The sequence below is a fragment of the Halomonas sp. Bachu 37 genome (genome assembly GCF_039691755.1).
GTDB lineage: Bacteria > Pseudomonadota > Gammaproteobacteria > Pseudomonadales > Halomonadaceae > Vreelandella > Vreelandella kashgarensis.
Genome location: NZ_CP137552.1, coordinates 1,720,731 through 2,180,576, shown reverse-complemented (window position 1 = coordinate 2,180,576; position 459,846 = coordinate 1,720,731). Strand labels below are relative to the sequence as shown.

The following is a 459,846-nucleotide window of genomic DNA, read 5'->3' as shown; positions in this document are numbered from 1 at the left end:
GTTCTCCAGCGACGAGTATTCCCGTTCCGCCCTGTCGGGTGATATCGAACGGCTGCGCTCCTATTATCTCGACCGTGGTTATGTGAACTTCGAGGTCACCTCCACCCAGGTCTCGATCAGTCCCGACAAGTCGGAAATCTTCGTCACCATCAATGTCGACGAAGGCGCTCAGTACCGTGTCGGTAATATCCGCTTCGCCGGCGACCTGCAGATCGGCGAGAACGAAGCGCGCCAGCTGCTGGAAGTGCAAAGCGGCGAGATATTCTCGCGCCAGGATGTCAATGCCTCGGCCGAGGCTCTGCGTTCGCGCCTGGGTGCCGAAGGCTTCGCCTTCGCCGAAGTGGAAGGTGTCCCCGAGCAGTCCACGGACGGCAAGACGGTCGACCTGGTGGTGGCGGTGGATGCGGGGCGCCGGGCGTATGTGCGCCGTATCCAGTTTGTCGGCAATACCACTACCCAGGACGAAGTGCTGCGGCGCGAGATGATCCAGATGGAAGGTGCGCCGGCTTCCACCGAATCGATCACCCAGTCGCGTCAGCGTCTGGAACGCCTGGGCTTTTTCAGCCAGGTGGAAGTGGATACCCAGCCGGTGGCCGGCGAGCCGGACAAGCTCGACGTGACCTACAACGTGGAAGAGCAGCCTTCGGGCTCGGTATCGGCGAGTGTCGGCTTTTCCCAGAGTGCCGGGGTGATCTACGGTGCCGCCTTGGCCCAGAACAATTTCCTGGGTACCGGCAACCGGGTCAATATCGGCGCCCAGCGTAGTGATACGTTCACCAGTGTCAATTTCGGCTTTACCGATCCCTACTGGACCCTCGACGGTATCTCACGAGGCTATAACGTCTTCTACCGCGAAACCGATTACGCCGACTCCGATATCTCCACCTACTCCACCGATGCCTACGGTGCCGGAATCAACTTCGGCTACCCGGTCAGCGAGTTGTCACGCTTGAATTTCGGCGCCAGCCTCGAGGATATCTCGGTGAAGACCTACTTCGATACCGCGTCGGAAATCCGCCGCTACGTCGAGGATCAGGGCGATGACGCGCAAAGCCTCAAACTGACCGCCAGCTGGACGCGTAACAACCTGAATCGAGGCATCATGCCCACCGATGGGAGTTATCAGCGGGTCTCGCTGGAGACCGGTGTGCCCGGAAGCGATGCCGAATACTACAAGCTGCGCATGCGCGCTCAGCAGCTCTATCCGCTGGGCGAGGATTGGTCGCTGAAGTTCAGCGGCAACCTCGGTTATGCCGATACCCTGGGGACCAACGAGCCCTTCCCATTCTACGAGAACTTCTACTCCGGCGGTCTGGGTTCGGTACGCGGTTTCACCTCCAATACCCTGGGTCAGCGCACCACTCCCGCACGTGAAGGCGGGCGGGATCGCACCATGGGGGGGAACGTTCTGGTCGAAGGCAGTGCCGAAGTACTGTTCCCCATGCCGTTCATCGAGGATCGCCGCTCGTTCCAGACCTCGCTGTTTCTCGATGCGGGCAACACGTTCCTGACCGACTGCTACGATGTGCTGGATGAGGACGCCGGACGCCAGGAGTGCAGCTCAGGCGTCGATCTGGGCGACCTGCGTTACAGTGTCGGGGTGGGCCTCTCCTGGCTGACCCCGGTCGGACCGTTGACCTTCAGCGTGGCGGAGCCGCTCAACGATGAAAGTGGCGACGATACCCAGTTCTTCCAGTTCTCGTTGGGCCAGACATTCTGAAATACCTGCGATGCAAGGAGTGAGCACGATGCGTAAATTGACCGGAATTGCATGCCTGTTAGGCGTATTGGCATTGCCGGCCCAGGCGGCGGAAGTGGCGGTGCTTGACTGGCGTGCAGCGTTGATGAATACCCAATCCGCGCAAGAGTCTCTGGGGCAGTTGGAAAGCGAGATAGGCACCCAGCAGCAACAAGCGCAAACCCTGGGCACCGAGCTTCAGGGAATCCAGCAGCAATTGCAGCAGGGTGGTGACGTCATGCCGCAAGCTGAGCGCGAGGCGCTGATCGCCGAGCTGCAGGAGAAGGGGCGCCGCTTCGAGAGCCTGCGTCAACAGATAATGCAAGCACAACAACGTTCCGAACAGCAGTTCCTGGAAGGGGCGGAGGCAAAGTTGGAACAGGCGGTAGACCAGGTGATTACCCGGCATGGCATCGATGTGCTGGTGGAGCCGCAGGGCGTACTGCACTCCGCAACCGATCTGCCGAACCTGACCAACGAAGTCACCCAGATCTTCGATTCGCTGAACTGATTCTGTTCAACCGTATGGGGCGGTGCCTGCACCGCGCCTTTTGCTTCTCGGGCCCCCATGACGCACGTTCACAAACAACTTACGCTGGCCGATATCGCCCGGCAACTCGATGCCACCCTGGTGGGGAGCGGTGAGCTGCCCATTCGCGGGCTGGCCACGCTCAAGGATGCCGGGCCGGACCAGGTAGCCTTCCTGGCCAATCGGGCCTACTTCAAGGACCTGGCCACCACCCGGGCGGGGGCGGTTCTGCTGCATCCCGAGCACGGCAAGACGTGCCCCGTTCCCCGTCTGGAACTGGACAATCCCTATCTCGGCTATGCCCGGCTGTCGCAGCTGTTCGATCCAGTGCCGGCGCGCGACCGGACCGGTATCCATCCCAGCGCCGTAGTGGCGGAGAGCGTTCAACTGGGGGCCGGCGTCTGTATCGGCGCCCAGGCCGTGGTGGAAGATGGCGTGATGCTGGGCGATAACGTGGTAGTAGGCGCGGGAAGTGTCGTCGGCGCCGATTCCATGATAGGCGAGGGTACCCGGTTGCATGCCAATGTTACCGTTTGCCACGGGGTTGCGATCGGCAAGCGCGCTATCCTGCACAGTGGTTGTGTCATCGGCGGCGATGGGTTCGGTTTTGCCCATGACGGTGTGGCCTGGCACAAGATCGCCCAGCTGGGTGGCGTGGTGCTGGGTGACGATGTCGAGGTCGGCAGCTGCTCGAGTATCGATCGAGGGGCCCTTGGCGATACCGTGATCGGTAACGACGTCAAGATCGATAGCCAGGTACAGATCGCCCACAATGTCTGTATCGGCGATCATACCGCCCTGGCCGGGTGCGTCGGCATCGCCGGCTCCACCAAGGTGGGCAAGCACTGCATGCTTGGCGGTGGGGTAGGGCTTTCCGGCCACTTGACCATCTGCGACGGCGTTCAGGTCACCGGCATGAGCCTGGTCACCAACTCGATTCATGCGCCGGGCGTCTACTCCTCGGGAACCGGGGCGATGCCGAACCAGCAGTGGCGCAAGAATGCAGTTCGTTTCAAGCAACTCGATGATATCGCCAAGCGCTTGTCTCGCCTGGAAAAGAGTCAACGCCGCGACTGACGATCCCGTTCAGGCGGGATTGCGAGTTGAGGCGGCAAGGATGCGCGTTATAATTCACCGCCCGTTTTTCCGGCAAGGCTGCCGGAGCGTGCTTGGCCTTGTGCCGAGCATTTTGCCATTTCAGAGGTTGCTACGATGGTCATGGACATCAACGAGATTCGCGAATACTTGCCTCACCGCTACCCTTTTTTGCTGGTGGATCGAGTCACGCAGCTTACCGAAGGCGAAACCATCGTCGCTTACAAGAATGTCAGCATTAATGAGCCGTTTTTCAACGGCCATTTCCCTCATCATCCGATCATGCCGGGGGTGCTGGTGCTCGAGGCGCTGGCTCAGGTCTGTGGCATTCTGGGATTCAAGACCGTCAACAAGCTGCCTGCCGATGGTTATGTCTATTACCTGGTAGGCAGCGATAACGTGCGTTTCAAGCGTCCCGTGATGCCGGGCGACCAGCTGACACTGGAAGCCAACGTCATCCGTGGCAAGCGGGGCATCTGGAAGTTCGCCTGCCGCGCCAGTATCGACGGCGAGTTGGCCTGCGAAGCGGAAATCATCTGTGCCGAGAGGAAGGTGGCTTGATTCATCCTACTGCCTTGGTCGATCCCGCCGCCCGCTTGGCCGACGATGTCGAAGTGGGTCCGTTCACCGTGATCGGTGCCGATGTCACTATCGGCGCAGGCTCGCGTATTGGCCCCCATGTAGTAATCAACGGCCCGACCGTGCTGGGTGAGCGTACCCGGATCTTTCAGTTCGCTTCCGTGGGGGAGGAGTGTCAGGACAAGAAGTACGCCGGCGAACCCACCCGTCTGGTGATGGGCGACGACAATATCGTGCGCGAAGGTGCCACCCTGCACCGCGGCACCGTACAGGATCGCGGCGAGACCACCATCGGCTCGCGCAACCTGTTCATGGCGTATGTCCATGTTGGTCACGACTGTGTCATCGGTAGCGACTGCATCCTGGCCAATCAGGTCACCCTGGCGGGACACGTCAAGGTAGACGACTTCGCCATCCTGGGTGGGTTGTCCGCCGTGCATCAGTTCTGTCACTTCGGCACCCATGCCATGGCTGGCGGCGGCTCGATCATTACCAAGGACACCCCGGCCTACGTGATGATCAACGGCAATCCCGCCCAGGCCCACGGACTGAATCTGGTCGGGCTGAAGCGTCGCGGCTTCTCGCGCGAGGCGATCAAGGCCCTCGTCGAATCCTACAAGTTGGTGTATCGCCAGGGCCTGACCGTGGAGCAGGCGGTCAACCAGATACAGGCCGATTTCGACCTGCCCGAAACCGACACTTTCGTCCGCTCGATCATGGTATCGAGCCGCGGCATCGTGAGGTGACAATGCTCCGGCGCGTTTACCTGGTGGCCGGTGAGCTTTCCGGCGACATCCTGGGCGCCGGTCTGATGCGCGAGCTGAAATCGCGCCATCCTGATATCGAGTTTCGCGGAATCGGCGGCCCACGTATGCTGGCGCAAGGGATCGATAGCCGCTTTCCCCTGGAAACCCTGTCAGTCATGGGCCTGGTCGAAGTGCTCAAGCACCTGCCCGGCCTGCTGCGGGTGCGCCGCGAGCTGCAACGCGATGCCTTCGCTTGGCAGCCGGACATCATGATCGGCATCGATGCGCCAGACTTCAACCTGGGGCTCGAGCGCAAGCTTCGCGAGCGTGGTATTCCCACCGCCCACTATGTCAGCCCCTCGGTGTGGGCGTGGCGCCAGGGGCGGGTCAAGGGTATCGCCCGCAGTGTCGACGCCATGTTGACCCTGTTGCCGTTCGAGGCCGAGTTCTATCGCGAGCATCGGGTGCCGGTGGCCTTCGTCGGCCATCCCCTGGCAGATGAAATGCCGCTGGAAACGGACCGCGACCAGGCGCGGCAAGCGCTCGGCCTGGGGCTGGATGACCCCGTCGTGGCGGTTCTGCCCGGCTCGCGTTCCAATGAAATCCGCTTTCTGGGCGAGACTTTCCTGCAGGCCGCCGAACAGTTGTGCAATGCGCGACCCGGCCTGCAGATCGTCATTCCCGCAGCCACTGATCTGCGTCGTCGGGAGATCGAGCGGTTGTTGCAAGACAAGCCGGCGCTCAACGATGCGGTAGCGCTGCTCGACGGCCACTCCCGCGAGGCGATGGTGGCAAGCGACGTGGTGCTGCTGGCCTCGGGAACCGCAGCGCTGGAGGCGATGCTGTGCCACCGCCCCATGGTGGTGGCCTACAAGCTGGCGGCGGCGACTCACTGGCTGGCCCAGCGCCTGGTCAAAAGCCAGTGGATTTCGCTGCCCAACCTGATCGCCCGCGAGACGCTGGTCCCGGAATTGATCCAGCAGGCGGCGGAGCCAACCGCCATCGCTGACCGCTTGGGAGCTATGCTGGATGATAGCGACGCACGCCAGGCGCTAGAAGCACGCTTTGCCGACCTGCATGAGTTGCTGCAGCGGGGTGCCAGCGCCCGGGCCGCCGATGCCATCGAAGCGCTGGCCGCCGGAGAACCCTTGCCGGGGACGAGCCATGAGCGATGAACTGACCACTGCTTGGCCTCCCCTGGTGATCGAGTACCCCGGTCGCTGGCTGGCGGGCGTGGACGAGGTCGGCCGTGGTCCGCTGGTGGGGACCGTGGTCGCGGCGGCGGTGATCCTCAACCCCGACGACCCCATCGAGGGCTTGACCGACTCCAAGAAGCTGTCGGCGAAGCGCCGCGAACAGCTGGATCATGAGATCCGCACCCGCGCCTTGGCCTTCGCCATTGCCGAGGCGTCGGCCGAGGAGGTGGATACCTTGAACATCTATCATGCGACTCACCTAGCCATGCGTCGTGCCATAGACGCCCTGTGCCCGGCCGCCGAATATCTGCTGGTCGACGGCAACCGGCTGCCCGGTCATGCGCTGCCGGGTCAGGCCGTGGTCAAGGGCGATGCCCGGCATGCGGCCATCGCCGCGGCGTCGATACTGGCGAAGGTCGCGCGGGATGCCCAGATGGCGGTGCTCGAAGTGCGCTATCCCGGCTACGGTTTCGCCCGGCACAAGGGCTATCCCACCCGCGAGCACCTGGCTGCCCTGGAGCGGCTGGGGCCGATACCCGAGCATCGGCGTAGCTTCGCCCCGGTACAGTGTCAGTTGGAGCTGATCGCGCCGTCGTGAATCCGCAGGGTGGGAATTTGCCACCCGGGCCCCAGCCATTTCATTTTGCTATTTACCGAGTTGCCCCATGACGGTTCCCTTTGTTCATCTGCGTTTGCATACCGAGTACTCCCTGGTCGATGGCTTGCTCAGGCTGAAACCCCTGCTCAATACGACCGCCGAGCAGAACATGCCGGCCGTGGCGGTTACGGACGAAACCAATCTCTTCGCCCTGGTGAAGTTCTACAAGGGCGCCCAGGGAGCCGGACTCAAACCGATCATCGGCTCGGACGTGTGGCTGCACAATCCGCATGACGAAACTCACCCGTACCGCCTGACCCTGCTGGCGATGAACGACACTGGCTATCGCAACCTGACCGAGCTGATCTCGCGCGGCTGGATGCAAGGGCAGAGCCAGGGGCGGGCGATACTCGACCGTCAGTGGGTGCTGGATCAGAGCGAGGGTCTGATCGCCCTTTCCGGTGGCCGCGACGGCGACATCGGCCGGCACCTGCTGTCCGAGCACTACCGCGAAGCCCAGGCGCTGCTGGACGAGTGGCAGGCCGCATTCCCCGATCGCTATTACCTGGAGCTGACGCGTACCGGTCGCCCGCTTGAGGAAGCCTGTGTGCACGAGAGCGTCAAGCTGGCCCTGGCGACAGGCGTACCGGTGGTGGCGACCAACGACGTGCGCTTTCTCGAGCGCGAGGACTTCTGGGCCCACGAGACCCGGGTGGCGATCGGCGAAGGCCGGGCGCTGGATGACCCGCGCCGCGAGCGTCGCTACACCGAGGAGCAGTACCTCAAGAGTCCGGCGGAGATGGCGGAGCTGTTCGCCGACATCCCCGAGGCGCTGGAAAACAGCGTGATGATCGCCGAGCGCTGCAACGTCGACGTGCGCCTGGGCGAGATATTCCTGCCGGAATTCGAGATTCCCGAGGGCATGACCCAGGACGAGTTCTTTCGCAAGGTGTCCCATGATGGCCTGACCGAGCGCCTGGATTTTCTCTATCCCGCCGACCGCTATCCCCGCGATGGTAGCGAGTACGCCGAGATCGACGTGCGCTATCGCCAGCGGCTGGACTTCGAGCTCGATATCATCCTGCAGATGGGCTTCCCCGGCTACTTCCTGATCGTCATGGACTTCATCCAGTGGGCCAAGGACAACGATGTGCCGGTGGGGCCGGGGCGCGGTTCCGGTGCCGGCTCGCTGGTGGCCTACGCGCAGAAGATCACCGATCTCGACCCGCTGGAATACGACCTGCTGTTCGAGCGCTTCCTCAACCCCGAGCGGGTATCGATGCCCGACTTCGACGTCGACTTCTGCATGGAGAAGCGCGACAAGGTGATCGAGTACGTGGCCGACCGCTACGGACGCGATGCCGTCTCGCAGATCGTCACCTTCGGCACCATGGCGGCCAAGGCGGTGGTGCGCGACGTGGCCCGCGCCCAGGGCAAGCCCTATTCGCTGGGCGACAAGCTTTCCAAGCTGATTCCGTTCGAAGTGGGTATGACCCTGGCCAAGGCCATCGAGGCGGAGCCGGCGCTAAAGGAGTATCTCGAGGCCGACGAAGAGGCCGCCGAAATATGGGAAATGGCGCTCAAGCTGGAAGGCGTTACCCGCGGCACCGGCAAGCACGCTGGCGGGGTGGTGATCGCGCCGACCAAGCTTACCGACTTCTCGCCCCTGCTGTGCGATGACGAGGGCAACGGCCTGGTAGTGCAGTTCGACAAGAACGATATCGAGGAAGCGGGGCTGGTGAAGTTCGACTTTCTCGGCCTGCGGACCCTGACCATCATCGACTGGGCTCTGGAGATGGTCGACAAGGTACGCGAAGTCAACGGTCAGGGGCCGCTGAATATCGATACCATCCCGCTGGACGACGCGCCCACCTTCGACATGCTCAAGCGGGCCGAGACCACGGCGGTATTCCAGCTCGAATCCCGCGGCATGAAGGAGTTGATCAAGCGCCTGCTGCCCGACTCGCTGGAGGACATGATCGCTCTGGTGGCGTTGTTCCGCCCCGGGCCGCTGCAGTCGGGCATGGTCGACGACTTCATCAACCGCAAGCACGGCCGTGCCGAAATTTCTTATCCACACCCCGATTATCAGCATGAGCTGTTGAAACCCGTGCTGGAGCCGACCTACGGCATCATCCTGTATCAGGAACAGGTCATGCAGATTGCCCAGGTGCTGGCGGGCTACAGCCTGGGCCAGGCCGACATGCTGCGCCGGGCGATGGGCAAGAAGAAGCCCGAGGAGATGGCCAAGCAGCGCGATGGTTTCATGGAAGGTTGTGCGGCCAATGGGATCGACAAGGATCTTGCCGGCAACATCTTCGATCTGGTAGAGAAATTTGCCGGCTACGGCTTCAACAAGTCGCACTCGGCGGCCTACGGCCTGGTCTCGTACCAGACCGCCTGGCTCAAGGCGCACTATCCGGGCCCGTTCATGGCGGCGGTGATCTCCACCGAGATGGACAACCTCGACAAGGTGGTTCCGCTGATCGAGGAGTGTCGTCACCTCAAGCTCACCGTGACGCCGCCGGATGTCAATGTCGGCGGCTACAAGTTCACCGTCGATGACGAGGGGCGGGTGGTCTACGGCCTGGGTGCCATTCGCGGCGTCGGCGAGGGGCCTATCGGCGCCATCGTCGACGCCCGCGAAAAGGACGGCCCGTTTGTCGATATTTTCGATTTCTGCCGCCGGGTCGATCCCAAGCGCATGAACAAGCGCACCCTGGAAGCGCTGATTCGTGCCGGCGCCCTGGATACCCTCGGGCCGAACCGGGCGGTACTCTGCGCGGCGCTGGAGGACGCGCTGAAGGCCGCGGCCCAGAACCAGGCCAACCAGAACCTCGGCATGCTCGACATGTTCGGCGAGGCCTTCGTCGATGAAAGCCAGGCCGATGGCTATGCCGATTATCGGCACACCCGGGAGTGGACGGATCGCGAGCGCTTAGCCGGCGAGAAAGTCACTCTCGGCCTTTATCTGACCGGCCACCCCATCGACGAGTACGAGAACGAGCTCAAGCGCTTTGTCTCCACCCGCATCAGTGACCTGAGGCCCACTCGCGAGTCGCAGCGGATAGCCGGGCTGGTGGTTGGAGTACGGACGATGAAGTCCAAGCGCGGCGACACCATGGCGTTTCTGACCCTGGATGACCGTACCGGGCGTATCGAGGTGTCGCTGTTCGGCGAACTGTTCGAACAGCTGCGCAGTCAGATCGATGCCGACCAGGTGCTGATCGTCGAGGGGGAGGTTTCCAGCGATGACTACTCCGGCGGTCTGCGTATGCGCAGCAAGGATGTCACGCCAATGCTGGAAGCGCGTCGGCGTTATGCCCAGGCGGTGGAGCTGGCCCTCGATGGCGCTCGGGTCAATGGGCGACTGGTGGAAAGCCTGCGCGATAGCCTGACGCCCTATCGCGATGAACAGGGGCTCCCCGTTCGCCTGCAGTACCGCAACGCCGAGGCCTGCGGCTGGCTCGAGCTGGCCGCCGAATGGAAGGTGGCGCCCAGCGATGACCTGCTTCTGGCGTTGCAGGATGTCCAGGGTCAGGCCGGTGTACAGTTGCGCTACCGTTGAACCAGACGAACCCCCGCCTTGCGTGGCAGGGCCAGGGTGCGATAATGCCGATATTGATTGTTCGTTCCGACAAGGCTTAGCCGATGAACCCCAACTATCTCGATTTTGAACAGCCCATTGCCGAGTTGCAGGCGAAGATTGAAGAGCTGCGCCTGGTAAGCTCCGACAGCCAGGTCAACTTGAGCGATGAAGTGGCACGTCTGGAAGAGAAGAGTCGCAAGCTGACCGAGTCGATCTTCAAGGATCTCAGCGCTTGGCAGGTCTCGCAGCTGTCGCGTCACCCCCAGCGGCCCTACACGCTCGATTACCTCGAGCATGTCTTCACCGATTTCGACGAGCTTCACGGCGACCGTCATTTCGCCGACGATGCCGCCATCGTCGGCGGTGTGGCCCGACTCGACGATCGCCCGGTCATGGTAATCGGGCACCAGAAGGGGCGCGACGTCAAGGAGAAGGTGCGGCGCAACTTCGGCATGCCACGGCCCGAGGGGTACCGCAAGGCGTGTCGCCTGATGGAAATGGCCGAGCGTTTCGACATGCCGGTGCTGACCTTCATCGATACCCCAGGGGCCTATCCGGGCATCGATGCCGAGGAGCGCGGCCAGTCGGAAGCCATCGCCTACAACCTGGCGGTGATGTCCCGCCTGAAGACACCGATCGTTTCCACGGTAGTGGGCGAGGGCGGCTCAGGCGGCGCCCTGGCGATCGGCGTCTGTGACGAGCTGCACATGCTGCAGTATTCGACCTATTCGGTCATCTCGCCCGAGGGCTGCGCATCGATCCTGTGGAAGAGCGCCGACAAGGCGCCGGAAGCCGCCCAGGCGATGGGCATTACCGCCGAACGCCTCAAGGAACTCGGCTTCGTCGACAGCCTGATCAAGGAGCCGCTGGGTGGTGCGCACCAGCACCCGCTGAGCACCGCCGATCGGGTCAAGGAGGCGCTATTGAGCAGTCTCGAGCGTCTGCAGGGCATGGATACCGACACCTTGCTGGAACGGCGTTACCAGCGTTTGATGAGCTATGGCGCGCCAGCCGCCTGATACGCTTTACGCCCTCGTCGATAACGCCCTGGCCGATACTTCGCCGGGGCGTGTTGTTTGGGTGGCGCTCTCCGGCGGGCTGGACTCGTCGCTGCTGCTGAATGTGGCGGCCGAGGTGTGCCGAGCCAGGTCACTGGTCTTGCACGCGCTGCATATCGATCATGGCCTGCAAGCGGCGGCGGCGGATTTCGTCGCGCACTGTCAGCGGCTATGCGCTGAGCTGGACGTCCCGCTGCATGTCGAACGGGTTCAGGTGGACTTGGATGGCCAGGGGCTGGAAGGGGCCGCCCGTCAGGCGCGCTATGCGGCTTTTTCACGTCTCGTGAATACTGGCGATACGTTGATGCTGGCCCAGCACTGCACCGATCAGGCGGAAACCTTCATGCTGGCGGCGCTGCGGGGCAGCGGTATACGCGGTCTGGCAGGCATGCCCGAGCGGCGACGGTGGAAGGGTATCGATATAGTACGACCTTGGCTTGCGATGTCACGCGGCGAGCTGGAGGTGCAGGCCAAGAGGCGGGGTCTTGCCTGGGTGGAAGACCCCAGCAATGAGGATACTGGCCCGGCCCGGAATTTCCTGCGTCGACGCGTCATGCCGCTGCTGGCCGAACGCTGGCCGCACGCGGCGCAGTCGCTGGCCCAGGCGGCGCGTCAGGCGGGTGAGGCCGATGCCCTGCTGCAGGAGCTCTCGGAAGAGGACCTGGCCGCGGCGGGCAATGATCCGGGGCGCCTGGACGTGGCCGCGCTCAAGGTCTTGTCTCCGGGGCGCCAGCGGCTGTTGCTGCGTCATGCTTGCCGTATTCTCCTGCTGCCCACACCGCCACGCGAGCGCCTTGAAACCCTGTTGGAACAGCTCGATGCCGGGGATGATACTCAGGTTCGCGTGGCATGGCCCGGAACGGAGGCGCGGCGTTGGCGCGGCGGGCTCTATCTGATGGTGCCACAGTCTCCCTTGAGCCCCGCAGAGTCCCGCTGGCAAGCCCGCTGGAACGGGCGAGATGCGCTGGAAACTCCGCTGGGGTGGTTGCGTCTAGGGGTGTCGTCAACGGCTGACTTGACCGTCACGTGGCGCAAGGGAGGGGAAATATTGACGCTGGCGGAGCGGGGCCGGCGCGATCTAAAGCGCTTGCTGCAGGAGTCCGGGCTGCCCCCGTGGGAGCGGAAGCGGGTTTTGGTGGTATCGGCAAGCGGTGATTGCGTGGCGGCGCTACGTCCGCCGGATGAAGTACTGTTTCAGGCCAAGGGCTGGGATTTCAAGCCGTATTGCTTCTAGACACTTTGATGCTCAGGGTGAAACCGACGGCTTCGAGATAAGCTTGCTCCTGCTCCAGGTCGGTCAGCAGCAGGGTGGGCTCATCCGAGGCGGGCAGGGTGAGCTGCATGGCGTCGCCTTCCAGGGCAACGGCAGGCAGCGCAGGCGGCTGCTCCGGGCGCGAGTGGTTGAGAATCACCGCCAGGCGCAGCAGACGAGCCAGGCGGGCGTAGGCGCACTGCAACGGCTTGGGTAGCGACTGCAATTCCTTGAGCGGGAACTTGCGTCGATGGGCACGTACCAGAAACGCCAGCAGCTGCTGTTCGGGCCGGGAAAAACCGCCCAGATCCGAGTGTTCCAGCAGATAGGCGCCATGGCGATGGAACTGGCTATGGGAGATGGCCAGCCCGATCTCGTGCAACTGGCACGCCCACGTCAGGTAGTGCCCTTGAGTCTCGCTCAGTTGCCATGCTTGCTGAACTAGCTCGAACAGCGCCTGCCCGGTGGCAACGACGTTATCCGCCTGACGCGCATCGATGTCGTAACAGCGCTTGAGATTCTCCAGGCTCTTCAGGCGCGAATCCTCGGCACTGTTGCGTCCGGCCATGTCGTACAGCACACCTTCGCGCAGGGCACCGTCGGCAAAGCGCATCTGCTTCAGCTCGAACGCTTCGAAGATGGCGGTGAGGATGGCGACGCCAGCGGGAAAGACCTTGGCCCGGTCGGGTTTCAGACCATCCAGCGCTACCTTGTCCAGTTGCTTGAACTTGAGCAGGCGCTCGCGCAGCTTGCGCAGCCCGTCGCGGGTGATCGTGCCCTCCTGATGGGTATCGCCGTAGGCGGCTAGTACGCTGGCAACCGCCTTGATGGTGCCGCTGGAACCCACCGGGTCATCCCAGCCCAGCCGCTGGTAGGGACGCTGGATGTTGGCCAGTTCCGACAGGGCGGCCAGTTCGGCGCGACGCATGCGCTTCTCGGACAACTCCCCCCCGGCGAAGAAGCGACTGCTGTAGGTCACGCAGCCCATGCGCAAGCTCTCCAGCGCCTTGGGCTCGAACGCTTCGCCGATGATGAACTCGGTGGAGCCGCCACCGATATCCACGATCAGGCGGCGGCCATTCTCGGCCAGGGCATGCGCCGCGCCCAGATAGATCAGCCGCGCCTCTTCGCGTCCAGCGATGATCTCGATGGAATGGCCGAGCTGCGCTTCGGCCCGCTCGATGAAGGCCTGGCTGTTTTCGGCATCGCGCAGGGCGTTGGTGCCCACGATCCGCAAATATTGCGGCTCGATATCCTGCAGAAAGGGGGCAAAGCGACCCAGGCAATCCAGGGCCCGCTGGATCGCCTCCTCGCCGAGGATGCCGTGTTCGTCCAGGCCAGCGGCAAGCTGTACCTTCTCCCCCAGCCGGGCGACTACTTGCAGGCGCTCGTCTCGATAGTTGGCCACCAGCAGGTGGAAGCTATTGGAGCCCAGGTCTATTGCCGCCAGTCGGCGGGGCGATGATTGGGCGGGATCGGATTCCAGAGGAGGGAAGGCGGGGGGCGAGGTGTCCGTGGGCATGAGCTATCCTTCGTATTGGCTTAGCCAAGGTTGGGGGCGGGCCCCGCTATTGTCAATTCCCCGTGATGGGGTATGCTTGCGTTTAGCCCGGCCCTTGACTACCATCGTGCCACTGGCCTGATCCGCAGCATTCGATCAACCATGGCGCCCGAACAATAAGCCCTTGTTCCTGGTATGCTCTGGTTACGGTTTTGTTCTCGATGCGTCCCGAATTCGCGGCTCAACCCGCATCATGATTGACTCGCGCTAATCGTGGATTCATCAGGCGGTTCTCGGAGCCGGCCTTGATAACATCTGGCTTGTTAGTTTAAGAACCTCTAGTCGCAGTTGGCGGCGTTACATTCAAGTCGTCAGATAGCCTTCTGATCCAGTCACATCGTTCCCGGACGGGTCAGACAACACGTGTCAGCATCCTCGAGCTGAGCTGGATCATCCGCTTCAGCCGACGTCCCTTTATACTAGCGCGTGCCCTTACGGCTTCTGAACGCATCACACGGCGGTTTTCCTCGCCTCCTGTCTATTTCGGCGCCTGGCGCCAGCTTCCATGAGCAATGTTCTAACACACCGATGAATCTCACCGAACTCAAGCAAAAATCCGTTCCCGAGCTGCTGGAAATCGCCCGCGAGATGGGCATCGATAACCTGGCTCGTTCGCGCAAGCAGGACATCATCTTCGCTATCCTCAAGAAACACGCCAAGAGCGGTGAGGATATCTATGGCGATGGTGTGCTGGAAATTCTCCAGGATGGCTTCGGCTTCCTGCGCAGCGCAGACAGCTCGTATCTCGCCGGGCCCGACGACATCTACGTCTCGCCATCCCAGATCCGTCGCTTCAACCTGCGCAAGGGCGACTCCATTGCCGGCAAGATTCGGCCGCCCAAGGAGGGCGAGCGCTATTTTGCCCTGCTCAAGGTCAGCCAGATCAACTTCGACCGGCCGGAAAACGCCAAGCACAAGATTCTCTTCGAGAACCTGACGCCGCTGTTTCCGGATGATCGGTTGCGCATGGAGATCGGCAACGGTTCCACCGAGGATCTGACCGCGCGCATCATCGACCTTACCGCCCCGATCGGCAAGGGCCAGCGCGGGCTGCTGGTCTCGCCGCCCAAGGCGGGCAAGACGTTGATGCTGCAGAACATCGCCACCTCGATCACGCGTAATAATCCCGAATGCCATCTGATCGTGCTGCTGATCGACGAGCGTCCGGAAGAAGTCACCGAGATGTCGCGCACCGTGCGCGGCGAAGTGGTGGCCTCGACCTTCGACGAGCCGCCGGCACGACACGTTCAGGTCGCGGAAATGGTGATCGAAAAGGCCAAGCGCCTGGTCGAGCACAAGAAGGACGTGGTGATCCTGCTCGATTCCATCACCCGCCTGGCGCGCGCCTACAACACCGTGGTGCCCAGCTCCGGCAAGGTGCTGACCGGTGGTGTCGACGCCCACGCTCTCGAGAAGCCCAAGCGCTTCTTCGGCGCGGCGCGCAACATCGAAGAAGGCGGCAGCCTGACCATCATCGCCACCGCGCTGGTGGATACCGGCTCGAAGATGGACGAAGTCATCTTCGAGGAGTTCAAGGGCACCGGTAACATGGAAGCGCATCTCGACCGCAAGCTGGCGGAGCGGCGCGTGTTCCCGGCGATCAATATCCGCCGCAGCGGCACCCGGCGTGAAGACCTGCTGGCGTCCGAGGACGAGATGCAGCGCATGTGGATTTTGCGCAAGCTCTTGAATCCGATGGAAGACACGGCGGCAACCGAGTTTCTGATCGACCGCCTCAAGGATACCAAGACCAACCTGGAATTCTTCGAAGCCATGAAGCGCCGTTGATGACGCTGATGACGGCGTTGGCGACAGGACGTTGTGGATAGTAAGTGGAGCTTTGCCGTGAAGTACAAGGATCTGCGCGATTTCATTGCCGCACTGGAGGCGGCGGGCGAGCTCAAGCGAGTCACCGCTGAAGTCGACCCCTATCTGGAAATCACCGAGATCTGCGACCGCACGTTGCGCGCTCAGGGGCCGGCGTTGCTGTTCGAGAACGTCAAGGGGCACGATATGCCCTTGCTGGGCAACCTGTTCGGCACGCCCAGGCGAGTCGCTCTGGGGATGGGGCAGGACTCGGTAGAGGCGCTGCGCGAAGTCGGCAAGCTGCTGGCGTTTCTCAAGGAGCCCGACCCCCCCAAGGGATTGAAGGACGCCTGGGACAAGCTGCCCATCTTCAAGCAGGTGATGAGCATGGGGCCGAAGACGGTACGCAGCGCCCCCGTTCAGGAGATGGTGTACGAAGGGGATGCGGTCGACCTGGACCGCCTGCCGATCCAGCACTGCTGGCCGGGCGACGCCGCACCGCTGGTGACCTGGCCACTGGTGATCACCCGGGGGCCGCACAAGAAACGCCAGAACCTGGGTATCTATCGTCAGCAGAAGCTCGGCAAGAACCGCCTGATCATGCGCTGGCTTTCCCATCGTGGCGGGGCGCTGGATTTTCAGGAATTTCAGAAGGCCCACCCCGGCGAACCCTTTCCGGTCGCGGTGGCGCTGGGCGCCGACCCGGCGACGATTCTGGGCGCGGTGACTCCGGTACCCGATACGCTGTCGGAATACGCCTTCGCCGGCCTGTTGCGAGGATCGCGCACCGAGCTGGTCAAGTGCGGCCACGCCGACCTCGAGGTGCCGGCATCGAGCGAGATCATTCTCGAAGGGTTTATCTACCCCGATGACATGGCAGCGGAAGGTCCCTTCGGCGATCACACCGGTTATTACAACGAAGTCGACCGTTTTCCGGTGTTTACCGTCACCCGCATGACGCAGCGGCGCGACGCCATCTATCACTCCACCTATACCGGGCGTCCGCCCGACGAGCCGGCGATTCTGGGGGTGGCGCTCAATGAAGTCTTCGTGCCCATCCTGAACAAGCAGTTTCCCGAGATCGTCGATTTTTACCTGCCACCCGAGGGCTGCTCCTACCGCATGGCGGTAGTGACCATGAAAAAGCAGTATCCGGGCCACGCCAAGCGCGTGATGATGGGCGTATGGAGTTTTCTGCGCCAGTTCATGTATACCAAGTTCGTCATCGTGCTTGATGACGACGTCGACGCACGCAATTGGGAAGACGTGGTCTGGGCGATTACCACGCGCATGGACCCGGCCCGCGATACCGTGATGGTGGAAAATACTCCCATCGACTATCTCGATTTCGCCTCGCCGGTATCCGGCCTGGGCTCGAAAATGGGACTCGATGCCACCAACAAATGGCCCGGCGAGACCGACCGAGAGTGGGGTACCCCCATCGTCATGGATGACGCGGTCAAGACGCGAGTGAACGAACGTTGGGCGGAGCTGGGTATCGACATTCCCCTGCCGGCGGAGCGCCATGGCGGTTGAGTTCCGCCCAGGGCGGCACCAGTGATATCGCTTCATGTGCTCTGGCTGAAACAGCTGGCACCCGACACCATAATGCACCCCGACAAGAGGCTTTCATGAGCGCAAGGATTCTGACTTGCCAAGTCATCGCCGTTGAAGATCTCAACCCCGACGTCTACGGCGTGACGCTGCAAGGGCGTGACGAAGCCATGCGGCACGCCCCAGGCCAGTACCTGGAGCTGAAGCTGGACGACGACCTTTGGGTGCCGTTTTCCATCGCCGATGCCTATCGCGGTGACGGCAAGCTGGAGTTGCATATCCAGCACTGGCCGGAGCGGGAGAACTCCGCGCGGCTGCGTGAGATGCTCAAGGTGGCCAATCAGCTGATCGTGCGCCTGCCCGGTGGCGAATGCGTGCTGGATGTGACCAGCCGACGCCCCTTGCTGTTGATCGCGGCGGGTACCGGTTTCGCCCAGATGAAGGCCATCCTTGAGGCCGCCCTGGCAGCGGACCCGCAACGTGAGGTGTCGCTCTGGTGGGCTGCACGGGAGCGGCGCGACTTCTATCACGAGGCGCTGGCCTATGAGTGGACCCGAAAATGGCCGCGCGTCCACTTTCATGCCGTCACCGAGATGGCCCCGGAAGAGGCGCTACCCGACTCGGAGCGGGTCGAGCACTCCCTGGGGCGCATCGATACGGTGCTCGACAGGGAGCTCGATGACGTCAGCGGACACGACGTCTACCTTTCCGGCTCCCCGGGCATGGTCTATGCCTGCATCGACGTCCTGGCGAACAAGGGCGTGAAGGAGGAGCAGGTATTTTCCGATGTATTCTCCTATGCCCCCCGCGAGCCCTTGTTGGTGAAAACCAGATAATACGTGAAGGCCAAGCAAGGCAGCGTCAGCGAATCGGGAGTGATTGCAGATCGTTTGTTGGGTAACATGGAACTCCCCTGAGCAGGTCACCTTGAAGTGACCGCCACGACAAAAGGAGGCTTTTATGGCCCAACATGGCGAAGTTTACAAAGACGAATCGGGTTTTCTCTCCGTTTTCATGGGAGTTGTCGTTCTGGTCAGCATGAGTGCTCTACCTGCCACCATCGGCTGGATACAGGTATTCACCGGCTAAAGGGCTTGCCATCGCCCGAAGAAGTCGGCAGGATAAATCCATTCATCGGCATCCACGCTAAGCTTACTGGACACCCTTATGTCAGCCATCTTCACGTCTTCTCCCGCATCTTGTGTCTCGGCTAACGGCCGCGGCGTGAGTGTGGAAGACATGAAAGGCCTGACGGTAGGCGGTTATTGGTATTGGTTTAGCTGCGGTGTGCCCGTGGCCGACGACTAGCGTCGCGCCCACCAGGCACACCTCACGGGTTGCCTGCCGCTTGCTTCATAACGCCTCGGTCGGTAACCCGCCCGGGGCGTTCGCGTATGCGGCCATCGGTTTGCATCGACGACCTCGAAGATGTCCGGTATCAAGCAGCCCATTCATTCGGGCACGTTCAACAAGGCTGTAGTTCAACAAGACTGTAGTTCAACAAGACTGTAGTTCAACAAGACTGTAGTTCAACAAGGAGTGACACCATGACCGTATCTCGCGCTTTCGCTGACGTGGCTTATCGTGACTATGACGATTATCGCCATGGCTGGCGATTTAGCCAGGCGCGGCCGGCTCTGGGTGCCACCTCCGACCGTCGGGACCGTGGTGGCGCAGCCCTTACACGATGTTGTTCGATAACGGAGAGTTGAGCGTGAACGTATCAGTCAAGCATACCCTGGCCGCCGAGGCCTGTTCCCCCCGTCCCGTCCTGGCCCATAGCGCCGTTATGGCCCACAGTACCGTCATGGCTCATAGCATCCCTTTGCCCACACCCGCCGAGCTACGCCAGGAAATCCCCTTGTCGGCGGGGCTGAAAGAGCGTATCGGCCTTCAACGCCGCGCCGTCAACAATATCCTCGCTGGTCGTGACGAGCGTCTGCTGGTCGTGGTGGGGCCGTGTTCCATTCATGATTCGAAAGCCGCACTCGACTATGCGGATCGCCTGGCAAGGCTCAGCGAGAGAGTATCCGAACAGCTCCTGCCGGTGATGCGAGTCTACGTGGAAAAGCCGCGTACCACCGTGGGCTGGAAGGGGCTGGCCTACGATCCGGATCTGGACGAAAGCGGTGATATGGCCAATGGGCTGCTGCGCTCCCGCGAGTTGATGCACGCCGTGGCCGAGCGCGGCCTGCCGGTAGCCACGGAAATCCTCCAGCCCATGCTGGCGCCCTATCTCGAGGACCTGCTGAGCTGGGTGGCAATCGGCGCGCGCACCACCGAATCCCAGTTGCATCGCGAGCTGGCCAGCGACCTGCAGGCGGCGGTGGGGTTCAAGAATGCCACCAGCGGTGACATCCAGGTGGCCTTGGATGCCATGGCCGCCGCCGCCCATTCCCACCAGCGCTTTGCCATGGATGCCTCGGGCCGGCCAGTGGTGCAGCAAACCCCGGGCAATCCCCACACCCATCTGGTGTTGCGGGGAGGCCACGGTGAGCCTAATTATAGTAAAGAGCATGTGCGCTCCGCCTGCGCCCAGTTGCGCAAGGCGGGCTTGAATACTCGCTTGATGGTGGATTGCAGCCACGCCAATGCGCGCAAGGATCACCGTCGCCAGAGTGAGGTCATGCTGGATGTGCTGGCGCAGCGTCAGGCGGGCGAGCGCAACCTGGCGGGGCTGATGCTGGAGAGCCACCTGTTCGAGGGCAAGCAGCCGTTGAACCCCGGGGCGCTGCGCTACGGGGTTTCGGTGACCGATGCCTGCCTGGGCTGGGACGCTACCGAGCATCTGTTGCTGACCGCCGCCGAGCGCTTGGAAAAGTCGCCGGGACAATAAACGCTGAGCGGATAAAGAGCTGATCCCGGTGCTTTTTTTGCGCCGCTGCGGGCCGTATCATGGCAACCCCTAGGTGTGGCCACAAGAGAGCGACAATGATTTTTTACCTGGAGCAGCACGACCCGGAAACCTACCGTCGCAAGGCTCGCTTGATAAGCGTGGCAATGGCGGCCCAGCTGATCGTATTCGGTATGCTGTTCGCCCAGCTCCTGACAGCCTCCTTCGGCAGTAGCCTGTGGCTCAATGGCCTGGGGGTTTTCCTGGGACTGTTGTTCACCAGCCTGACGTTCGCCGTGTTGCGTGAGCGCCCGTGGATGAAAGAGCTGCGCTATGTATCGGGGCTCAAGCAGCACCTTGCCCGCATCAGCAGTTATCTGCCGGTGTTGCGCCGGGCCGTGGCCGAGGATAACGTCAACGCACTGAACATCCTGTCTTTCTATCATCAGGGTATGGCTCAGTTGGCGGAACTTAACGGCCGCACCACCGACGATGATGCCGAGCGCCTGGCGGAGAAGATGGAAGTACGCCTCAAGCGGGAAGAGAAACAGCTGCCGGAGAAGGTGGAGGGCTTCGATCCCCACGACCTGCAGGCGTTCAAGCGCAGCTGAAAACGCAATAATCTTCATTCTCTTGAAGGCGCTTCCCATAACGACGACTCGCAGGGAATCCAGCATGTCTTATCCTTCGTATTCATCGGCTTCGTTCGCCGTGGCAACCTTCCTGATGCTTGCGGGCTGTGCCGCGCCGATGACGAACACCTCTTCTACACCGGCCACGCCAGCCACGAACTCCGCCCCATTGCTGCCTTCGGCGCTGTTCACCGGCGGGGCGGAACGCTTCACCGGCTGGTACTGCCAACCGGCCGAGCAGCACTTGGTCAGTGCGGTGGCCGATAACGAGGAGCTGCGGTTATGGTCGCTGCATGGCGCCTGGCATCTACCGCCGGCGGTCGTCGCCAGCGGAGCACGTTACCAGCAAGGCGAGATCAGTTTCTGGAACCGGGGCGAGCAAGCCCAGGTGGAGACGCCGCGCGGTCAATTGCAGTGCCAGCAGACCCAGACACGCTCGGCCCTGACGCGCAACGATTACCCCGGCGTGATGTTCCATGGCCAGGGAAACGAGCCGGGCTGGACCGTAGACCTGGCCCATGACCGCCCCGAGCTTAGCGTCAGCCTGGACTATGGCGAACGCGAGTTCACCCGTGATTACCGTATCGTGGCGCTGGATAACGACAGTGGCCGAGTGGTGCTGGAGAGTACGCGCCCCGATCAGTCGTTCACCCTGCGGCTGGAAGCGGGCGCCTGTTTCGATGGCATGAGTGGCAAGCCGTATCCGGCCCGGGTGACGCTGACGGTTGACGGTACCCAGTACAGCGGCTGCGGCCAGGGCATCGCGCCCGGCGCGTGACCGTTATCCGCATGGAGTATCCGATGGCGTTTGAACTACCTGCTCTACCTTACGAGAAGAACGCGCTGGAGCCGCACCTTTCGTCCGAGACCCTGGGGTATCACTACGGCAAGCGGCATCAGGCCAATATCAACCGGCTCAATGCCCTGGTGCAGGGCACGGACAGTGCCGGCCAATCCTTGGAAAACCTGATCCACTCCTGTTCGGGAGAGGTTTTCGAACAGGCCGCCCAGGCGTGGAACCACACCTTTCACTGGCACTGCCTCACGCCGTTCGGCGGGGGAGAGCCTCAGGGGGCGCTGGCCCGGGCCATCGATGCCGAGTTCGGCTCCTTTGACCGCTTTCGCCAAGCCTTCATCGCCAAGGCGACGGAACATTTCGAGGCGGGATGGGCCTGGCTGATCAAGACGGCGGAAGGCGGCGTGGCGATCATCACAACCCGCGATGGCGACACGTTGCTGGCTCATGGACAGTCTCCCTTGCTGACCATCGGCCTCTGGGAAAACGGCGAGGATGACGATTATCGTCACTGCCGTGCGAAATACCTGGAGAACCTGTGGCCACTGGTGAACTGGGAGTTCATCGAGCAGAATTTCGCTTGATCGTTGGCTAGCGCGCCGCCCGTATTCCAGAATGTGTGCCAGGCAAAGCCCAAGTGAGGCTTTGCTTCCATGTCTACTCAAGGAGTCAGCCCATGCAGTACCTGCATACCATGGTGCGTGTCAGCGATCTCGACGCTTCGCTGCATTTCTACTGCGACCTGCTGGGTCTCAAGGAAGTCCGCCGCAAGGAAAACGACAAGGGTCGTTTCACGCTCGTGTTTCTGGCCGCGCCCGAGGATGAGTCACGCTCGCAGCGCTTGACCGCTCCCGAGCTTGAACTGACCTACAACTGGGACCCTGAGGAGTACAGCGGTGGGCGTAATTTCGGCCACCTGGCCTATCGAGTGGACGATATTTACGCGCTTTGCCAGCACCTGCAGGATAACGGCGTCACTATCAACCGGCCGCCTCGAGACGGTCACATGGCGTTTGTGAAATCCCCCGACGGCATTTCGGTCGAGTTGCTGCAAAAAGGCGATGCCTTGGCGCCGCAGGAGCCCTGGGCGTCCATGGAAAACAGCGGTAGCTGGTAATAGTGAAAGGGAACGCACCATGAACATGAAAGGTCGGCATTTACTGCCATGGCTTGCCTCAGTCGCCTTGTTAAGCGCGTGCAGCAGCGCACCTGGGCCCAGCTCGGCACCCCAGGACGGGGTGAGTGGCGCTGGGCTCTCGGGCCCGGTCGTGGAGCAGCGCTGGAATCTGCTGTTGATGGGTACCGATGAGCGCCTATCGATGCCGGAGACACCGTTTTTCCAGATTTCCCGCGATGGCAGCGTCAGCGGTCACGACGGCTGCAACCGCTTTACCGGGCACGTCAATCTGGGCGACAACCAGCGCATCGAGTTCAGCGAGTTGGCTACCACGCGCATGGCATGCCCGAACATGGAGGACGCCCAGCGAGTCACTGCAATGCTGGAGACCGCCTACCGTTATTTGATCGACCATGACCGGCTGGTCTTCTTCGGCCCGGATAGCCGGGTTCTCGGCGGCTGGCGCGAGTCAAACTAGCCCATCAAACTAGCCCAAGGAGTCAGTTCGAGAAGGGCGGATTGAAGCGGGTGATAAAGCGCGCATCAATCCGCCTTTTCCACTCCCATACCCACTTTCCCGATAAGCCGAAGGCGCCACGGCTGGCAATCGCGTGGCCATCGCCAGTGCCGATCAAGGCCAGTACGCGCTTGGGTGGCTGCCAGGATTGCAGTGGCTCGCCGTGACAGGCGCGGCGCAGGTTGTCAGCCAAGTGCGGCCCCATGCGTACCGCATAAACGCCCGCATTGGGCAACGGCGGGTTGAAGGCGGCGCAGTCGCCTGCGGCAAAAACATGCGGCTGACCGATGACCTCCAATGTACTCTCCACCCGAATGAACCCCTTGGCGTCCAATGGCAGCCGGGTATCCGAGAGCCAGCCATGGCCAACGGCTCCCGTCGCCCACAGCACGATATCCGCCTCGATGAACCTGTCATCATGGGTCGATACACCTCCCGCAGCCAGTGCTTCTCCGCGTACTGGCGAGTGAACGCGGATGTCCGCCCGGGCCAGCGCGCGCCGCGTCAACCAGCGGGGCAATCGCCCGGCATCGGGCAGCGGGTCTCGAGTGGCACTGAGAAGATGTCCGCGCCAATCGATATCCGGGCGCTGGTGGCGCAGCTGCGCCAACACGCTCATCAGCGTCTCACAGCCCGCCGCACCACCGCCGACGCTTACTACCTGCTGGCAACCCCCCGAGGGCAGCTGTGCCACGCTGTCTCGTAGTGCCTGCCAGCGTTCATGAAGTGAGCCGAGTGGCCGCATGGCGAGACAGTAGGGTAGCGGACCGTCATGCTGAACCGGCAACGCCAGGGTAGAGCCAATGTTCAGCGAAGCAACATCGAACGGGATGACATCGCCATTCGCTAACGTGACCTGGCGCGTGGCCGTATCAAGTGCCACGGCGGGTGAAGGGATCAAGTGAGCGCCCGCCCGGTGACATAGCGCAGCCACGTCGACTTGCGTCTCCCGTAGGGTGCACTCGCCCGCCAGCCACGCCGGCACGCTACCGGAATACGCGGCCAAGCGACTCTCACTGACGACAGTGACCGAGATGTCCGAGTCGGGCCGCCGAGCAAAGGCTTCCAATACGAAAGCGTGGGCATGGCCCGCGCCGATGAGTAGCAATCGTGTCATTTTTCCTTACCGCGCCGCCAGGTGAAGTAGCGCTTCAATAACTTGAGTACCCGCTCCGGCTTGTGGGCGTTTTTCCAGACTCCCGCGGTGGCCTTGGCTGCTTCGCCGAGCGTGGGGTAGGGGTGAATGGTGCCCAGTAACTTGTTCAGCCCCAGACCGTGCTTCATGGCGATGGTGAATTCACCCAGCCACTCGCCGGCGTTTTCCGCCACGATGGTTGCACCGAGAATCCTGTCCTTGCCGGGCACGGTAAGCACTTTGATGAAGCCCTGGGTGGCGCCTTCGGCGATGGCACGGTCGCTTTCACTCATGGCATAGCGGGTCACCTCGAATGCGATGCCTTTCTCCCTGGCTTGTTTTTCGTTCAGCCCGACGCGAGCGACTTCCGGCTGCACGTAGGTGACCGCCGGCATGATGCGGTAATCCACGGCAAAGCGCTTCAGCTCGCCAAACAGGGCGTTGACCGCCACGTGCCACGCCTGATGGGCCGCGGCGTGAGTCAGCTGGTACGGCCCGGCCAGATCTCCACAGGCCCAGATATTGGGCAGGCGGGTTTGCAGGCGCTCGTTAAGCTCCAGAGTTCCGGCCTGTGTCGTGGTGATGCCCAGGGCTTCCAGCCCCAAGCCTTCCACGTTGGCCTGGCGGCCCGCGCTGACGAGCAGGTAGTCAAACGCAAGTGCCTGCCGCTCGCCGTGATGGTTCACCACCAGCTGGTAGCCTGTCGCGTCGTTGGTGATCTCCCTCGCCCTGGCGTCGGTCATCACCGTGACCCCTTCATTGCTCAGGGCATGTTCGACCAGCTCACCCACTTCCCGATCCTCTCGGCCCAGCAGTTGGGGTGTTCCTTCGACCAGCGTGACCCGGCTGCCCAGGCGGGCAAAGCTCTGGCTCAGCTCGCAGCCAATGGCACCGCCGCCCAGTACCACCAGGCGCCTTGGCAATTTCGTCAGTGACCACAGAGTTTCAGAGGTCAGCAGCGGAGCGTCCTCGATTCCCGGCAGTGGCGGCACTCGTGGCCTGGCTCCGGTGGCAAGCACGATATGCCGTGCGTTGAGCGTCCTATCGCCGACCTGAACCTCCCACGGTGACGTGAGCCTTGCATGGTCTCGATAAACGTCGATGCCCAAGCCGCGATAGCGCTCCACGCTGTCGTGGGGTTCGATATCGCCAATCGCCTGGCGAACGTGGTCCATTACCTTGGCAAAGTCGATTTGCGGTTCGCCGGCGCTCACACCGAAGCGTGACGCGGTGCGAACCTCGTGGGCGGCACGGGCGGCGCGAATCAGCGCCTTGGAGGGTACGCAGCCGGTGTTCAGGCAGTCGCCGCCCATCTTGTGTTCTTCCACCAACGCAACCTTGGCGTTGACGGCATTGGCGATATAGCTGGTGACCAGCCCCGCCGAGCCGCCGCCGATGACCAGGATGTCGTAATCGAAGCGTGACGGGCGGCTAAATCCTCGGTAGACCTTGCGCCGCTGTACCAGCAGAACGATACGCCGGGCAAGCCAGGGAAAGATGGCCAGCAGCAGGAACGAGGCGATCAGCGGTGGTGAAATGATTCCGCCAAGGCTTTCCAGATCGCCCAGTTGGCCCCCTGCGTTCACGTAAACCGCCGTGCCGGGAAGCATGGCCACCTGGCTCACCCAGTAGAACGTGACGGTCCTGATCCGCGTCAGTCCCATGACCAGGTTGATCATGAAGAACGGAAACACCGGCACCAGGCGCAAGGTGAAAAGATAAAGGGCCCCGTCGCGCTCCACGCCGCGATTCACTGCCTCGAGCTGGCGCGGAAAACGCGTTTCGACAGGCTGACGAAAGAGAAACCGCGACAGCATAAACGCCAGGGTCGCGCCCAGGGTGCTGGCGAACGAGATGATCAACAGCCCCCAACCCAACCCGAAAAGCGCCCCGCCCAGCAGCGTCAGCAGTGTGGCACCCGGTAACGACAGGGCCGTGATGGCGACATACAGCGCAAGGAAGATGCCCGCGACCCGCCAGGGCGATTGGTCGAATGCCGCTTGGAAGTCGCTTTGGTAGGCCTTGAGTGTCTCAAGCGTGAACCATTGATGAGCCCCACTGAGAAAAAAGATGCCAATGGCAGCCAGCAGTAATGCCGCGATCAGTAAGCGTTGTCGGGTCACGGCTACCTCCAGTGCCAATGGGTGAGAACTGATTGTTATAGGAAAACCCTTACCGTGACGTGGGAAGTGCTTTCCAGCGTTGCCAGTCTTCGGGGCGGTCCATATCCCAGATCGTCGCCGGATAGGCGGCGTTCAGCCCGGCTGCCTCGATCCGGTACCGGGTCGTCGCCAGTACGCGATGAGTTCCCCAGGGGATGGCCTCGAACAGGGCAGGGTAGTCGTGTCGCATGCCAATCAGACCGTAACCGCCGTCTTCGGCGGGCAAGATGACCACGTCATGAGTGGCAAGTTGCTTTATGCAGCTGGAAATCAATTCACAGGTGATGCCGGGACAGTCGCTGCCCATCACCATGGCGGGGCCGGGCGTACTGATCAGGGCGTGGCGAATGCGGGCTCCCAGGTCGCCGTCTGGCTGGGCCTGCAACGTCAAGCCAACGCGATCGCGAAGCTCGATGAACAGCGGGTGGTCATGGTCAAGCGCAGTCCATAGGGTGACCTGAGCCGGGGGTAGCGCCCCGCAGGCATTCGCCACGCAGTGGTGCACCAGTTCCGCATGCGCCTTGGCGGCGCCTTCGGCTCCCAGCAGGGGAATCAGGCGCGTCTTGGCCTGCCCCGCCAGCGGTGCCTTGGCCAGCAGGTGGAGGTGGGGCGGCGACTCACGGTCAGCGCGCATGACGATACTCCTTGGCCAGTTGGGTGGCGCTGACACCGCGCCAGTAGCGATAGCGCAGCCGCCACATCAGGCGGATCGTTTTCCAGGCACCCTGTCGATCCCAGCGCCTTCCCGAGCTTACCACTTGCGCCTTCAAGCAGGCGGGCCGTAAGGTCCGTCTGAGCCGTTTCGTGAGTTCGATGTCCTCCATCAACGGCTGTTGGGGAAAGCCGCCGACTGCCTGGAAGGTGTCGGCGCGCACGAAGAGTCCTTGGTCACCGGTGGCGATGCCGGTGAGCCGCGAACGCCGATTCATCATCCAGCTCACCACGGGGAGCCAGCGGCTGTGTCCGGCAAGCCGAATATCAAAGCGTCCCCAGGTGTGGGTATCTAGCGCGTGAAGTATCCGTTCCATGGCGTCCGGGGGTAGGTGGGTGTCGGCGTGCAGGAACAGCAGCGCCGACGCACGGGCCTGCCGCGCGCCCAGATTCATCTGCCGCGCCCGGCCCGGTTCACCGGTCATCGCAACGTCCGCCAGTGGGGTGGCCAGGGCCACGCTCTGGTCAGCGCTGCCGCCGTCCACCACGATCACCTCGGCCCCTTGGGCGCGCAGCGGCTGCAGCGCGGTCAGTGTCGCCTCGATCGCGGCGGCTTCGTCAAGCATCGGCATCACGATGCTGAGTCGAGGAGATGATTCAACCGAGCTCAATGACAGGCCCTCCCGCGGCGTCGGCATCCGCGTGGTCGTGAGTGACCAGTAACGCAGGCAGGCCGGCCTCGCGCAGCCGGCCGAACACCAGCGACCGCATCTCCTGGCGCAGCACGGTATCCAGCTTTGAAAACGGCTCATCCAGCAGCACCGCCCGGGGGCCGGAAAGCAACAGGCGCATCAACGCCACGCGAGCTTGCTGGCCGCCGGAGAGCGTAGCCGGGTCACGCTCCGCGAAGCCCGCCAGCCCGACCTGTCCAAGGGCTTGGGTAACCTGCTGGCGTTTATCCTTCACCCGGCGAGGCAGTCCGAAGCGCAAGTTACCGCCCACACTCAGGTGGGGAAACAGCAGCGGGTCCTGGAACAGCAACCCGATGCCGCGCTGCTCGGCGGGACGGTCCAGCAGGTTGCATCCCCCCAGCCACACGTCGCCGCTGGCGCTAAATTCACTATCCAGAAACCCGGCAACATACGCCAGCAACGAGGATTTTCCCGATCCGGAAGGACCCATCACCGTCAGCACCTCGCCGGGGGCGATGGTCGCGTTCACCCGCAGTAGTTCGCGGCCGGCCAAATGAATGCTGACTTGTGACAGCGTTAGTGTCTCACCGTTCGACCCGTTCACATACACCCCTTCAGGTTGAAAGCTTGCGACGTGGCGACCCTAGCCAGCGAGGCAACGCCAGGGCAAGCATGAAGCCGATCAACGGCAGGCCCGCTTGTACCAATGCCCACACGCCGATCAAGCGGCGATTGCTGCCCGCCGCGAGAGCCACCGCCTCGGTGGTCACGGTCGTCACGCGGCCGGCACCCAGTAACTGGGTGGGCAGGTACAGGCCGATACTCACCGCCAGGCCGACGGCGAACGCCGTCAACAGCGGGGCGACTATCAGCGGCAGGCGAACCCGCCAGAAAGCGGTGCCGGGCGACACACCCAGCGAGTGCGCTACCTGCAGCCAGCGTGGGTCAAGGCGGCGATACGCTTCCGCCAGCGAGAGATAGACATAGGGCAGTACAAACAGCAAGTGACCGGCAATGACCAAGCCTAGCCGAGGGCGAATACCCAGGCTTTCCGCCGCTACGGTCAAGCCGAACAGAAAGGCGATCTGTGGCACCAGCAAGGGTAGATAGAGTAGCCAAAGCGCGCGCTTGGGCTGGATGTGCTGACGGTACTCGTTTTCCAGTACCGCGAGTACCAGCGCCGTGGCCAGCGTGGTGGCAACAAGACCGATCAGTGCAGTATTGAATAGCGGCATGGCCATCATGGGAGCGCTGCGTTGCCAGTGATCCAGTGTCAGCAGTTGCGGGAGCAGATCGGGAAATCGCCAGAAACCGGCCAGCGAGAACAGCCCCAGGCCCACCAGGGACGCCAGTGCCGTCATGCTTGACAAGAGCAGCGCCGAGCGGCCAACCATCCGCAGCGTGATTTCCCCTCGGTTACGGCTACCATTGGTCAGCCAGCGTCGCGTCAGCCTGTAGGAAAGTCGTTCCAGCAGCCACCAGCAGAGCAGTGCCGCCAGGGTGACGCCAAGCTGCAGCACTGCCGCTGCCGAGGCCATGAAACGGTGGTTGATATCGGGGTCGTTGAACCAGCCAAGAATCGACACACTGAGCGTAGGGGGCAACTTCGGGCCCAGAATCAGCGCCATGTCCACCACCGAGGTGGCGTAGGCGAGAACCGCATAAACCGGCAGTCGGATCAGCGGATAGAGCGTGGGCAATACGGTCTTCAACCAGGCAACCGTAGGTGAATAGCCCAGCGAACGCCCCAGCATCAAACGCTTCTCAGGCGCCAGTTGCGGCAGTGCCGCCAGGCACATCAACAGCAGAAACGGCACCTCCTTCAGCACCAGCCCCGCCATCAGGGAGAGCCCCCAGGGGTCGTTGACGATCAGTGCATCCGGCGGACGCTCCCACCCCGTCAGTGCTGGCGATACCAGCCGTACCAACAGGCCCGAGGGGGCGATCAGAAAGGCAAATCCGAACGCGACAGCAGCATGGGGGATGGCGAGCAGCGGTGACACCAGCCGTCGAACACCGCGGTCCAGCCAGCTGCCACGGCTGGCGGCCAGAAACAGCACCACGATGACCAGCGCAATGGCGGTACTCACCAGCCCGCTGACAAAGCTGATCACCACCGAGCGGGCAAGCCCCGGCTGGGCGAGCAGCATTTGCCAGGGAGCTGAGCTGACCCCGTGGCCGCCAAGGACGGGAAGATAGCCGAGCGCCGGCAGCACCACCATCAGCAGGCCCGCCCCCACCGGCAGTACGAGCAGTGCAATGACCAGCGCGGGGGCCAGCCGCAGCATGTCAGTAGACGCCGTAACGCTCGAGCCACGCCTCCTGCAGGGCGGTCATCCAGCTGGGGTGTGGCTCGGGCAGGGTGTTTGATAGTGCATCGGCAGGCAGCTCCGCCGGGTGGCGCTCTCCCGACTCGAACAGTGCCTGGGCAGCGGCGTCCAGTCGTTCGATATCCAGTACGCTGCGGTCGCCCCACATCGCAAGCGACTGTTTCTGCGCCTGCGCTTCCGGCGAGAGCAGAAAATTGGCGAGGACCATGGCGCCGGCCTTATGCGGCGAGTTGTAGGGAATCGCCACAAAATGGACGTTACCCAGCGTGCCACCCTCCAGCACATAGCTGCGTACGCTATCGGGAAGCTCATACTCCTTTACCGCCACGGCCGCCTCGCTGGGGTAGAAGGAAAACGCCAGGCTCAGCTCGCCATCGCTCATCAGCGTGCGCAGATGGGGACCTGAATCGGGAAAGCTACGTCCGCTGCGCCACAGGTGCGGGTGCAACTCGTCCAGGTAGGCCCATAACAGTGCCGTGACGGCGGCAAAATCGCTCTTCGCCACCGGCTGATAAAGCGCTTCGTCCTGCTCGGTCAGTTCGATCAGCGCTTGCTTCAAGAAGGTGCTGCCGGTGAAGTCCGGGATACGCGGGTAGCTGAACCGGCCGGGGTTGGCTTCGGCCCAGGCGAGCAGCGCCTGCATGTCCTGCGGTGGCGACTCGGTCTGGGCGCTGTCGTAATAGAAGGTGATCTGCGCCTTGCCCCATGGCGACTCGTAGCCTTCGGTCGGGAGGGTGAAGTCGGTGACGACCTCGGGGTTTTGCGTGGCGTTGGTGAGGGCAAAATTGGGCAATGCCTCGGCGAAGGGGCCGAATAGCAGGTCGCTTTCACGCATCGCGGCGAAATTTTCACCGTTGATCCAGATCAGGTCGATGCTGCCTTCGCCGTCGTTACCCGCCTGCTTTTCCGCCAGCACCCTCGCCACTGCACTGCCGGTGTCGTCCAGCTTGACGTGCTCTACATCGACGCCGTACTGCGCCTGCACTTGTTGCGCGACCCAGTCGATATAGCGGTTGGTACGCGTATCGCCGCCCCAGGCATTCCAGTAAACGGTCTGGCCTTCCGCGTCTGCCACGATGCCCTGCCAGTCGCTGGGATCGGGGGCGGCCATGGCGGGTAGCGCCAGTGCCAGCAAGGGCACCACCAACGTTAAATGGCGGGAATGGTATTTATTCGACATCGCACACCTCTTGTCAGGAGCCGCCCGGCCTTTGGCAAAAGTCGGGCATTAGAGTGAAGCACCCAGATGCTGCAGTTCGTCTTGCACACGATCGATGATAGGCAGGGAGACATAATGCTCGACTCGGTCGCGCACATGTTCAATCACCGCCGGGTCGGTGAGTTCCGCCGACCAATCCTCGCCACGCTGATACATGTCCTTGGCCTGCAAATGCTGGGCACGCCACTTGGCGCACCAGGTCAGCGACCAAAGCCAGGTCGCGCGGCGGCAGGCCACCAGCGTTTCGGTGCTGGGCGATTCGCCCATCGACGCCTGCCAGCGGCGATAAAACGCGACCACTTCATCGAGTGACAGTACCGCCTGGCTGTTGAGATCCCAGGTGGTCGAGGTGTAGAGCGAGGTATAGGCCAGGTCGATGCCCGGCAGGCCGTAGCGGCACTTTTCCAGGTCCACCAGCACCGCGCGCCCCCGCGCATCGATCAGAAAATTGCCGGGGTGGGTATCGAAGCTGATCAAGCAGCGCATGGTATCGGGGAGTTCCACCGGCAACGCGGTCAGCTCATCGCGGATGCGTGAAGTCGCCTCGCAGCTCAAGTCCGCTCGTTCGAGCCACTGCGCCTGACGCTCGACCTCCTCGCACATTGCCCGCCAAGGGTCCGCCGGGGCCAGCAGTGGAGCGGGGTCATCCGGCAGCGGCAGCCGGTGCAGGCTGGCGAGCGTCTCGGCAATTCGCGGCAGGTCTTGCGGAAGGCTGGCCAGCCGGCCATCGACGGCATCCACCAGCAAGCCGCCACGGGGCAGGACGTCACTTGTATTCAACACGTCGTGCAGGCGCGGAACGTGCCCGCCCTGGCTGGCACGTTCGTAGCATGCGGCTTCGTAGGCCAGGTTATCCGCAGGCGCCAGGTTCATCTGGCTCTGCTTGGGCAGTCGTGCTACCCAATCGCCATTGCCGCGATGAATCCATACATGATCGTGGGCCAGCCCGGTATCCGCCATCGGCGAAAGCTCCCGGAACACAATTCCGGCCCGCTCGAGCTCGTTCGCCAGCGCCTCCAATCGTTCCTCGCCAAGTGTCGGCATAGCATCATCCATGTTGATACAACAGCGTTAACCTTACAGGGTTCACAATGGAAAGTGGTCAAGCATGGGCGGAAAGATGCGGCAGGTTCCGCCCGGTTCCTGGCCAGCCGTGGGTATCGAAGCTGCACAACCGGATACCAAAACGGCACCCTGAGGTGCCGTTTTGACTTTACTGTTCGCTGAAATCTACAACGCTCCGATCTTCGCCCGCTGCTCTTCCAGCAGCTTTTTCGCGGCCTGGAACTCGGCCAGTTTGCCGCGTTCCTTTTCGACCACGGCTTCCGGCGCCTTGGCGATGAAGCCCTCGTTGCCGAGCTTCTTCTCGATGCCGCTGATGAGTTTGTCCTGCTTGTCGATCTCCTTGGCCAGGCGCTTGAGTTCGGCATCCTTGTCGATCAGGTCGGCCATCGGCACCAGCACTTCCATGTCACCGACCAGCTGTGTGGCCGAGAGCGGGGCGTCATCCGGATTGGCGAGCCATGTCACGCTTTCCAGTTTGGCGAGCTTGGCCAGGAAGTGGCGGTTGCTCTCCAGGCGCTCGGCATCCTCGGGCTTGCCTTTGGTCAGCAGTACGTCCAACGGCTTGCCGGGGGCGATGTTCATCTCGGCGCGAATGTTGCGCACGGCGATGATCACGCCTTTGAGCCACTCGATATCGCGGGTTGCCTGCTCGTCGATTTTGCTTTCGTCCGCCTGGGGCCACGGCTGCGCCATGATTGAATCGTCGTCGCCCGAGTGGGTGCCCGCCAGCGGTGCGATGCGTTGCCAGATCTCCTCGGAAATGAACGGCATCATCGGGTGGGCCAGGCGCAGAATCGCTTCGAGTACGCGCACCAGCGTGCGGCGAGTGCCACGTTTGCGATTTTCTAGCGCCGCTGCTCCCGACGTCCTGTCTCCCGCAGCATTAGTACTTCCCTGTACGTCATCCCACAGCACCGGCTTGGAAAGCTCCAGGTACCAGTCGCAGTACTCGTTCCAGACGAACTCGTAAAGCGCCTGGGAGGCATGGTCGAAGCGGTATTCGTCCATCGCCTTGGTTACCTGGGCCTCGGTTTTCTGCAGCTGGGAGATGATCCAGCGGTCGGCAAGCGACAGCTCCACTTCACCGCCCTGTCCTTGAGAAGAGATGCCGCAGTCTTCGCCTTCGGCATTCATCAGCACGTAGCGCGAGGCGTTCCACAGCTTGTTGCAGAAGTTGCGGTAACCGTCCAGGCGGTTCATGTCGAACTTGATATCGCGCCCGGTGGTGGCCTGGGAAAGGAACGTGAAGCGCAGTGCGTCGGTGCCGTGGGGCTCAATGCCGTCCTTGAATTCGTCGCGAGTCGCCTTGGCGATCACCTTGGCTTTCTGCGGTTGCATCATGTTGCCGGTACGTTTTTCGACAAGGGTGTCGAGCTCGATGCCGTCGATCAGGTCGATGGGGTCGAGCACGTTGCCCTTGGACTTGGACATCTTGTTGCCATCCCGGTCGCGCACCAGGCCGTGGACGTAGACGGTCTTGAACGGCACCTCGCCGGTGAATTTCAGCGTCATCATGATCATCCGGGCGACCCAGAAGAAGATGATGTCAAAGCCCGTGACCAGCACGCTGGTGGGGTGGAAGGTTTCGAGCTCCGGGGTCTTTTCCGGCCAGCCCAGGGTGCCGAAGGTCCACAGGCCCGAACTGAACCAGGTATCCAGCACGTCCTCATCCTGCGTCAGTACCAGCTCGGGGTCGAGTGCGTGTTTCTCGCGAGCTTCGGCTTCGCTGCGGGCGACGTAGACGTTGCCTTCGGGGTCGTACCAGGCGGGAATGCGGTGGCCCCACCACAACTGGCGGGAGATACACCAGTCCTGCAGGTCGCGCATCCAGGCGAAGTACATGTTCTCGTAGTTCTTGGGCACGAACTGGATGTCGCCGTTTTCCACCGCCTCGATGGCGGGCTTGGCAAGCGACTCCACCGCCACGAACCACTGGTCGGTGAGTAGCGGCTCGATGACGTCGCCCGAGCGGTCGCCATAGGGCAGGGTGTTGTTGACCGCTTCCACCTGCTCCAGCAGGCCGAGGGCCTCCATGTCGGCGACGATCTGTTTGCGCGCCTCGAAACGATCCAGACCCGCGTACTTGGCGGGTAGGCTTGCGTCTTCGTCGGGCTGGGGCTGGCCCTTGAGATCGAAGATTTCGGCGCGCTCGAGAATGGCCGCGTCCTTGGAGAAGACGTTGATCAGCAGATGGTCCTGACGTTTGCCGACTTCGTAGTCGTTGAAGTCGTGGGCCGGGGTGATCTTGACGCAACCGGAGCCTTTTTCCATGTCGGCGTGCTCGTCGGCGACGACCGGAATACGCCGGCCCACCAGCGGCAGCTCGATGAACTTGCCGACCAGGGAGGCATAGCGCTCGTCTTCTGGATTGACCGCCACGCCGGTATCGCCCAGCAGGGTTTCCGGGCGGGTGGTGGCGACGACCAGGTGATCCTTGCCATCGTCGGTCTTCACGCCGTCGGCCAGCGGATAGCGGAAGTGCCAGAAGCTGCCCTGCTGATCGCGGTTTTCCACTTCCAGGTCGGAAATGGCGGTGTGCAGGGTGGGGTCCCAGTTGACCAGGCGTTTGCCGCGATATATCAGGTTTTCCTCGTGCAGGCGCACGAACACTTTCTGCACGGCCTTGTAGAAGCCGTCATCCATGGTGAAGCGCTCACGGCTCCAGTCCACGCTGGCGCCCATGCGGCGCAGCTGGCGGGTAATATGGCCGCCGGACTCTTCCTTCCACTCCCAGACCTTGTCGATGAACGCATCGCGCCCCAGATCGTGGCGAGTCTTGCCTTCCTCGGCGGCAACCTTGCGTTCGACCAGCATCTGGGTGGCGATGCCGGCGTGGTCGGTGCCTACCTGCCACAGGGTGTTGTTGCCCTGCATCCGCTTCCAGCGCGTCAGGGTATCCATGATGGTGTCCTGGAAAGCGTGGCCCATGTGCAGGCTGCCGGTCACGTTGGGCGGCGGAATCATGATCGAAAAGGGTTTGCCGTGGCCAGAAGGGGCAAAACGGTTGGCGGCTTCCCAGCGCTCGTACCAGCGGGTTTCGATCTGTTCGGGTTGGTAGGTCTTTTCCATGGGGGAGTCGGCTCATCGCTTGCAAAAAAATGGCGACAAGTATAGCGCGCCAGGCTGGCAGGCGTCAGGTGGGAAAGTCGTGGGCGGGCATGGCGAGCATAAAATCGGTGAAGCCTCAGGGAAGACTCAAGTCGGTCTGGGTGCGGGCATGGTCGAGTTCCTGTTCGGTGGCATGGATCAGGCGGTACTCGTAGCCCAGCAGCTTGGCGTGCCCCTCGATCCAGCCGTTGGTGTAGCGAAACCCCGGAATGCCTTTCAGTGTCTGGTGGCGTTTGCCCTGCTCGCCATCCAGAAAACCTTGAATCCACGCATTGCGATAGGTGCGGCAGTACATGTGAACTCCTCAACCTGACGCGGCGGGTAAGCCCAAAGGGTTAAGGGTCTAGTATATTAAGCTTTCACTTTTTTTGCAGTGCAGTATGCGATTTTTCCCAGAAGAAGCGCATGGCGACCAGGCCCAGTACCGGGCCGGGCAGCAACCACCACAGTACGGCGAGCTGCTGGGACGACCAGAGTGAGGTGACGAGTGCGATCGACGGGATGGTCAGGCCGAAGCCGATGGCATTCATCATCGCCAAGGCCGCGCCGAGCCGTTCCTGCGGGGCGGTGGCCGAGGCCAGCGCGGAAAACTGGGCGGAATCGGCGATGACGCTAATGCCCCACAGAGCCAGCAGGCCAAGCAACAGCCAGGGAGAAACACTGCCCAGCAAGGGGTAAACCAGGCACAGCGCACCGGATACCGCCAGGGCGGTACATGCCACGTGGGCGCTACCGGCCCGGCGACTCCAGCGCCCGGCCAGCACGCAACCGGGAAGCCCCAAGGCGATAATGGCAAAGCTTAGCCACGCCTGGCCGCCGGCCGAAGCGTTCAGACGTTCCAGCTCGCGGCTGACCAGATAAGGCACCAAAGCCCAGAACGCGTACAGCTCCCAGCAGTGGCCGAAGTAGCCCAGCGCGGCGGCGCGAAAATCCCGCTTGCGAAAGGCGGCCAGGCCGGCCCAAGGGCGGCCGCTACGGGCCGGGCCGGGTAGGTGGGAGCCGTCTCCCAGGCGATAAATCAGGACGGCGGCGACAAGCGCCAAAAGCGAGGCCAGCACCAGCGGCCACTGCCACGGCAGGTGCAGGGTCAACCCGCGCAGCAAGTGTGGCGAGGCGATGCCCAGCGTCAGCATGCCCACTAGCCAGCCAAGCGCCGCACCGGCGTGACTGGGCGTCCAGCTCACCACCAGTTTCATGCCCAAGGGATAGATGCCCGCCAGGCATAAGCCGGTGAGAAAGCGTGCCCACAGTGCCCAGGTGAGCGAGTCGGCGACACCGATGAAAGCGGCATTGATCAAGGCACCCATCACGGCGGAAGCGGCGAACAGCCGGCTGGCCCGAATACGGTCGGCAAGCCCGGTAGTGGCGATCAGCAGTGTGCCGCTGATGAAACCGGCCTGAACCGCGATGGTCAGCAGGCCCAGGTCGCTTTCACTGAGGCCGACGGCGTCCTGTAGCGCCAAGCCCACGCCATTGACGCTGAACCATAGCGAAGTGCCGAACAGTTGGGCGATGACGATGACGGCCAGCGGGTGGCGTGTGAGCAGCGAGGTAGGCATACGAGTCCCTATGATAAGTTCTTGTTATTCGATTTTAAGGTCTGGCGCTCTGTCACTGAGCCGCCTAGCCCAGCTTGTGCGGCACGACCTCGTGGCCCATCTCTTTATAGCGTTGCCAGCAGGCGCGTTTGGCGACCAGTACTTGCTGATGCTGGTTGATGATCTCGGCGATGCGGACGTAGCGCTCGACGCCTTCCGGGATTTCCGGGTGCAGATTGAGCAGCGCGGTCTCTTCGGTGGGCACCGGCAACGTCTGCCAGCCGAGTGTGATCGGCACGCTGGCAGCCATCTCGCTATCTTCTAGCGCATGGGGCAGGTAGGCGTCGGGGCGAAAATTCCACAGGGCGTCGTCGGCCTGTTCGGCGAATGCCTTGTCCTCGCAGTGCAGGTGCAGCCGGTAGCCCTTGCGGTGGATAGTTTCGGCGAGCTTGCAGGCGAACTGCAAACGCGCCTCCAGGGTGGTATCCGGCAGGATGTAGAAATCGATGCGCGCCATGGCGGTTCCAGACGGCTCCGCCGCTGCCGAGGTTAAGAAAAAAGCAAAGGTAGCGGCGGATAGGGGTTAGACCAGCTGGGTCAGCCAGCCGTACTTGTCTTCGCTGCGGCCGTACTGCAGGTCGAGTAGCTTGCTGCGGATACGCTTGCCCATGGCGTTGTCGCTACCGGCGGCCAGGCGGATACGGTCGTTCTCGGTGACCAACTCGCCGACCGGGGTGATGACCGCCGCAGTGCCGCAGGCAAATATTTCGGTGATCTCGCCGGATGCCGCACCTTCGCGCCATTCGTCGATGCTGATGTGGCGCTCTTCCGGGGTCAGGCCTTCGTCCTTGGCCAGGGTCAGCACGGAATCGCGGGTCACCCCTTCCAGGATGGTGCCGGTCAGCTTGGGCGTGACGATGCGGCCATCCTTGAAGACGAAGAACAGGTTCATGCCGCCGAGCTCTTCCACCCACTTGTTCTCCGTGGCATCGAGGAAGGCGACCTGGCCGCAGCCGTGGGCTTCGGCTTCCTTCTGCGCAGCGAGCGAGGCGGCGTAGTTGCCGCCGCACTTGGCGAAGCCGGTGCCACCGGGCGCGGCGCGGTTGTAGTTCGAGGACAACCAGATGGAGACCGGTTCGACTCCGCCCTTGAAGTAGGCGGCGGCCGGCGAGGCGATGACGTAATAGTCCACTTCCTGTGACGGCCGCACGCCGAGAAACGTCTCGCTGGCGATCATGAACGGGCGCAGGTAGAGGCTGCATTCGTCGGCTTCGCTGGCGGGGGTGGGTACCCATTCGTGATCCTGGACCAGCAGCGCTTTCAGCGAGCCGATGAAGTCGTCATCGGAAAGCTCGGGCAGGGCCAGGCGGCGCGCGGAGCGACGGAAACGTTCGGCATTCTTTTCCGGGCGGAAGGTCCAGACAGAGCCATCGGCATGGCGGTAGGCCTTGATTCCCTCGAAGATTTCCTGGCCATAGTGCAGTACGGCGGCGGCGGGATCGAGAGTCAACGGGCCGTAGGGGCGCACTTGATGGCCATGCCAGCCGGCATCTACGGTCCAGCGTATATGGACCATATGGTCGCTGAAGTAACGACCGAAACCAGGGTTGTCGAGAATATCGCCACGAATGGCAGCCGCCGTGGGATTGGCCGACGGCAGTAGGTCAAAACTTGTGGGCACGGGTGTTGGTCTCCGCTATAACCAGGCGCTCGCATGGCGCTTCAGGTGCGATACAGGAACACCGAGCCTGACGGCCCGGTGCATTGCTCGAAACGATTGCTATGTGTCAGATTTAAAGGTTGTGATGAAGAAAGGCAACCTTGGCCTGCCTCAGGTGTCGCCATTTTCCACTTGAACGTCGGATTCGCGGTCCAGCAGGTATTGGGTCAGAAGGCCCACAGGTCGACCGGTGGCGCCCTTCTGCTTGCCTGAGTGCCACGCGGTTCCGGCAATATCCAGGTGCGCCCAGGGAAAGTTCTCGGCAAAGCGCGACAGGAAACAGGCCGCGGTGATGGTGCCCGCCGGACGCCCGCCGATGTTGGCCAGGTCGGCGAAATTGGATTCCAGCTGCTGCTGATATTCATCCCACAGCGGCAGGTGCCAGGCGCGGTCCCAGGCGGTATCGCCGGCATCGAGCAGATCGAGTGCCAGGTCGTCGTCGTTGGAGAGCAGGCCGGTGGCGTGATGGCCGAGCGCGATGATGGCGGCACCCGTCAGCGTGGCGATATCGACCACGCTTGCCGGGGTGAAACGCTCGGCGTAGGTCAGCGCATCGCACAGCACCAGACGGCCTTCGGCGTCGGTATTGAGGACTTCCACCGTCAGTCCCTTGAGGGTCTCGATGATATCGCCGGGCTTGGTGGCGGCACCGTCGGGCATGTTCTCGGCGGCGGCGACGATGAACACCAGGTTGAGCTTGGGCTTGATGTCGATAATGGCCTTTACCGTGCCGAATACGCTGGCCGCGCCGCACATGTCGAATTTCATCTCGTCCATGCCTTCGCCGGGCTTGAGCGAGACGCCGCCGGTGTCGAAGGTGATACCCTTGCCGACCAGTACGTGTGGCGCTTCCTCGCGGTCTTCAGCGCCCTGGTATTTCATCACGATCAGGCGAGTTGGCTCGGCACTGCCGCGACCGACGCTGAGCAGCGAATTCGCCCCCAGTGCTTCGAGCGCTTCTTCGTCGAGGATCTCGACATCCAGAGCGCCGTTGGAAGACTTGCCCAGTTGTTCGGCCTGTTCGGCCAGATAGCTCGGGGTGCAGATATTGCCCGGCAGGTTGCCCAGGGTACGGGTCAGGCTGATACCCTCGCCAATGGCGCGGCCGATGGCGGCGCCGGCTCGGGCGCCTGGGGCGTCATCGCTCTCGCTTACCACCAGGGTAATTCGCCGCAAGGCGGGAGCGGGGGCCGGCTCGGACTTGAATCGATCGAAGCGGTAAGTGGCACGCTGGGCGGCCTCCAGCACCATACGGGCTTTCCAGGCAGCATCCCGATCTTCCAGCGGGACATCGGTGAAAGCGACGGCGACGTCATCCACCGGCAGCTTGGTCAGGGAATCGAACGCCGCGTCCAGGGACTTGATGAAGGCGGCTTCCCGGCATTTCTCGCGCTTGCCCAGGCCCACCAGCAACAGCCGTTCGGCACCGAGCCCGGGAGCGAAGGGAATCAGCTGGACGTTGCCCAGCTCGGCAGCGAAATCGCCACGCTCGATCAACTGGGCGATCAGGCGCTCGCTGGCATCGTCGAGCTTGGCGGCTGCGGGTAACAGCGCAGCGTCCTTGTATACCGGTACCACGAGACAAGCGGTTTCGGCCTTGGCCGGATTGGCTGTCTGAACGGAAAATTCCATGACGTCTCCAACAAGACAAGCATCGAGGGATTCGGGATAATGACGGCACGGCTTATGCCTTGGCCGCATTGCCTCAGTGTACCCAAGGCATGCTTTCATTGCATGGGAACCTGCACGACCAGCCGGAGAGTGCATTGATTTTATTTCGTTACTTGACTCGCGAAGTCCTGCTGACCATGGCAGCGGTCACCGGCATTCTGCTGTTGGTAATCATGGGCAGCCGCTTTATCCGTTATTTTACCAACGCCGCGGAAGGTGATATCCCCGTCGCCATTCTCGGCAACCTGATGCTGTTCCATCTGCCCGGTTTCCTTGAGCTGGTATTGCCCCTGGCGTTTTTTCTCGGTGTGCTGCTGGCTTACGGTCAGCTCTACATGAACAGCGAAATCACCGTGATGGTGGCCTGTGGCATCAGCCCTTCGCGGCTGCTGCGGGTGACCTTGCTGCCGGCGGCGGTAGTGGCGTTCATGGTGGGGCTATGCAGCCTGTGGCTGACGCCGGCGGGGGCATTGCAGAACGCTGTCACGCTGGAGGAGCAGCGCAGCCGCCTGGATATCTCGGTGCTGGCGCCGGGGCGATTTCAGGATTTCGGTGGCGGGCGCACCGCCTATATCGCCGATTTCAACTCCGACCGCACCCGTATGGAGAATGTCCTGGTGCATGAGCAGGGCGGCGAAGATGAACTCGAGTCTACCTACGTCACCCGCGCCAGCATCGGTTATCAGGATATCAGCCCCGACACGGGAAGCCGCTTTCTGGTGCTGGAAGAGGGGGCTCGCTACGGGGTGGCCCCGGGCCGTCAGGAAGCGGAGCGGCTGACCTTCGATCGCTATACCATGCGCCTGGGCTTGAGTGCCGAACGCAGAGAACTCGACTCGCTGGAGTACGCCACCACCATGGCACTATGGAACGACCCCAACCCCCGTGCCCAGGCGCAATGGCAGTGGCGCGTGGGGCTGCCGTTCATGGTGTTCATTCTGGCGTTGCTCGCCCAACCGCTATCGCGGGTCAACCCCCGGCAGGGGCGTTTCGCCAAGCTGCTGCCCGCCGTCTTTCTCTATGTGGCTTACTTGAGTCTGTTGCTGGCGGCGGTCGATGCCGTGGGCAGCGGTAACCTGGCCGTGGGCATCGGCGTCTGGCCGGTCCATGTCCTGTTTCTGATCATAGGGCTGTTGCTGCTGTGGCACTCTCAACGCAAGGGGATGCGCTGATGCTGACGATAGCTGATCGGCTCGACCGCTATATCGCGCGCAACGTGCTCGTCGCCATCGTGGCGGTACAGGTCGTGCTGCTGGGACTGGATGTGACCATTGCCTATATAGGCGATCTGAACGATGTCCAGGCAGGCTACAGCGCCTTCGATGTGCTGCTGTATCTGTTCATGCGTTTGCCCTGGCGCTTCTATCAGTATGCGCCGGTAGCGGTATTGATCGGGGCCTTGATCGGCCTGGGCAGTATGGCATCGAGCAATGAATTGACCATCATGCGCGGGGCCGGTCGCTCGTTGATACGCATCCTGTGGGGCGTGATGAAGCCGGTGCTGCTGGTGGTCGTGGTGGTATTGCTGGCCGCGGAATACGTGACACCGCGTACCGAACAGTACGCCGAAGCCTGGCGCCTGGAGCAGCGCCAAGGGGAAGGTGCGCTATTGACCACCCTCGGCGGCTGGCAGATCGAAGGCGATGACGTCTACCGGTTCGGCGCCATCCGCGCCGATAACGTGGTGCTCGACCTGACCCGTTATCATTTCGAGGAGCAACAACTGACCGAGGCGATGCATGCCGAGCGCGCCGTATGGGAGGGGGAGCGCTGGCGGCTGGAGAATGTCTCGCTCACCCGGCTTTTTGCGGATCGTACCGAAGCGGAGCAGCATGCCAGTATGGCGTGGGACACGGCGTTGACCCCCGATCAACTGGAGCGGCTGCTGCGCTCGATCGACAGTCAGGCGCCCAGCGAGTTGTGGGCCTACGCCCGTTTCCTCAAGGCACAAGGCCTGCAGGCCGACCAGCCACTGCTGCATTTCTGGCAGAAAATGCTGATGCCGTTGACCATGGCGTCGCTGGTGCTGGTGGCGGCCTCGTTCGTGTTCGGCCCGCTGCGCAGCGTGGCGGCGGGTACGCGCGTCTTCTACGGTGTGGTGACCGGGCTGGTCTTCAAGTACGTGCAGGACCTGCTGGCCCCGGCCTCGACCATCTTCGGCTTTTCGCCGGTCTGGGCGGTACTGGTGCCCACGCTGGCTTGCGCCGGTGTGGGTATCTATTTCCTGCGTCGCAACGGCTGATGCAGTTATCGGAAAGTATCGCTTCATTCACTCCTCCATTATCGGAATACTGCAATGCAACGACGCTTCACCCAGCTGGATAGTGTGTGGCCGGCACCCCTGCCGCGCCGCCTGGGCGCGATGATCTACGATGGACTTCTGGTCACCGCCATCTGGATGGCGGTGACCATCCTGCATCTGCTCGTGATGCGATACGGCGTGGGCGTGACGGCGGAACAGATAGGCGCCACGTCGGGGCAGGTCTTTATGCTGCGCGTACTACTGGTGCTTTCTGCCACCGCATTTTTCGTCTTCTTCTGGGTGCGGGGGGGAATGACGCTAGGTATGCAGGCGTGGCGTCTACGCGTCCAGACTTCCGAGGGAAATTCCATCAGTGTCAAGCAGGCACTCATTCGCTGCCTCGTCGCCTGGGTCTCCCTGGCCGCCTTCGGGCTGGGGTACTGGTGGGTGCTGTTTGATGGCGAACGGCGCAGCTGGCCGGATATCGTCTCCGGCACGCGGACGGTGGTATTACCCAAGCCCACGAAATAAGGAGACGACCAACCACAACCCAAAACGAAAGCGCGAGGGGACACATGCGTTGAGGAAATGAGAATTTTTGCGGTTACTGCTTGCAAAGACGTATGCGAATTATTAACATTCCACTTATGCTTTTCATGAGGTGGTGCCATGTACGTTTGCGTGTGCAAGGGAATAACCGACCATCAGATCCGTCGCCACGTCAGCGACGGCGCCCGCAGCTGGCGTGAAGTGCGCGAGACCACCGGGTGCGCCACCCAATGCGGCAAGTGCGCCTGCTTCGCCAAGAGCGTGACGCGCGAGGCTATCAATACGGAGATGAGCGCTGCGGACATGGGGCTCGCCTACGCCGTGTGACGCAAATCGCTATTGTTTGTGTTGTATTTAACAACTTTATGATTTCATTGAATTTTTAAATACCTTCCCTATACTTTCCCTCACGCTGGGAGGAAAAGCCCGAGTGGCTTATACTTCTCCCCTGACCATTCTATTGCGTAAGGGGCTCGCCGCATGAGGCACTCCGCGCAATAGCGCAACGTGAGGTGCTACATGAAAGGTGATCCACAAGTTATTTCCTATTTGAACAAGGCGCTGGGAAACGAGTTGGTGGCCATCAACCAGTATTTCCTGCATGCCAAGATGTACAAGGACTGGGGCCTGAAGGCGCTGGCCAAATGGGAATACGATGAGTCCATCGAGGAAATGCAACACGCCGACAAGCTGATCGAGCGCATTCTATTTCTGGAAGGCATCCCCAATCTGCAGGATCTCGGCAAGCTATATATCGGTGAGAACGTCAAGGAAATGCTCGAAAGCGATCTGAAGATCGAGCACGACGGTCGCAAGGACTATATCGAAGCCATCACCTACTGCGAAAGCGTCAAGGATTACGTCACCCGCGATCTGCTGCGCGATCTGCTGGCCGACGAAGAAGGTCATATCGATCATATCGAGACCGAACTCGGCTTGATCGACAAGGTCGGCATCCAGAACTACCTGCAGCGTCAGATGCAGATGGCCGGCGACGAGTAACCGCTTCGCCAGCTTGCTCGAAGGCAGCCCCAGCGGCTGCCTTTTGCGTTTCGGGCGGCTGCTCTGCCGCTGGCCAAATGTGACATCCCACCGCCAAGGCGAGACAATAGCACCTGCATTAAGCGAGGGGCTCTTGCAGAATATCTTGAGCCAACAGCTTTCATCGAGGAGTGCTATGCTGCCAAGTGCTATGCCGCCAAGTGCTATGCTGCCAAGTGCTATGCTGCCGCCATTGAGAATTCTCTACCAGGACGAGCACCTCGTTGTGGTTCATAAGCCCTCGGGTCTTCTGGTGCATCGCTCGGCACTGGCCCGCGGCGAAACGGATTTTCTGCTCCAGCGCCTGCGCAACCAGATCGGTAAACGGGTCTATCCGGTGCATCGTCTGGATCGGCCAACCTCGGGGGTGATGGTATTCGGCTTGTCATCCAACGTTGCAGCCCGACTGAGTGAGGCGTTCAGCGAACGCCAAGTGGAAAAGCGCTACCTGGCCGTGGTGCGCGGTAATGCGCCGGAGCAAGAACGGCTGGACTACCCGCTGCGCGAGGAGGATGGCACCCGGCCCAAGGCGGAAATGCCAGCCATGAGGGCGATAACCGATATCCGCCGTATCGATAATGTGGAATTGCCGGTGCGGGTCGACCGCTACCCTCAGGCGCGCTATTCGCTGGTCGAAGCCCGCCCCTTGACCGGCCGGCGCCATCAGATTCGCCGCCATCTTTCTAGGCGCGGCTATCCGATCATCGGCGATGCCAAGCACGGCAAGAGTGTTCACAATCGCTTCTTTGCCGAGCAACTGCAGGCGCCGCGACTACTGCTGGCCGCCACCTATCTGGCCTTCGATCATCCCGTCTCGGGCTTGCGGGTACAGCTGAGCTGCGCCCTGGACGAGACTCTGACGCGGCTTTTCGATCACCTGGGGTGGGTGGGGCACCTGCCGTTGGATCGAGTGGAAATGCCACAGCTGACCCCCGCTGCCTTGCAGGCCACCTGAACACAGCTACTACGAGACCGCCATGTATACCGCGACTTCTCCCGCTATCGACCTTGCATCGGATGATTACGATCTGCGCTTCGGTGGTATCCGTCGGCTTTACGGCCGCCGAGCCGCCGAGGCATTCCGTCATGCCCACGTGGTCGTCGTGGGTGTGGGTGGGGTGGGCAGCTGGGCGGTGGAGGCGCTGGCGCGCTCGGGTATCGGCAAGGTTACGCTGATCGACCTGGACGATGTGTGCGTGTCCAACGTCAACCGTCAGCTGCACGCCCTTGATGGTACCGTCGGCCGGCCCAAGGTCGAGGTACTGGCCGAGCGTTGCCGCCTGATCGCTCCCGAGATCGAAATTCATGCGGACACGGCCTTCGTGACACCCACCAACCTGGCCGAGCGCATTCCCGATGATGCCGACCACGTGATAGACGCCATCGACAGCGTGATCGCCAAGGCCGCGCTGATTGCCTGGTGCAAGCGGCGCAAGATTCCCATCACCGTGACCGGCGCCGCCGGCGGGCAAACCGATCCCACGCGCATCCAGGTTGCCGATCTCACCCGCACCGAGCACGACCCGCTACTGGCCAAGGTGCGCTCGCGCCTGCGCCGTGATTACGGTTTTTCCCGCAATCCCAAGCGGCGCTTCTCGGTGGAGTGCGTCTATTCCGACGAACAGCTGGTGTACCCGGGCTCCGATGGCGAGGTCTGCCTGCAAAAGCCCGGCGTCGGGGAGGCCACGCGGTTGGATTGTGCTTCGGGCTTCGGTGCTGCCACCTTCTTGACCGGCACATTCGGCTTTGTCGCCGTCTCGAAAGTCCTTGAGCGACTTGCCAAGAAAGCCGCTTTGCATACCACTCAGGAGGAAAGCAAATGACCGCCCCCATTCCCGGTATCTACCGTCACCATAAAGGTGCGCTTTACGAAGTGATCGGCACCGCCCAGCACAGTGAAAGCGAAGAGCCATTGGTGGTGTACCGCGCCCTGTACGGAGAATACGGCCTGTGGGTGCGACCGCTGGAAATGTTTATCGAGACGGTCGACAAAGACGGCCGGAGCCAGCCGCGCTTCGCGTTGGAAAAGGCGTTTTAACCCTGTGGTTCATTGACCAGGAGCGCTCATGACTTCGATGCCGGCGCAGCAGACACTGAAAGATGTATTCGGATTTGACGATTTTCGCGGCGGCCAGCAGGCGGTGGTTTCACGGGTATTGGCAGGCCATTCGACGACGGCCATTTTCGCCACCGGCGCCGGGAAGTCGCTCTGCTACCAGCTTCCGGCACTGCATTTGCCGCATCTCACACTGGTGGTTTCGCCGCTGCTGGCGCTGATGCAGGATCAGCTCGCCTTTCTCGCCCGACACGGCGTCGCGGCTGCCAGCATCGACTCCACCCAGGACCGCGACAGTGTCCGCGATGTAATGGAGCGAGCTAGGCGCGGTGAGCTGAAAATCCTCATGGTCTCGGTGGAACGGCTGAAAAACGAGCGCTTTCGCCATTTCCTGCGCCAGGTACGGATATCGCTGCTGGTGGTCGACGAAGCTCACTGCCTCTCCGAATGGGGGCACAATTTTCGTCCCGATTACCTCAAGCTGCCGGACTACCAGCGCGACTTTGCCATTCCTCAGGTGTTGCTGCTCACCGCGACCGCTACTCCCGCCGTCATCGCCGATATGCGCGAGACGTTTGCCATCGCGCCGGATAACGTCATCACCACCGGTTTCTACCGGCCCAATCTAGAGCTGTTGGTAGCGCCTGCCGTGGGAGATCGACAGCAGCAATTGATCGACTGGTTGAAGCCACAGATGCCGGCGGGCAACGAAGCGCCCACGATCATTTACGTTACCCTCCAGCAAACCGCCGAGCGAGTGGCGAAAGCGTTAACGGCCCAGGGTATCGCCGCCCAGGCGTATCATGCTGGCCTGGATTCAGCCCGCCGTGACGAGATTCAGCACCAGTTCATGAGCGGCGAGTCGCCCTGCATCGTGGCCACCATCGCGTTCGGTATGGGTATCGACAAGGGCAATATCCGCAACGTGGTGCATTTCGATCTGCCCAAATCGATCGAGAACTACAGCCAGGAGATTGGTCGGGCGGGGCGTGACGGCTTGCCCTCAACCTGCCTGACAATGGCCGGTCGCGATGGGCTGCGGGTGCTGGAAAACTTCGTTTATGGCGATACCCCCGAATACAGCGGCATTGTTCGCCTGCTGGAAGAAATCTCGGCCGCAGGCAATACGCCGAATCGCCAATGGGAAGTGCTGCTCAATACGCTCTCCCGCGACACCAATATCCGCCTGTTGCCGCTGAAAACGCTGCTGGTACGGCTGGAGATGCACGGCATCATCGCGCCGCGCTTTACCTTTCTGGCCGAGTATCGGCTGCGGTACCACTTGGAGCCTGACGCGTTGGTGAGCCGTTTCGAGGGCGAGCGCGGAGCCTTCGTGCGTTTGCTGGTCGACAACATTTCCATCGCCCGCACCTGGGGAACGGTAGATTTCGGGCGCCTGCACAACGCAGGCCAGGCGCAACAGATCGATGCTTCCCGTGGCCGTGTCATCACCGCCTTGGAATATTTCCAGGATAAAGGTTGGCTGACTCTGGAAGGCAAGCGGATGACCGACGTGTATGAAGTCTGCCAGCCGGATATCCCGATGGAAGCGCTGGCTTGCCAACTACATGACGAATGCCTGGCCCGGGAGCGCGCCGAGATCGAGCGGCTGCAAGCGATGCTGATGCTGTTTGAATCCGATAGCTGTCTCACCCGCCGATTGGCCGAACACTTTGGCGATGCTACGTTTAGCGACGGCACGTTTGGTGCGCCATCCATCATCGACCAGGGCCGCTGCGGGCACTGCTCGGTCTGCTACGGCCATTCCGTGCGGTTGCCGGAGGCGCCGCCATTGCCAGCGCTGAGCAATGCGGACTTCCAGCGCTATGCCAAACCATTCATTGAGCGCCACGCCGAGCAGTTTGGCGAACCGCCCAGTGCCCAGCGGCTGGCGCATTTTCTGTGCGGCCTGACCATGCCCGTGTTTACCCCGCTCAAGGCACGTAGCCTGGATGGCTTTGCGGCCTTCGAACAACGCGCCTACCCCGAGGTGCGTCAATGGGCGGAGCGGGTTACCGGTGAAGAAGGGCAGGCTTAAGGAAGTACCGCGGATCGCAGCTTCAAGTGCAGCAGCTCGGCAGCGCTTTTGCCTGCCACTGCGCCCAGCACCACGGCGCTCAACAGCCCGTTGCCGGACAGGTAGCCGCTGTCGTTGGAGCCCGACACCCCGCGCGCCGCTCCCCCTGCAGCGAACAGGTTGGGCAGCGCTTGGCCCTGGGTATCGAGCACGCGGGCCTTGCGGTTCACTTCCAGGCCGCCCTGGGTATGGAACAGCGCCCCGGTGACACGAATGGCGTAATAGGGGGCTTTCAGCAGGTTGGCGGATTCGAAGCGGCGACCAAACGCATCGGCCGTTTGCTGCTCGGCGTGCTGCCGCATCTGGGTGAAGGTGGCTTGCAGTGCGCCAAGAGGAAGTTTCAGGCCAGTGGCCATCTCTTCCAAGGTCGAGAAGCTGCGCACCGCGCCGCTCTCCTGGGCATTACAGTAATCTTCGAACGCCTGGGCAGACTCATGAATGCGTGCGTCATACAGGTTCCAGGCCACCTGTTCCGGCTGCGCCAGCACCTTGGCGGCCTGTTCGGAGTAGCCGCCGTGCTCATTGGAGAAGCGCTCGCCCTTGATGTTGACCTGAATGCCCCCTTGCATCATCAGCGCCCAGCTAATCAGCGTTTGGTGAGGGGTGGCGAGGGAGCCATGGCCCTGGCAGGCACCTAAGTCCTTGGTGCTGGCGCCCATTGCCTGGCCCCACAGCAGGGCATCGCCCTGGTTGCCTTCGTGGCCGTAATACAGTGCGTGTTTCAGCGTCGGCAGATAGCGCTCGACCAGCTCAGGATTACCGCCGTAGCCGTTGCAGGCCAGAATCAGCGCATCGCAGCCAATGCTTTCCCGGCTGCCGTCTGGGCGCTCCAGGGTAATGCCGCGCACGCGCTGAGAGCTGTCCACGTGCAGGTCCACTACTCGGGCATGGGTCAGAATGTCGGTGCCTGCGGCTTCGGCGGCGTTGAGCAGCGCGCCCATCAACTCTTCTCCGGTGCGCCGGGGCGTGGCGTGCATGCGCAGGTGGCGGTGGCCGGGGTAGAGAAAGCCTTCCACCAGCTCGAAAGGTACGCCGTGCCGGTCTGCCAGCCACTCGATGGTGGGGCCGGATTGGCTGGCCAGCAGGTCGACGATGGCCGGGTCCGCCTCAAAGCCGTTCTTCTTTTGAATATCCTCCGCCATGGCCTCGGCGGAGTCGGTGACGCCCAGCTCATGCTGAAAGCGCGTATTGGCAGCGGGAATAAACCCCGACGACATTGCCGTGCTGCCTCGGGGTAGGGCGTCGCGCTCTAAAACCGCCAGCTCGATACCCGCTTCCTGTGCAGCCAGGGCGGCCACCAGCCCGCAGGCACCCGCACCGATGATCAGCAGCGGCAGATGGGCATCGAAACCATCGGATGAATAAGGAAGTATCGCCATTACGCCTGCTCCGCAGCTTGGTGGAAGGCATCCAGAATCTCGCCCGCCGGCGCCTGCCATACGTCGGCATGCCCGCTGATGTGTGACAGCACCTCTTCCAGGCAGGCGATGCGGTGAGGCTGGCCAACTAGCCAGGGGTGTAGGCTCAGTGCGAATAAGCGCCCACCCTGTTCCCGGGACTCTTCCAGCAGAAAATCGAACGCGTCTTTTACCTGCGTCACCCATGAGTCTTCCGAGTGCAGGTTCTGGCTCATCACGAACTGATCTTCGATCTCGGTGGCCAGCGGCATCATGATTAATTTGCCGGTGTTGGTGTTACACGCGTAAGGCATATCGTCGTTGACCCAGTCGGCGCAGTACTCGATGCCGTTGTCTGCCAAGAGGTCCAGGGTGTTGAAGCTCTGGTGCTTGGCGGGGCTGAGCCAGCCGCGTACCGGTTGGCCGGTCACTCGCCGCAGGGTGTCTACGGAGCGCTGGACCAGCTCGGCCTCCTCTTCGATGGGCTGGCCGCCGTAGTGCAGGTGGTCCATGTTCCAACCGTGGGCGATAAATTCACCGCCGTGCTCTTTTAAGCGCTGTACCAGATAGGGCGTCTGCTCGGCGAGCTGGGCGTTGATTGCAAAGGTCGGCGTGATGTCGTGTGCCGCCAGCGCTTTGAGAACACGATAGATACCCACGCGGTTGCCGTAATCCCGCAGCGAGAAGTGGCGCAGGTCCGGGTAGGGCATGGTCATGCCGTTGGGTACCTTGAACGGCACGCCGCGCTGGTTGAGCGGGTAGAACTGCAGCGAGACATTGATCCATACCGCCAGCGTTTTGCCCTCGGGCCAGGTCACCGGTGGGCGTTCACTCAGCATCGACCACGCATAGCGCTCATGGTCGTAGCCGTGGCGGCGGTAAGGGTAGTCGAGATAGTCGTCATTGAGCGCCATAGCGTTATCCCTGTTTACCTGCGGTGGCGGCCTGGGCCGCGATACTGTCGAGGGCGGCATCGTAATAGTGTGCCAAGTAGTAATCGGCAATCTCGCGGCCGGTGGCGACCCAAACATCCGGGTGGCCGGTGATGTACTCCAGCGCTTCTTCGAATGCCTTGATGCGGTGGGGGCAGCTCACCTGATAGTTGTGGGTGGGAATGCACATCACCGTGCCGGTCTCTGCGCCCTCCAGGTACAGGCGGTCGAAATGACGTTTGAGCATGGTGGCGTACTGGCGCGGCTCGACCTTGTTCACTGCGTAGACGATGGTGTCGTTCATCTCCAGCGAGTAGGGCATCGAGATGAACCGCTTGCCTGAACGCACGCTGACCGGCGTGGGTTGGTCGTCGTGGAACAGGTCGCAGGTGTAAACACCGCCTTGCTCGCCGAATAGCTCCTCGCCCACTTCGGCAAACAGGTCCAGCGTGCGTTCCGAGTGGGAGAGCGCAGGGGCCAGATAGCCCGCGCAGGCCTGTCCGGTATGGCGATGGATGGTCTCCATGCTATCGCGGATCATCGCCCGCTCTTGGTCTTCGCTAAGGCCGTAGGTGTAGCGGGTGTTATAAATGCCGTGGCTGAAGAACTCCCAGTCGCGCTCTTTGCACATCTGGATGATCTCGGGGTGATGCTCGCAGAGGGCCGTCGATAGCGACACCGAGCCGCGAATGCCGTACTTGTCCAGCAGGGCCATTTGGCGCTGATGGCCCACCCGGTTGCCGTAATCGCGAATGCTGTAGCCGGGCACCGACGGGTGGGGGTGCGGCCACGGCTTGCGGCTCGGGTTCTGCGGCGGGTCGATTTCGTAATACTCGATATTGGGGGCCACCCAGAAGGCTACCTTCGCGCCGCCGGGCCAGGTGATTTTCGGGCGCTGGTCGTAGGCCCAGTAGTCGTAAACGCCAAGAGACTCTTTCATCGTGGGCTCCTCGCCTTATGCATCGCCCTCGAGCCACGCCAGCACGTCAGCCACGGGCATGACATCGGCGTACTTGAGGTGCAGGTCGGTCAGGTTGGCGTAGTGGTAGCTCTCGTGCTTGTCTGCCACGCACTCCATGGGCACGATGGTACGGTAGCCGCGGGACAGGCTCTCCACGGCGGTGGCGCGGATGCAGCCCGACGTGGAGCCACCGGTGATGATCACCGTGTCGACCTGATGCCATACCAGCAGCGACTGCAGCGGCGTTTCGAAAAACGCAGAGGGCATGCGCTTGGTGTAGATCACGTCGCGGCTGCGGTCGATCTCGCAACGCTCGTCGAACTCGGCGCGCTCGGAGCCGTACTTGATGTTTTGCAGGGAGTCGGGGGTGTCGGTACGGGTACCCCAGACGCCTGCATCTTCAGCAGAATCCAGAAAAGCGACGTGAGTCCAGACCACCGGCCAGCCCTTTGCCCGAAAGCCGCGCGCGAGCTGGTTGGTGTACTCCAGCTGTTTGGGGTCGGTTTCATAGGCCGTCTTGAAGAGGTCGGTGCGGGTGTAGGCCTTTTGCGGGTCCACATTGACCAGTACCGCTTTCTTGCCAAAGCCGAAGGGCACTCGCTGTGGGTTGGCCATGACCTCGTGAAAGATCTCTTTTGCGGTTTTGTCGGTGGTCTGCATCGTCGTCTCCTGAATTTGCTTATTGGTATTTATAAATAAGAGTCACGCGTTGAGAAGCGAGCGCTAGCGATTGTCGTACTGCTCGCCAAGCTCGAGCATCGCCTGGGTGCCCAGGTAGTCGTTGAGCTGTTTGAAATCGAGCATCTGGTCACGGAAAGCATCGGTGGTGCCGTCCTCTTTCAGCGTGGCAAAAAAGCGGCTGGCCATGTGGGTGATGGCCCGTACCAGTGCGCCGGGGAAAATTACCAACGAAAAGCCCAGTGCTTCCAGGGCCTTGGCATTTTTCAGCGGGGTGTCGCCGCCTTCGACCATGTTGGCCATGATCGGCACCTTGCCTTTGAACTGTGCCATGATCTTGCCGATGTCTTCGTCGCTGCGAATGCCTTCGATGAACAGCATGTCGACGCCCGCTTCATAGTAGGCCTGGGCGCGCTCGATGGCGCTGTCGGTGCCCTCGACACCCAGTGCATCGGTACGGCCGATGATCAGCGTACTGTCGCTTTCCCGAGCATCCAATGCGGCATGCAATTTACCCACCATTTCGCCTTTGGAGACCAGCGTTTTGCCGCGCAGGTGGCCGCAGCGTTTAGGATAGGTCTGGTCTTCCAGCTGAATGGCATTGGCGCCAGCGCGCTCCAGCAAACGGACGCTGCGCATGACGTTCATGGCGTTGCCGAAGCCGGTGTCGCAGTCCACCACCACCGACAGCTGCGTGCGCTCGCGAATGTGCGACATGGCGGTGCAAATTTCGGTAATGCTGAGCAGACCAATGTCCGGACGGCCCAGTTGGGTGTAGGCCAGGCTGGCACCGGACAGGTAGACGGTGTCGAACCCGGCTTGCTCGGCAAGCGATGCGCCGAGAGCATCGAAGATGCCAGGGGCCACGACGATCCTGCTGTCGTTCAAGTGCTGCTTCAGTTGGGCTGGCTGGTGCGCCAGGGGAGAGGAAGGCTGGTGTGATGCGTTGTGTTGGCGTGTCATAGCGGTCTCGTCAGGTGAGGGGCGGGTTGCGCCAGCGCCAGGTCGTTCCAGACATCCTGGCGGGTAATCAGTCCATCGGTTAATTCGAAGCGGTCAATGAAGCGCACATTGGCGCTGGTGCTGCCATCCAACCACTCGACGGCCAGCTCGCCGTGACAAACGACGATGCTCTGGCGAGGCGTCAAGCAGTGGTTCACGGCATGGAAAGTTTTGCTGACGCGGCGATAACGGTGTCGGGCCCACGCCACCACCTCGTCGAGCTGATGCATGGCGGGCGCCCCCGGAAACTGCATGACGACATGCTCGGCCAGACAGCGCTGGGCAAGCGGTAGATCGCGTGCTTCCATGGCGTCCAGAAACGTCAGCACCTGCTGCACGTCATGGGGGTGAACATCGAGGCATTGCGTATTCTTCACGGCGCATTACTCTTGTTGATATGGTCAATGCGGTATGCTGATACGGTGTTTTATATGTATTATATTTAATACATTTTTATGTCTATTGTTGTTCTCGCGTCAAGCCTGATGTGAATATTTTTTAAAGCATACCCTGGAGGGGCGTGAATGAGTGATGCACAGTCCTCGGCGGTGGGTGGGACCAAATCGCACCGGATATACCTGCTGCTGAAAGATGCCATTCTCAGCGGCAGGCTGCCCGTCGACAGCAAGCTGCCGGGCGAAAACAAGCTGGCCGAACAGCACGGCGTTTCCCGCGTGACCGTTCGGCGAGCCATGGAGGCGCTGCAGTCCGCTGGGTTGGTGGCTCGCAAGGCAGGGGTAGGAACCGTGGTGCTGGAGCAACCCCTGGATGCCACGGTGATGACGGCCAGCGTCTCCAATCTGATGCCCAACATGGTCAAGATGAGCCAAGCGTCTCAGGTACGCCTGCTGGAATTTGCCTACATTCCGCCCCCGGAGATGATTCGCGAGCGGCTGGGCATGGCCAAGGGCGGCAAGGTGCAGCGTTCGGTGCGGGTGCGGATGATCGATGGCAAACCGTTTTCGCATCTGATCACCCACGTGCCGGAGACCATTGCCCTGCACTACAACGAAATGGATCTGGCCGATACGCCGCTGTTCGTCCTGCTGGAGCGCAGCGGCGTGAAGGTGGACCACGCGTCGCAATCCATTTCGGCCACCCTGGCGAGCCATGACGTGGCCCAGGCGCTGGATGTCACCGTAGGCTCGCCGCTGATTACGCTGACCCGCGTGGTGTTCGATGAACAGGGGCGCGGAGTGGAGCACTTGGAAGCGCTGTATCGGCCCGACCGTTATCGGATCCAGATTGATCTGGAGCGCAACGGTGATGGCGATGCCCGATACTGGGAGCCACGCGTGGGCGGTGGACCCACCCAGGCCGAGGGGTAAGTGGGGCACTTTTGCGCTGCTTTTAATGTATTAAATTTAATACAGATTTAAAATTTCAAAAAATACATTTGACCTGTGCTGGATAACTGCGCTAGTTGTATTGGGGTAACAATGACAAGCCTGGTAGGGCGCACTGAGGCCACGAGTGACGACAATGAGTTCCCCCAAGACGCTATTCGACAAGGTGTGGCAAGCCCACGAAGTGCATCGCAGCGACAGCGGCCAAAGCCTGCTGTGGGTAGACCGTCACTTTGTCCATGAAGGGTCGTTCCATGCCTTCAACAAGTTGAGTGAACGGCAGTTGCCCGTCGCCCGACCCGACCTGACCTTTGGCATTGCCGACCACTATGTGCCCACCCAGGCACGAGACCTTGCTGGCGTGGCCGACGCCAAGGTGCGCTCGATGATTGAGCAGCTCAGCCATAACGCGCGACAGCACGGGGTGACGCTGTTTGGCCTGGAAGATCCTCGCCAGGGCATCGTGCATGTACTAGGTCCTGAGCAAGGCCTCACTCAGCCCGGCATGGTGATGGTGTGCGGCGACAGCCATACCGCCACCCACGGGGCGTTCGGCAGTATCGCTTTCGGGATTGGCGCGTCAGAAGTGGCCCATGTGCTGGCCACCCAAACCCTGTGGCAGAGCAAGCCCAAGGTGATGCGTATTACGGTGGATGGCCAGCTGGCGGAAGGTATCACCGCCAAGGATATCGCCCTGACCTGGATTGCTAAACTGGGAGCCGACGGTGCTCGCGGCTATGCCATCGAGTATGCGGGCGAGGCGATTCGGGCGCTCTCCATGGAAGCGCGGCTGACGCTATGCAACCTCTCCATCGAAGGGGGTGGGCGCTGCGGTATGATCGCCCCGGATCAAACGACGTTCGACTATCTGCGTGGGCGCCCCTGGTGCCCGAAGGGCGAGGCTTTCGAGCAGGCGTGTGCACACTGGGCGACGCTATGTAGCGATCCTGATGCGGAGTTCGATCTGGAAGTGGTGCTGCAGGCTGACGAGATCGCCCCCACGGTGACCTGGGGCGTATCGCCTGAAGAAGCGCTGCCCATTGATCAGTACGTGCCCGATCCTGCGCAATTGGGCGACCCGGCCAAAGCGCGTCAGGCCCAGGAGAGCCTGGCTTATATGGGCCTGGCGGCAGGGCAAAAGCTCACCGATATCACCATCGACCGCGTCTTCATCGGTTCCTGCACCAATGCCCGGATCGAAGATTTGCGCGCCGCCGCCGCCGTGCTGGCTGGCCGCAAAAGCCGCGTGCCGGGCATGGTGTCACCCGGCTCGACGCTAGTGAAAACGCAAGCGGAAGCGGAGGGCTTGGACCGTATCTTCATCGATGCTGGGCTCGAGTGGCGCCACTCAGGGTGCTCGATGTGTGTCGGCATGAACGGTGATCTGGTGGCCAGCGGCGAACGCTGTGCGTCTACTACCAACCGTAACTTCAAGGGGCGCCAAGGCCCGGGGGCGCGTACCCATTTGATGTCGCCCGCCATGGTAGCCGCGGCGGCCATCAGCGGGCGGCTGACCGACGTACGCCAGCTCGCTTCCTCCTCACCCCGCGCCTCTGGAGAGCCGTCATGAAACCCATCACGCTACTGGATACCCTGGGAGTGGCGTTACCTGCCGCGAACGTCGATACCGACCAGCTGATTCCTGCCCGCTTCATGAAGGAGCCACGCAGTGTGGGGTACGGGCAGTTTCTGCTGTATGACGTGCGTCATGATGAACAGGGCCAACGGGTGTCGAACGTCATGCTCAATCACCCCATGGCGAGCCAGGCGGAAGTCATGGTCAGTCGACGCAACTTTGGCGCCGGCTCTTCTCGCGAGGCGGCTGTCTATGCGCTGGTGGACGATGGTTTTCGCTGCGTCGTGGCGCCGAGCTTTGGCGATATTTTCGCGTCCAACGCCGTCAATAATGGCTTGTTGCCCGCCGTTGTGACGGAAGAGGCAGCGGAACAGCTGTTGCAGGCCCTGGCCGAGGCCCCTGCGCCTATCGTGGTGGATTTGGAAGCGCAGCATATTCGCGTCGGCGAGCTGAGCGTACCCTTTAGTGTCTCTGCCGTGTGGCGCACCAAGCTGCTGAACGGTTGGGACGATATCGATATGACCCGCCAGCATCTTGAAAAGATCGATGCTTTCGCCGCGCATTACGAACAGCAATTCCCATGGGTGGCGCCCGTGCCGCCCAGTGCTGAGATCATCAGCCGAGGATAACATTGCCCCGGGCCAGGCTGCCGTCAGAGCAGCCACCCCGTGCCGGACATGACGGGCCGATAACAACACGACGCACGCTTGCAACAATGGTTTTAGGCAGTAGATCAACACAATAACCGCTACAACAGATCACCTTGTGCAGGAGACACACATGAAAAAAGTAACCCTTACGTTGGGCATGCTCACGGCGCTGGCCTCTACCCATGCCTTGGCGGTGGACCAAATCAACGCTGTCCATGCTTTTCCTCCTTCGCTGATTTACACCCAGAGCTTTCTAGCGTTCGTTGACAAGGTCAACGAGCGTGGCGAGGGCGTGGTGCAGATCAACGTGCGTGGCGGCCCTGAGGTCCTCGGGCTTTCCGAACAGCCGGACGCAGTGCGCAACGGCGTGGTGGACATGGCTTACACCGCCGCCAGTTTCTATGCGGGCACGGTACCCGAGCGGGATGCCATGGTAGCGTCCAATACCAATGCCATTTATGCCCGTGAGAATGGTGGTATTGACCTACTCAACCAGATCCACCAGGAAAAAATGGGGACCTATTACTTGGGCTGGTTCGACAGCGGGGTCAGCTACAACCTCTACACCATTGACGAGCCGAGCCTGGACGAAGAGGGCAACCTCAGTATCTCGGGGTTGCGCCTGCGCAGTAACCCCGTTTACGACGCCTTCTTTCAGGACTATTTGAAAGCGCAGCCGATTAGCCTGCCGACGACCGACGTTTACGCGGCCCTTGAGCGCAGCGTGGTCAATGCCACCGGCTGGACGCAGATCGGCCTGACGGATCTCAACTGGGATCGTTTCCTCAACTACCGGGTCGATCCTGCCTTCTTCTCCACGGACATGGGCGTCATCGTCAACCTGAACAAGTGGAACCAGCTCAGCGAAGAATCCCAGCAAATCCTGCAGGAGGTCGCCATCGAGCACGAGCGTGAGAGCGCCGAACAATTGGCGGCGCTAGCCGATGAGCAGCAGGCACAGCTGGAAGCCGATGGCATGCAGGTCGTTACCTTGGAAGGCGAGGCGGCGCAGCGTTTCTCCGATGCTGCCCGAGAGGCGACCTGGGAGCGCATGCGTCGCCAGATGGAGCGTCACCCGATGGGCCTTGAGCACTACGATACGCTGATCGAAAAATTCAACGATCTATAAAACGTAGGGGGCGCCGAGCCATCGCGCGCCCCGTGTTGTGGCTATTTTCCAGGGTATCTTATGCGCTACGCACAACGCGGCTATCTGCTGCTGCTTAACGGCATGGCTCTGCTCGCCGCCATCATGCTGGTCTGGCTGATGGTGGCCGTGGTGCTCTCGGTGATCATTCGTAACTTAGGGCTTCAGCCGTCGGCTTGGTTCTTTCTGTCGACCGAGTACGCCATGTTCTACCTCACGCTCCTGGGGGCGCCGTGGCTGGTACGCCAAAAAGGACACGTCCATATCGAACTGCTTACCTCGGTGCTGCCGCCGCCGGTGCTGAATGTGCTTAGCAGGGGGGTGTCACTGCTGTGTGTCGTGGTGTGCGGTGTACTGGCATGGAAGGGGTTGGACTTGGTCATGATGAATATAGAACGTAACGATTATGACGTACGCGCCTTTTTCGTGCCTAAGTGGATATTGACCCTTGTATTCCCTATCAGTTTTACGTTGATGGCAATCGAGTTTGGCCGCTTTGTCGTGGGTCAAGACATTCTTCATAGTGGCGAAGCGGGGATTAAAGAATAATGGAATGGTACTTTGCGCTCGCTTTTTTGCTGTCGCTCATTCTGCTCTTTATGGCGATTGGCACCCCCATCGCCCTGGCCTTTTTAGCCGCTAATGTGATTGGTGCATGGCACTTCATGGGGGGGCAAGCGGGCATCCTACAGATGCTCAATAACGGGTTTGGCGCGCTATCTAGTTTCAACCTAGTGCCAATACCGCTGTTCTTGTTAATGGGGGAGTTGTTTTTTCGCACCGGGTTGGGCATGAAAATGTTCAATGCCGTGGACCAACTCATGGGTAAAGTACCGGGGCGCTTATCGTACGTCACGGTCGTAGGCGGCACGGCATTTTCCACGTTAAGCGGCTCTTCCATGGGCTCTACGGCGTTGATGGGGTCGCTGTTGGTACCTGAAATGGAGCGCCGTGGCTATAAAAAGAAAATGGCCATTGGCCCGATCCTGGGAACCGGTGGCTTAGCGATCATTATTCCACCCTCCGCGCTTGCGGTACTGTTAGCGACATTGGCAAAAGTGGATATCGGCGCTTTGCTGATTGCAGGTATCCTGCCGGGGCTGACGCTGGCAGGCTTCTACATTGCCACCATCTTCATTCAAACGAAGTTGGACCCGCTAGCGGCGCCGAACTACGAACTCGAACCGGTGCCGATGGCGGCGAAGCTGAAGCTGATCGTGACTGACATCCTGCCCATGCTCAGTGTCATGGTCATCATCGTTGCGTTAATGCTGATTGGTTTTGCCACCCCGTCTGAAGCCGCTGCGTTTGGCGCGTTGGGGGTCATCATCCTGGCGTTCATCTTCCGCTGTATGACATGGGAAGCATTCAAACTTTCTGTGGCCGGCGCTTTGAAAGTCACCCTGATGGCTTATTTGATCGTGTTCGGCTCGGCCACGTTCAGCCAGCTGCTCGGCTTCTCGGGAGCCTCGGGGGGACTGATTGCCTGGGCGACCGGCTTCGACCTATCGCCTCTGCTGATGTTATTGGCGATGTTTGCGGTGCTGCTGGTACTGGGCACGTTCATGGAGCAAATCTCCATCATGATGCTGACCGTGCCTATCTTTTTCCCGTTGGCACAGGCGTTGGGATTCGATCTGGTGTGGTTTGGCGTCGTAGTCTTGCTGGCGCTGGAGATCAGCTTTTCGACGCCTCCTCTGGGGCTACTGCTGTTCGTCATGAAAGGCGTGGCGCCAGCGGGGACGACCATGCGCGAAATCTACTCGGCGGCGATCCCTTACATTCTCTGTTCGATGCTGCTGGTGGCGTTGCTGGTAGTTTTTCCCGGACTCGCCACTTGGTTGCCTGGCATGATCCGATAACCTAAAGGTAGGTAACACAACAGCCTCATTCGTCAGAGTGAGGCTTTATTTTATGCGTGGGGCCGCTAACCTTATGCTGGTCAACGTAAAAGGATAGCAAGGAGCAATGATGACGACAGGGACCGTGTTGGCACTGGTGGTTAACGGTGATAACAGTGCTGTTGTGCGTGGCGCTGCACTTCGAGGTGGCCATTCGTGTCAGCCGCAAGCTGGATTACGCTGAGTCGAGGTTACGCAAGCGCTTTCTGATTTTGATGTTCGCCATGTTCGGGGCGCATGTGGCGGAGATCGGCTTGTTCGCCTTGGGAATCGCCGTACTGCTCCAGCTGCCGGGTACAGGAGCGATCACCGGAAGCGAAGCGGTGACCCTATTCGATCACCTGTATGTTTCTTCGCTCAGTTATACCACGCTGGGCTATGCCGACCTCTCCCCGGAAGGGCCGCTGCGCCTGCTGACGAGCACGGAGGGCCTGCTCGGCTTCATGCTGATTACCTGGTCGGCATCACTGACCTTCCTGCAGATGCAGCAGCACTGGGCCGTCGGCGGCGAATAGCTCGCCTGCAGAACTCACCACCAATGTCGTCTCGCTTTTAGCGGGGGCTCAAGGCAAGCTGGGATAAAATTTTCGGAGAGAACTCGTGAAGCTGTCCCCCGCCTATCGCCTGGCTTCGACCATCCTGCATGGGTTCGATGAGTACCGGGCCCGTTTCAAGGAAATCACTCATGATGCCAGCCGCCGTTTTCGCGATGCGGCCTGGCGCGAAGCACAGCAAGCCTCCGCCGAGCGCATCAACCTCTACGAGGAGAAAGTGCAGGACACCCTGGGCCGCTTGCGACGTACGTTCGAACACGACGTGCTTTCCCATTGCGAATGCTGGCGCGAAGCGCGCGATCACTATGCGGAACTGATCAGCCAGCGCCTGGATTACGAGCTGGCGGAAACGTTCTTCAACTCGCTGTTCTGCTCCATCTTCCACCACCGCCATATTCGCAACGACTGGATGTTCGTCTACAGCTCGCGGGAGGATGCCGCCCATCATTCCGGTATCGAGCTATGCCGTCGTCAATCGGTCCGGGGAGACTGGCAGGCGGCACTGAAGTGGGCCTTGCAGGAAGCGCCGCTGGACAACCAGTTCGACGACATTGATCGCGATGCTGAGCTGGGTGCTGAATTTCTCACCGCAAACCTGCCATCCGTGATCCTCGAGGCGCAGGATAGCGAGATCGAGCTTCTGCAAAGCGTCTTCTATCGCAACAAGGGTGCCTATCTGGTGGGTCGAATCATCGGCGGCGGCGAGCAGGTGCCGCTGGTGCTGCCGGTATTGCATGGGACGGGATTCGGCGAAGAGGAGGGCGCCAGCGCCGGCTTGCACCTGGATACGGTACTGATCGAGTCCGATGAGGTATCGATCATCTTCTCCTTCACCCGCGCCTATTTTCAGGTCGAGGTCACGGTACCCGGCGAATTCGTCGCCTACCTGCAGCAACTGATGCCGCAGAAGCCGCAGGGCGAGCTCTATGCCGCAATCGGCTTCTTCAAGCATGGCAAGACCGAATTCTTCCGTGCTCTGAACCACCAGGTGGCCAAGCGCGATGACCAGTTCATCATTGCGCCCGGTGTGCGCGGCATGGTCATGGCGGTATTCGTGCTGCCCTCCTATCGCACGGTATTCAAGATCATCAAGGACAAGTTCGATCCCACCAAGGAGATGAGCCGGGAGAACGTGCGCGAGAAGTATCGCCTGGTCAAGCGCCACGATCGGGTAGGGCGCATGGCCGATACTCAGGAGTTCTCCAATTTCATCGCCCGCCAGGACCACTTCTCCCCCGAGTGCCTCGAACATCTGCTGGAAGTGGCGCCGTCGACGGTCTACCTCAAGGACGACAAGGTCATCATCAAGCACTGCTACACCGAACGCATGATGACACCGCTCAATCTCTACCTGGAGGACTGCGGCGAGGAGGAGACGTTGACGGTACTCAAGGACTACGGCAATGCCATCAAGCAGATGGCGGCGGCGAACATTTTTCCCGGCGACATGCTGCTGAAGAATTTCGGCGTGACGCGCCACGGCCGGGTGATCTTCTACGACTACGATGAGATCTGCTATCTTACCGAGTGCAATTTCCGCCATATTCCCGAGGCCATGTACCCCGAGCAGGAGCTGGCGGATGAGCCGTGGTACTCGGTGGGACCGAATGATATCTTCCCCGAGGAATTCGGCCCCTTCCTGTTCGCCAATCCGCACATGCGCAAGCTTTTCTATCAACTGCATCCGGACCTGTTCGATGCGGACTACTGGAAGGGACTGCAGCAAGCCATTCGTGACGGTCGCGTGATCGACGTCTATCCCTACCGCAACAAACAGCGTTTCGGCGGGTCGAATGGCGAGCTCACGTATTGATCAGGCTCGCCTGTCGAGCGGCTCAGGGAGGGTTATGACTCAGCCAGCGCTACCGCATCTTGTCGTCTTTACCGGCTCCGGTATCAGTGCCGAGAGCGGCATCAAGACCTTCCGCGCCAGCGACGGCCTATGGGAAAACCACCCGGTGGAGGAGGTGGCCACGCCGTCGGGCTGGCGGCGTGATCCCGAACGCGTACTGGACTTCTACAACCTGCGTCGCGAGCAGATCCGAAAGGCCAAGCCCGGGGCGGCGCACAAGGCGCTGGCTGACCTGGAACAGGCCGGCTTCAAGGTCAGCATTATCACCCAGAACATCGACGATCTGCACGAGCGCGCGGGCTCGCGCCATGTACTTCACCTGCATGGTGAGATACTGAAGGCACGTTCCACCGTGGACGGCCGGATGCGCTATCCGCTGCCCAAGGGAGGCATCGCCATGGGCGATATCTGCGACAAGGGTAGCCAGCTGCGACCCGATGTGGTGTGGTTCGGCGAAAGCGTGCCGCTGTTTCCGGAGGCCTGCGATATCGTCAGTGAAGCGGATCTTCTGCTGGTGGTGGGCACGTCGCTTGCCGTCATGCCCGCTGCTTCGCTGCTTACGCATGTCGACGACGACACGCCTTGCGTGGTGATCGACCCCAATGCCGATGAACTCAGCCCGCCCGGTGTGCTGGCACTCAATACCACGGCGGGCGAGGGCGTTCCCGCCCTGGTCAAGCAGTGGAAGCAGCAGGGCCGGCTGTGGTTGCCGGAAGGTGAAATGGCCTCGGTCGGCCCGCTCAGGTCACGTTGATATCCACGGCGACATCCACGGCCAACGCCGCCGCACGCTGACGGGTCTCCTGCTCGGCAATGGTGCGGGCAAGCTGCGCTTGCCGGGCATCGTCGCTGTGGCAGGTCTCGCGAGTCTCTGGATGCAGGCCCAGCTTGGTGAATAGTGCCTTGTCGCGATCGGCCTGCGGGTTGCCCGTGGTCAGCAGCTTGTCGCCGTAGAAGATCGAGTTGGCCCCGGCCAGAAACGCCAGCGCCTGGGTGGACTCGCTCATCTGCTCACGTCCGGCGGAAAGCCTGACGTGACTTTGCGGCATGATGATCCGTGCCACGGCGATGGCACGGATGAATTCGATGGGGTCCAGATCCTCGACGTTCTCCAGCGGGGTGCCGGGTACCTTGACCAGCATGTTGATGGGTACCGACTCCGGGTGCGGGTCGAGTTTGGCGAGCTGTTGCAGCAGTGCGCTACGGTCCCGGGCGTCTTCGCCCATGCCCAGAATGCCGCCGGAGCATACCTTCATGCCTGCTTCACGCACGGTGGCCAGCGTCTCCAGGCGGTCGCCGTAGGTGCGGGTGGTGATGATCTCGCCGTAGTAATCGGGCGAGGTGTCCAGGTTATGGTTGTAGTAATCCAGCCCTGCCGCCGCCAGACGCTGGGCCTGCTCGCCATCCACCATGCCCAGGGTCATGCAGGTCTCGAGCCCCAGGGCTTTCACCTGGCGCACCATCTCTTCGACCACCAGCAGATCCTTGTCGCGGGGGCTGCGCCACGCCGCGCCCATGCAGAAGCGGCTGGCGCCGGCCTCCTTGGCGGCCTTGGCTTGCGCTACCACTTTCTCGATTTCCAGCAGCTTCTCTTTTTCCAGTTGGGTATTGTAATGGCCGGATTGCGGGCAGTACTTGCAGTCCTCCGGGCAGGCGCCGGTCTTGATCGACAGCAGGGTGGAAACCTGCACGGCGTTGGCGTCGAAATGCTCGCGGTGGACCTGCTGAGCCTGGAACAGCAGATCATTGAACGGCAGCGTGAAGAGCGCATCGATCTCGGCCAGCGTCCAATCGTGGCGTGGAGCAGCGTCAGTGGTCATTTGTAAACCTTTTAGTTATTGATGGTTGACTAGACAGTAAGACCTGAAGGGTTTTTGAGTCAACTTGGTTTTGTTATTTGGTTTACTTCCATGGCGCCATCGTCACCACTGGGTGGCTGCTTTATAATTGCCCTCTTTCATTACGGCTGGAGTCGGAATGCCGGATTCAGAACCCCCATCTTCTGGAATTAACGAACGCGATCCTGCCACCGGACGGGAGACTCCGCCCCGGCGCGAATTCAAGGCGCGGGGAAGCTTTGTCGAGCGCTGCGCGGGGTGCAACCTGCCGGTGCTCAACTGCCTTTGCCCGTATCAGGTCGAAGCGCAAAGCCATGCCCAGGTGTGGTTGATCACCCACTCCATGGAGCACAACAAGCCCACCAACACCGGGCGCTTGATTCAGGATGTCCTGCCGCATACGCGAGTCTTCACCTGGTATCGCACCGCACCGGATGCCGAACTCTTGGGCCTGCTGGCGGACAAGCGCTACGCTCCCTTCGTGATCTTTCCCGACGATCAGCCCGATTACGCCGAGCGCGTGGTGGGAATGGAGGCCGTTCATCAGGCGCAGGAAACGGCACGAATCCCGGTATTCGTGATTCTCGACGGCACCTGGCGCCAGGCGCGGCGGATGTTCCGCAAGAGTCCCTATCTCGACCGGCTCCCGGTATTGCCGCTGCGCACCCAGCGCCAGACCCGCTATCGGCTGCGCAAGCCCGCCTCCAGCGCCCACCTGTGTACCGTGGAAGTGGCGATCGAGTTGCTGCGCCAGAGTGGAGATGAGCCGGCGGCTCGGGTGCTGGACGATTACTTCGACGTATTCAACGACAGTTACGCTGCCAGCCGGTTCTATCACAAGATCGACGAGCCGACGCCCGCCATGCAGCGATTGGCGGCTCTTCAGCCGAGCTGATTCGATAGTGGATCAAGCCGATTCAAGGAGCATGGATGAGTGAGTTTCTGCTGAAAGCGGATGAAACAAACGAGGGGATGGATGCCGCTACACTGTACCGGCTGCTGTCGGGCTCGATCTGCCCGCGGCCGATCGCCTGGGTGGCGACCCGGGATAGGCAGGGTCGAGATAACCTGGCGCCGTTCTCCTTCTTTACGGTGGCCAGCGTGGCACCGCCGGTGCTGAGTTTTTCCCCGCTGCTCAACGACAAGGGTGAAGCCAAGGACACGATACGCAACCTGGAGCAGTTGCCGGAGTGCGTCATTCATATCAGCGGCGAGGCGTTGATCAAAGCGCTCAACACCACCAGCGCCAGCCTGGCGCCGGGAGAGGATGAGTTTGTCCTGGCGGGGCTTGCGAAGACAGAGATGGCCGGCGTTTCGGTGCCACGCATTGCCAACGCACCGGTCGCATTCGGCTGTCGGCTCCACGATATCATCCGTTTCGGCGATCAGCCCCGGTCGGGGTGCATGGTACTGGCGGAAGTGGTCTCCCTCCATATCGCCGACGAGCTATGGAACGGCCGCCATGTCGATATGGCGGCCCTGGCGCCTGTCGGACGCCTGGCGGGGGTGGACTATATCCGCTGCACGGATCTTTTCGCCCTGGAGCGCCCGGCCTGATGGTGCAGCGTCCTTAGCCGCTGCCGAACAGGGCGCCGGCAATCCTGAAGCCGGCAATCCAGGTGCCGGCGGCGGAGCCCAGCGTGGCCAGCATGAACACCAGCAGGGTGCGGGAGACGCGGTTTTTCCACCAGCCTTTCAGCTGGGTCACATCGTGGCGCAGGGTCGAGAAGTCGCGAACCTTGGGCTTGCGCATGTAAAGCTCGACCCCAGCAGCGACGAACCCCGCCCCGATAGTGGGGTTGAGTGAAGTGAGCGGGGCGGCGAAGAATGTAGCAACGACCGTCACCGGATGCGCCAGCGCGGCCACGGTCGCGAGTGCGGAAAGCACGCCGTTGATCAAGAACCACTCGACGATCAACTGCCAGCCGAGCTCGGTATTGCGAGAAAAGCCGATGACGAAGCCGGTCAATACCAGGGCGGTGATAACCCAGGGTAAGGCTTTCCAGATACTGGACGGCGGCGGCGTGGCTTCCAGCGCTTCGCGCTCAACCGTAGGCGATTCGGGCAATGGCGCGGCCAGGTGCTCGGCCGTCCCTTTCAGGTGGCCGGCGCCGAGCACCACCAGCACGTTGCGGTAACGTCCCGCCGGCGCGTCTTCCATCAGGCGCAGCGCCATGTAGCGGTCGCGCTCGCGGATCAACGGCGTATACAGCGCTTCGGATTCGGCGGCGAACTCGTTGAAGGTGGCTTCCAGCATGTCGCCTTCCTTGAGCTTCTCGATATCGGCGCTGGAAACTTCCTGGCGTGACAGCACGCTGCCCAATAGCCCTGAAAACAAGCCGAAGCGTTGCCACCAGGGAACGTTGCGGTAGATACGTTTCAGGGTGACGCCAACATCCCGGTCTACCAGCAGCAAGGGCAGGTCGCGCTTTTTGCTCTCCTCGACGGCCGCACGCATCTCGGCGCCGGGCTGGATACCGGACTGCTCGGCGATACGCTGCTGGAAAGCCCCCAGGGCCAGGCTGGCCGCGACCATGCCCGCCTTGCCCGCACGAAACACCTGGAACAGATCCTGCTCACCCATGGCATCGGGATTGGTCATGCTGTGATGGCGTGAGTCGCACAGCTCGATCGCCACCGCGTCGTACTCGCCGCTATCGATCAGGCGGCGTACATCCTCGGCGCTCTCGGCCGAGACATGAGCGGTGCCCAGCAGGGTATAGCGAGTGGCGCCCACCTCGATAACGTTTATTGGTCCGCTGGTTGTGGATGCTTGAGCAGGACTTGCCGCAGTATCGGCAGGTGCTGTCGCAGGGTCATGGTCTTGAGTCATCAAGGGCTCTCAAATCAATCAATAGGTTATCTTCGCAGTCATGGTCGTGCCTGACTAGCGACGCCAGAAGGCCGGGGTGAAGAGGACGAGTACGGTAAAGATTTCCAGACGCCCCAACAACATGGCGACGACCAGTATCCATTTGGCCAGCATGGGCAGGCTACCATAATGGCTGGTGGCATCGCCCAGCGCCGGGCCCAGGTTGTTGAGCGCGGAGCCGACCGTCGACCAGGCGGTCACCTGGTCCACTCCGGTGGCCATGACCCCGACCAGCATCAGGAAGAACAGCAACACGTAAACGGAGAAGAATCCCCACACCGCCTGGGCGATGCCATCGGGAACGCTCACCTTGCCCACCTTGACCGCGATCACCGCGTTGGGGTGGATCAGGCGCATCACCTCGCGCATGCCCTGCTTCAGGATCAGGATGATGCGGATGACCTTCATGCCGCCGGCGGTCGAGCCCGAACAGCCGCCGACGAACGCCGCCACGAACAGCAAAAAGGGCAGCGCTCCCGGCCAGGCGGAGAAGTCGGCCACCGCGAATCCCGCCGTGGTGGCCACCGAGACGACTTCAAACAGGCCGTGGCGCAGGCCCAACTGGGTATCGTAGGTTTGCGTAAGCCACAGGGTAACGACGGTCACCACGGTCAATCCCAGCAGAAACAGCATGAGGAAACGCGCTTCGGGGTCCTGGAAGTAATGGGTCAGGCGTTTTTCGCGCCAGGCGATGAAATGCAGGCTAAAACTGAAGGCCGAGATGAGCATGAAGCCGATGCAGATGAGCTCGATGGTGGCGCTATCGAAATAGCCGATGCTTGAGTCATGGGTGGAAAATCCACCGATCGCCACGGTGGAGAAGCTATGCCCCAGGGCGTCGAACCAGTTCATCCCCGCCAGCATGTACGCCACCATGCAGGTGATGGTCAGCGTGGCGTAGATATACCACAGCGCCTTGGCCGTCTCGGTGATGCGCGGGGTGAGCTTGGAATCCTTCAGTGGGCCGGGAATCTCGGTGCGGTAGAGGGCCATGCCGCCGACCCCCAGGGTGGGCAGTATCGCCACCGCCAGGACCACGATCCCCATGCCGCCCAGCCACTGCAACTGCTGACGGTAGTAGAGAATCGATTGCGGCAGGAAATCGATGCCGATGATCACAGTGGCGCCGGTTGTGGTCAGGCCGGAAAACGACTCGAACACCGCATCTGTGAGCGATAGCGACTCGTCGCCGAACAGCATCAGCGGCAGCGAGCCGAACATCGCCAGTACCGTCCAGAACATCGCCGCGATCAAGAAACCATCGCGGATGCGCAGCTCCTTGCGGGCATGGCGGTTAGGCAGATAGAGCAAGAGTCCCGTGACCACCGTGATCGCGATACCGGTGACGAAGGCCTGCCATACTCCGTCCTTGAACCATAGCGAGATCAGTATCGGCGGCAGCATGGTCAGGCTGAACAGCATCAACAGCAGCCCTAGAATGCGAAGGATGACCCTTAGGCTCATTGGCGGATATTCCTATGTCTCAAAAAGCATGGCTCAAGAAACGTGGCGCAAGCGGGCTGCGGACCCTGGGCAAATAGAGCGATGGAGCCGCTCAGAAGAACGTCAGGCCGACCTGGAACAGGCGCTCGACATCGCGGATGCGTCGCTTGTCGATCACGAACAGGATTACATGATCACCCGACTCCACCACCACGTCGTCATGGGCGATCATGACCTCCTTGCCGCGCACGATGGCACCGATGGTAGTGCTGGCGGGCAGCTCGATGTCGCCGATGGCCCGGCCCACCACCTTGGAGGATTGCTTGTCGCCGTGGGCGATGGCCTCGATGGCCTCCGCCGCGCCCCGGCGTAGCGAATGGACATTGACGATATCGCCGCGGCGCACATGGGTCAGCAGGCTGCCGATGGTGGCCTGCTGCGGGGAGATGGCGATATCGATCTCGCCGCCCTGGACCAGATCGACATAGGCAGCGTTATTGATCAGGGTGAGCACCTTCTTGGCGCCCAGCCGCTTGGCCAGCAGCGACGACATGATGTTGACCTCGTCGTCGTTGGTCAGCGCGCAGAAGATATCGCAATCCTCGATATTCTCCTCTTCCAGCAGCCGCTTGCTGGTGGCGCTTCCATGGAGCACCACGGTACGGTCGAGGCGTTCGGAAAGCTGGGTGCAGCGCTCCAGACTGTGCTCGATGATCTTGACCTGGTGGCTATGCTCGAGATGTTCGGCCAGGCGCTCGCCGATATTGCCGCCGCCGGCGATGACCACGCGGCGGAAATCGCGCTCGACCCGGCGCAGCTCGCTCATTACCGCGCGGATGTCGCGACGGGCGGCGATGAAGAAGACCTCGTCATCGGCCTCGATCACCGTGTCGCCGCGCGGAATGATCGGCCGGTTGCGCCGGTAGATGGCGGCCACCCGGGTATCCACGTTGGGCATGTGCCGCCGCAGGAAGGCCAGGTCCTGGCCTACCAGCGGGCCCCCATAAAACGCCTTGACCGCGACCAGCTGCACCAGCCCTCCGGCGAAATCGAGTACCTGCAGGGCGCCTGGATGCTCTATCAGGCGCCGTACGTGGTCGGTCACTACCTGCTCGGGGCTGATCAGGACATCGATGGGAACCGCTTCATGGGCGAACAGGCCCTTGCGAGTCAGGTAGGCGGTGGCGCGCACCCGGGCGATCTTGGACGGGGTGCGAAACAGGGTATGCGCGACCTGACAGGCAATCATGTTGACTTCGTCGCTGTTGGTGACGGCAATCAGCATGTCGGCATCGGCGCAGCCGGCCTGGCGCAGTACCATGGGGTAGGAGCCGGGTCCGGTAACGGTACGGATATCCAGCTTGGTATGGAGCTCGCGCAGTCGGTTGGTGTCGGTATCCACCACCGTAATGTCATTTTCTTCACGGGCCAGATGTTCGGCCAGAGTGCCGCCGACCTGGCCGGCACCGAGAATGATGATCTTCATCGCTTGAGGACATCCGTTGCAAAATGCCGACGCCGGTTGTGCGCCGCAATAAATCGGCGGCCAGTGTAAACCAGCCGCCGAAAAAAAGCAGGTAGGGTGCGCTTACTCCAGGGTAAACCCGACCTTGATGGTCACCTGCCAGTGACCCACCCGGCCGTCCTCGATGTGCCCGCGGGTGTCGGTCACCTCGAACCAGCGCATGTGTTCGATGGAGCCGGCGGCCTTGGTAAGCGCGCTCTGTATCGCATCTTCAATGCCGTTTTCCGAAGAACCCGTTAATTCGACATGCTTGTAAGTGTGATGACTCATAAGCTCCTTCCTTGTGTGATGGTAACGCTAAAATGTAAGTAACCTCGTCGAGGTCGGCGCGCTTATGCACCGTGGCGCCCTAGCTTGGGCGTTTCTCTAGTCTGGCATAGAAAAAGCCGTCGTGGCTGCCCTCGGTGGGAAACAGTTGGCGTCCCTTGCCGCTGGGGATGCCCCAGGCCACCCCCTCGGGCGTGGTGACCACGGCATCCGGCGTACGCGCGAGAAATGCGTCGATCTGCTCGGCGTTCTCCTGCGGCAGCACCGAGCAGGTGGCGTAAAGCAGCGTACCGCCGGTACGCAGCAGGGGCCAGAGCGTATCGAGCATGCGCGCCTGCAGGTTCGCCAGCGCGGCAATATCCTTCTCGCGTCGCAAGCGCTTGATATCGGGATGACGGCGAATCACGCCGGTGCCGGAGCAGGGTGCATCGAGCAGGATGGCGTCAAAGGGCGTACCGTCCCACCAATCCCGCGTGGTGGCGTCGCCATGCAGCAATTCTGCGTCGAGCTTCAGCCGCGACAGGGTGTCCTCCACCCGGGCCAGGCGGGTGTTATCGCTGTCGAGTGCGGTCAATTCGATATCGAACTGCTCGAGCAGGTGGCCGGTCTTGCCGCCCGGCGCGCAGCAGGCGTCCAGTACCCGGGCGCCGGGGCGGGGTGCCAGGGCCGGGCCGAGCAGGGCTGCCGAGAGCTGTGCCGCCTCGTCCTGAATGCTGACCTGTCCCGCCGCGAAGCCGGGCAACGCGGCGACATCGCAAGGATTCTGCAGGGTGATGCCGTCCGGGGCGTGAGGGCACAGGAACCCATCCAGACCCTGTGTGGTGAGCTTCTCGAGGTAGGCCTCGCGGTCCAGGTGACGCGCGTTGATGCGCAGCGTCATCGGCCCCGGCTGATTGTTGGTCTCGGCGATGGCGCACCACTGCTCGGGCCACGCCTGGCGCAACGCGTCGAGCAGCCAGGGCGGGTGTTCCAGCGCCACATTGGGGTCCTGGTCGACCTCGGCCTGCAGGGCCTCGCTTTCGCGTTGCAGGCGCCGCAGACATCCATTTAGCACGCGTGTCGCCCAGCTCTTGCCCAGCAGCCTGGCGGCACCGGCGGTTTCCCCCACCGCCGCGTGGGCGGGAATGCGCAGGTAGAGCAACTGGTAGATGCCCACCAGCAGCAGGGCGTGGATATCGCTGTCGCGGGGCTTGAACGCCTGCTTGAGCAGCAGGGCGGCAAGCGCTTCGATACGCGGTAGCCGACGGCAGGTGCCGAAACACAACTCCTTGAACAAGGCACGATCCCGGGCGATCACGCTGTGCTCGTCCAGACTTGCCAACGATCCCTTGGCGGTGATGACGGGAACCAAGGCACGCGCGGCGGCGGCACGCACTTCCTTGCCGCTGCCGCCGGTAGTTGGCTTGGCACGGTTCATGGGGTTTCTCCTTTTTGGCTGGAGTTGCCCAGGCGGACGCCGGGGGCTAGGCGGTTATTGCCGGCATTGAGCAGCTCACGGGCGGCCGTGGCCTTGCCGCCGGGCAGTTGCGCCTGGCTGACCTCGAGAACATCCTGTCCCTGAGGGCCGCAGGCGATGCGCAGATTCCCGTCGCCCGGTGTGAGCAGGGTACCGGGAGGGCTTGAGTAGGGCTCGCCGGTACCCGGCGTCGCGGCGAGAATCCGCAGGCGTTCATTTCCCAGCACGCACCAGGCCACCGGCCAGGGGTTGAAAGCGCGAATCCGGGCGGCCAGCACGCTGGCGGGTTGGGAAAAGTCCAGCTCGGCCTCGGCCTTGGAAAGCTTGGCGGCGTAGGTCACGCCCTGCTCCGGCTGCGGCGTGGCTTGCGCTTCGCCCGCGGCGATTTGATCCAGGGTGGCGACCAGGGCCTCGGCGCCAAGTGTCGCGAGAGTGTCGTGCAGGCTGGCGCTGGTCGTGGAGGCGGTGATCGGCGTCCGTACTTCCTTGAGCATGGCACCGGTATCCAGGCCTTCGTCCATCTGCATGATGGTCACGCCGGATTCGGCGTCACCCGCTTCGATGGCGCGCTGGATCGGCGCCGCCCCGCGCCAGCGCGGCAGCAGCGACGCATGGACATTGATGCAGCCAAGCGCGGGAGTTTCCAGCACGGCGCGGGGCAGCAGCAGGCCGTAGGCCACCACCACCATGATATCCGCTTCCAGCGCCGCCAGTTCCGCCAGGGCCTGGGGCTCCTTGAGGCTGGCGGGTTGATGCACCGCCAGCTGATGGTCGAGCGCCAGCGCCTTGACCGGGCTGGGCGTCAGTTTGCGCCCGCGCCCGGCGGGGCGGTCGGGCTGGGTATATACCGCGACCACCTGGTGGTGGCTTTGCAGCAGGGCGGCAAGGGTGGAGGCGGCAAAATCGGGGGTGCCGGCGAATACAACGCGCAACGAACGTGACATGAAACAAGCACCTGGGCGAGAAAGTATGGCATTCATGGGAAAACAGGCATTCATGATAGCCGAGTGGGCTGTCACGAAGAAGGCCGAGAAAACAAACTCATGAAGAGCGCTTTCCCGGCCTCGAATGGTGATTTCGCACTCGCCCGAAGGCGGCGCATCAGGCTTCCTGCAGTTGCTTGTGGCGCTTCTGCATTTTCTTCATCACCCGGTCGCGCTTGAGCGGCGACAGGTAGTCGACGAACAGCACACCTTCGAGGTGGTCGCATTCGTGCTGGATGCAGTGAGCCAGCAGGCCGTCGGCTTCCAGTTCGTAGGGCTCGCCGTGACGGTCCAGGGCTTTAAGCTGCACCTTCAGCGCGCGCGGCACGTCGGCGTAGTACTCCGGAATCGACAGGCAGCCTTCCTGCAACGGCTCGCGCTCGTCGCCGACGGGAACGTAGCTCGGATTGATCAGCACCAGGGGGCTGTCACGGTTGTCGCTGACATCCATGACGACGACGCGACGGTGAACGTCCACCTGGGTCGCGGCAAGGCCGATGCCGCTGGCGTCGTACATGGTCTCCAGCATGTCGTCTACCAGCCGGCGTACTTCGTCGTCCACGGTTTCCACGGCGGCTGCCTTGGTGCGCAGGCGCTCGTCGGGGAATTCAAGAATGGGTAATTTGGCCATGGCGTTGTCATCACCGTTATGCTGACATTGGTGGAATTGGTCGGTCGCCAGTGTTGTCGGCTGTCATCATCGCCGGACGATCTTCAGACTGACGGTAGCGACACTCATGTCTGGTGGGCATTCTAGTGGGCGAGGGAGAGCGATGACACCTTCGGCCGGCTATCATGCCGATAGCGTGAGACTATACCATGCCGGGAAGGTTCCTTGGATGGCCGCGACGAGAGGAAAACAATGAAAGGAACACAAGCATGACGACAAGCCGCACGCGACACGGCCGTAACGGCAACCGCCGGGGCTGGCTTGCTGCCCTGGCACTCGGCCTGCTGTTGCCCGCAGCGGCGGCGGCACAGACGGCGACCTGGGAAAGCCTGCATGACCAGGCGCCCGAGCGCTATACCGTGGTTCGGGGAGACACGCTATGGGACATCGCCGGACGTTTTCTGCACGACCCGTGGCGATGGCAGCAGGTATGGCGGGTCAATCCGCAAATCGGCAACCCGCACCGCATCTATCCCGGCGATGAAATCTATCTTTACGACTGTGGCGGCAGGCCGTGCCTGGGGCTCGCGCGGGGCAAGAACGTGGTGAAGCTGTCGCCGGAGATACGCACTCCGCCGCGACGTGAAGCCATCGAGCCCATTCCCATGGAAACCGTGGAAGCTTTCCTGCGTGACCATCGAATCGTCGACGACCCCGATGCCATCGACGAGCTGGCCTATGTGGTGGCCGGGGATGAGCGGCGCCTGATCAGCGGTGCCGGCGACAGGATCTACGCGCGGGGCACGGTCGTACCGGCGGGGCATTACGGCATCTACCGCGTCGGCGAGTCCTATTTCGGCCCCAATGGGGAGCTGCTCGGCCAGGAACTGGAAAGTGTCGGCGAGGCCCGCGCGATGCGCCAGGAGGGCGATATCGCCAAACTGGAGGTGTTGAGCGCGCGTATGGAAGTACGCAACAACGACATTATCCTGCCGCTGGAGAGCCGTCTGCTGGAGAGTCGCTTCCTGCCGCGAGCCCCACAGCGTGAGGTGGAAGGGCATATTCTCGCGGTACCCGGTGGCGTGCGTTTTGTCGGGCGGCTGCAGGTTATTACGCTGAATCTGGGCACCGAAGACGGCCTGCAGCCGGGGCATGTGCTGCGTGTCGAGCAGCAGGGTGAGCGAGTCAACGACCCGCGCAGCCGGGACGTGCTCCAGCTACCGGGTGACGAAGCGGGCGTGGTAATGGTATTTCGGCCTTACGACCGGGTGAGCTATGCCCTGGTCATGCGTGCCTCGCGAACTCTGGAAGTGGGCGATCGCGTGTACAATCCTGATGCACAGCGGACGTCACAAACGCAGCAGTGATGCCCGCTACCTGCCGGCAGCCACCGCGTCATGACAACAAACAAGGAGACCAGCATGGATCCCATGCAGTGGCTGGCGGTATCGATGTTGCCCGGCATGGGGCCGCGGCGGATCGCGGAGCTTGTGGCGCGCAACCCCGAGTGGCCGCAAGGATGGCTGGCGGCGATGCCCGCTCCCGCCTCCCAGGCTCTGCGATTGTGGCTCGAACATCCGTCGCGTAGCCCGCTTGAAGCCGAGATCGAGAAAACCCGCCAGTGGCTGGCCGAGTCGCCGCGCCGAGCGCTGCTCCATCCGGGACATCCCGCGTGGCCGCGCTTGCTCGATCAACTGCCCGACCCGCCCAGCGTGCTGTGGGCGCAAGGAGACCTGGCCGCCCTCGACCCGCCTACGCTGGCGGTAGTGGGTACCCGCCGTCCCACCCAGGAGGGCGTCGGGAATGCCCGTGCCTTCGGTAGGGAATTCGCCCGCCGTGGGTGGTGCCTGGTCAGCGGCATGGCGTTGGGCGTGGATGCGATAGCGCAACAGGCGGCCCTGGATACCGGAGGCATGAGCATCGCGGTGCTGGGTTGCGGTGTCGACGTGATTTACCCGCCGCGCCATCGCGCGCTGCATCAACAGCTAAGCGAGCAAGCCAATGGCTTGATCCTCTCCGAGCATCCGCCGGGAACCCAGGCCCGGCCAGCGTTCTTTCCCCGCCGCAATCGGATTGTCACGGGTCTCTCGCTGGGCGTGCTGGTGGTGGAGGCGGCGGAGAAAAGCGGCTCGTTGGTCAGCGCGCGGCTAGCGCTGGAACAGGACCGGGAACTGTTCGCCCTGCCTGGGTCGATCCATAACGTCCAGGCCCGCGGTTGTCTCAAGCTGATTCGCGAAGGCCAGGCGCACCTGGTGCTCGATGCCGACGACATACTGGCGGAACTCGGCCAGTGGGCGTCGACATTTCTGCCGCTCACTCTCAAGGAGCCGGGGCTTCCCGTCGAACCGGTGCCGCCAGCGGAGGAACTGCCGGATAGCCTGCTGACTCATCTGAGTGACGTCCCCACACCGATCGATGCCCTGGTATACCAGGCGGAGCTCGCCGTGGGCGAATGCCAGCAACGGCTATTGATGCTGGAACTGGACGGATGGGTGACCCAGCAGGCGGGTGGCTGGGTGCGCCTGCCACGGGCGTGATAACATGCCTCGGCCCGACTCCAACCGCTGGGAGGTGTGATGAACTCGGCTGCTGAACTGAGTGTTGCCGTGCGTGCGCTACGTAACGCAGGGGTGATTGCCTGCCCCACGGAAGCCGTCTGGGGGCTGAGCTGCGACCCCGACAACGACGAAGCCTTGGCCAAGCTGATGCGGCTCAAGGAGCGAGACCCGGCCAAGGGCGTGATCGTCATTGCCGCGCATATCGATCAACTGCAGCCTTGGCTGGACGGCTTGCCGGTGGCGCTCTACGCTCCGTTGATCGCCAGCTGGCCGGGGCCCAATACCTGGCTGGTACCGGATAACGGCCGCAGCCATGGCCTGGTGCGCGGCGCTCATGAGCGAGTCGCCCTGCGCGTCACCGATCACCCCACCATGGTGGCGCTGTGTCGTGAGTTCGGTGGGCCGCTGGTTTCCACCTCCGCCAATCGGGCGGGACAGCCGCCGGCCATGAGCGAGCAGGAGATCAGGCGTTACTTCGACGGGCAACTGGATGCGCTGGTTTCCGGTGAGCTGGGCGGCAACCCGCGGCCCAGCACCATTCGCGACCTGGTCAGCGGCCAGGTGCTGCGCGACTGAATCTGAATTTCCAGGAGGCACAACGTGGCTCACGAGCATCTCGACGAGGTGAAGCACTACCTGCTCGACCTGCAGGATCGCCTTTGTGCGGGGCTGGAAACCGCCGATGGCGGCAGCCGCTTCAAGGAGGAGAGCTGGCAACGCGAGGAGGGCGGCGGCGGTCGTTCGCGGGTAATCGTCCAAGGGCAGGTGTTCGAAAAGGGCGGTGTCAACTTCTCGCATGTCTACGGTGCGCAGTTGCCGCCCTCGGCTACCGCCGCGCGGCCCGAACTCGCCGGGCGCAGCTTCCACGCCGTGGGCGTGTCCTGGGTGCTGCATCCGCACAACCCTCATGTGCCTACCAGTCACGGCAATGTGCGTTTCTTCATTGCCGAGAAGGAGGGCGAGGCCCCAGTCTGGTGGTTCGGCGGCGGCTTCGATCTCACCCCCTTCTATCCGGTATTCGAGGATGTCGTTCACTGGCATCGGGTAGCGCGGGAAGCCTGCCGCCCCTTCGGCGATTGGGTTTATCCTCGCTACAAGGCCTGGTGCGACGAGTACTTCTACCTCAAGCATCGCGACGAGACGCGGGGCGTCGGTGGGCTGTTCTTCGATGACGTCAACGAGGGCGGTTTCGAGAACTGCTTTGCATTCCAACGGGCGGTCGGCGACAGCTTCCTCGATGCCTATCTGCCCATCGTCGAGCATCGCCGCGGCACTCCCTGGAGCGAGCGGGAGCGTGAGTTTCAGCTCTATCGCCGCGGGCGCTACGTGGAGTTCAACCTGGTGTGGGACCGCGGTACGCTCTTCGGGCTGCAAAGTGGCGGGCGTACCGAATCCATCCTGATGTCGCTGCCGCCACTGGCGCGCTGGGAATACGCCTGGACGCCCGAGCCGGATAGCCCCGAGGCCCTGCTCGCAGACTACCTGCACCCGCGTGAATGGTTGGCAGAAGCCGCCGCAGCTGAGGAAGAATCATGACGCAACGCTACTGTGTATTCGGCCATCCAGTCGGCCACTCCAAATCGCCCTTGATCCATGCCGAGTTCGCCCACCAGACGCACCAGACAATCGAATACAGCGCCATCGAAGCGCCGCTGGACGATTTCGCCGGGGCGTGGCGGCGCTTCGTCGAGGGGGGAGGACGAGGCGCCAATGTCACCGTGCCTTTCAAGCAGGAGGCGTTTGCGCTGTGCGATACCCTGAGCCATCGGGCCCTGCGGGCCGGCGCGGTCAACACCCTGATCGTCGGCGGGAACGGCCGTACTTACGGGGACAACACCGATGGTATGGGCCTGGTGCGCGACCTGGCCTACCATCGTGTGGCCGTGAAGGATGCTCGCATTTTGGTGGTGGGAGCCGGAGGCGCGGTGCGCGGGCTGCTCGAACCCCTGCTCAACGAAGCGCCCGCCGCCGTGGCGGTGGTCAACCGTACCGCCGCCAAGGCGGAAGCGCTGGCGGCAGATTTCAGTGGCCTGGGTCTGATCACGGGCGGCGGCTTCGAGACTCTGGCGGGCAGTTACGACCTGGTGATCAACGGCACCAGCGCGAGCCTGAGCGGTGATTTGCCGCCTTTACCCGACGATGTCTTCGCCAAGCGGGCCTGGGCCTACGACATGATGTACTCCAGCGAACCCACGGTTTTCCTACAGTGGGCCGGGCCACGTGGGGCTCGGCTTCTCGATGGGCTGGGCATGCTGGTGGAGCAGGCGGCGGAGTCGTTCTTCCTGTGGCGCAATGTGCGCCCCGAAACCTCACCGGTGCGTGATTTACTGCGTAAATCGCTGGATTACTGAGCGCTCCTTCAGCAACGAAAAACGGCGCTTATTGCGCCGTTTTCGCTTTCAATAACGTTTACTTTTCACGTGCTTTCACATTTCAGCGCCGTTTCACATAAAAACCCGCCAGGCACAGAATCAAGCCGATTATCGTCAGCAACATGCCGCCGTTGACCAGCAGCGGGTAGCGTTGGAGCCAGGAGACGAATGGCTGGGGGGTGTCGCGGCAGACGCCCTCCACGTAGTCCCAATGGCCACCATCGAACAGGCACTCGCGGATGTTTCCCAGCTCCCAGAAGTACACGCCAAGCAGCACCATGATCGGCACTACTAGCAACAACAATCCCATACGTATCATTCAGACCTCTTCGCAGCCGCCATCACGGGCGTGGGCAGTTGGGAGTGCGGCCGGCATTGCGCGCTTGTTCGTATACCTGCATGGCGCCCTGCATTTCGGCCTGCAGTCCTTCGATGCGCTGCCCCTGGCTTGGGTGCGTCGACATCCAGCCGGGCGGCCGGGCGCCGCCACCCGAGGCGGCCTGCATGTTTTCCCATAGGGTAACACTGGCGCGGGGGTCGAAACCCGCCTCGGCCATCAGGCGCAAACCGATCACGTCGGCTTCGCTTTCATGGCGGCGCGAGAACGGCAGCAGGATTCCGTATTCGGCGCCCATGCCCAGCACGCCCAGCAGTTGTTGGTTCTCGATGCCCGACGTGCTGGAAAGCACTGACAGGCCAAGCTGGGTGGCACTTTCGGTGGAGGCGCGCTCGTTGGAGTGGTTCGCCAACACGTGGGCGATTTCGTGGCCGATCACCGACGCCAGCTGGTTCTGATTTTCGGCGATATCCAGCATGCCCGAGTTCACTCCCATGTAACCGCCGGGCAAGGCGAAGGCGTTGGCCTGTTCCGATTCGAATACCTGCACACTCCACTGCTGGCTGCGCTGCTGTTCGGGCAGGACCTCGACGATAGCACGGGTGATGCACTGCACGTAACGCTGGCTGGCGGCATCGGCGCTGGGCAGGTCCTGCTGGTACTGGGTGAATGCCTGGCGGCCCATTTCGTTGAGCTGGTCGTCGGAGAGCAGCAGCAACTGGGAACGGCCTGTCGGCGAAGTGCTACAGGCCGCGAGAGAAGCACACAGGGCGGTGACAGCCAATGGACGAAGCCAGCGCATAGACGGTTTCCTTATAGACGGTAGGGATCGTTGCACACAAGATAACCACTGTCGGGGGTAAATCAAACCCTCAAAGTACAATGCACGTCAAAGTACAATGCAAGCCGAGGACCATTATGGATGCTGAATTGAGCCGGCGCTTGACGCGCCTTCTGGATCATGTCGATCACTGGTTGCCACCCGCTCCGGAGTCCGTGGACTGGGACACCCATGTCGCGGCTATCTGGCAGCGGCATCCGCTGGGTGGGCGGCTGTTGCCGATACCCCCGCGAGATGCGCTGGGGCTGGATGACCTGCTGGGCATCGAACGCCAGAAGCTGGCGCTGGTGGACAATACTCGGGCCTTTCTGCGCGGTTTTCCCGCCAACCACGTGCTGTTGTGGGGAGCCAGGGGTAGCGGCAAGTCCTCGCTGATACGGGCGCTACTCAACTCGCTGGCGGCCGACGGCTTGCGCATGATCCAGGTGGATCGCCATGACCTGGCGGGCTTGCCCATGCTGGTCGAGCAGCTACGTCATTCGTCCCATCGTTTCGTGGTGTATTGCGACGATCTGTCGTTCGAAGGCAACGACGATGCCTACAAGGCGCTCAAGAGCGTGCTCGATGGCGCCCTGACCGGACCGCCACCCAATGTGCTGCTGTATGCCACATCCAACCGGCGCCATCTACTGCCGGAATCGATGGAGGACAACAGCGGCTCGCGGCTGGTGGGGGAGGAGCTGCATCACGGCGATGCGGTGGAGGAGAAGATCTCGCTGTCGGATCGTTTCGGCCTGTGGCTCAGCTTCTACCCGTTCGACCAGGACGCTTACCTGGAGGCGTGCTGCCATTGGGTCGCCCAGTTGGGCCGCGCCGAAGACTGGGGGGCCGAGGCACGGGCCGAGGCGATTCGTTTCGCCACGCTGCGCGGTGGGCGCAGCGGACGCAGTGCCTGGCAGTTCGCGGCGCAGTGGGTGGGCCGCAAGCGCTTGGCGGAAAACAAATGACGCTGAGAAATCATCGCTGAGGTATTAGCCGTCCATTTTCGCCGACATTGAGGCGAATGGTGGGGGTGAATAATCCGGCGGGCAGCGTCATGCCCAAGCCACGAAGATCCCCGGGGGTAATGGCCAGTTGGCTGCCGGGCGGTAGCTCGCCCTGGGTGGCCAACTGGCTGGCAAGCTCCAGCATCGGCGCCATGCGCCGGGTATCGCTGGCGAGCACGTCAAAGGCGACGGGCAAGCGCAAGTTGGCATCCCCGCCGGAAGTGAGCGTGACATCCTGCTTGTATTGGCCTTGCACGGGTTCGACACCGGGCATATCCAAGCTCCAGCGAAAGCCTGACATCTCGACCGGCGGCATGCCCGCGGGTAACCCAAGCCCCATGGCGATGGTGGCCTGTATGGGCAGGCTTCCCGTACCGAGACTCGAGGCAATCAGGCTGGTCAAGTCACTGGTGTCCAGCCCTGCATTGATGTTGTAGGGGCCGATGCGGACTTCCTCGACGCCGAGCGAGGTAACCGCCAGGCGAAACGCAAACAGGCCGGTCTGGGGAAGGGCAAGACAGCCAGTGAGCAGACTGGCAAGGCCAAACAGAGTAAACCAGCGCCAGAGGCGAGCAGCATGCAGCATGGGGTTCCCTCCTGAGAAGGATAAAGGTGGCGACTGTTGTAAGTGAGATTACGTACCAGGTAGTCGCTAGCGGTGGATGGTGGCTTGTTGCCGGTAATGGCTAGTGATCGGTAGTGGCTAGTGTCGATAGTGACAAACTGAAGGCGCGGCTATTTGATGGCTGGAGCCGCACGCTGTCAAGTAAAAACCATTGCTGGCGAAGCTCGTCAAGGCACATGCAAAAACGCCTGCTGAAAAAGCAGCAGGCGTCGAATTGATTGTCTAACTCTCAATGTCAGCGGCGGCCCTTGCGCGCCTCCCTGGTACGGTTGAGCTCGCGTTTCTTGGCCTTTTCCTTGTCGCTGGCGCCGGCCATGGGGTCGAAGGGGTTGTTACCGGAGCGGAACTCGAAACGCATCGGCGTTCCGCGCACCTTGAGTACCTTGCGAAAGGTATTCGTGAGGTAGCGGCGATACGCTTCCGGCAGTGAACCCGTCTGGTTGCCGTGAACCACGATGATCGGCGGGTTGCTGCCGCCCTGGTGGGCCATGCGCAGCTTGATCCGCCGTCCGTGTACCAGGGGCGGCGGATGCTGGCTGACGGCATCCTGCAGCAGGGTGGTGAGACGGTTGGTCGACCAGTGGGCATTGGCAGCGTTGAAGGCGCGCTCGATAGAAGGGTAGAGATCGCCTACCGCGGTACCGTGCAGGGCGGAGATGAAGTGCATTTCGGCATAGTCGGCGAACCCCAGGCGGCGCTTGATCTCGTTGCGCATCTTGTCCTTGGCTTCGCTCTCCAGACCGTCCCACTTGTTCACCGCCAGGACCAGGGCGCGCCCCGAGGTGAGAACGTAGTCGAGCAGGTGTAGATCCTGTTCCACCAGGCCGGTGCGGGCATCCAGCACCATGACCGCCACATGGCACTCCTTGATCGCCTCGAGGGTCTTGATAATGGAGAACTTCTCGGCGATCTCGCTGACATTCTTGCGCCGCCGCACGCCCGCGGTGTCCACCAGCACGTAGGGCTTGCCGCGACGCTCGAAGGGAATCTCGATGGCGTCGCGGGTGGTGCCAGCTTCATCGAACACCACCACGCGCTCTTCGCCCAGCAGGCGATTGACCAAGGTAGACTTGCCCACGTTGGGGCGGCCGATGACGCCGATGCGAATCCCCTTGGTGCCGGTGTCGGCGGGAATGCTCTCGTCGCGCTCGGGGAAGGGTTCGAGCACCACGTCGATCAGCGTGGAGACGTTGCGTCCGTGCTCCGCTGCGATCGGCCAGGGGTCGCCCAGCCCCAGCTTCCAGAACTCCGCCATGGCGGAGTGCTCTTCGAGCCCGTCGATCTTGTTGACTACCAGCCAGGTCTTCTTCTGGTTGACGCGCAGGTGGTTGGCGATCGCTTCATCGGCGACATTCAATCCGGCGCGGGCATCGACCAAGAACAGGACGATATCGGCCTCGTCGATCGCCGCCAGCGACTGCTCGGCCATGACGGCATCGATACCTTCCTCGTCGCCGCTGATGCCACCGGTATCGATTACCGTGTAAGCTTTGCCGCCCAACATGCCATTGCCGTACTTGCGATCCCGGGTCAGACCCGGAAAGTCGGCGACCAGCGCGTCACGCGAGCGAGTCAGGCGGTTGAACAGGGTCGACTTGCCCACGTTGGGGCGGCCGACCAGAGCGATGACTGGTGTCATGGATTCACTTCCAGGGTTTCCAGGCGACCATTGTTGGAAAGGACATGAATCGTCTTTCCATCGGTCACGGGGCGTACGCTTATCCCCGACTTGTGGATGCGGGTGCGACCGACGATATCGCCTTCGCTGGCACCGATAAGGTGAAGATAGCCTTCGTAATCGCCCAGGGCCAGGCGGCCGTCGACGAATGCCGGCGACGTCAGCCAGCGGCCTTCGAGGTCGTCGTTGCGCCATAGCTCGCGACCGGTCTGGGCATCGAGGGCGATCACGTGGCTGTCATCGCTGACGGTGAACAGAAAGTTGCCCACCAGCACCGGCGTGTGGCGGCTGGAGTGGTCGTATTCCCACATGATCTCGCCGCGGGTGGCCTCGAGCGCCACCAGGCGGCCGTTGTAACTGCTCACGAACAGTCGGCCGTCCTGGGTCAGTACCGGTTGCCCGGCAAGATCCACCAGCCGGTCGATTTCGCTTCGCCCTTGGGGTACGGCGATCTGCATCTCCCACAGCGGCTGGCCGTTACGATTGTCCAGTGTCACCAGGCGGCCGTTGGCCAGGCCGACGAAGGAGACCGGGGGAATGACCTGGGGAGTGCCGGTGCCGCGCAGGGTCAGCGCCGGTTGCGAACTGCTGTAGACCCAGCGTTCGGTACCGTTGGCGCGATCGAGCGCGGTGACGGTACCGTCGACGCTCTGAACGACCAGCAGCTCCTGATTGGCCTGGGGGGCCGCCAGGACTTCGCTGGGAACCCTGGAGCGCCACACCACGTCACCGTCCTGCTGGGACAGGGCCAGGACCTCGCCGTTGCGACTGCCGACGTAGACATTACCGGCGATGGCGGTGAGCGCGCTGGAAATGGGCGTGTCGAGCTCGACCTCCCACTGGCGCGAGCCGTTTTGGGCATTCAGCGCCACCACGTAGCCTTCGGCATCGGCGGCGAAAACCATGTTGCCGTCCCGGGCCGGGGCGATGGGGTAGCGGGCTCGGCCCAGGCCGTCGCCGACGCCATACTTCCACTGGCTATCGAGGGTCGAACTCTCGTCGAACCCCTGGAGTTCCTTCGGCGTGTACACGGGCTCGCTCTTGTTGGCGCAACCCGCCACCAGAGCCAGGGCCAGGGTGCCGGCGGCCAGCAGCGGCAGACGTAGCGTTAGGAAGGAATTCATAATGCGGTCTCCTGGGTGCCAAGGTCGTCCAATTTGAAACTTACGCCGTAAAGGGGCTGGTCTTTGGCCTCTGCCATGGCCAGGGCTTCCTGCCACGCCTGCCGGGCCTCGTCGTCGCGACCGAGGGCACTGAGGGCATCGCCGCGAACATTGGCTCGCTGGGCGGACAGCGCATCGCTGATGGGGTCGTCGAGTAGCGTGAGGGCACGTTCCGCGTCGTCAGCTTCCAGCGCCAGGCGGGCCAGGCGCAGTCTGGCAAGGCTCTGCACATATCGCCGCGAGGAGGTATCGATTACCTGTTCCAGTGCCGCCTGCGCGCCTTCCAGGTCACCCTGCTGTACGGCCAGGCGTGTATCGAGCAGCAGGGCCAGTTCGGCATAGAGCGTACCGCCGTGCTCGTCGACCAGTTCGTCTACCAGGCGCCGGGCTTGTTCGATGCCGGCATCATCCAGTTCGCTGTCGGAGGCCACCGTGGCCAGTTGCTGGTAACGCATGGACGCAGCCTGGGCCTGGTTCGCTTGATAATTCTCCCAGGCATTCCAGCCGAATACCCCTGCGGCGGCGATCACCACCCCGGCAATCAGCGATGTGCCATTGGCCTTCCACCAACGCTTGAGCGCATCCAGTTGTTCTTCTTCGGTTCTCAGCTCCGCCACGGGCGGCCTCCTGTCTTCATTCGTCAGTCTTGCAATTGATGAGCATTGTTCGTCGAGCGATGGCGATCGAGTTGGCTAGTTCATCGCGTCACGGCATCCGCTCAGGCACCGCCAATCAGGCCTCGGGCGTTTCGAGCAGGCCGTGCAGCTCGACGGCAAGTTCCGCCTGGGGCAGGCTGCGCTGGTCGCGATCGTCGCGCAAAAACTTCACCGTGGCCGAGTGCTGGGCCAGTTCCTCATCGCCAATCAGTACGGCCAGCGTGGCGCCGCTCTTGTCGGCCTTCTTCATTCGACTCTTGAAGCTGCCGCCGCCGCAGTGCATCTGCAAACGCAGCTCGGGCAGGGCGCCGCGCAGCTGTTCGGCAAGCGTCAAGGCCGCCACGGTTGCACTGTCGTCCATGGGCAGCATGTACACATCGCAGCCGCCCATGGCGTCGGCGGGCACCAGGTCGAGGGTTTCCAGCAGCAGTACCAGCCGCTCGATGCCCATGGCGAAACCCACGGCGGGTGTCGGCTTGCCGCCGAGCTGCTCCACCAGGCCGTCGTAACGTCCGCCGGCGCATACGGTTCCCTGGCTGCCAAGCGCCGTGGTGGTCCACTCGAACACGGTGCGGCAGTAATAATCCAGGCCGCGTACCAGGCGCGGATTGACGACGTAGTCGATGCCGGCGGCTTGCAGCATGGTGGTCAGCTGTTCGAAGTGCCGGCGGGACTCCTCGTCAAGGTGATCCATCAGCTGGGGAGCGCCGTCGAGCATCTCGGCCATGGCCGGGTTCTTGGAGTCCAGAATGCGCAGGGGATTGCTTTCCAGCCGGCGCAGGGAGTCCTCGTCGAGCACATCGCGGTGGTCGTTGAAATACTCCACCAGCGTGGCGCGATAAGCCGAGCGAGCTTCGCTGGAACCCAGCGAGTTGAGTTCCAGGGTCACGTGGTCGGCCAGGCCGAGCTCCTGCCAAAGCCGAGCGGAGAGCAGGATCACCTCGGCATCGATATCGGGGCCGTCGAAGCCGTAGGCCTCCACGCCAACCTGATGAAACTGCCGATAGCGGCCCTTCTGCGGACGTTCGTGGCGAAACATCGGGCCCTGGTACCACAGCCGTTGGGTCTGGTTGTGCAGCAGCCCGTGCTCCAGGGCGGCACGCACGCAGCTGGCGGTTCCCTCGGGACGCAGGGTGAGACTATCGCCATTGCGGTCCTCGAAGGTGTACATCTCCTTCTCGACGATATCGGTGACTTCACCGATCGAGCGGGCGAATAGCGCGGTCTGCTCGAGGATCGGCATGCGAATCTCGTCGAAACCGTAGCGCTGCATGAGGCGGCGTACCTTGGCTTCCAGAAACTGCCAGCGCGGGCTGTCGCCGGGCAGCAGGTCGTTCATGCCACGAATGGCCTGGATCTTCTTGCTCAATGCAAACTCCTTGACGAGCAGCATGGCCTTCCGGCGGGCCGGTCGGCACTAGACGCTGCGGGCTATCGTATCCTGTTGCTTCAACTGCTTTTCACGTACTTTGTCGCGGATCAAGGCTTCCAGGTCATCTACCAGGTTGTCGTTGCGCAACTTGCTGGCGGGCTTGCCGTCGATGTAGACCAGGTTGGCCGGGCTACCGCCGGTCAGGCCGATATCGGTCTCCTTGGCCTCGCCGGGACCATTGACCACACAGCCGATCACGGAAACGTCGAGGGGCGTCATGACGTCCTGCAGACGCTCCTCGAGGGCATTCATGGTGCTGATGACATCGAAGTTCTGCCGCGAGCAACTGGGGCAGGCGATGAAGTTGATGCCCTTGGCCCGCAGGCGCAAGCTTTTCAGCATGTCGAAGCCGACCTTGATCTCCTCGACCGGGTCGGCTGCCAGCGACACGCGAATGGTGTCGCCGATGCCGTCCATCAACAGCATGCCGAGTCCGATCGAAGACTTGACCGTACCCGAGCGCAGGCCGCCGGCTTCGGTGATGCCCAGATGCAGCGGCTGCTCGATGCGGCTGGCCAGCGAGCGATAAGCGGCCACGGCCATGAACACATCCGAGGCCTTGACGCTGACCTTGAATTCGGGGAAGTCGAGTCGCTCGAGATGATCGATATGGCGCATGGCGGACTCCACCAGGGCCTCGGGCGTGGGCTCGCCGTACTTCTTCTGCAGGTCCTTTTCCAGCGAACCAGCATTGACGCCGATGCGAATAGGGATGCCGTTATCGCGGGCGGCGCTGACCACGGCGCGAACACGATCCTCGCGGCCGATATTGCCGGGGTTGATGCGCAGGCAGTCCACTCCCAGTTCGGCGACGCGCAGGGCGATCTTGTAATCGAAGTGGATATCGGCGACCAGCGGCACGTTGACTTCGCGCTTGATCTTGCCGAACGCCTCGGCAGCATCCATGTCCGGTACGGAAACCCGCACGATATCGGCGCCAGCGTTTTCCAGTTGACGAATCTGGGCCACGGTCGCGGCGACGTCCAGCGTGTCGGTATTGGTCATGCTCTGCACGGAAATCGGCGCGTTACCGCCGACGGCGACATTGCCGACGTGGATCTGGCGAGACTGGCGACGTTGAATCGGAGATGCGGCGTGCATAGGGCGGTCACTCTCCTAGAGTAAAGCGGGCAACGTTGTTGGCACCGGCCTGGGCTACCAGGTCGACAGGCTCGCCCTGGTAGCGCAGCTCGACACCGGTGGCGTTGCCCACGGTCAAGCGAAATGGCGGCTCGCCTTCGACACTGGCGGAAGTGCCGGGCGATTGCAGGCCCACGAAAACGCGCTGGTTGGTGGCGTCGAATATCTCCGTCCACGATTGCTCGTTGAAGGTCAGTTCCAGCCGCGCCAGGCCATCTTCGGTTGCGCTTTCCTGCGCTTCGTCGGCCGTGCTGTCGGCGTCAATGGTGGAAGGCTCGTCAGCGGCATCCTGCGCTGAGGCGTCTTCGATTTCTTCCTCGGCGGCGGGGTTCGACTGGGTATCGGTTTGATCGCTTTCCGGTGCCGAGACCAGCGGCATGTCGTTGTTGGTCTGCGATCCGGGAGTCGCATCCATTGGCGCCGAGGGGGTGTCCAGCTCATCATTGATGGGGTCAACCGGCTCTTGCATGTCCAGTTCACCGGTAGTCATGTCCTGCATGTCTCCGGCATCCAGCGAGTCATCTGCTGCAGATGAATCATCCGATGTCGGCAAGTCGCCGGACTCCTCCATGGGCGCCGGCGAGGAGTTGAAGCCGAAGCCGGGCAGGGAGCTGTCGCCCCGGCTCTGCCACCACATCACGGTCAGGGCGATCAAGCCGACGATAATCAACAGCGTCACTAGCTTGAACAGCCAGGCGCCGATGCGTGACGGCGGTTTGGACACCTGTACCGGTGTCACCTTGCGTTCGACATCCTGGCCGCCGTATTGCGCAGTGTAAGCCTCGAGCACCGGGCGTTCATCAAGTCCGAGAAACTTGGCGTAGGCACGCAGATAACCGCGCCGGTAAGCCGGTACGGGAATTTCATCGTAGTTGTCGTTTTCCAGACCATCGACAACGGCCGGACGCAGGTTCAGGGCGCGGGAGGCATCGACAAGCGATATGCCCTGTTGTTCGCGTTGACGACGGACCATGTCACCGGGTGAAACCGTTGCGCTGTTAACTTGGCTTTCAGAGTAGTGAGTGTCGCTCATGGCTGAGCATCCTTCATTGATAAACGGTGGTCAGGGCACATCAAGTCGTGGCGGTATCGGCTCACAAGGTATCTCGTTGACGACGCAGGTCGGCGGCTCGAGACTGGTCGCCTTCGGCATCGGCAATATCGATCGCCATGGACAATGCTTCCCGACTGGGCCCTGCCAGGCGCAGAAAAGACTGCAACGGCGGCCACGCGCGTTGGTAATGGCCCTGTGAATATTCGAGTTCGGCTAACATGAAATAACTGCGTGGATTGCGTGGATCAATGTTCGAGGCTCGCTCCAGACTGGCACGAGCCGCCTCCATGTTACCCAATTCCAGGTAGCACTGGCCGAGATTGGCGAAAAGTTGGGCACGATTGGCGTATTGCGCATCCCGCGAGGCGTATTCCAGCTGCTCGCAAGCCCGGGCGATTTCATTTTGCTCATAGAGGAAAGCCGCGTAGTTGTTGCGCGCCCGGGTAAAGCCGGGGTCCGCTTTCATTGCTTGCCGGAAATGTTCGTCGGCCAAGCCATTCTCGCCTTGACGCTGATAGACCAGCGCCAGGGCTTGCAGGGCTTCCGCATGGGATGGAGCTATCTCCAGGGCGCGATCGAGAGCGTTCATCGCACGTGGCAGGTTATCGCGTTCGAGGTAAGCGACTCCCAGTCGGGTGTAGGCTTCCGCCGCGCTGGAGTCGGTCTGCTGAGCGCCGATGTTCGCCGGAGTGGCGCAGCCTGCCAACCACATAGCCCCTAGCAGGGTGGTCAACAAGGGCACCCGTCGTAGGCTCACGGGAATACAGCGGCGACAGATCATGTAGCTCCTCTCGGCGTCGAGTTCAGGCCATCAGCCGGATAACCTTGCAGTGCTGACGACACCACGCATGGGACGAAATTTCAGTGAAGAAAAAGCCTGTCCATCAAAGCGCCGTGACCTGTGGAAGTCAAGGAATCGGCGCGATCAGTCTGCATCGATTTGAATGGATTGGATATATCGCGCATGACGCTTGGTGCGGTCCTTGACTCTTCCCACCAACTGGCCGCAAGCGGCATCGATATCGTCGCCACGGGTCGAACGGATGGTGGCGTTGTACTCGAGATCGTAAAGCCATTGCTGGAAACGCATGGTCTGGTTGCGCGAGGGTTTTTCATACCCCGAATGCGGAAACGGATTGAAAGGGATCAAGTTGATCTTGCACGGCAATTCCTGGAGCAGGGCGGCCAGCTGCTCGGCATGTTCGCGCTGGTCGTTGACGTCCTTGATCAGGGTATATTCTATGGTCACCATGCGGGTGCCGTCGCACTTGGCCAGGTAACGATGGCAGGCATCCAGCAGGGCGCGAATATTGTACTTGCGATTGAGCGGCACCAGTTCGTTGCGCAGCTCGTCGTTTGCGGCGTGGAGCGAAACCGCCAGGCTGACATCCATTTCGTCGCCGAGCTTGTCGATCATCGGTACCACGCCCGAGGTGGAAAGCGTGACGCGGCGCTTGGAAAGCCCGTAGCCGTTGTCGTCGAGCATCAGCTTCATGGCCGGCACGACGTTGTCGTAATTGAGCAGCGGCTCGCCCATGCCCATCATCACCACATTGGTCACCGCGCGGTTGGCGCTGTCGTTCTGCGGGCCGACACTGCGTTGAGCGACCCATACCTGGCCGATGATCTCGGCGGCAGTCAGGTTGCGCTGAAAACCCTGCTTGCCGGTGGAGCAGAAGCTGCAATCCAGCGAACAGCCGACCTGGGAGGAGACGCACAAGGTACGCCGCTTGCCGTTCTCCGCCGGGATCAGCACGGTCTCGACATAGCTGCCATCCTCCACTTCCAGTACCCACTTCTTGGTGCCGTCACTGGAGGTGCCTTCGTATACCACCTTGGGTCCGCGAATTTCCGCGACTTCCGCCAAGCGCTCGCGCAGCGACTTGGAGAGATTCGTCATGGAGGCGAAGTCGTCGCAGCCCTCATGATGAATCCACTTCATGACCTGAGCGGCACGGAACTTCTTTTCCCCGATGGACAGAAAGAAAGCTTCCATGGCCTCGCGGGAAAGTCCCAGCAGATTGGTGCCTGGCTGGTCGGTACTCGATTGGCCAGCGCTGCGGCCAACGGGGGCGGCAGCGGGGGACGGCGTATGTTCGGGAACAGTGGACATGGTGATCAGCGATTCAGAAAGGGCGGGGGCGTTGGCCCCCGCGAAAGTGGCCGGCAGGAATGTGGCGGCGGTGCCGGTTTAACGTGGGCACAGCTCGTCGTTGCCGAAGAAATAGGCGATTTCACGCTCGGCGGAAGCCGGGGCGTCGGAGCCATGGACGGCATTGGCGTCGATGGACTCGGCGAAGTCGGCGCGGATGGTGCCCGGCTCGGCTTCCTTGGGGTTGGTCGCGCCCATCAGCTCACGGTTCTTGGCGATGGCGCCTTCACCTTCCAGCACCTGCACCATGACCGGACCGGACGTCATGAAACCGACCAGGTCGCCGAAGAAGGGGCGTTCCTTGTGCTCGGCATAGAAGCCCTCGGCTTTCTCGCGGGACAGTTGCTGCATCTTGGCGGCGACGATCTTCAGGCCGGCTTTCTCGAAGCGAGAGTAGATCTCGCCGATGGCGTTCTTGGCTACGGCGTCGGGCTTGATGATGGATAGGGTGCGTTCAGTCGCCATGGGACATCTCCGTCGAGTGGTGGAAAATATCAGCAGATAAAACAGAATACGCCGCCCAAAGTCGCTGGGGCGGCACATGAAGCTAGCGGTTCGAGTGGCGGCGCATGGTTGCGCTCAAGCCGGGTAAACCGAGTGCGCGGGATTATAGCGCCTCACTGCGCCGATGAATACCGGTGTCTTGCGGCCACCGGCCTCGTGACCGTTAAACCGTGAAGCTTTCACCGCAGCCGCACTCGTCCTTGACGTTGGGATTGTTGAAGCGAAAGAAACGGTTGAGACCTTCGCTGACATAATCCACTTCGCTGCCGTCGAGCATCTCCAAGGCATCGGGGGCGACGAATACCTGGGCGCCATGGGCTTCGAAGCGAATTTCCTCTTCGCCGACCTCATCGGCAAAATCCAGCACGTAGCTGTAGCCGGAGCAGCCACTGGGCTTGACGGAAACGCGTAGCCCCAGCCCCTGGCCGCGCTCGGCAAGCACATGCTGGATCTGTTGGGCCGCTGCGGGGGTAATGGACAGGTTCGCCATGGTCATTCTCCTGCAAGAAATAGTGGTGCAGAAAGGGTAGTGCAGAGGTGGAGCGCAGCACACCAGCGGCAAAGCCGGGCTAGCGCCTCAATCCCTGCAGTGCGTGGCGCAATACCGCCACGGCATGATCGATTTCGGCTTCGGTGGTAAAGCGACCGAAGCTCAGGCGCAAGGACGAGAGCGCCCGGGAGCGGGGCGTGCCGACGCCCGTCAAGACATAGGACGGATCGACGCTCGCGGAGTTGCATGCCGAGCCCGTCGAAACCGCAACGTCGCGCAGCGCCATCAGCAGGGCTTCGCCATCCACACCGTCAAAGCCCAGGTTGAGAATATTGGGAATCGACACGCTGGGGTCGCTGTTGGCGTGAATGCCGCCCAATCCCGACAGGCCCTGCCACAGGCGGTCGCGAAGGGCGGTGATGCGCTGCTGGTCAGCGGTACCTTCGGCGGCCGCCAGCGCGAACGCCTCGCCCATGCCGGCGATCTGATGGGTGGGGAGCGTGCCGGAACGCATGCCACGTTCGTGGCCGCCACCGTGGATCAGCGCTTCGATGCGGACGTCCGGGTGCCGCTTCACATACAGCGCGCCGATGCCCTTGGGGCCGTAAACCTTGTGAGCCGACAGCGATAACAGGTCGACGCCCAGGCGTTCGACATCCAGTTCGATGCGCCCTATGGCCTGGGCGGCATCGGTATGGAAGGCCGCCCCGTGGGCGCGGGCTACCTCGGCCAGCGCGGCGATATCGTTGATGGTGCCCAGTTCATTGTTGACCGCCATCAGCGACACCAGCACGGTATCGTCGCGCATGGCGTCGCCTAGCTGCGCCGGGGTGATGCGCCCGTCGCGCTGGGGAGTCAGCCAGGTCACCGAATAGCCCTCGTGTTCCAGGGCCTTGGCGGTATCCACCACCGCCTTGTGTTCGATGGTGGAGGTGATCAAGTGTCGCCCACGCGCCTGGTTGGCCCGCATGTAGCCTGTCAGGGCGAGATTGTCAGCCTCGGTGGCGCCACTGGTCCAGACGATTTCACGCGGGTCGGCTCCAATGACATCCGCCACCTGGCGGCGCGCCTGTTCCACGGCCTGCTCCGCCTGCCAGCCGAGCATGTGGCTGCGTGAGGCGGGATTGGCAAAAAGCTCGTCTTGGCCAAGATAGCGCAACATGACCGCTACCACGCGGTTGTCCACCGGCGTGGTGGCGGCGTAGTCCAGGTAGATCGGGGTGGCTGGTGCGTTTGCGCTCATCGTCGGGTCTGCGTGCTGATTCTGCGTGGCTGTAAGAAATGTCATCCGGAGGCGCTGCGAGTCGACGGCGATCCATGACGACGGGTTGTCTAAAGGGCTATGTCAAGGGGCTATGGCGACGACGCGAGAACATCCGCGGCACGCTGCTGCTGGCGAGCGGCGATATGCTGGACTTCCTGGCGTTGAATCAGCTGGGCCAGGGTCATGTCGTCGAGAAAACCGCGGATCTGGTCGGACAGTTCGCACCATAGGTGGTGAGTCAGGCAGGTGGCGCCCTGCTGGCAATCGGAGAGCCCCTTGCAGCGAGTGGCGTCGACGGTTTCGTTGACCGCATCGATGACACGAGACACCGAGATATGCGTGGCGGCAATAGCCAGCAAATAGCCACCACCCGGACCACGAACGCTCTTGACCAGGCCCGCGCGGCGCAATCGGGCGAACAGCTGCTCCAGATAGGAGAGCGAGATTTCCTGCCGCTGGGAAATGGCCGCCAGGCTGATAGGACCCTTTTCGTCATGCAACGCCAAATCGAGCATGGCGGTCACGGCGTAGCGACCCTTGGTAGTCAAACGCATGGCGGACACCTCGGTGCCGGCATGGCCGGCGAATAATCACAATGGAGATCTCGTATGGAAAGCTATTATGGGAAAACCCTACCGCTTTGGTCAACCATTATGACGATCGGGCTGACTTCGCATCGTTGCCTCGTTGTCCGCTTTCGGGCCCATGCAGCCATTGTCGTGTTCGTCGAGAATCTCGGCAAAATCCTCGTCGCGCAGTTCGGGCAGGCGACCATCGTGATAGCTGGCATCCAGCTTGCGCAGGGTGGCGCACATGCGTTCGATCCGCTCGTCCACCGCGTGCATGTGGTCAAGCATCGCCTGCATCGAGCGGGCCATGGGGTCGGGCATGTCCTGGCTCACCCCGTAGGCATCGAAGCCGAATTTCTGACAGATGGCTTCGCGTCGTTCGGGGTCGACTTCCAGGGCCTCTTCCTCGTCGGGCTCGGCACGCTTGACGATCTTGCCGGGAATCCCCACCACCGTGGCGCCCACGGGCACCTCCTTGGTCACTACCGCGTTGGAGCCGATCTTGGCGCCCGTGCCGACCGTGAACGGCCCTAGAATCTTGGCACCGGCACCGACGATCACGCCGTCTTCCAGCGTGGGGTGGCGCTTGCCTTTCTGCCAGCTGGTACCGCCGAGAGTGACGCCCTGGTAGAGCGTGACATCATTGCCTACTTCGGTGGTCTCGCCGATGACCACGCCCATGCCGTGATCGATGAAAAAGCGACGGCCGATCCTGGCGCCGGGGTGGATCTCGATACCGGTCAGCCAGCGCGAGAAAGTCGACAGGGTGCGGGCCAGCCATTTGAGGTTCTTCTTCCACAGCCAGTGATTGAGGCGGTGAAGCAGCAGCGCATGGAGGCCCGGGTAATTGGTCAATACCTCGAAAAAATTGCGGGCGGCGGGGTCGCGCTTGAACACGCTGTTGATGTCTTCACGCAGAAGTTGAAACATGCGGCTGTCCTTGGGGAAATAAGGCCGAGTCTCCCATAGTGGGGGCGTCGGGGATGGGCTTCAAGAGCGTTCCGACGAGGAGGGTCGGGAGACGTCGACGGCTTTCTCGGCGGCGGCTTTCTCGGTCGCCGAAAGTATTCCGCGCAGGATATTCAACTCCATGCGCTCGGGGCGCGCACGCAGGTAAAGCCGGCGCAGGCGAGCCATCAGTTGCCGAGGCTGGGCGGGATCGTGGAAATCGATCGCCACCAGGCTGCGCTCCAGATGGGCGAAATAGTGCTCGAGTTCGTCGTGGGTCGCCAGCGGCTGGGACGAGGGCTCCGGCGCTTGCTGTTGCGCGTCAAGCCAGGCCAGGCGGCACTCATAGGCCAGTACCTGGACGGCGGCGGCGAGATTGAGCGAGCTGAAGTCGGCATTGGTGGGAATATGCACGTGGGCATGACAGCGCTGCAGCTCGGCGTTGGTCAGCCCGCTATCCTCGCGACCGAACACCAGCGCCACCCGGGCATCAGCCGCGCTTAGCTCCTGGGGCAGCCGTTCGCCGAGTCGGCGGGGGGTGATCATCGGCCAGGGCAGGGTGCGCGAACGTGCGCTGGCGCCCACCACCAGGGTGCAATCGCTCACCGCTTGCTCCAGGGTGGTGTGCTGGGACGCTTGGTGGAGCAGGTGGTCGGCGCCGGACGCCCGCGAAATACTGTCTTGCGTGATCGCGTCACAGCGCGGGGCGACCAGCGCCAGATCGTCTAGTCCCATGTTATGCATGGCGCGGCAGACCCCGCCGATATTGCCGGGGTGACTGGTGCCGATGAGAATGATGCGAATGCGCTCAAGCATGGTTAACACTCGGATTGCAGGTCGGTTTCGAGACGAGAGGGCACGCGGGGCGAGCCGGAGACATTGGTTTCGCGGCGAGTTTAGCATGAGTGCGTGGCGTGTCGGAGGGCGATCTGCTAGGATGCGCGCCAATTATGACGGCATGGGCCCTTCTGTCTCATGCTGCGTTCTTTAACATCACCGAGTCACAAGGCCTGATCATGCATCCGATGGTCCAATTCACACTGCGCGCTGCGCGCAGTGCCGCTGAACAGTTTTTGCGTATTCGTGAGCGTATCGAAAACGCCCACGAGGAATTCAATCTGGAACGCCTGCTTGAAGATACCGCGCGCAAGGCGGAAGCCACGATCGTGCAGCAGCTCGAGCGCGGTTATCCGCAACACGGCGTGATGGGACGCTATACCGCCCACAAAGCGGGAGTGGACGACGGCGCGGATATCGTCTGGAAAATCGAACCGATGCATGGCTACTCCAACCTGGCGGTTGCGGGCAAGGGCTTTGCGATCTCGGTGGTGTGTCTGGTCAAGGGCCGCCCCGAACATGCGGTGATCATCTGCCCGTTCAGCGATGACGAGTACATCGCTAGCCGCGGCCGTGGCGCCCAGCACAACGACAAGCGCATCCGGGTCAGCAAGCCCACGGCGGTTTCGGGCACGCGAGTGGCCATGAGCCTGCCGGAAAGCTGGCTGCGTTCGCGCTACCTGCCCGCTTATCTCACCCTGACCCAGCAGCTCGGCCCGCAGGTGGAAACGCTTCTGGCCAGCGGTAGCGGCTTGCTGGATATCTGCGAATTGGCCAGCGGCCGTGTCGATAGCGTCTTCGTCCTGGGGCTGGAGGAGCAGGATCTGCATGTGGGTACGCTGTTGTTGAAAGAAGCCGGCGCGCTGACGGGCACGCCGGACGGCAAGCCCTCGGTGAGCATGGAAGGGCAGTTGATGGCTGCCGGGCCGCGTCTCTACAAGGCTCTGATCAAGCAACTCGCGCCGCATTTCTAAGGCGCCGATACCCCGGTCACGACCAGTGAAAAGCCCCTGTCGGTTCATCCCGGCAGGGGCTTTTTATTACGTGCGGCTCGTGCCTGCCCCGTTTGGGCAGGCTCAGCTACGATCGACTCAAGGAAGTTCTTCCTCGGCTTCCGGGTCTTCCTTCTGGGCCGGTATAAGATCTTCACGCTTCAGCTTGAGCGGCAGCAGCAGCGCACCGGAGATGTAGATCGACGAGAACGTGCCCACCACGATGCCGATGATCAAGGCAACCGAGAAGTTGTAGATCATGTCCCCGCCCAGCAGCAGCAGCGCTAGCAATACCAGCAGGGTCGTGCCGGAGGTGGCGAGGGTGCGCGACAGGGTGGCATTGATGGATTCGTTGAAGATGGCCGGCATGTCTTCCAGGCGCGAGGTGCGTATGGTCTCGCGGATACGGTCGTAGACCACGATGGTATCGTTGAGCGAGTAGCCGATAACCGCCAGCAGGGCCGCGAGAACCGTCAGGTTGAACTCGAGCTGGAACAGCGAAAAGATCCCCACCACGATGATCACGTCATGCAGCAGGGCCAGCAGGGCGCCGATGGCGAACTTGTACTGGAAGCGCAGCGCGACATAGAGCATCACCACGCCGAGCGCGACCAGCAGGCCCAGACCGCTCTGGTCGCGTAGCTGGTCGCCGACCTGGGCACCGACGAATTCGGCGCGAATGAGTTCCACCGTTGCGCCGTCGCTGCGCAGGAGGTTGACCACATCGCTGCCCACATCGGGGTCGAACGCTTGCTGCAGGCGGATGAGGACTTCCGTGGAAGCGCCGAAGGTCTGTACGGAAATATCCTGAAAGTCGGCGTTTTCCAGTAATTGCCGAACACCGTCCAGAGAAGGAGCCGCGGCGTAACGCACCTCGATCAAGGTACCGCCGGTAAAATCCAGTCCCAGGTTGAGCTGCTGAAAGATGATAGACAGGATCGAAAGCGTGAGCAGCAGTGCCGACGCGATGAAAGCGATCCGGCGCCTGCCCATGAAGTCGATCTGGTGGTGTGTCAGGGGTTTCATTGCCACCTCGTTGATTGCGGCTCGAATGCGCCGTGCATTAAATCCAGCGTCCTTAAATCCAGCGTACTTAAATCCAGCGTACTTAAATCCAGCGTACTTAAATCCAGCGTACTTAAATCCATAGCTTCTTCACCGGCTTGCCACCATAAGACAGATTGACCATGGCGCGTGTCAGGAGAAGAGCGGTGAACAGCGACGTGAGGATGCCGAGTGACAGAGTGACGGCGAACCCCTTGACCGGCCCGGTGCCGATCGAGAACAGTATTACCGCCACCAGCAGGGTCGTGATGTTGGCATCGACGATGGAGCTGAACGCGCGCTCGTAACCGGCGTTGATCGCTTGCTGTATCGACAGACCGTTGCGCAACTCTTCGCGTATACGCTCGAATATCAACACGTTGGCGTCCACGGCCATGCCTAGCGTCAACACGATACCGGCGATGCCGGGAAGCGTCAGGGTGGCGCCGAGCAGGGACATGGCGGCGATCAACAGGGTGAGGTTCAGCGCCAGGGCGACATTGGCGATGACCCCGAAGACCTTGTAGCGGGCCAGCATGAACAGTACCACCAACAGCAGGCCTATCTGCACCGAGAGCACGCCGCGATCAATGTTGTTCTGTCCCAGGCTGGGGCCGATGGTGCGTTCCTGGACGAAGTAGATCGGGGCGGCCAGCGAGCCGGAGCGCAGCAGCAGCGCCAGTTCGGCGGCTTCGGTCGGCGATTCCAGGCCGGTAATGCGGAAGCTATTGCCGAGTGCGCTCTGGATGGTGGCCAGGCTGATCAGGCCGCGCTCCACGTAGGGCTCGCGCTCGATCACTTCCTCGCCATCCACCATCACCGTGCGGTCACGGGTCTTGTGCTCGATGAAGATCACCGCCATGTTGCGGCCGATATTGGTGCGTGTAGCCCGGTTCATCAAGGTGCCACCGGTGCCGTCCAGGTTGATGTTGACCTGGGGTCGGCCGTTTTCGTCGAAGCTGCGGCTGGCACTGGAGACGCTGTCACCGGTGATGATCACGTCGCGCATCAGTTCGGCGCTACGGGCAGGATTGTTGCGGAATTCGAGGGTTTCGGTTTCGTTGCTGGGCGCATCCGGGCGCGCTTCAAGGCGGAATTCCAGGTTGGCGGTGGCGCCCACGACGCGCTTGGCGGCGACCGTGTCCTGAACCCCCGGAAGCTCAACCACGATGCGGTCAGGTCCTTGGCGCTGCACCATGGGCTCCGCGACACCCAGCTCGTTCACCCGGTTGCGCAGGGTGGTCAGGTTCTGGTTGATGGCGTAGTCGCGGATCTCCTCGACGGACTGCTCGGTCAAGGTCATGACCAGGCTGGCGCCACGGCCGTCGCCTTCACTTGCGTATTCGAAATCGGGGAAATCCCGCGTGATCAGGCGGCGCGCATTGTCGCGATCTTCGCTACTGGCGAAGTCGATCGACAGGCTGCGTTCGTCGACATCGGTATTGCGGTAGCGGATACGTTCGCCACGCAGCAGTTCGCGCATGGCGCTGGCGTTGACTTCCAGGCGTTGAGTCAACGCTGCGTCCATATCCACTTCGAGCAGGAAGTGGACGCCGCCGCGCAGGTCCAGGCCGAGCGTCATGGGCGAGGCCGAAAACGCCTGAAGCCAGCCGGGTGTGGCTTCGGCAAGGTTGAGTGCCACCGAAGCATCGTCGCCGAGCCTATCGCTGATGATGTCGCGGGCATTCAGCTGATCGTCGGCGCGTTCGAGGCGAATCAGCCACTGATCGTTCGCCTGCTCGATACCCTTGACTGCGATATCGGCGCTTTCCAGCTCGCGCTCAATCTGTTCGAGACGCGACTCATCAAGGGTGGCACCGCCGCGAGCGCTGCTGATCTGTATGGCGGGATCTTCGGGGAATAGGTTGGGAAGCGAGTAAATCAATCCGGCCACGACCACGGCCAGGATCAGCAGATACTTCCACAAGGGATAACGGTTGAGCATGCAAGCCCTGCCTTAAATAACGTACGAGATGCCCTACCTTGGCAAGCAAGGCAGGGCACTGTTCACCATCTTTCAGACCCTCTCACCCTGCCGGGGTGGCTGGCACTGGGGTCGGCAGGGCGGAGCGAGGATCAGATGGACTTGATGGTGCCTTTGGGCAGCACGGCCGCCACGGCGTTCTTCTGGACGTTGACTTCGGTGCCGTCGGCAATCTCCATGCTGAGGAACTCGTCGCTTACCTTGGTGATGCGGCCGACCAGGCCACCGCCGATGACGATTTCATCGCCTTTGTCCAATCCGCCGATCAGTTGCTTGTGCTGCTTGGCGCGCTTGGCCTGGGGGCGCCACAGCAGGAAATAGAAAATCAGCACGAAGCCGACCAGCATGACAATCTGCGCAATGCCACCGCCGGCGGCGGCTTCCTGGGCATGGGCTGGTGAGATAAAGAAATCCAGCATCGAAAGGAACTCCTGAGCTATGAAGGTTAAGGTCAATCACGTTGTGATACAGGTTCCCCAGCAAGCGCTGGAGAGACTTAATTCGGGCCGGGAGGCACCGGCATATCGCGCCGTGCGTAGAAGTCTTCCACAAAGTTTGCCAATGTACCCGCTTCAATAGCCGCGCGCAAACCACCCATTACGCGCTGATAGTAGCGCAGGTTGTGAATGGTATTGAGCATCGATCCCAGCATTTCGTTGCAACGATCCAGATGGTGTAGATAGCCGCGGGAGAAGTGGCGGCAGGTATGACAGTCACAGTCTTCTTCCAACGGCCGGGTATCGAAGCGATGCTTGGCGTTGCGGATCTTGACGGTACCTTCGGCGGTGAACAGATGGCCGTTGCGGGCGTTGCGCGTGGGCATGACGCAATCGAACATGTCGATGCCGCGGCGCACCCCTTCCACCAGGTCTTCGGGCTTGCCTACGCCCATCAAGTAGCGCGGTGACTCGTCGGGCATCCAGGTGGGCAGGTAGTCGAGCACCTTGATCATCTCTTCCTTCGGTTCGCCCACGGAGAGCCCGCCGATGGCCAGGCCGTCGAAGCCGATGTCCAGCAACCCCTTGAGCGAGCGTTCGCGCAGTTTGGGATGCATGCCGCCCTGAATGATGCCGAACAGCGCCGAAGGGGAATCGCCGTGGGCGTCACGCGAGCGTTTGGCCCAGCGCAGGGAGAGCTCCATCGAGCTTTTCGCCTGATGGAAATCCGCCGGATAGGGCGTGCACTCGTCGAAGATCATCACCACATCGGAGCCCAGGTCGCGCTGGACCGCGATGGACTCCTCTGGACCCATGAAGACCTTGGCGCCGTCAACCGGCGAGCGAAAATGCACGCCCTGCTCGGTGATCTTGCGGGTTTCTCCCAGCGAAAATACCTGGAAGCCGCCGGAGTCGGTGAGGATGGGTTTTTCCCACTGGGCGAAGTCATGCAGGTCGCCGTGTGCCTTGACCACCTCGACGCCGGGGCGCAGCCACAGGTGGAAGGTGTTGCCGAGGATGATCTCGGCGCCGATCTCTTCCACCGACGCCGGCGTCATACCCTTCACCGTGCCGTAGGTGCCAACCGGCATGAAGGCGGGGGTTTCCACCGTGCCGCGAGGGAAGTGCAGGCGGCCGCGCCGTGCCCGGCCATCGTCTGCCAGGCGCTCGAAGCGCATAAAACATTCGTTTCGCATTGACGTTCTCGATCAAGGGTCGGTCAAAAGACAAGTTGCATTCGTGGTCGTGCCGGTCGGCTCAGGCGTCCGTAGGCTTGCGCGTCAGCAGCATGGCATCGCCGTAGCTGAAGAAGGCGTAGCCTTGCTCCACCGCTTCCCGGTACGCATTCATGGTCGTGGTGTAGCCGGCAAAGGAGGCGACCAGCATCAGCAGTGTTGATTCGGGAAGGTGGAAGTTGGTGATCAGGGAATCGACGCACCGCCACTGATAGCCCGGGTAGATGAAGATATCGGTCTCGCCGCTATAAGGAGCGATCTCGCCGCTCGTGCTTTTCAGGCAGGCACTTTCCAAACACCGCACGCTGGTGGTGCCCACGGCGATGACCCGGTTGCCGCGAGCCTGGGCAGCGGCGACCTGGGCACAGGCGGTTTCACCCACCTCGATCCACTCGCTATGCATATGATGCTCGCGAATATCGTCGGCGCGTACCGGCTGGAACGTGCCGGCGCCCACGTGCAGGGTGACGAAGGCGCTCTCCACGCCTTTTTCGCGCAGTGCTTCGAGCAACGGCTGGTCGAAGTGCAGGCCGGCGGTCGGCGCGGCCACCGCGCCGTCGCGTCTGGCGTAGACGGTCTGGTAGCGCTCCCGGTCGCTGAGTTCGTCCTCCCGGGTGATATAGGGCGGCAGCGGCATATGGCCGTGACGCTCGAGCAGGTCGATCAGTGGTGTCTCGCCGAGAAAGCGCAGCTCGAACAGGGCGTCCCGGCGGCCGTCCACCACGGCGTGAACATCACCCTCGAAGATCAGCTCGGTCCCCGGCTTCGGCGATTTGCTGGAGCGAATGTGCGCTAACCCCCGGTGGGCATCCAGCGGGCGTTCGAGTAGCATTTCCACCTTGCCGCCGCTGGCCTTGTGGCCATGAAGGCGCGCGGGAATTACCCGGGTATCGTTGAATACCAGCAGGTCGCCGGGCACCAGCTCGTCCAGCAGTTCGGGAAAGCGGCGGTGGGTGAGCGCGCCGGTTTCTCCTTCCACGCACAGCAGGCGACAATCACTGCGGTGCTCGGAAGGGTAGCGGGCGATCAGCTCTTCGGGGAGGTCGTAGGCAAAGTCGGCGCGCTGCATGAGAATGGCTCTGGGGAAGAAACGGGCGGCATAGGATAGCGGTAAATACCCGTGAAGTCAGCTAGGGTCTGTTGATGCTTCATCGCGAACCGCGTTGCTGCATCTAACGTGCCAGGCAAGGCGCGGAACGCAGGGAAGGGTTACTTCCTTTTCAAGTTTTGCAACGCAGGATGGCGCGTTTTGATGCGCAACCCGAAGGGCTGGGGCAGTTTTTATCCGCTGCGGCGTTAGTCGTCGCTCATTTGGAATAACCAAACATCTCTCCTCCTGCCTTGCCTCGAATAAAAACTGACGCCAGCGCGGCCGTGAATGAAACGTCAACAGACCCTAATGATTGACGTTTGTGCACTGCTCCGTATAATACGCATCCGTTGCCGGTGTGGCGGAATTGGTAGACGCAGCGGATTCAAAATCCGCCGCCTTTACGGGTGTGCCAGTTCGAGTCTGGCCACCGGCACCATGATTTCTAGGGCCTAGCGTTATCGCTAGGCCCTTTTTTGTGGTGCGCCAGGCATGGCGCGCAGCGCCTTGACTGGCGCTATTCGCCTCGCCGGGATGAGCTCCAGTGCATCTCGGCAGCCGATAGCTTCGATACGTTAATTCTGAGTTGGTGAGTTGCTTTCGTATGCTTGATAAGCGTGGGTATAGTGATGCTGACTGATAACGGTAGGTGAAAGCGCCATGCTTCCGCTTGAACTGCGTAGCTGCAATTTGAATCAAGATCATGTCTCCCACTCCCATGAGCATCACCAGTTGATACTGGCGACCAGCGGGGTGACCGAGCTGTCGCTTGAAGGGCGCGGCGAACGCGTGACGGCTCAGCGTGGCTGCTTGATTCCGTGCGCGAGCCATCATGAATACCAGGGCGACGGGGGCAATCGTACCCTGGTACTGGATATTCCGGTCTCGCGGCTGGGCTTGGTGTCGCACGGTGATGAAATCGAGAGGTTATTCGACAAGCCGCGCTTTTTCACCGTCCCGCCCGCGCTCAATCAGCTGACCGATACCCTGGCCCAGCAACTGGAGCAGTGCCCGGCGTTGCAGAACGAGATCGCCTCGCTGCTCCTGCGGGCATTGGCTGTCTATCTGCAGCAGGAAACCCCGGTAACGGTGTGTCATGTCGCCGGGCGTTGTATCAGCGAGCGACTGGATCTGGAACGCCTGGATGCCTGGTTGGATCGCCACCTGGCCGACGAAATCCGGGTCGAGCAGATGGCCACTTTGTGCGCCTTGAGCGCCGGCCACTTTCATGCCTGTTTTCGCGACATGACCGGCATGACGCCCCTGGCCTATGTCCAGCAGCGACGCTTGAATCATGCCCGTACCCTGGTACGCCACAGCACGTTGAGCCTGGGTCATATCGCCGCCCTGGTCGGTTTTCGCGATCAAGGCAGCTTCTCCCGCGCCTACCGCCGGTTCTTCGACCTCTCCCCCTCGGCCGACCGCTAGCCAACGCCGGACTGGACTCTTAAAACTCTGCACAATTGAGGCGAGACGAGGCTCTCTGGTAAAGACGAGCACTTGCGCTTTAGTCGTAGTTTGTAGCCAGAAAAACGTTGGTAATACCCGTTTTTTTCAGTAATCGTGTGGGGTTACCGAACCCCGTGATTGGTCTGACCATTGCCTGGCCAGAGGTTGCGTTGAATGTGTCAATTGCCAGTTCGGGTCTTTTCGTTAACTTTTAATGTGGAAGCGTTTCTAGTGTTTACGAAATCTTTATTAGCCCAGCACGAAGATACGTTTCCTGTGGGATGGCCCAAGGATAAGCGAACATCCCGAAACTCTATGGACGATAACAACAATATGTAGCCGCCACTTGCGATCCACTGTATCGAGGGCGCGCTTCCATCAGGAGTCTCTGTCATGCCAAACGACAAGAAACCGTCAGACATTTCCATTGATAATGCCCCAAGCTCTCTCGACGCGCTCAAGACCCCCAGTCGTCGTAATTTCCTCAAGACCGCAGCTATCGGTTCCGCTGCTGCTGTGGCCGCGCCCTGGATCGGCAATGTACAGGCCCAGGAGGGTATCCGGATTCGAATGCAGTCTTCCTGGCAGCCGGGCACCACGGGTTACCGGATTTTCGAGGAGTGGGCGGCAGGCGTTGCCGAAGCTACGGGGGGCGAGGTGCGTATCGAACCGTTCCCCGCAGGAGCAGTGGCCGGTGCCTTCGAAGTTGCCGATGCGGTCCGCAACGGGGTGCTGGATGGGCAGAGCTGGTTCACCGTCTACTGGCCCGGAAAGATGCCGGCGGGGGTATTTCTGACCGCTTATCCGATGGGACTTTCCGTCCCCCACCACTGGGACATCATGTTCGGGGCTTACGGCGGTTGGGGTATCGCCAAGGATCTTTATCGCAAGCAGGGGCAGGAGCTGCTCGGTTATGTACACCATGACCTCAACCTGATTCATTCCAAGGTGCCTTTGAGAAGCTTCGATGACTTCCAGGGCGTGAAGATCCGCATGCCGGGCGGTATCGTCGCCGAGACTTTCGCTTCCATCGGCGCGCGGACCACACTGCTGCCGGGGTCAGAAGTCTATCCGGCGCTGGAAAAGGGTACCATCGACGCGGCCGATTATACCGGGGCGGCGGTGAACTACGAGCTGGGTTTCTGGCAGGTGACCGATTACATCATCATGGGACCGCCTTCCACGCCTTGCCTGCACCAGGCGGTCGACCTAATGGATATCGCCGTCAATCGCCGCACCTTCGAGCGGATGTCGCCACAAACCCAGGACCTGATGCACGATCTGGTGGCGGCTTACTCTCGCGAACACTACGCCGCCATTCAGGCCGCCAACGCCGAAGCCTGGCCCAAATACCGCGAGAAGGGCGTGGAGATCATCCACCTCTCCGAGGAAGACGCCACTCGCTTCCGCGAAGCGGCGATTCCCCTGTGGTTCAAGTGGGCCAACAAGGATGCCGATGCTGCCCGCCTGTTCAAGGCCCACCTGGATACCATGATGGACCCGGCGGTAGGGCTGGTAACAGAAGAGGACATCAAGGATTACCAGTTGAACCTCTGACCAGCCGAGAGTTATGCGGGAGTTCATGAATGTTGCCATCTGCGGGTGGCAACGTTCATGTCCAACCGACCCAATCGAGCATCCCCTCGACTCGTTGATCCGTGGTTATTGCCCTAAGGCGATAGCCTCTCGGAGGAGTGTCCATGAATCTTGAGATCAACTTCATCCTGCCGCATTGGCTCTACTGGTCGGTGCTGATATTGCTTCCCTTGGTGGTGATGTTCTTCGTCGAGCGAAGCTTTCGCCGCGGACAAACCGTTAGCGGAAGCGATACGGCGGAAGTGCCGGTAACCGATACCGGCTACAAGGCACCGGGTAACGTCTTCACCGCCGGTATCGACGGTATTTCCGGCTTCTTCGGCCGCTACGTCGCTTACTGGTCATTGATTGCCCCCTTTGTCTTCGCCTATGAGGTGTTGATGCGCTATGCGTTCAACTCTCCGACCAACTGGGCGCATGAATCGATGACCTTGATGTTCGGCATGCAGTACCTGCTGGCGGGAGCCTTTGCCCTGCGCGAAGGCGGTCATGTGCGGGTGGACATCCTCTACAGCCGGGCCAAGCCCTTGAACAAGGCGGCACTGGACTTGCTGACCTCGGTGTTCTTTTTCATCTTCACCATTGCCCTGTTGACCACGGGTTGGAAATTCTTCTCCCAGTCGGTCAGTGATGCCTACTTCTTTGGGTCGAGCTATTCCAATGAAGTGTCCTTCACCGAATGGGCCGTGCAGTACTACCCGGTGAAGTTCATGCTGTTCTTTGGGGGCTTGTTGCTGTTGCTCCAGGGTCTCGCGCAACTGATCCGGGATATTCAGGCCTTCTTTCACCACCGCAAGCACCACGAAGGCAGTCGGACCTTTGCCAATGTACTGGTGATCTGCGGGGTGATTCTTGCCGCCTGGACCTTGTTCGAAATGGTCAATATTGCAGTGACCGACTATGAAAGCCTAGCGCTGAGCCTGGAAAACAGCCTTTCGAATGTCGGTATCGGCGGTTTGACCCTGGTGATGTTCGGTACGCTGATGGTAGTGCTGGTGGCCGGGCTGCCTTTGGCCTTCGTCACCGGCGGGCTGGGGGTGTGCTTTCTGTACCTGGTGGGCGACCAGAATATGCTTAACCTGATGCCGTCGCGCATCTTCCCCATGATGACTAACTATCAGCTATCGGCGATTCCGCTGTTCATCTTCATGGCCTCGGTGCTGGAGAAGGCGGGGATCATCGAAGAGCTGTTCGATGTGGTCTACAAATGGATGGGCGGTCTCAAGGCGGGTCTGGCGATTGCCACCATCATTGCTTCCACGCTGCTGGCGGCGATGGTCGGGGTGATCGGCGCCGCCGTGGTGACCATGGGGTTGATCGCGCTTCCGGCGATGCTCAAGCGCCACTACAACCCGGAAATCGCGATCGGTTCGATCATGGCGGGCGGCACCCTGGGAATTCTGATCCCGCCTTCCATCCTGGCGATCATCTATGGCGTTATCGCCCAGCAGTCGGTGGGTGAGCTTTATCTGGGGTCGCTGATACCCGGCCTGATGCTGGCGGGCATGTATGCGTTCTATGTCTGGATGCGGGGTACGGTAAACCCCAAGCTGGCGCCGCCCATGCCGGTGGAGGACCGGGTGGACATGGGCGAAAAGTTGCGTCTGCTGCGCAACATGTTGGCGCCGATCATCCTGGTGGTCCTGGTGCTGGGAATCATCTTTACCGGGATCGCCACCCCCGTGGAAGCGGCGGGCATCGGGACCTTTGGTGCCCTGGTGGTAGCGGCGATGCACAGGCGTCTCACCTGGCCCAATCTGCATGCCGCCTGCATGACCACGCTGGTGGCCACCGCCATGGTGATGTGGATCATTTTCGGGGCGAGCATCTTCGTGGGCTTCTACATCCTGCAGGGCGGCCAGACATTCGTTCAGGAGCTGATCTCCAGTGCGGGTCTGGGGCCCTACATGGTGCTGGCGTTGATGATGGTGCTGTTGGTGGCGCTGGGCATGTTCCTGGACTGGGTGGGCATCCTGCTGTTGGCGGTGCCGATCTTCGTGCCCCTGATCAAGGGCTTGAGCTTCGATGGCCTGTTCGGGATGCCGGGCGTGGAGCCGATGAACGTGTCGCTGTGGTTCGGCGTCATTTATCTGGTCAACATGCAGATGTCGTTTCTCAGCCCACCGTTCGGCTATGCGTTGTTCTATATCAAGGGGGTGTGTCCGCCGCATATCACCATGGCCCAGATTTTCCGCTCCTCTTTCCCCTTCCTGGGCATTCAGGCGCTGGGACTGTTGCTGGTGATCTTATTCCCCGGTTTGGTCACCTGGTTGCCTAATCTCATCTATCGCTGAGCCATATCAGCCATGGAAAACGCCCATTTCACGGGCGTTTTTCGGCTGACACGGCTCGCCTATGTACAACGTCGGCTGGAGCATGCGCGCAATCATCCCCGGTTACCTGATTTACGGGCAAATCTTTCACAGCTTCGGGCAAGCGCCGTGCTTTACATCAGTCTAATCTTTAAAGATCACTTCCGTATTTATTCCACTTGCGAGACCCACCATGAGCATTAGTTATCAAGACAGCAACGCGCGCATGAGCCAGATTACCGTCCATAACGGCACGGTTTACCTCGCGGGACAGGTCCCCGGCGATGCTTCCGCCGATATGCATGGCCAGACAGAGCAGGTGCTGGCGCGTATCGATGAGTTGCTGGCCAAGGCCGGAACTTCCAAGGACCGACTGCTTTCCGCGCAGATCTGGGTAACCAGCATGGATGAGTTCGATCAGATGAACAGGGCCTGGGATGCGTGGGTTACGCCGGGTCGTCCGCCGGTGCGTGCCGCCGTGGAAGCGAAACTCGCCAAGCCGGAGTGGAAAGTCGAGATCATGGTCATCGCGGCATTGCCGGAGGCTTGATATGCGTGTTGTCTCCGCAGAGGAAGTTGCCGGCTTGCTCGAATGGCGCGGTCTCATCGACCGTCTGGCTGTCACCTTTAGCCAGGGCGTCGAATCGCCGCCGCGCCATCACCACGCCATGCACCGCCCGGATGGTGAAGCCACCATGTTGCTGATGCCGGCGTGGGAAAAGGCGGGTTACATCGGCGTGAAGATGGTCAACGTCTTTCCCCAGAATGCGGATCACGGCATTCCGGCGATTTCCGGGCTTTATCTGCTCAGCGAAGGGGCACACGGTCAACCGCTGGCCTGTATCGATGGCAGTGAGCTGACCCGGCGCCGAACCGCGGCAGCCTCGGCCCTGGCCGCCCGTGAACTGGCTCACGCAGATGCTTCGACGCTGCTCGTCGTGGGCACCGGCAAGCTCGCGCCCATGGTAATTGAAGCCCACGCCAGTGTGCGACCCATCAGCCGTGTGCTGATATGGGGCCGAAACCCCGAGAAAGCCGCCGCGATTGCCGATGCCTATGCCGACCGCTTCGATACCGCCGTAGCTGAAGACCTGGAAACCGCGGTGGCCCAGGCCGATATCGTCAGTTGCGTGACGCTGTCTACCGAGCCATTGATCAAGGGGAAGTGGCTCACGGCGGGGACGCACCTAGATCTGGTCGGGGCATTTCGCCCGCAGATGCGCGAAACCGATGCCCACTGCTTGCGTCGCGCCGAGGTGTTCGTGGATACCTACGCCGGTGCCAGAGGAGAAGCGGGCGATATCCTGCAAGCCATCGAGGAGGGTGAATTTCGTTTCGAGCAGATTCAAGGGGAATTGGCGGAGCTGATCAAGGGGGAAAAGGCCGGCCGCTCTTCGCCTGAAGCCATTACGTTATTCAAGTCAGTAGGGGCGTCGCTGGAAGACCTGGCTGCCGCCATTGAAGTGTGGGAGGCCTTGCCCGACGCTCGCTGAGGGAGAACGATCTCCTGAGCAAGGCTGCCTTCCGGAAGGGTAATAACGCAAGTCCGACTCAACTAAGAACTACAAGAGGTGTGTTATGACGACGGCAAAACGCTTACCACTCATCGCGGCAATGGCAACCTTGCCCCTGGCGATCGCCAGTGCCCATGTCCAGGCCCAGTCCACGGAGATGGCCATCGCCACCATCCTGCCCGAGAACATGAGCAACAACGAGGTCTACCCGGCCTTGGTACACTTCAAGAACCTGGTCGAGATGCGCACCAACGGCGAAGTGGAGGTGAGCATCTTCGGCAACAGTCAGCTTGGCTCCGAGGTGGAAACCGCTTCCGAGGTTCAGGGCGGCCGCACCTTGCAGTCGACCATCATCACCACCGGCGCCATGTCATCGTTTTACGATGATTACCAGCTGATGACGGCGCCCTTCCTGTTCGACAACTGGCGCCAGGCCTGGACGTTCTTCGACAGCGAATGGTTTGCCGACTTCATGTCCGGCACCGTCGAGGAAGCCAACATGCGTTATCTCGGCACCTTCGATGACGGCGGTGGGTTCGTGGCCTTCACCAACAACGAGCGCCTGATCGAGACGGTGGAAGACCTCGAGGGGTTGAATATCCGCACCGAGGAAAATCCGGGCCATGTGGCGATCATGAAGGCACTGGGTGCCTCGGCGACCCCGCTGCCCTGGGGGGAGGTGATTACCGCCCTGGAAACCGGCCTGGCCGATGGTCAATTCAACGCCCCGATACTCAACACTACCTTCAATTTCGATGAAGTGACCGATTACACCACCCTGACGGGGCACGTTTACAACAGCGCTGCCTGGCTGGTCAGTGAAGACTGGTTCCAGAGCCTGACCGAAGAGCAGCAGGAAGCGATTCTCGTCTCGGCGCGTGAAGCCGTCGCGATCGGTCACGGCATGTCCGGCGCTCTGGCCACCGCCAGCTGGGAAGAGTCGTGCGAGCGCTTCGAGGAGTGCTACATCATGCCTACCGAGGAGCGCCAGCGCATGGCCGATATCGCCCGTCCCGAATGGCGGAATTGGATCGTCAATGACTTCGGCATCGAAGCCGACAAGGTCGATGCCTTCCTCGAGGAAGTGGCACGCGTGGGTGAGCAAGTGAGCGAATCGGATGTGTCCATCTACGGCCGTTGAGGGTCGATATAGAAAGCGCTGATATCGATTCGCCACCCATCGACCGGTCGGGACTTTCCGCCGGTCGATGTTGCCTGTGAGGTTACTTGATGCAGTTACTTCAGCCCCTTCGCCGCCTGAGCGATGCAGTCAATCAGGTGGCCATCGTGATGTGTGTGGCCTGCGTGCTGATCATGCTGGGCATCTCCTTCACGGCCTTTCTCTATAAGCTGGTCACCGGCAGCACCTTGAGCTGGACCTATTCCCTGGCGCGGCTGTTTCTGCCCTGGATCGGCTTTCTTTCCATGACTATCTCGTTGCGCTATGGCGAACATGTGGCCATGACCCTGCTGGTGCGTAGCCTGCCACGGGCGCTGCTGAATGCAGCGGCGGGGCTTTGCCTGGCGGTAATTGCGTTATTCGCGGTGATGCTGGTGTGGTATGGCTGGGGTTACTTCCAGGGCGCCACCCAGGTCTACATGGTGTCCGACCAGATTCAGATTCCCAGCAAGTTCACCGCCATCGTGATTCCGCTTTCCGGGGTGATCATCCTGCTTCATCTGGTGCAGGGGTTCGATCTGCTCGAACATTTCATCGATGACGCTACCCAGCTCGATGAACTGATCAAGGCCAATGAAGGGGAGAGCCGCTCATGACGCCGGCAATCGTGACGTTTGTGGTGTTGTTGCTGATTGGCGCACCCGTCGCCGTGGTCATGGCCATGTCCGGTCTGGCGGGTGGTTTTGCGATGGGCGGGGAGCGCATGCTGGGCATCATTGCCGACCGCATGTTTTCAGGCGTGTCGGGCTTTCTGCTCATCGCCGTGCCGTATTTTATCTTCACCGCCGAACTGATGAACCAGGGCGGGCTTACGCACAAGTTGATCAACTTCAACAATGCGTTGTTCGGCCGCGTTCGCGGGGCGCTTTCCCATGTCAACGTCTCGGTGTCGGTGTTCTTTGCCGGTCTGACCGGCGCGGCGATTACCGATACCGTCGCTATCGGCAAGATCATGATTCCGGAGATGAAAAAGCAGGGGTATGACGCTGAATATGCCGCGGCGATTACCGCCTGTTCGTCGATAATCGGCCCCATCATTCCGCCAAGCGTGGTGATGGTGGTGTATGCCACCCTGTTGCGCGATATCTCGGTGATCGATCTGTTCGCCGGCGGGATTATCCCCGGCTTGCTGATGGCAGTTGCATTGCTGGGGGTGAGCTTTTTCCTGGCCTGGAAGCGCGGTTATCCCAAGCAGGCACCCACTCCTTTCAAGGTGGCAATGATGTCATTCGTGCTGGCGCTGCCTGCGATGATCGTGCCGTTGATCATTCTGGGGGGAATTCTATCGGGGCTTACCACCATTACCGAGGCCTCGGGGTTTGCCGCCGTCTATACCATCATCATAGGTGTGGTGTTTTACCGTAACCTCAACTGGCGCAAGATATGGGATGCGCTGGTGGTTACCGTGCGCTTCTCGGGGGTGGTGTTCTTCCTGCTGGCGACCTCGGCGGTACTCGGCTGGTTCGTGACCCGTTCGGGCATCGCTCGAGATGCCTCGGGTATCATCACCACTTTCAGCGACTCGGCGTTTCTGCAGCTGATGCTGGTGTGCCTGTTGCTGCTGCTGATCGGTACGGTGATGGACGTGCTACCGGCACTGGTGGTGGTGGCCCCGGTGCTGGTGCCGGCGATGATCCAGTTGGGGTTCGACCCTCTGCACTTCGCCATCCTGATGATCGTGGTGCTCAACATCTCCAACGTGACGCCACCGGTAGGCATGACATTGATGACGGCGGCCCGTATTGCCGAGGTGCCCTACGAGCGGGCGATCATCGCTTCACTGCCATTTTACGTGGCCTTTATCGGTGTCATCGTGCTGTTGGCCGCTTTTCCGGCCTTGTCGACCTGGATTCCGTCGCTGCTGGGGTAGCGATTCATCGCAAGGATCTCATTGCAAGGACAATACTTCATGAAGTTGTTTTATCATCCGGACCAGGAGCGCCATGCGCCACCCACCTTCCTGCTGCATGGCCAGCCGGCCCCCTCGCCGGAAGGGCCGCAGCGGGCGCAATTGCTTTCCCAGGGCCTGGCCCAGGTCGGTCTTTCCCTCACCGCGCCGACCGAAACCGACACGCCGCAGTTGCGCAGCCGCCTGGCGCGTATCCATACGCCGCGCTATCTGACCTTCCTGGAAACCATCCATCAGCGTTGGCAGGCCATGCCCGGGGCGGCGGAAATGGTGGCGCCCAATATCCATCCCTGCGGCGGCGGTTACCACTACCCACGCCATCCGGTGGGCCAGGCGGGATGGCATCTTCATGACATGGCCTGCCCCATCAGCGCGACCAGTTTCAGCGGTATAGTGGCCAGCGCGGCGACGGCGCAGGCGGCGGCGGATGCCGTGGTCGGCGGCGAAGAGCAGGCATACGCACTGTGCCGCCCGCCGGGACATCACGCCGGTCCCGATCGTGCCGGTGGGTTCTGCTTTCTGAATAACTCGGCTCTGGCCGCCACGGTGCTGCGCGAGCGCTTCGAGCGCGTGGCGATCATCGACGTGGACCTGCATCACGGCAACGGTACCCAGGATATCTTCTATACCCGCGGCGATGTCTGGACCGGCTCGCTGCATGCCGACCCGTCCGACTTCTATCCCTTCTTCTGGGGCGGCGCCGACGAGACGGGCAGCGGCGAAGGAGTGAGCGCTAACGTCAACTTACCACTGCCGGTGGGTAGCGGCGGCGCGGCATTTCTAGCCGCGCTGGAACAGTTGCTGGAGCGCCTCGAGGCGTTTCGCCCCGAGGCGGTAGTGGTGGCGGTGGGGCTGGACGCCCACAAGGATGACCCTTTGGCCGGCTTGACGCTGGAAACCGAGGAGTTCCTGCCGGTGGGGCGGCGCCTGGCGCAACTGCAACTGCCCACGGTCCTGGTTCAGGAGGGGGGCTACCCCACCGAGCACCTCGGCGCCAACCTGGCGGCCTTCATGCGGGGCTTCCAGCAGGGTGCGGCGGCCTCATGAAACGGACCGGTTTTTTCTGGCACGAGCGCTGTTTCTGGCACGACCAGGGGGCGATCGGCGTATTTTCCGCGCCTGGTGAATTTCTCCAGCCCCAGCCCGCCTCGGAAAGCCCCGAGAGCAAGCGGCGGCTGAAGAACCTGCTGGAGGTCTCCGGCCTGATCGACGAGCTGGAGGTGATCAAGCCGGCGCCCGCTGCACGAAAGGACCTGGAGCGCTTTCATACGTCGCGCTACCTGGATGAACTGGAAGCCGGCGACCGGGCCCGTGGCGGCAACGGCGGCGATTGCGCCCCGTACATGCCCGGCAGCCTGGCGGCGGCCAGGCAGTCGGCGGGGCTCGCCATTGCCGCGGTGGAGGCTGTGGCGACGGGGTTGCTGCAAAACGCCTATGCCCTGTGTCGCCCGCCGGGACACCACGCCGAAGCGGATCAGGGGCGGGGCTTCTGCCTGCTGAGCAATATTCCCGTGGCGGTGATGCGCGCCCGTGCCTTGGGCCAGGTCGGGCGCGTGGCGATATTCGACTGGGATGTCCACCATGGCAACGGCCAGCAGGCGGCGTTCAATCATGATCCCGATGTATTTACGTTGTCGCTGCATCAGGCGGGAAACTATCCCCTGGATACCGGCTTTTTCGACGAGCAGGGCGTCGGCGACGGCGAAGGTGCCGACTTGAACCTGCCACTGCCGCCGGGTTGCGGTATCGGCGCGTATGATTACGCCATGGACAAGCTGGTGCTGCCCGCCCTGGAAGCCTTTCGCCCCGACCTGATCGTGGTGGCGTGCGGCTACGACGCCTGCGCCAAGGACCCCCTGGGCAAGATGCTGCTCAACAGTTCCGCCTTTGCCAGCATGACCCGCAAGCTCAAGCAGCTGGCCGAACGCTGCTGCGAAGGAAAACTGGTGATGGTGCACGAAGGCGGTTACTCCGAAGGCTATGCACCGCTGTGCGGACATGGCGTGATCGGCGAACTGGCGGGCAGCCGGATTACCGTGCCCGACCCGCAGGATGCGGAAATCGCGGCCTGGGCCTACCAGGACCTGCAGCCGCATCAGAAAGCCTTGATCGATGACTGGCATGACCAGTGGCGCGCTGCCGGTCGCCTCGGTTAAATGCCGCTTTAATAAAGGAAACACGATGACACCGCTATACGATCGCGATGGCTGGATCTGGCAGGATGGCGAGTGGCTGGCCTGGCGCGACGCCAAGACCCACCTGCTGACGCATACCCTGCACTACGGCATGGGCTGTTTCGAGGGCGTGCGGGCCTATGCCGGGCCCAGCGGCACCCATCTGTTCCGGTTGGCCGAGCACACTCGCCGTCTCGCCGATAGCGCCCACGCGTTGGATATGCCCCTGGCCTTCAGCGAGGCGGAACTGATCGAGGCCCAGCGTGAGTGCCTGGCGCGGAACTCGCTGACCAACGCCTACCTAAAGCCGACGCTGTACTTCGGCGCGGAAGGCCTGGGCTTGCGTGCTCAGGGGCTGACGACTCACGTCGTGGTGGCGGCCTGGGACCTGGGCGACTATATCTCTCTCCAGGCCGCTGCCATCGGCCTGCGTGCCTTGACCTCGTCGTGGTCGCGTCATCACGTCAACATCAGCCTGTGCCGGGCCAAGACCAACGGTCACTACGTCAACTCCATCCTGGCGCTCAATACGGCGGTCAAGGCGGGCTTCGACGAGACCATCATGCTCGACCCGGAAGGCTACGTGGCAGAGGCCTCCGCGGCCAATGTGTTCCTGCTCCGCGATGGCGTCCTTCACACCCCGGAAGTCACCTCCTGCCTGCAGGGCATCACCCGGGATAGCGTTATCCAGCTGGCGCGGGGCGTGCTGGGGTTGGAGGTGCGCGAGCGACGTATTACCCGCGATGAGCTGTATACCGCCGACGAGGCGTTCGTTACCGGCACGGCGGCGGAAATCCTCCCGCTGCGCGAGCTGGACGGTCGCCACATCGGCGCCCGGGCGGGAGCGCCCAAGGTCGGGCAGCCGATTGCCGGAGATAGCGTGACCGCGCAATTGCAGCGGCTCTACCACCAGGTGACGCGCGGCGAACTGGAAGGCGAGCTGCAGGCGTTCCAGCACTGGCTGACGCCGGCGTAAGGGCGCCGGCCACTCGGGCACTAGAGTCGCTTACTTGACGGCTTCCCCTTTTACGACGTCTTCGAGAATGGCCAGGCGACCCGGTACCAGGGCATCTTCCACGGCGGTAATGCGTAGGATATGCCCCAGGGCGGGGTTGGCGGGCCGTGCGATCAGGCGTCCCGCTTCCAGCAGTTCACGGTTGATGCGCTCGCCCAGTTCGGCGCTGGCGAGGCGGATACCAATGAAGTTGGTGGCGCTCGGCAGAACCTCTGCTCCCAGTCGGCGAAAGTGTTCGGCCAGGCGCTCACGACGGGCTTTCACCGCCTCGATATGCGCCTCGACCTCGTCGGGATGATCCAGCACCACTTCGGCGGCGGCCAGGGTCAGGGTGGATACCGCATAGTGAATACGCACCTTCATCATCATCGCCAGGACCTCGGCGTCGGCGATGGCGTAGCCGATACGCAGCCCGGCCAGGCCGTGGGCCTTGGACAACGTGCGCAGGCGAATCACGCCGGGAATGACCTCGGCGGCAAAGGGGCCTTGCGCATCGTCGCGAAAGTCATGGTAGGCCTCGTCCAGCAGCAGCCAGCACTCCTCGGGCAGCTCGGCACGCAGCCGGCGTATGGTGTCGTCACTGTGAAGGTGGCCGCTGGGGTTGTCGGGGTTGGCGAGGTAGACCAGCCGGGCGCGCTCCCGATGTGCCGCCTCGATCAGAGCTTCGATATCCGGCGCCAGAAGGCCCGGCGCTTCCCGGTAGGGCGGCTCCACCAGGCGGCAGCCCTGGCCCTGGGCGAAATATGCGAAGGTAGGATAAGTCCCCTGGGCACAGGCCACCACGGCGCCGGGCTCGGCCACGGTGCGTAGTGTCAGGGCGATGAGGCTGTCGGCACCGGCATCCACCAGCAGGTTCTCCAGCGGGATGCCCTGCTGGCGACTCAGGCGCTCGCGTACCCCCAAGGCCTCGGAGTCGCCGTAGCAGTAGACATGCTCCGCCAAGGCATCGCCGAAATGCTCGCGCAGGGCGTGGTGGGGCATGTCGAGGCCTTCGTTGGACCCCAGCCGATGGGGGATCTCGCGACCGATGCGGCGTTCGAGTACCTTGATGCCCGGAAATGGGTTGGTGGGGCCTTGGCCGGTCAAGTGCTCGGGGTAGCGGGGCATAGCATTTTCCTAGGTATTCGGTTGATTCAGTTGCCAGTCGAGGTGGTCGTCGAGCCGTGGCCGAGGACCTTGTGGCGATTGAGCAGGCCCAGGGGGTCGAGGGCGTGCTTGAGAGTATGCATCAGGCGTATCTCCTCGGCCGAGCGGGAGATTCCCAGCCACGGGCGTTTTTCGGTGCCGATGCCATGTTCCGCCGAGACCGAGCCGCCCAGCTCGGCCAGCGGCTCGTAGACCAGGCGCTCCACCGCATGGCGCGTGTCAGGGTCGGCGCTGCCCACGCTCACGGAAATATGCAGGTTGCCGTCACCGAGGTGACCGAATACCACCAGGCGCCCTTGGGGCCAGCACCGCTCGACGGCGCGCTCGAGCTGCCCGGTATAGGCGGACATGGCGGCGATGGGCAGGCTGACATCGAAGGTGAACAGCGGTGCGAGTGTCTGGATCAGTCCTTCGATATCCTCCCGGATCGCCCACAGGGCGTCCCGCTGGGTCTGTGAGTGGGCGACGACCGCATCGACGATCAGCTCCCGCTCCAGTGCCGTTTCCAGGGCATGGTTGAACTGCTCGCCGTGGCGTTCAGCCTCGCTGCCCAGGGACGCCACGATTACATAGAAGGGGTGCTCCACCGCGATGGGTGGCGTGTGGCGGCCGCTGGTCTCGGTCAGCAGGCGGTAGTGATTCTGCCACATTACCTCGAAGGCCCCCAGGCTTCCGCCCAGGGACTTGCTCATATGCGCCAGCAGGCCGGTCAGGGCGTCGAATGACGGGCAGGCGACAAGAGCGGTCTGCTCGTCCGGCGTGGGCGGCTGCAAGCGAAGCACCGCTCGGGTCACGATGCCCAGGGTTCCCTCGCTGCCGATGAACAGCTGCTTGAGATCGAAACCGGCGTTGTTCTTCAGCATGCGGTTCAGCGAGCTGATGACGGTGCCGTCGGCAAGCACGGCCTCGAGCCCCAGCACCTGCTGGCGCATCATGCCGTACCGGATCACGCGGATGCCGCCGGCGTTGGTGGCGATGTTCCCGCCGATGGTGCAGCTGCCGCGGGCACCGAGGTCGAGGGGAAACTGCAAGCCGGCCTCGACGGCGGCCTCCTGGACCCGCTGCAACGGTGCTCCCGCCTGGACGGTAAGCGTGCAGCCCACCTCGTCCAGCGCTTCGATGGCGGTCATGCGTTCCAGCGAGACGACCAGTTCGTCGGGTTGCGCGTCGCCGCCATGAACCAGTCCGGTCAGGCCGCCGTGGGTGACGACCGGCTGGCGAGCGGCGTGGCAGGCCTGCATCACGCGGGACAATTCGTCGGTATCGGCCGGGCGCACGATCGCCCCGGCCCGGCATGCTGCACCGGTCATCCAATCGGCTTGGCGAGCGCTGACGTCTTCTCCCGTCAGGACGTTCGAGGAACCGACGATTCGTCGCAGCGCATCGAGGCTGATGTGCATGGAATTCATATCCTTGTCTCATGGACGTTCGTTCAGGCCGGTGCGGCGACCGCTTCTTCACGACCGGGAATGGCGGCCAGCAACTCTCGGGTATAGCTCTCTTGAGGCGCCAGGAAAATCTGCTCGGCACTGCCCTGTTCCACGATCCTGCCGTGCTGCATGACGATGATACGGTCGCAGACCTGTGCCGCCACGCGCAGGTCATGGGTAATGAACAGCAGCGACAGCGAGAGCTTCTGTTTCAGCTCCTCCAGCAGTTCCAGCACCTGGGCCTGGATCGATACATCCAGCGCCGAGACGGCTTCATCGGCGACGATCAGTTCGGGGTTGAGCGCCAGCGCCCGGGCGATGCCGATACGCTGGCGTTGTCCTCCGGAGAACTCGTGGGGATAACGCTCGGCGGCGCTGGCGCCCAGGCCGACCAGGCCGAGCAGCTCAGCCGCTTGCTTGAGAGCCTCGCCCTTGGCTACGCCGTTGGCGATCGGCCCCTGGGCAATCGCCATGCCCACCTGGGTACGGGGATTGAGCGAGGCGTAGGGGTCCTGAAAGATCATCTGTACCCGCTTGCGTTCACGGCGCAGGCTATCGCCGTGCAGGGTGGTGAAATCCACTCCGTCGAGCAACAGTTCGCCGCTGTCGGGGCGCTCCAGGCGTACCACGCAGCGGCCCAGGGTGGATTTGCCGGAGCCGGATTCGCCCACGATGCCCACGGTTTCGCCCCGGGCAAGGGTGAAGGAGATATCGTCCAGCGCGCGCACCTCGCGTGAGGGCTTGAATAGCCCGCCCCGTGAACGAAACACCTTGTCGAGATGGCGCACCTGGAGCAGCGGGACCTCCTCGGTGACCTCGCGATGGGGCGGCACGGCATTGCTGGGAATGGCGTCGATCAAGGCGCGGGTATAGGCGTGCTGAGGATTTTCCAACACAGCCCGGGCGTCACCCAGTTCGACGATATTGCCGAAGCGCATCACGCAGACCCGAGTGGCGATCTCCGCCACCACGCCGAAGTCGTGGGTGATGAACATCACCGCCATGCCCCGGCGTTCCTGCAGGTCGCGAACGAGCTTGAGGATCTGGGCCTGGGTGGTCACATCCAGCGCTGTTGTGGGTTCGTCGGCGATCAAGAGTTTCGGCTCTAGCGCCAGCGCCATGGCGATCATCACGCGCTGGCGCTGGCCGCCGGAGAGCTCGAAGGGATAGGCGCGAATGGCCTTTTCCGGCTGCGGAATGCCGACCTCTATCAGCAGTTCCAGGGCTTTCTCTTGGCGCTCCTTGGTATTGAGGCGTCCATGGGCCTCGAAGACTTCGGCAATCTGATCGCCGACTCGCATCAAGGGGTTCAAGGCGGTCATGGGTTCCTGGAAGATCATGCCGATATGCAGGCCACGCAATTCCCGGTGCTGCTTTTCGCTGAGGCTGAGCAGATCCTGGCCGTCGAACAGGATTTCCCCCTTGACCGGACGAACCCCCTTGGGCAACAGGCCCATGACGGCATTGGCGGCCATCGACTTGCCCGAGCCGGACTCGCCGACGACGCACATGATCTCGCCGCGATTGACGTCGTAGCTGACGTTCTCCACGGCGTACTCCCGGTCGGCGCCCTTGGGCAGCGCCACGCATAGATCACGAATACTCAGAACGGCTTCGCTCATGCTGGTCTCCTAGTGACGCTCGCGGGCGAGTTTGGGGTTCAAGGCGTCATCCAGCCCTTCGCCCACCAGGTTCAGGGCCAGCACGGTGAGCAGGATGGCGAAGCCGGGAAAGAAGCTCAGCCACCAGGCCTGGCGGATCACGGTCCGTGCAGCACCGATCATGTAGCCCCACGACATCACGTTGGGATCGCCGAGGCCAAGAAACGAAAGCGCAGACTCGAGCAGTATCGCCGTGGCCACCATCAACGATGCCAGCACGATGATCGGCGAGAGCGTGTTGGGCAAGATCTGGCGCAGGATGATGGTGGTGTGGGTCTGTCCCACCAGGCGGGCCGCCTCGACATATTCCCGTTGGCGCAGCGACATGAATTCGGCTCGCACCAGGCGCGCCACCGGCGGCCAGCTGACGATCGCGATGGCCAGTACGATCGAGGTCACGCTGGGTTGCATGATCGCCACCAGCACGATCGCCAGGGCGAAATTGGGAATGGTCTGGAAGAACTCGGTGAAGCGCATCAGCAGGTCATCGAGCCAGCCGCCGTAGTAGCCGGCAATGGCGCCCAGCGGTACACCGATGATCAAGGCCACCACGGTGGAGACCAGGCCGATCAGCAACGACACCCAGGCGCCGTGCATCAGGCCGGCGGCAACGTCGCGGCCCATGGTGTCGGTACCCAGCCAGAAGCCCTCGACTTCCATGGGCGAGAGGAACGGACGCTGCACCATGCGCCAGGGAGATTCAGGGTAGAGCAGGGGGGCCAGCACGGCCATCAGGATGATCACCCCGAGAATGATCAGGCCCACCAGGGCTCCGCGGTTCTGGGCGAAACGGGCAAAGAAGCTCATGTTCCCTCCTTGATGCGCGGGTCGGCCAGCCGGTACACCAGGTCGGTGATGATATTGAATACGATGACCAGGGCGGCGGAGAAGAAGAAGATACCCAGCAGCAGGTTATAGTCGCGTTGCATCAAGGCTTCGTACATCAGGCGGCCGATGCCGGGCCAGGCGAACACGGTCTCGGTGAGGATGGCGCCGCCCACCATCTGTCCCGCCTGCAACCCGGCCAGGGTGATGATCGGCAGCAAGGCGTTACGCAGGATATGGCGCCGCTGGATCACCCCGGGTTTCAGCCCCTTGGCACGGGCGGTCTTGACGAAATCCTGCTGGGCGGCGTCCAGCATCGAGGTGCGCGTCATGCGGGTGTAGATCGCCATGAAGAACAGCCCCAGGGTGGTGGCCGGCAGCACCAGATGCTTGGCCACGTCCAGCACCAACGCCAGGCCGGTATACCCGGCGCCCACCGTTACCATGCCGTAGGCCGGGAGCCAGTCGAGATAGACCGAGAACAGCACCACGGCCATCAGCGCCACCCAGAACAGCGGCGTGGCGTAGAACACCAGGGCGAGGGCCATGATCAGCGAGCCGGACGGTTTCTTGACGCGGGCGGCCGCGAGAGCCCCTGCGATGATGCCCAGAGTCAGGGAGAGCACGAAGGCCGCGCCGGTGAGCAGCAACGTGGCGGGCAGGCGCTGCAGGATCAGGTCGAGCACCGGCATGTCCAGGCGATAGGAGTAGCCGAAATCGAGCATGACGATACCCGAGACGTAGTGCCACAGCTGCACGTAAAGCGGCTGGTCGAGACCGAAACGTTCACGCAGCTGGTTGATGAATTCCTGATCGCTGGCGCCGGCTTCACCGGCAAGGATCGCGGCGGGATCGCCCGGGGCCATCTGGATCAGGAAGAAATTGAATATCACGATCAGCAACAGGACGATGACGGCCTTTAATAGCCGCATCACGATCAATCTGGCATACAGCATGCGAAAGCCTCTGCAGCGTTGGTGGCGAGGGAGGCAGCGATGCTGGACGCCGCCTCCCGTTCACGCGATCAGCGGTCGAGCCAGGCGTCCCTGAAGCCCTCGTTGACGCCCACGCTGGAGTTCACTAAATCCTTGACGTCGCAGCGGTAGATGGTCGGGAAACCGAGCTCGAGCAGCCAGCCTACCGGCACGTCCTCATGCAGGATCTCCTGAACCTCGTGATAGAGCTCCTCGCGCTCGGATTCGGGATAGGCCGTGGCGGCTTCCTCGAATAGTTCGTCGACCCGCTCGTTCTCGTAGCCCTCGACGTTATTCCACGGCGAGCCCTTCTCGATGTTGTCGGAAAGGTAGGTGCGCGAGATTCCCAGGGCGGGATCGCCGTACTGGTACAGGTAGGTGAAGGCCAGGTCATAATCCCACTCGTTCAGGCGCTGGTTCCAGCCGCCCACGTCGGTGGCTTCGGTTTCCACCTCGATCCCCACTTCGCGCAGGTTCTGCTGTACCGCTTCTGCCCAGCGGGTCCAGGTTTCCCCATAAGGTAGAGGCAACAGGCGTACCGGCTCGCCGTCGTAGCCCATCTCGTCGAGCAGTTCGCGGGCCTTTTCCGGGTCGTGATCGTAGGGTTCCAGGTCGTCGTTCTGGAAACGAGCGTTGGAGCCGAAGGCGGAAAGCGGCACGTTACCCAGGCCGTTCCACAGCACGTCACGGGCGAATTCACGATCCATGGCGTACATCACCGCCTGGCGGAAGCGCTTGTCGGCGGTGGGCCCTTCGCGGTTGTTCATCCACAGCATGGCGAAGGGGCTGAAATACTCGTTCCCTTCTTCGGTCATGCAGACGTTGTCCATGCTGGAAAGCCGGGGGATATCGAAGTTTTCCACGGTGCCATTGGGCAGGACGTCGACCGTACCGTTCTCGAAGGCCACAGCCCGGGATGCGCCATCGGGAATGATGTGCCAATTGATGCCATCGAGATAGGGCAAGCCTTCCTCGTAGTAATCCTCGTTCTTGACCAGTTGGATGACGGTGCCGCGATCCCAGTTGTCGAACTTGAACGGACCGGTGCCGATGGGAGGCCTATTGGCGTCGTTGTCGCGGAAGTCGGTGCCTTCGTAGATGTGCTTGGGCACCATGGTAAAGGTGCCCGCTTCGAAGGATATCAGGAAGGGGCCGAAGGGCTGGGCCAGGGTGAATTCCACCGTATGCTCGTCGATCGCCTCGATGCTTTCCACATGCTGCAGGACGGCACGGGCGCTGGGGTTGAGGTCACGGTGGAACACGTCGGCGGAGAACACCACATCCTCGGCGGTGAAGGGCTCGCCATCGTGCCAGGTGACGCCTTCGCGCAGATGGAAGGTATAGGTCCGGCCGTCATCGCTGACTTCCCACGACTCGGCCAGCTGCGGAATGGGTTCCAGGTCGGTGGTGTAGCGCAGCAGGCCTTCATAGATATTACCGGCCACGGTGCGGGTCGGGGCGTTCTGGATCATGCCCAGCACCAGCCCCGGCGGTTCCGGCTGGACGATGGTGTCGATGACGCCACCGCTTTTTGGCTCTTCGGCGAAAGCGAAGGTCGCGGATAGCGCAGCGGCGGTAACCGCCAGGGCTAAGGGTGTCTTCATGGTCCTGCTCCTGTATTGTTGGGCTGTTGGCGAGCGAGGCGTACGAGGAAAAGCCCGATGATTTATTGTTGGTGGCGGCTGCGCTGTTGTATCGGCTTTAGGTGGATCAAGGTTTGACTTGTTTGATGCGAGCGTCGTCCTGACAAGCCGTTTGGTCTTTCACGCAGCTTTACTGAACATAGCAGCGGCTTTTTGAACTGTCGACAGTCGGCAATCGACCGTCGACAAACGTGCGCTTTGCGTCATACTGACCCCCAACGCGATACTTTCAAGAGCCTCCGAGAGCTTGTGTCCATGCCTTCTTCTTTCGTCTTTGCCGAACCAGTCATCAAGCAGCGCAACCTGGTCGAGCAGGTGGCGGATTATTTGACAAAATCCATTATCAATCAGCACTTTGTTCCTGGAGAGCGGCTTTCCGAAGTGCAGCTGGCAAGAGACTTGGGAGTGAGCCGGGCGCCGGTCAGAGAGGCCGCCAGGCTGCTGGAGAGCCGGGGGCTGTTGATCTCCAAACCGCGAAAGGGGTTTTTTGTCAGGGCGTTGAATAGCGTTGAACTGAATGACGTATTCGATCTGCGCCTGTGCCTGGAACGCCATGCCATGGAGCGGCTGGTGGAAAACTATAGTGAACAGGCGCGCCATGCCCTTGAGGCGCAGGTCAAGCGCTTGTGCGAAGCCGCCGCAGGCGATAGCGAAACGCTGCGCATCGAAGAGGACCTGCAGTTCCATCGGCTGTTGATGGAGCTGTCAGGTAACGAGCGCCTATTGAAAGCCTTCGACGATCTAGGACATGAGTTGCGCTTGTGTATCACCCTGATTACCAAGACCCATGAAGACCCTGACACTATCGCCACGAGCCATCACAAGCTGCTCGATGCGCTGGCCGCAGGCTGCCCACGGCAATGCAGGGAAGCGATCGACTACCATATCGGCGTGGCGCGGGACTATGTGGTGCGCGGCGTCGATGAGCTGCGCTAGGGCGCCTGGGTGGCGGCTTGCCAATAAGCCACGGTGGCGGGAGTGACGTAGCCCTGCCGTGTGCCTATGTCGATGAAGGATTGTTGTACGGCGCCGGCCAACTCGGGCTGCCCGGCGAGATGCAGGCTGCGGATGATCCGCGTGATGCGTAGATGATTGTGCCCGCCGCGCTTCAACCAGATATGCCGGGTGGGATCGAGCCCCGCCGTCGCGCTGATGACCAACCCTTCGCGTTGCAAGCCAAAGAAGTCCAGCATCACATCCAGTGAAGTGCGCTGGCGAGCCTGCATGGTGGGTGACTCGTGAAACTGGCGCCGGGCCTCCTCATCCAGCAGAGGGGCGAACGGATTGAAGCGACCCGCTTCGGGGATGGGAAACAGCCACTGGATATAGTCGTGGGTATGTTCCAGCCAGAAGTGTGACAACTCCCAGATATCCTCCAGCGTGCGGCCCTGGTGATCGGTGGCGTGATTCAGGTAGAACGCCATCAGGCGTTCGGCATGCTCACTCATGAAGCGCTTCCCGGCAAGTTGAGGGACGAAGCCGCGCTCCGTCCATGTGGAAACGTTCAAGCTTGCCATCAACGGCCGAGAAAGTCGCGCAACTGCGCCTCCGCCTGCTCGATGGCAACGACGCCATCCAGGTGGCCGCGGTTGCCTTCCAGGGTTTGAAGCTCCACCTCGGCTCCTCCCGCCTCGATCAATTCCGCGGTACGGCGTACCCCCGAGGGCGAGAAGACCAGGTCGTTCTCGCTGTAGAGCATCAGCGTGGGCGCGGTGATGGCGGCAAGACCCTCTTCCAGGCTGTCGCCGTGGCCGGCGATAAAGGTCTGGTTGGCCTTGACCAGATAAAGCAGGTGGTTGGCATCGGCCTGTTCGGCGCGTGCGGCAGCGATGTCATCGAGTGTCTTCTCGATGGCGTAGCGGGCATTGATATCCTCCGCCGGATCGGCATCCTCCTCGGCCCAGCTGCGATCGAAGGTCTGGTTGGCCCACTCCCAGTGGTTGGCATTGAGCGTGACCAGTTTGAGCGCTTCCTTCAAGCCATCCAGCGGTGGCTCGCCTTCGTAGTAGTCCCCTTCGTTCCAGTTCGGGTCCAGGCGAATGGGCGCCGCCCAGGAGCTCAGCGTGGCCAGCAGCCATGGGTCGGCCACGCCGCTTCCGATCACCGGAATCAAGCGCTCCACCTGCTGCGGATAGGCCGTTGCCCACTCGATGGCTTGCAGTGCGCCCATCGATGCGCCCATGAAGGCATGCAGCTGGTCGATATCCTGACTCTCCAGCAGAGCCTTCTGGACTTCGACGAAATCGCGGATGGTGACGACGGGAAAATCGAGCCCCCACGGCTCGCCGGTCTGCGGGTTGATGGAGGCGGGGCCGGTGGTGGTGACATTGGCGGCGTGGGCGTTGAGGTTGACCAGCGTGTCCGAGGAGATGATGTAGTACTTGTCGGTATCCAGCGCCTTGCCGGGACCGATGATGGCGTCCCAGTACCCGGTGGGCTCGCCGTCTTCGCTGTAACTACCGGCGGCGTTGCTGGTGCCGGAGAAGAAGTGGGTGATCAGGATGACGTTGTCGCGGGCGTCGTTGAGTGTGCCGTAAGCTTCCCAACCTACCGCGAGATCCTCGATGGTCTCGCCGCCCTGGGTGGTGAATTCCTCCATCTCGAAGACCTGTTTTTCTACGACCTCATCCCAGGCCAGGGACGACGTGGCGAACACGGCACAGTAGGCGAATAGCAAACCGGTGGCGAGCAGTGGCCGCACGGCCGGTACGTATCGTTGTGCTTGTCGTTGGGTATGCAGCGTTATCATGGCGATTCCTGTTGTTGTGATTGTTGTCGTTGAGATTACTGCTTCTGAAATACTGCTTGAAACGTTAGTGGCATTCACAGCATAGCCGTGCCATTGGGCACGGCTATGAGAAATCCTGCCGTTTCAGTTCAGGCCGCTGGCCTGGCGCATCATCCAGCGCTTGGCAGCCGGCAGGTGTTCGCTGAGCTGCAGGCCCAGGTCCCCCAGGCGGCGCAGAGGCTCGGGGCCGGTGAACAGGTGATGGAAGCCATCGGTGGCGGTGAGCATGGCCTGGTTGGCCAGGCGGCGCTGCAGGGCGAAGCGGCGCAGGTCCCGCGCGTCGCCGGGGTCCTCGCCCAGCAGGATCGTATCCGCCAGGCTCGCGGCATCGTGCAGTCCCAGGTTCAACCCTTGGCCGGCCAGAGGATGCACCACATGGGCGGCATCGCCGATCAGTACCAGGCGATTGGTGGTATAGCGTTGCGCATGCTGGCGCTTGATGGGGAAACCGGCGCGCCCGGTAATACGCGTGATCCCGCCCAGACGAGCGGGAAAGCTGCGCTCGATGGCCTGGGTCAGAGCATCATCATCGAGGGATTCGCGAACGGTGGCGGAGGCTTCCTCGTCGTACCACACCAGCGACGCGCGATGGCCCGGCAAAGGCAGCATGGCCAGCGGCCCCGTGGGAGTGAAGCACTGCCAGCTGGTATCCTGCTGGGGAAGCTCGGTTTCCACGTTGATGATCAGGGCGCGCTGATGATAGTCGTAGGTGCTCACCGGGATGCCGACAAGCTCGCGCAGCCGCGAGCGGGCTCCATCCGCTCCTACCACCAAGCGCGCACTCAGCGAGCGGCCGTCGTCGAGTTCCACGAAGCGGCTACCCCGACCCGCCAAGGTGGCTACCGGGGAGCAGTGGGTGTAGATAGTGGCATTGGAAAGCGTCTCGAGGCGTTGCCACAGGGCGTGCTGCAACGCCTGGTTCTCGATGAAAACACCGAAGCGTTCCAGCTCGCTATCGGCGGAGGAGAACAGACTGTGGCCGCCGCCGCCCTGGCTCCAGACTTCGATATGGCGAAACGGACACAGGCGGTCCTCGGGCAGCAGCGTTCCACCGTCCTGGATCAGCTCCAGTGAACGAACATTGAGCGAAGAGATGCGCAGGTCGTAATCCCCTTCGGGTGCCGTGGGCTTGTCCCCGCGTTCGACCATGCCGATGGAGAGTCCGGCGCTGGCGAGGCGTGCCGCGAGCGCGGCACCGACCATGCCGCCCCCGATGATAAGAATATCGTGATCGACCTGCATGAATGTGCTCCTTGCTGCATAGTAGCTGCCACTATTATCGACCTGGTCTGTATAAACAGGGTCTGTATAAACCTAGTCTGTATAAACAGGGTCTGTATAAACCTAGTCTGTACAAACTTGGTCTGTATAAACATGGCCTGTATCACCATAGTCTAGCGTACCCGCCTGTTCTGGAGGAAAACGCCGTGCCACCTGTTACCGCCAAGCCCGATTATCGCGACAGCCGCGCAAACGCGACCCTGCCTGGTGTCGAGACCATCGATAGCATAGACGCCGCGGGTCTGGCGCTGGCGGATTTCCTGCGCGACCATCCCAGGCTGTTGGTGATCACTGGCGCCGGGGTGAGTACCGATAGCGGCATTCCCGATTATCGCGACGCCGCGGGCCGTTGGAAGCGGCCTCCACCGGTGCAACATGGTGATTTCATGGGCTCTCTCGCGGTGCGCCGCCGGTACTGGGCCCGGGCGTTGGTGGGTTTCAAGGCGCTGCGCGAAGCGCAAGTCGGTGGTGCCCACCGCGCCCTGGCGAGACTGGAAGCCCTCGGCCATGTCGATACCCTGGTGACCCAGAACGTCGACCGCCTTCACCAGCGCGCCGGATCGCGACGGGTAATCGACCTGCACGGGCGTGCCGATCTGGTCAAGTGCATGCAGTGCGGCTACAGCATGATGCGCCACGCTCTGCACGACCAGCTGGCTCGCTTGAACCCAGCCTTTGCCTCGCTCAAGGCCCAGCATGCGCCGGACGGCGACGCGGATCTGGAAACCGACTTCGCTGATTTCAAGGTACATGACTGCCAGCGCTGCGGCGGAATATTCAAGCCCGATGTGGTGTTCTACGGCGATGTGGTGCCTGCCATCCGCCGGCAGCAGGCGGAGGAGGGCCTGGCGCGGGCGGATGCGGTACTGGCAATTGGCACCTCGCTGATGGTGTTCTCGGGGTATCGTCTGTGTCGCCAGGCCCACGAACGGGGCATGCCTGTTGCTGCGCTCAACCTGGGCGTGACCCGCGCCGACCCCTTGCTCTCGCTCAAGCTCTCAGCTCCGTTGACCGCTGTGCTGGAGGATACGCTGGCTCGGCTTGGCGGTTCACGATGAAACGTCAACAGACCCTAGCGCGACACCCAGGGGTTGCCTTCGAACCATAGTCGCCAGGGGGCGTCGCGGTGTTCTGTTTCGGCGTAGTCGATGCCGACCCGGGGTCCGGTGGCGATCGGGGGTGTGTCTCCCGGGCGGCGCGGGCATACCCAGAGCTTTTCCCCCAGGGTCAGGTCGTGCCCGTATAGGCTCTTGTCCACTGCCAAGGCCTTGGCCAGTTTTCCCGGACCGTTGCTCAATTGCTTGCCCTTCGCCGAACGCAGCAGGCGCATCTGGGCCTCTCCCAGCACTGGCTCCATGGCCCGAATCAACACCGCACAGGGATAACCTTCGCGCTGGGTAACGACGTTGAGCATATGGTGGATACCGTAGATTAGATACACGTAGGCGTGTCCGGGAGGGCCGAACATCGCCTCGGTGCGTGTCGTTCGCCCCTTGGCCGCGTGGCAGGCGGTATCATGCGGGCCCACGTAGGCCTCCACTTCCACGATGCGTCCCACCAGCCGCTGGCCGTTGGGCATCTCCCGCACCAGATGGCAACCGAGCAGATCCTGGGCTACCTCTAGCGTATTGCGGGCGTAAAAATGACGTGGCAGGGGAGCGAAATCGAGAATCGAATGGGAATGAATGGTGACGTTCCTTTGTCGTAGGCCCTGTAGAGGGTCTAGTTTTCAAGCGCAAGACATTAATGGAGATTGCCATGTGGCTCAACTTCGACCATCACTACCGCGAGCTACCGGCCGCGTGCTGGAAGGATAGCTCGCCGACGCCGGTGGCTGAACCACGCCTGGTGGCGTTCAATACCGCCCTGGCGCATCGGTTGGGCATGCAGGAGCAGCCCGATGATAGCCACTTGACCCAGTGGCTGAGTGGTAACGAGGTGCCGCCGGGCGCCAAGCCGTTGGCCATGGCGTACGCCGGCCACCAGTTCGGCAATTTCGTGCCCCAGCTCGGCGACGGCAGGGCGCTGTTGCTGGGCGAGGTGCGCGACCAGGACGGTCGCTTGCAGGATGTGCAGCTCAAGGGTGCCGGACGCACCCCCTTCTCACGAGGTGGCGACGGCAGAGCCCCGCTGGGGCCGGTACTACGCGAGTATCTGGTCAGTGAAGCCATGCAGGCGCTGGATATTCCCACCACCCGCGCTCTGGCCGCCGTGACCACCGGCGAGCGAGTCCGCCGCCGCGTTGTCGAGCCCGGCGCGGTCCTGACCCGCGTCGCGTCAAGTCACGTGCGTATCGGGACTTTCCAGTACCTGGCGGCGCGCGGCGACATCGAGGCGCTGCAGGAACTGGCCGATCACGTGATCGGTCGCCACTACCCAGAACTTGCCGAACGGCCCGACGAGGAACGCTACCTGGCCCTGCTCGATGCCATCGTGCGGCGCCAGGCGTATCTTGTAGCGCGGTGGATGGGCGTGGGCTTCATTCATGGCGTGATGAACACCGACAACATGAGCGTCACCGGCGAGACCATCGATTACGGCCCCTGTGCGTTCATGGAGCGCTTTCATCCCAATACCGTGTTCAGCTCGATCGACGAAGGCAGGCGTTACGCCTACGCCAACCAGCCGGCGATAGCGCAGTGGAACCTGGCACGCCTGGCCGAAACCCTGCTGCCGCTGATCGACGAGGACGGCGATCGGGCCGTGGCACGAGCCACTGAAGTGATCGAGGCTTTTTCGGCGTATTTCGAGGCCCAATGGCTATCGGTCTTGGCCACCAAACTGGGGCTGGATCACGAGGCGAGACCGGACGCCACCCGGGCGCTGGGTGACGAGTTCCAGGCCGTGATGAAAGCCGGAAGAATGGACTTCACCTTGAGTTTCTATCGGCTTTACCAGCTGGCGGCGGCGATGAATACGCCGGCTTACCCACAAGTCAGGGAGGATATCCTGGCGCTTGGCGAGGCGCCCGAGCCGCTGACGGTCTGGCTCGAGCGGTGGGAAGCCTATCACGCAGAGGTCGGGGTGCTGGAAGGCCCACGCCTGGACCGGATGCGCCGCGCCAATCCGATGCTGATCCCGCGCAACCACCGTATCGAGGAGGTGATCGCGGCGGCGGTGGAGCAGAACGACTTCACCCCGTTTCGGACGCTTTTGTCATTGCTGGTCAAGCCCTACGACGACACTGACGAAGCGCGGGAGTGGGCACTGCCGGCGCAGCCTGGCCAGGAGGTGCTGCGTACCTTTTGCGGTACCTGAAGTATGTTAAACTTGAAGGCCTCTGTTTTTATATACAGTTTTTATATGCGGTTTTTATATACAGCTTGATTCGATACACCATCACTAACGGATTGCCGGAATATTCTATGGTCGGTTTACGGAAAGCCGTGTGACTCGGGGCCACGTTAAAACGCCGGGGCTGGAGCGCAAGATCATCCACTGCGATTGCGACTGTTTCTTCGCCGCAGTGGAGATGCGCGACAACCCCGCGCTGCGGGACATTCCATTGGCGATCGGCGGTAGCGTCGAGCATCGCGGGGTGATCTCGACCTGCAATTATCCCGCCCGCCGGTTCGGTATTCATTCGGCGATGTCTACCGCCCAGGCGTTCAAGCGGTGCCCGCACCTTACCCTGCTGCGCGGCGACATGGCGAAGTACAAGGCCGTGGCGCGGCAGGTTTTTGGCATCTACCGCGAGGTCACCGAGGTGATCGAGCCCCTCTCCCTGGACGAGGCGTTTCTCGATGTCTCGGGTAGCGAGCTTTGCCAAGGCAGCGCCACACGTATCGCAGCGGCGATTCGCCAACGGGTGGAGGAGAGTGTAGGCATCACTGTCTCCGCCGGGGTGGCGCCCAACAAGTTCCTGGCCAAGATCGCCAGCGACTGGAACAAGCCCAACGGAATGTTCGTGATTACCCCTGCCGAGGTAGAGACATTCGTCAAACAGCTACCGGTCAAGCGCATCAATGGGGTGGGGCCGCGTACCGCGGAAAAGCTGGCTGAGCTGGGCATCGTCACCTGCGCCGACGTCCGCGCCTGGACCCTGGCGCAGCTGGTCGAGCGCTTCGGCCGCTTCGGTCATCGCCTGCACGAACTCAGCTGGGGCCGTGACGAGCGGCCGGTACGCCTGCAACGTGAACGTAAATCGGTGAGCACCGAGCATACCTATCCCGAAGACTTGCCCCATCTGGCCGCCTGTCGCGAGCGCTTGCCGGAGCTGCTGGCCGACCTGGAACGCCGCTATTCCCGTCTGGACCCGCCGCGTGCGGTTCGCGGGGCGGTGGTGAAGGTGAAGTTCAACGACTTTACCCAGACAACGGTGGAGCAAGCCGACCCTGCGCCGGACCAGGCGCAGTTCGATACGCTTTTGGAGATCGGCTGGCAGCGCGGCGCCAGGCCGGTGCGGCTGCTGGGGGTGGGGTATCGCCTGGCGGATGCCGGGTCGGAGCAGCAGCTCACGCTGTTCTGACCCGCCTGGCGTCGCTAGCCATTCAGGTCGGAACAATCCGATGCGGGGGCGCTATGAACCCGTCCGTGGGCGCTAAATTCGCCATCCATGGCGAATAACCCCCGCTACGGATTGAGTTCCGACCTCTTCTGAGGGGAAGCTGAGGTTAATCATCAATGGTGTCGGGCATTGATTAAACAGACGTGTGATAGTTTGATAGGTAATTCTTCTCCTGCTAACAATGAGACCGGCATGACTGAGTCCACCTCGAACAAGCCCACGCTTCCCCGTCTGGTATTTGCTCACGCCAACGGCTTTCCCGGCTCAAGCTATCGTAGCCTGCTGGCACCGCTGGCCGAGCATTTCGATGTTCATCCGGTGGATCGGCTCGGCCATCACCCGGACTATCCCGTCAACCATAACTGGACCAACCTGGTCGACGAGCTGCTGGCCCACCTGCCCGAGACGGATGAACCGCTGCTGGGTGTGGGGCATTCGCTCGGCGGCACGCTGATGGCCATGGCCGCGGACAAGCAGCCGCAGCGCTTTCACGGTGTGATCATGCTCGACCCTCCGCTGATGTTGGGGCCGGATGCCTGGGCGATGAAGGCCGCCAAGCGTTTCGGCTTCATCGACCGAGTCACGCCGGCGGGCAAGACCCAAGGGCGGCGCACGCTGTGGCCCAGCCGCGAGGCGATGGCGACATACCTTGGGCGACGGGGGCTGTTTCGGCGCTTTACCCCCGAAGCGTTGCACGACTACATTGAAGCAGGGACCCGCGTACTCGAGGACGGTCGGGCGGAATTGACCTTCGACCCCCAGGTCGAGGTCGAGATATTCCGTCATTTACCGGATCACCTGTCGCGGCTGCCCCAGCGCGTCAATGTGCCCCTGCATGTGGTGGCGGGGAGCGAATCGCACCTGCTGACGCCGAGCCGCATCCAGCGTCTGCGGCGAAGGGGGCTTGAAATCAGCATGGTGCCGGGAACCCACATGTTTCCCATGGAGCAGCCCCAGGAAACTCGAGCCGCCATCCTGGAAACGTGGCGGCGATTCAATTGACCGAGTGGCGACACAGAGCCAGCTAATTGCCTATCAGGAGTGTGACTATGTATCTCTCCGTCCAGCTCAGCTATTACCCCTTGAGCGATGATTTCAAACCTGCCGTGCGTGAAGTAGTGAAATGTCTGCAACGACAAAGTGAACTGGAGGTTTACCCCAACCGCATGAGCACCCAGGTCTTCGGGGAGGTCGATGCCGTCATGGCAGCGCTGGGGGAGGTCATGAAGTGGTCGTTCGAGACGTACGGCAAGGCCGTCTTCGTCGCCAATATCCTCGAGGGCGACAGGCGTCCTGACGCCTGACCGGCCACCGCGCTGGCCTAGGGGCGAGGCCAGCGTGGCAATGGTCCAGTTGATGGGCATGACGGAGCGGCGCTACAGCTTCGATAAGGTACAGCTTCGATAAGGTATAGTTGCGACAGCTAGAGTCTATCCTTAATTTCTTCGAGGATCTGGCATGTGTTGCGTTTCTGTTTGATGGAGCGCTTGATGAAATTGTGCAGCTCCAATGTGGCACAGGTCTTTAATAACAACTCATGAAACTTCAAAGAGTGTTGCGCTGAAGTAAGTGCATTGTTTGAAGTGGTCCAATTAGAGCGGACACCCCGGTAAGCCTCATAATGGAGGCAGTGGAGGTGTTCATGACCAAGAAGACTCGACGTCGGTTTTCCGATGAATTCAAGGCGGATGCAGTGAGCCTGGTGAGCGATCAGGGGTATTCCGTATCCGAGGCCGCCCGGCGCCTGGGCGTGGAGCGCAGCGTGCTGGACCGCTGGTGCCGCAAGCACCGCCAGCAGGGCTCCGGCACCCCGGGGCGGCAGGAGGACGATCGCGACGCCGAGATCAAGAAGCTCCGCGAAGAAGTTCGTAAGCTTCAGGTTGAAAAGGATATTTTAAAAAAGGCGGCGGCCTTCTTCGCCAAAGAGTCGAACTGAGATACCAGTTCATCGAGTCGGAGAAGGCCACCTACCCCGTGGCCGTGTTGTGTCGGGTCATGCGGGTCAGCCGGAGCGGTTTCTATGCCTGGCGACGACGTGACCCTGATGACCATCGACAGGCCCTGCTCCATGAGGTCAGAGAGATCCATCGCCGGAAGCGCGGCAGCTACGGCAGCCGCCGCATGGCCAAAGAACTGCGACGCCGTGGCTATGAGGTCGGTCGTTACCAGGCCCGAAGCCTGATGCGGGAAGCCGGTGTAGAGGCACGCCAGCGGCGACGCTGGCGTCATACGACCGATACCCAGCACACCCTGCCGGTGGCGCCCAACCTCTTGAATCGCCAATTCACGGTGGCGGCACCGAATCGGGCCTGGGTGGCTGATATTACGGCTATCTGGACGTTGGAAGGATGGCTCTACCTGGCGGCGGTGCTCGACCTCCACGACCGGCAGTTGGTGGGCTGGGCGATGGCCGAGCACATGCGCACGCAACTGGTCCTGGACGCCCTGGAGATGGGCGTGGGCCGCCGGCAACCCGGTAGAGGGTTGATTCATCATAGCGATCGCGGGAGCCAATACGCGTCGCATGAGTACCGCGGCACGCTTGTTCGGCATGGGTTCCAGGCCTCGATGAGCCGCAAGGGGAACTGCTGGGATAATGCCGTCATGGAGCGCTTTTTTGGCTCACTGAAAAGCGAGTGGTTGGCTGACCAGCGGTATGCGAGCCGACAGGCGGCACGGCGGGATGTAATCGACTACATCGAGATGGAGTACAACAGTTGCCGGCTTCACTCGACCCTAGGCTATCAGACGCCGAGGGAGATCGAACTGGCGGCTGCGGCTTGAAAATGTGTCCGCTCTGACTTGACCAGAACAATATAAAGCCCGTAGTGCAATGGTTTCATCGACGATAAAGAAATGCTGGCTGTGTAGTTCGGCGGGTATTACGCCATGGGAATCAGCCTCTTTTTTCTCCACCTTGAGATCAAGTTGCCTGGCAACCTCCGCCAGGCGGGAAAGCGATTGCTCCGCTTCGATACCCAGAACCGCCATCAAACGGCTAATGACCGGGCTGAAGGTAAGAAAACTCAACTCCAGCCCACGGTAACGGTACTTCGCCTGTATTTCGTGGTCCTGAATCAAGAGAAACTGCTCTTCGGGCAAGCAGGTGTTAACCGCCTCGTCGCAGCTATTTATAGGGGAGTCAGGTTTAAACGCACTCATGCTGGAGAAGTTTTTTATAGACGAAAAGATACTTTCTTTTGCTGCAATCGCGAGCATGGGCGATTCCTCCACAAACCTGAATTGATATAGGCCAAGTTATTTCTTTATTGGCTCGGCCTGTCTGGCTGGGGCGATTTTAGGTTTTTTGTTTGGTGGAGTAGGATCATTTTTCTGGTTAATTTAATGGGTGTTTCTCATCCCTTTTTTATCGCTTCTGGAGTCTCCTGGCGGGCAATGAAAAACCGGCCATGCCGCCGAGTTCAGATAAGGTGGCGGTGGCCGGTTCGGCACTTTACGGCAAGGCAGACTAGACTAGCTGATTCAGGCAATTCTCGATGATCTCGAACCCTTCCTCGAGCACCTTGTCTTCGATGGTGACGGGCATCAAAAAGCGAATGGTATTGCCGTACATGCCACACGATAGCAGGATCAGGCCGTTTTCCCGCGCTTTCTTGCATAGCGCACCGGCAAGGTCTGCATCGGGCGTATGGCAGGACTTGTCGGATACCAGGTCGAAAGCCGCCATGGCACCCATGTTGCGCGCGTTATCGATACAGTCGTAGCTCTCCTGCCACTGGGTGAATCGTGAGGCCAGCTTGTCGCCCAGCGCTTGGCTCTGCTCGAGTATGTTCTCCTCTTCGAAAACCTCCAGGACCGCCAGGGCAGCGGCGCAGGCGGTGGGGCTGCCGGTGTAGGTTCCGCCCAGCGAGTTGGGGCCGGAAGCATCCATGTGCTTGTCGGTGCCCACGATCGCCGAGATGGGCATGCCGTCGGCCATGCTCTTGGCCATGGTGATGATGTCTGGCTCGACACCGCTGTGTTCGATGGCGAACATCTTGCCGGTACGGCCGAAACCGCTTTGCACCTCGTCGATGATCATCAGCATGCCGTGCTCGTCGCACAACTCGCGGATCGCCTCGAGAAACGACGGCGAGGCGGGATAGAAGCCGCCTTCGCCGAGCACGGGTTCCAGAATGATCGCGGCGGTATCCTTGGGGTTGGCGTCGGTGCGCAGGGTCATTTTCAGGCCACGCAGCGCTTCCTCCTCGCTGACACCGTGATACGGCACCGGGTAGGGGGCGCGGAACACCGTCCCCGGCATGGGGCCGAAGTCGGTCTGGTAGGGGTTGACCTTGCCGTTCATCGCCATGGTCATGAAGGTGCGCCCGTGGTAGCCGCCGTCGAAACAGATCACGTTGGTCTTGCCGGTGGCGGCGCGGGCGATCTTGACCGCGTTTTCCAGCGCTTCGGCACCGGAATTGGCGAGCATGACCTTGGCGTTGCCGCGCACCGGGGTGATCCGGCTAAGCTGTTCCGCCACTTTCACGTAGCCTTCATAAGGCATCACGGTCTGGCAGGTGTGCATGACCTTGTCCAGCTGGGCCTTGACCGCTTCGACGACCTTGGGGTGTCGGTGGCCGATATTGAGCACACCGATGCCACCGGCGAAATCGATGAAGCGGTTGCCGTCAGCATCCCACAGTTCGGCGTTTTCGGCGCGGTCGGCGAACTGGGTCGCGGGGCTGGCGGCACCGTTGGCGACATACCGTTTTTTCAGTTCGTTGAGTTGGGCGTTGTTCATCGGATCACTCCTGCGTAATAACGGAACCGGAGGTGGACCTATCGGGAGGGCCTATCAAGACGGTAGTCGAATTCGCCTGACAAATGAATCCTGGGTACGGTCAGTTTCAGCGCGATGATTTCGTTTACCGCAAAGAATCTGGCCAATGAATGGCTACAACGCAACAAGGCCGCCGGATGGCAGCCTCGTTGATCCAGGGGGGTGGTGATTGAATGGCAGGCGCTAGCAAAACGCCTAGATCACACGATCCCGGCGCAGCTGGGCCAGGGTTTCCGGGCTCACACCGAGCTCGCCGAGTACGGTGTCGGTATGCTCGCCCAGCTGGGGCGGTGCCGTGGTAGCCGTGGCGGACTGGCCGTTGAAGCGAATCGGGTTGGCGACCAGGTCCACCTGGCCGGCTTGCGAATGCTCCAGCGTCTGCTTGAGACCGCGTGCCTTGACGTGGGGATCGTCGAAGACGCGGTCCAGCGTGTTGATAGGCCCGCTGGGCACGCCTACCGCTTCAAGCGCCGCCAGCCAATGGTCGGTGGTCCGCTGCACCAGGGCGGCGCCGAGTTGCGCTACCAGCAAGTCGCGATGGGCCACTCGGGCACCGTTGGTAGCGAAACGGGCATCCCCGGCTAGCTCGTCCAGGCGCAGGACGGCGCAGAGCCGCTTGAACTGCTCGTCGTTGCCCACGGCCACGATCATGTGACCATCCGCCGTGGCGAACGCCTGGTAGGGCACGATGTTGGGATGGGCGTTACCCAGCCGCTGCGGCACCTTGCCCGATGTCAGGTAGTTCAAGGCCTGGTTGGCGAGAACTCCTACCTGGACGTCCATCAACGCCATGTCGATATGCGTACCTTCACCGCTTCGTTCGCGGGCATAGAGCGCGGCCATTACGGCATTGGCGGCATACAGGCCGGTGAAGATGTCGGTGAAGGCCACGCCACTCTTGACCGGCCCGCCGCCGGGCTCAAAGTCGGGGCGGCCGGTCAGGCTCATGATGCCGCCCATGGCCTGGATCATGAAATCGTAACCGGCGCGGTGAGCATAGGGACTCTCCTGACCGAAACCGGTGATCGAGCAGTAGATCAGCCGCGGGTTATCCTGCTTGAGGCTGGCGTAATCGAGGCCGTATTTCGCCAGGCCGCCGACCTTGAAGTTCTCCAACAGCACATCGGACTCCGCCGCCAGTCGCTTGATCAGGGTCTGGCCTTCCGGCTTGGCCATGTCCACGGTGACCGAGCGCTTGCCGCGGTTGGCACACAGGTAGTAGGCCGACTCGCGGGTGTCGCCAAGCCAGGGAGGCCCCCAATGGCGAGTGTCGTCACCGTTGCCGGGGCGTTCCACCTTGATTACGTCCGCTCCCAGGTCGGCCAGTAGCTGGCCGCACCAGGGGCCGGCCAGCACGCGGGACAGATCGAGGACCTTGACCCCGGCCAGCGGCTGGGGTGAGGTATCGGCTGGCTGCTCGCTCATCGGTTCGCTCCCGCTCAGAAGAACGCCTGGATGCCGGTCTGGGTACGGCCCAGGATCAAGGCGTGGACGTCGTGAGTGCCTTCGTAGGTATTCACCGACTCCAGGTTGACCATGTGACGAATCACGCCGTACTCGTCGGACACACCGTTGCCGCCGTGCATGTCGCGGGACTGACGGGCGATATCCAGGGCCTTGCCGCAGTTGTTGCGCTTGATCAGCGAGACCATTTCCGGCGCCCAGTTGTCGCTGTCCATCAACCGGCCCACTTGCAACGCGGCTTGCAGGCCCAGGGTGATCTCGGTCTGCATGTCGGCCAGTTTCTTCTGGATCAACTGGTTGGCGGCCAGCGGGCGGCCGAACTGCTTGCGGTCGAGGGTGTACTGGCGTGCGGCGTGCCAGCAGAATTCCGCCGTACCCATGACGCCCCAGGCAATGCCGTAGCGGGCCTTGTTCAAGCAGCCGAACGGCCCCTTGAGCCCGGCGACATTGGGCAGCAGGTTCTCTTCGGGAACGAAGGCGTTATCCAGCACGATCTCACCGGTGATGGACGCACGCAGCGACACCTTGCCTTCGATCTTGGGCGTGGAGAACCCTTCGGTACCGCGCTCGACGATGAAGCCCTTGATCTGATTGTCGTGGGCTGCGGATTTCGCCCATACCACGGCGATATCGGCGATGGGGCTGTTGGTGATCCACATCTTGGCGCCGGTCAGGCGGTAGCCGCCGTCGACTTTCTCGGCACGAGTCACCATCGAACCGGGGTCGGAGCCGTGGTCCGGTTCGGTCAAGCCGAAGCAGCCGACCATTTCTCCGCTGGCAAGCTTGGGCAGGTACTTGTGCTTCTGCTCTTCGGAACCGTAGGCCTCGATGGGATACATGACCAAGGACGACTGCACGCTCATAGCCGAACGATAGCCGGAATCGACCCGCTCGACTTCCCGGGCGATCAGGCCGTAGGAGACGTGGTTGACGCCCGCACCGCCGTACTCGGGGGAAACGGTGGCGCCGAGCAGGCCGAGCTCGCCCATCTCGCTCATGATCTCGCGGTCGAAGCGCTCTTCACGAAAGGCGGTCAATACTCGCGGCTGCAGGTTTTCCTGGCAGTAGTCATGGGCGGCGTCGCGAATCTGGCGCTCTTCGTCGGTGAGCTGTTGTTCCAGCAGCAGCGGGTCGTCCCAATTGAAACGTGTCATGGTTTGGTCCTCGGATTAGGTGCAGGTGGCAAACAATGGGGTCAATGTATCGCCGTTGTTTAAAAATATCTACATTTTTTTAAAATGCAGATTTAGCTTATGTCGCGCTCTTCGAGTACACGGGTAATGATCGGCACCGGCGTCATCAGGTGGTCACGCATCAAGGTAGCGGCCTGAGCGGTATCCCGAGCCAGGATGACATCTACCAGCGCGGCGTGTTCCTGGCGCTTGCGCTCCAGCGCCTGGGGCGACATCACGGTTTCCTGCAGCCACAGATGGCGATAACGTTCGACCTGATCGAACAGGGTATTGCGCATCTGCAGCAGGTGAGGTGAGTTGCAGCCGCTGGCGATGGCCGTGTGAAATGCCTTGTGACGCCGATCCCAAATGTCGAGCAGGTCATCGGGGGTATTGATGTCGGTGACCTTGGCCAGCCGGTGTGCAGTGGCCAGTACCGCGGCCTCCCAGTCGTCGTCGCCGCGCTCGATGGCAAGGCGCAGGATCAGCCCCTCGAGCTGGGCGCGGGCATCGTAGATGTCGTTGAGCTCCGCCAGCGACATCGGCGCCACGCGATAGCCGCGCTGGCTGATGGCGACCACCAGCCGGTCGGCCACCAGCTGCGAGAGCGCTTCGCGTAGCGGCCCGGTGCTGGCGCCGTAGCGCTCTTTCAGGCGGCTCATCAACAGCTTCTCCTCAGGAGCGTAGCGGCCGCGAATGATGTCATGCTTGAGTTGGCGATAAGCGCTGATGGCTAGATTCTGACGCGGCGCATCTGTCTCCATAACAAGGCGGCTCCTGAATGAATAACATTTAAGATGGGAAATTAGCGGCTATTATCAATAAATAGTAACAATTTGGCATAGGTACGACATTGATGTGGGATTTCATCATTATTGGCGGCGGCATCCTCGGCATGTCGACGGCGATGCAGCTGCAACAGGCTTATCCCGACAAGCGCCTGCTGGTTGTCGAGAAGGAGAGCGGTCCCGCCCGGCACCAGACCGGTCACAACAGCGGTGTCATTCATGCCGGGGTGTACTACACCCCGGGGAGCCTGAAAGCCAGGTTCTGCCTGGAAGGTAACCGCGCGACACGTGAATTCTGCGAGCGGCACAACGTCGACTACGACATCTGCGGCAAGCTGCTGGTGGCGACCAGCGCGCTTGAAAGGCAGCGCATGGAGGCGCTGTGGGAGCGCACCGCGACCAACGGGCTGGAGCGGCAGTGGCTGGAGGCCGGCGAGCTGCGCGAGCGCGAACCCAACATCACCGGCGTGGCGGGAATCTTCGTGCCCTCCAGCGGGATCGTCGACTACGCCGCGGTCACCCGCGCCATGGCGGCGGAGTTTACCCGTCTGGGCGGCGAGATTCGCTATGGTGCCGAAGTCACCGCGCTGGAGGAGCGCCGCGAGGAGCTGGTCGTCACCACTTCGGACGATACCTTCACCAGCCGCTATCTGGTTTCCTGCTCGGGACTCATGGCCGACCGCGTGATCCGCCTGCTGGGCAAGGACCCGGGCTTCACCATTTGTCCGTTTCGCGGCGAGTACTACCGGCTTTCCGAGCGGCACGACCGGATCGTGAACCATCTGATCTATCCCATCCCCGACCCTGCCATGCCCTTTCTGGGCGTTCATTTGACCCGCATGATCGACGGGTCGGTCACCGTGGGGCCGAATGCGGTGCTGGCATTGAAGCGTGAAGGCTATCGGAAACAGGATGTATCGCTGCGCGACATGGGCCAGATGCTCAGCCATCCCGGCATCTTGAAGGTGCTGGGCAAGCACTTGAAGCCGGGGCTCACGGAGATGAAGAACTCCTTTTACAAGCGCGGCTACCTGGCGCTGGTGCAGAAATACTGCCCCAGCCTGAACGAGAGTGACTTGACGCCTTACCCGGCGGGAGTGCGCGCCCAGGCGGTTTCCTGGGACGGCAAGCTGGTCGATGATTTCCTCTTCGTCAACACCCGGCGCAGCGTGAACGTGGGCAATGCGCCGTCGCCAGCGGCCACCTCGGCACTGCCCATTGGCGCGCATATCGTCGAGCAGGTGAAGGCTCTGGTCGAGGCCTAGCCGAGCTAGGGTCTAACCGAGCAACTTGCTAGCTGAACATAAATTGTCTAGCCCAACAGCAGACGCAGCAGGATCGCAACGATGACGGCGAGGGTAAAGCGCTTGATCCATATTGCCCCACGCGGGCTCATGTTCACCTTCACCGCCAGCCACGCCCCGGTCATGCTGCCCAGCGCCAGCAGCAGGCCGTAATTCCAGCGTATCTGGTCGAACCACATGAACAGCGCCAGGGCCGGCAGGCAGTAGATCAGGATGATGAACACCTTGAATACGTTCACCTGAGCCAGATCGATCTTGAGCATACGGTGCAGCACGACGATGAACAGCAGGCCCACGCCGACCTGAATGAAACCGCCGTAGAGGCCGATCAGGAACATTGCCGCGTAAATCGGCAGGGTCAGCCGCTCCGGGGTAAGCGGGCGGGTGTCGAGTGTCGGCTGGGGCAGCAGCATCATCACCGCCGACCCCGCCATCACCGCGATCAGGATCGCCTCGAACAGGGCGTCGCTGACCTGCATGGCAAGCCACGCCCCGACCAAAGAGCCGATCACGGCAGGAATCGAAAGACGCAGACTCAAGCCGATGTACGACGCGCCGGCACGCAGGAAATTGGCAACCGCCGAAACACTCTGCAGCACGATGGCGACGCGGTTGGTGCCGTTGGCCACCTGGGTGGGCAGGCCGAGGAACATCAGCAGCGGCAGAGTCAGCATCGAGCCGCCGGCGGAAAGAACGTTGATGAAACCCGCGACGATACCGAACCCCACCAGGGCAAACGCTTCCAATGCCGTCATAAGTCGTTTTTCCGCAAATGCCTTTTCCACAAATACCTTTTCCGCAAATACATGGCCTCTCCTGGGCTGTGTAATTCGGTGAGCGCTAATCATAGAGCGTTTGCCGTCTTGTTGTCGCTCCATGCCGGGCGTTGGCAAGGTCGGATTGCCCTCTCGGTAGCTTCCAACGCGCAAGGCGTGCTAATTTTTAAATCACGCGGCCATACCCGGTGGCGTGGCGACATCTCTCCTTTTCGTCATTGATATCAATAAGTCCAAGCAGGACGGAGGAACACATGAACGCATTGAAATACGCAACGGCGGCAACCTTGCTGGCCGTGGCACTTCCCGCTTCAGCGCAACAGCTTTCCATCGCCACCGGCGGTACCGGCGGCGTGTACTATCCCATCGGCGGTGGCTTTGCCGAAATGATCAATGAGCATATCGAAGGGGCTGACGCCACGGCGGAAGTGACCGGCGCCTCGGTGGAGAACATGGGCCTGATCATGCGCGGCGACGCCGACCTGGCGCTGGTGCTGGCGGACACCGCCTACCAAGCCTACAACGGCTCGGGCGACTTCGAGGAGCGCCAGATCGAGAATGCCCGGGCGCTGGCGTCGGTCTACCCGAATGCGGTGCAGCTGGTCACCCTGGCCGAGTCGGATATCGAGTCACTTGCCGACCTCGAGGGCAAGCGCGTTTCCGTGGGCGCGCCGGGTAGCGGCACCGAGCTCAACGCCCGCGCCCTGCTGGAATCTAACGGCATAAGCTACGAAGACTTCACTTCCCAGCGGCTCAACTTCAACGAAACCGCCGATGCCATTCGCGATGGCGATATCGACGCCGGTTTCTGGAGTGTCGGTCCTCCCACCAGCTCGATCCTCAACCTGGCGGCGACTCGGGATATTCGCCTGATCGGTTTCTCCGACGAAGAGATCGCCAATGCTCGTGAAGACGAGCCGGTATTCGCCAGGTATGAACTGGCTGCCGGCATGTACGACGGCATGGACGAGGCGGTGCAGACGATCGGTATTCCCAATGTGCTGGTGGTCAACTCGGACATGGATGAGGAACTGGCTTATCAGCTCACCAAGCTGTTGTTCGAAAATACCGATGAATTGATTGCCGTGCATCCGGCCGCCAACGACACCACCGTCGAATTCACCATGGAGTCCACTCCGATACCGCTGCATCCCGGCGCCCTGCGCTACTTCGAAGAGATCGATGCCGATATTCCCGATCGTCTGCAGCCCTGAAGGGTAAACGGAAGTGATGAGCTAGTGTATCCAGCTCGGTAACCAAGGAGTCAGTGAATGCACTGGCGGTCTTTTCATAGTCGACCCTTGCCAGGGCGAGCCGTGGTGCTCGCCCTGGTTGTTCTGGCAGTGTCGATTATTACCGGCGTACCGCTGCACGCCGAGACATCATTCGAACAGCCATTCACGGCATCCCATCTCGTGGTGACCGACGAGCACGGCGAGCGCCTTGTTGCACTGGCCATGCCCCCGGGTGCGCGCTGGTGCGTGGGGTGGAACCACTCGGTAAAGGGGTTTCCGGTGCATGATTGCTACCGCAACGTGGCCGGTGACATGGTACTGGAGCGCAGCCATCAACCGGATTTTGCCGCCGGGCTGGGACATATCTACGGTCGCGGCGAGCAGCTCTCCGATGGCCGGGGCGGGTACTGGATCGAGCATATCGATGAGCCTGTGCCGGGCAATCGCTACGTACTGCGCGTCGGCTCGAAAGAGGTCGATCATCGCCTGCTATGGCAAGAAGACGGCACTTCTCGCGTCCATAGCCTCAGCGCGGAAGCGGCGGGGCAGCGGGTCACCTTACAGTTAATCAAGCCGGATAACGTCTGACGAGGACTTCATGAGTGAATCCACACAACCCCCGGTGACGATGCCGGGCGGCAATGCGATTCAGCCGGGCGTGGTGCTGCGGCTGATCACCATCGTCGCGGTGGGACTGTCGCTGTTTCAGCTTTATTCGGCGGGTATCCAGCCGCTGGGGCTGTTTTATCAGCGCAGCATCCACCTGGCGCTGGTGATGATGCTGGCCATATTGATGTTTCCCGTGTTCGGACCTAACCGCAAGCGGGGTCTCCTCGGCTGGATGATCGATCTGGTCTTCTTCGCTGGCGCCATGATCACCGGCGGTTACCTGGTGTTCTTCCTCGACGAGATCATCAATCGTGCCGGCTTCTGGAACAGCACCGACATCCTCGTCTCCTGTATCGCCACGGTGACGGTGCTCGAGGCCAGCCGTCGGGCCGTGGGCTTCGGCATGACCATTATCGGCGTGCTAGCCATCGTCTACGCTTTTGCCGGTCCTCGCGGCGAGCTGCCGTGGCTGGGGCAGTGGCTGCCAGGCATCATGGAGCACCGCGGTTACGGGCTGGAACGCGTCGCTGGCCAGCTCTACCTGGGCCAGGAGGGAATCTTCGGCCTGCCGCTCGGTGTGGCGGCGACCTATATCTTCATATTCGTATTGTTCGGTGCGTTTCTGGAAAGTACCGGCGCCGGCAAGTTCTTCATCGACATGGCCTACGCCGCTACCGGCCGCCAGCGCGGCGGGCCGGCCAAGGCGGCGGTGCTGGCTTCCGCCGGGATGGGCTCCATTTCCGGCAGCGCGATCGCCAACGTGGTCACCACTGGCGCCTTCACCATTCCCTTGATGAAACGGTTGGGCTACAAGTCGCACCAGGCCGGAGGCATCGAGGCCGCCGCTTCCACCGGGGGGCAGATCATGCCGCCATTGATGGGGGCCGGCGCTTTCCTGATTGCCGAGTACACCAATACACCCTACCTGGATGTGGTCAAGGTCAGCATCCTGCCGGCGATCATGTACTTCGCCACGGTCTACCTGTTCGTGCATATCATCGCCCTCAAACAAGGCATGCAGGGCATGACCAAGAGCGAGCTGCCCCAGATGCGTCAGGTGATGCGCGACGGCTGGCACTTTCTGCTGCCCCTCGCCGTGCTGGTATGGTTGCTGGCGATGAACCTGTCGCCGATGCGCGTCGGGTTCATCGCCGTGGTGACGATGGTGGCGGTGGCGGTGTTGCGTTATGCCATCTGGTTTCTCTTCATTGCCCCATCGCAAGGCCAGAGCGTTACCTTCGACAGTATCAAGCAGGTGGCCGGCGCCGGGCTGGCCAAGCTAATCGAAGGCCTGGAGCTGGGCGCGCGCAACGCGGTGGCGGTTTCCATGGCATGTGCCGTGGCGGGGATCATCGTTGGTGTGGTCGGGCTGACCGGGTTGGGGCTGAAGTTCTCCTCGATGATGATGGCGTTCTCCGGCGGCAACCTGGTGCTGGCGCTGGTGATGGTACTGCTGGCCAGCCTGATACTGGGCATGGGGTTGCCGGTCACGGCGAGCTATATCGTCTTGATTGTGCTGGTCGGGCCCGCCTTGACCGCGGAATTCGGCGTGCCGCTGCTGATCGCACACCTGGTCGTGTTCTGGTACTCCCAGGATTCCAACGTGACGCCGCCCATCGCCCTGGCCGGTTTTGCCGGGGCGGCTATCGCCGGCAGCAAGCCGATGGAAACGGGCTTCCAGGCATGGAAGTTCGCCAAAGGGCTCTATCTGATTCCGCTGTTCATGGTGTTCAATCCCGAGATCATCGTCGGCGGGCCGCTGCCGGTGGTGCTGTGGAACGGGGTGATCGCGATACTGGCGCTGTGCGCCTTTGCCGCCGCGCTGGAAGGATATCTTTTCACGCGCATGGCGTGGTTGCCGCGCCTGGCCATTACGGCGGCGATAGTCACGGTGTTCTATCCCAACGTGATCGCCGAGGTGGCGGGTGTGGCCGTAATGCTGTTGGCCATCGGCGGGAACTGGCTGGCCAGCCGACGCGAAGGATATTCGACATCGGCCGGCTAAACTTGCTGGATGATGGATAGCTAGAAGCTAAAAGCTAGAAGATCGACTCGACGGTTCCCGACCCCTGAGAACCGCTGGCCTCTTCAAGCTCGCGGCTGACACGCCGGGTCTGGTAGCTCGGCAAATGGTCGCTATGGAACAGCTCCACCATTCCGCCGGGTTCTCCGTCCTGCAGGCGCCGCCCGCTATCTGGATCGACCCGGGCGGTGACGACAGTTTCGGGGCGCTCGAGAGTGGCCGGTGGACGTCCTTCCAAGGCGTTGCCCATGAAATCCACCCACACCGGTAGTGCCGCGTTGGCGCCATATTCGGCAATGGAGTCGTTGTTGTCCTTGCCTACCCACACCGTGGCCACCAGATCGCTGTTGAAGCCGGCGAACCAGGCGTCTCGCTGGCTATTGGTGGTGCCGGTCTTGCCGACGATATCCTCGCGTCCCAGGCTCAAGGCGCCACGTCCGGTGCCGACCTCGACCACGTCGCGCAGCATGTCGGTGAGAATATAGACCGCAGCGGCATCGGCGACACGGGGGGCGACGGGGTAGTCGCGATCCCCGATGGTTACGCGCTCCTGGCCTTCGCTGCATTGCGGGCACGCGACCTTCGGCGTGGCCTCGTTCACCACCTGGGTATCGTCGCCGCGTGTCACTCGCTCGATGAACCAGGGCGTGACCTGGAAGCCGCCATTGGCCAGCACGGCATAGGCATTGGTCATCTCCAGCGGGGTGAGGGAGGCGCTGCCGAGTGCCAGGGAAAGTCCTCTTGGCAGGCGGCTGGAGGCGAAGCCGAAGCCCTGCAGATATTCGATGGTGTGATTCAGCCCCATGTTCTGCAGGACACGAATGGTCACCAGGTTGCGTGAGCGAGCCAGGGCCGGGCGCAAGCGGGTCGGACCCAGAAAATCCCGGCTGGAGTTGACCGGCCGCCACAGGGAGTCGCTGCCATCATCGACGACTACCGGGGCGTCGTTGATGACCGTCGCGGCATTCATCTCGCCATCCTCCAGGGCGGCAAGATAGATGAAAGGCTTGAAGATGGAGCCCGACTGCCGCTGTGCCTGTACCGCGCGGTTGAACTTGCTGGCGTTGAAGTCGAAGCCGCCTTGCAGCGCCAGGATAGCGCCGGTGCGCGGGTCTTGAACCACGACCGAGCCTTCGGCATCGGGACGCTGCGACAGGCGCCACTGATCCTCTTCGTCGCGCATCACTCGCACCAGGTCGCCACGGGAGGCGATCTCGGCGGCGGAACCGGGCTCACCGCCACGGCTGCGAGGGCTGAGATATTCCCGTGCCCAGCTCAAGCCACTCCAGTCGAGGGTCTGGAGTTCGCCGCCACGCAGCATTACCTGCATTTCCCGGCCTTCGCTTGCTACCACGATAGCGGGTTGCAACAAGCCGTAATTGGGCGTGCGCTCGAGCACCTGCAACCAGTTGCTGACATCCCCGTCGATACCTTCTACTTCGGTCTGGCTGCGCTCGGCGGCCTGGCGCGCGGTCTCGATGATCTCGGGTGATTCGGCAAGCTCCTCTTCGAGCCCCTGGGAAGACGTCCGCTCCTGCGCCTCGACCAGGCTGGCGGCGATATCGCGCTGTTCCGGCCCGCGCCAGCCATGGCGCCGATCATACGCCAGCAACCCTCGGGCCAGGGCACGGCGCGCATGGGGTTGCAGCTCGCTATCGAGTGTCGTGTGAATGCGGTAGCCGCCGGTGTAGGCTTCGTCGCCGAATTCCTCGATGGCGAACTGGCGCGCCATTTCCGATACGTAAGCGGCTTCCACTTCCGCCTGGGTGATATGACGGCGGGCGGTGACCGGCTCCTGCACGGCCTGCGTGTAGGTGGCTTCGTCGATGAAACCCAGCTCGCGCATGCGGAACAGGATCCAGTTGCGACGAATCAAGGAACGCTCGGAATTGGCCAGCGGATTGAAAGAGGAAGGCGCCTTGGGCAGGCCGGCAATCATGGCCTGTTGGGCGAGACTCAGCTCGGCCAACGGCTTGTCGTAATAGGTTTCGGCGGCAGCAGCGATACCGTAGGCCCGGTTGCCCAGAAATATCTTGTTGACGTAGAGCTCGAAGATTTCCTCCTTGCTGAGTATCTGCTCCATCTGCAAGGCCAAAAGAATCTCGCGAATCTTGCGGGTGAAGGTCCGGTCCAGGGTAAGCAGATAGTTGCGCGCTACCTGCATGGTGATGGTGGAGCCCCCGGTCTGGATGTCGCCGCCGCTGGCGGCAAGCTCCAGGGCGGCACGGGCGAGGCCTCGCGGATCGACGCCGGCATGATCGAAGAAATTGGCGTCCTCGGCGGCGATCAGGGCATTGATCGTTTCCTGCGGAATCTCCTCGAAATCCACCGGCATGCGCCGCTCTTCGCCGAACTCGCCGATCAGCTTGCCGTCGCGGGTGAAGATGCGCAGGGGCGTCTGCAGTTCGAAGTTCTGCAGCTGCCGTACGTCGGGTAGTCCCGGGGCGAAATACAAGGCGGCGCCTACCACGGCAAGCGATGTGGCGCCGATAAGTGCCACCAGCAACCAGAAAAGCGAGGAGATTAATGTTCTGAACAACTTCATGAAAAGGCGACATCCATGGAAATAGGGGGACGAACCGCATGCTGCCGGTTATTGACGACGAGAGCCATTATAGGAAGGCGAGGAGCCGCTCACCACCCTTGACATGACTCAAGCCTTGGTGGGTGTGAGTTTGAGGAAAATCATGTAACCTCGACGTCACCTAGCCCTTTTTTGGTATTTCTCTTAACCATGTAGGCGGAACCGAACCGAGATGCGCTTTCTCAGGCCCAATAAGGGATTGATCGGTGTCGATATCACCTCGGCCACCGTCAAGCTGCTTGAACTCAAGAGTTCCGGCGACAACTACCAGGTGGAGAGTTACGCCGTGCGTCCGCTTCGCGAAGGGGCGGTGGTGGAAAGGCGCATCCGCGATATCGACCATGTCGCCAGTGTTCTCAGCCGCGCAGTGGAGCATGCCAAGCCCTCCACCCGCAAGGCTTCGGTAGCGGTGCCGGCAAGCGCCGCCATCACCAAAACCCTGAGTTTCCCCGCATCGCTCGAGGAAGATGAGATCGAGGAGCGCATCATTCTCGAATCCGACCGTCATATCCCGTTTCCGTTCAACGAGGTGGCATTCGACTTCCACTGCCTCGGGCCATCGCCTTTCGACGATCAGCAGCAACGGGTCATGCTGGTCGCCTGTCGGCAACAGGATGTGACCCAGCTCACCGATACGCTGGAGCGAGCCGGCCTGGAGCCGGCGGCGGTGGATGTGGAAACCTTCGCCATGGAGCGTACCTTTCCCACTTTGAGGCGCCAGTTGCAGTCAGGCGCCGAGGCGGATAGTTGTGTCGGCCTGGTGGATATCGGCGCCAACATGAACGCTTTCCACGTCATGCGTGAAGGACATATCGTCTATAGCCGCGATACTGTCTTCGGTGGTCGCCAGCTCACCGATGCCATTCGTGAGCGCTATCAGCTGAGCATGGAAGAAGCCGGGTTTGCCAAGAAGCGGGGCGGCTTGCCCGAGGATTACCATGACAGCGTATTGACTCCTTTCGTGGAAACCGTGGTTCAGCAGGTGGGGCGCTCGCTGCAGCTGTACTACACGGCGGGGCGCAAGCATGAGGTCAACCGCATCATCCTGGCGGGTGGCTCCAGCGTGATTCCCGGCCTCGCCGAACGAATCGCCGAAGATAGCGGCATGAACGTCACCATCGCCAATCCCTTCCAGCGCATGAAAGTGAATTCTCGACTGAATATCGAAGCCCTGAGCAACGATGCCCCGGCCATGCTTACCGCCTGCGGACTGGCCATGAGGGTCGGCCGATGAACGTGAACATCAACCTGCTGCCGTGGCGCGAAGCCCGCCGTGAAAAACGTACCCGGCGTTTCCACCTGTGCGTGGCGCTGGCCGTCATGGTCGGCTGCGCCGTGGGCTTTGGTGTGGCCCGGAGCTATCAGACATCGCTGGATGCCCAGCAGCAACGCAACGCCTATATCCAGCGTCAGATCGATGCATTGAACGACGACGTCCAGGCGATTCAGGGCTATTCGGCCGATGTGGAGCAGCTCAGCGAGCAGGTCGCCGTCTTCAACAGCCTGCAGACAGGGCGTTCGCGCACGGTCGGGCTTTTCAATGACCTGGCGGGGAGCCTGGCGGAAGGCGTTCACTACCTGAATCTCTCGCGTAGGGCCGAGATGCTGGAAGGAACCGGTATCGCCTCGAGTAACCGCCAGGTTTCCGACCAGTTGCGCGGCCTGGCGGCGGCCCCGGGGCTCGAAGTGCCGATGCTTTCCGAAGTGGAGGAGGAGGCCGAAAGAGGCGGGCGGCGCTTTCGTTTCACCGTCCTTGAAACCCCGCCCCTGCAGCGTGCCGAACCCGGCCTGGCAGATACGGAGGTCGCCGAGTGAATCTCAAGCTGGAGTGGCGTCGTCTGCGGCAAGTGGATTGGCGCGAACTGGATGTCAAGGAGGCCGGTGGCTGGCCGTTTCTGCTCAAGGTGCTGTGTTGCATCCTGGCGCTGCTGCTATCGCTGGCCTTGATGAACTGGTGGGTCATCGGCGAGCGACGTGATGCGCTCGAGAGCGCCGAGCGGCGCGAAGTGGAGTTGCTCGCCGACTATCGCGGCAAGGCCGCAGAGGCCTCGTATCTGCCGGGCATGCTCGAGCAATTGAGCACCCTGGAACTGCAGATGGAGCAACTGCGCGCCATGCTGCCCACCGATGCGGAAGTGCCGTCGCTGCTGGACAGTATCAGCGATGCCGCCGTGGACAATCGCTTGACCATCGAGAACATCCGCCTGCGCGCACCGGTGACGCAGCAATATTACATCGAGCAGCCCTTCGATATTCAGGTGCGCGGCGGTTACCACGAAATCGCCGCTTTCATCAGCGACATGGCGGATTTGTCACGCATCGTGACCCAGCACGACTTTACCCTGGCGCCGGTAGCGCAAACGGGTGGTGAGCTGCGCCTCTCCATGCTGGCCCGTACTTACAACTATCGCCCCGTAAGCGACCGTGCCGAGGAGGAAGTGCAATGAGCCTCCACAAGTCGTCGAGGGCGGGGATAGCGCTGGGAGTATTACTGGGGATGTTGCTGGGGGGGTGCGCCGACCCCCGGCTGAATGAGCTCAAGCAGACGCTGGACGCCATCCGGGAAGCGCCCGGGGGAGAGCCGTTGATCGTGATTCCGGTCATCCCCGATTACCATGGCCTGGAGTATCGCTATGGCGATGCGCGCAGCCCCTTCCTGCCCCGGGAAGTCCTCGACACGTCCCGCAGCGATGAGCGCTACAGTAGCGAGCTGGCGCCCGATCAGCAGCGAACTCGTGAGCCGCTGGAGCAGTTCGACCTGCAGGAGTTGCGCCTGGTGGGAACCTTGCGCATGGGCGCTCGCCGGATCGGCCTGATCGAAACGCCCATGGGCGAGGTGGTTTCGGTCCGGGAGGGCAATTACCTGGGCACCGATTACGGCGTCATCGGCGATATCGGAGAAAATGGAATAGCGGTAGTCGAGCGCATCTATACCGATCGTACCGGTTGGCGGGAGCGCGACGTGGAGTTGACCCTTGATAACGATAAGTGACGGGCTGTCCCCAAAGACAACAAAGCGGAAGGATGCAATGACATTGATGACCCGGAGCGTTGTGATACTGCTGTTGTCGACGCTACCTTCCCTGGCGTTCGCCGCCTCGGTGCTGACGGATCTGGACTTTCGTCGCAACAGTGGGGGCGATGTTGAAATCGACCTGAGCTTTTCCGGCCCGGTACCCGAATTGCGTGGTTACCGCCTGGATGATCCCCCCCGCTTGACTCTGGACCTGGCCGATACTTCCAGCGGTCTCGAGGGGCGTCGTTTCGATGTGGGCGTGGGCGGCGTACAGCGAGTGACCGCGCTGGATACCGGCGCTCGGACTCGGCTGGTCGTGGACCTAGAGCGAGGGCATCCCTATGTCACCTCACGCCAGGGCGATGGGCTGCGAATCGTGATCGGTCCCGGCGTACACGAATCGACTGGCAGCGCCTCGGTAGCGGCTCCCGCCGAGACGGCATCACCGCGCTCGCTGCAGGCGTCGCTAGGCCCCCAGGTCGAGGACATAGACTTCCGGCGCGGTGCTGACGGGGCCGGTCGGGTACTGGTCACTCTGGATCGGGCGGGAGTCGATACTCGGGTGCGCGAAGGTGGCGGCGGCCGAGTGGTGGCGGAGCTGCGTGGCACGGCCATCCCCGATAGCCTCACTCAGGTCTACGATGTCACCGACTTCGGCACGCCGGTCCAGCGCATCACGCCGCACGCAGGCCAGGACGGTACCCAGCTCGAGCTTGTGGTCGACGGAGCCTATGCCATGGTCTCGTCCCAGAGTGGTCGGCAACTGACCATCGAGGTGCAACCTGTCGCCGGCCACGATGCCGACCTTGCGGAGAATAGCGGACAGAACTATACCGGCGAGCGGGTCAGTCTGAATTTCCAGGATATCGAAGTGCGCTCGGTGCTTTCCACCCTGGCCGAATTCACCGGTTTGAACCTGGTGGCAAGCGATAGTGTCAGCGGGCGGGTGACGTTGAATCTCAATGAGGTTCCCTGGGATCAGGCCCTGGATCTCATCCTCAAGAGTCGCGGCCTGTCCAGTCGGCGCGAAGGCGATGTCATCGTGGTGGCACCCGCCGGCGAGCTGGCCGAGATCGAGCGCCAGGAGATCGAGGCGCGCTCCCAGCAAGAGACCCTGGCCCCGCTGGTCACCGAGTTCATCGAGGTCAAGTACGCCCGGGCGACGGATCTCGCCACCTTGCTGCGCGGCGGGGATGGCTTCGGCCTGCTGACCGAGCGCGGCCGGGTCAGTGTCGACGAGCGCACCAACACCCTGCTGATACAGGATACTCCCGACCAGGTGCAGGCCATCCTGCGGACGCTGGAGCGCCTCGACATTGCCGTGCGCCAGGTGCAGATAGAGGCGCGTATCGTCATTGCCAGGGATACCGCTTCCCGTGAATTGGGGGTGAACTGGGGCATGTCGAGTACCCGCGGTTTTCAGGAAGGGGAAGATGGAACTTACACCAGGCGCAATATCAACCCCGATGGCATCAATCGGGCGATGGGAGGGTTGGCAGTCGATATGGGTGGCACTACCGGTAACGATACCGGTTTCAGTTTCGGCTATCTTTCCGGGGACATCCTGCTCGACCTGGAGCTACGTGCCCTGGAAAGCGAAGGCAAGAGCCAGACGATATCCCAGCCGCGAGTGATTACCGCCAATCAGCGTACCGCGAGGATCAGCCAGGGCGAAGAGCGTGCCTATCAGAGCGTAAGCGCAGAAGGTAATCCCGAAACCGAGTTCAAGGAAGCACTGCTCGAGCTTGAAGTCACGCCACAGATAACCCCCGATAATCGCATTATCATGGACTTGATAATCCGTAACGATAGCTTCCGCGACTCCGAGTTTGGCGGCGAGCCGCCGATCGATACCAATACGATCGAAACCCAGGTGCTGGTGGATAACGGTCAGACCGTGGTGCTCGGCGGTATTTTGACCACCGAGGAGCTACGTCAACTGGCCAAGACGCCGCTGCTGGGAGACATTCCTCTGCTGGGCCGACTCTTTCGCTATACCGAAGAGAGCAATGAAAAGGTAGAGTTGTTGGTATTCATTACTCCACGACTCATTGATGAAGGCCTGGCGGTTCCCTGATGCAGGATTTACCCAACCTATTTCTCATCGGTCCCATGGGGGCCGGGAAAAGCACCATAGGCCGTCTGCTGGCGTCTGAATTGTCGCGAGAGTTCTTCGATAGCGATCACGCGATTCAGGACCGGTGCGGGGCGGACATTCCCTGGATATTCGATGTCGAGGGTGAGCAAGGCTTTCGTCAGCGGGAAATGCTCATGATCGACGAGCTGACCCAGCTTCCCGGCGTGGTGGTAGCCACCGGGGGAGGCGCCGTGCTGCGCGAGGAGAATCGCCGTGCCCTGCGCGAACGAGGCGCGGTGATCTATCTTTTCACCACCGTGGAGCAACAGCTCAGGCGTACCGCCAAGGATCGCAACCGGCCACTGTTGCAGTGCGATAATCGAGAGCAGGTGCTCAACGACATGTTCGCCCTGCGTGATCCGCTGTATCGCGCGACCGCCGATGTCACGGTGCGCACCGACCGCCGTAGCCCGCGCGCCGTCGTCAATGAAATCCAGCGACGGGTACGCCGGCTGGTCGATCCCCTGCAACGTAAGGCTTGAACATGACCCACGACAGTACAGCACCGTCTCGCCTGCCGCCCACTACCTTGAACGTGGACCTGGGCGAGCGCAGCTATCCCATTCACATCGGCTCGGCCGTCATGGGCACGGCGGAGTGGCTGGCGCCTTATCTTGCCGGTAATCAGGTCCTGGTTGTTACCAACGAGACGATCGCGCCGCTGTATCTCGAGCGCCTTCGCCTGGGCCTGCCGGACCATCTGGAGGTGCGCACACTGGTGCTGCCCGACGGCGAAGAGTACAAGACGCTGGAGCAGGTAAGCCGCATCTGGGATGCCTTGCTCGAAGCGGGATTCAACCGCCGTTGCACGCTGATCGCACTCGGCGGGGGGGTAATAGGCGACATGGTCGGCTATGCGGCGGCCAGCTATCAGCGTGGCGTGGCCTTCATTCAGGTGCCGACGACACTGCTATCCCAGGTGGACTCCTCGGTCGGGGGTAAGACCGGCGTCAACCATCCGCGGGGCAAGAACATGATCGGGGCCTTCTGGCAGCCCAAGGCGGTGCTGATCGATATCGATACCCTGATCACCCTGCCGTCTCGCGAGCTATCCGCCGGACTCGCCGAAGTGATCAAGTACGGCTTGATTCGCGACAGTGACTTTCTCGGCTGGCTGGAAGCCAATATGCAGGCGTTGCGCGGGCTGGAGCCGGATGCATTGGTGTCGGCCATTGAGCGAAGCTGCCGCCTCAAGGCGGATATCGTTGCCGAGGACGAGACCGAGCAGGGCGTAAGAGCGCTGCTCAACCTGGGGCATACGTTTGGTCATGCGATCGAATCGCACCAGGGCTATGGCCAGTGGCTGCATGGCGAGGCCGTGGGCGCCGGCATGGCCATGGCGGCTGAGCTGTCGCACCGTCTGGGATGGCTGGACGATGCGCAGGTGGCTCGCTGCAATGCCCTCATTGCCAGCGCGGGGCTGCCGCTTGAAGCGCCGCAAGGAATGGAAGCCGACGATTTTCTCGAGCGCATGCGTCTCGACAAGAAAAACCTCGATGCAAGGTTGCGTCTGGTGCTGCTTGAATCGCTGGGCAAGGCGTGTGTCTTCGACGCGACGCCGAGCGACATGCTGCAAGCCCTGCTGGAAGAGTTTCCCCGCCGCTGAGTCCTGATTTTTCATGGCGCCGGTCACGGTTCAAAGCCCGCACACTGCGGGCTTTTTTTATGAAGTAATGACAGGCGTGAGGGAACGTAAATGGATTGAAAATGCGAGAATCCGCATGCCATATGCGCTATCGGCATGGAAAAAAAGGTTTGCTTTGGACTAAAGTCTAGTGCTTGGTAGTCTGCGTTAAAATATCGTTTCGGTTCGGTGCAAGTCGTTGAAGTGTATGTTGTTTTTTCGAATCATTTGCTGCAACTAATGGATTTTCCGAGACTTTTCACCGCTTTGCACGAGGCTGAATATTGCGCGCAAGGGGGCGGAATGGCTATGCTGAGCGGCCATTTTCGCCACGCAGCCGCCACCGCCACGGTGCGCTTGAGTCCGGAAGAGTTGGTCTGAAAAGAAAAATAACCGGACAAGGTATCATGTAAAAGCTGCAAATAAAACACGCTTATCAGAGGCACGCCCATGAACAAAGGTCTTCACCAGCCAGGCGAGTTTCGTGACAACTGCGGCTTCGGCCTGATTGCTCATATGCAGGGGCAAGCCAGTCACGATTTGCTCAAGACCGCGATAGAATCGCTGACTTGCATGACACACCGTGGCGGTATCGCGGCAGATGGTAAAACCGGCGATGGCTGTGGCCTGCTGCTCAAGATGCCGTCGGCCTTCATGCGCGAGGCGGCCAAATCCGACCTGAATGTCGAACTCGGCGAGCGTTTTGCCGTGGGTGTTGTGTTCCTGCCCGACGATGACGAGCGCGATGCGCATGCGCGTCGGGTTCTGGAGCGTGAACTCGAAGCCCGTCAACTGAAAGTGCTTGGCTGGCGCGACGTGCCCACCGACCCCAGCGTGTGTGGCCCCATGGCACTCGATTGCCTGCCGCGCATTCGCCAGGTCTTCGTGGCGCCGGGCAGCGGCGAGCATTTCGATGTCGATCTGTTCATGGCGCGCCGGTATGCCGAACAGGCGCTGAAGGGCGAAGAAGATTTCTACGTCGCCTCACTTTCTTCCGAGGTGGTGTCCTATAAAGGCCTGGTAATGCCCGAAGACCTGCCGGCCTTCTACAAGGATCTCAACGATCCGCGACTGGAAACCGCCATTTGCGTTTTCCACCAGCGTTTTTCGACCAATACCGCGCCGCGCTGGCCGCTGGCTCAGCCGTTCCGCCTGCTGGCGCACAATGGCGAGATCAACACCATCGAAGCCAACCGTGGTTGGGCCAACTCGCGCAAGGCGAACTTCGTCAACGAGCGCCTTCCCGAAATCGCCGAGCTGGACGAGATCGTCAATACCACCGGTTCCGACTCCTCGAGCATGGACAACATGCTCGAGGTGCTGCTCACCGGGGGCATGGAGCTGCACCGTGCCGTACGCATGATGGTGCCGCCGGCGTGGCAGAACGTCGAAACCATGGATGCCGAGCTGCGCGCCTTCTACGAATACAACTCCATGCACATGGAGCCGTGGGACGGCCCGGCCGGGGTGGTCATGACCGATGGTCGCCAGGCGGTGTGCATGCTCGACCGCAACGGTCTGCGCCCGGCGCGCTGGGTGATAACCAAGAATGGCTACATCACGCTGGCGTCGGAAATCGGCACCTACTCCTACAAGCCGGAAGACGTGGTGGCCAAGGGCCGGGTCGGCCCGGGCCGGATGCTGGCGGTGGATACCCAGACGGGTGAAGTCCTGCATACCAGCGAGATCGACGACCGTCTGAAGTCGGCGTACCCCTACAAGCGCTGGTTGAAGCAGGAAGCCAACTACCTGGAGTCGGCACTGACCGAACTGGCACGCTTTCAGAGCGTCGAGCCCGATACGCTGAACATTCAGCAGAAACTTTTCCAGGTCAGCTTTGAAGAGCGCGACCAGGTGCTGCGCCCCCTGGCGGAAAGCGGCCAGGAAGCGGTGGGCTCGATGGGCGACGACACGCCGATGGCGGTACTGTCGGGCAGGCAACGTCCGCTTACCGACTATTTCCGCCAGAAGTTCGCCCAGGTGACCAACCCCGCCATCGACCCGCTGCGCGAAGCGATCGTCATGTCGCTGGAAACCTGCTGCGGCGCCGAGCTCAATGTCTTCAAGGCAACGCCCGAGCATGCTCACCGACTGATCCTGACGACTCCGGTGCTTTCGCCGCGCAAGTTTACCGCCCTGATGTCCCAGGACGATCCGGCTTTCGCCAGCCACACCCTGTCGCTGGGCTACGACCCCGAGCAGCAAAGCCTGCAGCAGGCCTTGCAGGCGCTGTGCAAGGAGGCGGAAACCCAGGTGCGTGCGGGCAAGGTGATCCTGGTGCTTACCGATTCCGACCTGCCCAAGGGGATACTGCCGATCCAGGCGGTACTGGCCGTCGGTGCGGTGCATACGCACCTGGGTCGCCTGGCGCTGCGTCCCAATGCCAATATCGTGGTGGAAACCGGTTATGCCCGAGATGCCCACCAGATGGCGGTGCTGTTCGGTGTCGGTGCTACCGCGGTGTATCCATGGCTGGCCTATCAGGTGATGGCCGATATGCATCGTACCGGCGAGCTGACCGGCAACCCGGCGGATTCCCGCGAGAACTATCGCAAGGGCTTGCAGAAGGGTCTGTTCAAGATTCTGTCCAAGATGGGGATCTCGACGCTGGCCTCGTATCGCGGTTCGATGCTGTTCGAAGCAGTGGGGCTCTCTTCCGAGATCATGCAGATGTGCTTCCCCGGCATGGCGTCGCGCATCGAGGGGACCGGCTTCACCGAGCTGCAACTGCAGCAGGAATTGCTGGCCAAGGATGCCTGGACACTGCGCAAGGGCATCAACCAGGGCGGGTTGTTCAAGTATGTGCATGGCCACGAATACCACGCCTACAACCCCGATGTCGTGATGGTCCTGCAGCAAGCGGTGCAGGAGGGCAGCTACGAGAAGTGGAAGAAGTTTGCCCGCCTGGTCAATGAGCGTCCGGTGGCGACGATTCGCGACATGCTGGCGCTCAAGCCGGCGCAGGACCCGCTGCCCCTGGATGAGGTCGAGCCCATCGAGTCGTTGCTGCCGCGCTTCGACAGCGCCGGCATGAGCCTTGGCGCACTGTCGCCGGAGGCCCACGAAGCGCTGGCGCAGGCTATGAACGAGGCCGGTGGGCGCTCCAACTCAGGCGAGGGCGGCGAAGACCCGGCGCGCTACGGCACCATTCGCAGCTCCAAGATCAAGCAGATCGCCTCCGGGCGCTTCGGCGTCACCCCGGCCTACCTGGTCAATGCCGAAGTCCTGCAGATAAAGGTGGCTCAGGGCGCCAAGCCCGGCGAGGGCGGCCAGTTGCCCGGTGGCAAGGTCAACGATCTGATCGCCCGGCTGCGCTATTCGGTGCCCGGGGTAACGTTGATCTCGCCGCCGCCGCATCACGACATCTATTCGATCGAGGACCTGGCGCAACTGATCTTCGACCTCAAGCAGGTCAACCCCGACGCCCAGGTCTCGGTGAAGCTGGTTTCCGAGCCGGGTATCGGCACCATCGCCACCGGCGTGGCGAAGGCGTATGCCGACCTGATCACCGTTTCCGGCTACGACGGCGGCACCGCGGCGAGCCCGCTGACCTCTATCAAGCACGCCGGTTCCCCTTGGGAGCTGGGCCTGCCGGAAGTACATCAGGCGCTGCGCATCAACGGCCTGCGCGACAAGATCCGCCTGCAGACTGACGGCGGCCTGAAGACCGGGCTGGACGTGATCAAGGCGGCGATCCTCGGCGCCGAGAGCTTCGGTTTCGGTACCGCGCCGATGGTGGCGCTGGGCTGCAAGTATCTGCGTATCTGCCACCTCAACAATTGCGCCACCGGTATCGCCACCCAGGACGACTACCTGCGCGGCGAGCATTTCCGCGGCACGGTGGACATGGTCAAGCACTACTTCCGCTTCATCGCCGAGGAAGTGCGCGAGCTGATGGCGACGCTGGGTGTGCGCCAATTGACCGACCTGATCGGACGCACCGACCTGCTCGAGGTGATCGAGGGGCACACTCCGTCACAGCGCAAGCTGGACCTGACCCCCTTGCTCGATAACGATTTCGTTCCGGCCGATGCGCCACAGTTCTGCCGTGTGAGTCGCAATGTGCCCCATGACCCAGGTGCCAAGAACCAGGAAGTGCTGGCAGCGCTGATGGATGCCATCGAGAACCGCTCGGGCGGTGAGTTCGAATTCACCATCACCAACTGCGACCGCAGTGTCGGCGCGCTGTCTTCGGGGGCCATCGCCAAGCGCTACGGCGAGGAGGGGCTCGAGGACGCTCCGGTCACCGCCCGCTTCACTGGAGTGGCGGGGCAGAGTTTCGGCGTGTGGAACGCCCGCGGCCTCAATCTCTACCTGGAAGGCGACGCCAACGACTATGTGGGCAAGGGCATGAATGGCGGCAAGCTGGTCATCGTGCCGCCCAAGGTCAGTACCTTCGAAAGCCACAAGACCGCGATCATCGGCAATACCTGCCTGTATGGTGCCACCGGCGGCAAGCTGTTCGCCGCCGGAACCGCGGGGGAGCGTTTCGCGGTGCGCAATTCCGGTGCCACAGCAGTGATCGAAGGTGCCGGCGACCACTGCTGCGAGTACATGACCGGCGGACTGGTGTGTGTGCTCGGCGAAACCGGGGTCAATTTCGGGGCGGGCATGACCGGCGGCTTCGCCTATGTGCTGGATGAGGACCGCGCCTTTGTCGACAGGTACAACCATGAGCTGGTGGAGATCCATCGCATCAATACCGAAACGATGGAAGCGTATCGTCGTCACCTGCGCGAAATGATCGAAGAGTATGTGCATGAGACCGGCTCCAAGCGCGGTCAGGATATTCTGGATGACTTCAGCGATTACGCGCGACATTTCTGGCTGGTAAAGCCCAAGGCGGCAAGCCTGGGCGGTCTGCTCGCCGAATCCCGGCGGCGGCCGGAGTGAATTGAGCCCAGCGCAAGACGCCAGGGCCGAGTGACAAGCCAGACGCCAGCCGAGAGGAGAGAGATCATGGCCAATCGTTTGAGTAACGATTTTCAGTTTATCGATGTGGGTCGTAAGGACCCGGACAAGAAAGACGCACGCAAACGCTCCAAAGAGTTCGCGGAGATCTACGAGCCGTTCAAGCCGACCGAAGCCGCGAGCCAGTCGCACCGTTGCCTGCACTGCGGCAACCCGTACTGTGAATGGAAATGCCCGGTTCACAACTACATCCCCAACTGGCTGCAGCTGGTGGTGGAGGGCAACATCCTGGAAGCCGCCGAATTGTCGCACAAGACCAACTCGCTGCCCGAGGTGTGCGGTCGCGTATGCCCGCAGGATCGTCTCTGCGAAGGCGCCTGCACGCTCAACGACGGCTTCGGCGCGGTGACCATCGGCTCGGTGGAGAAGTACATCACCGATACGGCATTCGCCATGGGCTGGCGGCCGGACATGTCCAAGGTGTCCTGGACCGACAAGAAAGTGGCGATCGTCGGCGCCGGCCCGGCGGGGCTGGGCTGTGCCGATATCCTCGCGCGCAGCGGCGTCAAGCCGGTGGTATTCGACCGCTACCCGGAGATTGGTGGCCTGCTGACGTTCGGCATTCCCGAATTCAAGCTGGAAAAGAACGTCATGGAGCGGCGCCGTGCGGTATTCGAGGAGATGGGTATCGAGTTCCGCTTGAATACCGAGATCGGCAAGGATATCGATTTCGATACCCTGATGGCCGACTACGACGCGGTCTTCCTGGGCATGGGCACCTACAAGTCCATGCAGGGTGGTTTTCCCGGCGAGGAGCTTCCGGGCGTCTACAAGGCGCTCGACTTCCTCATCGCCAACGTCAACCACTGCCTGGGCTTCGAGAAGGAGCCCAGCGACTACATCTCGTTCGAGGGCAAGCGCGTGGTGGTGCTGGGTGGCGGCGACACCGCCATGGACTGCAACCGCACGTCGATTCGCCAGGGCGCGACCAGCGTGACCTGCGCCTACCGCCGCGATGAGCAGAACATGCCGGGGTCGCGTCGCGAAGTGGCCAATGCCCGCGAAGAGGGTGTCGAGTTCCTGTTCAACCGCCAGCCGGTGGCGGTGGTGGGCGAGGAGAAGGTCGAAGGCGTGAAAGTGGTGCGCACACGACTGGGCGAGCCCGACGAGAACGGCCGCCAGCGTCCCGAAGTGGTGCCCGGGTCCGAAGAGGTTATCCCAGCGGATGCAGTCATCGTCGCGTTCGGTTTTCAGGCCAGCCCCGCCGAATGGTTCAAGGGTGCCAAAATCGAGGTCGACGAGCGTGACCGGGTGCTGGCGCCGGAGCACGGTCGGTACGCCTTCCAGACCAGCAACGAGAAGATCTTTGCCGGTGGCGACATGGTGCGCGGTTCCGACCTGGTGGTGACCGCCATCCATGAGGGTCGTCAGGCTGCCGAAGGCATCCTGGAATACCTCGGCGTATAACGCCACCGAGTCGCACAGCGCCCTGGCTATTGCCGGGGCGCTGTCGTTTGGGGCGTCACGGTACTAGACTTCGATGAAAACCGACAAGCGGAGGGCATGATGGAGTCGACACTGGTAGAGCTTGGCCTGGCGGATGCAAAATCGGGGGCGGTGAGCCCCGAGCGGATGACCTTCTCTGATGACGGCTCGATTCCCAATACGCGACTGGCGACGCTGCACTACCGATCCGGGGGGCTTGATTCGACACTCGACCGCGAGGCCATCGCCGAGCGCTTCGAGCGGCTGTTCAGCGTCAGCGGCTGGACACCTAGCTGGCGCGGCGGGGTCTACGATTACCACCATTATCATTCCATCGCCCACGAAGCGTTCGGTGTACTGGCGGGCTGGGGGCGGCTGCGCCTGGGCGGTGAGCGGGGCGAGGATGTCGAGATCCGTGCCGGCGATACGCTGGTACTGCCGGCGGGTACCGGGCACTGCTCGTTGGAGGCGAGCGATGATTTTTTGCTGTTGGCCGCTTACCCCGAGGATCAGCGTGAGCTCGACCTGCTGCCCGCCGACCCGGCGGAACACGACGCGGCGGTGGTGCGCATCGCCAAGGTATCGCGTCCCGCATACGACCCGCTGGGCGGGGAGCTCGCCCGCTGGTGGCCGCAATAGTGGCTACCGTAGGGTTGCGGGTGTAATTGAGGCTTTAGGCGTAATCTGCTACCCTGTCGACCCATTCTGGTGTGGCTTTCTGCCGTGCCTTCTGATCACGTTTCGACAGGTTATCCATGACACGATATATCTTCGTGACCGGCGGCGTTGTGTCTTCATTAGGCAAGGGCATCGCCTCCGCCTCGCTGGCGGCGATTCTCGAGGCGCGCGGCCTCAAGGTCACCATGCTCAAGCTCGACCCCTACATCAATGTGGACCCGGGTACCATGAGCCCCTTCCAGCACGGTGAGGTTTTCGTCACGGAAGATGGTGCTGAAACCGACCTCGACCTGGGCCACTACGAGCGTTTCATCCGTACCAAGATGACCCAGGGCAACAACTTCACCACCGGTCGCGTCTACGAGCACGTGCTGCGCAAGGAGCGCCGTGGCGATTACCTGGGCGGCACGGTGCAGGTCATCCCGCACATTACCGACGAGATCAAGCAGCGCGTCTATGCCGGTGGCGAAGGCTTCGATGTGGCGCTGGTGGAGATCGGCGGCACCGTGGGCGATATCGAATCACTGCCGTTTCTGGAATCCATTCGCCAGATCCGCAGCGAGCTGGGGGCCAGCCGCGCCATTTTCATGCACCTGACCCTGGTGCCCTATATCAAGACCGCCGGCGAGACCAAGACCAAGCCGACCCAGCACAGCGTCAAGGAGCTGCGCTCGATCGGTATCCAGCCGGATATCCTGATCTGCCGCAGCGAGGTCGAGCTCGAGGAGAGCGAGCGGCGCAAGATCGCCCTGTTCACCAATGTCGAAGAGCGTGCCGTGGTGCCGCTGCAGGATGCCGATACCATCTACCGTATCCCGCTGATGCTCCATGAGCACGGTCTCGACGAGATCGTCTGCGACAAGTTGCGCCTGGAAGCCGAGGAAGCCGACCTCTCCGAGTGGGTCAAGGTACTGGATGCCAAACTCAATCCTCTGAAGTCGATCAGCATCGCCATGGTCGGCAAGTACATGGAATTGCTGGATGCCTACAAGTCACTGAACGAGGCGTTGATCCACGCCGGAATCCAGGGGCGGATCAAGGTCAATGTCGACTATATCGATTCGGAGGACATCGAGCGCCACGGCACCGAACGCCTGGCCGGAAAGGACGCCATTCTGGTGCCGGGTGGTTTCGGCGAGCGCGGCGTGGAAGGCAAGATCGCCACGGCCAGGTTCGCTCGCGAAAACGGCATTCCCTACCTCGGTATCTGTCTGGGCATGCAGGTGGCGGTCATCGAGTTCGCCCGACACATCGCGGGCTGGGAAGATGCCAATTCCACCGAATTCACCCACGATACCCAACACCCGGTGGTGGGGTTGATCACCGAATGGCTCAATGCCGAAGGCAAGATCGAACTGCGCGATGCCGCATCCGATCTGGGCGGCACCATGCGCCTGGGTGGCCAGGTCTGCCACCTGAAGTCCGGCAGCAAGGCACACGAGGCGTACGGCAGCGATGAGATCGTCGAGCGCCATCGTCATCGCTTCGAGGTCAACAACCAGTTCATCGGCGAGCTGGAACAGGCCGGGCTGGTGGTGTCGGGCAAGAGCGTCGATCAGTCGCTGGTGGAAGTCATCGAGTTGCCCGATCATCCCTGGTACGTGGCCTGTCAGTTCCATCCCGAATTCACCTCCACGCCACGCGACGGCCATCCGCTGTTCTCCGGTTTCGTCAATGCCGCGGTGGAGCACAAGACGGCGCGCACTCGAGCCCATAACACGCATCAGGAGTAGCGGCGATGACCACACCCGAACGCGAGATCGAGTTTGCCGGCCTCAGGGCCGGCAATTCTTTGCCCTTGATGTTGCTGGGGGGCATGAATGTTCTCGAGAGCCGCGACATGGCCCTGGACATTGCCGCCGCTTACGTCGAGGTCACCCGCAAGCTTTCGATGCCCTTCGTGTTCAAGGCCAGTTTCGACAAGGCCAATCGCAGCTCGATTCACTCCTACCGCGGCCCCGGGCTGGACAAGGGTCTCGAGATCCTTACCGAGGTCAAGGCTCGCTTTGACGTACCCATCATCACCGATGTGCACGAACCCTGGCAGGCGACACCGGTGGCGGAAGTGGCGGATATCATCCAATTGCCGGCGTTTCTGGCCCGCCAGACCGATCTGGTCGTGGCCATGGCCGAGACAGGGGCGGCAATCAACATCAAGAAGCCGCAATTTCTGGCCCCCCATGAAATGCGCCACATCCTGCGCAAGTTCGAGGAAGCCGGCAACCAGCGCTTGATGCTGTGCGAACGCGGGTCGAGCTTCGGCTACAACAATCTGGTGGTCGATATGCTCGGCTTCGGCGACATGAAGCAGACCGGTTATCCCGTCTTCTTCGACGTGACTCACGCCTTGCAGCGCCCCGGTGGACGCGCCGACAGTGCCGATGGTCGCCGTGCCCAGGTGGCCGAGCTGGCCCGTGCCGGCGTGGCGGTAGGCCTGGCGGGGCTCTTCCTGGAAGCGCATCCCGACCCCGATGCCGCCTTGTGCGACGGCCCCTGTGCCTTGCCGCTGGACCAGCTCGAACCTTTCCTGCGCCAAATGTCAGCTCTGGATACGCTGGTGAAAGGGTTCGATCCGTTGCATATTCGTTGAGCAGCCAATCCATGGGCCGCGCGGCCACAGCTTTATTGCGACACATTGACCGATATGACGAAGGACATACCGATGACCAAGATTGTTGATATCAGCGCGCTTGAAGTACTCGATTCCCGGGGCAATCCCACGGTAATGGCAAGGGTGAGTCTGGCCAGCGGCGCCGTGGGCGAAGCCTGCGCACCGAGTGGCGCCTCCACCGGTTCCCGGGAGGCCCTGGAATTGCGCGACGGCGACAAGGCGCGCTATCTCGGCAAGGGTGTCCTGCGTGCAGTCGAGGCGGTCAACGGTGCCATTCGCGATACGCTGGTGGGAATGGACGCCCGCGACCAGCGTGGCCTGGACAACGCCATGCTCAAGCTCGATGGCACCGACAACAAGGCCACGCTCGGCGCCAACGCCATCCTGGCGGTTTCCCTGGCGGCGGCCAAGGCTGCCGCCAATGCCAAGGATGTGCCGCTGTACGCGCATATCGCCGAGCTCTACGGGCGACCGGGCGAGTACCTGATGCCAGTGCCGATGATGAACATCCTCAATGGCGGCGAGCATGCCGATAACAACGTCGACATTCAGGAATTCATGGTTCAGCCGGTGGGTGCGGCGAATTTCCGCGAAGGGCTGCGCATGGGAGCGGAAATCTTCCACGCGCTGAAAAAGGTGCTGTCGGCGAAAGGGCTGTCCACCTCGGTGGGCGATGAAGGAGGCTTCGCGCCGAACCTGTCTTCGAATGCCGAAGCCTTGACCGTGATCAAACAAGCGGTCGCCGATGCCGGTTACGCTCTGGGCAAGGACGTCACGCTGGCGCTGGATTGTGCTTCCAGCGAGTTCTACCGCGATGGCCGTTACGATCTGGCGGGGGAAGGCAAGGCCTACGATGCCGCCGGCTTCGCCGATTACCTGGCGGGGCTGTGCGCCGACTATCCCATCGTCTCCATCGAGGATGGGATGGATGAGTCCGATTGGGATGGCTGGAAGGCATTGACCGACAAGCTGGGCGACAAGGTGCAACTGGTGGGCGATGATTTGTTCGTCACCAATACCCGAATCCTCAAGCGTGGTATCGACGAGCAGATCGGCAATTCGATCCTGATCAAGTTCAATCAGATCGGTTCGCTCTCCGAGACGCTGGATGCGATCAAGATGGCTCAGGATGCCGGTTTCACCGCTGTCATCTCGCATCGCTCCGGTGAGACCGAAGATACCACCATCGCCGACCTGGCCGTCGGTACCAGCGCCGGACAGATCAAGACGGGCTCGTTGTGCCGCAGCGACCGGGTCGCCAAGTATAACCGCCTGCTGGTGATAGAGCAGGAACTGGGGTCCCAGGTGGGATATCCGGGATTGAAAGCCATCAAGGGGCAATAAAAGCCCGATTGCCGATGTGCCTCCCTATCGAGTCAGGGAGGCTGGTGTAAGCTATTTCTTCAATAGTTGTAAGAGTTTTCTTACAAAAAGGCAGGAAATCCGATACGTAGAGCGAAGAAATTCGCCAGTGATTTTGCTTAAATCATTGTTTATAAAGTATTGACTGCTAAGAGCGAGCCTGCGTGGCTCGCTCTTTCGTTGTCAGGGCCGCCTTGAGTTAAACTAACAACCTGCCACACTGCTCAACAAGGACAGGGGAGGCAAGGAAGTCTCACGCAGGATGCAACGGGATGCAGGACGGTGCGCTGGGTGAAACAGGACGTTGGCCCTGGCAGGGACGGCACTACAGGAGTTGCAACAGAGGGAATTGTTGGAGGAAACGCTTGGAGCGGGCGGCCTACGGGCCGCCTTTTTTTGCGTCCGGTTTTTACGCGTTTCGGAATTACGCTGCGGGCCAGAAGCCTATCAAGGGGCCGGCCGATATGCACGGCCCTCAAGAGTGACCTGAAAAAAGGTTAGCGCTCGAGCTTTTCCAGTTTGCCTGTCTTGCCATCCCACTCTTCTGCATCAGGCAAGGGATCTTTCTTTTCGGTGATATTGGGCCAGACTTCAGAGAGTTCGGCGTTGATCTCGATAAAGCTTTCCTGCCCCTCCGGTAGTTCATCTTCCGAGAATATCGCCTCCGCCGGGCATTCCGGCTCGCACAGGGCGCAATCGATGCACTCATCGGGATGAATGACCAGGAAATTGGGGCCTTCGTAGAAACAATCGACCGGACAGACCTCGACACAGTCGGTGTATTTGCATTGGATGCAGTTCTCGGTAACGACAAATGTCATGTCGGTATCCCTCTAGCGTTTACGGGGCTCAACGCCCGGTGTCGGTCATGGGTTAAAAATCCGTTATAAAAGTATGGATTTTTATAAGATAAAAAACTTAGCGGCCATTCTAGTCGGGCCGTTGTGTCGGCGGCAAGCGTGTTCCATTACAGCATCTCTCGCCACTGATACAACATTTCCAGCGCCTGCCTTGGGGTCAGCTCATCCACGGCCAGGTGGGTCAGCTCCTCCACGACCGGATGTGGCGTGGCGGCAAACAGGTCGGCCTGCTTCGGCGGAGCGGTAGCGTCCGGCGACGAACCCAGCACCGCCCGGTTCTCCGCATGGACTTCCTGCTGTTCCAGCTGGATCAGTTTCTCCTTGGCTCGGTTGATCACAGCCGCGGGTACGCCGGCCAACTGGGCGACCTGTAGCCCGTAGCTCTGGTTGGCGGGGCCGGGCTCGATGCGGTGCATGAAGACGATGCCGTCGCCATGCTCGGTTGCCGTCAAATGGACGTTGGTCACACCGTCGGCGTGTTCCGGCATCGCGGTCATTTCAAAGTAATGCGTGGCGAACAGGGTCAGCGCGCCAGTGCGTGCCAGGTGCTCGGCACTGGCCCAGGCCAGCGACAGGCCGTCGAAGGTGCTCGTGCCGCGTCCGATCTCATCCATCAATATCAGGCTATGATCGGTGGCATTGTGCAGAATATTGGCGGTTTCGGTCATTTCCACCATGAACGTGGAGCGACCGCCGGCCAGGTCGTCTGATGAACCGATACGGGTGAATATTCGATCCACGGGGCCGATGCGCGCTTCGCTGGCGGGCACGAAACTCCCGGCATGGGCCAGCAGTGTGATCAGAGCGGCCTGGCGCATGTAAGTGGATTTACCGCCCATGTTGGGGCCGGTGATGATCAACATATGCTGGTCATCGTCCAGACACAGGTCGTTGGGCACGAAAGGTGTTTCGCTGACCCGTTCCACCACCGGGTGGCGACCGGCCTTGACCCAGACTCCTCGGGCTTCGCTCAGCTCGGGGCGAATCCAGTCCAGTGCTTCGGCGCGCTCGGCAAAGGCGCACAGGACATCGAGCTCGGCCAGGGCGCGAGAGGTGGCCTGCAGCTCGCTCAGCCCTTCATTCAGTTCATCCAGCAGGCATTCGTAGAGCCACTTCTCCCGGGCCAGGGCGCGGGATTTTGCCGATAGCGCCTTGTCTTCGAACTCCTTGAGCTCGGGGATGATGAAGCGTTCGGCGTTCTTGAGGGTCTGGCGGCGGATATAGTCGGCCGGGGCACTCTGGGCCTGGGCGCGGGAAATCTCGATATAGTAACCGTGTACTCGGTTGTAGCCTACCTTCAGGCCGCTCAAGCCGGTGCGTTCGCGTTCACGGGTTTCCAGGCGGACCAGGTATTCGCCGGCGTTTTCGGCCATGCCGCGATGTTCGTCCAGCTCGCTATCGAATCCCTCCGCCAGTACGCCGCCGTCGCGTAGCACCACCGGTGGGTTTTCGACCAGGGCACGGTTCAGGGTGTCGCTGAGCTCGGGGTAGGGTCGGACATGTTGCTTGGCGGTATCGAGTGCGCTGCCGGTGTCGATATCGGCAAGCTGAGTCTGCAACTCGGGCAAGGTGGCGAGCGCATCGCGCAAACGTGCCAGGTCGCGAGGTCTTGCGCTGCGCAGGGCGACCCGGGCGAGTATGCGCTCGACATCGCCGGCGCCCGCCAGCGTGTCGCGTAGGGCCACGTATCTCGCTTGCACCAGCAGCAGCGCCACTGCCGACTGGCGGGCTCCCACCAGGTCACGCTGGCGCAGCGGCCGGTTCAGCCAGCGCTTGAGAAGCCTGGAGCCCATGGCGGTGGTGCAGGTATCCACTACGCTAGCCAGGGTATTTTCGCCGCGGCCGGTCAGGTTGGTATCGATCTCCAGGTTGCGGCGACTGGCGGCGTCGATCACCACTGCGTCATCACGGCTTTCCACCGCTATCGCGGTTACGTGGGGAAGACGCGAACGCTGGGTGTCCCGGGCATAATCAATCAATACCCCGGCGGCGACCAGGGCGGTGGTGAGGTGGGCGCAGCCGAAGCCGCGCATGTCTTGTACTTCGAACTGATCGCACAGGCTGCGGGTGGCGCTCTCCAGGTCGAACAGCCAGTCGTGCTGGCGGCGCAGGCCGCGCAGTTCCTGCAGGGCGCCCGGCAGGTCCAGCGACTCGGGCACCAGAAGCTCGGCGGGCGATAGCCGCGTCAATTCCGCCAGCATTTCCGCCTCGCCTTCCACCTCGACGACGCTGAAGCGTCCGCTCGACAGTTCCAGCCAGGCAATGCCCCACGACGCCTCATGGGGATAAAGAGCGGCGAGGACATTGTCACGGCGGGCATCGAGCAGGGCTTCGTCATGCAGCGTGCCGGGCGTGACGATGCGTACCACCTTGCGTTCCACCGGGCCTTTGCTGGTGGCGGGATCGCCGATCTGCTCGCAGATCGCCACCGATTCACCGGCGGTTACCAGGCGCGACAGGTAGCCTTCGGCGCTGTGGTAGGGGATGCCCGCCATGGGAATCGGCTTGCCACCGGACTGGCCACGCTGGGTCAGGGTGATATCCAGCAGCGCGGCGGCACGCTTGGCATCGTCGAAAAAGAGCTCGTAGAAATCCCCCATGCGGTAGAAAAGCAGAACCTCGGGGTGGTCGCGTTTGATCTTGAGGTATTGCGCGATCATCGGCGTATGTGCAGGGCTGAGCTGTGACATGAGCTTCCTGGTTGAGCGTGCGCCCGCCCCGGCCAAGGTGCTGGTCCTGGGCGGCATGTTCTGTGGGCAAGGAAAACACAGTATTCTACGCTGAACACATGCCTTACATGAAGGAGCCGTCATGACCTCGAGTCTCTCCCGTTTGAAAAATCTGGATGTTTCGCTGCTTGCCGAACGGTTGGGCCGCTTGTGCCGGAAGCATGGCGTGGAGTTGACCACGGCGGAGTCGTGTACGGGCGGCGGCGTGGCAAGCGCGATCACCGGCGCGGCGGGTAGCTCTGCCTATTTCGCGACGGGTTACGTGACCTATTCCAATGCGGCGAAAACACGCTTGCTGGGAGTCCCACCCGAGCTGCTGGAGACTCATGGCGCCGTCAGCGAGGAAGTGGTGACGGCCATGGTGGCGGGTGCCTGTCGCGAAAGCGGCGCCCGGCTGGGTGTCGCGGTCAGCGGCGTGGCAGGACCCGATGGCGGTAGCGAGGCCAAGCCGGTGGGAACGGTATGGCTGGCCTGGGGCGACGGCGACCAATGTGAGACCGAGCGCTGCCACTTTTATGGTGATCGTCAGGCGGTGCGCGAGCAGGCCGTGCGAAGGGCGCTCGCCGGGTTGATTGTTGCGGTGGAGAGGCGCTATCGCACGGCGCAAGGAGAAAATTGACCGCTAAGTGGACGAAGCCATTTTGTTGTGAGCCAATATTTGGCATAATACTGGGTAATTATACAGTTTCGAACGAGGAATGCGTGAATGGCACAGGATGACAATCGTACCAAGGCGCTGAATGCAGCGCTCAGCCAGATCGACCGTCAGTTCGGCAAGGGCACCGTCATGCGTTTGGGCGATACTCCCCGCGTGGTCATGCCCTCGGTGTCCACCGGTTCGCTGGGACTGGACATCGCGCTGGGTATCGGCGGTCTGCCGTTTGGTCGTGTATGCGAAATCTTCGGCCCCGAGTCCTCGGGCAAGACGACGCTGACGCTGTCGGTCATTGCCGAAGCCCAGAAGCAGGGCAAGACGTGCGCCTTCGTCGATGCCGAGCATGCGCTCGACCCAAGTTATGCGGAAAAGCTTGGCGTCAATCTGGATGACCTGCTGGTGTCGCAGCCGGATACCGGCGAGCAGGCCTTGGAAATCACCGACATGCTGGTACGCTCGGGCGGGGTGGACGTCATCGTGATCGACTCGGTGGCCGCGCTTACGCCACGTGCGGAAATCGAAGGCGAGATGGGCGATTCCCACGTCGGCCTGCAGGCTCGCCTGATGTCCCAGGCGCTGCGCAAGATCACCGGCAACATCAAGAATGCCAACTGTCTGGTGATATTCATCAACCAGATCCGCATGAAGATCGGCGTGATGTTCGGCTCGCCCGAAACCACCACCGGCGGCAACGCGCTGAAATTCTATTCCAGCGTACGTCTGGATATCCGCCGTACCGGTTCGGTCAAGCAGGGCGACGAGGTCACCGGTAACGAGACCCGCGTCAAGGTGGTCAAGAACAAGGTGGCACCACCGTTCCGCCAGGCCGAATTCCAGATTCTCTATGGCAAGGGCATCTACCATGCCGGTGAGGTAATCGATCTGGGCGTGCAGTGCAACCTGGTCGACAAGGCCGGTGCCTGGTACAGCTACAAGGGCAGCAAGATCGGCCAGGGCAAGGCCAACGCCGCCCAGTATCTGGAAGAGCATCCCGAGATCATGGAAGAGATCGAGTCGCAGATCCGCGGCCAGTTGCTGGCCACGGTGGAGCCCAAGCAGGAGAAGGAGGAAGCCGAGGCGTCCGCGGCCCCTTCCGAAGATGATCTGATCTAAGCCATGGGTGGCGCCTCCACTCCCCGCGAACAGGCGATCATGCTACTGGCCCGGCGCGAGTATTCCCGCGCCGAGCTGGAGCAGCGCCTGGGGGCGAAAGGACATCCTGGTGACGAGATCGATGCCTGCCTGGATGAACTGGTCGATAAAGGGCTGCAATCGGATACACGGTTCGCGGAAAGTTTCGTGCGCTCCCGGGTCGCTCGCGGTCAGGGGCCGATACGCATTCGTACCGAACTCTTCCAACGAGGTATCTCCCAGTCCCTTGCCCAAGACGCCATTGCCGAGGTGGAGGAGCGCGAAGGAGTCGACTGGTTCGATCTGGCGGCCACCACCCTGGCAAGACGCTTTTCCACTCCCGGTGACTCCCCGCGCGAATATGCCCGCCGTCAACGTTTTCTGGCCTCGCGCGGGTTCGATTTCGACCAGATTCGCCATGCTCTGGCACAGCTGTAACCCGCCTTCTACCATCCGTGGCTTTAGTCATTTGACAACTGCGCTATAATGGCTCCCTTTGCGACCCCGACGGGTAGCGGCTCAAGCGCCCTGGGGCATCACGCTTCTTGTCACGGATACCCTATGAAAAGCGCAGACATCAGACAGGCCTTTCTCAGTTTTTTTGAGCAACAAGGGCATACCATCGTCCCCTCCAGCTCGCTGGTGCCGGGCAACGACCCGACCCTGCTGTTCACCAACGCCGGTATGGTGCCGTTCAAGGATGTCTTTCTGGGACGGGACCCGCGCCCTTACGTTCGTGCCACCTCCGCGCAGCGTTGTGTACGTGCTGGCGGCAAGCATAACGACCTGGATAATGTCGGCTATACCGCGCGTCACCACACGTTCTTCGAGATGCTGGGCAACTTCAGCTTCGGCGATTATTTCAAGCGCGATGCCATCGAGTTCGCCTGGACCTTTCTGACTCAGACGCTGGGGCTGCCCAAGGAGAAGCTCTGGGTGACGGTGCATGTCAGCGATGACGAAGCCGAGCGCATCTGGAAGGATGAGATCGGCATCGATCCCGAGCGTTTCTCCAAACTGGATGAGGACAACTTCTGGCAGATGGGCGATACCGGCCCGTGCGGCCCGAGTTCCGAGATTTTCTTCGATCACGGACCCGAGGTCTGGGGCGGCCCGCCGGGAAGCGCGGACGAAGACGGCGACCGTTACATCGAAATCTGGAACCTGGTGTTCATGCAGTTCGACCGTGATGCCCAGGGCACACTCAACCCGCTGCCCAAGCCCTCGATCGACACCGGCATGGGATTGGAGCGCGTCGCCGCGGTGATGCAGGGCGTACACTCCAACTATGAAATCGATCTGTTCCAGAACCTGCTCCAGGCTGCGGCCCAGGCGACCGGGCACGCCGATACCGCCACGCCATCGCTGCGTGTGATCGCCGACCATATTCGCTCCTGCGCCTTCCTGATTGCCGACGGTGTATTGCCTTCCAACGAAGGCCGCGGCTACGTGCTGCGCCGGATCATCCGCCGTGCCATACGCCACGGACACAAGCTGGGCGCCACCGACCCGTTCTTCCACAAACTGGTAGATGCGTTGGATGCCGAGATGGGCGATGCCTATCCCGAACTGCGTGAAACCCGGGAACAGATCGCCCGAGTCCTTCTGAAGGAAGAGGAGCAGTTCGCCCGCACGCTGGATCACGGCATGACCTTGCTGGAAGCGGTGCTGGCTGAGCTCGGCAGCGATGTGTTGCCCGGTGAAACCGTGTTCAAACTCTACGATACCTACGGCTTCCCGTTCGACCTGACCGCGGATGTCTGTCGCGAGCGCGGCGTCACCCTGGATGAGGCCGGGTTCCAGCGTGAACTGGAAGCACAGCGAGAGCGTGCCCGGGCGGCCAGCCAGTTCGGTGCCGACTACAGCGCGGCGCTCGAGCTCGAGGGCGAAACCCACTTCAGCGGCTACGAGTTGCTGGAAGACGACGCCACGGTAGCGGCCTTGGTGGACAGCGAAGGCAACGCCCTGGCTTCGTTGAAAAGCGGCGACAAGGGGGTGGTGGTGCTGGATCGCACGCCGTTCTACGGCGAGTCCGGCGGCCAGGTAGGCGATACTGGTTATCTACATGCCTGGGGTGGACGCTTCCAGGTGACCGATACCCAGAAGCAGAACGGCCATCACCTTCACCACGGCGTAATGGTGGAAGGCGAGCTCACGGTGGGAGGCCCTGTGCGCACCGAAGTGGATGCCGGGCTGCGCGCCGCGACGATCCGCAATCACTCCGCCACCCACTTGCTGCACAAGGCGCTGCGCATGGTCCTTGGCGATCATGTTCAGCAGAAGGGGTCGCTGGTGACCGCTGAGCGGCTGCGTTTCGACTTTAGCCATTTCGAGCCCATGACGGCCGAACAGCTGGACGAGGTCGAGCGTATTGTCAATCAGCAGATTCTGGCCAACGCCGCCACGAAGATCGAGCAGATGAGCCTGGATCAAGCCAAGGAGAAGGGCGCTGCGGCTTTGTTCGAGGCCAAGTACGCGGAAAACGTCCGAGTATTGACCATCGGGGCCGATGATTTCTCCATAGAGCTGTGTGGCGGTACCCACGTTGCGCGTAGCGGTGATATCGGTTGCTGTCATATCGTGGCCGAGGTGGGCATCGCCTCCGGTGTGCGGCGTATCGAGGCGATCACCGGCGAGAACGCCCTGGCTTACTTCCGCGAGCAGGAAGCACGGGTGAGTCGCATCGGCGAGCGTCTGAAAGCCAAGCCGGAGCAGGTGGAAACCCGCGTGGAAGCCCTTGTCGAGCGTAACCGTGGCCTGGAGAAAGAGCTGGAGCAGCTCAAGGCCAAGCTGGCCAGTGCCGCCGGCAGCGACATGCTGGACCAGGCGCGTGAGATCAACGGCGTCAAGTTGCTTGCCACCCAGCTCGAAGGCGTTTCCGGCAAGGAGTTGCGAGGTGTGCTGGACCAGTTGAAAAACAAGCTGGGCTCGGGCGTGGTCGTGCTGGGTGTCGCGGACCAGGCGGCTGGCAAGGTGAGTTTGATCGCCGGTGTCACTCAGGATCTGACGGAGCGCGTCAAGGCCGGTGAGCTGGTCAATCATGTGGCGTCGCAGGTCGGTGGCAAGGGCGGCGGTCGTGCCGACATGGCCCAGGCCGGAGGTAGCCAACCGGAAGCCCTGCCCGGTGCGCTGAGTAGTGTGGCGAACTGGTTGGAAGCCAAACTCAACTGATACCAAAGGGCCGGTAGCCATAGTGCTCCGGCCCTGACATTTTATTGGTAACCAACCTTCATTCATCCCAACGAACAGGATAAACGGCATATGGCATTATACGTACAGAAGTTCGGCGGCACCTCGGTGGGCTCTGTCGAGCGCATCAAGGCCGTGGCGGAAAAGGTCAAGGGATTCAGAGAGCAAGGACACCAGGTCGTGGTGGTTGTCTCCGCCATGAGTGGCGAGACCAATCGTCTGACCGAACTGGCCAATTCTATCAACGAAGACCCCACGCCGCGCGAAATGGACATGCTGCTCTCCACCGGCGAGCAGGTAACCATTTCCCTGCTGGCGATGGCCTTGCAGCAACTGGGCGTTGCCGCCACTTCGCACACCGGTGCCCAGGTAGGTATCCATACCGATAGCGCCTATACCAAGGCGCGCATCCAGCGTATCGAAACCGATGACTTGAAGGCGGATCTCGATGACGGCCAGGTCGTCGTGGTCGCCGGTTTTCAGGGCGTGGATGAAGAAGGCAATATCACCACGCTCGGACGCGGTGGTTCGGATACCACAGGCGTAGCGCTTGCCGCGGCCCTGGGCGCGGATGAGTGTCAGATCTATACCGATGTCGATGGCGTCTATACCACCGACCCTCGGGTATGCTCCAAGGCCCAGCGCCTGGAAACCATTACCGTAGAAGAAATGCTGGAACTGGCAAGCTTGGGCTCCAAGGTACTGCAGATCCGTGCCGTGGAGTTCGCCGGTAAGTACAACGTTCCCTTGCGGGTGCTGTCGAGCTTCGAAGATGGCCCCGGCACCCTGATTGTTGCAGACTCCGACCAAGACGAGGACTCCATGGAAGAACCGCTGATCTCCGGTATCGCCTTTACCAAGAACGAAGCCAAGCTCACCCTGCTCAATACCCCCGACGTGCCCGGCGTTGCATCGCGCATTCTCGGGCCTATCGCCGATGCCAATATTGAAGTCGACATGATCGTGCAGAACGTGGCGCCGGCGGGAGACTACACGGATTTCACCTTTACCGTGGCCAAGGGCGACTACAAGGCCACCAAGCGCATCCTGGAAGAGACCGTTATTCCCGATCTAGGCGGGGGGGAATTGCGTGGCGACGATAATATTGCCAAGGTGTCGCTAGTGGGTGTCGGTATGCGCTCCCATGCTGGCGTGGCGTCCAAGATGTTCCGCGTTCTGGCGGACGAGAACGTCAATATCCGTATGGTCTCCACGTCGGAAATCAAGATTTCCGTGGTCATCGATGAAAAGCACATGGAGCTTGCGGTAAAGGCCTTGCACAATTCGTTCGGTCTGGACAAGGCTGATATTGAAAGCGAATGACGCAGCAGAGCTTATATCTTCTACGCTGAACAGGGAGTCGCTGCCGAGTGGTGGTGGGCTTTCTTTCAACGGGAGGTTCAGGTGTCATGGTGCCGGAGCCATTGGTGACCGGCGGCGCCATGCCGCATAATGGTTTGGTGCCGCCTCTGGCGGACACATCCCGTTGCAACAAAACGTCTGAGAAGGAGATCAGCCATGCTCATCCTAACCCGCCGTGTCGGCGAAACCCTTATGATAGGTGATGAGATAACCGTCACCGTGCTGGGCGTGAAAGGCAACCAGGTGCGGATCGGTGTCAATGCGCCCAAAGATGTCGCCGTGCATCGTGAAGAAATCTATCAGCGAATTCAGCGCGAAAGAAGCAGTACAGAGGAAGTTGAATAATCGTATCCATGGGTATCATAGATAGGGTGAAAGACATCGGCGCGAAAAAAATCCCGATGGACTGGACATGAGTCACTGAAATCGGTAATATTCGCGCCGTGCCGTTGAGGAGAGGTGGCCGAGTGGCTGAAGGCGCTCCCCTGCTAAGGGAGTATAGGGTTTATAGCCCTATCGAGGGTTCGAATCCCTCTCTCTCCGCCAAACGCACATCTATAGACACGCGCCCGTAGCTCAGCTGGATAGAGTACCTGACTACGAATCAGGTGGTCGGAGGTTCGAATCCTCCCGGGCGCGCCAGTCTTGTACATGATAGTGCTTGTGATGTTCTGCTCTCATGTCGATCATAGTCGATAGATTATAGTATTTGCTGTATCACGCGCCCGTAGCTCAGCTGGATAGAGTACCTGACTACGAATCAGGTGGTCGGAGGTTCGAATCCTCCCGGGCGCGCCAGATTCAAACCCGCTCTCTTTCGAGAGCGGGTTTTCTGCTTCGGTAATGTTGTTTCTTCAGGCGCTGTATCAAGCACTATATTGCCATCGTCCGATTACCGTTTCCTTTCTGATGTGTTGCTCCAGTTGTACCTAGCCAGGCCGTCAGGTGGCTCGCGCCCTCGGTCCTGCGATCGTGCCTCGCGCCCTCCGCAATGCGGCGGGCGCTTTTTTTGTCTGCAGTTCTTGAATCAGCAAAATGCACGTTCGGAATGGTGGGGCTGTTCCGTTGTTGGTTCCTTCACGACTCTCTGTTCATGTTCCTGATTGCTGCGTGGCAGGAGCAGGGCGTCTAGAAGTGTGTCTAGATCGGTAATGCGCTTGAGCTTCTGAAAACGCACTTCCGCTTCCCCGCCACGCTGGCGCATCTGGGCCAGCCATTGTTTGACCAGTGATACCACGATCTTCGGCGGTAGAGTACGCCGCTGAATCGTGGCGTACTGGTGAAGAACGTCGGCCTGCATTTCCCAAGTGGTGGGAGCCAGGCGCTCGCCGGTGGTCAACCAATGTCGGATGCGTGGTGCCAGCCACGGGTCGGCGAGGGCGCCACGTCCCAGCATCACGTCCTTGCAGCCGGAAAGCGAGCGTGCCCTCCAGTAGTCCTCCAGGGTCCAGATATCGCCATTGGCGACAACGGGTATATCCAGGCGATGACGGATCTTGCCGATCCAGTCCCAGTGGGCTGGTGGCCGGTAGCCCTCCTCTCGGGTTCGCCCATGGACCACGAGCTGTCGTGCACCGGCTGACTGTGCGGCAAGCGCGCAGTGAAGCGCCTGGCGCCGATCGGCAAAGCCCAGGCGAATCTTGGCGGTTACCGGAATCTCGCCGTCGATAGCATCGCTGACTGCCTTGACGGCAGCGAACACACGTTCGGGATGGCGTAACAGTGACGCGCCCCCGTCGTGGCGGTTGACGATCTTGGCCGGACAGCCGAAATTGAGATCAATACTGATGGCGCCGAGCGCCAAGGCCTGACGGGCATTGGTGGCCAAGGCACGAGTGTCCGAGCCGAGTAGCTGCAGGTGGACCGGGACGCCGCTGGGGGTTGCGACTCGCGCCTGGGTGAGTTCGGGGCAGTGCTTGTGAAACACGCGAGGTGGCAGGCGAGCGTCGACTACCCGGACGAATTCGGTGACCGTCCAATCGAAGCCTGGTGATCTGGTCAGCAGATCGCGGGTGACGGAATCGATGACGCCTTCCATCGGCGCCAGGCCGATTTTGCCATCTTGTAGTAAATTAACAACGTTGACTTCCACCATGGCGCCCTTGCAATCTTTTCAGGGTGTGGCAGGTTAGTGCATCACTCTCATTGCGCCAAGCCTCTTTTTACGCTGACTGGCAGCGTCGGACCAAGCGCGGGGCGCAGCACCACGGAGAAAGCCATATGCAGGATACACAACTGCTAAATGACGGGTTAGCCCTGATGGGCCTCGGTATGGGCTTTGTTTTTGTTTTTCTTACGGTTTTGGTATTGACCGTAATGCTTATGTCGACTCTGATCAGGCGCTTCTCGCCTGAGCCCGCCGCCGCTCCTGCCTCTCCCAGTGTCACATCCAGTGCTTCCTCGGATGATGAGACGATGGTCGTCATCAGCGCGGCCATTCATCGCTATCGCAGTCGCCATCAGCGCTAAGCATGCGTTCACGCTACGTTTAACGGATGGTCCTGCGCTGCCTGTTTCCTTATTACAAATGATCGAGCCTACGCCATGAACGAAATAAAACGTCCCTTGGGAATCACCGATGTCGTCCTGCGTGATGCACATCAGTCCTTGTTCGCCACTCGTTTACGCCTGGACGATATGCTGCCTATCGCCGAGAAGCTGGATAAAGTGGGCTTCTGGTCGCTGGAATCCTGGGGCGGCGCGACCTTCGATGCCTGTATCCGCTATCTCGGCGAGGACCCTTGGGAGCGTATCCGCGCCCTGAAGGAGGCCATGCCCAATACGCCCCAGCAGATGTTGCTGCGGGGGCAGAACCTGCTGGGCTACCGCCACTATGCCGATGATGTCGTGGACAAGTTCGTCGAGCGGGCCAAGACCAACGGGGTAGATGTCTTCCGGGTCTTCGATGCGATGAACGACCCGCGCAATCTGGAGCGGGCGCTCAAGGCGGTACGCAACGTGGAAGGTCACGCCCAGGGCACCATTTCCTACACGGTGAGCCCCGTTCATACCCTGGACAGCTGGGTGGATCTGGCCAAGACCATCGAGGGGCTGGGTGCCGACTCATTGGCCATCAAGGATATGGCGGGACTATTGACGCCTTATACCGCTTTCGAGCTGGTGACCCGCTTGAAGCAGGAGCTGTCGATCCCGATCCACATGCAGTGCCATGCCACGACGGGACTCTCGACCGCCACCATTCTCAAGGCAGTGGAGGCGGGAATCGACAATGTCGATACCGCTATCTCCTCGATGTCCATGACCTACGGCCACAGCCCCACCGAATCCGTGGTCGCCATGCTCAAGGATACCGGGCGCGATACCGGGCTGGATCTGGAGCTGCTGGAAGACATCGCCGGCTACTTCCGTCAGGTGCGCAAGAAGTACGCCGCCTTCGAGGGGTCTCTCAAGGGCATCGACTCGCGCATTCTAGTTGCCCAGGTACCCGGCGGCATGTTGACCAATATGGAAGGCCAGCTCAAGGAGCAGGGCGCCGGCGACAAGCTGGACGCTGTTCTCGAGGAAATCCCCCGTGTCCGTGAAGATCTGGGCTTCATTCCTCTGGTCACGCCGACATCGCAGATCGTCGGCACCCAGGCAGTGATGAACGTGATGATGGGCGAGCGCTACAAGTCCATTTCCAAGGAAGTGCAGGCGCTTCTCAAGGGAGAGTACGGCGCAGCACCGGCGCCCTTCAACCGCGAACTGCAGAGCCGCGTGCTGGAAGGGAGTGAGCCGATCACCTGTCGTCCAGCCGATAACCTCGCTGCCGAAATGGACAGGTTGCAGGCGGAGCTCAAGGAAAAGGCCAAGGACGAAAACATTCGCCTGGCCGAAGGCGAGCGCGAAGTGGACGATGTGCTGACCTATGCACTGTTCCCGCAGATCGGCCTGAAATTCCTCAAGAATCGCGATAATCCCGAAGCCTTCGAGCCGGCGCCCCAGGCCGAGGAGCAAGCCGCTCAAGTGCCCGCCAAGCAGCAAGCGGCGAGCGCCCCGGCACCGGCCGGAACCCCCGAAACCTATACCGTCAAGCTCAATGGCAAGGCCTATGTCGTGGAGGTCGCCGAAGGTGGCGAGATCGGCGAGGTGCAGGAGCAACCCGCAGCCACGGCCGAAGCGGCCCCTGCTGCCCCATCCGGGGCTAGCATCACCGCACCGCTGGCCGGGAATATCTTCAAGGTCAACGTCAAACCCGGCGATAGCGTCGCCGAGGGCGATGTGGTGATCATCCTGGAAGCCATGAAGATGGAGACGGAAGTCCGGGCGAGCAGCGCGGGGAAGGTCGCCGCGATCAAGGTCAATGAGGGCGACAGCGTAGCCGTAGGCGACACGCTGATCGAACTCTAAGGGCGCCCGGATCATGGATAAACTAATCGTTCTCTGGGAAGGGTCGGGGCTTTACAACCTGCAGTTGGGCCAGGCGGTGATGATCGCTGTGGGGCTCTTGCTGTTGTACCTGGCCATCCAGAAAAAATTCGAGCCGCTGTTGCTGGTGCCGATCGGCTTCGGGGGAATTCTGGCCAATATTCCCGAAGCGGGGCTGGCGATTTCAGCCCTGGATCAAGCAATCGAAGTCGCCAAGCCTGCGGTACTGCAGCAGATATCGGCAGCGTTAGGCGCGACTCTGGACCCGCTTGCCAATGTGGAAGCATGGAGGGAGACGCTGAAAGCCATTGCTCACGATACGGCGGCACCGGACCAGTTGCGCGCTGCCAAGGATGTCGCCGTGGGCGTAGGCTATAGCGATGGCATGCTCTACAGCTTCTATAGAGTCGCTATCGCCTCGGGCATCGCGCCACTGCTCATCTTCATGGGTGTTGGCGCAATGACCGACTTCGGGCCGCTGCTGGCGAATCCGCGAACGCTCTTTCTAGGGGCCGCTGCCCAGTTCGGCATTTTTGCTACGCTCTTTGGTGCCGTGTTGCTGACATCGCTGGGGGTTATGGACTTCTCCCTCAACCAGGCCGCCGCCATCGGTATTATCGGCGGCGCGGATGGGCCGACCTCGATCTACGTATCCAGCGTATTGGCCCCTGAGTTGCTGGGTGCCATTGCCGTGGCGGCCTACGCCTACATGGCGCTGGTGCCGCTGATCCAGCCGCCGATCATGCGTCTGTTGACGACTCAAAAAGAGCGTGAGATCAAGATGACGCAGCTGCGGCCGGTGTCCAAGCTGGAAAAGATCGTCTTCCCGCTGATGCTGCTGATTCTGGTTGCGCTCTTCTTGCCCGATGCAGCGCCACTGCTGGGCATGTTCTGCTTCGGTAACCTGATGCGCGAGTGCGGTGTGGTCGAGCGTTTATCGGATACCGCGCAGAATGCCTTGATCAATATCGTGACCATCATCCTGGGGCTTTCGGTAGGCTCTAAATTGATGGCGGAGAGTTTCTTGTCGGTGGAAACGCTGGGCATCCTGGGGCTGGGTATCGTGGCATTTGGCATCGGTACCGCCGCCGGCGTATTGATGGCCAAGCTGATGAACCTGGTGAGCCGGATGCCGATCAATCCATTGATTGGCGCGGCAGGCGTTTCGGCGGTGCCGATGGCGGCGCGTGTCGCCAACAAGGTAGGTCTGGAGTCCAACCCGCACAACTTCCTACTGATGCATGCCATGGGGCCCAACGTGGCCGGGGTCATCGGCTCTGCCGTGGCGGCGGGGGTCATGATCAAGTATCTGGGTTAGATACTTGCGGAAGTAGAAATTAGAAAGCAGAACGAGACGCGGCATGCCTTGGTTGGCATGCCGCGTTCATGTTTGGGGGGGAAGGCGGCGACATTCCACGGTCTGCTTCAAGCGGTTTTCCAGTGGGCTCAGGTCCAGCGCTTGGTCGCGTGGCCAGCCAATGGTCAGGGCGGCGCCTCGGGCAGCGTACTCGACGTCGAGAATGGCAATGTCATTCTCGTGCAGCCAGTTGCGTACCTCGGCCTCGGCGGAAAAATCCACCTGCAGCAGGTAGGCGTCGCGCTCGACGACCTCGTGGGTGGGCAGGGCTTCCAGCCCCTTTGCTACTGCCTGGGCGTAGGCTCTTGCCAGGCCTCCGGTGCCCAGCTTGGTGCCGCCGAAATAGCGTATTACCACGCAGCCGACCTGGCCGATGCCGCTACCTTCCAATACCTGAAACATGGGCCTGCCTGCGGTACCGCCGGGCTCGCCGTCATCGGAGAACCCGATCAGGTTCTGTTCCCCCGGCGGGCCGGCGATAAAGGCGCTGCAATGGTGACTGGCGTTGGGGTGGGCGGCGCGTGCCGCCAGCAGCAGGTTTTCGAATGCCGCCGGGGTGGGCGCATGACACAGCCAGGCCAGAAAGCGGCTCTTCTCCACGTCGATTTCCGCGGTATGCCGCTCTTGCTCGTCGAGGGAAGGCACAAGGTAGCGCATCAATGCTCCGTGGGTTGGCGGTTGACCCCCATGACCAACCCCAGTACCTGAATGTCACGATTATGCAGGAAAACGGCCGGCAGCAGGGAGTCCGCGGGAAGAAGATGGACGCCGAAGCGGTCGATCGACAGTTTCTTCAAGGCCACCTCGCGTTGATTGATCTCGGCGACCGCCGTCTCTTCGTTCGTCCCCGCTTGCAGGCGGCGAATGATGATGACATCCCCATCAAAAAGATTGCAATCACACATGGCGTTACCGCGGACTTTCAGCGCGTAGGTATTGCGGCGCATGACTCGCTGCGGTCGAGTGTGAGGGATGGGGTGGGGAGAGGAGGCGATAGGACATAGCTGAGAAGGTAGCATCGGTTTAACTCCTGGAGCCAAGGGAGGCAGGCAATCACCGTTATATTTTGTGGGTGTCTTTTCATACAGTATTGAAGTATATACCTGTACGTCCTTACAGTTCCAGGTTCATGCTACGCCATCGGCTATTTCTTGCCGATCCGACTGTTCGTAAGCAAAAGAGAAGTAAAAGTTGATAGCGATCAAGCTGCGACCCGGCGCCGCATAGCTTGACTGGCGAGCGGAGGGCTTTCCGTGTAGAGTTCGACGCGAAATCAACGTGCCGGGAGAGACTTTTGAGCCTGCGCCTGCAAGCCCGCCAATTGGCCTGTGAACGCGATGACCGCTGGCTTTTTCAGGGGTTGGACCTGGAGATCAATGCCGGTGAGATCGTCCGAATCGAAGGACCGAACGGCAGCGGCAAGACCACCTTGTTGAAGATACTTTCCGGACAACTTTCCGACTACCAGGGAGAGCTGTTCTGGAATGGAACCTCCATGCGCCAGGCCCGGTCGAATTTCCTTGCCAACCTGCTGTACCTCGGCCATGCACCTGGGGTCAAAGCGGGGCTCACTCCTCTGGAGAATCTTTACTGGTATCAAGCCTTGGCGGGAGAAAAACGCAGCGAAACCGCTTGTCTTGGCGCGCTGGAGAATGTGGAACTGGCGGGATTCGAGGATGTTCCCGCCGGACAGTTGTCGGCGGGTCAGCAGCGTCGTGTCGCGCTGGCACGACTGGAGCTGATTCCCCGCTCACTGTGGGTACTGGATGAACCTTTCACCGCCATCGATCGCGATGGTGTGGCGGCATTGGAAGCCCGCCTGGCAGCACATGCGAGAAATGGCGGCTGTGTTCTGGTGACGACCCACCATGAACTGAGCTCTTCCCCTGCGTTGCGTCGGATACAACTTGGCCAGGGAGACTGCGGTGAAACGACCTGACCCCATAGATCGCCAAGGCACGGCTGTTATGCTGGAAGACCCCAGAGGTCTGCGGCATTTGCCTATCGAAGAGGCTCCCGGCAATCTTTCGGACGCCCTTCTGGCAATGGTGAAACGCGACCTGACTCTGATGCTGCGTCACCGCGGAGAGGTGTTGAACCCGCTGGTCTTCTTCGCTCTGGTCATTACCCTGTTTCCCATCGGTATATCGCCGGATCCGGCACTGCTGACGGTAATTGCGCCAGGGCTTCTCTGGGTGGCCGCCTTGCTGGCGGCGCTGTTATCGCTGGATAGCCTGTTTCGCAGTGATTACGACGACGGCTGCCTGGAGCAGCTGCTGCTCGCTCCCCAGCCCCTGGCGGCACTGAGCCTGGCCAAGGTGGCGGTACACTGGCTGCTGACCGGTTTGCCGCTGGCGCTGATGGCGCCGCTATTGGGGGTCATGCTGGCCTTGCCGGCGGGAAGTTACGGGGTGCTGGCGTTGTCGCTGGCGCTGGGCACGGCCAGCTTGAGTCTGATCGGCGCGATCGGGGCTGCGCTTACCGTGGGCCTGGCGCGGGGCGGGGTATTGCTGTCTCTGCTGGTGTTGCCGCTGTATATTCCGGTGCTGATTTTCGGTGCGGGAGCGGTACAGGCCGCCATCATGGGTGACGGCGTACTGGCGCACCTTGCCATTCTGGGAGCCTTGCTCGCCGTAGGCTTGATCCTGGCTCCCTGGGCGATTGCGGCATCGCTACGCATCAGTATCAACGGTTGAGGACGGATAGACATGTGGGCCTTCATTCATAAATTGGGTTCGCCCAAATGGTTTTACGCCATCAGCGCCAAGCTGCAGCCCTGGTTCTGGGTGGCGGCGGCGGTGCTGCTGGTGGTCGGTAGCGTCTGGGCCCTGGCATTCGCCCCCGCGGATTATCAGCAGGGCAATAGCTTTCGTATCATGTACGTGCATGTGCCGGCGGCTTTCCTGGCCCAGTCCATCTTCATTTCCATGGCCGTGGCGGGCCTGGTCTACATGGTCTGGAAGATCAAGGTGGCGGACATGGCGGCAGCGGTCATGGCGCCGCTGGGGGCCGCCATGACCTTCATCTCGCTGTTTTCCGGGGCGGTATGGGGAGTGCCGACCTGGGGCACCTGGTGGATGTGGGATGCACGCTTGACGTCGATGTTGATTCTGCTGTTTCTCTATCTCGGCGTGATCGCCCTGCGCGGTGCCTTTTCCAGTCGCGACAGCGCTTCACGGGCGGCGTCGGTGCTGGCCATGGTCGGTGTGATCAATATTCCCATCATCAAGTACTCGGTGGATTGGTGGTATACCCTGCATCAGCCCGCCACGTTCAGTATCACCTCGCGCCCTTCGATGCCCATGGAAATGTGGCTGCCGCTGCTGATCATGGTATTGGGCTTTTACTGCTTTTTTATCGCCTTGACGCTGATGCGCACGCGTAGCGAGATATTGCGCCGTGAGTCGAGCAAGCGCTGGGTGCAGGAACTTGTGGAGGAGCGGGGGTAATGGCCTTCGATACGTTACGCGAATTCTTTGCCATGGGTGGCCACGCCGCTTACGTCTGGGCCTCCTGGGGAGCCACTGCATTGCTGTTGCTGGGCACAGTGGTACATGCCTTCGGCGAACGCCGACAACTGCTGACCGTCCTGAAACGCCGCCAGCGCCGCGAGCGTGTTCGGCACGAAACCAGTCCTTCTAGTGAACCCCTTACTACCGCACAGGGTGGAGACCACCATGACGCCTAAACGCAAACAAAAGCTGTTCGTGATCCTCGGCCTGGTGTCGCTGGCGGCGATCGCTATCGGCCTGACGCTCTACGCCTTGCGTGCCAACATCAACCTGTTCTTCAGCCCGGTGCAGATAGCCGCAGGAGACGCCCCGATAGAGCGCCAGATTCGTGCCGGGGGCATGGTCAAGGAGGGCACGGTAGTTCGTGACCGCGATACCCTGGAAGTCGAGTTTCAGGTCACCGACTATGTGGATGACCTCAGCGTGTACTACAGCGGGATCCTGCCGGACCTGTTCCGTGAGGGCCAGGGAGTGGTGGTCGTGGGGGAACTCCAGGCCGATGGCCGCTTCCGGGCCGATCAGGTAATGGCCCGTCACGATGAGAATTACATGCCCCCCGAAGTGGCTCAGGCACTGGAAGATGCGGGCTACTCGCCGGCCGATTATCAGGCCAAGGCAAGCGAGGTGGGTAAGCGGCTGGAGTCGCAGGATGGCACTGAAGCCACCCAGAACTGATTCGGAGCTTGCATGATAATCAAGATGATTCCCGAGATTGGCCATTTCGCACTGGTAGTGGCTCTGCTGATGGCGGCGATACAGGGTGTGGTACCCCTGGCCGGTGCCGCCACCCGGCGCCCGTTATGGATGGCCTATGGTCAGCCCATGGCGACAGGCCAGTTTCTGTTCGTGGCAATTGCCTATGCCTGTCTGACCGCCAGCTACATGCTGGATGATTTCACCGTCGCCAATGTGGCCAATAACTCCAATTCCCTGCTGCCCTGGTACTACAAGTTGAGCGCGGTTTGGGGCAACCACGAAGGATCGGTGCTGCTGTGGAGCATGATGCTGGCGGGGTGGGGCTACGCCGCGACGCGGTTTACCGGGTCCCTGCCACGGGACATGGTGGCCCGTGTCATGGGCATCATGGGGCTGGTATCCGTCGGCTTCCTGCTGTTCATCCTGGTGACGTCCAACCCGTTCGAGCGTCTGCTGCTCAATACGCCGCAAGACGGCGCCGACCTCAATCCGCTGTTGCAGGATTTCGGCCTGGTTATCCATCCGCCGATGCTTTACATGGGCTACGTCGGTTTTTCGGTGGTGTTCGCCTTTGCCATTGCCGCCTTGCTGGGAGGCCGGTTGGACGCCGCCTGGACCCGCTGGGCGCGTCCCTGGACCAATGTCGCCTGGGCATTTCTGACAGTGGGCATCGCCCTGGGTAGCTGGTGGGCATACTACGAGCTTGGCTGGGGCGGCTGGTGGTTCTGGGACCCGGTGGAAAACGCCTCCTTGCTGCCCTGGTTGACGGGAACCGCTCTGATCCACTCCTTGGCGGTGACCGAGAAGCGTGGTTCGTTCAAGAGCTGGACGGTGTTGCTGGCGATTTCCACCTTTTCTCTATCGCTGATGGGTACCTTCCTGGTGCGGTCGGGCGTGTTGACTTCCGTGCATGCCTTCGCCAACGATCCGTCGCGGGGCTTTTTCATCCTGATGCTGTTGGCAATCACCGTGACCCTGTCGTTGCTGGTATTCGCGTTTCGTGCGCCGCGGGTGAGCCAGAAGGTCGGCTTCAGCTGGCTTTCACGGGACTCTCTGCTGCTAATCAACAATATCCTGTTGGTGATCATGACGGTGACCGTGCTGCTGGGAACGGTCTACCCGCTGATTCTCGATTCACTGGGCCTGGGCAAGATCAGTGTCGGCCCTCCTTATTTCAATACGCTGTTCGTGCCGTTGACCGTGGTGATGTGTATCTTCATGGGCGTGGGGCCGACGGCGCGCTGGAAACGCATGTCATTCGACGTCGTGGTCAAGCAACTGTGGCTTGCCGGTGCAGCGGCACTCGTCATCGGCATCGTTGCGCCGTTGATCTATGGGGGTAGCTGGGATCTATGGGTCTCGTTGGGCCTGGTATCGGCCCTGTGGATCGTGTTGCCCATGGTGCGTGACGTCTTTGCCAAGACGCGTCATGCAGGCTCCCTGGGGAGCGGGTTGCGCAAGCTCTCGCTGGCCTACTGGGGAATGGTGCTGGGCCATTTGGGGATCGCCGTTACCATCGTCGGTGTGACCATGGTCTCCAACTACAATATCGAGCGTAACGTGCGCATGGCGCCGGGGGACACGGTGGAAGTCGCCGGTTACCAGTTCACCATGCAGCAGCTTTCCAGTCGGCGCGGCCCCAACTTCCTGGCCGATACTGCCGAATTGCAGGTGCGGCGTGGTGATGACGGGCGGAGTTTCCAGATGAATCCGGAAAAACGCCTCTACCTGGCCACCGGTATGCCCATGAGCCAAGTCGCCTTGCGTCCGGGGCTCTTTCGCGACCTGTACGTCGCCATGGGTGAGGATCTGGATGACGGCAGCTGGGCCATGCGAATTCAGTACAAGCCATTCGTACGCTGGTTGTGGCTGGGGGCGCTGTTGATGGCGGCCGGTGGCGTTCTCGCTGTCGCCGACAAGCGCTACCGTCGTGTCAGGGCCAAGGAGGCAGCGCGTCCGGCTGCTGCCCGAACGGCCACGGAGGCACACTCATGAAACGGCGACTGTTACTGTTATTGCCGTTGGTAGGGTTCCTGCTGTTTTCCATTTTTCTTTACCGGGGGCTGGCGCTGGACCCTTCGCATCGGGACTCGGCATTGATGGCGAGGGAGTTCCCTGCGTTCACCTACTCCACCCTGGAAGATCCGCAGCGAGAGGTGGACCTGTCGCTGCTCAAGGGGGAGGTGACGCTGGTCAATGTCTGGGGCGAATGGTGCCCGGCCTGCAAGCAGGAGATGCCTCAACTGCTGGATCTCGCCGACCGGGGCGTCCGGCTGGTAGGCATCAACTATCGCGATACACGCGAGAAAGGGCTGCAGTTCCTGGAGGAATTCGGCAATCCCTTCGAGCTGAATATATTCGACCCGGACGGCGATCTGGGCTTCGATCTGGGCGTCTACGGTGCGCCTGAAACCTTCCTGGTCGACCGCGACGGAATCATCCGCTATCACCATACCGGCTACATTTCACCGGCTGACGTGCGCGACGTGATTCTCCCGGAGGTAGAAAAATGGCAGTGATACGATTGTTGTTGGCATTGCTTGTGCTCGGTAGCGCCGGCACCGCCATGGCGGCGGCCATCGAAATGCGCGAGTTCGACGACCCCGTGCTGGAGAAACGCTACCACTCTCTTATCGGCTCCATGCGTTGCCCGTTGTGCGAGAACCAGGCGATCAACGATTCCGATGCGCCGATTTCCGGCGACATGCGCGAGCGGGTCTATGTGCTGTTGCAGGATGGCCGCTCGGATATCGAAATTGTCGATCATATGGTCCAGCGGTTCGGCGAGTACATTCTCTACAACCCGCGCCTGGAGAGCCGCACCTACCTGCTCTGGGGGCTGCCCATCGCCCTGGTGGTAGTTGGAGTGCTGGTCATCTTCCTGCTGATGCGAGCGCGTCGCAATGCCTCTTCCCGCAAGCTGAGCGCCGAGGAAAGCGCTCGCCTGGATGCCCTGATTAACCGTGAGAGGTCGTGATGACACTGCTCTGGATTGCTTTTGGCCTGCTGCTCCTGCCAGCGGTGTGGCTACTCGTCACCCCGTTACGTCAAGCCCCCGAATTGCACCGGGAACTAACCGAATTCGAAGCCAGCGATACCACGGCCGAGCAGAATGTGGCGGTTTTCAAGCGCCGCCTGGCATCGCTTGAAGCCGCCCTGGCGCGTGGCGACATCGACCATGAGCGCTACGCCGAGGATCGCCTGGAACTGGAACGCAGCCTGCTGGAAGACACGGAAGCGAGCGAGCGGCGCCCGCTGCAACCGGCAACCGCCGGGCGGTTCGTGATCCCACTGGTCATGGTGATGGTGGTAGTCGCCGCGGTGGTCTGGTATCAGTACGAAGGTGCCGAAGGGGACCTGGCGTTGTATGCGGTACAGCAGGAGGTGGAAAGCCATCCCGAAGGCTCCCTGGAAATGTATGTCGAACGCATGGAAGAGCAGGCGCAGCGCCAGCCCGACAATCCCAACGTATGGTCGGCACTGTTCCCGATTTATCGCGAAACCGGACGCATTCCGGAAGCGGTGAATGCCCTGGAACGTCTGATCGCCATCGAAGGCCGTGTCGCACCCTTGCTGGCGCAGCTGGCACAGATCCGCTTCTTCATGGCCGGGCGCGAGTTGACCCCCGAGGTGCAAGCCCTGGTCGACGAGACACTGGCGCTGGACCCTCGTCAACCCACCGTGCTGGGCTTGCTCGGCATCGAGGCGTTTGATCGTGGCGACTACGAAACTGCAGTGGATCGTTGGCGCCGCGCGATCGCCAGTGTCGGGGACCCGAATACCGAACAGTCCCTGCGTGAAGGCATCCGCATTGCCCAGCAGCATATGGGTATAGCACCCGATGATGCTGAAGCAGTAGCTTCCGGCCCGGGCATCAACGTGCGTGTCAGCCTGGACCCCACCTTGGCGGAAATGGTCGACGAGGATGCCACGGTCTTCATCACGGCCCGTGATACGGAAGGCGAACTGCCGCCGCTGGCCGTGATTCGCACCACGGCAGCCGAGCTGCCCATGACCGTTACCCTGGATGACACCACGGCGATGTCTCCTCAGGCCCGCCTTTCGATGGTCGATGAGGCCCGGCTGATGGTGCGTGTCTCCTCCTCGGGCCAGGCCACCCCACAGCCGGGCGATCTGTTCGGTGAGTTGAGCAGAACAGAAGTGACGGCTGAGGATGGCGAGCCAGTGGAAGTCGTGATCGACAGGGTATTCGAATAGATGGCAATGGCCTGATTCGATGCGCTTGACCTCCATCCGCCTGGCGGGTTTCAAGTCTTTCGTCGACCCGGTCACCGTTCCCTTCGATGGCAACATGACCGCCATCGTCGGCCCGAACGGTTGCGGCAAGTCCAACATCATCGACGCCGTGCGCTGGGTCATGGGGGAGTCCTCCGCCAAGACCCTGCGCGGCGAATCCATGGCCGATGTGATCTTCAACGGCTCTACCGGGCGCAAGCCGGTGGGCCAGGCCGCCATCGAACTGCGTTTCGACAACCGCGACGGCGGCATGGGGGGCGTCTATGCCCAGTATGCCGAGATCGCCGTCAAGCGTCAGGTAACGCGGGACGGTCAATCTAGCTACTTCTTCAACGGCCAGAAATGCCGCCGTCGCGATATCGCCGATCTATTCATGGGCACCGGGCTGGGGCCGCGCTCCTACGCCATCATCGGCCAGGGCATGATCTCGCGCCTGGTCGAAGCGCGGCCCGATGACCTGCGGGCCACTCTCGAGGAAGCCGCTGGAATCTCCAAATACAAGGAGCGTCGCCGCGAAACCGAAAACCGCATGCGGCGTACCCAGGAGAACCTGGAGCGTTTGGACGATATTCGCGAAGAGCTCGATAAACAACTTGAGCGATTGAAGCGTCAAGCCGAGGCCGCCCGCCGCTACCAGGAGCTCAAGCAGCGCGAATATCGCCTCAAGGGGGAGCTGGCCCTGCTGCGTGCGCGAACCCTGCGTGCCGAGCAGGCTCAGCACGAGGCGCGTGTGCGCGAGCTTGAAACCGCGGTGGAGCGCGAAGTGCTCGGGGTTCGCCAGTGTGAAAGCCGCCTCGAGCAGGCGCGGCTCGGCCATGACCAGCTGGCAGAAGAGCTGGACCGTCATCAGCAGCGTTTCTACGCCACCACAACGACCATTGCCCGCCTCGAGCAGAATCTCGCCCATCGTCGCAGCCGCGAATCCCAGCTGGCGGGTGATATCGACGCGGCGCGCAGGGAGCACGCCGAACAAGCCCGACTGACCGTGAGCGACGGCGAGCGCCTCGAAGTCATTTCCCATCGGCTGGCCGAGCTGGAACCCGAGCAACAAGCCCTGGAGGAGCAGCTCGAGGAACTGGAGGCGGCTCAACAAGCCTGCGAACCGGATGCGGAAGCTGCGGAAAACGCCTGGGAAGAGAGCAATGCCCGTTGGCAGCGTGCCGGTCGTGACGCCGAGCGATGTCAGGATCAAGTCCGTGAACTAGAAGGGCGCATCAGCCGTCATCAGGCCGATATCCAGCGCCGCCGCCAGCAACGCAATGAAATCGACGATCTGGAACGCCTGCGCCTGGAGCATGAAGTCCAACGCGAACGCCTGGCGGAAATCAGTGAGACAGCCGCGACCTTCGAATCGAAGCGGGATGAACTGCAACGAGCGCTGCTCGAGGCGCGCGACCAGCAGCAGTCGTTGAGCCGTGAGCGTGACCGCCAACGCGATCGAATGAGCGAGTGTCAGGGGGAGTTGGCTTCGCTCAACGCTTTGCTCGAAGCCGCCCTGGCGGAACCCGATGAGCGGCTCAACGAACAGCTGCAGGCGCATGGATTGGCTTCGTGTCCGCGACTGGGAGAGAGCCTGGACGTTTCGCCTGGATGGGAAACGGTGGTTTCCTGGGTGCTGGCCCCCTGGTTGAGCGCTCGGATGGTCACGCCCGAGCAGTTGCAACCGCTGAATGAGCGCTTGGCCGGCAACCTGCAACTGCTCGGGGCGGAAGCACCCGACATCGCGATAAGCATGGATTCACTGGCCGCCAGGGTGCGTGGCGCGGGGGCGCTTAATGCCTGGTTGGCCCAGATACACTGCGTTGACGATCACAATGCCGCCCTGGCCTGGCAAGAGCGTATCGAACCCCCGGCAAGTGTCTTGAGCCGCGATGGCCTGTGGGTGGGAGCGGGCTGGTTGCAGCAACTAGGGGAAAATGAACAGCTCGACGCCGTGCTGGTGACGCGGCGTCGGCAGCGCGATGCCGAGCTTCAGTGGCAAGCGGCGCGCGAGGCCTGGGAGCAATGCGAAGAGGCGTGTCACGCCACCGCCGAAAGCCTAAGTGAGATCGAGCGGTCCCGCGAGACGTTGGCGCAGCAGGAGCGCGATCACACCGCAAGTCATCAGCAGGTAGCGTTGAAGGAGCGTAGCCTGGCAGGCCGCCTGGAGCATCTGGAAGACCGCACCCGGGAGCTGGATGAAGAATTGCAGCAGCTGAGCCACGACGAAGCCGAGCTCAAGCTGACCCTGGAAGAGCAGCGCGAGGCCTGGCATGTCGCCATGGAGCAGCTCGAGACGGCGGCCCGGCAGCGCGAAAGCGATGATCAGGCCCGGCGCGAAGGGCGTGAGCGGCTGAGTCGACTGCGCCAGCGCTACGCGCCGCTTAAGGAGCAGCAGCAAGCTCTGGCCCTGGAAACCCAGCGGTTGAGTACCGAACAGGCCGGCCTGGTCGCCCAGCAAGCTCGTAGTGACGAGGCCAATGAGCGTCTCGAGTTACGCATCGCCGAACTGGAGGAGGCGCGTGAGGCTCTGGTGGAGCCCGACGAGATGGAGCGCGAAGAGCTGGAAGAGTTGCTTCACCAACGGGAGCGCGAAGAGCAGCGCCTCAACGAGGTTCGCCAAAGGGCGCAGGCGTTGGCGGATCAGTTACGCGAAGACGAGCAGGCACGCCAACGTCACGAGCGCACTCTGGAGTCGAGTCGCGAGCAGCTACAGCAACGGCGTATGGAGGTGCAGGCATTGGCGCTCAAGGCCGACTCTCAGGAGGAGCATCTGGCCGAACTGGGCCACGATGCTGCCGCCCTGCTCCCGGAATTGGCGGAGGAGGCCACTGAAGGCGAGTGGCAACAACAACTGGAGCGCGTGGCGGAAAAGATCAAGCGGCTCGGGGCGATCAACCTGGCGGCTATCGAGGAGTACGACCAACAAGCCGAGCGTCGCGATTATCTAGAAGCGCAGCATCAGGAGTTGAGCGATGCGCTGGAAACCCTGGAGCGGGCGATACGGCGTATCGACCAGGAGACTCGGGTGCGCTTCAAGGAAACATTCGACCAGGTGAATGGCGGACTTCAAACGCTATTTCCACGCGTATTCGGTGGTGGCGCGGCTTGGCTGACGCTGACCGGTGAAGACCTGCTAGAAACTGGCGTGGCGATCATGGCGCGGCCACCCGGCAAGAAAAACAGCACCATACACCTGCTCTCCGGTGGGGAGAAAGCGTTGACCGCCTTGTCGCTGGTGTTTGCCATCTTCCAGTTGAACCCCGCTCCCTTCTGCATGCTGGACGAAGTGGATGCGCCGCTGGATGATGCGAACGTGGCGCGTTACGCTAAACTCGTGAAGGAAATGTCGGATAACGTCCAGTTCATCTATATCACCCACAACAAGATCGCCATGGAAGCTTCGGAGCGACTCATGGGTGTCACCATGCAGGAACCGGGTGTGTCGCGGCTGGTTGCGGTGGGGGTAGAGGAAGCCGCCGCGTTGGCTCAGGCTTGAAAAGACGATACTCTCGGTAGGTAGTGAATCACCCGATAAAGGAAAAGGGTGGGCATAAGGAAGTAAATTCGGTAAAACAAGTGTGCCGGAGCATGGAAATCGGCAAAATGTGGCCCTTTTCGTAGCAATCGCGCTATGCTTGCTGGCAGTACCCATTATTAGGCATGGCGCCTTAGCAACAGGCAAGACGACCCATGGAACTTTCAACATGGAATTGAGAGAGTGGCTTATTATTCTGGGACTGGCGCTGGTGACGCTCATCGTCGTTGACGGTGTGCGTCGCTTGCAGCGTCAGCGTCGAGTGCCCCGCCTGGACCAGGTGGATACCAGTTCAAGGGAGTCGGAGCAGGATCCGGAAGCAGCCGCCCGCGAGGCGGAAATCGAGTGGGAGCTCCCCAACGGCGGGGCAAGAGTCTTGCGCCCGGCGGACTACTCGGGAGTGAAAGAGAAACCCAAGCTCAAACGCCAGGAGCATCCGGGGCCGTCCAAGGTGCTCTCGGAATTCCGGCATTCGTTTGGCGGCCATGAAACCGGACACATCTCCCCCGGCAACAAGCCAGCAGGTACGACGGAAGAGACGCCGCAAGCGACCACTCCATCCATGGCGTCTCGCCCCGTGTCGCCGGAACGACCCTCCCCAGCTCCTGCTAGCGTTACTTCACCGACCTCTGCGACTACTGCTTCTTCTCCTGCCGCGCCAGCCAGCGAAAAGGACGAGCCCCGCGTCGAACGCGAGGTCGCTGAAACGGATGCCACCATGACTGCATTCCATTCAGTAAGTGAAGGCAATGCCGACACCGAACGTGACAGGGTCCGTAGCAGAAGCAAAAATAACGGTAAGAGCGGTATCGATAGCATCGAAGCCCAAGCCGAGGAGCGGGTCGGCGATATCCGACAGGAGCCGCGTATCTCCGCACTGGATGAGCAAGAACCCACGATGGCCGCCGATATGGCGGATGACGATTCTCCGACCCTCGCGCCTAAGAGCGAGAGCCAGGCGAGTGAGGCGAACGCTTCAAGGCCGCGTCGGCAATTGCGCAGTAATACCGTAGGTAACCAGCCCGCTGCCGGGGCGGCACCGGACCAGTCGACACAGCCGCAAGAGTCGGCTGCTCCTCTCTCCGCACTGGAAGACGATGAGCTGCAAAATGACGAGTATGACGACGAGCAGTATCGGCTAGTGGATTTCGAAGGAATGGGCCACTCGCTCAAAAAGCGCATGTTGGAGCATCGCCAGGCGCGTCGTCTGCGCAAGGAAGAAAAGGCTCGGCGCGCACAGGAGGCGGCCAAGCTCAAAGCCGAGCGCAAGGCACTCGAAGCTCAGAAGCGTCGTGACGCCGAGGAGGCTGCTCAGGCGGAGCGGGCGCGCCAGGCACAAGAGGCTGCTCGACAGCAAGAGCAGGCCCAGCGGGAAGAAGCGGCAGCTCGGGAGCAGTACGCTTACGAGCAGGAGCTTCAGCGAGCCGACGATGACCACAACGCCCGCTCGGCAGCGGATGGTTGGCGCGAGGAGCGCCTGCCGACCCATCCCACCATGGAAAAGGCGCTGCGCAATGACGTGGATGGCAACCATGCCCGGGATACACTGACTCATGCCGAAGAAGTCGTCGTGATCAGCGTGATATCACGCGATCCGGATGGTTTCCCCGGCGCCAAGCTGCTGGAATTGATGATGGCTTGCGGTTTGCGCTACAGCAGCGACATGGGAGTGTTCCACCGGTTCGAGACCGAAAGCCCCACCAGCGAGCTGCAATTTTCCATGCTGAACGTGATCAAGCCCGGTACGTTCGCACTCGATGTCGAAGAGGACTTTACCACTCCCGGTATCACCCTGCTGATGCCGCTACCCGGCGCCCTGGATAGCAGTGCTGCGTTCGAGGCAATGGTAGAAACCGCCATGGTAGTGGTACGTCATATGGGCGGCGAATTGAAGGATGAGAACCATAGCGTCATGACCGCACAGACCATCGAATTCGCTCGCCAGCGAGTGCATGAGTTCGAACGCCGTCATCGTTTGAGCCGACAACTTCACGCCCATTGATTCGCGGTTTGCTTCCGACACCCGTCAGCTTCACGGCTGGCGGGTGTCGTTGTTTGCAGCACGCGTCAATCACTCTTTTTATTCGTTCGATGTGGATTACCGATGAGCCAGCCCGATCCCAAGACACTCGATGAAGTGGCACAGCTACGTGCTGAACTCGATGAAGCCAATTACCAGTACTATATTCTGGATGATCCACAGCTTACCGATATAGCTTACGACCGTAAGCTCAAGCGCCTGCAGGAACTCGAGGCGGCTTACCCCTCCCTGGTGACCGAGGATTCGCCCACCCAGCGGGTGGGGGCGGCACCGGAATCCAGCTTTCCCGCCATCGAACACGCCGTTCCCATGCTGTCGCTGGACAACGCCTTCAGCGAACAGGATATTCAGGCATTCGCTCAGCGTGTCGCGGAGCGCCTTGAAACCCAGGTAGACGAGTTGACGTTCGCATGCGAGCCCAAGCTGGACGGTGCTGCGGTCTCGTTGGTCTACGAACAGGGCGTGCTGGTGACGGGGGCCACCCGAGGCGATGGGCGCACCGGCGAGGGCATTACCTCCAACTTGCGTACGTTACGTTCCATACCGCTCAAATTGCGTGCTCGCCACGTTCCCGAGCTTCTCGAAGTCCGCGGCGAGGCGATCATGAGCCATGCCGGTTTCGAGGCGCTGAACCAGCAGGCCAGGGAGAATGGAGACAAGGTCTTTGCCAACCCGCGTAACGCCGCGGCCGGCAGCCTGCGCCAGCTAGATCCTCGGGTAACGGCTCGCCGTCCCCTGGATTTCCACGCCTATCAACTGGTTCGGCTGCAACCCGACATGGGCGATGATTCCCATAGCGCGCTGATGCGCCGTCTCAAGGAGTTGGGGTTTCGCAGCAGCACCGAGCTCGCCGTGGTGAAGGGCCCCCAGGGTATCATCGACTACTGCCGCCGCCTGGGTGAAACACGCGATCAGTTGGGCTATGACATCGATGGCGTGGTCATCAAGGTCGATGACCTGCGCTTGCAGCGCGAGCTGGGTTTCGTGGCTCGCGCCCCGCGCTGGGCGATTGCGTTCAAGTTTCCCGCCCAGGAGGAAACGACACGGGTCAATGATGTCGAGTTCCAGGTAGGGCGTACAGGCGCTATCACTCCGGTGGCGCGCCTGGAGCCGGTGTCGGTAGCCGGGGTCACGGTCTCCAATGCAACGCTGCATAACGCTGACGAGATCGAGCGCCTGGGAGTGATGATAGGCGATACGGTCGCCATCCGTCGGGCGGGGGATGTCATACCTCAGGTCGTCCGCGTGGACACCACACAACGGCCGCCAGATGCCCGAAAGATCGAGTTTCCCGTGCGCTGCCCGGTATGCGATGCCGAGGTGGAGCGGCTGGAGAACGAAGCAGTGGCGCGCTGCTCGGGAGGACTCTATTGCCCCGCCCAGCGCAAGGAGGCGCTCAAGCATTTCGCCAGTCGCCGGGCGCTGGATATCGATGGGCTGGGAGAGAAACTCATCGACCAGCTGGTGGAGCGGGACTGGGTGAAGACCCCGGCTGACCTGTTCTATCTCGAGGCAGCGCAACTGGCCGAGTTGCCACGTATGGGAGTGAGGTCCTCCACCAAGCTGATCGACGCCTTGGCCCGCTCGCGGCAGACGACCCTTTCTCGATTCATCTATGCGCTGGGTATTCGGGAAGTGGGCGAGGCCACGGCGGCCAATCTCGCCAGGCATTTCGGCACGCTCGACGCGCTGCTCCAGGCCTCGGTCGCTGCACTCGAGAGCGTCGAGGATGTCGGACCCATTGTCGCCACCCATGTGCATACCTTCTTCAGCCAGCCGCACAACCGGGAGACCATCGCCGCCTTGAAGGCGGCCGGTCTCACCTGGGATGAAGCTGAAGTGACCCGCGCGGTGCAGCTGCTCGAAGGGCAGACCTGGGTGTTGACGGGTACCCTGGAAAGCATGACCCGCGATGAAGGCAAGGCTCGCCTGCAGGCCTTGGGCGCCAAGGTGTCAGGCAGCGTATCCAGGAAGACCGCCTGCCTGGTGGCGGGCGAGGCCGCCGGCAGTAAGCTGGCCAAGGCCGAGCAGATGGGCGTGGAGGTAATCGATGAGTCCGCTTTCCTCGAACGCCTGGCAAAATGGGAACGAGCCGCACGAGAGGAGACCCCATGAGTCGTTTCATCGAAGTTCCGGCGCGGATGCTGCCGCCTGAGACGCTGGACGCGCTGCTGGAAGCTTTCGTGACCCGCCAAGGTTACGACACGACCGATACCGGCGAAGGGATGCGCGGCTGGGTGGCCGAACTCAAGCGGCAGCTGGAGCGCAACGAGCTGATCATCGCCCACGATCTGGAGCTGGAAATGACCGAAGTCATGACCCTGGCCCAATGGCGTTCGTTCGGCCGGGATCTCGCCGACGATAAGGAAGAGGGCAACTCTTATTGACCTGTATCAAGGAGCGGGATGCTTTTGCTCCTTATACGACCAAGATAGGCTTTAACCCGCTAAAACAAACGCTTACCCTGAGCCGCTTTGCGGGGTGCGATGAATGTACGTACCTTTCCCTAGCTTGGCTTGGTGGTATGTGTGTTCATGAATACATGGTTGCGACGACTTGCGGCTCCCCTGGCCTCATTACGAGGGTTCGTCTTCTGCATGATACTGGCCGTCTCCCTGGCGGTCTTTCTCGGCGTGACCCTGGCAGCCTCCCTGCTTTACGAAGACATCATGCGACGCCAGGCGGCGCAGACCTCGGAAAATCTGGCCGAGCAGACCTTTAACTCGATGTTCCAGGTCATGCGCCAGGGCTGGACGCGTAGTGACCTGGAGCGGTTCATCGACGCCACGAAAGCCGCCCACGCCAACTCTCCCTTCGAGATCGACATCTATCGCGGCGACCTGGTCGCCGAGCAGTACGGCACCATCGAGCAACCCCGGGCGGATGCGGATATCCGACAGTCGTTCGCCCGGGGTGTCCAGCAGCTCGAGCACCAGGGTAACCTGACCCGGCGAACCTATCCCATGGTGGCGCGTCTGGAGTGTTTGAGCTGCCATACCAATGCCGCGGTGGGGGACGTGCTGGGGGTCATCGATATTCGCCATGACCTGAGCCCGGTCACCCTGGAAGCGCGAAAAGGCTATGTGGCGCTGTTTCTGGTGGCTTCGCTACTGGTATTGCTGGTGGCTGCGGCGGTGTCCTCGCTGGCGGCCGGCCGAGTGCGGCGCGCCCTGGAGCAGTTTCGTCTGCGCTTGAGTTCGGTCAACACGGTCAAGGATTTCCGTACTCTGGACATCAGCGATGTCGACTTGCACTTCCAGGAGCTCAACGCCGCCTTTCACGATATCAACGGCCTTTCCCAGCGGCTGAAGGACGTGGCGGTGGACAAGGATATCCTCGAGTTCGAGATACGTCTGCTGAGCAAGTTCATCATTACCTCCGATGTAGTGCGGGACTGGCGTGAGTTCATCAAGGACTTGTTGGTGGATATCAACACCATCATCGAAGCCCACACCTTGCTCACCATTTTTCAGGTAGAAGACGAAGGCTACGAACTTGAGGTGTTCTGGTATCACGAGCCCACCACCCAGGATCGCAAGATATTCGAGCGAATCGTCACGCGCCAGCTGGAACAGAAGCCGCATTTTCAGCAGGACATCGCGGTCGTTCGCATCATCCATCACAGTGTCACGCTGAATGCAGACCAGACCTCCACGGAAGCCACCATCACGCCCGAGGACCTCGAGCTGCAGACCAAGTCGTTGCTGCTCGATGCGCCGCGTATCGGCGGCGTGGTGGGCATCGGCGTGCAATCGGAAATTGCTCGCGACCCCATCCGTCATATCGTTATCGACGGCATCCTCTCGACCCTGCTGAACCTGGTCGGCTCGGTTAAAGCGATCTACAAGTACACCCAGGACCTCGAGTACTACGCCACACGCGACCCCTTGACCTCGCTGCATAACCAGCGGGTATTCAAGGATCTGCTGCATTACGAGGTGGGCCGGGCCAAGCGCCACAAGGAGTCGTTCAGCCTGCTGATGCTGGACATGGACAACTTCAAGCTGGTCAACGACCGCCATGGCCACGCCTTTGGCGACCAGTTCCTGCAGGCGTTCAGCAAGGTATTGCATGATGCCGTGCGTCCGGGGGATTTCCTGTCGCGTTACGGTGGCGACGAGTTCACCGTGATCCTGCCCGACACCGGCGAGTCCCAGGCCTACTCGGCGGCGCAGCGTATCTGTCAGCAATTGACCGAAATGGTGCTGGTGGCCCCGGATGGCTCGCCGGTGCGCGCCACGACCTCGGTGGGAATCGCGGTATATCCGCAGCATGCCGAAGATCCCAAGGACCTTTTCCTGCTGGCCGACAACATGATGTACAAGGCCAAACGCATGGGCAAGAACTGCCTGGCGTTGCCCGAAGAGGATGAAGTGGCGGCTATCTACCGCAAGGTGGGGGAAAAGAATCAGATGGTGCTCAATGCCCTCGAGGAGGAGCGCATCGTGCCGTACTTCCAACCCATCGTCGACGTCAACAGTGGCGAAATCCAGGTACACGAACTGCTGATGCGTATCGAGATGGAGGGACGTATCGTGCCCGCCGGAGAGTTCATCGATATCGCCGAAAGCATCGGGGTGATCCATCGCATGGACTACCTGCTGATCGAAAAGGCCTTCGAGCAGGTTCATCGGCAAGGCTATGAAGGCATGCTATTCATCAATCTGTCGCCGCGGTCGTTGATCATCGGCGAGTTCATCGGTCGTATCCATCAACTGGCGGTGGACTATCATATCGACCCCCAGCGAATCGTCTTCGAGCTGACCGAGCGGGAGACGGTAAGCAATCTCAAGCTGCTGGAAAAGTTCGTGCTGGATCTCAAGATGCAGGGGTTCAGCTTCGCCATCGACGATTTTGGCTCGGGTTACTCCTCGTTCCATTATCTCAAGCAGTTCCCTATCGACGTGATCAAGATCGAAGGGGAGTTCATCCGCAACATGTTGCAGGATGACAAGTACCTGGCCTTCGTCAAGAGTATCGTCACGCTGGCCAAGAGCCTGGGCGTGGCAACCATTGCTGAATTCATCGAAGATGCCGAGGTGCTCGCGGCGGTCAGCGAGCTGGGGATCGATTATGGGCAGGGCTATTATCTCGGTCGCCCCGCCCCCGGGTTTCTTATTCCCGTCGTCGAATCAAGTCACTGATCAGGCGCCGCCCGGGATGCAGGTGATCCACCAGCGGCGCCCACAAGGGCATGGGTTCGTCGCATAGTCGCGAGGCGATCAGCTCGGCGCATAACGGCGCGCTAGCCAGCCCCCGCGAGCCGTGGGCGGCGCTTATCCACAAGCCGCCATGATGCCTGCCGGGAATCTCGGGAACGCGCGTGGCATCCTTCTGCAGGGCGGCATAGTCCTCAAGCCACGCCTCGGCGTCGGGTACCGGCCCGGCGTAGGGACTTTTGTCGGGGCTGGCGGCGCGTACCGCCGCGCGACCCTGCAAGCGGGTAGGGTCGAGTGCCACGCCCGTCGCCTCCAGGTTTGCTACCAGCGCCGGTAGCGTACGACGCAACTCCTCGATATTGCCGGCATGCTCGGCCTCGCGCAGGGAGCAGTCCGCCTCGTTGGGAACGAAGCTGGCGCCGAACGTCAGTACGCCGTCGAGAGGCGGGGACACGTAACCGCCGGCGCACACCACACGGTTCATGGGGGCGAGCGCCTGGTGCTGGGCCGGCGTCAGGGGCAATTGGCTGACCTGGCCCCGTACCGACTGCAGCGGAAGCCGCCGAGTCTGGTCAAATTGACGGCTGGCCGCGGCGGTGGCCAGCACGACCTGGTCGGCCTGCAGCGAATCGCCGTTGGCAAAGTGCAAGCGCCACGAGCCAGGCTGCGCCTCCAGGCGTTCCAGCGTAGCCTGGCGGAAGGTAATGCCGGGCAGCGATGCCAGCCGCTCGCACACGGCCTGGGGCCTGACCCAGCCCGCCTGGGGATAGTCCAGCCCTAGCCGGGCCTCTACGGAATAACCGATACGCTGGGTGGCCTGGTCGGCGTCTACCGCTTCGACCACGTTGGGCGGCAGGTCGTGACTGGCACTGAAGCGCGCCTGTCGATTGGCTTCCTTTTCCGTCAGGGCGAGTTGCACCACCCCGCACTCCCGCCATAACGACTGCTGCGGATCGAGCCGCGCCAACCAACGGCGGCTGTGCATCAAGCCGCTCAGGTAGACCCGGCTCTGGGCGTTGCTCTCGGCGGCGAGCTTTACATAGAGCGCACCCTGGCGATTGCCCGAGCCTCCCGCTCCCGGACCCTGCCGGTCGATCAGCGTTACCTCAATACCGCGACGTGCCAGCGCCTGGGCGACGCTGGCGCCGGCAATCCCCGCACCTACCACCGCCACGTGATGGGCGTTACTGGGTGCGGGGGGCATGAACCAGGGCGTCGACTGGCGCCGCTTGTCGCTGGGTGGTGTGGCGATCTCTCCCGCGAGCATTTCACGCTTGCGGCCGAACCCCGACACCTTGCGCCAGGTGAAGCCGGCCGCCTTCAATCCGCGCTTGACGATTCCCGCGCAGGTGAACGTGGCGAAGGTCGCTCCCGGCCGGGAGCGCTCGGCCATGGCCTGGAACAGTTCCGGTTGCCACATCTGCGGGTTCTTGGCCGGGGCGAATCCATCCAGAAACCAGGCGTCGACGCGGCCGTCCAGCAGTTGCAACGACTCGGTGGTATCGCCGAAATGCAGATCCAGGGTGACTCTGTCGCTCAACATCAAGCGGTGGACGCCCGCCACCGGCTCCGGCCACTGCTCGACCATGACCTCGGCGTAAGCGGCAAGCGACGGCCAGGCGGTCAGGGCGCGAGATAGATCAGCCCGAGATAGCGGAAATTTCTCGGTGGAGACCAGATGCAGGCGGGCGCCAGCCAGCGCATGAGCATCGAAGCAGGCCCAGGCGCAGAGCATGTTCAACCCGGTGCCGAAGCCGGTCTCGCCGATCACGAACGGGCGAGCTTCCCGCCAGCGGGCGAAACGCTCGGGTAGATTGTTGGCTTGCAGGAATACATGCTCGGTTTCGGCGCGCCCATCTTGGCGCGAGAAGTAGACGTCATCGAAGTCACGAGAGTGGGGCGCACCATCCTGCCAGTCCAGGGGCGCCGGCGTCATCCGGGTCAGCTCGGGCAAGGGGGGGAAGCGTTGGGTCACACGCAGAACCACGCAGGTTAAAAAATGATCAATTCGAGAATGGCGCCGCTATCTCTGGGTTAGCGACGACCGTCCGCTGGGTTTCAACAGAGTTTTCCACAGCCTCTGTGAAAAAGATTAGATACCTGATGTGGAAAACCGCTCACGGCATGACTTTCTTGAATGGCTTGACGCTAACCTTGTCGTAGACACCGGCGATGATGTAAGGGTCGGCATCGGCCCAGGCCTGGGCGTCTTCGAGGCTTTCGAACTCGGCAACCACGAGGCTGCCGGTGAAGCCTGCCTCGCCGGGATTCTCGGCATCGATGGCGGGGTGGGGACCGGCCAGTACCAGGCGGCCTTCATCGCGCAGGGTCTCTACGCGCGCCAGGTGATCGGGCCGCGCGGCAAGCCGGCGCTCGAGGCTGTTGGGAACATCTTCACTGATAATGGCATACAGCATGGGGATAACTCCTGTTGAGGACGGCCCGTATTGGGACGGCCCGTATTGGGACGGCCCGTCATGGGGCGGACCGGCACGTAGCGCGTGATTGACCGAGTCGGCACAAGCGCGCACCATTGAGTGCGCGTCGTTAATGACATTCCAAGTTACGTTTTCTTATGGCGTTACCATTTTGACAAACTTGCCAGACGGCGTCATGCCAATGCCTCGACTTCCTCTTGAGTTCACCGCCGAGCAGCGCTACGCGATCGACCTCCACATGCACTCCACCGCCTCGGATGGTGCCTTGACGCCTACCGAGCTGGTCAACCTGTGCGCCGAGCGCGGGCTTCGCTACATGGCGCTCTCCGATCACGACACCATGGACGGCGTGGCGGAAGCCGGGGAGGCGGCGCGCCAGGCAGGTATTACCCTGGTGCCGGCCAGTGAACTGTCCACACGCTGGCAGGGCATCAATATCCATGTGGTAGCGCTGATGCCCGGCGGGCTGCGGGGGCCGCTGGTGGAGGGCCTGCAACAACAGCGCAAGTCGCGGATAGCCCGTGGCGAGGTTATCGCCGAGCGGCTGGAGAAGCTGGGGCTGGAAAACGCCCTGGCCAAGGCGCGTGAACAGGCCGGCAGTGAACGCCCGCTGGGGCGACCCGATTTCGCCAAGGCCATGGTGGCGGCGGGAATGGTGGCGGACCTGGCCACGGCCTTCAAGCGCTATCTGGGCAGCGGCAAGCGCGGCGACGTGAAGGCGCACTGGCCGGAAATCGGCCAGGCGGTGGAGTGGATCGTCGAGTCCGGCGGGGTGGCGGTACTCGCCCATCCCATGCGCCACGGCTTGACCCGGCGCAAGCGCGGCTTGTTGATGGATGGTTTTCGCGAAGCGGGGGGACAGGCGGTGGAGCTGGTCAGCGGTTATCAGAACCCCGACGCCACCCGCGACTTGGCCCGGCAACTGGGCGAGCGTGAGCTATACGCCTCCATGGGCAGCGATTTCCACTTCCCCGGCGGCCACCTGGCACCGGGCAGCATGAGCCCGCTGCCCCGCACCCAGACCCTGCCCATATGGCGACACCCCCGGTTGCAACACCTGGATGCAGCGCCTCCCGGCCCGTTGAGCCTCTAGGTAGAAGGCGAATAGACTCGGGTACGTCACGTTGGGCCAAGTCGTGCCATCATGTAGTCACGCATGTTAATCCCGGCAGCAGGAGCAAGCTTATGAGCCAATTCTTTCAGATTCATCCGGAAAATCCGCAGAAACGATTGATCGACCAGGCTATCGAGATCATTCGCCAGGGCGGTGTTGTGGCGTACCCGACCGACTCCGGTTACGCGCTGGGGTGTCATCTGGGCGACAAGAAGGCCATCGAGAAGATCAAGTGGCTGCGCTCGCTGGACGACAAGCACAATTTCACCTTGGTGTGCTCCGACCTTTCCGAGATCGGTACCTACGCCAAGGTCGATAACGCCGTCTTCCGGCTGCTCAAGGCGCACACGCCGGGGCCGTACACCTATATCCTCACCGCCACCACCGAGGTGCCGCGTTTGCTGCTGCACCCCAAACGCCGTTCCATCGGCGTGCGGGTACCGAATCATCGCATCACCCATGCGCTACTGGACGCCCTAGGAGAACCGCTGATGAGCGTCACCCTGATTCCGGTAGGGGAGGAGTTGCCCATGACCGACGCGGAAGAGATCCGCGAGCGCTATGGTGCCCACCTGGATGCCATCATCGACGGTGGCGCCTGCCATCTCGACCCCACCAGCGTGATCGACCTGCGCGAACTGCCGCCCACGATCCTGCGCGAAGGGCGCGGGGATATTACGCCCTTTCAAAGTTGATGACCTGACGCTTGTCGTTGTGTCAGGTGGTGCCAGGAGACCTTGCGGAATAGCGAGGTCTTTTGGGTTGGGCCGCAAGGTGGCTATGAAAACTTTCAAGCGCTGGTAGGCTTTATACGGAAAACCCACGGTGAATAGACGCACAAATTTAGTATCGAAGCGGCAGAGGACCATGCTGTCCGCGGGGCGGTTTTACCAGCCAATCACCCGTCAATGGGGGAAGTGGGCGCCGATCTTCAAGGTGATGGCGGTACTGTGGATGGTACTTGCCTTGTTCATGGCCCTACCATGGATTCTGCTCTTGATCGAGCAGGATTCCGATGCCTTGGCGTTCGGCGTCTCGATCCTGATTGTACTGGCAGCGGTCGCTCTCAGCTGGGGAGCGACATGGCGGGTCTCGATCGAACTCAAGCCATGGCAGATGTTCATGCTCACGACCACCAGCTGGGTCACCATCAGTGGCTTCGCCAGCTTGCCGTTGGTTCTCGGGGCGCCGCAACTCTCCTTCACCAATGCCGTGTTCGAATCCGTCTCGGCGATTACCACCACGGGCTCTACCGTACTGGTGGGAATCGATTTTCTCTCCGACGGCCTCAAGCTGTGGAGAGGTATCATGCAGTGGCTGGGAGGGATCGGCATCATCGTGATGGGCATTGCCATCCTGCCGTTTCTCAAGGTCGGCGGGATGCGTCTTTTCCATACCGAATCCTCCGATTGGTCGGATAAGGTGATGCCTCGCACCGGTGGTATCGCCAAGGCTACTTTGAGTATCTACTGTGGGCTCACCTTTCTGGCCATGCTGTCCTACTGGCTAGGCGGCATGACCCTGCTGGATGCCATCGTCCATGCCATGACCTCGCTTGCCACCGGTGGGTTCGCCAATACCGATGCCTCTTTCGGCATGTATGCCGAACAGCCCGCTCTCATGTGGATGGGTAGCTTTTTCATGCTCTGCGGGGCCTTGCCGTTCGTGCTTTACATCCGCTTTCTGCGCGGCTCACCGGGATCGCTGGTCAAGGACCAGCAAGTGCAAGGATTGCTGTTACTGCTATTGGTGGTAATTCTGGCGCTGACCGGTTGGCGAATGTGGTACGGGACGCCACCCTTCGAGGCGCTGACCCATGTGGCCTTCAATGTCATCTCGGTGGTGACCACCACCGGTTATGCATCGGATGACTACACGCTCTGGGGACCACTAGCCGGTGTCGCTTTCTTCTACCTGACGTTTGTCGGTGGCTGCAGCGGCTCCACCAGCGGCGGCATGAAGATATTTCGTTTCCAGGTGGCGGCGATCATGCTGCGCAATCAGCTTCGCTTTCTAGTGCATTCCAATGGGGTCTTCTCGTCCCGCTACAATGGCCATCCCCTTACCGATGAAGTCTCCCGAGGCGTGGTGGCTTTCTCGTTCTTCTTTTTTCTGACCGTCGCGGGGCTGGCGCTAGGCCTGGCCGTGATGGGGCTGGATATTACTACCGCGCTTTCCGGAGCCGCTACAGCGGTCGCCAACGTCGGCCCCGGGCTCGGCAACATCATCGGCCCTTCGGGCAATTTCGCTACCTTGCCCGATGCCGCCAAGTGGCTGCTGTGTCTCGGCATGCTGATGGGGCGGCTGGAAATCCTCACCGTGTTAGTCCTGTTGACGCCGATGTTCTGGCGCCAATAGCACGTGGTGCGGGTATCGCCCTGCTGGTCGATCCTTATTGGTCGTCGGAGGTTGCCTGTTTGCGCGGGTCCTCGCTGTCTTCATCCAACCAGGTGCCGCAGCGAAGGCAGTAGCGGGCGCGTTTCTCATGACGATCGTACCCGCAGCCGGGGCACGCTTCGTCGGAGTAGCGCTCTTCGCGCAACGAGCGAATCACCTGGGCCGAGAATACCCCCGTCGGGACTGCGATGATCGAATAGCCCGTCAGCATCAACACTACGGTAATCGCCTTACCCAACGGGGTTACCGGCACGATATCGCCATAGCCCACAGTGGTCATGCTGACGATAGCCCAGTAGATTGATTGAGGGATGCTGGTGAAACCGGTTTCCGGTGACTCGATCAAGTACATCAGTGCCGCGAAAAGCGTTACCAGAACCAGGATGGACGAGAAAAACAGCAGGATCTGACGTGTACTGCGCCTCAAGGCGTCAAGGAGCAGCTGCCCCTCGCCGACGAACTCCATCAAGCGCAGAATACGAAAGATGCGCAATACCCGCAGCAGGCGAATCAATACCAGGCTATGGGCGCCGGGTACCAGCAGCACCAGCCAGGCGGGGAGTACGGCGAGCAGATCGATCACCCCATAAAAGCTCTTCAGGTAGAGCCAGGGTCGCTCCAGGCAGTAAAGGCGCAGCGCCAGTTCAATCGTGAACAGCACGGTAATACACCACTCCACCAGCGAGAACAGCTCGCCGTAGCGAGCGTGGTAGGCCGCCACGCTGTCCAGCAGGATCACTACCACACTGATCAGGATGGCGATGATCAAGGCGATATCGAAGCCTTTCGAGGCCGGCGTATGGGATTCGAAGATAATATGGAATATCCGGGTACGTAATCCTTCCCCGGCGGGTTTGAATGCCAGACTCATGCGACTTCCTTGGCTTGAGGTGAATGAGTGATCCTGCTTGAGGGTACTGAACGATGCTGGCCTCTGCTCAGCCTAGCTCGGTTTCAATGCTCAGATAATGGGCGAGCCTCAACGCCGCCTGGCCGAATGCCGGCGGCAAATGCGGATCGTGATGCAGCGATTCGATCAGGATATTGGCTTGCCGCTGTTGCTCAACGGGCAGCCCTGGGTGTTGCGCCAATTGCAAAAATGCCTGGGTTGCCTGGGTCAGCAATTCTGTTCGGGAAGTGTCCTGGTAGCCGTCCAGCGCCAGGCAGGCGCGATGAAAGAGCTCCTCCGGCCGGCTGGCCTCGGGCAGCGGCCACTCCTGGCGTAACAGCAGATTGCCCCGGGCGGCCTTGCTGCTGTCGCTCGGGCGTAGTGCGACGCGTTCGGCCAGGGCGAAAGCCAGTGACCATAGATCCTCCGCGGTGCCGAGCTTGAGTTCGAGTTCCGCCTCGCGAATGGGAACGCTATCACTACCAGCGCGGATCTCACCTTCGTCCACGACCACTTCGACAAGGCTTGCGCGGCCTTGTCCATGACGTACCTCCCAGCGGCGCCGGGTGAAGTCGGTTGCCAGGCGTGGTTGCAACGAGGTGAGGTCGAGTTCCGTAAGCGCTTGCATGGACGGCAGGGTGGCCAGCCGTGTCAGGTCCAGTTGCGGGCCCGGCACTTCCCATTCCCATTCCCCCCGCTGGGATAGCCCGCCGCCGCCATGGCCTGCGGTTTTCAACGTCTGCAAGTAACGGCCTGCTACCTGGCGCACACGCAGAGCAACGCGAGCTTTTTCCAGGTCGGCAGATGGAGTGTCGTAATAGGTATTGCTTACAAGCTGCGTTTGTTTGTCTAGGCTGGCCAGTAGCGGGTGGCGGCTCAGGGCTTCCGGCCCTTCCGGCGTCAGGGCAAGTTTAAGCTCTATCTCTTGGCTCATTGCAGCGCCACCTCGCTTGTGTGACAAATAGATGAATTTTTCATGACATTATGAACTTTTCATGACGGCGTCGAGGGCAGTCTTTATACTGGCGCCGCCATTTCCAGGCTCCCCGAAAACAGGCTTAAAGGCTCTATGGTTAACACAAACCCCTTTTCCGCGATGTTCGGCCGTTCGCCATTCCAGCCGTTGTTGGCCCATATCGTCAAGGCCAACGAGTGCGCAGATCAACTCCTGCCGTTTTTCGAAGCGTCCCTGCAAGGCGATTGGCAGAAAGCCTCGGAATACCGCGAAAACGTCACCCGGCTGGAACATGAAGCCGATGAATTGAAGACGGACCTGCGATTGAACCTGCCCAGCACCATGTTCCTGCCGGTGTCTCGTTCGGATCTTCTCGACCTGATCAGCGTGCAGGACAAGATCGCCAATAAGGTGCGCGACATTACCGGCATCATGCTGGGCCGCAAGATGCGGGTGCCGGATGCACTGGCCGAGCCGATGCGCGACTACATGATCACCTCGGTGGCGTGCGTGGCCCAGGCCCGCCAGGCACTCGAGGAGCTCAAGGATCTGCTGGAGTCCGGCTTCGGGCGCAATGTCTCGGATGTCATGCAGAACATGATCCGCGAGCTGCATACCCTGGAACATAAAGCGGATGGTCAGCAAGTGGCGATTCGCCGCCAGCTGTTCGATCTGGAAAGCGAGCTACCGCCGGTCGATGTGATCTTTCTTTACAAGATTATCGACTGGGTCGGTGAGTTGTCCGACCGCGCTGAGCGCGTGGGTAGCCGTTTACAGATTCTGACAGCACGCTAAGGGGGCGGCATGTTGATCATTGCTCAGCACAGTGAAATCTTCATTATCCTGGCCTGTCTATTCGGCTTTTTCATGGCCTGGGGCGTGGGTGCCAACGATGTTGCCAACGCCATGGGAACCTCGGTGGGGTCGAAGGCGATCACCATCAAGCAGGCGATCATCATCGCGGTGGTGTTCGAATTTCTAGGCGCCTGGCTGGCCGGGGGCGAGGTCACCGCCACCATCAGGGGCGGCATCATCGATCCGGTGCTGTTGGCGCAACGCCCTGAAATGCTGGTCTACGGCATGCTTTCAGCGCTGCTGGCGGCGGCAATTTGGCTGTTGATCGCCTCGGCCAAGGGCTGGCCGGTCTCCACGACCCACTCTATCGTCGGGGCCATTGTCGGGTTCGGCGCGGTAGGCCTGGGAATGGAGGCGGTAGCCTGGCCCAAGGTGGGGCAGATCGCTTCCAGCTGGGTGGTCTCGCCGCTGCTGGCCGGTACCATCGGTTTTGTCCTGTTCAAGTCGGTTCACCACCTGATCTTCGAGAGCCGTGATCCTTTCGCCGCGGCCAAGCGTTACGTGCCGGGCTATGTCTTCCTGGTCGGTTTCATTGTCGCCATGGTCACCTTGACCAAGGGCCTCAAGCACATCGGGCTGGATCTCTCCTTCGGCCAGAGCTTGCTGCTTTCCATCGTGCTCGGGTTGGCTATCATGGGGCTCGGCATGGTGATGGAGCGACGGGTCAAGTACGTCAGGGATGCCGAGGACCACTTTGGCTACGCCAATGTCGAACGCGTGTTCGGCGTGCTGATGATCTTTACCGCCTGCGCCATGGCATTCGCCCACGGCTCCAACGATGTGGCGAATGCGGTGGGGCCGCTGGCCGCCGTCATCAGCGTGGTGCGCAGTGAAGGAGTGATCGACAGCGCCGCCTTGGTGCCCTGGTGGGTACTGGTACTCGGCGGCGGCGGTATCGTCGCGGGACTGGTTACCTACGGTCACAAGGTGATTGCCACCGTGGGTACTGGCATTACCGAATTGACCCCAAGCCGTGGTTTTGCCGCGACCCTGGCCGCCGCCACTACCGTGGTGCTGGCCTCGGGCACCGGCCTGCCGATTTCCACCACCCATACGCTGGTGGGCGCGGTACTCGGTGTGGGCCTGGCACGGGGCATGGCGGCGCTCAACCTGCGCGTCATCGGCACTATCGTCATGTCCTGGCTGATAACCCTGCCGGCTGGCGCGGGGCTGGCCATTCTGTTCTTCTTCATGTTCAAGGGCATGTTCGGGTAAGCGTTACGACTCGAGACCCGACATCAACTTAACGGTTAGTTACGCGGCATCACGAAAGTGATGCCGCTTTTCTTTTGTTAAAATCTTTTGGGCTGAAACCTGCCACGATTTTTTGCCGACAGGATGGACTCAAACGGCGTCAGGGTCTGATAAAGTTGCTCACGTGTAGTACAGGCATTCTTTTACCACTTGCTGCCGGAGAGCGGCCCTTGGATACGCGTTTCCCTTTCGTTGACTGGTTCCGTAACGCCTCGCCATATATCAATGCCCATCGTGGACGAACCTTCGTGATACTTGTCGAAGGCGAGGCGATGGCTTCAGGCCGAGGCGAGCAGTTGGTTCAGGATCTGGCCTTGCTGCACACACTCGGGGTGCGTCTGGTCGTGGTGTTCGGCATCCGCCCTCAGGTACATGAGGCGTTGACCCGGGCCGGCGTGGCACCAACGCGCCATGACGGTCGCTGGGTGGCGGATGGTCTCGTCATGGCCCACGTGGAGCAGGTCGCGGCGCACCAGCGCCTGTGGCTGGAAGCGCGGCTTTCGCTGGGCCTGCCCAGTACGCCCCTGCATGGCGTCGAGCTGACGGTGGTGTCCGGCAACCTGGTCATGGCCAAGCCGTTGGGCGTGCGGGATGGGGTGGATTACGACCATAGCGGTGAGGTGCGTCGGGTTCGTGGCGCGGCGATCGAAGGACTGCTGGACAAGGGATCGCTGGTGGTCCTGCCGCCGCTGGGATTCTCCAGTACCGGTGAAGTCTTCGACCTGGATGCGGCGGAAGTCGCCCAACAGGCGGCGGTGGCCTTGAATGCCGACAAGCTGATCCTGCTGGGCGAGTCCGAAGGCCTGCGCGATGCCAGCGGGACGCTGCTGCGCCAGCTCACACCGGCGGAAGCCGAGCCCCGCGTGGAGCAAGCCGAAGCCGGCAGCGAACTGGCTCGGCATCTCCAGGCGGCTTGCCTTGCCGCTCGCCAGGGAGTGGCGCGCACGCATCTGCTCTCTTGGCACAACCACGACGCCCTGCTGGGGGAACTGTTCACCCGCGACGGCGTGGGCACCATGATCACCCAGCACCGCTACGAGCAGTTGCGCCCAGCGGAGCTGGGCGATGTGGCGGGACTGCTCGAACTGCTCGAGCCGCTGGAGCGTCGCGGCATGCTGGTGGCGCGTTCTCGGGAGCGCCTGGAACACGAGATCGACGATTACGTGGTCATCGAGCGCGATGGCATGGTAATCGGCTGTGCCGCGCTGCATGTATTTGCCGATAGCGGCATTGCCGAGCTTGCCTGTGTCGCAGTACATCAGAGCTATCGCGGCGGCGAGCGTGGCGAACGCTTGCTGGAAGCTCTGGAACGGCGCGCCGCACAGCAGCGGGTGAATGCTCTGTTCGTGCTTACCACCCACACGGCTCACTGGTTCGTGGAGCATGGTTTCCACACGGCGAGCCTGGCGGAACTGCCGCCGCTCAAGCGCGATACCTATAATCACGCGCGCAAGTCAAAAGTGCTGATCAAGAGCCTTCCGGGCTGAGTTGACAGAGTGCCGAGGACCACTATATTCAAGAAACCGCCTTGGATAACGGGCGGCATGGCAAGAGAGACAGGACGACTCTCTGTTTGCAGGTGTTAACCGATCCAGCGATCAAATTCGTCTTGTCGAATGATTCATGACCAGTGAGACAAGGAGGAAGTGGCAGATGATCGATCAAGGAAAGCATACTGACCCAGGCTCGCCATCCACGTCTCAGGCGACTACCGGCTCGGCTGGTAACGGCTCACTGAACCCGGACAAGGCCAAGCAGCAGGGCCGGGAAACAGCGCACGAAGTGAGCGAGGCGGCCCATCAACAAGCCGAGAATCTCTTCAGCCAGCAGCGCGATAACGCCGCCGAGCAGGCAGGCAAGTTTAGCAGCGTCTTCCAGAAAATGGCGGATGAGTTCGACAACCAGCAACAGCCTTATTTCTCGGAGAAAGCCAGAAAGCTGGCCGATACCACCGATCGTTTTACGCAAAACCTGCGTAATAGGGATCTGCAGAGTATCTGCAATGACGCCCAGAGTTACAGCCGTCGCGAACCAGCCCTGTTCATTGGCGGAGCGATTGCGGCGGGGTTTCTGGTATCGCGTTTCCTGCGTAGTTCCAGCCAGCATCAATCCGCTTCAGGCTCGCAGCCTGGCACTGTACATAGTGGCCCTGCGCTAGGCGGCACTTCGCAAGGTTCCTCGACCGGAACTACTCAAGGGCCTGGCGTCACCGTTCCCGGCTCCAGTGATCCACGAATGTAAGTAGCTGTTCAAGGCAGGCCTTGCGGAGCTCTGCTCCTCGAGGCAATCGTGCCGGTACAGGTTCCGGTGTAATCAAGTGTCCTAATGGATATGGGAGGCTAGTAATGGATACGGATAACAATACCTCGACGCAAGGCTCGTCGATCGGTTCGCTTTTATCGACCTTGACCCAGGAGATGACGTCGCTGGTGCGTAACGAGGTCGAGCTCGCCAAGACCGAAATGTCGGAAAAGACCCACCAGGCCATGTCGGGGCTCGCTGCCATCGCCATTGCCGGCGCGGTACTGTTCGGCGGCTTTCTCACTCTGCTGGCGGCGGCGGTCTTCCTGCTCAATGAGGTGCTTCCACCGGATACCACTCCTTGGCTTTCCGCGGTGATTGTCGGTGTGGTCGTTGCCATCATCGGCTACATCATGCTCCAGTCGGGGATCAAGAAAATCCAGGCCCGGAACCTGATGCCCAACCGCACCATGCACAGCCTGCAGACCGACAAGGAGTTCGCCAAGGAGCATAAGCACAACGTCAAGGAGGAGTTGAAATGAGCGAGCACAACGGACAACGCAGTTCCGAAGAGATCGAGAAGGATATCGATCGTTCACGCGAACGCCTCGATTCGACCCTGCATGAAATTGAGGAGCGTTTTTCTCCTCAGCAACTGCTGAATACCTCCTACGAATACCTGCGCCATGGCGGGGCCAACGAGTTCGTTTCCAACCTGAGCAATACCATCAAGCAGAACCCCGTTCCGTTCCTACTGACCAGCGCCGGTCTGGGCTGGATGATCATGTCGCAGCGCAACCCGAATCAGGGGCGCCAGCATCGTCATGACGACTCTCCGTACATGGGCAATGATGCCGTCTACCGGCAGGGCACCGCCCACCCGTCGGGCAATCGCTATCCCAATGAACACTATTCGACGCCTGACACCCACACCTTGCCGGGAATTCCCGTCCATGAAGGCACTGGTGGAACGGGTGCCGGCGCGCTGGGGGCGGAGACCCGTCCTTACGGCAGCGCTTCAGGCCCCTCGGATAGCCATAGTCAAGGCGGCGGTAGCCATCTCGGCGGCATGAAAGATAGTGCGAAAGGAATGAAGGATAGCGCCAAAGGCATGAAGGAAGGCGCCAAGAACAAGGCCCAGCATGTGGGTGACAAGGCCCGAGACATGGGCAGTATGGCCAGGGAAAAGGCCCAGCAGATGGGCGAAAGAGCACAGCACATGGGAGGCAACATGCGAGACAAGACGTCACATCTTCAGCATGGCACCCAGTCCGCCATGCACGACATGTCGCATCGAGCCCGGCGAGCCGGCAGCCAATCGTCCGACTTCATCCAGGAACACCCCTTGGTGGTAGGGGCGCTCGGGTTTGCGTTGGGCGCCGCCCTGGGTGGTGTATTTCCTTCCACGCGCAAGGAAGACGAGTACATGGGCGAGTATCGCGATCGCGCCTTGCAAAAGGCGGCGCAAACCGGCCAGGAGCAGATGGACAAGGCCCAGGAGACTATCCACGAGAAAGCCGAGTCGGCCAAGGAATCCTCTCAAGGTCAGGACTCGTCTCAGCAAAAGGACACTTCTCGTAGCGACAGCACGTCGCATCATGAAAATAGTGCCGCGTCGGGAAAGAATCCCGTGGATAACAATACCTCGGCCAAAAGCTCCCCGGGAACCAGCACGACTGGCACCGGCGCTTCCACCAGCTCGACAGGCAAGAGCACACCGACAGGTGCCGGTAGCCGGAATACCGGCTTGACCGATTCGGATACTCCTTCCGGTAACACGCAAGGTACCGGTACGAATCGAACGCCGGGCATGTAAAACGCTCGGCTTGTCCGTTTGTTAGATGCGCCAACGCCCGGTCCTGTACGGACCGGGCGTTATTTTTTATTCGGCTGAATTAAACGCTATTCGGCCAAATTCAGGCTATTTGGCTAAATCAGAGCTTGTTGGCTGAATCAGAGCTTGTGGCCAAATCAGCGCTTGAAGCGTCGTTTCACTTCCACACTCAGCCTGCCGTCGCCTAGCCGCAGTTTCAGCAATTGCCCCGGCTGGGTATCAGCGGCCCGACGAACCACTTGGCCCTGCTCATCCTGAGCGATGGCGTAACCGCGGCCGAGTACCGCCAGTGGACTTACCGCATTGAGTTCCCTGCCCAACCCTTGAAGTCGGCGCTGGTGCTGCGCCAGCTGTTGCTCCATGGCGTGTTGTAGGCGCCGTCTGGCCTGTGCCAAGCGCTCCCCGGCTTGCTGATGACGCCTTGCCATATCCTGCCCGGCCAACCGGCGATTGAGCTGCTCGAGATGACGGCGCTGCTCGGCCAGGCGCTGATGGTGCGCCCGGGCCAGACGCAGGGCCAGGGTTTCCAGGTAGCGGCGCTGGCGCTCGAGCGCTTCGCCAGGATGGCGCAAGCGAAGCCGCAAGTTATCCAGGCGCTGGCTTTCCCGCTGCAGGCGCTGCTCCAGGCATCTGCGCAAGCGTTGCTGCTGCTCATTCAGTTGCCGTTTGAGTGCGTGCTGATCCGGCACCAGGCGCTCGGCAGCGGCGGAGGGCGTCGGCGCGCGAACATCGGCGGCGAAGTCGGCAAGCGTGACATCCACTTCGTGGCCCACGGCCGACATCACGGGCAGGCGCGAATGAAAGATCGCCCTGGCTAGGTGCTCGTTGTTGAAGGCCCACAAGTCTTCCAGGCTGCCACCGCCGCGGGTGAGCAGGATGGCATCGCGCGCCGGGTCGAGCCGGGGCTGGCGGTTGAGCAGGGCGATGGCGCTGATCATGGCAGGTGCGGCCTCTACACCTTGTACCGGGACAGGAATCAGCGTCACTTCCACCAGCGGCCAGCGCGCCGCTAGTACTGCCAGCACATCGCGAATCGCCGCGCCGCTTGCCGAACTCAACACCAGCAGCCGGCGCGGCGGGAAGGGCAGTGGGCGGGCATTGGCGAACATGCCTTCACTTTCCAGCTGTTTTTTCAGCCGCTCGAAGGCGGCCAGCAACTCCCCCAATCCGGCGGCCTGCACGGCATCCACCAGCAGCTGATAATCGCCACGGGGTTCGAACAGCGATACCCGCCCGCGCAGCTTTACCTGATCGCCATCGCGCATGGGGGCGCCCACGAAACGCGCCCGCTGGCGAAACAGCGCGCAGCGAATCTGGGCGCGCTCGTCCTTGAGCGTGAAATAGATATGGCCGGAGGCGGGCCGCGAGACGTTGGAGAGCTCGCCTTCCACCCACAGCTCGCCGAAATCCCGCTCCAGTGTCTGGCGGGTACGGCGGTTGAGTTCGCTGACGGAAAGCGCTTTCGAGGCGGGAGACGACATGGAGGCTTCACGCAAAAGGAAAACAGGACAGGTTGCAGCCGGCAGCTTAGCACGGCGTTGACATGATGCGCCTCACATTGCTGGGGTAGGCCTCTAGCCGTTACAATAGTCGATTAACCTTCACGCCTCTCTTCCCATCTGCTCAACAATGGGTGTTGCCGCTATGCTACGTATGGCCCAAGAAGCGCTTACGTTCGATGACGTATTACTCGTTCCCGGCTTCTCCGACATTCTGCCCAAGGATGTCACTCTCAAGACCCGCCTCACACGTAACCTCTCCCTGAACATACCGCTCGTTTCCGCCGCCATGGATACCGTCACCGAAGCGCGTCTGGCGATCGCCATGGCTCAGGAAGGCGGTATCGGCATCATCCACAAGAACATGACGATGGCCCAGCAGGCGGCGGAAGTGCGCAAGGTCAAGAAGCACGAAAGCGTCATCGTCAAGGACCCGGTCACCGTCAGCCCCAAGGCCAAGCTTGCCGACCTGCTCGCCATGGCGCGGGAATACGGCTTCTCCGGCTTCCCGGTGGTGGAGGGGGAAACCCTGGTGGGCATCGTCACCGAGCGCGACATGCGCTTCCAGCCCAACCACGGCGACAGTGTCGAAGCGATCATGACCCCCCGCGAGCGGCTGATAACCGTGCCCGAAGGCACCGAGCTCGAAGTCAGCAAGGCCAAGATGCGCGAACACCGCATCGAGAAGATGCTGATCGTGGATGATGAATTCCATCTGCGCGGCCTGGTCACTTTCCAGGATATCGAGAAGGCCCGTACCTATCCCATGGCCGCCAAGGACAGCGATGGCCGCCTGCTGGTGGGCGCCGCCGTCGGCACCGGCCCGGAAACGCCGGATCGTGTCGCCGCGCTGGCCGAAGCCGGCGTGGACGCGATCATCGTCGATACCGCCCACGGCCACTCTCAGGGCGTGATCGACCGGGTGCGCTGGGTGAAGGAGCATTTTCCGCACATTCAGGTCATCGGCGGCAACATCGCCACCGCCGCAGCGGCCAAGGCGCTGGCGGAAGCGGGCGCGGATGGCGTGAAAGTGGGCATCGGCCCCGGTTCCATCTGCACCACGCGCATCGTCGCCGGTGTCGGAGTTCCGCAGATTACGGCGGTGTCCAACGTCGCTGAAGCGCTCAAGGAGTACGATATTCCGCTGATCGCCGATGGCGGCGTGCGCTTCTCCGGCGACCTGGCCAAGGCGATCGCCGCCGGAGCCAGCTGCGTGATGGTGGGCGGCTTGCTGGCCGGCACCGAGGAAGCGCCGGGCGAGGTCGAGCTCTACCAGGGGCGTACCTACAAGGCGTACCGCGGCATGGGCTCCATGGGCGCCATGGCCCAGAACCAGGGCAGCGCCGACCGCTACTTCCAGGATAAAGACGCAGGCGCCGAAAAACTGGTGCCGGAAGGTATCGAAGGCCGCGTGCCCTACAAGGGCCTGATGAGCGCCATCGTCCACCAGCTGATGGGCGGCCTGCGCGCGTCCATGGGCTACACCGGCTGCCGCGATGTGCAGGAAATGCGCACCAAGCCGGAGTTCGTCCAGATCACCGGCGCCGGATTCAACGAATCCCACGTCCACGACGTGCAGATCACCAAGGAAGCACCCAACTACCGGGTGAGCTAAGAGACCGAACCATGACCGATATTCACGCCCACAAGATCCTGATTCTCGATTTCGGCTCCCAGTACACCCAGCTGATCGCCCGCCGCGTGCGCGAGATCGGCGTCTATTCCGAAGTTCGCGCCTTCGATATCGATGAAGCCGAAATTCGCGAGTACAACCCCAACGGCATCATCCTCGCCGGCGGCCCCGAGTCGGTCACCGAGCTGGATTCCCCGCGTGCGCCCGAGTGCGTGTTCGAAATGGACCTGCCGGTGCTGGGCATCTGCTACGGCATGCAGACCATGGCCGAGCAGCTCGGCGGCAGCGTGGCGGGTTCCAAGCAGAGCGAGTTCGGCTACGCGCAGATCCGTATCGACGCCGAGACCGCGCTGTTCAAGGACATCAAGGACCACGTCGAACACGACTCCGGCAAGGCGCTGCTGGATGTGTGGATGAGCCACGGCGACAAGGTCTCCCAGGTGCCGGATACCTTCACCGTGACCGCTTCCACGCCGAGCTGCCCGATTGCCGCCATGGCCTGGGAAGAGAAGCAGTTCTACGGCGTGCAGTTCCACCCGGAAGTGACCCACACCCTGCAGGGCCAACGCATTCTCGAGCACTTCGTGCTGGATATCTGCGGCGCCGAAAAGCTGTGGACCCCGGCGCAGATCATCGAAGACCAGGTACAGCGCGTGCGCGAGCAGGTCGGCGACCGCCATGTACTGCTCGGGCTTTCTGGCGGTGTGGATTCTTCCGTCGTTGCCGCACTTCTCCACAAGGCGATCGGCGCCCAGCTGACCTGTGTATTTGTGGATAACGGCCTGCTGCGCAAGGCCGAAGGCGACCAGGTCATGGAAACCTTTGCCAAGCACATGGGCGTCAAGGTCATCCGCGTGGATGCCGAGGACTTGTTCCTGGGTAAGCTCAAGGGCGAAAACGACCCGGAAGCCAAGCGCAAGATCATCGGCAACACCTTCATCGATGTATTCGATGAAGAAGCCAGCAAGATCGAAGGCGTCGACTTCCTCGCCCAGGGCACCATCTATCCGGACGTGATCGAGTCCGCCGCCAGCAAGACCGGCAAGGCCCACGTGATCAAATCCCACCACAACGTGGGTGGCCTGCCGGAAACCATGAAGCTCAAGCTGGTCGAGCCGCTGCGCGAGCTGTTCAAGGACGAAGTGCGCAAACTCGGCCTGGAACTCGGCCTGCCCTACGATATGGTATACCGCCACCCCTTCCCGGGGCCGGGCCTGGGCGTGCGTATCCTCGGTGAAGTGAAGAAAGAGTACGCCGACATCCTCCGCGAAGCCGATGCCATCTTCATCGAAGAGCTGCGCGCCTCCGGCTGGTACGAAAAGACCAGCCAGGCATTCGCGGTATTCCTACCGGTGAAATCCGTAGGCGTGGTCGGCGACGGCCGCCGCTACGAGTGGGTCATTGCGCTACGCGCGGTGGAAACCATCGACTTCATGACCGCCCGCTGGGCGCACCTGCCCTATGAACTGCTGGAGAAGGTCTCCAACCGCATCATCAATGAGATCAGTGGTGTATCGCGGGTGACTTATGATGTCTCCAGCAAGCCGCCTGCTACGATTGAGTGGGAGTGAAACTAAAACTAAATAATGTGGGGCTCGGCTGGGGAGTGGATATATAGCTTTAGGGGAAGCTTAAGCAGCTGAGATAAGCACGTGTTCTGTAGTTCCCCCTCAGCAGGCCCGCATTCGCGGGCCTGCTTCTTTTCAAATTTTTAAAACAGTTCCCTTTGTGAGGTAACGGTTGCCTCGATCGGCTGCTCCCTCGCGAACCTCAACAGTTCGTCGAGGCTGGCGCCCTTGGTTTTCCATTCATAAAACACGCTTTCCCCCAACAGTACGTAAGACCAGGGTAATGCTTGACGATGCTCCGGTGGCAGGGTATTGATGCGTTCACACCAGGTCTGTGCAGCCTTGAGTTTGCGTCGTACATCTGGGTGATTGATATCCTTCTGCGCTTTGGTTTCGACCAGGTAGATGGCGTCTTGGATGCGGACAAGAAAGTCGGGGCAGTAGAAGGCCGGCAGACCATCCTGACGTACGTAGCGCAGGCGGGCGAAGGTGTGGCGGTTCTCATTGATCTTGCAGAAGGCCGCCACGCTGGCATCGCTACTGGCCCACTGAATGAAGCTGCGCTCCAGGCCGCCGTGGCGCGCCGACCAGCCTTGGCGCTCGTATATGCACTTGTTGATAGCCTGGGAGTGCTTTTCGCGCATCATCAACTTCGGCACTTCTGAGAGATAGCGGTGTTTTACTTCCAGCGTACCCGATGACTGGGTCTGCTCGGCTTCGATCAAGGCCAGTGCGAATATACGCGTAATGTGGTCTAGCACCGGCTGTAAAAGCAATAGACGCCAGTTTTCATCGACCAACGGCTCGAAGTGTTCGCCGAACAGCTGGTCTTCGATGTAGCTCTCGATCCAGCCGGCCAGCTCGGCGGTATTGACCTGCAGGTAGGGCTTGGCCACGTGGGCAGCGAGCTTGTTGCCCTTGGGCAGCGGCTGGTGAAGTGCTTGGGCGATGCGGCGGGTCAGGCGACCCAGCAGGTCGTTGTAACCGCTCACATTCATCACTGCGCCATCCACCCGATAATCGCCGAACAACGTCTGGCTCTGCAGATCCTGCGAATTGAACACGTCGCCCTTGCCGAGCATATCTTGGAGCTGAGCAAGACTGAATTGCGTAAATGGCTTGAGCTCGGCTATGTCGGGTCCCTGATGCTCCAGCCACTCGTCGCTGTCACGCAGGATGAAGGGAATGGCGAAATCGTACTGGGCATGATCTTCGCGCAAGCCGACCGCCAGCATGTCGCCGGTAGTGGTCGTGCTGTCGTTGTCGTCGCCCGTCGTTCCGGCCAGGCCTTCCAGCATCAGCTCGTTGTAGAACGATTGAAACGCCGGGTGCTCGATGATAGTCAGTACATCGATCAGGCTGTTCGGTTCCTGACCGTTCTTGAGCAGGGCGCGATTTTCGGCCTTGGTATCATCATACTCCGGATCGCGCCACATCAGTCGCAGCCCCCGGCCGATGGTCTGCTCCAACAGGATCTGCGCTTGGCTGGAACGCAATGGCACGATGACGCAGATGTTGTTGACGTCGAAGCCCTCACGCAGCATCAGTACGCTGACCACTACCCGTGGTGCGGCGTGAGCGTCGAGGTTGAACAGACGCTCGCGTATCGGTATCCAGTTTTTCTCGCCCAGCTCGGCTTTCTTTCCCGAATCGATGGTCATCACTTCGTCGTCGGCCAGACCTTCATCGCTCAGAAACTGCGCCACCAACGGCGAGACCTTGGTGTCTTCGCAGACCACCAGCATCTTGGGATGGCGGTTCGGGTCGATGGCGGCAAAGTCGCTTTCCAGCTTGCGCAGTTTCTGCAGGCCGGCACGCAGCATGATGCGCTGCCCTTCGCTGAGCACCGGATTGCCATCTGCGTCGCGCTCGGCCGTGAATTCCAGCGGCAACGCGCCGATTTCCTTGCGCCTGTCGAGTACCAGCGACTTCACCAGCCCTTGCGCCATGGCGGTTTTCAGGTCGAAGTCAGTGATGATATGCGGGAAGTACAGCTTGCGTTTTTTCTTACCGCTGCCGACATCGTTGTAAGGAGTTGCGGAAAAGTCCACCTGCACGAAACGTCGGCCCTTGGGGGCGGCGATCAGGCTCAGACTCTTCTGCCACTCGACCTCGGTGACCTCGCCCTCACGCTTGAATTCGTGGATATGGTGCGCCTCGTCGTTGAATACCATCAGCTCATCGAGACCGGTCAGGTAATCGAGTACCTGGCCGCGCGCATGGCGACGGTCGAGCACGTCGAGACTGTTGCCGGTGGCCTTGCCGGGTTGTAGCGGCAGTAGCCCAGTAATGACGTCTTTGGGCTCGGCCAGGCTGCCAGGCGGACTCGCCTCGTACGTATCGTCATCCTGGGCCGCGTCGCTGAGCAGGTGCCAGTTGCAAATGGCGATCAATCCGTTGCCGGTCGTTCTGAGGCCGATTTCGCCCTTGGGGCAGGTATTGCCACGTACGAAACCGAACACTTGCTCACGGTACGGTCCGGGAATGAACAGCTCGGCATAGCGCGCTACATCGGAACTGGCAAAGTCGCGACGTCCCAGGATTTCCTTGCCGAGAAACGCCTCCAGCAGACGTTCGTAGACGATCAGCCCCGGCGCCACGATCAGGAAGTTGCGGGTGAAGCGCGGATCGTCCTGGCCCGCTTCCAGCGCAGCGCGCTTGTTCAGCAGTTGCCAGACCAGCAGCGCCTGTAGGACCCAGGTCTTGCCGGTGCCGGTGGCCATCTTCAGACAATACTTGGGGTGGGCATGCTTATCGCTGCTGACCTCGCTCAGGCGATTACCCGCCTGCAGCGCATCGGGGGCCATCTTCTGATACAGCGCCTTTAAACTGGTGCAGCCGAGCACCTCATGGGCGATGAGGGTATTGAGGATGGCCTGGCGCTGTCCGGGATGGAAATTCAGGCCGGGACGCGCGGCGACCATCTCCGCGCCGAACCACCAGGTCAGCAGCTCGGCGGTGGTCGGCGTGACCCAGTCAAAAATTTCAGCAGTGCCCTCTTCCAAGCCACTGCACAATACATTGGTATGCTGCGTCAAGGCATCGGCCAATTGCAGCTGTTCGCGGTTGCCGGTGACGAGATCGCTCATGATAAGCCCTCCACGCCGACATTGACGCAGACTTCGGCCTCGAAGCCGAACACGTCCACCGCGCGTACGCAGATCCGCCGCGGCCCGGTCTTGGCCGGCACCGTGAGCACCGCCTCGGTCACCACCCTCAGCGGATCGCCGTCACTATCGACGTTGCCGCGATAGTCCTGCCACACCGAGCGGAACACTTGGCCATCATAGTCCGGGTCGATTGCCCAATACTCGATCAATGCCAGCGGCTCCTCGTTCATCAGCGCCTGCAGCTTGGCACGGTTGGCATCGTCGAGGTTGATCGCCTCGGGGGACAGCAGCACGTAATTGGCCAGTTTGACGGTCAGCGTCTCCGATTGTGCGTTGGCGCTGCGCACGCGCTGCACCGGCTTGAGTTTCAGATACTGCAGGCTGGCAAAGCGCACGCTGCCGCGCAGTTTTTCCAGGCTGCCCTTCTTTTTCAGTCGGTCAAGCAGGTCCGGCGGAATCACCAGTACTTCCAGACCGGGATCGTTCAATGCACTGATGCTTTCGGCAATGGCCGGGTCGAAGTTCCAGCCCAGCACTACCACCTTATCCCAACCGCCGAGCAGACTGTCGCGCTGGGCCAAGGCCTTTTTCAGCGTGGCTGCGCCGGTCAGCTTGTTGGGTGAGTCGGCATATACCAAGGTGCGCACCCCGCCACCGGTGATAAAGCCCAGATTGCGTGTCGGGTTGTCGGTTTCTTCCAACGGCTGCGCGCCGTACAGCGCCAATACGATCTGCGATAAGTCGCCGATACGGAAACTGCGCCCCAAGGTATTCTTTGCTGCCTCGACCTGATAGTCGCCGATGGCCTGATAAAAGAAGGGCTTTGCGTTCTGGTCAATCAGGCGCTTGCGCATGATCATGCAGGCAGGCTTGCCCAGGTCGCTTGTAATCCAGCGCCGGCCGAGCTTTTCCGCCACGGCAGCCGTGGTGCCAGAGCCGCCGAAGAAGTCGGCGACCAGGCCGTTTTCAGGGCAGGAGGCGTTGATGATGCGTTCGATGAGTTTTTCGGGCTTCTGAGTAGAATAATTAATTTTTTCAGATGAAAATCCCCTCAGCATACTAATATCATCCCACCATGTGCTGGCTTGTACTCCTTTTGACTCATCTAAATATTTTTTTTGCATTGGGACATTGCCGGGTTTGGTTTGAATCACGAGTCCTTCATTTATCAATTTTTGCATTCTTTCTCGTGAGTAACGCCAAGGCCTTGTAACGCCCATTACTTCGTAAACTGGATTTCCTTTTGCTGCTCCACCGGGGCCAAGCATATTTTCTAGCTTGTACCGCCTTCCGTCTGGATCCTTGTGCCGATAGAAATTAGTGACATATTCTGTTGATAGAGGTAAGAAAATTGGTTGCCAATATCTTGAAGGAGCCTTTTGATAGAATAATATTGCATCATGTATACGGGAATAGTGTTGGCTTCCTTGAGTTGCATCTCCTTTCGCGTCACTTCGTTTCCAAACAACTTCATTTATAAAGTTATCCTTCCCAAACACTTCGTCGAGAACCAGCTTAACATAATGCCCTACATGCCAATCTAGATGCACATAGATCGAACCGGTGTCGCTCAATAGCTCGCGCATCAGGATCAGCCGTGGCGTGATCATTTCCAGGTAGGAGGCGGTGCCGTCGCTCCAGGTATCGGAGTAGGCGAACTGCTCGATTACCGTCGGGCGCTGCTCCAGCTGAACGCCAGGCAGTTGAATCCTGGTGCGATAGTCCGCTTTTGAATCGAACGGCGGATCGAGATAGATCAGGTCAACTTGGCCACGCAGGCTGGGCAGCCCCGTGGCTTTGTCACCGGCCAGCAGCGCGGCCATGGTCAAAAGGTTATCGCCATAGATCAGGCGATTGCGCCAGTGGCCCTCTTCCTTTGCTCCGGCATCGTCGAGCGAAGGTTGAATCTCGCCGAACAGTCCGTCCTGCACCGAGGCCAGGGCTTGTTGGTGCAGGTTTTGATTGATCCAATCGTTGGTCTTGCTGTCCTTCGATGGCAGCACCCATTCGCGGGTCTGCAGCCCGACGCGGTGCCTGCCCTCCAGACTTTCCATAATCTTTTCCGCGACCTGACGCCCGCGAGCGACGATCTCGGGGAGCTGAGTGAGCAGGGATTTGGCCATGTTACATCCGTTCATGCTGATTGAATCGATAATTCAATACAAAAGTGAATCTCTATTCAACGCGAAGTGAACAAATAGTTCACATTCGGCGCATGAATGAAAAAGCAATGTTTGCCGAGCGCCTCAAGCAGGCCATGCATGCCGCAGGCTACGAAGCCCGCCCGTCGGTGCTGGAGCGTCTGTTCAATCTGCATTACTGGGGAAAGCCGGTCACTTACCAGGCGGTACGGCGTTGGCTGCGCGGTGACTCCATACCGGAACAGGACAAATTGCAGGTGCTGGCCGAGCGACTGGGCATCGAGCCCCATGTATTACGCTACGGCGAAGCGGCAGGCAGCCGTGTGGGCGAGACTCACGGCAAGTGGGAAATAACTATCGGAGGGGAGGAGCTTGAACTACTTCAGGCATACCGCAAGCTGCCTGATGAGCAGCGTCAGATCGTGCGCCAGGTGATGTTGGCTTTTCTCAGGGCTTATGCGTAGAAACTGTTGAAACGCGCATAGGGAAAGGTATTATCCATAGCTTTACCTCTCTGGATGGCTTGTCGATCCGCAGCATACCAGCTCGGCTGGCTACGGTGGGGCACCATTGGACGCCCACTTAGTATCATGACCTCACTTTCAAAAAGCGATCGACGCGAAACGGTGCTATATCCACCGTGGTGGGTTCTTAGCCATCCATCATCTGGGCGAGACACAGCCCTGGCTTGTCGGGGGCGGGGCCGATCACCGACTTCATGTCGGGCAGGCAGGGCCGGGCGCCTTTCCAGGGCTGGCTGTCGCGACGCTTGAGTTTACACTCCGGGGTTGAGAATCATCCCGGCAGCGTGACGAAGATAGCCCCACGATCCGTAGCCACTACTGTGTGCTCATACTGCACCACCGGCGCGTGGGGGGGGCGTAGAGGGTTCAGCCGTCATCGCCTTCGGTGGCACAGTGGCCGCCCTTGGACAGGAAGGGCTCACCGGGGATACCGTGGGCAATCTCTTCATTGACGCTGATGCAGGTCGCCCCCCGGGAAATCGTAGCAGGCCTGGGGCAAGATCAGTATTTGCGGGCTTCCGAATAGGCGGGGCTTTGCATTAATTCGCCGACCATCGCTCCGGCAGCTTTCGACAGTTGCTTAAAAGCCGTTGTTGCAACCTCTCTAGCAGTGTCTGTTCAGTACCTTGATTCGCTATGGTACTCAGCGTGGCGAGGGTGCTGTCTATAGCTGCCGGCATGCGCTCAGCAAGTTCTAGCCCCTGTTTTAAAAAGTAACTTGGCTGGAAACGCATCGAGCGTGCCAAGGCTTCGAGGTGCGAGCGTTCGATGTTGCCGGGGCGATCCTCACCGTTGACACGCAGCGCAAAGCGGTTTGAAAGTCCGCTATAAAGCGCTGTGCTCATCAGGTCATAGAACGGCGCCAATCGGGGGCCTTCGTCGGTGTAGAGGATGGCGAGGTTCTTGGCGTGGCTGTCGTTGTTGCCGATCAGCAGGTTGAAGAAGAGCCAGCCGATCAGGCGCTGCAAGTCTTTCGCCGGTGTTCCCACCTGCTGCAGGAGTTCGCGGCAGCGAACCAGCCCCGGGCCGCCGTCGTTTTCGTATTTGATCAGCGAAGGTGTGCCAGCCAACTGGCAGAAATCGAGCTGGTGCAGACGCCGCAATTTACCTTGTGCGTCGGGAATGCGGTCATATCGGCGCACAAGACAGGCGCGGGTTTCGGGTTGGTAGCTCGCCTCGGCGACTTCTAGCCCGAGTTCAGCGGCCAGTTGCATGCAGAAGGTTTCGTTGAGGGCGGTCGCCCAAACACCCTTCAGGCCTTGAATATCTGGCTTGAGAATATGGCTGGAAGGCGCCGAACCCTCTGGTATGGCGGGGTTTCCGTCTGGCTGCACCATCAGCAGTAACTTGTTTTGGGCACCGGCCAGTGATATACGTGCCTCTTCGCCCTGTTGCGAGAATAAAGGGCCTCGTTCCCGATGTCGCAAGTGTTCCGCCACGGTTTGCCAACGAATGGGCCGATAGCGCGGCGGAGCCGGTGACTCATCTGGCGAAAGCAGGGTGAAGCCGCTGGCCGTATCTCCACCAATAGCTTTCAGCAGTCCAAAAACGGTTGTGGCGTGATGGCGAAGTTCCAGGTGATGGCGAAGGTCACCTTCCGGCAGGAGGTTCTCAAAGTAAGCCAACACGTCATCGCCTGCGTGAATTTGCCGCGAGAGGGGCAGTGCGGGTGAGAGGCTTACCGCTTCCGGATACTCCAACCAAGCTAGGGCATACTCGAAGCGTAGTGGCTGGGTATCGTATAACCACCCGACGTGCCTTTCGCCTTGATACACCGCCAAGGTATCGTCACTTGCCATGGCGCTTGCCACCCTTGCGCCTTACGACCACTTCAAGCCCCATCAAGTCCAGCACGTCCAACACTTTCTGTAACTGAAGGGTCGGCTTGCCCCGTTCCAAATCGACGATGAAACGATTGCCGGTGCCGGCGAGACCGGCCAGATCGATTTGCAATAGCCCTTGCTCGGCGCGCAGCTGGCGCACAAGTCTGCCCAGGTCTTCGCTTTGGCGAATGGTGGTGGTCATGGGGGAGGATGCGTCGTCGGAAGTCATGGGAGCCTGGATGAGATTACCGTTCGGTAAGTCTAGGCTTAAATATATTGCGTTACAACTTGAATATTACCGATCGGTAACTGTGCGATTATAGGAGCTTAAAATGTTCTGAAAATTACCGATCGGTAATCAATCGTGTCATGTTGTATTTGACGGTTTAGTTGATGGCTAGATGCATGCGGTCTTTCGCTCTCCCCTGGTGCGCTCCTGTTTCCTGCCGCCATCGCTAACCGTTTCCCGCCACAACAGCACTAGCCTATGAGCCGAATATAACCCATAATCGGCTCATGATATGATCTGAATAGGCGGAGCAATCGGCTCATGTATATCTGGGAGCAACATAGTTGGCCGCATTTTGAGTGGGATGAATCCGTTCTTCGGCCTACGCTGGATGTCGTGCGACTACTGCAGGGCCGTGTGCTGGGTAAAACCGAGGCTGCTCCCGGACAGGCTAATCTGGATGTGGAGATGGATACGCTTATCCAGAATGCCATCCGTACCAGCGAGATCGAAGGCGAACGTCTGGATGTTGGCTCCGTACGCTCTTCCGTGGCTCGCCATCTGGGCTTACAGCAAGCAGGGGTATCCAGAACGACGCCGGAATCCGAGGCGCTGGTGGAGCTGTTGCTGCAATCCACGCATCAATTGGATGAGCCGCTTTCCCGTGAGCAGCTGTGCCTCTGGCAGTCCATGCTCTTTGTCCAAGGCCCCGGCGTGCTAGGCAATGTGCGTGTAGGCGAGCTGCGTGGCGATCAACCCATGCAAGTGGTGTCGGGTCGGCTCGATCGGCCCAAGGTGCATTTTGAAGCGCCGCCCCGCGTGCAGTTGGGCACAGAGCTCGATGCGTTTATTGCCTGGTTCAACCATCCGCCCCAGGAGCTTGATGCGCTGGTTCGCGCCGGCATAGCTCACCTTTGGCTGATTACCTTGCACCCCTTTGATGATGGCAATGGACGCGTGACGCGCGCAGTGACGGATCGAGCGCTGGCACAGGCAGAGCGGCAATCGGTCCGCTTCTACTCGCTGAGCGCGGCCATCATGGCGCGTCGCGAGGCGTACTACGATCACCTTGAAAACGCTCAGAAAGGCGGTCTCGATATTACGCCGTGGCTGTTGTGGTTTCTGGATACGTTGAAAGAGGCGCTTGAGCAGGCGCTGTTGAGAATCGACCGTGTCCTGCTGAAAACCAACTTCTGGCAGCAACATGCCACTACCGTACTCAATGAGCGTCAGATCAAGGTGCTGAATCGCTTGTTGGATACGGCAGGAGAAGAATTTGAGCAGGGCATGAATGCCCGCAAGTACCAATCGTTGGCGAAGGTGAGTAAAGCCACCGCAACGCGGGATCTATCCGAGCTGTTAGAAAAGGGCTGTCTGTACAAGCTTCCTGGCGGTGGGCGCAGTACGCGCTACGCGGTACTAATGCGTGAACGTCTAGGTGGCGAGCCAGGCGATGACCGGCACAGTCGCGCTTGAGAAAGTCAGTTCCAAAGCGCTTCAGTTACTCTATGAATATAGATATGCTGATTTCCAAGAAAACTCTCTTCAGCCAGGGAGCCGTCGCTTCGCTGATCGAACCCTAAAGAATCGCCGTTTTATCCAGGGAGTACGGGGACTTGCCTTCTCTAAAAACACAATATCAGGTGCATTGGCTGACTGGACAGTTTCGTGATGACAGCAAGGAGTCGATGTATCGCAGGTCCATCAAGTCGCGGGTGCGGCTCGAATCTTGCCTTGCCGTGAGCGTGGCGGCCCTGGTCTTTGGCATGTTCGCCATTTCGGACTACTACCTTCTTGGCTCTACCAGAGAGCTTTATCTGCTGCTTGCTATGCGCATCGTGGTAATGAGCCTTTGCCTTGTTCTGGCCTTTATCATCAGGCGCAGGGGCGGGTACTCCCGGAACGTCTGGTTGCACGCGTTGCCGTTATGGATATTTGCGACGGGTATCATCTTGATCGTTCCCTTGCGCCCGGAGAGCCTCTCTACCCAGGTAACCGCGGTGGTGGTAGCCACCATGGCCTTCTATCTTCTGATGCCCAATCTGCTGACAGTGGTGACGTTCGCCAGCCTCTATTTGAATATTGGCTTTCTGGTCTCGGCGGTGCTGTTTGCTGAGATCGAGCCGATGGCGACACTGCGCATAGCGCTGCTATTGATCATGGCCAATGTGGTGGGATTCTGTGCCTTGCTGCGCCTGGAAAACCTACAGCGCAAGCAGTTTGCGTTGCTTCACGAAGAGCGCGATCAAAATCAACAGCTGCATAAGGAAATAGCTAACCGGACTTCCCTGGAAGATCAGCTCCGTATATTGGCCGAGCTGGACGCTCTGACAGGGCTGAATAATCGCGGCCATTTCATGAAGCTGGCCGAAGGGCTTTTTCAGCGCTCGCAACTGGACAAGGTGCCGTTCAGCCTGTTCATGATCGATGTGGATCATTTCAAGAGCATCAACGATACCTGGGGCCACGCGCATGGGGATCGGGTTCTGACCAGGATCGCAGAGGCCTGTGCGTCATCCCTGCGGCCAATGGATGTGATTGGGCGTTTCGGCGGCGAAGAGTTCGTGGTGGCCCTGCCGAACACTAGCTCCGAAGACGCCCAGATCGTGGCGGAACGGCTAAAGAAGACGGTCGCCGAACTGTCGTCAGAGGGTGAAATGAGCGAGCTGTGCCTGAGCGTCACCATCGGTATTGCAGTAGCGAACCCTGAAGAGATTGATCTCGATTCCCTGATCACACGGGCGGATCGGATGCTTTACGCTGGCAAGCGCGACGGCAGGAACCGGGTAGTGATGTGTGGCAAGGGAATGGAAGAAGAATGAAGGTGAAAGCGGTTAGCCCGCGCTGCGCCGCCGCCACGTACATGCGCATGGCAAGGGCCATGGATAACCGGCACGATGAGCACGAGCGGCTGCTTTCACGTATTGCCACCCCAGTGGGAAAGTACTGGATCTGCAAGCCTACGCCCAACTAGGAAGAGACCGGACGGCCTGGTGGGCGCACCCCGTGCCGCCCCAGCGGAATCATCATCGGCTTGCCGGTCACCGGGTCTTCGATGACCCGGCTTTCCAGGCCGAATACGTCGCGCACCATCTGCTCGGTCAGTATCTCCTCCGGCGGGCCTGCGGCGTAGACATTGCCGTTGGCCATGGCGACCAGCTGGTCGGCGTAACGGGCGGCCAGGTTGAGCTCGTGGAGCACCATCACGATGGTGGTGCCGCGCTGCCGGTTCAGGTCGGTGAGAAGATCGAGTACCTCGACCTGGTGGTTGATATCCAGAAAGGTGGTGGGCTCATCGAGCAGCAGCACCTTGGTTTGCTGGGCCAGCGCCATGGCGATCCACACTCGCTGGCGCTGCCCGCCGGAAAGCTCGTCCACGTGGCGTTCGGCCAGCTCGCTCAGGTGAGTGACGGACAAGGCTTCCGCCACGGCGGCTTCATCGGCGGCGCTCCAGCGCTTGAAAAGCCCTTGATGCGGATGGCGGCCCCGGCTCACAAGTTCGAGCACGCTAATGCCTTCCGGGGCGATGGGAGACTGTGGCAGAAACCCCAATTGCTGTGCCAGGCGGCGGATGGGCAGTTGGTTAATGTCATCGCCATCCAGCAGCACGCTGCCGTGGGAGGGAGTAAGCAGCCGTGAAAGCACGCGCAAAAGCGTGGATTTTCCGCAGGCGTTGGCGCCCACAATGGCGGTAGTGCAGCCGGCGGGCACGCTCAGGCTTACGCCATCGAGAATGGTGCGTTCCCCGTAGCCTGCTGCCAGGCCCTGGGCGAGTAGTGAGGAAACGCTCATAGGGTGCCTCGGGTCTTGTTGTCACGAAGTATCAAATACAGCAGATAGGGCGCGCCCAGCACGCCGGTCACGATGCCGACTGGATAGCGAGCGGGGAGCAGGAACTGGCCCGCATAATCACCCAGCAGCACCAGCAGTGACCCCACCAGCGCGGCGGGCACCAGCAGCGAATCATTGCGGCCCATCAGCCGCGCCGCAATGGGGCCGGAAAGAAACGCCACGAATGCCACCGGGCCGGAAACGGCGGTGGCAAACGCCACCAGCGCCACGGCGGTGATGACCACGACAGCGCGCGTGATGGCCAGGCGCACGCCCAGCCCGGCGGCAAGGTCATCGCCCATGCGCAGGGTTTCAAGGTCGCGGCGGCGGCTTAGCAGCAGCCCGCCGAACAGTAGCAGGGCGACCAACAGCGGCAGCGCCTGGTCCAGTTGAGCGCCGTTCACGCTGCCGGTGAGCCAGCGCAGGGCTTCCTGAAGCGTCCAGCTGGGGGCGCGCATCAGCAGGTAGGCGGTCACGCTTTGCAGCATCGCGGCCAGGCCAATGCCGATCAATATCAGTCGCCCGCCGGTCACGCCCTGGCGCCAGGAGAGCATGTAGATCAGCAGCGCCACGCCGAGCCCCGCGGCAATCGCCACCAGCGAAACCGCAGGGCCGCTCAGAGAGAGCACCACAATGGCAAACACCGCCCCGGTGCTGGCGCCGGTACTGATGCCGATGATGTCAGGACTTGCCAGCGGGTTGCGCAGCAGGGTCTGAAAGGCGATGCCGCCCAGGCCGAAACAGGCGCCCACCAGCACGGATACCACGGCTCTTGGCAGGCGTAGCTCACGCACGGTGAAACCAGCGCCCGGCACCTCGGCGCCGCCAAGTATGCGTACCACCGTGGTTAGCGGCGTGAAGGACTGCCCCAGCATCAGGGTCAACAGCACGCCCGCGAGCAGGCAGGCGGCAAGTATCGAGATCATGCGGGCGCGACGTTTGGCGCTGGTGCGGCGCATGTGCCGGAAGTGGCCGATGGCGTTGAGGGGCGGCTGGTTCATAGCGAGCCTACCTTGCGATTGCGCACTATCCAGATAAATACCGGCGCGCCTATGAAGGCGGTGACGAGCCCCACATCCAGCTCGGATGGGTGCGCCACCAGTCGGCCTGCCACGTCTGAAAACGTCAACAGCACGGCGCCGCCCAGGGCAGAGAAGGGCAGCAGCCAGCGATAGTCGCCACCTACTAGCAGGCGGCAGGCGTGGGGTACGACTAAACCGACAAAGCCAATCGGCCCACATACGGCGGTAATCGGCCCGCACAGCAATACCGCGCCGATAGCCGACATGGCGCGGGCCACTGCCACCTTTTCGCCCAGCCCGGCGGCGGTGTCATCACCCAGCGCCAGCATATTGAGTTTGCGCGCGGCGAGCAGGGTGATGACGAACCCGGTGAGTAGAAAGGGCAGTACCGGCAGCAGTTGGTCATAGGTCGCGCCGCCCACGCCGCCCACCAGCCAGGATTGCACCAGCCCCCCGATATCGCCACGCGGCAGTACCACGGCGGTGGCAAGCGAGCTGAGTGTCGCAGTAATGGCCGCACCCGCCAGCGCCAATCTGAGCGGTGTGGCACCACCCTGACCGAGGCTGGCAATGGCGTAAACCGCGCAGGCCGCCACTGCTGCGCCGGCAATCGCTGTCCAGATGTAAGTGGCCGTCTCGTCGATACCGAACCAGGCGATGCCGATCACCACCGCCAGCGCCGCTCCGGCGTTGACCCCCAGAAGGCCGGGGTCGGCGAGCGGATTGCGGGTCAGGCCCTGCATCACCCCGCCGGAGACACCCAGCGCGGCCCCGGCCAACATGGCAAGCAACGTGCGCGGCAGGCGGCTGGCCACGGCGGCATCGCCAATGGTTTCCACCTGGCCGCTCAGCGCGGCGGCGATTTCCGGCCAACCCACTGCCCGGGCACCAAAAGCAACGGAAAGCATTGACCCCAGCATAAGCAAAGCCAGCAGCAAGAGGCCGCCGGCAATACGTGTGTTCAGTTTGCTGCGCTGCTGGGCGACGCCAGGGCCAGTTACCGTAGCGCGGTTAGTCTGACTTGCGTGCGGCTTCTGCGAGCAGGTCTGCATAATCGTTCAGTAACCATGAAATCGACATGGGAGTAGGGTTGGCCGCCGTGCCCAGCGGGGTATTGCCGAGCATGACAATGGCGCCGTTTTCCACCACCGGTAAGCGGGAGGTGAGCGGATGCGAGTTGAGCTGTTCGATCAGCGGTTGGCCGCCGTAGGTGACCAGAATATCCACATCGTTGAGCTCGTCGATCAGCTCGGAGCTGATTTCGCCGGCGAACTTACCGGGCGTGGAGTTCTGCTTGACCACGTCGGGGGACGCCAGCCCCAGGTCGTGGAAAAACCGCACCCGGGCGTCGTTGTCGGTGTAGAACGAAATGCGCCCCAGGTTGGTGGGGTCAAGGTGGGTCACGAACATGGCCGTCTTGCCCGCAAGTTCGGGATGGTTGTCGGCGGTGTCGGCAATCTGCGCCTCGAGTTCTTCGACGAGCGCCTGGCCTTCCTCCGCCATGCCTATGCTGTTCAGGCGGATCATGTCGCGCCAGTCGGTCGCCCAAGGGCCTTCTGGGTAGGCCACTACCGGGGCAATCTGGCTCAAGGTGGTGTAATCCGCCTGACTAAGCCCCGAGTAGGCGGCCAGAATCACATCGGGCCGGCTTTCGGCCACGGCTTCAAAATCGATGCCGTCGCCTTCATCGAATAGGGCGGGGGGCGTGGCGTCCAGCGCTTCAAGTCGGGCATCCACCCAGGGCAGCAGGCCGTTGCCGTCGTCGTCGCCAAAGTTGGCGGCGGCAAAACCGACCGGCACCACGCCAAGCGCCAGTGGTACTTCGTGATTGGCCCAGGCCACGGTGGCTATTCGCTCGGGTTTTCCTGTGAGCACGGTGGTGCCCAGGGCGTGGTCGATTTCAAGAGGGTATTGCTGCGCACCGACTGGCGCAGCGCCGAGGCCGCACGCAGCAAGAAGCGCCACACAGGCGCTCAGATGTCTATGGAACAGGGCCATAGCCTTCTCCAAAAGCTTAAGACATAAATAACGAATAATTCTCACTGAGTGGTAAGCACGCAGCGTCTAGATATATGACCGATAGTCCAGGCGATACATGTCGCCACTGTGTATTATAATTATTATCAAAAGTTCAACTAAATGATTGTGATTGACATTATCACTCTTGACTCGGGGATGCTAGCTTCGGATACTCTGTCGGCCTTTCAAAAGAGAATCACAAGGCGCAAGGGTAGGTTTATTCATTCAAGGGATCTTCAACATGACTGATAGCAATAGCACAGTCCGGCGCAACGCAAGTCGGGTACGGTGGCAGCAGACCACTACCGCCATTCTGTGCGGCACAACGCTGGTGAGTATTCCCATGCTCGGGAGCGCTCAGGAAACCGGCGAAGGCGGTGACGATAACGAGGGATATCGTCTCGCCCCCATTATCGTCAACGCCCAGGCCTACGCTGATGATGATGCCAATTCGATAGTAGCTCAGGAGCTTTGGGTGGGTGGTAAGGTCGCCACCAGTATTCTTGATACACCTGCCTCCGTGTCGGTCATTACTGAGAAAGAGATTGAGCAGCGCAACGCCTCTACCACCGAGGAAGTGCTGCAATATACGCCAGGCGTCCTCACCGATTATTACGGTACCGATGACCGTAATGACTATTTTAAAATTCGCGGATTCCAGGCGACTACCTACCGTGATGGGCTGACGCAAGGCTCGATGCGCGGTGTACGCGAAGAGCCTTACGCCTACGAGCGCGTTGAAGTATTGCGCGGCGCCAACTCCACCCTGTTTGGCCCGGCGGATCCAGGTGGCTCGGTCAACTTCGTGAGCAAGCGGCCACGCTTTGAGCGGTTTGGGGAGGGCTATCTCTCCTACGGTTCATTCGATGCAAAAGAGGCTGGCTTAGATGTGGGTGACACGCTAAACGCTGACGAGACAGTCGCCTACCGTTTCACCGGCACTATCCGGGACAGCGATCGGGAATACGATCACTCCAAGGACAACAACGGCTTCTTGATGGGCGGCCTGGCCTGGGAGCCGACAGATTACACCTCAGCAAGCGTTATCTTCGATTACCTGAAGCGTGATGATACCCCCAATAGCGGTGGTTATCCGCTTGACCGGGAGTATGGCCGCGACGAGTTCTTTGGCGAGCCTGGCTTCAACTATCACGATGTCGAGCGTACCAGCCTCACCGGGCAGCTCACCCACGATTTCGACAACGGCCTGACCCTGCGGGGCAACCTGCGTTACAGCGACCTGACCGACGACTTCGGTTACGTTTATATCACTGACTCTGCGGCGCGGGTCGGTAGCGTGGTGGATCGTGATTACTTCGGCACCGACAACGAAGCCCAGGAAGTGATCGGCAACGCTATCCTGCAATACGACGCCCGCTTTGACTGGGTTGATAGCAGCACGCTTGTGGGAGTCGAGTATCGCGATGCCTCAACCGAAGACAGCTCGTTTTACGGCGATGCGACCTCCATCGATATCGAAAATCCTGTCTTTAGCGGCGCGCCGAGCAGCCTGAATGTCTATAGCAGCAATAAGCAGGACTACACCACCAAGTCGCTCTTCCTGACACAGAACCTGTCCTTCTATGATCGGTTCATTGTGACAGCGGGTGCGCGCAACGACTCACTGGATGTCTCCGGTACCAACATGGCCGGTGTCACCGATTCCGATGACTTCTCCGAGACCTCACTTCGCGGTGCGCTGACCTATCGCGTCACCGACGAAGTTTCCGCCTATGTCAGCATGGTGGAATCTGTCGCACCGCCCACGATCGGCGTCGAGCCTGAACGGGGTGAACAGTACGAAATTGGTGCGAAATATTCTCCCTTTGGTACGAATGCGCTGTTTTCGGCAGCTATCTATGACCTGACCAGGGACGACGTCACTATTGCGGTCGTGCAGGACAATGGCGTGATCGAACGGGAAACCATCGGCGAATCCCGCGTTCGAGGACTTGACCTGGAGGCCAAGGTCGAGCTGACCGACGACTTGAGCCTGACCGGCGGTTATTCCTATATGGAGTCGGAAGTGGTACGCGACAGCAATGCAGCCAGAGAGGGTAACGAGTTCACCGCAGCACCGAAACATACGGCGTCGCTGTGGGCTCATTACACGCTTCCGAATCAGGATATGAGTGTTGGGCTCGGCGCCCGCTATGTTGATTCCTACTACTTCGATGCCGCCAATACGTCCAAGAGCGATGCGGCAACGCTCTTTGATGCGGCTTTCAGCTACCAGCTCACCCAGGACGCCGACCTGGCCGTCAATGTCAGCAACCTGCTTGACGAGCAGCACGTGGTCGGGTCAGGCACGGCTGACTACTACAATCCGGGGCGCGAAATCACCGCAAAAGTGAGCTATCGCTGGTGATGGTATGTTTCCCATATCCTGAGGCGCAGCGCGGCTATTGCTGGCAGCGACTATTGCTGAGTTGATTGGCCCGCGCTGCGTTCAGCCCAACTGCTGTTGATAGAAGAAGCGCAGCATTTCCTTGGTGGCATTCGGGCCCTTGGGATCGGTATAGGTTCCCTGCGCACTGCCTCCCGACCAGGCGTGGCCTGAGCCCTGTATCCACCACTGCTCCAGCCGCGGCTCGCCTTTCTCGTCTAAATGCGTAGTTCGCGTATAGGCATGGCCATTGGTCACCCGGCCTTGCTCGACCGTGATTCTAGCGTTTCCCCCACGTTCGCTCTTCGTCTTATTACTCTTGCGCGTGGCGATGTACTGAGCGGCAACGCGATCCGCATTACTGGGGTGTACGGTCGTGTCGCGGTCGCCATGAAAAATGATGGCAGGCACCTGTGACGCCCACCCGGTCTCCCGCGCTGCGCCGCCGCCCAAGGGGCCCGTGCCGCCCTGCATCGCACCCAGGGCATCGGGGAGGCTCTGCGCCACGCCGTGGGGGAGCCCGGAGTGGACGCCCACCGCCGCGAAGAGATCCGGGTAGGTCATTGCCAGGGTCGTTGCCATGGCGCCGCCCGCCGAGAGCCCGGCGACATAGACCCGGCTCGCATCGAGTCCGTGGGTGTCGATCACCTCTCGGGTCATGCCGGCCAAGATCGCCGGCTCACCGCCCTCGCGTTGCTGGTCTTCGGCCTTGAACCAGTTCCAGCACTTCGAGCTGTTGGCACTCATTGGCTGGGCTGGATAGAGCACGCAGCACAGCTGCTCTTCAGCCAGCCGGTTCATGTTGGTGCCGGCGGCGAAGTCATCGGGATTCTGCGTGCAACCATGCAGCATGACCACAAGCGGTAGTGCCTGGCCGTGATGGCCGCTGGGGATATACAGCTTGTAGTCGCGCGTGCCGACATGATTGCTGAAGCGACCGGCTGTAAACGCGCCCGGCTGTGCTTTCTCAAAAGTACCCTTGGCATGCTCGGGCTGTGCTCTCTCAAACTGCGCTGCGGTGTCGCGAAACTTGAGCCACGTCTCGCGCCATGCGGCAGGCACTCCCATATCGCCATTCGGGAACCCGTCAGTGGTTGAACCCTCCGCTCCTTTCGACCAACCGGGCTTCGACTCCGTTACTTCTTCATCGACGACATGCCAGCTTCCCTCGTAGGTATTGCCCTCGAAATTATCCGGCGTTTCGTCATTGCTCGCCTCATCCTTTCCCCCGGGCATCGCTCCCTGCAGTATGGCCATGGCCTCGTGCAGCTTTCCGGCCCGCGTTAGCCGCGTCGCTTCTTCCATTCGCTTCGCCATCGTTGCATCGATCATCGTCGCTATTCCTGATTCAGTGGATTCGGTCCGCCAGGGCGGCCTTGACCGCCCGGCTGGCATGCAGAGCGCCCAGCACGACCACCGACTCGATGGTGGCGCGGGCAAGCTCCGGTGATACGTCGTCGGCGATGCTGGCCATGCCCAGGACCTGAATCTGCAGCTTCTCGCCCGCCTTCTGCAGGGCTTCCAGATCCTCACGGCTGTAATGCTCCAGCCCCAGCACGAAGGCCTTGCGGGTCACGGTCTCCTTGACCACTTCGGCATGGGTCGCCAACTGGTTACGAATGGCCGTGCGGATCAGGTCGGTGCGATTGGAGTAAAACCCTTCCTGAACCAGGAGATCGATCTGCCCCAGGTCGACGACCCCCAGGTTGATGGTGATCTTTTCGCTGGAGTCGCCGGTCTTGCGGCGCAGTTCATGCACGCTCATGGGTTATGCCTCGTTGATCTGCTATCGGGGAATCATTCAGGCGGCTATTTAGCCATCCGTATACCATCCATATGGATGGTATATTAGGCTGGTTGGGCTAAATAACAAGATGCACTATCCAATCTCGCCTGAAAAATCCCGATTACCCGAGCGACGAGCATCCGCAAACGCGCCGACAGGGGGCGTCAATGGGGCACATCAGGGGGCGGCAATGCCCAGCTGAATATGGCTGAGGTGAGCGTCTCTAACGCTACTGGGTTTACGTGGCGCGATTTTGGGCTATACAGAGAGGGAGTATTGACCAAGGAGGTGTTATGACTCGCACGGCACGTGTCGAACCCATCACAGAAGAGCGAGAAGACAGCATTCTGGTGTCAGGATGGCGGGTGGTTGATATAAGCGACCCGAACGGTCCCGCCGAGGTTTCCCGCCATGACAACGAGCCCGATGCCATCGAGGCCGCACGCAGTTTCGAGCGCGCTACCTCGAACGAACCCGGCTCGGACCCTGACGACAATCAGGACTATGACGGCGGTGAAATATACGATAACGAGTACTGACGGCTGGCATTGCTTGGCGTTCGCGGCACTTAACGTTATCGTTTTAGTCTTCTCCTATTGATAACTGCTCTTTTTGATAACTGCCGATTCTGTAATGAAACTCGACCTTTACCAAGTGGACGCCTTTGCATCCAAGCCCTTCGAGGGTAACCCGGCGGCGGTCTGTCCGCTGGAAACTTGGCTCGATGATGCCCTGATGCAGGCTATCGCTGCCGAGAACAACCTTTCGGAAACCGCCTTTTTTGTGCCCACGGAAACCGGCTATCACCTGCGCTGGTTCACACCGTCTGTCGAGGTGGATTTATGCGGCCATGCCACGCTGGCGACAGCGTGGGTGATATTCAATGCGCTTGGTGAGACCGCGGAGACGCTTTACTTCGAGACGCGCAGCGGCGAGCTTTCGGTGCAACGTGAAGGCGACGAACTGGTCATGGATTTTCCAGCCAAAACGCTCAAGCCGTTGGCAATGGAAGCCGAAGTAGCCGCAGCTCTGGGAATTCGCGAGATCGAGGAACTGCTGATTTCCGATGATATCGTGGCCGTGGTTAGCGAGGCCAAGCTGATCGAGTCGCTGGCACCCGATATGCAGCGGTTGAAGCTGCTGCCGGGGCGTGGCATTGCCGTTACCGCCAAAGGCAGCGATGTGGATTTTGTCTCGCGCTGGTTCGGCCCCAAGGCGGGAGTGGAGGAAGACCCGGTAACCGGCTCGGCCCATACTTCGCTGGCACCATACTGGGCAGCCAAGCTGGATAAAACGTGCCTGATCGCCCAGCAGGGCGGGCAACGCAAAGGGCAGCTAACCTGCGAAGTGAAAGGCGAGCGCGTAATGATAAAAGGGCAGGTGGCGCCTTATTTCAAAGGCGTCATTACATTACCGAGTCCGCAATCAACATGATCCCAGGCAGTTTCGTCGCCACTAGCGAACCGCTATACGGCAGAGCAGAGGGGCGAAGTTACGCTAACCGGTAATCGTCGGGTCGTCTATGTCGAAAGTATCTTTCGGCCTCAACTTCGAGTCGGGCGTTGGCTCGGGAGCGGCCAGAACAGCAGCTTCAAGCTGGTCTTTTTGTAGTGTCGCCAAGGCGATTTGATAACAATCTTCGACGTGACTGTTGCCCATGTATTTCATGGCGGTATAGCTGATGCCGCCTGCCACGGCGCTGCCGACGAAGGGTACGAACTTCGTCACTCCCTTGGCGGCTACTCGGCCTGCCATTCTGTTGAGAAGCATCACGATCAGTTTTCTGGTGATGTATTTCCCGGCCATCTTGCTTCCGGTATTTGAAATGGCCGTCATCACGAATAGCTTTGATTCGGTATCGAGCCCTTCGATCTGTTCAGGCGATAAACCGAATTTTTCATTAATCTTGGGTATCAGTCGCATCAATATGGCAACGTCCGAACCCACATCCAGGCCAGGTACGGGAACCATGGCGGTGCCGGCTGATAGTCTTGAACTCCTCGTTACCATCGTATGACAGGAGCTTCTGACTTCTTCGAGTTCTGCTAATGACTCGATCATGTACGGCCTCCAGGGATAAATAGCAGTAAAGACGGCGATTCCACGTCCGCCGCCTTCACGTTTCTGGATGATCGCCTCAATCATCGCTATCCGGTGTTACACGCCAGACGGCATTGGTCAGGTCGTCGGCAATGAGGAGGGCGCCGTTGGGGTCAACGGTCACGCCGACCGGCCGCCCGCGAGTCTTGCCCTCATCGGTAAGGAATCCAGACACGAAATCGATGGGGTCGCCGTCGGGCTGACCATTGCTGAAAGGCACAAAGACCACCTTGTAGCCCACGGGATCAGCGCGGTTCCAGCTGCCGTGTTCGCCGATGAATATCCCTTCCGCGAATTCATCGCCCATGGCGGGTGTGGAGAAAGCAAGACCGAGCGGTGCTACATGCGAGCCCAGGCTGTAATCGGGCACAATCGCTGAATCCACTTTTTCAAGATCCTGTGGCCGTACGCGTGGGTCCACATTCTGACCCCAGTAACTGTAGGGCCAGCCGTAGAACCCACCTTCCTGAACGGTAGTGAGATAGTCGGGGACCAGGTCCGGTCCCAGCTCGTCGCGCTCGTTTACCACTGCCCACAGCTGGTCCGTCTCGGGCTGGATGGCCAGCGCAGTAGGATTGCGCAAGCCCGTCGCGTACGGCTTGTGCGCCCCACTGCGGGCATCGATCTGCCACACTTCGGCCCGGTCGACTTCCGCCGTCATGCCGCGTTCGGTGATGTTGCTGTTGGAGCCGATACCCACAAAGAGAAAACGTCCATTGGCGCTGGCGGTCATCGCCTTGGTCCAGTGGTGGTTGATTGCGGAAGGTAGCTTCGCAATCTCTTCAGGCGGCCCGCTGGCCTGGGTCTGGCCCTCCTCGTAATCGAAGCGTACCAGCGCATCCTGATTGGCCACGAACAGGTCGTTATTCACCAGAGCCAGCCCGTAAGGCGCGTTGAGGTCCTCGGCAAAAACTGTCTGTTCTTCATAGGTACCCTCGCCGTCGTTATCCCGCAGCAGGGTCAAGCGGTCACCGCTCTCGACTGAGGTGGTCCCCTTTGACTTGATGATACCGGCGATGAAGTCCTTGGGCTTCAGTGGCGGTGCATTGCCGCCTCTGCCTTCGGCCACCAGGATATCGCCATTGGGCAGTACCAAGGTCTGGCGGGGCACCTTGAGGCCGGTGGCAATAGCCGTGATGGTATAGCCGTCGGGTACTGTCGGTTGCTGATTGCCCCATTCCACTGGTTCGGGAACCGTCATGTCGGGCAACAGTCCGCGCTGCGGCTCTGGAAGGTCGGGGTTGGGGCCATACTGCTGTTGCGTATCCGCGACACTGTTTGTGCTTGCGGCCAGGAAAAGCGACAGGCTGCTGAGGTAAAAGAGGCGGGAAATCTTCATTGCTTACCTCCGGCGCCGAGACGAAAGAAACCGATCCCGGCAGCCAAACATGCCAGTACGGTGAGAACGATCGAGAGAATGAAACCCGTGGGCATCATCGCCCAGGCGTCCCGGGCATGGATCAGCGCATTGATGAAGCCGACAATCCAGGTAATCAACAGCAGTAATACGTAAAAGAGGGGCAGTCCGTGTCGGCGGTCGGAGTGGAGGAATAATCCGACAACCGCCGCCAGGAGCGCGAGGCCGGTAAAAACGAGACCGCCGATATTCAACCAGGAAGCGAAGGTGCCCCACTGAATGTGGTAGCTGGTCGAGTAAGCGTAGTCGCTCAATGCGGCGCCAAGAAAGAGAGGAATGGTTCCCGCGAGAAATATTGCATGAAGCGGATGCAATCCGCTTCGATAAGGTCGGTCGGGGACTGTCACGGCAAGCTCCTTTTGCTGTTCGAGCAGAATTCTGCGTCTGGCCGGCTCTCGTGCTGCAAGCCACGTACCAAGGGCGATAGCGTAAGCATTCGGCCGGAGTATAGTTGACGCGAGAAGTGTTAACCAAAAGACCCTGCGATGCCGCACGCTATTTGGCGGCTTATTGGTCAAGAAATAATGCTTGTTCTGATCATGAGTGATGAAGGATTTCAGGCTGCGCCTTGCTTCGATAGAAAAGGTGGGCTGTACTTTGTCCCATTACCGGGTCCCACCACGGGCTGTGTCGGCGACATGCCAAGACAGGGAAAGCTGGTCGAGTCCAGCTTGGCAAGTGGTGAGGAATGACGACTCATTTCACTGAATAAGGCATGTATGAAAGTCAACGGCGCATGGCTTGCGTGGGTAGTGTTGGTAGTGGCGTTCACATTCGCAAGCTTCGGCATGGCGCAGGAGCAGAGCGATGATGTCGAGACTGCACAGTGGTTCTCCGTCGATTCGTTGAATGCCGGGCTTGGTGAGGTACCCGACGAGGTCAAGCGGAGAACACCACGCGAATCGATCCGCAGTTTTCTAGAGCTTGTCGAGAACGAGGATTTCGCGTCGGCGGCCCATATCCTCAATCTTTCCGAAATGCCTCGTGAAGAGCAGCAGCAGAGAGGGCCGCAGTTAGCCAGACAGTTGTCCGAAGTACTCAAGCGTGGCGAGTGGCTTAACGTTTCCAGCCTCTCGGGACGCCAGGATGCTGCTATTCAGAGCTCAGCGGGGGAGAATCCGCTGGCAGGTCAGCCACGCCGCAACATCGAGTTGGCGTCGCTCAAGGCCGATGGCCAAGCTTATGATATTCGTCTGGGGCGGTTTCGGGTTGATGACCAGGACCCTGTCTGGCTGATCATGCCAGACAGTATTTCGTCGATCCCACTGCTTTACGAGGATTACGGTCCTTCAATGGTGGAAAAGTATATTCCGCAGCGTTTGAAGGCTTCGTTTGGAATGCTCAGGCTGTGGGAATGGATTGCCATTCCAGTTTTCCTGCTGTTGATCGCCGCGGTGGGGTGGGGGGTTTATGCTGCTGTCGGGCTGATAGCGCACTGGTTGCACGGTAGCGTATTCACTATTTTTCTCAGTCGAATTCAGATGCCGATGTCGCTTATCGTCATGTCGGTGGTTACCCAGATACTGCTGAACTATGTGGTGTCTTTCTCGGCCGTGGCAACCACATCATTCAGAGTCCTGCTGATTGCCATTCTGGCGTGGGGGGCCGGCACTATCGCGCTTCGCTTCGTTGATACCCTCATGCTGAAAATGACTCGGCACCTGGTGGGTGAGATCGATGACAACAAGTCCAAGGATGACCGTAAGTTACTGACTTCACTTTATGCGCTGCGGCGGTTCATCATCTTGTTCACGGTGATCGCCGTTTCGGTTTACATACTCAGTCAGATCCAGCTTTTCGAAACGTTAGGTCTGTCCTTGCTGGCGTCGGCCAGTGTATTGGCGGTACTGGTGGGGATTGCGGGTCAGGCTGTACTCGGCAATATACTTTCCTCGTTCCAATTGTCGCTGGCAAAACCCATCCGTATCGGCGACCTGATAATGTTTGAAGGGCAGTGGTGCTATGTCGAAGGCATTTTCTACACCTTCATTCGCTTGCGAGTCTGGGACGAGCGTCGGTTGATCGTGCCGGTTACCTATTTCGTTTCCAAGCCTTTCGAGAACCTCTCGGTCGAGAGTGCGAAGATGTACCGTAGCATGGAGCTGATCCTGCACTTGAGTGCCGATATCGAGCTTCTTAGAGAAAAATTCCTGGAATACGCCAAGGATGAAGACAATGTGATCGAGCATCATAAGCTGTTGCTCTACGTGACGGGACAAACCGAGACGACTCAGAAAATCACAGGCTATCTCATGTCGTCGGACCCGATGTCGGGCTGGATGGCGGAAATGAATGTGCGTGAGAAAATCATGACCTTCATTCGCAATGAACATCCCGAATGGTGGCCAAGAGAAGTGGTAGTAGTCGGCCAGAACGATATCGCTATCGGTGAAAAGCCGAGGGTTCGCATGTCATCAGCGCCAAAAAAATCTGAAGAAGTCCCATCTGAAGACGGCTCATCGAAAAAGGACTCATCGAAAAAGGACTCATCGGAAGAAAACCAATCATGAGCGGCATGTCGCCAGGACATTCTCTTGATTTGCCCTGGCTTGCTAAAACCTCTACCGTACGCTCGCTGGCGCAGTAAGGCGTATATTGCCCCCACAGCGCTGAAAATAGTGTTTTTTATCCGGTTCAGGTAGCGTGTTCATGCCCATTCACGCCTTTGGTTATCTGCTGGTCGTCATACTGCTTTTTGCCGGGAATCTGCTGGTAGGTAAGCTGGCGACGGACAGCTTGCCACCGCTGACCTTGGCGCTGGGGCGAATGCTGGTCGCGTTTCTCGCGGTGCTGGCCTGCTTTGGCCATGCCGCGTGGCGGCAGCGGCACCACCTGCGCGAGCAGGTCAAGGCGCTGGCGGTCATGGCGGTCACCGGGATGGCGTTGTTCAATGCCACGCTCTACTCGGCGTTGCAGACATCCGAGGCGGCCAATGTCGCGGTCCTGGAAAGCTTGATACCGGCCGTGACTGCGCTGATGATGGCGCTATTCTTCCGCGAGCGGCTCGGCGGCATCAAATGGCTGGGCATCCTGCTGTCTGCCTTGGGTGCTTCCTGGGTGGTGACACAAGGCGAGCCATGGGTCATATTGCAGCGCCTGCAGATCGGTGATGCCTACGTAGGGGGGGCCATCGCTTCCTGGGTGCTTTATTCGCTGGCAGCGCGTCAATGGCTGGGCAGAGTTCCCTTCTATGCTTCCTTGGTACCGATGACGGGCATGGCGGTCCTGTTTCTTCTTCCCCTGGCCGTATTGGAAAATATTCTCTCTGACGTCAGCTGGCAGCTCGATGGCGGGGCTATTGGCGCCATGCTGTATCTGGGACTCGGGCCCTCCTTGGTGGCGTTGCTCTGTTATAACCGAGCATTACTGCTGGTCGGCCCCAGTCGAACGGCAACTTCACTCAACTTGCTGCCCGTGGCGACCATGGCGCTTGGCTATGGCGTGCTGGGGCTGCCTGTCAGCATCCACCAGCTTACCGGCGCGTTCATGGTGATCGTCGGGGTCTCGATGGTGACGCTCAACTTTCGTCGTCGGCACACTCTCTATCAAGGCAATGACGCCCTATGAGCATTACTCCTTTCCAGGCGCTGGCCTGCCCCCTCGATGGCGATCCACTACAGTTTGACGGCGGCGGGTGGCGCTGTGCAGCAGGGCATGCTTTCGATATCGCCAAGCAGGGCTATGTCAATCTGCTGCCGGTGCAGCAGAAGCGCTCCGGTGACCCGGGCGACAGCAAGGTCATGGTGGCCGCAAGGCAGCGCTTTCTTGACGCGGGGCATTATCAGCCGGTCGCGGATGCCGTTAGCGAAACGGTGCTGAGCGGCAGCTCAAGCAGGGCACCGCTCAGTTGCCTGGACGCAGGCTGTGGCGAAGGCTACTACTTGCGACGGCTGGCCGCCGCCGCGCCGGCTACCCGACCGCTGTCGCTGATAGGGCTGGATATCTCCAAGTGGGCGGTATTGGCCGCCGCGAAGCAGGATGCAAGGCGAACGCCTCAAGCTCGCTGGGTGGTGGGTGGCAATGCCAGCCTGCCCGTGCAGTCGGGTACGCTGGATAGGCTCATGTGCCTGTTCGGCTTCCCGGTCCATGGCGAGTTCGCCCGGGTGCTGAAACCCGGCGGCAAGTTGCTTCAAGTCGAGGCGGGGCCAGGCCACCTGCGCGAGCTACGCGAGATTATCTACCCGGTATTGAAACCCGAGCGCGCAAGCCACGTTGACAAGCTGGAAGGCTTCGTCCACCAGGACACGCAAGATATCCGCTATTCGCTAGAGCTCGATGGGGCAGAGACGATTGCCGACCTGCTGGCGATGACGCCGCATTTCTACCGCGCCAGTCCTGAAGGGCGCGAACGGGCGGCAGCGCTCGAGGCGCTCAAGGTGACGGTGGACGTGCGGATAACGACGTGGATGCGCGACTAGCAAACGCAACAAGGCCCGCATGAGCGGGCCTTGTAACCGAACCCCGAAGGATTCGAGCAAACTGCTAACAATAAATGTTAGGAGATTTGCTTGATGTTGGACGCCTGAAGGCCTTTCTTGCCCTGGGTGACGTCAAACGAAACGTTTGCGCCTTCCTGCAGGGATTTGAAGCCATCGGACTGAATTTCGGAGAAGTGGGCAAACAGGTCTTCGCCACCATCGGAAGGAGCGATGAAACCAAAACCTTTAGTATCGTTGAACCACTTGACTGTGCCAGTAGACATAATAAATCCTCTCGCGCAAATGCGCTGTATGAAGTTCCTGGTGTTACCCAGAGTAATAGCGGATAAAACAAGGAATACAATTACAGGCTGCCGAAAAGATATCGTACGCTTCTGAAACCATGCTGCTTGCTAATCAACTGGCGCCACAGTGTCATGCATTGCCCGGCGGGTCAAAGGTTATCGTGTTTATTTTGCTGATAGCCTTGTGGAGACGCGACGAAGATCATGATCGCTCGGGACTTATCGCAACCTGACGATCTCGCCAGAAGCAGGCGAGCATCCACAAGAATACGGGAACATTCATCAACAGGCCGTAGAGCAACGGCACCAGGCCGATGGCCGGTTGCTGCAGGATGACGAAAGCCACCATCATCGCCACACCAGCGTTCTGTACGCCGACTTCGACGGTGATGGCGCGCACGCTCGCATGGGGCAGGCGCAATCGGCGTGCCGCCAAGTGGCCCAGGGCCATGCCCAGGACACACATCAGCAGCACGGCCAGTGTCTCGATGCTCAGTAGCATGGGCAGCCGCTCGGCGTGGCTTACGAATAGCGCCAACACCACCGCGATCATGGCCAACCCGGTGAGTACCTTCACCTTGGGCAGTATCCATTCCAGGGGGCGCTCGCCGAGCGCGCGGCGCAACAGCATGCCGGTGAGTACCGGCACCAGCGTGACCAGCAAAAGCTGCCCCACGGTATGCCAGTAGGGCAGTGAAATACCCTGGCCATCCAGACCCAGTTGCTCCAGGTTCCAGCCCATGATCAACGGCAGGGTGAAGGGGGCGAGCACGGCGGCGATGGCGGTCAGGCTGACTGACAGGGCCAGATCGCCCTGCACCAGGAAGCTGAACATGTTCGACGTGGCGCCGCCGGGTACCAGCGATACCAGCAGCAAGCCGGCGGCGGCCAGCGGAGGTAGCGGTAATAGCAGGACGAGCGCCCAGGCGAGCAGTGGTAACGCAATGATCTGCAGGCCGGTACCCAGTAGTATGCGGCGCGGATGACGCCAGGTGTGGGTGAAGTCGGCTCTGGTCAAGTTGAGGCCCATCGCCATCATCACGCTGGCGAGTACCCAGGGCAGTAATACTTGGGACAACCATTCGGCGGACATCCGGACTCCTTGCTGTGGCTTGATCTTTCTGGTGTCATCGTTCGTTCAGGGTGGCCGTGGCGTTCGAGCTGTTACCATAGTATTAGACCCAGAAACGAAACCACAGTATCTAGCCGTGGGTTAGGCTTCCCCCCATTAAATCAGAGAACGAATGACCAGTATCCGCAACATTCAAGACACCTCAGCCATGAGCAGAGCGAAGATCTGGTGGCAGACGCTGCGCCCGCGCACTCTTCCGGCTGCAGTGGGCCCGGTGCTGCTGGGCCAGGCGTTGGTGGCGCCCGGTAGCTTTTCCTGGTTGATCGCACTGCTGTGCCTGGTCTGCGCGCTATCGTTGCAGGTAGCGGTGAATCTGGCCAATGATCTCTTCGATGGGCTTTCAGGGGTAGACCAACCCGACCGTCTGGGGCCTGTACGCGCCATGGAGTCAGGTTTGTTGAGTGCCGCTGAGCTGCGGAGAGGATTGATGCTGACACTGGTCATTGCCGTGACGGCGGGGCTGTGGTTAGTCATCTTCGGCCACTGGTTACTTTGGTGGCTGGGTGGGCTATCGATCCTGGGTGTGCTGGGTTACAGCGGTGGGCGGCGGCCCTATGCCAACCGAGGTCTAGGAGAGGTCGCTGTGTGGCTGTTCTTCGGCCCTGTAGCGGTGCTGGGCAGCCTGCTGGCCCAACAGAGCCCGATCGATGCCGAGGCGGTAATGGCTGCCGTGCTGATAGGACTGCCGGTGGCCGCTATCCTGGTGGTCAATAATCTGCGTGATCGCCATACGGATGCTCGCGCCGGGAAGTTGACCTTGGCGGTACGCCTGGGCCCGAGTGCCACCCGTGGCCTGTTTGCCGCCTTGACTCTGGTGCCATTACTGGTAACGCCAGCCGTGGCGCATTCGCCTTGGTTATGGGCGGCATGGGGTATCGCTTGCGTGGCGGCATTGGCGCTGAACAGGAAATGTTGGCGATACGATGGAGCGTCACTTAACCCGGTGTTGGGGCAAACGGCACTCTATTCGCTGGTGATGGCGGCCTGGCTGGGGGTGCGCCTTGTACCCGCCAGCGTGTAGTCAGTTTACCAATGTGACCATTACCGGAGCGGTGCCGCGGTGGATCATGCCGAGCTCCCTGGCAGCGCTCTTGGACAGGTCAATGATGCGCCCTTTTACATAGGGTCCACGATCGTTGATCAGCACTTCCACTTCCTGACCGGTATCCGGCCGAGAGACCAGAACCTTGGTGCCGAAGGGCAGGCTTGGGTGGGCGGCGGTCAACGCTTGCTGGTTGAAGCTCTCACCACTGGCGGTAGTGGCGCCTTGGAAGCGGTCGCTATAGTAGGAAGCAACGCCTTCCTGAGGCTTGGCGGTCGTGCTGTGCGCGGAAGCACTACCGACTGTTCCGGCGATTAGTAGAGTCGCCAGGAATACACTGTTGATCAATTTGCTTTGGGTTCCCATAGGGATACCTCATGGTTCTCGTGTAGCGGATTTCGCGTTCATCGATGAGGAGCCGGATAGGCAGGGCAATTTTAGCCTTCCTGGCAAGATTGGGCAAATTTTGCAAGATCGATGCAGATCGCGACAGTTGCGAGACGTTGCGCTGGGTTCAATTATTTCGTCTGTTATTCAGTCGGTTAACCTGGACGCAAGGAGAGCAATTGCTAGGATGGAATTTTGCAATGCAGCAGAGGTGGCGTGCCGTAAGCTCGGAAAATCGAGTCGCTTCCACTGAAGCCGGGGGCGGGGAAGGAGCAAATTTGCAAGCGGGGTTCAATCGTTTAGCCTGCTAGGATTCGTGTGAGGCTGCACCATTTACACAGCCCATTTTTCTACAGCTAAAAGGATAACGCTGTAATGCCCAACCCTGTTCTGATGAACTTGCTCTTCGTCGGTGTGGCCCTGGTGGCCGGGATGCTGATGCCATTTCAAGCCCCCAGCAATGCCGCCCTGGGACGAGCTCTCGGGCATCCGTTCTGGGCGTCCGCCGTTTCGCTGCTGGTCAGTTTTCTGCTGGTACTGGTGATGCTCTTGGTGTTGCGAGCCCCGGCACCAGCGGTTACCCAGACCTTTCACTTGCCCCCGTGGGTCTGGATCGGCGGCTTCGTAGGCGTGTTCTATGTCAGTGCTTCGCTGATTCTGGCGCCCCACCTTGGCGCCACCGGCTTGATGGTGTGCCTGATCGCCGGGCAGATACTTGCCTCATTGGTGATCGATCACTTCGGCCTGGTAGGCCTGCCCCGGCGTCCGGCCAGTGCCGCCCGGCTGGTGGGAATCGTCGTGATGCTGGTAGGGGTGGCAATCGTGCTGGCAACATCTTCCAGCGCCCCGGTCGCGGCCGGTAAATAGCGGTCTTCCGAGAGCTTAGCCATAGCCCAGCGCCGTCTGCAGGCGTTGAGCGTTGGCGGCGACCCAGCTCGGGTCGATGGCGCCCCACTCAAGAATGCGATACTGGCCGCTATTGTGGCGCTCTCCCTCGGTTTTCTCGAACTCGCACACGATGTCCAGCTCCGCCAGCGAGACGATGGTGTCCTGGGCGGTGCGTCTTGGCATGCCGGTGGCTTCGATCAGCGCGGGAACGCTTGCGACACCCTGGTCGATCAGGTACGCCACGTACAGGCGGCGGTAGAAGCTGGACTTGGTCTTGCTGAGAGCACTAGCCATGAGAATTCCCGAAGTCAAAATCGAATGAGCATTCTAGCGGAATAGATCGCCCTGGGGATGGGGCGGGCGAAACGACTGGGTATCAAGGCCCATTTCCGTGCGGTCCTGCAGCCCCAGCCGGCGGCTGGCGCGCCTGAAACGTTGATTGATCATGTCGGCGAAAACACCTTCGCCACGAAAACGGTGGCCGAAGCGGGCGTCATAATCCTTGCCGCCGCGGCATTGGCGAATCAGGCTCATGACCTTGGCGGCACGCTCCGGGTAGTGAGCCTCGAGCCAGGCTTCGAAGAGCGGCGCCACTTCATGGGGCAGTCGCAGCAGCATCCAGTTGGCGGTACGCGCGCCGGCTCGGCTAGCGGCCTCCAGCAGGTCTTCCAGTTCATGATCGGTCAACCCCGGAATCACTGGAGAAACCAAGGCGCCCACGGGAATACTGGCCGTGTTCAGCTCCTCCATGATGCGCAAGCGCGCCCGAGGCCCGGCCGTGCGCGGCTCCAGTGTGCGTTTCAGCTGGTTATCCAGGCTGGTCAGGCTGATGAATACCCTTACCAGGCGCTGCTCCGCCATTGCCGAGAGGAGCTCCAGGTCGCGCAGGATCAACGAGCTCTTGGTGACCAAGGTGACGGGATGACGGCACTCCAGCAGCAGCTCCAGCAATTGCCGGGTAGTGCGTCGCTCGGCCTCGAGCGGCTGATAGCAGTCGGTATTTCCGGACAAGTTGATAGGGCGACAGACGTAGCCGGGTTTACACAGCTCTTCACGCAGGCGCTCCACCAGGCCGGTGCGGGCGATCAGCTTGGTTTCGAAGTCCAGCCCCGGAGAGTAGTCCCAGTAAGCGTGGCTCGGCCGGGCGAAACAGTAGATACAGCCGTGCTCGCAGCCCCGGTAAGGATTCAACGACCGGTCGAAGGCAAGATCGGGCGAACGATTCCAGGAAAGTGCGCTCTTGCTGGGTTCTTCGCGCACCTGGGTCGGCAACTTGTCGGGGATCGGCTCCTGCCACCAGCCATCGTCTTCCTCGACCACTCGGCTGGGAGCGAAGCGATTGTGCGGGTCGTAGGTGGCCCCGCGCCCCTTGCGCACCGTCTGGCTGGCGCTATCTGGCCGCGGATCGTGCATGCGCCTGCTCCTGTATAAATGCTTTTAAAGCTATATTTATATACAGTATAAAGTGCATTGGCGTATTGGCAAATACAAAACCGGCGGCCTGGAAGGCCGCCGGGACTGGGTTAGGCGCAGCACGTCATGCACAGCGCTACCGAATGAGGCGAGACGAAGCTGGTGCTTCAGAACGCTAGTGTTTCAAAATTACGTAAAACGCGTGAATGATGCCCGGTATGAAGCCGAACAAGGTCAGCAGAATATTCAACCAGAAATGGCCTTTCAGGCCGACCTCCAGAAAAACGCCGACGGGCGGCAGGATAATGGCAAAAATCATCTTGATGGGATCGGTCGCGGTAAATGCCATGAAGCCTCCTTTGCTTCCAGTGAAGAATTGCGTCTTGCAAGTGTAGGCATGGACGTCAAACTTATCGACGATAAGCCGTTCCGTTATGACATGTCGTCGAGAATAACGTTCACTGGTTTCGTCAGCGGCTAGACTGTATTCCTGTGACGTTTCGTCAGCATCTATTTAGCAAGTATCGCTCCTGGGAGGGACCCCCGTGTTTAAATTTATTACCACCTCGTTTTGCTTGTTCAGCTGTGTTGCCACGACCCAGGCGTGGGGACAAACCGGCGAGACGAGCATGCCGACCCTGCAAGTCACCGCGCCACGCCTGGAACGAGAGCTCTACGCCACGCCCGCTGCCGTTTCGACCATCGATGAAACCGAGATACAGCAGGGAAAACAGCGCGTGCGCCTGGACGAGACGCTGAGAATGGTACCGGGGGTGTTCCTACAGAATCGCGATAATTTCGCCCAGGGCCAGCGTATCGCCATCCGCGGCTTCGGGGCGCGGGCGCCCTTCGGGGTACGTGGCATCACCGTCATGGTCGATGGCATTCCCTATACGTTGCCCGATGGCCAGGCGCAGCTGGACGCCATCGACCTCGACAGCGCGGAAAGCATCGAGGTGATTCGCGGCCCCTCTTCGGTGCTATACGGCAATGCCGCGGGCGGGGTGATTTCCGTCACCACGCGGGATGGCCGCGAGGAGACCCGCCCGAGCCTGCGTATCGAGGGCGGCAGCGACGGCTATCGCAAGGCCTCGCTGCAGGCCGGAGGGCGCCAGGGAGACTGGTCCCACCATGTCAGCCTGTCGGCGCTCAACGTCGATGGCTACCGCGAACAGAGTTCGACCGAGAAGTATCTGCTCAATGCCAAGCTGCGCCGGGAGCTGGGTAGCGAGCGCGCCTTGACGGCCATCGTCAACCTGCTCGAGAACCCGCGTTCGGAAGACCCCGGCGCCCTGCAGGCAGATGAAGTGGCGCAGGGGCGCGACCAGGCCGCTCCCAACTCCCTGGCTCTGGATGCCGGGCAGAGCGTCGACCAGCAACTGGTAGCGCTGCAGTACGAGGATCTCGCCGTCGGCCCCGGCGAGCTGCATGTGAAAGGGTTTATCTCCCAGCGCGATTTCGAGCAGCAGCTGCCCTACGTGGGTGATAGCCTGATCGGCTACCAGCGTGACTATTACGGCTTTGGTGCGGAGTACCACCAAGCCCTGAATCTGGCGGACATGCCGCTGCGCTACGTGGCGGGAGTCGAGGCGGCACGTCAGGAGGACGATCGCTGGCGGCGCGATGTCGATGCGCAGGGGCGCGCCCTGGCAGAATCCGCCGACGAAACCCAGACCGCTACCTCGACGGGCGTATTCGTCCAGGGTGATCTCGACGTCAGCGAAGAGATCACGCTGTCGCTGGGTACGCGGTTCGACCGGGTAGAGCTGGAGGTGGACGATGCCTTTCTCGACGACGGCGACGAGAGCGGCCGGCGCACCTTCGACGAGTGGAGCGGCTCGGCGGGGCTCAGCTACCGTTACCTGCCCGACCATCAAGCGTATGTGAACACCGGGACGGCCTTCGAGACGCCGACGTTTTCCGAATTCGCCAATCCGGAAGGAGGCGGGTTCAATCCCGGCATTGAGCCGCAAAAAGCCTGGAACCGGGAGCTGGGGCTGCGCGGCAATTTCGCCAACGGGCTCGATTATGACGTGGCGCTGTTTTCGGTGCGCGTACGCGACGAACTGGTGCCCTATTACGACGGGCCGGATGGGCGCACTTTCTACCAGAACGCCGGTGATACCGAGCGCGACGGCGTGGAAGTGGCCCTGGGCTGGCAGTTCGCGGCGAACTGGCGACTGGATAGCGCCCTGACCCTGGCACGCTACGAGTTCGACAGCTTCTCGACCCAGGACGAGGCGTTCGACGGCAAGCGAATTCCCGGCTTGCCCGAACAGGTCTGGGTCAACCGGCTCTCCTGGCAGGGCATGGACGAGCGTTTCGCCACCCTGGAAACCCAGTACACCGGCGACATGGTGGCGGATAACGCCAACGAGACCGAGGTCGACGGCTACTGGCTGGTCAACCTGCGCGCCGGGGATGGCTGGTGGCTCGGTGATGACACGCAGCTCAAGGCCTACGCCGGAATTCGCAACCTTCTGGATGAAGAGCATTACGCCAATGTGCGTTTGAACGGCAATTACGGGCGTTTCTACGAGCCCGCAGCGGGGCGTACCTTCTACGCCGGGCTGGAGCTTGGGTTCTGAACCGAACACGAGGTTAGTGACGCAGTGAAACGGGCCACCTTAGGGCGGCCTGTTTCGTTGCGTCACGCAGCGGGGCTCGGTTATTTCGGGAAGGACATGGCACTGCCTATCATTATTGTTGCTCTTGTAGCGCTTCCACCAGTTGCGGTTTGCTCATGGTGCTGCGTCCGGCAATCTGCTTTTCCTGGGCACGTTGGTAAAGCTCTTGTTTCGATAGGGCGGCAAGGTCCTGGTTTGCGGTTCGTGAGGGTTTCTTGCGCGCTTTTGTATCGTTGTCTTCGGCCTTGGCTTTGACTTTTTTCGTCTCCTTCTCCTTCTCCTTTTTCTTATCCTTGTCTTTGCGCTTACTCTTTTTGTCCTTGTCCTTGTCCTTGTCCTTGTCCTTGTCCTTGTCCTTGTTTTTGGCCTTCTTCTTGTTCTTTTTCTTGTCCTTGTCTTTTTTATCCTTGGCTTTGGGCTCGCTCGCCTCGTCCTGTTGGGGTGGCTTGCCCTGAGAAAGGCTCTGCTTGAGTACCTGCATCAGGTCGATGACTTCGCCACCTTGCTCATCTTCGGGCTCGGGCTCATCCGGCGTATCGAATACATCCTCGTCATTGGCGAGCTTTTCCCGTACCCGCTCCAGGATGTCGTGGCTATGTTGGTCCTCGAGCAGCTCGCGCTCGAGCGTATCGGTGGAGAGTGACTCAATGGCTTTTTCGAACTGCTCGATACGTTTCTTGTCGGGAGAGTCCTGTTTGCTTGTCGTGTCTTCCTGGGGAAGGTCGATATCGTCGGGGGAGCGCAGCTCATCGGCAAAGCGCAGGGTTTCGGCGCGAAGGATTCCTTTTTCGGCGATGATCGCCACCAGATACTCCTTACCGCGCATGACGAAACTGGCGATACCGGCGCGCTGCGACTCCTCCATGGTCTTTGCCAGCAGGCGGTAGGCCTTGGTAACGCCCTTGTCGGGGGCAAGAAAGTAGGCGCGCTGGAAATACATCGGGTCGATCTCGTCGAGGCCGACGAAGCGCTTGAGGTCGATTTCCTGGGACTTCTCCGGCGCTAGTTCCTCCAGCTCGCGATCCTCCACTACCACGAACTCGTTCTTTTCCACCTCGTAGCCGCGGATCAGTTCATCGCTTTCGAGGACGCGCTGCTCCTTCTGGCAAAAATAGCGGCGTGCCAGCGGCGTGCCGTGCTTATCCACCATGCGCAGCGAGACCGGTTTGGCGCGGTTGGCCGGGTAGAGGTTCACCGATAGGCTGACCAGGCCGAAGGTGATGGTGCCGGACCAGAAAGGGCGCGGGCCGCTGGCATGAAAGCGCTTCTTGTCATCCGTGTTCTCGGTGTTGTCCTTACCCTGCTTGCGGTTTTTCGAAGAGCGTTTGTCAGGCACGTTTGCGCTCCTGTTTCAGGCTGGCTTCCAGCGCCTTGGACAGGTCGCTGGAAGGCTTGGGGCGGCGGATCGGAGTGACCTTGACGCTTTCGCCACGCTGCTTGGCGGCGATCATCTCCTTTACCTGATCGCGGTATTGGTCGTGGTACTCCTCGGGCTCGAATGGAGCTTCCAACATGCCAATCAGTTGCCGGGCCATATCCAGCTCCTTGGAATCCAGCTTCTTGCCCTTGGGCGGCTCCAGGGAGTCGGCGGACACTACTTGTTCCTCGTTGCGCAGCGACATCAACATGGGTACGCCTTGATGCAGGCGTAGCGCGCCGATATAGGCTTTCTTGCGCATCACCCAGCGGACCACGCCTTCTTTACCGCTATGTTCCAGCGCCGCGATCAAGGCCCGGTAGTCTTCATCGTTGTCATCGGGTCCCAGGTAATAGGGGCGGTCGTACCAGCGATGGTCGATCACGTGCGGGTGAAGAAAAGCGACGACTTCGATATCCCGGGAAGGCTCGGGTTCCAGCGATTCGAGTTCCTCCTTGTCGAGCATCACCAGGCTGCCCTCCTTGGTGCGATAGGCGCGGCGAATGTCGGCATAAGGAACGACTTCATCGGTTTCGGGATTGACCATGGCCTGTTTGACCGGGGAGCGATCCTTTTCATGCAGCAGCCGGAAATGCACACTCTGATCCTGGATGGCCGAGTAGAGCTTGACCGGAACGCCGGCTTCACCCAGGCGAATCACGCCTTTCCACATCGTCCGTGCGGCCATTATTTCGCCCCCTCGTCCCGGCAGGCGGGACACACGGTGTCACGGGAATCCTCCAGTTCCATCACGCATAGCGGACAGATCGGCTGATCGCAGTGGATACAGTGATAACCAGCCTCGTAATGAAAGGTGTGCTGGCAGAACTGGCAGGTCTCGGGACCGGACTCCAGCCACCATGGGGTTTCGCTTTCTATCGCATGTCGGGACATTTATCTCTCCTCGGGATTATCTCGCCCCTTGGCGTCATTTCACCCTTTGGCGTCATTTCACACCCACTGCCTTGAGCCGCTTGGCATCGAGGGGGCGGGCCGCCTGGCGGAATCCTTCCCACGGGTCTTCGCGCAGAGCCGACAGGCGCCGACGCAGGTTGTCGGTGTTGTAGCGGTCGGCCCTCAGCGCGGCGTTGAGCTCGTCCCAGCGCACCGGGACGGCCACAGGCGCCCCTTCACGGGCGCGCACGGTATAAGATGCCACCGCCGTATTGCCGCGGCCGTTGCGCAGGTAATCGATGAACAACCGGCCTTCGCGCTTGGTCTTGGACATGCTGGCGGTCAGGCGCTTGGGGTCCGCCTCGGCGTGCTGCTGCGCCACCGCCTTGGAGAACGCCTTGGCCTGGTCCCAGTCGGCTTTGGGCTCCAGCGGCACCACCAGGTGCAGGCCCTTGCCGCCGGTGGTGCGCACGAAACTCGTCAGCTCCAGCGATTCCAGGCGTTCGTGCAGCGTCCGGGCGACACGCAGGATCTCCTTCCAGCCCACCCCGGGCGAGGGGTCGAGGTCGAATACCAGAATGTCGGGATGCTCGATATCGTCGATGCGGCTACCCCAGGGGTGGATCTCCAATGCGCCGGCCTGGACCAGGCCGACCAGGTCTGCCGCCGTCTCGACATAGACGTACTCGCTGGTGCGGTTCTCCTTCTCGGCGATCTCCACCCGGGGTACGGAAGCGGGAATGGCGACACGCGGGTGCTTCTGGAAAAAGCACTCGTCGGTGCGTCCCTGGGGGCAGCGCACCAGCGAGAGAGGGCGCCTCGCGAGTTGCGGCAGCACCCATTCATGGATGCTCTCGTAGAAACGCGCCAGGTCGAGCTTGGTCACACCCTGCTCGGGAAACAGGACGCGCTCGGGATGGGTCAGGCGCATTCCCGCGACCTGCGCCTCGCCGCTCTTGGTTCGCCGGGAAGTCGACGGCTTGGCGGAACTAGATGATGCCGTCTCGACAGGCGCGGCCTTGGTCGGGGTCATGCGAATCTCCTCCGGGTTGCGATCCTCGCGCAGGCCGCGAAACGTCGGGTGGCGCAAGCGGCCGTCGCGGGTGCGTTCGGTGAACTCCACCTCGATGACTAGCTCGGGCCGCACCCAGTGGGTGGCGCGCGCATCTGGTACCGGCCCGTTGAAAGGCGAGCGCGACGTTTCCAGCGCCTCGAGTGTGGCGCTCAGGCTTTCCAGCTGGCGGTGACTGAAGCCGGTACCCACGCGTCCGGCATACTCGAGTTCGCCGTCGGCATCGAACGCGCCCATCAACAGGGAGCCGAAGCCGCTGCGCGAGCCGCTGGGGTCGGTATAGCCGCCGAGCACGAATTCCTCGTGACTGGCGCACTTGATCTTCAACCAATCCTTGCTGCGTTTCTCCTGATAGCGGCTGTCGGCGCGCTTGCTGATAATGCCTTCGAGCCCCAGGCGGCAAGCCTGGTCGAAGAAGGCGGGACCCTGGGCATCCAGATGATCGGAGTAGCGCACCTGGCCATCGCCGCGTAAGCCACTCGCTGCGAGAAGTTGTGACAGGGCTTGCTTGCGCTCGGTAAGGGGGACCCGCTTCAAGTCGTAGCCTTGCAGGTAGGGGAGATCGAATACCTGATAGACCAAGGCGTTGGTGCGTGAAGCGCTGAGGGCTTCCTGAAGCTTGCGAAAACTGCTGATGCCATCCTTGGCCAAGGCCACGATTTCGCCGTCGAGCAGGGCGGACTCCACCGGTAGTTGGGCCAGGCGCTCGGCGAGTTTGGGGAAACGATGCGTCCAGTCCTTGCCGTTGCGGGTAATCAACTGCACCTTGCCCTTTTCGAGCCGGGCCATGACCCGGTAGCCATCGAGCTTCACTTCGTGTATCCACTCGCCGGTGTCCGGCGTTTCACGGCCCAGAGTGGCGAGCTGCGGTTGGGGTTGCCGGGGCAGAGCGGCCTTATCGGCGCCTTTCAGCGAGGCAACCTCGGGCAAGGAGGGCGTGGCGGTGGCGCCTTCGCTGGTCCATACATTGTCGCGATCCGCGGCGATCTCCGCCATGCTGCGCCCGCTGACGACACTGCGGTCGTCATCCACGCTTACCGAAGATCGGCGGCTGGATTCGTCGCTGCGCTTGATCAGCAGCCACTGCTTGTCGTCCTTCTCCTTGCTGCCGTGCATGCGGGTGAGCGTCCAGCGCCCCTTGAGCTTTTCACCGTCGAGAGTGAAGTCGATGCGATCCTGTTTCTGCTTGCCGTTGAGTTGCCACTCGCCACGATCCCAGATCATGGAGGTACCGCCGCCATAGGATTTCTCGGGAATGACACCCTCGAAATCACCGTATTCCAGCGGATGGTCCTCGACATGAACAGCCAGGCGTTTTTCACCGGGCTCAAGGCTCGGCCCCTTGGGCAGCGCCCAACTGCGCAGTACGCCGTCCTGCTCCAGGCGCAGGTCGAAATGGTCGTGGCTGGCGGCATGCTTGTGCATGACATACAGGCGCCCGGCAGTGACGTCGCCATGGAGTTTTCCGGCGGGCTCGCGAGTCGTGTCGAAGTTGCGCTTGCGCTGATACTCCTTGAGCTTCTCCATCGTCGATTCCTTGAGCCTGGTATGCCTGCCATTTTCTCAGCCTAGTCAAGCCAGGCAGCGACGCCAAACTTCGGTTACGGGAGGAGAGCGGGAAGGAGACCGGAACAGCAAGGTACGAATCTGCCTGACAACAGTCGCTTGATATGGAATAAATGTTTGAAAGGAATCGATAGGAGCGCGCATGAAAACGGATCTGAAGCTCAGGGCCCTGGAGCGCAACGACCTTCGCTTCGTGCATGAATTGAATAACAACCAGAGCATCATGTCGTACTGGTTCGAGGAGCCGTACGAATCATTCGACGAACTGGAAGAACTCTATAACAAGCATATTCACGACAATGCCGAAAGGCGATTCGTGGCGGAAAGCAGTACGGGAGAGCCGATCGGTCTGGTGGAGCTGATCGAGATCGACTATATCCACCGTAGTGCGGAGTTCCAGATCATCGTGACGCCGCAATATCAGGGGCGGGGTTTCGCCCGGGAGTTGGTTCACCAGGCACTGCATTACTCGTTCACGATCCTCAATTTACATAAGATTTTTCTGATCGTCGCCGTGGAAAACGTCAAGGCGATTCATCTGTATAGGCAAACGGGGTTTATCGAGGAAGGTCATCTGGTGCAGGAGTTCTTCATTAACGGCAAGTACCGCGATGTGAAGCGCATGTACATCCTGCAGGAGACGTATCTCGGCGCATTATAAAGCCGCCCGGCAATCCAGGCCGGGCGGAGGGTAGTGCTGGGTAAACTCGACCGGTCAGCCGAAATTCACCGCAGATGCATGACGAGGGCGTCGTGAGCGACAAGATGCCAATAGGCTTGCTGTGCCCAGAACTCCATGACTTCACTATCGAAGGGATAGGCCAGAGGAGTAGTGGTTGGTGCTGTGATGGGTGTTGAATTGGTATCCATGGTTTAGGTCCTCCTGTAGGGACGCTCCCCCCAGTATAGACCTGTTTTGTTGCGCTGCAGCATTATTTCCCGAATAGAGCGATCATGGCTGTTCAAGCTTGTAGATTTTAAGTTATGTGATTGATTAAAAAATATTTTTATTCGTTCTCGATTCGATTTATTGCAGGCGCACATTGCCGATTATCTGGGTCAAGCGATCCAGGGCCTGGCCACTATGGCGCCAGAAATGCCAGTAAAGCGGAACTTCGAGAGGCTGTTGCGGGGCGAGGCTGGCAAGTAGCCCCTGTTCCACCCACGGCGCTACCTGCATCCACGGCATCATGCCATATCCCATGCCGGCGGTTGCCAATCTGACGAACCCCTCGGAGGAGGGACAGAGATGGTAGGGGAAAGTGCCATGGTAACCGTACTGTTCCAGAAAGCGGTGCTGGAGCCGGTCGTGGGGGCCGAAGACGATGGCCGGGGCGTGGCGAAAGGCGTCTGCCTTCAGCCCGTGAGAAAAGTACTGCTCGATATAGTCGGGCGTGGCGAAGGGGTGATAGAGCATCTTGCCCAGAGGAACGCAGCGCGCTCCGGCGATGGGTTGGGCGCTGGCGCACAGGCAGGCTGCGACATCGCCGTCGCGCAGGCGCTTCAAGCCGACGTCTTGATCCTCGATCACTAGATCCAGCAATAACCCCTCGGCTTGGCAAAACTGGCCGACCGTATCGGCCCACCAGGTCACCAGACTATCGGCGTTAAGCGCGATACGCAGGCGTGGTGCGGCTTCTTCCAGGGTGGGGAGCGTACCGCGCAGGTCGCGTTCGAGCAGTTGCACCTGCTGATAGTGGTTGAGCAGCCGGCGGCCCGCCGGTGTCGGCTGCAGGTGAGGGTGGCGTAGCAATACCGGTTGACCCAGGCGGATCTCCAGGGCCTTGATACGCTGGGAAACCGCCGACTGGGAAAGCCCCAAGGCGTCTCCGGCGCGCTCGAAACCGTCGCACTCGATAACCGTGGCCAGGGCTTCGAGCAATTTGTAGTCCAGCATGGGATTTCCGTTATAAGAAAAACTGATGTGTCATTAGCAGGATGATTTTTCAGTATAACGGCTTGTCGTTATGCTTGCCGCCATAACACCCAGGGTCCTGCAGATCATTTGCGCCGGGACCGGGACAAGAGCGAAGGGATACGAACATGCTGGAAAGTTATCTTACCGGGCTGCTGGTGTGCGGCGGGATCATCGTGGCCATCGGCGCGCAGAATGCTTATGTGTTGGGCCTGGCGGTTCGCCGTGAATATCATTGGTGGTCGGCTGGCCTTTGCATGAGTAGCGACTTGCTGCTGCTCACCGCAGGCATGTTCGGCGTCGGGGCGCTGCTGCTGACCTTTCCCAGCGCCATGGAAGTGTTGCGCTGGGTGGGTGTGGCGTTTCTTGGCTGGTTGGCGGGTCAGGCCCTTTTTCGGGCTCTCTCGGGCAGGCAGGGACTGGCGTTATCGGCCTCCGGGGAGCGCAGCCTGAAACAGGTGCTGCTTGCCACCCTGGCCGTTACGGTACTCAACCCCCAGGTCTATCTCGACACCTTGCTGTTGATCCCGTCGATCGGTGCCCAACAGGAGAGTGCTGGGGTCTTCGTTGCCGGTGCCGGTACGGCGTCCATCCTCTGGTTCAGCTTATTGGCCTGGGGAGGATCGGCGCTTTCCCCTTGGCTTTCGCGTCCGTGGGCCTGGCGCACGATCGATGGTGTGATCGGCTTGATGATGGCGGCGATTGCTTTTCATCTTGCTTTCAATGGTGTAGCTGGTTAACAGGATAAACTGTGGTCGAAAAATATTGACTCGGTTGCGGCGCCAGTGCTATTTAGCGCTACCGGCAACATCTGCCGGAACGTCAACCGATTATCTCGAGGGTTCGTGAACATGCCTTTGCGCCGCTGTTTACCCATTCTGCTGGTGGCCGCTCTTGCCGCTGGCTGTGCCGGTACTACTATCGCCCCGCGTTACACGACGGAAAATCCCGACATCCTGAGGATTGGTGGTGAACGCCCCGCCAACCCCGAAGTACGTATCGACGATGCCGGTTCGTTCTGCGTGGAGACCACCGAACGCTGGAATGAGCATGGCAAAACGCCCGATGGGCAGATGCTCTGGGCCAAGGACACCATGCGCAAGGTCGTGCCCTGCAAGTGAAAGGATTCGCAAGAAAGTGAAAAAGCCGTCCTCGGTGAGGGCGGCTTTTTTGATACTGTGTTTTTCAGACACGGTTTTAATACACGTTTTTAATACATGTTTTTAATACATGGGGGCAGGGCCACGATTGGCCGTATGCGGAAACGCTCACGAATTGTTATCGTGTTCCGGCTTGCCCTTGCGTTGGGCCGAGGCCATCTTTTCCAGCTCGTCCTCGTCCATGGATTCGTACATGGATTTGGCAGCGCCTTCCAGTTCACTCACTTTGGTCTCGCCGCGCTTGGCTGATAGCGCCGCACCTGCGGCCATCTGCTGTGCCTTGGATTTTGCCGGCATTGTCGCGTCCTCCCTCTAGTGAAATCATGACTGATCTCCCTACCTTAGTCCGCCTTCGGCGAATTGGCCAAGCGGCACTCCAGCTGCGCGATGATGTCGCGACTGAGCCTGCGCAGCATGGGCTTGGCGGCAAGCTGCACGGTGCGTTCGAGAAGACGGTTGTCGAGCCGGTAATTCAGGCTTAGATGAATGCGTGTGCCGCCCTGGAGCGGGGCGAAATGAAAATGGCCCCAGGCGGAAACACCGCTGACCGAACGCCAGGCGAAGCTCTCCGGCGCGCAGGATTGGGTGATGACGATATCAAAGCGCAGCGGCACTCCGGCGATACGGACCCGCCACAGGTAGCGAGCATCATCGAGGCGAACTATGGTGTCTATGAAGTCGCTGTAATCCACGAACTCCTCCACACGGCTCACCAGGGCGAAGACCGCTTCACGTTCGGCTCTGATATCGGCGCTATGTTGCAGAGTGGGCATGGCACATCGCCTCGCCGGTTGGCTTCTCAATTGGGCTCCGAAGGAATGGCACAGGAGTCATTGAGAATAGGTTCATGGAGAATGGCATGAGGCAAATGGAGAAGGGAAGCACAAGACGCCAGGGAGCCGAAAACCCATGAATGTCCTGTTGATCCTCGGCCACCCACGCCGGGAAAGTTTGTGCGGTGCCTTGGCCGACGCCTATAGCGAAGGCGCCCAGGCGGCGGGTGTGGAGCTGCGTCGCCTGGACCTTGTCGATCTGAAGTTCGATCCCGACGTTCACCCGCCGTCCCCCAACCAGCAGCCGCTGGAGGCCGATCTACAGCAAGCGCTGGAGTGGCTGCTGTGGGCGGATCACCTGGTACTGGTCTATCCCACGTGGTGGGGCGGCCCGCCCGCGCTGCTCAAGGGGTTTCTGGATCGTATTCTGTTGCCGGGCGTGACCTTCAACACCTGCGAAGGCGGTATCGGCTACGAAGGGCTGCTCAAGGGGCGCTCGGCCCAGTTGATCACCACCATGGACACGCCACCGCTTATCCATCGATTGATCTACCGCGAGCCGGGCCGCAACGCCCTGGCTCGGGCCACGCTGGGGTTCTGCGGCATGCATCCGGTACGCTCGATGGTGTGCGGTTCGGTCAAGGAGTCTTCGCCCAAGCAGCGCCAGACTTGGTTGTCTCGCACCAAGTACCAGGGTCGCCAGTTGGAGCGGGGCCGAATCACCACCGCAGAATGGCTGCGGCACAAGGCCGGGGCCTGGCTCAAGGCGCTGCGGTTGCAGTTTTATCCCATGACCTGGGTGGCGTACAGCATAGGCGCGCTTGCTGCTGCCCCGAGCATTTCTGTATCGAATACCAATGTATTCAGCACATTGCTGTTCTGGGTTGGTTATCTGTGTCTGTTTCTGCTGGAAGCGGCGACGGTGTTTACCAACGAGGTGGTCGACCTGGGCAGCGACCGGCGCAATCGTTTCTACAGTACCTTCACCGGCGGCTCACGGGTGCTGGTGGAAGGGCTGTTGAGCGTGCGTGCGGTAAAAGGTGGAATCGCCGTCGCGCTGCTGGGTCTGGTGGCTAGTGTGGCTTGGTTGTTGATGCTGACGCCGGGGTCTGCCGTGAGCGTAGTCGCAGTGCTGGCGGTGCTTGCGGTGTTGGCGCTGGGCTATACCGCTCCACCCTTGAAGCTCAGTTATCGCGGGCTGGGCGAGCTGGACGTCGCCCTGACCCACAGCATCGGCGTGTTGCTGTGCGGCTATGTATTTTTCGGTGGCGCCTGGTACGCGCTGACGCCATGGCTTCTGAGCTTGCCGTTGATGCTGGCGATCCCTCCTTCGATCACGCTTTCGGGGCTGCCCGACCTCGAAGCCGATGCGGCGGCGGGCAAGCGTACCCTGGCGGTAAGGCTGGGAAGGGAAGGAGCGTTGAAAGTGGCACTCGGCTTCACGCTGGCTTCCGCCATTGTCGCCGTTGTCTGGCAATGGCTGGAAGTCGCCGGTGGCGCTTTTGCCGGCATCGGTTACGTCGTGGTGCCTCATGCCGCTGTACTCAGCGCCTGGTTATATCGCGAACTTGGACGCTCGAAGCGAGCGGCAGGCACTCAGGTTTCAGCGCGAGTGGATGGTCTGATGATCGTCTCGCTGGTCTATGTGCTGTGGTTCGGGCTGTTTCCGTTATTCCAACTATGAAGAACGTTTCAGATAACTCTGCAATTTGCAGATGACTCTACACTCAAAGGGTCGGCCCATCGCTGGAGTCTCCCATGGATTACCTTGCCTATCGCCACGCCCTTGAAACGCAGTTGAAGTCCACCGAGCTTCCCTTCCCCCCTGCGGAACTCGCTTCCCGTTGCGAGCGAGTGCGCAGCGCCATGCAAGCGTCAGGGATGGACGCACTACTGCTGACGGACCCGGTGGATATCTACTATCTCACCGGTTATCACACCTTTGAAGTCTCGGTGCATACCTGCCTGGTGTTCTCGGCTCACCACAGTGTCTTGCAGGTCCCCTCCATCGAGACCGGGCCGGCAGTGGTGACGGCACGGGTCGATGAAGTGCTGGGTTATCGCTGGGAGGGGGTGGACGAGGTGATCGACCCGTTGTGCGATGTCTTGGCTCCATATCGTGCCATCGGCCTGGATGGCTGGAGCGCCGGCTTGCGTCACGGAATCGTCAGCCAACTCCAGCATCGCCTGGGTAGCGGGCGCTTTCAGGAAGGTGGTGACGTACTCGACGGGGTGCGGGTGGTGAAGACTCCAGCGGAGCTCGAGTGCCTCAAGGAGAGCGCGCGCATCACCTCGCTTGGCCTCAAGGCGGCTATTGCGATGGTTCGCCCTGGTGTGACCGATAACGCCATCGCCGCGGAAGGCTCCCGGGCGCTGCTCGAGGCGGGGAGCGAATTCATGAGCCTGCAGCCGATCGTCACCGTGGGTCGGCGGATCAGCATCATTCACGTCAATCATAAACGCCATGTGGTCGGAACCGACGACCCGGTATTTCTCGAATTCGGTTCCGCTTATCAGCGCTATACCGCGCCGATGATGCGCACCGTCGTCGCGGGCCGGGCAAGTGCCGAGATGCAGGCGATACGTGACCTGTGTCGCGAACTATTCGAGGCGCTGTGCCAGGCCATGCGTCCCGGTAATACCTTCGACCAGGCTGCCCGGGCGGCGGAGGCCGTATTGGCACCGTGGCGTGACAGAATCTTCTTTTCCGGCGTGTTCGGCTATGCAGTAGGCGCCCAGTTTCCGCCCAGTTGGGTGGAAGGGAGCGGCTTCATCGCCCGGGGGCAACAGCACAGGTTCAGTGCCGATATGGTTTTCCACCTACCGCTGTGCCTACGCCTGCCGGGGCAGTGGGGTATCGGCTTGAGTGATACGGTCCAGGTGACTTCTCAGGGTGCCGTGCCGCTTACCGATAACAGCTGGCAACTGGAGGAGAAATTCTAAGGCGCCGGTGAATCAATTAAGGCTCGAAAAAAAGATAAGACGCGAAAAGCAATAGCTTTTATCAATGGCATCAATAGGTGAATTGGAGCCATGCGGGGTTTGCGCAGTGAGACGGAGCCCAACTACTTTGGGAGAACAGCCGACAACAGCCGACAGGAGACGAGTTAATGGCGAACAACCCGCATACCAACCCCAACAGCAGTGGGCCGCACGATACGGAGTTCACCACCAGTGAAACGAGCAAGTCGGACAATCTGGAAAAATACCGCAGCGACGCCGAAGGACACGACCTGCGCACCAATCACGGGACGCGCATTGCCGACAACCACAACTCGCTGAAAGCGGGCGAGCGTGGTCCCACCCTGATGGAAGATTTCGTCTTCCGCGAGAAACTCAACCACTTCGACAACGAACGTATCCCCGAGCGCATCGTGCATGCGCGGGGCGCGGCGGCCCATGGTTATTTCCAGGCCTACGAAAATGCTGCACAGTACTCGAAGGCGGGGGTGTTCAAGGACCCGGGCAAGAAAACGCCGGTTTTCGTGCGCTTTTCCACCGTCCAGGGCTCGCGGGGCTCCAACGATACCGTGCGCGACGTGCGCGGCTTCGCCACCAAGTTCTATACCGACGAGGGAATCTGGGACCTGGTCGGCAACAACATGCCGGTGTTCTTCATCCAGGATGCGATCAAGTTTCCCGACTTCGTCCATGCCGTGAAGCCTGAACCGCATAACGAGATTCCTCAGGGCCAATCGGCTCACGATACATTCTGGGATTTCGTCTCGCTGATGCCGGAATCCACCCACATGGTGCTGTGGACCATGTCGGACCGCGCGTTCCCGCGCCACTATCGCAACATGGAAGGCTTCGGCGTGCATACGTTTCGCTTGATCGACAAGCAGGGCAAGTCGCGCTTCGTCAAGTTCCACTGGAAACCGCTGGCCGGCACCTGCTCGTTGATCTGGGACGAGGCGCAGAAACTCTGGGGACGCGATCCCGACTTCAACCGCCGCATGATGTGGGAGGATATCGAAAACGGCAATTTCCTCGAATACGAACTGGGTGTCCAGGTGGTCGAGGAAGAGGACGAGCACAAGTTCGATTTCGATATCCTCGATCCCACCAAGATCATCCCGGAAGAACAAGTGCCGGTCACTCTGATCGGCAAGATGGTACTCAACCGCAACCCCGACAACTACTTCGCCGAGACCGAGCAGGTGGCGTTCAATCCTGCCCATGTGGTGCCAGGGATCGACTTCAGTAACGACCCGCTACTGCAGGGGCGACTATTTTCCTACCTCGATACCCAGATGTTGCGCCTGGGCGGGCCGAACTTCCATGAAATCCCGATCAACCAGTCGGTGTGTCCGTTTCATAATAACCAGCGCGATTCCATGCACCGTCAGACCATCAACAAGGGGCAGGCATCCTACGAGCCCAACTCGATCGACGGCGGCTGGCCGAGCGAAACGCCACCCGCTCCGGAGCATGGTGGTTTCGAGTCCCACTACGAACGCATCGATGCCCACAAGGTGCGCGCCCGCAGCGGCTCCTTCGGCGACCACTATTCCCAGGCCACGCTGTTCTGGAACAGCCAGTCGGATGTGGAAAAAGAGCACATCATCGCCGCCTATACCTTCGAGTTGTCGAAAGTCCAGCGGCCATGGATTCGCGAACGGGTGATCAAGGAGATCCTGCCCAATATCGATCTGGAACTGGCGCGCCGGGTAGGGGAGATGCACGGCATTGAGGCTCCCAGCCAGAAGCCCGCGTCAACGGATGAACTGGGCCATAGTTCGCTCTCCCGCTCCACGGCCTTGACCTTGATGGCTCGCTTGCCCGAGTCCATTGCCATGCGCAAGGTGGCGGTACTGGTGGCCGATGGTGTCGATGCAAAGCAGGTGGAGGCCATCAAGAGCCAGCTCGATGCGGAAGGCGCCGAGGCGATGATAATCGCGCCTACCATGTCGCCGGTGAAGGCAAGCAACGGCAAGTCGGTAACGCCGGATGCCATGCTCAATGGCCTGCCCTCTGTCGCGGTGGATGCGGTAATCGTGGCCGCGGGCGAGCAGAGTGTCGATGCGCTGGCGAAATCCGGGCTCGGCCGCTACTACGTGCAGGAAGCCTACAAGCACCTGAAAGTGATCGCCGCGCTCGGCGAAGGCCAGCGCCTACTGGCGGCCGCCAATGTGCCGGTGCAGGAGGAAGGTATAATCTGCGGGGCCGATCTTCAGGACGTATTTGCTAACTTCAGCGAAGCGCTAGGCAAGCACCGGGTTTGGTCTCGTGACGATAAAGCGAATATGATGCCCGCTTGATGTGATGTAGTTACGCAGATTCGCTGACCATCGACGTCTCGTGATCCTCACCGCCAAAGGGGGAGTGGTCGCGGGACGTTTTATCGCTGCCTGGTTCGTTTTATTGGTATCTCGTACTTTTGGTAGATAGCTATTCCATGACGCCCGCCATCGACATTGCCAAGCGCGCCGCCATTGCGTTTCACGTGCATGAATATGCCCACGACCCGGCCACGGCCTCCTACGGTATGGAAGCCGCCGACAAGCTGGGAGTTGAGCCGGAACGCGTCTTCAAGACCCTGGTGGTAGCGCTGGAAGGCCAGGGCCTGGCGGTGGCGGTCGTGCCGGTGACCCGTCAGCTCAGCCTGAAACAGGTTGCCAAGAGCGCTGGCGCCAAGAAGGCGACCATGGCGCAACCGCAAGACGTGCAGCGGGCGACCGGCTACGTGCTGGGTGGCGTGAGCCCGTTGGGCCAGAAAAAGCGCCTGGCAACCTATATTGATCTCTCGGCACAGCCGTTTGCCACCATTCTGGTGAGTGCCGGGCGTCGCGGGTTGGAAATCGAGCTGTCTCCAGCGGCACTGGCGGACTTGACTCGAGGGCGTTTCACCCCGCTTACTCAATAGAATTTTCAGAAGCCATTCTCGGCGTGATTCGTTGACGCCTTTCCTTTTTGCTGTACACCGCAGGTCTTTTTCCGTGTCCGACGCTGAAACACCCCGCTTTTCCACGCTGGCCCAACTGCTTGCTCCCGAGCTGCTTGCCAACCTCGAGAGCCTCGGCTATTACACCATGACGCCCATCCAGGCGGCCGGGCTTCCGCCCATTCTGCAAGGCAGGGATGCCATCGCCCAGGCCAAGACCGGTTCCGGCAAGACGGCGACGTTCGGCTTGGGGCTGCTGTCACGCCTGGACGTGGCCAACTACCGCGTTCAATCGCTGGTGCTGTGCCCCACGCGTGAGCTGGCCGATCAGGTAGCGGAGGAAATTCGTCGCCTGGCACGCGCTCTGCCCAATGTAAAGGTGCTGACACTGTGTGGCGGGGCGCCGTTCGGCCCGCAGCTGAACTCGCTGGATCATGGCGCGCACATCATCGTGGGAACGCCGGGACGCATCGAGGAGCATCTGCGCAAGGGCTCGCTGCAGTTGGATGAAGTCAATACGCTGGTGCTGGATGAAGCCGATCGCATGCTGGACATGGGCTTCCAGGCGGCGCTGGAGACGATTGTCGACTACACACCGTCCACGCGGCAGACCTTGCTGTTCAGTGCCACCTACAACGATGCGGTGCGCCCCATTGCCCAGGCCATGTTGCGCGACCCGGTAACGGTGGAGGTCGAGTCCACCCACGATAGCGCCACCATCCGCCAGCATTTCCATGCCGTGAAGGATGACGCCGCGCGCTTTCCCGCCTTGTGCCGGTTGCTGCTGCATTATCGCCCGGCAACCAGCGTGGTGTTTTGCAACACCAAGCGGGAAGCCCAGGACGTGGCCGATGCCTTGAACGATGAAGGCTTCAGTGTCCTGGCGTTGCACGGTGATCTTGAGCAGCGCGACCGGGACCGTACCCTGATCTTGTTCGCCAACCAGAGTGCCTCGATCCTGGTAGCCACCGATGTAGCCGCGAGGGGGCTGGATATCGCCACGCTGGATGCCGTCTTCAATTACCAGATATCACGGGAGCTGGAAGTCCATGTTCACCGTATTGGCCGTACCGGAAGGGCCGGGGCGGATGGCGTGGCATGCACGCTGGTCAGCGAAAAGGAAGATTACCGGCTGGGACTGCTGGGCGATTTCCTGGGCCAACGCCTGACCTGCGAACCCTTGCCGGCGGTGGCATCCCATGAGCCTTTTGCGCCGCCGATGGTTACACTGCAGCTGGATGGCGGCAAGAAGGACAAGTTGCGCCCCGGTGATATCCTCGGTGCCTTGACCGGCGAAGGCGGTATCCAGGGCGAGCAAGTCGGCAAGATCAAGGTGCAGGCCAGATGCGCCTTCGTCGCAGTGCAGCGCGAGGTGTGGAAAGCTGCGCTGGACAAGCTTACGCGGGACAAGTTGAAGGGTCGCTCGTTTCGGGTGCGCCGCATCAGCCGCTAGTCGTGAAGGGCAGCCCAGGCAGGTGGTCAGGTTGCCGTTTCACCGATTGGATTGAATACACTACATTTCACGGAAACATCTTTTTTATGCATTTTTTTATGCACTACGGAGGCCGATAAAACAACGTCATGAAGATACCCAAGCGACTACAGCCGTTGGTCGACGACGGCTTGATCGATGAAGTGCTCGTACAGTTGATGAGCGGTAAGGAAGCCCAGGTCTACGTGGTGCGCTGCGGTGACGATATTCGTTGTGCCAAGGTCTTCAAGGAAGCCAAACAGCGCAGTTTCAAGCAGGCGGTGCAGTATCAGGAGGGACGCAAGGAACGTAACAGCCGCCGTTCGCGGGCGATGGCGAAGAAGACCCGCTATGGCCAGAAAGAGCAGGAAAAGGCCTGGTTGAACTCGGAAGTGGACGCGCTTTATCGCCTGGCCGCCGCCGGGGTGCGTGTTCCCGAGCCGTTCGGCTTCGTCGACGGCGTGTTGTTGATGGAGTTGATCACCGATGGCGACGACTATGCCGCCCCGCGCCTCGACGACGTCATCCTCACGCCGGAACAGGCACGCGTCTACCATGCCAAGGTAATGCAGGACGTGGTACGCATGCTGTGCGCCGGGCTGATCCACGGTGATCTCTCCGAATTCAACGTCCTGGTCGACCCGTCCGGGCCGGTCATCATCGACCTGCCCCAGGCGGTGGACGCAGCGGGCAACAATGCCGCCCAGGAAATGCTGGAGCGCGATGTCGACAATATGCGCGCCTACTTCGGTCGCTTTGCTCCGGAGCTGCTCGACACCTACTACGGCAAGGAGATCTGGAAGCTCTACGAAAGCGGCGAGCTGCATCCGGAAAGCCATCTGACCGGCGAGTTCGATCACGATACGCATACCGCCGATGTGGATGAGCTGCTGGCGGTCATCGACGACGCCCTGGAAGAAGAAGCCGAACGGGCGGCACGCATGCAGGATGATGACGACGACGATAGCCATCCCTCCTACTGACGAGGGCGGCGGTCGCTGTCCTGTGCCGCCTGTCCCTGTTGCCGTCAGGCTTTTCCGGCTCGGTACCGCTTATGCTCTCTCGTTTATTCGCCTATTTCGAAAGTCGGGTCGATCCCTATCCCACGGGGGAGGTCAAGGCGCCTCCGCGTGGAATGTGGGCTTTCATTCTCTATTTTTCACGCCCTGTCCTGCCCCTGCTGGTAGTGATGTCGCTGTTGACCGCCCTGGTCTCGGCGGCCGAGGTGGTGTTTTTCAGCTACATGGGCGAACTGGTGGACTGGTTGTCCACGGCGCAGCGCGACGGGTTCTTCGCCGAGTATGGCTGGCGTCTGGCGGGCATGGCTCTGCTGGTGGTCGTCGGCTTGCCCCTGCTGGTGCTGGCGCAATCGCTGGTGACGCACCAGAGCATCTTCGGCAACTACCCCATGCTGGGGCGCTGGCTGTCGCATCGCCATATGCTCGACCAGAGCATGGCGTTCTACCAGGACGAGTTCGCCGGGCGGGTGTCGCAGAAGGTGATGCAGACGGCACTGGCGATGCGCGAGACGGTCACCAAGCTGATGGATCTGATGGTCTACGCCCTGGTCTATTTCAGCGGCGCCATGCTGCTGCTGGGCCAGGCCGATGTCTGGCTCATGTTGCCGCTGGTGCTGTGGCTGGCGGGGTATCTCATCATCATGGTGAGGTTCGTGCCGCGCCTGCGGGACGTGTCGATGGCCCAGGCCGATGCCCGGGCGCGCATGACCGGCCGGGTCGTCGACAGCTACAGCAACATCCAGACCATCAAGTTGTTCGCCGATACCCAGCGTGAGCAGGACTATGCCCGCGATGCCATGGAAGGCTTCATGACCACCGTGCATCGCCAGATGCGTCTGGTGACGCGGATGTCGGTCAGCCTGACGCTGCTCAACTCGCTGTTGCTCACCGGTATCGCCGCCATGGCCATCGGTGCGTGGTACTTCGAGACGATCTCACTGGGGATTCTGGCAATCGCCATTGCCTTGGTGATGCGCATACGCTTCATGTCCGACTGGATCCTGTGGGAAGTGGCTGGGCTGTTCGAGAACATCGGCACCGTGCAGGACGGCATCAATACCATCGCCCGCGAGCCCGAAGTCAAGGATGTTCCCGGGGCGAGCACCCTCGAGGTTCCGCATGGCGAGATCCGTTTCGACGCCTTGCGCTTCGGCTATGCTCAGCCCCGAGGCGGCACCCGGCGCGTGTTCGACGGCATGAGCCTGACGATCGCGGCGGGGGAGAAGGTCGGTTTGATAGGGCGTTCCGGGGCGGGAAAATCGACCTTGGCCAACCTGCTGTTGCGCTTCTATGATCTACAGGGAGGTCGGATCGTGATCGATAGGCAGGATATCGCCCAGGTGACTCAGACCTCCTTGCGCCATCAAATCGGCATGGTCACTCAGGATACGTCGTTGCTGCATCGCTCCTTGCGCGACAACATTCGCTACGGCAGTCCCCATGCCGACGATGACGCCGTCTGGGATGCCGTGCGACGCGCCCACGCGGATAGCTTTATCCAAGACCTGGTGGACCCGCAGGGCCGGCGCGGTCTCGATGCCCATGTGGGCGAGCGCGGCGTCAAGCTTTCCGGCGGTCAGCGACAGCGGATCGCGATTGCCCGCGTGCTGCTCAAGAACGCCCCGATCCTGGTGCTGGACGAGGCGACATCGGCCCTCGATTCCGAAGTCGAAGCCGCAATCCAAGAGCAACTGGAAACGCTGATGGAGGGTAAGACGGTCATCGCCATCGCTCACCGGCTCTCCACCATCGCCATGCTCGATCGTCTCGTGGTGGTGGACGAGGGGCGTATCGTGGAGTCGGGCACGCATCGACAATTGCTGGCCCAGGGAGGTCTGTACGCCGGGTTGTGGCAGCGCCAATCCGGTGGTTTCCTGGGTGTCGAGGCCTCCCCAGGCGCCGATCAGCCGTAATTCTCAAAGCCGCGAGTGCGCCCGTGGCATCCAAGCTTCAAGGAGTCTGCAATGAAAGTGGTGACCCTCAAGAGTCCCGGTGGTCTGGATAACCTCGCCGTGCAGGATGTTTCTTCGCCCGGCGAGCCGGGACCGGGAGAGATCCGGGTTCGTCTGCATGCCAGCTCGCTCAATTTCCACGATTACGCCGTGGTGGCGGGGATGATTCCCACCGAGGATGGCCGCATCCCGATGTCCGATGGCGCGGGCGTGGTCGAAGCGGTTGGCGAAGGCGTGAGCGAGTTCGCTCAGGGCGATCACGTGGTGTCGACTTTCTTTCCCCATTGGCTGGAAGGGCCGGCACGAGTCGGAGATTTTCGCACTACCCCGGGCGACGGCGTGGATGGCTATGCCCGCGAGCAGGTGGTACGCCCCTGCGAGTGGTTTACCCATCAGCCCAAGAATTTCAGCCACGCCGAATCGGCGACCTTGACCACCGCAGGTCTGACCGCCTGGCGGGCATTGGTCGTAGACGGCGGTATCAAGGCGGGCGATAGTGTACTGGTGCTGGGCACCGGCGGCGTGTCGATCTTTGCCCTGCAGTTTGCCCGCATGATGGGCGCCCGGGTGATTGCCACCTCTTCGTCGGACGAGAAACTTGCGCGGCTTCGTGAAATGGGGGCTGAACATACCATCAACTACAAGGAAGTGCCGGATTGGGGCAAGCGGGTCAAGCAGCTTACCGGTGGCGAAGGCGTCGATCACATCGTGGAAGTGGGCGGTCCCGGCACGCTGCCGCAGTCCTTTGACGCGATAAAAATCGGCGGACATATCGCCCTGATCGGGATACTCACCGGCCGTGAAGGCGAGATACCTACAGCCAAATTGATGGCCAAGCAGGCAAGTTTGAAAGGGTTGATAGTGGGAAGCCGCCGCCACCAGATCGAGATGATTCGAGCCCTGGAAACACTCGATATGCATCCGGTGATCGACCGCAGCTTTGCTCTGGAAGAAATTGCCGACGCGTTCCGCCATCAGGAATCCGGGCGTCACTTCGGCAAGATATGCCTGGAGTTCTAGCGCGAAGTTGCTTATGCCCCTGCGGCCATGACTATGTCAGGGGCGTTGGTCATGAACCATAGCCGTTCATGAACCATAGTTGGTCATGAAGCATAGCAGGGGCGTTCACCGTCACTCCTCCAGGCGGCTATAGACGACGCCCTTGACCTCCACTTCGTAGATATCCTTGTACGGCACGGTAATGCCTTCCACGTCGCCAGGCTTGCCCTGGCTATGCTTCAGGTCGGTTTCAGGGATCACCTTGACGCCCAGCAGGCCGACGTGCTGGATACGAGCGCTGAGGCGATTGCCGTCGTGCTCTACCAGTACGCGTTCGCCGGCGAAGCATCTTTCCAGTTTGTCGTGCAATTCCGATTCGCTGACGTGAACAATGCTCATGGTCGCCTCCTGCGTTGACCAGTAAATGATGGATAACCGGGTGACTCGTTGCTCTCGCAACAAGTTCCTTGTCCGACCCCGAACCGGCTCCGGCAATTGCCCGGCTGCACGGGATCGAAGGCTCCATTATCCAAGCGTAGTTCATGGCGTGGAGGTGTGTTCCCTTCAGCCGCTGCTTTCTAGCTATCGTCTTCGGGCAGCTCGGCGCTGTGATAGACGTTCTGCACGTCTTCGAGGTCATTGAGCGTATTCAACAGCTTCTCGAACATGGCCACGTCCTCGCCCTCCACCGGGGTGGTGGTCTGGGGCAGGAACTGGATCTCGTCGACCTCGAAATCGATATCGCCGAAGGTGTCGAGCAGGGCCTGCTTGGCCTTGGCATAGTCGGTGTGCGGGGCGAAGACCGTGACTTGTCCCGTCTCCTGCTCGATATCGGTGACATCCACATCGGCTTCCATCAACGCTTCGAGCACCGCTTCCTCGTCGTTGCCGGCAAAGGCGAAGATAGCGCAGTGGTCGAACATGTGGCTGACGCTGCCCGGGGTGCCGATCTTGCTCTTGGTCTTGGTGAAGCAGCCGCGCACGTCGCCGAAGGTGCGGTTGGGATTGTCGGTCAGACACTCCACGATCACCATGGCATTACCCGGACCAAACCCTTCGTAGCGAGCCGGGGAGAAATCCTCGCCTCCGGTGCCGCTGGCCTTGTCCAAGGCCTTGTCGATGACATGCGAAGGCACCTGGTCCTTCTTGGCCCGCTCGATCAGGCCCCGTAGCGAGAGGTTGCCGTTGGGGTCGGAGCCGCCGGCCTTGGCGCAGACATAGATCTCGCGCCCGTACTTGCTGTAGACCTTGGTCTTGGCGGCGGCCGTCTTGGCCATGGATTCCTTGCGGTTCTGAAAAGCCCTACCCATGTTGCAGTCCTGTGATTCAGTGCCGGCCACGGCGGAAAGCGTGGCGATGGCGTCGATAAAAGAGAGCAATTTTACGCAACAGCTTATCATGCCGGTAGTGTTATTTGCCCAGCCCCACCTTCTCGTGCCACCACTCGTGCGGGGCAGCGTAACGAGAGGCGGAGTCGACGATTGCTTCCGACCTCCATGTTGAAAATTGCAGTGCTATCATGGCGTTCGCGTCGCTACCCAAGGAGAATTCACATGCCGTTTACCCTGTGGCTGTCATTGGCCGCCATTTGTGCCATGGGCGCGATGTCGCCCGGGCCCAGCCTGGCCCTGGTGTTGCGCCATACCTTGGGCGGAGGCCGCGGCCCGGGTGTCACGGCGGCGCTTTTTCACGCCCTGGGTGTCGGTTTTTATGCCCTGCTGACGGTGTGGGGCCTGGGCGCGGTGATCGTGCGTTTTCCGCTGCTGTTCCAGCTGATTACCTGGGTGGGCGCGGCTTACCTCGCATGGCTTGGAATCAAGGCCCTGCGTGCGGGCAAGGCCGGAGCGATGCAGCCCGGTAGGGTGGCTACCAGCGGTGCGCAGGCCGCGCGCGAGGGCGTGCTGGTGGCGTTGGGCAACCCCAAGTTGATTCTTTTCTTCGTCGCCTTGCTGAGCCAGTTCGTCAGTCCCGACATGTCCACGACGGCCAAGGCGATCATTGTCGCGACGGCGATGATCATCGATGGCGGCTGGTACGTCGTGGTGGCGGTGGCGCTCTCGCACTCCCGGGTGTTGCCGTGGTTGCAGCATCGTGCCCACTGGATTAATCGCATAACCGGCGTACTATTGATCGCCTTGGCCTTGCGTGTGGTGCTCGGACCATTAGGATGAAGAAAAGCGGCTGACCAGCGGGGGCTTGCATGTCGATCCATGACCATGAGTGTTACACCCATCGGGCCGAGCCGTTCAACTTGCATGCTCTGCAGGGCCAGGTATTGCTGGTGGTCAATGTCGCCAGTCGGTGCGGCTTCACTCCACAGCTCAAGGAACTGGAGACCCTATACCAGCGCTATCGCGACAGGGGCTTTACCGTACTGGGATTTCCCTGCAATCAATTCGGCCGGCAAAGCCCCGAAACGGCGGAGGCGTTCTGCGCCTTCGGCGAGCGCAGTTTCGGCGTCACGTTTCCCTTGATGGAAAAGGTGAAGGTCAATGGGCAGGGCACGCATCCGTTGTTCGTCGAGCTGAAGCGAGCGGCTCCCGGGGTAATGGGAACCCGGCTGGTGAAGTGGAACTTCACCAAGTTCCTGGTCTCTCGCGATGGGCAGACGATCACGCGCTTCGGCCCGCGTACTCGAGGAAGAGAACTGCGCCTGGCTCTCGAATACGAGCTCGACCAGCCGTAGCGGGAGACCTGCGTTGCGCGGCGGGCCGCCTCAGTAAGGCAGTTCTCCTCGCGCCACCATCACGCGGTTCATCAGCTCGTTCCAGCGATGGCGCGTCATCATGGTGGTCAGGCCGGAAAACAGCGCCCAGCTCTTGCGCCGCCACCCGGTAAGCCGCAAGTTGTGGCTTACCAGGCGCTGCATCAGCTTGCGGTCGTCGAAACGCCGCCACTCCCCGGCCACCGACATCTGATGACGTGTCATCACCGGCGCCAGTTCCAGGCGGAACATCCATTCGAGCTCCTTGAGCGTCATCTCGTGGGCTTCGATCACTTCCACCATGTGGGCGTAATCGCGCTCGCCGGGCTCCCTGTCCAACCATAGTGGTGCCAGTGCCAGCCACAGCTCACCGCGTTCGTCTACCAACTGTTGTGCATTCATCCGGGTGCCTCTGTTGTCACCGGGGCCGCGCTCGAGCGACCGTGGCGTCATCGTGCCGTGAAAGACGTTTCGGCTCAAGGGCGGACAGCACCGCCAAGGCTCGCTAGAATGGACCCCATCTGTCGATAGCCAACTCTGTCATTGACCATATTGTGAGGTTTCGAGTGATCATCAAGCCCAAGGTTCGCGGTTTCATCTGTACCACCACCCATCCCGTGGGTTGCGAAAAGAACGTACTCGAGCAGATCGAGGCGACACGTGCCCGCAATCTCGACAAGGCGGACGGGCCGAAGCGGGTGCTGGTGATCGGCGCTTCCAGCGGTTATGGCCTGGCGGCTCGCGTCACGGCAGCGTTCGGCTACGGCGCGGACACGCTGGGCGTCTTCTTCGAAAAACCCGGCAGCGAGAAGAAACCGGGCACCGCCGGTTGGTACAACAGCGCCGCCTTCGACAAGTTCGCCAAGCAGGAAGGGCTCTACAGCAAGTCGATCAACGGCGACGCCTTCTCCCACGAGGCGCGCGAAAAAGCCATCGAGCTGATCGAGCAGGACATGGGCCAGGTCGATCTGGTGGTCTATTCGCTGGCCTCGCCGGTGCGCAAGCTACCCGATAGCGGAGAACTCAAACGTTCGGCGCTGAAGCCGATCGGCGAGACCTACCGTGCCACCGCCATCGACACCAACAAGGACGTCATCATCGAAGCCGAAGTCGAGCCCGCCACCGAGCAGGAGATCGAGGATACCAAGGCGGTGATGGGCGGCGAGGATTGGGAGCTTTGGATCGACGCCCTGGACCAGGCGGGCGTGCTCGCGCCCGGCGCGCGTAGCGTGGCCTTCAGTTATATCGGCACCGAAATCACCTGGCCGATCTACTGGCACGGTGCGCTGGGCAAGGCCAAGGAAGACCTCGACCGCGCCGCTGGCGAGATCGACAAGCGCCTCTCCTCCTCTGGCGGCGGTGCCAACGTGGCCGTGCTCAAGTCCGTGGTGACCCAGGCCAGCGCGGCGATTCCGGTCATGCCGCTGTATATCGCCATGGTCTACAAGGTGATGAAGGAGAAGGGGCTGCACGAAGGCACTATCGACCAGCTCAACCGCTTGTTCGCCGATCGGCTTTATACCCAGGAAGCGGGCGGGATGGCTACCGACGAGGCCGGTCGCCTGCGTCTGGACGATTGGGAGCTGCGCGACGACGTGCAGCAAGCCTGCAAGGACCTGTGGCCGAATGTCACCACGGAAAACCTTTTCGAAATTACCGACTATGCTGGTTACAAGCATGAGTTCTTGAAGCTGTTCGGGTTCGAGCGTAAGGATGTGGATTACGATGCAGAAGTGAACCCGGTAGTGGAGTTTGATGTCGTCAACCTGTAAGCCTCGAAAACGGGGCGGTGGCTGGCGGCAGCGAAAGTCAGCAGGAAAGCAGGAGGTAAGTATGGATACCCGGGAAAGCAAGACCAAGCAGGAGCTTAAAGAGCATGCCATGGACGAGCGCATACCCGAGGATTTCGACAAGGCCGAGGCGCATCGACAGCCGGAAGCCAGGAAATCCCCCAATGGCATGCACAAGATGATTCCTATCGCCATCGCCGTGATTGGTGTGGTACTGGTGGGCCTGTTGCTGCTCAACGGAATGGTCGACTGACGCGTTCCGTGGTATCGCGGTTGAATTCTTCACCAAAGAAATGCTAATTGCCGGGCCTGGGGTCCGGCAATTTCATTCAGGCGTCAACGTTTTCGCTTTACGCCACGTTGGCTAGCCAGGGCCGAGCAATTGAGTAAGATGATGGCTGGCTTATTCTGGCGGCTGTCTTCATGCATGACCCAAGCATTGCCCTCCCGACGTCCGGCGTGAGTCGGCGTATCGCGTTCGTCCTGCTGCCGGGATTTTCCCAGTTGGCGCAAGCCTGCGCCCTCGAACCGCTGCACGTGGCCAACCAGCTCGGTGGGCGTCGGTTGTATCAGGCTCTCACCTTCGGTGTAGGAGTCGAGCAGGTACAAAGCAGCGCGGAAGCAACGCTGCTGCCGCGTCACCTGATCAGCGAGCAGGTCGGCTCCCTGGACATGGTGCTGGTCTGCGCCCCGAGCCCGCTGAACAACGGGCTACCACCGGGTCTGGCCGACTGGCTTCATCAGCATGTCGCCCGGGGCTCGGTGGTCGGCGGTATCGCCGGCGGTACCGAGGTGCTGGCACGCTGCGGGTTGCTCGACGGTTATCGCGCCACATTGCCGTGGCAGCGTTTCGATGCCTTTTCTCGCGACTACCCCCACGTCACCCTGTCCCAGCAGCTATTCGAGATCGACCGCGACCGGCTGACCTGTGGCGGCGGCACGGCTGCCATGGACATGATGATGACGCTGATCGGTCGCCATCACGGCCAGCGCCTGGCGGAGCAGGTCTCCGAACACTTCGTCTGCGAGCGTATTCGCCTGGCCGACGAGCGCCAGCACGTCCCGCTGCGCTCACGCCTGGGACATGCCCCGCAAAGCCTGGTGGATGCGGTGACGCTGATGGAAGCCAATATAGAAGAGCCGTTCACCACCCTGGAACTGGCCGAGCACCTGGGGATTTCGCGGCGCCAACTGGAACGCCTATTCAAGAAGTATCTGCAGGCGGTGCCCAGCCGCTATTACCTCGACCTGCGCCTGCAGGAAGCGCGCAAACAGCTGCGCGAGAGCGACAAGCCGGTGGGCGATATCGCGCTGACCACCGGGTTCTCGTCCGGTGCCCATTTTTCCACTGCTTACCGCAATCATTTCGGTTTGACGCCCAGGGAAGAGCGACTGGGTTGACCGCGGCCGAACACGGCGCTTTTCATAATTCCCCGTCCCATTGGTGAAAGCCTGAGCCATGCCAGGCCCCGTATACTGAAATCATCAACCAGTCCCACCGGAGGGAGATTCCATGAGCTACACCCCGACTCGCAGCGATTTCGATCAGTACATGACCCCCAACTACTCGCCTCAGCAGGTCATTCCCGTGCGCGGCGAAGGCAGCCGTCTGTGGGACCAGAAGGGCAAGGAGTACATCGACTTCGCCGGCGGTATCGCGGTGAACTCGCTGGGCCATTGCCATCCGGTACTGGTGAATGCGCTCAAGGAGCAGGGGGATAAGTTATGGCACCTGTCCAACATCTATACCAATGAACCTGCCCTGAAACTTGCCAAGAAACTGGTGGAACGCACCTTCGCCGACAAGGTTTACCTGTGCTCTTCCGGTGGCGAAGCCAATGAAGCCGCGCTGAAGCTGGCCCGCCGTTATGCCGTGGACCACTTTGGTGAAAAGAAAGACAAGATCATCTCGTTTAGCCAGTCTTTCCACGGCCGCACCCTGTTTACGGTCAGTGTCGGCGGCCAACCCAAGTATTCTCAAGGCTTCGGCCCGGTGCCCGGCGGGATTATGCATGCCGAATACAACGACCTGGATAGCGTACGTGCGCTGATGGGCGATGACACTTGCGCCATCATGGTCGAGCCATTGCAGGGTGAGGGTGGCATTCTGCCCGCCAAGCCCGAGTTTCTTAAAGGGCTGCGCGAGCTGTGCGACCAGCACAATGCGCTGCTGGTCTTCGACGAGGTACAAACCGGCGTGGGGCGCTGCGGCACGCTCTATGCCTATGAGCGCTATGGCGTGACGCCCGATATCCTTACCAGCGCCAAATCGCTCGGTGGTGGGTTCCCGATTGGTGCCATGCTGGCAACCGACAACGTGGCGAAGTCGCTCGCCTTTGGTACCCATGGCTCTACCTACGGCGGTAACGCCCTGGGGTCAGCCGTTGCCCTGGCAGCGCTCGAGTTCATCGATACTCCCGAGGTTCTCGAAGGTATCGAAAAGCGTCACGAATTGTTCCGCGAACAGCTGGAGACCATCAACCGCAAGCATGGTGTCTTTCAGGAGATTCGCGGCATGGGACTTCTGATCGGCGCGCAGATGACGCCGCAGTACGAAGGCCGGGCCAAGGATATCCTGCCCCTGGCGATCGAGGAGGGGTTGATGGCGCTGGTAGCCGGCCCCAACGTATTGCGCATGGCGCCTTCGCTGGTGATCCCGGAAAGCGACATCGTCGAAGGCATGGCGCGCCTGGAGCGAGCCATTGAAAAGTTTGTCGCCCAGGCATGAGCGACCACGCCGCATCCCCTGACACGGTGCGCCATGGAGGTATGAACATGCTGGTGATACGCCCCGTCAAGCCCGCCGACCTGCCGGCACTGGAGCGCCTGGCCACCCATGCCACACCGCGTCTGACCAACCTTCCGGCCCACCGTGACCGGCTGGAGGAGCGGATCGCGCGCTCCCAGCGGGCGTTCGGTGGCGAGGTGGATTTTCCCGGCGACGAGCATTACACCTTCGTGCTCGAGGACCGCCAACGCGACGAAGTGCTGGGCACGGCCACGATCCGCGCCCAGGCGGGGGCGCAGGAGGCGTACTACACCTACCGTCAGGAAACCTTGATCCACGCATCCCAGCAGCTCAATGTACGCCGTGAAGTGCAGACCCTGGCGCTCTCCCATGAGGCTTCGGAAGCCAGCCTGCTGTGCGCCTTTTCGCTGGATGCCCGCTATCAGGGCACCACGGCGGAAAGCCTGCTGCGGCGCGCGCGGCTGATGTTCATTGCCCAGTACCCGGAGCGCTTCTCGCGCATCCTGGCGGTGGCCTTTCCCGGTTATCTCACAGCGGAAGGGGAATCGCCGTTCTGGGAAAGCGTGGGCAGCCACTTTTTCGCCCGCAGCTTCCAGGAGATGAATCACATCGCGGGGGTGCGCTCGAAAAGCTTTATCGCTGAAGTGATGCCCCAGTTCCCGCTTTATCTTCCGCTGCTGACGCCCCAGGCCCGGGCAGCCATCGGCCGGGAGCATCCCGCCCATGAGCAGGCGTTGGAAGAAATGCTGGCGGAAGGCTTCGCGCGCTCCCGGCATGTGGACATCTTCGATGCGGGGCCGATCGTCAAGGCCGAGCGCGAACGACTGGAAACCTTTCGCCGTGCCGCCTGGCACCCTGTGCGTATTCGTCCCGAGCACTCCCTGCCCGATGCCGAGCCCGCCATGATCGCCAACCAGAAGCGCGAAGGCTTCTGCTGCATCGTGGCACGGTACGCGCTTTCACCCACTGGCCAGCTGATGCTGTCGCCGGCTCATGCGGAAATCCTCGGGGTCGAGGAGGGCCGTGCCGTGCTGGTGGCTCCCGTGGCGTTACCCGCGGCGGTGGACGCGCTCGAAGAAGGAGAGATGTAATGCGCATTCGTCCCATTGCCCATGGCGATCTCGACGGACTTCAGGCGTTGGCGCAGCAGGCCGGGGTAGGCTTTACCTCGCTGCCGGACAATCGTGAGTTCCTGGCCGGCAAGATCGAAGCGGCAGCCAGCGCATTCGAAGAGCGCACGCCGAAGGATGACCGGCTTTACTTCTTCGTTCTCGAGGATGAAAGCAATGGCGAGCTCGCCGGCTGTTGCGCCATCGAGGGCCAGGTTGGTCGCGAGGTGCCGTTCTACAACTACCGCCTGGGTACGCTGGCGCATTCGTCGGTGCAGCTGGATCTTCACCGCACCATCGACACGCTGTTTCTGAGCTCCGACCATACCGGTGATGCTGAAGTGTGCTCGCTGTTTCTGCGTGCGGAATATCGTGGCGAAGCCAACAAGCATCTGCGCAACGGCGCGCTGCTGTCCAAGGCGCGCTGGCTGTTCATCGCCCAGTTCCGAGATCGCTTCCCGGATAAGGTGCTGGCAGAAATGCGCGGTGTCTTCGATGAGCGCAACAGAAGCCCCTTCTGGGAAAACCTGGGCAAGCACTTCTTTCCCATGGATTTCAGCGAGGCGGACCGGCTGACGGGGCTGGGACAGAAAAGCTTCATCGGCGAGTTGATGCCGAAGTTTCCGATCTATACCACCTTCATGTCAGAAGAGGCCCGCGCCTGCATCGGCCAGGTCCACCGGCATACGCGCCCGGCCCTGGAAATGCTTAGAAAAGAGGGGCTGCGTTGGGAAGGCTATATCGATATCTTCGACGGCGGCCCCACGGTCGAGGCCTACATCGATGATGTTCGCGCGGTAAGGGACTCCGAACTGTACCAGGTGGAAATCTCGCCGCAGATAGACGTCGAAGTGGAGAACCGTTGGCTGGCCGCCACCACCACGCTTAGCGATTTTCGCGCCGCCTGGGTGGGGCGTGGCCCCAGCGAGGATGGCGTGATCCTGTTGAACGAGGAGGAGTCGCGGCGACTGCGAGTCGGCGCGGGCGATACCCTCCGCCTACTGAAAACCTAGGAGAAGCACATGCAAGCCAGACAGCAACTGCTCATCGGCGGCACCTGGGTCGACGGCGAAGCGGAGGCATTCGCCAAGACCGATCCCGTAGGACACGCCGAGCTATGGAAAGGCAAGGGGGCAAGCGCCGCGCAGGTTGCCGACGCTGTCGCTGCCGCCCGCCGGGCATTCCCCGCTTGGGCGCGCACCCCCTTCAGCGAACGCCAGGCGCTGGTCGAAAGTTTCAGCGAGGCACTCACCGAGCGCCGCGAGGATCTGGCCGTGGCCATCGCCGGGGAGACCGGCAAGCCGCTGTGGGAGGCCCGCACCGAAGCGGGCGCCATGATCGGCAAGGTAACGCTTTCGCTCGCCGCCTACCAGGAGCGCACCGGCGAGCGCGAAAAGACGGTGGGGAAAGGCAAGGCGGTATTGCGTCATCGTCCTCACGGCGTAATGGCGGTATACGGCCCGTACAACTTTCCCGGCCACTTGCCCAATGGCCATATGGTGCCTGCCTTGCTGGCGGGCAATACCGTCGTCTTCAAGCCCAGCGAACAGACGCCGCTGACCGCCGACCTGGTGCTGCAGTGCTGGATGGAGGCGGGCCTGCCCGACGGCGTAATCAACCTGGTCCAGGGTGGCGTTTCGGTCGGCCAGGCTTTGGCAGGCGATCCTGGCATCGACGGGCTGTTGTTCACCGGCAGTGCCAAGGTGGGCGGCATGCTGCACAAGCAGCTTGCCGGCCAGATGAGCAAGATCCTGGCGCTGGAACTGGGCGGCAACAACCCGCTGGTGGTGAAAGACGTACCCGATGAGCGGGCGGCGGTGCTGACCATCCTGCAGTCGGCGTTTCTCTCCGGCGGCCAGCGCTGCACCTGCGCCAGAAGGCTGATGGTACCCCAGGGCGAAGCGGGCGACCGATTGATTGACGCCCTGGCGGATGCCATCGACAAGCTGCACGTGGCGGGTCAGTTCGAGGAAGAGCCCGCGCCGTTCTACGGTGGCCTGGTCAGCGTGGCGGCGGCCGACGGCATGCTCCAGGCGCAGGATGAGCTGGAAGCCATGGGCGGTACGGTCATCTCGCGGATGCGCCGCGTGGAGGAGGGCACGAGCCTGATCACTCCCGCGCTGATCGACGTGACCGGCCTGGACGTTCCCGACGAGGAGCACTTCGGCCCGCTGCTGAAGGTCCATCGTTACAGCGACTGGGACGAAGCCATGGCCCTGGCCAACGATACCCGCTACGGGCTTTCCGCCGGGTTGATCGGCGGCGAGCGGGAAGACTGGGAAGAGTTCCTGCTGGGCATTCGCGCCGGCATCGTCAACTGGAATCGCCAGACCACCGGCGCCTCCGGCGATGCGCCCTTCGGCGGCGTGGGCGACAGCGGCAACCATCGCCCCAGCGCCTATTATGCGGCGGACTACTGTGCCTATCCCGTGGCCTCGATGGAAGGGGAGTCTCTGGACATGCCCGATGCGCTGCCACCGGGAGTCACGCTATGACAGCCTCCGTGCGCGAGGTGAATTTCGACGGCTTGGTCGGCCCCACGCATAACTACTCCGGCCTTGCGGTGGGCAACGTGGCCTCGATGAGCCACGGCGGGCTGGTGTCGAACCCGAAAGAGGGTGCGCTTCAGGGGCTCGAGAAAATGAAATCCTTGATGGATGCAGGCTACGCCCAGGGCGTATTGCCGCCGCAGCAGCGCCCGGATGTCAGCGCGCTGCGGGATCTGGGCTTCAGCGGCAGCAACCGCGAGGTGCTGTCCCGCGCCGCTGCCGATGCTCCGCAACTGTTGCGGGCGGTGTGTTCCGCCTCCAGCATGTGGACGGCCAACGCTGGCACCGTGACGCCGAGTCAGGACGCGCCGGATCGTCGGGTTCATTTCACCCCGGCGAATCTGCAGTCCAGCTTCCATCGGTTTCTCGAGCCGCAAACCACCGGCCGAGTGCTGCAAGCGATCTTTCGCGATGAGCGGCACTTCGCCCACCACCCGGTACTGCCCGCGACGCCGGCGTTTTCCGACGAAGGCGCCGCCAACCACACCCGCCTGTGCGGCGAGTATGGCGAGCCGGGAGTCCACCTCTTCGTATATGGCCGCCAGGCGTTTGGTGACGTGCGTAGCGGTGAGCGCGAACCGAAACGCTATCCGGCCCGGCAAACCCTGGAAGCCAGCCAGGCAGTGGCCCGCCAGCACGGGCTAAGCGATGCCCAAACGGTGTTTGCCCAGCAGCATCCGGACGCCATCGACGCGGGCGTGTTCCACAACGACGTGATTGCAGTGGGCAACGGCCCCGTGCTGCTCTACCACGAGATGGCGTTTCTGGATGAAGCGCGAACGCTCGATGAGCTGCGCGACAAGATGACCACGCCCTTGATTCCGGTGCGTGTGCCCCAGGAAGCGGTAATCATGGAAGATGCGGTGGCCTCGTATCTGTTCAACTCCCAGCTGCTCTCCAACCCCGATGGCACCATGACCCTGGTAGTGCCCGGCGAATGCCAGGAGAATGAGGCGGTGTGGCGTACTATTCAGGACCATCTTCTGGCGGGCAACAACCCCATCGGTGAAGTGATCGTCAAGGACGTCAAGCAGAGCATGCGCAACGGTGGTGGCCCCGCCTGCCTGCGCTTGCGCGTGGTGCTTTCCGAAGCGGAACGTGCTGCACTCAGCGGACGCGTGCTGCTCACCAATGAGCTTTTCGAGGACCTCACCGCCTGGGTAAACCGCCACTACCGCGACCGCCTCGCCCCGGAAGACCTCGCCGACCCCGAGCTTGCGGCAGAATCTCTCGCTGCACTGGATGAGCTGACGCAGCTGTTGAAGATTGGCTCGGTCTATCCGTTTCAGTTGGCGTAGTGGGCAGGGAATCTTGCCGAAAGTTAACGCCAAGGGAAACGTCTTGGCGTTAACGGATAGAACTTACCTCTTGCTATCAGCCTGCCCCAAGCCCCTGGGGTTCAAACGCATCTGACCAGATGACGCAGCGATTACGACCGCGATACTTGGCTCGATAAAGCGCTTCATCCGCGAGCCGAAGCAGCTTTTTCGGGTCCTCGGTATGATCCGGATAGGTGGCTATTCCGCAGGAGAGGGTAATGCGTCCCAGCGGCGTTCCCTGATAGATCAAAGATTTCTGCGCCATCGCGTCCAGCATGGCATCGGCGCGGGACTCGGCGACGTCGACGCAAGTGGATGGGAGCAGGGCGACGAACTCTTCGCCTCCAAAGCGGCAGACAACGTCCAGGCCTCGAAAGTGCTGCTTGAGCATCGATGCGATTTCCACCAGCACTGAGTCCCCTGCCTCGTGGCCGAAGTGGTCGTTAACATGCTTGAAGTGATCCACATCCAGTACCAGCAGTGATAGATGGCTGCCATTTTGACGAGCCCGGCGGTACTCATGGTCAAAAACTGTATCGAAATGGCGTCGATTGTGCAGGCCGGTGAGCGGGTCCTGCAACGAAAGCCCTTTCAGCTCCTGAACGAGCCTGTCGAGCTCTGCCGTGCGCGATGCCACTTGTTGCTCGAGGGTTTCATTGGCCATCGCCAGTTGTCGTTGGGTACTTCGATAATGCCATATGAGAATCGCGGCACTGGCCAGGGAAAAGGCAAGGGTGCCGTAGCTCAAAGGAACGGAGCGCCAGGATAAGAATCCGTGGGCTACCAGCATGTCGGCCAGCAGCAGCGGGGCGAAAAAGGTGAAGCTCAACACCAGTAGGCGCTGCTCAAGACTCAACTGACGAAAGCGGAACAGCGCAAGTAGCAGCATGGCCGGCAGGGTGACGGCGAGCAGCGCATCGAAGACCGGGAAGGTCAGCGAGAGGCTGATGATGCCAAACTGAACCAAGCCGATAGCGCTCACCAGGAAGGCCAGGTGTATTATCCACAGCCGGGTCAACCAGCGCCTGGCTGTGCCTTCGAGCCAGTGGCTCAGCAGTAGTCCCAGCGCGACGGGTAGAGTGTAGTAACTGCCTGCCCGCAGCGTATCCCAGGCCAGGGCTCCGTCGGCAATCAGTTGTCGAGCCGGTGCCTCGGCGATAAGCATGAGCCCCGATGCATAGGCGAATAGCGCGATGGTGCCAAACCCCCGCCGTTCCGGCCCGATGAGCGCAAAGATCGTCGCCAATATCGCCAAGACCAATACGAGTGCGCTTATCGCAAGGTCCTGGGCCGATTGCTTCAGGACCTGCATGAGCACATCGATGCGCTCCATTATCTGGACCTCGCCCCACAGGCCGATATCGGTGTAATAGGAGAACACCCGTAGGTACAAAGGCTTGCCGGCTGCGTCTTCAGACAGGTCGATCATATGCCAAGGCCAGCCGGCAAAGTCGCCTCGTCCCTGGGCATCGAATTCCCCGTACTGATAAATCAGCTCATCGCCCAGGTAGACCTGGGCGATCAGGTCGATACTGGTTATGTAGAGAACGGGGTCATTCCACTCGCCTACAGGCAGCATGGTGCGAAACCACGCATGTTCATGGCCTTCACGCTGTGGTGGGTTGGCGGGAAAATCGATCGGGAGCCAGTCTGTCGAGCCGTCGCGCAGCCACAAGGGCTTTGCCACTTCATCCAGCGGAGAATCTCCCCAGCGGTATTCCCAATCGTATAGCGGCTGAATCGAGTCGGCTTGCAGAAGACTAGGCACCACCACCAGCATAGCCACGGTCATGATCGACAGCATGCCTTGGCATATGGCGAACCCACGTTTCAGCATGGTGGATGTCCTGGTCTGCTAGTCATTATTGTTCTACTGATAAAAGGCCATCACTGGATCATAGCTTATAGTGATCGCTTGCCGCACTGTCTACCCGCCACTGAGCAAATACCCGCCACTGAGCAAACCGCCTTGGCTAACGCTTGTTGGTTGCGCTTGTATACGCACAGCTCTCTACCCAATAATGACGCCACGTTACGTCCCGGTCTCGGCCGAGACGTAACTTCTTTTACCTTCTTTATCTTTCGACACAGGAGCCGGGTGTGACGGGATTGGTGTACTGGCTGGATATGGCCGGGGTCATCGTGTTTGCGCTTTCCGGGGTTATCCTGGCCTGCCGTTCGCGCATGGACCCCTTCGGCATGCTGGTCCTGGCCGCCGTGACGGGGATCGGTGGCGGCACGCTGCGGGATCTGGTATTGGGCGTGCGTCCGGTATTCTGGGTATCTGATCCCACCTATCTATGGGTGATCCTGGCGACTGTCGGCGTGTCGTTGGTCGGGTTCCACTATATTCACCGGCTTTCACGCGGCTTCCTGCCGGTGGCGGATGCTTTCGGCCTGGCCCTGTTTACCGTCATCGGGACTCACAAGGCCTTGCTTCTGGGCAGCCCCGGGGTGGTCGCGGTACTCATGGGGTTGTTGACCGGAGTGGCCGGCGGCATGGTGCGGGATGTACTGGCGCGCCGGGTACCCATGGTATTGCGCGAAGAGGTGTACGCCACTGCTTCCATCGCCGGCGGTATCGCCTATGTGGTGCTGACCTGGCTGGGTGTCGCGATGATCGGCAGCATCGGCGCAGCGCTGAGCCTGACTCTGGGGCTGCGTCTGGCGGCAATCTACTGGCAGCTTTCCCTGCCGGTGTTTGCCTGGGTCTCGATTCCTCCTCGGCAGAGCCAGAATGATGATAGCCGCACAAGCCAAGTCCAGCAGGCCAAGGAACGAGTGCGGATGATTCGCCGCACCCGGAAACGGCGCTAGTTATCTCGTGTCTCCTGGGCGGCGCGCCAATCTTGGAACCATTGCCCGGCATTGATCAGCTTGAGCGAAGGCGAGCCCCGTTCCAGTTCCACGCCGACTCCGATAGCACCCAGCCGGGCATAGAGCGCACCGCTGGGTTTCTTGCCGGCTAGCACCAAGTCGGCAAGCAGATGCAGGTTATGTCCGCGCAGGTCGATGTCGCTGAGTCTTGCCGTATCGTCTATCGACAATTGCGCGCTCCCCTGGATATTGCGCACATCGATCAGCCGGGCCAGCCAGCCGTTGTCGCGAGCGCGCTCCAGAAACAAGCGCGCCAGCAAGCCGGTATCGCGCATGGCCAGGCGCAGGTGGCTGTCGAGAGTGAACGGCTGGGTCCAGTGCAGGTCGGCTTGTTCGAGATCGAGCTGTACCCACCAGCCGGCATCACGCAGCAGGTCGCTATCCACCCGTGAGACGTTCTCCAGGCGCAGGTGCGAATTATCCGCGGTGAAGCGGCGCTGCTCCAGGTCACCGTCGCTTAGCTGAAGCGTTAGATGAAGATCACCGCGTAGATGCTGGTCGGCCACGGCGATTTCCGCGCCGAAGGCGTGCAGCTCCAGGTCGCCCTTGGCCTCGAGGCCATCCAGCTGCAACTCGCTGCGTAGACTGGCTTCGCCACCGAGCAGGGTGATGCCCGCGTCGTCCGGCAGGTAAGCGTTATAGCGTGACAGGTCGGGTACTTCGGTGATGGGCAAAGTGATTCGGGTAAGAAAGTCCTCGGGCTCCGGGGTGCCCGGCAGCGCCGAGAAGCGCCGGGTTTCGGTGGTCAGCGCCAGGTGTCGCCCCTGCAGATGGGCTTGTGATTCGTCTTGCCGGCGCAGCTCGAAACGCGGCAAGCCCAAGGTGAGTTGCGCATGTTCGGGTGCGTCGACCTGGGCCGTTAGCTGTCCTCGGCCGCTGGCCCGATGATCGACGAAATCGATCTGAAGGTCATCGGCTTCGACTCGCAAGCGGCTACCGAGAAGGGGTCGGTCGTCCTCGAAGGCGAGTTTGGCGAACAGCTGGCCGTTGCCTGCGATCTCGAGTCCATGTTCGGAGGGCAGAAAGGCGTTGATGAAGCCGATGCGATGCACGCTACCCTCCAGCTCGAGCTCCCCGCTGGGCACGTCGCCACGTCGCCGAAAGCGTCCCTCGCGTAGCGCCAGGATGGTCTCCAGCGCATTGTCCTGGGCGCCATTGCTCGCGCTTTGCCACACCAGCCGACTGCCGCTGATATCGAGACGGCTGCCATCCAGCGCGGCGTCGCGAACGTCCAGCGAGAGTTCCAGCTCGCTGGTGAGCTGCTGCTCCATTAGTCGTGTCTGCAGCTGGCTGCCCTGCAGGTGCAGGGTACCTTGCAGGCGTTCGTCTTCCATCTCGAGGCGGCCGTGGCTACGAGCACCGCCGCTTACCAGGGCAAGGGGCGAGGGGTCTGGCAGATAGGGTGCGAGATAGGGCTGTAGCGCAGCAATATCGGGTAGCCGGGCGTTTTCCCAGCGCAGCACGGCCCGGGTTTCTGCCAAGGTGTGATGGGACTCGACGGCACTGCTCGCCTGCAGATGAAGATCGGCTTGTCGCAGCAACATTCGCCCTACGTGTGCGAACTCGGCATCGCTCAAGCGGCTCTCGAGGGTGGCGGTACCATCCGCTTCCAACCGAGCTTCCAGCACCCCTTGGCCGCGTGCGGTGAACGCCTGAGTCGTGGCGCTCAACTGCTCCGCCTCGATGTTCAGCTCAGCCCTTTCGAGTTCGCTCCTGATGAAGGCAGCTCGTGTCTCAAGCCGGCCTTGGCCGCGAAGGGCCAGCTTGCGTTCGCCGCTTATCTCAGTCAGGTAGGGGTCGAGCATATCCAGGCGGGTGACGTCCCCGGCAAGGTGTATCTCGGTCCGCTCTGGAACGTCCAGGCTGTCGAGGTCTTGGTTGGGCCAGCGGGCGGTGATTGCCAGTTCGGCATCGCGGGCGTAGGCTTTGACCTCTCGCTCTTCTTCATCATTGTCGACACTGACTTGCTCCAGGCGGACGGCGAAGACGAGCTGCTCGGGGTCGGCGGTGGCTACACGCAAGCTCACGTCGCCACTTCCTTGCGCATGGTGGGTTGGGTAGCCATCACGCGGGTTGTCCATCTCGACGCGCAGGCGTGGCGAATGGAGCACGGCGTGGCTCGGCGCCTGAAGAATCCCGCGGTCCATCTTCAAATCGCTTGCAAGCTCGCCGCGGCCGGAAATGGAAAGCCCCGGCACCCCGCGCAGGTAAGGGTTGAACACCTCCCAGGCATCGGCACGGGCGGTGAGCGCGAGTTCGCCGGAAAGCGCTTTTAGTGCCTCCGTACCGGTTTGGGAGCTCGCAACGGGGGCAAGTGACAGTTCGCTTTCCAGGGTGATGTCCCGCGCCAGGCGTTCTCCCTCGGCATGGCCCTGAATACTGTCGCTGCCCTGAGTACTGTCGCTGCCCTGAGTACTGTCGCTGCCCTGTACCTTGTCGCGGCGATGGACACTGCCGTCGGTGAGGTTCAGGGCCAAGCGGGGGATCTCGATCTGAAGTGGCGTGAACGTCCCCTGCAACTGCAGGCGCCCATCGCCGCGCAGGTCGTAGTTGTCCACCGTCAAGCGGCGAATGCCCCGCGCATCGAGGGATTCGACCTGCAACTCGCGGCGCAGCAACGCCCACAGCGAGAGCTCGAGCGAGGCGCTGTCCGCCTCCAGGGCCAACGGTAGTTCACTATCGCCGTTGGCCAGACGCAGCCCTTCCAGCTCCCAGCGGCCGGGATGACGGCTAGTGCCGCTTTCCCAGTCGATTTCGATGCCCTCCATCTGCGACAGGCGCTGGGGTAGCCAGTCGCTGTTGAGCAGCCAGTGGCTGCCTCCCCACCAAAGCGCCACCAGGATGATCAATACGCCGCCGGCCCATTTCCAGGCGGGATGAATCCTGCGACGGGAGTTACGCGAAGCATCGGGAGTGGCGGGCATGGAGATGGCTTCCTTATCTGGTCGCCTTGCGCTTGGTTCCTGTTGACGCTTGGCTCCTGTTGACTGAAGTTTTATGGCATTATGCGCGGCGTTGTGTGTTTATTTGATCTCGTTTCCAACGCTAGGCATAGGCAGGCACCAAACGCATGTTCGAAGAATTCTATTCGCAGCGCGGCGAGAAAGTGGTGATCTCCGCGGAGCAGGGCAGCCATTTCGCCAAGGGCGTGGCCGGTGATTACAATCCGATTCACAACCCGGATGCGCGGCGTTTCTGTGTGCCCGGCGATCTGTTGTTTGCCCTGGTGCTTTCGCGTTTCGGCCTGTCCCGTCACATGCAGTTTCATTTTCTGGCCATGGTCGGTGCCGATACTCCGCTGGGCTTCGAAGAGCAGGCCAATGGCGATATCCATGTCTGTGACGATAACGGAAAACGCTATCTGGAAGTAACCCGTCGCGGCGTAACCACTCACGATGCCACTGCCATCGAAGCGTTCGCCCGCTGCTACGTGGCGTTTTCGGGCAAGAATTTCCCCCATTACCTCAAGCCATTGATGGAAGAGCACGGGGTGATGTTCAATCCCAAGCGCCCCCTGGTGATCTACGACAACATGGGCTTTTCCCTGGAGCGGCTGGACGGCCTCACTCCGAGTCTGGCGTTGACCCGCTCCTCGCTGGACGTTACCGGCAAGCGCGCCGATGCCCTGCTGGAATTCTCCATCGACTCGGATGGTTCACCCCTGGGCGTGGGCTCCAAGAAGCTGGTGGTAAGCGGGCTGTGCGATTACGACGCCACCGCCATGGACGATATCGTGAAGGAGTTCTACCGGCTCAAGGCGGCCTACGAGAACGCCTAGGGCCTGCTGATGTTTCGCTCACGGCTGCCTTCAACGCAGCCGCTGGGGTATTCTTGAGTCAGAAGCGTCAAGAACCAAAAACATTCTAACTAAACGAGAGAAGACGCCTCGATGCGTCTTCCGCGCTGGACAGATACGAGGCTCCGCATGAACCTGAACAAGACGATAGTGCTCACGGCTGTAGGCGCCGCTTGCGCCGTGACTGCCTTGAACGCCCAGGCCCGGGATTTTCGCCTGGGTCTGATCACCCCGGCCCAGCACCTGTGGTCGACCGAGGCCGAGGCCTTCGCCGAGAGCCTGAACGAGCGCTCCGCGGGTGAGCACAGCGTGACCGTGTATCCCGCTCAGCAGCTGGGCAACGAGGCGCAGATGGTTCAGCAGTTGCAGACCGGCGCCCTGGATATGGCGTTCTTGACCATCGCCGAGATTTCCAACCGCATTCCCGATTTCGGCGCGCTTTACGCCCCGTACCTGGTGGATGACGTCAATCACGCCGCGCGCTTGCTGCGCTCGGATGCCGCCGACGAACTGCTCGATCTGATGCCGCAGGGCGTCGGTCTGGTCGGGCTGGGCTACGGCATGGTCGGAATGCGCCAGGTACTCAGCCGCGATCCTATCGAGTCGGCTCAGGACATGAGCGGTCAGCGGCTGCGGATTACCCCCTTCGAGCCGATTCGCGACTTCTATACCGCCACCGGTGCGGCGCCGGCGCCGATGCCGCTGCTGGAAGTCTACGATGCCCTGGCCAACGGCCAGGTGGATGCCATCGACATGGATTTCGATTCCATCCTGATTCTCAAGTTTTATGAGCAGGCGGATAACCTGCTGATCTCCAATCATATGATGTTCCCCATGGTGGGCGTGGTCTCGGGTCGCGTCTGGCGCGATCTGGACGATGACGACCGCGAGCTGATCGAAACCACCATGGCCGAGCACCTGGAGAACGTGCTGGTCGGCTTCGAGCAGATGGATGCCGACCAGGAAGAGGAGATCCGCTCGCTGGATATCAATATCGTCGAGGCGGATGCCGAGTTCTTCTCCGAAGCCATTGCCGAATGGGAGAGCATCTGGGCGCCCAAGGCCCCGATGCTGGAGACCCTGCGCGAGGAAGCCGAGCGCCTGCGCGATCAGGCTCGCTGACTTTCAGGCAAAGCCTGACCTTCTGGATGAGGTTTGATGCTGTCACGATTTTCCGCCCGGCTCGCTCGCGGCGAAGAGATCACCGCCGCCGCCCTGGCGGCGGTGATCACGTTATTGATCCTGACCAATATCGCCTTTCGCGCGCTGGGCGCTCCGCTTTACTGGATCAGTGAACTGGCGATCTACGCCATGATCTGGATGACGTTCCTGATTGCCGCTGCCGTGCTCAAGCGCCGCCAGGGCATCACGGTGACCCTGTTCAGTGATCTCCTGCCTGCTGGCGCGCGCCGCTGGGCGGTGGTATTCGTCGATGCCATGGTGCTGGTATTCGCCCTGTTGTTGCTATGGCTCTGCTGGCGCTGGTTCAACCCCTTGGCGCTGATGCGGGCGGGTTTCGATGTCCAGGCGTTTCAGGGCGATACCTTCAACTTCATTTACGCCGAAACCACCTCCACCCTGGGAATACGCAAGTTCTGGTTGTGGCTGATCGTGCCCTGGTTCGCGCTATCGCTGAGCCTGCATGGGCTGGCGAATCTGGGCGGCTCGCTGAGACAGGCGAGCGGTGCCGACCCCGATGTGGAGGCGACATGACGATTTTAATCTTTGTCGTTCTGCTGTTCGGCGCTGTGCCGATCGCGCTGGTGCTGGGTCTGACCGCGATGTGGTACATCCAGGCGTCGGGTAACACGGTGCTGTTCGAGTCCTATCCCCAGCAGCTGTTCGCGGCCATCGAAAGCTACGGCCTGCTGGCGATACCGCTGTTCATGCTGGCCGGCGAATTGATGAATGAAGGCGGGCTGACCAAGCGCTTGATCGCGCTGGCGCGCATCTTCGTGGGTGGCTTTCGCGGCGGGCTTGCGTATATCAATCTGGTCGCCAACATGATGATGGCGGCCATCATCGGCTCGGCCGCCTCGCAGATCGCGATCATGTCCCGGGCCATGGTGCCGGCAATGGAGGAGGAGGGCTACGACAAGCCCTATAGTGCGGCGATTACCGCCGCCGGGGGCCTGCTGTCGCCGATCATCCCTCCTTCGATGCTGTTCGTGCTGTTCGGCGTAATGGCCCAGGTACCGATCGCCGAGATGTTCATTGCCGGTATCCTGCCCGGCCTGCTGCTGGGGATAGCCTTCTTCGTCACCATCGCCGTGATAGGCCTGGTGCAGCAGTATCCGCGCGGTGAGTGGCCGAGCCGCAAGCAGGCGCTGAACGATCTGCTGATGGGGCTGCCGGCCCTGAGCATTCCGCTGATCATCATCGGCGGGATATTGCTGGGTCTGGCGACGCCGACGGAGTCCGCCGCCCTGGCGTCGCTTGCCGCACTCCTTATCGGCCGCTTTATCTACCGCGATCTTTCGCTTTCTCGACTGCCCGCGGTACTGCAGCGCACGGCTATGAATGCGGGCTTGGTCATCATGCTTATCGCCGCCGCCGGGGTGTTCGGCTGGGTGGTGGTGTATGAGCGGCTGCCGCAGATGGCAGCGGCCTGGATAGCGGCGCTGACCACCGACCCGTTCCTGTTTCTGTTGTTACTGGTGGGCGTCTTGCTGGTGGTGGGCATGATCATCGACGGCATCGCCGCCTTGATTCTGGTGGTGCCGATCCTGCTGCCTATCGCCCAGGACCAGTTCGCCATCAGCCCCTACCAGTTCGGCGTCGTGGTGTGCCTGACGCTGGTGATGGGTCTGCTGACCCCGCCGGTCGGGGCGGGGCTGTTCATCGCTTCGTCGATGACCGGGGCGCCGCCGCTGCGTATTTTCCGCGCCTTGCTACCGTTCTTGCTGGCCACGCTGCTTACCCTGGTGCTGCTGGCATGGCTGCCTTGGCTGACCACGGGGCTTATCGGCCGCTGAGTGTCGTCTCGGGAAGAATCAACTGTGACGTTTCGCCCATCAGGAAGTCCTGGTTCAACTCCAACGCCTCGCGCAGATAATCCCATAGCAGCCGTACGCGGGCCAGGCGGCGCTGCTCCTGGCGCGCGGTGATCCAGAACTGCCGCACCACATCGACTTCTTCTTCCAGTACACGGGTCAAGCCCGGCGTGGTTTCGGCCATAAAACAGGGCAGTACGGCCAGCCCCGCCCCATGCAGCGCCGACGTGTACTGGGTGGTGACGCTGGTGCTGCGAATGCTGAAGTGTACCTCTTCATTGGCGGGGCGCGGAGGAAGCAATGGGTCGAGATAACTGAGCTGATCGCTGAAGATCATGTCATCGACGTAGCCGATCAGGCGATGGCGGGAGAGCTCGGCAAGGGAGGCGGGGGCCGAGTGGGCATCGAGATATTGCCGGCCGGCATAGAGTCGCAAGCGGTAGTCGCACAAGCGTGAAATCACCAGACCCGGGCTGACCGGCCGTTCGATGGTTATCGCCAGGTCGGCTTCGTGGCGGCTCAGGTTGACCACCCGGGGCAGGGCGAGAATATCCAGTGTGATGCCGGGATGACGCTGGCAGAACACGCTCAGGAGCGGGGCGATCACCCAGGTGCCGAAGCCTTCCGTGACCCCGAGGCGTACCTGGCCGCCGACCTGGTGGTTCTTGTTGGACAAGCTCTCGCCGGCTTCCCCGGCGTGGCGCGCCATCTCCTCGGCATGGGCCAGCAGCTGCTGGCCGGCGTCGGTCAAATGATAACCATGGGTACTGCGCTCGAATAGCTGGGTATTGAGCTGCTGCTCGAAACGCCGGGTGCGCCGCGACAGGGTGGAGTGATCCAGGCCCAGGCGCCGGGCAGCGTCGGTAAGCCGTCGGCAGCGCGCCACTTCGAGAAATATCTGTATGTCGTGCCAGTCGAGCATGTCGGCTCCCGATGAATGGCCCTTTCAAGACTTCTCAACCTACTTGCTTGTGCATAAATGCACAAGCAATGTGCTTTCATGCCCGTTGCCACGCTGTTCTTCCTCTCGATAGACTCCAAAAATACCCGTGGCGAGTCATTGACGTGCTTTCATGCACATAAAGTCTAAGGTCCGGCTTCCATAACGACAATCCCGATGCCAGCCTTACGCCATACGACACGATTATCCAGTAACGCAATCATCCAATAACGACATAACGAACTACAGGAGAGAGCCACCATGGCAGTCCGCGAAATCCCCATGTATATCGATGGCCAACCCGTCCAGTCCCAGAGCCAGGAGTGGCGTGACGTGGTCAATCCGGCGACCCAGGAGGTCGTTGCACGAGTCCCGTTCTGTACCGCCGAAGAGGTCGACCGCGCGGTCGCCAGCGCCAAGGAAGCGTTCAAGACCTGGCGCAAGGTACCGCTGGGCAAGCGCATGCGCATCATGCTCAAGCTGCAGGCGTTGATCCGGGAACACACACCTGAGATTGCCGCGCTGATCACCGAGGAGCACGGCAAGACCCTGCCGGATGCCGAAGGGGAAGTGGGCCGCGGCCTGGAAGTGGTCGAGCATGCCTGTTCGATCACGTCGTTGCAGCTGGGCGAACTGGCGGAAAACGCCGGGACGGAGATCGACGTCTACACCATGCATCAGCCGCTGGGCGTGGGGGCCGGCATCACCGCCTTCAACTTCCCCATCATGCTGCCGTGCTTCATGTTCCCGCTGGCCATCGCCACCGGCAATACCTTTATTCTCAAGCCGTCCGAGCAGGACCCCAGCTCCAGCATGCGCCTGGTCGAGCTGGCCCATGAGGCCGGTGTACCCGCCGGCGTGCTCAACGTGGTCCACGGCGGTCCCGATGTCGCCAACCAGATCTGCGACCATCCCGATATCAAGGCGCTTTCCTTCATCGGCTCCACCAACGTGGGGACGCATATCTACCGTCGCGCCGGGGAAGCGGGCAAGCGCGTCCAGTCGATGATGGGCGCGAAGAACCACTGCGTGGTGATGCCGGATGCCAACCGCAGTCAGGCGATCAACAACCTGCTGGGTTCCGCCTTCGGTGCCGCCGGCCAGCGCTGTATGGCCAATTCCGTGGTGGTGCTGGTGGGCGACGCGCGCGAATGGCTTGATGATATCGTCGAAGGCGCGCGCAACATGAAGGTCGGCCCCGGCACTCAGCGCGATGCCGATCTGGGCCCGCTGGTGTCTCCAGCGGCCAAGGAGCGGGTGGAGCGCTTGATCGAGGTCGGGGAAAAAGAAGGTGCCAGGTTGATGGTCGATGGCCGTGGCTGCCAGGTGGAAGGCTATCCACAGGGCAACTTCGTCGGTCCTACCCTGTTCGCCGATGTGACCGGCGAGATGACCATCTACCGCGAGGAGATCTTCGGTCCCGTGCTGTGCGTGGTGAGTGTCGAGACGCTGGATGAGGCCATCGATTTCATCAACGCCAACCCCAACGGCAACGGAACTTCCATCTTCACCAATTCCGGCTGGGTGGCGCGGCGTTTCGAGAGCGATATCGATGTTGGCCAGATCGGTATCAACGTGCCGATTCCGGTGCCGGTGGCCTACTTCAGCTTTACCGGCTCGCGGGCTTCCAAGCTGGGCGATCTGGGCCCCAACGGCAAGCAGGCAATCGCCTTCTGGACCCAGACCAAGACCGTTACCGCGCGCTGGTTCGAGCCGGAAAACGTCTCCAGCGGCATCAATAGCACGATTTCGATGAGCTGAGAGCGTTGCCGTTAGATTGAGTATACGAAAGCGGCCCCGAGCATCTCGGGGCCGCAGCTGTGTGAGTGAAACGTCAATGGAACTTAGAAGTTCTCTAACAGGGGAATGCTTTCCAGTAGCAGCTTAGCCATGGGCACGAGCTGGCTTTCGTGCATCACCAACACGCTGTCTTCGCTTTTGTAGTCCGGCCCCGGCGGGATCACCACCGCGAATTCTCCCTCTTCCAGATGAAACTCGTGGAGTTCCCGCATGCCCTGGCTGGTAAGACAGTGGGCGCAACGGTACGTGTCGTCCTCGCCGTAAACCAAGCGATGGTACATCTTGAAGAAGGTGTAGAGTGTCAGCCCTCCCTCGAACGCCGGCCAACGGGCGGGAATCGTGCGGGTAGAAATGTCCACGTTCTCGCCCTTGGCTTCGGCCTTGGCAAGCGCCCGGGCCAGGGGTTCGGCGAGAAGCGAGGCGCCATCGCTGGGGAAGTCGCGACCGCTGGCGGTTGCCGCGCGAAAGGCGTGCATGGCGGCTTCCAGGTCTTCCACACAGGTCAGCGGATAATCGGCGTTGTGCAGGGCTTCGGGATCGAAGACGCCATTCTGCCAGCCGTGGATCACACGCAGGGTGAGATGGCCCCGCTGCATGGGCCGTGCTACCAACAAGTGCAGCATGATGCGAATATGCAGTTGGCGTTCATCGGCGTTATTGCGAAAGGCGTGATACGGATCGGCAAACAGCTCATGCAGGCGACCTTGAGTATGTTCCTTGGCTTCGGTATAGCGCATTGCTGTTTTCCTGTCGGTACTGGTCCGCTACGCTGACGGCGGGTGCTCAGGGAAAAGTATTGATTACCGCAGTATGGCGAGCGCAACGGTGTATGGGAAGAGCCGCTGAAGGTTCGTTCCTGCTTCAAATCAACTCGATAATAAATTAACAACAAACAGGTAAAAACATGACCGCATCCCTTAGCCGCTTCCCCATTCCGGAAAGCCTGGAAACCCTGCCCGAGGATATTCGAGGCACGATACTCGCTGTACAGGAAAAGGCGGGCTTCGTGCCCAATGTGTTTCTCATGCTGGCGCATCGTCCTGCCGAGTTTCGGGCGTTTTTTGCCTACCATGACGCCTTGATGGAACGCGAATCCGATACCTTGACCAAGGCCGAAAAGGAGATGATCGTGGTGGCGACCAGTGCCCGCAATCAGTGCCTTTACTGTGTGGTGGCCCACGGTGCCCTGGTACGCATCTACAGCAAGGATCCGCTGCTCGCCGATCAGGTGGCGATCAATCACCGTGCCGCCCCGCTCAGCGAGCGCCACCGGACCATGCTGGATTTTGCCCTGCACTGCGGGCTGGAGGTGGGTGAATTGACCGAGACATGGCGGATACGCCTGGGCGAGGCGGGATTCAGCCAGGACGATATCTGGGATATCGGTGCCATTGCCGCGTTCTTCAGTCTTTCCAATCGCCTGGTTACCCTGACCGGAACACCGCCCAACGAGGAGTTCTACCTGATGGGGCGGCTGCCCCGGGAAAAATGACAGCTCGTCGCGTTGGCTGAATTGTCTGCGCTTTACATGGCGCCAGCGTTTACCGATGATGGCGCTCTCGGCCACGGTCGAAACCACAATCCATTCACTGTCGCCAGGGGAGCCCCGCCGGTCATGACGCCGCGGGGGCTGAGAAAGCCGAGTGCTGACCCTGGAACCTGATCCGGCTCATACCGGCGGAGGAAGTGCGACATGCTTTACCTGATCTCGGCCGCGCTCGGCGCGGCACTGCTGTGCTTTGCTTTTCTGGGGCTGCGTGCCCGCCGGGCCGATGGCCCGTTGGATGACTACATTACCGCCCGCAACTCGCAATCGGCTTCCAGCCTGGGGCTTTCGTTTCTGGCCTCGGGCATGGGCGCCTGGATTCTCTTCGCTCCACCTGAAATCGGCGCCTTCGTGGGGCCGTTGGCCCTGGCGGGTTATGCCGTCGGTTCGGCGCTGCCCTTCATCGTGCTGGGACTCTACGGGCCGAGGATTCGCCGTCATCTTCCAGAAGGGCGCAGCATCGGCGAGTTCGCCCAGGCGTGTTACGGAACCGGAGTGCGGCGCTGGGTATCGGCCGTTTCGGTACTCTATATGGCGTGCTTTCTGGCGGCGGAACTCACCGCCATCGGTGCGATAACAGCACTGCTTTCCGATGTGCCCCCTGCCTTGGTGGTGGTCGGCATCGCGTTGACCACCTTGCTCTATACCGTGATGGGAGGGTTGCGGGCGAGCCTGGCAACCGACCGCTGGCAAGCCTGGCTGCTGCTTGCATTACTCTGCGTGGTGGGCGGCGTGGCCCTGGTTCGTCTGCCCACTATGCCGGCTCCGGCCGCGCTGCCTTCGGCTCCCCTGGGCAGTGAGCTTAGCGTGGCGCTGACCCTGGTGATAGCGGTCACCGCCGCCAATCTCTTTCATCAAGGCTATTGGCAGCGGGTCTGGGCGGCGCGGGACGATGTCGCGCTCGGGCGTGGTGCGTGGCTGGGCGCCACCACCACCGTGGTAGTGGTGATGATGGTGGGGGCGCTGGGCATACTGGCCGCCATGAGCGGGGTCGCTCTGGGCGAACCGCCGATCCCGTTCTTCGCTCTGTTATCTCAGGCGCCCGACTGGCTTGCCTTGCCGGCACTAGTGCTGGCAGTAACGCTGGTGGCTTCCAGCGTGGATACCTTGCAAAGCGGTATCGCTTCGCTGGTGGTGGCGGGGTCGGGCCAGTCGGGGCTGAACAAAGAAGGACGTTCGATTCTTGTCGCCCGGCTGGTGACGATCGCGCTGATGGTGCCGGTGGTCATCGTGGCGCTGCAGGGGCTTTCCGTGCTGCGGCTGTTTCTGATTGCCGACCTGCTGTGCGCCGCCATCGTGGTGCCGGTCCTGCTGGGCCTGTGGCAGCGCATGAGGCCTGCGGCGGCCGTTGCGGGAGGTGTCGCCGGTATGCTTGGAGCCATCCTGCCCGGTTGGGTTTCTCAGGGCAGTTTGCAGGCGGGGATAATGACGGCAAGCTTTCCGGAAAGCATTCCCACCCTGGCCCCTTTTCTGGGAGCGCTTGTCGCCTCGCTCGTCATCAGCCTGTTGTTTGCCTGGATGATGCCGAAAAAGCAGCGCCTGAGCTTATGAAGTTTTAGGTCTCTCCTGTTGCGGCTGTTGAGAAAGTCAGTGTCCTGTCGCCGCTTGAGATTGAGAAAAAACCCTACCTCTTGGTGGCGTTTTGCCGCCGCACCGGTTTGGCGCCGGTGTTACCTTTAATATTCAATCAGTAGCTTTACTTCCCGCCAGCACGGTCATACATGGCACGGCTGGCGAGCGCCTTCGGCAACCACCAAAGGTCTGCATCATGGCTAAAATGCTTCGTTTGTTTGACGTTCTGCTTGCTGCCATGGGGCTTTTGATTGGACTGCCGTTAATGGTGTTATTGACCTTGGTCGGCTACTGGGAAACTGGTTCCCCCTTGTTCCGCCAGCAGCGGGTGGGGTATCACGGCCAGCCGTTTGTGCTGCTCAAGTTTCGGACCATGAAATGCGATACCGGCTGGGTTGCCTCTCACCTGGTCGATGCATCCTCGATCACTCGCTTCGGTCGTTTCCTGCGGCGGACCAAACTGGACGAGTTGCCCCAGTTGTGGAATGTCTTGAAGGGTGACATGAGCCTGGTGGGGCCTCGCCCGTGCCTGCTCTCGCAATATGAGCTGATCAAGGAGCGTACCGAGCGTGGCGTCTATGATGCGCGTCCGGGTATCACCGGTCTGGCGCAACTCAATGCCATCGACATGTCCACGCCACGGCGTCTTGCGGAAGTGGATCAGCAGATGCTGGCGGCGATGGCAGTGCCTGCGTATTTTCGCTATCTCTTCCTGACGTTACTGGGCAAGGGAGGCGGGGATAGGGTGAAGATGAAAAAAATGTAAACACGATGAGAGGCGAACGACGAAATGAACGAAATAACGTCGAAGGCCACAAATAACTACTAAGTACGGTTAAATCCCTTTTCATGGATGACAGGGCAAGTTTGTATGCAGGCTATGGCAATCACCACATTACCGCTGCTGGTGCCCCTGGGCTATTGGCTGGGGCTGGCCGTCATGTTGGGGTGGGGGCTGCTTGCCTGGTTCAGACAGCGTGGGTACCGCTATTCAACGCAAGCCTCAGGGCGCGGCGATGCTTTGTTGATGGCGCTGCTGGTAGGGGTGGGCACGGTCGAACTGGCGGCAGGAGTGTGGCATTCCAGCTTGCGCCAGGCCTTGCCGCTGGCGGCTGCGGCCTGGCTTGCGGCTTTGGCCTGGGGAGTGGTTCGCGTCGTGCCGCCACGGCCTGCGCCTTGGTGGGCCGGGCTGGCTCTGGGGGCGATAGGTGTCGGTGGTTGGGCTGTATGGCAAAAGCTGGTGGTTGGGTTGACTCGGGCTACAGGTCATCCACCGCTGCACTCCATTCTTTTCGGCAACCTTGCGCTATTGAGTGCGCTGATGTGCTTGGCCGGGCTGGGGTGGGCCTGGCAACAGCGAACCGCGAGATTCATGTGGCTGGCATTGTTGCTTGGTGGCGCAGCGGGAGGCGGGCTAGCCTCGGCGCTTTCGGGAACCCGGGGCGGGTGGCTGGTCTTGCCGCTGGCGTTATGGGTGTTCTATCGCGGCTATGCGCGCCGATGGCGAGTCGTGTGGCGTTGGGTAGCCCTGTGCGCTGTGTTGGCGGTCGTCATGGCGGTGTACCTGACGCCGCAAAGCGGTGTGGAAAAACGAATGGACAAGGCGGTGGTCGAAGTTCATCGCTATCTCAATGGCACTGGCTATGGCTCCGTCGGTGCTCGCCTGGAAATGTACCGCGGTGCATTGCTGTTGATCCGCGAACGGCCCCTGGTGGGTTATGGGCATCAGGGGTATCAAGCCGCCATGCAGAAACTGGAAGAAAAGGGTGTGCTGGACCCCGAGTTAGGAAACTACCGGCACGCCCACAACGATTTTCTGGATGCCTGGGTGCGCCGGGGCTTGCCTGGCGCCTTGATGGTATTGGGGCTCTATCTCGTTCCCTTGTGGCATTTTCTGCCGAGTGTGCGTGCTGAGAATCCCGTTCGGCGATCCTTCGCCGTGGCCGGTGTACTGCTGCCGATCGCTTTCATGAGCTTCGGCTTGAGTTACTCTTTTTTCGCCTACCCGGCGGGGATTGCGGTCTATGCCAGCTGGCTGATTTTCCTTTGGGTTCAAGTTCCCGGCAAAGTCACGCAAGATAACCGCCATGTATACCCTGATCAAAAGCCTGACGGCTCTCTTGTTGATGCCGGTGCCGCTGATGGCGGCAATCTTTATTGTCGGTTGGCTGACTCGCCGGCTGGGGCGCTATCGCCTGGGCGATAGCCTGATGGTAATGGCCATGCTCTTGCTGTTACTGACTGCCTGGCCGCCGGTAGCGGATAACCTGCTGGAGCCGCTGGAATCGCAATATGATGCCCTGGCGGCATGGCCGGAAGACGGCGAAATCGAGGCCGTGGTCGTGCTTGGTGGTGGCTGGCAGCCCGATCGTCCCTGGTCGATAACCGGACGGCTAAGCGAGAGTTCGGCGGTACGCCTGATGGAAGGCATTCGGCTATGGCGTCAGCGACCCACACTGCCGTTGCTGGTATCCGGGGGTGGTACGGGCTCGGAAATGACCATGGCCGAGGGCTATGCCGAAGCCGCCGAGGCATTAGGGGTGACTGCCGAGCGTATCGTGACGTTGACATCACCCCACGACACGGCCGCTGAAGCCGTTGCTGTGCAGGCGCAACTCGGCGAAGGCGCACAAGTGCTGCTGGTGACATCCGCTTCGCATATGCCACGCGCGATGCGTCATTTCGAGGTGGCGGGTCTGGCACCCGTGGCTGCTCCGACCCATTATCTGGCCAGTCGGACCGAGAGCTCCAGACTGGCTTATTGGGTACCCTCTGCGCATGAGTTGCGTAAGACCGAACGTGCCATCTACGAGGCCCTTGGGCTGCTTGCTATTTATTGGGAGCACTGATGTGACATTTGATAACGTGCATCTACGAGTATGGGGAGTCAATTAAGCCATGTTCCAGCGTATTCTGGTGGTCTGTACCGGTAATATCTGCCGTAGCCCCGTGGCCGAGGCGTTGCTTAGACAGCGATTACCCGAACGCCAGATCAGTTCCGCCGGCCTGGGAGCGCTGGTGGGCAAGCCCGTCGAACTGCAAGCGGCGCAACTGGCCGAGGCCGATGGCCTGGATGTGAGCGACCATCAGGCACGCCAACTGACACCAGCGATGATCCAGGAGGCCGATCTTATTCTGGTCATGTCCGAAGGACAGCGGCGTGCCGTGGGCAAGCAAGCCCCGCAAGCCCTGGGCAAGATACTGCTGCTTGGCCGGTGGCTGAATGATGGTGCAGGACGCGATATACCCGACCCCTACCGCAAGAGTGTGGAGACCTTCGAGCGTGTCCATGGACTGCTCAAGGACGCTACCCTTGCCTGGGCTGAAAAACTCTAGATCTGACTGAGCTCCCTCTATTTGTATGGCTACCGATTAGCGAGCAGATAGCTCCGCTCGATCGATCTTTTCCCTTCCCACACATCCTCGTGTTTGCTGGCTATTGGCTTGTCTGGCCTGTGCGCTTTCCTATCACTAGAGTGCTGATGAAGTTGTCGTAATCTCGCAAATAGCGGGGCCAGCCTAACTCTGAATTATTAAGATAACATTAGAGTTACATTTTTATGGCTGATGGTTATCTTTTGATAGAGAAGAGTGAATAGTATCTGAAAGGCAGCTTGTAATTTTTTAATTTGAATTTTTTTAATTAATAACTAGCTGAATTGAAATGCCAATTAAATAAATATTATCAAAAATTTCATTATTATTAAACTTGCCTAACATGATTCGATTTCTACTTTGATTAAAGTAAAGTTGCTCTTTTTATGGGTAAAGAACGTTAGTTTCCTCATCTCCAAGTGACTGTGTAATTAATGGTGTGATATTTGTGTTGTTATGTAAACTTGAAAGTGTCTGTCGAATCGGCAGTCATGTCTCATGGCGATACGCGAATCCGCTCCGCCAGGACGAGTTTCAACGAGGCGCTGGGAGATGCCTGAACACAATCCCGGGGCGGTAGCGTGGCAAGACACCAAGTACAGGAAGCAAATAATGAATAAATTCAATGAAGTGAAGGAAGCAAGGGACGGTAAAAGCCCAGTGCGACTGGTTCACTGGCTGATGCTCGTGTTGCTCCTGGGGGTGCTGAGTGGCTGTGCCATGGCTCCCGGCGGCCATATTGACGAGGATAATCTCGCTCAATCCCTGGATGGGCGAGTGAACGTGCAGCCGATCACGCCGGATCTGGTGAATGCGATGCAAGTCTCGGAATCGTCCACTCAGGCCACTCCCCAGGCATTGCATCAACAGGTGCAGGGCTATGAGTACCGGGTGGGACCTGGTGACATCCTCAGCGTGATTGTCTATGACCATCCCGAATTGACCATTCCTGCGGGTACCGAACGCTCCGCTGCGGAAACCGGTAACCGGATACGGCCCGATGGCACCATGTTTTACCCCTACGTAGGGCGGGTGAAAGTGGAGGGAATGACGCTTGACGAGGTGCGTGAGTTGCTTGCCCGGCGGCTTTCCGAAGTGATTACCGATCCCCAGGTGGAAGTCGGCATCGCGGCGTTTCACTCGCAGAAAGTCTATGTCAGCGGCGCGGTGGAAAATCCCGGTACCCTGCCGCTTACCATTGTGCCGATGACGATATTGGACGCCATCAGTGCCGTGGGTGGGGCGCGGGACAATGCCAATTGGCACGATGTCACCTTGAGCCGCAACGGCCGCGAAGAACATATTTCGTTATACGCCATGATGCGCCAGGGAGATATGACCCAGAACCGCTTGCTCAACAATGGCGATCTGCTGCACGTGCCCACCATGGAAAATCAGAATGTCGTCGTGATGGGGCAAGTGATACGTCCAGGGACCATTGCCTTGGGCAACGAACGTATCAACTTGACGGATGCCCTGGGTCGCGCCGGTGGTGTGAACGAAAGCCGTGCCGAGCCTTCGGGTATTTTCGTGGTGCGAGGAAACCCGCCTGGAAGCGAGAAGATCGCCACGGTTTATCAACTGGATATCCAGGATGCCACGCGTCTACTGCTGGGGACCCGCTTTCCTCTCCAGCCGCAGGACGTTGTGTACGTGACGTCGGCACCGGTGGCTCGCTGGAATACCGTGATCTCGCTGCTGCTGCCTTCGGTCAGCCTGCCGGGTGATGTGGCAACGGTAGCCTCGGATGTCGGTGAGCTGTAAGCGCCTACTTTGAACGAACTTAGCGAGTGATGAGGCATGGCCATGACGCATTTTCCCCCACCACCTTCGTCGTCTTCCGCCCCCCAAGAGAGCGATGACCTTAATCTACGCAAGTTGGTAGACACGCTTTCCGACCATCGTTGGTTGATCGTGTCGTTGACGGGGATTTTTCTTCTGGCCGGCTATTTTTACGCCAGTTCTCAACCCCGAATCTATCAGGCCGATGCGCTGGTTCAGATAGAAAGCCGAGGTTCGAACCTGGCGTTCATGGAGTCGCTTGGCGAACAACAACAAAGCAATCCGACCTCCGCCGAGCTTGAAATCCTGCAATCACGCATGGTGATGGGAGCAACCGCCGAACGGCTCGATCTCGCCATCCAGGTCGAGCCGCGTCGATTGCCGTTGGTGGGTGACTTTCTGGTCAATCACGGCGTCAACCAGGCATGGTTCGAAGGCATCACACCGTCGTTCATGCGCCAGTGGCTAGCGAGTTCTGAAGATAGCGATTGGGATAACCCGTACGTATGGGCCGGTGAATCGCTGCGTGTCGCACGTTTCGATGTGCCCGATGAAAACGTGGGAACCGAGCATGTGCTGCGCCTTCAGGAAGATGACAATTTCGAGTTGCTGCTGGAAGATCAAACGTTACTGACCGGCAAAGTTGGGGAGACGGTGCAGGATGATGCATCAGGGTATCGAATTTTCGTCAGCCGGGCGGAAGCGCACCCTGGAGCCGAATTCAAGTTACAGCGAAATTCCACTCTTAGTGCGTTAAGTGATCTGAAGTCGCGTTTTGAAATCCTGCCGCGAGGCGTCGAGTCGGGGGTATATGAGCTGACCTTGAGCGGTGCGGATCGTGACCAGATCCAGCCGACTCTCGACACCTTGACCGGCGTGTTCCTGACCCAGAACGTGCAGCGTCACTCGGAAGAAGCCGAAAATCAGATTGCCTTTCTCAATGAGCAGATTCCTCAGGTAAGCGAGCAGCTGTCCGATGCCGAGGGAATGCTCAACGACTATCGGGCGCAGCGTGACTCGGTGGACCTGACTTTCGAGACCCAAAACCTGCTCACTCGGGTGGTGGAAGTGGAAAACCAGCTCAGTGAGTTGACCCTGCGTGAGGCGGATCTGGCTGAACGGTACCGTCCGTCGCACCCCAACTATCAGACACTGCTGCGACAGCGCAGACAGCTTGAAGACGAGCGTGCCCAGCTCAACGCTCAAGTCGATGAATTGCCCGAGACCCAGCAGGAAGTGCTGCGTCTGACCCGCGATACCCAAGTCAACCAACAAGTGTATGTGCAATTGCTCAACCAGCTCCAGGAGATGCGCCTGGTCAAGGCCGGCACCGTGGGCAATGTGCGTATTCTGGATGCCGCCATGCTCAATCCCGGCACCATCGCACCGCGTGTTCCCCTGATTACCGCCGTCAGTGGTCTGCTCGGGGCGTTGCTGGCGATCATGCTGGTTGTGGTGCGCTTGCTGCTCAGTCGAGCAATCAAGACGCCCGAGCAGCTTGAAGAATTGGGTCTGCCTGTCTATGCCACGTTGCCGAATTCCGGAGAACAGAGCGGATTGACCGAGCGAATCCGTCCGCGCCGTTCGAAAAAGCCCCAGGAAGTTTTCCGCGGCTTGCTGGCCGTGACGAAACCCGACGAAATCGCGGTTGAAGCACTACGTGGACTGCGTACCAGCCTCTATTTCGCCATGCTCGAATCCGACAACAACCGGTTGATGATCACCGGGGCAAGTCCGGGGGTCGGCAAGAGCTTCGTGGCGGCCAATCTGGCAGCGGTATGCGCCCAGGCCGGACAGAAGGTTTTGCTGATTGATGCCGATATGCGCCGTGGCCATTTGCATCATGCATTTCATGGCAAGGGAGTGAAAGGTCTTTCCGAGTTGTTGGCACGGCGTATCGGCGTGGAAGAAGCGATTCGTCACAGCGATCTGGAGGGGCTGGATTATGTGTCACGAGGAAGCGTGCCGCCCAATCCATCGGAGCTCTTGATGCAACATAGCTTCCACGATTTTCTCGAGTCGATGAGCCAACGTTACGATCTGGTGATAGTGGATACCCCGCCGATACTCGCGGTGACCGATGCCACGGTAGTGGGCAAGATGGCGGCAACCAGCCTGATGGTGGTGCGGTTCGATTGTAACCCTCCAGGCGAAATCAAGGCCGCCAAGCGACGCCTGGAAAATGCCGGTGTAAGGCTCAAGGGGGGAATCCTGAACGGCGTGAAGAAGCCGACCAGCAGCCGCCACGGCTACTACGGCAGCTACCTCTATGCGTATCGGTGATCCCTATGCTTATCGGTGAACCAACATGCTGAATCAATTACGGGAATTCTATTCACTATTGACTCGGCAACAGCGGCTTCGACTATTGAAGCTGCAGTTCTTGATCATAGGAATGGCGTTGACTCAAATCGCCGGCGTGATCGCTATCGGGCCTTTCATGGCGGTGGTCGGTGACATGAGCAAGCTTCAAGGCGATGGCCGGTTGGCCTGGGCTTATGCCTACAGTGGCATGCAAAGCCCCGAAATTTTTCTGAGCTTACTGGGTGCCCTGGTGCTCGCTGTGCTGTTCCTGGCGGCATTATTCTCTATCTATACCACTTGGCGGCTGGCGCTCTATAGCGCTCAGGTGGGGGCGGAACTTTCGAGTCGGCTGTATAACTATTACCTGCATCAGCCGTGGCTGTTTCATTCCAGCCACAATACCAGCGGCTTGATCAGTAAAGTGTCCGTGGAAGTGCAGCGAGTGACCACACGGGTCATCAACCCAGCCATGGAGCTCAATGCCAAGTCAGTCATGGTGACCTTGATGGCCGTGGCGATCTTTATCTACAACCCGGTCGTGGCAATATCCGGCGTGGTTATCTTCGTCGCCACCTATCTGCTGCTTTATCAGACGGTGCGGCGTTTTCTGACCCTTCATGGGCGGCGGGTCTCCGAAGCTCAGTCCAAACGTTTCAAACTGATGAGCGAAGGCTTTGGAGGCATCAAGGATCTGCTTCTATTGCATCGTCAGGCCGGTTTTATCTCACGGTTCGACAAGGCCAGCAATCGCATTGCACGGGGCCAGGGCGTGACTCAGGGGTTGAGTGAGGCGCCGCGATACGCCATCGAACTGGTGGCCTTCGGCTCGGTGATCATGCTGGTGCTTTATCTGCTCAATCTCTACGAAGGCAACCTGGGCGAAATCTTGCCGGCGCTGTCGATCTACGCCCTGGCCGGTTTCAAGATGTTGCCCGGTTTTCAGAGAATCTACACTTCAATCTCGAAAATCCGCGGCAATCTGGCGGCCTACGACACGATCCGTGAGGACTTGATCGCAAGCCGTGGTGAAGCGAAGAACCATTGCGCAAGTGGTGAGGCCCAGCCAGATGCGCGAATCAGGCCGTGGGTGCCGCGTCGTGAGATCAGACTGCAGGATGTGATCTTCGATTACCCCGGAACGCGGGCACGGGCGCTGGATGGGCTGACGCTGTCCATTCCAGCCAACAAAATGGTCGGCCTGGTAGGGGCTTCGGGCAGTGGCAAGAGTACCGCCGTAGATCTTCTGCTGGGCCTGATCGAGCCTCGGGAAGGCCGCATCCTGATCGATGACGAACCCATCACGCAGGAGAACTTGCGTCATTGGCAGGCGAGCATCGGTTTCGTGCCGCAACAAATATTTCTATCCGACGCCAGCATTCTCGAGAACGTCGCCTTTGCCATCGACCGTCAGGATATCGACGTCGCGAGAGTCAAGGAGGCGCTGCAAATGGCGCAGCTCGATGATCTGATCGAAAGATTTCCCGAAGGTCTCGAAACACGCATCGGAGAGCGGGGAGTGCAGATATCCGGGGGCCAGCGCCAGCGTCTGGGCATCGCACGTGCGCTTTACCAGCAAGCCAGTGTATTAGTCTTCGACGAAGCCACCAGCGCTCTTGACGGGATTACCGAACGGCGTGTCATGGACGATATCCAGCGGTTTTCGGGCCAGATGACCGTGGTGCTTATCGCCCATCGCCTGGCGACGGTCAAGGAGTGCGACATCATATACATGCTTGAAGACGGCAAGGTGACTGATGCCGGTACTTATGATGACTTGGCCAGCCGTAACCAGACCTTCCAGATGATGGCTAATCTCTAGCTCCAACCGCTAGCCAGAATTTCTAGAGATGACTTCTAGGCATAACTTTTAGCCAGGATAGAACAAGGATATCGCCATGAATCTGATCGGTGCGTTATTGCTGTTCCTGGGCCTTTCGCTAGGTAGCCTTTATCTGTTTCCCAGCGGTGGCCCGCAGTTGACCGATGTCGCGCTGGTCGGCTTTGTCGGCGTGATGCTGGTGATGTCGCTGGGCGACAAGCACTTGAAGGTTTCTCCCTTAGCCATGTGCTGGGGCTTGATGGTGCTATGGGTCGTGCTGGTGTGCCTGAGCTGGACGCTGATAATGGAAACCACCACTTTTTTCAGGCCCGCCATGTTTTTCATCTACAACTTCCTGGTGGGTATCGCGTTGCTGCGCTTTCTCGGGGTATACGGTGAACGAGCCAAGGTACTAATCCGCAATGGCGTGTCCATTGCGCTACTGATTGCGGGTGGTCACGTGCTGGTGCAATTGGCCTTGGGAGTCAACCGTACCACCGGGAGTTTCAACAACCCCAATCAGCTGGCCTATTTTTCGCTATGCGGTGTTGTGGTGCTGTTGATGCTCGATGATTTTCAACCCAAGCTCCGCCCCCTGGGGTTGGCCGGGCTGGCGTCCGGCGTGCTGGGCATCCTGGCGGCTTCGTCGCTGGCGGCCATGGGTGGTGGTGCCCTTGTGCTCATCGGCTGGGCCATGGCGAACGCGAGGCAGGTCAAGTATTTCGCTCGTTTGCTATTGCTGCTCCCGCTACTGCTGGGCGGTGTGTTGTGGGCCGACATGAGTTCGGATGGGCAAGTGCTGCGCAATCTGGAAGCGCGCCTGGACAGAGCGCCGAGCAAGGTGGACAGCGTATACGAAGAGCGCAAGTTCGACCGGCTGATGAACTTTCCCGCTTACGCCATCCTAGGGGCCGGAGAAGCCGAGCGTGAACGCTTCGCTCCTTATGGTGGCCATGAGATTCACTCCTCCTTCGTCAACATGCTGTTTGCCTACGGGCTGCCGGGGCTAGGGCTTTTCCTCTTGACCATAGCCATCGCGCTGCGGCGCGCCCCGCTGTACGTCTGGGCCGGGGTGGCCGGGCCGTTGATCTATTCCATGACCCATAACGGCCTGCGCTCGACACTATTCTGGATGCTGCTGGTGGTCTGCTGGCACCTCTACCGTCAAGGCTCGATAGCCGCTTCGAGTCATCGTCTGGTGCTCGATCCTCCTTGACATGACGCTGTTGCCAGTAAAGCGAGCGGGACGACCAACAAGCAAGGGCAGGGGAAACGATGGCGAGTTTGATGCAGACGTTAACGAGAAGGCCGCGCTGGATTAAGCGCAGGGTGCTTGTCGTGCTGGATGGCTTGATCGTGGTGGGGAGCCTGCAACTGGCCACAATGATTCATGTGGAAAGCCTGCAACCTTTTAGCAACGGCTCGTTGTGGCTGACCATCGGTTTGCTGATTCCGGGCAGTCTTTTACTTTTTCACTGGTTGGGGCTGTATCGTGTGGTAATTCGCTACATGAGCCATGTCACCGTACCGACGGTGGTTATGGTGGTGGTGGCCTCAGCCTTGCTGGTGGCGCCTGCAAGTTCCTTGGCAGGACACTCCGTCGGCCTATCTATCACGGTCGTCTACGCGCTGCTCCTGCTGTTGGGTATCGGTAGCCTGCGTTTCGTGCTGCGCGAGCTGTATCGACGCAGTCAGCGCCGGCAGCGCAAGCCGGTGGTGATCTATGGAGCCGGAGCCGCCGGTTGCGAGCTGGTCGCCGCACTTCGCAACGGTGATGAATACGAACCGGCAGCCTTTGTCGACGATTGGCGGGGCCTGGAAGGTTCCATGGTCGAAGGGCTTCGGGTACATCAACCGGTAGCATTGGCCGCCCTGGTTCAGGAACACCGGGCCGCCATGGTCCTGCTGGCTATCCCCAGCGCGCCCCGCTGGCGCCGGCGCGAGATTTTGCACTGGCTTTCGGGCCTTTCCGTTCCGCTCAAGACGATTCCCGGCAGCGCCGATGTGATCGCGGGGCGAGCCAAGATCAGCGAGCTTCGCGATGTGGCACTAGAGGATCTGCTCGGCCGGGAAGCGGTACCCGCCTTCCCCGAATTGATGGAAGCCAATATTCGCGACAAGGCGGTCATGGTGACCGGGGCGGGGGGGTCGATCGGCAGTGAACTGTGTCGTCAGATACTCGACCAGAGACCGGTGCGCCTGCTGCTGATCGACAATTGTGAATTTGCTCTATACGCCATCGAACAGGAATTGAAACAGCATATCGAGAATACTCAGTCGCACTGCGAACTGAAGCCTCTGCTGATCTCGGTACAGCATTCGGGAAGCCTCGAGGCGATATTCTCGAGTTTCGAGGTGCACACCGTCTACCATGCTGCGGCCTACAAGCATGTACCGATGGTGGAATTCAATCTTATTCAGGGAGTGAGCAATAACGTCTTCGGCACCTTGAACCTGGCCAAGGCAGCGATGGCGGCGGGAGTCGAAACCTTTGTCGTGGTTTCCACCGACAAGGCGGTTCGGCCCACCAATGCCATGGGAGCTTCCAAGCGCTTGACTGAACTCATCTGCCAAGCTTTCGCCCATGCGCAGTCCAGAACACGCTTTTGCATGGTGCGCTTTGGCAATGTGCTGGGATCGAGCGGCTCCGTAGTGCCGGTGTTTCACCGACAGATCGAGCAGGGCGGCCCCATCAAGGTGACTCATCCCGACATTACCCGCTACTTCATGACGATTCCCGAAGCTGCCCAGCTGGTTATCCAGGCCGGTGCCATGGGCGAGGGTGGCGAGGTGTTCGTGCTCGACATGGGCGAGCCGGTACGAATTTATGATCTGGCCAGGAACATGGTGCGCCTTTCGGGGCTGGAGGTAAAAGATGCCGAGCATCCGGAAGGGGATATCGAAATCGTCTATTCCGGCTTGCGCCCCGGCGAAAAGTTGTACGAGGAGTTGCTCATTGGTCATGACGTCAGCCGGACGCGTCATGATCGCATCATGACTTCAAAAGAGCGTTTCTGGGAATGGCCCCGGCTGGATGCCTTCTTGCAGGAACTGGAACAAGCTTTTATCACGACCGACTACATGCGTATCCGCGAGCTGTTGCAACTGGCTCCGCTGGATTACCACCCCTTGGATGAAATAGCCGATCTGGTATGGGAAGCGCGTCAGGCGATGCTTCCTCATACGCAAGCTCCATGCACCGGTGCCAATACAGCCTCGAGCCCCGTCGTGCGGCTCGACCCGGTCTTGAATTCGGTCCCCAAGGAAGGCTGACATGCTAATAGAGTCGCTACCGTTCAAGTTGTGGCTGCTCAGCCGGGCCGAGCGTGCGGGTATCCATATCCAGTCCATGAAGCGCTGCCGACCGGTGGATGCTCGTCGACATCGGGGAAACCCGCTGGAACTGAGTTATCGCTATCCTGGTCGCAATCTGTTGCTCGAAGCTCCCACGGAATGGGGTTTTGGTCTGTTCAATGTGTGTAATCGCCGACGCTTTCTGAATGGGGTCATGCAACAAGCTTTTGATCACCCCGGCCAAGAACGCGACTTGCTGCGTGAAGCACTACGCGACTTTTATACCGATTGGCAGCCTGCCAATGCCGCCGAATTCTTGAATATACCTCCCGCGGAGGCCGGTGAACTGATTGCTCTACCCCCCTGGCAAGCGCCCTGGCCCTGGGATACCCGAAATTTCGCGGAAAAAAAGGATAAGCGGGAGCGTACGGAATTGCGCGAAAACACCCGAATATTGGGTAGACGCCTTGGGATCGATGCCGGTTGGAAATGCTGTGGTCCTGTCAGCGACGACAAGCTCGAGATCGAAGTGGAACGGTTGACTCATGTGCTGGAGTCGGTTCGTCGGCAGGGCATCTGTCGCCACGACGGCAACGATGGTGATATTCGTGCGGATGTCTTGACGCGACCGGATGGCTGCTGGCGATGGCTGGTGCATGGGGGACAGCATCGCTATGCGGTAATCAGTGCGCTAGGGAATTCGCGCATAACTATTCGCGCTGAGTCGTTCATCAGGCGTGAAGACGTCTCCCTTTGGCCCCCCGTGATAGCCGGTGTGTTTACCCCCGAGCTCGCCCTCAAAATTTTCGATGATCACTTTACCCAGCATGACAGCAATACCTCCCTGAAATAAAGCCAGCACTCTCTTTACAACAAGGAGAAAAGCTATGACGGACAGACAATGGAATGACGATCAGCACGAGTGGTTGGCCGGGATCAGCGTTTTCCTGGTCAGAGAACGGGGACTGGCATATCTCGATACCCTGCGAAACCAGCTCGATCGGCATGGTTTCAACGTGCTGTGTAACGTACCGCTCAAGGAGGACCAACAGCAGGCATTGGCTCGGCTGGTTGGCGAGAATGGCCGGGAGGGTACTTCCAGGCCCGATAGTGGTGGTCCGCTGGCACATCTTCTAGTGGTTCATGATGTCCATCCCATGGCGCAAACCTCTTCGTTACGGGATGCGCCTGGCCGGATCGAAAATGAGCGAGTGCTTTCCATCAAGGCGAAGATAAGGGATAAGGTCAATCAGGCCTGTTCTGCCCAAGAACAGTGTGATCCCCTGCATGTAGCCAGTTATGGGCTGCAGGCCCTTGAGTATTTGGAAAGAACGGTACCACAGCGGATCGAGGAAATATGCCAAGCTGCCCGACGGTATGACGCGGCATTTCGTACGCCTTACCCGGTGTTGGCCGATCTCAGCAGGCAGGTGTGCCGGGCCAAGGTGGAACTGGTGGATTTTCATGGCACCGAGGCGATCTGCAAGACGTTTCGTCCGGGACGCGAACGTTACCTGGAACGGGAAGTGAAGGCCCGCGAGTTGGGAGCTTCATTACCCGAAGTGTCTCGTCTGCTGGAAGTCGGACCTCATTACTTGGTATTCGAGCGTTACGCCAACCGTATGGAGCGCATACTCTCGCCCCGTGCGCCTTTCTCGCACCATGGCTTGTTGCCTATCTGGACCATCGAGCGGGTGAGAGCCGTTATCTTGCATTACCGTCGTCTTGGCTACGAGTGCATCGATCTCGACCCGCAAGACCTCATCTACGACCCTTGCCAGGGTCTCAAGATTATCGATTTCGAGTTTCTCCAGCCCGGCCCTGATGAAATAGAAACCTTGAAAGGGAACTACGTCTGGTATGACGTGCCAACCCGTTTCACTGGCGACCTGCCGCTTTCCGCCCGCCAAAGCTCCTATCGTCAGCGCTGGTTTCCCTATACCGGTCTGCCGCGGACCTTATGTCTGAACGAACTTCCGCGTCCGATCCTCGCCATGGTGCGCTCGGTGGCCCTGGTGCCCTTGACGTTGGATGGTCTTAGGCGAGTGGGCTGGCATCACATTCAGCGTCTCGTTCGTGATTGAAACACTGAATTGCTATCCCGCCTGATGCCATCGATTGTCACGTCACGGAGTCATAAATGAAGATTCTGGTTACCGGTCACGCCGGATTCATCGGCTTTCATACGGCAAAGCGCTTGCTGGAACGCGGTGATAGTGTCGTCGGGTTCGATAACGTCAATGACTATTACGACCCCGCCATCAAGGAAGCACGACTGAAACTGCTGGAGCAGACCGCAGCCGAGACGCAAAGCGATTATCTCTCGATCCGCGCCAACTTGGCCGACCAGCAGGCGGTGACGGATTGTTTCCAGGAGCATCGCTTCGATCGGGTAATCCATCTGGCTGCGCAGGCTGGCGTGCGCTACTCGTTGGAAAATCCCCACAGTTACGTGGAAAGCAATTTGGTTGGTTTTACCAACGTACTCGAAGCTTGCCGCTACGCTGACATTCCCCACTTGACCTATGCCAGCACCAGCAGTGTTTATGGCGCCAATACGCAAATGCCGTTTTCCGAGCATGAAGGGGCCAATCATCCGCTGCAGTTTTACGCCGCCACCAAGAAAGCCAACGAGATGATGGCCCACAGCTATAGTCACCTCTTCGGCTTACCTACCACCGGATTGCGATTTTTTACCGTTTACGGTCCCTGGGGCCGCCCGGACATGGCGCTGTTCAAATTTACCCAGAATATTCTGGCCGATGAGCCTATCCAGGTGTTCAATCACGGCCACCATACCCGCGATTTCACTTATGTGGACGACATCGTGGAAGGAGTCATTCGTGCCAGTGACGATATTGCCACTCCCTCTGGGGATTGGAATAGCGCCAGTCCCGATCCTGCTACCAGCAACGCGCCGTTTCGCCTTTTCAACATTGGCAATAATGACCCGGTGTCGGTCAACGCTTATATCGAAGCCATTGAAAAAGCTCTGGGCAAGAAGGCCATCAAGGATCTGTTGCCCATGCAGCCCGGTGATGTTCCCGATACTTACGCGGACTCAGGAGAGCTGAAAAGAAAAGTCGGTTACAAGCCAACCACTCCGATCAGCCAAGGCATCGCCAACTTCGTCAACTGGTATCGCGATTATTACGCGTTAAACGAAGATTCGGTAAAGGCCACTGCCATCGTGCATGAAATGCCTGACTCGCTCGAGTAAAGCAAGCTTTCCACTTTTTAATCTCCTGATACATACCCTTCACACCAACACCCAGCAGGAACTCCAATGAACGTTACAGTTTTCGGAACGGGTTACGTGGGCCTGGTTCAAGGTGCCGTACTGGCTGAAGTCGGCCATCAAGTCGTCTGCGTCGATGTCGATGAGCTCAAGGTCAAGCAACTCGAGCAGGGCATCATTCCCATCTATGAGCCTGGCCTGACGTCGATGGTAAAAGAAAATCACGCTGCAGGGCGGCTTGAATTCACTACCGATGCGGCTAGGGGAGTCAAGCACGGTCAGGTTCAATTCATTGCTGTAGGAACTCCACCAGACGAAGACGGAAGTGCCGATCTCAAGTACGTTCTTGCCGTGGCAGCTACCATTGCAGAGCATATGGACCGTGAACAGATCATTATCAACAAGTCCACCGTGCCGGTAGGCAGCGCCGACAAGGTACGCGCCGAGGTAAAGAAAGTACTGAAAGAACGTGGACGTCATGAGATCGGTTTTGACGTGGTATCCAATCCCGAGTTTCTCAAGGAGGGCAGCGCGGTCGCCGACTGCCAGCGACCCGACCGCATCATTATCGGTACCGAGTGTGACGATACTATCGAAGTCATGCGCGAGCTTTACGCCCCCTTCAATCGTAATCGCGACAAGATTATCGTGATGGACGTCAGAAGTGCCGAGCTGACAAAGTATGCCGCCAACTGCATGCTGGCGACCAAGATCAGTTTCATGAACGAGATGGCCAACCTGGCCGAGCGACTGGGAGCCGATATCGAAGCGGTGCGCCTGGGAATCGGCGCCGATCCCCGTATTGGCTATCACTTCATCTATCCCGGTGTGGGCTATGGCGGTTCATGCTTCCCTAAAGATTTACAGGCCCTTATTCATGCCTCGGATAACATTGATTTCGACGCCAAACTGCTCAAGGCGGTGGAATCGCGCAATAAAGAGCAAAAAACCACTCTGTTTCAAAAAATAAGCCAACATTTCAATGGCCAGCTAGAGGGCAAGAACTTCGCAATCTGGGGACTTTCGTTCAAGCCCAACACCGACGATATGCGCGATGCCCCCAGCCGCGTGCTTATGGAAGCGCTCTGGACCGCCGGTGCCAAGGTGCAGGCCTATGACCCGGAAGCCATGGAAGAAGCTCAGCGTCTTTACGGAAGCCACGAGCACCTATCCCTTTGTGGTACCAAGGAAGCCGCACTGAAAAATACCAATGCCTTGATCATTGTCACCGAGTGGCAGAACTTTCGGGCGCCTGATTTTGAATTTATCAAGACTCAGCTTTCCGAACCGACCATCTTCGATGGACGAAATCTGTATGAGCCTCGTCGAATGGTGGCGAAAGGCTTTACTTACTATTCGGTAGGGAGAGCAAACCCTGTCTTACCCTTATCCCTTTCTCCATCATATGCATCGACAGTAATTAGCTAAAAGGAGCCTGTTGTTAAAAATAATAAGGGAGAAGAAAGATGCAGATTCATTTCAAGTCATATGCTGATTTGAGTATCGATATTAACAAGAATTTAAACAAGATGGCGGGAGATTGGGATCTTGTCGTAGGGATACCGAGAAGCGGAATGATACCGGCTTATATGATTTCTCTGGCAATGAATGTGAATTGCACAGATATCAGCGCCTGGATAAACAATTTTCCCTTGAAAAAAGGGGTGACGCGAGAGCTTAAAAAAAATATCACCCATCCTTGGGAAGCCAAGAAGGTTCTATTGGTTGACGACAGTATATTGAGTGGAGAGTCGCTAAAAAAGGAACTGGAATGTATGCCGGATTGGTTACGGGAGCGTGTAACTACTCTCGCCGTGTACTCCAATAAACCTATCAGAAAAGATGTAGATATCATTCTTGAGTTTACGCCTTTGCCTCGAATATTTGAATGGAATATATTTCATCACAAAATAGTGGAAGGAGCTTGTATTTCGCTGGAAGGGGTCATAATGACAGAGAAAAACCGAGATAATTCGGTGATGGTACCTCGTTATTTACCTTCGGGCACAATAAATACAATAGTTTCCTGTCGCCAGGAAGCGCAACGTAAAGAAGTCACTACATGGCTGGAGAAGCATAGTATAAAGTTTTCAAATCTCGTCATGATGGGCGATAGAGACGTCTTCAATGTTTTGGATAAAGTATCAAGTGCAAAGTTCAAGGCGGAAAAGTTCATGCAATCTTCCGCCTACCTCTATATTGAAAGTGAGGCTGAACAGGCGGGGATAATAAATCAAGCTTCGAATATGCCGGTGTACTGCCAGATGGAGAGTCATATCTACAACCCGGGGGCGAGCCTTGATTACAATGAGTTAAAGAGGGTTGGTAAGTCCGTAATATGGAAGATAGTCAATTTCAGGTCTCGAATTTAGATGTGAGTAGAGATTGAAAGGCTGTTTCATTCTTACTAGATAAGATGGTGGTTGTCTATGTTAAAGCGCCAATTCGATTTTATTACTTCGCTGACCGGATTGATCTTGCTCTCTCCAGTATTAGTCGTCGTCGCTCTGATGATTCGCTATAAGATGGGGTCACCTATTTTTTTTCGTCAGACTCGCCCCGGGCTTTATGGCAAGCCGTTCGAGATCATCAAGTTCCGTTCCATGCGCGATGCTTATGATAAACATGGTAGGAGATTAACGGAAAAAGAGCGCTTGACTCCCTTTGGTAGGCGCCTACGATCCACAAGCCTGGATGAATTGCCTGAGCTCTGGAATGTTCTTAAAGGCGACATGAGTTTGGTGGGGCCGCGGCCATTATTGATGGAATATTTGCCGTTTTATAGCACGTACCAGTCGCGACGCCATGAGGTTCGTCCAGGGGTGACCGGCTGGGCGCAAGTCAACGGGCGCAACACGATTACCTGGGACAGAAAATTCGATTATGACGTCTGGTACGTAGACAACCGGAATTTTCTTCTCGATATCAAGATATTGCTGCTTACAGTAAAGAAAGTATTCGTGCGCGAAGGTATCAGTCATTCCAGTGAAGTCGCCATGCCGAATTTCAAGGAATCGAAACTGCGAAATGACAGAGGTGAAAAAAATGACTAAAAAAATTAATGTGCTAGTCACTGGCGTAGGAGGACCGACGCCTCGCAGCTTTGTCAGATCCATTGCCGATTCTAAATGCGATAACTATAATTTCATCGGCGTGGATGCCAATCGTCTGGCGATCGGTCTGTATGACACGGCTTCCTACAGCAAGACCTACCTGGTACCAAAGGCGAATGACGAAAGGTACTGGGAAAAGATAGCGAAAATAATTGATCGTCATCAAATCGAGTTCGCCGTAGTGTTACCCGAAGCGGAGGTCGTGGCCTGGTCCGAAAGACAAGATCGCGAAGGGCTACCGTGCAAGGCCTTTATTTCTCCTTTTAAGCCTACCGCAGCATTGGTCGATAAGAAGTCACTTCATGACTTGCTCAAGGATAAAAGCTATATACCCAGCTACTGCACTTTCCTGAATCAAACTGACAGAAAAAAAATTACGGTTGAATACCCTTTCTGGGTGCGTGGAACTGTTGGTTCAAGCGGCCTGGGTTCTTTGAAGATCAACAATGAGCAGGAACTGGATGAGTGGATGAAAATCAACCCACGAATTGAAGAATTCATCGCTTCAGAATTCCTGCCTGGAAGGAATCTGGCGTGTAAAGTGCTTTACAAGAATGGAAAGATTTTCCGATCCGCCTGTGCTGAACGCTTGGAATACGTCATGGCCAAGGTGGCGCCCTCCGGTATTACAGGCAACACATCGTTTGGAAGAATGATCAACGACAAGGGTCTCGTCGATATTGCCGATGACGCGATTAATTCGATATTCAGTCAGTTTAAAGCGAAAGCTAATGGCATTTTTACCGTTGACTTCAAGGAAAATGCGCAAGGCATACCCATGATAACCGAGATAAACGTAAGGTTCGTTGCCTTCGCTTCATCATTGGCCAAGGCGGGGGCCAACTTGCCGTTGGACTATCTGGAAGCCAACCTCAACCCGGATAATTTCTCCTTAGAATACCAGCATTATGAATTTCCTAGAGGCACTATATTCCTCAGGGATGTGGATGAGACGCCCCTCGTGATGAACGAGAAAGACTTGCTGGCTATGGATGACAGCCATGCTTAACGGACCTTTTTCCCCTTGGCCCTCCTTTACCGCGGAAGAATCGCAGGCGGTGCAGCGCGTGCTGCTGTCCAATCAGGTGAATTACTGGACCGGCGAGGAAGGGCTCGAATTCGAACGAGAGTTTGCCCGTTTTGTCGGGTCACAGCATGCCATTGCCCTGGCAAACGGTACCGCGGCATTGGAATTGGCACTGAAAGGGCTGGGAATCGGCGAGCAAGAACACGAGGAGGTCATTGTCACTGCGCGTACTTTCGTGGCGTCGGCGTCTAGCATCGTCAATGTCGGTGCTGTGCCGGTATTCGCTGACATCGATCGTGAATCGCAAAACATCACCGCCGCGACAGTTGCCGAGAAGATCACTCCACGGACTCGCGCGATCATCGCGGTTCATCTAGCGGGTTGGCCATGCGATATGGACGAGCTGATGGCATTGGCCGAGCAGCACAGGCTCTATGTGATCGAAGACTGCGCTCAGGCCCATGGCGCTCGCTATCGTGGCAAGAGCGTGGGCAGTATCGGACATGTGGGCTGTTGGTCGTTCTGTCAGGACAAGATCATGACCACCGGCGGTGAAGGGGGGATGGTCACCACGGACGATACCCCGTTGTGGAAAAGAATGTGGGCCTTCAAGGATCACGGCAAGAGTTGGGACGCCGTCCACATACAAGACCATCCGCCCGGTTTCCGCTGGTTGCACGAGAGCTTCGGCACGAACTGGCGCATGACGGAGATGCAGGCCGCCATCGGCCGTATACAGCTTGAACGCATGCCTGAATGGAGCGCTAAACGCCGGGATAACGCGCAACGCATCTGGCAAGCGGCGGTCGATTGCTCTGGGCTGCGGGTGCCGATGTTCAACTCCGGCAGCGTACCCAGCTGCATAAGCGAATACTCCCGGCATGCTGCCTATAAGTGCCACGTATTTGTCGAGCCGAAAAGGCTCAAGCCAGGCTGGGATCGTGATCGGATTCTCGCTGAGATCAACGAGCGTGGCGTGCCCTGTTTCTCGGGGGGCTGCTCCGAGGTATATCGCGAAAAGGCCTTTGAGAACACCGGCTGGCAGCCGCAAGCACGGCTACCCGTGGCGCGGGAGCTGGGCCAGACCAGCCTGATGTTTTTGTGTCATCCCACGATCACTCAGGACGAGCTCGATAAAACCTGCCAAGTCCTGCAAGACGTCATGAAGGCTAGTACCTGACGCGGTTCGTAGGCTTGTCGTGTTTCGCTAGATCCCATTCTTCAACGCCAGGCGTAAGCGCAAGCTGCTCGTCCTGCCTGGTGTCTCATCGAGGAGTTTTCATGAATCCCAAGGTCACTGTTTCGAATCGCCGCTTTCTGCTGGTGGCGGGCTCAAGCTACTCCCTGGTCAACTTTCGAGGACCGCTGGTGCAGGCGTTGATCGAGACGGGACTGGAAGTGCATGCAGCGGCCCCCGGTCTACATGAAGACCCGGCCACCCGCAGGCAGCTCGAGGCCTGGGGGGCGGTGACTCACGATATCCCCATGCAGCGAACCGGCCTGAACCCGTGGCGCGATCTGCTGACGTTGCAAGCGCTGTACCGTCTCATGCGACGTATCCAGCCACAGACCGTTCTGGGCTATACCATCAAGCCCGTCGTCTACGGGATGCTGGCGGCCTGGCTGGCCGGGGTGACCCGGCGCTACGCCTTGATCACCGGCCTGGGGTACGCCTTTGCCGGGGAGGCTAGGGGCAAGCGTGCTTTGGTCTTTCAAGTGGTAAAAAGACTGTATTCGCTGGCTTTGAATAACACTGACCGGGTGTTTTTTCAGAATCCCGACGATGAAGGCCTATTTCGTGAGACTGGAATACTCTCCGACCGGGTGCCTTCCCAGGTACTCAATGGGTCGGGGGTGGATATGAATCATTTCGCGCTGGCCCCCTTGCCATCAGGCCCGCCGCGCTTTTTGCTGGTTGCCCGGCTGCTGGGTGACAAGGGGGTTCGCCAGTACGCCAGTGCCGCAAGAATAATCAAGCAGCAGCACCCCGAAATGGTATTTCAACTCGCCGGTGACATCGACAGCAACCCCGACACGATTACCCAGGAAGAGCTGGATACCTGGGTGAGGGAAGGCAGCATCGAACATCTCGGTTGGTTGAGCGATGTTCGCCCGGCAATTGCCGAGTGCAGTGTTTATGTGCTGCCCAGCTTTTACCGTGAAGGCACGCCGCGTTCTGTGCTGGAAGCCATGTCGATGGGACGGGCGGTGATCACCACCGATGCACCGGGTTGTCGAGAAACCGTGATCGAGGGTGAGAACGGCTATCTGGTGCCGGTAAAGGATGTGGATGCTCTGGTAGAGGCCATGCAGCATTTCATCGACCGTCCAGAACTAGTGCAGACCATGGGGCAACGCTCCCATGAAATCGTTCAAGACAGATACGACGTGCATAAGGTAAACGCCGTTATGCTGGAGGCAATGGGGATTGAGAAGCCTGCCTATCGCGACACCCAGCAAAAAACATTCGAACCCAAGACACTCGATAAAGCCTCGCGCGCTTCATAAGCCCGCTCCGCCCAAGCTGAAGCATCGCCAAGCGATGTAGCCAACGATACTCTTCCTCGCCCTGGGTAGCGCCCTTGGAACAGCACAGGAACCCCCTGATATGGCTTTTATTTCGGTGGTCATGCCGGTCTATAACAAGGTGGCGACCTTAGCGAATTCACTGGAATGCCTGTATCGCCAAACATTTCGGGACTTCGAAATAATTGCAGTGGACGACGGCTCCACCGATGGCTCTCTCGATATTCTGCGAGAGCATGAGCAGGCCGGTTTGTTGAAGGTTTACCAGCGTAGTCCGCCAGGGCCAGGCGGCTATGCGGCACGTAATTTCGGTGCCGAGAAGTCTACCGCACCGTGGCTTGTTTTCTTCGATGCCGATGACATTCTCCTGTTCGATCATTTGTCTTGTTTTACCGATGACATTGCTCACTTTCCGGGGATCGAACTGTTCGTCAATGCTTATCAAAAGATGGAAGGCCAGCGGCGCTTGCCGCGAATTCATGGAGTCCCCGTCGGCCGGCTGCACCGTCAGAAAGCTCTATGTGCCTTCGCTCGCTTTGACTTCATCCATATGAACGGTGCATGTATTCGACGCGAGCGATTCCTGTCGCTGGGTGGCTTTCCGGCTGGTCATTACCGTCGTGGAGGCGACGTCTATTTCTGGTTAAAGGCGCTATGTGAAATGGAAGCGATACATTACAACGCCACGGTGACCAGCTTATGGCTGCTTGAGCACAGTGATATTACCCGCGACAAGCGCAACTTGATCGATTTGCATCCCAGCCTGGATCTTCTGAAGGAGTACGAAACGAAGCTGGCACCCGATGAGCGACGCCAGTTTCGTTTGGCGATCAATCGAAAGGTGCTTTCCTGGGCAGTGGAGAAGAAACAGCTCGGTCAATCGGTGCGCCAGGACTTGAAAGCATTGTCGCCTGGCGGAATGAATATGCGGCTATGGCTGCATGCCGTTTCACTGCTCGTGCCCCAGCCTTACTTCAACAGGTTGCGCAGCCGAATCAAATGAACCGGGACGAAGTGAAAGGGAGATAAGAGCCATGGCCAAGACGCTAATTACTTATGGCACCTTCGATATTTTCATATTGGCCATCGCAATTTGCTGTTTGGTTAGCATTACCAAGCTACTTAGAAAATCACATTAATATCTCTGGATAAGTAAATATGAATTTTAAATCCTATGGTGATTTGAGCGTGGATATTGCTGCGTCCTTATTTAGCATTCAGGGGAAAGGCTATGATTTAGTTGTAGGTGTTCCCCGTAGTGGCATGATTCCGGCCAGCATGATTGCTTTGGGCTTGCATATCGATGTGATGGGTCTTCCCGACTTTATAGCAAATCAGCCGTTGATAACACGGTTGCGCAGGAGGGCAGGGGGGCAGCCCAGCGCTGCATGGGATGCAAGAAAGGTTCTTCTCGTCGACGATAGTGTTGTGACGGGACGAACCATGCAACAAGCACGAGACGCGATCCCCGGTGGTTGCCCTTGCTCTATCGATACCTTGGCGATCTATGCAGATCCTGACGGTAAGCAGCATGTTGATATAGTCTTATCCATCATGCAATCGCCTTATATTTTCCAATGGAGCCTCTTCGCCCCGGCCATGCTTTCACAATCGTGTTTTGATATCGATGGAGTGCTATGCGTCGACCCTACCGCCCAAGAGAATGATGATGGAGAGCAGTACGTTACTTTTTTGAATAATGCGGAACCACTTTTCCTGCCTTCAGCCCGAATCGGCTGCCTGGTAACCAACCGGCTTGAAAAATACCGTAGCCAAACAGTAACGTGGCTTGAGCAGCACGGTATTGATTATGAGCATCTAGTCATGTTGGATCTGCCTTCGAAGGAGGAGCGACGGCGTCAAGGAGTTCATTCCTCACACAAGGGGCTTTTCTACAAGAACTCGGACTACATCTTCTTTATCGAAAGTAGCCCTCGGCAGGCTGGTAATATTGCTAGAATTTCGGGAAAACCTGTTTATTGCTATGAAGACAACCGAGTCTATACGGCAGAAGATAAAGCTCCTAACAAAAAGGGACTACGCAGTTTTGCGAAACGCTTCATTAGGAACACAGTGAATTTGCTTAATTTGAGGCACCCTGTGAAAGCTGTAAAGAGAAAAACAGGGTGATTTTGTAAATCACTGCGCCGCTTATAATTATTCAAAATATGCTAACTATTAATATCATATTTACATTGTTCTTATATTTAATATAATGCATATAATTTAATTATATTCACTTCAAGAAACAGTTTGATGATTTATAGTCCTGTGTTGAAAGCAATTTTTTCGTAATTTGAAGGCGATTATTTTCGTAAAAGGCATATTTAGTTACCAGAAGGTTTGTCGTGAACACTCTTAGTTGAAATGGTGGGGTGTCCAATTATAGATAAATCCACCTGATGAATCAGAGTTTTAACATTTGTGATTAACTGGGGATCTGTGTCTCGATTTGTCGTAAGCGCTGGATTGGCTGCGTCTCTAAATTCGATTTATTAACAGGAAGAAATATTCGACTGGCCCCGCAATTTAATCGAATTAAACTGGACGATATGGTAATGGAGGGCAATATATGGCTAAGACGGTAATCACCTATGGCACCTTCGATATGTTTCATATCGGCCATCTCAACTTGCTGCGACGTCTTTCAGGATTGGGCGATCGGTTGATCGTGGGTGTTTCCACCGATGAATTCAATGCCGGGAAAGGCAAGCGCACCTTGATCCCGTTTGAGCATCGTGCCGAGATCGTGCGCTCACTCCGTTATGTGGACCATGTTATTCCCGAGACCAACTGGGACCAGAAGCTAGACGATATCCAGCGCTATGCGGTGCATACATTCGCTATCGGCGAAGACTGGAAAGGGGCTTTCGATTTCCTCAAACCTCACTGCGAAGTGGTGTATCTGTCACGTACCGACGGCGTATCTACTACCCAGCTCAAACGCTCCCTCAACCCTTTTTACAGCGTTTCACGAGAAGAGCTGATGAACGCCTTTGATGTATTGGATACGTTGCGTAAAGACTTCGGTTAACTTGTTCTCGACGCCGGCGGCGCCGGCCAGGAATCTTCAATGTCTTCCTATGCATTTCGTTTGGCAAAGCAGCTTACCTGGATGCCTCTTTGTCTGATTGGCTGGTGCTTTCCCCGTAATGACCGTCTATGGGTCTTCGGGGCCTGGCACGGCCGCCAATTCGCTGATAATGCCAGTTATCTGTATCGCCACGTGCGCGATAACGAGCCGGACCTGCGCGCCGTCTGGTTGGCTCATGACCGCGAGGTAGTGAAGCGGGCGCGTGATGAAGGTGGTGAAGCTTATCTCGCCTACTCGGCAAAAGGGATACTGGTGTCATTACGTGCCCGGCTGTTTCTTGTCACGCATTCGGCCGATGACGTCAATGCCCATGCTTCGCTCGGCGGGCAGTTGATCAACCTGACCCATGGCACGCCCCTCAAGCGATTGGTGCAAGATGCCCGCTCCTCGCGTCTGGGCGTCTTGACCGGCGTCTTCGATCGCTATCTACGCCGGGCTCTTCCGGGGCAGCGCAGCCCCCATCAGGTGCTGGTGGCTTCTGAAATCGCGCGGGAGAGAATGATGTCGGCCTTTGGTTTATCCAGCGAAAGAGTAGTCGCGCTCGGCTATCCTCGCTGGGATGCTTTCCGGACCAACGCTGCTGAATCACTGCGCCGTGCAGGCATCGATACTACTGAGTATGACGGTGTGGTGTTGTACGCTCCTACCTTGAGGATGCAAGGAAAGGGAGGCCTTGATGTGGCGCAGGGCAAGCGCCTGGAAGCGCTGATGCCGTGGTTTGAAAAGCATCGCCTGCTGTTGCTCATTCGCGGGCATACCTCATTGAAGATGAACGGTGTGCAAGACTTGGTAGCGGGTAATAAACACATACGCGAAGCTCCGGTGAGTGTGTTTCCTGATGTAAACGCCTTGTTTCCGGCAATCGATATGTTGATTACCGACTATTCCAGCTTGATGTACGACTATGCTTGTCTAAAACGGCCCATAGTCCTGATGGCGCCGGATCTGGATGATTACCTTAATCGCGATGTGGGCATTTATGGCGACTACTTCGCCGATGCACCAGGGCCAGTTATAGAATCTTGGGAGCAGTTGCCTGAGTCATGGCAGGAGCTGTTTGAAGGGCGTCACGATCAGCGCTTGGTGAATTTCGTGGCTCGCCATGCCGTCCTGCACGATGGCCGCGAATGCGAACGGATGACCGCCTATCTACGTAATAATTGCCGTGCAGAAGTTATAAGCCATGCTTGAAAATTTCTTCTTTTATAAATCGTTACTAAAATAGGATAGGTAAAATTAAGATGAATTAAATGGAGTTAATTTAGAAAAAAGGATGAGATTTCATAAAGTTGACGAAGAACGTCGTTGTTTATTTGCCTGGTGATCATCATTTTTTTCAAGGAGGATGAAACGTGAATAAGACGTTTGAAGTCTACTTGGAAGATAAGAACTATCGTAATGATATTCAAGGGATACGTGCCATTGGCGCCATGCTTGTACTGGTATTTCATATCTGGTTTCAAAAAGTTTCCGGCGGTGTCGACGTGTTTTTCGTCGTTTCGGGATTTTTGATGACAGGACTGCTGCTACGTCAATATTCGAGAGAAGAAACTCTGAAACCTCTGCAGTTTTGGGGAGGTATAATAAAGCGAGTAGCTCCATCTGCCTATATTGTCCTTTTGGTGACGCTGTTTTTCAGTTATTTTTTTATCTCGCCGGTCTATTGGGAAGCGGTAATTAATGAGTTTGTTTTTAGTGCGGCGCACTTGGAAAACTTGTTACTGATAAGGCGAGAAGTGGATTATTTGAAAAGGGAAGAACCCGCTAGTCCTTTCCAGCAGTTCTGGGCATTGTCTATTCAAGTGCAGTTCTATGCTTTTCTTCCTTTTCTTCTTGGTCCATTAGTTTATGTGTCCAACAAAATGAAATCATTGAGGCCCTTGGTCATAGGCGTTTCTCTGGTTGTTTTTTTTTCTTTTATCTACTCCTTAATTTCAACGAGTAGCAGACCTGAAACGGCTTATTTCAATCCTTTTGGAAGAGTCTGGGAATTTCTTTCCGGCGCTTTAGTTGCAATATTGGTGCCGTATTTAAAAGTCAATAAAAAACTAGCTTCGATACTTTCTTTTTTGGGTGTTTTGATGCTTGTCAGTGTCGGGGTGGTGATTCCTAGAGAGTGGAGCTTTCCTGGGTACGTGGCACTTTTTCCGGTCATGTCAGCCATTTTTTTGATAGTTTCTGGAGGTGGGTCGGAAGGCAGTACTGTAGTGAATAAGTTGCTTTCCAATAAGTATCTCGTCGTGTTGGGCGCAATGTCATTTACCATATATTTATGGCATTGGCCTATATTGATCTTCTTTCAAAACTATTACGAGACTACCAGTTTAGGGTTTGTAAAAGGAATGATGGTTATCCTGTTGGGGATATTGCTTGCCATTTTTACGACGATGTTGCTAGAGAGGCCCTTTCGAAACATTCCAAAGACCAAGACATTGTTATCCTATACGGTAGGTTTTCTGTTTTTCATTACCTTCGGTAACACTGGGCCTGGGGGCCAAGTACTATTTTGAGAATCTCCATGATGTTGAAGTGAGTTTCAAAAAAAGTTCTTTTGACGGTAGTGAAATCTATATTCAGGATGATGCCACAGATCTTGAGTATGGTTATGTTACTGCTATCGCCAATGACCTAGGAGAGGTCATGGACAGAAATAATGGTTGTGCCACTGAAATTAATGATTCAACTATTATAGTTTGCGAGTTTGGCAATACTTCATCAGAAACAGTCATCGCACTTGTAGGTGGATCGCATGTAGGACAATGGAGTCCTCTTCTTGTGAATTTGGCAAAAGAATATAATTTCAAGCTCGTAAGCGTGATAAAGCATTCGTGCTCTCTGGGATATGAAATAGTAGAGGACAATCATACATGTGAGCTGTGGAATGAAAATATTGTCGATTACTTAAGCGAGCTGGATCCCGGTTTAGTTGTCACTAACTCGACGAGAGCCAACCGGTTGCGCACGGACAGGCTAGTGGACGACGATCCCGTTGAGTTTGTACCCAAGCAGTATGTAAAAAAATGGGAGGAAATAAACGGTTTGGGTATTCCGGTCGTGGGAATAAGGGACAACCCCTGGTTTGAAAGCGACCCAAGCTACTGTGTGTGGAAGAACCGGCAGGAGGCGAGCCAATGCGCCCGACCAGTCGAAGAGGTATTGTTACCGCGCAATCCTGCTGATGAGGATATGAAACAGAATCCTTTGTTTATTTCGGTAGATTTTACCAAGCTGATATGTAGCAAGGGGTTGTGCCCAGCATATTTTGATGGGAGGTTGATGTGGTCGGATACCCATCACCTGTCCCGGACTTATCTGAAATACATCACCCCGAGCCTGAAAAATGTACTTGAGCGGCAAGCTCCGGTTTTTCAGACCCTTAATCATCACGCGGGGAGCAATTAAAATGCTATTATCTGAAAAAGAGGTAAAGTACAAGAAGGCAAGGGAAATCGGCGGGGGGGGTATGGAAATCTGCAACCCGAGAGTGTCAGTAATTGTACCTACCTATTACGACTGGGAACGTTTGAAGCTTTGTGTGGCAGCGCTCCACAATCAGTCCTTCCCCCAGGACGATTTCGAAGTAATTATTGTCAACAATGCCCCCGATGACACCCCTCCCGATGACTTCATCTTGCCCGAAAATTTCAACATGATTACAGAGGAAAAGCCCGGTTCGTACGCCGCAAGAAACGCAGCCCTAAAGATTGCCAAAGGTGAGATAATCGCCTTTACTGATTCCGATTGCATTCCTGGCGCAACCTGGCTGGAGGCCGCTATCGGGCGGCTTGAAGAGGGTGCAGAGCGGATAGCTGGCAAGGTGGAGCTGTTTTTCAAGTCCGATAAACTTACACTCGTTGAAATCTACGAGGAAGCCTACGCGTTTGATCAAAAAAGATATGCTCAGGCTGGTGGGTCGGCAACCGCCAACATGGTGACATGGGCTAAACACTTTGAAACCGTTGGACTTTTCAATGATTCTCTTATGTCCGGTGGCGACAATGAATGGGGCTGGCGGGCCAAGGAGAAAGGCATACCGATAGTATACGCACCCGAAGTCGTCGTGAACCACCCGGCACGCGCCGATATCAAGTCCATGCTTAAAAAACGCAAAAGAATTCTTGGTGGATCGGTCAATATAAAACGCAAAAGTGCCAAGAATAACTTTCTCTTATTGCTGATAACTGGCTATCTGCCTCCACTCAGAATTCTGAAGCCTTTTATAGCTAGCAGCCTCCCTTTCTGGAAGAAATGCTTGGCTGCCTTGTTATGCTATTATTTGAAAGTATACTCAACCACTTACAAATTAGCGCTGATCTTGCGCCTGGCGAAACCAGAAAGAGCCTAGCGATGGCTTGTCGCTGCCCCCCGCCTCTGACCATGAAACCGGTCCTGCCACTCGTGTGTTGAATATCCCCATTACCTCGCTCAACCTGATCGACGCCGACCGATAGTGGCTGAAGCCCAAGGTGGGCGAGTAGTGAGCGTAACGCCGCTATCCTGATCAAGCTGACAGAGGGAATCGATATACCATGATCCGCACGTTACTGGTGGACGCTCAGGGAACTCAGCGCCGCGGAGGGGAGGAGTTGCTCGAGATGTGGCGGGAGTCGACTGGTTCGCATATCTGGATCGACATGCAGGGCGAGACACAAGAGCGCGAGCGGTTGATGCTGGAATCCTTCGATTGTCATCCTCTGGCGATCAACGATGCGCACCGGGACCGGCATCCACCCAAGATCGAGGAATTCGAGACCCATACCCTGATCATCTACCGAGGTATTTCGGCATTTGACGCCGAGCTCAACTATACGCCGCAGCAGATCTGCTTCTTTATCGGTGAGCGCTATGTCATCAGCCTTCATCCAGGCCATGCGATGAGTATCGACAAACTGCTAGCCGAACAGGGCATGTCGTTGCTGCAGAAGTCGACGCAGCAGGTCGCGCTCAAGGTGATGTATATCTCGGCGGGGTACTATCTCGACAGCCTGCTGGAGTTTGAAACCGAGCTCAGCGACCTGGAAGACGACTTGCTGGAAGAGGGCAACGATGAACTGATGCGCCGTATCACCATGTTCCGCTCCCGTCTGGTCAAGATGCGGCGCATCTTCAGCTATCACAAGGGCATTACCCAGGAACTCACGGCCTACGATTACCAGCACTTGCCCCGTGAAGATAGCGAGACACTGCACGCCATCACCGATGTCTATGAGCGGTTCGAGCGCCTCTATAGTCTGACCCAGATGTACTACGATATCTGCGGCGACTTGATCAACGGCTATATCTCCATCTCGTCGCATCAGCTAAATATCACTATGCGATTGCTCACGGTGATTACTGCGATTTTTGTACCGTTGACCTTTCTCGCCGGCATTTATGGTATGAATTTCGAACATATGCCCGAGCTGGGATTCCGTTACGGCTACTTTGCGGTATGGGGCTTGATGCTGGGAATTGCTGTCGCTCTGATCTGGTATTTCCGGCGTCAGAGGTGGTTCTAAGCGTGGCGGCAATTATCGATCACAGAAAGCCAAGGCGGCTGGAGACAGGACAAAAGTTTGTTATCGTCGCACGAAATGAGTGAACTCACCCGCGACACACCGCCCGGAGGAGAGCCTATGGCTACCGATTCCCGTTTGGCACAGATTCCCCCGACCATGGCCGCCATGCTGTTGACCGGCCACGGCGGCATCGACAAGCTGGTCTATGACGAGAATGTTCCCACGCCGTGTCCCGGCCCCGGCGAGGTGCTGGTACAGGTTACCGCGACGGCGAAGAACAACACCGATCGCAAGGCGCGCGAAGGGCTTTATCCCACCAAGGACAAGGGCGATGTCACCTCGTTTCAGATGGGGGGCTCGCCGACGCTCACCTTTCCCCGTATCCAAGGCGCCGATGTGGTCGGTCGCATCGTGGCCGTGGGAGAGGGAGTCGATGCCGGCCGTATTGCACAGCGTGGATTGCTGGATTTCAATCTTTACGCCGATGCACGCCGCGATCTCAACCTGACGCCGGACTACTACGGCCATGGCGCCGACGGCGGCTTTGCCGAATATATCGCGGTGCCCGCCGATCAGTTCCATCACGTGGCCAACCCCGAGCTTGACGATGCCGAGCTTGCCGCCATGGGCATGTGCTCCTACCAGACAGCGCTGCACATGCTGACTTCCGCCAATATCAAGGCCGGCGAGCGGGTACTGGTCACCGGTGCCAGCGGCGGGGTGGGGACCGCACTGATCCAGCTGTGTCGCATCATGGGCGCGATTCCCTATGCCCTGAGCCAGCAGGACAAGGCCGACGCACTGCGCAAGCTGGGCGCGGAAGCCGTGCTGGATCGCTCGGAGATGGGTGATTTCACCGACAAGGTGCGCGCACTCACCGGCGACCGGCCATTCGACGCGGTCATGGACCTGGTGGGGGGCGAGATGACCCACCACTTCATCGACAGCATGATCTTCGACATGAACCGGCGCGACACCTATCCGCGCCTGAGCATTGCGGGGGCCAGCGGCGGTAACGTCAGCGAAATGATGTGGACGCGCATCTACCTCTACCAGGTGCAGATTTTCGGCGTTTCCCATGGCACCCGGGAAGAAGCCGAACAGCTCGTGGAGTGGATACGCAACGGCCAGCTGAAGCCGGTGCTGCACGCTGCCTTCAAGCTTTCCGAGCTGCACGCCGCCGAACGTTATTTCGTCAACCGCAACAGTAATTACCTGGGCAAGATCGTGATCGTTCCCGATGCCCAGTGGGCCGAGCACGGCGCACCCCACGCGCTGGAGGCAAGCTAATGGCAGCGGGAGGCGATGCAATGAGTGGCGAACTGACCCTGAAGTTGATCGATACCCATGCCGGCGGCGACGTCAGTCGTATCGTCGTGGGGGGAATCGATCCTTTACCTGGCACCACGGTACGCGAGCAAATGGTGTACCTGCGGGACGATGCCGATGGACTGCGCAAACTGCTGCTGTCGGAGCCCTACGGGATTCCCGAGATGTCGGTGGATCTGATCGTACCCGCCACCAATCCGCTGGCGGAGGCGGGTTACATCATCATGGAAGTGATGGGGTACCCGATCTATTCCGGCTCGAATACCATCTGCACCGCCACGGCGTTGCTGGAGAGCGGGATGATTCCCAAGCAGGAAGGACATCAACGTTTCGTCCTCGAATCGCCGGCGGGGTTGGTACAGATCGAAGCCGAAGTCGTTAACGGTGTAGTCGAAGCCATTACTTGCGGCGGTTTGCCCAGTTACATCGATAGCTACCGGGAAACCATCCACGTCCCGTCGATTGGCAACGTGACGTACAGCATCGCCTACAGCGGCGGCTTCTACGCCCTGGTGGACGCCAGGGCACTGGGCTTCTCCTTGACCCTGGAAGAGGAGTCGCGCCTGTCGCTCTGCGCCTATGCCATCGTCGAGGCAATTCAGGCCAAGGGCGGGTTTTCCCACTACACCCTGGGCGATGTGGGACCGCTGCCGTTTCTGCACTTCATGGGACCGGAAGAACAGGTCGGCGACGGCTTCTATCGCTCGCGCTCGGCGACCTACGTGCATCCCGGCGTCATCTGCCGCAGCACCACCGGCACCGGCACTTCAGCACGGCTGGCGCTGATGCATCATGAAGGACGCATCCAGCCTGGCGACAAGCTGGAAACCGTCTCCCTGCGTAACACCGGCTTCATCGGCGAGCTCATCAGTGTGCGCCAGGAGGGGCCTCATCAAGTGGTGGAAAATACCATCACCGGCAAGAGCTACGTGCTGGCCCGCTCGGAAATCGTGGTCAACTGTCACGACCCGATGGTGGACTGTGGTGGCTTGCATCATATTCTGACCTCTGAACGTGGCTCATGAGGCGTATGCCGAGTGGTCAGCTACATCAGAACATCAACTGCGGTAGATAGGTCGATGCTGGATCAGATTTTTACCTTGCCGCGCAGCGCCTTGGTTTGCCCCTTGCGGGTTTTCTTGTCGACTCGGCGCCGCTGAGATCCCTTGGTCGGCTTGGTGGGGCGTCTGGGTTTCTGCTGTTTTACGGCGTTCTGGATCAGCTCCTTGAGTCGCGCCAGCGCATCTTCCTTGTTCAGTTCCAGGGTGCGATGGCTTTGCGCCTTGATGACCACAATACCTTCTTTGCTGATACGCTGGTCGGCATACGCCATCAGCCGCTCCTTGTAGAAGGGCGGCAGGCTGGAGTGAAGAATGTCAAAGCGCAGATGAACGGCGGAGGCGACCTTGTTGACGTTCTGACCGCCCGCACCTTGTGCTCGGATCTGGCTGAGATCGATTTCCCAGTCGGCCAGCTCCACGGTGTTGGAAATGGTTAACATGGCTTGTCCTTGGTCACGTTTCGATGCGTCATTCCCATAAGGCTACCATATCGGTATTTCCCCAATCCTCGAGGTAGCCATGAGCCCATCGACACCGCGTTATCGTATCGCTTCTCCCGTTGGGGTGATCGCCGACACCCATGGCCTGCTGCGTGACGAGGCGCTGGCGCTGATGGAGGGATGCGAGTTAATCCTGCATCTTGGCGACGTGGGGGCCAAGGAGGAGGATCTGGCGATCCTTGAGCGCCTGGCAACGCTGGCTCCGGTTCTCTGCGTGCGGGGCAATATCGACAACGCGACGTGGGCGGAGCAATTGCCCCTACATCAGGATGTCGTCGTCAATGATCGGCGCCTGCACCTGGTCCATCGCCTGGTGGATTTCGACCCAGCGACTCCCTGCGACGTCGTGCTCCATGGTCATTCCCACAAGCCGCGCAACGAACAACACGACGGCAGGCTGCTGTTCAACCCCGGGGCCGCTGGAAAGCGGCGCTTCAAGCTCCCTCTGACAGTCGGCAAGTTGTGGGTGGGCCAAGATGGGGTGTGTGGTGCAATCATGCATTTGCCGTTGTAGCGGTGTAGCGGTGTAGCGGTGTAGTAAGGGTTTACTACCCGCACGAGAAAAGCGCTTGTTAAGCTGCTAATGCGTCTGAAGTTCTCACGCACGTTGACAACGACAAAACGGCAACGACAGCGACAAGGAGTAGCGAGATGAGCGCTAAACGCATTCTGATGATTACCGGTGATTTTACCGAAGACTACGAGACCATGGTGCCGTTCCAGACCCTGCTGGCAGTGGCACCAAGTGGATGCGGTGTGCCCCGGCAATAAGTCCGGCGATACCGTCGCCACCGCCATTCATGATTTCGAAGGCGACCAGACCTACAGCGAGAAGCCCGGCCACCGGTTCGCATTGAACGCCGATTTCGCCACCATCAAGGCTTCCGACTACGACGCCCTGGTGGTGCCGGGCGGTCGCGCGCCGGAATACCTGCGCCTGGATAAAGATGTGCTGGCGATGGTCAAGCACTTCTTCGAGGCCGACAAGCCCGTCGCGGCGATTTGCCATGGCGCCCAATTGCTGGCCGCCGCCGGTGTGCTGAAAGGGCGCAAGTGCTCCGCTTACCCGGCTTGCCAGCCGGAGGTGGAAGCCGCCGGTGGCAGTTTCGCCGGGATCGAAGTGACCGACGCGGTCACCGATGGCAATTTGGTAACCGCCCCCGCCTGGCCGGCGCATCCCGCTTGGCTTTCCCAGTTCATGGCGTTGCTGAACGAAAGAGCGTAATCACCTGGATCTAGCAGTCGTGACGCCCGGCATTGTCCGGGCGTAATATCATCTGCTGAGCGAAACCCAAGCGAGGCCCTGCATGTGCAAGCTCTTTATCCAGGCCGACCCGGCCTTATGGCGCAGCGCCACCCATTCGTTACGCATCGACGGCATGGTGACCAGCGTACGCATGGAGAACTACTTCTGGCATTTGCTGGAAGAGATCGCCCAGCGTGACGGCATGAATACCGCGCAGATGATCACGCGGCTTTATCACGAGTCGATCGATGCCGGGCACGACCTGGGCAACTTCACCTCTTTCTTGCGTGTATGCGCGCTGCGCTACCAGGCATTGCAGATTTCCGGCGAGATTCCCGCCCGCACCGATGTGCCCATTGCCTCGCTGGATGCCGAGCGAATCCTGGCCCGCGAAACGCCCAAGCTGCACTGAACCGGGCGCATCAGGCCGGCAAGGCTTCGCGGTGATAGCTGCCGGCATGCTGCTCCAGTGCCGGGGTGTCGGCCGCCTCGCTGACCTGAAACTGGCTGATGGTCTCGGCCATGTCTCCGGCCTGTTCATCCAGCGACTTGCTGGCTGCCGCGGCCTGCTCGACAAGCGCGGCGTTCTGCTGGGTGACTTCCTCCAGCTGCGCGATGGCCTGGTTGATCTGCTCGATCCCCGCGGACTGTTCGGTGGTGGCGGTCGAGATATTCGAGATCAGCGAAGCCATCTCGTTTACCCGGCCGGTAATCGCCTCCAGCGTGTCCCCGGTCGCGGCGACAAGCTGGTTACCTTCCTCGATACGTCCCACATTGTGCTGAATCAACTGGCGGATCTGCTTGGCTTCCTCGGCACTGCGGTTGGCCAGGTTGCGCACTTCCGTGGCGACCACGGCAAAGCCGCGCCCGTGCTCACCGGCGCGGGCGGCTTCCACCGAGGCATTCAAGGCAAGAATGTTGGTCTGAAAGGCGATGTTGTCGATAGCCGCAACGATGGTGGATACCTGCTGGTTGGCGTCGTGAATTTGTTGCATCGCGTCGCGCGCCTGGGCGGAAACGGTATTGGCCTCCTGGGCCTGATCCACCACCTCCGACGACATACCCTGAGCCTTCTGGGCATGGTCGGCAGTTTGCCTGACGGTAGCGGTGATCTGTTCCATGCTGGTAGCGGTTTCCACCAGCGAGGCGGACTGCTCCTCGGTGCGTTGGGCCAAATCCTGGTTACCCTGGGCGATCTCCCCACTGGCCAGCTCGACCGAAAGCGCGCTTTTCTTGATGCTGCTGACCAGCGTTTCGGTCTCGGCGGTGGAGTCGTTGAAGGCCTGATAGAGTTGGGATAACTCATCGCTGCCCGGCACCGTCAAGCGCTGGGTCAGGTCCCCGCCCCGATGGGAAATCGCTTCCAGGACGCGCTTCAGCGGCAGGACGATAGCCCGTACGATCATCACCGCTACCCAACTCGCCAGCAGGCTCGCCATGACGGCGATCGCCACGTACTGCCACAGGGCGAACTGCGCCTGTGAGCGCAACGCTTCGGTGGTATCGATGATGTCGCTGGCAACGGCATTTTCGACGGACTTGAGCTGGCCGATCTTGACCGTTTGCCACTCGAACCATTGTTGCGGGTCGACATCGAAGCCGCCCCGGTCGGCCCGAGAAATGACCAGTGCCCTCAGCTCCATTACCCGCTCGATATCCGGACCTGACAGGGCCTGCTCGAAGCGCGAACGCATGGCTTCTGTGGTCTGGGTCAGGAAGCTCGCCTGGAAGGCGGCTTCCTCGCCGATGAGCGTCATGAAGCGCTGATAGAGAGCCGGCGTGATTTGATCGGCGCCAAAGGCGTTGGACAGCAAGGCGCGCTCTATACCCGCCAAATCCTTGGCTTTCAGCAAGTTGTAATACGCGGAGAGGCGATTGGCCACGTCAGCCTGCTGTGTGGCGTGGCTCATCTCGCCGACCAGTGCCATCAGCTCGCCATTGATACCGGTGTAATGGGCCAAGGCTTCCGCGGTAGGAGCTGACAGTTCGTCGACACGTTGACGCAAAGCGGTATTCGCCGCCAGGCGCTGCAGCACATCGTCGACCCGGGAGGCGAGATCCGCATCGATACTGGCAAGGCTCAGCGTTTCCAGATGGATACGAAATTCATCCGCCTGGTTATCGACAGCGGTTCGCTGGGCAGTCAGCTGTTGCCGGAACTCGCGGCCTTGGCTGCCCAGAAAGCCCGCCGTCATGCCCCGTTCGACCTGGATTTCATGCACGAGATCGCCGGCCTGCTGGGCAAGGGAGGTCAGGTTTTGCAGTTGAAGCATATTGCTGGCCGTCTGCTGACGTTCGACGATGCCCATTACGGCGAAGTACAGCATCGCCAACAGCGGCAAGGCTAGGGCAAGAACGAATTTCTTGCCCATGGGAATGGCGTGGAGGAAGTGTTTCATGGCGACCTTGGAGGTTGGGAAGTGACATCACGCTAGGGTGATGAGCTGCTCCCATTATCGGCACGGCGGTATTGTTCTTTAGTCAAAGCTGTTGCACCAATCCAACAATTCCAGCGGTTCCTCCAGCTCCTGCTTTTCCATCTGTGACGGTTGGCTCGCGACCGCCACGAGACAGTCTGCTCACGGGTTGAAACGTCGATTACCGCATCGCTAACTATAACGAGTTATTTGTAATTTTGTCTGTCATAGCTAAGGTCTAGATGGCACTAGTAGCATTTCACTTTGCAATGTTATGCATTACAGGGAGGTAATCATGAAACCCAGTAACACGTTCGACCCCTCGCGTCGGCAAGTGGTCGGTGGATTGGCTTCCGGCGTCGCCGCGGCGGTTGCCGCGCCGGCATTCGCCCAGCAGTCTTCCTCTCAAGGAAGCAGCTCTCAGTCTTCCTCCGGCCAGGGGGCGGCTGCGGGTGGCGGCGATGGTTCGCTGATGCAGAAGCAGGACCCGACCAGCCAATATCCTGCGCCGCCGTTCCCGGAGCAGCCCCAGGAGTGGCCGGGTCTGGCAAGCGAGATGGAACCGCGCCCGGACCACGGCGAAAAGAGCTACCGGGGCAGCGGTCGCCTGGAAGGTCGCAAGGCGCTTATTACCGGCGGCGACTCCGGTATCGGTCGCGCGGCGGCCATCGCCTATGCCCGCGAGGGTGCCGACGTGGCGATCAACTACCTGGAGGCCGAGGAGTCCGACGCCCGCGAGGTGATCGAACTGATCGAAGCGGAAGGGCGCACGGCCGTTGCGATTCCGGGCGATATTCGCGATGAAGCGTTCTGCCAGGAGTTGGTCGAGTCAGCGGTGCAGCAGCTCGGAGGTCTCGACATTCTGGTCAATAACGCCGCCCGCCAGCAATGGAAGGAGTCAGTCACCGACATCAGCACCGACGACTTCGACGCCACCATGAAGACCAATCTCTACGCCATGTTCTGGATCACCAAGGTTGCCATACCGCACCTGGAGGAAGGAGCCGCGATCATCAATACGGCGTCCGTGGTGGCATACGACCCGCCGAAAATACTGCTCGACTACTCGATGACCAAGGCGGCCATCGTCAGCTTTACCAAGTCGCTGGCCAAGCAGTTTGCAGAGCAGGGGGTGCGTGTCAATGCCGTGGCGCCCGGCCCGTTCTGGACCCCGTTGCAACCGAGCGGTGGTCAACCCCAGGAGAGCGTACAGAGCTTCGGTGAGCAGACGCCATTGGGCCGCCCAGGCCAGCCGGTGGAGTTGTCCGGTGTCTATGTGCTGCTCGCCTCGCAGGAATCCAGCTACGCTACCGGCCAGGTATACGGCGCCACGGGCGGTAGCGGCGGACCCTGACGGGGCCAGTCAGACCATGGGGCCGGCCGAGCGATGGAAGATGAATGGAAACGGGAGTTGCAAGTGAGTGTTACGGAACAGGGCTCGACGCAGGGGATTCGCCATACGGCGCCGGTCGAGACGTTGCAGGTCATGACGCTGAATGTGCACAAGGGATTCAATGTCTTCAACCGGCGTCATATCCTGCCCGAACTTCGCGATGCCGTGACCACTCTGTCGGCCGACCTCGTCTTTCTGCAGGAGGTGATAGGCGAGCACAAAAAGCATGCGCTGCGCTTTCATGACTGGCCAAGCGTGCCACAGTACGAATTTCTCGCCGACACCATCTGGCCGGATTTCGCCTATGGCCGTAATGCCGTCTACCCTCATGGTGACCATGGTAATGCCCTGTTATCTCACTATCCGATTCTGGAATACGCCAACAAGGACGTATCCATCCAGGACACCGAGAAACGCGGTCTGCTGCATTGCCAACTGGATGTTCCCGGACACAGTGGGGTACATGCAATTTGCGTTCATCTGGGGCTACGCCAAGGACATCGCCTGGAACAGATGAAGCTGCTGTGCGAGCTGCTTGACTCGATCCCCGGCGACGAGCCGGTCATCGTGGCGGGTGACTTCAACGACTGGCGAGGTCAGGCCGATCAGGTGCTGGCGCAGTGTGGGTTGAGCGAAGCGTTCGTTCAACACTTTGGGCTACCGGCGAAATCATTTCCGGCGCGTTGGCCTTTGCTGCGTCTCGACCGGATCTACGTGCGCAATGTCACCGTGCGCAGCCCTAAAGCCTTGTATCGCAAACCTTGGTCGCACTTATCCGATCATGTGCCACTTATTGCCGAGATATGCTTGTGAATTTCCAATGGAAGGAAAACAACGAAGCCGAGTTTTTGATCAACGGAAACCAGTATTTTCGCAGCGTATTCGACTGTATTCGTGCGGCTCGTCGGGAGATCCTGCTCGAAACCTTCATCATCTTCAACGATGAGGTGGGCAAGAAACTGAAAGAAGCGCTGCTAGAGGCCGCCGCCAGGCAAGTCCAGATAGATATCACGGTGGATGGGTACGGGACGGCGGATCTGGATAGCGAGTTCATATCGGAGCTGACGGATGCCGGTATTCGCATGCATGTCTACGATCCCAAGCCGCGTCTATTCGGCATGCGTACCAATCTGTTCCGCCGCCTTCATCGCAAGATCGTTGTGGTGGATGGCGAGGTGGCCTACATCAGTGGGATCAACTTCGGTGCCGATCACTTGCCCGATCGATATGCCATGGGCAAGCAGGATTATGGCGTGCGTGTGCGGGGGCCGATCGTCAAGGACATTCGCGATGCGGCCGGGGCGCTGCTGGTGGAGCATCAGGCGCTAAAGAAATTGCCGGAGCTTCAGGGATCGTCTTCTGCTGCGGGAAAAGCCGCCATGCTGATGGCGATTCGCGACAACAATCACCATCGCAACGATATTGAAGCACACTATATCCGCGCGATTCGTTCGGCGACGTCCCGCCTGGTCATCGCCAACGCCTACTTTTTTCCCAGCTACAGGCTATGCCACGAGCTGCGTAACGCCGCGCGTCGGGGTGTCAACGTCACACTGATATTACAGGGCCGGCCCGATATGCCCTGGGCCAGAATGTTTTCCAGCTCGCTTTACAGCTACATGCTGCAGGATGGCGTCAAGATCTACGAGTACACGGAGCGTCCGCTGCATGGCAAGATCGCGATAATCGATCACGACTGGTCGACGGTGGGCTCGAGCAATCTCGACCCGCTCAGCCTGTCATTGAATCTCGAAGCCAACCTGTTCGTCCGCGATGCCGAGCTCAACCGGCAGATCCATACGCATCTCGAGCAACTCATTGATCAGAGTTGCAAGTTGATCACTACCGAAGCGGCCAAAAAGGGGCGCTGGTGGCGCACGCCTTTGATGATCGTGAGCTTTCACTTCCTGCGCCATTTTCCCAAGCGGATGGGCTGGTTGCCGGTTCATGCCGCCAGGCTGAAAACATTGTCTGCCACGACGCACAGCAACAAAAGAGCACTGGATTGAGCAGGGAGAGCGAATGACAGATGCCAAGTACGAAAGCTCCATTCAGGCCAAACCATGGAAACGGTGGCTAAAGCGCGGCATAACGGCAGTGTTCTTTATCCTGGTAGGCGTTCTGCTGTTCTCGCTAGTCAGAAACATGGACTGGAATGCGGTGGTGGAAACGCTACGGGGCTACAAGCTCCCGTTGATCTTGATGGGGCTTGGCATCACTGCAGCCAGCTTTGTCGTCTTCAGCAGTTATGATCTGCTGGGCAAGATATATACCCGCCATGAGCTACCCATCAAGCAGGTGCTTCCGCTCGCTTTCGTATGCTACGCCTTCAACCTGAATCTCGGGGCCTGGGTTGGCGGAATTGCCTTGCGTTATCGGCTGTACACCCGCATGGGGCTGGATGTATCTACCGTGACTCGGGTGTTGAGTGTCAGCTTGGTCACCAACTGGCTGGGCTATATGATTCTCGCGGGCATGCTATTCTCCTTTCGGCTTCTCCAGTTGCCGCAGCATTGGCAGATCGGCGCCTTCGGCTTGCAGCTGATCGGCTTTGCCCTGTTGGCCGTCTCCATCGTTTACCTGGCGGCCTGCCGCTTTTCACCACGCCGCGTCTGGCACTGGCGGAATCATGAAATCGCTCTTCCTTCGCTTCGACTGGCGCTGATGCAGGCGACTCTGGGGGCGGCGAACTGGTCGTTGATGGCGCTGCTGATTTACGTGCTTCTTCCTGAAGGCGTCGCTTATCCCGGCATACTGGGTATTCTGCTCGTCAGTAGCATCGCCGGGGTGGTGACCCACATTCCCGCCGGGCTGGGTGTGCTCGAAGCCGTGTTCATTGCCTTGTTGCAACATCAAGTGGCGAAGAGCGAGATACTCGCCGCTCTGATCGGCTATCGCGCCCTTTATTTTCTGATTCCGCTGGCGGTGGCGTGCCTGGTGTACCTGTTCCTGGAGCGATGGGGCAGGAAGCGCTCGTGAGATGCCGAGTCGTTGCATCAGACGTTGCGGCACCATGCGCTGAAGCACCAGACGTTGAAAAGCCATTCACGGTGGCGGCACGGTAATTGCCGCTTCGCCTATACTGCAAACGAGTCGTTTATAACGATAGTCGTCAATAACAATAATATTCATTAATAACAATAAGGGCGGATACGCGAGCAACGCCTGCCGCTAACCTGGATGGAGTGACAACGATGAATCTCGAACGCGCCTACATTCTTCTGGCAATCTTCTACAGTTTGCTACTCGTCATCGGCGTCATCGCCGTTCTGTTCGGTGGAGGCACCCCTCTTTCCGCGATTCATCTCGCGGTGGGAGCTCTGGCCGTGGTCGGTTTATGGGGCTACATGCTGCATCGCGGCTTTTTGAGTCCCCGCCTATGGCAGCCATTCGCCTGCTTGCTGGCGGTGGGCGTTGCGGTTCAATTGTTCGTGATTCTGACCGGGTCCGTAACGGGCGAGACATTGATCTGGATGCTGACCAGCAGCATCTTCGCGGCCTTGCTGGTGGCCATCCTGTACCGCTATGGAGATCGCGACCAATCGCTATGGGCCTCCGCCGACGAGCTGGAAGCCGCTCGTCGACTGGACGCCATGCTGGCGAACGAGAAGCAACTGACGGCGGTGAGCCGTGACGGAAGCCGCGAGAACAGCGTCAAGGTAGAAATGAATGGCGACAAGTATCAAGCCAGCGTGATGCGACGCTCCCCGGATGGCCAGGAAAGCTTCGAAGAGCGCTTCCGACACCCCGCGACCCTGGTGTTCTTTCTGGAGAAGTTCACCGGCGTAACGGTCCGCGACCTGAAGCACTCCCAGTCATCGGGTGCTGGTGGGGCTTCGGCATAGACGTTAGGATAATGCCGTTCAACTGAGCCACTCTAGTGCTCCAGAAACGACCGTTACCACTAAGCGAGGTACCATGAACGACGTTATCCAGCTCCTGAAATCCCACCGTTCGATCCGCAAGTTCACCGACCGCCAGATCCCGCGGGAGCTACTGATCGAGCTCATCCAGGCCGGGCAGGGCGCCGCCACGTCCAGCCATGTACAGGCATATAGCGTCATTCATGTGAAAAATCCCGCCAACCGCGAGCAGATCGCGGAATTGGCCGGTGGCCAGGGATATATCGCCAGTTGTTCGGACTTTCTGGTTTTCTGTGCCGACATGAAGCGGCCCACCGAGGCGTCAGAGCGCACCGGCGCCAATGTCGTGCGGGGCATGACCGAGCAGCTATTGGTGGCCACCGTGGATACCGCCCTGATGGCGCAAAACGTGGCGGTCGCCGCCGAATCCGAGGGGCTGGGGATCTGCTATATCGGCGGTATTCGCAACAATCCGCAAGAAATCAGCGATCTGTTACGTCTTCCCGAGCATGTCTATCCGGTGTTCGGCATGTGCCTTGGGTACCCCGCTCATGAGCCTGAAGTAAAACCTCGTCTGCCGGTGGAAGCGATCCTCAAGGAAGACTACTACACCGAAGACGACGAGCAGGTGGGCTCCTTCGATACCACCATGAAGACCTACTACGGCGCGCGCAGCACCAGTAACAAGGACACCGATTGGTCGCACAATCTCAAGCCGCTGTTCGATACCAAGCTGCGCCCGCACATGCATGATTTCCTGGTCAAGCGCGGCTTTGAAATGAAGTAAAAGCTGCCAGTAGGTAACCGCGCCGACTGTCTCGCCGCCAAGGCAGAGAGAACGACTCAGCTTTCCGATGGTCTCCTGTGAAGCCAATAGACGAATTCCTTGTAAGCAGGCTAATAGTTCCTATGCTACAGGAGCAGTGAAACGACAAAACCTTGCAGGAGGCATCATGCAGTCACGCTTTTACACGCTCACCGATTATCCCCAGGGCCTACCCGAGCGTGAGCTATTCAAGCTGGAAACCGAGGACCTGCCCGAACTAGGCCCGGGCGAAGTACGGATTCGCAACCACTGGCTCTCCGTGGACCCCTACATGCGAGGTCGCATGAACGGGGTGCGCACCTATGTCGAGCCCTTCACGCTTGGCAAGCCAATGGAAGGCGGCGCCATCGGCGAGGTGATCGCCTCCAACGACGAGCGCCTTAAGGAAGGGGACATAGTGAATCATATGGGTGGCTGGCGCGATATTGCCCAGATCCCTGCCGAAGGCGTCCATCCCTTGCCCGATATTCAAGTGCCCGAACAGGCCTATCTGGGAGTACTGGGAATGCCGGGCATGACCGCCTGGACCGGACTCAACCTGATTGCGGAGTGTCGGACCGGCGATAATGTTCTGGTGAGTGCCGCCAGCGGAGCGGTCGGGTCGCTCGTTGTGCAGCTTGCCAAGGCGAAAGGCTGCCATGTGGTCGGGATCGCCGGGGCAACGCATAAGCTGGCGTGGCTGGAGTCCCTGGGCGTCGAGCCGGTTAGCTACCGGGACAGAAACGCTCACGAGTTGAGCGATGCCATTCGCCTGGCCTGCCCCGAGGGCATCGACGTGTACTTCGAGAACGTCGGCGGCATCTGCCTGGAAGCTGCGTTGAGCCAGCTCAACGAAGGCGCCCGCATCGCCGTGTGCGGCATGATCGGAAGCTACAATGCCAAGGAGCCCACCCCTGGCCCCAGCAATCTTTTCGAGCTGGTCGCGCGTAAGGTCAGAATGCAGGGCTTTATCGTGGCCGATCACTGGTCCCACTATCCAGACTTCCTGAAGGAAGTGGCTCCGCAGGTCGCCGAGGGTAAGCTCGACTATAAAGAGACGGTGAAAGAAGGCCTGGAAAGCACCCCGGATGCGTTCCTCGAATTATTCGAAGGCGGCAACACCGGCAAGATGCTGGTCAAGTTGAATCAATAGCCTTTTGCGCTTTATCCAGCTTTCATCCATTAGCTGCGAGGCTGCGCCATGAAGGACCGTTGACTTAAGTGTCAAGAAACCTGGCCTTGTCGCTTGAGCCGGATCTCGTAGCTATAGTTTGTGGCGGGCAGGATATTGATTGAAACAAGCAAACTTTCGCCTTCTGCATCAAGGTAATGCCGGGTCAGGCGCAATGCATGATCTCCTGCTCGAACCTCGAGCTGTTCGGCAAGATGCTCCGGCACAGGCACAGCACTGACTGTTTGGCAAATTTCGTGAATCAGTACCTGATGGCGTTCTTCAAGCAAGGTATAGATCAGTCCCGTATAGTCTGGAATATCGTCGACAATGTCGGCGTAACGCTGGCATAGATAGACATCTGTCCAGCCCACAGGGGCGGATTGGCTCTCGATATGGCGGGTCTGGCTGATGCGGATCCAATGTTTACCTGGCCTCTTGTCGAGTTGCGATGCAAGAGCTTCGTCGGCAATAAGGGGAGCGATACTCTGAACTCGACGCCAGGAAGGACCTGCGAATTGCAATAAGTCTCCACTGGCCTTCATGGAATGTACATAGGTAGGCGCGGCTTGCGTGGCGATTAAGCGAGTCGCCGCTCCCTGCTTGCGCTCTACCAGGCCTAACGTTTGTAGCTGCGCCAATGCGCTGCGAATGGTAGAACGGCTAACACCGAAACGAGCACAGAGTTCTGCTTCACTCGGCATAGGGTCGCCCACCTGCATACCCTCGGATCGGATAGCTTGCATGATGAGCTGAGCCACATTGGTATATCGCTTTTTCATTCCCTTGCCTTTGCCTTTTTGAACACTCTCATCTTATGGGTTACTTGACAGTTATCCTAGCTAACTGCTACTTATTCGTACAAGAAATCTTGTACGGACAAGTTGGCAAGATGCACAATGTCTCAATAATCCCAAATTTCCGGCCAGGTAGAGCAGGAGACGCCAAGGCGTGAAGATGAGATGAATAACAATCAAATGAACAAGCAGCAGTATGCGGCATCCGATGAAGCGACCGAGCTGGATGCAGAAGGTCATGATCGTACGTTATCGCCATGGATGATGGTCGCTTTGGGTGTTTTTTCGGCAGCTTACGCACTGTTTCATCTTGCCGTACTCAACTTCTGGTCAATCGACGAATGGGTCTACCGGGTATTGCACGTCAACCTGGGGGCCGTTATCGCTTTCGTAGGGCTGAAGGCGTGGCGAGGCGAGCATCGTTCGCGGGTACCCTTGCCTGATTGGCTGCTGGTCATGGCCGCGATTGGCTGTAGCGGTTACATCATCGTCCATCTTGATCAATTGATCATGCGCACCGGAGTCATCACCACCGCAGGTGATTTTATCTGTGGTGCTCTGGGGACGTTGGTAGTGCTGGAATTTGCCAGGCGGGTTTCGGGGCTCGTACTACCGATCATCGCGCTGGTCTTTGTGTCTTACATCTTTGTGGGGCCTTGGTTACCGGGAATGCTGCGCCATTCAGGGTTTCAGGCAGATAATTTCTTCTCTTTTCTTTATAGCCAGGAAGCGATCTTTGGCATGACCGTGGCGGCATCGTCGCGCTACATCATTCTGTTCGTAGCTTTTGCCGTATTCCTGCAGGCCTCCGGGGCGGGTCAATATTTCATGCGGCTTGCCATGGCGCTGTTCGGAGGCACGCGTGGTGGGCCGGGCAAAGTGTCGGTCTTTTCGGGACTGCTGTTCGGCACGGTATCGGGGTCGGCGGTAGCTAACGTCGTGGCTTCGGGAACGTTTACCATCCCTATGATGCGTCGGGTCGGTTATCCACGTGAAAGTGCTGGCGCCATCGAGGCTGCATCGTCGTCAGGTGGGCAGCTGGCGCCCCCCGTCATGGGAGCCGGGGCATTCATCATGGCCGAAATTACCGGGATCCCCTATTCGGAAATTATTCTGGCGGCGGCGCTTCCTTGCCTGCTGTTCTATATCGCCATCTTTTTGACCGTTGACCGCCAGGCGTTACGGCTGGGTCTTCAAGGTATACCGCGTGCCGAACTTCCCAAGTTCTCTGAACTGGTACGTGACATGTTCATGCTGCTACCCCTGGTAGTGCTTCTCTACTTGTTGATGTCCGGGTATTCGATCATTGCCGCAGGTACCTGGGGGCTGGCCTCGACGCTTCTGGTAATGCTGTGTCGTGAGCTGAATCTTCCCTCCACATTGCTGGCACTACCGCTGGCGCTTTTTGTACTCCTGCCGCTGACAGGCATTCAGGTCAACTTTGCGGGAGCCATCGCCACATTGCTCAGTGCCGGTCTGATTATCATCCTTGCAGTTTTCCAGGGTCGTGTCGGAGAGCTGCCCAACGCATTTCGCGCCATTGCGTCACTGACCTATTCGGGCATGGGCGACTCGGCCAGAAAATCCCTGCAATTGATTAGCGTCATGGCCTGTGCCGGCATTGTCGTCGGTGTGCTGGGCCTCACCGGGCTGGGAGGACGTTTTTCTTCATTACTGCTGACAGCAGCAGGGAATAGTGAGGAGTTGGCCTTCCTGCTAGCCATGATCATTTCCATCGTATTGGGCATGGGAATGCCGACGACCGCTGCCTACGCCATTGCCGCTGCCGTGGTGGCGCCAGCGCTACAACAGCTAGGGGTCTCAGCGCTGGCCGCCCACATGTTCGTGTTCTATTGCGCTGTCATTTCAGCCATTACGCCGCCAGTCGCGATTGCAGCCTTTGCCGGGGCGGCAATCGCGGGAGGAAAGCCTTGGCCTACCTCCATACGTGCCATGCGTTTCGGACTGGCGGCTTTCATTCTGCCATTCATGTTCTACACCAGCCCTGAAATTCTGTTGATGGGCAGTTGGGTGGAAACCGCACATGTATTCGGCACGGCGCTGATAGCAATTTACTTTATTGCAGTCGCGGGAGAGGGCCAATTGAATGGCAAGGCGAGCGCGATAGAACGAGTGCTTGCAGCCCTGGCTGCTCTGCTGCTGCTCTGGTCGAGCCTGTACACCGATGTTGCTGGGCTCGTCCTCGCGGCTGCGCTGATTCTATGGAGTCGGCGCAGAGAAGGGCTGTCGCTACAGGCGGCTGATTAGTGGTCCTGGACCATGCGATTCCTACATCAACATGAACAACAACGAAGGAGTACTTTCAATGACGCGTCTTCAATCACGCTTCCTGCTATGCGCCACCGCAGCTGCAGTGGCGTTCGCTAGCAGCCTCACTGCCACGGCACAGGAGCGCCCCTCGTCACTGACCATCTCTACCGCTTCGCCGGGTGGTGTATATGCCATCTATGGTGAAGGGGTGGCACAAGTGGTCAGTGATGTCGTCGGTGTACCTACTTCCACGCGCCAGACGCAAGGGCCCGCTCAGAACCTGGTCTTGCTGCAAAGCAACCAGGCGGAACTGGCGATGGTGACCTCCGGCCCCGCCTATGAAGCAATGAATGGAGAACTGAGCTTGATGGGGGGACAGAAATACGGTGATCTACGTGCGCTATTTGTAATGTATCCGACTCCCTTCCAGATGATTGCCCCGGTCAGTGCCGAGGTCTCCGCCATCAAAGACTTCAATGGCAAGCGGTTGGGTGCCGGGCCGCGGGCCGGTACGGGAGGTGAATACTGGACACGTTGGCTCGCAGACATGGAAATCGATGCAAACCTGCAGTATGGCGGAATCGGTGACCAGGCCAGCCAGCTTGCCGATGGACGTTTGGATGCCATCGTCACGGCGGGCGGTATTCCGCACCCCTCATTGTCGGAGCTGGAAAATACTCAGGATGTGGTGATTTTCGGCATGACGGACGAGGTACAAGCAGAAATTCTCGAGCAGAATCCCTATGCGGTGGAATTTACCATTCCCCAAGGTACTTACGAAACGCCCCAGGGTGAGTTACAAACGGTCGCCATGTGGAATTTCATGACCGTTGATGCCGGTATGTCCGAGGAACTGGCTTACGAGATTACCAAGGCAGTATTGGAAAATAACGAGCGCATGCGCTCGACCCACTCCGCTGCCAAGGATACGTTGGCCGAAAACATCCTCAACAATACTTTTATTCCTCTCCACCCGGGCGCTGCGCGTTATTACAAAGAGGTCGGCATCGAGATTCCCGACGATATCCAGCCACAGCAAGAGGGTGAGTAACGAATGAGCCTCGCATCGTCGGCCCCGGGCCTGCTATCACAAAAGGAGGGGTATCTACGCTCGGCTGCCATCTTTGGTGAGGAGGGGACGGTCGATGCGTACTTGGCTTTCGAGCGAGCCTTGGCCGAAGTCCAAGGCTCGTTGGGTGTCATTCCCCCGGAAGCCGTGGCCTCTATCGAGGCCACCTGCCGGCGCGATGCGCTGGATATGGAGGCGCTGAATCGCGAAGCTGCGCAGGTGGGATACCCGATTGTCCCGCTGGTGAAGCAATTGGCTGAGCGGGCTGGTGCCCCGGGGCAATGGGTACATTACGGAGCCACTACCCAGGATGTCATGGATACGGCACAAGCACTACAGATACGTGAGGCTGGCGAAGCAGTTCTGCAGGAGTCGGCACAGCTCGAGACACTGCTTGCCGGACTGGCCGCTAATCATCGACATACCCTGATGGTGGGACGCTCCAAGCTTCAGCACGCTGTACCCATCACCTTTGGCTATAAAGTGGCTGTCTGGCTGGATCAAATGATACGCCGGCGCCTCGTGCTGGCAAAGGCACTTGATGGCGCCGCCGTCGTACAGTTCGGGGGGGCAACCGGAACATTGGCAGCATTGCCGGAACGCGGGGTGGCCATACGCGCGGGATTGGCCCGCAAACTGGGGCTCAAGGAGCCCGATATCAGCTGGCATGTCACTCGCGACCGCATGGCGGATGTGGTCTATGCCTTGGCCTCCCTTGCGGCGGCGTTAGGTAAAATCGCCGTCGATGTTTCTCATATGATGTCGACAGAGGTTGGAGAGTTGTACGAACCGGCTGCCGAAGGCCGAGGAAGCTCCTCGACCATGCCGCAGAAGCGTAATCCGGTACTTTGCGAGGCGATTATTGAAGCCGCCCGTGATATACGTGGTTATCCGTCACGGGTGCTGGAAGCCATGTTGCAGGATCATGAGCGCGCCATAGGTCACGGCTATGGCGAGAGGCGTGCCTTGGTGGCGGCAATGACAGAAACGGCCGGCGCCGTATCCCTGGCCGTGGAACTCGTGCAGGGCTTGGACGTGAAGCCAGGAGCCATGGCCCGTAACGTGAATCTATCGGAAGGCTTGGTCTATGCCGAAGCGGCCATGCTGCACTTGGCTAAACAAGTGGGGCGCGTAGAGGCACACCAAATCCTGCACGATGTTTGTCAGCGAGTAGTCGAAGAAAAAGGGGTAAGTCTCAAGCAAGCATTGGGCGAGGCTGGAATCGATATGCCCGATAGCGTATTTCAGCCAGCTAGCCTGGACGGCGCACTTGCAGAGATGGTCGACAGGGTGCTATCCAAGGTGACTTGAAAGAAAGTCACTTCACACGATCAGATGGGGAAACAGGATTCTTGAAGACACCTGCTGATGACAAGCCCATGATCCATACCGAACCCCATCGCTCTCACCGTACCGGTTGGCTGCGAGCCGCAGTGCTGGGAGCAAACGATGGTATTGTCTCGACCAGCAGCCTGATATTGGGCGTAGCGGCGGCCAACACGGCGCACAGCGATATCCTGCTGGCAGGCATCGCCGGTCTGGTGGCCGGCGCCATGTCCATGGCGGCAGGCGAGTATGTCTCGGTAAGTTCCCAGGCCGATACTGAACACGCCGATCTCGAGATTGAACGAAAATCGTTGGCCGAGGGGTACGATGCTGAACTGGAGGAGCTTGCCGACATCTACGAAGCACGAGGTCTGACACCCGAGTTGGCTCGTCAAGTTGCCCGGCAATTGATGAATAATGATGCATTGGCTGCCCACGCGCGCGATGACATTGGTATAGCCGAAAACAATCAGGCACGCCCACTCCAGGCCGCGTTTTCATCGGCCGCGACCTTTACCATCGGTGCACTGCTGCCACTACTGGTTGCTTGGGGGTCTCCTCGCTCGCTCATTCTTCCGTTGGTGGCACTGTTTTCGTTGTTTTTTCTTGCTCTCCTGGGGGCCGTGGCCGCCCGTGTCGGTGGAGCACCGGTGCTGAAAGCCGCGATACGCGTAACGTTCTGGGGGACGTTGGCGATGGTTCTGACATCAGCCATAGGAGGCATGTTCGGCGTCGTAGCCTGAGGGGGTTGATCGTCTTGTCTACCGAACCTGCCACAAGGCATACAGGCATACATTCGCAGTTTGGCCTTGGCCACTACTCGAAGTATCGATAGATATGGTAAGCCTGTTAGATACCCAACGGGCTTACCGGGCAACAGTTTACTTCTCTGGAAGTCACCAGGCAGCGGCTAATTCAATCTAGATAGCGCATAGCTTTAAGTGTTGCTTTCCCTTGGCCCCAAGTCATCAGTGTAATGCCTTCTTCCTCGGCGGACTCAACGACAATAGCATCCGCACCGCAGGCGCACGCATCGGCGCGAGCGTTATCAATCGCTGCTGAAGCGCTTTTATCATGCATCAGCGTCGTGCCGGTTTTCGAGGTGAGCACACATGCGACTTCGTGGGGACGTTCTATGTCGCGCTCACTGGCATATTGATCAAGTGTGCAGTTTGCAGGTTTGGCGCTGCCTACCGAGACAGGCTGTACGCCGACGGAGCTGCAACCTGCTAGTGAGATAATAGCGACACCCGAGCCTACAAGAGACCAGATACATTTTTTCATTACGTTTCATACCGAAATCTTAAGACAAAGAAGGGCACCGCCCGAAGGCGGTGCTGATAATGGCTTAGATTTTGCCAAGGTACTGCATTTTGTCGAGCATGTGGCTGGGCACATCTTCGACCAGTACCAAGGTGATTTCGGTATCGCCATCGGTGGTAGCTACGCGCTCTCCCAGAGAGGCATTAAGAGTATCGGGGGTAAGGTTATACATAGCACCAGTCAGCGGATCGACAATCAACCAACCGATTAGCCCGCCAAAGATCAGATTGCCGCCAATGTACCAGCCATTAGGGCTGGAGTTGATCATCATGGTACGGCTCTCATAACCATCTTTTGAGATTTCGACAGTATAGGTCTTACCACCGAAATAGCTGCCATCCGACTTGTTCAGTTGTACAGTGGCGGGCGTAGTGCCGTTATGCACTTCCATTGATCGCTCATCCGTGATCAGTACATCAGCGTTGCTCGGGCTGCTATTTATCGTCACGGTTTGCTCCTTATCACCAATAATCGAAGCACAACCTGTCATCAGTGATAACGTAGCAATAGCAGCAGTCAATTTGAGCACTTTCATTCATGTTCCCTTTTGATCATTTTTTTGATTGGCAAAATGTTGCCGTCTTTTTGTTACACAACTTTGGAAGTTGCGCATTTGGCGTGATACCAAATTCGTTTTTTCAGGGTGTATCTGACATGGCACCCCATACCCGACATCCTTATGCATGGGGTATTAATACTTTCTAGTTAATTATTGTTAATAATATCATTCTTTTCTTATTTGATTTGTAAGTCATATTTCTAGATCCTTGTAAGACATTTCTTACAATCATTTCGTCTTAACGCGTCGAAGAACGACGGTATAGAGTCATTCAAGGTTTCAGCGGTTACACCTCGGTATTTCATTGGACAGAAAATCAGCACTACGCTGACGCTATCAAGATGCAAGGTATGAACTTACAGTAAAGTAGCGCATATGATCGTCGCGATAGCGGGCGATATCATCGGCTCGGTCTATGAACACAGGTCGATAAAGGAGGCGATATGACCGCATTAGTGATCGGCGCAAACGGACAGATCGGTAAACAGTTCTGCGAACTGGCGCAGCAAGCCGGTACCCCCATCAAGGCGATGATCCGCAAGGACGAGCAGGCGCCGTGGTTCCGCGAGCGCGGCATCGAGCCCGTTGTGGCGGACCTGGAAGGCGAGTTCGAGTACGCCTTCGAAGGATGTGATCAGGTGGTCTTTACCGCGGGTTCCGGCCCCCATACCGGCCCGGATAAAACCTTGCTGATCGATCTTTACGGTGCCATTCGCGCCGCCGATATCGCCAAGCAAAAAGGCCTGGCCCGCTACATCATGGTTAGCGCGATGCGAGCGGAAAAGCCGCTGGAAGCGCCCGAGAAAATGCGCCCCTACATGGCCGCCAAGTTCGCCGCCGATGCCCACCTGCGCAGCAGCGATATTCCCTATGTGATTCTCAAACCGGGACGCTTGACCGACGAGGCCGCCAGCCGCCGGTTCGCCAGCACTGTTGACGAGGCGGGCGATAACCAGATTTCACGTGCCAATGTCGCCCACGCGCTGCTGCACGTAGTGCAAAACCCTGGCGTGATCAACCAGGAGTATCTGTTGCTGGACGGGAAGCGGCCGATCGAAGAGATCATCCGCTAACGGCTCCTGTCGTAGTCGCTCCCAATTCGCGCCTGAGCCATGCCGCCAGCGGTTCGCTGCGGCGAGGGTGGGTGAGTAAGTCGGTTTGACCGGGCAGCCACAGGCAGAGGCGGGCGGAGGTCTCGACGCTCCCCCAGGGCGCCACCAGCCGTCCGCTTGTCAGGTCGTCTTCCACCAACAGCCGGGGCGCGATTGCCACGCCCAGCCCCGCCACGGCGGCTTCGATTAAATAGTAAAGATGCGCGAACTCCTGGCCCTGCTGAAGCGCCTCTTCCAACGCGGCGTGACCGAGCCCTTGGGCGCTGGCCCATTGGGGCCACGCCTGGGGTCGCGAGGCGGTAGTCAACAACTTGTTGGCGAATAAGGTTTCCGGCTGGGTGGGGTCGCATCGTGCCGCCAGCTGGGGGCTTGCTATCGCACAAATATGTTCGGATTGTAGCTCAATGACCTCGACACCCGCCGGCCAGGGCGGTTCCAGGAACGCCAGGGTAGCACTGGCATCCAGCGATTTTCCGGGTTGATCGGTTTCACTTACCACCACTTGCAGCTTCAGTTGGGGCAGCTCCTGGTGCAGACGATCCAACCGGGGAATCAACCAGCGTGCCAGCAGGCTGCCGGGGCAGGCGAGGGTGAAGGCGGCTTCCTCGACCTCATGCTTGAGCGCGGCGCAACTGTTGCGCAGGCGAGAAAACGCCTCGCTCACACCACCTTGCAGCCGCTCGCCATGGTGGGTAAGCACTAGCCCGCGCCCCGCCTTGGCAAACAACGCCACACCGAAATGCTTATCCAGGCTCTTCAATTGTCGGCTCACTGCGCCGTGGGTCACGCTCAGCTCATCGGCAGCGGCGGTCACGCTACCCAGCCGGGCGGTGGCTTCAAAGGCGCGCAGGGCGCCAAGCGGCGGCATGCTGTTCTGCATGGAATGTCCTGGCGGATAGTTGAGTTAAACTCACGAATAGCCGACATCTTATCGATTTTTCACGCGCTTTGCCTGCGGTAACGTGAAGGCATCTGCTAACGCCCCCGAGGTCGTGATGAACCAACCTGTGAACTTATCGGCTAACCCAGCGACAAGCCTGCCCGATGCCAACGGGCTGTTTGGCAGTTTCGGGGGCCGTTTCGTCGCCGAAACGTTGATGCCGCTGATCCTGGAGCTGCAGGACGAATACGCCACCGCCAAGAACGATCCCGAATTTCAGCGCCAGCTAGCGTATTTCCAGAACGATTACGTGGGGCGGCCAAGCCCGCTCTATTTCGCCGAGCGGCTGACTGAGCACTTCGGAGGCGCGAGTATTTACCTCAAGCGCGAAGAGCTGAATCACACCGGCGCGCACAAGATCAACAACTGCATCGGTCAGGTGTTGTTGGCCAAGCAGATGGGCAAGAAGCGCATCATCGCGGAAACCGGCGCAGGCATGCACGGCGTGGCCACGGCCACCGTGGCGGCGCGCTTTGGCCTGTCGTGCGTGATCTACATGGGCACCACGGATATCGAGCGCCAGCAGCCCAACGTGTTCCGCATGAAACTGTTGGGCGCAGAGGTCATTCCGGTTACCTCCGGCACCGGCACGCTGAAAGACGCCATGAACGAAGCGCTGCGCGACTGGGTAACGAACGTCGACGACACCTTCTACATCATCGGCACCGTGGCCGGGCCGCATCCGTATCCCGCCATGGTGCGTGACTTCCAGGCGGTGATCGGCCACGAAACCCGCAGCCAAATGCTGGAGAAGCAGGGCCGCCTGCCGGATTCGCTGGTGGCCTGCATTGGCGGCGGTTCCAACGCCATGGGGCTGTTTCATCCATTCCTGAACGACCCAGGCGTGCAGATGATTGGCGTAGAAGCGGGCGGCAAGGGCGTGAGTACGGGTAAGCACGCGGCCAGCCTGAACGGCGGCACCCCCGGCGTGCTGCACGGCAACCGCACCTATTTACTGCAAAATGAAGACGGCCAGATCAGCGACGCCCATTCGATCTCGGCGGGGCTGGATTATCCCGGCATCGGGCCGGAACACGCCTGGCTGCACGAGCAGGGGCGGGTCGAGTACGTCTCCGCCACCGACGACGAAGCGCTGGAAGCGTTTCAAGTCTGCTGCCGCCAGGAGGGCATCATCCCCGCACTGGAAACCGCCCACGCCCTGGCTGAAGTCGCCAAGCGTGCGCCAACGCTTCCCCGCGATCACCTGATGGTGGTCAACCTGAGTGGCCGTGGCGACAAGGACATGATGAGCGTGGCCCATTACTTGGGAGATAACTATCAATGAGCACGATCCAGGACAACGCCATGAACAATATCGTGAATCAGGCCATGAACAACACGTCTCGTCTCGATCAGTGTTTTGCCGCACTCAAAGCAAGCAACCGCCCGGCGCTGGTCAGCTACCTGACCGCCGGCGACCCGGACGCCGAGACCTCGCGCCGCCTGCTGCACGGGCTGCCCGCTGCGGGGGTGGATATCATCGAGCTGGGCATGCCGTTCAGCGACCCCATGGCCGATGGCCCCGCCATCCAGAAAGCCGCCCTGCGTGCCCTGGAAAACGGCCAGACCCAGGCCAAGACGCTGGAGATGGTTCGCCGCTTTCGTGAAGAAGACAGCACCACCCCTATCGTGCTGATGGGCTACTACAACCCCATTTACTGCTATGGCGTCGAGCGCTTTCTGACGGATGCCGCCCGCGCCGGGGTGGATGGGCTGATCGTGGTGGATCTTCCCCCGGAACACGACGAAGAGCTCTGCCAGCCGGCGGCCCGGCACGGCATCGATTTCATCCGCCTGGCCACCCCGACTACCGATGCCAAGCGTCTGCCCAAGGTGCTGGCTAACGCCTCCGGATTTATCTACTACGTCTCCGTGGCGGGTGTTACCGGCGGCAATGCGCCGACGCCGGAACGGCTGGAAAGCGCGGTAACAGGGCTTCGCAAACACACCCAGCTACCCATCGCCGTGGGCTTCGGCATCCGTACCGCCGAGCAGGCCGCCACCATCGGCCGCTTCAGCGACGCGGTCGTCGTCGGCTCTGCACTCGTCGACTGCATCGAACACGCCGATACACCTGATGAAGCCGTGGAGCGAGTACATGGCTTGGTCAGCGAGTTGTCGGAAAGCGTCAGGGCGTGCCGTGAAGTGCGCGAACCGCAAGCCAGCTGATTAACCCTTGCTGCCGATCGATGGCCACAGGCATTATCAGCGCTTCTGCCGCCTGGGTGGCGGCAACGCACTCGATTGGGAAGCAAAGGAAGATCATGGGCAAGCTCGTTACATTGATAGTGCTGCTGGCGCTAGGCTACGCCGGTGTGTACGTATACTACGGCGTCGTTATCGAACAGGAAGTCGAGCAGCAGTTGGAGGCGCGCGGCCTCTCGACGGTGAGCGTGGATAACGTGGAGTATGGGCTGCTGGCCCCGGTGAGCAATACCGCCACTATTGCCGTTACTGTTGGCTATCGTGGCTCCCAGGCGGCGGTAAACATGAGCGTACAAGGCCACCCGCTATTTTCAGATGACGTCACGGTGCAACTCGACAGCCTGCAAGCTCTGCGCCTGGGCATTAACTTTGGGCAGTAAGTAAGCCAACCACTCCAAAAGGAACACACCATGTTTACCGGCCTCAGTGCGTTTCCGCTAACGCCCATGAACGAGCAGGGCGTTAATGAGCATGAGTTCATTCGCTTAGTGGAGTGCTTGGCCGAGGCAGAGGTGGACTCTATCGGTGTGCTGGGCTCGACCGGCAACTACGCCTATTTAAGCAGTGAAGAGCGCGCCCGCGTGGCCAAGCTGAGCGTCGAGAATGCCGGCAATGTGCCAGTGGTGGTGGGCATTGGTGCGCTACGCACCCGGGATGTGCTGGCCAACGCCGAAAACGCCCAGCAAGCAGGCGCAGGCGGCGTGCTGCTGGCACCGGTCTCGTACCAGAAGCTGACCGATGACGAAGTGTTCAGCCTGTACGAGACGGTCTGCCGCTCGTTAAGCGTGCCGCTCTGCGTGTATGACAATCCCGGCACCACCCACTTTCATTTCAGCGACGAATTGCATGGCCGCATCGCCCAGCTGCCCCAGGTGGCCTCGATTAAAATCCCGCCGGTGCAGAACGACCTTGCCGCTGCAAAGGCACGAGTCGCAGGGTTGCGCGCGTTACTCCCAAGTGACGTCACTATCGGCATCAGTGGCGACCCGGCCGCCGCCACAGGATTACTCGCCGGGTGCGATGCCTGGTACTCGGTGATCGGCGGGCTATACCCGGAAATTGCGCTGGCGCTCACCCGCGCCGCCCAAGCGGGGGATACCGAGCAAGCCATCGCCCGTTCCGCAGCGCTTGAGCCGCTATGGGCACTCTATCAAGAATACGGCGGCAGCCTGCGGGTCGCGGCCACCATCGCGGAACTCACCGGTAACGTGAGCCAGCCCTGCCTGCCCCAGCCGCTACGAACGTTACAAGGCGAAGCCCGAAAAAGAGTGGAGGCCGTTATCGATATGCTCTCGTTAAGCTGAGGGCGTCGGCCAGGAGCCAGACAACGGCCCGTCCCCATTCACGACGCAGTAAGCTGGGGCTCATCCACCACCGCGTCACGCAACGTGTCAGCGAAGCCTGCCAGGGCGGGTGTCCAGGTCTCGGGTTCGGGGGCGGCAAAGTAGGTATCGACATTGGCGATGGACGCAGGCAGTTCCAGCGTGTGAATCCCGAACCGGTGCCGGTGAGCATCGACCGTTCCACGGGGTAGCACCGTGTACCCCATCCCGGCAGCGACACAGCCCAGCATCGCGTCCAGTGAGCCGAACTCGAATATCCGGCCCGCATTGACACCCTGGGAGGCCAGCAACAGCTCGATGCGCTGGCGGTAGCTGCACCCTTGGCGAAATGCCAGAAAGGCGGACGCCAGCAGTTCCTGGGAAGAGGGCATCGCCGACATGGGCGCTGCACCCACCAGCACGAGCTGCTCGCGAAAAGCCTTGAGCAAGTGGTAGCGGCCATGCTCGAGCCGCCCAGCCACGAAGACACAGTCCACCTGCCCGTTCAGCAACAGTTCGACCAGATCCGCCGTGGGCCCGGTCTTGAGCTGGATATCGACGTCAGGCTGCGCCGCGTGGTACGCCGCCAGTATCGGCGGAAGACGCAGTGCCGTCGTGGTTTCCATGGCGCCTATGCGCAGCCGCCCACACGCTTTTTCCTGGCCCTGGAACAGCGACACCGCTTCATCGTGCGCCGTCAGCATGCGCTCGGCGTACTCCACCAGCGCCCAGCCTGCACTCGTCGGGCGAACGCGCCCCGCACGATGAATCAGCTGTACGCCCAGCTCTTCTTCCAGTTTCTTGATGTGGGCCGTCACGTTGGATTGCACCGTGTGCAGCTGTTTTGCCGCCGCCACGAAGCTGCCTGTTTCGGCGACGGCCATGAACAGTCGCAGTGATTTAAGTTGCATGGCCCATCTCTCCACCAAGTGATTGGCTATCGAAAAGTGGTGTTCCAAACGAGCGCTATCTCAAAACAAGCGCTATCGCAAAAAAAGATAATAGCGATCAAAACGAATCGTTTCCAGGAAACGCGCCTGCACGCGTAGTCTGGCTGGGTACCCACTTGCTGCCGACCTACCCAGGGTGGCTCCAAAAGGAACTGGCGTGATGACGCGAACCCTCACTACCGACGATTTGCCTGCGCTGATGACAGGCATCATGGCGACCCTCGCGGCGATTGGCATCGCGCGCTTCGCCTATACGCCCCTGTTGCCCGCGATCATTCAGCAAGGCTGGTTTAGCGCCAGCCAGGGCGCTTATCTAGGGGCGGCTAACCTGCTGGGCTATTTTGTCGGCGCGCTCGTTGCCCACTCGCTGAGTGAGCGCTTTTCGCCTCGCCTGGTGATGGGGGCAAGCTTTGCGAGTATCGGGCTCAGCTTCGTGCTCTGCGCTGGGGCAGGTGGTTTTCTCTGGTTCTTTTTCTGGCGATTGGTGTCGGGAGTGGCCGGGGGGATCTTGATGGTCGTAGGCCCTTCGCTGGCGCTAGCGGCCACGCCCCCGGAAAGGCGAACCCGTGTCGGCGCGTTGGTGTTTACCGGTATTGGCGCTGGCGCGCTGCTGTCCGCCTTCGTCGTGCCGTTACTGCTCGGGGTCAGCCTCTCGCTCACCTGGGGGACACTGGGCCTGCTTAGTTTAGCGGCGGGCGTCTTGTGCGACCGTGGCGTCGCGCGCTTGCCCGCACCCCGCATCACACGCACGGTGGGTAATAGCGCCGTACGTAATGCGGGCGTAAAAGTCATCGTGCTGCTGGTCATTGGCGCTTACGCCCTCGATGCGGTGGGGTTCGTACCGCATACCGTATTCTGGGTGGACTATCTGGCCAGGGAGCATGCCCTCGGCCAGCAAGCCGCCTCCCTGCAATGGGGCATTTTCGGGGTGGGGGCGCTGTGCGGGCCGTTCATGGTGGGGGCACTGGCGCAGCGCGTGGGTTGGCAAGGCGGCTTGATGATCGCTTTTGCCGCCAAGGCCGCCGCCGTTCTTCTCCCGGTGTTCTCGCTTGCCCTGCTCAGCCAATCGATTTCCTCGTTCATGGTAGGAGCGATGATTCCCGGCATCGTCGCCCTCACCTCTGGCCGCCTAGCCGAGCTGGTCGGGCCTACCGCCCACAAGCAGCTCTGGGGGCGAGCCACGGCCGCGTTCGCCGCCGCCCAGGCAGGGGCAGGGTATGGTATGTCGGCGCTGTTTGGTATGTGGGGCAGTTACACGCCACTCTTCACCATCAGCGGCATGGCGCTTGCCCTTGGCTTGTTGCTGGTACTGCTTAGCCGGGGCGTACAGCAGCGCCGCACGCATGCTTCTGCCCAATAACCTAACAAGCACTATTTAGACGAAGGGAGGCCACCATGGAACTCTACCTGAACGCAACATCCCCCTATGCGCGGCTGGTACGCATCGTGCTGCTGGAAAAAGGCTTGATGGAGACCGTGACGCTCAAATGGTGCGATCCCTGGGCCGACGATGCCGATCTTCTCAAGGCCAACCCCGCCGGGCGCATCCCCGCGCTGGTGACGGAGGAGGGCACCACGCTGAGCGAATCCATGCTGATCGCCATGTACTTGGACAGTCTGGACAGCGGAACACCCACCCCGCCCATACTGCCCACCAACCCGTTGAGTGATGTACTGCACCTGGCAGGCCTGGGCCAAAACCTGATGGACGCCGCGTTCACGACCGTGATTGCCAGAAAGCATCATGGCAACGAGAGTGACGAGAGCGTGCTGGGCCAACGCCGGGCAAGGGCCATGCAGCGGCTGTTGAATCAACTGAACAGCGAGCTGGGCGGCAAACCCACGGCGACATCGATCCACCTGGGCGATATCGCTATCGCGGTCGCGCTGGAGTACCTCGCCTTCCGGCTGCCAGAGATACGCTGGAAAGAGGAGCATGCCCAGCTTGCCGCGTGGCATGCGGGTGTCACGGCACGAACCAGCTTCGTGCAAACCGCCTTCGCCTAGCCTGCGACCCTTCCCGCACCCCGCCAGCCAAGGGATAAAAGTGACCAACAGCCAAGCCATCACCATCGCGCTCGCCCAACTACCCGTCACGAAAGCGGCGGTAGACGACAACCTACAAACGCACCTGGCCTACATAGAACGCGCCGCCGCGCTGGGGGCCAACGTGGTGGCCTTTCCCGAACTCTCGCTCACCGGCTACGAGCTGGCGCTGCTTAGCCAACTGGTCATGCCCCGCGACGACGCCACCTTTACCGCGCTCACCGCCGCTGCCGTCGCCAATAACACAGTAGTGATTGCAGGCTGCCCCCTGCACAACCCCAACGGCAAACCCCACATCGCCGCGGTGATCTGCTTCCCCAACGGCGAACACACCTTCTACCTAAAACAGCACCTTCACGAAGGGGAGGAGGTTTACTGTGCCCCCGGCCATGAAAGCGGCCTCATCAACGTCAACGGCACCCGCATCGCCCTGGCCGTATGCGCCGACTTCACCCACCAACGCCACGCCGCTACCGCCGCCGCCCAACAAGCGGACGTTTACCTCGCCAGCGCGCTCATTTCCCCAGGCGGCTATGCAAAAGATGCCGAGCTGCTCGCCGCCATCGCAAAGCGCCACCAACTGCCGGCACTGCTCGCCAACCACGTTTCCACCACGGGCGGTTGGCAAACCTGTGGCAATAGCGGTGGCTGGAACGTAGCAGGGGAGCTAACCGTGAAAGCCAACGGCACGGAAGCTAGCTTAATACTGTGCCGTATTGACCAAGGTAACATCAGCGGTAACGTGGAAGTGATGACTCACCTACCTTCCAAAGCATCCATTACCGACTAAAAACTAATCACCTAAAGTGGGCTTAACCTAGATTAACTGCTAGTCTCGAAGCATTAGAGCAAAAAATGCCGCAGGGACAACAAAATGCAGAATGCCCGCATAACGCTTCACCCTACCCAGCAGCGCATGCAAGTGCGGGTGGATGGCATTCTGCTAGCCGACTCCAGCAATACGGTGGAACTCCGCGAACACGGCTACCCGCCGCGCCACTACTTCCCACGTGAAGACGTGCGGATGGACTTACTCACCGTTTCAGAAACGACCACTTATTGCCCGTTTAAAGGGCATACGGTGTATTTTTCGCTGGGTGAGCGGCGGGATATTGCTTGGAGTTATGAGGAACCGATTGAGTGGATGGAGGCTATTGCGGGTGGGGTGGCGTTTTATGAGGGAGTGGGTGAGAGACTCTTTCCGACCTAAAGCTGCCCCTTCGGTGAAAGCAACATGCTGATTCAGCCGTGTCATACAGCCAGCACGATAATCTATATTATGTTTCCCACTTTAAATTAATTTATTTTTATTTTAACAGAGTGGGTCATAAATAAATTGCTGTATATTCCTAATGAATTCTCCGGCGCGTTCATTGAGGCTATTTAGAGGAGGGGGTAATAACTATTATATGATTGGTTTAGTAAGTCCGATTTTGACCCAAAGCGGAAGTTGAAGTTATAGTTGCTCTGACCTCTTAATATATAAGGAATCAAACCATTAATGGCTACTGTGTTTGATCAAGTTCAAAACGCAAGCGGCGCTATTTATCATAATATCGCCAATCTTAGTGATAACAGAGAGCTTCTGTCTCAGAACGTACTTGCTCAAGTTAGAAATTTGGTTGAAGGGGTGGCGGTATTGTTTTATCGCAATTCATTAGATGCCGAGTTCTCTTACCCCGAAATTAACCCAGCACTGCAGCATATTAGCGGGAATGGAAAATTAAATTTTATTTTTCGATTCCATAAGCTACTTCAAAAGGTAGCGTCGCATTACACTTTTGATGGCGATGCATCAGAAAGATTAATGCTCAAATACTATGAATATTTGTATAGAATTAGAGCCGCCGTTTATCAATATTACTCTCTTCAAATAATACCCAATCTTGAATCATTTCCTGTCGATTTGGATCCTTCGTTACGCGAATATCATGAAAAAATATCTGCTAGAATTGAACTTTCACGCAACACTAATTATGTTGGAGATAGAAAAGATCGTTACTATATTCAAAAAAATCGTCCATTTATATTTAATGGTCGGATCTACTATGAGGTGACCTTTTGTCGTGCGGTAAATAAGGTGAGTAAGTTTGATCGAGTCATTGCTTTTACTGATCTTGAGATAGCGGACAAGTACGCGGTTAATCTAACGTTAAGACGCGATCAAATTGAAGTGCTAGGCCAAGTTATGCCTATTACTTTAATTCTTGCATGGGAAGTTTCTATTCGTTCTTGTGAGCTAAAAAATTTCGCCCGCTTACTCGGTTATTCGGTAACAGGCAGTACATCTTCACAAGAATATCGATATTTAATGAGCTTTTTGACACAGGGTTATCGAAATCTAAATGATCTGATGTGTATGAGTGATCAAACTTACCAGCAAGTGAGACTAGGAGCGCTAGTTACAAATAACGCCTCTCAAATATTCGTTTTTTTGGATAAAGCGCGACAGATCATTAAAGCGTCTCAACGTGGTGGTAATATTCTTCGCTATCTTCTTTTGAGGATGAATAATCAATTACTGAAGTCTCAATATAATCGTGACGAATGTAGGCTACTGTCAAATCTGAAATTTTCTTTCAGTAGTATTCCATTTGATGAGATGCCTTTTTGTACATCTCTCCCTAAACATAATCCGAGATTTTGGGATCTCTTTGATTGTATCGATTTTGTGGGGCGTCAACATGAGCTTCTGGCTAGACGTGTTAGAAATAACGTTGAAAGAAATGGAGTTTTGTATACCCCGATCGGAGATTTAATCGAGTTTGGAGATGTTGAGAAGTTAATAAACGACTTTAATGATCGAATTTATAAAAAACATAAAGAAATTCGACGTTTAGTTTTTGATAAAGGGCACGTTTTTATAAATGGATACGAAGAAGATACTTACAAAATTATTGAAAGGTTAAAACAATTTTCTTCTTCTGGGATATCAGGATATACCCACGCAGTAACACGTTGGATAGATGAGTCAGCTCACAGTATCGATGATACCGTGAAATACCAGGCTTTGACTAAATTGTTTAGCAATTCGAAGGTTGCTCTTATATATGGCGCGGCAGGTACAGGTAAATCCACAATGCTGGACCATATTGCTCACTACTTTAGTGATAAGAGAAAGTTGTTTTTGGCCCATACGAATCCTGCTAAAGATAACTTAATGCGTAAGGTTACGGCGCAAAATTCTGATTTCCGAACCGTAAGTAGTGAAATTCATAGTAGCTATAACCCTTTTTTGCCTGACTATGACCTTCTTGTCATCGATGAATGCAGTACCGTTAGTAATTCTGATTTTTTGAAGGTGTTAGAGAAGAATACAGCAAAATTGATAGTTCTTGTTGGCGATGTGTATCAAATTGAGTCAATACAGTTTGGCAATTGGTTCGAAGTGATTCGTTCTTTTATTCCTAGTTCTTCAGTCTTTGAATTAACAACGCCGTTTAGAACGCAGAGTCATTCGCTATTAGATTTCTGGAATAAAGTTAGAAATATCGATGATGACTTAACTGAAGCTATGGTTCGTCATGGTTATTCGTCGATATTAGACTCGAGTATCTTCCAGTCTCAAGGTAATGACGAAATTATACTGTGTTTAAATTACGATGGGTTGTACGGGATTAATAATATTAATAGATTCCTTCAAAGTGGTAACCCTAATCCGGCGATAAACTGGGGGGATTCGACATACAAAGTAGGAGATCCCGTTCTCTTTTTTGAATCTGAACGATTTAAACCTGTTATATATAACAACCTAAAAGGTCGAATAATTAGAATCGAACAATCTGTTGGTTATATTCAATTTGATATAGAGCTTGATCGTCCGTTGACTGAGTTTGACGTTGCAGAGAATTAATTAGAGTGGATAGGAAATTCGACCGTTAGGTTCCAGGTTTTTGAAGTAAAGAATAGTGATGATGACGATGACTCATTAAACATTACAATTCCTTTTCAAGTTGCCTACGCAGTATCTATCCATAAAGCGCAAGGGCTTGAATACGACTCCGTTAAAGTAGTCATAACAGACGCTAATGAAGATGATATCTCTCATAGTATTTTTTATACTGCAATAACAAGGGCCAGGAAGAATTTGAAAATTTTTTGGACGCCGGAGACTCAGCAGAAAGTTATTCAGCGTCTGCAACGAATACCAAAAAATAAGGATGTTGCCTTGATTTCAAGTCGGCGAGGTCTTACATCTGTTCGGAATTAATGTGATTATTAGAGCCGTGGATCAGAGTAACTTGACCTGAACGTACTATCTCATACATAGAGTAGTTGATGCAGCTAACGTATAACCAGCGCAAGCAGTCGGAAAAATGCTCGCTTGTGCTTTCAATTTTCCGTTGTTGCGGGCGTTATATCAGAGACGACTAACAGGAAGTTTCTGGCCGAGAGCTGGCACCACTAGAACGAATGAACTTAACCCCCAACCCCACTAACCCTAACAACCTCCCTCACCACCGCCTCATTCAACACCCCGCGTTTGGCTTCCACCACCGTGAGCCATTCGCGGGCGCGGGTGATGCCGGTGTAGACCAGCTCGCGGGTCAGGATGGGGTTTAGCGTGGGCGGTAGCAGTAGGGCGGTGTGCAAGAACTCCGAGCCTTGGGATTTGTGGACCGTCATCGCAAACACGGTTTCCACCGCGTGCAGGCGGGAAGGCAGCACCCAGCGGATGGGCTTTTCGGTGTCGCTACTGGGGAACGCGACTCTTAATAGCTTCTGCTGCGGGTTGCGCGGGTCGGGCACGGCTAGGGTAATGCCGATATCGCCGTTCATTAGTTTCAGGCCGTAGTCGTTTTGGGTCACCAGTACCGGGCGGCCTTCGTACCAGCCTTTCTCCAGCGTGTAGTCACTGCCGAACAGCAACTTTTCGCGACGCAATGTGCTGGCAATGCGCTGGTTTAACCCTTCTACGCCCCAGGGGCCTTTGCGCAGCGCGCACAGCAGTTGGAAGTGGCTGTAGGCGCTGAGCACCTCGCTGGCCCAGGCGTTGTAGGCGGCTGGGTTCTCCTCGAACGACTCCCCCCGTGGGCGCTGTGCGTGCAGCACGTTTAAATAGTGGCGGTAGCCGGTGGGCGGAGCGATAGGCTGGCCTTGGTGGTCGGTGCGGCCTTCGCCGTTGCCCGAAAAGCCGCTGGGGCTGCCGTGAATCACCAGCTTATCCAGCGCGGTGTCGTCACTCATTACCAAATGGTGCACATCCGGGTAGCCGTGGCGCAGCACGGCGCTTACCGCCTGCTGTTTTTCCCGTTCAGTTTGCGCATAGCCCGGCTGGTTAATGGCTTTCGCCAGCTGGCCGATGCCGCTGTGTTCATTGAAGCGGTGGCTAACCCGCAGCATGGTAATGGCTTGGTCGAGCGGTTGGCCTGCGGGGTCGATGAACTCGGCTGGCAGCGGTTGGCCGGTAGCTTGGGCCAGCCATTCGGCGGTGGCCGGGGTGTAGTGGGCGGCGTCGGCGCGGCGGCATAGGTCGCCGAGTACCGACCCTGCCTCTACCGAGGCGAGCTGGTCTTTATCCCCCAGCAGAATGCACTGGGCGTGGGCGGGCAGGGCGCTGAGGGTGGCGGCCATCATTTCAATATCCACCATCGAGGCTTCGTCGATCACCAGCACATCCAGCGCCAGCGGGTTGGCGGCGCTGTGGCGGAAGTGGCGGGTGTCAGGACGGGCGCCAAGCAGTCTGTGAAGCGTTGTCACTTCGGTGGGAATCGCTATTGCGCTCGATGATACTGTGTTGAAGCACTCCTCAAACTGCTCATTTACAGGATGTAAACTCCGCGTTTTCGTCGCGCTTCGCCTTGTCTCATCTTCGCTCGTGACGCGATTCGTTAAGAGGGCTTCTAGTCTTGCTAAGGGCAAACTATCCACCTGTCCGGCGATGGATTCATTCAGCCGGGCGGCGGCCTTGCCGGTGGGGGCGGCCAGGCGAATGCGCAGTGGTTGGTCGGGATTTTGCGCCAGTTGCAGGGTTTGCAGCAGCGCGAGCAGGCGCACCACGGTGGTGGTTTTGCCGGTGCCGGGGCCGCCGGTGATGATGCCGAAGCGGCTGCGGGCGGCCAGGGCGCAGGCGGTTTTCTGCCAGTCCAGGGTGGCGCTGCTATCAAACAGAATATTCAGGGCCTGGGGGAGGAGTTCCTGATGGCTGTCGTCAACCGCGGCTTCCAGGCGGCTGGCGATTTGCTGATGCAGGCTTTGCTCGTACTGCCAGTAGCGGCGCAGGTAGAGCCGCGTGCTCGATGTGCCTGAGCCTGAGTGAGTATTCACTACCACCAGTGGCGTGTTGCCGGGGCCTTCGCTGGTGAGCACGGGGTGGTGCAGGGCGGCTTGCCACTCGGAAAGGGTCAATGTCGCCAGCACCTCACTGGGCAGCGGGGGCGGGTCGTTCAGGTCGTCGCCTTCCGGCGGTAGCGAAAGGGCGAAATCCGGCGCGTTCAGCGTGGCGTTCAAGTCCAGGCATACGTGGCCCCGGCCTAGCTGATGGCTGGCAAGCGCTGCCGCCAGCAGTAGCAGTGCGGGGGCGTCCGGCGCCTCAAACGAGAGAAAACGCACCAGGGCGCGGTCCAGGTCCCGCAGCCAGCCCCGTGCGACCCAGCGTTCGCATAGGGCCAGCAGTTCCGGGGTGCTGCTGAGTGCCGGGTGGGCGCTGGCGGTGGGCGAATCGCCGAACATGTCGAAGGTGTGGGTGTCGTGCTGGCGGCTCATGCCGTGGCCTCCTGCTGGGTGGCGTGTGGCTCGCCTGCAAACAGGCTATCCAGGGCTTCGATGAGTTCAACCGGGGCGGGCTCGCCCACTACGCCGCGCCCAGGGCTGCGGCTGCCGCGCAGAAATACCGTCATCGAGCCGCCCAAATGCTGGTGCGGGTCGTAATCCGGCAGGCGCGCTTTGAGCAGCCGGTGCATGGCGAGTAAGTAGAGCGCGGCCTGCAGGTCGTAGCGTTTGGCCAGCAGCGCGTGGCGCAGGGCTTCGGGTTCGTAGGCGCTGTCGTTGGGGCCCAGGTAGTTCGATTTCCAGTCCAGCACGTAAAAGCGCCCCTGGTGCTCGAAGGCCAAGTCAATGAAGCCTTTCAGCATGCCGTTGAGGGTGTCGGCATCCAGCGCGGGGCGCTCTACCCCTGGCAGTAAGTGCTTGCTTACCAGCGCGTCGATGGCATGGGTGTTCACCCGCTTGGCGGCAAACCAGAACTCCAGCTCTACTTGGTAGCTTTCCAGCTCATTCAACGCCACGCTTTGCGGGGTGGGCGCGGCCAGTGGTAGCGGTGTGGTGAGCAGGGCGCTTAGCCAGCCCGCCAGCAGTTCTTGCCATGCTTGCCAGCCACGTAGCTGCACCCGCCGCCACAGCATGTCGTTGAGGGCGTCCATATCGTTGGCGGCGGTGTCGAAGCCTTGCTTGCCCGCCCACTCCAGCAGCCCGTGCAGAAAGGTGCCGGGGCCGGGGCCACGGGGGAATTTGTGCAGGTGATATGCTTCCGGTTGAGATAGATCCCGAGGTTCATCCAGCACTTCAAACGCGGTGGCTTCCTGGGCGGTGGTGGGCTCCAGCGGTGGCAGTACCGGGGCGGTGAGCGTGCCGGAAAGCCGCAGCGCGGAGTAACTGGCAATCCACCAGTGCTCTTTGGCGGGGCGCGTGGGCGTGCGGGCGTGGCCCAGCTCACTGCTTTGCGCCACTTGTGCCACGCGCTCTGTGGTGGGCGCGGGCGGTTGGTGAACCTGTATCTCGCTGCCTTCCACCAGCTCACCAAGCGCGTTATTGAGCGCCTCCGGTGACAGGGCGCTACCGCCTTTTAGCAGGTAGCCCAGCGCGCTGTTCTCCAGGCCTTTCAGCGGGGCCAGCCCTAGCCAGGTGGCGTGGCGGGCGCGGGTGAGCGCCACGTAGAGTTTGCGCAGGTCTTCCCCCAGCCGTTCGCGGTCGGCGGTGGCGAGTATCGCGTCATCCGCTTCTAGGCTGAGTTGTAGGTTGCCCTCGCCGTCGTGCCAGCGCAGCGGTACGTCATCGGCTTTCATTGGGCGGTGGTTGGCGATGAACGGCAGGAACACCAGCGGGTACTCCAGCCCTTTGGATTTGTGGATGGTGACTACTTTGACCAAATCCGCATCGCTCTCCAGGCGTAGTTTATGGCTGTCGCCGTGGCTTTCCGGGTCGGCAATGGCGTCGAACAGAAAGCGAATCAGCGCGTGTTCGCCGTCCAGTTCGGCGCTGGCCTGCTGCAGCAGTTCGCCCAGGTGCAGCATGTCGGTGAGCAAGCGCTCACCCTCTTCAAACTCCGCCAGCAGGCGAGCGGGAATATCGAAATCCACCATCATGCGTCGCACCAGCGGCAGCACGCCCTGGCGCTGCCATAGGCGGTGGTAGCGGCTGAACTGCTCTACTCGCGCTTCCCAGGCCAGCTCGTTTTGCTGCAGGTGGTCCAGCTCCGCCAAGCTTAGCCCCAGCACCGGCGTGGCCAGCGCGGCGCGCAGGTGCGCTTCGGCTTGGCGGGAGCTGGCCAGCGGTTCGGCGCAGGCGCGCAGCCAGCGCTCTACCTGGGCGGCCATGGGCGAGCTAAATACCTTATCGTGGTCAGAGAGATACACGCTCTTCACTCCACGGCTGGCCAGCGCTTGGCGAATGGCGCGGGCTTCTTGCAGGCCGTTCACCAGCACCGCTATATCGGAGGGCTTGAGCGGGATGAGCGTATCGTCGGTTTGAAAGCCGCTCTTGCCGTGTTGGCCTGCGCTGAGCAGTTCCGCCATATACGAGGCGCAGCGTTCGGCCATCTCGGTTTGGTAGGCGGTTTTGGAGAGCGGCTCGTCGGCGGCGAGCGGCCAGAGCGTCATGGCGGGCAGCGGCTGGCCTTGGTGAATGAGCTGCTCACTGCGGCCTTTGGCCTCTACCGGCAGAAAGGGCAGCGGGTTGTTGCCGCCTTCTTCGCGGAACAGGAACGCCCCGGCCGGGTGCTGATCAGCGTAGCGGAAGCAGTGGTTCACCGCCTCGACCATGGCGCGGCTGGAGCGGAAGTTGGTGCCCAGCGTCACGTGGCGGCCTGCGGTGTCTTCGCGAGCTTTCAGGTAGGTGAAGATATCCGCGCCGCGAAAGGCGTAAATGGCCTGCTTGGGGTCGCCGATCAGCAGCATGGCGGCGTCGCGGCGGGGCCTGGCGACCTCATACACCGCGTTGAAGATGCGGTACTGGATGGGGTCGGTGTCCTGAAACTCGTCGATCAGCGCCACGGGGAACTGGCGCAGTATCTGCGCGGCCAGCGCCTCTTTGTTGGGGCCTTGCAGGGCGCGGTCCAGGTGGGTGAGCAGGTCGTTGGGGCCCATTTCGGCGCGGCGCTCTTGCTCCCGCTCCAGGCGCACTTTGCACCACTGCACGGCGTGAATCAGCAGGTCGTTGCGCGGCTCGGGCAGCGTGTTTAGCGCGGCGGGCAATGCATCGAAAGCCTCAAACGCTGGGTGCGCGGGTGGGGGGCCGTTCCATATCTCTGCAATGCCATCAGGCGTTAGCCGCTTCCATGCTGCTGCTTTTTTATCTATATCTGGAGCGATGTTGTCGCTTTCTGCCCAATCTTGGATTTTATCCAACCATTTGCCGCGATGATCTTTGCGCATCTTGTTGGCAGCGAACAGCTTCGCTTTCTGTCCATCATCGAACAGCTGTCGTAGCTCGTTTACCCAAGTCAACCATGGAGACTTTAGCTCGCTTAAGCGTGCGCTGCGCTCAGCTTGGGCGGCGCTCAGGGTCTGCTTGGGCTCCGGGCGTAACGCGCCCAGCGCGTCGCTTTCGTGGAGCAGTTTGCGCACGTCTTGGTGTAGCTGATCGGGAGATTTCCAGTAGCCGGTGATGCTGCCCAGGGCCTCGGCGTCCAGCGGGTAGTAGAAGGTGCGCCAGTAGTCGCGCACCACTTCTTGCTCCAGCTCTTGCTGGTCGTTTTCCAAATTGAGCGAGAAGAGGCTGCCGCTATCGAAGGCGTGCTCACGCAGCATGCGGTAGCACCAGCTATGGATGGTGGACACGGCGGCTTCGTCCATCCACTCGGCGGCCAGCTCCAGGCGTCGGGCGCAGGCGGGCCAGGTGGCTGGGTCGTATTGGTCGCGAAGTTGGAGTAGGAGCGGGTCAGCGGCCGGTTGCTCGGCAGCAGGCCGACGCGAGGGCGCCGTGAACCCTTCCGTGGGGGCTACTTTTGCCATCTGACCGCCATGGATGGCGGGAATGCCGGAATCGCCGGGAGCATTTTCCGGCCCTGGCAAAAGACCCTCGCTTTGGCCTGCTCCCTTCGCTTTGTCTGGTGTCGCTCGAAACACCCCGGCGGCTTCCACCAGCCGATTGCGGATACGTTCGCGCAGCTCCTGGGTGGCGGCGTTGGTGAAGGTGACCACGAGGATTTCGGGCGGCGTGAGCGGGCGTACGAAGGCGGTGTCGTCGTCGCTGTGCCGGCCGCCCAGCACCAGGCGCACGTAGAGCAGCGCGATGGTGAAGGTCTTGCCCGTGCCCGCGCTGGCTTCGATCAAGCGGCTGCCGTGGAGCGGTAAGGTGAGCGGGTCGAGCGGCGTTACGCCGTTGGCATCCTGGCTCATTGGGCGGCTCCTGTGTTCTTGCTGTCTTCACGCTGCTGCTGATCCTTGCCAGCGGGATTCTTGACCGCGTTGAACAGCGGGGCGTAGAGCGCTTCGGTCAGCGTGGCGAAGCTGTGGTGCTGTTCTTCGAAACACCGGGCGCGGTCATTGAACAGCCGCTCGAAGCGTGGCCATTGATGGCTCAGATAGGCGCTTTGCGCCACTTCGCCGGTCTGGTAGCGCCCGCCTTCATAGGTGGCTTCGGCGGCGGCGTAGGCGTCGCTTTCCCGGCCTTTTTCCGTGGCGATTTCCGGTGTGCCGAGTTTGGTCAGCCAGGCGAAGGCGGCCAGCGGGGCCAGCGGAAGGGGAGCTTCAAGGCCGTGCCGCCAGGCGCTCAGCTGGGTTTTTAGATGAGCATGGGCGGTATCGGCGGCGACTGGTTCCAGCGTGATGTCGCCTGCCTTGGAGATCAGCCGCGTGGTCATCGGGCCGCTCAGATTGCCCGCCAGATGCGCCACCCAGGGGCGCAGCAGGTGTTGCCAGCGGTACTGGCCGCGCCCGCTGCCCTGGCTGATCAGGCTGCTGCTGAGCAGCAACAGGCGGCAGCGCTCGCCGCGTTCGTTCCGGCGGATTTCGTCTAGCCAGTCTTCCAGCACCAGGCCGTCGCTTTCCAGGTGAACCGCCTGCGGGGCGCTGATGGCCGTGGGCCACTGGGCCAGCGCATCTTCGTAGGCGCTGAACAGGGCTTCCATGGGCTCCGCCAGGGCTGTGCGCATGCGCTCGCCAAAGGCGCCTATCGCCAGTACGCCCTGGCCCTGAAAGCGTTCGAGTTGCGCGTGGAGCGCCTCGATGCGCGATTGGCCGTTATCCACCGCGTGGCGCTGGGCGGCAATCAGCTGGTCCTGCAATTGCCAGTTTTGCAGGCCGTCCAGGGCGAAGGGTTCGGCGTCCAGCTCGGCGATGGCTTCCCGCTCGAAATACACCCCCAGCCGGGTATTGAAGAAGGCGCGTACCGGCTCGCGCAGAAAACTGCCCAGTTGCCCAAGCGAGAGGCCGGTGGGGGCGTTTTCCAGCGGGGCAAGCGAGCTGGTGGCTTTGGCGGGCGTGCGTGGAGCACGGATCTCGCGCCATTCGTGGGCCCCACGCCATTCATGAGCAAAGGTGAACAGTCGCACGCTGTTTGGCGCATCGCTGAAGTAAGCGCGGCTGAAGGGCTGCAGCGGGTGCTCGGTGGTGAGGGCGTCCAGCAGCGGTGCGCCGGTTTCCAATTGCCAGCCGGCTTCCAGGTGGTCGCGCAGTTGGCCCACCAGCACCGAGGGCGCAAGCGCAGTATTGTCGATCTGGCTGCGTCCCACCCAGCTGATATAGAGCTGGTCGCGGGCGGAGAGCAGCGCTTCCAGGAACAGGTAGCGGTCGTCCTCCCGGCGGGAGCGGTCGCCGGGGCGGTAGTCGCTGCCCATCAGGTCGAAATCCAGCGGCGGCTGGGAGCGGGGGTATTCGCCGTCGTTCATGCCCAGCAGGCACACGCGCTTGAACGGAATGGCGCGCATGGGCATCAAGGTGGCGAAGTTGACCGCCCCGGCCAGAAAGCGCTGGGAAAGGCTGTGCTCGTCAATCTGCGCCAGCCAGTGCTCGCGCACCATGGAGAGCGGCAACGGCTCGGAAAGCTGAGCTTCGCGGCTGCTTTCCAGTATCTGTTGCAGGCCGTTTTCCAGCTTGGTGAGCATGACGCTTTCCTGGGCGTCGTCGGTGAGAAAGAAAGTTTCCAGAAGCTCGCGCAGCCGCGCCACCCAGCCGACGGCGTCGGTGGGCTGGCAGAAGGTTTCCCAGGTGGCTTCGAGCTTTTCCAGCAGTGTGGCGAGCGGTCCGGCCAGGCCCGCTTCCAGCCCGCCGATATCGTCGAACGGTTCGATGCCTTGCCAGGCGTGGCCGCCGCCCACGGTGTAGCCCAGCAACAGCCGGCGCAGGCCAAACGCCCAGGTATTTTGTGCAAGCCCGCCGGGCAACTCCAGCTTTTGGCGCTGTTTGGCGTTCAGCCCCCAGCGGATACCCGCGCCCTCCATCCAGCGCTCCAGCACCGGCAGGTCGCGCTCGGCAAGCCCGAAGCGCTGGCGCAGGGCGGGGACATCGAGCAGGTCGAGCAGGTCGCTGACGGAAAGGCGCAGCTCCGGCAGGCGCAGCAGCTTTTCCAGGGCAATCATCAGTGGCAGGCGGTGACGGCTAGCCTGGTCGGAAAGCGTGTAGGGAATATGGCGCGGGTCGTCGCTTGCCAGCTGGCCGAACACCGCTTCGATGTGCGGCGCGTAGCGGTCGATATCCGGCACCATCACGATGATATCGCGCGGACGCAGCTGTGGGTCGGCGCTGAAGGCGGCGAGCAGCTGGTCATGGAGAATCTCCACTTCCCGCTGGGGCCCGTGGGCGATATGGAACACGATGGAGTCATCTGATTCGGGTAGCGCGGGCCAGTGGTTCCGGGTTTCCGCCACCGGGCGCAGCTCGCGGATGTCGTCCTGCAGCTGGCTGAGCAGGCAGTTGCGTTTGGGGCCGTTGAACGGCTCGAACATGTCGATGCGCAGCGCCTGCTGCTCGAACAGGGTCTGGTAGTCGCCGGTGTCGTCGTGTTCATCGAGCAGGCGCAGGTAGTCGCGGCCCTGCTTGCCCCAGGCGGCCAGCAGCGGCTGGGCGTGCAGGTGCAGGGCCTCAATGGCGTCGCCGGTGCCGAGTACGTCCAGCGCTTCGGGCATGCCGGTCTTGCGGCGCTGGCGGTAACGCTTGGCGCGCAGCAGGTCCTTGTGTTCGATGATATCCGCCCAGTAGAACTGGCAAGGGTTGTGAACGCAGAGCACGATCTGGCAGCAGCGCGACAGCGCCGCGAGTGCTTCCAGCGTCTGCTGGGGCAGAGACGAAATGCCGAAAATGATCAACCGCCGGGGCAGCCCCGGCGGGCAGGCCTGGCCTTCGAGCCATTCGGCGGCGCTCAGGAAACGGCGGTGGACCTGGGCGCGGCTGCTGTTCAGGCCCGCCTCGCCCTGGGTGGCGGCGACGTCGTCGCGCAGGATGCGCCACAGTTCCGGCTGCCAGCGCTGATGCGCTTCCAGCGGGCGGGTGTCGCCTCGGGCGGTGATCAGTACGTCTTCCCCTCGTGCCCAGGCGTCCAGCCAGTCGGCGCGGTACACCTGGTACTGGTCGAACAGGTCCGCCAGTCGTTCCGCCAATTGATAATGCTTGCGCTGGTCGCGGTCGACTTCCAGAAACTGCGCCAGCGGGGCGAATACGTCCTGTCCCGCCAGCGTGGGCAGCAAGCGCAGCAGCCGCCACACCAGGCGTGATTTATCGAAGGGAGAGGTCTCGGGGACGGCTTCGGGATCGCTGGTGACGTGGGTCAGCACCGTGCGGTAGGCCTGCCACAAAAACCGCGCGGGCAGCGTCACGTTCAGCGCGGCGGCAATCCCTGCACCGCCGTTCGCCGGGTCTTGCGCCAACGCCAGTTTCAGCCACTGTCCGATGCCATTGCTCTGCACCAGGATGGTTTCGTTTTCCAGCGGCCCCAGCGGCTGGCTGCGCATCCACTCCACCGCCAGCCCGCGCAAGTCTTCCAGGCGATTGGCGTGTACCACCATAAAGCCGGGTGTCAGCGGTGACGGCGAGAGCAGTGAGTTGGCAGACATGCGGCGAGGTTCCTTCACGGCGGTGGCGGTGGGCGGTAATAGTGCCACAAGTTGCTCGTCTTGCGGGTTGCGACATATGTCGCCAAGCTGTGCGGATACCGTGAACCCAATAGAGAGTTGCCTTCCATGTCCGATACACCCGTAGATCCACGCCGCCGCCACTCCGCCCCGGTAGTGGATGGCCCCGGTAAAGCAGCCAGCCGCGCTATGCTGCGCGCCGTGGGCTTCAACGACGATGATTTCCACAAGCCCCAGGTGGGTATTGCCTCCACCTGGAGCATGGTGACGCCGTGCAATAGCCATATTGGCGAGCTGGCCGAACTTGCCCGCGACGGCGCTGACGCGGCGGGCGGCAAGGGCGTGATCTTCAATACCATCACCATTTCCGACGGCATCGCCAACGGCACCGAAGGCATGAAGTACTCGCTGGTCTCGCGGGAGGTGATCGCCGATTCCATCGAAACCGTGGCCGGCTGCGAAGGGTTCGATGGCCTGGTGGCGATCGGCGGCTGCGACAAGAACATGCCAGGTTGCCTGATGGGCCTGGCGCGCCTCAATCGCCCCAGCGTATTCGTCTACGGCGGCACGATCATGCCCGGCAAGGGCCATACCGATATCGTCTCGGTGTTCGAGGCCATGGGTGCCCACTCCCGCGGCGACATGGATCTGATCGAACTCAAGAACATCGAGGAAACCGCCATTCCCGGTCCCGGCTCCTGCGGCGGCATGTACACCGCCAACACCATGGCCTCGGCGATCGAAGCGTTGGGCATGAGCCTGCCGGGCAGTTCGGCGCAGAATGCCATTTCCCAGGAAAAGCGCGACGACTGCAAGGCTGCGGGCGAGGCGGTACTGGCGCTGCTGGCGGACGATATCAAGCCCTCCGATATCATGACCCGCGAGGCGTTCGAGAACGCCGTCACCGTGGTGATTGCCCTCGGCGGCTCCACCAACGCGGTGCTGCACCTTATCGGCATGGCGCGCACCATCGGCGTTGAACTGTCACTCGCCGATTTCACCGAGATCGGCAAGCGCGTGCCGGTACTCGCCGACCTGCGTCCCAGCGGCCACTACATGATGAGCGAGCTGGTGGCGATCGGCGGCATTCAGCCGCTGATGAAAATGCTGCTGGACGCGGGCCTGCTCAACGGCAACTGCCTGACCGTCACCGGTAGAACGCTGGAAGAGAATCTGGCCGAGGTCGAGCCGTATCCTCTCGATCCGCCGATCATCGCCCCGCTGGGCAACCCGATCAAGGCGGAAAGCCACCTGCGCATGCTCTACGGCAACCTGGCGCCGGAAGGCGCGGTGGCGAAGATCACCGGCAAGGAGGGAACCCGCTTTTCCGGCTCGGCGCGGGTGTTCGGCTCGGAAGAGGAGGCCCAGGCGCGGATCAACGATGGCACCGTGGTGGCGGGGGACGTGGTGGTGATTCGCTACGAAGGTCCCAAGGGTGGCCCCGGCATGCGCGAGATGCTCACACCTACATCCGCCATTATGGGCCGTGGTTTGGGTAACGACGTGGCGTTGATCACCGATGGGCGCTTCTCGGGCGGCAGCCACGGTTTCGTGGTTGGCCACGTGTCGCCGGAAGCCTTCGAGGGCGGCCCGCTGGCGCTGGTGGAAGACGGTGACAGCATCACCATCGACGCCGAGGCGGATACGATCGATGTCGCTATCAGCGATGACGAGATGCAGCGCCGTCGCGCGGCCTGGCAGCAGCCGGCCCCTCGCTACACTCGTGGCGTGCTCGCCAAGTATGCGCGCCTGGTCAGCTCCGCCAGCACCGGCGCGGTGACGGATCAGCCGGAGTAACGGGCTTCGTCAACACAGGGGTTTTCCCTACCGCAGCTTTGTCTTCTACGCTGAAGAAGACGCCATCAGCGGCGAACACAGGGAGAAGCGACTATGACTGACATGGGAGTCTGCGCCTGCCCCGGCTGCGAGCACGAAGTCGCCAGCGAGCAGGCTGCGGTCACTGAAGGCCGCGCCTACTGCTGTACGGCTTGTGCCGCTGGGCACCCCACGGGTAGGGAGTGCATCCATGCCGGGTGCGCTTGTAGCGAGCTCAACCGCCCACCGGCGGGTGAGGAAGTCATGGAAGGTCCCAGTAACGCCCAGTTCTAATGACTGGTTCAGTTCCACCCGTTCAGCTTGAGAAGGAGATCGCAATGTCCAGACAAGCCCGTATCGAACCCGCCTTCGACGCCAGTGATCTCAAGGAGACGATCACCGGCTGGCTGGTAATTGACGAGACCCAGCCGGAAAACGAGGTCGTCGTCTCCGAACATACCTCGCGCAAGGAGGCAATTCAGGCCGCCGAAGCCCTGGAGCAACGCGAGGACTAGGCGATGTGCCGGGTGCCGGCGCCTGTGCTTGATCTGGTAATGATAGCGGTATCAAGGCGGCGCCGGCTTGCTTGGATGAACGGTTGACTCACCATGAGCAGTAAAAAACCCCTCCGAAGAGGGGCGAGCCAAGGTGACGCGAACCCTCAGTGGGTACTAGAACAGCAGGTTCGGCAACCATAGAGCGATACTGGGGAATATCACAACCAGGATCAGGCCGAAAATCTGTAGCCCCACGAAGGGTAGCGCTGAGCGATAGATATCCACGATCGTGATGGATTTCGGCGCTACCGAACGCATGTAGAACAAGTTGTAGCCGAAAGGCGGCGTCAGGTAGGCGGACTGCATGCTGAGAATGAACAGCACCGCAAACCAGGTGGTATCGAAGCCCAGGTCACGCACGATGGGGATATATAGCGGAACCGTGATGAACAGGATGGCGAAGTCATCAAGGAACATGCCCAGCAGAAAGAAACTGACCAGCATGAAGATGATGATGGTGTAGGGCGAAAGCGAGAAATCATCGATCATGTCACTGATCATCATCCCGGCGCCGAGCCCCATGTAGATCCGGCTGAAGAACACCGCGGCAATGGCGATCCAGATCAACATACCCGTGATCTTGGTGGTATTGAGCATCACGTAGCGCAGTAGCCCCCAGCGCAGCTTGCCGCGCATGGCGGTAATCAGCAGCGCCCCTGCGGCACCAACCGCAGACGCCTCGGAGGGGGAGGTAATACCGCCGATGATGCAACCGAGAACCGTCACCACCAGCAAGCCCGGCGCAACGATATAGCGAAGCGACTGGAGTTTTTCCCGGGTCGTGAACGGCTTCTCCTGGGAGGCGGCGGGGCCAAGCTCAGGGTTGAGTCGACAGCGGATCAGGATATAGACGATGTAAATGCCGGCCAGCATGAGCCCAGGCACAAGGCCCGCGGCGAACAGCTTGCCCACCGATTCCCGCGCCAGAAATGCATAGACGATCATCAGCACGCTGGGGGGAATCAGAAATCCCAGGGCGCCGCCGGCCATGATGGTGCCGGTGGCCAGCCGCTTGTGATACCCGCGCTTGAGCATGGCCGGTAGGGCGATGATGCCAAGGCTGACCGTTGCCGCGCCGGAAACGCCCGCCATGGCGGCAATCAAGGCGCAGATCAGCACGGTGCCCACGCCGAGGCCACCGGGGGTACTCCCCATCAACTTGTGAATCATCTCGAAGAGGTCATCGGTAATTCCCGAACGTTCGAGAACCAGCCCCATGAAGATGAACAGCGGCAAGGAGACGAGGAGAAAGTTGTCCATGGCGCTATAGGCGGAAGCCAGCAGCAGATCCAGGCCGCCGGGACCGAACATCAGGTAGGCGCTTCCCATACCGGAAATCATCAAGGCCAAGGCGAGAGGGGACCCCATCGCCATGAGCACCAGCATGGAAAGAAACATGATAGCGGTGATTGTCAGTGGCTCAAGCTCAGCCATAAAGAAGCCCTTATTATCGATGTTAGCGTGAAGCGAGCGTTGTAAGACTGGTCAAAGCCTTGGCTGACGTGGGTCAGTCCTGGTCTTCACGTGGATCGTCATAGGTGAATCCAGCCAGTCGTAAGGCCGCTCGAAAGAGCTCGGCTAGGCACTGCAGAATCAATAGGCCGACGGCCAGCGGAATAGTGGCCTTGATCGGCCAGAGCGGTGGGCGCCAGACGCTGCGGTTGGAGAATTCGTCGATGCGCCAGGCGTTATAGGCGAATTCCACCGCCATCAGAAAGACGACCGTCAAGACCACCAGGGCGAGCACGTAGATCACCACATCGCAGAAGCCTTGGGCTCTGCCGGGTAACAAACGGTAGATGACGTCGCTGCGAACATGGCCTTGATGACGAAGGGTGTAGCTACCTGCCAGGATGCTCATTGCACCGAAGAACATGGTCGACAGCTCATGCCCCCAGATAGTGGGAGCATTGAGGAGATAGCGTGCGACGACTTCGTAGAGCAGTATCCCGATGATGGCTAGCGTCAGCCAGGAAGTAGCCCTCCCGACCCAGTCGGAAAGGCTATCCTGCACCCTAAGATAGCGGGTGATCTTACTCACTCAGGCGCCCCTGTTTGGTTGCGTTGTCGATCAGGATCTCGATAGCCTGGGCGTTACGCTCGGATTTTTCGGCCTCTTCCTTCCAGATGGGCAGGGCGGCTTCAGCCAGACGACGGGAATCCTCTTCCGGCAGGGTGGCGAACTCGAACAGCTCCCCTTCGTCGATGAGGCGTTGGTTGCCTTCCTCCAGCCAGTTGTGAACGTCCTCGAGATAGCGGTCGATCTCGGTCGTCAGGATCTCCTGCTGTTCCGCGGACATCCGCTCCCAGGTGTTGGGGTTGATCAGGGCGGTTTCTATCCAGCCCGGGTTGAGCAGGTTGATATTGGTATAGTGCTTGGCTACTTCGTGGAGCTTGAGCTGCTCGTACTCCACGGGGCCGCCGTAGACAGCGCCGTCGATAACCCCCGTGGAAAGCGCGACATATAATTCTTCACCGGGCAGGAAGACCGTCGGGACATCAAACTTTTCCAGCACGGTGGCAATCGAGCTGGTGGCACGAATGCGCATGCTGCTCAAATCTTCCAGGTTGGCCACGGGTTCGCGGGTCAGCAGGCCGTAGTCGCTGCCATAACCGCGACCGATCAACTTGACTCCCTTCTCCTCGTAGGCTTCTGCAATCAAGTCATCAAGGCCCTGGTTGGCAAACACATCGCGTGCTTCCTCTGCTGTGACCCAGGCGCCAGGCAGCCCGGCTTCGATGGTGCCGATTCCGACCTGCCCCGGCCAGTAGCTGCCGACCCCATGGGCGATATCGATTGTGCCCCTTGCCACCGCATCGACGAATTGGTCGCTGTTGACGAGCTCACCACCACGGAAGAACTGGATACGGATGGAGCCATCGCTGGCTTCGCTGACCCGGTCGCGCAGGTCGGCAGCAATTTCATCGACTTCCGTGCCGTAGAAGGTGTGCATCCTCAGACGCACGTTATCGGCATAGGCCAGTTGGCTTGCGACCAGGACAGTGGCAACAGAACCGGCCAAGGTGCTTTTGACGACAGTTGAAAGCTTCATGAGACCTCTTTGCGATGCAGTTGGAGTTTATAGTTGGTTATTCTGCGCCTTGTGCCGAGGTTGCCTCGACAGTGGGTCGAATCGTCGGTTAACGATTTCCGCAGGCTGCTACATTCTTGCGAGTCTTTTTTGATGTCAGCTAGTGAATGTTTTTCCCGTCTTTCAGTTTCCCTGTGTCGCCCGAACCCGGCACTGGCCGGTCGCGCTAGCGGCAGCTGGTGTCCCGCTTGGGCAACACGGCCACGCTAGCAATATCTGGTTATTGAGCAATGGACCAATGCTCACTTCGGATTGGACCAATAGGGACGAGTCGCTTTGCTGTCTGAGCTCCACGCTGGGCGGAGCGGGGGGAAACGGCCGTGACAGCTGCGATAAGACGATGACCCGAGACGTAGAAAGATCAGCCATTGCTTGAAAGAAGACACGTCAGGGTCTGGCGTAAACGCCTGGCTTCCGCGACGAGGGTAAGTCCCGACAGCATGCCGATGCCCAGGATCAACCCGCTGCGATGGTCATCAGCGGCACAGACCGGGCTCAGAGGACGCGTAATCAGGTGCGCTTTCAGCAGCTTGCGGGCGACACGCCGGTCATCCACCCCAGGGGCGAACTGCACACAGAGGCTGATCGAGTGACTCGGTGGTGAGACGTGAACCACCCCGGGGACCTGCACCAACTGATCATGCATGACCTGCTGGCGTGCCAGGTAGTCGCGCTGAATCCGACGATACCAGGTGTCCAGCTCGCCTTCGGCAATGAACTGGGCAAGCGCGGCCTGGTCCAGCAGACGTCCTTCGCGAAAGACTTCGCTGCGCAGCTGGCTGAGCGGCTCCACCAGCGCATGGGGCGCCACCAGGTAACCCAGACGCAGTCCGGGAAACATCAGCTTGGAAAAAGAGCCCACCAGCAAGTGGCGATTCGAGTGGCCGTCGAACATCAGGCTATCCCCATCCTGGCCGTTGAACTCGTAATCGTCTTCCAGCACGAAATCGGGTCGCACGTGATCGCAAAGCATCTGCCGGTGCGTCCGGGACGTCGGCATGCTCAGCGGGTAGTGATGCGAACCGGTGAAATAGGCCAGTTGCACGGGCTGCGCCGAGCGGCGCGGTGCATGCCCCGTTTGCGGCGACCAGGCAACGGCTTCCACCGTTGCCCCCACGGCGGTGAAGATATTGCGTGCGCCCCAGTAGCAGGGCGACTCCATCAGGATGCGATCGCCCACGTCGGTCAACGCCAGGGCACACAGCTCGATGCCGTTGTGGGTGCCATCGGTGATGATGATCTGATCCGTATCGCAGGCCAGGCGGCGCCAGCGCCAGAGAAGATCGCGGATCGCCCGCTTGAGCGGGCCGTAGCCGCCACCCGAATAGGAGAGCAGCAGTGCATTGCGCGGCACGGTGACGCTGGCGTACAGCTCCCGCCACTTGGCCATGGGGAACTGGGTGATATCGGGGATGCCGGGCATGAAGGCGCCGCTCTGGATGGCGCTGGCGCTGGGAGCCTGCAGAAGCGCTTCGGCCCGCGAAGAGAGTCGCGGAGTGCTTTCAGTAGGCAAGCGAGGCGTGGCGGGGCGGCGGGTCCAGGTGCCTTGGCCTTGCCCGGTGATGACATACCCCTCTTCACCGAGGCGGCGAACGGCCTGGGCCAGGGTATCGCGAGCCACGCCAAGCCTGCGGCATAGCGTGCGATGTGCCGGTAGCCTGCTGCCGTCCGGCCAGTCATGCAGGATCGCCAGACGCAGGGCTTGCTCGATGCGCACGCTCTTGCCCAGGCGCTCGGGCTGTAGGTGAAAGCGTTCCAGCAGTGGGGTCAGCGATGCGGTGGAAGGCATGACGGATAGCGCCCGGCGTGACGATGGAACGGCGATTATGCCCAGAGGAAAATGATTGGTCCACTTCGTCGGGAGATTGGTCCATAGCTCCCCAGAGTCACTTGCTGCTAGCGTGCCGGACGATACCAATAAGGGAGATTCCCCATGACGTTAATCGACTCGCTGTTGATCGATGGTACCGCCGCTGCCCTGGTGGGAGGGCGTTGGCACACGGGCGATGCCCGTTTTGCCGTGACCAACCCGGCCACGGGAGAGACGCTGGCCCAGGTGGCGGACCTGAACGCGGAGCAAGCGCGTGAAGCGGTGAGCGCCGCCGATGCGGCCGGTGCCGCCTGGAAGCGTGTGACGGTCAAGAAGCGCGCCGCCCTGCTGCGCGCCTGGTTCGAACGTATTCAGAAAGATGCCGAAGCACTGGCCGAGCTGATGACGCTGGAGCAGGGCAAGCCGCTGGCCGAATCGCGCGGGGAAGTGGTCTATGGGGCCAGCTTCATCGAGTTCTTCGCCGAGGGGGCCAAGCGCATGGCCGGCGAGACGCTGCCCGTTCATGCAGCCGACAAGCGCATGTTGGTACTGCGCGAGCCGGTGGGCGTGGTGGCAGCTATCACGCCGTGGAACTTCCCCATGGCGATGATTACCCGCAAGTGCGCCCCGGCTATCGCCGCGGGCTGCACGGTGGTGATCAAGCCGGCTGAAGCGACGCCGCTTACCGCTCTGGCTCTCGCCAGAATGGCGCTTGAGGTCGGTTTCCCGGAAGGGGTGATCAACGTCGTTACCGCCGCCAAGCCCGCCGCCGTGGGCGAGGTACTGACCACGGACCCGCGGGTGCGCAAGGTTTCCTTTACCGGCTCCACGCCTGTCGGCAAGACGCTGCTGGCCCAGTGTGCCGGTACCGTCAAGAAAGCATCCATGGAGCTGGGCGGCAATGCCCCTTTCATCGTCTTCGACGATGCGGACCTGGACGCCGCCGTGTCCGGTGCCATCGCTTCCAAGTATCGCAATGCCGGCCAGACCTGTGTCTGCACCAACCGCTTCCTGGTCCAGGAGGGTATCTACGATGCCTTTGTCGAAGCGTTGGCAGAGCGCGTGGCTGCGCTGCAAGTGGGCGACGGTCGTGAGCCGGGAACGACGATTGGCCCGCTGATCAACCAGGCGGCCGTCGACAAGGTACAGCGCCACGTGGATGACGCCGTGGCCAGGGGCGGGCGCCTGTTGTGCGGTGGCCACCGCCACGCCCAGGGGGAGAACTTCTTTGCGCCCACCGTGATCGCCGACGCCACCACCGAGATGTGCGTAGCCCGGGAAGAGACCTTCGGCCCCCTGGCCCCGGTGTTTCGTTTCCGCGACGAGGAGGAAGCGATCGCTATGGCCAACGATACCCCCTTCGGCTTGGCCGCCTACTTCTATGCCCGCGATTACCGCCGTATCTGGCGTGTCATGGAAGGCCTGGAGTACGGCATGGTCGGGGTCAATGAAGGCCTGATCTCCACCGAACTTGCGCCCTTCGGTGGCGTCAAGGAGTCCGGCCTCGGGCGCGAGGGCTCGCACCACGGTCTCGAGGAGTTCACCGAGCTCAAGTACGTCTGCGTGGGCGGTCTCTGATTCCGCCGCTCTATTCTCCCGTGTTATCAGCAAGGATCTCTTCATGACCAGCAAGCTCTCCAATGCCGAACTGAATGAACTCAAGAAGCGCTTTGTGGCCAACGGTGCCGCCACGCCCACCGAACAGTTCGTGGCCCGCGCCGAAAATGCCGAACTATGGGACGAGGATGGCCGTCGCTGGATCGACTTCGCCGGCGGTATCGGTGTGCTCAACCTGGGACATCGTCACCCCAAAATCGTCAAGGCCGTGCAGGATCAGCTCGAGCGTGTCATGCACACCTGCTCGGCGGTGATTTCCTATGCGCCCTATGTGCAGCTATGCCAGCGGTTGTGCGAGAAAGCGCCGGTCAAGGGTCCGCAGCGCAAGGCGATGCTGGTCAATACCGGTGCCGAGGCACTGGAAAACGCCGTCAAGATCGCCCGTGCCGCCACCGGCCGTTCAGGTGTCATTACCTTCGACGGCGCCTTCCACGGCCGCACCATGCTGACCCTGGCCATGACCGGCAAGGTGCTGCCCTACAAGAATGATTTCGGCCCCATGCCGGGGGACGTCTATCGCGCGCCCTATCCCAATCCGCTGCACGGGATCAGTGACGGGATGGCTCTGGCCGCGCTGGAGAAACTCTTCAAGACCGATATCCCGGCCCACCGGGTGGCGGCTATCGTCATCGAGCCGGTGCAGGGGGAAGGCGGATTCTACATCGCCTCGCCCGGCTACCTCAGGGCGTTGCGTGAGCTTTGTGACCGCCACGGCATCCTGTTGATCGTCGACGAGGTGCAGTCGGGCTTTGCCCGTACCGGCAAGCTGTTCGCACTCGAACACAGCGGCATCGAGGCCGATATGCTGACCACGGCCAAGTCGCTGGCCAACGGCATGCCGCTCTCCGCGGTGGTGGGTACCGCCGAGGTTATGGACGCCTCCGGCCCCGGCTCCCTGGGGGGCACCTACAGCGGCAACCCGCTCGCCTGTGCCGCGGCGCTGGCCGTGCTGGATGCCATCGAGGAAGAGAACATTCTGGCGCGTAGCGAGCAGATGGGGCGTTTACTGGCCGAGCGTTTCGCCACTTGGGAGCAGCGCTTCGCGGCGGTGAGCCATCCGCGCAACCTGGGTGCCATGGCGGCCTTCGAGCTGCTCGATACCGACGGCAAGCCGGACCCCGCCTTGGCTCAGGCGCTATGCGCCAAGGCCCGCGAGCAAGGCTTGATCCTGCTCTCCTGCGGTTTCTACGGCAATACCATTCGCGTGCTGGTGCCGATTACCGCACCGTCCGACGTGCTGGAAGAAGGGTTGAGCGTGATCGAGCGCTCGCTGGAGGCGCTGGCAGGCTAGAGTAGGTTCAGCAGGGTTTAGCGGGAGGCTGCAGGCCTCCCGCAAGACAGTGTCACGCTAACGTGTGGTGACCCAAATAAAAACGCCTCGCAAAGCGAGGCGCTGTGGGCTGATGCTATGGCGGCGTCAGCTCCGGGTCGATGGCGCGATGCAGCAGCAATAGCTCATCGACACTCAAGTGTTCCAGCCGGCCGGAGAGCAGATCGCTGATCTTCTGCACGGGTAACCCCGCACGTCTGGCGATTTCCCGGCTTCCCAGCTCGGAGACGGCGATAAGCCGTGTAATGATACGCATCAAGCGTGTGCGTTTTTCCAATTCCCTGACATCGAGGTCAGGGCTGCTTCGCGGAGGGTCTGCCAATTCCGCGCTAGCGAATGCGTGTGCCGTACTCATGGTGCTCCAGTGGGCAATTTCGACATGCACAGCATGCCGTCAAATGCCGCGCCTTTTCAATCCTCCTTTGATGAAAATTTCATTGTCGGCGCAAACGCCCCGCCAACAGCCGGCTCTGGTAGACTATGCGGCTTCCTGTTTGGAGTATTTTCGCCGTCAGTGCCGGTGTCAATTACAGTAATCAAAGGGCCGCTTGGCCGAGGAGTTTTCCTATGTCGTCGAACAGCTCGCCCAAGGTGGGCGTGATCATGGGCTCGAAGTCCGACTGGCCGGTAATGGAGCATGCCGTGACCATGCTCGAGCGACTGGGTGTGGCCTGTGAAACCCGTGTGGTCTCCGCCCATCGCACGCCGGATCTGCTGTTCGACTACGCCAAGGGGGCGGCGGCTCGCGGGCTGCAGGTGATCGTCGCCGGTGCCGGTGGTGCCGCGCATCTGCCTGGCATGGTGGCGTCCCAGACGGCGCTTCCCGTGCTGGGCGTGCCGGTGGAATCCAAGGCGCTCAAGGGGCTGGATTCACTGCTTTCCATCGCCCAGATGCCGGGCGGCATTGCGGTGGGCACCCTGGCCATCGGCAAGGCGGGGGCGACCAATGCGGGCTTGCTGGCGGCGCAGATCGTGGCACTGCAGGATGCCAGCGTACGCCAGGCCGTGGAAGCCTTTCGCGACGAGCAGACCCGTAATGTGCTGGATAACCCCGATCCTCGTCCCGAGCCTGACGTGCAATGAAGGAGCGCATGATGAATATCGGTGTACTGGGTGCCGGCCAGCTCGGCCGCATGTTGGCTCTGGCCGGGTATCCTCTGGGTAATCGGTTCACCTTCCTCGATACCACCGGTAACCCCAGCGCGGGCATCGGTGAGGTGATCGTCGACCCGAATAACCAGCACCTGGACGAATTTCTCGCAAAGGTCGACCTGGTGACCTACGAATTCGAGCATCTGCCGGTGGAGTTGGTGCGCGAAATCGAGGCGCAAAAGCCGGTCTATCCGGGCAGCCGCGCCATTGCGGTATGCCAGAACCGGGTGGAGGAGAAAGCGCTGTTCGATCGGCTGGGCATTCCCACCCCCGCCTACCGCGTGGTGGAGAGCGCCGAGCAGCTGGAGGCGGCCGCCCGCGAACTGGGCTGCCCTGTGGTGGCCAAGTCGGTCACCGAGGGCTACGACGGCAAGGGTCAGGCGGTTTTGAAGCAGCCCGAGCAGGCGCTCGAGTCTTGGAACTCCATTGGCCACTCGCAGCTTATCGTGGAGGCGTTCGTCGATTTCGTGCGTGAAGTGTCGATCATCGCCGTGCGCGGGCGCGATGGCCAGGTCGTCTTCTATCCGATGGCGGAAAACGTGCATGTCGATGGCATTCTGCGCTACTCCCTGGCGCCGATGCCCGACCTCGATGCTGCCGTACAGCAGACCGCCGACGGCTACATCCGGGCGCTGCTGGATGAGCTGGACTACGTTGGTGTGCTGGCTCTGGAGCTGTTCCAGACCCGCGAGGGAGACCTGCTGGCCAACGAAATGGCACCACGAGTCCATAACTCCGGCCACTGGACCATGGACGGAGCGGTTACCAGCCAGTTCGAGAATCATCTGCGCGCCATCCAGGGGCTGCCCTTGGGTGAGACCACCGCGCTGGCGCCCACCTGCATGGTCAACGTAATCGGTCGCGAAGGCGATATCACCGCGCTGCTGGCGCTGCCCCAGGCGCACCTGCACCGCTACGACAAGAGCGAGAGACCCGGACGCAAGCTGGGCCACGTCAATCTGGTCGCCGCCACCCATGACGAGCTGCTGGCGAGCGTGAAGTCTTGCGCCGAGCTGCTTCCCGGTTCGCCGGCCCCCACCTTCAGTTTCGAATAAGGACAGTACCCAGCCAGTCGCCAGCAAGGTCGTTGCCGTTCTGCCATGAATCCAGCCCGCCATCTTGGCGGGCTTTGGCTGTTCGGCAGAGAATAATTAGCGTAAATTCGGCTATAAAACGCACACGGCTATAAACAAGACCGGTTTCTATCCGGCGCTGGACAGGCGGCTTCATGGCGGACCATTCCTATTCACCCTCGTTCTCACCGCTGCGTAGCGGATACTCTCGCGATCACTACGCCAATCAGAAACAGTTGCGTAGCGAGCAGGTACGCCTGCTCTACGACCAGCTCTGGCAGCCGGTGCTGGCCAGCGTGCTGGCCAGTCTACTGCTGGTGGCTGCCATGTGGCCGGTCATGGATTCCGTCGTGCTGGTGGGTTGGCTCGTCGCCATCCTGACCATCTCATGTGTCAGGCTCGGCCTGGCGTACCGTTTTTATCGTCTACCCGCCATTCGACAGCAGCAGCGGCGATGGTTATGGCGTTTCAGCCTGGCATCCTGCGTCTCGGGAGTCATATGGGGTGCGGCGGGGCTGTTACTGTTTGCGGCGGAGCATGACGGCGAAATGGCGGCCTTGACCATTGTGCTGGCCGGCATCGCGGCGGGCGGTGTCACCACGCTCTCCTCGGTGTGGTGGGTGGCATTGAGCTTCGTGCTGCCGATTCTGTTGCCGCTCATGGTGCAGTTTTTGCGCCTGGGCTCGCCGCTTTCGATACTGCTGGGGATGCTGGTGGCGCTTTTCCTGGGGCTGGTGCTGGTCTCGAGTCGTCGCCTGAGTTGCATCATCCGCGACAACATTGCCCTGCGCGTGACAATGGCGTCACGCGAGGCGCAACTGCTGGAAAGCGAAAGCCGCTACCGTTCCATCTTTCAGCATTCGCCCCTGGGCGTGCTGCATTACACCCAGACGGGGATACTCAGCGACTGCAATGAAAAGCTGCTGGATATACTCAAGGTAAGCAAGGCCCAACTGGTGGGATACAACTTGCTGAAACCCTCCATCGACGGACATGTGATAGCGGCGGTAAGCGACTCTCTGCAGCGAGGCAGCGGTTATTACGAAGGCACCTACTGCTTGCCAGGTGCCAGAGAGGGCACGCCGGTGCGCGCTTTCTTCAATGGCGTACGCGGTACCCACGGTGACATCATCGGGGGCGTGGCGATCATCGAGGATTGCACCGAACGCAAGCGGGCCGAGGCGATCATTCATCGCCAGGCGCATTACGATCCCTTGACCGACCTGCCCAACCGCCGTCTGTTCATCGAGCGGTTGCAGGCACGTCTGCAGCCCTCGCGAGAAAGGCAACTGCCAGGGCTGCTGATGTTTCTCGACATGGACCGCTTCAAGTTGATCAACGATACCCTGGGGCATGCGGCGGGAGACGATCTGCTGGTGCAGGTTGCCAGGCGACTGGAGAGCTGTCTTGCAGAGGGGGATATGGCGGCGCGCCTAAGCGGTGATGAGTTCGTGATGCTGGCCTCGCTGGAAGCGCCTGAGGTGGAGATGGAATCCGCAGCCGAGGCGCGTGTCGAGGAGGTTCTCAATGTCCTCAAGGCGCCTTATCGGCTGGAAAGCCACTGGATGGATGTCACGCCGAGCGTGGGCTATACCTGCCTCGAGGCGGAAATGGACGACCATGAAGAGGCCTTGAAGCAGGCCGACATCGCCATGTATCAGGCCAAGACCCAGGGGCGCGCCCGCTTCTGCCGTTACCAGCCCGAGATGCGCCCGTCGTTGCCTCAGGAGTGAGTCGAAGCGGAAAATAGATTCACGATCAGAACGCCGGTAACGATGAATCCCATGCCGACCCAGGCGGCGGCATCCAGTTTCTGATCGAGTACCACGACACCAGCAAGCCCGATCAGCACCACGCCGAGGCCGCCCCAGATGGCGTAGACAATCCCCACCGGCATGCTTTTCATCACGATAGTGAGCAGATAGAAGGAACACGCGTAGCCGACCACCGTAATGACACTGGGCAACAACTGGGTGAACTGCTGCGACTTGTGCAGGAAGGTGGTGGCCACAACCTCCAGGAAAATAGCGAGAAACAATGCGGTGTAGGTCATGGCGGTTGGATTCATAGCTGTACTTTCCTTACGGCTGACTCGGCATCGGTCGTATCGTGCCGATAATGATTATGGTGCGCTTCAAAGAAGCTGCCCGCTGGCCCATACCCATAGGGCGAGCAAGGCGAAGTGGCCGGGATACCAGGCCAGCCACAGGCGCCGGGGCATGCCGGGGCGTACCCGGGGTACGCGCTGTGCCGCCCCGGCGGCAAGCAGCAGTACCGCCAGGCATGTCGCCACGGTGAAGGATTTGGCCATGTCCGAGGCATTCATCCGCCCGGCGATCAGCAGAGCCGGCAGGGCCCAGGCCGCCGCGATGAGCCGAGCGGAAAATGTCTCGCCGACCCGACTCAGATGGTGCATGGCCAGCATGTAAAGTGGAATCAGCAGCAAGCCGTTGTGCCCATATTCGACCCACAAGCCCAGCCAGTACCAAGCCGTCAGCATGATGACGCTAGTGACGGCCAGGCGCAGCGCGGAAAGCTGGCCCTGGCGATAGTCGAGCCACTGGTTGCGCAGCCAGACGCCGCCGGCGAGACCGCTGGCAAGGGTGAAACAGACATTGAGAATAAGCATGTCTGTCGCACGCGGCATCATCATGTAGGGCAACTGGGCGACCAGGCCGATGATCAGGATACGGCGCGCGTAGCGTAGCGGGTTGCGGGTATTGAACAGCCCATGCCAGGCCACCATAGCGGCAAACAGCGGAAAGGCAATGCGGCCGATGGAGGCGCCCGCCCACCCCAGCTCCCAGCTCGCCGGCAAGACGTAACGGGTCAGGTGATCCATCGTCATGGTGACCAGCGCCAGCCACTGGCCCCACCCCGTCCAGCTCGAGGAGGGCGCAATCGGGCGCGGCGGAAGCAGGGCGGGAGTGGGCATCGTTACCTCCGGATTGTAGCGATGGTAGCCAAGCGGGGCAGACATTCTGTACCGATTGAGGGGTATAACGCTAGCTTGACCAAACGAAACGCTGCGGCCGTCACAGGAAACAGACGATACACGAAAAAGCGTCCGGCCTGGGCCGGACGCTTTCATGTGCGGTGATGTCTTCAGGCGCGTTACACGAAACGCATAACGCGCATCACATTCAATCCAACCGCTTATTCCGCGTTCTTCTTGGACTCGGAGAAGTAGCGATTGTAGATTTCATCGTAGGTGCCGTCCTGCTGAACTTCGGCCAGGGCGTCGTTGAAACGATCGGCCAAGGCTTCATCGCGCTTGCGGAAAGCAATGCCGAAACCGTCACCGAAGTACTTCTTGGGCTCGGTAATCGTCTCGCCAACGACCCGGTAATCGCGGTTGTCGCTGTCCAGCAGCGTGGCCTTGCCCACCGGATAGTCGAGGAACAGGATGTCCAGGCGCTCGGCTTCCATGTCCAGCACCATGTCGTCAGCGGTGGAGTAGCGGCTGATGTCGGCGACGCTGCCGTACATGTCGGTGACGTAGTTATCCTGAAGGGTGCCACGCTGGACGCCGATGGTCTTGCCTTCCAGGCTCTCTTCGGTGGTCTCTTCCAGCTCGCTTGACGACGGGGCGAACCAGGCGGAGGGCGGCGTGAAGTAGGGATCGGAGAACAGCACGGTCTGGCGCCGTTCGTCGTTGATGGTCATGGAGGACATGATGGCGTCGTAGTTGCGCGACATCAGCCCCGGAATGATACCGTCCCACTCTTGCTCGATCCACTCGCAGGTGACGTCGATGCGCTCGCACAATTCATTGCCCAGTTCGATATCGAAACCCGTCAGCTCACCCTCGGGAGTGCGGTATTCCATCGGCTCGTAGGGCACATCCACGCCGATACGGACATGATCGTAGTCACGCGCCTGGGCGGAGGAAGCGGCGGCGACGGCAAGGCCAAGGAGGGAAACGGTCAACAGCTTCTTCATTATTTGACTCCTGTTATGGAATTTCACCTTTCGGTGATCGCCTTTAACCTAACCCAGGTTGGGGGCGACGAAAAGCGTTAGTCGAAACCTGAACCAACGCTTGTTTGACGCAAGCCCGTGTATCAGCTCTGCGGCCGAAGGTGAGCCAGCAGTTTCTTCTCCAGAAAACGAAAGAAAAACAGAATCGCGAATGTCAGGCACAGATACAGCGCGGCAACGAACAGGAAGGCTTCGAATGGCGCGTAGTAACGGGCGTAGACAAAGCGTGCCGCCCCGGTGAGGTCCATCAGCGTGACCACGCTGGCGATGGCGCTGGCATGCAACATGAAGATCACCTCGTTACCGTAGGCCGGCAGGGCGCGGCGAAAGGCGCTGGGCAGGATGATACGGCGCATCATCAGCCCCTGGGACATGCCGTAGGCACGGGCGGCCTCGATTTCGCCTTTCGAGGTGGACTTGATGGCACCACGAAATATCTCGGTGGTATAGGCGGCGGTGTTGAGGGTAAAGGCGATCAGGGCGGGGTAGAACGCCTCGCGCAGCAGGGGCCACAGGAACGACTCCTGGATGCCGTCGATGAATACCACGCCGTAGTAGATGATGTAGAGCTGGATAAGCAGCGGCGTCCCACGAAACACGTAGGTATAGACATAGATCGGCAGGCTGATCCACTTGTGCCGGGAGCCGCGCAGCACCGCGAGCGGCACGGCCATCACCAGGCCTATCACCAGCGAGAGAAACACCAGCTGGGTGGTGGTGACCAGGCCTTCCCAGTAGTAGCCCAGGGTCTGGGCGGTAAAGATGAGGTTGCCGGCGAGAAGATCGTCGAACCAGGCGGCGATATCCATGTCAGTGCTCCCCGAAGCCGATGTCGTAGTGTTTTTGCAGGCGGGCGAAGATCCATTCCGAGACGCTGGCGATCAACAGGTAGACGGCGGCGACGGGAATCAGGAATACGAACGGCTCGTGAGTGGCGCGGGAAGCTTCCGCCGCCACCCGGACCATGTCGGTCAGGCCGATGACCGACACCAACGCGGTCGTCTTGAGCAGGACCATCCAGTTGTTGGATAACCCCGGCAGGGCGTGGCGCATCATCAAGGGAAAGCGGATGCGGTGGAACACCAGCCACGGGCTCATGCCGTAGGCCTTGGCCGCTTCGATCTGGCCATTGTCCACCGCCATGAAGGCACCCCGGAAGGTCTCGCCCATATAAGCGCCGAAAATGAAACCGATGGTGATGACGCCGGCGGCGAAGGCGTTGAAGTTGATGTAGTAATCGAGCCCGTAGTTGTCATAGAGCATGTCGGTGATGGCGTTGATGCCGATCTGGCCGCCGAAGAACAGCAGCATCATCAGGACCAGGTCCGGCACCCCGCGAATCACCGTGGTGTAGAAGGTGGCGACGCGGTGCAGCAGCCAGCTGCGTGACATCTTGGCGCTGGCGGTGAGCAGCCCCAGCGCCAGCGCCAGGATCAATGACAGCACGGCCAGTTGAATGGTCACCCCGGCGCCTTCAAGCAGGCGCGGGCCATAACCTTGCAGATCCAGCATGGTAAGCCTCTCCGGGTTAATACTTGGGCGCCAGGAACTGCTGCAGGCGCGGCGACTGGGGGTTGGTGAGAATATCCTGGGGATGCCCGGCTTCTTCCACCACGCCCTGATGGAGGTAGATGACCTGGCTCGACACATCCCGGGCAAAGCCCATCTCATGGGTGACTACCACCATGGTGCGCCCCTCGTCGGCCAGATCGCGCATGACCTTGAGCACATCGCCCACCAGCTCCGGGTCGAGTGCCGAGGTGGGCTCATCGAACAGCATGACTTCCGGATTCATGGCCAGGGCACGGGCAATGGCGCCGCGCTGCTGCTGGCCACCGGACATCTGCGCCGGGTAGGCATCGGCCCTGGCGGTCAGCCCGACGCGCTCCAGCAGGTCACGGGCATGCGCGATGGCTTCCTTCTTGGGGGTGCCGAGTACGTGCACCGGTGCTTCGATGATGTTCTCCAGCAGGGTCATGTGCGCCCAGAGGTTGAAGCTCTGAAAGACCATGGAAAGCTTGGCGCGCATGCGTACGACCTGCTTCCAGTCGGCCGGCTCGCGACCGTGACGGGTCATCTTGAAGCGTATTTCCTCGCCATGCACCAGCAGGTCGCCTTCGTCGGGCTGTTCCAGCAGGTTCATGCAGCGCAGAAAGGTACTCTTGCCAGAACCGGAGGCGCCGATCAGCGTAATCACATCGCCTTTGTTGGCTTGCAGGGAAAGCCCTTTGAGAACTTCCGTATCACCGAAGCGTTTCTTGATGTTGCGCACTTCAAGGGGGATAGGCGTAGCGGCCATATCGTTGGCTCCAAAGCAGGGTTGCCAGCAACGTGTCGTGTTGACCCAGTTGTTGTAAACAGGGCATTGAGCGTGGCTGGCGCGAAAAGGGGGCGATTCTAACAGGCCAGCCGTCGCGACAGAGGCCTGGAGAGGAAAACACGTGCTCGACTTTGGTCGTATTTTAAGGAATTGACACGCATCTTGTCGCCTTGATTGTTGTTGTATTGTCTCTGAGTTCGGTCAATGCCGTATCTAGTTATCCGGAACGGAGGAGGGCGCGACCAATAGGGCGGCTCGTGCGCCCAATTCCACCTTGGGGTTGGGAAAGACCACCCGAAGCGGAGTCTCGCCGACGATGAAATCGCCCTGTACGGCGTCTCGAGCCAGGCAGGCACCGGGAGGAAATTCGGTGAAATTGGGCGTGTCGTCGGCGATGCACAGGGTAAATGCCTCCGAGCTGCGCATCAGCTCATACTCGACGCGAAAGAACTGCATTTCTGACAGCGGGGCCGATGTCGGTTCGCGCCCTTCCGCCAGCGCTTGCAGAAGCGCCAGCATGGGCTGCAGGGCGGCCAGGTCATTGGCGCCGAACGGTGCCACCTTGCCGAGCTCCAGAGTAAACGACTGGGCGGCATGATAGTGCTTGGTGTAGTGGGAGAACGTCCAGCTATGTTGATGCTGATGGAGCGCCGCCTGGATGCCGGCTGCCGCCAGCCAGCGCCACTGTTCGTGGGCGATTGCGGTCTCGGCATAGGGCTCCACCACGAAACGCGGATAGCGGCTATCGCGAATAGCCGTGTGCAGGTCGTAATGCAGGCGCCCCAGCGATGCATGGCGGGCATAGAAGGCATCCACCGCGGCCATCAGTTCGCGGGCGCGATCCGCTTCCTCGCCTGTGGCGTCCAGCTCACGGCGGAACAGGCGGTTGAGGTTGGTCGAGATGAAACGGCAGCTCTGGCGCAGCGCGGGCAAGTTGCCGAGTATCACCAGCAGTGGTGCTCCCAGCCGCAGTGTTCCCGCTTCCACGCCAGCCAGCAGTTCGCCGACCAGTTCTACCGGAGCGGTTTCATTGCCGTGGATGGCAGCGGAGAAGACACAGGCCCGACCCTGGGGGCCGATAGTATCAGGCAGCAGTTCCACGATACCCGGCCCGTAGAAACGGTAGCGGCCGGAGGGCAACTCACCCTGAAGTGAAGTCGGCTCGCGACCTTCTAGAGTTGCGTCCAGCCACTCGCTCAGCATCTTCCGTTCTCTGTTCGACAGGTAGCGCAGACGGCGCGGGAAAAGGACCGTTCAAGCATGAAAGCTGACAATAGCTGTATGACTTGCATGACGTGATTTCCCTCGAGAAAAGTCATTACCATTACCGGCGAGGGCCAGGGGGACAAGAGAGAGCGTCGAGCTGATGAAAATGGCTGGTTCGGAAATGAAAAACTTGCTCGGCAGGAAACCATCGAGTAAATCACTTCCAGAAAACGAAAACATTCGCTTTTATCTGCGGCAGCCTCCGCTATCTTATTAGCCATTACACAGGCTTTTTCTCACAGTCTTTTTCACAGACTTTTTCTCATAGACAAGGAGAGATGCATGACCAAGGTACTCGTACTTTATTACTCCATGTATGGACATATCGATACCATGGCGCACGCGGTGGCAGAGGGTGCGAAGAAAGTGCAAGGCGTCGAGGTAACCGTCAAGCGAGTACCCGAAACCATGGATGCCGAGGTGTTCGCCCAAGCCGGTGGCCAGCACAACGAGAGCGTTCCCGAGGCCACCCCCGCCGAGCTTGCGGACTACGATGCGATTATCGTGGGCACCCCGACCCGCTTCGGCAACATGGCCGGGCAGGTGCGTACCTTCTTCGACCAGACCGGCGGCCTGTGGGCCAAGGGAGCGCTGCGCGGCAAGGTGGCCAGCGTATTCACGTCCACCGGTACTGGTGGTGGCGACGAAATGACCATCACCTCGACCTGGACCACACTGGCTCATCACGGCATGGTGATCGTGCCGATCGGTTACGGCCTGGAAGAGCAGTTCGATATCTCCAAGGTCAGCGGCGGCACACCCTACGGCGCCGCGACGATTGCCGGCGGTGACGGTTCGCGCCAGCCCGATGATCGCGAACTCAAGATCGCATCCTTCCAGGGGGAGCACGTAGCGAAGATCGCCGCCAAGCTGGCAGGCTGATAATCGCTCCGGCCTGCGCTAGTGACGAGGCCCCGCCGAGATACCGCAAGGTATGTGTCGGCGGGGCCTTTTCATGAGCCGCTTTTTCATGAGACGCTTCTCGAATGGCGAGGGCGCCTTATGAGGTAGCTCAGTGGATGCAGGAAAAGCCAGCTGGCCAGGACAATACCGAGTGCCACCGTAATCAGTGCCGCCCAGTCGGTGGCTGTGGTCACGAATTCCAGGCGGGAGCTGGAGAGCATCGGAACCCACCATAGCGATGTGATGCCTGCCAGCAGGGCCGCTGCGCCAGCGGGTCGGCAATGGTGGCTCCCGGTGCGGTAGCCGCGCAGCCGTGCGATCAGCTGTACCGTCAGCAATGCTGCCACAAGGGAGAGGATCAGCGGCAGGAAGGGGGGCAGCGCGTGGGAGAGAACCGCCAGGATGCTGGTTAGCGAGAAATTCATGGCCGGGTCTCCTCAGGCAAGCCCTTCGAGCATGGCGTAGTAGGCGGGCTGAAGCAGGTAATCCTTCAGTACCCAGGCAACCCAGGACTCCTCTTTCGGGTCGATGAAGGAGAAAGAGGGTAGAAAGGCCATGTCGTTGTCGTAACCGAACTCCACCAGCATCGCCTTGCCGATGTCGGTAATCAGCGGACAGGAGGTATAGCCGTTGTGGCGGGCGGTTGGCGCCAAGCCCTGCAACTGAGCCACCAGGTTGGCCTCGACCACGGGAGCCTGAGCCTTGACGCTGGCTGCAGTCTTGTTGATCGGGGCGCCGATCACGTCACCGATCCCGAACACCTCGGGGTAGCGATTATGCTGAAGGGTATGGATATCGGTATCGAGCCACTCGCCGCGGAAGAGTCCATCCTTGGCGATCAGGCCGCTCTCGCGGATGAAGTCCGGAGCGCTCATGGGCGGCACCACATGAATGAAGCGGTAATCGATCACTTCGGTCATCTCGCCTTCACGACCGAGTTCCGGTTGACGACCCGTGCGGTGGGTGTTGAAGTCGCCGGCCGAGCCGATGAAGGTGAACTCCGCTTGGCGGGCGCCCGGATCGATGGCCGAAAGTTGGTACTGGTGGCGGCGCTCGATTCCCTCTTCGTCGAAACGCTGCTTGAGAAAAGCATTGACCCAGGGTTGGCTGAACATCGCCTGGCTCGGGGTCAGGTAGTCGAGCTGGAAGTCATCGCGGTGGCCGCTCTTCCTGATTTGTGACAGGGTGATGAAGGCCATCTTGATCGGCGCCCCGGCGCATTTCACCGGTGTGGCCGGGGCCGTGAACAGGCCCCGGCCACCGCCCTCGGCAATCCATTCGTCAATGGCCTGGCGAGTGCGGCCGGCGCTCTCCAGTCCGGCATAGACGCTGCCGATACCGTGATTTCCCACCAGGTCCGGTGACATGCCATCTATCAGGTGGTAGTTGAGTTGCAGCCCGGTGGCGACAACCAGGTAGTCGTACTCGGCGATACTGCCGTCCGACAGCGACACCCGGCGGTTGTCGGCATCAATTCCCACGGCTGACTGCCGGCTCCATTCGATGCCACGTGGCACGAAATCGGCATTTGGCCGCAGGGTCTGCTCAGGCTGCCAGGCCCCGCAGGCCACCAGCGTCCAGCCCGGCTGGTAGTGATGGATTTCGCGGGGCTCCACCAGCAGGATGCGGGCACCATCCAGCCGACGCGCCAGGCGGTTGGCCATGGCCATGCCGGCAGCACCGCCACCGAGGATGACGATACGAGCCCGGGTAGAAATCGTGGTGGCGTGAAGGGCTATGGGCGACAGTAGGCTTGCCGCCCCAGCTCCCATCCCTAGACGCAGTAGTTGGCGGCGGCTCAAGCGAGTGGAGACAAGAGGGAGGCGGGACATGGGCGGCTCCTGACAAGTCATTTTCATATGGTTATAACATATTAATTTTAGTCCGCTTCCGTGCCCTTGTTCTCAAGTGTCATTGATACATGTCACCAAATGCACTCATTTGCCCTCGATGCGTTCGGCGATGGCGCGGCCAAGGCTTGCGGTATTGCCCTGGCCGCGTAGATCCGGGGTCAGCACGTTGGGACTGCCCTCCGCCAGTACCGCCTCGATAGCCTCGACCAAGGCATTGGCGGCCTCTTGATGACCCAGATGCTCGAGCATCATCGCTCCTGACCAGATCTGACCGATGGGGTTGGCAATGCCCTTGCCGGCAATATCCGGGGCGCTGCCGTGTACCGGCTCGAACAGGCTGGGAAACTTGCCTTCCGGATTGATGTTGGCGGACGGGGCGATGCCGATGGTGCCGGTACAGGCCGGACCGAGATCCGACAGTATGTCGCCGAACAGATTGCTGCCCACCACCACGTCGAACCAGTCCGGGTGAAGCACGAAGTTGGCGGTGAGAATGTCGATATGGAACTTGTCCACAGACACCTCGGGGTAGGCCTCGGCCATCGCCTCGACGCGTTCGTCCCAGTAGGGCATGGTGATCGAGATGCCGTTGGACTTGGTCGCCGAGGTGAGCTTTTTCCGTGAGCGGGTCTGGGCCAGGTCGAAGGCGTACTTGAGCACGCGGTCGACGCCGGTGCGCGTCATCACCGTTTCCTGGATCACCACTTCCCGGTCGGTGCCCTCGAACATCTTGCCGCCGACGCTGGAGTATTCGCCTTCGGTGTTCTCGCGTACCACATAGAAGTCGATGTCCCCCGGTTCGCGACCGGCCAGTGGGCTTTGGATACCGGGCATCAATTTACAGGGGCGCAGGTTGATGTACTGGTCGAACCGGCGGCGAAACTGCAGCAGAGAGCCCCACAGGGAAATATGGTCCGGCACTTTTGCAGGCCAGCCCACCGCGCCGTAGAACAGCGCATCGAAATCCTTGAGCTGGTCGAACCAGTCGTCGGGCAGCATTTTTCCGTGCTCGAGATAGTAGTCACAGCTGCCGAACGCGAAGGTCTGGATATCGAGGTCGATGGCGAAGCGCTTGGCGGCGGCTTTCAGGGCGCGCAGCCCTTCGGGCATGACTTCGGTGCCGATACCGTCGCCGGCAATAACTGCAATGCGGTGGGCCATGGTTTCTCCTGGCGGCTTGATGGGGTTTCTATAGTTTTATTTCTATAGTTTTATTTCTATAGTTTTATTTCTATAGTTTTATTTCTATAGTTTTAATCGTCTCGTGCGGGGCAGGCTGCGCCCTGTTCGACTTCGATCAACTCTTCGACAGGGAAGTCGAGCCGGGCAGCTTGTTCGCGCAGACGTTTATCCACACTGGGGTCGAGCCGGGGCGTGCGGGAGAGTATCCACAGGTAGTCGCGGCTGGGACCCGATACCAACGCCCATTGATAGCCATCATCCAGTTCCAGCACATTGTAGCCGCCGTAGAAGGGGCCGAAGAAGCTCACCTTGAGCCTTCCCTCGTTCTCGCTATCGATGAAATAGGCCTTGCCTTCGGCTTCGTTCCACTCCTGCTTTTCCAGGTTATAGCCCCGATTGATCACGCGTATGACATCGTCGTCGCGCAGACTATAGCTTGCCGTGACGCAATCCAGATCGCGCTCGAAGGAGTGATCCAGCCGGGCGATTTCGTACCACTGGCCAAGGTAGCGGTCGAGTTCGAAGTCGTTCACGGCTCGAGCCCCGTCGGGTATGCCCGCGCATCCGGTCAGCAGAGAACCGAATAGAGGAAATAGCAGCCATGTCTTGAACTTCATGGGTAATCCTTACCGACAGGTCGTGAGATATGCTTTCGGTTCTGCTCACTTGCCCGCTTCGCGCACCAGAAAACAGAAGGGATGAAAGTAGAGGAAGCCGACGAGGGCGATTACGAGGGCGCTGACGCTCAAGCTGACCCAGCCCCACAGGCCATTGATATAAGCCAGGTGGGAATTGGCCATTAACGGTAGCCACCAGAAGGCGGAAGCACCGAGTAGCAGCGACAGGACAATGGCGATGTAGCTGCGGTAGGCAAGCAGCTGATAACCGTGGATGTACGCCGCCAGATGCAGGCCCAGCAGGACGATGATGCCAAGCACCAGCAGCCAGGTCATTGGCGAAAAGATGGTCGTTATTTCATGCCAGAAGGCCGTAATGCTCATTCAAACGCTCCCTTTCATTTTATCGCTTATGCTGATTCGCCCGGCATCACCGTGCCTTGCAAGGTGGTGATATCAAGCGTTTATAGCATAGTCCGCCTGCGCTCGGCCGCCCAGCGTGCCAGCGGGTCCTGGTTGAAATAACGCTGGAGAAGCCGGTAGAGCTCGGGATAGGCGCCTTCCAGTGTCTGCGGATCGCAGAAGAAGTACTCGCAGCAGACGGCAAAGCATTCACCGGGATGGCTGGCGGCGTAATCATCGATCGGTGTGGCGTGGCCGCGAGCCAGGCGAGCGGCAAGATCCTCCCATACCGCGGAGAAACTGGCATGCCATTCAACGGCGGATATCTCTCGCGGCAAGGGAGGGAAACCGTCGATATCCATCGAATTGCCCATATCCAGTTTATGCGCTAGTTCATGAATCAGCACATTGAAGCCGCTGAATTCGCCGCTCTGCATCAAGTCGGTGAAGGAGACGACCACCGGCCCTTGATAGGAAGTTTCCCCGGCGCGCAGGTCGCTGTACTCATGAACGATACCGAATTCATCCATCTCCTCTACCTGGCGGGAGAACCCCTCGGGCAGGATGAGGATTTCATGAACGTTAGCGAACGCCTCGCGATGCTCGTGCCCTTGCCAACCAAGCGTCAGCAGGCAAGCCTGCCCGGCCAGCGCCAGCTGGGCGGGAGGGTCGAAGGGCGTATCGCCCAGGGCGGGGTGAAGGGTAAGCCGCTTGCGGTGGAGAAAGTCGTGGGCGCGGCCGGCCAGGCGCCGTGATTCATCCTCAGGCAGCGTCGCCAGCAAGGGCACGCGCGAGCAGGCCTCCCGCCAATCTGCCTTGGGAAGCCCGCCATGAGAACCGCGCTTCAAACGAAAGAATGACGGCATGCGATACTTCGCTGACAGGCAGACTTCACAGAATAGTCGAAACGCCCCGACAGGCTGTGCTTACTGCGCAAGGCTGGCTTCGATGATCGGCCAGGCGGGCTCGCCATCGGTGCTGGTGACATCGGTCAGCATGGCTTCGACACGCTCGGTATTGTCGGCGATCCATTGGCTGGCGACCTCGCTGAGATCACGCTCCTGCTGGCCGTACTCCTGAATCATCCAGCTCTGCTCCTCGGCGCTGAAGGTGAAGTTTTCGAAAAAGGCCAGCAGGTTGGGATTGGATTCGGCGTAGTCGCCGCGTACCAGGGTCAGGACTTCGCTTTCGCCGTTGTTCTCGCCGAACAGGTCCTTGGGGTCCTCGAGATAGCGCATCGGCAGTTCCAGGTTCATCCAGTGCGGTGTCCAGCCCACCCAGACGATGGCTTCCTCGCGGGAAATGGCATCGCGGGCGGCGCTGAGCATGCCGACTTCGCTGGTATCCACCAGGCTCCAGTCACCGAGGCCCCAGGTATCGTCATCGATGGCCGCTTCCAGGATTTCGCTGGCCGCGGAGCCAGCGCCGAACCCGTGGATCTTGCCGTTGAACCGCTCACGGTTGTCGTCTAGGTCGGCGAAGCTCTGGATACCGTCCTCATAGAGATACTCGGGTACCGCCAGGGTCATCTGTGCGCCATCGACGTTATTGGCCACGCTGACGATGCTGCCGCTCTCCTCGCGAGGCGTGAACATGTCCCGTTGTGCCGGCATCCAACCGCCGAGAAAGACGTCGATATCACCGCTTTCCATGCCCTGGTAGATCACCTGCAGGCCCAGCTCGTTGGCCTGGGTGTCGTACCCCAGCGGGCCCAGCAGCTGTTCGGCGATTTCTGTCTTGACCGTGATACCCGGCCAGGCGGGTACGCCGAAATCCAATGTCTTGTCGTCGGCCTGTGCCGTGGCGGCCAGGGTGGCGAGAGAGATGCCGGTCACGAGCTTCGTCAGGGTATGGGTCATCGGCTGACTCCTTTGTGAATGTCTTTAAGTGTCATTCTATACAAACATATTTTCCGTTTGGTTGTTTTCAAGCTTGGCATTGGCGTGCCAGTAGGCAGCGTACTCAGCGACGAGCGGTTCTGGCTGGTGCGGCCCAGCCGGCGCCAAGTGAGGGAGGAGGCGGCACTGGTGTGGCAATGGCTGAAGAACTCAATATAACTAGTGCTTTTTGTCGAAAAAGTCAGATATTGCCAATTTTCTTGCCATTTTGGTGCAGTCGTGAAGAATGATGCGCCATCAAATGTTCTTTAAGGTGTAACTAGTATGGATTTTTCTCTTCCAGCACTGTTGATGTCGCTGATCGATCGCGGCAACGGTCTGCTCTGGGGCAGTGTGCTGATTTATCTTTTGATCGGTGCGGGTCTCTATTTCACCGTCATGACACGCGCCATTCAGGTGCGTTACTTCGGTCACATGTTCAAGCTGTTGCGTGGTTCGCGGGAGTCCAACGGCGGAATTTCGTCGTTCCAGGCGCTCTCGACGAGCCTGGCGGCGCGGGTCGGGACCGGTAACCTGGCTGGTGTGGCGGTAGCGATCTACTTTGGTGGCCCCGGTGCCATTTTCTGGATGTGGATGACCGCCATGGTGGGCATGGCGACCAGTTTTGTCGAGTCGACGCTGGCTCAGGCCTACAAGGTTGATCATGGCGACAGTACATTCCGTGGCGGGCCCGCGCGTTATATCGAGCGCGGCCTGGGGCTACGCTGGCTGGCGGTACTGTTCTCGATCTGCTTGATCATTGCCTTCGGCCTGGCGTTCAACAGCGTGCAGGCAAACTCCATCGCCCAGGCCATGGAACAGGCATTTGCCGTGCCCACCTGGGCCATGGGGCTGGTGCTGGTGGTTGTGGTCGCTCCCATTATCTTCGGCGGCGTGAAGTCAATCGCCAAGGTGGCCGAGTTGATCGTGCCGCTGATGGCGCTTCTGTACCTGGTATTGGCGTTGATTGTCGTCGTGCTGAACATTACCGAGTTGCCCGCGGCAATCATGACCATTGTGCGCAGCGCTTTCGGCTTAGAGCAGGCCGCGGGTGGCGCGATGGGCTTTGCAGTGTCCCAGGCGATCATCAACGGCATACAGCGTGGATTGTTCTCCAACGAGGCGGGCATGGGCTCGGCACCCAACGCGGCGGCAACCGCCAGCACAAACCCCGATCATCCGGCGGCCCAGGGCTTCATTCAGATGCTCGGCGTCTTTCTCGATACCTTGGTGATCTGCACCGCGACCGCGGCGATCATCATCATGGCCGGCCCGGAATTGCTGGCCAGTGAAGAAGCCAACGGTATCCAGTTGACTCAAATGGCTCTGTCCAGTCACGTGGGGGATTGGGGGGCCATGTTTATCGCCGTGGCGATTCTGTTGTTCGCCTTTACCTCGGTGATAGCCAATTACTCCTATGGTGAATCCAATATCGAGTACCTGGCCGGAAGTCGTGCGCCGGTAGCGGTGCTGATCTACCGTCTAGCCGTGCTGGGAATGGTCATGGTCGGTTCGGTGGCGAGTCTTGGGGCTATCTGGAACTTCGCCGATCTCTCCATGGGCATGATGGCGATCATCAACCTGGTGGCGATCCTGCTGCTGTCGCCGATTGCCTTTGCCCTGTTCCGTGATTATGACCAGCAGCTGAAAGCGGGCAAGGAACCGGTCTTCGATCCCAGCAAGTTCCCCAAGCTGGCCAACAAGGTAGACCCCAACGCCTGGCCGAAGAAAAAGTAAGCCAATCCTGCGTAATAAGCCCACCGTCTGTGAGGAAGGTGGGCTACTAGAGGCGAACGCGATGCCGCGCCCCGAGCTGCTCGAGCAGATATACACCATCGTCGACAGGATTCCCGCCGGGCGTGTCACCACCTATGGGCGCATTGCGGCGATGACCGAAGGGGCGACACCGCGCATGGTGGGATCGGCCATGCGTCACCTGCCGGACGGGCACCAGCTGCCCTGGCACCGCGTGATCGCCGCATCGCTGAAGCTTGCCGATCACGGCGGGGCCGCGCGTCAGCACCAGAAGCTGCGCGACGAAGGCGTAACGTTCGACGCCAAGGGGCGAGTGCCCGTCCATCTGCTCTGGCCTGATTAGATATTGCACAACAAAACGCCGCCTATCAGGGCGGCGTTTTGTTGTAAGGGTAGGCCTACTCGTTGAGGTTGGCACCCGACTTCCACGACCAGTCGCGCCAGCGTAGATCGAACAGGTCCTTGCGCCGGTCCTTGAGATTGGTCACCGAGCCTTCGGCGCGCACCACGGTCAGACGCGTGAGGTCGAGATCGGAGAAGATTACCATCTCGGTGTTGGGCGTGGTCTCGGCGAGCACGGCATCGTGGGGGAAGGGGAAATCCGAGGGCGAGAACACCGCCGACTGGGCGTACTGGATGTCCAGGTTACGGATCGACGGTACGTTGCCCACGCTGCCGCACAGCACCACATAGCACTCGTTCTCGATGGCCCGCGCCTGGGCGCAGTGGCGAACCCGCAGGTAGCCGTTCTTGGTATCGGTCCAGAACGGCACGAAGAGGATGTCCATGTCCTGGTCGGCAAGCAGCCGGGCGAGCTCGGGAAACTCCACGTCGTAGCAGATCAGGATGCCCACGCGGCCGGCATCGGTGTCGAACACCTGCAATTCATCGCCACCTTCGATCACCCACTCGCGGCGCTCCTGGGGGGTGATATGCAGCTTCGATTGCTTTTCGACCTGCCCATCACGGTGGCACAGGTAACTGACGTTGTAGAGCCGGTCTTCCTCGCCCACCTCAATCATCGAGCCGGCGACGATATTGATGTTGTAGGAGACCGCCATGCGCGACAGCTCGGTCTTGAACTGCTCGGTGAATCCGGCCAGGAAACGGATGGCGGCGATCTGATCCTGCTGAGTAGCTCGGTCCTGCAACCCCATCAGCGGCGCATTGAACAGTTCCGGGAAGACGGCGAAGTCGCTCTGGTAGCTGGAGAGTGCATCGACGAAGTACTCCACCTGCTGCAGCACGGCCTCCATCGAGGCGCATTCGCGCATCTGCCACTGCACGGCACCGATACGCACCTGAGTGGGGCGGTTCTCCAGTACCCGCTCGGCGGGCTCGAAGAGAATGTTGTTCCACTCCAGTAACGTGGCGAAGCCTTGGGACTTCTCGTCTTCGGGCAGGTACTTGCGCAGCAGGCGCTTGACCTGGAAGTCGTTGGCCAGTTGGAAGGAGAGAATCGGATCGTGAATCTCCTTGCGCGCTACCCGCTCGATATACTCGGCGGGGGAGAGATCGGGGTACTGGTGATAACTGGGGATGCGGCCGCCGGCGAGTATTGCCCGCAGGTTGAGCGAACGGCACAGCTCCTTTCGCGCTTCATACAAGCGCCGACCCAGACGATAGCCGCGATAGTCGGGATGGATCAGCACATCCAGCCCGTACATGGCGTCGCCATCGGCATCGTTGAGAATGATCTCCCGGTGACCGATCAGGTCGTCGTATTTATGCGGATTGGAGAAATCGTCGTAATCCACTTGTGCGGTAAGCGCCACGCCGACCAGACGGCCATCGTCCTCGATGGCGATCTGGCCGTCGGGGAACTCCTGGATCAGCTTGTCGATGGTGCGCTTGGGCCAGGCACCACCGATATCATGATACACGGCATCCATCAGGGTCTTGAGCTGACCGTAATCATCCGATGACAGATTGCGTAGATTGAGGTGCAGATCTTCTAGCGACATAGCGTGGCGTTTCTCATCAGGGGAACGAGATGACCGAGTTTAGCACGGACGCTAAAACCCACATCGTAGGGCGATGTGGGTCGGCTGGGGGTATGACTCATTTCTTGAGCAATCGTTTCTTGAATAATCGTTTCTTGAACAAGCGCTTCCTGGCCAAACGTTTAATGCCGGGTCTGCGCTTGCCTTGCTAAGGGTCAAGCGCGCTCGCTACGTGCCATCGGCTGAGCCAGCGGGCGAGTCAACGTTTGCGCCATGATCACCCCGGTCAGAATCAGCAGCCCGCCGATGAAATGGAAGCCGGCTACACGCTCTCCCAGCAACAGCATGGCGATGATGGCGCTGAACAGTGGCATCAGGTTGATGAAGATACTCGCCTGGTTCGCCCCGATCTGGCGCACTGCACGCATCCACAGGTAGGTGGTGATGATGGAGGCGGGAATGCCGGCATAGGCGATCAGCCCGATATTGTGAATATCGACCGGGGTCATCGGCCCCAGCAAGTAGCCAGGCAACAGGAAAAGCACCGCGAAGCAGACCTGAGCATACAGCATCACCCAGGGCGGAAGCTGCATGCCCCAGAGCTTGAGCATGACACCGTAAAGCGCGTAGCAGGTCGCCGCCGCCACCATCAGCGCATCGCCGCGAGCTACCTCTAGATGCAGCAACGAAAGCGGATTACCGTGCCCCAGCAGCACGGTGACACCGACAAACGCCACCGCTCCGCCCAGCACCCCGCCGAGCGTAGGTGGCTCGCGCAGGATCAGTGCGCTCAATAGCACCGTCAATAGCGGCACCATGGCGGCCAGAATACCCATGTTGGTGGCGCTGGTGGTTGCCGCCGCGACGTAAGCAAGCCCTTGCCACAGCCCCATGCCGAGCAGCCCCAGCAAGGCGAGCCGGGGCCATTGGCGGCGAATCTCGTCGCGGTGGCGCAGTGCCGCGGGCAGTACGAAGGGCGTCAACACCACCAGGGCGAGTAGCCAGCGCAGAAACGCGATGCTGCTGGGAGCGATAGTGCCGACGGTGAGCTGATTGATGGTCATGTTGCCCGACCAGATCAGCACCGCGATCAAGGGCGGGATAAAGTACTTAAATGGCATGGGGTTCCTTCCTCTCATCAAGCCTGACAATGTGACGTGGTTTGCCGAAGACGGCAAGACCTTCGAAGGCTGTACGTGATCCGTCGTATGCCATACGCTTGTTTGAAAGCTGAATCGATGACCCACCAGGAGATCCCTATGCCGCAAGCGCCTCACTATCCGCACCTTTTCCGCCCGTTGACCGTGGGGCATCTGACTCTGCCCAACCGGGTGCTGATGGGGTCGATGCATACCAACCTGGAAGAAGCCGCGAACGGGTTCGAGCGTCTCGCCGCATTTTATGCCGAGCGTACACGGGAAGGGGTCGGGCTGATCGTGACCGGGGGCATCGCGCCCAACGCGGAAGGCGCGGTATTCCATGGGGCCAATGCACTGTTCGAGGAGAGTCAGGTGGCGCAGCACCGGCAGATCGCCAGTGCTGTTCACGAGGCGGGCGGGCGAATCTGCATGCAGATTCTCCACGCCGGACGCTATGCCTACTCCCCCGACCTGGTCGCGCCGTCGCCGATTCAGGCGCCCATAAATCCCTTCATGCCTCGGGAGCTTTCTAGCGCCGAGGTGGAGCAGCAGATCGACGATTACGTGCGCTGTGCCGAATTGGCTCAACAGGCCGGCTACGACGGTGTCGAAGTGATGGGGTCGGAAGGCTATCTGATCAACCAATTTCTGTGTCTGCGCACCAATCAACGCCAGGACGAGTGGGGCGGCAGTTTCGCCAACCGCAGCCGCTTCGCCGTGGAAATCGTCGAGCGCATAAGAGAAGCGGTAGGTGAAGCCTTCGTCATCATCTTCCGCCTCTCGATGATCGATCTGGTGGAAGAAGGCAGCAGCTGGGATGAGGTGGTGGCTCTGGGCAAGGCGGTGGAGCGTGCCGGTGCCAGCATGATCAATACCGGGATCGGCTGGCACGAAGCCCGTGTACCGACCATCGTCACCAGCGTGCCGCGTGCGGCGTTCACCCGGGTTACCCAGCGCATGAAAGCCGAACTGGACATCCCCCTGATCACCACCAACCGCATCAACATGCCCGATGTGGCCGAACGGGTGCTGGCCGACGGGCACGCCGACATGGTTTCCATGGCGCGCCCCTTCCTGGCCGATCCGGCCTGGGTAAGCAAGGCTCGCGACGGCGTGGCGGAAGAGATCAATACCTGTATCGCCTGCAACCAGGCGTGTCTCGATCACACCTTCGCTGGCAAGTTGACCTCGTGTCTGGTCAACCCCAGGGCCTGCCACGAAACCGAGCTGGTCATCGAGCCGGCAGTAACCCCTAAGCGTATCGCGGTAGTGGGCGGCGGCCCGGCAGGGCTTGCCACTGCGGTTACCGCCGCCAGCCGGGGCCACCGGGTGGTGCTGTTCGAACAAGGCGAGGAGCTTGGCGGCCAGTTCAATTATGCCCGCAGGATTCCCGGCAAGGAGGAGTTCAACGAAACCCTGCGCTACTACCGGGTGATGCTGGACAAGCACGATGTGGAGGTACGCCTGAATACCCGCGCCGATGCCCAGGCCCTCAAGACGTTCGACGAGGTGATACTTGCCACCGGCGTACGCCCACGGGAACTCGACCTGCCCGGCAGTGACTCGCCCAGCGTGATCAGTTACGCCGATGCCATCCGCCATCCCGAGCGGGTCGGCAGAAAGGTGGCGATCATCGGCGCCGGCGGCATCGGCTTCGATGTGTCGGAACAGCTCTCGCACCAGGGCCATCCGGCACTCGATACCCAGGCGTGGTGCGACGAGTGGGGTGTCGATCTGGAGGTTTCCAATCGGGGTGGCCTGAAGGCGGCAGTGCCGCCGGAAGTGCCCCGTGAGATCACCATGCTCCAGCGCAAGGATTCCAAGCCGGGCAAGAATCTGGGCAAGACCACCGGCTGGGTGCATCGCGCGGCGCTCAAGAAACGTGGCGTGACGACACTGCCCGGATGCGAGTACCTGAAGATAGACGACCAGGGCCTGCATTTCCGCCACGGTGACGAACAGCGGCTGCTGGCGGTGGATTCCATCGTGGTATGCGCCGGTCAGGAGTCGGTACGTGAGTTGATCACGCCGCTGGAAGATAGCGGAGTCAACGTGCATGTGATCGGCGGGGCTTTCGAAGCCGCCGAGCTCGATGCCAAACGGGCCATCGACCAGGGTATGCGCCTGGCGGCGGCGCTGTGACGGGGCGGTGACCGCGAGCGGAAAATAACGATAGACTGATATGCCCGGGCACGCCCATCCCTTGCCCGGCAAACGGCGCCGGTGGCACCTGCCAGCGCTGCGCATACGACAGACAACAAGGATCTCGTCATGACCCCGGAGTGTACCCCGCGTTTTCTCGCCAGCGACAATACCTCAGGCATCTGCCCCGAAGCCATGGAGTACCTGCTCAAGGCCAACCAGACCGATGACCTGGCCTACGGCAACGACAGCTGGACCGCGCGAGCGGCGGATCGTTTTCGGAAAATGTTCGATTACGATTGCGAGGTATTCTTCGTTTTCAACGGTACGGCAGCCAATTCGCTGGCACTGGCCGCCATGGGACGCAGCTTCCATAGCGTCATCTGCCACGAATTGGCGCATATCGAAACCGACGAGTGCGGCGGCCCGGAGTTTTTTTCCAATGGCGCCAAGCTGCTGACGTCTCCCGGCGTCAACGGCAAGCTGACGCCGGAAGGAATCGAGGCGCTGGTCACCAAGCGCAACGACATCCATTATCCCAAGCCCAAGGTCATCTCGCTGACCCAGGCCACCGAAGTGGGCACTGTGTACTCCCGCGAAGAGCTGCTGGCCATCCGCGCGGTGGCGGACAAGTACGATCTGCGCCTGCACATGGACGGCGCGCGCTTCGCCAATGCCTGCGCGGCGCTGGACGCGACTCCAGCGGAACTGACCTGGCAGGTGGGGGTGGACGCGCTGTGCTTCTCGGGCACCAAGAATGGACTGGCATTCGGCGAGGCGATCCTGTTCTTCAATCGTGACCTGGCCGAGGACTTCGCCTGGCGCTGCAAGCAGGCGGGCCAGCTGGCCTCCAAGATGCGCTTCATCGCCGCGCCCTGGCTCGGCCTGCTGGAAAGCGGCGCCTGGCGCACCAATGCCGAACACGCCAACGCCATGGCGGCCTATCTCGCCCGTAGATTGGCCTCGCTGCCCGGAGTCTCGTTGATGTTCCCGACCCAGGCCAACAGTGTGTTCGTCGAGCTTCCGCCCGTCTTGATCGACTATCTGCGCCAGCGCGGCTGGACGTTCTATACCTTCATCGGTGCGGGTGGGGTGCGTTTCGTCTGCGCCTGGAACACCACGACCGAACTTCTCGACGATCTGCTTGCCGATATGGAAACGGGCCTGCGCAGTCTGACCTGACTGCGTTGAAGTGACGGCCTCCACTCTTCGCTAATGCTGTCTACGCTAATAGTGCGATACCCATCGTCCCTGGTATGTGAGCCCGGGGCTGGGATACAGGAGGCTTCAATGAGCATCTTTGATCACGTACAAGACCGTTTCAGCCGTGTTCAGCAAGAAGATATGAGTCTGCAGGAATACCTTGAAATGTGCCGGCGCGACCCGTCGGTCTACGCTGGCGCCGCCGAGCGCCTGCTCGAGGCGATAGGCGAGCCCGATGTCATCGACACCGCCAAGGACCCGCGGCTTTCGCGCATCTTTTCCAACAAGGTGATCCGCCGTTACCCGGCCTTTGCCGAGTTCCATGGCATGGAAGAGTCCATCGAGCAGATCGTGGCCTACTTCCGCCATGCCGCCCAGGGGTTGGAGGAGCGCAAGCAGATACTCTATCTGCTGGGGCCGGTGGGTGGGGGCAAGTCGTCATTGGCGGAACGCTTGAAGCTGCTCATGGAGCGGATTCCGTTCTACGCCATCAAGGATTCTCCGGTCTACGAGTCGCCGCTGGGGCTGTTCTCGCCGGAAGAGGATGGCGAACTGCTAGAGAAGGAGTACCGCATCCCCCAGCGTCACTTGAAAAGCATCATGTCGCCTTGGGCGGCCAAGCGGCTCAAGGAGTACGGCGGGGATATCTCCCGTTTCCGCGTGGTGCGGCTGTATCCCTCGCGCCTGAACCAGATCGCCATCTCCAAGACCGAGCCCGGCGACGAGAACAACCAGGATATCTCCTCGTTGGTGGGCAAGGTGGATATCCGCCAGCTCGAACTCTATTCCCAGGACGATCCCGACGCCTACAGCTTTTCCGGGGGGCTGTGCCGCGCCAACCAGGGGCTGATGGAATTCGTCGAGATGTTCAAGGCGCCGATCAAGGTGCTGCACCCCTTGCTCACCGCGACCCAGGAAGGCAACTACAATCCCACCGAAGGCATGGGCGCGATCCCCTTCGATGGCATTATCCTGGCCCACTCCAACGAATCGGAGTGGCAGGCGTTTCGTAACAACCGCAACAACGAGGCGTTCCTCGACCGGGTCTATATCGTCAAGGTGCCTTACTGCCTGCGCGTCTCCGAAGAGATCAAGATCTACCAGAAACTGCTCGAGGAATCCTCGCTCAACGCCGCACCCTGCGCCCCGGATACCCTGCGCATGCTGGCGCAGTTTTCCGTGCTTTCGCGCCTCAAGGTGCCGGAAAATTCGAGCATCTATTCCAAGATGCGCGTCTACGATGGCGAGAACCTGAAGGATACCGACCCTCGCGCCAAGTCGATCCAGGAGTACCGTGACGCCGCGGGCGTGGATGAAGGCATGGAGGGGCTTTCGACGCGCTTTGCCTTCAAGATCCTGTCCAAGGTGTTCAACTTCGACGGTACCGAAGTGGCGGCCAACCCGGTGCATCTACTGTACGTGCTCGAGCAGGCACTCGAACGCGAGCAACTGCCCAGCGAGACCTTCGAACGCTACCTGGGCTTCATCAAGGAGTTTTTGGCGCCGCGTTATGTCGACTTCATCGGCAAGGAGATTCAGACCGCCTATCTCGAGTCGTACAGCGAGTACGGCCAGAATATCTTCGACCGCTATGTCACCTACGCCGATTTCTGGATTCAGGACCAGGAGTATCGCGACCCGGAAACCGGCGAACTGCTCGACCGGCAGGCGCTCAACGAGGATCTGGAGAAGATCGAGAAGCCGGCGGGTATCTCCAATCCCAAGGACTTCCGCCACGAGGTGGTCAATTTCGTGCTACGGGCCCGGGCCCAGAACAACGGCATGAACCCCAGCTGGCAATCGTACGAGAAGCTCAAGGGAGTCATCGAGCACAAGATGTTCGCCAATACCGAGGAGCTACTGCCGGTCATCTCCTTCAATGCCAAGGCTTCCAAGTCGGATCAGAGCAAGCATGAGGACTTCGTCGCGCGCATGGTGGATCGCGGTTACACGGAAAAACAGGTTCGCCTGCTGTCCGAGTGGTATCTGCGAGTCCGTAAATCCCAGTAAGCCTTGTCGGAGGTCCCATGACCTACTTTATCGATCGAAGGCCGAATGCCAAGCACAAGAGCGCGGTCAACCGACAGCGCTTTCTGGAGCGCTATCGCAAGCATATCAAGCGCTCGGTGGAGGAGGCGGTGAACCGCCGTTCCATCACCGACATGGAGCGTGGCGAGAAAGTGTCGATACCCACCAAGGATATTTCCGAGCCGGTATTCCAGCACGGTCAGGGGGGCGCGAATTCGATCGTCGCGCCGGGCAACAAGGAATTTCTCGAAGGTGACCGGATTCGCCGTCCCAGCGGTGGCCAGGGCGGGCAGGGCAGCGGTGAAGGCAATGCCTCCAACCAGGGCGAAGGGGTCGATGAATTCGCCTTTACCCTCAGCCGTGAGGAGTTCCTGGAATTCGTCTTCGACGGTCTGGAGCTTCCCCATCTGCAGCGTAAGCCCTTGAAGTCGTTGAACGAGGTCAAGATGGTGCGGGCGGGGTTGAGCCGCGATGGGGTTCCCGCCCGGATCAGCATCACCCGCTCGATGCGGGAGGCGTATGCCCGCCGCATCGCCATGCGAGCGCCGATAAAACGCGCCTTGAAAGAGGCCTGCGAAGCCCTGCAGCTGGAAGAGTGCAAGGACCCGGTACTGCGCAATCCTGCTCGCATCACCGAATTGAAAGCGGAAATCCAGCGCCTGGAAAAGCGCCTGGGGGCGGTGCCGTTCATCGATACCTACGACCTGCGCTATCACCAGTTGACCGCCCAGCCCCAGCCGTCGAGCCAGGCGGTGATGTTCTGCATCATGGACGTGTCGGGGTCGATGACCCAGAACCACAAGGATATCGCCAAGCGTTTCTTTCTGCTGCTGTACCTGTTTCTCGAGCGCCATTACGAGAAGGTCGAGCTGGTCTTCGTGCGCCACCATACAGCGGCCCGGGAAGTGGGCGAGGAGGAGTTCTTCTACTCCCGGGAGACCGGCGGCACCATCGTGTCCAGCGCCTTGACGCTGGTCAAGCAGATCATCGACAAGCGCTATCCCGCCGAGCAATGGAACCTGTACGTGGCGCAGGCCAGCGACGGCGATAACTGGGACGACGATTCCGATATCTGCCGCGAACTGCTCGCCAAGCAACTGATGCCGCAGCTGCAGTACTTTGCCTACGTGGAGATCACTCCTCACGAGCATCAATCGTTGTGGCATGAGTACACCACGGTGGCCCAGCGTTTCCCGGAGCGGTTCGCCATGCGCCAGATCGTCGAGGCGGGGGACATCTATCCGGTCTTCCGCGATCTGTTCAAGCGCAGGCTCAACCAATAGTCGCGGGAACGACACGCGTCAGGAGCATCCCATGAATGCACGCCGAGAACCGATTGCCACGGGCTCTGACTGGAATTTCGCCACTCTGGAACGTTTCGACGAGGAGTTGGCGCGCCTGGCGGACGAGTACCGTCTGGATACCTACCCCAATCAGATCGAGCTCATCACCACCGAACAGATGATGGACGCCTACGCCAGCGTGGGCATGCCGGTGGGTTATCACCACTGGTCGTTCGGAAAGCAGTTTCTGGCCGTGGAGCAGGCCTACAAGCGTGGCCAGATGGGCCTGGCCTATGAGCTGGTGATCAACTCCGATCCCTGCATCGCCTATCTCATGGAGGAGAATACCTTGATGATGCAGGTGCTGGTGATGGCCCACGCCTGCTACGGTCACAACTCCTTCTTCAAGGGCAACTATCTGTTCCGCGCCTGGACCGATGCGGAGTCGATCGTCGACTACCTGGTCTTCGCCCGCAAGTACATCAGCCAGTGTGAGGAGCGCCATGGCGTGCAGGCGGTCGAGCAGTTGCTGGATGCCTGTCATGCGCTGCAGAATTACGGCGTCGATCGCTACAAGCGGCCTTCTCCTGTTTCCGCCTCGGAAGAAGCGCGACGCCAGGAGGAGCGCGAACGCTATCTGCAGACTCAGGTCAACATGCTGTGGCGAACCATTCCCCAGCCAGAGGGCGACAGCGATATCCTGGCGGGCAGCGACATGAGCGGAGAGGACCCGCTGGGGCTGCATGTCGGCGGTCGTTATCCACCCGAGCCTCAGGAAAATCTGCTGTATTTCATCGAGAAGAACGCCCCCCTGCTGGCGCCGTGGCAGCGGGAAATCGTGCGCATCGTGCGCAAGATGGCGCAGTATTTCTATCCCCAGCGCCAGACCCAGGTCATGAACGAAGGCTGGGCCTGCTTCTGGCACTACACCCTGATGAACCGGCTGTATGACGATGGCCGCGTGGATGAAGGACTGATGCTGGAGTTCCTGCAATCCCACTCGGCGGTGATTCAGCAGCCCGATTTCGATAGCCCCTATTACAGCGGCATCAATCCCTACGCTCTGGGATTCGCCATCTTCACCGATATCAGGCGTATCTGCGAGGCTCCCACCGATGAGGATCGCGAATGGTTTCCGGACCTGGCTGGAAGTCCCTGGCGGGATAGTCTCGAGTTCGCCATGCGCAACTTCAAGGACGAGTCTTTTATCCAGCAGTTTCTTTCACCCAAGGTAATGCGCGACCTGAAGCTGTTCTTGGTGGTCGATGACGACCAGGAGGAAACCCTGGAAGTCGGCGCCATTCACGACGAGCGTGGCTATCGTCGCATTCGCGAAGCCTTGTCCACCCAGTATGCATTGTCGGTTCGGGAGCCCAATATTCAGATAGTCGAGGCCGATATTCGCGGAGATCGTTCGCTGACGCTGCATCACGTACAGGACGGTCGCCGTCCATTGGCCAGAAGCGTTTACCCGGTGATCCGGCATCTTCACCAATTGTGGGGGTTCCCGGTACGGCTGGAATCTCGCGAAGAGGATCGTGTTACCCGGCGTTATCAGTGGCCGATAACGGAAGGGGAGTGAGGCACGAAAGGAGCCGAAACGTAGGCGCAGAACGCACTATCCTGCACCTGGATGCGGGATAGTGCTTGTAAACAGCTTTTTTCAACACCTGGTTTCAGGCTGACGGCGAGGCCGCCAAGGTCAGGCTTGAGCCGTCCAGGACTGGCACCAGCCGCCCGGTTCCACGCTGTGTTGCGGGAAGAGCTGGCAGCCTTCGGTATCTTCCACGAAGAACATGCAGTTATCGCAGCGTTCGCCTTCTTCGTAAGCGGGATGATCGCTGGCCTCGCTGGCTTCTTCCACGTAGTTGAGCGCCTGGGCATTGGGCGATTCGGGGTCCAGGCGCGGCAATTCCTGGGCGAAGGCCGTCTTGGATAGAATGCCGGCACCAAGCGGTAGGGTGGCGAGTCCCATGAGACTGTTGCGCATGAACGTACGACGGCTTTGATTAGCCATGGTTTCTCCTTATCGCCATATACGGCGTTTTGGTCACGGTTCCATCGGGTGGTTGGCCACCTCTTCGACTCCACGATTTCGACTCCACGATGCTTGACTGGCAAGGTCTCTGCCTGATCAAGTGCCTACCTGACGGAGTTAAGCCGCCATGCTAGCCTAAGCCATTTGGATGTGCGAATTCGGCACTTGCCGAGCGACAATTGGTCGCGCCGGGGAGCATGTCGAAGTCAGGGTTGGAAGAATAGCTGGATGGAACCATAAAGCGAGCCGAAAGAGCCCGGCCGAGAGCGTTGGGGCAGGCTTAAAGGGGCTGTTATACTCGCGGCGCAATCACCTACCGTATTCATGCCAATGGAGGCGTCATGCAAAATGCTGTGATCTTGATCAATACCGATAAAGGCCAGGTCAAGGCGGTCGCCGAACGGCTGGCGGACGTCGATGGCATTAGCGAGGTTTATTCCACTTGCGGTCGCTATGATCTGGTGGCGATTGCCCGCACTCCCGATTTCGAAAGCCTGGCGGAACTGGTGACCGAGCGCTTGAATGCCGTCGAGGGGATTCGCGATACAGAAACGCTCAATGCCATGCAGGTCCACTCGCGCCACGACCTGGAAACCATGTTCTCGTTAGGGTGGTAAACTGATCGAAACAGTTGCCAAGCAGGGATAAGGGGAGTGAACCGAATTGCCTAGAAAGCTTTTTCGTTGGCGTCGCCAGGGGCGCCGCCTGGGAATCTCCCTGCTTTTTGTGGTCGTCGCCTCGGGACTCTGGCAATACCAGGAGCGACAACATCATGACGCTTCCAGCTGGAGGGGCCTTCCTACCTGGGAAAAGCTGCACCCCACCTCCTTTTATCGCGTGCTGAGCAATGAAGGCTACCTTGCCGGATGGTCCGATGTACGAGTGAACTCACTCTGGGTCAGCTATCAGCTGCATGCCGTGAAAGATACAAGCATCGGTTCTCGACCCGGTTTTCGGGCCGATTGGCGCACGCTTTGGCCGGTGGGTACCGACGACTACTCCGGTAGCGGTTATGATCGCGGCCACCTGGCACCCAACTATGCCATCGCGGCGGTACACGGGCGCGTGGCTCAGGAAGATACCTTCCTGATGAGCAACATGGCGCCCCAGCTGCCGGACCTCAACCGCCAACTATGGCAGCGCCTGGAAGAGGCGGTCATGGACCACTTCGCTCCCCGTTTCGAGCGATTGGAGGTCATCACCGGGCCGGTATTCCCCGAAGCCTTCATGGATAACGTGTTCAACCGCGTCGGCCTGGTGGAGGTGCCCGTTGCCTTCTACAAGATTATCGTGGTACCCCATGACGAGACGCCGAAAGCACTGGCATTCATCATGCCCCAGGACGTTCGCGGCAACGAACCGCTGGATGACTTTCTGGTGAGTATCGACGAAATAGAAGCACGGACCGGCTTGAACTTCTTTCCTAGGCTGATGGACGAGCTGGAACGACAACTGGAGAGTCAAGTCGATACCGAGGGCTGGGCATTGGAAGCGGTGGCTAAGCGTCCAGGACGGTTCCAATAGATCGGCTTCAGAGAGCACGAAAAATAGCAAAGCGCGGAAGCAGAAAAGCTCGGAAAAGAGAAGAAGTTGAGAGGAAAGCAGGTGTGAAGGTAACGATGAAAAGCGATGATGCGGTTGGACGGTACCATGAAGCATGGTGCCCAGGAGAGGACTTGAACCTCCACGTCCATACGGACACTAGCACCTGAAGCTAGCGCGTCTACCAATTCCGCCACCTGGGCGCATCATTTTCAACTTGTTGTCTGTGTTCGCGTGGTGCCCAGGAGAGGACTTGAACCTCCACGTCCATACGGACACTAGCACCTGAAGCTAGCGCGTCTACCAATTCCGCCACCTGGGCGAACACAAACCTTGCTCTGTACGGCTTGGCCTTACAGATTAGCACCTAACTGTTTATACATGAGCTGCTTATACAATAAGCAGTATAGAACAGTATGGTGCCCAGAAGAGGACTTGAACCTCCACGTCCATACGGACACTAGCACCTGAAGCTAGCGCGTCTACCAATTCCGCCATCTGGGCAAGTGGCGCGTATAATACCCGGCTGGTATGGGAATGCAATAGGGAATGGGTAAATTCCCACCTTTCAAAACGATAAAGTCGGAGCAAGATGGTTGGGTCATCCAGATTGCAGCGCTATACTGCCAGCATGACCAAACATATATTATCTTTTTCCGGTGCATTCGCCGCCGGAACCTTACGCCCGCGACGCTTGCCGTACGCGCTGTTGCCCCTCTTATCCCAGCTGACGCCGAGGATGCCGACCGCATGACGCATTGGACGTTACGTAAAGATCCGCACGCAGAACGCGAAGCGCACAAGTACGATAAACCGGCGCCCAGTCGTGAGTACCTGCTCGACCAGTTGGAAGAGTACGGCAAGCCGATCACTCATGAAAACATGAGCCGCCTGCTCGGGCTCGAAGACGAGGACCTCCAGGAGGCCGTGCGTCGGCGGCTGGCGGCAATGGAGCGCGATGGCCAGGTATTGCGCGATCGCCGTGGCGCCTACGCCTTGATCGACAAGCTGGACCTGATCAAGGGCAAGGTGCTGGGGCACCGCGATGGCTTTGGCTTCCTGATACGCGATGACGGCAAGAAGCCCGATCTGGTATTGCCGCCCCGACAGATGCGTCGGGTCTTTCATGGCGACCATGTGCTGGCGCGCGTCAGCGGGCGCGACCGCCGGGGGCGCGACGAAGCCACCATCGCCGAGATGATCTCCCGCAACACCCAGACCATGGTCGGTGTGTACCGTGCGAACACTCCCGAATTCGGCATTCTCATCCCCGAGAACCCGCGTATCACCCAGGAGGTGATCATCCCCCATAGTGCCAGCGGCGGGGCGCAGGATGGTCAGGTCATATCGGCCAGGATCACCCAGCAGCCGGAAACTCGGGTGCAGCCGGTCGGCGAGGTGGTCGAAGTGCTCGGCGAGCGCATGGACCCCGGCATGGAAATCGACATCGCCCTGCGCAGCTACGATATTCCGGCGGAATTCCCCCCCGAGGTGATCGATCAGATCGCCGGCATCTCGGCGGAAGTCGTGGAAGCTGACAAGCAGCACCGCATCGACCTGCGCGATACGCCGCTGGTGACCATCGACGACGAAAGCGCCAAGGATTTCGACGACGCCGTCTGTGCCTGGAAGACCAAGTCCGGTAGCTGGAAGTTGCTGGTGGCGATCGCCGATGTTTCGCACTATGTGCGTCCGGGAACGCCGCTCGACGACGAGGCGCGTACCCGAGGTACTTCGGTCTATTTCCCGGGGCAAGTGATGCCGATGCTGCCGGAGCTGCTTTCCAACGGGCTCTGTTCGCTCAATCCTCACGTGGATCGCCTGGTGCTGGTCTGCGAAATGAATATTTCCAAGACCGGCGCCATCAGCCGCCACCGCTTCTACGAAGCCGTAATGCGCTCCCATGCCCGCCTCACCTATAACAAGGTGGCGGCGATGCTGGATGAGCGCAGCGACGAGGGCGAGACGCTACGTCGAGAGCACGCCGCCCTGGTCAAGCCGCTCAAGAACCTGCATGAACTCTACGGCTTGTTGCGAGAGGCACGCGAGGAGCGGGGGGCGATCGATTTCGAGACCACCGAAACCGCGATCATCTTCAACGAGGAGCGCAAGATCGAGAAGATCGTGCCGCGCTCGCGCAATGACGCTCACAAGTTGATCGAGGAGTGCATGCTGGCCGCCAACGTAGCGACGGCACGTTTTCTCGACAAGCATGACCTGCCGGCGCTGTACCGTATTCATGAGCGGCCCTCGCCCGAGCGGCTCGACAAGCTGCGCCTGTTCCTCAATGAACTGGGACTCTCGCTCGGTGGGGGCGACGAGCCTTCGCCGCAGGATTATCAGGCACTGGCGGAATCCATTCGCGACCGCGAAGATGCCGATATCATCCAGACGGTGATGCTGCGCTCGATGAGCCGCGCCGTGTATTCGCCACAGAACGACGGCCATTTCGGCCTCGCCTATCAGGCTTACGCGCACTTCACGTCGCCGATTCGGCGCTACCCCGACCTGTTGGTACACCGAGCCATCCGCTCGGTGATTCGTGGGCCGCGCCAGACCAATACCGTCCTGCGCGCCGAAGGGGCGCCGGTCGAGCCGCCGAGCAAGTGGGCGCCTTACACCTTCGAGCAGATGCTGGAGCTGGGCGAGCACTGCTCGATGACGGAGCGTCGCGCCGACGACGCGACCCGCGACGTCGAGGATTGGCTCAAGTGCGAGTTCATGTCCGACAAGCTGGGGGAGGTCTTCGACGGCACCATCGCCTCGGTGACGCAGTTCGGCATTTTCGTGCGACTCGACGACGTATATGTAGAAGGGCTGGTACACGTGACCTCGCTGCCTTCGGACTATTACCACTACGAGCCGGAAAAGCACCGCCTCAAGGGCGAGCGCACCGGTTCAAGCTATCGCCTGGGAGATGGCGTGACCATCCAGGTGGCTCGAGTCGACATGGACGATCGTAAGATCGACTTCGCCCTGGCCGACGACAAGCCGCGCCCCCGGCGACAGCCGCGTAAGCGGCGCTCGGCCGACAAGACTGCCGGCAATGCTCCTGTGTCGCGCAAGGACGCGGCCGGACAGTCGGCAGGTGCCAAGGGCGGGGCGGCGAAGCCGAAGAGCCGAGCCAAGACGAATGAAGGAAGTGGCAGCGATAACGCGTTCCCGGCGGGGCCACAGCGTACCCGGCGCGGCGCGCGCCAGTCGGGCAACAAGAAGGGTAGATCATGAAGGCGGGAGCGGTTCGTGGTCGTGTCAACGTCCCCGATGGACTGGAGCTTGTCTACGGCACGCACGCCGTGGCTAGCTTGCTGGAACGGGGCGAAGCCCCGCGGGAGCTATGGATACAGCAGGGCGCCGGCAAGCGCCTGGCCACTCTGGTGCAAGAGGCACAAGCCAAGGGGGCGAGGCTAAAGGAGCAGCCGCGTGAGCTGCTTGATCAACTAGCCCAGGGAAATGCCCACCAAGGTGTGGTGGCATTCTGTGCGCCGCTGATGGCGGAAGGGGAGGAGTCTCTGTGGCTGAAGCTGAGGGCATGGCAGGCGCCCCAGCCGCCATTGCTGCTGGTCCTCGATGGAGTGACCGATGTGCACAACTTCGGTGCCTGTCTTCGCAGTGCCGATGCGGCGGGTGCCCATGGCGTGATCGTGGCCAAGGACAAGGCGGCGCCGCTCAACGCCACCGTGCGCAAGGTAGCCTGCGGCGCGGCGGAGGTGGTGCCGGTGTACCAGGTGACAAATCTGGCGCGCACCCTGGCCAAGCTGAAGGCCGAGGGCGTATGGATTACCGGCACGGCGGGCGAGGCCGAACAGAACATTTACGCCGTGGACCTAACCGGCCCCACGGCTCTGGTCATGGGCGCTGAAGGCAAGGGCATGCGCCGGCTGACCCGCGAGGCCTGCGACAACCTGGCCAAGTTGCCCATGGCCGGCCAGGTTTCCAGTCTGAACGTCTCCGTGGCGACCGGTATCTGCCTGTTTGAAGCCGTACGTCAGCGTCAGCTTGCAAGTTAACCCGCGGCCCACTAAAATGCCTGCGCCCGTTTGCCTGTCAGACGGGCACTAGTCTGCTTGATGCCCCGGCTCGAACGAGCCAACCGCCGGCACCCTGTGCCTGGTGGAGGGACTTCAATCACTCCTTGCTTCCTGTGCTGACGCTACAAGGCGCGTTACGGAAGCTGCCAAACCGCAAGGAGAACCCATGCGTCATTATGAAATCGTGTTCATGGTCCACCCGGACCAGAGCGAACAAGTTCCGGCCATGGTCGAGCGCTATACCACTATCGTTACCGAGAACGGTGGTACCGTGCATCGCCTGGAAGATTGGGGCCGTCGTCACCTGGCTTACCCGATCAACAAGATCCACAAGGCTCACTACGTGCTGATGAACGTTGAATGTCAGGGTGAAACGCTCGAGGAAATCGAGAATATCTTCCGCTTCAACGACGCCATCATCCGCAGCCTGGTCGTACGCTGCAAGGAAGCCATCACCGAAGCTTCCCCGATGATGAAGCCGGCAGAAGAAAAACGTCCGCGTCGCGAAGAAAAGCCGCGCGCCGAAGAAACTGCCTGATCTTATTCCCTGCACGTTTGAAGGAGCTACTCCATGGCACGTTTTTTCCGTCGCCGCAAGTTTTGCCGCTTCACCGCTGAAGGCGTCAAGCAGATCGACTACAAGGATCTGGACACGCTGAAGGCTTACATCACCGAAACCGGCAAGATCGTTCCCAGCCGTATCACCGGCACCAAGGCTCGCTATCAGCGCCAGCTGGCTACGGCCATCAAGCGCTCACGCTATCTGGCGCTGTTGCCCTACTCCGATAGCCACAAGTAATCGGTAACGTGATGCTGGCGCTAGCTCGATGGCTGATGCGCGGTACGCCCTACGCCGCCGGCGGGGCTGCCCTGGCATCGTTGATCCCCTGGCTGTTCTGGCTGGGTGGTGCCATCGCTGCGCTGGTGACCCTGCGTCAAGGGCTGGTGCCGGCGCTGCCGGTCATCATCGCCGCGGCACTGCCTGCCGGCTGGTGGTGGGCTCAGGGGGACGTGATCCCCTTGGCCAGCATATTGCTGGTTAGCTTGATGGCGGTGGTGCTGCGAGAGCGGATGCGCTGGAGCGAAGCCCTGGTTGCCGGAACCCTGGTGACAGCGGCAATGACCCAGTTCGGCATCTTCCAGCCACCCGGCGGCACCGAACTGTTGCTTGAGCAACTGCGCGAGAGCTCTGCCGAGATCGATCGCATGCTCGACGACTTTGCCGCCCAGGGCATCGAGCCCCATACATTGGCTCAGTGGGTGATCGGCGGTGTTACCGGGCTGGTGGTGTTACTGGCCGCGATTGCTTGTCTTGCGCTGGGGCGCAGCTGGCAAGCGGGGCTCTACAATCCGGGCGGGTTTCGTGATGAATTTCATAGTCTGCGCCTGGCACCAAAAGAGTTCGTGCTCTTGCTGGTCCTGGGAATAGCGGGAACGCTGCTGGGTATCGCACCGCTGGTCATGCTGATCTGGGTGCCGCTGCTGATTGCCGGCATCGCGTTGATACATGGGATTATTGGATTAAAGGGGATGAACGGGCTGTGGTTGGTGGCGTTCTATGCGCTACTCATCACCACCTGGCCCACGATTCTCATTGTGCTGCTGTTGGGGCTGGTCGATACCTTTGCGAATTTTCGCGCTCGCCTGGCCCGCAGCGACTGACAAGAGGTTTACGAGATGGAAGTCATTCTGCTCGACAATATTGGCAAGCTGGGCGGTTTGGGTGACAAGGTCACTGTCAAGCCTGGTTATGGTCGTAACTACCTGGTGCCTTACGGCCTGGCCGTGCCGGCGACCAAGGAAAACATCCAAGCGTTTGAAGCCCAGCGTTCTGAGCTCGAAGCCCAAGCGGCCGAGCGCAAGGCGGAAGCCGAAGAGCGTGCGACACAGCTCAACGATATCGAGCTGTCGCTGGTGGCAAAATCCGGTGATGAAGGTAAGCTGTTCGGTTCCATCGGCCCGCGTGATCTGGCAGACGCCATTTCCTCCGCCGGCATCGATGTCGCCAAGAGCGAAGTTCGTATGCCGCAAGGACCGATTCGCCAGACCGGCGAGTACGATATCGACCTGCACCTGCATGCGGAAGTCAACGCTGTTGTACGTGTCGTGGTGGTTGCCGAGTAACTTGATCCAAGTTCACCTGGCACGATCCTGATAGGCAGGCAGCACACAAAGGGCGCGGGCTTTCCCGCGCCCTTTGTCGTTGGTGAGCAATGGAAAAGCTGGTCGATAAGTGAGAAACATGGTCGTTGGAACACGATCGTTGAGAGCATGGTCGTTGAGAGCGGCGCGGTGCCGCCATTCGCTGCCACCGTGTCTGTTGAATTGCGAGGAGCCAGCAATGAATGATGCGCCATCCCCCGACCAGGAAACGGCTGCCCTCAAGGTGCCGCCGCATTCGCTGGAGGCGGAACAGTCGGTGCTCGGCGGACTGATGCTGGACAATCAGGCGTGGGACAATGTCTCGGATCGCCTGGTCGCGGATGACTTCTATCGCTACGAGCATCGGCTGGTTTTCAATGTCATCGCCTATCTGGCGGAGTCGGGCCAGCCGCTGGACGTGATTACCCTGTCGGAGGCGTTGGAGGCCCGCGATCAGCTCGATGTGGTCGGCGGGCTTGCCTTTCTGGCGGAACTGGCGCGCAACACCCCTTCGGCCAGCAATATCCGAGCGTACGCCGGTATCGTTCGCGAGCGTGCCACGCTGCGCAAGTTGATCCGTGCCGCCAGCCAGATCGCCGACAGCGCTTTCAGCCCGCAAGGGCGGCCCGCCGATGAGCTGCTGGATGAAGCCGAGCGGCTGGTCTTTCAGATCAGCGAGGAGCGGCCCAAGACCGGCGGCCCGATTGGCATGAGCGACCTTCTGACCAAGGCCGTGGATCGCATCGACGAACTGTTCAATCTCAAGGGCGAGATGACCGGCCTTTCCAGTGGCTTCCGCGATCTGGATGAAATGACCTCGGGCTGGCAGCCGTCGGATCTGGTCATCATTGCTGGACGTCCTTCGATGGGCAAGACCACCTTCGCCATGAACCTGGTGGAACATGCGGTAATCTCCAGCGACAAGCCGGTCATGGTGTTCTCCATGGAGATGCCGGCGGAGTCGTTGATGCTGAGGATGCTCTCTTCGCTGGGGCGCATCGACCAGACCCGGGTGCGAACGGGGCAACTGGAAGACGAGGACTGGCCCCGGCTGACCTCGGCGGTGAACCTGCTCAAGGACAAGCAGCTGTTCATCGACGATACGGCAGCCCTGTCGCCCAACGAGATGCGTGCGCGTATCCGCCGGGTGGTACGCGAGCACGGCAACATGGCGATGATCATGATCGATTATCTTCAGTTGATGCAGATTCCGGGCTTTTCCGAGAACCGCACCGGTGAGATATCCGAGATATCCCGCTCTCTCAAGGGCTTGGCAAAGGAGTTCGGCTGTCCGGTAGTGGCGTTGTCCCAGCTCAACCGCTCGCTGGAGCAGCGTCCCAACAAGCGTCCGGTGATGTCGGACTTGAGGGAGTCGGGGGCCATCGAGCAGGACGCCGACGTCATCGCCTTCGTCTACCGCGATGAAGTCTACAATCAGGATAACCCTGATAATCAGGGGCTGGCCGAGCTGATCATCGGCAAGCAGCGTAACGGGCCTATCGGTACGGTACACATGGCATTCATCGGCAAGTACACCCGTTTCGAGGATCTGGCCCCGGACAGCTACGGCGAGGCGTTCGGTGGCTAGTTCGGGCGAGCCGAACTTGAGCCTGCGCATGCGGGCCGTATAATGCCCGGCTCGCTATCAACGGCAAGCGGCATTTAAAACGTGACTGGAGAAGGCAATGGCAGGTGGTTTTCGACGGGGTAACCGTCAGCGTATCCCCAAACTGGAAGGACGTGGCGAGCTGCAGGAAATGGAGCGGGAAGGCCCCTTCAAGGAGTGGCTGGGCATGCCGGACCTTTATCGCTACCACCTGGTGGTGGATGGTGAGAAGTACAGTTACCAGACCGAGGACTCTGAAGTGCCGGTCGCTATCGGTGACAAGGTGGTATTTCGCTACAAGCAGACCAAGGCGGGTAACTGGATCGACAGGAACTCGTTGGGCAAGGCGATCGATCCCTCCGAGTATCAATAGGGCGGAATCGTCTGGCTGCGTTAATGCCTAGTCGGTTAAATGAAGGATGCCCTGCCATGGTGCGTTGACGCCATTCTCGTGGAACTCGCTCTCCTGCAAGCGGTCATAACGTTGCCATGAAACGGCAACAGGAATGACATCGGGCACAGCCATGCTGTGCCCGAAACGTAATGATAACAGGAGGGATCCATGGAACTCAGCGAACTGGAAGTGTTTGCCAGGCACGACGATAGCTTTGAAATACGGGTCATTACCCATGCGGGAAGCGGTTTTTACCAGGTCGAGCTGGAAGACGTGGAAGGGCAGCGTCACATGTTGACCAATCGCGACAAGCCGATGCTGTTCCGCTCGTTGGACGATGTCTATCTGGAACTCAAGCGGGCCGGCATTCATCGCGCCTATCTGGTGCAGTACGTTCCCCAGGATGAAATGATCGGCAGCGGGACCCATTACCAAGCGCCGCTGACGTCACGCATGCCCCTGGTGTTTTAACGCAATCATCCTGGCATCGAATGCTTTGCCATTCATGTACAAATCATGTTGATAGTATAAGTTTATTCCGTTGATTTAAGCGCCTCTGGTAGGATGAACGAAAGACACCCACTCATGTTTTTTCGTACGCTACAGGAGCCGCTTCGATGACCACTCCCACGGACCAGGACCAGCCAGGACAGGGGCGTCTCGTCCACGCTCCCGCCGATCATCCCCCCGTTGCCCGCGCCAAGGTGGGAGTGGTACTGGCCAACCTGGGCACGCCGGATGCCACCGATTACTGGTCCATGCGCCGTTACCTGAACGAGTTCCTGTCGGACAAGCGAGTGGTGGACTATGCCGCCTGGAAGTGGCAGCCCTTGCTGCAACTGGTCATTCTCACCAAGCGACCCTTCGCCTCGGGCCAGGCCTACCGCAGCATCTGGAATACCGAGCGCAACGAAAGCCCACTATTGACCATTACCCGGGCGCAAACGCAGAAAATGGCAGAAACATTGCACCGGCAATACGGCGACAATGTGGTGGTGGATTTCTGTATGCGCTACGGCAACCCCTCTACCGAAAGCGTACTCAAGCGCCTGCAGGCACAAGGGTGCGAAAAGATTCTTTTCTTCCCGCTTTATCCGCAATACGGCTCGCCCACGACCGCCACCGCCAACGACGAGGCCTTCCGCACCCTGATGAAGCTCAAGTGGCAGCCGGCGATTCGTACGGTGCCCGCCTATTTCGCCCATCCCCGCTATATCGAGGCCCTGGCCAATTCCGTCGAGGAGGGCTATGAGCAGGCCGCGGGCCGGCCGGATATCCTGGTGGCGAGCTACCACGGCGTACCGGAGCGTTATCTGCTGGAAGGCGATCCCTACCATTGCCATTGTCAGAAGACCACGCGTCTGTTGAAGGAGCGGCTGGGCATGAGCGATGACGAAATCGTGACCGCATTTCAGTCTCAATTCGGCCCCGAGAAGTGGGTGGGTCCGGCAACGGTGGACCATGTGGCGGAGCTCGCGCGTCAGGGGAAGAAGCATATCGCCGTGATTTCTCCAGCATTTTCCGCCGACTGCGTGGAGACCCTGGAAGAAATACAGCAGGAGATCCGCGACAGCTTTCTCGCCGCCGGGGGCGAGACGTTTACCTATATCCCCTGTCTCAACGATCGCGACGACCATATCGATGCCCTGGCAGCGGTAGCGGGCAACGAGCTCGGCGGTTGGGTATGATCGGAAGGTTATAGTCGTTCGGGGCTCCGGCGACCAATAATAGCGAGACTGGATAGCGGAAAACGTATTGTTGCCTGTCTTGAAGGGAGTGATGCGCAAACAGGGAGAACAAGCAGATGCAACTAGCCGTGTTAGCGGGATTTCTGTTGGCGGCCTTGGCGCCACTGCTGCACCACTGGTTTGGCCACCGGGCGAGCCTCGTGTTGGCGATTTTCCCTGCCCTGCTCGCCGTCTGGCTGGTAGGGCAGGCACCCCAGGTCATCGATCAGGGAGCGGTCCTGGCCGAGTGGGTCTGGGTCCCCTCGCTGGATATCACGCTCTCTTTCATGCTGGATGGACTTTCGCTGCTGTTCGGCTTGTTGATCAGCGTGATCGGCGCATTCGTGCTGGTGTATGCCGGTGCCTATCTCAGGGGCCATCCCGATCTGGTGCGCTTTCATGTGGCACTGGTGGCGTTCATGGTATCGATGTTCGGGTTGGTGATGGCGGATGGGCTGGTCACGCTGTTCATCTTCTGGGAGCTTACCAGCATCACGTCCTACCTGTTGATCGGTTTCAATCATGCCGATATCGAAGCCCGCAAGTCGGCGCGCCAGGGACTGATCGTGACGATGGGGGGCGGCCTGGCGTTGATGGCTGGCCTGATCCTGCTGGGCACGGCGGCGGGGAGCTGGTCCTTTTCCGGTATCGCCGCGCTGGAAGCAAACCTGCGCGAACACGATCTCTATACGCCCATCTTGATCTGCCTGTTGTTGGGGGCATTCACCAAATCCGCCCAGTTTCCCTTCCATTTCTGGCTACCCAATGCCATGGCCGCGCCGACGCCGGTGTCGGCCTATCTGCATTCGGCCACCATGGTAAAGGCGGGTATCTATCTATTGGCGCGCCTGCAACCCTCACTCGGCGGCACCGAGCTATGGGTGGGGACGCTATCGCTGATCGGTGCACTGACCATGGTGACCGGCGCTTTCCTGGCCATCCGCCACACCAACATCAAGAAGCTGCTGGCATATTCGACCGTCATGGCGCTGGGCTTGTTGACGATGCTGCTGGGCATCGGCACCGAAAAGGCATTGATTGCCTTTGCCACCTTCCTGCTGGCCCATTCGATGTACAAGGGGGCGCTGTTCATGATCGCCGGCATCCTCGACCACTCCACCGGCACCAAGGATGTCACCGCCATGGGCGGCCTGCGTTCCCTGATGCCGGTGACGGCAGGCATCGCCCTGATAGCGGCGCTGTCCCTGGCTGGAGTGCCCCCGCTATTCGGCTTCATCGGCAAGGAACTGATGCTGGAAGCCGTACTCGGTGCGCCTCGGTATGCCCTGGGGCTGGCCCTGCTGGCCTTGTGTGCCGCTTTCCTGACCATGGCGGTGGCGGCTATCGTCGCCCTGAGACCCTTCTATGGCCAACGCCGCCAGACGCCGAGGACGCCACATGAGGCGCCGCTGGCCATGCTGCTGGGGCCAGCCCTGCTGGCGGGGGGGTCGCTACTGCTGGGGCTGGTGCCGTCATTACCGGGGACTGGACTCTTGGCCTCGGCAGCCAGCGCCGTCAGCGGTGAGCCGGTAGCGCTATCGCTGTCGTTGTGGCATGGCTTCAACCTGCCTCTTCTGCTGTCGTTCATCAGCCTGGTAGTGGGGTATCTGCTGTTTCGCCACTGGGACCGCCTCCGGGCGCGCCTGACGATGCTTGATCCGGTCATGCGCCATGGCCCGGAAGCTGGCTATGAAGGCTTCATGAACGCTATCGTGCATGTTTCCGAGTGGCAGACGAAGGTGCTGCAGAATGGCTACATGCGCAATTATATCCTGGTCATGCTGCTGACCTTGATTGCGCTGATCGGCAATTCGCTGCTGGTACGCCACGCCCCGCAGTTCTCTCTCCACTGGGATGTGCGTTTTCATGAAGTGGTAGTGGTAGGCACCATCGCCATGGGGGCGTTGTTCGCCACCATCTCACGCTCACGGTTGGGGGCGGTAGTGTCCATCGGCGTGATGGGGTTCTCCATCGCCTTGATCTTCATTCTCTTCAGCGCCCCGGACCTGGGCATCACGCAGCTTCTGGTGGAAACCCTGACGGTGATACTGCTGGTGCTGGTGCTGTTCCGTTTGCCGCGTTACGCGAGTCTGTCATCGAATCTCGAACGCATTCGCGATGGTGGTGTGGCGGCTGTCATGGGCATCCTGATCGGCCTATTGGTTCTTTCCGCCTGGAGCGTCCAGCAATTCGAGCCCATTTCCACCTACATGATCGAAAACAGCGCGCCGCTGGCTCATGGTCGCAATATCGTCAATGTCATCCTGGTGGATTACCGGGCGCTCGACACGCTGGGTGAGATGTTCGTCCTGGCGCTGGCTGCCATCGGCGTGGTGGCAATGTTGAAACTGCGTGCGACGGAGAGCGAGCCGCTGCGCAAGACGACAAAACCCAAGGAGCCGCGGGATGGTTAAGTCCGGTACGATCATTCTCAATACCGCAGCGCATTTCTTGATGCCGCTGCAATTGCTGTTCTCGATTTTCCTGCTGCTGCGGGGCCACGATGAGCCGGGCGGTGGCTTCATCGCCGGACTGGTGGCGGCTGGGGCGTTCACCCTCTACCTGTTCGCCTTCGGCGTGAAGGCGACCAAGGGCGTGCTGCGCATGGTCGACCCGCGTGATCTGATCGGTGTCGGCCTGTTGCTGGGGATGATATCGGTGGTGCCGGCATGGTTCATGGGTCAGCCGTTCATGACCGCGCAGTGGTGGACGATCCCTGTGATCAATTTCAAGGCCTCGACACCGTTGATCTTCGATATTGGCGTCTATCTGGCGGTACTCGGTTCGGTAACCGCCATGGTGATGACCTTGATGGAGGGGGACAAGGATGAATCCTGAGACGAGCGAATCTATATGGCCATCGACAGTAGTGAAAGGAGGCGCCCCATGGAACCGCTAATGGCTGTCGCCATCGGGATACTTTACGCTACCGCCATCTTCATGATGTTACGACGTTCGATCGTCAAGCTAGTGATCGGGCTGATACTGCTTTCCAACGCCGCAAACCTCTTGATTTTTACCACCGCCGGCATGACCCGGGGCGCTCCGCCACTGATCCCGGAGGGCATGTCCCGACCGCTGGGCGCCATAGCCGATCCTTTGCCCCAGGCGGTGGTCTTGACCGCGATCGTCATCGCGTTCGGCGTACTGGCGTTCTCGGTAGTGCTGGTGCGGCGTGCCTATGAAATCGTCAAGGCGGAAGACATGGACAAGATGAAGGATACCGATACGTGAATCCCGAAGTCGCCTTGCCCATTCTTGTGCCGCTGTTTTCCGGCGCCGTTTCACTGCTGTTCTGGCGTTCGCGTCCCATGCAGCGCTTCATTGCGGTAACCGGCAACCTGGCACTGCTGATAGTGAGTCTATGGTTGTTCGTGTCGACCCACCAGCTAGGCTATATCACCCTGCAGATGGGCGATTGGCCGGCACCGTTCGGCATTACTCTGGTAGCGGACATGCTGAGTGCGGTAATGATACTGCTGACGGCCATCATCGGCCTGTCGATGGGGATCTACTCACTGGCCACAACCGCCCAGGGGCATGAGAAGTTCGGCTATTATCCCCTGCTGCATCTGATGTTGGCCGGGGTGGCCGGGGCCTTCTTGACCGGAGATATCTTCAATCTCTACGTCTGGTTCGAGGTCATGCTGGTGGCTTCCTTCGCGCTGTTGATACTGGGTGGCGAGCGGGCCCAGATGGAAGGCGCCATCAAGTACGTCACCATGAATCTGCTGGCATCGGTAATTTTCCTGACTGCCATCGGCCTCTTGTACGGCATGGTCGGCACGCTGAACATGGCCGATATTGCTCTGCGCCTCGACATGGCCGAACACCAGGGCATGGTGGAAGTCCTGGCGGTGATGTTCATGGTGGCGTTCGGCATCAAGGCGGCGGCGTTTCCGCTGTTCTTCTGGTTGCCAGCCTCCTATCACACCCCGCCGGTGGCGGTGTCGGCGCTGTTCGCCGGGCTGTTGACCAAGGTGGGGGTATACGCGCTGTTCCGGGTCTTCACCCTGATGTTCGACCAGTCCATGGGCTACCTGCAGGACATCATGCTGTGGGGGGCGGCGCTTACCATGGTGACCGGCGTGCTGGGGGCGGCGGCGCAATACGAGTTTCGCCGGATACTGTCGTTTCATATCGTCAGCCAGATCGGCTACATGCTGCTCGGACTGGCGCTCTATACACCGCTGGCGATCGCCGGTGGGGTCTTGGCGATCGCCCACAATATCGTCGTCAAGACCAATCTCTTCTTGATCAGCGGCATTACCCATCGGCTGCAGGGTACCCACCAGCTCAAGAAGATGGGGGGACTCTATCGCGAGCGACCGTGGCTGGCGGTGGCGTTTTTCATCTCCGCCTTCTCTTTGGCCGGCTTTCCACCGCTGTCGGGGTTCTTCGCCAAGTTCGTGCTCGTTCGGGCGGGGATCGAGGCGGGAGCCTACGCGGTCACGGCGGTGGCCCTGGCGGTGGGACTGATGACGCTCTATTCCATGGTCAAGGTATGGAACGAAGTGTTCTGGAAAACCCTGCCCGAGGATAACTGCATTCTTCAGGAGCCGGCCCCGGCGGGAGATGATGGGCGCCTGGTCAAGCCCAGCTTGTGGTTGATGTATCTGCCGGTCGTGGTGCTGGCGCTGGGCTCGGTGCTGATCGGAATATTCGCCGAACCGGTGATGCGGGTCATGGAGACCATCGGCGAACAACTGATGAATCCCACGGACTATATCCGGGCGGTACTGGGAGAAAATGCCGATGGGGGTATCTCCCTGCTCGAGGCCGAGGTACAAGAGGGGAGCGGGCCATGACGGGTGCTATCTGGAATTTGCTGCTGGGACTTGCCTGGGTGGTCCTGAGCGGCGACTTCACCGGTCCCAACCTGGTGGTAGGGTTGGTGTTCGGCTATCTGGCGCTGGTTCTGGTCGAGCCGCAACTGAAGTCGTTGCACGGTTATTCCGCTCGCATCCCGCGAATGCTGTTCTTTTGCGGATTCTTCATCAAGGAGTTGTTCCAGGCCAATCTGCGGGTGGGGTTCGATATCATCACCCCACCCTGGCATATGCAACCCGGTGTCATTGCCTTTCCCCTCGAGGCGCGCACGGAGATGGAGATCACCATGGTGGCGAACCTGATCTCACTGACTCCCGGCACCTTGAGCCTGGATGTTTCCGACGATCGCAAGGTGCTCTATATCCATGCCATGTTCCTCGATGACGAAGAGGAGCTGAGACGCAATCTCAAGGAGATGGAGCATCGCGCCTTGGCGCTTTTTCGTTAGTCGGGGTCGTTGATACGAGTTCGTTGATGCGAGTTCGTTGCGACGAGCTTGTAGATATGAGCTTGTAGATATTAGCTCGATGACTCGCCATAGGAGAGCCGCTTGGATACTGTAATACTGATCAGCCAAGTGCTGATGAGCCTGACGCTGGTCTTGACGTTTGTCCGCGTAGTGCGCGGCCCGAGCCTGCCGGATCGAGTGGTGGCCTTGGAGCTTTTCTCCACCACCGTGGTCGGACTGGTCGGTCTCTATGCGATCAAGACGGGTGTGGCCAGCTTCCTGGATGCGGCGATCGTCATCGCTCTGATGGGGTTTCTGGCGGCGATCGGTTTTGCACGTTTTCTCGAGCGGGGAGGACCGCGCGATGATTGATTTCATCAAGGGCAGCTTGATCCTGGTAGGGGCTTGCTTGATGCTGCTATCGGCCATCGGGCTGCTGCGTCTCCCCGACCTGTTGACCAGGATGCACGCGACCACCAAGGCTGCTGCGCTCGGCGTCATTTTGATCATGGCGGCGGTCGGCATGCACTTTGCGCAAGCCGGGGTGGTGGCGCGCGCTTTCGCCATCATCACGTTCATTCTCATCACGGCACCCATCGCGGCCCATGTGATCGGCCGTGCGGGGTATTTCGTCGGTACCAAGCTGTGGAGCGGGACCATCAAGGATGAGTTGCGGCCCAACTACGATCCCCTGACTCACGAATTGAAAAGTGGCCTGGAAACCCGGGAAAACGCCAAACGCCAACCGCGCGACAGCGACCCCGACTGATCGGGACCGGCGCTTGTGCCAACTTTTGCTTTCGCCCCCTGGCGTGATACCGATAACTGGGCGATCATCTCGCCAAGATTAAGCCTAGTAGCCTAGTTTGTACGAAAAGTAGCCATGCCTTGCCGGCCGTTCGCACCGGTCGGCTCATCCGGACCAAGAGGAATTCATGTCAGCCAATTCTGCTTCGACTGTGCGCTATCGCGCACGCGCCGGGTGCCTGCTTGGGGCTACGGCGGCGCTGGCCCTGCTGACGGTCTCACCCGCCCAGGCCGCCAACAACCTCATGACCGAGGTCGACGTCCAGGCGGCGGAGGAGGTGCGTTACGCCGATTTCGATCAATGGTTGAATGACTTTCGCCGCGATGCCCGGGCCGAAGGAATCAGCGACTCGACTCTCCGCGAAGCTCTCGACGGGCTGCGCTATCGCGAGCGGGTGATCGAGCTCGATCGCTACCAGCCGGAATTCGTTCGCGCCATATGGCAATACCTGGACAGTGCGGTTTCCTCCACTCGTGTCGACAACGGCCGTGCCAAACTGGCCGAGCATCGCGACACCGCGAGCGAGATGCAGCGCCGCTACGGCGTTCCCGCTGAAGTCATCGTTGCCATCTGGGGCATCGAGAGCAACTACGGCAGCAATTTCGGGGACTTCTCCACTCTCGAAGCATTGGCGACCCTTGCCTTCGAGGGACGCAGAAGCGCCTTCGCCAGAGGGGAATTGCTGGCAGCACTGCGCATCATCGACCAGGGCGATATCGAGGCGCAGCGCATGGTCGGCTCGTGGGCCGGGGCCATGGGCCATACCCAGTTTATCCCTTCGAGCTTCGAAGCTTATGCCGTGGATGGCGATGGCGACGGCCGCCGGGATATCTGGGAAAGCATTGCCGATGTCATGGCGTCTACCGCCAACTATCTGGCCAAAGCCGGCTGGCAAGCCGGCCAACCGTGGGGTGCCGAGGTGGAACTTCCCCAGGGTTTCGACTATGCCCAGACCGGCCGCCGCAGCAGTGCCGAGTGGGCCGCCCAGGGAGTTGCACCACAGCGGGAAGGGCAGGGTGCACTGCCCGATTTCGCCAGTGCCGAAGTGATCGTCCCCGCCGGCGCGGATGGCCCGGCGTTTCTTGTAGGCCCCAATTTCCGCGCCATCCTGCGTTATAACAATGCTACCAGCTACGCTCTGGCGGTGGGCACGCTGGCCGATGCCATTGCCGGCCGGCCGGGTATCGAGCGCAACTGGCCGCGCGATCAAGAGCCGTTGAGCCGGGATGATGTCGCGGAACTCCAGCGCCTGTTGAATGCCAATGGATACTCGGTAGGCGGTGCCGATGGCATCATGGGGCCCAATACCCGTCAGGGCGTGCGTGCCTTCCAGCGGGATAGCGGCATGACCCCGGACGGCTTCGCCACTCAAGCCTTGCTCGCGCGGTTGCGAAACGCGTAGCGAGCCCGCTGTAACATCATTTATAGGGAGAAAGCCTATGCCATTGCGCAAAAAGAGTCGCGCTGGTCACGGAAGAAAATTGCTGGGCGCCTTGTTGGCGGGCCTGATGTTGACTGCCGGATTCACTCATGCCGACGGTTCCGGTAACAAGAAAGTGTTTGGCTGGGTGGAAAAGGCGGTATTGGGCCCGGGCGATATCGAGGTGAAGGCGAAGCTGGACAGCGGGGCGTTGACCTCGTCACTGGATGCCCGGGATATCGAGTTGTTCGAGCGCGATGGTGAAGAGTGGGTGCGTTTTCGCCTCAAGCTCGAAGATCAGAGCAGCGGCGAGGTGTTCAGCGATACCCTCGAGCGTCCGCTGTATCGCGAGCTTGCCGTGCGCGGCGCTGGCGGCCGGGACGAACGCCCGGTGGTACTGCTCAAGGTATGCATGGGCGATACCTACTATGAGGAGCAGTTCAGCCTGCGCGACCGCGAAGAGATGAATTATCCGCTACTGCTCGGGCGGCGCACGATCGGCCATCTGGGGCTTCTGGACGTCACCGAGACCTTCCTGCAGAGCGCCGAATGCTCCGAGGAGTCGGAGGTGATACCCCACGAGCCCGAAGAGGAGCAAGGGTAGAGGAACGAGATTAGAATAGCCGCGCCAGCAGAGCGGTGACGGCGGTTTCCACCCGCAGGATGCGCGGGCCCATATGAATCCCCGCGCATCCCGCCTGCAATAGCTGCTCGACCTCCCAGGGGATGAAGCCACCTTCCGGTCCCACCAACAGCAGCGTAGACTCGCTGACTCCCCGAGGGCAGGCCTGTGGCATGCCGGGATGTGCCACCAGCCCGTTTCGCTGGGCCAGCAGTTCCGGCAACCGGTCTTCCACAAACGGCCTGAACCCCTTGGCCAGGGTAATTTCCGGCAGCTGCGTGTCACGCGCCTGTTCGAGTCCCAGGATCAGGTGCTGACGAATCTTTTCCTCGCGCAGTTCGGGGGACTGCCAGTAGCTCTTCTCGACACGCTGGGTATTGAGCAGTGTCAGTTGCTTCACGCCGAGGGCGGTGACGTGCTCCAGCGTGCGCGCCAGCATCCGCGGGCGCGGCAGGGCCAGCACCAAGTGGACCGGCAGGGGAGCGGGAGGCGCTTGCTCGAGCGCTTGCAGTTCGAAGTGCGCCGCCTGGTCATCCAGCCGGGTGAGAATGGCCGTACCCATGTTGCCGCCCTGAATGCCCACGCTGAGGCAATCGCCGATACTGGCGCGATGCACCTCATGCAAATGGCGCAGGCGGCGTGGATCGGTAATGCGAATGGCACCAGATGTTTGGTAGTCGTTGGGGTCGATCAGGATCAGGTTCATGGTCGGGCGACGCTACTGTCTCGCTGGAAAAAGGCAGGCATGGCAAGGCGGGACGTCTATTTATCGTCTGCTACCTTGCATGGGCGTATGGTGCAGGCACAATACCAGCATCAGCCGTAACCCCCTATGGTTAAATACGATCAAGGTCCGGGTTAAATACGATCAAGGTCCGGGTTAAATACGGACCCAGGTCCGTGGCGATATCGGTTCGCGACTGAGCTCAAGGATATGTCGCAGTCATCATGATAAGGAGAGGCGCAGTGCGCGTAATTCGCAAATATGCCAACCGCAGGCTTTACGATACCCAGCAGAGTCGCTATGTCACGCTGGAAGACTTGCGCCGCTTGATTCTTGAGGAAGAACCGTTTCGCGTGGAAGATGCCAAGAGCGGCGAAGACCTGACGCGTACCATCCTGCTGTCGATCATCATCGAGCAGGAACAGGCCGACAGTGACGCCGATGTGTTCTCCAATGACCTCCTGGCCCAGCTGATTCGCGTCTATGCCATGTCATCGCCGCTACCGCTGTCGCGCTATCTCGAGCAGGGTACACAACTGATGCTCGAGCAGCAGCAGCGCATGCAGAATCAGTGGAAACAGGCCATGCGCCACTCGCCCGTGGAGTTCATGCGTGAGCTGGCGGAAGAGAACATGCGCTTCTGGCAGAATACGATCAACCAGTCGGCCAAGGCTGACAGCGACAACGAAGACGACGCCGAAAGCGACGAGAACGATAAAAGCGGCAAAAACAGCAAAATCGACAAGCCGGACTCGTGAGCCCCGGCCGCGCCAAGCCAGGTTGAACGTGGTGGGCACATAGCGGTACACGTAGTGATATAAAGCAGTGATAAAATCCAGTGATATAAAGCAGTGATAAAAATAGCGGCGGGTTACCCGGTTAACAAAGGATGAAGATGAAGGTTTTGATCATTGGCGGCGGTGGCCGCGAGCATGCGTTGGCCTGGAAGGTCGCCCAGTCCCCGGCAGTGGAACAGGTGTTCGTGGCGCCCGGCAATATGGGAACCGCCATGGAGCCGAGCGTGGCGAACGTCGCCATCGACGCCACCGATATCGATGCCCTGGTAGCCTTTGCCGGCGCCGAGCAGGTGGGGTTGACCATCGTCGGCCCCGAGGCGCCCTTGGTACTGGGCGTGGTGGATCGCTTCCAGGCGGCTGGCCTGGCGATCTTCGGCCCCAGCCAGGCGGCAGCCCAGCTGGAGGGCTCCAAGTCCTTCACCAAGGACTTCCTCGCTCGCCATGCCATTCCCACCGCCGACTACCAGACCTTCACCGAAGTGGCTCCGGCACTCGACTACCTGCGCCGGGTGGGCGCGCCGATCGTGATCAAGGCGGATGGCCTGGCGGCGGGCAAGGGCGTCATCGTCGCCATGAGCGAAGCCGAAGCCGAAGCCGCCATTCGCGACATGCTGGAAGCCAACGCCTTCGGCGATGCCGGCGCGCAAGTGGTGATCGAAGAGTTTCTGGATGGCGAAGAGGCCAGTTTCATCGTCATGGTCGATGGCGAAAACGTGCTGCCCATGGCGACCAGCCAGGACCACAAGCGTGCCTACGACGGCGATACCGGCCCCAACACCGGCGGCATGGGCGCCTATTCTCCCGCGCCGGTGGTCACCGCCGAGGTCGACCAGCGCATCATGGAACGGGTGATCCTGCCTACGGTGAAGGCGATGGCGGAGGAGGGACATCCTTATAGCGGTTTCCTCTACGCCGGCTTGATGATCGACAGCGAAGGCAACCCCAAGGTGATCGAGTACAACTGCCGGTTCGGTGATCCCGAAACCCAGCCGATCATGTTGCGTCTGCAATCGGACCTGGCCGAGCTATGCCTGGCCGGAGCCCGGGGCGAGCTCGACGGCAAGCAGTGCCAGTGGGACCCGCGCGCCGCCGTAGGCGTGGTGATGGCCGCGGGCGGCTACCCTGGCAGCTATCGCAAGCAGGATGCGATCGAGGGGATCGAGCGTGCCGAAGCGGCAGGCTGCAAGGTCTTCCAGGCCGGAACCGGACGCAACGATCAGGGCGAACTGGTGACCAGCGGTGGTCGGGTGCTGTGTGTTACCGCACTCGGCGACAAGGTCTCCCTGGCTCAGCAGCAGGCCTATGCAGGGGTGGAGCAGATTCATTGGCAGGGGGTCGAGTACCGCCGCGACATCGCCTTCCGGGCGATCGCGCGGGAAACGGCGCAATAACGGCAACGGCCTCGCCACTTGCGACAGTCGATACTCACAAGGAAACGAGCATGGAACGAGTGAAGCTGGATTTTCCCCACGACGCCGTCATTCACCGCCACCCGATGACGGTGAGAGTGACCGACATGAACTACGGACGCCACCTGGGGCACGATGCGCTGGTTTCAATACTGCATGAAGCGCGCATCCAGGCCCTGGCCGCGGTGAACCTGGTGGAGTGGGACATGCACGGCTATCCCAGCGTGGTGGTAGATCTAGCCGTACAGTACCAGAGTGAAGCCCGATGGCCCGACGCCCTGATGGTGGAAACCGCTATCCCCGCTCCCGAAGGCAAGGCACTGACTGTCTATCATCGCATCCTCAAGGAGGATGGCACCGTGGTGGCGCTCGCCAGACTCAACAAGTTGCTGATCGACATGCAGACTGGCCGCCCCGTGGCGATTCCCCCGGCCTTAGTGTCGGCGTTTTCTTCGGTGGAACGAGCCTGATGTCGCGGGAATACCCGGTCATCGCGGTAACCGGCTCCTCGGGTGCCGGTACCACCACGGTGAGGCGCAGCTTCGAACGCATGTTCCAGCGCGAGGATGTGCATGCCGCAATCGTCGATGGCGATGCCTTCCATCGCTATACCCGTGACGACCTGCACCGTATCTTCCGCGACGAGCCCGAACGCAAGGACGAGCTGTCCCACTTCGCGGTGGAAGCCAACCTGCTCGACCGCCTGGAAGCCCTGCTGAGCGAATACGGCGAACACGGTACCGGCACGTATCGACACTACATTCATGCCGAAGACAAGCAGATGATCGAGGCCGGGTGCCGTGTCGGCACCTTTACCGAGTGGCAGGCGCTGCCCTGCGGCACGGACCTGCTGTTCTACGAAGGGCTTCACGGCGGCCTGGTCACCGAGGAGCACGATATCGCCCGCCACGTGGACCTGCTGGTCGGCGTGGCGCCGACGCTCAACCTGGAGTGGATTCAGAAGATCGACCGCGACACCAAGCTGCGAGGCTACTCCCAGGAAGCGGTGATCGATACCATCCTGGGACGCATGGACGATTACGTGCGTTATATCCAGCCCCAGTTCTCGCGGACCCATATCAACTTCCAGCGTGTGCCGACGGTGGATACCTCTAACCCCTTCGAGGTCCAGGACATTCCCACCGATTCCGAATCCTTCGTGGTGATCCGCTTTCGCGATCCGTCCACGGTGGATTTCCCCTGGTTACTGGCGATGATCAAGGATTCCTTCATGACACGCCCCCATACCCTTGTAGTGCCCGGCGCACGCATGTCGCTGGCGATGGAGCTGATCCTGGCACCACTGGTTCGTCATCTTCTCGCTCAGCGGCGTTTCCGCTGAACGGGTAACTGTCCCGGTAACCGTCCGAGCCCGAAGATACACCGGGCGGCCCATGAGCGGGGCGCCAAATAATAAACGAGGAGCTTTTTCTATGGATTGCCTGTTCTGCAAGATCATCAATCGCGAAATTCCGTCGGATATCGTCTACGAGGACGACGAAGTGCTGGCGTTCAACGATATCGCGCCGCAAGCCCCCACTCATATCCTCATTGTTCCCAAGCAGCATATCGCTACCTTGAATGACGTGCAGGAGCAGGACCTGGCGCTCGTCGGTCGTCTGCAGTTCACCGCCGCGAAGCTGGCCCGGCAGCTGGGCTTCGCCGAGGACGGCTATCGCGTGGTGATGAATTGCAACGAGCATGGCGGCCAGACGGTCTACCATATCCATATGCACCTGATGGGGGGACGTCCCTTCGCCTGGCCCGCCGGTTAAAGGGCAGGTGTGTGAAGGGAGCTCATGCCTGATACGGTTGCCATCTGGTCACTAAAGTCCCGCAGGAGAACACCATGCAACGCCATCTCAGTCGCACGGATAACCTGATACACCAGTTCGACACCGTCCTGCGTACCTTGCAGCCCCAGGCGGTTCGTCCCGATCGACCTTCTCCGGCCACGGCGGATATCCTCGATGAACCCATGGATGAGCGCGAGCGGCGCCACGCCCAAGGTTTGATGCGTATCAATCATACCGGTGAAGTTTGCGCCCAAGCCTTGTACCAGGGCCAGGGCTTCACCGCCACGCTGCCCCAGCTACGTCACCGCATGGACCAGGCGGCGCGCGAGGAACTGGATCACCTGGCCTGGTGCGAGGAGCGCCTGCAGGAGTTGGGAGGACGCCCCAGTCAACTGAATCCGCTCTTCTACGTGGCGTCTTTCGGCATGGGAGCCGCCGCCGGGGTAATCGGCGACAGCCTGAGCCTGGGATTCCTGGCGGCCACCGAAGAGCAGGTGGGCAAGCACCTGGATGAGCATATGCGAGACCTGCCCCAGGGCGATCACCGCTCCCGCGCCGTGCTCAAGCAGATCGCCATCGACGAGGCGCATCATGCCCAATTGGCTCGGGAAGCCGGCGGTTCGCGTTTCCCCACGGTCGTCAAATGGGGAATGGGCAAGTTGGCCAAGGTGATGACTAAGAGCGTCTATCGCCTGTAACCAGCGCCTGTAACCAGTTACCGTTCTATAACGTAATAACGACCCGCGTGAAGCGACGAGGCCCCGATCGATGATCGGGGCCTCGTGCGTTATGCGCTTCTTGAACGGGTGGGAACCGTTCGCCTAGGCATCGATACGCTTGTACTTCATGCGCTTGGGCGTGTCGTTGCCGACGCGCTTTCTGTGCTCTTCTTCGTAATCGGTATAGTTGCCGTCGAAGAACACCACTTCCGAATCGCCTTCGAAGGCCAGGATGTGCGTGGCGATACGGTCCAGGAACCAACGGTCGTGGGAAATCACCATGGCGCAACCGGGGAAGGCCAGCAGCGCTTCTTCCAGGGCGCGCAGGGTTTCGATATCCAGATCGTTGGATGGCTCGTCCAGCAGCAGCACGTTGGCCCCCTGCTTCAGGGTTTGCGCCAACTGCAAGCGGCCGCGTTCACCGCCCGAGAGTTCATCGAGGCGCTTCTGCTGATCGTTGCCCTTGAAGTTGAAGCGGCCGACATAGGCCCGCGACGGCACTTCGTAGCCATTGATATTGAGGATGTCCTGTCCATCGGACACCGCTTCCCATACCGTCTGCTTGTCGTCCAGGGCGTCGCGCAGCTGCTCGACGTAGGCGATCTTCACCGTATCACCGATTACCACTTCGCCGGCATCGGGCTGCTCGGCGCCGGTAATCAACTTGAACAGGGTCGATTTACCCGCGCCATTACCGCCGACGATACCCACGATGGCGCCAGGCGGCACGGTAAAGGAGAGATCCTGGTACAGCAGCTTGTCGTCGAAGCGCTTGGCAACGTCGTGGAATTCGATGACCTTGTCGCCCAGGCGCGGGCCGGGTGGAATATAGATCTCGTTGGTTTCGTTGCGCTTTTGGAAATCACCGGATTGCATCTCCTCGAAGCGATTCAGACGCGCCTTGCTCTTGGCCTGACGCCCCTTGGTGTTGCTGCGCACCCACTCGAGTTCCTGCTTGATGGCTTTCTGACGCGAGGCCTCCTGCTTGGACTCCTGCGCCAGGCGCTGCTCCTTCTGCTCCAGCCACTGCGAATAGTTGCCTTCGAAGGGGATGCCCTGGCCGCGGTCGAGCTCGAGAATCCAGCCGGCCACGTTATCCAGGAAGTAACGGTCGTGGGTGATCGCTACCACGGTGCCACTGTAATCATGTAGAAAACGCTCCAGCCAGGCCACGGACTCGGCGTCCAGATGGTTGGTCGGCTCGTCTAGCAGCAGCATGTCGGGGCTGGAGAGCAGTAGGCGGCAGAGCGCCACGCGGCGCCGTTCGCCACCGGAAAGATTGCCCACCTTGGCGTCCCAGGGGGGCAGGCGTAGAGCTTCCGCCGCCACTTCGAGCTTGCGCTCGATGTTGTGGGCATCGGCAGCTTCAATGATATTTTCCAGCCGGGCCTGCTCGCTGGCCAGTGCATCGAAATCGGCATCGGGTTCGGCGTAAGCTGCATAGACCGCGTCGAGCTTCTCCTGGGCTTCCTTGAGGGCGCCGAGAGACTCCTCGACCGTTTCACGGACGCTCTTCTCGTCGTCGAGCTCGGGTTCCTGGGGAAGGTAGCCGACATTGATGCCGGGCATGGCCCGGGCTTCGCCTTCGAACTCCTTGTCGACACCGGCCATGATACGCAGCAAGGTAGATTTGCCCGCGCCGTTGAGACCCAGCACACCTATCTTGGCGCCGGGAAAGAAAGAGAGGGAAATATCCTTGAGGATATGCTTCTTGGGCGGCACGACCTTGCCGACCCGGTTCATGGTAAAGACGTATTGCGCCATGGAAATCCGTTATGTTGAAGATCGAAGTGAAAACAAGCCCAGCTTGTTCGGGTACGCCAGATGATAGTGGCCGACACCGGGAAAGGCCAGTGTCGCCTGGTGGACTTCACGCTTCACGCTTCGCGGTCAACGGGCGGCCGGGAACCGGCCAGGGCGTTATTCTTCCTCGTCGCCCCAGTCATCTTCGATGGCGCGTTGCAAGCGTCGCGCTTCGAGCAGGGCTTCCACCCGGCGGCGAGCGCGTAGCGTATCCGCCTTGCTGGAACTCTTGCTACGCCCGTAGTGGTCATCATTGACCGCTTCCAGGGTGTCGAAATCGTCTTGCGAATCCAGTGTTTCGTTACTGAAGTCACGATTCAAGGGGTCACGGCTCATACGAGGCCCTCCAACCCAGGCCGGCTGTGCCGGCGCCACGCACTGCTTCGGCAGTTGTTGTCGAAGCACCAAGTCGCCGTTGCCGGCGCATTGCGGCTATATACCGCCATCGACAAGGGAATGCAAGGGCTTTCGGTTGACTATTTATCGGCGTGCTCGGCTTTTAGGCGCTCCAGCTCGTGCTGGGCTTCCATCAGTGCGGTGACATCCTTCTGTACGCCGATGTAATAGGTCAATTCATCGGCTTCATCGTACATGGGCGTGATGGATAGCTCGTTCCAGAATAGCGTGCCGTCCTTGCGATAGTTGCGCAGCACTTCGCGGCACGGCCGTCCCTCTTTCAAGGCCTTGCGAATCGCCGACAGGGCATCTTGATCGCGATCGTCATTCTGCAGGAAACGGCAGTCCTGATAGAGAATCTCGTCCGCACTGTAACCGGTCAAACGTTCGAAGCCCTTGTTAACATAGATAAGGATATTCTCTTCGCCTTCCTGTTCGGCCACGACTATGCCGTCTTCCGAGGCGTCCACAATGCGTTCAAGCAGTTCGGGGTTGATCAAGGGAGATCGTTTCATCGAGGGTTCCTGTTGCGGCTTCAGTTCTGTCGCCAGCCTCACGGGCCGGGCGACGTTTTGCCCAGAATAACAAATGGCCGGGCGAACAGCGCTATCCTGACCGATCATGGCTAGCCCGGACCGTTACTGCCGTCGCTCACGGTGCCGTCATTCCACTTCGGGAAGCCGCTGGGCACTGGCGATCGCCCCGCCGGCCATGAGCGCCAGCACCACCAGCAGCGCCGGCGTGCCGAGCCACTGGGCGAGGGCGCCCACCATGGCTCCCACAAGCAGCATCAGTATGCCGGTGAGAGTGTTGGAAAGCGCCACGTAGAGGGCGCGCTTGTCCTGGCCGGTCATATCGATGAGATAGGTCTTGCGGCCCAGGCGAACGCCGTGATGAACGATGGTCAGCAGAGCATAGACCAGAGCGTAGGGCCATATCGTGGCGCTCCAGGCGTGGGGTAGCCAGGCGAACAGCGCACCGAGCAGGCAGCAGCCCAGTGTGCCGATGGCGGCATCGCGCATGACACGGCGGCTGGAGCGGTCGGCGCGCTTGCCCCAGAGCGGGCTGGCCAGCATGCCGGCGAGTCCCGAAACGACGATCATTACCCCCAGTCCGCCCAGCTCCACCCCGGCCTGATCCTGGCCCAGCAATGCGATATAGGGCAACGCCAGCGCGCTTGAAAGCAGCAGGGCGCGGGACAGGTTGAAATGCAGAAAGATGCGGTCCTCACGGAGTAGCGACAGGCCTAGTTTGATGCTGTCCCAAGCGTTTTCTCCCCCTTCCACGGCACCGGGGGCTTCGCTGATGCGCGCCGCGCATACGGCATTCAGGCTCCAGCCGAGTGCGGCGATACCCAGCAGTATGGCCAGCGCCAGATTGCCGGGACGATCCTCGAACAGCATCAACACGCCGCCGGCCAGGAGTGTCACCGCTCCGGCGACGCTACCGCTCCAGCCCATCAAGTTACCACGCCGACGCTTGGCGATGGTCTTGCCCATGACATCCTTGGTGGCGATGGAGGAAAGGCCACGCGCCAGCGAGAGCAGAGCCAGCACCAGCAGGATCAAGGCGCCCCCTGGCGTGCCGCTACCGAAAAGTGCCAGCAAGGCCAGGCAGGCGGCGGCCACTGCCTGAAGTACGGCCCCCGTTACCCACACCCATTTACGTTGCGGCTTGAGGCGGATGAATCCCGCCACGAACAGTTGCGGCAGTAACGCGCCGGATTCTCGGATAGGCACCAGCAAGCCAACCATCCACAACGGCGCGCCGATGGCCCCCATCAACCACGGCAGCACCAGGCGGGCACTGGAAAGCTCGTCGGCAAGCTTGTTGCCCAGCGCGGCGAATAGATGCAAGAAGAAGTTACGCGGCTGATCGCGGCAGGCGTCGGCGGGAATGTCGTCGCAGAGCCGGCTGTCTTCGTCGCTGGTAAGCCATTCATAAAGGCGTGATTGTGAAATGTCACGGGCGGCCATGGACGCTCCTGGGCTGATATCATCGTCTAATATTCCAGCCGGGCTCGCGCTTGGCAAAAGTTTTCATCTCATGAAACGCTCATCGAAAAGGAGAATGTCATGTCCCGAATCCGGATTCGCTACTGCACTCAGTGCCAGTGGCTGTTGCGCAGCGCCTGGTATGCCCAGGAGCTACTCTCGACCTTCGGCGAGGCGCTGGCCGAAGTCACTCTCGAGCCTTCTCACGGCGGCACGTTCGAGATCCATTGCGATGACCAGTTGATCTGGGAGCGCAAGCGCGATGGCGGCTTTCCCGATATCAAGCGTCTCAAGCAGGCCGTGCGCGACCTGATCGAGCCATCGCGAGACCTGGGCCACGTAGATAGATGAACCAGGACCGCAAAGCCGTACTGTTCGGGCTGGGGGCGGTGGCGTTGTGGTCCACCGTGGCCACTGCGTTCAAGGTGGCGCTAGCCTGGATGAGCCCGCTGGAATTGATGTGGGTGGCGGCCATCGTCTCCTGGGCGGTGATGGGAGTGCTGGTGCTCTATCAAGGACATGGCGCGGAAGCGTTGCGCCGGGGCTGGCGTACCGCCGCCTGGGCGGGGTTGATGAACCCGGTGGCGTATTACCTGGTGCTGTTCGCGGCCTACGATCGTCTTCCCGGCCAGGAGGCGATGGCGTTGAACTATACCTGGGCGCTGGCCATGGCATTTCTCGCCGTACCCATTCTTGGCCAGAGGATCACGCGCATCGATATTCTGGCGGGGATGATCGCCTATGCCGGCGTTTGGGTGATCGCCACTCGTGGCGCGGTATTCGATGTGACCTTCGCCGATCCGCTCGGCGTGGCGTTCGCCCTGGCTTCCACGCTTCTTTGGGCACTCTACTGGCTGTTCAACGCCAAGGATCGGCGCTCACCGATCGTCGCTCAGTGGCAGAATTTTAGCGTCGGCGTGCCGGTGTTGAGCGTTTTCCTGCTGATCGGTCCGGGCATCGAGTGGCACGGCTGGCCGGCATTGGGCGCAGGCGTCTATGTGGGTCTGTTCGAGATGGGCATCGCCTTCGTGTTGTGGCAACTGGCGGTCAACACTGTTTCCCGTGCGGCCAAGGTATCCAATCTGATCTTCCTCTCGCCTCCGGTCTCGCTGATGCTGCTGTTTTTAATAGTGGGTGAGCCTATTCTCGCTTCGACCCTGGTGGGCCTGGTGCTGATTCTCGCCGGGCTCGGCGTGCAGCAGTGGCAACGCTAGGGTCTTTGACGCTTCACGCACAGCGTTGTTACACCACGTTCCTCTCGCTCATCTGAGCAAAATCTTCCTCAACATTGTTTGACATACAGTTTAACTGTATTACATTTAGTTACGTGACTAGTGTTCTGAGGCGAATGGCCGGCAAGAATGCTCTTTTATACTTAATGCTCGGCAGGATGATTCCTACTTCGCCCTGTGCTAGCTCAGTCACTCTCACGATACGCTACGCTGAGGTTCATGAAGCATTATTTCAATAACTTGAGTTAATAGCTTGGAAATTGCCCGTTTAGAACAGCTCCAAACCGAAAGGAATTCTCATGAAAAAACTGCCTCGCCCCCTGAAAAACGCCAGCTTCCCACGCCTGCTCTCACGCACTGCCATCGGGTCGCTTGTACTTTTCGCTCCCGTGACAGCGGTAATGGCCCAGTCGTTGCCGCCCGGCCTGGCGGAGCCCGGCACTACCAACCTCAGGGAAACGGTACAGCAAGCGATCGCCACCAATCCTGAAGTACAGGGGGCGTGGCATGCGTTGAGCGCAGCGGGTTATCAAGTCGATAGCGCAAGAGGGAACTACCTGCCTACCATCGACGTTACCGCAGGGGTGGGAGTCGAGGAGCAAAGCGGCGATGGCCGTGGCAGCTACGATACCGACTTTGCCGAACTGACACTGAACCAGATGATTTACGATGGCTTCGCGACTCGCAGCGAGGTCGAGCGACTCAATCGAGCTCAGCTGGTGAGTTATTACGAGTTGCTCGGCGCCAGCGAGAACGTGGCACTCGAAGCGGCACGAGCTTACCTCGATACAGCGCGTTACCGGGATCTGGTACGGCTTTCCCAGAACAATTACGCCGAACACATGCGGGTCTTGAACCAGATCGAAGAGCGCGTGCGTTCCGGCGCAGGGCGTGGTGTCGACCTGGAACAGATCAGCGGACGGGTCGCACTGGCCGAGTCCAACTTGATGACCGAAGCGTCGAATCTCCATGATGTTACCGCCCGCTACCAGCGTATCGTGGGGGATTTACCGGCGGAGAATCTGCTGCCGGCACCGGAGTTGGACGATCACCTACCGCCCACGGTGGCACAGGCCGTAGAGCTTGCGTTTACCGGTAATCCTGAATTTCACGCCGCCATCGAAAATATCGAGGCAAGCCGAGCCGAGCAGGAAGGGTCTCGTGCCGCCTTGCGTCCGCGTCTGGATATCCAGGGTCGCACGGGCACCAATAATCAGAATACGGGAATCGGCGGTCGTCGCGATGAGCACAGCATCCAGCTTGTCGCCAGCATGAACCTCTATAACGGAGGAAGCGATCTCGCGTCGTTTCGTGCGGCAAGCGAAGGAGTTGAGCAGGCCGTGCAGCAGCGCGAGCAAGCCTGCATCAACGTTCGTCAAACCGCCCAGATTGCGTATAACGATACGCAACGCCTACGCGAGCAGTTGCAGTATCTCAATGACCATCGCCAATCGATCGACCGGGTAAGAGGCGCTTATCAGCAACAGTTCGATATTGGGGAAAGAACATTGCTCGATTTGCTGGATAGTGAAAACGAGTATTTCGAGGCCAGCCGTGCCTACGTCAATGCCAAGTACGACGTCACGTTGGCCGAAGCGCGTACCTTGGCGGCAACCGGTCAGTTGATGCAGGCACTGGATGTGGCCCGCGACGACCTGCCTAGCCTGGCTGACCTGGGTAGTGATGGGGTGGAGGTGAATGCCGAGACAGTGTGTCCCACGCAAGGACCGCAGGGCTTTACCCTGGATGATTTCACTCGCGGTGTCGGCACGGCTGCATCGAGCTGACCCGATAGACGACGAGCAGGGCCGGTGGCGAATGCAGCGACGAGGTTGTCGCTACCGGCCCATGAACGCTGAATTAATGGATTGAGGTAGCTGTGTGACCCAACGCGAAAATTTGGATTCGGGAACAACGGCGTCGTCGACTTCGGCCTTTCATGAGCAAGACGAACTGCTTGAGTGTCTTTTGACGATAGCGATGGTTCACGATCATGAGGTGACAGCGGAATCATTGACAGCGGGGTTGCCTCTTGAAGAAGGAAAGCTCACTCCCTCGATTTTTCCACGGGCGGCAGCGCGTGCCAATCTGACGGCTCGAATCGTCAAGAGCCGGTTGGTGCAGCTTAACCCCGAGCTGTTCCCCGTGGTGCTGTTGCTCGAACCGGGACGAGCCTGTGTCTTGCTCGGCGTGGATGTTAAATCCCGCGAGGCAAGGGTGGTCTTCCCCGAACTCGGGGAAGCGGAAACGACGATAAGCCTGGATGGGCTGCAAGCAAGCTATAGTGGTCAGGCGATCTATGTACGCCCTCGATTCCACTTCGATTCGCGTACTCCCAATATCAATACGAAGCGCTCCGCCCACTGGTTCTGGGGAGCGATTCGCGAGAATCGCCGGCTTTATCGTGATGTCATTATCGGCTCGGTGGCAATCAACCTCTTTGCCATCGCCATGCCGCTATTCGTGCTCAACGTCTACGACCGGGTGGTACCCAACCAGGCGACGGAAACGCTCTGGGTACTTGCCAGCGGAATCTTCGTGGTTCTCTGCTTCGACCTGGCGCTTCGCCTGATGCGCAATGGCTTCGTGGATCTGGCCGCTAGTCGAGCGGACGTCAAGATATCGTCATCGATCATGGAGCGAGTGCTGGGGATGCGCATGGAGGCTCGTCCTGCGTCCACCGGCTCGTTTACCTCGACCTTGCAGTCTTTCGAATCGGTGCGGGCCTTTATCGGTTCGGCCACCATCGTAGGGCTAGTCGACTTGCCCTTTGTCATGATGTTTCTCGCCATTATCGCCCTGATCAGTCCGGTTCTGGCCTTGCCGGTCATCGTGGGCGTTGTCTTCGTCCTGCTGTATGCCTTGGCCGCGCAGGGGAAACTACGAGAGCTCTCTGAAACCACTTGGCAGATTGGCGCCCAACGGAACTCCACCCTGGTGGAGTCGGTTTCTCAGCTGGAAACGGTCAAGGCATTGCGTGGCGAGAGCCGCATTCAGAGTAGCTGGGAAAGGGCCACCGCCTTTCTATCGCGCACTTCCGCCCAGCTTCGGCTGGTGAGTTCTTCCGTGTCCAGCGTGGCCTTGTGGGCGCAGCACACCGTTGCCGTCTGCGTCATTATCGTCGGCGTATACCAGATTATCGAAGGCAATCTATCCCAAGGGGGGTTGATCGCCGCCTATCTATTGTCCTCTCGAGCGATGGCGCCCATCAGCCAGGCGGCAGCACTGTTGGCGCAGTATTACCAGTCTTCCACCGCGCTGCGATCGCTTGACGAAGTCATGGATAAACCGGTCGAAAGGCCGAAGGATAAAACGTTTCTGGACCGTCCGGTTATCCAGGGAAGCATTCAATTCGACAAGGTTGTCATGCGCTATCCCGACCAGGAAAAGGATGCGCTGCGTGATATCAGCCTGACGATCAATTCGGGCGAAAAAGTGGCGTTTCTGGGGCGTGTAGGTTGTGGCAAATCCACGCTGCATAAACTCGTATTGGGTTTATACCAACCTGCCGCCGGCTCGGTGATGGTCGATGGGGTGGATATTCGCCAGATCGATCCCATCCAGTTGAGGCGACATATCGGTTACGTACCCCAGGAGGTCAATCTCTTTTATGGTTCCCTGCGCGATAACATCATCGCGGGAGGAGGCAGCGATGGTGTGGATGATGACGCTCTGCTGAGAGCTATCGAGCTTTCAGGCCTCAAGAGCCTGGTCAACAATCATCCTCAGGGCGTGGAGCTTCAGGTCGGTGAGCGTGGCCAGGCGCTTTCCGGTGGCCAACGCCAGTCGGTCGCGATTGCCCGGGCCTTGGTCAACGATCCGCAGATGCTGTTGCTCGATGAGCCTTCGAGTGCCATGGATCACGCCAGCGAAGAGGCGTTCAAGGCAAACCTTAAAAAGTATGCCCAGGGTAAGACAATGTTGATTGTGACCCATCGCACGTCACTGTTGTCCCTGGTCGACCGTATCGTGGTCATCGATAGTGGCAAGATCGTCGCCGACGGTCCTCGAGACAAAGTTGTGGAAGCACTACGCAACGGACAGATCGGGAGGGCCAATTGATGGCGACGAAAAAGAGCAAGACCGCCGAACAGCAGGGCTTCGATGCCATCGGCCGTTTTTCCGAAACCGGTAGCAAGCCGTTTCGCCCTTTTATCGACCGTCTTTTTGCCCGGCGAGTGACGTCGGCTCACCTCAATCGCGACTGGGCGAGCGATGCCGACTGGGCACGCATGCAGCAGAATCCGATTCGTGCCCGGGCTTTTCTCTATGTCGTGGTACTCAGCATCCTCGCCTTGATCGTCTGGGCCAGCTTCGCCGAAGTGGACGAAGTGACGCGAGGGGCGGGCCGTGTCATCCCGGCAAGCCAGTTGCAACGAATTCAATCGTTCGATGGCGGGGTCGTGCAAGGTATCTCGGTTCGAGAGGGGCAACTGGTCGAGGCAGGTCAGGTATTGATGAGCATCGATCCCACCCGTTTCGTGTCGAGTTTTCGTGAGAATCGAGCCCAGGCACTAGCGCTCGAAGCCCGGGCGGAACGTTTGCGAGCCCTGATTGCAGATGACCTTTTTTCTCCCAGCGAGGAACTGCTTGCCGAGGCCCCCGGTGTCGTGGCTCAGGAACGCGAGGTTTACGATAGCCGGCGGGAGGAGTTGCAAGAGCAAAGGAATATCTTGGAGGACCGGATAAACCAACGCCAGCAGGAGTTGCGAGAGGCTCAAGCCAAGCTTGATGCGGCGCGGCGGGAAACCGGTATGGCCCAGCAGGAGTTGAACCTGACACGTCCCTTGCTGGAGTCGGGTGCCGTTTCCGAAGTGGAAGTGTTGCGCCTCGAGCGCGATGTTTCCCGCGCCAGGGGAGAGCGAGAGCAAGCAGCGGCGCAGGTATCGCGTCTGGAATCGACGGTTGAGGAAGCCCGTACCCAGTTGCGCGAACTGGGGATCGAACGGCAAAGTGAATGGCGCAACGAGCTGGCCCAGGTATTAGGCGATATCAACGCGCTGGATGCCTCGGGAACCGGCTTGGAGGACCGGGTCCGTCTGGCGGAAATTCGCTCACCTGTCGATGGTGTTATCCAGCGCTTGAACATCAACACGATTGGGGGCGTCGTTCAGCCGGGCCAGGAAGTTCTCGAAATCATTCCCAGCGATGACCAGTTATTGGTCGAAGCGCGTATTGCTCCCCAGGACATCGCCTTTCTGCACCCCGGCCAACCCGCCACAATCAAGTTGACCGCTTACGATTATGCGATTTACGGCGGGTTGCAAGCTGAACTGGATCATATCAGCGCCGACACCATTACCGATGACGATGACAACACCTTCTACCTGGTGCGTGTGCGGACGTTGGAGAACGAAAAGGTCGGAGACAAGCTATCCGTTATTCCCGGCATGACGGCTCAAGTCGACATCATGACGGGGAAACGCACGGTGATGCAGTTCTTGCTCAAGCCGGTATTACGCGCTTGGCGTGATTCCATGGGGGAACGGTAATGACACATTGGTTTGTCAGCCACAAAGGCGAGATGAAATCCCGTTGGCGCGAAGCGTTCCCTGACGCTCGTGAGGCAACGCCCAAAGACGTGCTGGCCATGGCCGGGGAAGGCGACAATGTCTGGCTAATGAACGATATCGATCAGGGCTTTTCGCTGCTAAAAACGCTAAGCGAGAAAGGGGCGACGATGGTGGTCTTGAGTTATCGACCTACCCAGGAAGAAGCGCTGGAAGCCTTGAGGTACGGTGCGCGAGGTTATGCCCATGCGTTATCCACACCCGAAATGCTACGTCAGATCCAGATCGTGACCTCTCACCAGGGAATCTGGGTCAGGCCCGAGCTTTTAGCCAAGGTCGTGGGAGGAAGCTTCAAGGCGCTTGGAGGTACCACCAATATCAATGAAGCGTTGCTTTCCGGTCTGACAGAACGCGAGCGAGCCGTCACGTTGGCGGTTGCCGAAGGGATAAGCAATAAGGAAGTGGCCCGGCGTCTGGATATTACCGAACGTACCGTTAAAGCGCATTTAGGTGCTGTCTTTCGTAAGTTGGGTATCCGCGATCGCCTCCAGCTAATTCTGAAACTGTCGAAAAAAGAATCTCCCTTACCAGTCGAGCCCTGAGGGGAAACGATCCCGAAAGGGGGCAGGGAGGCCAGCTTGGCTGCCCCTGTCCTTCAGTACAATATTCAACTTCGCTTTTCTTCACTAGTTTTACCGTAAAGGTCGCTCCGCTGTGTTCGATGCAGGCAATCGGCGACATGTCTCCACACTCTTCAAGTAAGGAAACTTCATGGCCATTGCAACCGTTACTGCCATTACAGGACAAGCGTGGGCGCGAGATATCAACGGCAATCTGCGTGAATTGAGCATCGGTGATGTACTTCAGGAAGGCGATGTCCTCATCACTTCCTCCGATGGTCAGGTCGAACTCGTCTTTGACGATGGCTTGCCGCCGACCGTCATCGAAGGCGGGCAAGAAGTCGCGATCACATCGGACCTGGACAGCAGCCAGCCAGTAGCCGCCGAAGACTTCAGCGCCACGGATGCGGATGTCGAAGCGCTACTGACCGCACTCGAAGAGGAAGACGGCGACCTGCTGGAGATTCTGGACGCCACGGCAGCCGGCGCTGGTGCCGGTGGTGGTGCAGGTGGCGAAGGACATGATTTCGTTCGCGTTGCCCGCATCGCCGAAGACACCGATCCGCAAGCCTTCGCCTTCAGTGGTCCGGATCTCGAAACCCAGGATATCATCGATTCCGGCGGTGTGGAGCTGGCAGCCTTCACCGAAGAGGAGACCGATGAGCCCGAACCAGAGCCAGAGCCGGAGCCCGAACCGGAGCCCGAACCAACTCCTGATCCAGACCCCACTCCAGAGCCGGAACCGACGCCTGATCCGGACCCCACTCCAGAGCCGGAACCGGAGCCAACACCTGACCCGGACCCCACTCCGGAGCCGACTCCTGATCCAGGCCCCGGTCCGGTAGAATTAGTTGCCACGATTACCATCGACACCATCGCTGGTGACGATGTGATAAACGAGACCGAAGCGAGCCAGATCATTGCCATCATCGGCACGGTCGGTGGCGACGCCCGCGAAGGAGACACCGTCACCCTGACCGTGGGCGAGAGCACCTTTGAGGGTCAAGTCACCGTCGCCGAAGACGGCAGCCTGGTCTACGCCATCGACGTCCCCGGCTCGCTCCTGGCTGACAACGACACCGTCACGGCCAACGTCACCGGTAGCGACGCTGCCGGCAACACTTACAGCGCCGATGCCGATCGCGACTACAGCGTCGACACCGAGATCGCCGCCGGCATCACCATCGATGACATCGCCGATGACGACATGATCAACGCCGACGAAGCTGAGCAAACCAACACCACCATCACCGGCACGGTAAGCGGTGACGTGGTGGCGGGTGACGAAGTCACCCTCAGCGTGAACGGCACCGACTACACCGGTGACGTGGCCGACGACGGCCAGGGCAACCTGGGCTACAGCATCGACGTGCTCACAGCCGATCTGGTCGCCGATACCAGCGTTGACGCCAGCGTGACTGCGACCGACGCCGTAGGTAACAGCCAGACCGCCACCGAGACACGCGACTACAGCGTCGATACCACCGCCGAAGCCGGCATTACCATCGACCCGGTCACGGAAGACAACACCGTCAACGAGACTGAAGCTGGTCAGACCATCACGATCACCGGTAGCGTCTCAGGCGATGCCGCCGAAGGGGACACCGTCACCCTGACCATCGGTGAGAACGAATACAGCGGCCAGGTCGATGCCGACGGCAACTATGCCATCGACGTTGACGGCGATGTACTCGCTGAAAACGACACCATCGAAGCCAATGTCACCGGCACCGACGACGCGGGCAACGAATTCAGCGCGGATAACAGCCGCGACTACAACGTCGATACTACGGCGGACGCCGGCATTACCATCGATCCGGTGACGGACGACAACACCGTCAACGAGACCGAAGCGGGTCAGACGATTGCGATCACCGGTAGCGTGAGTGGCGATGCCGCCGAAGGTGACACCGTCACCCTGACCATCGGTGAGAACGAATACAGCGGCCAGGTCGATGCCGCCGGCAACTACTCGATCGACGTCGACGGGGATGTCCTGGCCGCCAACGACACGGTCAATGCCACGGTGTCCGGCAACGATGAGAACGGCAATGCCTTCAGCGCCGACGCTGAGCGCGACTACGGTGTCGATACCGACTCCAGTGCCACGATCGCTATCGATCCGGTCACCGATGACAACACCATCAACGAGACCGAAGCGGGCCAGACCATCGCCATCACCGGCACCGTCGGTGGCGATGCCACCGAAGGCGACACCGTCACCCTGACCATCGGGGAGAATGAATATACCGGCGCAGTGGATGCCGACGGCAACTATTCTATCGGTGTGCCCGGATCGGTCCTGGTTGACAATGACACGGTCGACGCCAACGTCACCGGCACCGACGAGGCCGGTAACGAATTTAGCGCCGATGCCAGCCGCGACTACAGCGTGAACCTCGACACCACCGCCCCTATTGCTGACCCTGTGCTCACAGCCGCAGAGTTTGGCGCTGATAACCCTGTCGGGCGAGACAACCAAGTTCTGTTCAAATCCTTTACCGTAGGTGAAGGTGTAGACCAGCTGGATGAGGGCGGCTTTGAAATTGACCCAACTGTATTCGAACAAGACCCATCCTTGGGTGGGGTGGACGAAGAGGGCGATACTGAAGATGCCTTGACTTTTGTCCTTACCGATATGCCTTCATTCGGTACGCTGTATATCGATAAAGATGGAAGCGGAACTGATCATGATTACGTTGAAGTTGGAACTGAAGGGAGTTTCGATACTGATGCGGAGTTCTACTGGTCAGTTAGCAAGGATGAGCTTGCAGAGGAGATCAAAGACGCTACTACCAGCACTGTCAGCGGTAGTGACGTCGAGGAGTGGCAATCCAATGGGGTGGATATATATTCCTATAATCTCTTTGGCATCAAAGACGAGAACCTGCTATCGGTTGATGGCCGTGGGTACCTTGGTGTTCGCGACAATACAGGCACACAGCAACAAGTACCTGAACAATTGGGGCATCGTGGTGAAGACGCCTCGGAGGAATTGATATTCAACTTCAGAGAGCCTGTCGGGGAAGCAACCGTAAACATTGCTAACTTGATAGAAGATGAAGGCGAGGTTGGCTCAGTCACTGCCTATCTGCATGATGAAATCGTTGGCGAGTGGACATTCAGCAATACACCTGGCGCAATGCTCGGCGAGAGCGCAGTGGATTTTATTCTTCAGAATAATAGTCTCACGCTTAAAGACGTTGCCTTCGATCAACTGCGTTTCACTGCCAATGATTATGCAAATGGCTACAGCTCTACTACGGGCGACAGCAGTGATTATTTCATTTCGTCTATCAATTACAAGCTCATACCAGATGCTGATTTTAAGTATAAGGTCATTGATGCGGCTGGTAATGAAAGCGATGCAGTAACCGTTTTGATTGGTAAGCCACAAACGACCACTGAAGTGCCTGGGGGCGAGACAGACACCACACCAGACGCGGACAATGAGGCTCCCGTTGCTGATCCAGTCGCCACGAATGCTGAGTTCGAATCGTCAAACCTCTTTGATGGGCAGCCCGACAACATCGTGCTTTCCAGGCACTTCACCGTAGGTAAACAGGAAAATCCCCCCACGCTGGGTGGCAGCGATGACAGCACCAGCGAAAGCGACCTGGTCTTTACCCTGGACAGCCTGCCTTCCTATGGCACCTTGTATCTGAAGGCGAATCCCGACACCGGCTATCAGCAAGTGAGTGATGGTGATACCTTCAACGCCCAGTCCGAGCTTTATTGGACGGTAACTTCCGAGCAGCTGCAGGCTCTGGAGAGCAAGACGCTAGGCGGCGCCGGGGCGAGTCTGAATGATTGGCAACCAAAAGATGTAAACGGTGAGTTCGATGTAAATGTATACGGCATCGACTTCGACGGAACCGAAGCACCGCTGACGTTCACCAACGATGGCATGGGGGTCGATGGAGATGCCGAAAACCAGAGACAGGAACCACAACAGCTCGGTTATCGCAATGGCGAGTCCGAGCAGATCGTCGTTGATTTCGGCAAGGCCGTCGCGGAAGCGGAAATAACCGTCAGCCGACTGATCTTCAGTGAGAAAGAAGTCGGAACCGTGGATGCCTACCTAGGTGGAAACAAGGTGGGAAGCTGGACATTCTCGGGAAGCAGCGCGTCCAATAGTCAAGGCAATATCACTTTCACTCCGGCTGATGGCTTCGATACGAGCGAAGGAAGCGGTTCCGGTAGCGGTTCGTTTTCGCTGAACGGTGTCGTATTCGATCAGCTACGTTTCGGGGCGACCGAGTATGTGAGTGGCCCGGATGACAATGACAGCAGCGATAGCAGTGACTATTTCATCCAATCGATCGATTACAAGGAACTGCCCGATAGCACGTTCACCTACTTCGTGACGGATGAGGACGGTACACCAAGCGAAACTGTCGAAGTAATCATCGGCCAGGCCGATTCGCATACGGATGTGCCTGTCCCGGCAGTGTCCACCGAGGAAAACAGTGATGATGGCAAGCGTAGTGATGGAAATACGGTAATGACAGAGACCGTAACGGAAAATATGCGCACTGCAGGTCACGAGCCGGAAAATGATACGAATGAAACATCAAGCTTCAGATATGGAACCCAAGCTGACGGTGAAAGCGAAAGCCAGATGTTCACTAAAAGCTCTTTCTATCTAGGGGGTGAGGAAGATGTTATTCCGTTGGGCGTGAATGAACAGCTTGGCTCGGATATGGCTGAGGGGGATGAGGTTGAAAACGCTGAATTCGATGGCAAAGATAACCTCGTGCTTTCGGAGATACTCGAGCTGGACGATGAGGAGAGCTTGGCGGATCTTGTTGGCTTGGCTGACGCCGAAGACGAGGCTTCCGAAGCGGTCACCGGGGCGAGGGGCGAACAGGAAAGTGCGGATCAGCCCACGAATTCAGCGGGGGGCGATGTGAGCCACTTTAGCCCCGATGCTGCTCCCACCATAGAGACTACTGAACAGCCGAAAATCGACCAATGATCCACATCCATTGGAATATATGATGTAATTAACCGCCCCTGAAAAGGGGCGGTTTTTTATAACAACGTACCAAGCATAAGGGGGATGGCATGCTCTATGCCAAAAGAAACGCGGACGGTGAAATCATCATGATCAGCCGTACACCTATCGCTGACAGTAGTGAATCGATTGCTGCTGAATCCCCCGAGGTCCTGGCATTTCTTACCGATAACCCTGATGCGTCGGCCAATTTCCTGGCATCGGATCTAGAATTTGTTCGAGTACTGGAAGATATCCTGGAAGTGCTGCTGGAGAAGGGCGTCATCAATTTCATGGAATTGCCTGAAGCCGCCCAACAGAAAGTGATGAAGCGAAAATCATTGCGTGTGAAAAACAATTTCAACTTGCTGGGTGGCGATAACGATACGATTTGACGTAATCGTATCGTTATCTCCAAGTTTGGTTTTATTGGTGGGTGACTTGGTGAGTGACAAGATTCAGTTCACGGCAGGGCCAGTTGCACCGTCGACTCCCGACCTGAACAGGCAGACCAGTTCTTTCTGATTTTCGACCCCCTCGCCGATCACCAGCATGTCGAGTGAATGACATAGCGTTGCGATGCCGCGCACGATGCTTTGCTGTTCGGGGGAAGTATGCAGATTGCGAATCAAGCTGCTATCGATCTTGAGATAAGCCAGGCCGAGGTCGTGCAGCTCAGCGAGCTTGGTAAATTCGGCGCTGACATGCTCGATACCGAATTTGCAGCCCAGGGGGCGCAAGTTCTGGCAGAGGTTGCGAAAGCTTTGAATGTCATGGGTATCAAGTGAGGCCGGTACTTCAAACCACAGCTTTTTGGCAAGTGCCGGCTGGGCGTCAAGCCGGGCTCTCAGCGCCATGACGAATGAAGCATCCTTGATGGAGGCAATCGATAGATTGATGCCGATGGAAACGCCATCTTCCGTCATGGTCTCAAGAGCGGTGTCGATAACAGCCAGATCGAGGGTAGGCTCCAGGTTAAGGCGCGCTATCCACGGAATGAATATCCCCGCGGTATACCACTGATCACGTAATTTAAGGCGTGCCGGACTCTCGTAATGGAGTACGTCCCCTTGCGGTGTGGTAACGGGGAACTGCTCGATTTTCGGCCCGTAAGCGATAGCTTCTTCCAGT

General features: G+C 60.2%; 412 protein-coding genes, 7 tRNA genes, 3 pseudogenes and 1 riboswitch (2 of these 423 running past the window's edge). Of the genes and pseudogenes, 267 read left to right on the top strand and 155 right to left on the bottom strand.

The features are described 5' to 3' along the window. From bamA to tilS, 10 genes are all read left to right on the top strand, one after another. Positions 1–1,720, top strand: partial view of an outer membrane protein assembly factor BamA gene (gene bamA, locus R5M92_RS09990; protein ID WP_346795783.1) — the 3' portion only. Its footprint begins 626 nt before the window's first position; only the last 1,720 of its 2,346 coding nucleotides appear in the window; its start codon lies beyond the left edge, outside the window; the stop codon is at positions 1,718–1,720. A 28-nt stretch (positions 1,721–1,748) separates the two neighbouring features. Then, positions 1,749–2,249 carry an OmpH family outer membrane protein gene (locus R5M92_RS09985; protein WP_346795782.1) on the top strand — a complete coding sequence of 167 codons (501 nt, stop codon included), beginning with the start codon at positions 1,749–1,751 and terminating at the stop codon, positions 2,247–2,249. 57 nt (positions 2,250–2,306) lie between these two features. Further along, a complete protein-coding gene (gene lpxD, locus R5M92_RS09980) occupies positions 2,307–3,344 on the top strand; it encodes a UDP-3-O-(3-hydroxymyristoyl)glucosamine N-acyltransferase (RefSeq protein WP_346795781.1) in 1,038 nt (345 codons plus the stop codon). A 135-nt stretch (positions 3,345–3,479) separates the two neighbouring features. After that, entirely contained in the window at positions 3,480–3,923 is a 444-nt protein-coding gene (fabZ, locus tag R5M92_RS09975; protein ID WP_346795780.1) for a 3-hydroxyacyl-ACP dehydratase FabZ, read from the top strand. Further along, entirely contained in the window at positions 3,920–4,687 is a 768-nt protein-coding gene (gene lpxA, locus R5M92_RS09970) for an acyl-ACP--UDP-N-acetylglucosamine O-acyltransferase (RefSeq protein WP_346795779.1), read from the top strand. The genes fabZ and lpxA overlap by 4 nt, the downstream gene beginning before the upstream one ends. A 2-nt stretch (positions 4,688–4,689) precedes the next feature. Next, entirely contained in the window at positions 4,690–5,862 is a 1,173-nt protein-coding gene (gene lpxB, locus R5M92_RS09965) for a lipid-A-disaccharide synthase (RefSeq protein WP_346795778.1), read from the top strand. Beyond that, positions 5,852–6,481: a ribonuclease HII gene (gene rnhB / locus R5M92_RS09960; RefSeq protein WP_346795777.1), complete on the top strand. Its 630-nt coding sequence runs from the start codon at positions 5,852–5,854 to the stop codon at positions 6,479–6,481. The genes lpxB and rnhB overlap by 11 nt, the downstream gene beginning before the upstream one ends. 67 nt (positions 6,482–6,548) lie before the next feature. Further along, a complete protein-coding gene (gene dnaE, locus R5M92_RS09955; RefSeq protein ID WP_346795776.1) occupies positions 6,549–10,049 on the top strand; it encodes a DNA polymerase III subunit alpha in 3,501 nt (1,166 codons plus the stop codon). A gap of 83 nt (positions 10,050–10,132) precedes the next feature. Next, the gene (accA, locus tag R5M92_RS09950) at positions 10,133–11,089 is read left to right on the top strand and encodes an acetyl-CoA carboxylase carboxyl transferase subunit alpha (protein ID WP_346795775.1); all 957 of its coding nucleotides are present in this window, start codon (positions 10,133–10,135) and stop codon (positions 11,087–11,089) included. Further along, positions 11,070–12,362, top strand: a complete 1,293-nt coding sequence (tilS, locus tag R5M92_RS09945; RefSeq protein WP_346795774.1) for a tRNA lysidine(34) synthetase TilS — start codon at positions 11,070–11,072, stop codon at positions 12,360–12,362. The genes accA and tilS overlap by 20 nt, the downstream gene beginning before the upstream one ends. Here the strand turns inward: tilS and ppx are convergent. Next, positions 12,343–13,902 carry an exopolyphosphatase gene (ppx, locus tag R5M92_RS09940; RefSeq protein ID WP_346795773.1) on the bottom strand — a complete coding sequence of 520 codons (1,560 nt, stop codon included), beginning with the start codon at positions 13,900–13,902 and terminating at the stop codon, positions 12,343–12,345. The two genes, tilS and ppx, sit on opposite strands and share 20 nt — an antisense overlap. A gap of 567 nt (positions 13,903–14,469) precedes the next feature. On the opposite strand from ppx, the gene rho reads away from it, so the two are divergent. The 11 genes from rho to R5M92_RS09885 all read left to right on the top strand — a co-directional run bounded on the left by rho (position 14,470) and on the right by R5M92_RS09885 (position 23,157). Continuing rightward, positions 14,470–15,729, top strand: coding sequence for a transcription termination factor Rho (rho, locus tag R5M92_RS09935; RefSeq protein ID WP_346795772.1), 1,260 nt, complete (start codon positions 14,470–14,472; stop codon positions 15,727–15,729). Between the two features lie 57 nt (positions 15,730–15,786). Continuing rightward, complete coding sequence (gene ubiD, locus R5M92_RS09930; protein ID WP_346795771.1) at positions 15,787–17,283, top strand: 4-hydroxy-3-polyprenylbenzoate decarboxylase; 1,497 nt, start codon at positions 15,787–15,789, stop codon at positions 17,281–17,283. 95 nt (positions 17,284–17,378) lie between these two features. Further along, the gene (locus R5M92_RS09925) at positions 17,379–18,137 is read left to right on the top strand and encodes an FAD-binding oxidoreductase (protein ID WP_346795770.1); all 759 of its coding nucleotides are present in this window, start codon (positions 17,379–17,381) and stop codon (positions 18,135–18,137) included. A 124-nt stretch (positions 18,138–18,261) separates the two neighbouring features. Then, the gene (locus tag R5M92_RS09920; RefSeq protein WP_346795769.1) at positions 18,262–18,390 is read left to right on the top strand and encodes a hypothetical protein; all 129 of its coding nucleotides are present in this window, start codon (positions 18,262–18,264) and stop codon (positions 18,388–18,390) included. Between the two features lie 458 nt (positions 18,391–18,848). After that, entirely contained in the window at positions 18,849–19,013 is a 165-nt protein-coding gene (locus R5M92_RS09915) for a hypothetical protein (RefSeq protein ID WP_346795768.1), read from the top strand. A 77-nt stretch (positions 19,014–19,090) separates the two neighbouring features. After that, the gene (locus tag R5M92_RS09910) at positions 19,091–20,137 is read left to right on the top strand and encodes a 3-deoxy-7-phosphoheptulonate synthase (protein WP_346799336.1); all 1,047 of its coding nucleotides are present in this window, start codon (positions 19,091–19,093) and stop codon (positions 20,135–20,137) included. Positions 20,138–20,232: 95 nt separating this feature from the next. Then, complete coding sequence (locus R5M92_RS09905; RefSeq protein WP_346795767.1) at positions 20,233–20,745, top strand: DUF3087 family protein; 513 nt, start codon at positions 20,233–20,235, stop codon at positions 20,743–20,745. A 64-nt stretch (positions 20,746–20,809) separates the two neighbouring features. Next, positions 20,810–21,544: an MliC family protein gene (locus tag R5M92_RS09900; protein WP_346795766.1), complete on the top strand. Its 735-nt coding sequence runs from the start codon at positions 20,810–20,812 to the stop codon at positions 21,542–21,544. Positions 21,545–21,567: 23 nt separating this feature from the next. After that, positions 21,568–22,146 carry a Fe-Mn family superoxide dismutase gene (locus tag R5M92_RS09895; RefSeq protein WP_346795765.1) on the top strand — a complete coding sequence of 193 codons (579 nt, stop codon included), beginning with the start codon at positions 21,568–21,570 and terminating at the stop codon, positions 22,144–22,146. A gap of 92 nt (positions 22,147–22,238) precedes the next feature. After that, on the top strand, positions 22,239–22,679 hold the full coding sequence (gene gloA, locus R5M92_RS09890) for a lactoylglutathione lyase (RefSeq protein ID WP_346795764.1): 441 nt from the start codon (positions 22,239–22,241) through the stop codon (positions 22,677–22,679). 19 nt (positions 22,680–22,698) lie between these two features. After that, on the top strand, positions 22,699–23,157 hold the full coding sequence (locus tag R5M92_RS09885) for an META domain-containing protein (RefSeq protein WP_346795763.1): 459 nt from the start codon (positions 22,699–22,701) through the stop codon (positions 23,155–23,157). A 22-nt stretch (positions 23,158–23,179) separates the two neighbouring features. Here R5M92_RS09885 and R5M92_RS09880 read toward each other — a convergent pair whose 3' ends face one another. From R5M92_RS09880 to R5M92_RS09815, 14 genes are all read right to left on the bottom strand, one after another. Continuing rightward, positions 23,180–24,313, bottom strand: a complete 1,134-nt coding sequence (locus R5M92_RS09880; protein WP_346795762.1) for an FAD-dependent oxidoreductase — start codon at positions 24,311–24,313, stop codon at positions 23,180–23,182. Next, positions 24,310–26,454: an FAD-dependent oxidoreductase gene (locus R5M92_RS09875; protein WP_346795761.1), complete on the bottom strand. Its 2,145-nt coding sequence runs from the start codon at positions 26,452–26,454 to the stop codon at positions 24,310–24,312. Before R5M92_RS09875 ends, R5M92_RS09880 begins: the two co-directional genes overlap by 4 nt. Positions 26,455–26,503: 49 nt before the next feature. After that, on the bottom strand, positions 26,504–27,127 hold the full coding sequence (locus R5M92_RS09870; protein WP_346795760.1) for a TIGR04282 family arsenosugar biosynthesis glycosyltransferase: 624 nt from the start codon (positions 27,125–27,127) through the stop codon (positions 26,504–26,506). After that, entirely contained in the window at positions 27,117–27,770 is a 654-nt protein-coding gene (locus R5M92_RS09865) for a TIGR04283 family arsenosugar biosynthesis glycosyltransferase (RefSeq protein WP_417338705.1), read from the bottom strand. Before R5M92_RS09865 ends, R5M92_RS09870 begins: the two co-directional genes overlap by 11 nt. A gap of 31 nt (positions 27,771–27,801) precedes the next feature. Next, the gene (locus tag R5M92_RS09860) at positions 27,802–28,440 is read right to left on the bottom strand and encodes an ATP-binding cassette domain-containing protein (RefSeq protein WP_346795759.1); all 639 of its coding nucleotides are present in this window, start codon (positions 28,438–28,440) and stop codon (positions 27,802–27,804) included. 10 nt (positions 28,441–28,450) lie between these two features. After that, the gene (locus R5M92_RS09855) at positions 28,451–30,124 is read right to left on the bottom strand and encodes an ABC transporter permease (protein ID WP_346795758.1); all 1,674 of its coding nucleotides are present in this window, start codon (positions 30,122–30,124) and stop codon (positions 28,451–28,453) included. Between the two features lies 1 nt (position 30,125). Then, positions 30,126–31,346, bottom strand: coding sequence for an ABC transporter substrate-binding protein (locus tag R5M92_RS09850; RefSeq protein WP_346795757.1), 1,221 nt, complete (start codon positions 31,344–31,346; stop codon positions 30,126–30,128). Positions 31,347–31,394: 48 nt separating this feature from the next. After that, entirely contained in the window at positions 31,395–32,429 is a 1,035-nt protein-coding gene (locus tag R5M92_RS09845) for a phosphotransferase (protein ID WP_346795756.1), read from the bottom strand. A gap of 186 nt (positions 32,430–32,615) precedes the next feature. After that, the gene (locus tag R5M92_RS09840) at positions 32,616–35,519 is read right to left on the bottom strand and encodes a valine--tRNA ligase (protein WP_346795755.1); all 2,904 of its coding nucleotides are present in this window, start codon (positions 35,517–35,519) and stop codon (positions 32,616–32,618) included. A gap of 115 nt (positions 35,520–35,634) precedes the next feature. Next, positions 35,635–35,853, bottom strand: coding sequence for a hypothetical protein (locus R5M92_RS09835; protein ID WP_346795754.1), 219 nt, complete (start codon positions 35,851–35,853; stop codon positions 35,635–35,637). A gap of 64 nt (positions 35,854–35,917) precedes the next feature. Further along, positions 35,918–37,117: an MFS transporter gene (locus tag R5M92_RS09830; RefSeq protein WP_346795753.1), complete on the bottom strand. Its 1,200-nt coding sequence runs from the start codon at positions 37,115–37,117 to the stop codon at positions 35,918–35,920. 64 nt (positions 37,118–37,181) lie between these two features. Further along, complete coding sequence (locus R5M92_RS09825; RefSeq protein ID WP_346795752.1) at positions 37,182–37,613, bottom strand: DNA polymerase III subunit chi; 432 nt, start codon at positions 37,611–37,613, stop codon at positions 37,182–37,184. Between the two features lie 66 nt (positions 37,614–37,679). After that, complete coding sequence (locus R5M92_RS09820; protein WP_346795751.1) at positions 37,680–38,777, bottom strand: branched-chain amino acid aminotransferase; 1,098 nt, start codon at positions 38,775–38,777, stop codon at positions 37,680–37,682. 150 nt (positions 38,778–38,927) lie between these two features. Further along, positions 38,928–40,448 (bottom strand): leucyl aminopeptidase, encoded by a 1,521-nt coding sequence (locus tag R5M92_RS09815; protein WP_346795750.1) that lies wholly within the window; start codon positions 40,446–40,448, stop codon positions 38,928–38,930. Positions 40,449–40,582: 134 nt separating this feature from the next. Here R5M92_RS09815 and lptF point away from each other — a divergent pair, with 134 nt between their 5' ends. The 9 genes from lptF (at position 40,583) to R5M92_RS09770 (ending at position 48,413) form a co-directional block, all read left to right on the top strand. Continuing rightward, a complete protein-coding gene (lptF, locus tag R5M92_RS09810) occupies positions 40,583–41,659 on the top strand; it encodes an LPS export ABC transporter permease LptF (protein WP_346795748.1) in 1,077 nt (358 codons plus the stop codon). Continuing rightward, a complete protein-coding gene (gene lptG, locus R5M92_RS09805) occupies positions 41,659–42,729 on the top strand; it encodes an LPS export ABC transporter permease LptG (protein WP_346795747.1) in 1,071 nt (356 codons plus the stop codon). Before lptF ends, lptG begins: the two co-directional genes overlap by 1 nt. Positions 42,730–42,783: 54 nt before the next feature. Then, positions 42,784–43,260, top strand: a complete 477-nt coding sequence (locus R5M92_RS09800; protein ID WP_346795746.1) for an RDD family protein — start codon at positions 42,784–42,786, stop codon at positions 43,258–43,260. A gap of 138 nt (positions 43,261–43,398) precedes the next feature. Continuing rightward, the gene (locus R5M92_RS09795) at positions 43,399–43,605 is read left to right on the top strand and encodes a bacterioferritin-associated ferredoxin (RefSeq protein ID WP_346795745.1); all 207 of its coding nucleotides are present in this window, start codon (positions 43,399–43,401) and stop codon (positions 43,603–43,605) included. Positions 43,606–43,797: 192 nt separating this feature from the next. Continuing rightward, positions 43,798–44,280 (top strand): bacterioferritin, encoded by a 483-nt coding sequence (gene bfr, locus R5M92_RS09790; RefSeq protein WP_346795744.1) that lies wholly within the window; start codon positions 43,798–43,800, stop codon positions 44,278–44,280. Positions 44,281–44,503: 223 nt separating this feature from the next. Next, positions 44,504–45,274, top strand: a complete 771-nt coding sequence (locus R5M92_RS09785; protein ID WP_346799333.1) for a pseudouridine synthase — start codon at positions 44,504–44,506, stop codon at positions 45,272–45,274. Between the two features lie 22 nt (positions 45,275–45,296). Further along, positions 45,297–46,142 (top strand): tRNA cyclic N6-threonylcarbamoyladenosine(37) synthase TcdA, encoded by an 846-nt coding sequence (gene tcdA, locus R5M92_RS09780; protein ID WP_346795743.1) that lies wholly within the window; start codon positions 45,297–45,299, stop codon positions 46,140–46,142. After that, positions 46,139–46,357 carry a DUF1653 domain-containing protein gene (locus tag R5M92_RS09775; RefSeq protein ID WP_346795742.1) on the top strand — a complete coding sequence of 73 codons (219 nt, stop codon included), beginning with the start codon at positions 46,139–46,141 and terminating at the stop codon, positions 46,355–46,357. Before tcdA ends, R5M92_RS09775 begins: the two co-directional genes overlap by 4 nt. Before the next feature lie 28 nt (positions 46,358–46,385). Continuing rightward, positions 46,386–48,413, top strand: a complete 2,028-nt coding sequence (locus R5M92_RS09770) for a RecQ family ATP-dependent DNA helicase (RefSeq protein ID WP_346795741.1) — start codon at positions 46,386–46,388, stop codon at positions 48,411–48,413. Here R5M92_RS09770 and R5M92_RS09765 read toward each other — a convergent pair. The 6 genes from R5M92_RS09765 to R5M92_RS09740 all read right to left on the bottom strand — a co-directional run bounded on the left by R5M92_RS09765 (position 48,410) and on the right by R5M92_RS09740 (position 53,799). Continuing rightward, positions 48,410–49,831 carry an FAD-dependent oxidoreductase gene (locus tag R5M92_RS09765; RefSeq protein ID WP_346795739.1) on the bottom strand — a complete coding sequence of 474 codons (1,422 nt, stop codon included), beginning with the start codon at positions 49,829–49,831 and terminating at the stop codon, positions 48,410–48,412. The genes R5M92_RS09770 and R5M92_RS09765 overlap by 4 nt on opposite strands. Next, complete coding sequence (locus R5M92_RS09760; protein ID WP_346795738.1) at positions 49,831–50,763, bottom strand: polysaccharide deacetylase family protein; 933 nt, start codon at positions 50,761–50,763, stop codon at positions 49,831–49,833. Before R5M92_RS09760 ends, R5M92_RS09765 begins: the two co-directional genes overlap by 1 nt. Positions 50,764–50,767: 4 nt before the next feature. Further along, positions 50,768–51,721 carry a polysaccharide deacetylase family protein gene (locus tag R5M92_RS09755; protein ID WP_346795736.1) on the bottom strand — a complete coding sequence of 318 codons (954 nt, stop codon included), beginning with the start codon at positions 51,719–51,721 and terminating at the stop codon, positions 50,768–50,770. A gap of 15 nt (positions 51,722–51,736) precedes the next feature. After that, on the bottom strand, positions 51,737–52,402 hold the full coding sequence (locus R5M92_RS09750; protein WP_346795735.1) for an isochorismatase family protein: 666 nt from the start codon (positions 52,400–52,402) through the stop codon (positions 51,737–51,739). A 63-nt stretch (positions 52,403–52,465) separates the two neighbouring features. After that, entirely contained in the window at positions 52,466–53,383 is a 918-nt protein-coding gene (locus R5M92_RS09745) for an oxaloacetate decarboxylase (protein WP_346795734.1), read from the bottom strand. Beyond that, positions 53,380–53,799 carry a nuclear transport factor 2 family protein gene (locus R5M92_RS09740; protein WP_346795733.1) on the bottom strand — a complete coding sequence of 140 codons (420 nt, stop codon included), beginning with the start codon at positions 53,797–53,799 and terminating at the stop codon, positions 53,380–53,382. The genes R5M92_RS09745 and R5M92_RS09740 overlap by 4 nt, the downstream gene beginning before the upstream one ends. Positions 53,800–53,946: 147 nt before the next feature. On the opposite strand from R5M92_RS09740, the gene R5M92_RS09735 reads away from it, so the two are divergent. The 9 genes from R5M92_RS09735 (at position 53,947) to R5M92_RS09695 (ending at position 63,202) form a co-directional block, all read left to right on the top strand. Next, positions 53,947–54,750, top strand: a complete 804-nt coding sequence (locus R5M92_RS09735; protein WP_346795732.1) for a GntR family transcriptional regulator — start codon at positions 53,947–53,949, stop codon at positions 54,748–54,750. Between the two features lie 154 nt (positions 54,751–54,904). Beyond that, positions 54,905–56,338 carry a 3-isopropylmalate dehydratase large subunit gene (leuC, locus tag R5M92_RS09730; protein ID WP_346795731.1) on the top strand — a complete coding sequence of 478 codons (1,434 nt, stop codon included), beginning with the start codon at positions 54,905–54,907 and terminating at the stop codon, positions 56,336–56,338. Beyond that, the gene (leuD, locus tag R5M92_RS09725; protein WP_346795730.1) at positions 56,335–56,973 is read left to right on the top strand and encodes a 3-isopropylmalate dehydratase small subunit; all 639 of its coding nucleotides are present in this window, start codon (positions 56,335–56,337) and stop codon (positions 56,971–56,973) included. Before leuC ends, leuD begins: the two co-directional genes overlap by 4 nt. A gap of 151 nt (positions 56,974–57,124) precedes the next feature. Then, positions 57,125–58,123 (top strand): TRAP transporter substrate-binding protein DctP, encoded by a 999-nt coding sequence (gene dctP / locus R5M92_RS09720; protein WP_346795729.1) that lies wholly within the window; start codon positions 57,125–57,127, stop codon positions 58,121–58,123. Positions 58,124–58,183: 60 nt separating this feature from the next. Then, positions 58,184–58,690, top strand: a complete 507-nt coding sequence (locus R5M92_RS09715; protein ID WP_346795728.1) for a TRAP transporter small permease — start codon at positions 58,184–58,186, stop codon at positions 58,688–58,690. Continuing rightward, positions 58,690–60,003: a TRAP transporter large permease gene (locus tag R5M92_RS09710; RefSeq protein WP_346795727.1), complete on the top strand. Its 1,314-nt coding sequence runs from the start codon at positions 58,690–58,692 to the stop codon at positions 60,001–60,003. The genes R5M92_RS09715 and R5M92_RS09710 overlap by 1 nt, the downstream gene beginning before the upstream one ends. Before the next feature lie 146 nt (positions 60,004–60,149). After that, positions 60,150–60,557, top strand: coding sequence for an ion channel (locus R5M92_RS09705; protein WP_346795726.1), 408 nt, complete (start codon positions 60,150–60,152; stop codon positions 60,555–60,557). Between the two features lie 85 nt (positions 60,558–60,642). Next, positions 60,643–62,409 (top strand): bifunctional isocitrate dehydrogenase kinase/phosphatase, encoded by a 1,767-nt coding sequence (aceK, locus tag R5M92_RS09700; protein WP_346795725.1) that lies wholly within the window; start codon positions 60,643–60,645, stop codon positions 62,407–62,409. A 34-nt stretch (positions 62,410–62,443) separates the two neighbouring features. Next, a complete protein-coding gene (locus R5M92_RS09695) occupies positions 62,444–63,202 on the top strand; it encodes an NAD-dependent deacylase (RefSeq protein ID WP_346795723.1) in 759 nt (252 codons plus the stop codon). Here the strand turns inward: R5M92_RS09695 and bioB are convergent. Continuing rightward, positions 63,189–64,268 (bottom strand): biotin synthase BioB, encoded by a 1,080-nt coding sequence (gene bioB / locus R5M92_RS09690; RefSeq protein WP_346795722.1) that lies wholly within the window; start codon positions 64,266–64,268, stop codon positions 63,189–63,191. The two genes, R5M92_RS09695 and bioB, sit on opposite strands and share 14 nt — an antisense overlap. Before the next feature lie 157 nt (positions 64,269–64,425). Here bioB and R5M92_RS09685 point away from each other — a divergent pair, with 157 nt between their 5' ends. Both R5M92_RS09685 and R5M92_RS09680 read left to right on the top strand, forming a co-directional pair. Further along, complete coding sequence (locus tag R5M92_RS09685) at positions 64,426–65,181, top strand: tRNA-uridine aminocarboxypropyltransferase (RefSeq protein ID WP_346795721.1); 756 nt, start codon at positions 64,426–64,428, stop codon at positions 65,179–65,181. A gap of 35 nt (positions 65,182–65,216) precedes the next feature. Continuing rightward, positions 65,217–65,843, top strand: a complete 627-nt coding sequence (locus tag R5M92_RS09680; RefSeq protein WP_346795720.1) for a flavin reductase family protein — start codon at positions 65,217–65,219, stop codon at positions 65,841–65,843. Positions 65,844–65,856: 13 nt separating this feature from the next. Here the strand turns inward: R5M92_RS09680 and R5M92_RS09675 are convergent, their stop codons facing one another. The 7 genes from R5M92_RS09675 to def form a co-directional block, all read right to left on the bottom strand. Further along, positions 65,857–67,119: a TraB/GumN family protein gene (locus tag R5M92_RS09675; RefSeq protein ID WP_346795719.1), complete on the bottom strand. Its 1,263-nt coding sequence runs from the start codon at positions 67,117–67,119 to the stop codon at positions 65,857–65,859. Between the two features lie 54 nt (positions 67,120–67,173). Continuing rightward, positions 67,174–68,622 carry a TrkH family potassium uptake protein gene (locus R5M92_RS09670; protein WP_346795718.1) on the bottom strand — a complete coding sequence of 483 codons (1,449 nt, stop codon included), beginning with the start codon at positions 68,620–68,622 and terminating at the stop codon, positions 67,174–67,176. Positions 68,623–68,713: 91 nt separating this feature from the next. Continuing rightward, positions 68,714–70,087: a Trk system potassium transporter TrkA gene (trkA, locus tag R5M92_RS09665; RefSeq protein ID WP_346795717.1), complete on the bottom strand. Its 1,374-nt coding sequence runs from the start codon at positions 70,085–70,087 to the stop codon at positions 68,714–68,716. Positions 70,088–70,189: 102 nt separating this feature from the next. Continuing rightward, positions 70,190–70,396 (bottom strand): dodecin, encoded by a 207-nt coding sequence (locus R5M92_RS09660; RefSeq protein WP_346795716.1) that lies wholly within the window; start codon positions 70,394–70,396, stop codon positions 70,190–70,192. A 79-nt stretch (positions 70,397–70,475) separates the two neighbouring features. Further along, positions 70,476–71,810 carry a 16S rRNA (cytosine(967)-C(5))-methyltransferase RsmB gene (gene rsmB, locus R5M92_RS09655; RefSeq protein ID WP_346795715.1) on the bottom strand — a complete coding sequence of 445 codons (1,335 nt, stop codon included), beginning with the start codon at positions 71,808–71,810 and terminating at the stop codon, positions 70,476–70,478. After that, entirely contained in the window at positions 71,807–72,793 is a 987-nt protein-coding gene (gene fmt, locus R5M92_RS09650; protein ID WP_346795714.1) for a methionyl-tRNA formyltransferase, read from the bottom strand. Before fmt ends, rsmB begins: the two co-directional genes overlap by 4 nt. 157 nt (positions 72,794–72,950) lie before the next feature. Beyond that, positions 72,951–73,463: a peptide deformylase gene (gene def, locus R5M92_RS09645; protein WP_346795713.1), complete on the bottom strand. Its 513-nt coding sequence runs from the start codon at positions 73,461–73,463 to the stop codon at positions 72,951–72,953. Positions 73,464–73,711: 248 nt separating this feature from the next. On the opposite strand from def, the gene R5M92_RS09640 reads away from it, so the two are divergent. The 5 genes from R5M92_RS09640 to aroE are packed head-to-tail and all read left to right on the top strand — an operon-like array spanning position 73,712 to position 78,351. Then, entirely contained in the window at positions 73,712–74,809 is a 1,098-nt protein-coding gene (locus R5M92_RS09640; RefSeq protein WP_346795712.1) for a LysM domain-containing protein, read from the top strand. Between the two features lie 54 nt (positions 74,810–74,863). After that, positions 74,864–75,979, top strand: coding sequence for a DNA-processing protein DprA (dprA, locus tag R5M92_RS09635; protein WP_346795711.1), 1,116 nt, complete (start codon positions 74,864–74,866; stop codon positions 75,977–75,979). 39 nt (positions 75,980–76,018) lie between these two features. Then, on the top strand, positions 76,019–76,576 hold the full coding sequence (locus R5M92_RS09630) for an L-threonylcarbamoyladenylate synthase (protein WP_346795710.1): 558 nt from the start codon (positions 76,019–76,021) through the stop codon (positions 76,574–76,576). Between the two features lie 24 nt (positions 76,577–76,600). Continuing rightward, on the top strand, positions 76,601–77,536 hold the full coding sequence (gene hemF / locus R5M92_RS09625; RefSeq protein WP_346795709.1) for an oxygen-dependent coproporphyrinogen oxidase: 936 nt from the start codon (positions 76,601–76,603) through the stop codon (positions 77,534–77,536). After that, positions 77,533–78,351 carry a shikimate dehydrogenase gene (aroE, locus tag R5M92_RS09620; RefSeq protein WP_346795708.1) on the top strand — a complete coding sequence of 273 codons (819 nt, stop codon included), beginning with the start codon at positions 77,533–77,535 and terminating at the stop codon, positions 78,349–78,351. Before hemF ends, aroE begins: the two co-directional genes overlap by 4 nt. Positions 78,352–78,433: 82 nt before the next feature. Here the strand turns inward: aroE and R5M92_RS09615 are convergent, their stop codons facing one another. Beyond that, positions 78,434–78,691, bottom strand: coding sequence for a hypothetical protein (locus R5M92_RS09615; protein ID WP_346795707.1), 258 nt, complete (start codon positions 78,689–78,691; stop codon positions 78,434–78,436). Between the two features lie 22 nt (positions 78,692–78,713). Then, positions 78,714–79,511 carry a M48 family metallopeptidase gene (locus R5M92_RS09610; protein WP_346795706.1) on the bottom strand — a complete coding sequence of 266 codons (798 nt, stop codon included), beginning with the start codon at positions 79,509–79,511 and terminating at the stop codon, positions 78,714–78,716. Between the two features lie 116 nt (positions 79,512–79,627). On the opposite strand from R5M92_RS09610, the gene R5M92_RS09605 reads away from it, so the two are divergent. Continuing rightward, positions 79,628–80,497: an ATP-binding protein gene (locus tag R5M92_RS09605; RefSeq protein ID WP_346795705.1), complete on the top strand. Its 870-nt coding sequence runs from the start codon at positions 79,628–79,630 to the stop codon at positions 80,495–80,497. 10 nt (positions 80,498–80,507) lie between these two features. Here the strand turns inward: R5M92_RS09605 and R5M92_RS09600 are convergent, their stop codons facing one another. From R5M92_RS09600 to R5M92_RS09530, 15 genes are all read right to left on the bottom strand, one after another. After that, complete coding sequence (locus tag R5M92_RS09600) at positions 80,508–81,122, bottom strand: hypothetical protein (RefSeq protein WP_346795704.1); 615 nt, start codon at positions 81,120–81,122, stop codon at positions 80,508–80,510. Between the two features lie 274 nt (positions 81,123–81,396). Continuing rightward, complete coding sequence (der, locus tag R5M92_RS09595) at positions 81,397–82,800, bottom strand: ribosome biogenesis GTPase Der (protein ID WP_346795703.1); 1,404 nt, start codon at positions 82,798–82,800, stop codon at positions 81,397–81,399. Further along, positions 82,797–83,963 carry an outer membrane protein assembly factor BamB gene (gene bamB / locus R5M92_RS09590; RefSeq protein ID WP_346795702.1) on the bottom strand — a complete coding sequence of 389 codons (1,167 nt, stop codon included), beginning with the start codon at positions 83,961–83,963 and terminating at the stop codon, positions 82,797–82,799. The genes der and bamB overlap by 4 nt, the downstream gene beginning before the upstream one ends. Next, complete coding sequence (locus tag R5M92_RS09585; protein ID WP_346795701.1) at positions 83,960–84,619, bottom strand: YfgM family protein; 660 nt, start codon at positions 84,617–84,619, stop codon at positions 83,960–83,962. Before R5M92_RS09585 ends, bamB begins: the two co-directional genes overlap by 4 nt. 115 nt (positions 84,620–84,734) lie before the next feature. Then, entirely contained in the window at positions 84,735–85,997 is a 1,263-nt protein-coding gene (gene hisS, locus R5M92_RS09580; RefSeq protein WP_417339149.1) for a histidine--tRNA ligase, read from the bottom strand. Between the two features lie 78 nt (positions 85,998–86,075). Then, complete coding sequence (gene ispG, locus R5M92_RS09575) at positions 86,076–87,191, bottom strand: flavodoxin-dependent (E)-4-hydroxy-3-methylbut-2-enyl-diphosphate synthase (RefSeq protein ID WP_346795699.1); 1,116 nt, start codon at positions 87,189–87,191, stop codon at positions 86,076–86,078. Between the two features lie 7 nt (positions 87,192–87,198). Continuing rightward, positions 87,199–88,263, bottom strand: a complete 1,065-nt coding sequence (locus R5M92_RS09570) for a RodZ domain-containing protein (protein WP_346795698.1) — start codon at positions 88,261–88,263, stop codon at positions 87,199–87,201. A gap of 61 nt (positions 88,264–88,324) precedes the next feature. Further along, complete coding sequence (pilW, locus tag R5M92_RS09565; RefSeq protein WP_346795697.1) at positions 88,325–89,065, bottom strand: type IV pilus biogenesis/stability protein PilW; 741 nt, start codon at positions 89,063–89,065, stop codon at positions 88,325–88,327. A gap of 144 nt (positions 89,066–89,209) precedes the next feature. Further along, positions 89,210–90,397 carry a 23S rRNA (adenine(2503)-C(2))-methyltransferase RlmN gene (gene rlmN / locus R5M92_RS09560; protein ID WP_346795696.1) on the bottom strand — a complete coding sequence of 396 codons (1,188 nt, stop codon included), beginning with the start codon at positions 90,395–90,397 and terminating at the stop codon, positions 89,210–89,212. Positions 90,398–90,475: 78 nt separating this feature from the next. Next, positions 90,476–90,901 carry a nucleoside-diphosphate kinase gene (ndk, locus tag R5M92_RS09555; protein WP_346795695.1) on the bottom strand — a complete coding sequence of 142 codons (426 nt, stop codon included), beginning with the start codon at positions 90,899–90,901 and terminating at the stop codon, positions 90,476–90,478. A gap of 202 nt (positions 90,902–91,103) precedes the next feature. After that, positions 91,104–91,430 (bottom strand): iron-sulfur cluster assembly accessory protein, encoded by a 327-nt coding sequence (locus R5M92_RS09550; RefSeq protein WP_346795694.1) that lies wholly within the window; start codon positions 91,428–91,430, stop codon positions 91,104–91,106. A gap of 79 nt (positions 91,431–91,509) precedes the next feature. Continuing rightward, the gene (locus R5M92_RS09545) at positions 91,510–92,673 is read right to left on the bottom strand and encodes an IscS subfamily cysteine desulfurase (protein ID WP_346795693.1); all 1,164 of its coding nucleotides are present in this window, start codon (positions 92,671–92,673) and stop codon (positions 91,510–91,512) included. Between the two features lie 110 nt (positions 92,674–92,783). Further along, the gene (iscR, locus tag R5M92_RS09540; protein WP_346795692.1) at positions 92,784–93,248 is read right to left on the bottom strand and encodes a Fe-S cluster assembly transcriptional regulator IscR; all 465 of its coding nucleotides are present in this window, start codon (positions 93,246–93,248) and stop codon (positions 92,784–92,786) included. A 90-nt stretch (positions 93,249–93,338) separates the two neighbouring features. Next, positions 93,339–94,193 (bottom strand): serine O-acetyltransferase, encoded by an 855-nt coding sequence (gene cysE, locus R5M92_RS16235; protein WP_417338683.1) that lies wholly within the window; start codon positions 94,191–94,193, stop codon positions 93,339–93,341. 60 nt (positions 94,194–94,253) lie between these two features. Continuing rightward, on the bottom strand, positions 94,254–95,027 hold the full coding sequence (locus R5M92_RS09530) for an RNA methyltransferase (RefSeq protein ID WP_346795691.1): 774 nt from the start codon (positions 95,025–95,027) through the stop codon (positions 94,254–94,256). 200 nt (positions 95,028–95,227) lie between these two features. Between R5M92_RS09530 and R5M92_RS09525 the strand changes: the two genes are divergently transcribed. Further along, positions 95,228–96,022, top strand: coding sequence for an inositol monophosphatase family protein (locus R5M92_RS09525; protein WP_346799330.1), 795 nt, complete (start codon positions 95,228–95,230; stop codon positions 96,020–96,022). Between the two features lie 117 nt (positions 96,023–96,139). Here the strand turns inward: R5M92_RS09525 and secF are convergent, their stop codons facing one another. The 5 genes from secF to queA form a co-directional block, all read right to left on the bottom strand. Then, entirely contained in the window at positions 96,140–97,066 is a 927-nt protein-coding gene (gene secF / locus R5M92_RS09520) for a protein translocase subunit SecF (protein WP_346795690.1), read from the bottom strand. Between the two features lie 112 nt (positions 97,067–97,178). Next, on the bottom strand, positions 97,179–99,029 hold the full coding sequence (gene secD, locus R5M92_RS09515; protein ID WP_346795689.1) for a protein translocase subunit SecD: 1,851 nt from the start codon (positions 99,027–99,029) through the stop codon (positions 97,179–97,181). A gap of 131 nt (positions 99,030–99,160) precedes the next feature. Continuing rightward, positions 99,161–99,487, bottom strand: a complete 327-nt coding sequence (gene yajC / locus R5M92_RS09510) for a preprotein translocase subunit YajC (RefSeq protein WP_346795688.1) — start codon at positions 99,485–99,487, stop codon at positions 99,161–99,163. 77 nt (positions 99,488–99,564) lie between these two features. Further along, positions 99,565–100,701: a tRNA guanosine(34) transglycosylase Tgt gene (gene tgt, locus R5M92_RS09505; protein ID WP_346795687.1), complete on the bottom strand. Its 1,137-nt coding sequence runs from the start codon at positions 100,699–100,701 to the stop codon at positions 99,565–99,567. Positions 100,702–100,762: 61 nt separating this feature from the next. Continuing rightward, positions 100,763–101,809, bottom strand: coding sequence for a tRNA preQ1(34) S-adenosylmethionine ribosyltransferase-isomerase QueA (gene queA / locus R5M92_RS09500; RefSeq protein WP_346795686.1), 1,047 nt, complete (start codon positions 101,807–101,809; stop codon positions 100,763–100,765). 373 nt (positions 101,810–102,182) lie between these two features. Between queA and R5M92_RS09495 the strand changes: the two genes are divergently transcribed. From R5M92_RS09495 to R5M92_RS09440, 12 genes are all read left to right on the top strand, one after another. Beyond that, a tRNA-Leu gene (locus R5M92_RS09495) sits at positions 102,183–102,269 on the top strand. Positions 102,270–102,490: 221 nt separating this feature from the next. Further along, positions 102,491–103,258, top strand: coding sequence for an AraC family transcriptional regulator (locus R5M92_RS09490; protein WP_346795684.1), 768 nt, complete (start codon positions 102,491–102,493; stop codon positions 103,256–103,258). 414 nt (positions 103,259–103,672) lie between these two features. After that, positions 103,673–104,836 (top strand): TRAP transporter substrate-binding protein DctP, encoded by a 1,164-nt coding sequence (dctP, locus tag R5M92_RS09485; protein WP_346795683.1) that lies wholly within the window; start codon positions 103,673–103,675, stop codon positions 104,834–104,836. Positions 104,837–104,979: 143 nt separating this feature from the next. Next, entirely contained in the window at positions 104,980–107,169 is a 2,190-nt protein-coding gene (locus tag R5M92_RS09480; protein ID WP_346795682.1) for a TRAP transporter large permease subunit, read from the top strand. A 211-nt stretch (positions 107,170–107,380) separates the two neighbouring features. Then, positions 107,381–107,737: a RidA family protein gene (locus R5M92_RS09475; protein WP_346795681.1), complete on the top strand. Its 357-nt coding sequence runs from the start codon at positions 107,381–107,383 to the stop codon at positions 107,735–107,737. A 1-nt stretch (position 107,738) separates the two neighbouring features. After that, positions 107,739–108,680: an ornithine cyclodeaminase family protein gene (locus R5M92_RS09470; RefSeq protein ID WP_346795680.1), complete on the top strand. Its 942-nt coding sequence runs from the start codon at positions 107,739–107,741 to the stop codon at positions 108,678–108,680. Positions 108,681–108,765: 85 nt separating this feature from the next. Then, positions 108,766–109,842 (top strand): TRAP transporter substrate-binding protein DctP, encoded by a 1,077-nt coding sequence (dctP, locus tag R5M92_RS09465; protein WP_346795679.1) that lies wholly within the window; start codon positions 108,766–108,768, stop codon positions 109,840–109,842. A gap of 89 nt (positions 109,843–109,931) precedes the next feature. After that, positions 109,932–110,477 (top strand): TRAP transporter small permease, encoded by a 546-nt coding sequence (locus tag R5M92_RS09460; protein ID WP_346795677.1) that lies wholly within the window; start codon positions 109,932–109,934, stop codon positions 110,475–110,477. Continuing rightward, entirely contained in the window at positions 110,474–111,751 is a 1,278-nt protein-coding gene (locus R5M92_RS09455) for a TRAP transporter large permease (protein ID WP_346795676.1), read from the top strand. The genes R5M92_RS09460 and R5M92_RS09455 overlap by 4 nt, the downstream gene beginning before the upstream one ends. Before the next feature lie 39 nt (positions 111,752–111,790). Beyond that, on the top strand, positions 111,791–112,837 hold the full coding sequence (locus tag R5M92_RS09450; RefSeq protein WP_346795675.1) for a histone deacetylase family protein: 1,047 nt from the start codon (positions 111,791–111,793) through the stop codon (positions 112,835–112,837). Continuing rightward, entirely contained in the window at positions 112,834–113,946 is a 1,113-nt protein-coding gene (locus R5M92_RS09445) for a class II histone deacetylase (RefSeq protein ID WP_346795674.1), read from the top strand. The genes R5M92_RS09450 and R5M92_RS09445 overlap by 4 nt, the downstream gene beginning before the upstream one ends. Before the next feature lie 25 nt (positions 113,947–113,971). Beyond that, the gene (locus tag R5M92_RS09440; RefSeq protein WP_346795673.1) at positions 113,972–114,940 is read left to right on the top strand and encodes a branched-chain amino acid transaminase; all 969 of its coding nucleotides are present in this window, start codon (positions 113,972–113,974) and stop codon (positions 114,938–114,940) included. Positions 114,941–114,970: 30 nt separating this feature from the next. On the opposite strand, the gene R5M92_RS09435 is transcribed toward R5M92_RS09440, so the two are convergent. From R5M92_RS09435 to R5M92_RS09410, 6 genes are all read right to left on the bottom strand, one after another. After that, positions 114,971–116,086 carry a pyridoxal phosphate-dependent aminotransferase gene (locus tag R5M92_RS09435; RefSeq protein ID WP_346795672.1) on the bottom strand — a complete coding sequence of 372 codons (1,116 nt, stop codon included), beginning with the start codon at positions 116,084–116,086 and terminating at the stop codon, positions 114,971–114,973. A gap of 26 nt (positions 116,087–116,112) precedes the next feature. After that, entirely contained in the window at positions 116,113–117,525 is a 1,413-nt protein-coding gene (locus R5M92_RS09430; protein WP_346799328.1) for an FAD-binding oxidoreductase, read from the bottom strand. A 32-nt stretch (positions 117,526–117,557) separates the two neighbouring features. Continuing rightward, positions 117,558–119,177, bottom strand: coding sequence for an ABC transporter ATP-binding protein (locus R5M92_RS09425; RefSeq protein ID WP_346795671.1), 1,620 nt, complete (start codon positions 119,175–119,177; stop codon positions 117,558–117,560). Positions 119,178–119,186: 9 nt separating this feature from the next. Beyond that, entirely contained in the window at positions 119,187–120,023 is an 837-nt protein-coding gene (locus R5M92_RS09420) for an ABC transporter permease (protein ID WP_346795670.1), read from the bottom strand. Further along, positions 120,020–120,997 (bottom strand): ABC transporter permease, encoded by a 978-nt coding sequence (locus R5M92_RS09415; protein WP_346795669.1) that lies wholly within the window; start codon positions 120,995–120,997, stop codon positions 120,020–120,022. The genes R5M92_RS09420 and R5M92_RS09415 overlap by 4 nt, the downstream gene beginning before the upstream one ends. Before the next feature lie 68 nt (positions 120,998–121,065). Then, positions 121,066–122,619, bottom strand: coding sequence for an ABC transporter substrate-binding protein (locus R5M92_RS09410; RefSeq protein WP_346795667.1), 1,554 nt, complete (start codon positions 122,617–122,619; stop codon positions 121,066–121,068). Positions 122,620–122,913: 294 nt separating this feature from the next. On the opposite strand from R5M92_RS09410, the gene R5M92_RS09405 reads away from it, so the two are divergent. Further along, on the top strand, positions 122,914–123,594 hold the full coding sequence (locus tag R5M92_RS09405) for a GntR family transcriptional regulator (protein ID WP_346795666.1): 681 nt from the start codon (positions 122,914–122,916) through the stop codon (positions 123,592–123,594). Here the strand turns inward: R5M92_RS09405 and R5M92_RS09400 are convergent. From R5M92_RS09400 to R5M92_RS09390, 3 genes are all read right to left on the bottom strand, one after another. Beyond that, on the bottom strand, positions 123,591–124,106 hold the full coding sequence (locus R5M92_RS09400) for an opioid growth factor receptor-related protein (RefSeq protein ID WP_346795665.1): 516 nt from the start codon (positions 124,104–124,106) through the stop codon (positions 123,591–123,593). The genes R5M92_RS09405 and R5M92_RS09400 overlap by 4 nt on opposite strands. A gap of 68 nt (positions 124,107–124,174) precedes the next feature. Next, complete coding sequence (locus R5M92_RS09395) at positions 124,175–125,407, bottom strand: E22 family MetX-like putative esterase (RefSeq protein ID WP_346795664.1); 1,233 nt, start codon at positions 125,405–125,407, stop codon at positions 124,175–124,177. A gap of 123 nt (positions 125,408–125,530) precedes the next feature. Then, entirely contained in the window at positions 125,531–126,688 is a 1,158-nt protein-coding gene (locus R5M92_RS09390; RefSeq protein WP_346795663.1) for an FAD-dependent monooxygenase, read from the bottom strand. A 239-nt stretch (positions 126,689–126,927) separates the two neighbouring features. Here R5M92_RS09390 and R5M92_RS09385 point away from each other — a divergent pair, with 239 nt between their 5' ends. After that, positions 126,928–127,785, top strand: a complete 858-nt coding sequence (locus tag R5M92_RS09385; RefSeq protein WP_346799326.1) for an NAD-dependent protein deacetylase — start codon at positions 126,928–126,930, stop codon at positions 127,783–127,785. A gap of 14 nt (positions 127,786–127,799) precedes the next feature. Here R5M92_RS09385 and R5M92_RS09380 read toward each other — a convergent pair whose 3' ends face one another. Continuing rightward, on the bottom strand, positions 127,800–128,333 hold the full coding sequence (locus tag R5M92_RS09380; RefSeq protein WP_346799324.1) for a DNA-3-methyladenine glycosylase: 534 nt from the start codon (positions 128,331–128,333) through the stop codon (positions 127,800–127,802). 152 nt (positions 128,334–128,485) lie between these two features. Here R5M92_RS09380 and R5M92_RS09375 point away from each other — a divergent pair, with 152 nt between their 5' ends. The 5 genes and pseudogenes from R5M92_RS09375 (at position 128,486) to R5M92_RS09355 (ending at position 134,018) form a co-directional block, all read left to right on the top strand. After that, positions 128,486–129,985: a protein adenylyltransferase SelO gene (locus R5M92_RS09375; protein ID WP_346795662.1), complete on the top strand. Its 1,500-nt coding sequence runs from the start codon at positions 128,486–128,488 to the stop codon at positions 129,983–129,985. A 214-nt stretch (positions 129,986–130,199) separates the two neighbouring features. Then, the gene (gene dinB / locus R5M92_RS09370; RefSeq protein ID WP_417339147.1) at positions 130,200–131,195 is read left to right on the top strand and encodes a DNA polymerase IV; all 996 of its coding nucleotides are present in this window, start codon (positions 130,200–130,202) and stop codon (positions 131,193–131,195) included. Between the two features lie 231 nt (positions 131,196–131,426). After that, positions 131,427–132,236, top strand: a complete 810-nt coding sequence (locus R5M92_RS09365) for an alpha/beta hydrolase (protein WP_346795660.1) — start codon at positions 131,427–131,429, stop codon at positions 132,234–132,236. A 47-nt stretch (positions 132,237–132,283) separates the two neighbouring features. Next, positions 132,284–132,538 (top strand): thiamine-binding protein, encoded by a 255-nt coding sequence (locus tag R5M92_RS09360; RefSeq protein WP_346795659.1) that lies wholly within the window; start codon positions 132,284–132,286, stop codon positions 132,536–132,538. Between the two features lie 338 nt (positions 132,539–132,876). Continuing rightward, positions 132,877–134,018, top strand: a pseudogene (locus R5M92_RS09355) (IS3 family transposase). Here R5M92_RS09355 and R5M92_RS09350 read toward each other — a convergent pair. The 5 genes from R5M92_RS09350 to csiR all read right to left on the bottom strand — a co-directional run bounded on the left by R5M92_RS09350 (position 133,971) and on the right by csiR (position 139,417). Next, positions 133,971–134,453, bottom strand: a complete 483-nt coding sequence (locus R5M92_RS09350) for a hypothetical protein (protein WP_346795658.1) — start codon at positions 134,451–134,453, stop codon at positions 133,971–133,973. The pseudogene R5M92_RS09355 and the gene R5M92_RS09350 sit on opposite strands and share 48 nt — an antisense overlap. A gap of 250 nt (positions 134,454–134,703) precedes the next feature. Beyond that, on the bottom strand, positions 134,704–135,978 hold the full coding sequence (gene gabT, locus R5M92_RS09345; RefSeq protein WP_346795657.1) for a 4-aminobutyrate--2-oxoglutarate transaminase: 1,275 nt from the start codon (positions 135,976–135,978) through the stop codon (positions 134,704–134,706). 234 nt (positions 135,979–136,212) lie between these two features. After that, positions 136,213–137,442 carry a CaiB/BaiF CoA-transferase family protein gene (locus R5M92_RS09340; protein WP_346795655.1) on the bottom strand — a complete coding sequence of 410 codons (1,230 nt, stop codon included), beginning with the start codon at positions 137,440–137,442 and terminating at the stop codon, positions 136,213–136,215. A gap of 14 nt (positions 137,443–137,456) precedes the next feature. Continuing rightward, the gene (locus R5M92_RS09335) at positions 137,457–138,635 is read right to left on the bottom strand and encodes an acyl-CoA dehydrogenase (RefSeq protein WP_346795654.1); all 1,179 of its coding nucleotides are present in this window, start codon (positions 138,633–138,635) and stop codon (positions 137,457–137,459) included. A 92-nt stretch (positions 138,636–138,727) separates the two neighbouring features. After that, positions 138,728–139,417, bottom strand: coding sequence for a DNA-binding transcriptional regulator CsiR (gene csiR / locus R5M92_RS09330; protein ID WP_346795653.1), 690 nt, complete (start codon positions 139,415–139,417; stop codon positions 138,728–138,730). Positions 139,418–139,509: 92 nt separating this feature from the next. On the opposite strand from csiR, the gene lhgO reads away from it, so the two are divergent. Then, entirely contained in the window at positions 139,510–140,706 is a 1,197-nt protein-coding gene (gene lhgO / locus R5M92_RS09325; RefSeq protein ID WP_346795652.1) for an L-2-hydroxyglutarate oxidase, read from the top strand. Positions 140,707–140,753: 47 nt separating this feature from the next. Here lhgO and R5M92_RS09320 read toward each other — a convergent pair whose 3' ends face one another. Continuing rightward, the gene (locus R5M92_RS09320; protein ID WP_346795651.1) at positions 140,754–141,500 is read right to left on the bottom strand and encodes a sulfite exporter TauE/SafE family protein; all 747 of its coding nucleotides are present in this window, start codon (positions 141,498–141,500) and stop codon (positions 140,754–140,756) included. A gap of 275 nt (positions 141,501–141,775) precedes the next feature. On the opposite strand from R5M92_RS09320, the gene R5M92_RS09315 reads away from it, so the two are divergent. From R5M92_RS09315 to R5M92_RS09305, 3 genes are read left to right on the top strand one after another with little or no spacing between them, the layout of a single operon-like run. Then, the gene (locus tag R5M92_RS09315; protein ID WP_346795650.1) at positions 141,776–142,735 is read left to right on the top strand and encodes a TAXI family TRAP transporter solute-binding subunit; all 960 of its coding nucleotides are present in this window, start codon (positions 141,776–141,778) and stop codon (positions 142,733–142,735) included. A 57-nt stretch (positions 142,736–142,792) separates the two neighbouring features. Beyond that, on the top strand, positions 142,793–143,344 hold the full coding sequence (locus tag R5M92_RS09310; RefSeq protein ID WP_346795649.1) for a DUF1850 domain-containing protein: 552 nt from the start codon (positions 142,793–142,795) through the stop codon (positions 143,342–143,344). A 10-nt stretch (positions 143,345–143,354) separates the two neighbouring features. After that, entirely contained in the window at positions 143,355–145,370 is a 2,016-nt protein-coding gene (locus R5M92_RS09305; RefSeq protein WP_346795648.1) for a TRAP transporter permease, read from the top strand. Between the two features lie 34 nt (positions 145,371–145,404). On the opposite strand, the gene R5M92_RS09300 is transcribed toward R5M92_RS09305, so the two are convergent. Further along, positions 145,405–147,933, bottom strand: coding sequence for a PBP1A family penicillin-binding protein (locus tag R5M92_RS09300; protein ID WP_346795647.1), 2,529 nt, complete (start codon positions 147,931–147,933; stop codon positions 145,405–145,407). A 211-nt stretch (positions 147,934–148,144) separates the two neighbouring features. Here R5M92_RS09300 and pilM point away from each other — a divergent pair, with 211 nt between their 5' ends. The 13 genes from pilM (at position 148,145) to eno (ending at position 165,778) form a co-directional block, all read left to right on the top strand. Beyond that, complete coding sequence (gene pilM / locus R5M92_RS09295) at positions 148,145–149,206, top strand: type IV pilus assembly protein PilM (protein ID WP_346795645.1); 1,062 nt, start codon at positions 148,145–148,147, stop codon at positions 149,204–149,206. Next, positions 149,203–149,787, top strand: a complete 585-nt coding sequence (locus R5M92_RS09290) for a PilN domain-containing protein (RefSeq protein WP_346795644.1) — start codon at positions 149,203–149,205, stop codon at positions 149,785–149,787. The genes pilM and R5M92_RS09290 overlap by 4 nt, the downstream gene beginning before the upstream one ends. Continuing rightward, positions 149,784–150,419 (top strand): type 4a pilus biogenesis protein PilO, encoded by a 636-nt coding sequence (locus tag R5M92_RS09285; RefSeq protein ID WP_346795643.1) that lies wholly within the window; start codon positions 149,784–149,786, stop codon positions 150,417–150,419. The genes R5M92_RS09290 and R5M92_RS09285 overlap by 4 nt, the downstream gene beginning before the upstream one ends. Beyond that, positions 150,416–150,964, top strand: coding sequence for a pilus assembly protein PilP (locus R5M92_RS09280; RefSeq protein ID WP_346795642.1), 549 nt, complete (start codon positions 150,416–150,418; stop codon positions 150,962–150,964). Before R5M92_RS09285 ends, R5M92_RS09280 begins: the two co-directional genes overlap by 4 nt. A gap of 37 nt (positions 150,965–151,001) precedes the next feature. Further along, positions 151,002–153,065: a type IV pilus secretin PilQ gene (gene pilQ, locus R5M92_RS09275; RefSeq protein ID WP_346795641.1), complete on the top strand. Its 2,064-nt coding sequence runs from the start codon at positions 151,002–151,004 to the stop codon at positions 153,063–153,065. Further along, on the top strand, positions 153,065–153,607 hold the full coding sequence (gene aroK, locus R5M92_RS09270) for a shikimate kinase AroK (RefSeq protein WP_346795640.1): 543 nt from the start codon (positions 153,065–153,067) through the stop codon (positions 153,605–153,607). The genes pilQ and aroK overlap by 1 nt, the downstream gene beginning before the upstream one ends. Positions 153,608–153,609: 2 nt before the next feature. Continuing rightward, entirely contained in the window at positions 153,610–154,731 is a 1,122-nt protein-coding gene (gene aroB, locus R5M92_RS09265; protein WP_346795639.1) for a 3-dehydroquinate synthase, read from the top strand. Positions 154,732–155,199: 468 nt separating this feature from the next. Beyond that, complete coding sequence (gltB, locus tag R5M92_RS09260) at positions 155,200–159,642, top strand: glutamate synthase large subunit (protein WP_346795638.1); 4,443 nt, start codon at positions 155,200–155,202, stop codon at positions 159,640–159,642. 66 nt (positions 159,643–159,708) lie between these two features. Next, a complete protein-coding gene (locus R5M92_RS09255) occupies positions 159,709–161,127 on the top strand; it encodes an FAD-dependent oxidoreductase (RefSeq protein ID WP_346795637.1) in 1,419 nt (472 codons plus the stop codon). 99 nt (positions 161,128–161,226) lie between these two features. Further along, entirely contained in the window at positions 161,227–161,784 is a 558-nt protein-coding gene (locus R5M92_RS09250; protein WP_346795636.1) for a cupin domain-containing protein, read from the top strand. A gap of 116 nt (positions 161,785–161,900) precedes the next feature. After that, on the top strand, positions 161,901–163,556 hold the full coding sequence (locus R5M92_RS09245) for a CTP synthase (protein ID WP_346795635.1): 1,656 nt from the start codon (positions 161,901–161,903) through the stop codon (positions 163,554–163,556). A gap of 5 nt (positions 163,557–163,561) precedes the next feature. Beyond that, complete coding sequence (gene kdsA / locus R5M92_RS09240) at positions 163,562–164,413, top strand: 3-deoxy-8-phosphooctulonate synthase (protein WP_346795634.1); 852 nt, start codon at positions 163,562–163,564, stop codon at positions 164,411–164,413. A 72-nt stretch (positions 164,414–164,485) separates the two neighbouring features. Beyond that, positions 164,486–165,778, top strand: coding sequence for a phosphopyruvate hydratase (gene eno, locus R5M92_RS09235; RefSeq protein ID WP_346795633.1), 1,293 nt, complete (start codon positions 164,486–164,488; stop codon positions 165,776–165,778). A gap of 515 nt (positions 165,779–166,293) precedes the next feature. Here eno and fdxA read toward each other — a convergent pair. Beyond that, positions 166,294–166,617 (bottom strand): ferredoxin FdxA, encoded by a 324-nt coding sequence (gene fdxA, locus R5M92_RS09230; RefSeq protein WP_346795632.1) that lies wholly within the window; start codon positions 166,615–166,617, stop codon positions 166,294–166,296. Positions 166,618–166,763: 146 nt separating this feature from the next. Further along, positions 166,764–169,346: a DNA mismatch repair protein MutS gene (gene mutS, locus R5M92_RS09225; protein ID WP_346795631.1), complete on the bottom strand. Its 2,583-nt coding sequence runs from the start codon at positions 169,344–169,346 to the stop codon at positions 166,764–166,766. 121 nt (positions 169,347–169,467) lie between these two features. Here mutS and R5M92_RS09220 point away from each other — a divergent pair, with 121 nt between their 5' ends. From R5M92_RS09220 to R5M92_RS09180, 9 genes are all read left to right on the top strand, one after another. Next, positions 169,468–170,004 (top strand): CinA family protein, encoded by a 537-nt coding sequence (locus R5M92_RS09220; RefSeq protein ID WP_346795630.1) that lies wholly within the window; start codon positions 169,468–169,470, stop codon positions 170,002–170,004. Positions 170,005–170,091: 87 nt separating this feature from the next. Next, complete coding sequence (recA, locus tag R5M92_RS09215) at positions 170,092–171,153, top strand: recombinase RecA (RefSeq protein ID WP_346795629.1); 1,062 nt, start codon at positions 170,092–170,094, stop codon at positions 171,151–171,153. Positions 171,154–171,156: 3 nt separating this feature from the next. Continuing rightward, complete coding sequence (locus R5M92_RS09210; protein WP_346795628.1) at positions 171,157–171,609, top strand: regulatory protein RecX; 453 nt, start codon at positions 171,157–171,159, stop codon at positions 171,607–171,609. A 123-nt stretch (positions 171,610–171,732) separates the two neighbouring features. Then, positions 171,733–174,342, top strand: coding sequence for an alanine--tRNA ligase (gene alaS, locus R5M92_RS09205; RefSeq protein WP_346795627.1), 2,610 nt, complete (start codon positions 171,733–171,735; stop codon positions 174,340–174,342). Between the two features lie 90 nt (positions 174,343–174,432). After that, a complete protein-coding gene (locus tag R5M92_RS09200; RefSeq protein ID WP_346795626.1) occupies positions 174,433–175,683 on the top strand; it encodes an aspartate kinase in 1,251 nt (416 codons plus the stop codon). 195 nt (positions 175,684–175,878) lie between these two features. Then, positions 175,879–176,067, top strand: a complete 189-nt coding sequence (csrA, locus tag R5M92_RS09195) for a carbon storage regulator CsrA (protein ID WP_346795625.1) — start codon at positions 175,879–175,881, stop codon at positions 176,065–176,067. Positions 176,068–176,175: 108 nt separating this feature from the next. Continuing rightward, positions 176,176–176,268, top strand: a tRNA-Ser gene (locus R5M92_RS09190). A gap of 19 nt (positions 176,269–176,287) precedes the next feature. Next, positions 176,288–176,364: transfer RNA gene (locus R5M92_RS09185), tRNA-Arg, on the top strand. Positions 176,365–176,443: 79 nt separating this feature from the next. Further along, a tRNA-Arg gene (locus tag R5M92_RS09180) sits at positions 176,444–176,520 on the top strand. A gap of 229 nt (positions 176,521–176,749) precedes the next feature. Here the strand turns inward: R5M92_RS09180 and R5M92_RS09175 are convergent. Next, complete coding sequence (locus tag R5M92_RS09175; RefSeq protein ID WP_346799322.1) at positions 176,750–177,760, bottom strand: tRNA-dihydrouridine synthase family protein; 1,011 nt, start codon at positions 177,758–177,760, stop codon at positions 176,750–176,752. A gap of 182 nt (positions 177,761–177,942) precedes the next feature. Here R5M92_RS09175 and R5M92_RS09170 point away from each other — a divergent pair, with 182 nt between their 5' ends. The 3 genes from R5M92_RS09170 to R5M92_RS09160 all read left to right on the top strand — a co-directional run bounded on the left by R5M92_RS09170 (position 177,943) and on the right by R5M92_RS09160 (position 181,408). Further along, positions 177,943–178,191: an OadG family protein gene (locus R5M92_RS09170; protein WP_346795624.1), complete on the top strand. Its 249-nt coding sequence runs from the start codon at positions 177,943–177,945 to the stop codon at positions 178,189–178,191. 75 nt (positions 178,192–178,266) lie between these two features. After that, positions 178,267–180,072 (top strand): sodium-extruding oxaloacetate decarboxylase subunit alpha, encoded by a 1,806-nt coding sequence (gene oadA / locus R5M92_RS09165; RefSeq protein WP_346795623.1) that lies wholly within the window; start codon positions 178,267–178,269, stop codon positions 180,070–180,072. 13 nt (positions 180,073–180,085) lie between these two features. After that, positions 180,086–181,408, top strand: coding sequence for a sodium ion-translocating decarboxylase subunit beta (locus tag R5M92_RS09160; RefSeq protein WP_346795621.1), 1,323 nt, complete (start codon positions 180,086–180,088; stop codon positions 181,406–181,408). Positions 181,409–181,474: 66 nt separating this feature from the next. Here the strand turns inward: R5M92_RS09160 and R5M92_RS09155 are convergent, their stop codons facing one another. Both R5M92_RS09155 and R5M92_RS09150 read right to left on the bottom strand, forming a co-directional pair. Beyond that, positions 181,475–182,104: an IMPACT family protein gene (locus tag R5M92_RS09155; RefSeq protein WP_346795620.1), complete on the bottom strand. Its 630-nt coding sequence runs from the start codon at positions 182,102–182,104 to the stop codon at positions 181,475–181,477. Beyond that, on the bottom strand, positions 182,104–182,466 hold the full coding sequence (locus R5M92_RS09150; RefSeq protein ID WP_346795619.1) for a LexA family protein: 363 nt from the start codon (positions 182,464–182,466) through the stop codon (positions 182,104–182,106). Before R5M92_RS09150 ends, R5M92_RS09155 begins: the two co-directional genes overlap by 1 nt. 275 nt (positions 182,467–182,741) lie before the next feature. Here R5M92_RS09150 and ccmA point away from each other — a divergent pair, with 275 nt between their 5' ends. The 14 genes from ccmA (at position 182,742) to R5M92_RS09080 (ending at position 200,614) form a co-directional block, all read left to right on the top strand. Further along, a complete protein-coding gene (gene ccmA / locus R5M92_RS09145) occupies positions 182,742–183,386 on the top strand; it encodes a cytochrome c biogenesis heme-transporting ATPase CcmA (protein ID WP_346795618.1) in 645 nt (214 codons plus the stop codon). A gap of 28 nt (positions 183,387–183,414) precedes the next feature. Further along, the gene (gene ccmB, locus R5M92_RS09140) at positions 183,415–184,143 is read left to right on the top strand and encodes a heme exporter protein CcmB (protein ID WP_417339145.1); all 729 of its coding nucleotides are present in this window, start codon (positions 183,415–183,417) and stop codon (positions 184,141–184,143) included. Positions 184,144–184,155: 12 nt separating this feature from the next. Then, positions 184,156–184,896, top strand: a complete 741-nt coding sequence (locus R5M92_RS09135) for a heme ABC transporter permease (RefSeq protein WP_346795617.1) — start codon at positions 184,156–184,158, stop codon at positions 184,894–184,896. Continuing rightward, positions 184,896–185,135 carry a heme exporter protein CcmD gene (gene ccmD, locus R5M92_RS09130; RefSeq protein WP_346795616.1) on the top strand — a complete coding sequence of 80 codons (240 nt, stop codon included), beginning with the start codon at positions 184,896–184,898 and terminating at the stop codon, positions 185,133–185,135. Before R5M92_RS09135 ends, ccmD begins: the two co-directional genes overlap by 1 nt. Then, a complete protein-coding gene (gene ccmE / locus R5M92_RS09125; RefSeq protein WP_346795615.1) occupies positions 185,125–185,634 on the top strand; it encodes a cytochrome c maturation protein CcmE in 510 nt (169 codons plus the stop codon). The genes ccmD and ccmE overlap by 11 nt, the downstream gene beginning before the upstream one ends. Positions 185,635–185,646: 12 nt before the next feature. Further along, positions 185,647–187,650 (top strand): heme lyase CcmF/NrfE family subunit, encoded by a 2,004-nt coding sequence (locus R5M92_RS09120; RefSeq protein ID WP_346795614.1) that lies wholly within the window; start codon positions 185,647–185,649, stop codon positions 187,648–187,650. Next, positions 187,647–188,174, top strand: a complete 528-nt coding sequence (locus tag R5M92_RS09115) for a DsbE family thiol:disulfide interchange protein (protein WP_346795613.1) — start codon at positions 187,647–187,649, stop codon at positions 188,172–188,174. The genes R5M92_RS09120 and R5M92_RS09115 overlap by 4 nt, the downstream gene beginning before the upstream one ends. Next, positions 188,165–188,632 (top strand): cytochrome c-type biogenesis protein, encoded by a 468-nt coding sequence (locus R5M92_RS09110; protein WP_346795612.1) that lies wholly within the window; start codon positions 188,165–188,167, stop codon positions 188,630–188,632. The genes R5M92_RS09115 and R5M92_RS09110 overlap by 10 nt, the downstream gene beginning before the upstream one ends. Next, positions 188,632–189,873 (top strand): c-type cytochrome biogenesis protein CcmI, encoded by a 1,242-nt coding sequence (ccmI, locus tag R5M92_RS09105; RefSeq protein WP_346795610.1) that lies wholly within the window; start codon positions 188,632–188,634, stop codon positions 189,871–189,873. Before R5M92_RS09110 ends, ccmI begins: the two co-directional genes overlap by 1 nt. 19 nt (positions 189,874–189,892) lie before the next feature. Then, positions 189,893–193,390 (top strand): chromosome segregation protein SMC, encoded by a 3,498-nt coding sequence (gene smc, locus R5M92_RS09100; protein WP_346795609.1) that lies wholly within the window; start codon positions 189,893–189,895, stop codon positions 193,388–193,390. Between the two features lie 208 nt (positions 193,391–193,598). Further along, complete coding sequence (zipA, locus tag R5M92_RS09095) at positions 193,599–195,431, top strand: cell division protein ZipA (RefSeq protein WP_346795608.1); 1,833 nt, start codon at positions 193,599–193,601, stop codon at positions 195,429–195,431. Positions 195,432–195,533: 102 nt separating this feature from the next. After that, a complete protein-coding gene (gene ligA / locus R5M92_RS09090; protein ID WP_346795607.1) occupies positions 195,534–197,585 on the top strand; it encodes an NAD-dependent DNA ligase LigA in 2,052 nt (683 codons plus the stop codon). Beyond that, positions 197,582–197,857, top strand: a complete 276-nt coding sequence (locus tag R5M92_RS09085; protein ID WP_346795606.1) for a YheU family protein — start codon at positions 197,582–197,584, stop codon at positions 197,855–197,857. Before ligA ends, R5M92_RS09085 begins: the two co-directional genes overlap by 4 nt. Positions 197,858–198,004: 147 nt before the next feature. Beyond that, positions 198,005–200,614, top strand: a complete 2,610-nt coding sequence (locus R5M92_RS09080; RefSeq protein WP_346795605.1) for a bifunctional diguanylate cyclase/phosphodiesterase — start codon at positions 198,005–198,007, stop codon at positions 200,612–200,614. Here R5M92_RS09080 and mnmC read toward each other — a convergent pair. Both mnmC and R5M92_RS09070 read right to left on the bottom strand, forming a co-directional pair. After that, positions 200,586–202,604, bottom strand: a complete 2,019-nt coding sequence (gene mnmC, locus R5M92_RS09075; protein WP_417338664.1) for a bifunctional tRNA (5-methylaminomethyl-2-thiouridine)(34)-methyltransferase MnmD/FAD-dependent 5-carboxymethylaminomethyl-2-thiouridine(34) oxidoreductase MnmC — start codon at positions 202,602–202,604, stop codon at positions 200,586–200,588. The two genes, R5M92_RS09080 and mnmC, sit on opposite strands and share 29 nt — an antisense overlap. Before the next feature lie 142 nt (positions 202,605–202,746). Further along, positions 202,747–203,046, bottom strand: coding sequence for a YciI family protein (locus R5M92_RS09070; RefSeq protein ID WP_346795604.1), 300 nt, complete (start codon positions 203,044–203,046; stop codon positions 202,747–202,749). 196 nt (positions 203,047–203,242) lie between these two features. Between R5M92_RS09070 and R5M92_RS09065 the strand changes: the two genes are divergently transcribed. The 3 genes from R5M92_RS09065 to trkI all read left to right on the top strand — a co-directional run bounded on the left by R5M92_RS09065 (position 203,243) and on the right by trkI (position 206,539). After that, positions 203,243–204,160, top strand: a complete 918-nt coding sequence (locus R5M92_RS09065) for a PHP domain-containing protein (RefSeq protein ID WP_417338663.1) — start codon at positions 203,243–203,245, stop codon at positions 204,158–204,160. A gap of 92 nt (positions 204,161–204,252) precedes the next feature. After that, positions 204,253–204,876 carry an L-threonylcarbamoyladenylate synthase gene (locus tag R5M92_RS09060; RefSeq protein ID WP_346795601.1) on the top strand — a complete coding sequence of 208 codons (624 nt, stop codon included), beginning with the start codon at positions 204,253–204,255 and terminating at the stop codon, positions 204,874–204,876. Positions 204,877–205,048: 172 nt separating this feature from the next. Next, positions 205,049–206,539 carry a Trk system potassium transporter TrkI gene (gene trkI, locus R5M92_RS09055; protein WP_346795600.1) on the top strand — a complete coding sequence of 497 codons (1,491 nt, stop codon included), beginning with the start codon at positions 205,049–205,051 and terminating at the stop codon, positions 206,537–206,539. Between the two features lie 34 nt (positions 206,540–206,573). Here the strand turns inward: trkI and R5M92_RS09050 are convergent, their stop codons facing one another. Together R5M92_RS09050 and R5M92_RS09045 are read right to left on the bottom strand one after the other, a co-directional pair. Continuing rightward, on the bottom strand, positions 206,574–207,449 hold the full coding sequence (locus tag R5M92_RS09050) for an ion transporter (RefSeq protein WP_346795599.1): 876 nt from the start codon (positions 207,447–207,449) through the stop codon (positions 206,574–206,576). A 67-nt stretch (positions 207,450–207,516) separates the two neighbouring features. Beyond that, positions 207,517–208,401 carry a CYTH domain-containing protein gene (locus R5M92_RS09045; RefSeq protein WP_346795598.1) on the bottom strand — a complete coding sequence of 295 codons (885 nt, stop codon included), beginning with the start codon at positions 208,399–208,401 and terminating at the stop codon, positions 207,517–207,519. A gap of 135 nt (positions 208,402–208,536) precedes the next feature. On the opposite strand from R5M92_RS09045, the gene R5M92_RS09040 reads away from it, so the two are divergent. The 6 genes from R5M92_RS09040 to R5M92_RS09015 all read left to right on the top strand — a co-directional run bounded on the left by R5M92_RS09040 (position 208,537) and on the right by R5M92_RS09015 (position 214,588). Then, positions 208,537–209,217: a TIGR00153 family protein gene (locus R5M92_RS09040; protein WP_346795597.1), complete on the top strand. Its 681-nt coding sequence runs from the start codon at positions 208,537–208,539 to the stop codon at positions 209,215–209,217. 9 nt (positions 209,218–209,226) lie between these two features. Further along, positions 209,227–210,492, top strand: a complete 1,266-nt coding sequence (locus tag R5M92_RS09035) for an inorganic phosphate transporter (RefSeq protein ID WP_346795596.1) — start codon at positions 209,227–209,229, stop codon at positions 210,490–210,492. Between the two features lie 209 nt (positions 210,493–210,701). Further along, positions 210,702–212,018 carry an amino-acid N-acetyltransferase gene (argA, locus tag R5M92_RS09030; RefSeq protein ID WP_346795595.1) on the top strand — a complete coding sequence of 439 codons (1,317 nt, stop codon included), beginning with the start codon at positions 210,702–210,704 and terminating at the stop codon, positions 212,016–212,018. Positions 212,019–212,184: 166 nt separating this feature from the next. Then, positions 212,185–212,772, top strand: a complete 588-nt coding sequence (locus R5M92_RS09025; RefSeq protein ID WP_346795594.1) for a hypothetical protein — start codon at positions 212,185–212,187, stop codon at positions 212,770–212,772. 104 nt (positions 212,773–212,876) lie between these two features. Beyond that, positions 212,877–213,314, top strand: coding sequence for a phage holin family protein (locus tag R5M92_RS09020; RefSeq protein WP_346795593.1), 438 nt, complete (start codon positions 212,877–212,879; stop codon positions 213,312–213,314). Then, the gene (locus R5M92_RS09015; RefSeq protein WP_346795591.1) at positions 213,311–214,588 is read left to right on the top strand and encodes a DUF3618 domain-containing protein; all 1,278 of its coding nucleotides are present in this window, start codon (positions 213,311–213,313) and stop codon (positions 214,586–214,588) included. The genes R5M92_RS09020 and R5M92_RS09015 overlap by 4 nt, the downstream gene beginning before the upstream one ends. 155 nt (positions 214,589–214,743) lie before the next feature. Here the strand turns inward: R5M92_RS09015 and xseA are convergent, their stop codons facing one another. Next, positions 214,744–216,087 (bottom strand): exodeoxyribonuclease VII large subunit, encoded by a 1,344-nt coding sequence (gene xseA / locus R5M92_RS09010; protein WP_346795590.1) that lies wholly within the window; start codon positions 216,085–216,087, stop codon positions 214,744–214,746. A gap of 163 nt (positions 216,088–216,250) precedes the next feature. On the opposite strand from xseA, the gene guaB reads away from it, so the two are divergent. Both guaB and guaA read left to right on the top strand, forming a co-directional pair. Beyond that, the gene (guaB, locus tag R5M92_RS09005) at positions 216,251–217,720 is read left to right on the top strand and encodes an IMP dehydrogenase (protein ID WP_346795589.1); all 1,470 of its coding nucleotides are present in this window, start codon (positions 216,251–216,253) and stop codon (positions 217,718–217,720) included. 11 nt (positions 217,721–217,731) lie between these two features. Next, entirely contained in the window at positions 217,732–219,309 is a 1,578-nt protein-coding gene (gene guaA, locus R5M92_RS09000; protein ID WP_346795588.1) for a glutamine-hydrolyzing GMP synthase, read from the top strand. Positions 219,310–219,449: 140 nt separating this feature from the next. On the opposite strand, the gene R5M92_RS08995 is transcribed toward guaA, so the two are convergent. After that, positions 219,450–222,395 carry a DEAD/DEAH box helicase family protein gene (locus tag R5M92_RS08995; RefSeq protein WP_346795587.1) on the bottom strand — a complete coding sequence of 982 codons (2,946 nt, stop codon included), beginning with the start codon at positions 222,393–222,395 and terminating at the stop codon, positions 219,450–219,452. Further along, the gene (locus R5M92_RS08990) at positions 222,392–224,539 is read right to left on the bottom strand and encodes a site-specific DNA-methyltransferase (RefSeq protein ID WP_346795586.1); all 2,148 of its coding nucleotides are present in this window, start codon (positions 224,537–224,539) and stop codon (positions 222,392–222,394) included. The genes R5M92_RS08995 and R5M92_RS08990 overlap by 4 nt, the downstream gene beginning before the upstream one ends. A gap of 107 nt (positions 224,540–224,646) precedes the next feature. On the opposite strand from R5M92_RS08990, the gene R5M92_RS08985 reads away from it, so the two are divergent. Continuing rightward, positions 224,647–225,021 carry a transcriptional regulator gene (locus R5M92_RS08985; protein WP_346795585.1) on the top strand — a complete coding sequence of 125 codons (375 nt, stop codon included), beginning with the start codon at positions 224,647–224,649 and terminating at the stop codon, positions 225,019–225,021. Between the two features lie 459 nt (positions 225,022–225,480). On the opposite strand, the pseudogene R5M92_RS08980 reads toward R5M92_RS08985, so the two are convergent. From R5M92_RS08980 to R5M92_RS08970, 3 genes and pseudogenes are all read right to left on the bottom strand, one after another. Further along, positions 225,481–225,577, bottom strand: a pseudogene (locus R5M92_RS08980) (type I methionyl aminopeptidase); the annotation flags it as partial. Between the two features lie 43 nt (positions 225,578–225,620). Beyond that, positions 225,621–226,880: a type II toxin-antitoxin system HipA family toxin gene (locus tag R5M92_RS08975; RefSeq protein ID WP_346799316.1), complete on the bottom strand. Its 1,260-nt coding sequence runs from the start codon at positions 226,878–226,880 to the stop codon at positions 225,621–225,623. Next, positions 226,870–227,133 (bottom strand): helix-turn-helix transcriptional regulator, encoded by a 264-nt coding sequence (locus R5M92_RS08970; RefSeq protein WP_346795584.1) that lies wholly within the window; start codon positions 227,131–227,133, stop codon positions 226,870–226,872. Before R5M92_RS08970 ends, R5M92_RS08975 begins: the two co-directional genes overlap by 11 nt. Positions 227,134–227,454: 321 nt before the next feature. Here R5M92_RS08970 and R5M92_RS08965 point away from each other — a divergent pair, with 321 nt between their 5' ends. The 3 genes from R5M92_RS08965 (at position 227,455) to R5M92_RS08955 (ending at position 230,107) form a co-directional block, all read left to right on the top strand. Continuing rightward, entirely contained in the window at positions 227,455–228,609 is a 1,155-nt protein-coding gene (locus tag R5M92_RS08965; RefSeq protein ID WP_346795583.1) for a Fic family protein, read from the top strand. Positions 228,610–228,821: 212 nt separating this feature from the next. Further along, on the top strand, positions 228,822–229,955 hold the full coding sequence (locus R5M92_RS08960) for a diguanylate cyclase (RefSeq protein ID WP_346795582.1): 1,134 nt from the start codon (positions 228,822–228,824) through the stop codon (positions 229,953–229,955). Further along, the gene (locus tag R5M92_RS08955) at positions 229,952–230,107 is read left to right on the top strand and encodes a hypothetical protein (RefSeq protein ID WP_346795581.1); all 156 of its coding nucleotides are present in this window, start codon (positions 229,952–229,954) and stop codon (positions 230,105–230,107) included. The genes R5M92_RS08960 and R5M92_RS08955 overlap by 4 nt, the downstream gene beginning before the upstream one ends. Here R5M92_RS08955 and R5M92_RS08950 read toward each other — a convergent pair. The 4 genes from R5M92_RS08950 to R5M92_RS08935 form a co-directional block, all read right to left on the bottom strand. After that, complete coding sequence (locus tag R5M92_RS08950; RefSeq protein WP_346795580.1) at positions 230,104–230,925, bottom strand: ABC transporter ATP-binding protein; 822 nt, start codon at positions 230,923–230,925, stop codon at positions 230,104–230,106. The two genes, R5M92_RS08955 and R5M92_RS08950, sit on opposite strands and share 4 nt — an antisense overlap. After that, positions 230,922–231,965: an iron ABC transporter permease gene (locus R5M92_RS08945; protein ID WP_346795579.1), complete on the bottom strand. Its 1,044-nt coding sequence runs from the start codon at positions 231,963–231,965 to the stop codon at positions 230,922–230,924. The genes R5M92_RS08950 and R5M92_RS08945 overlap by 4 nt, the downstream gene beginning before the upstream one ends. Beyond that, the gene (locus tag R5M92_RS08940) at positions 231,962–232,906 is read right to left on the bottom strand and encodes an iron ABC transporter permease (RefSeq protein WP_346795578.1); all 945 of its coding nucleotides are present in this window, start codon (positions 232,904–232,906) and stop codon (positions 231,962–231,964) included. The genes R5M92_RS08945 and R5M92_RS08940 overlap by 4 nt, the downstream gene beginning before the upstream one ends. A gap of 91 nt (positions 232,907–232,997) precedes the next feature. Further along, on the bottom strand, positions 232,998–233,984 hold the full coding sequence (locus R5M92_RS08935; RefSeq protein ID WP_346795577.1) for an iron-siderophore ABC transporter substrate-binding protein: 987 nt from the start codon (positions 233,982–233,984) through the stop codon (positions 232,998–233,000). Between the two features lie 262 nt (positions 233,985–234,246). Between R5M92_RS08935 and R5M92_RS08930 the strand changes: the two genes are divergently transcribed. After that, positions 234,247–236,373 (top strand): TonB-dependent siderophore receptor, encoded by a 2,127-nt coding sequence (locus R5M92_RS08930; RefSeq protein ID WP_346795575.1) that lies wholly within the window; start codon positions 234,247–234,249, stop codon positions 236,371–236,373. A gap of 81 nt (positions 236,374–236,454) precedes the next feature. On the opposite strand, the gene R5M92_RS08925 is transcribed toward R5M92_RS08930, so the two are convergent. Then, entirely contained in the window at positions 236,455–237,723 is a 1,269-nt protein-coding gene (locus R5M92_RS08925; RefSeq protein ID WP_346795574.1) for a PHB depolymerase family esterase, read from the bottom strand. A gap of 16 nt (positions 237,724–237,739) precedes the next feature. Continuing rightward, positions 237,740–238,156 (bottom strand): CopG family transcriptional regulator, encoded by a 417-nt coding sequence (locus tag R5M92_RS08920; protein ID WP_346795573.1) that lies wholly within the window; start codon positions 238,154–238,156, stop codon positions 237,740–237,742. A gap of 314 nt (positions 238,157–238,470) precedes the next feature. On the opposite strand from R5M92_RS08920, the gene R5M92_RS08915 reads away from it, so the two are divergent. Next, complete coding sequence (locus R5M92_RS08915) at positions 238,471–238,716, top strand: hypothetical protein (protein ID WP_346795572.1); 246 nt, start codon at positions 238,471–238,473, stop codon at positions 238,714–238,716. Positions 238,717–238,810: 94 nt separating this feature from the next. Further along, complete coding sequence (locus R5M92_RS08910) at positions 238,811–239,611, top strand: PhzF family phenazine biosynthesis protein (RefSeq protein WP_346795571.1); 801 nt, start codon at positions 238,811–238,813, stop codon at positions 239,609–239,611. 63 nt (positions 239,612–239,674) lie between these two features. Here R5M92_RS08910 and R5M92_RS08905 read toward each other — a convergent pair whose 3' ends face one another. From R5M92_RS08905 to R5M92_RS08895, 3 genes are read right to left on the bottom strand one after another with little or no spacing between them, the layout of a single operon-like run. Then, positions 239,675–240,322, bottom strand: coding sequence for a hypothetical protein (locus R5M92_RS08905; protein WP_346795570.1), 648 nt, complete (start codon positions 240,320–240,322; stop codon positions 239,675–239,677). Continuing rightward, entirely contained in the window at positions 240,315–241,616 is a 1,302-nt protein-coding gene (locus R5M92_RS08900) for a sorbosone dehydrogenase family protein (protein WP_346795569.1), read from the bottom strand. Before R5M92_RS08900 ends, R5M92_RS08905 begins: the two co-directional genes overlap by 8 nt. Further along, on the bottom strand, positions 241,613–242,041 hold the full coding sequence (locus R5M92_RS08895; protein WP_346795568.1) for a DUF2231 domain-containing protein: 429 nt from the start codon (positions 242,039–242,041) through the stop codon (positions 241,613–241,615). The genes R5M92_RS08900 and R5M92_RS08895 overlap by 4 nt, the downstream gene beginning before the upstream one ends. Before the next feature lie 372 nt (positions 242,042–242,413). Between R5M92_RS08895 and R5M92_RS08890 the strand changes: the two genes are divergently transcribed. From R5M92_RS08890 to R5M92_RS08880, 3 genes are all read left to right on the top strand, one after another. Continuing rightward, positions 242,414–244,204 carry a mechanosensitive ion channel family protein gene (locus R5M92_RS08890; protein ID WP_346795567.1) on the top strand — a complete coding sequence of 597 codons (1,791 nt, stop codon included), beginning with the start codon at positions 242,414–242,416 and terminating at the stop codon, positions 244,202–244,204. 139 nt (positions 244,205–244,343) lie between these two features. Then, the gene (locus R5M92_RS08885; protein WP_346795566.1) at positions 244,344–245,261 is read left to right on the top strand and encodes a DMT family transporter; all 918 of its coding nucleotides are present in this window, start codon (positions 244,344–244,346) and stop codon (positions 245,259–245,261) included. Further along, positions 245,258–246,112 (top strand): putative RNA methyltransferase, encoded by an 855-nt coding sequence (locus tag R5M92_RS08880; protein ID WP_346795565.1) that lies wholly within the window; start codon positions 245,258–245,260, stop codon positions 246,110–246,112. The genes R5M92_RS08885 and R5M92_RS08880 overlap by 4 nt, the downstream gene beginning before the upstream one ends. 77 nt (positions 246,113–246,189) lie before the next feature. On the opposite strand, the gene R5M92_RS08875 is transcribed toward R5M92_RS08880, so the two are convergent. Further along, positions 246,190–246,396 (bottom strand): cold-shock protein, encoded by a 207-nt coding sequence (locus tag R5M92_RS08875; RefSeq protein ID WP_346795564.1) that lies wholly within the window; start codon positions 246,394–246,396, stop codon positions 246,190–246,192. A 223-nt stretch (positions 246,397–246,619) separates the two neighbouring features. Continuing rightward, positions 246,620–247,510, bottom strand: coding sequence for a bile acid:sodium symporter family protein (locus R5M92_RS08870; RefSeq protein WP_346795563.1), 891 nt, complete (start codon positions 247,508–247,510; stop codon positions 246,620–246,622). Between the two features lie 187 nt (positions 247,511–247,697). Here R5M92_RS08870 and menA point away from each other — a divergent pair, with 187 nt between their 5' ends. Next, a complete protein-coding gene (gene menA, locus R5M92_RS08865) occupies positions 247,698–248,570 on the top strand; it encodes a 1,4-dihydroxy-2-naphthoate octaprenyltransferase (protein ID WP_346795562.1) in 873 nt (290 codons plus the stop codon). On the opposite strand, the gene R5M92_RS08860 is transcribed toward menA, so the two are convergent. Then, on the bottom strand, positions 248,571–248,957 hold the full coding sequence (locus R5M92_RS08860; protein ID WP_346795561.1) for a septal ring lytic transglycosylase RlpA family protein: 387 nt from the start codon (positions 248,955–248,957) through the stop codon (positions 248,571–248,573). A 396-nt stretch (positions 248,958–249,353) separates the two neighbouring features. On the opposite strand from R5M92_RS08860, the gene R5M92_RS08855 reads away from it, so the two are divergent. Continuing rightward, on the top strand, positions 249,354–249,845 hold the full coding sequence (locus R5M92_RS08855) for a DMT family transporter (protein WP_346795560.1): 492 nt from the start codon (positions 249,354–249,356) through the stop codon (positions 249,843–249,845). A 15-nt stretch (positions 249,846–249,860) separates the two neighbouring features. Here the strand turns inward: R5M92_RS08855 and R5M92_RS08850 are convergent, their stop codons facing one another. From R5M92_RS08850 to R5M92_RS08840, 3 genes are all read right to left on the bottom strand, one after another. After that, entirely contained in the window at positions 249,861–250,160 is a 300-nt protein-coding gene (locus R5M92_RS08850; RefSeq protein WP_346795559.1) for a winged helix-turn-helix domain-containing protein, read from the bottom strand. A 33-nt stretch (positions 250,161–250,193) separates the two neighbouring features. Beyond that, positions 250,194–251,279, bottom strand: a complete 1,086-nt coding sequence (locus R5M92_RS08845) for a PA0069 family radical SAM protein (protein ID WP_346795558.1) — start codon at positions 251,277–251,279, stop codon at positions 250,194–250,196. Positions 251,280–251,454: 175 nt separating this feature from the next. Continuing rightward, a complete protein-coding gene (locus R5M92_RS08840; protein WP_346795557.1) occupies positions 251,455–251,628 on the bottom strand; it encodes a YqaE/Pmp3 family membrane protein in 174 nt (57 codons plus the stop codon). A 196-nt stretch (positions 251,629–251,824) separates the two neighbouring features. On the opposite strand from R5M92_RS08840, the gene R5M92_RS08835 reads away from it, so the two are divergent. Beyond that, positions 251,825–253,867, top strand: coding sequence for a TonB-dependent receptor family protein (locus tag R5M92_RS08835; RefSeq protein WP_417338645.1), 2,043 nt, complete (start codon positions 251,825–251,827; stop codon positions 253,865–253,867). A 112-nt stretch (positions 253,868–253,979) separates the two neighbouring features. Here the strand turns inward: R5M92_RS08835 and R5M92_RS08830 are convergent, their stop codons facing one another. Genes R5M92_RS08830 through ligD form a run of 4 tightly spaced genes read right to left on the bottom strand, consistent with a single transcriptional unit; the run spans position 253,980 to position 258,816 of the window. After that, on the bottom strand, positions 253,980–255,242 hold the full coding sequence (locus tag R5M92_RS08830; RefSeq protein WP_346795555.1) for a Ku protein: 1,263 nt from the start codon (positions 255,240–255,242) through the stop codon (positions 253,980–253,982). Beyond that, on the bottom strand, positions 255,235–256,011 hold the full coding sequence (locus R5M92_RS08825; RefSeq protein ID WP_346795554.1) for a Ku protein: 777 nt from the start codon (positions 256,009–256,011) through the stop codon (positions 255,235–255,237). Before R5M92_RS08825 ends, R5M92_RS08830 begins: the two co-directional genes overlap by 8 nt. Then, a complete protein-coding gene (locus R5M92_RS08820) occupies positions 256,011–256,217 on the bottom strand; it encodes a hypothetical protein (RefSeq protein WP_346795553.1) in 207 nt (68 codons plus the stop codon). Before R5M92_RS08820 ends, R5M92_RS08825 begins: the two co-directional genes overlap by 1 nt. Before the next feature lie 52 nt (positions 256,218–256,269). Continuing rightward, on the bottom strand, positions 256,270–258,816 hold the full coding sequence (gene ligD, locus R5M92_RS08815) for a DNA ligase D (RefSeq protein WP_346795552.1): 2,547 nt from the start codon (positions 258,814–258,816) through the stop codon (positions 256,270–256,272). Positions 258,817–258,997: 181 nt separating this feature from the next. Between ligD and speG the strand changes: the two genes are divergently transcribed. Next, the gene (gene speG / locus R5M92_RS08810; RefSeq protein ID WP_346795551.1) at positions 258,998–259,516 is read left to right on the top strand and encodes a spermidine N1-acetyltransferase; all 519 of its coding nucleotides are present in this window, start codon (positions 258,998–259,000) and stop codon (positions 259,514–259,516) included. A gap of 65 nt (positions 259,517–259,581) precedes the next feature. Here the strand turns inward: speG and R5M92_RS08805 are convergent, their stop codons facing one another. Together R5M92_RS08805 and R5M92_RS08800 are read right to left on the bottom strand one after the other, a co-directional pair. Then, complete coding sequence (locus R5M92_RS08805; RefSeq protein WP_346795550.1) at positions 259,582–259,725, bottom strand: hypothetical protein; 144 nt, start codon at positions 259,723–259,725, stop codon at positions 259,582–259,584. 157 nt (positions 259,726–259,882) lie between these two features. Beyond that, positions 259,883–260,752 (bottom strand): LysR family transcriptional regulator ArgP, encoded by an 870-nt coding sequence (locus R5M92_RS08800; RefSeq protein WP_346795549.1) that lies wholly within the window; start codon positions 260,750–260,752, stop codon positions 259,883–259,885. A gap of 146 nt (positions 260,753–260,898) precedes the next feature. On the opposite strand from R5M92_RS08800, the gene R5M92_RS08795 reads away from it, so the two are divergent. Both R5M92_RS08795 and R5M92_RS08790 read left to right on the top strand, forming a co-directional pair. Beyond that, the gene (locus R5M92_RS08795; RefSeq protein WP_346795548.1) at positions 260,899–261,510 is read left to right on the top strand and encodes a LysE/ArgO family amino acid transporter; all 612 of its coding nucleotides are present in this window, start codon (positions 260,899–260,901) and stop codon (positions 261,508–261,510) included. Positions 261,511–261,621: 111 nt separating this feature from the next. Continuing rightward, on the top strand, positions 261,622–261,891 hold the full coding sequence (locus tag R5M92_RS08790; protein ID WP_346799312.1) for a hypothetical protein: 270 nt from the start codon (positions 261,622–261,624) through the stop codon (positions 261,889–261,891). A gap of 147 nt (positions 261,892–262,038) precedes the next feature. On the opposite strand, the gene R5M92_RS08785 is transcribed toward R5M92_RS08790, so the two are convergent. Together R5M92_RS08785 and R5M92_RS08780 are read right to left on the bottom strand one after the other, a co-directional pair. Continuing rightward, entirely contained in the window at positions 262,039–262,227 is a 189-nt protein-coding gene (locus tag R5M92_RS08785; RefSeq protein ID WP_346795547.1) for a DUF3008 family protein, read from the bottom strand. A gap of 44 nt (positions 262,228–262,271) precedes the next feature. After that, positions 262,272–262,703 carry an SRPBCC family protein gene (locus R5M92_RS08780; RefSeq protein WP_346795546.1) on the bottom strand — a complete coding sequence of 144 codons (432 nt, stop codon included), beginning with the start codon at positions 262,701–262,703 and terminating at the stop codon, positions 262,272–262,274. A gap of 136 nt (positions 262,704–262,839) precedes the next feature. Here R5M92_RS08780 and R5M92_RS08775 point away from each other — a divergent pair, with 136 nt between their 5' ends. The 8 genes from R5M92_RS08775 to R5M92_RS08740 all read left to right on the top strand — a co-directional run bounded on the left by R5M92_RS08775 (position 262,840) and on the right by R5M92_RS08740 (position 274,049). Then, a complete protein-coding gene (locus R5M92_RS08775) occupies positions 262,840–264,387 on the top strand; it encodes an NAD(P)H-dependent oxidoreductase (protein ID WP_346795545.1) in 1,548 nt (515 codons plus the stop codon). 74 nt (positions 264,388–264,461) lie between these two features. Beyond that, the gene (locus tag R5M92_RS08770; RefSeq protein ID WP_346795544.1) at positions 264,462–265,646 is read left to right on the top strand and encodes a Xaa-Pro peptidase family protein; all 1,185 of its coding nucleotides are present in this window, start codon (positions 264,462–264,464) and stop codon (positions 265,644–265,646) included. Positions 265,647–265,813: 167 nt separating this feature from the next. Then, on the top strand, positions 265,814–267,964 hold the full coding sequence (katE, locus tag R5M92_RS08765; protein WP_346795543.1) for a catalase HPII: 2,151 nt from the start codon (positions 265,814–265,816) through the stop codon (positions 267,962–267,964). 137 nt (positions 267,965–268,101) lie between these two features. Further along, positions 268,102–268,569 (top strand): Cys-tRNA(Pro) deacylase, encoded by a 468-nt coding sequence (gene ybaK, locus R5M92_RS08760; RefSeq protein ID WP_346795542.1) that lies wholly within the window; start codon positions 268,102–268,104, stop codon positions 268,567–268,569. A 73-nt stretch (positions 268,570–268,642) separates the two neighbouring features. Then, entirely contained in the window at positions 268,643–270,040 is a 1,398-nt protein-coding gene (dbpA, locus tag R5M92_RS08755) for an ATP-dependent RNA helicase DbpA (protein WP_346795541.1), read from the top strand. 128 nt (positions 270,041–270,168) lie between these two features. Next, on the top strand, positions 270,169–271,041 hold the full coding sequence (locus tag R5M92_RS08750; protein WP_346795540.1) for a PA4780 family RIO1-like protein kinase: 873 nt from the start codon (positions 270,169–270,171) through the stop codon (positions 271,039–271,041). A gap of 71 nt (positions 271,042–271,112) precedes the next feature. After that, entirely contained in the window at positions 271,113–272,990 is a 1,878-nt protein-coding gene (locus R5M92_RS08745; protein ID WP_346795539.1) for an ABC transporter ATP-binding protein, read from the top strand. A 51-nt stretch (positions 272,991–273,041) separates the two neighbouring features. After that, on the top strand, positions 273,042–274,049 hold the full coding sequence (locus R5M92_RS08740) for an NAD(P)-dependent alcohol dehydrogenase (RefSeq protein WP_346795537.1): 1,008 nt from the start codon (positions 273,042–273,044) through the stop codon (positions 274,047–274,049). Positions 274,050–274,160: 111 nt separating this feature from the next. Here R5M92_RS08740 and R5M92_RS08735 read toward each other — a convergent pair whose 3' ends face one another. Both R5M92_RS08735 and R5M92_RS08730 read right to left on the bottom strand, forming a co-directional pair. Then, positions 274,161–274,427, bottom strand: a complete 267-nt coding sequence (locus R5M92_RS08735) for a hypothetical protein (RefSeq protein ID WP_346795536.1) — start codon at positions 274,425–274,427, stop codon at positions 274,161–274,163. A gap of 179 nt (positions 274,428–274,606) precedes the next feature. Beyond that, a complete protein-coding gene (locus R5M92_RS08730) occupies positions 274,607–275,338 on the bottom strand; it encodes a YebC/PmpR family DNA-binding transcriptional regulator (protein ID WP_346795535.1) in 732 nt (243 codons plus the stop codon). Positions 275,339–275,581: 243 nt separating this feature from the next. Here R5M92_RS08730 and R5M92_RS08725 point away from each other — a divergent pair, with 243 nt between their 5' ends. Continuing rightward, complete coding sequence (locus R5M92_RS08725; protein WP_346795533.1) at positions 275,582–276,199, top strand: LysE family translocator; 618 nt, start codon at positions 275,582–275,584, stop codon at positions 276,197–276,199. A 29-nt stretch (positions 276,200–276,228) separates the two neighbouring features. Beyond that, on the top strand, positions 276,229–276,714 hold the full coding sequence (locus R5M92_RS08720) for a glutathione peroxidase (protein ID WP_346795532.1): 486 nt from the start codon (positions 276,229–276,231) through the stop codon (positions 276,712–276,714). A 30-nt stretch (positions 276,715–276,744) separates the two neighbouring features. Here R5M92_RS08720 and R5M92_RS08715 read toward each other — a convergent pair whose 3' ends face one another. Next, positions 276,745–277,134 carry a DUF7079 family protein gene (locus R5M92_RS08715; RefSeq protein WP_346795531.1) on the bottom strand — a complete coding sequence of 130 codons (390 nt, stop codon included), beginning with the start codon at positions 277,132–277,134 and terminating at the stop codon, positions 276,745–276,747. Between the two features lie 164 nt (positions 277,135–277,298). On the opposite strand from R5M92_RS08715, the gene fabV reads away from it, so the two are divergent. The 8 genes from fabV (at position 277,299) to astB (ending at position 286,227) form a co-directional block, all read left to right on the top strand. Continuing rightward, positions 277,299–278,504, top strand: coding sequence for an enoyl-ACP reductase FabV (gene fabV, locus R5M92_RS08710; RefSeq protein WP_346795530.1), 1,206 nt, complete (start codon positions 277,299–277,301; stop codon positions 278,502–278,504). A 61-nt stretch (positions 278,505–278,565) separates the two neighbouring features. Continuing rightward, positions 278,566–278,775: a hypothetical protein gene (locus R5M92_RS08705; protein WP_346795529.1), complete on the top strand. Its 210-nt coding sequence runs from the start codon at positions 278,566–278,568 to the stop codon at positions 278,773–278,775. A gap of 170 nt (positions 278,776–278,945) precedes the next feature. Further along, a complete protein-coding gene (locus R5M92_RS08700) occupies positions 278,946–279,923 on the top strand; it encodes a GlxA family transcriptional regulator (protein WP_346795528.1) in 978 nt (325 codons plus the stop codon). 112 nt (positions 279,924–280,035) lie between these two features. Continuing rightward, positions 280,036–281,250, top strand: coding sequence for an aspartate aminotransferase family protein (locus R5M92_RS08695; protein WP_346795526.1), 1,215 nt, complete (start codon positions 280,036–280,038; stop codon positions 281,248–281,250). Positions 281,251–281,297: 47 nt separating this feature from the next. Further along, positions 281,298–282,362, top strand: coding sequence for an arginine N-succinyltransferase (locus R5M92_RS08690; protein ID WP_346795525.1), 1,065 nt, complete (start codon positions 281,298–281,300; stop codon positions 282,360–282,362). Next, the gene (gene astA, locus R5M92_RS08685) at positions 282,362–283,393 is read left to right on the top strand and encodes an arginine N-succinyltransferase (RefSeq protein ID WP_346795523.1); all 1,032 of its coding nucleotides are present in this window, start codon (positions 282,362–282,364) and stop codon (positions 283,391–283,393) included. The genes R5M92_RS08690 and astA overlap by 1 nt, the downstream gene beginning before the upstream one ends. Positions 283,394–283,402: 9 nt before the next feature. After that, positions 283,403–284,875 carry a succinylglutamate-semialdehyde dehydrogenase gene (gene astD, locus R5M92_RS08680; RefSeq protein ID WP_346795522.1) on the top strand — a complete coding sequence of 491 codons (1,473 nt, stop codon included), beginning with the start codon at positions 283,403–283,405 and terminating at the stop codon, positions 284,873–284,875. Further along, positions 284,872–286,227, top strand: coding sequence for an N-succinylarginine dihydrolase (gene astB / locus R5M92_RS08675; RefSeq protein WP_346795521.1), 1,356 nt, complete (start codon positions 284,872–284,874; stop codon positions 286,225–286,227). The genes astD and astB overlap by 4 nt, the downstream gene beginning before the upstream one ends. 76 nt (positions 286,228–286,303) lie before the next feature. Here the strand turns inward: astB and R5M92_RS08670 are convergent, their stop codons facing one another. After that, entirely contained in the window at positions 286,304–288,085 is a 1,782-nt protein-coding gene (locus R5M92_RS08670; protein WP_346795520.1) for a GGDEF domain-containing protein, read from the bottom strand. 263 nt (positions 288,086–288,348) lie between these two features. On the opposite strand from R5M92_RS08670, the gene R5M92_RS08665 reads away from it, so the two are divergent. Next, the gene (locus R5M92_RS08665; RefSeq protein ID WP_346795519.1) at positions 288,349–289,065 is read left to right on the top strand and encodes a trimeric intracellular cation channel family protein; all 717 of its coding nucleotides are present in this window, start codon (positions 288,349–288,351) and stop codon (positions 289,063–289,065) included. Here the strand turns inward: R5M92_RS08665 and R5M92_RS08660 are convergent. Continuing rightward, positions 289,062–292,049, bottom strand: a complete 2,988-nt coding sequence (locus tag R5M92_RS08660) for a hypothetical protein (RefSeq protein ID WP_346795518.1) — start codon at positions 292,047–292,049, stop codon at positions 289,062–289,064. The genes R5M92_RS08665 and R5M92_RS08660 overlap by 4 nt on opposite strands. A gap of 146 nt (positions 292,050–292,195) precedes the next feature. Between R5M92_RS08660 and R5M92_RS08655 the strand changes: the two genes are divergently transcribed. The 4 genes from R5M92_RS08655 to R5M92_RS08640 all read left to right on the top strand — a co-directional run bounded on the left by R5M92_RS08655 (position 292,196) and on the right by R5M92_RS08640 (position 295,896). After that, positions 292,196–292,903, top strand: coding sequence for a DUF3581 family protein (locus tag R5M92_RS08655; RefSeq protein WP_346795517.1), 708 nt, complete (start codon positions 292,196–292,198; stop codon positions 292,901–292,903). A gap of 147 nt (positions 292,904–293,050) precedes the next feature. Beyond that, positions 293,051–294,043, top strand: a complete 993-nt coding sequence (locus R5M92_RS08650) for a TRAP transporter substrate-binding protein (protein ID WP_346795516.1) — start codon at positions 293,051–293,053, stop codon at positions 294,041–294,043. Positions 294,044–294,079: 36 nt separating this feature from the next. Further along, positions 294,080–294,634: a TRAP transporter small permease gene (locus tag R5M92_RS08645; RefSeq protein WP_346795514.1), complete on the top strand. Its 555-nt coding sequence runs from the start codon at positions 294,080–294,082 to the stop codon at positions 294,632–294,634. Then, positions 294,631–295,896, top strand: coding sequence for a TRAP transporter large permease (locus R5M92_RS08640; RefSeq protein WP_346795513.1), 1,266 nt, complete (start codon positions 294,631–294,633; stop codon positions 295,894–295,896). Before R5M92_RS08645 ends, R5M92_RS08640 begins: the two co-directional genes overlap by 4 nt. Here R5M92_RS08640 and R5M92_RS08635 read toward each other — a convergent pair. Continuing rightward, on the bottom strand, positions 295,883–296,836 hold the full coding sequence (locus R5M92_RS08635; RefSeq protein ID WP_346795512.1) for a LysR family transcriptional regulator: 954 nt from the start codon (positions 296,834–296,836) through the stop codon (positions 295,883–295,885). The genes R5M92_RS08640 and R5M92_RS08635 overlap by 14 nt on opposite strands. 279 nt (positions 296,837–297,115) lie before the next feature. Here R5M92_RS08635 and R5M92_RS08630 point away from each other — a divergent pair, with 279 nt between their 5' ends. Continuing rightward, positions 297,116–298,615 (top strand): CoA-acylating methylmalonate-semialdehyde dehydrogenase, encoded by a 1,500-nt coding sequence (locus R5M92_RS08630; protein WP_346795511.1) that lies wholly within the window; start codon positions 297,116–297,118, stop codon positions 298,613–298,615. A gap of 83 nt (positions 298,616–298,698) precedes the next feature. Here R5M92_RS08630 and R5M92_RS08625 read toward each other — a convergent pair whose 3' ends face one another. Further along, a complete protein-coding gene (locus R5M92_RS08625) occupies positions 298,699–299,391 on the bottom strand; it encodes a hypothetical protein (protein ID WP_346795510.1) in 693 nt (230 codons plus the stop codon). A gap of 167 nt (positions 299,392–299,558) precedes the next feature. Here R5M92_RS08625 and R5M92_RS08620 point away from each other — a divergent pair, with 167 nt between their 5' ends. From R5M92_RS08620 to R5M92_RS08475, 30 genes are all read left to right on the top strand, one after another. Then, complete coding sequence (locus R5M92_RS08620) at positions 299,559–300,146, top strand: peroxidase-related enzyme (protein WP_346795509.1); 588 nt, start codon at positions 299,559–299,561, stop codon at positions 300,144–300,146. Positions 300,147–300,241: 95 nt separating this feature from the next. Further along, positions 300,242–300,358: riboswitch (TPP riboswitch) on the top strand. After that, complete coding sequence (locus tag R5M92_RS08615) at positions 300,348–301,751, top strand: sodium:solute symporter (protein WP_346795507.1); 1,404 nt, start codon at positions 300,348–300,350, stop codon at positions 301,749–301,751. Its footprint overlaps the riboswitch before it by 11 nt. Positions 301,752–301,968: 217 nt before the next feature. Further along, entirely contained in the window at positions 301,969–302,538 is a 570-nt protein-coding gene (locus R5M92_RS08610; protein WP_346795506.1) for a sugar transferase, read from the top strand. Positions 302,539–302,643: 105 nt separating this feature from the next. Further along, positions 302,644–303,978 (top strand): O-antigen ligase family protein, encoded by a 1,335-nt coding sequence (locus R5M92_RS08605; RefSeq protein WP_346795505.1) that lies wholly within the window; start codon positions 302,644–302,646, stop codon positions 303,976–303,978. Further along, positions 303,914–304,621: an ElyC/SanA/YdcF family protein gene (locus R5M92_RS08600; RefSeq protein WP_346795504.1), complete on the top strand. Its 708-nt coding sequence runs from the start codon at positions 303,914–303,916 to the stop codon at positions 304,619–304,621. Before R5M92_RS08605 ends, R5M92_RS08600 begins: the two co-directional genes overlap by 65 nt. Positions 304,622–304,670: 49 nt before the next feature. Further along, positions 304,671–305,108, top strand: coding sequence for a low molecular weight protein-tyrosine-phosphatase (locus tag R5M92_RS08595; RefSeq protein ID WP_346795503.1), 438 nt, complete (start codon positions 304,671–304,673; stop codon positions 305,106–305,108). Positions 305,109–305,759: 651 nt separating this feature from the next. Then, on the top strand, positions 305,760–306,911 hold the full coding sequence (locus R5M92_RS08590; protein ID WP_346795502.1) for a polysaccharide export protein: 1,152 nt from the start codon (positions 305,760–305,762) through the stop codon (positions 306,909–306,911). Between the two features lie 42 nt (positions 306,912–306,953). Further along, on the top strand, positions 306,954–309,212 hold the full coding sequence (locus tag R5M92_RS08585; RefSeq protein ID WP_346795501.1) for a polysaccharide biosynthesis tyrosine autokinase: 2,259 nt from the start codon (positions 306,954–306,956) through the stop codon (positions 309,210–309,212). 25 nt (positions 309,213–309,237) lie between these two features. Continuing rightward, positions 309,238–311,052, top strand: a complete 1,815-nt coding sequence (locus tag R5M92_RS08580) for an ABC transporter ATP-binding protein (protein WP_346795500.1) — start codon at positions 309,238–309,240, stop codon at positions 311,050–311,052. 76 nt (positions 311,053–311,128) lie between these two features. Further along, on the top strand, positions 311,129–312,268 hold the full coding sequence (locus R5M92_RS08575; RefSeq protein ID WP_346795499.1) for a hypothetical protein: 1,140 nt from the start codon (positions 311,129–311,131) through the stop codon (positions 312,266–312,268). 71 nt (positions 312,269–312,339) lie between these two features. Further along, positions 312,340–314,325 carry a nucleoside-diphosphate sugar epimerase/dehydratase gene (locus tag R5M92_RS08570; protein ID WP_346795498.1) on the top strand — a complete coding sequence of 662 codons (1,986 nt, stop codon included), beginning with the start codon at positions 312,340–312,342 and terminating at the stop codon, positions 314,323–314,325. 1 nt (position 314,326) lies between these two features. Beyond that, positions 314,327–315,199, top strand: a complete 873-nt coding sequence (locus tag R5M92_RS08565; protein ID WP_346795497.1) for a hypothetical protein — start codon at positions 314,327–314,329, stop codon at positions 315,197–315,199. 34 nt (positions 315,200–315,233) lie between these two features. Then, positions 315,234–316,430, top strand: coding sequence for a hypothetical protein (locus R5M92_RS08560; protein WP_346795496.1), 1,197 nt, complete (start codon positions 315,234–315,236; stop codon positions 316,428–316,430). Between the two features lie 56 nt (positions 316,431–316,486). Next, complete coding sequence (locus R5M92_RS08555; protein ID WP_346795495.1) at positions 316,487–317,566, top strand: NAD-dependent epimerase; 1,080 nt, start codon at positions 316,487–316,489, stop codon at positions 317,564–317,566. Positions 317,567–317,632: 66 nt separating this feature from the next. Then, positions 317,633–319,012, top strand: coding sequence for a UDP-glucose/GDP-mannose dehydrogenase family protein (locus tag R5M92_RS08550; RefSeq protein ID WP_346795494.1), 1,380 nt, complete (start codon positions 317,633–317,635; stop codon positions 319,010–319,012). A 38-nt stretch (positions 319,013–319,050) separates the two neighbouring features. Further along, positions 319,051–319,956 (top strand): phosphoribosyltransferase family protein, encoded by a 906-nt coding sequence (locus tag R5M92_RS08545; protein ID WP_346795493.1) that lies wholly within the window; start codon positions 319,051–319,053, stop codon positions 319,954–319,956. A 57-nt stretch (positions 319,957–320,013) separates the two neighbouring features. Then, the gene (locus tag R5M92_RS08540) at positions 320,014–320,637 is read left to right on the top strand and encodes a sugar transferase (protein WP_346795492.1); all 624 of its coding nucleotides are present in this window, start codon (positions 320,014–320,016) and stop codon (positions 320,635–320,637) included. After that, positions 320,630–321,706 (top strand): ATP-grasp domain-containing protein, encoded by a 1,077-nt coding sequence (locus R5M92_RS08535; RefSeq protein ID WP_346795491.1) that lies wholly within the window; start codon positions 320,630–320,632, stop codon positions 321,704–321,706. The genes R5M92_RS08540 and R5M92_RS08535 overlap by 8 nt, the downstream gene beginning before the upstream one ends. Next, positions 321,699–322,904: a DegT/DnrJ/EryC1/StrS aminotransferase family protein gene (locus tag R5M92_RS08530; protein ID WP_346795490.1), complete on the top strand. Its 1,206-nt coding sequence runs from the start codon at positions 321,699–321,701 to the stop codon at positions 322,902–322,904. Before R5M92_RS08535 ends, R5M92_RS08530 begins: the two co-directional genes overlap by 8 nt. A 101-nt stretch (positions 322,905–323,005) precedes the next feature. Next, positions 323,006–324,232 carry a glycosyltransferase family 4 protein gene (locus R5M92_RS08525; protein WP_346795489.1) on the top strand — a complete coding sequence of 409 codons (1,227 nt, stop codon included), beginning with the start codon at positions 323,006–323,008 and terminating at the stop codon, positions 324,230–324,232. Positions 324,233–324,353: 121 nt separating this feature from the next. Then, positions 324,354–325,253, top strand: coding sequence for a glycosyltransferase family A protein (locus R5M92_RS08520; RefSeq protein ID WP_346799310.1), 900 nt, complete (start codon positions 324,354–324,356; stop codon positions 325,251–325,253). Between the two features lie 155 nt (positions 325,254–325,408). After that, on the top strand, positions 325,409–326,380 hold the full coding sequence (locus tag R5M92_RS08515; RefSeq protein WP_346795488.1) for a phosphoribosyltransferase: 972 nt from the start codon (positions 325,409–325,411) through the stop codon (positions 326,378–326,380). A 442-nt stretch (positions 326,381–326,822) separates the two neighbouring features. After that, on the top strand, positions 326,823–327,284 hold the full coding sequence (locus R5M92_RS08510) for an adenylyltransferase/cytidyltransferase family protein (protein WP_346795487.1): 462 nt from the start codon (positions 326,823–326,825) through the stop codon (positions 327,282–327,284). Positions 327,285–327,323: 39 nt separating this feature from the next. Then, entirely contained in the window at positions 327,324–328,535 is a 1,212-nt protein-coding gene (locus tag R5M92_RS08505; protein ID WP_346795486.1) for a CDP-glycerol glycerophosphotransferase family protein, read from the top strand. A 161-nt stretch (positions 328,536–328,696) separates the two neighbouring features. Beyond that, positions 328,697–329,854, top strand: a complete 1,158-nt coding sequence (locus R5M92_RS08500; RefSeq protein ID WP_346795484.1) for an acyltransferase — start codon at positions 328,697–328,699, stop codon at positions 329,852–329,854. A gap of 19 nt (positions 329,855–329,873) precedes the next feature. Further along, entirely contained in the window at positions 329,874–330,746 is an 873-nt protein-coding gene (locus R5M92_RS08495) for an SGNH hydrolase domain-containing protein (RefSeq protein ID WP_346795483.1), read from the top strand. Between the two features lies 1 nt (position 330,747). Continuing rightward, positions 330,748–331,689: a glycosyltransferase family 2 protein gene (locus R5M92_RS08490; protein WP_346795482.1), complete on the top strand. Its 942-nt coding sequence runs from the start codon at positions 330,748–330,750 to the stop codon at positions 331,687–331,689. Between the two features lie 184 nt (positions 331,690–331,873). After that, positions 331,874–332,842: a magnesium transporter CorA family protein gene (locus R5M92_RS08485; protein ID WP_346795481.1), complete on the top strand. Its 969-nt coding sequence runs from the start codon at positions 331,874–331,876 to the stop codon at positions 332,840–332,842. Between the two features lie 117 nt (positions 332,843–332,959). Next, positions 332,960–334,132, top strand: coding sequence for a zinc-binding dehydrogenase (locus tag R5M92_RS08480; RefSeq protein ID WP_346795480.1), 1,173 nt, complete (start codon positions 332,960–332,962; stop codon positions 334,130–334,132). A gap of 20 nt (positions 334,133–334,152) precedes the next feature. Next, positions 334,153–335,196 (top strand): proline racemase family protein, encoded by a 1,044-nt coding sequence (locus R5M92_RS08475; RefSeq protein ID WP_346795479.1) that lies wholly within the window; start codon positions 334,153–334,155, stop codon positions 335,194–335,196. A gap of 62 nt (positions 335,197–335,258) precedes the next feature. Here R5M92_RS08475 and arfB read toward each other — a convergent pair whose 3' ends face one another. Continuing rightward, positions 335,259–335,672: an alternative ribosome rescue aminoacyl-tRNA hydrolase ArfB gene (arfB, locus tag R5M92_RS08470; RefSeq protein WP_346795478.1), complete on the bottom strand. Its 414-nt coding sequence runs from the start codon at positions 335,670–335,672 to the stop codon at positions 335,259–335,261. Positions 335,673–335,751: 79 nt separating this feature from the next. Between arfB and R5M92_RS08465 the strand changes: the two genes are divergently transcribed. From R5M92_RS08465 to R5M92_RS08455, 3 genes and pseudogenes are all read left to right on the top strand, one after another. Then, a complete protein-coding gene (locus R5M92_RS08465; protein ID WP_346795477.1) occupies positions 335,752–336,246 on the top strand; it encodes a metallophosphoesterase family protein in 495 nt (164 codons plus the stop codon). 137 nt (positions 336,247–336,383) lie between these two features. Further along, positions 336,384–336,957: pseudogene (locus R5M92_RS08460) on the top strand (DJ-1/PfpI family protein). Positions 336,958–337,039: 82 nt separating this feature from the next. Continuing rightward, positions 337,040–337,390 (top strand): ribbon-helix-helix domain-containing protein, encoded by a 351-nt coding sequence (locus tag R5M92_RS08455; RefSeq protein WP_346795476.1) that lies wholly within the window; start codon positions 337,040–337,042, stop codon positions 337,388–337,390. A gap of 10 nt (positions 337,391–337,400) precedes the next feature. Here R5M92_RS08455 and R5M92_RS08450 read toward each other — a convergent pair whose 3' ends face one another. Beyond that, positions 337,401–339,377 carry a nitrate- and nitrite sensing domain-containing protein gene (locus tag R5M92_RS08450; RefSeq protein ID WP_346795475.1) on the bottom strand — a complete coding sequence of 659 codons (1,977 nt, stop codon included), beginning with the start codon at positions 339,375–339,377 and terminating at the stop codon, positions 337,401–337,403. Positions 339,378–339,690: 313 nt separating this feature from the next. Between R5M92_RS08450 and R5M92_RS08445 the strand changes: the two genes are divergently transcribed. The 7 genes from R5M92_RS08445 to R5M92_RS08415 all read left to right on the top strand — a co-directional run bounded on the left by R5M92_RS08445 (position 339,691) and on the right by R5M92_RS08415 (position 346,609). Further along, positions 339,691–340,749: an SDR family oxidoreductase gene (locus R5M92_RS08445; RefSeq protein WP_346795474.1), complete on the top strand. Its 1,059-nt coding sequence runs from the start codon at positions 339,691–339,693 to the stop codon at positions 340,747–340,749. Positions 340,750–340,812: 63 nt separating this feature from the next. Further along, positions 340,813–341,601: an endonuclease/exonuclease/phosphatase family protein gene (locus tag R5M92_RS08440; protein WP_346795473.1), complete on the top strand. Its 789-nt coding sequence runs from the start codon at positions 340,813–340,815 to the stop codon at positions 341,599–341,601. Beyond that, positions 341,592–342,797, top strand: coding sequence for a cardiolipin synthase ClsB (clsB, locus tag R5M92_RS08435; RefSeq protein WP_346795472.1), 1,206 nt, complete (start codon positions 341,592–341,594; stop codon positions 342,795–342,797). Before R5M92_RS08440 ends, clsB begins: the two co-directional genes overlap by 10 nt. Positions 342,798–342,810: 13 nt before the next feature. Further along, on the top strand, positions 342,811–343,767 hold the full coding sequence (locus tag R5M92_RS08430) for a lysylphosphatidylglycerol synthase domain-containing protein (RefSeq protein WP_346795471.1): 957 nt from the start codon (positions 342,811–342,813) through the stop codon (positions 343,765–343,767). A gap of 215 nt (positions 343,768–343,982) precedes the next feature. Next, positions 343,983–344,633, top strand: a complete 651-nt coding sequence (locus tag R5M92_RS08425) for a hypothetical protein (RefSeq protein ID WP_346795470.1) — start codon at positions 343,983–343,985, stop codon at positions 344,631–344,633. A gap of 73 nt (positions 344,634–344,706) precedes the next feature. Then, positions 344,707–345,438, top strand: a complete 732-nt coding sequence (gene nfsA / locus R5M92_RS08420; RefSeq protein WP_346795469.1) for an oxygen-insensitive NADPH nitroreductase — start codon at positions 344,707–344,709, stop codon at positions 345,436–345,438. A 166-nt stretch (positions 345,439–345,604) separates the two neighbouring features. Next, entirely contained in the window at positions 345,605–346,609 is a 1,005-nt protein-coding gene (locus tag R5M92_RS08415) for an NADP-dependent oxidoreductase (RefSeq protein ID WP_346795468.1), read from the top strand. Between the two features lie 71 nt (positions 346,610–346,680). On the opposite strand, the gene R5M92_RS08410 is transcribed toward R5M92_RS08415, so the two are convergent. Next, positions 346,681–347,409: a GntR family transcriptional regulator gene (locus R5M92_RS08410; RefSeq protein WP_346795467.1), complete on the bottom strand. Its 729-nt coding sequence runs from the start codon at positions 347,407–347,409 to the stop codon at positions 346,681–346,683. Positions 347,410–347,589: 180 nt separating this feature from the next. On the opposite strand from R5M92_RS08410, the gene R5M92_RS08405 reads away from it, so the two are divergent. The 4 genes from R5M92_RS08405 (at position 347,590) to R5M92_RS08390 (ending at position 352,833) form a co-directional block, all read left to right on the top strand. Continuing rightward, positions 347,590–349,692 (top strand): TRAP transporter fused permease subunit, encoded by a 2,103-nt coding sequence (locus tag R5M92_RS08405; protein WP_346795466.1) that lies wholly within the window; start codon positions 347,590–347,592, stop codon positions 349,690–349,692. A 58-nt stretch (positions 349,693–349,750) separates the two neighbouring features. Continuing rightward, positions 349,751–350,746 (top strand): TAXI family TRAP transporter solute-binding subunit, encoded by a 996-nt coding sequence (locus R5M92_RS08400; protein WP_346795465.1) that lies wholly within the window; start codon positions 349,751–349,753, stop codon positions 350,744–350,746. 3 nt (positions 350,747–350,749) lie between these two features. Beyond that, positions 350,750–352,075, top strand: a complete 1,326-nt coding sequence (locus tag R5M92_RS08395) for an adenylosuccinate lyase family protein (RefSeq protein WP_346795464.1) — start codon at positions 350,750–350,752, stop codon at positions 352,073–352,075. A 68-nt stretch (positions 352,076–352,143) separates the two neighbouring features. Further along, positions 352,144–352,833: a VIT family protein gene (locus R5M92_RS08390; protein WP_346799309.1), complete on the top strand. Its 690-nt coding sequence runs from the start codon at positions 352,144–352,146 to the stop codon at positions 352,831–352,833. 172 nt (positions 352,834–353,005) lie between these two features. Here the strand turns inward: R5M92_RS08390 and R5M92_RS08385 are convergent, their stop codons facing one another. Together R5M92_RS08385 and R5M92_RS08380 are read right to left on the bottom strand one after the other, a co-directional pair. Beyond that, positions 353,006–353,374: a hypothetical protein gene (locus tag R5M92_RS08385; protein WP_346795462.1), complete on the bottom strand. Its 369-nt coding sequence runs from the start codon at positions 353,372–353,374 to the stop codon at positions 353,006–353,008. A 64-nt stretch (positions 353,375–353,438) separates the two neighbouring features. Beyond that, entirely contained in the window at positions 353,439–353,948 is a 510-nt protein-coding gene (locus tag R5M92_RS08380) for a hypothetical protein (protein WP_346795461.1), read from the bottom strand. A 467-nt stretch (positions 353,949–354,415) separates the two neighbouring features. On the opposite strand from R5M92_RS08380, the gene R5M92_RS08375 reads away from it, so the two are divergent. Then, entirely contained in the window at positions 354,416–355,045 is a 630-nt protein-coding gene (locus R5M92_RS08375; protein WP_346795460.1) for an SDR family oxidoreductase, read from the top strand. Here the strand turns inward: R5M92_RS08375 and R5M92_RS08370 are convergent. Continuing rightward, positions 355,035–355,964 (bottom strand): LysR family transcriptional regulator, encoded by a 930-nt coding sequence (locus R5M92_RS08370; protein WP_346795459.1) that lies wholly within the window; start codon positions 355,962–355,964, stop codon positions 355,035–355,037. The genes R5M92_RS08375 and R5M92_RS08370 overlap by 11 nt on opposite strands. Positions 355,965–356,079: 115 nt before the next feature. Between R5M92_RS08370 and trpB the strand changes: the two genes are divergently transcribed. The 4 genes from trpB to R5M92_RS08350 all read left to right on the top strand — a co-directional run bounded on the left by trpB (position 356,080) and on the right by R5M92_RS08350 (position 359,533). Beyond that, the gene (trpB, locus tag R5M92_RS08365; RefSeq protein ID WP_346795458.1) at positions 356,080–357,309 is read left to right on the top strand and encodes a tryptophan synthase subunit beta; all 1,230 of its coding nucleotides are present in this window, start codon (positions 356,080–356,082) and stop codon (positions 357,307–357,309) included. Positions 357,310–357,353: 44 nt separating this feature from the next. Beyond that, positions 357,354–358,193: a tryptophan synthase subunit alpha gene (trpA, locus tag R5M92_RS08360; RefSeq protein WP_346799307.1), complete on the top strand. Its 840-nt coding sequence runs from the start codon at positions 357,354–357,356 to the stop codon at positions 358,191–358,193. Between the two features lie 95 nt (positions 358,194–358,288). Continuing rightward, positions 358,289–358,609 (top strand): hypothetical protein, encoded by a 321-nt coding sequence (locus R5M92_RS08355; RefSeq protein ID WP_346795457.1) that lies wholly within the window; start codon positions 358,289–358,291, stop codon positions 358,607–358,609. Positions 358,610–358,639: 30 nt separating this feature from the next. After that, positions 358,640–359,533 carry a dihydrodipicolinate synthase family protein gene (locus tag R5M92_RS08350; RefSeq protein ID WP_346795456.1) on the top strand — a complete coding sequence of 298 codons (894 nt, stop codon included), beginning with the start codon at positions 358,640–358,642 and terminating at the stop codon, positions 359,531–359,533. 38 nt (positions 359,534–359,571) lie between these two features. Here R5M92_RS08350 and R5M92_RS08345 read toward each other — a convergent pair whose 3' ends face one another. Beyond that, entirely contained in the window at positions 359,572–360,462 is an 891-nt protein-coding gene (locus R5M92_RS08345; protein ID WP_346795455.1) for a LysR family transcriptional regulator, read from the bottom strand. Positions 360,463–360,661: 199 nt separating this feature from the next. On the opposite strand from R5M92_RS08345, the gene R5M92_RS08340 reads away from it, so the two are divergent. The 6 genes from R5M92_RS08340 (at position 360,662) to R5M92_RS16230 (ending at position 366,757) form a co-directional block, all read left to right on the top strand. Next, complete coding sequence (locus tag R5M92_RS08340; protein ID WP_346795454.1) at positions 360,662–361,861, top strand: YbfB/YjiJ family MFS transporter; 1,200 nt, start codon at positions 360,662–360,664, stop codon at positions 361,859–361,861. A 35-nt stretch (positions 361,862–361,896) separates the two neighbouring features. Continuing rightward, positions 361,897–362,508: a glutathione S-transferase N-terminal domain-containing protein gene (locus tag R5M92_RS08335; protein ID WP_346795453.1), complete on the top strand. Its 612-nt coding sequence runs from the start codon at positions 361,897–361,899 to the stop codon at positions 362,506–362,508. A 40-nt stretch (positions 362,509–362,548) separates the two neighbouring features. After that, entirely contained in the window at positions 362,549–363,337 is a 789-nt protein-coding gene (locus R5M92_RS08330; protein WP_346795452.1) for a carbon-nitrogen hydrolase family protein, read from the top strand. Between the two features lie 84 nt (positions 363,338–363,421). After that, entirely contained in the window at positions 363,422–363,757 is a 336-nt protein-coding gene (locus R5M92_RS08325) for a DUF427 domain-containing protein (protein WP_346795451.1), read from the top strand. Positions 363,758–364,048: 291 nt separating this feature from the next. Continuing rightward, positions 364,049–366,400, top strand: coding sequence for an AAA family ATPase (locus R5M92_RS08320; protein WP_346795450.1), 2,352 nt, complete (start codon positions 364,049–364,051; stop codon positions 366,398–366,400). 9 nt (positions 366,401–366,409) lie between these two features. Then, positions 366,410–366,757 (top strand): ATP-binding domain-containing protein, encoded by a 348-nt coding sequence (locus tag R5M92_RS16230; protein ID WP_417339142.1) that lies wholly within the window; start codon positions 366,410–366,412, stop codon positions 366,755–366,757. A gap of 209 nt (positions 366,758–366,966) precedes the next feature. On the opposite strand, the gene recD is transcribed toward R5M92_RS16230, so the two are convergent. Genes recD through recC form a run of 3 tightly spaced genes read right to left on the bottom strand, consistent with a single transcriptional unit; the run spans position 366,967 to position 376,753 of the window. Then, a complete protein-coding gene (gene recD, locus R5M92_RS08315) occupies positions 366,967–369,252 on the bottom strand; it encodes an exodeoxyribonuclease V subunit alpha (RefSeq protein ID WP_346795448.1) in 2,286 nt (761 codons plus the stop codon). After that, the gene (recB, locus tag R5M92_RS08310) at positions 369,249–373,103 is read right to left on the bottom strand and encodes an exodeoxyribonuclease V subunit beta (protein ID WP_346795446.1); all 3,855 of its coding nucleotides are present in this window, start codon (positions 373,101–373,103) and stop codon (positions 369,249–369,251) included. The genes recD and recB overlap by 4 nt, the downstream gene beginning before the upstream one ends. Then, a complete protein-coding gene (gene recC / locus R5M92_RS08305; RefSeq protein WP_346795444.1) occupies positions 373,100–376,753 on the bottom strand; it encodes an exodeoxyribonuclease V subunit gamma in 3,654 nt (1,217 codons plus the stop codon). Before recC ends, recB begins: the two co-directional genes overlap by 4 nt. Positions 376,754–376,879: 126 nt before the next feature. Between recC and ilvD the strand changes: the two genes are divergently transcribed. From ilvD to R5M92_RS08290, 3 genes are all read left to right on the top strand, one after another. Beyond that, positions 376,880–378,568: a dihydroxy-acid dehydratase gene (ilvD, locus tag R5M92_RS08300; RefSeq protein WP_346795442.1), complete on the top strand. Its 1,689-nt coding sequence runs from the start codon at positions 376,880–376,882 to the stop codon at positions 378,566–378,568. Between the two features lie 93 nt (positions 378,569–378,661). After that, positions 378,662–378,880, top strand: a complete 219-nt coding sequence (locus R5M92_RS08295; RefSeq protein ID WP_346795440.1) for a hypothetical protein — start codon at positions 378,662–378,664, stop codon at positions 378,878–378,880. A gap of 44 nt (positions 378,881–378,924) precedes the next feature. Next, positions 378,925–379,101, top strand: coding sequence for a hypothetical protein (locus R5M92_RS08290; RefSeq protein WP_346795438.1), 177 nt, complete (start codon positions 378,925–378,927; stop codon positions 379,099–379,101). A 156-nt stretch (positions 379,102–379,257) separates the two neighbouring features. Here the strand turns inward: R5M92_RS08290 and R5M92_RS08285 are convergent, their stop codons facing one another. From R5M92_RS08285 to R5M92_RS08270, 4 genes are all read right to left on the bottom strand, one after another. Further along, positions 379,258–380,577, bottom strand: a complete 1,320-nt coding sequence (locus tag R5M92_RS08285) for a TRAP transporter large permease subunit (protein ID WP_346795436.1) — start codon at positions 380,575–380,577, stop codon at positions 379,258–379,260. 73 nt (positions 380,578–380,650) lie between these two features. Further along, complete coding sequence (locus tag R5M92_RS08280; protein ID WP_346795434.1) at positions 380,651–381,184, bottom strand: TRAP transporter small permease subunit; 534 nt, start codon at positions 381,182–381,184, stop codon at positions 380,651–380,653. Then, a complete protein-coding gene (gene dctP / locus R5M92_RS08275; RefSeq protein WP_346795433.1) occupies positions 381,177–382,196 on the bottom strand; it encodes a TRAP transporter substrate-binding protein DctP in 1,020 nt (339 codons plus the stop codon). Before dctP (R5M92_RS08275) ends, R5M92_RS08280 begins: the two co-directional genes overlap by 8 nt. A gap of 400 nt (positions 382,197–382,596) precedes the next feature. Beyond that, positions 382,597–384,024, bottom strand: coding sequence for a PLP-dependent aminotransferase family protein (locus R5M92_RS08270; RefSeq protein ID WP_346795432.1), 1,428 nt, complete (start codon positions 384,022–384,024; stop codon positions 382,597–382,599). A gap of 144 nt (positions 384,025–384,168) precedes the next feature. Here R5M92_RS08270 and R5M92_RS08265 point away from each other — a divergent pair, with 144 nt between their 5' ends. Further along, positions 384,169–385,623: an NAD-dependent succinate-semialdehyde dehydrogenase gene (locus R5M92_RS08265; RefSeq protein WP_346795430.1), complete on the top strand. Its 1,455-nt coding sequence runs from the start codon at positions 384,169–384,171 to the stop codon at positions 385,621–385,623. A 43-nt stretch (positions 385,624–385,666) separates the two neighbouring features. After that, entirely contained in the window at positions 385,667–386,953 is a 1,287-nt protein-coding gene (gene gabT / locus R5M92_RS08260) for a 4-aminobutyrate--2-oxoglutarate transaminase (protein WP_346795429.1), read from the top strand. 115 nt (positions 386,954–387,068) lie between these two features. Here gabT (R5M92_RS08260) and R5M92_RS08255 read toward each other — a convergent pair whose 3' ends face one another. After that, entirely contained in the window at positions 387,069–387,347 is a 279-nt protein-coding gene (locus tag R5M92_RS08255; RefSeq protein ID WP_346795427.1) for an XRE family transcriptional regulator, read from the bottom strand. Positions 387,348–387,559: 212 nt separating this feature from the next. On the opposite strand from R5M92_RS08255, the gene purE reads away from it, so the two are divergent. Together purE and R5M92_RS08245 are read left to right on the top strand one after the other, a co-directional pair. Next, positions 387,560–388,075 (top strand): 5-(carboxyamino)imidazole ribonucleotide mutase, encoded by a 516-nt coding sequence (gene purE, locus R5M92_RS08250; RefSeq protein WP_346795425.1) that lies wholly within the window; start codon positions 387,560–387,562, stop codon positions 388,073–388,075. An 11-nt stretch (positions 388,076–388,086) separates the two neighbouring features. Further along, a complete protein-coding gene (locus tag R5M92_RS08245) occupies positions 388,087–389,199 on the top strand; it encodes a 5-(carboxyamino)imidazole ribonucleotide synthase (protein WP_346795424.1) in 1,113 nt (370 codons plus the stop codon). On the opposite strand, the gene R5M92_RS08240 is transcribed toward R5M92_RS08245, so the two are convergent. Beyond that, entirely contained in the window at positions 389,186–389,374 is a 189-nt protein-coding gene (locus R5M92_RS08240) for a hypothetical protein (RefSeq protein WP_346795423.1), read from the bottom strand. The genes R5M92_RS08245 and R5M92_RS08240 overlap by 14 nt on opposite strands. Here R5M92_RS08240 and R5M92_RS08235 point away from each other — a divergent pair. Beyond that, a complete protein-coding gene (locus R5M92_RS08235) occupies positions 389,373–390,950 on the top strand; it encodes a diguanylate cyclase domain-containing protein (protein ID WP_346795422.1) in 1,578 nt (525 codons plus the stop codon). The genes R5M92_RS08240 and R5M92_RS08235 overlap by 2 nt on opposite strands. Here R5M92_RS08235 and R5M92_RS08230 read toward each other — a convergent pair. The 7 genes from R5M92_RS08230 to R5M92_RS08200 all read right to left on the bottom strand — a co-directional run bounded on the left by R5M92_RS08230 (position 390,941) and on the right by R5M92_RS08200 (position 396,721). Next, a complete protein-coding gene (locus tag R5M92_RS08230) occupies positions 390,941–391,270 on the bottom strand; it encodes a DMT family transporter (protein ID WP_417339141.1) in 330 nt (109 codons plus the stop codon). The two genes, R5M92_RS08235 and R5M92_RS08230, sit on opposite strands and share 10 nt — an antisense overlap. Positions 391,271–391,351: 81 nt before the next feature. Then, positions 391,352–392,152, bottom strand: a complete 801-nt coding sequence (locus R5M92_RS08225; protein ID WP_346795421.1) for a TraX family protein — start codon at positions 392,150–392,152, stop codon at positions 391,352–391,354. Between the two features lie 221 nt (positions 392,153–392,373). Further along, on the bottom strand, positions 392,374–393,159 hold the full coding sequence (locus tag R5M92_RS08220; RefSeq protein WP_346795420.1) for a transporter substrate-binding domain-containing protein: 786 nt from the start codon (positions 393,157–393,159) through the stop codon (positions 392,374–392,376). 122 nt (positions 393,160–393,281) lie between these two features. Beyond that, entirely contained in the window at positions 393,282–394,007 is a 726-nt protein-coding gene (locus R5M92_RS08215) for an ABC transporter permease (protein ID WP_346795419.1), read from the bottom strand. 1 nt (position 394,008) lies between these two features. Next, on the bottom strand, positions 394,009–394,710 hold the full coding sequence (locus R5M92_RS08210) for an ABC transporter permease (RefSeq protein ID WP_346795418.1): 702 nt from the start codon (positions 394,708–394,710) through the stop codon (positions 394,009–394,011). Between the two features lie 16 nt (positions 394,711–394,726). After that, complete coding sequence (locus tag R5M92_RS08205; RefSeq protein WP_346795417.1) at positions 394,727–395,497, bottom strand: ABC transporter ATP-binding protein; 771 nt, start codon at positions 395,495–395,497, stop codon at positions 394,727–394,729. Positions 395,498–395,731: 234 nt separating this feature from the next. Further along, entirely contained in the window at positions 395,732–396,721 is a 990-nt protein-coding gene (locus tag R5M92_RS08200) for a succinylglutamate desuccinylase (protein WP_346795416.1), read from the bottom strand. 345 nt (positions 396,722–397,066) lie between these two features. Between R5M92_RS08200 and wrbA the strand changes: the two genes are divergently transcribed. Further along, positions 397,067–397,666, top strand: coding sequence for an NAD(P)H:quinone oxidoreductase (gene wrbA / locus R5M92_RS08195; RefSeq protein WP_346795415.1), 600 nt, complete (start codon positions 397,067–397,069; stop codon positions 397,664–397,666). A gap of 86 nt (positions 397,667–397,752) precedes the next feature. On the opposite strand, the gene R5M92_RS08190 is transcribed toward wrbA, so the two are convergent. From R5M92_RS08190 to R5M92_RS08160, 7 genes are all read right to left on the bottom strand, one after another. Then, positions 397,753–398,112 carry a hypothetical protein gene (locus R5M92_RS08190; protein WP_346795414.1) on the bottom strand — a complete coding sequence of 120 codons (360 nt, stop codon included), beginning with the start codon at positions 398,110–398,112 and terminating at the stop codon, positions 397,753–397,755. Positions 398,113–398,124: 12 nt separating this feature from the next. After that, positions 398,125–399,519: an FAD/NAD(P)-binding oxidoreductase gene (locus R5M92_RS08185; RefSeq protein ID WP_346795413.1), complete on the bottom strand. Its 1,395-nt coding sequence runs from the start codon at positions 399,517–399,519 to the stop codon at positions 398,125–398,127. 105 nt (positions 399,520–399,624) lie between these two features. After that, positions 399,625–400,701: a tartrate dehydrogenase gene (locus R5M92_RS08180; protein ID WP_346795412.1), complete on the bottom strand. Its 1,077-nt coding sequence runs from the start codon at positions 400,699–400,701 to the stop codon at positions 399,625–399,627. 92 nt (positions 400,702–400,793) lie between these two features. Next, positions 400,794–401,339 carry a lipocalin family protein gene (locus tag R5M92_RS08175; protein WP_346795411.1) on the bottom strand — a complete coding sequence of 182 codons (546 nt, stop codon included), beginning with the start codon at positions 401,337–401,339 and terminating at the stop codon, positions 400,794–400,796. Positions 401,340–401,384: 45 nt separating this feature from the next. Continuing rightward, entirely contained in the window at positions 401,385–401,723 is a 339-nt protein-coding gene (locus R5M92_RS08170) for a hypothetical protein (RefSeq protein ID WP_346795409.1), read from the bottom strand. Between the two features lie 80 nt (positions 401,724–401,803). Beyond that, the gene (locus tag R5M92_RS08165; protein ID WP_346795408.1) at positions 401,804–402,607 is read right to left on the bottom strand and encodes a M90 family metallopeptidase; all 804 of its coding nucleotides are present in this window, start codon (positions 402,605–402,607) and stop codon (positions 401,804–401,806) included. Positions 402,608–402,667: 60 nt separating this feature from the next. Then, entirely contained in the window at positions 402,668–403,600 is a 933-nt protein-coding gene (locus R5M92_RS08160; protein WP_346795407.1) for an ABC transporter substrate-binding protein, read from the bottom strand. Positions 403,601–403,903: 303 nt separating this feature from the next. Here R5M92_RS08160 and R5M92_RS08155 point away from each other — a divergent pair, with 303 nt between their 5' ends. Both R5M92_RS08155 and R5M92_RS08150 read left to right on the top strand, forming a co-directional pair. Then, entirely contained in the window at positions 403,904–405,355 is a 1,452-nt protein-coding gene (locus tag R5M92_RS08155) for a sodium:alanine symporter family protein (protein ID WP_346795406.1), read from the top strand. A gap of 61 nt (positions 405,356–405,416) precedes the next feature. Beyond that, positions 405,417–405,716: an MGMT family protein gene (locus R5M92_RS08150; protein ID WP_346795405.1), complete on the top strand. Its 300-nt coding sequence runs from the start codon at positions 405,417–405,419 to the stop codon at positions 405,714–405,716. 55 nt (positions 405,717–405,771) lie between these two features. Here R5M92_RS08150 and R5M92_RS08145 read toward each other — a convergent pair whose 3' ends face one another. Together R5M92_RS08145 and R5M92_RS08140 are read right to left on the bottom strand one after the other, a co-directional pair. After that, the gene (locus tag R5M92_RS08145) at positions 405,772–407,337 is read right to left on the bottom strand and encodes a bifunctional GNAT family N-acetyltransferase/carbon-nitrogen hydrolase family protein (protein ID WP_346795404.1); all 1,566 of its coding nucleotides are present in this window, start codon (positions 407,335–407,337) and stop codon (positions 405,772–405,774) included. Between the two features lie 194 nt (positions 407,338–407,531). Continuing rightward, the gene (locus R5M92_RS08140) at positions 407,532–408,437 is read right to left on the bottom strand and encodes a DMT family transporter (protein WP_346795403.1); all 906 of its coding nucleotides are present in this window, start codon (positions 408,435–408,437) and stop codon (positions 407,532–407,534) included. Positions 408,438–408,575: 138 nt separating this feature from the next. Between R5M92_RS08140 and R5M92_RS08135 the strand changes: the two genes are divergently transcribed. The 5 genes from R5M92_RS08135 to R5M92_RS08115 all read left to right on the top strand — a co-directional run bounded on the left by R5M92_RS08135 (position 408,576) and on the right by R5M92_RS08115 (position 416,693). Then, entirely contained in the window at positions 408,576–410,597 is a 2,022-nt protein-coding gene (locus R5M92_RS08135) for an NADPH-dependent 2,4-dienoyl-CoA reductase (RefSeq protein ID WP_346795402.1), read from the top strand. A 129-nt stretch (positions 410,598–410,726) separates the two neighbouring features. Then, positions 410,727–411,779 (top strand): low specificity L-threonine aldolase, encoded by a 1,053-nt coding sequence (locus R5M92_RS08130; protein WP_346795401.1) that lies wholly within the window; start codon positions 410,727–410,729, stop codon positions 411,777–411,779. A gap of 108 nt (positions 411,780–411,887) precedes the next feature. Continuing rightward, complete coding sequence (locus tag R5M92_RS08125) at positions 411,888–413,810, top strand: PrkA family serine protein kinase (protein ID WP_346795400.1); 1,923 nt, start codon at positions 411,888–411,890, stop codon at positions 413,808–413,810. 17 nt (positions 413,811–413,827) lie between these two features. Beyond that, entirely contained in the window at positions 413,828–415,111 is a 1,284-nt protein-coding gene (locus R5M92_RS08120; protein WP_346795399.1) for a YeaH/YhbH family protein, read from the top strand. Positions 415,112–415,142: 31 nt separating this feature from the next. Next, positions 415,143–416,693, top strand: coding sequence for a SpoVR family protein (locus R5M92_RS08115; protein ID WP_346795398.1), 1,551 nt, complete (start codon positions 415,143–415,145; stop codon positions 416,691–416,693). A gap of 120 nt (positions 416,694–416,813) precedes the next feature. Here R5M92_RS08115 and R5M92_RS08110 read toward each other — a convergent pair whose 3' ends face one another. Next, positions 416,814–417,128: a high-potential iron-sulfur protein gene (locus R5M92_RS08110; RefSeq protein WP_346795397.1), complete on the bottom strand. Its 315-nt coding sequence runs from the start codon at positions 417,126–417,128 to the stop codon at positions 416,814–416,816. Positions 417,129–417,490: 362 nt separating this feature from the next. Between R5M92_RS08110 and R5M92_RS08105 the strand changes: the two genes are divergently transcribed. Both R5M92_RS08105 and R5M92_RS08100 read left to right on the top strand, forming a co-directional pair. Next, positions 417,491–417,766, top strand: a complete 276-nt coding sequence (locus R5M92_RS08105; protein WP_346795396.1) for an Lrp/AsnC ligand binding domain-containing protein — start codon at positions 417,491–417,493, stop codon at positions 417,764–417,766. Between the two features lie 46 nt (positions 417,767–417,812). After that, positions 417,813–418,673 carry a DNA/RNA non-specific endonuclease gene (locus R5M92_RS08100; RefSeq protein ID WP_346795395.1) on the top strand — a complete coding sequence of 287 codons (861 nt, stop codon included), beginning with the start codon at positions 417,813–417,815 and terminating at the stop codon, positions 418,671–418,673. Positions 418,674–418,807: 134 nt separating this feature from the next. On the opposite strand, the gene R5M92_RS08095 is transcribed toward R5M92_RS08100, so the two are convergent. The 3 genes from R5M92_RS08095 to R5M92_RS08085 all read right to left on the bottom strand — a co-directional run bounded on the left by R5M92_RS08095 (position 418,808) and on the right by R5M92_RS08085 (position 419,195). Beyond that, positions 418,808–418,894 (bottom strand) — tRNA-Leu (locus R5M92_RS08095). Positions 418,895–418,926: 32 nt separating this feature from the next. After that, positions 418,927–419,013 (bottom strand) — tRNA-Leu (locus R5M92_RS08090). Between the two features lie 95 nt (positions 419,014–419,108). After that, positions 419,109–419,195, bottom strand: a tRNA-Leu gene (locus tag R5M92_RS08085). Positions 419,196–419,441: 246 nt separating this feature from the next. Between R5M92_RS08085 and rnr the strand changes: the two genes are divergently transcribed. From rnr to R5M92_RS07990, 19 genes are all read left to right on the top strand, one after another. Then, entirely contained in the window at positions 419,442–421,919 is a 2,478-nt protein-coding gene (gene rnr / locus R5M92_RS08080; protein WP_346795394.1) for a ribonuclease R, read from the top strand. Then, positions 421,916–422,701, top strand: coding sequence for a 23S rRNA (guanosine(2251)-2'-O)-methyltransferase RlmB (rlmB, locus tag R5M92_RS08075; protein WP_346795393.1), 786 nt, complete (start codon positions 421,916–421,918; stop codon positions 422,699–422,701). Before rnr ends, rlmB begins: the two co-directional genes overlap by 4 nt. Before the next feature lie 187 nt (positions 422,702–422,888). Then, positions 422,889–423,260, top strand: a complete 372-nt coding sequence (rpsF, locus tag R5M92_RS08070; RefSeq protein ID WP_346795392.1) for a 30S ribosomal protein S6 — start codon at positions 422,889–422,891, stop codon at positions 423,258–423,260. 33 nt (positions 423,261–423,293) lie between these two features. Beyond that, on the top strand, positions 423,294–423,521 hold the full coding sequence (gene rpsR, locus R5M92_RS08065) for a 30S ribosomal protein S18 (protein ID WP_346795391.1): 228 nt from the start codon (positions 423,294–423,296) through the stop codon (positions 423,519–423,521). A gap of 11 nt (positions 423,522–423,532) precedes the next feature. Continuing rightward, positions 423,533–424,384, top strand: a complete 852-nt coding sequence (locus tag R5M92_RS08060; protein WP_346795390.1) for a hypothetical protein — start codon at positions 423,533–423,535, stop codon at positions 424,382–424,384. 15 nt (positions 424,385–424,399) lie between these two features. Continuing rightward, positions 424,400–424,846 carry a 50S ribosomal protein L9 gene (rplI, locus tag R5M92_RS08055; RefSeq protein ID WP_346795389.1) on the top strand — a complete coding sequence of 149 codons (447 nt, stop codon included), beginning with the start codon at positions 424,400–424,402 and terminating at the stop codon, positions 424,844–424,846. A gap of 217 nt (positions 424,847–425,063) precedes the next feature. Then, positions 425,064–426,452 carry a replicative DNA helicase gene (gene dnaB, locus R5M92_RS08050; RefSeq protein WP_346795388.1) on the top strand — a complete coding sequence of 463 codons (1,389 nt, stop codon included), beginning with the start codon at positions 425,064–425,066 and terminating at the stop codon, positions 426,450–426,452. A 97-nt stretch (positions 426,453–426,549) separates the two neighbouring features. Then, positions 426,550–426,843 (top strand): hypothetical protein, encoded by a 294-nt coding sequence (locus R5M92_RS08045; protein WP_346795387.1) that lies wholly within the window; start codon positions 426,550–426,552, stop codon positions 426,841–426,843. Positions 426,844–427,032: 189 nt separating this feature from the next. Beyond that, positions 427,033–427,335, top strand: coding sequence for a DUF6482 family protein (locus R5M92_RS08040; protein WP_346795386.1), 303 nt, complete (start codon positions 427,033–427,035; stop codon positions 427,333–427,335). 146 nt (positions 427,336–427,481) lie between these two features. Continuing rightward, positions 427,482–428,552 carry a ferrochelatase gene (hemH, locus tag R5M92_RS08035; protein WP_346795385.1) on the top strand — a complete coding sequence of 357 codons (1,071 nt, stop codon included), beginning with the start codon at positions 427,482–427,484 and terminating at the stop codon, positions 428,550–428,552. Positions 428,553–428,668: 116 nt separating this feature from the next. Beyond that, complete coding sequence (locus R5M92_RS08030; protein ID WP_346795384.1) at positions 428,669–431,005, top strand: putative monovalent cation/H+ antiporter subunit A; 2,337 nt, start codon at positions 428,669–428,671, stop codon at positions 431,003–431,005. Then, entirely contained in the window at positions 430,998–431,429 is a 432-nt protein-coding gene (locus R5M92_RS08025; protein WP_346795383.1) for a Na+/H+ antiporter subunit B, read from the top strand. The genes R5M92_RS08030 and R5M92_RS08025 overlap by 8 nt, the downstream gene beginning before the upstream one ends. Positions 431,430–431,477: 48 nt before the next feature. Further along, on the top strand, positions 431,478–431,825 hold the full coding sequence (locus R5M92_RS08020) for a Na+/H+ antiporter subunit C (protein ID WP_346795382.1): 348 nt from the start codon (positions 431,478–431,480) through the stop codon (positions 431,823–431,825). After that, positions 431,822–433,399 carry a Na+/H+ antiporter subunit D gene (locus R5M92_RS08015; protein ID WP_346795381.1) on the top strand — a complete coding sequence of 526 codons (1,578 nt, stop codon included), beginning with the start codon at positions 431,822–431,824 and terminating at the stop codon, positions 433,397–433,399. The genes R5M92_RS08020 and R5M92_RS08015 overlap by 4 nt, the downstream gene beginning before the upstream one ends. Further along, a complete protein-coding gene (locus tag R5M92_RS08010) occupies positions 433,396–433,869 on the top strand; it encodes a Na+/H+ antiporter subunit E (protein ID WP_346795380.1) in 474 nt (157 codons plus the stop codon). The genes R5M92_RS08015 and R5M92_RS08010 overlap by 4 nt, the downstream gene beginning before the upstream one ends. Before the next feature lie 102 nt (positions 433,870–433,971). Beyond that, the gene (locus tag R5M92_RS08005) at positions 433,972–434,241 is read left to right on the top strand and encodes a cation:proton antiporter (RefSeq protein ID WP_346795379.1); all 270 of its coding nucleotides are present in this window, start codon (positions 433,972–433,974) and stop codon (positions 434,239–434,241) included. Further along, entirely contained in the window at positions 434,234–434,638 is a 405-nt protein-coding gene (gene mnhG / locus R5M92_RS08000) for a monovalent cation/H(+) antiporter subunit G (RefSeq protein ID WP_346795378.1), read from the top strand. Before R5M92_RS08005 ends, mnhG begins: the two co-directional genes overlap by 8 nt. 166 nt (positions 434,639–434,804) lie before the next feature. Beyond that, complete coding sequence (locus R5M92_RS07995; protein ID WP_346795377.1) at positions 434,805–436,079, top strand: lytic murein transglycosylase; 1,275 nt, start codon at positions 434,805–434,807, stop codon at positions 436,077–436,079. A gap of 37 nt (positions 436,080–436,116) precedes the next feature. Next, entirely contained in the window at positions 436,117–436,701 is a 585-nt protein-coding gene (locus R5M92_RS07990) for an ATP-dependent zinc protease (protein ID WP_346795376.1), read from the top strand. Between the two features lie 10 nt (positions 436,702–436,711). On the opposite strand, the gene R5M92_RS07985 is transcribed toward R5M92_RS07990, so the two are convergent. Next, positions 436,712–437,425 carry a 16S rRNA (uracil(1498)-N(3))-methyltransferase gene (locus tag R5M92_RS07985; RefSeq protein WP_346795375.1) on the bottom strand — a complete coding sequence of 238 codons (714 nt, stop codon included), beginning with the start codon at positions 437,423–437,425 and terminating at the stop codon, positions 436,712–436,714. A gap of 260 nt (positions 437,426–437,685) precedes the next feature. On the opposite strand from R5M92_RS07985, the gene phaR reads away from it, so the two are divergent. The 6 genes from phaR to coq7 all read left to right on the top strand — a co-directional run bounded on the left by phaR (position 437,686) and on the right by coq7 (position 442,143). Beyond that, on the top strand, positions 437,686–438,201 hold the full coding sequence (phaR, locus tag R5M92_RS07980; protein ID WP_346795373.1) for a polyhydroxyalkanoate synthesis repressor PhaR: 516 nt from the start codon (positions 437,686–437,688) through the stop codon (positions 438,199–438,201). Positions 438,202–438,338: 137 nt separating this feature from the next. Continuing rightward, positions 438,339–439,631: a phosphoribosylamine--glycine ligase gene (gene purD / locus R5M92_RS07975; RefSeq protein ID WP_346795372.1), complete on the top strand. Its 1,293-nt coding sequence runs from the start codon at positions 438,339–438,341 to the stop codon at positions 439,629–439,631. 50 nt (positions 439,632–439,681) lie between these two features. After that, entirely contained in the window at positions 439,682–440,119 is a 438-nt protein-coding gene (locus R5M92_RS07970; RefSeq protein ID WP_346795371.1) for an acyl-CoA thioesterase, read from the top strand. After that, positions 440,119–440,991, top strand: coding sequence for a phosphoribulokinase (locus R5M92_RS07965; protein ID WP_346795370.1), 873 nt, complete (start codon positions 440,119–440,121; stop codon positions 440,989–440,991). Before R5M92_RS07970 ends, R5M92_RS07965 begins: the two co-directional genes overlap by 1 nt. Positions 440,992–441,082: 91 nt before the next feature. Beyond that, entirely contained in the window at positions 441,083–441,424 is a 342-nt protein-coding gene (locus R5M92_RS07960) for a histidine triad nucleotide-binding protein (protein ID WP_346795369.1), read from the top strand. 74 nt (positions 441,425–441,498) lie between these two features. After that, complete coding sequence (gene coq7 / locus R5M92_RS07955) at positions 441,499–442,143, top strand: 2-polyprenyl-3-methyl-6-methoxy-1,4-benzoquinone monooxygenase (protein ID WP_346795368.1); 645 nt, start codon at positions 441,499–441,501, stop codon at positions 442,141–442,143. Between the two features lie 123 nt (positions 442,144–442,266). On the opposite strand, the gene ettA is transcribed toward coq7, so the two are convergent. The 4 genes from ettA to R5M92_RS07935 all read right to left on the bottom strand — a co-directional run bounded on the left by ettA (position 442,267) and on the right by R5M92_RS07935 (position 446,339). Then, on the bottom strand, positions 442,267–443,928 hold the full coding sequence (ettA, locus tag R5M92_RS07950; RefSeq protein WP_346795367.1) for an energy-dependent translational throttle protein EttA: 1,662 nt from the start codon (positions 443,926–443,928) through the stop codon (positions 442,267–442,269). A 156-nt stretch (positions 443,929–444,084) separates the two neighbouring features. Continuing rightward, positions 444,085–444,303, bottom strand: a complete 219-nt coding sequence (locus R5M92_RS07945) for a PA3496 family putative envelope integrity protein (protein WP_346795365.1) — start codon at positions 444,301–444,303, stop codon at positions 444,085–444,087. Between the two features lie 140 nt (positions 444,304–444,443). Continuing rightward, positions 444,444–444,878: a PAS domain-containing protein gene (locus tag R5M92_RS07940; protein WP_346795363.1), complete on the bottom strand. Its 435-nt coding sequence runs from the start codon at positions 444,876–444,878 to the stop codon at positions 444,444–444,446. 147 nt (positions 444,879–445,025) lie between these two features. Continuing rightward, positions 445,026–446,339 carry an MFS transporter gene (locus R5M92_RS07935; RefSeq protein ID WP_346795362.1) on the bottom strand — a complete coding sequence of 438 codons (1,314 nt, stop codon included), beginning with the start codon at positions 446,337–446,339 and terminating at the stop codon, positions 445,026–445,028. Positions 446,340–446,438: 99 nt separating this feature from the next. On the opposite strand from R5M92_RS07935, the gene R5M92_RS07930 reads away from it, so the two are divergent. The 8 genes from R5M92_RS07930 to R5M92_RS07895 all read left to right on the top strand — a co-directional run bounded on the left by R5M92_RS07930 (position 446,439) and on the right by R5M92_RS07895 (position 459,110). Further along, positions 446,439–446,708 carry a SelT/SelW/SelH family protein gene (locus tag R5M92_RS07930; protein ID WP_346795361.1) on the top strand — a complete coding sequence of 90 codons (270 nt, stop codon included), beginning with the start codon at positions 446,439–446,441 and terminating at the stop codon, positions 446,706–446,708. Next, positions 446,705–447,571: a DMT family transporter gene (locus R5M92_RS07925; RefSeq protein ID WP_346799189.1), complete on the top strand. Its 867-nt coding sequence runs from the start codon at positions 446,705–446,707 to the stop codon at positions 447,569–447,571. Before R5M92_RS07930 ends, R5M92_RS07925 begins: the two co-directional genes overlap by 4 nt. Positions 447,572–447,888: 317 nt before the next feature. Beyond that, on the top strand, positions 447,889–449,376 hold the full coding sequence (locus tag R5M92_RS07920) for a TolC family outer membrane protein (RefSeq protein ID WP_346799187.1): 1,488 nt from the start codon (positions 447,889–447,891) through the stop codon (positions 449,374–449,376). A gap of 193 nt (positions 449,377–449,569) precedes the next feature. After that, entirely contained in the window at positions 449,570–451,651 is a 2,082-nt protein-coding gene (locus R5M92_RS07915; RefSeq protein WP_417339097.1) for a type I secretion system permease/ATPase, read from the top strand. Next, positions 451,651–453,081, top strand: coding sequence for an HlyD family type I secretion periplasmic adaptor subunit (locus R5M92_RS07910; protein WP_346799185.1), 1,431 nt, complete (start codon positions 451,651–451,653; stop codon positions 453,079–453,081). The genes R5M92_RS07915 and R5M92_RS07910 overlap by 1 nt, the downstream gene beginning before the upstream one ends. Beyond that, complete coding sequence (locus tag R5M92_RS07905; RefSeq protein WP_346799183.1) at positions 453,081–453,701, top strand: response regulator transcription factor; 621 nt, start codon at positions 453,081–453,083, stop codon at positions 453,699–453,701. Before R5M92_RS07910 ends, R5M92_RS07905 begins: the two co-directional genes overlap by 1 nt. Positions 453,702–453,870: 169 nt before the next feature. Then, a complete protein-coding gene (locus R5M92_RS07900; protein WP_346799182.1) occupies positions 453,871–458,697 on the top strand; it encodes a retention module-containing protein in 4,827 nt (1,608 codons plus the stop codon). Positions 458,698–458,786: 89 nt separating this feature from the next. Then, positions 458,787–459,110: a tryptophan synthase subunit beta like protein gene (locus tag R5M92_RS07895; RefSeq protein WP_346799180.1), complete on the top strand. Its 324-nt coding sequence runs from the start codon at positions 458,787–458,789 to the stop codon at positions 459,108–459,110. Positions 459,111–459,173: 63 nt separating this feature from the next. Here the strand turns inward: R5M92_RS07895 and R5M92_RS07890 are convergent, their stop codons facing one another. Next, positions 459,174–459,846, bottom strand: the end of a protein-coding gene (locus R5M92_RS07890) for an EAL domain-containing protein (RefSeq protein WP_346799178.1). It continues 1,223 nt past the right edge of the window; 673 of the gene's 1,896 nt are visible here — the last part of the coding sequence; its start codon lies beyond the right edge, outside the window; its stop codon occupies positions 459,174–459,176.

What these genes read in the sequence shown, in the direction of transcription:
- R5M92_RS09985 (WP_346795782.1), top strand. Translation starts at nt 1,749, where the DNA reads ATGCGTAAATTGACCGGAATTGCATGCCTGTTAGGCGTATTGGCATTG.
- lpxD (WP_346795781.1), top strand. Translation starts at nt 2,307, where the DNA reads ATGACGCACGTTCACAAACAACTTACGCTGGCCGATATCGCCCGGCAA.
- fabZ (WP_346795780.1), top strand. Translation starts at nt 3,480, where the DNA reads ATGGTCATGGACATCAACGAGATTCGCGAATACTTGCCTCACCGCTAC.
- lpxB (WP_346795778.1), top strand. Translation starts at nt 4,690, where the DNA reads ATGCTCCGGCGCGTTTACCTGGTGGCCGGTGAGCTTTCCGGCGACATC.
- rnhB (WP_346795777.1), top strand. Translation starts at nt 5,852, where the DNA reads ATGAGCGATGAACTGACCACTGCTTGGCCTCCCCTGGTGATCGAGTAC.
- dnaE (WP_346795776.1), top strand. Translation starts at nt 6,549, where the DNA reads ATGACGGTTCCCTTTGTTCATCTGCGTTTGCATACCGAGTACTCCCTG.
- accA (WP_346795775.1), top strand. Translation starts at nt 10,133, where the DNA reads ATGAACCCCAACTATCTCGATTTTGAACAGCCCATTGCCGAGTTGCAG.
- tilS (WP_346795774.1), top strand. Translation starts at nt 11,070, where the DNA reads ATGGCGCGCCAGCCGCCTGATACGCTTTACGCCCTCGTCGATAACGCC.
- ppx (WP_346795773.1), bottom strand. Translation starts at nt 13,902, where the DNA reads ATGCCCACGGACACCTCGCCCCCCGCCTTCCCTCCTCTGGAATCCGAT.
- rho (WP_346795772.1), top strand. Translation starts at nt 14,470, where the DNA reads ATGAATCTCACCGAACTCAAGCAAAAATCCGTTCCCGAGCTGCTGGAA.
- R5M92_RS09925 (WP_346795770.1), top strand. Translation starts at nt 17,379, where the DNA reads ATGAGCGCAAGGATTCTGACTTGCCAAGTCATCGCCGTTGAAGATCTC.
- R5M92_RS09920 (WP_346795769.1), top strand. Translation starts at nt 18,262, where the DNA reads ATGGCCCAACATGGCGAAGTTTACAAAGACGAATCGGGTTTTCTCTCC.
- R5M92_RS09915 (WP_346795768.1), top strand. Translation starts at nt 18,849, where the DNA reads ATGACCGTATCTCGCGCTTTCGCTGACGTGGCTTATCGTGACTATGAC.
- R5M92_RS09910 (WP_346799336.1), top strand. Translation starts at nt 19,091, where the DNA reads ATGGCCCACAGTACCGTCATGGCTCATAGCATCCCTTTGCCCACACCC.
- R5M92_RS09905 (WP_346795767.1), top strand. Translation starts at nt 20,233, where the DNA reads ATGATTTTTTACCTGGAGCAGCACGACCCGGAAACCTACCGTCGCAAG.
- R5M92_RS09900 (WP_346795766.1), top strand. Translation starts at nt 20,810, where the DNA reads ATGTCTTATCCTTCGTATTCATCGGCTTCGTTCGCCGTGGCAACCTTC.
- R5M92_RS09895 (WP_346795765.1), top strand. Translation starts at nt 21,568, where the DNA reads ATGGCGTTTGAACTACCTGCTCTACCTTACGAGAAGAACGCGCTGGAG.
- gloA (WP_346795764.1), top strand. Translation starts at nt 22,239, where the DNA reads ATGCAGTACCTGCATACCATGGTGCGTGTCAGCGATCTCGACGCTTCG.
- R5M92_RS09885 (WP_346795763.1), top strand. Translation starts at nt 22,699, where the DNA reads ATGAACATGAAAGGTCGGCATTTACTGCCATGGCTTGCCTCAGTCGCC.
- R5M92_RS09880 (WP_346795762.1), bottom strand. Translation starts at nt 24,313, where the DNA reads ATGACACGATTGCTACTCATCGGCGCGGGCCATGCCCACGCTTTCGTA.
- R5M92_RS09870 (WP_346795760.1), bottom strand. Translation starts at nt 27,127, where the DNA reads ATGCGCGCTGACCGTGAGTCGCCGCCCCACCTCCACCTGCTGGCCAAG.
- R5M92_RS09865 (WP_417338705.1), bottom strand. Translation starts at nt 27,770, where the DNA reads ATGCTTGACGAAGCCGCCGCGATCGAGGCGACACTGACCGCGCTGCAG.
- R5M92_RS09855 (WP_346795758.1), bottom strand. Translation starts at nt 30,124, where the DNA reads ATGCTGCGGCTGGCCCCCGCGCTGGTCATTGCACTGCTCGTACTGCCG.
- R5M92_RS09850 (WP_346795757.1), bottom strand. Translation starts at nt 31,346, where the DNA reads ATGTCGAATAAATACCATTCCCGCCATTTAACGTTGGTGGTGCCCTTG.
- R5M92_RS09845 (WP_346795756.1), bottom strand. Translation starts at nt 32,429, where the DNA reads ATGCCGACACTTGGCGAGGAACGATTGGAGGCGCTGGCGAACGAGCTC.
- R5M92_RS09840 (WP_346795755.1), bottom strand. Translation starts at nt 35,519, where the DNA reads ATGGAAAAGACCTACCAACCCGAACAGATCGAAACCCGCTGGTACGAG.
- R5M92_RS09835 (WP_346795754.1), bottom strand. Translation starts at nt 35,853, where the DNA reads ATGTACTGCCGCACCTATCGCAATGCGTGGATTCAAGGTTTTCTGGAT.
- R5M92_RS09830 (WP_346795753.1), bottom strand. Translation starts at nt 37,117, where the DNA reads ATGCCTACCTCGCTGCTCACACGCCACCCGCTGGCCGTCATCGTCATC.
- R5M92_RS09825 (WP_346795752.1), bottom strand. Translation starts at nt 37,613, where the DNA reads ATGGCGCGCATCGATTTCTACATCCTGCCGGATACCACCCTGGAGGCG.
- R5M92_RS09815 (WP_346795750.1), bottom strand. Translation starts at nt 40,448, where the DNA reads ATGGAATTTTCCGTTCAGACAGCCAATCCGGCCAAGGCCGAAACCGCT.
- lptG (WP_346795747.1), top strand. Translation starts at nt 41,659, where the DNA reads ATGCTGACGATAGCTGATCGGCTCGACCGCTATATCGCGCGCAACGTG.
- R5M92_RS09800 (WP_346795746.1), top strand. Translation starts at nt 42,784, where the DNA reads ATGCAACGACGCTTCACCCAGCTGGATAGTGTGTGGCCGGCACCCCTG.
- R5M92_RS09795 (WP_346795745.1), top strand. Translation starts at nt 43,399, where the DNA reads ATGTACGTTTGCGTGTGCAAGGGAATAACCGACCATCAGATCCGTCGC.
- bfr (WP_346795744.1), top strand. Translation starts at nt 43,798, where the DNA reads ATGAAAGGTGATCCACAAGTTATTTCCTATTTGAACAAGGCGCTGGGA.
- tcdA (WP_346795743.1), top strand. Translation starts at nt 45,297, where the DNA reads ATGTATACCGCGACTTCTCCCGCTATCGACCTTGCATCGGATGATTAC.
- R5M92_RS09775 (WP_346795742.1), top strand. Translation starts at nt 46,139, where the DNA reads ATGACCGCCCCCATTCCCGGTATCTACCGTCACCATAAAGGTGCGCTT.
- R5M92_RS09770 (WP_346795741.1), top strand. Translation starts at nt 46,386, where the DNA reads ATGACTTCGATGCCGGCGCAGCAGACACTGAAAGATGTATTCGGATTT.
- R5M92_RS09765 (WP_346795739.1), bottom strand. Translation starts at nt 49,831, where the DNA reads ATGGCGATACTTCCTTATTCATCCGATGGTTTCGATGCCCATCTGCCG.
- R5M92_RS09760 (WP_346795738.1), bottom strand. Translation starts at nt 50,763, where the DNA reads ATGGCGCTCAATGACGACTATCTCGACTACCCTTACCGCCGCCACGGC.
- R5M92_RS09755 (WP_346795736.1), bottom strand. Translation starts at nt 51,721, where the DNA reads ATGAAAGAGTCTCTTGGCGTTTACGACTACTGGGCCTACGACCAGCGC.
- R5M92_RS09750 (WP_346795735.1), bottom strand. Translation starts at nt 52,402, where the DNA reads ATGCAGACCACCGACAAAACCGCAAAAGAGATCTTTCACGAGGTCATG.
- R5M92_RS09745 (WP_346795734.1), bottom strand. Translation starts at nt 53,383, where the DNA reads ATGACACGCCAACACAACGCATCACACCAGCCTTCCTCTCCCCTGGCG.
- R5M92_RS09735 (WP_346795732.1), top strand. Translation starts at nt 53,947, where the DNA reads ATGAGTGATGCACAGTCCTCGGCGGTGGGTGGGACCAAATCGCACCGG.
- leuC (WP_346795731.1), top strand. Translation starts at nt 54,905, where the DNA reads ATGAGTTCCCCCAAGACGCTATTCGACAAGGTGTGGCAAGCCCACGAA.
- leuD (WP_346795730.1), top strand. Translation starts at nt 56,335, where the DNA reads ATGAAACCCATCACGCTACTGGATACCCTGGGAGTGGCGTTACCTGCC.
- dctP (WP_346795729.1), top strand. Translation starts at nt 57,125, where the DNA reads ATGAAAAAAGTAACCCTTACGTTGGGCATGCTCACGGCGCTGGCCTCT.
- R5M92_RS09715 (WP_346795728.1), top strand. Translation starts at nt 58,184, where the DNA reads ATGCGCTACGCACAACGCGGCTATCTGCTGCTGCTTAACGGCATGGCT.
- R5M92_RS09710 (WP_346795727.1), top strand. Translation starts at nt 58,690, where the DNA reads ATGGAATGGTACTTTGCGCTCGCTTTTTTGCTGTCGCTCATTCTGCTC.
- R5M92_RS09695 (WP_346795723.1), top strand. Translation starts at nt 62,444, where the DNA reads ATGACTCAGCCAGCGCTACCGCATCTTGTCGTCTTTACCGGCTCCGGT.
- bioB (WP_346795722.1), bottom strand. Translation starts at nt 64,268, where the DNA reads ATGACCACTGACGCTGCTCCACGCCACGATTGGACGCTGGCCGAGATC.
- R5M92_RS09685 (WP_346795721.1), top strand. Translation starts at nt 64,426, where the DNA reads ATGCCGGATTCAGAACCCCCATCTTCTGGAATTAACGAACGCGATCCT.
- R5M92_RS09680 (WP_346795720.1), top strand. Translation starts at nt 65,217, where the DNA reads ATGAGTGAGTTTCTGCTGAAAGCGGATGAAACAAACGAGGGGATGGAT.
- R5M92_RS09675 (WP_346795719.1), bottom strand. Translation starts at nt 67,119, where the DNA reads ATGACTCAAGACCATGACCCTGCGACAGCACCTGCCGATACTGCGGCA.
- R5M92_RS09670 (WP_346795718.1), bottom strand. Translation starts at nt 68,622, where the DNA reads ATGAGCCTAAGGGTCATCCTTCGCATTCTAGGGCTGCTGTTGATGCTG.
- trkA (WP_346795717.1), bottom strand. Translation starts at nt 70,087, where the DNA reads ATGAAGATCATCATTCTCGGTGCCGGCCAGGTCGGCGGCACTCTGGCC.
- R5M92_RS09660 (WP_346795716.1), bottom strand. Translation starts at nt 70,396, where the DNA reads ATGAGTCATCACACTTACAAGCATGTCGAATTAACGGGTTCTTCGGAA.
- rsmB (WP_346795715.1), bottom strand. Translation starts at nt 71,810, where the DNA reads ATGAACCGTGCCAAGCCAACTACCGGCGGCAGCGGCAAGGAAGTGCGT.
- fmt (WP_346795714.1), bottom strand. Translation starts at nt 72,793, where the DNA reads ATGTCACGTTCGTTGCGCGTTGTATTCGCCGGCACCCCCGATTTTGCC.
- def (WP_346795713.1), bottom strand. Translation starts at nt 73,463, where the DNA reads ATGGCCAAATTACCCATTCTTGAATTCCCCGACGAGCGCCTGCGCACC.
- R5M92_RS09640 (WP_346795712.1), top strand. Translation starts at nt 73,712, where the DNA reads ATGACGACAAGCCGCACGCGACACGGCCGTAACGGCAACCGCCGGGGC.
- dprA (WP_346795711.1), top strand. Translation starts at nt 74,864, where the DNA reads ATGGATCCCATGCAGTGGCTGGCGGTATCGATGTTGCCCGGCATGGGG.
- R5M92_RS09630 (WP_346795710.1), top strand. Translation starts at nt 76,019, where the DNA reads ATGAACTCGGCTGCTGAACTGAGTGTTGCCGTGCGTGCGCTACGTAAC.
- aroE (WP_346795708.1), top strand. Translation starts at nt 77,533, where the DNA reads ATGACGCAACGCTACTGTGTATTCGGCCATCCAGTCGGCCACTCCAAA.
- R5M92_RS09615 (WP_346795707.1), bottom strand. Translation starts at nt 78,691, where the DNA reads ATGATACGTATGGGATTGTTGTTGCTAGTAGTGCCGATCATGGTGCTG.
- R5M92_RS09610 (WP_346795706.1), bottom strand. Translation starts at nt 79,511, where the DNA reads ATGCGCTGGCTTCGTCCATTGGCTGTCACCGCCCTGTGTGCTTCTCTC.
- R5M92_RS09605 (WP_346795705.1), top strand. Translation starts at nt 79,628, where the DNA reads ATGGATGCTGAATTGAGCCGGCGCTTGACGCGCCTTCTGGATCATGTC.
- R5M92_RS09600 (WP_346795704.1), bottom strand. Translation starts at nt 81,122, where the DNA reads ATGCTGCATGCTGCTCGCCTCTGGCGCTGGTTTACTCTGTTTGGCCTT.
- der (WP_346795703.1), bottom strand. Translation starts at nt 82,800, where the DNA reads ATGACACCAGTCATCGCTCTGGTCGGCCGCCCCAACGTGGGCAAGTCG.
- bamB (WP_346795702.1), bottom strand. Translation starts at nt 83,963, where the DNA reads ATGAATTCCTTCCTAACGCTACGTCTGCCGCTGCTGGCCGCCGGCACC.
- hisS (WP_417339149.1), bottom strand. Translation starts at nt 85,997, where the DNA reads ATGAACGACCTGCTGCCCGGCGACAGCCCGCGCTGGCAGTTTCTGGAA.
- ispG (WP_346795699.1), bottom strand. Translation starts at nt 87,191, where the DNA reads ATGCACGCCGCATCTCCGATTCAACGTCGCCAGTCTCGCCAGATCCAC.
- R5M92_RS09570 (WP_346795698.1), bottom strand. Translation starts at nt 88,263, where the DNA reads ATGAGCGACACTCACTACTCTGAAAGCCAAGTTAACAGCGCAACGGTT.
- pilW (WP_346795697.1), bottom strand. Translation starts at nt 89,065, where the DNA reads ATGATCTGTCGCCGCTGTATTCCCGTGAGCCTACGACGGGTGCCCTTG.
- rlmN (WP_346795696.1), bottom strand. Translation starts at nt 90,397, where the DNA reads ATGTCCACTGTTCCCGAACATACGCCGTCCCCCGCTGCCGCCCCCGTT.
- ndk (WP_346795695.1), bottom strand. Translation starts at nt 90,901, where the DNA reads ATGGCGACTGAACGCACCCTATCCATCATCAAGCCCGACGCCGTAGCC.
- R5M92_RS09550 (WP_346795694.1), bottom strand. Translation starts at nt 91,430, where the DNA reads ATGGCGAACCTGTCCATTACCCCCGCAGCGGCCCAACAGATCCAGCAT.
- R5M92_RS09545 (WP_346795693.1), bottom strand. Translation starts at nt 92,673, where the DNA reads ATGAGCGCAAACGCACCAGCCACCCCGATCTACCTGGACTACGCCGCC.
- iscR (WP_346795692.1), bottom strand. Translation starts at nt 93,248, where the DNA reads ATGCGTTTGACTACCAAGGGTCGCTACGCCGTGACCGCCATGCTCGAT.
- cysE (WP_417338683.1), bottom strand. Translation starts at nt 94,193, where the DNA reads ATGTTTCAACTTCTGCGTGAAGACATCAACAGCGTGTTCAAGCGCGAC.
- R5M92_RS09530 (WP_346795691.1), bottom strand. Translation starts at nt 95,027, where the DNA reads ATGCTTGAGCGCATTCGCATCATTCTCATCGGCACCAGTCACCCCGGC.
- R5M92_RS09525 (WP_346799330.1), top strand. Translation starts at nt 95,228, where the DNA reads ATGCATCCGATGGTCCAATTCACACTGCGCGCTGCGCGCAGTGCCGCT.
- secF (WP_346795690.1), bottom strand. Translation starts at nt 97,066, where the DNA reads ATGAAACCCCTGACACACCACCAGATCGACTTCATGGGCAGGCGCCGG.
- secD (WP_346795689.1), bottom strand. Translation starts at nt 99,029, where the DNA reads ATGCTCAACCGTTATCCCTTGTGGAAGTATCTGCTGATCCTGGCCGTG.
- yajC (WP_346795688.1), bottom strand. Translation starts at nt 99,487, where the DNA reads ATGCTGGATTTCTTTATCTCACCAGCCCATGCCCAGGAAGCCGCCGCC.
- tgt (WP_346795687.1), bottom strand. Translation starts at nt 100,701, where the DNA reads ATGCGAAACGAATGTTTTATGCGCTTCGAGCGCCTGGCAGACGATGGC.
- queA (WP_346795686.1), bottom strand. Translation starts at nt 101,809, where the DNA reads ATGCAGCGCGCCGACTTTGCCTACGACCTCCCCGAAGAGCTGATCGCC.
- R5M92_RS09490 (WP_346795684.1), top strand. Translation starts at nt 102,491, where the DNA reads ATGCTTCCGCTTGAACTGCGTAGCTGCAATTTGAATCAAGATCATGTC.
- dctP (WP_346795683.1), top strand. Translation starts at nt 103,673, where the DNA reads ATGCCAAACGACAAGAAACCGTCAGACATTTCCATTGATAATGCCCCA.
- R5M92_RS09480 (WP_346795682.1), top strand. Translation starts at nt 104,980, where the DNA reads ATGAATCTTGAGATCAACTTCATCCTGCCGCATTGGCTCTACTGGTCG.
- R5M92_RS09475 (WP_346795681.1), top strand. Translation starts at nt 107,381, where the DNA reads ATGAGCATTAGTTATCAAGACAGCAACGCGCGCATGAGCCAGATTACC.
- R5M92_RS09470 (WP_346795680.1), top strand. Translation starts at nt 107,739, where the DNA reads ATGCGTGTTGTCTCCGCAGAGGAAGTTGCCGGCTTGCTCGAATGGCGC.
- dctP (WP_346795679.1), top strand. Translation starts at nt 108,766, where the DNA reads ATGACGACGGCAAAACGCTTACCACTCATCGCGGCAATGGCAACCTTG.
- R5M92_RS09460 (WP_346795677.1), top strand. Translation starts at nt 109,932, where the DNA reads ATGCAGTTACTTCAGCCCCTTCGCCGCCTGAGCGATGCAGTCAATCAG.
- R5M92_RS09455 (WP_346795676.1), top strand. Translation starts at nt 110,474, where the DNA reads ATGACGCCGGCAATCGTGACGTTTGTGGTGTTGTTGCTGATTGGCGCA.
- R5M92_RS09450 (WP_346795675.1), top strand. Translation starts at nt 111,791, where the DNA reads ATGAAGTTGTTTTATCATCCGGACCAGGAGCGCCATGCGCCACCCACC.
- R5M92_RS09445 (WP_346795674.1), top strand. Translation starts at nt 112,834, where the DNA reads ATGAAACGGACCGGTTTTTTCTGGCACGAGCGCTGTTTCTGGCACGAC.
- R5M92_RS09440 (WP_346795673.1), top strand. Translation starts at nt 113,972, where the DNA reads ATGACACCGCTATACGATCGCGATGGCTGGATCTGGCAGGATGGCGAG.
- R5M92_RS09435 (WP_346795672.1), bottom strand. Translation starts at nt 116,086, where the DNA reads ATGCCCCGCTACCCCGAGCACTTGACCGGCCAAGGCCCCACCAACCCA.
- R5M92_RS09430 (WP_346799328.1), bottom strand. Translation starts at nt 117,525, where the DNA reads ATGCACATCAGCCTCGATGCGCTGCGACGAATCGTCGGTTCCTCGAAC.
- R5M92_RS09425 (WP_346795671.1), bottom strand. Translation starts at nt 119,177, where the DNA reads ATGAGCGAAGCCGTTCTGAGTATTCGTGATCTATGCGTGGCGCTGCCC.
- R5M92_RS09420 (WP_346795670.1), bottom strand. Translation starts at nt 120,023, where the DNA reads ATGAGCTTCTTTGCCCGTTTCGCCCAGAACCGCGGAGCCCTGGTGGGC.
- R5M92_RS09415 (WP_346795669.1), bottom strand. Translation starts at nt 120,997, where the DNA reads ATGCTGTATGCCAGATTGATCGTGATGCGGCTATTAAAGGCCGTCATC.
- R5M92_RS09410 (WP_346795667.1), bottom strand. Translation starts at nt 122,619, where the DNA reads ATGAAGACACCCTTAGCCCTGGCGGTTACCGCCGCTGCGCTATCCGCG.
- R5M92_RS09405 (WP_346795666.1), top strand. Translation starts at nt 122,914, where the DNA reads ATGCCTTCTTCTTTCGTCTTTGCCGAACCAGTCATCAAGCAGCGCAAC.
- R5M92_RS09400 (WP_346795665.1), bottom strand. Translation starts at nt 124,106, where the DNA reads ATGAGTGAGCATGCCGAACGCCTGATGGCGTTCTACCTGAATCACGCC.
- R5M92_RS09395 (WP_346795664.1), bottom strand. Translation starts at nt 125,407, where the DNA reads ATGATAACGCTGCATACCCAACGACAAGCACAACGATACGTACCGGCC.
- R5M92_RS09390 (WP_346795663.1), bottom strand. Translation starts at nt 126,688, where the DNA reads ATGCAGGTCGATCACGATATTCTTATCATCGGGGGCGGCATGGTCGGT.
- R5M92_RS09375 (WP_346795662.1), top strand. Translation starts at nt 128,486, where the DNA reads ATGTGGCTCAACTTCGACCATCACTACCGCGAGCTACCGGCCGCGTGC.
- dinB (WP_417339147.1), top strand. Translation starts at nt 130,200, where the DNA reads ATGCGCGACAACCCCGCGCTGCGGGACATTCCATTGGCGATCGGCGGT.
- R5M92_RS09365 (WP_346795660.1), top strand. Translation starts at nt 131,427, where the DNA reads ATGACTGAGTCCACCTCGAACAAGCCCACGCTTCCCCGTCTGGTATTT.
- R5M92_RS09360 (WP_346795659.1), top strand. Translation starts at nt 132,284, where the DNA reads ATGTATCTCTCCGTCCAGCTCAGCTATTACCCCTTGAGCGATGATTTC.
- R5M92_RS09350 (WP_346795658.1), bottom strand. Translation starts at nt 134,453, where the DNA reads ATGCTCGCGATTGCAGCAAAAGAAAGTATCTTTTCGTCTATAAAAAAC.
- gabT (WP_346795657.1), bottom strand. Translation starts at nt 135,978, where the DNA reads ATGAACAACGCCCAACTCAACGAACTGAAAAAACGGTATGTCGCCAAC.
- R5M92_RS09340 (WP_346795655.1), bottom strand. Translation starts at nt 137,442, where the DNA reads ATGAGCGAGCAGCCAGCCGATACCTCACCCCAGCCGCTGGCCGGGGTC.
- R5M92_RS09335 (WP_346795654.1), bottom strand. Translation starts at nt 138,635, where the DNA reads ATGACACGTTTCAATTGGGACGACCCGCTGCTGCTGGAACAACAGCTC.
- csiR (WP_346795653.1), bottom strand. Translation starts at nt 139,417, where the DNA reads ATGGAGACAGATGCGCCGCGTCAGAATCTAGCCATCAGCGCTTATCGC.
- lhgO (WP_346795652.1), top strand. Translation starts at nt 139,510, where the DNA reads ATGTGGGATTTCATCATTATTGGCGGCGGCATCCTCGGCATGTCGACG.
- R5M92_RS09320 (WP_346795651.1), bottom strand. Translation starts at nt 141,500, where the DNA reads ATGACGGCATTGGAAGCGTTTGCCCTGGTGGGGTTCGGTATCGTCGCG.
- R5M92_RS09315 (WP_346795650.1), top strand. Translation starts at nt 141,776, where the DNA reads ATGAACGCATTGAAATACGCAACGGCGGCAACCTTGCTGGCCGTGGCA.
- R5M92_RS09310 (WP_346795649.1), top strand. Translation starts at nt 142,793, where the DNA reads ATGCACTGGCGGTCTTTTCATAGTCGACCCTTGCCAGGGCGAGCCGTG.
- R5M92_RS09305 (WP_346795648.1), top strand. Translation starts at nt 143,355, where the DNA reads ATGAGTGAATCCACACAACCCCCGGTGACGATGCCGGGCGGCAATGCG.
- R5M92_RS09300 (WP_346795647.1), bottom strand. Translation starts at nt 147,933, where the DNA reads ATGAAGTTGTTCAGAACATTAATCTCCTCGCTTTTCTGGTTGCTGGTG.
- pilM (WP_346795645.1), top strand. Translation starts at nt 148,145, where the DNA reads ATGCGCTTTCTCAGGCCCAATAAGGGATTGATCGGTGTCGATATCACC.
- R5M92_RS09290 (WP_346795644.1), top strand. Translation starts at nt 149,203, where the DNA reads ATGAACGTGAACATCAACCTGCTGCCGTGGCGCGAAGCCCGCCGTGAA.
- R5M92_RS09280 (WP_346795642.1), top strand. Translation starts at nt 150,416, where the DNA reads ATGAGCCTCCACAAGTCGTCGAGGGCGGGGATAGCGCTGGGAGTATTA.
- pilQ (WP_346795641.1), top strand. Translation starts at nt 151,002, where the DNA reads ATGACATTGATGACCCGGAGCGTTGTGATACTGCTGTTGTCGACGCTA.
- aroK (WP_346795640.1), top strand. Translation starts at nt 153,065, where the DNA reads ATGCAGGATTTACCCAACCTATTTCTCATCGGTCCCATGGGGGCCGGG.
- aroB (WP_346795639.1), top strand. Translation starts at nt 153,610, where the DNA reads ATGACCCACGACAGTACAGCACCGTCTCGCCTGCCGCCCACTACCTTG.
- gltB (WP_346795638.1), top strand. Translation starts at nt 155,200, where the DNA reads ATGAACAAAGGTCTTCACCAGCCAGGCGAGTTTCGTGACAACTGCGGC.
- R5M92_RS09255 (WP_346795637.1), top strand. Translation starts at nt 159,709, where the DNA reads ATGGCCAATCGTTTGAGTAACGATTTTCAGTTTATCGATGTGGGTCGT.
- R5M92_RS09250 (WP_346795636.1), top strand. Translation starts at nt 161,227, where the DNA reads ATGGAGTCGACACTGGTAGAGCTTGGCCTGGCGGATGCAAAATCGGGG.
- R5M92_RS09245 (WP_346795635.1), top strand. Translation starts at nt 161,901, where the DNA reads ATGACACGATATATCTTCGTGACCGGCGGCGTTGTGTCTTCATTAGGC.
- kdsA (WP_346795634.1), top strand. Translation starts at nt 163,562, where the DNA reads ATGACCACACCCGAACGCGAGATCGAGTTTGCCGGCCTCAGGGCCGGC.
- eno (WP_346795633.1), top strand. Translation starts at nt 164,486, where the DNA reads ATGACCAAGATTGTTGATATCAGCGCGCTTGAAGTACTCGATTCCCGG.
- fdxA (WP_346795632.1), bottom strand. Translation starts at nt 166,617, where the DNA reads ATGACATTTGTCGTTACCGAGAACTGCATCCAATGCAAATACACCGAC.
- mutS (WP_346795631.1), bottom strand. Translation starts at nt 169,346, where the DNA reads ATGTCACAGCTCAGCCCTGCACATACGCCGATGATCGCGCAATACCTC.
- R5M92_RS09220 (WP_346795630.1), top strand. Translation starts at nt 169,468, where the DNA reads ATGACCTCGAGTCTCTCCCGTTTGAAAAATCTGGATGTTTCGCTGCTT.
- recA (WP_346795629.1), top strand. Translation starts at nt 170,092, where the DNA reads ATGGCACAGGATGACAATCGTACCAAGGCGCTGAATGCAGCGCTCAGC.
- R5M92_RS09210 (WP_346795628.1), top strand. Translation starts at nt 171,157, where the DNA reads ATGGGTGGCGCCTCCACTCCCCGCGAACAGGCGATCATGCTACTGGCC.
- alaS (WP_346795627.1), top strand. Translation starts at nt 171,733, where the DNA reads ATGAAAAGCGCAGACATCAGACAGGCCTTTCTCAGTTTTTTTGAGCAA.
- R5M92_RS09200 (WP_346795626.1), top strand. Translation starts at nt 174,433, where the DNA reads ATGGCATTATACGTACAGAAGTTCGGCGGCACCTCGGTGGGCTCTGTC.
- csrA (WP_346795625.1), top strand. Translation starts at nt 175,879, where the DNA reads ATGCTCATCCTAACCCGCCGTGTCGGCGAAACCCTTATGATAGGTGAT.
- R5M92_RS09175 (WP_346799322.1), bottom strand. Translation starts at nt 177,760, where the DNA reads ATGGAAGGCGTCATCGATTCCGTCACCCGCGATCTGCTGACCAGATCA.
- R5M92_RS09170 (WP_346795624.1), top strand. Translation starts at nt 177,943, where the DNA reads ATGCAGGATACACAACTGCTAAATGACGGGTTAGCCCTGATGGGCCTC.
- oadA (WP_346795623.1), top strand. Translation starts at nt 178,267, where the DNA reads ATGAACGAAATAAAACGTCCCTTGGGAATCACCGATGTCGTCCTGCGT.
- R5M92_RS09160 (WP_346795621.1), top strand. Translation starts at nt 180,086, where the DNA reads ATGGATAAACTAATCGTTCTCTGGGAAGGGTCGGGGCTTTACAACCTG.
- R5M92_RS09155 (WP_346795620.1), bottom strand. Translation starts at nt 182,104, where the DNA reads ATGCGCTACCTTGTGCCTTCCCTCGACGAGCAAGAGCGGCATACCGCG.
- R5M92_RS09150 (WP_346795619.1), bottom strand. Translation starts at nt 182,466, where the DNA reads ATGCTACCTTCTCAGCTATGTCCTATCGCCTCCTCTCCCCACCCCATC.
- ccmB (WP_417339145.1), top strand. Translation starts at nt 183,415, where the DNA reads ATGCTGGAAGACCCCAGAGGTCTGCGGCATTTGCCTATCGAAGAGGCT.
- R5M92_RS09135 (WP_346795617.1), top strand. Translation starts at nt 184,156, where the DNA reads ATGTGGGCCTTCATTCATAAATTGGGTTCGCCCAAATGGTTTTACGCC.
- ccmD (WP_346795616.1), top strand. Translation starts at nt 184,896, where the DNA reads ATGGCCTTCGATACGTTACGCGAATTCTTTGCCATGGGTGGCCACGCC.
- ccmE (WP_346795615.1), top strand. Translation starts at nt 185,125, where the DNA reads ATGACGCCTAAACGCAAACAAAAGCTGTTCGTGATCCTCGGCCTGGTG.
- R5M92_RS09120 (WP_346795614.1), top strand. Translation starts at nt 185,647, where the DNA reads ATGATAATCAAGATGATTCCCGAGATTGGCCATTTCGCACTGGTAGTG.
- R5M92_RS09115 (WP_346795613.1), top strand. Translation starts at nt 187,647, where the DNA reads ATGAAACGGCGACTGTTACTGTTATTGCCGTTGGTAGGGTTCCTGCTG.
- R5M92_RS09110 (WP_346795612.1), top strand. Translation starts at nt 188,165, where the DNA reads ATGGCAGTGATACGATTGTTGTTGGCATTGCTTGTGCTCGGTAGCGCC.
- ccmI (WP_346795610.1), top strand. Translation starts at nt 188,632, where the DNA reads ATGACACTGCTCTGGATTGCTTTTGGCCTGCTGCTCCTGCCAGCGGTG.
- smc (WP_346795609.1), top strand. Translation starts at nt 189,893, where the DNA reads ATGCGCTTGACCTCCATCCGCCTGGCGGGTTTCAAGTCTTTCGTCGAC.
- zipA (WP_346795608.1), top strand. Translation starts at nt 193,599, where the DNA reads ATGGAATTGAGAGAGTGGCTTATTATTCTGGGACTGGCGCTGGTGACG.
- ligA (WP_346795607.1), top strand. Translation starts at nt 195,534, where the DNA reads ATGAGCCAGCCCGATCCCAAGACACTCGATGAAGTGGCACAGCTACGT.
- R5M92_RS09085 (WP_346795606.1), top strand. Translation starts at nt 197,582, where the DNA reads ATGAGTCGTTTCATCGAAGTTCCGGCGCGGATGCTGCCGCCTGAGACG.
- R5M92_RS09080 (WP_346795605.1), top strand. Translation starts at nt 198,005, where the DNA reads ATGAATACATGGTTGCGACGACTTGCGGCTCCCCTGGCCTCATTACGA.
- R5M92_RS09070 (WP_346795604.1), bottom strand. Translation starts at nt 203,046, where the DNA reads ATGCTGTATGCCATTATCAGTGAAGATGTTCCCAACAGCCTCGAGCGC.
- R5M92_RS09065 (WP_417338663.1), top strand. Translation starts at nt 203,243, where the DNA reads ATGCCAATGCCTCGACTTCCTCTTGAGTTCACCGCCGAGCAGCGCTAC.
- R5M92_RS09060 (WP_346795601.1), top strand. Translation starts at nt 204,253, where the DNA reads ATGAGCCAATTCTTTCAGATTCATCCGGAAAATCCGCAGAAACGATTG.
- trkI (WP_346795600.1), top strand. Translation starts at nt 205,049, where the DNA reads ATGCTGTCCGCGGGGCGGTTTTACCAGCCAATCACCCGTCAATGGGGG.
- R5M92_RS09050 (WP_346795599.1), bottom strand. Translation starts at nt 207,449, where the DNA reads ATGAGTCTGGCATTCAAACCCGCCGGGGAAGGATTACGTACCCGGATA.
- R5M92_RS09045 (WP_346795598.1), bottom strand. Translation starts at nt 208,401, where the DNA reads ATGAGCCAAGAGATAGAGCTTAAACTTGCCCTGACGCCGGAAGGGCCG.
- R5M92_RS09040 (WP_346795597.1), top strand. Translation starts at nt 208,537, where the DNA reads ATGGTTAACACAAACCCCTTTTCCGCGATGTTCGGCCGTTCGCCATTC.
- R5M92_RS09035 (WP_346795596.1), top strand. Translation starts at nt 209,227, where the DNA reads ATGTTGATCATTGCTCAGCACAGTGAAATCTTCATTATCCTGGCCTGT.
- R5M92_RS09025 (WP_346795594.1), top strand. Translation starts at nt 212,185, where the DNA reads ATGATCGATCAAGGAAAGCATACTGACCCAGGCTCGCCATCCACGTCT.
- R5M92_RS09020 (WP_346795593.1), top strand. Translation starts at nt 212,877, where the DNA reads ATGGATACGGATAACAATACCTCGACGCAAGGCTCGTCGATCGGTTCG.
- R5M92_RS09015 (WP_346795591.1), top strand. Translation starts at nt 213,311, where the DNA reads ATGAGCGAGCACAACGGACAACGCAGTTCCGAAGAGATCGAGAAGGAT.
- xseA (WP_346795590.1), bottom strand. Translation starts at nt 216,087, where the DNA reads ATGTCGTCTCCCGCCTCGAAAGCGCTTTCCGTCAGCGAACTCAACCGC.
- guaB (WP_346795589.1), top strand. Translation starts at nt 216,251, where the DNA reads ATGCTACGTATGGCCCAAGAAGCGCTTACGTTCGATGACGTATTACTC.
- guaA (WP_346795588.1), top strand. Translation starts at nt 217,732, where the DNA reads ATGACCGATATTCACGCCCACAAGATCCTGATTCTCGATTTCGGCTCC.
- R5M92_RS08995 (WP_346795587.1), bottom strand. Translation starts at nt 222,395, where the DNA reads ATGAGCGATCTCGTCACCGGCAACCGCGAACAGCTGCAATTGGCCGAT.
- R5M92_RS08990 (WP_346795586.1), bottom strand. Translation starts at nt 224,539, where the DNA reads ATGGCCAAATCCCTGCTCACTCAGCTCCCCGAGATCGTCGCTCGCGGG.
- R5M92_RS08985 (WP_346795585.1), top strand. Translation starts at nt 224,647, where the DNA reads ATGTTTGCCGAGCGCCTCAAGCAGGCCATGCATGCCGCAGGCTACGAA.
- R5M92_RS08975 (WP_346799316.1), bottom strand. Translation starts at nt 226,880, where the DNA reads ATGGCAAGTGACGATACCTTGGCGGTGTATCAAGGCGAAAGGCACGTC.
- R5M92_RS08970 (WP_346795584.1), bottom strand. Translation starts at nt 227,133, where the DNA reads ATGACTTCCGACGACGCATCCTCCCCCATGACCACCACCATTCGCCAA.
- R5M92_RS08965 (WP_346795583.1), top strand. Translation starts at nt 227,455, where the DNA reads ATGTATATCTGGGAGCAACATAGTTGGCCGCATTTTGAGTGGGATGAA.
- R5M92_RS08960 (WP_346795582.1), top strand. Translation starts at nt 228,822, where the DNA reads ATGTATCGCAGGTCCATCAAGTCGCGGGTGCGGCTCGAATCTTGCCTT.
- R5M92_RS08955 (WP_346795581.1), top strand. Translation starts at nt 229,952, where the DNA reads ATGAAGGTGAAAGCGGTTAGCCCGCGCTGCGCCGCCGCCACGTACATG.
- R5M92_RS08950 (WP_346795580.1), bottom strand. Translation starts at nt 230,925, where the DNA reads ATGAGCGTTTCCTCACTACTCGCCCAGGGCCTGGCAGCAGGCTACGGG.
- R5M92_RS08945 (WP_346795579.1), bottom strand. Translation starts at nt 231,965, where the DNA reads ATGAACCAGCCGCCCCTCAACGCCATCGGCCACTTCCGGCACATGCGC.
- R5M92_RS08940 (WP_346795578.1), bottom strand. Translation starts at nt 232,906, where the DNA reads ATGCTGGGGTCAATGCTTTCCGTTGCTTTTGGTGCCCGGGCAGTGGGT.
- R5M92_RS08935 (WP_346795577.1), bottom strand. Translation starts at nt 233,984, where the DNA reads ATGGCCCTGTTCCATAGACATCTGAGCGCCTGTGTGGCGCTTCTTGCT.
- R5M92_RS08930 (WP_346795575.1), top strand. Translation starts at nt 234,247, where the DNA reads ATGACTGATAGCAATAGCACAGTCCGGCGCAACGCAAGTCGGGTACGG.
- R5M92_RS08925 (WP_346795574.1), bottom strand. Translation starts at nt 237,723, where the DNA reads ATGATCGATGCAACGATGGCGAAGCGAATGGAAGAAGCGACGCGGCTA.
- R5M92_RS08920 (WP_346795573.1), bottom strand. Translation starts at nt 238,156, where the DNA reads ATGAGCGTGCATGAACTGCGCCGCAAGACCGGCGACTCCAGCGAAAAG.
- R5M92_RS08915 (WP_346795572.1), top strand. Translation starts at nt 238,471, where the DNA reads ATGACTCGCACGGCACGTGTCGAACCCATCACAGAAGAGCGAGAAGAC.
- R5M92_RS08910 (WP_346795571.1), top strand. Translation starts at nt 238,811, where the DNA reads ATGAAACTCGACCTTTACCAAGTGGACGCCTTTGCATCCAAGCCCTTC.
- R5M92_RS08905 (WP_346795570.1), bottom strand. Translation starts at nt 240,322, where the DNA reads ATGATTGAGGCGATCATCCAGAAACGTGAAGGCGGCGGACGTGGAATC.
- R5M92_RS08900 (WP_346795569.1), bottom strand. Translation starts at nt 241,616, where the DNA reads ATGAAGATTTCCCGCCTCTTTTACCTCAGCAGCCTGTCGCTTTTCCTG.
- R5M92_RS08890 (WP_346795567.1), top strand. Translation starts at nt 242,414, where the DNA reads ATGAAAGTCAACGGCGCATGGCTTGCGTGGGTAGTGTTGGTAGTGGCG.
- R5M92_RS08885 (WP_346795566.1), top strand. Translation starts at nt 244,344, where the DNA reads ATGCCCATTCACGCCTTTGGTTATCTGCTGGTCGTCATACTGCTTTTT.
- R5M92_RS08880 (WP_346795565.1), top strand. Translation starts at nt 245,258, where the DNA reads ATGAGCATTACTCCTTTCCAGGCGCTGGCCTGCCCCCTCGATGGCGAT.
- R5M92_RS08875 (WP_346795564.1), bottom strand. Translation starts at nt 246,396, where the DNA reads ATGTCTACTGGCACAGTCAAGTGGTTCAACGATACTAAAGGTTTTGGT.
- R5M92_RS08870 (WP_346795563.1), bottom strand. Translation starts at nt 247,510, where the DNA reads ATGTCCGCCGAATGGTTGTCCCAAGTATTACTGCCCTGGGTACTCGCC.
- menA (WP_346795562.1), top strand. Translation starts at nt 247,698, where the DNA reads ATGAGCAGAGCGAAGATCTGGTGGCAGACGCTGCGCCCGCGCACTCTT.
- R5M92_RS08860 (WP_346795561.1), bottom strand. Translation starts at nt 248,957, where the DNA reads ATGGGAACCCAAAGCAAATTGATCAACAGTGTATTCCTGGCGACTCTA.
- R5M92_RS08855 (WP_346795560.1), top strand. Translation starts at nt 249,354, where the DNA reads ATGCCCAACCCTGTTCTGATGAACTTGCTCTTCGTCGGTGTGGCCCTG.
- R5M92_RS08850 (WP_346795559.1), bottom strand. Translation starts at nt 250,160, where the DNA reads ATGGCTAGTGCTCTCAGCAAGACCAAGTCCAGCTTCTACCGCCGCCTG.
- R5M92_RS08845 (WP_346795558.1), bottom strand. Translation starts at nt 251,279, where the DNA reads ATGCACGATCCGCGGCCAGATAGCGCCAGCCAGACGGTGCGCAAGGGG.
- R5M92_RS08840 (WP_346795557.1), bottom strand. Translation starts at nt 251,628, where the DNA reads ATGGCATTTACCGCGACCGATCCCATCAAGATGATTTTTGCCATTATC.
- R5M92_RS08825 (WP_346795554.1), bottom strand. Translation starts at nt 256,011, where the DNA reads ATGGCCGCACGGACGATGTGGAAAGGCGTGATTCGCCTGGGTGAAGCC.
- R5M92_RS08820 (WP_346795553.1), bottom strand. Translation starts at nt 256,217, where the DNA reads ATGTCCCGACATGCGATAGAAAGCGAAACCCCATGGTGGCTGGAGTCC.
- ligD (WP_346795552.1), bottom strand. Translation starts at nt 258,816, where the DNA reads ATGGAGAAGCTCAAGGAGTATCAGCGCAAGCGCAACTTCGACACGACT.
- speG (WP_346795551.1), top strand. Translation starts at nt 258,998, where the DNA reads ATGAAAACGGATCTGAAGCTCAGGGCCCTGGAGCGCAACGACCTTCGC.
- R5M92_RS08805 (WP_346795550.1), bottom strand. Translation starts at nt 259,725, where the DNA reads ATGGATACCAATTCAACACCCATCACAGCACCAACCACTACTCCTCTG.
- R5M92_RS08800 (WP_346795549.1), bottom strand. Translation starts at nt 260,752, where the DNA reads ATGCTGGACTACAAATTGCTCGAAGCCCTGGCCACGGTTATCGAGTGC.
- R5M92_RS08795 (WP_346795548.1), top strand. Translation starts at nt 260,899, where the DNA reads ATGCTGGAAAGTTATCTTACCGGGCTGCTGGTGTGCGGCGGGATCATC.
- R5M92_RS08790 (WP_346799312.1), top strand. Translation starts at nt 261,622, where the DNA reads ATGCCTTTGCGCCGCTGTTTACCCATTCTGCTGGTGGCCGCTCTTGCC.
- R5M92_RS08785 (WP_346795547.1), bottom strand. Translation starts at nt 262,227, where the DNA reads ATGCCGGCAAAATCCAAGGCACAGCAGATGGCCGCAGGTGCGGCGCTA.
- R5M92_RS08780 (WP_346795546.1), bottom strand. Translation starts at nt 262,703, where the DNA reads ATGCCCACTCTGCAACATAGCGCCGATATCAGAGCCGAACGTGAAGCG.
- R5M92_RS08775 (WP_346795545.1), top strand. Translation starts at nt 262,840, where the DNA reads ATGAATGTCCTGTTGATCCTCGGCCACCCACGCCGGGAAAGTTTGTGC.
- R5M92_RS08770 (WP_346795544.1), top strand. Translation starts at nt 264,462, where the DNA reads ATGGATTACCTTGCCTATCGCCACGCCCTTGAAACGCAGTTGAAGTCC.
- katE (WP_346795543.1), top strand. Translation starts at nt 265,814, where the DNA reads ATGGCGAACAACCCGCATACCAACCCCAACAGCAGTGGGCCGCACGAT.
- ybaK (WP_346795542.1), top strand. Translation starts at nt 268,102, where the DNA reads ATGACGCCCGCCATCGACATTGCCAAGCGCGCCGCCATTGCGTTTCAC.
- R5M92_RS08750 (WP_346795540.1), top strand. Translation starts at nt 270,169, where the DNA reads ATGAAGATACCCAAGCGACTACAGCCGTTGGTCGACGACGGCTTGATC.
- R5M92_RS08745 (WP_346795539.1), top strand. Translation starts at nt 271,113, where the DNA reads ATGCTCTCTCGTTTATTCGCCTATTTCGAAAGTCGGGTCGATCCCTAT.
- R5M92_RS08740 (WP_346795537.1), top strand. Translation starts at nt 273,042, where the DNA reads ATGAAAGTGGTGACCCTCAAGAGTCCCGGTGGTCTGGATAACCTCGCC.
- R5M92_RS08735 (WP_346795536.1), bottom strand. Translation starts at nt 274,427, where the DNA reads ATGAGCATTGTTCACGTCAGCGAATCGGAATTGCACGACAAACTGGAA.
- R5M92_RS08730 (WP_346795535.1), bottom strand. Translation starts at nt 275,338, where the DNA reads ATGGGTAGGGCTTTTCAGAACCGCAAGGAATCCATGGCCAAGACGGCC.
- R5M92_RS08725 (WP_346795533.1), top strand. Translation starts at nt 275,582, where the DNA reads ATGCCGTTTACCCTGTGGCTGTCATTGGCCGCCATTTGTGCCATGGGC.
- R5M92_RS08720 (WP_346795532.1), top strand. Translation starts at nt 276,229, where the DNA reads ATGTCGATCCATGACCATGAGTGTTACACCCATCGGGCCGAGCCGTTC.
- R5M92_RS08715 (WP_346795531.1), bottom strand. Translation starts at nt 277,134, where the DNA reads ATGAATGCACAACAGTTGGTAGACGAACGCGGTGAGCTGTGGCTGGCA.
- R5M92_RS08705 (WP_346795529.1), top strand. Translation starts at nt 278,566, where the DNA reads ATGGATACCCGGGAAAGCAAGACCAAGCAGGAGCTTAAAGAGCATGCC.
- R5M92_RS08700 (WP_346795528.1), top strand. Translation starts at nt 278,946, where the DNA reads ATGCATGACCCAAGCATTGCCCTCCCGACGTCCGGCGTGAGTCGGCGT.
- R5M92_RS08695 (WP_346795526.1), top strand. Translation starts at nt 280,036, where the DNA reads ATGAGCTACACCCCGACTCGCAGCGATTTCGATCAGTACATGACCCCC.
- R5M92_RS08690 (WP_346795525.1), top strand. Translation starts at nt 281,298, where the DNA reads ATGCTGGTGATACGCCCCGTCAAGCCCGCCGACCTGCCGGCACTGGAG.
- astA (WP_346795523.1), top strand. Translation starts at nt 282,362, where the DNA reads ATGCGCATTCGTCCCATTGCCCATGGCGATCTCGACGGACTTCAGGCG.
- astD (WP_346795522.1), top strand. Translation starts at nt 283,403, where the DNA reads ATGCAAGCCAGACAGCAACTGCTCATCGGCGGCACCTGGGTCGACGGC.
- astB (WP_346795521.1), top strand. Translation starts at nt 284,872, where the DNA reads ATGACAGCCTCCGTGCGCGAGGTGAATTTCGACGGCTTGGTCGGCCCC.
- R5M92_RS08670 (WP_346795520.1), bottom strand. Translation starts at nt 288,085, where the DNA reads ATGCTGAAACGTGGGTTCGCCATATGCCAAGGCATGCTGTCGATCATG.
- R5M92_RS08660 (WP_346795518.1), bottom strand. Translation starts at nt 292,049, where the DNA reads ATGCCCGCCACTCCCGATGCTTCGCGTAACTCCCGTCGCAGGATTCAT.
- R5M92_RS08655 (WP_346795517.1), top strand. Translation starts at nt 292,196, where the DNA reads ATGTTCGAAGAATTCTATTCGCAGCGCGGCGAGAAAGTGGTGATCTCC.
- R5M92_RS08650 (WP_346795516.1), top strand. Translation starts at nt 293,051, where the DNA reads ATGAACCTGAACAAGACGATAGTGCTCACGGCTGTAGGCGCCGCTTGC.
- R5M92_RS08645 (WP_346795514.1), top strand. Translation starts at nt 294,080, where the DNA reads ATGCTGTCACGATTTTCCGCCCGGCTCGCTCGCGGCGAAGAGATCACC.
- R5M92_RS08640 (WP_346795513.1), top strand. Translation starts at nt 294,631, where the DNA reads ATGACGATTTTAATCTTTGTCGTTCTGCTGTTCGGCGCTGTGCCGATC.
- R5M92_RS08635 (WP_346795512.1), bottom strand. Translation starts at nt 296,836, where the DNA reads ATGCTCGACTGGCACGACATACAGATATTTCTCGAAGTGGCGCGCTGC.
- R5M92_RS08630 (WP_346795511.1), top strand. Translation starts at nt 297,116, where the DNA reads ATGGCAGTCCGCGAAATCCCCATGTATATCGATGGCCAACCCGTCCAG.
- R5M92_RS08625 (WP_346795510.1), bottom strand. Translation starts at nt 299,391, where the DNA reads ATGCGCTATACCGAAGCCAAGGAACATACTCAAGGTCGCCTGCATGAG.
- R5M92_RS08620 (WP_346795509.1), top strand. Translation starts at nt 299,559, where the DNA reads ATGACCGCATCCCTTAGCCGCTTCCCCATTCCGGAAAGCCTGGAAACC.
- R5M92_RS08615 (WP_346795507.1), top strand. Translation starts at nt 300,348, where the DNA reads ATGCTTTACCTGATCTCGGCCGCGCTCGGCGCGGCACTGCTGTGCTTT.
- R5M92_RS08610 (WP_346795506.1), top strand. Translation starts at nt 301,969, where the DNA reads ATGGCTAAAATGCTTCGTTTGTTTGACGTTCTGCTTGCTGCCATGGGG.
- R5M92_RS08605 (WP_346795505.1), top strand. Translation starts at nt 302,644, where the DNA reads ATGCAGGCTATGGCAATCACCACATTACCGCTGCTGGTGCCCCTGGGC.
- R5M92_RS08600 (WP_346795504.1), top strand. Translation starts at nt 303,914, where the DNA reads ATGGCGGCAATCTTTATTGTCGGTTGGCTGACTCGCCGGCTGGGGCGC.
- R5M92_RS08595 (WP_346795503.1), top strand. Translation starts at nt 304,671, where the DNA reads ATGTTCCAGCGTATTCTGGTGGTCTGTACCGGTAATATCTGCCGTAGC.
- R5M92_RS08590 (WP_346795502.1), top strand. Translation starts at nt 305,760, where the DNA reads ATGAATAAATTCAATGAAGTGAAGGAAGCAAGGGACGGTAAAAGCCCA.
- R5M92_RS08585 (WP_346795501.1), top strand. Translation starts at nt 306,954, where the DNA reads ATGACGCATTTTCCCCCACCACCTTCGTCGTCTTCCGCCCCCCAAGAG.
- R5M92_RS08580 (WP_346795500.1), top strand. Translation starts at nt 309,238, where the DNA reads ATGCTGAATCAATTACGGGAATTCTATTCACTATTGACTCGGCAACAG.
- R5M92_RS08575 (WP_346795499.1), top strand. Translation starts at nt 311,129, where the DNA reads ATGAATCTGATCGGTGCGTTATTGCTGTTCCTGGGCCTTTCGCTAGGT.
- R5M92_RS08570 (WP_346795498.1), top strand. Translation starts at nt 312,340, where the DNA reads ATGCAGACGTTAACGAGAAGGCCGCGCTGGATTAAGCGCAGGGTGCTT.
- R5M92_RS08565 (WP_346795497.1), top strand. Translation starts at nt 314,327, where the DNA reads ATGCTAATAGAGTCGCTACCGTTCAAGTTGTGGCTGCTCAGCCGGGCC.
- R5M92_RS08560 (WP_346795496.1), top strand. Translation starts at nt 315,234, where the DNA reads ATGACGGACAGACAATGGAATGACGATCAGCACGAGTGGTTGGCCGGG.
- R5M92_RS08555 (WP_346795495.1), top strand. Translation starts at nt 316,487, where the DNA reads ATGAAGATTCTGGTTACCGGTCACGCCGGATTCATCGGCTTTCATACG.
- R5M92_RS08550 (WP_346795494.1), top strand. Translation starts at nt 317,633, where the DNA reads ATGAACGTTACAGTTTTCGGAACGGGTTACGTGGGCCTGGTTCAAGGT.
- R5M92_RS08545 (WP_346795493.1), top strand. Translation starts at nt 319,051, where the DNA reads ATGCAGATTCATTTCAAGTCATATGCTGATTTGAGTATCGATATTAAC.
- R5M92_RS08540 (WP_346795492.1), top strand. Translation starts at nt 320,014, where the DNA reads ATGTTAAAGCGCCAATTCGATTTTATTACTTCGCTGACCGGATTGATC.
- R5M92_RS08535 (WP_346795491.1), top strand. Translation starts at nt 320,630, where the DNA reads ATGACTAAAAAAATTAATGTGCTAGTCACTGGCGTAGGAGGACCGACG.
- R5M92_RS08530 (WP_346795490.1), top strand. Translation starts at nt 321,699, where the DNA reads ATGCTTAACGGACCTTTTTCCCCTTGGCCCTCCTTTACCGCGGAAGAA.
- R5M92_RS08525 (WP_346795489.1), top strand. Translation starts at nt 323,006, where the DNA reads ATGAATCCCAAGGTCACTGTTTCGAATCGCCGCTTTCTGCTGGTGGCG.
- R5M92_RS08520 (WP_346799310.1), top strand. Translation starts at nt 324,354, where the DNA reads ATGCCGGTCTATAACAAGGTGGCGACCTTAGCGAATTCACTGGAATGC.
- R5M92_RS08515 (WP_346795488.1), top strand. Translation starts at nt 325,409, where the DNA reads ATGAATTTTAAATCCTATGGTGATTTGAGCGTGGATATTGCTGCGTCC.
- R5M92_RS08510 (WP_346795487.1), top strand. Translation starts at nt 326,823, where the DNA reads ATGGCTAAGACGGTAATCACCTATGGCACCTTCGATATGTTTCATATC.
- R5M92_RS08505 (WP_346795486.1), top strand. Translation starts at nt 327,324, where the DNA reads ATGTCTTCCTATGCATTTCGTTTGGCAAAGCAGCTTACCTGGATGCCT.
- R5M92_RS08490 (WP_346795482.1), top strand. Translation starts at nt 330,748, where the DNA reads ATGCTATTATCTGAAAAAGAGGTAAAGTACAAGAAGGCAAGGGAAATC.
- R5M92_RS08485 (WP_346795481.1), top strand. Translation starts at nt 331,874, where the DNA reads ATGATCCGCACGTTACTGGTGGACGCTCAGGGAACTCAGCGCCGCGGA.
- R5M92_RS08480 (WP_346795480.1), top strand. Translation starts at nt 332,960, where the DNA reads ATGGCTACCGATTCCCGTTTGGCACAGATTCCCCCGACCATGGCCGCC.
- R5M92_RS08475 (WP_346795479.1), top strand. Translation starts at nt 334,153, where the DNA reads ATGAGTGGCGAACTGACCCTGAAGTTGATCGATACCCATGCCGGCGGC.
- arfB (WP_346795478.1), bottom strand. Translation starts at nt 335,672, where the DNA reads ATGTTAACCATTTCCAACACCGTGGAGCTGGCCGACTGGGAAATCGAT.
- R5M92_RS08465 (WP_346795477.1), top strand. Translation starts at nt 335,752, where the DNA reads ATGAGCCCATCGACACCGCGTTATCGTATCGCTTCTCCCGTTGGGGTG.
- R5M92_RS08455 (WP_346795476.1), top strand. Translation starts at nt 337,040, where the DNA reads ATGTGCAAGCTCTTTATCCAGGCCGACCCGGCCTTATGGCGCAGCGCC.
- R5M92_RS08450 (WP_346795475.1), bottom strand. Translation starts at nt 339,377, where the DNA reads ATGAAACACTTCCTCCACGCCATTCCCATGGGCAAGAAATTCGTTCTT.
- R5M92_RS08445 (WP_346795474.1), top strand. Translation starts at nt 339,691, where the DNA reads ATGAAACCCAGTAACACGTTCGACCCCTCGCGTCGGCAAGTGGTCGGT.
- clsB (WP_346795472.1), top strand. Translation starts at nt 341,592, where the DNA reads ATGCTTGTGAATTTCCAATGGAAGGAAAACAACGAAGCCGAGTTTTTG.
- R5M92_RS08430 (WP_346795471.1), top strand. Translation starts at nt 342,811, where the DNA reads ATGACAGATGCCAAGTACGAAAGCTCCATTCAGGCCAAACCATGGAAA.
- R5M92_RS08425 (WP_346795470.1), top strand. Translation starts at nt 343,983, where the DNA reads ATGAATCTCGAACGCGCCTACATTCTTCTGGCAATCTTCTACAGTTTG.
- nfsA (WP_346795469.1), top strand. Translation starts at nt 344,707, where the DNA reads ATGAACGACGTTATCCAGCTCCTGAAATCCCACCGTTCGATCCGCAAG.
- R5M92_RS08415 (WP_346795468.1), top strand. Translation starts at nt 345,605, where the DNA reads ATGCAGTCACGCTTTTACACGCTCACCGATTATCCCCAGGGCCTACCC.
- R5M92_RS08410 (WP_346795467.1), bottom strand. Translation starts at nt 347,409, where the DNA reads ATGAAAAAGCGATATACCAATGTGGCTCAGCTCATCATGCAAGCTATC.
- R5M92_RS08405 (WP_346795466.1), top strand. Translation starts at nt 347,590, where the DNA reads ATGAATAACAATCAAATGAACAAGCAGCAGTATGCGGCATCCGATGAA.
- R5M92_RS08400 (WP_346795465.1), top strand. Translation starts at nt 349,751, where the DNA reads ATGACGCGTCTTCAATCACGCTTCCTGCTATGCGCCACCGCAGCTGCA.
- R5M92_RS08395 (WP_346795464.1), top strand. Translation starts at nt 350,750, where the DNA reads ATGAGCCTCGCATCGTCGGCCCCGGGCCTGCTATCACAAAAGGAGGGG.
- R5M92_RS08390 (WP_346799309.1), top strand. Translation starts at nt 352,144, where the DNA reads ATGATCCATACCGAACCCCATCGCTCTCACCGTACCGGTTGGCTGCGA.
- R5M92_RS08385 (WP_346795462.1), bottom strand. Translation starts at nt 353,374, where the DNA reads ATGAAAAAATGTATCTGGTCTCTTGTAGGCTCGGGTGTCGCTATTATC.
- R5M92_RS08380 (WP_346795461.1), bottom strand. Translation starts at nt 353,948, where the DNA reads ATGAAAGTGCTCAAATTGACTGCTGCTATTGCTACGTTATCACTGATG.
- R5M92_RS08375 (WP_346795460.1), top strand. Translation starts at nt 354,416, where the DNA reads ATGACCGCATTAGTGATCGGCGCAAACGGACAGATCGGTAAACAGTTC.
- R5M92_RS08370 (WP_346795459.1), bottom strand. Translation starts at nt 355,964, where the DNA reads ATGCAGAACAGCATGCCGCCGCTTGGCGCCCTGCGCGCCTTTGAAGCC.
- trpB (WP_346795458.1), top strand. Translation starts at nt 356,080, where the DNA reads ATGAACCAACCTGTGAACTTATCGGCTAACCCAGCGACAAGCCTGCCC.
- trpA (WP_346799307.1), top strand. Translation starts at nt 357,354, where the DNA reads ATGAACAACACGTCTCGTCTCGATCAGTGTTTTGCCGCACTCAAAGCA.
- R5M92_RS08355 (WP_346795457.1), top strand. Translation starts at nt 358,289, where the DNA reads ATGGGCAAGCTCGTTACATTGATAGTGCTGCTGGCGCTAGGCTACGCC.
- R5M92_RS08350 (WP_346795456.1), top strand. Translation starts at nt 358,640, where the DNA reads ATGTTTACCGGCCTCAGTGCGTTTCCGCTAACGCCCATGAACGAGCAG.
- R5M92_RS08345 (WP_346795455.1), bottom strand. Translation starts at nt 360,462, where the DNA reads ATGCAACTTAAATCACTGCGACTGTTCATGGCCGTCGCCGAAACAGGC.
- R5M92_RS08340 (WP_346795454.1), top strand. Translation starts at nt 360,662, where the DNA reads ATGACGCGAACCCTCACTACCGACGATTTGCCTGCGCTGATGACAGGC.
- R5M92_RS08335 (WP_346795453.1), top strand. Translation starts at nt 361,897, where the DNA reads ATGGAACTCTACCTGAACGCAACATCCCCCTATGCGCGGCTGGTACGC.
- R5M92_RS08325 (WP_346795451.1), top strand. Translation starts at nt 363,422, where the DNA reads ATGCAGAATGCCCGCATAACGCTTCACCCTACCCAGCAGCGCATGCAA.
- R5M92_RS08320 (WP_346795450.1), top strand. Translation starts at nt 364,049, where the DNA reads ATGGCTACTGTGTTTGATCAAGTTCAAAACGCAAGCGGCGCTATTTAT.
- recD (WP_346795448.1), bottom strand. Translation starts at nt 369,252, where the DNA reads ATGAGCCGCCAGCACGACACCCACACCTTCGACATGTTCGGCGATTCG.
- recB (WP_346795446.1), bottom strand. Translation starts at nt 373,103, where the DNA reads ATGAGCCAGGATGCCAACGGCGTAACGCCGCTCGACCCGCTCACCTTA.
- recC (WP_346795444.1), bottom strand. Translation starts at nt 376,753, where the DNA reads ATGTCTGCCAACTCACTGCTCTCGCCGTCACCGCTGACACCCGGCTTT.
- ilvD (WP_346795442.1), top strand. Translation starts at nt 376,880, where the DNA reads ATGTCCGATACACCCGTAGATCCACGCCGCCGCCACTCCGCCCCGGTA.
- R5M92_RS08295 (WP_346795440.1), top strand. Translation starts at nt 378,662, where the DNA reads ATGACTGACATGGGAGTCTGCGCCTGCCCCGGCTGCGAGCACGAAGTC.
- R5M92_RS08290 (WP_346795438.1), top strand. Translation starts at nt 378,925, where the DNA reads ATGTCCAGACAAGCCCGTATCGAACCCGCCTTCGACGCCAGTGATCTC.
- R5M92_RS08285 (WP_346795436.1), bottom strand. Translation starts at nt 380,577, where the DNA reads ATGGCTGAGCTTGAGCCACTGACAATCACCGCTATCATGTTTCTTTCC.
- dctP (WP_346795433.1), bottom strand. Translation starts at nt 382,196, where the DNA reads ATGAAGCTTTCAACTGTCGTCAAAAGCACCTTGGCCGGTTCTGTTGCC.
- R5M92_RS08270 (WP_346795432.1), bottom strand. Translation starts at nt 384,024, where the DNA reads ATGCCTTCCACCGCATCGCTGACCCCACTGCTGGAACGCTTTCACCTA.
- R5M92_RS08265 (WP_346795430.1), top strand. Translation starts at nt 384,169, where the DNA reads ATGACGTTAATCGACTCGCTGTTGATCGATGGTACCGCCGCTGCCCTG.
- gabT (WP_346795429.1), top strand. Translation starts at nt 385,667, where the DNA reads ATGACCAGCAAGCTCTCCAATGCCGAACTGAATGAACTCAAGAAGCGC.
- R5M92_RS08255 (WP_346795427.1), bottom strand. Translation starts at nt 387,347, where the DNA reads ATGAGTACGGCACACGCATTCGCTAGCGCGGAATTGGCAGACCCTCCG.
- purE (WP_346795425.1), top strand. Translation starts at nt 387,560, where the DNA reads ATGTCGTCGAACAGCTCGCCCAAGGTGGGCGTGATCATGGGCTCGAAG.
- R5M92_RS08245 (WP_346795424.1), top strand. Translation starts at nt 388,087, where the DNA reads ATGAATATCGGTGTACTGGGTGCCGGCCAGCTCGGCCGCATGTTGGCT.
- R5M92_RS08235 (WP_346795422.1), top strand. Translation starts at nt 389,373, where the DNA reads ATGGCGGACCATTCCTATTCACCCTCGTTCTCACCGCTGCGTAGCGGA.
- R5M92_RS08240 (WP_346795423.1), bottom strand. Translation starts at nt 389,374, where the DNA reads ATGAAGCCGCCTGTCCAGCGCCGGATAGAAACCGGTCTTGTTTATAGC.
- R5M92_RS08230 (WP_417339141.1), bottom strand. Translation starts at nt 391,270, where the DNA reads ATGACCTACACCGCATTGTTTCTCGCTATTTTCCTGGAGGTTGTGGCC.
- R5M92_RS08225 (WP_346795421.1), bottom strand. Translation starts at nt 392,152, where the DNA reads ATGCCCACTCCCGCCCTGCTTCCGCCGCGCCCGATTGCGCCCTCCTCG.
- R5M92_RS08220 (WP_346795420.1), bottom strand. Translation starts at nt 393,159, where the DNA reads ATGAAGAAGCTGTTGACCGTTTCCCTCCTTGGCCTTGCCGTCGCCGCC.
- R5M92_RS08215 (WP_346795419.1), bottom strand. Translation starts at nt 394,007, where the DNA reads ATGGATATCGCCGCCTGGTTCGACGATCTTCTCGCCGGCAACCTCATC.
- R5M92_RS08210 (WP_346795418.1), bottom strand. Translation starts at nt 394,710, where the DNA reads ATGCTGGATCTGCAAGGTTATGGCCCGCGCCTGCTTGAAGGCGCCGGG.
- R5M92_RS08205 (WP_346795417.1), bottom strand. Translation starts at nt 395,497, where the DNA reads ATGGCCGCTACGCCTATCCCCCTTGAAGTGCGCAACATCAAGAAACGC.
- R5M92_RS08200 (WP_346795416.1), bottom strand. Translation starts at nt 396,721, where the DNA reads ATGCTGAGCGAGTGGCTGGACGCAACTCTAGAAGGTCGCGAGCCGACT.
- wrbA (WP_346795415.1), top strand. Translation starts at nt 397,067, where the DNA reads ATGACCAAGGTACTCGTACTTTATTACTCCATGTATGGACATATCGAT.
- R5M92_RS08190 (WP_346795414.1), bottom strand. Translation starts at nt 398,112, where the DNA reads ATGAATTTCTCGCTAACCAGCATCCTGGCGGTTCTCTCCCACGCGCTG.
- R5M92_RS08185 (WP_346795413.1), bottom strand. Translation starts at nt 399,519, where the DNA reads ATGTCCCGCCTCCCTCTTGTCTCCACTCGCTTGAGCCGCCGCCAACTA.
- R5M92_RS08180 (WP_346795412.1), bottom strand. Translation starts at nt 400,701, where the DNA reads ATGGCCCACCGCATTGCAGTTATTGCCGGCGACGGTATCGGCACCGAA.
- R5M92_RS08175 (WP_346795411.1), bottom strand. Translation starts at nt 401,339, where the DNA reads ATGAAGTTCAAGACATGGCTGCTATTTCCTCTATTCGGTTCTCTGCTG.
- R5M92_RS08170 (WP_346795409.1), bottom strand. Translation starts at nt 401,723, where the DNA reads ATGAGCATTACGGCCTTCTGGCATGAAATAACGACCATCTTTTCGCCA.
- R5M92_RS08165 (WP_346795408.1), bottom strand. Translation starts at nt 402,607, where the DNA reads ATGCCGTCATTCTTTCGTTTGAAGCGCGGTTCTCATGGCGGGCTTCCC.
- R5M92_RS08160 (WP_346795407.1), bottom strand. Translation starts at nt 403,600, where the DNA reads ATGACCCATACCCTGACGAAGCTCGTGACCGGCATCTCTCTCGCCACC.
- R5M92_RS08155 (WP_346795406.1), top strand. Translation starts at nt 403,904, where the DNA reads ATGGATTTTTCTCTTCCAGCACTGTTGATGTCGCTGATCGATCGCGGC.
- R5M92_RS08150 (WP_346795405.1), top strand. Translation starts at nt 405,417, where the DNA reads ATGCCGCGCCCCGAGCTGCTCGAGCAGATATACACCATCGTCGACAGG.
- R5M92_RS08145 (WP_346795404.1), bottom strand. Translation starts at nt 407,337, where the DNA reads ATGTCGCTAGAAGATCTGCACCTCAATCTACGCAATCTGTCATCGGAT.
- R5M92_RS08140 (WP_346795403.1), bottom strand. Translation starts at nt 408,437, where the DNA reads ATGCCATTTAAGTACTTTATCCCGCCCTTGATCGCGGTGCTGATCTGG.
- R5M92_RS08135 (WP_346795402.1), top strand. Translation starts at nt 408,576, where the DNA reads ATGCCGCAAGCGCCTCACTATCCGCACCTTTTCCGCCCGTTGACCGTG.
- R5M92_RS08130 (WP_346795401.1), top strand. Translation starts at nt 410,727, where the DNA reads ATGACCCCGGAGTGTACCCCGCGTTTTCTCGCCAGCGACAATACCTCA.
- R5M92_RS08125 (WP_346795400.1), top strand. Translation starts at nt 411,888, where the DNA reads ATGAGCATCTTTGATCACGTACAAGACCGTTTCAGCCGTGTTCAGCAA.
- R5M92_RS08120 (WP_346795399.1), top strand. Translation starts at nt 413,828, where the DNA reads ATGACCTACTTTATCGATCGAAGGCCGAATGCCAAGCACAAGAGCGCG.
- R5M92_RS08115 (WP_346795398.1), top strand. Translation starts at nt 415,143, where the DNA reads ATGAATGCACGCCGAGAACCGATTGCCACGGGCTCTGACTGGAATTTC.
- R5M92_RS08110 (WP_346795397.1), bottom strand. Translation starts at nt 417,128, where the DNA reads ATGGCTAATCAAAGCCGTCGTACGTTCATGCGCAACAGTCTCATGGGA.
- R5M92_RS08105 (WP_346795396.1), top strand. Translation starts at nt 417,491, where the DNA reads ATGCAAAATGCTGTGATCTTGATCAATACCGATAAAGGCCAGGTCAAG.
- rnr (WP_346795394.1), top strand. Translation starts at nt 419,442, where the DNA reads ATGACGCATTGGACGTTACGTAAAGATCCGCACGCAGAACGCGAAGCG.
- rlmB (WP_346795393.1), top strand. Translation starts at nt 421,916, where the DNA reads ATGAAGGCGGGAGCGGTTCGTGGTCGTGTCAACGTCCCCGATGGACTG.
- rpsF (WP_346795392.1), top strand. Translation starts at nt 422,889, where the DNA reads ATGCGTCATTATGAAATCGTGTTCATGGTCCACCCGGACCAGAGCGAA.
- rpsR (WP_346795391.1), top strand. Translation starts at nt 423,294, where the DNA reads ATGGCACGTTTTTTCCGTCGCCGCAAGTTTTGCCGCTTCACCGCTGAA.
- R5M92_RS08060 (WP_346795390.1), top strand. Translation starts at nt 423,533, where the DNA reads ATGCTGGCGCTAGCTCGATGGCTGATGCGCGGTACGCCCTACGCCGCC.
- rplI (WP_346795389.1), top strand. Translation starts at nt 424,400, where the DNA reads ATGGAAGTCATTCTGCTCGACAATATTGGCAAGCTGGGCGGTTTGGGT.
- dnaB (WP_346795388.1), top strand. Translation starts at nt 425,064, where the DNA reads ATGAATGATGCGCCATCCCCCGACCAGGAAACGGCTGCCCTCAAGGTG.
- R5M92_RS08045 (WP_346795387.1), top strand. Translation starts at nt 426,550, where the DNA reads ATGGCAGGTGGTTTTCGACGGGGTAACCGTCAGCGTATCCCCAAACTG.
- R5M92_RS08040 (WP_346795386.1), top strand. Translation starts at nt 427,033, where the DNA reads ATGGAACTCAGCGAACTGGAAGTGTTTGCCAGGCACGACGATAGCTTT.
- hemH (WP_346795385.1), top strand. Translation starts at nt 427,482, where the DNA reads ATGACCACTCCCACGGACCAGGACCAGCCAGGACAGGGGCGTCTCGTC.
- R5M92_RS08030 (WP_346795384.1), top strand. Translation starts at nt 428,669, where the DNA reads ATGCAACTAGCCGTGTTAGCGGGATTTCTGTTGGCGGCCTTGGCGCCA.
- R5M92_RS08025 (WP_346795383.1), top strand. Translation starts at nt 430,998, where the DNA reads ATGGTTAAGTCCGGTACGATCATTCTCAATACCGCAGCGCATTTCTTG.
- R5M92_RS08020 (WP_346795382.1), top strand. Translation starts at nt 431,478, where the DNA reads ATGGAACCGCTAATGGCTGTCGCCATCGGGATACTTTACGCTACCGCC.
- R5M92_RS08010 (WP_346795380.1), top strand. Translation starts at nt 433,396, where the DNA reads ATGACGGGTGCTATCTGGAATTTGCTGCTGGGACTTGCCTGGGTGGTC.
- mnhG (WP_346795378.1), top strand. Translation starts at nt 434,234, where the DNA reads ATGATTGATTTCATCAAGGGCAGCTTGATCCTGGTAGGGGCTTGCTTG.
- R5M92_RS07995 (WP_346795377.1), top strand. Translation starts at nt 434,805, where the DNA reads ATGTCAGCCAATTCTGCTTCGACTGTGCGCTATCGCGCACGCGCCGGG.
- R5M92_RS07990 (WP_346795376.1), top strand. Translation starts at nt 436,117, where the DNA reads ATGCCATTGCGCAAAAAGAGTCGCGCTGGTCACGGAAGAAAATTGCTG.
- R5M92_RS07985 (WP_346795375.1), bottom strand. Translation starts at nt 437,425, where the DNA reads ATGAACCTGATCCTGATCGACCCCAACGACTACCAAACATCTGGTGCC.
- purD (WP_346795372.1), top strand. Translation starts at nt 438,339, where the DNA reads ATGAAGGTTTTGATCATTGGCGGCGGTGGCCGCGAGCATGCGTTGGCC.
- R5M92_RS07970 (WP_346795371.1), top strand. Translation starts at nt 439,682, where the DNA reads ATGGAACGAGTGAAGCTGGATTTTCCCCACGACGCCGTCATTCACCGC.
- R5M92_RS07965 (WP_346795370.1), top strand. Translation starts at nt 440,119, where the DNA reads ATGTCGCGGGAATACCCGGTCATCGCGGTAACCGGCTCCTCGGGTGCC.
- R5M92_RS07960 (WP_346795369.1), top strand. Translation starts at nt 441,083, where the DNA reads ATGGATTGCCTGTTCTGCAAGATCATCAATCGCGAAATTCCGTCGGAT.
- coq7 (WP_346795368.1), top strand. Translation starts at nt 441,499, where the DNA reads ATGCAACGCCATCTCAGTCGCACGGATAACCTGATACACCAGTTCGAC.
- ettA (WP_346795367.1), bottom strand. Translation starts at nt 443,928, where the DNA reads ATGGCGCAATACGTCTTTACCATGAACCGGGTCGGCAAGGTCGTGCCG.
- R5M92_RS07945 (WP_346795365.1), bottom strand. Translation starts at nt 444,303, where the DNA reads ATGAGCCGTGACCCCTTGAATCGTGACTTCAGTAACGAAACACTGGAT.
- R5M92_RS07940 (WP_346795363.1), bottom strand. Translation starts at nt 444,878, where the DNA reads ATGAAACGATCTCCCTTGATCAACCCCGAACTGCTTGAACGCATTGTG.
- R5M92_RS07935 (WP_346795362.1), bottom strand. Translation starts at nt 446,339, where the DNA reads ATGGCCGCCCGTGACATTTCACAATCACGCCTTTATGAATGGCTTACC.
- R5M92_RS07930 (WP_346795361.1), top strand. Translation starts at nt 446,439, where the DNA reads ATGTCCCGAATCCGGATTCGCTACTGCACTCAGTGCCAGTGGCTGTTG.
- R5M92_RS07925 (WP_346799189.1), top strand. Translation starts at nt 446,705, where the DNA reads ATGAACCAGGACCGCAAAGCCGTACTGTTCGGGCTGGGGGCGGTGGCG.
- R5M92_RS07920 (WP_346799187.1), top strand. Translation starts at nt 447,889, where the DNA reads ATGAAAAAACTGCCTCGCCCCCTGAAAAACGCCAGCTTCCCACGCCTG.
- R5M92_RS07915 (WP_417339097.1), top strand. Translation starts at nt 449,570, where the DNA reads ATGGTTCACGATCATGAGGTGACAGCGGAATCATTGACAGCGGGGTTG.
- R5M92_RS07910 (WP_346799185.1), top strand. Translation starts at nt 451,651, where the DNA reads ATGGCGACGAAAAAGAGCAAGACCGCCGAACAGCAGGGCTTCGATGCC.
- R5M92_RS07905 (WP_346799183.1), top strand. Translation starts at nt 453,081, where the DNA reads ATGACACATTGGTTTGTCAGCCACAAAGGCGAGATGAAATCCCGTTGG.
- R5M92_RS07900 (WP_346799182.1), top strand. Translation starts at nt 453,871, where the DNA reads ATGGCCATTGCAACCGTTACTGCCATTACAGGACAAGCGTGGGCGCGA.
- R5M92_RS07895 (WP_346799180.1), top strand. Translation starts at nt 458,787, where the DNA reads ATGCTCTATGCCAAAAGAAACGCGGACGGTGAAATCATCATGATCAGC.